This window comes from Thermococcus kodakarensis KOD1, from assembly GCF_000009965.1.
Taxonomy (GTDB): domain Archaea; phylum Methanobacteriota_B; class Thermococci; order Thermococcales; family Thermococcaceae; genus Thermococcus; species Thermococcus kodakarensis.
Map to the genome: position 1 here is coordinate 551,741 of NC_006624.1, position 442,136 is coordinate 993,876.

481 protein-coding genes, 2 tRNA genes, 4 pseudogenes and 1 CRISPR repeat array (2 of these 488 running past the window's edge) are annotated in these 442,136 nt (G+C 52.2%); of the genes and pseudogenes, 262 read left to right on the forward strand and 225 right to left on the reverse strand.

The features are described from left to right. The 3 genes from TK_RS12195 to TK_RS03210 form a co-directional block, all read left to right on the forward strand. Positions 1 to 727: the 3' portion of a tetratricopeptide repeat protein gene (locus tag TK_RS12195; RefSeq protein ID WP_232500606.1), read on the forward strand. 467 nt of this gene lie to the left of the window's left edge; only the last 727 of its 1,194 coding nucleotides appear in the window; its start codon lies beyond the left edge, outside the window; the stop codon is at positions 725 to 727. After that, on the forward strand, positions 633 to 1,310 hold the full coding sequence (locus TK_RS03205) for a tRNA-binding protein (protein WP_232500607.1): 678 nt from the start codon (positions 633 to 635) through the stop codon (positions 1,308 to 1,310). Before TK_RS12195 ends, TK_RS03205 begins: the two co-directional genes overlap by 95 nt. 131 nt (positions 1,311 to 1,441) lie before the next feature. Then, a complete protein-coding gene (locus TK_RS03210; protein ID WP_011249601.1) occupies positions 1,442 to 1,966 on the forward strand; it encodes a ferritin family protein in 525 nt (174 codons plus the stop codon). Between the two features lie 45 nt (positions 1,967 to 2,011). Here TK_RS03210 and TK_RS03215 read toward each other — a convergent pair whose 3' ends face one another. Beyond that, the gene (locus TK_RS03215) at positions 2,012 to 3,001 is read right to left on the reverse strand and encodes a Gfo/Idh/MocA family protein (RefSeq protein WP_011249602.1); all 990 of its coding nucleotides are present in this window, start codon (positions 2,999 to 3,001) and stop codon (positions 2,012 to 2,014) included. A gap of 132 nt (positions 3,002 to 3,133) precedes the next feature. Here TK_RS03215 and TK_RS03220 point away from each other — a divergent pair, with 132 nt between their 5' ends. Next, positions 3,134 to 3,943 carry a ZIP family metal transporter gene (locus TK_RS03220; protein ID WP_011249603.1) on the forward strand — a complete coding sequence of 270 codons (810 nt, stop codon included), beginning with the start codon at positions 3,134 to 3,136 and terminating at the stop codon, positions 3,941 to 3,943. 106 nt (positions 3,944 to 4,049) lie between these two features. On the opposite strand, the gene ftsY is transcribed toward TK_RS03220, so the two are convergent. The 4 genes from ftsY to TK_RS03240 all read right to left on the reverse strand — a co-directional run bounded on the left by ftsY (position 4,050) and on the right by TK_RS03240 (position 7,589). Continuing rightward, complete coding sequence (gene ftsY / locus TK_RS03225; protein WP_011249604.1) at positions 4,050 to 5,078, reverse strand: signal recognition particle-docking protein FtsY; 1,029 nt, start codon at positions 5,076 to 5,078, stop codon at positions 4,050 to 4,052. Positions 5,079 to 5,145: 67 nt separating this feature from the next. Beyond that, complete coding sequence (locus TK_RS03230; RefSeq protein WP_011249605.1) at positions 5,146 to 6,399, reverse strand: RNA-guided endonuclease InsQ/TnpB family protein; 1,254 nt, start codon at positions 6,397 to 6,399, stop codon at positions 5,146 to 5,148. Then, positions 6,392 to 7,021: an IS607-like element ISTko1 family transposase gene (locus TK_RS03235; protein WP_011249606.1), complete on the reverse strand. Its 630-nt coding sequence runs from the start codon at positions 7,019 to 7,021 to the stop codon at positions 6,392 to 6,394. The genes TK_RS03230 and TK_RS03235 overlap by 8 nt, the downstream gene beginning before the upstream one ends. A gap of 109 nt (positions 7,022 to 7,130) precedes the next feature. Further along, entirely contained in the window at positions 7,131 to 7,589 is a 459-nt protein-coding gene (locus TK_RS03240; RefSeq protein WP_011249607.1) for a hypothetical protein, read from the reverse strand. Positions 7,590 to 7,772: 183 nt separating this feature from the next. Here TK_RS03240 and TK_RS12340 point away from each other — a divergent pair, with 183 nt between their 5' ends. Genes TK_RS12340 through TK_RS03260 form a run of 4 tightly spaced genes read left to right on the forward strand, consistent with a single transcriptional unit; the run spans position 7,773 to position 12,570 of the window. Further along, positions 7,773 to 9,065 (forward strand): BMP family ABC transporter substrate-binding protein, encoded by a 1,293-nt coding sequence (locus TK_RS12340; protein WP_011249608.1) that lies wholly within the window; start codon positions 7,773 to 7,775, stop codon positions 9,063 to 9,065. Positions 9,066 to 9,104: 39 nt separating this feature from the next. Next, the gene (locus TK_RS03250) at positions 9,105 to 10,631 is read left to right on the forward strand and encodes an ABC transporter ATP-binding protein (RefSeq protein ID WP_011249609.1); all 1,527 of its coding nucleotides are present in this window, start codon (positions 9,105 to 9,107) and stop codon (positions 10,629 to 10,631) included. Then, the gene (locus TK_RS03255; RefSeq protein ID WP_011249610.1) at positions 10,628 to 11,662 is read left to right on the forward strand and encodes an ABC transporter permease; all 1,035 of its coding nucleotides are present in this window, start codon (positions 10,628 to 10,630) and stop codon (positions 11,660 to 11,662) included. The genes TK_RS03250 and TK_RS03255 overlap by 4 nt, the downstream gene beginning before the upstream one ends. Next, entirely contained in the window at positions 11,659 to 12,570 is a 912-nt protein-coding gene (locus tag TK_RS03260) for an ABC transporter permease (protein WP_011249611.1), read from the forward strand. The genes TK_RS03255 and TK_RS03260 overlap by 4 nt, the downstream gene beginning before the upstream one ends. Before the next feature lie 6 nt (positions 12,571 to 12,576). Here TK_RS03260 and TK_RS03265 read toward each other — a convergent pair whose 3' ends face one another. Then, complete coding sequence (locus TK_RS03265; RefSeq protein ID WP_011249612.1) at positions 12,577 to 13,578, reverse strand: metal ABC transporter solute-binding protein, Zn/Mn family; 1,002 nt, start codon at positions 13,576 to 13,578, stop codon at positions 12,577 to 12,579. 97 nt (positions 13,579 to 13,675) lie between these two features. On the opposite strand from TK_RS03265, the gene TK_RS03270 reads away from it, so the two are divergent. Further along, positions 13,676 to 15,808 carry a CGP-CTERM sorting domain-containing protein gene (locus TK_RS03270; protein WP_011249613.1) on the forward strand — a complete coding sequence of 711 codons (2,133 nt, stop codon included), beginning with the start codon at positions 13,676 to 13,678 and terminating at the stop codon, positions 15,806 to 15,808. 14 nt (positions 15,809 to 15,822) lie between these two features. Here the strand turns inward: TK_RS03270 and TK_RS03275 are convergent, their stop codons facing one another. Continuing rightward, the gene (locus TK_RS03275; protein ID WP_048053674.1) at positions 15,823 to 16,119 is read right to left on the reverse strand and encodes a hypothetical protein; all 297 of its coding nucleotides are present in this window, start codon (positions 16,117 to 16,119) and stop codon (positions 15,823 to 15,825) included. 12 nt (positions 16,120 to 16,131) lie between these two features. Continuing rightward, positions 16,132 to 16,779, reverse strand: a complete 648-nt coding sequence (locus TK_RS03280; RefSeq protein WP_011249615.1) for a phosphoribosyltransferase — start codon at positions 16,777 to 16,779, stop codon at positions 16,132 to 16,134. A gap of 219 nt (positions 16,780 to 16,998) precedes the next feature. On the opposite strand from TK_RS03280, the gene acs reads away from it, so the two are divergent. After that, the gene (acs, locus tag TK_RS03285; RefSeq protein WP_011249616.1) at positions 16,999 to 18,396 is read left to right on the forward strand and encodes an acetate--CoA ligase alpha subunit; all 1,398 of its coding nucleotides are present in this window, start codon (positions 16,999 to 17,001) and stop codon (positions 18,394 to 18,396) included. Between the two features lie 42 nt (positions 18,397 to 18,438). Here the strand turns inward: acs and TK_RS03290 are convergent, their stop codons facing one another. Next, a complete protein-coding gene (locus TK_RS03290; protein WP_232500608.1) occupies positions 18,439 to 18,996 on the reverse strand; it encodes a hypothetical protein in 558 nt (185 codons plus the stop codon). Between the two features lie 301 nt (positions 18,997 to 19,297). Here TK_RS03290 and TK_RS03295 point away from each other — a divergent pair, with 301 nt between their 5' ends. Then, on the forward strand, positions 19,298 to 20,005 hold the full coding sequence (locus TK_RS03295; protein ID WP_011249618.1) for a metallophosphoesterase family protein: 708 nt from the start codon (positions 19,298 to 19,300) through the stop codon (positions 20,003 to 20,005). On the opposite strand, the gene TK_RS03300 is transcribed toward TK_RS03295, so the two are convergent. From TK_RS03300 to TK_RS03320, 5 genes are all read right to left on the reverse strand, one after another. Then, on the reverse strand, positions 20,002 to 20,337 hold the full coding sequence (locus TK_RS03300) for a PRC-barrel domain-containing protein (RefSeq protein WP_011249619.1): 336 nt from the start codon (positions 20,335 to 20,337) through the stop codon (positions 20,002 to 20,004). The two genes, TK_RS03295 and TK_RS03300, sit on opposite strands and share 4 nt — an antisense overlap. Positions 20,338 to 20,415: 78 nt before the next feature. Next, the gene (locus tag TK_RS03305) at positions 20,416 to 22,923 is read right to left on the reverse strand and encodes a CDC48 family AAA ATPase (protein ID WP_011249620.1); all 2,508 of its coding nucleotides are present in this window, start codon (positions 22,921 to 22,923) and stop codon (positions 20,416 to 20,418) included. Continuing rightward, entirely contained in the window at positions 22,920 to 23,678 is a 759-nt protein-coding gene (locus tag TK_RS03310) for a hypothetical protein (protein ID WP_011249621.1), read from the reverse strand. The genes TK_RS03305 and TK_RS03310 overlap by 4 nt, the downstream gene beginning before the upstream one ends. 78 nt (positions 23,679 to 23,756) lie before the next feature. Next, on the reverse strand, positions 23,757 to 24,770 hold the full coding sequence (locus TK_RS03315; protein WP_011249622.1) for a deoxyhypusine synthase: 1,014 nt from the start codon (positions 24,768 to 24,770) through the stop codon (positions 23,757 to 23,759). 36 nt (positions 24,771 to 24,806) lie between these two features. Then, the gene (locus TK_RS03320) at positions 24,807 to 25,853 is read right to left on the reverse strand and encodes an FAD-dependent oxidoreductase (RefSeq protein ID WP_011249623.1); all 1,047 of its coding nucleotides are present in this window, start codon (positions 25,851 to 25,853) and stop codon (positions 24,807 to 24,809) included. A 199-nt stretch (positions 25,854 to 26,052) separates the two neighbouring features. On the opposite strand from TK_RS03320, the gene TK_RS03325 reads away from it, so the two are divergent. From TK_RS03325 to TK_RS11635, 4 genes are all read left to right on the forward strand, one after another. Then, positions 26,053 to 26,832, forward strand: a complete 780-nt coding sequence (locus TK_RS03325; protein WP_011249624.1) for an SDR family oxidoreductase — start codon at positions 26,053 to 26,055, stop codon at positions 26,830 to 26,832. A 55-nt stretch (positions 26,833 to 26,887) separates the two neighbouring features. Continuing rightward, the gene (locus TK_RS03330; protein WP_048053675.1) at positions 26,888 to 27,292 is read left to right on the forward strand and encodes a nucleotidyltransferase domain-containing protein; all 405 of its coding nucleotides are present in this window, start codon (positions 26,888 to 26,890) and stop codon (positions 27,290 to 27,292) included. Between the two features lie 499 nt (positions 27,293 to 27,791). Then, the gene (locus TK_RS11630) at positions 27,792 to 29,129 is read left to right on the forward strand and encodes a radical SAM protein (protein WP_011249626.1); all 1,338 of its coding nucleotides are present in this window, start codon (positions 27,792 to 27,794) and stop codon (positions 29,127 to 29,129) included. Continuing rightward, positions 29,122 to 30,786, forward strand: coding sequence for an ABC transporter ATP-binding protein (locus tag TK_RS11635; RefSeq protein ID WP_011249627.1), 1,665 nt, complete (start codon positions 29,122 to 29,124; stop codon positions 30,784 to 30,786). The genes TK_RS11630 and TK_RS11635 overlap by 8 nt, the downstream gene beginning before the upstream one ends. Positions 30,787 to 30,839: 53 nt before the next feature. Here TK_RS11635 and TK_RS03345 read toward each other — a convergent pair whose 3' ends face one another. Further along, the gene (locus tag TK_RS03345; RefSeq protein ID WP_011249628.1) at positions 30,840 to 31,712 is read right to left on the reverse strand and encodes a zinc metalloprotease HtpX; all 873 of its coding nucleotides are present in this window, start codon (positions 31,710 to 31,712) and stop codon (positions 30,840 to 30,842) included. A 136-nt stretch (positions 31,713 to 31,848) separates the two neighbouring features. Next, positions 31,849 to 33,495 (reverse strand): thermosome subunit beta, encoded by a 1,647-nt coding sequence (thsB, locus tag TK_RS03350; RefSeq protein WP_011249629.1) that lies wholly within the window; start codon positions 33,493 to 33,495, stop codon positions 31,849 to 31,851. 488 nt (positions 33,496 to 33,983) lie between these two features. Between thsB and TK_RS03355 the strand changes: the two genes are divergently transcribed. Then, the gene (locus TK_RS03355) at positions 33,984 to 34,649 is read left to right on the forward strand and encodes a Kae1-associated kinase Bud32 (RefSeq protein WP_011249630.1); all 666 of its coding nucleotides are present in this window, start codon (positions 33,984 to 33,986) and stop codon (positions 34,647 to 34,649) included. Here TK_RS03355 and TK_RS03360 read toward each other — a convergent pair. The 5 genes from TK_RS03360 to TK_RS03380 all read right to left on the reverse strand — a co-directional run bounded on the left by TK_RS03360 (position 34,642) and on the right by TK_RS03380 (position 40,535). Next, a complete protein-coding gene (locus TK_RS03360; RefSeq protein WP_011249631.1) occupies positions 34,642 to 35,475 on the reverse strand; it encodes a rhomboid family intramembrane serine protease in 834 nt (277 codons plus the stop codon). The two genes, TK_RS03355 and TK_RS03360, sit on opposite strands and share 8 nt — an antisense overlap. A gap of 174 nt (positions 35,476 to 35,649) precedes the next feature. Further along, entirely contained in the window at positions 35,650 to 36,279 is a 630-nt protein-coding gene (locus tag TK_RS11885; protein ID WP_143598668.1) for a hypothetical protein, read from the reverse strand. 207 nt (positions 36,280 to 36,486) lie between these two features. Further along, positions 36,487 to 38,217, reverse strand: a complete 1,731-nt coding sequence (locus TK_RS03370) for a MutS-related protein (protein WP_011249633.1) — start codon at positions 38,215 to 38,217, stop codon at positions 36,487 to 36,489. 78 nt (positions 38,218 to 38,295) lie between these two features. After that, a complete protein-coding gene (gene gyaR / locus TK_RS03375) occupies positions 38,296 to 39,297 on the reverse strand; it encodes a glyoxylate reductase (protein ID WP_011249634.1) in 1,002 nt (333 codons plus the stop codon). A gap of 47 nt (positions 39,298 to 39,344) precedes the next feature. Beyond that, positions 39,345 to 40,535 (reverse strand): aromatic amino acid transport family protein, encoded by a 1,191-nt coding sequence (locus TK_RS03380; protein ID WP_048053677.1) that lies wholly within the window; start codon positions 40,533 to 40,535, stop codon positions 39,345 to 39,347. 149 nt (positions 40,536 to 40,684) lie between these two features. Here TK_RS03380 and cobB point away from each other — a divergent pair, with 149 nt between their 5' ends. The 6 genes from cobB to TK_RS03410 all read left to right on the forward strand — a co-directional run bounded on the left by cobB (position 40,685) and on the right by TK_RS03410 (position 45,817). Further along, a complete protein-coding gene (gene cobB, locus TK_RS03385) occupies positions 40,685 to 41,458 on the forward strand; it encodes an NAD-dependent protein deacetylase (protein ID WP_011249636.1) in 774 nt (257 codons plus the stop codon). A gap of 37 nt (positions 41,459 to 41,495) precedes the next feature. After that, the gene (locus TK_RS03390) at positions 41,496 to 42,224 is read left to right on the forward strand and encodes a TIGR02253 family HAD-type hydrolase (RefSeq protein ID WP_011249637.1); all 729 of its coding nucleotides are present in this window, start codon (positions 41,496 to 41,498) and stop codon (positions 42,222 to 42,224) included. Then, a complete protein-coding gene (locus tag TK_RS03395) occupies positions 42,181 to 42,762 on the forward strand; it encodes an ASCH domain-containing protein (protein WP_011249638.1) in 582 nt (193 codons plus the stop codon). The genes TK_RS03390 and TK_RS03395 overlap by 44 nt, the downstream gene beginning before the upstream one ends. A gap of 175 nt (positions 42,763 to 42,937) precedes the next feature. Continuing rightward, a complete protein-coding gene (locus tag TK_RS03400; RefSeq protein ID WP_232500609.1) occupies positions 42,938 to 43,432 on the forward strand; it encodes a phosphatase PAP2 family protein in 495 nt (164 codons plus the stop codon). After that, the gene (locus TK_RS03405) at positions 43,416 to 43,877 is read left to right on the forward strand and encodes a COG2426 family protein (RefSeq protein ID WP_011249640.1); all 462 of its coding nucleotides are present in this window, start codon (positions 43,416 to 43,418) and stop codon (positions 43,875 to 43,877) included. Before TK_RS03400 ends, TK_RS03405 begins: the two co-directional genes overlap by 17 nt. After that, the gene (locus TK_RS03410) at positions 43,877 to 45,817 is read left to right on the forward strand and encodes a molybdopterin-dependent oxidoreductase (protein ID WP_011249641.1); all 1,941 of its coding nucleotides are present in this window, start codon (positions 43,877 to 43,879) and stop codon (positions 45,815 to 45,817) included. Before TK_RS03405 ends, TK_RS03410 begins: the two co-directional genes overlap by 1 nt. Here the strand turns inward: TK_RS03410 and TK_RS03415 are convergent. The 4 genes from TK_RS03415 to TK_RS03430 form a co-directional block, all read right to left on the reverse strand. Beyond that, positions 45,787 to 46,866: a DUF835 domain-containing protein gene (locus TK_RS03415; RefSeq protein ID WP_011249642.1), complete on the reverse strand. Its 1,080-nt coding sequence runs from the start codon at positions 46,864 to 46,866 to the stop codon at positions 45,787 to 45,789. The genes TK_RS03410 and TK_RS03415 overlap by 31 nt on opposite strands. A gap of 95 nt (positions 46,867 to 46,961) precedes the next feature. Beyond that, positions 46,962 to 47,666 (reverse strand): ABC transporter permease, encoded by a 705-nt coding sequence (locus TK_RS03420; RefSeq protein WP_011249643.1) that lies wholly within the window; start codon positions 47,664 to 47,666, stop codon positions 46,962 to 46,964. Continuing rightward, a complete protein-coding gene (locus TK_RS03425; RefSeq protein WP_011249644.1) occupies positions 47,663 to 48,364 on the reverse strand; it encodes an ABC transporter permease in 702 nt (233 codons plus the stop codon). The genes TK_RS03420 and TK_RS03425 overlap by 4 nt, the downstream gene beginning before the upstream one ends. Beyond that, positions 48,361 to 49,212, reverse strand: a complete 852-nt coding sequence (locus tag TK_RS03430; protein WP_011249645.1) for an ABC transporter ATP-binding protein — start codon at positions 49,210 to 49,212, stop codon at positions 48,361 to 48,363. Before TK_RS03430 ends, TK_RS03425 begins: the two co-directional genes overlap by 4 nt. Before the next feature lie 119 nt (positions 49,213 to 49,331). On the opposite strand from TK_RS03430, the gene TK_RS03435 reads away from it, so the two are divergent. After that, a complete protein-coding gene (locus tag TK_RS03435) occupies positions 49,332 to 49,658 on the forward strand; it encodes a ribbon-helix-helix domain-containing protein (protein WP_011249646.1) in 327 nt (108 codons plus the stop codon). After that, a complete protein-coding gene (locus TK_RS03440) occupies positions 49,655 to 50,095 on the forward strand; it encodes a putative toxin-antitoxin system toxin component, PIN family (RefSeq protein ID WP_011249647.1) in 441 nt (146 codons plus the stop codon). The genes TK_RS03435 and TK_RS03440 overlap by 4 nt, the downstream gene beginning before the upstream one ends. An 83-nt stretch (positions 50,096 to 50,178) precedes the next feature. Here the strand turns inward: TK_RS03440 and TK_RS03445 are convergent, their stop codons facing one another. From TK_RS03445 to TK_RS03455, 3 genes are all read right to left on the reverse strand, one after another. After that, positions 50,179 to 50,838, reverse strand: coding sequence for a helix-turn-helix domain-containing protein (locus TK_RS03445; RefSeq protein WP_011249648.1), 660 nt, complete (start codon positions 50,836 to 50,838; stop codon positions 50,179 to 50,181). A gap of 71 nt (positions 50,839 to 50,909) precedes the next feature. Further along, positions 50,910 to 52,232, reverse strand: a complete 1,323-nt coding sequence (locus TK_RS03450) for a TldD/PmbA family protein (RefSeq protein ID WP_011249649.1) — start codon at positions 52,230 to 52,232, stop codon at positions 50,910 to 50,912. A gap of 10 nt (positions 52,233 to 52,242) precedes the next feature. Next, entirely contained in the window at positions 52,243 to 53,664 is a 1,422-nt protein-coding gene (locus tag TK_RS03455) for a TldD/PmbA family protein (RefSeq protein WP_011249650.1), read from the reverse strand. A gap of 132 nt (positions 53,665 to 53,796) precedes the next feature. Here TK_RS03455 and TK_RS03460 point away from each other — a divergent pair, with 132 nt between their 5' ends. After that, complete coding sequence (locus tag TK_RS03460; protein WP_011249651.1) at positions 53,797 to 54,090, forward strand: MazG nucleotide pyrophosphohydrolase domain-containing protein; 294 nt, start codon at positions 53,797 to 53,799, stop codon at positions 54,088 to 54,090. A 32-nt stretch (positions 54,091 to 54,122) separates the two neighbouring features. Here the strand turns inward: TK_RS03460 and TK_RS03465 are convergent, their stop codons facing one another. Genes TK_RS03465 through TK_RS03475 form a run of 3 tightly spaced genes read right to left on the reverse strand, consistent with a single transcriptional unit; the run spans position 54,123 to position 56,892 of the window. Beyond that, positions 54,123 to 55,013 (reverse strand): P-loop NTPase, encoded by an 891-nt coding sequence (locus TK_RS03465; RefSeq protein ID WP_011249652.1) that lies wholly within the window; start codon positions 55,011 to 55,013, stop codon positions 54,123 to 54,125. Further along, positions 55,013 to 55,885 (reverse strand): P-loop NTPase, encoded by an 873-nt coding sequence (locus TK_RS03470; RefSeq protein WP_048053679.1) that lies wholly within the window; start codon positions 55,883 to 55,885, stop codon positions 55,013 to 55,015. The genes TK_RS03465 and TK_RS03470 overlap by 1 nt, the downstream gene beginning before the upstream one ends. Positions 55,886 to 55,944: 59 nt before the next feature. After that, positions 55,945 to 56,892: a radical SAM protein gene (locus TK_RS03475; protein WP_011249654.1), complete on the reverse strand. Its 948-nt coding sequence runs from the start codon at positions 56,890 to 56,892 to the stop codon at positions 55,945 to 55,947. A 94-nt stretch (positions 56,893 to 56,986) separates the two neighbouring features. Between TK_RS03475 and TK_RS03480 the strand changes: the two genes are divergently transcribed. The 7 genes from TK_RS03480 (at position 56,987) to TK_RS03510 (ending at position 64,383) form a co-directional block, all read left to right on the forward strand. After that, the gene (locus TK_RS03480) at positions 56,987 to 57,616 is read left to right on the forward strand and encodes a class I SAM-dependent methyltransferase (RefSeq protein WP_011249655.1); all 630 of its coding nucleotides are present in this window, start codon (positions 56,987 to 56,989) and stop codon (positions 57,614 to 57,616) included. Positions 57,617 to 57,943: 327 nt separating this feature from the next. Next, positions 57,944 to 59,467, forward strand: coding sequence for an NADP-dependent glyceraldehyde-3-phosphate dehydrogenase (gapN, locus tag TK_RS03485; RefSeq protein ID WP_011249656.1), 1,524 nt, complete (start codon positions 57,944 to 57,946; stop codon positions 59,465 to 59,467). Between the two features lie 89 nt (positions 59,468 to 59,556). Continuing rightward, positions 59,557 to 61,191 (forward strand): ABC transporter substrate-binding protein, encoded by a 1,635-nt coding sequence (locus tag TK_RS03490; RefSeq protein WP_011249657.1) that lies wholly within the window; start codon positions 59,557 to 59,559, stop codon positions 61,189 to 61,191. Further along, on the forward strand, positions 61,188 to 62,135 hold the full coding sequence (locus TK_RS03495) for a FecCD family ABC transporter permease (RefSeq protein ID WP_011249658.1): 948 nt from the start codon (positions 61,188 to 61,190) through the stop codon (positions 62,133 to 62,135). The genes TK_RS03490 and TK_RS03495 overlap by 4 nt, the downstream gene beginning before the upstream one ends. Further along, positions 62,122 to 62,883 carry an ABC transporter ATP-binding protein gene (locus TK_RS03500; protein WP_011249659.1) on the forward strand — a complete coding sequence of 254 codons (762 nt, stop codon included), beginning with the start codon at positions 62,122 to 62,124 and terminating at the stop codon, positions 62,881 to 62,883. The genes TK_RS03495 and TK_RS03500 overlap by 14 nt, the downstream gene beginning before the upstream one ends. Then, positions 62,880 to 63,641 (forward strand): hypothetical protein, encoded by a 762-nt coding sequence (locus TK_RS03505; RefSeq protein ID WP_011249660.1) that lies wholly within the window; start codon positions 62,880 to 62,882, stop codon positions 63,639 to 63,641. Before TK_RS03500 ends, TK_RS03505 begins: the two co-directional genes overlap by 4 nt. Before the next feature lie 4 nt (positions 63,642 to 63,645). Continuing rightward, positions 63,646 to 64,383: a Rossmann-like domain-containing protein gene (locus TK_RS03510; RefSeq protein ID WP_011249661.1), complete on the forward strand. Its 738-nt coding sequence runs from the start codon at positions 63,646 to 63,648 to the stop codon at positions 64,381 to 64,383. Here TK_RS03510 and tsaA read toward each other — a convergent pair whose 3' ends face one another. Beyond that, positions 64,384 to 64,893 (reverse strand): tRNA (N6-threonylcarbamoyladenosine(37)-N6)-methyltransferase TrmO, encoded by a 510-nt coding sequence (gene tsaA, locus TK_RS03515; RefSeq protein WP_011249662.1) that lies wholly within the window; start codon positions 64,891 to 64,893, stop codon positions 64,384 to 64,386. It abuts the gene before it with no gap. Positions 64,894 to 64,979: 86 nt separating this feature from the next. Here tsaA and TK_RS03520 point away from each other — a divergent pair, with 86 nt between their 5' ends. Beyond that, the gene (locus TK_RS03520) at positions 64,980 to 65,642 is read left to right on the forward strand and encodes an MBL fold metallo-hydrolase (RefSeq protein WP_011249663.1); all 663 of its coding nucleotides are present in this window, start codon (positions 64,980 to 64,982) and stop codon (positions 65,640 to 65,642) included. A 54-nt stretch (positions 65,643 to 65,696) separates the two neighbouring features. Here the strand turns inward: TK_RS03520 and TK_RS03525 are convergent, their stop codons facing one another. Genes TK_RS03525 through TK_RS03540 form a run of 4 tightly spaced genes read right to left on the reverse strand, consistent with a single transcriptional unit; the run spans position 65,697 to position 68,595 of the window. Then, a complete protein-coding gene (locus tag TK_RS03525; protein ID WP_011249664.1) occupies positions 65,697 to 66,143 on the reverse strand; it encodes a hypothetical protein in 447 nt (148 codons plus the stop codon). Further along, positions 66,140 to 68,158, reverse strand: a complete 2,019-nt coding sequence (gene feoB, locus TK_RS03530; RefSeq protein ID WP_011249665.1) for a ferrous iron transport protein B — start codon at positions 68,156 to 68,158, stop codon at positions 66,140 to 66,142. The genes TK_RS03525 and feoB (TK_RS03530) overlap by 4 nt, the downstream gene beginning before the upstream one ends. After that, positions 68,155 to 68,382 (reverse strand): FeoA family protein, encoded by a 228-nt coding sequence (locus tag TK_RS03535; RefSeq protein WP_011249666.1) that lies wholly within the window; start codon positions 68,380 to 68,382, stop codon positions 68,155 to 68,157. The genes feoB (TK_RS03530) and TK_RS03535 overlap by 4 nt, the downstream gene beginning before the upstream one ends. After that, complete coding sequence (locus TK_RS03540; protein WP_048053680.1) at positions 68,383 to 68,595, reverse strand: FeoA family protein; 213 nt, start codon at positions 68,593 to 68,595, stop codon at positions 68,383 to 68,385. A gap of 434 nt (positions 68,596 to 69,029) precedes the next feature. On the opposite strand from TK_RS03540, the gene modA reads away from it, so the two are divergent. From modA to TK_RS03560, 4 genes are all read left to right on the forward strand, one after another. Next, positions 69,030 to 69,848, forward strand: coding sequence for a molybdate ABC transporter substrate-binding protein (modA, locus tag TK_RS03545; RefSeq protein WP_011249668.1), 819 nt, complete (start codon positions 69,030 to 69,032; stop codon positions 69,846 to 69,848). Beyond that, entirely contained in the window at positions 69,836 to 70,633 is a 798-nt protein-coding gene (locus tag TK_RS03550; RefSeq protein WP_011249669.1) for an ABC transporter permease, read from the forward strand. The genes modA and TK_RS03550 overlap by 13 nt, the downstream gene beginning before the upstream one ends. Next, complete coding sequence (locus TK_RS03555) at positions 70,608 to 71,669, forward strand: ATP-binding cassette domain-containing protein (protein WP_232500610.1); 1,062 nt, start codon at positions 70,608 to 70,610, stop codon at positions 71,667 to 71,669. Before TK_RS03550 ends, TK_RS03555 begins: the two co-directional genes overlap by 26 nt. A gap of 91 nt (positions 71,670 to 71,760) precedes the next feature. Then, entirely contained in the window at positions 71,761 to 72,162 is a 402-nt protein-coding gene (locus TK_RS03560; protein WP_011249671.1) for a hypothetical protein, read from the forward strand. Here TK_RS03560 and TK_RS03565 read toward each other — a convergent pair. The 3 genes from TK_RS03565 to TK_RS03575 are packed head-to-tail and all read right to left on the reverse strand — an operon-like array spanning position 72,081 to position 73,421. Continuing rightward, positions 72,081 to 72,620, reverse strand: coding sequence for a DUF2250 domain-containing protein (locus TK_RS03565; RefSeq protein WP_011249672.1), 540 nt, complete (start codon positions 72,618 to 72,620; stop codon positions 72,081 to 72,083). The genes TK_RS03560 and TK_RS03565 overlap by 82 nt on opposite strands. After that, the gene (locus TK_RS03570) at positions 72,568 to 72,999 is read right to left on the reverse strand and encodes a methyltransferase family protein (RefSeq protein WP_011249673.1); all 432 of its coding nucleotides are present in this window, start codon (positions 72,997 to 72,999) and stop codon (positions 72,568 to 72,570) included. The genes TK_RS03565 and TK_RS03570 overlap by 53 nt, the downstream gene beginning before the upstream one ends. Before the next feature lie 2 nt (positions 73,000 to 73,001). After that, the gene (locus TK_RS03575; RefSeq protein WP_011249674.1) at positions 73,002 to 73,421 is read right to left on the reverse strand and encodes a NifB/NifX family molybdenum-iron cluster-binding protein; all 420 of its coding nucleotides are present in this window, start codon (positions 73,419 to 73,421) and stop codon (positions 73,002 to 73,004) included. 113 nt (positions 73,422 to 73,534) lie between these two features. On the opposite strand from TK_RS03575, the gene TK_RS03580 reads away from it, so the two are divergent. Both TK_RS03580 and TK_RS03585 read left to right on the forward strand, forming a co-directional pair. After that, positions 73,535 to 74,158, forward strand: coding sequence for a NifB/NifX family molybdenum-iron cluster-binding protein (locus TK_RS03580; RefSeq protein ID WP_011249675.1), 624 nt, complete (start codon positions 73,535 to 73,537; stop codon positions 74,156 to 74,158). A gap of 33 nt (positions 74,159 to 74,191) precedes the next feature. Continuing rightward, positions 74,192 to 74,437 (forward strand): hypothetical protein, encoded by a 246-nt coding sequence (locus tag TK_RS03585; RefSeq protein ID WP_011249676.1) that lies wholly within the window; start codon positions 74,192 to 74,194, stop codon positions 74,435 to 74,437. Between the two features lie 31 nt (positions 74,438 to 74,468). Here TK_RS03585 and TK_RS03590 read toward each other — a convergent pair whose 3' ends face one another. The 6 genes from TK_RS03590 to sufC all read right to left on the reverse strand — a co-directional run bounded on the left by TK_RS03590 (position 74,469) and on the right by sufC (position 80,028). Beyond that, on the reverse strand, positions 74,469 to 75,188 hold the full coding sequence (locus TK_RS03590; RefSeq protein WP_011249677.1) for an ABC transporter permease: 720 nt from the start codon (positions 75,186 to 75,188) through the stop codon (positions 74,469 to 74,471). Further along, positions 75,176 to 76,120, reverse strand: coding sequence for an ABC transporter ATP-binding protein (locus TK_RS03595; RefSeq protein ID WP_011249678.1), 945 nt, complete (start codon positions 76,118 to 76,120; stop codon positions 75,176 to 75,178). Before TK_RS03595 ends, TK_RS03590 begins: the two co-directional genes overlap by 13 nt. Beyond that, a complete protein-coding gene (locus TK_RS03600; protein WP_011249679.1) occupies positions 76,099 to 77,256 on the reverse strand; it encodes a WD40 repeat domain-containing protein in 1,158 nt (385 codons plus the stop codon). Before TK_RS03600 ends, TK_RS03595 begins: the two co-directional genes overlap by 22 nt. A gap of 71 nt (positions 77,257 to 77,327) precedes the next feature. Then, on the reverse strand, positions 77,328 to 77,930 hold the full coding sequence (locus TK_RS03605) for a class I SAM-dependent methyltransferase (protein WP_011249680.1): 603 nt from the start codon (positions 77,928 to 77,930) through the stop codon (positions 77,328 to 77,330). Between the two features lie 20 nt (positions 77,931 to 77,950). Next, the gene (locus TK_RS03610; protein WP_011249681.1) at positions 77,951 to 79,291 is read right to left on the reverse strand and encodes a SufB/SufD family protein; all 1,341 of its coding nucleotides are present in this window, start codon (positions 79,289 to 79,291) and stop codon (positions 77,951 to 77,953) included. Beyond that, positions 79,288 to 80,028 (reverse strand): Fe-S cluster assembly ATPase SufC, encoded by a 741-nt coding sequence (sufC, locus tag TK_RS03615; protein WP_011249682.1) that lies wholly within the window; start codon positions 80,026 to 80,028, stop codon positions 79,288 to 79,290. The genes TK_RS03610 and sufC overlap by 4 nt, the downstream gene beginning before the upstream one ends. A 124-nt stretch (positions 80,029 to 80,152) precedes the next feature. Between sufC and TK_RS03620 the strand changes: the two genes are divergently transcribed. The 5 genes from TK_RS03620 (at position 80,153) to TK_RS03640 (ending at position 83,031) form a co-directional block, all read left to right on the forward strand. Beyond that, positions 80,153 to 80,617 carry a NifB/NifX family molybdenum-iron cluster-binding protein gene (locus tag TK_RS03620; RefSeq protein ID WP_011249683.1) on the forward strand — a complete coding sequence of 155 codons (465 nt, stop codon included), beginning with the start codon at positions 80,153 to 80,155 and terminating at the stop codon, positions 80,615 to 80,617. A gap of 82 nt (positions 80,618 to 80,699) precedes the next feature. Continuing rightward, positions 80,700 to 80,897, forward strand: a complete 198-nt coding sequence (locus tag TK_RS03625; RefSeq protein ID WP_048053681.1) for an antitoxin family protein — start codon at positions 80,700 to 80,702, stop codon at positions 80,895 to 80,897. Then, complete coding sequence (locus tag TK_RS03630) at positions 80,884 to 81,366, forward strand: type II toxin-antitoxin system VapC family toxin (protein ID WP_011249685.1); 483 nt, start codon at positions 80,884 to 80,886, stop codon at positions 81,364 to 81,366. Before TK_RS03625 ends, TK_RS03630 begins: the two co-directional genes overlap by 14 nt. Before the next feature lie 21 nt (positions 81,367 to 81,387). Continuing rightward, positions 81,388 to 82,200: an MBL fold metallo-hydrolase gene (locus tag TK_RS03635; protein ID WP_011249686.1), complete on the forward strand. Its 813-nt coding sequence runs from the start codon at positions 81,388 to 81,390 to the stop codon at positions 82,198 to 82,200. A gap of 39 nt (positions 82,201 to 82,239) precedes the next feature. Continuing rightward, positions 82,240 to 83,031: an SDR family oxidoreductase gene (locus tag TK_RS03640; RefSeq protein WP_011249687.1), complete on the forward strand. Its 792-nt coding sequence runs from the start codon at positions 82,240 to 82,242 to the stop codon at positions 83,029 to 83,031. A 50-nt stretch (positions 83,032 to 83,081) separates the two neighbouring features. On the opposite strand, the gene TK_RS03645 is transcribed toward TK_RS03640, so the two are convergent. From TK_RS03645 to TK_RS11805, 3 genes are all read right to left on the reverse strand, one after another. Then, positions 83,082 to 83,597 carry a DUF835 domain-containing protein gene (locus tag TK_RS03645; RefSeq protein ID WP_011249688.1) on the reverse strand — a complete coding sequence of 172 codons (516 nt, stop codon included), beginning with the start codon at positions 83,595 to 83,597 and terminating at the stop codon, positions 83,082 to 83,084. A 31-nt stretch (positions 83,598 to 83,628) separates the two neighbouring features. Then, the gene (locus TK_RS11890; protein ID WP_011249689.1) at positions 83,629 to 84,114 is read right to left on the reverse strand and encodes a hypothetical protein; all 486 of its coding nucleotides are present in this window, start codon (positions 84,112 to 84,114) and stop codon (positions 83,629 to 83,631) included. Positions 84,115 to 84,200: 86 nt separating this feature from the next. Continuing rightward, positions 84,201 to 84,431 carry a 4Fe-4S dicluster domain-containing protein gene (locus TK_RS11805; protein WP_232500637.1) on the reverse strand — a complete coding sequence of 77 codons (231 nt, stop codon included), beginning with the start codon at positions 84,429 to 84,431 and terminating at the stop codon, positions 84,201 to 84,203. Between TK_RS11805 and TK_RS03655 the strand changes: the two genes are divergently transcribed. The 3 genes from TK_RS03655 to TK_RS03665 are packed head-to-tail and all read left to right on the forward strand — an operon-like array spanning position 84,333 to position 86,329. Further along, positions 84,333 to 85,361 carry a hypothetical protein gene (locus TK_RS03655; RefSeq protein ID WP_232500611.1) on the forward strand — a complete coding sequence of 343 codons (1,029 nt, stop codon included), beginning with the start codon at positions 84,333 to 84,335 and terminating at the stop codon, positions 85,359 to 85,361. The two genes, TK_RS11805 and TK_RS03655, sit on opposite strands and share 99 nt — an antisense overlap. Before the next feature lie 48 nt (positions 85,362 to 85,409). Then, positions 85,410 to 85,718: an antibiotic biosynthesis monooxygenase gene (locus TK_RS03660; protein ID WP_011249692.1), complete on the forward strand. Its 309-nt coding sequence runs from the start codon at positions 85,410 to 85,412 to the stop codon at positions 85,716 to 85,718. A gap of 38 nt (positions 85,719 to 85,756) precedes the next feature. Continuing rightward, positions 85,757 to 86,329, forward strand: a complete 573-nt coding sequence (locus TK_RS03665) for a DUF998 domain-containing protein (protein ID WP_332370040.1) — start codon at positions 85,757 to 85,759, stop codon at positions 86,327 to 86,329. A 71-nt stretch (positions 86,330 to 86,400) separates the two neighbouring features. On the opposite strand, the gene TK_RS03670 is transcribed toward TK_RS03665, so the two are convergent. Then, positions 86,401 to 87,195, reverse strand: a complete 795-nt coding sequence (locus TK_RS03670) for a DUF63 family protein (protein ID WP_011249694.1) — start codon at positions 87,193 to 87,195, stop codon at positions 86,401 to 86,403. Between the two features lie 84 nt (positions 87,196 to 87,279). On the opposite strand from TK_RS03670, the gene TK_RS03675 reads away from it, so the two are divergent. Further along, positions 87,280 to 87,918, forward strand: coding sequence for a hypothetical protein (locus TK_RS03675; RefSeq protein ID WP_011249695.1), 639 nt, complete (start codon positions 87,280 to 87,282; stop codon positions 87,916 to 87,918). On the opposite strand, the gene TK_RS03680 is transcribed toward TK_RS03675, so the two are convergent. The 3 genes from TK_RS03680 to TK_RS03690 are packed head-to-tail and all read right to left on the reverse strand — an operon-like array spanning position 87,893 to position 90,190. Continuing rightward, entirely contained in the window at positions 87,893 to 88,663 is a 771-nt protein-coding gene (locus TK_RS03680; protein ID WP_011249696.1) for an energy-coupling factor transporter transmembrane component T family protein, read from the reverse strand. The genes TK_RS03675 and TK_RS03680 overlap by 26 nt on opposite strands. Further along, positions 88,660 to 89,448: an energy-coupling factor ABC transporter ATP-binding protein gene (locus tag TK_RS03685; RefSeq protein WP_011249697.1), complete on the reverse strand. Its 789-nt coding sequence runs from the start codon at positions 89,446 to 89,448 to the stop codon at positions 88,660 to 88,662. The genes TK_RS03680 and TK_RS03685 overlap by 4 nt, the downstream gene beginning before the upstream one ends. A 22-nt stretch (positions 89,449 to 89,470) precedes the next feature. After that, complete coding sequence (locus TK_RS03690) at positions 89,471 to 90,190, reverse strand: biotin--[acetyl-CoA-carboxylase] ligase (RefSeq protein ID WP_011249698.1); 720 nt, start codon at positions 90,188 to 90,190, stop codon at positions 89,471 to 89,473. Positions 90,191 to 90,247: 57 nt separating this feature from the next. Here TK_RS03690 and TK_RS03695 point away from each other — a divergent pair, with 57 nt between their 5' ends. Further along, on the forward strand, positions 90,248 to 90,757 hold the full coding sequence (locus tag TK_RS03695; protein ID WP_011249699.1) for a biotin transporter BioY: 510 nt from the start codon (positions 90,248 to 90,250) through the stop codon (positions 90,755 to 90,757). A 20-nt stretch (positions 90,758 to 90,777) separates the two neighbouring features. Here TK_RS03695 and TK_RS03700 read toward each other — a convergent pair whose 3' ends face one another. Then, the gene (locus TK_RS03700) at positions 90,778 to 91,365 is read right to left on the reverse strand and encodes a molybdenum cofactor guanylyltransferase (RefSeq protein WP_011249700.1); all 588 of its coding nucleotides are present in this window, start codon (positions 91,363 to 91,365) and stop codon (positions 90,778 to 90,780) included. 110 nt (positions 91,366 to 91,475) lie between these two features. Here TK_RS03700 and TK_RS03705 point away from each other — a divergent pair, with 110 nt between their 5' ends. Further along, positions 91,476 to 91,937, forward strand: a complete 462-nt coding sequence (locus tag TK_RS03705; protein WP_011249701.1) for a DUF1931 family protein — start codon at positions 91,476 to 91,478, stop codon at positions 91,935 to 91,937. A gap of 154 nt (positions 91,938 to 92,091) precedes the next feature. Continuing rightward, on the forward strand, positions 92,092 to 92,745 hold the full coding sequence (locus TK_RS03710; RefSeq protein ID WP_011249702.1) for a CGP-CTERM sorting domain-containing protein: 654 nt from the start codon (positions 92,092 to 92,094) through the stop codon (positions 92,743 to 92,745). A 119-nt stretch (positions 92,746 to 92,864) separates the two neighbouring features. On the opposite strand, the gene TK_RS03715 is transcribed toward TK_RS03710, so the two are convergent. Beyond that, entirely contained in the window at positions 92,865 to 94,763 is a 1,899-nt protein-coding gene (locus tag TK_RS03715; protein ID WP_011249703.1) for a S9 family peptidase, read from the reverse strand. Positions 94,764 to 94,918: 155 nt separating this feature from the next. Here TK_RS03715 and TK_RS03720 point away from each other — a divergent pair, with 155 nt between their 5' ends. From TK_RS03720 to TK_RS03740, 5 genes are all read left to right on the forward strand, one after another. Beyond that, the gene (locus TK_RS03720; protein WP_143598670.1) at positions 94,919 to 95,800 is read left to right on the forward strand and encodes a hypothetical protein; all 882 of its coding nucleotides are present in this window, start codon (positions 94,919 to 94,921) and stop codon (positions 95,798 to 95,800) included. A 48-nt stretch (positions 95,801 to 95,848) separates the two neighbouring features. Beyond that, positions 95,849 to 98,284: a tRNA(Met) cytidine acetyltransferase TmcA gene (locus TK_RS03725; RefSeq protein ID WP_011249705.1), complete on the forward strand. Its 2,436-nt coding sequence runs from the start codon at positions 95,849 to 95,851 to the stop codon at positions 98,282 to 98,284. A gap of 69 nt (positions 98,285 to 98,353) precedes the next feature. Next, positions 98,354 to 98,851: a TIGR00288 family NYN domain-containing protein gene (locus TK_RS03730; protein ID WP_011249706.1), complete on the forward strand. Its 498-nt coding sequence runs from the start codon at positions 98,354 to 98,356 to the stop codon at positions 98,849 to 98,851. Between the two features lie 2 nt (positions 98,852 to 98,853). Next, entirely contained in the window at positions 98,854 to 99,354 is a 501-nt protein-coding gene (locus tag TK_RS03735) for a TIGR00288 family NYN domain-containing protein (protein ID WP_011249707.1), read from the forward strand. 110 nt (positions 99,355 to 99,464) lie between these two features. Further along, the gene (locus TK_RS03740; RefSeq protein WP_011249708.1) at positions 99,465 to 100,607 is read left to right on the forward strand and encodes a thiamine ABC transporter substrate-binding protein; all 1,143 of its coding nucleotides are present in this window, start codon (positions 99,465 to 99,467) and stop codon (positions 100,605 to 100,607) included. A gap of 2 nt (positions 100,608 to 100,609) precedes the next feature. Here the strand turns inward: TK_RS03740 and TK_RS03745 are convergent, their stop codons facing one another. Continuing rightward, a complete protein-coding gene (locus TK_RS03745; protein WP_011249709.1) occupies positions 100,610 to 101,815 on the reverse strand; it encodes an amidohydrolase family protein in 1,206 nt (401 codons plus the stop codon). A gap of 235 nt (positions 101,816 to 102,050) precedes the next feature. On the opposite strand from TK_RS03745, the gene asnS reads away from it, so the two are divergent. Then, positions 102,051 to 103,346 (forward strand): asparagine--tRNA ligase, encoded by a 1,296-nt coding sequence (asnS, locus tag TK_RS03750; RefSeq protein WP_011249710.1) that lies wholly within the window; start codon positions 102,051 to 102,053, stop codon positions 103,344 to 103,346. A 742-nt stretch (positions 103,347 to 104,088) separates the two neighbouring features. On the opposite strand, the gene TK_RS03755 is transcribed toward asnS, so the two are convergent. From TK_RS03755 to TK_RS03775, 5 genes are all read right to left on the reverse strand, one after another. Then, positions 104,089 to 104,165: transfer RNA gene (locus tag TK_RS03755), tRNA-Val, on the reverse strand. Positions 104,166 to 104,203: 38 nt separating this feature from the next. Then, complete coding sequence (gene tgtA, locus TK_RS03760; protein WP_011249711.1) at positions 104,204 to 105,946, reverse strand: tRNA guanosine(15) transglycosylase TgtA; 1,743 nt, start codon at positions 105,944 to 105,946, stop codon at positions 104,204 to 104,206. Positions 105,947 to 105,988: 42 nt separating this feature from the next. After that, positions 105,989 to 106,909, reverse strand: a complete 921-nt coding sequence (locus TK_RS03765) for an inorganic phosphate transporter (RefSeq protein ID WP_011249712.1) — start codon at positions 106,907 to 106,909, stop codon at positions 105,989 to 105,991. 130 nt (positions 106,910 to 107,039) lie between these two features. Next, entirely contained in the window at positions 107,040 to 108,092 is a 1,053-nt protein-coding gene (locus TK_RS03770) for a glycosyltransferase (protein ID WP_011249713.1), read from the reverse strand. Between the two features lie 24 nt (positions 108,093 to 108,116). After that, a complete protein-coding gene (locus TK_RS03775; RefSeq protein WP_011249714.1) occupies positions 108,117 to 108,422 on the reverse strand; it encodes a hypothetical protein in 306 nt (101 codons plus the stop codon). Positions 108,423 to 108,512: 90 nt separating this feature from the next. Between TK_RS03775 and TK_RS03780 the strand changes: the two genes are divergently transcribed. The 4 genes from TK_RS03780 to TK_RS03795 all read left to right on the forward strand — a co-directional run bounded on the left by TK_RS03780 (position 108,513) and on the right by TK_RS03795 (position 114,602). Further along, positions 108,513 to 112,685, forward strand: coding sequence for a DEAD/DEAH box helicase (locus TK_RS03780; RefSeq protein WP_011249715.1), 4,173 nt, complete (start codon positions 108,513 to 108,515; stop codon positions 112,683 to 112,685). A 163-nt stretch (positions 112,686 to 112,848) separates the two neighbouring features. Continuing rightward, the gene (locus TK_RS03785; protein WP_011249716.1) at positions 112,849 to 113,853 is read left to right on the forward strand and encodes a phosphorylating glyceraldehyde-3-phosphate dehydrogenase; all 1,005 of its coding nucleotides are present in this window, start codon (positions 112,849 to 112,851) and stop codon (positions 113,851 to 113,853) included. 40 nt (positions 113,854 to 113,893) lie between these two features. Next, positions 113,894 to 114,262, forward strand: coding sequence for a hypothetical protein (locus TK_RS03790; protein WP_011249717.1), 369 nt, complete (start codon positions 113,894 to 113,896; stop codon positions 114,260 to 114,262). A gap of 103 nt (positions 114,263 to 114,365) precedes the next feature. After that, on the forward strand, positions 114,366 to 114,602 hold the full coding sequence (locus TK_RS03795) for a hypothetical protein (protein WP_011249718.1): 237 nt from the start codon (positions 114,366 to 114,368) through the stop codon (positions 114,600 to 114,602). Here TK_RS03795 and TK_RS03800 read toward each other — a convergent pair. The 3 genes from TK_RS03800 to TK_RS03810 form a co-directional block, all read right to left on the reverse strand. After that, complete coding sequence (locus TK_RS03800; RefSeq protein WP_011249719.1) at positions 114,599 to 114,883, reverse strand: DUF167 domain-containing protein; 285 nt, start codon at positions 114,881 to 114,883, stop codon at positions 114,599 to 114,601. The two genes, TK_RS03795 and TK_RS03800, sit on opposite strands and share 4 nt — an antisense overlap. A 1-nt stretch (position 114,884) precedes the next feature. Further along, positions 114,885 to 115,391, reverse strand: a complete 507-nt coding sequence (locus TK_RS03805) for a DUF402 domain-containing protein (RefSeq protein ID WP_011249720.1) — start codon at positions 115,389 to 115,391, stop codon at positions 114,885 to 114,887. A gap of 93 nt (positions 115,392 to 115,484) precedes the next feature. Next, on the reverse strand, positions 115,485 to 115,982 hold the full coding sequence (locus tag TK_RS03810; protein ID WP_011249721.1) for a PadR family transcriptional regulator: 498 nt from the start codon (positions 115,980 to 115,982) through the stop codon (positions 115,485 to 115,487). A 114-nt stretch (positions 115,983 to 116,096) separates the two neighbouring features. Here TK_RS03810 and TK_RS12210 point away from each other — a divergent pair, with 114 nt between their 5' ends. The 6 genes from TK_RS12210 to TK_RS03835 all read left to right on the forward strand — a co-directional run bounded on the left by TK_RS12210 (position 116,097) and on the right by TK_RS03835 (position 125,561). Further along, the gene (locus TK_RS12210) at positions 116,097 to 117,755 is read left to right on the forward strand and encodes a hypothetical protein (RefSeq protein ID WP_232500612.1); all 1,659 of its coding nucleotides are present in this window, start codon (positions 116,097 to 116,099) and stop codon (positions 117,753 to 117,755) included. Positions 117,756 to 118,001: 246 nt separating this feature from the next. Then, positions 118,002 to 120,185 carry an MMPL family transporter gene (locus tag TK_RS12215; protein WP_011249723.1) on the forward strand — a complete coding sequence of 728 codons (2,184 nt, stop codon included), beginning with the start codon at positions 118,002 to 118,004 and terminating at the stop codon, positions 120,183 to 120,185. A gap of 120 nt (positions 120,186 to 120,305) precedes the next feature. Continuing rightward, positions 120,306 to 122,252: an ATP-dependent nuclease gene (locus TK_RS03820; RefSeq protein ID WP_011249724.1), complete on the forward strand. Its 1,947-nt coding sequence runs from the start codon at positions 120,306 to 120,308 to the stop codon at positions 122,250 to 122,252. A gap of 47 nt (positions 122,253 to 122,299) precedes the next feature. Further along, a complete protein-coding gene (locus TK_RS03825; protein WP_011249725.1) occupies positions 122,300 to 123,178 on the forward strand; it encodes an AEC family transporter in 879 nt (292 codons plus the stop codon). 45 nt (positions 123,179 to 123,223) lie between these two features. Beyond that, a complete protein-coding gene (locus TK_RS03830) occupies positions 123,224 to 124,237 on the forward strand; it encodes a M42 family metallopeptidase (protein ID WP_011249726.1) in 1,014 nt (337 codons plus the stop codon). A 67-nt stretch (positions 124,238 to 124,304) separates the two neighbouring features. Beyond that, complete coding sequence (locus TK_RS03835; protein WP_011249727.1) at positions 124,305 to 125,561, forward strand: ATPase; 1,257 nt, start codon at positions 124,305 to 124,307, stop codon at positions 125,559 to 125,561. 7 nt (positions 125,562 to 125,568) lie between these two features. On the opposite strand, the gene xerA is transcribed toward TK_RS03835, so the two are convergent. The 3 genes from xerA to sfsA are packed head-to-tail and all read right to left on the reverse strand — an operon-like array spanning position 125,569 to position 128,080. After that, on the reverse strand, positions 125,569 to 126,417 hold the full coding sequence (gene xerA / locus TK_RS03840) for a site-specific tyrosine recombinase/integron integrase (protein WP_011249728.1): 849 nt from the start codon (positions 126,415 to 126,417) through the stop codon (positions 125,569 to 125,571). Then, positions 126,410 to 127,321: a toprim domain-containing protein gene (locus TK_RS03845; protein ID WP_011249729.1), complete on the reverse strand. Its 912-nt coding sequence runs from the start codon at positions 127,319 to 127,321 to the stop codon at positions 126,410 to 126,412. Before TK_RS03845 ends, xerA begins: the two co-directional genes overlap by 8 nt. 45 nt (positions 127,322 to 127,366) lie before the next feature. Then, positions 127,367 to 128,080, reverse strand: a complete 714-nt coding sequence (gene sfsA / locus TK_RS03850) for a DNA/RNA nuclease SfsA (RefSeq protein WP_011249730.1) — start codon at positions 128,078 to 128,080, stop codon at positions 127,367 to 127,369. Positions 128,081 to 128,230: 150 nt separating this feature from the next. On the opposite strand from sfsA, the gene TK_RS03855 reads away from it, so the two are divergent. The 3 genes from TK_RS03855 to TK_RS03865 all read left to right on the forward strand — a co-directional run bounded on the left by TK_RS03855 (position 128,231) and on the right by TK_RS03865 (position 130,473). Beyond that, complete coding sequence (locus TK_RS03855; protein ID WP_011249731.1) at positions 128,231 to 128,737, forward strand: hypothetical protein; 507 nt, start codon at positions 128,231 to 128,233, stop codon at positions 128,735 to 128,737. Between the two features lie 237 nt (positions 128,738 to 128,974). After that, the gene (locus TK_RS03860; RefSeq protein ID WP_011249732.1) at positions 128,975 to 130,021 is read left to right on the forward strand and encodes a M42 family metallopeptidase; all 1,047 of its coding nucleotides are present in this window, start codon (positions 128,975 to 128,977) and stop codon (positions 130,019 to 130,021) included. A gap of 56 nt (positions 130,022 to 130,077) precedes the next feature. Further along, the gene (locus tag TK_RS03865) at positions 130,078 to 130,473 is read left to right on the forward strand and encodes a hypothetical protein (protein ID WP_011249733.1); all 396 of its coding nucleotides are present in this window, start codon (positions 130,078 to 130,080) and stop codon (positions 130,471 to 130,473) included. A gap of 239 nt (positions 130,474 to 130,712) precedes the next feature. Here TK_RS03865 and TK_RS03870 read toward each other — a convergent pair whose 3' ends face one another. Next, a complete protein-coding gene (locus TK_RS03870) occupies positions 130,713 to 131,024 on the reverse strand; it encodes a hypothetical protein (protein WP_011249734.1) in 312 nt (103 codons plus the stop codon). A gap of 40 nt (positions 131,025 to 131,064) precedes the next feature. On the opposite strand from TK_RS03870, the gene TK_RS03875 reads away from it, so the two are divergent. After that, on the forward strand, positions 131,065 to 132,978 hold the full coding sequence (locus TK_RS03875; RefSeq protein WP_011249735.1) for a helicase C-terminal domain-containing protein: 1,914 nt from the start codon (positions 131,065 to 131,067) through the stop codon (positions 132,976 to 132,978). On the opposite strand, the gene TK_RS03880 is transcribed toward TK_RS03875, so the two are convergent. The 5 genes from TK_RS03880 to TK_RS03900 form a co-directional block, all read right to left on the reverse strand. After that, the gene (locus tag TK_RS03880; RefSeq protein WP_048053685.1) at positions 132,965 to 133,327 is read right to left on the reverse strand and encodes an immunoglobulin-like domain-containing protein; all 363 of its coding nucleotides are present in this window, start codon (positions 133,325 to 133,327) and stop codon (positions 132,965 to 132,967) included. The genes TK_RS03875 and TK_RS03880 overlap by 14 nt on opposite strands. Positions 133,328 to 134,356: 1,029 nt before the next feature. After that, positions 134,357 to 134,464: transfer RNA gene (locus TK_RS03885), tRNA-Met, on the reverse strand. A gap of 55 nt (positions 134,465 to 134,519) precedes the next feature. Next, entirely contained in the window at positions 134,520 to 135,140 is a 621-nt protein-coding gene (locus TK_RS03890) for a rhomboid family intramembrane serine protease (protein WP_011249737.1), read from the reverse strand. Next, complete coding sequence (locus tag TK_RS03895; protein ID WP_011249738.1) at positions 135,130 to 135,900, reverse strand: bifunctional fructose-bisphosphatase/inositol-phosphate phosphatase; 771 nt, start codon at positions 135,898 to 135,900, stop codon at positions 135,130 to 135,132. The genes TK_RS03890 and TK_RS03895 overlap by 11 nt, the downstream gene beginning before the upstream one ends. A gap of 4 nt (positions 135,901 to 135,904) precedes the next feature. Then, positions 135,905 to 136,714, reverse strand: coding sequence for a DUF63 family protein (locus TK_RS03900; protein ID WP_011249739.1), 810 nt, complete (start codon positions 136,712 to 136,714; stop codon positions 135,905 to 135,907). A gap of 68 nt (positions 136,715 to 136,782) precedes the next feature. Between TK_RS03900 and TK_RS03905 the strand changes: the two genes are divergently transcribed. Continuing rightward, positions 136,783 to 137,838, forward strand: coding sequence for an NAD(P)-dependent glycerol-1-phosphate dehydrogenase (locus TK_RS03905; protein ID WP_011249740.1), 1,056 nt, complete (start codon positions 136,783 to 136,785; stop codon positions 137,836 to 137,838). Then, complete coding sequence (locus TK_RS03910) at positions 137,835 to 138,296, forward strand: UPF0179 family protein (RefSeq protein ID WP_173254059.1); 462 nt, start codon at positions 137,835 to 137,837, stop codon at positions 138,294 to 138,296. The genes TK_RS03905 and TK_RS03910 overlap by 4 nt, the downstream gene beginning before the upstream one ends. Before the next feature lie 30 nt (positions 138,297 to 138,326). On the opposite strand, the gene TK_RS03915 is transcribed toward TK_RS03910, so the two are convergent. From TK_RS03915 to eif1A, 12 genes are read right to left on the reverse strand one after another with little or no spacing between them, the layout of a single operon-like run. Beyond that, positions 138,327 to 138,593: a type II toxin-antitoxin system RelE family toxin gene (locus TK_RS03915; protein WP_011249742.1), complete on the reverse strand. Its 267-nt coding sequence runs from the start codon at positions 138,591 to 138,593 to the stop codon at positions 138,327 to 138,329. Further along, on the reverse strand, positions 138,583 to 138,768 hold the full coding sequence (locus tag TK_RS03920) for a hypothetical protein (RefSeq protein WP_011249743.1): 186 nt from the start codon (positions 138,766 to 138,768) through the stop codon (positions 138,583 to 138,585). The genes TK_RS03915 and TK_RS03920 overlap by 11 nt, the downstream gene beginning before the upstream one ends. 48 nt (positions 138,769 to 138,816) lie before the next feature. Further along, complete coding sequence (locus TK_RS03925; RefSeq protein WP_011249744.1) at positions 138,817 to 139,620, reverse strand: GTP cyclohydrolase IV; 804 nt, start codon at positions 139,618 to 139,620, stop codon at positions 138,817 to 138,819. Between the two features lie 33 nt (positions 139,621 to 139,653). Beyond that, complete coding sequence (locus TK_RS03930; protein ID WP_052273622.1) at positions 139,654 to 141,087, reverse strand: McrC family protein; 1,434 nt, start codon at positions 141,085 to 141,087, stop codon at positions 139,654 to 139,656. Then, complete coding sequence (locus tag TK_RS03935) at positions 141,084 to 143,195, reverse strand: McrB family protein (protein ID WP_143598672.1); 2,112 nt, start codon at positions 143,193 to 143,195, stop codon at positions 141,084 to 141,086. The genes TK_RS03930 and TK_RS03935 overlap by 4 nt, the downstream gene beginning before the upstream one ends. 57 nt (positions 143,196 to 143,252) lie before the next feature. Beyond that, complete coding sequence (locus TK_RS03940) at positions 143,253 to 143,672, reverse strand: DUF1699 family protein (RefSeq protein ID WP_011249747.1); 420 nt, start codon at positions 143,670 to 143,672, stop codon at positions 143,253 to 143,255. 4 nt (positions 143,673 to 143,676) lie between these two features. Beyond that, positions 143,677 to 144,921 carry a DUF530 family protein gene (locus TK_RS03945; protein ID WP_011249748.1) on the reverse strand — a complete coding sequence of 415 codons (1,245 nt, stop codon included), beginning with the start codon at positions 144,919 to 144,921 and terminating at the stop codon, positions 143,677 to 143,679. After that, complete coding sequence (locus TK_RS03950) at positions 144,918 to 146,075, reverse strand: DNA topoisomerase IV subunit A (protein ID WP_011249749.1); 1,158 nt, start codon at positions 146,073 to 146,075, stop codon at positions 144,918 to 144,920. Before TK_RS03950 ends, TK_RS03945 begins: the two co-directional genes overlap by 4 nt. Then, complete coding sequence (gene top6B / locus TK_RS03955) at positions 146,068 to 147,771, reverse strand: DNA topoisomerase VI subunit B (RefSeq protein WP_011249750.1); 1,704 nt, start codon at positions 147,769 to 147,771, stop codon at positions 146,068 to 146,070. Before top6B ends, TK_RS03950 begins: the two co-directional genes overlap by 8 nt. A gap of 2 nt (positions 147,772 to 147,773) precedes the next feature. Continuing rightward, positions 147,774 to 148,490 carry a KH domain-containing protein gene (locus TK_RS03960; protein ID WP_011249751.1) on the reverse strand — a complete coding sequence of 239 codons (717 nt, stop codon included), beginning with the start codon at positions 148,488 to 148,490 and terminating at the stop codon, positions 147,774 to 147,776. Positions 148,491 to 148,494: 4 nt separating this feature from the next. After that, positions 148,495 to 149,271: a serine protein kinase RIO gene (locus tag TK_RS03965; RefSeq protein WP_011249752.1), complete on the reverse strand. Its 777-nt coding sequence runs from the start codon at positions 149,269 to 149,271 to the stop codon at positions 148,495 to 148,497. Between the two features lie 32 nt (positions 149,272 to 149,303). Next, entirely contained in the window at positions 149,304 to 149,657 is a 354-nt protein-coding gene (gene eif1A / locus TK_RS03970; protein WP_011249753.1) for a translation initiation factor eIF-1A, read from the reverse strand. Between the two features lie 177 nt (positions 149,658 to 149,834). Here eif1A and TK_RS03975 point away from each other — a divergent pair, with 177 nt between their 5' ends. From TK_RS03975 to rnhB, 3 genes are read left to right on the forward strand one after another with little or no spacing between them, the layout of a single operon-like run. Next, positions 149,835 to 150,626: a metal ABC transporter ATP-binding protein gene (locus TK_RS03975; RefSeq protein ID WP_011249754.1), complete on the forward strand. Its 792-nt coding sequence runs from the start codon at positions 149,835 to 149,837 to the stop codon at positions 150,624 to 150,626. After that, entirely contained in the window at positions 150,623 to 151,444 is an 822-nt protein-coding gene (locus TK_RS03980) for a metal ABC transporter permease (RefSeq protein ID WP_011249755.1), read from the forward strand. Before TK_RS03975 ends, TK_RS03980 begins: the two co-directional genes overlap by 4 nt. Before the next feature lie 4 nt (positions 151,445 to 151,448). Further along, positions 151,449 to 152,135, forward strand: a complete 687-nt coding sequence (gene rnhB / locus TK_RS03985) for a ribonuclease HII (RefSeq protein ID WP_011249756.1) — start codon at positions 151,449 to 151,451, stop codon at positions 152,133 to 152,135. Here rnhB and TK_RS03990 read toward each other — a convergent pair. Further along, the gene (locus TK_RS03990) at positions 152,104 to 153,516 is read right to left on the reverse strand and encodes a dolichyl-phosphate-mannose--protein mannosyltransferase (protein ID WP_048053686.1); all 1,413 of its coding nucleotides are present in this window, start codon (positions 153,514 to 153,516) and stop codon (positions 152,104 to 152,106) included. The genes rnhB and TK_RS03990 overlap by 32 nt on opposite strands. Before the next feature lie 59 nt (positions 153,517 to 153,575). Between TK_RS03990 and TK_RS03995 the strand changes: the two genes are divergently transcribed. Beyond that, complete coding sequence (locus TK_RS03995) at positions 153,576 to 154,727, forward strand: methyltransferase domain-containing protein (protein ID WP_011249758.1); 1,152 nt, start codon at positions 153,576 to 153,578, stop codon at positions 154,725 to 154,727. Here the strand turns inward: TK_RS03995 and TK_RS04000 are convergent. Beyond that, positions 154,722 to 154,916 (reverse strand): PCNA-inhibitor, encoded by a 195-nt coding sequence (locus TK_RS04000; protein WP_011249759.1) that lies wholly within the window; start codon positions 154,914 to 154,916, stop codon positions 154,722 to 154,724. The two genes, TK_RS03995 and TK_RS04000, sit on opposite strands and share 6 nt — an antisense overlap. Positions 154,917 to 155,014: 98 nt before the next feature. Here TK_RS04000 and glmS point away from each other — a divergent pair, with 98 nt between their 5' ends. The 3 genes from glmS to TK_RS04015 all read left to right on the forward strand — a co-directional run bounded on the left by glmS (position 155,015) and on the right by TK_RS04015 (position 160,707). Continuing rightward, positions 155,015 to 156,823, forward strand: a complete 1,809-nt coding sequence (glmS, locus tag TK_RS04005; protein WP_011249760.1) for a glutamine--fructose-6-phosphate transaminase (isomerizing) — start codon at positions 155,015 to 155,017, stop codon at positions 156,821 to 156,823. 10 nt (positions 156,824 to 156,833) lie between these two features. Next, the gene (locus TK_RS04010) at positions 156,834 to 159,836 is read left to right on the forward strand and encodes an STT3 domain-containing protein (protein ID WP_011249761.1); all 3,003 of its coding nucleotides are present in this window, start codon (positions 156,834 to 156,836) and stop codon (positions 159,834 to 159,836) included. Positions 159,837 to 159,966: 130 nt separating this feature from the next. Continuing rightward, a complete protein-coding gene (locus TK_RS04015; protein ID WP_011249762.1) occupies positions 159,967 to 160,707 on the forward strand; it encodes a hypothetical protein in 741 nt (246 codons plus the stop codon). Between the two features lie 4 nt (positions 160,708 to 160,711). On the opposite strand, the gene TK_RS04020 is transcribed toward TK_RS04015, so the two are convergent. Then, positions 160,712 to 161,386 (reverse strand): adenylate kinase, encoded by a 675-nt coding sequence (locus TK_RS04020; protein ID WP_011249763.1) that lies wholly within the window; start codon positions 161,384 to 161,386, stop codon positions 160,712 to 160,714. A 58-nt stretch (positions 161,387 to 161,444) separates the two neighbouring features. Here TK_RS04020 and TK_RS04025 point away from each other — a divergent pair, with 58 nt between their 5' ends. After that, positions 161,445 to 161,900, forward strand: a complete 456-nt coding sequence (locus tag TK_RS04025) for a single- stranded DNA-binding family protein (RefSeq protein ID WP_011249764.1) — start codon at positions 161,445 to 161,447, stop codon at positions 161,898 to 161,900. A 59-nt stretch (positions 161,901 to 161,959) separates the two neighbouring features. On the opposite strand, the gene TK_RS04030 is transcribed toward TK_RS04025, so the two are convergent. The 4 genes from TK_RS04030 to TK_RS04045 all read right to left on the reverse strand — a co-directional run bounded on the left by TK_RS04030 (position 161,960) and on the right by TK_RS04045 (position 166,403). Beyond that, on the reverse strand, positions 161,960 to 163,189 hold the full coding sequence (locus TK_RS04030) for an FprA family A-type flavoprotein (RefSeq protein ID WP_011249765.1): 1,230 nt from the start codon (positions 163,187 to 163,189) through the stop codon (positions 161,960 to 161,962). A gap of 101 nt (positions 163,190 to 163,290) precedes the next feature. Beyond that, positions 163,291 to 163,737, reverse strand: a complete 447-nt coding sequence (locus TK_RS04035; RefSeq protein ID WP_011249766.1) for a peroxiredoxin — start codon at positions 163,735 to 163,737, stop codon at positions 163,291 to 163,293. A 72-nt stretch (positions 163,738 to 163,809) separates the two neighbouring features. Next, a complete protein-coding gene (locus TK_RS04040; RefSeq protein ID WP_011249767.1) occupies positions 163,810 to 164,694 on the reverse strand; it encodes a thiamine pyrophosphate-dependent enzyme in 885 nt (294 codons plus the stop codon). Continuing rightward, complete coding sequence (locus TK_RS04045) at positions 164,691 to 166,403, reverse strand: 2-oxoacid:acceptor oxidoreductase subunit alpha (RefSeq protein ID WP_011249768.1); 1,713 nt, start codon at positions 166,401 to 166,403, stop codon at positions 164,691 to 164,693. The genes TK_RS04040 and TK_RS04045 overlap by 4 nt, the downstream gene beginning before the upstream one ends. A gap of 186 nt (positions 166,404 to 166,589) precedes the next feature. On the opposite strand from TK_RS04045, the gene msrA reads away from it, so the two are divergent. Further along, positions 166,590 to 167,606 carry a peptide-methionine (S)-S-oxide reductase MsrA gene (gene msrA, locus TK_RS04050; RefSeq protein ID WP_011249770.1) on the forward strand — a complete coding sequence of 339 codons (1,017 nt, stop codon included), beginning with the start codon at positions 166,590 to 166,592 and terminating at the stop codon, positions 167,604 to 167,606. Between the two features lie 167 nt (positions 167,607 to 167,773). Beyond that, entirely contained in the window at positions 167,774 to 168,055 is a 282-nt protein-coding gene (locus tag TK_RS04055; protein WP_011249771.1) for a hypothetical protein, read from the forward strand. Position 168,056: 1 nt separating this feature from the next. Here TK_RS04055 and TK_RS04060 read toward each other — a convergent pair whose 3' ends face one another. The 3 genes from TK_RS04060 to TK_RS04070 form a co-directional block, all read right to left on the reverse strand. After that, entirely contained in the window at positions 168,057 to 168,848 is a 792-nt protein-coding gene (locus tag TK_RS04060; protein WP_011249772.1) for a LamG domain-containing protein, read from the reverse strand. Between the two features lie 107 nt (positions 168,849 to 168,955). After that, positions 168,956 to 169,678, reverse strand: coding sequence for a DUF835 domain-containing protein (locus TK_RS11640; protein WP_052273623.1), 723 nt, complete (start codon positions 169,676 to 169,678; stop codon positions 168,956 to 168,958). A 74-nt stretch (positions 169,679 to 169,752) separates the two neighbouring features. Then, positions 169,753 to 170,037, reverse strand: a complete 285-nt coding sequence (locus tag TK_RS04070) for a hypothetical protein (protein ID WP_011249774.1) — start codon at positions 170,035 to 170,037, stop codon at positions 169,753 to 169,755. A gap of 60 nt (positions 170,038 to 170,097) precedes the next feature. Here TK_RS04070 and TK_RS04075 point away from each other — a divergent pair, with 60 nt between their 5' ends. After that, positions 170,098 to 170,571, forward strand: coding sequence for a ferritin-like domain-containing protein (locus tag TK_RS04075; protein WP_143598673.1), 474 nt, complete (start codon positions 170,098 to 170,100; stop codon positions 170,569 to 170,571). A 39-nt stretch (positions 170,572 to 170,610) separates the two neighbouring features. On the opposite strand, the gene TK_RS04080 is transcribed toward TK_RS04075, so the two are convergent. After that, entirely contained in the window at positions 170,611 to 170,748 is a 138-nt protein-coding gene (locus TK_RS04080) for a MarR family transcriptional regulator (protein WP_011249776.1), read from the reverse strand. 110 nt (positions 170,749 to 170,858) lie between these two features. Between TK_RS04080 and TK_RS04085 the strand changes: the two genes are divergently transcribed. Then, a complete protein-coding gene (locus TK_RS04085) occupies positions 170,859 to 171,383 on the forward strand; it encodes a ferritin-like domain-containing protein (protein ID WP_011249777.1) in 525 nt (174 codons plus the stop codon). A gap of 25 nt (positions 171,384 to 171,408) precedes the next feature. On the opposite strand, the gene TK_RS04090 is transcribed toward TK_RS04085, so the two are convergent. Beyond that, on the reverse strand, positions 171,409 to 172,581 hold the full coding sequence (locus tag TK_RS04090) for an MFS transporter (protein WP_011249778.1): 1,173 nt from the start codon (positions 172,579 to 172,581) through the stop codon (positions 171,409 to 171,411). Positions 172,582 to 172,685: 104 nt separating this feature from the next. After that, on the reverse strand, positions 172,686 to 173,771 hold the full coding sequence (locus tag TK_RS04095; protein WP_011249779.1) for an NAD(P)/FAD-dependent oxidoreductase: 1,086 nt from the start codon (positions 173,769 to 173,771) through the stop codon (positions 172,686 to 172,688). 199 nt (positions 173,772 to 173,970) lie between these two features. On the opposite strand from TK_RS04095, the gene TK_RS04100 reads away from it, so the two are divergent. From TK_RS04100 to TK_RS04110, 4 genes are all read left to right on the forward strand, one after another. Further along, positions 173,971 to 174,516 carry a DUF998 domain-containing protein gene (locus tag TK_RS04100; RefSeq protein WP_011249780.1) on the forward strand — a complete coding sequence of 182 codons (546 nt, stop codon included), beginning with the start codon at positions 173,971 to 173,973 and terminating at the stop codon, positions 174,514 to 174,516. Positions 174,517 to 174,706: 190 nt separating this feature from the next. Beyond that, positions 174,707 to 174,910 (forward strand): ATPase domain-containing protein, encoded by a 204-nt coding sequence (locus TK_RS04105; RefSeq protein ID WP_011249781.1) that lies wholly within the window; start codon positions 174,707 to 174,709, stop codon positions 174,908 to 174,910. Beyond that, positions 174,892 to 175,050: an alkyl hydroperoxide reductase gene (locus tag TK_RS11810; RefSeq protein ID WP_011249782.1), complete on the forward strand. Its 159-nt coding sequence runs from the start codon at positions 174,892 to 174,894 to the stop codon at positions 175,048 to 175,050. Before TK_RS04105 ends, TK_RS11810 begins: the two co-directional genes overlap by 19 nt. Positions 175,051 to 175,143: 93 nt before the next feature. Then, the gene (locus tag TK_RS04110) at positions 175,144 to 176,058 is read left to right on the forward strand and encodes a hypothetical protein (protein ID WP_011249783.1); all 915 of its coding nucleotides are present in this window, start codon (positions 175,144 to 175,146) and stop codon (positions 176,056 to 176,058) included. A 94-nt stretch (positions 176,059 to 176,152) separates the two neighbouring features. Here the strand turns inward: TK_RS04110 and TK_RS04115 are convergent, their stop codons facing one another. After that, positions 176,153 to 177,418, reverse strand: a complete 1,266-nt coding sequence (locus TK_RS04115) for an MFS transporter (protein WP_232500613.1) — start codon at positions 177,416 to 177,418, stop codon at positions 176,153 to 176,155. Next, the gene (locus TK_RS04120; protein ID WP_011249785.1) at positions 177,349 to 177,927 is read right to left on the reverse strand and encodes a TRASH domain-containing protein; all 579 of its coding nucleotides are present in this window, start codon (positions 177,925 to 177,927) and stop codon (positions 177,349 to 177,351) included. Before TK_RS04120 ends, TK_RS04115 begins: the two co-directional genes overlap by 70 nt. Before the next feature lie 183 nt (positions 177,928 to 178,110). Between TK_RS04120 and TK_RS04125 the strand changes: the two genes are divergently transcribed. From TK_RS04125 to TK_RS04140, 4 genes are all read left to right on the forward strand, one after another. After that, positions 178,111 to 179,256, forward strand: coding sequence for a 5-(carboxyamino)imidazole ribonucleotide synthase (locus tag TK_RS04125; RefSeq protein ID WP_011249786.1), 1,146 nt, complete (start codon positions 178,111 to 178,113; stop codon positions 179,254 to 179,256). Next, positions 179,228 to 179,752 (forward strand): 5-(carboxyamino)imidazole ribonucleotide mutase, encoded by a 525-nt coding sequence (purE, locus tag TK_RS04130; RefSeq protein WP_011249787.1) that lies wholly within the window; start codon positions 179,228 to 179,230, stop codon positions 179,750 to 179,752. The genes TK_RS04125 and purE overlap by 29 nt, the downstream gene beginning before the upstream one ends. Positions 179,753 to 179,852: 100 nt before the next feature. Continuing rightward, a complete protein-coding gene (locus TK_RS04135; RefSeq protein ID WP_011249788.1) occupies positions 179,853 to 182,252 on the forward strand; it encodes a heavy metal translocating P-type ATPase in 2,400 nt (799 codons plus the stop codon). A 45-nt stretch (positions 182,253 to 182,297) separates the two neighbouring features. Further along, positions 182,298 to 182,603: a thioredoxin family protein gene (locus TK_RS04140; RefSeq protein ID WP_011249789.1), complete on the forward strand. Its 306-nt coding sequence runs from the start codon at positions 182,298 to 182,300 to the stop codon at positions 182,601 to 182,603. A 12-nt stretch (positions 182,604 to 182,615) separates the two neighbouring features. On the opposite strand, the gene TK_RS04145 is transcribed toward TK_RS04140, so the two are convergent. After that, positions 182,616 to 183,206: a SagB/ThcOx family dehydrogenase gene (locus TK_RS04145; RefSeq protein WP_011249790.1), complete on the reverse strand. Its 591-nt coding sequence runs from the start codon at positions 183,204 to 183,206 to the stop codon at positions 182,616 to 182,618. A gap of 125 nt (positions 183,207 to 183,331) precedes the next feature. Here TK_RS04145 and TK_RS04150 point away from each other — a divergent pair, with 125 nt between their 5' ends. Further along, positions 183,332 to 184,027 (forward strand): SagB/ThcOx family dehydrogenase, encoded by a 696-nt coding sequence (locus TK_RS04150; protein WP_011249791.1) that lies wholly within the window; start codon positions 183,332 to 183,334, stop codon positions 184,025 to 184,027. A gap of 1 nt (position 184,028) precedes the next feature. Then, positions 184,029 to 184,208: a membrane protein gene (locus TK_RS04155; RefSeq protein ID WP_011249792.1), complete on the forward strand. Its 180-nt coding sequence runs from the start codon at positions 184,029 to 184,031 to the stop codon at positions 184,206 to 184,208. 23 nt (positions 184,209 to 184,231) lie between these two features. On the opposite strand, the gene arsB is transcribed toward TK_RS04155, so the two are convergent. Next, positions 184,232 to 185,329, reverse strand: a complete 1,098-nt coding sequence (gene arsB, locus TK_RS04160) for an ACR3 family arsenite efflux transporter (protein WP_011249793.1) — start codon at positions 185,327 to 185,329, stop codon at positions 184,232 to 184,234. A 156-nt stretch (positions 185,330 to 185,485) separates the two neighbouring features. Here arsB and TK_RS04165 point away from each other — a divergent pair, with 156 nt between their 5' ends. Then, positions 185,486 to 185,950: an arsenate reductase ArsC gene (locus TK_RS04165; protein WP_011249794.1), complete on the forward strand. Its 465-nt coding sequence runs from the start codon at positions 185,486 to 185,488 to the stop codon at positions 185,948 to 185,950. Between the two features lie 138 nt (positions 185,951 to 186,088). Here TK_RS04165 and TK_RS04170 read toward each other — a convergent pair whose 3' ends face one another. Together TK_RS04170 and TK_RS04175 are read right to left on the reverse strand one after the other, a co-directional pair. After that, positions 186,089 to 187,954, reverse strand: a complete 1,866-nt coding sequence (locus tag TK_RS04170; RefSeq protein WP_011249795.1) for an aldehyde ferredoxin oxidoreductase family protein — start codon at positions 187,952 to 187,954, stop codon at positions 186,089 to 186,091. After that, the gene (locus TK_RS04175) at positions 187,954 to 188,790 is read right to left on the reverse strand and encodes an aldo/keto reductase (RefSeq protein WP_011249796.1); all 837 of its coding nucleotides are present in this window, start codon (positions 188,788 to 188,790) and stop codon (positions 187,954 to 187,956) included. The genes TK_RS04170 and TK_RS04175 overlap by 1 nt, the downstream gene beginning before the upstream one ends. Positions 188,791 to 188,976: 186 nt before the next feature. On the opposite strand from TK_RS04175, the gene TK_RS04180 reads away from it, so the two are divergent. The 6 genes from TK_RS04180 to TK_RS12070 all read left to right on the forward strand — a co-directional run bounded on the left by TK_RS04180 (position 188,977) and on the right by TK_RS12070 (position 191,876). Beyond that, positions 188,977 to 189,561 (forward strand): adenosylcobinamide amidohydrolase, encoded by a 585-nt coding sequence (locus TK_RS04180; protein ID WP_011249797.1) that lies wholly within the window; start codon positions 188,977 to 188,979, stop codon positions 189,559 to 189,561. A gap of 34 nt (positions 189,562 to 189,595) precedes the next feature. Beyond that, positions 189,596 to 189,808, forward strand: coding sequence for a hypothetical protein (locus TK_RS04185; RefSeq protein WP_011249798.1), 213 nt, complete (start codon positions 189,596 to 189,598; stop codon positions 189,806 to 189,808). After that, a complete protein-coding gene (locus tag TK_RS04190; protein WP_143598674.1) occupies positions 189,798 to 190,112 on the forward strand; it encodes a hypothetical protein in 315 nt (104 codons plus the stop codon). The genes TK_RS04185 and TK_RS04190 overlap by 11 nt, the downstream gene beginning before the upstream one ends. A 74-nt stretch (positions 190,113 to 190,186) precedes the next feature. Continuing rightward, positions 190,187 to 190,351, forward strand: coding sequence for a hypothetical protein (locus TK_RS12025; RefSeq protein ID WP_158298051.1), 165 nt, complete (start codon positions 190,187 to 190,189; stop codon positions 190,349 to 190,351). Further along, a complete protein-coding gene (locus TK_RS04195; RefSeq protein WP_011249801.1) occupies positions 190,348 to 191,643 on the forward strand; it encodes an RNA-guided endonuclease InsQ/TnpB family protein in 1,296 nt (431 codons plus the stop codon). Before TK_RS12025 ends, TK_RS04195 begins: the two co-directional genes overlap by 4 nt. A 56-nt stretch (positions 191,644 to 191,699) precedes the next feature. After that, positions 191,700 to 191,876 (forward strand): hypothetical protein, encoded by a 177-nt coding sequence (locus tag TK_RS12070; protein ID WP_011249802.1) that lies wholly within the window; start codon positions 191,700 to 191,702, stop codon positions 191,874 to 191,876. Here TK_RS12070 and cobT read toward each other — a convergent pair. Continuing rightward, positions 191,854 to 192,861, reverse strand: a complete 1,008-nt coding sequence (gene cobT / locus TK_RS04200) for a nicotinate mononucleotide-dependent phosphoribosyltransferase CobT (RefSeq protein WP_011249803.1) — start codon at positions 192,859 to 192,861, stop codon at positions 191,854 to 191,856. The genes TK_RS12070 and cobT overlap by 23 nt on opposite strands. A 55-nt stretch (positions 192,862 to 192,916) precedes the next feature. Here cobT and TK_RS04205 point away from each other — a divergent pair, with 55 nt between their 5' ends. Continuing rightward, entirely contained in the window at positions 192,917 to 193,639 is a 723-nt protein-coding gene (locus tag TK_RS04205) for a radical SAM protein (RefSeq protein WP_143598675.1), read from the forward strand. 2 nt (positions 193,640 to 193,641) lie between these two features. Then, positions 193,642 to 195,093 carry a cobyric acid synthase gene (locus tag TK_RS04210; protein WP_011249805.1) on the forward strand — a complete coding sequence of 484 codons (1,452 nt, stop codon included), beginning with the start codon at positions 193,642 to 193,644 and terminating at the stop codon, positions 195,091 to 195,093. Here the strand turns inward: TK_RS04210 and TK_RS04215 are convergent. The 8 genes and pseudogenes from TK_RS04215 to TK_RS04250 form a co-directional block, all read right to left on the reverse strand. Then, complete coding sequence (locus tag TK_RS04215; protein ID WP_011249806.1) at positions 195,090 to 196,028, reverse strand: DUF4268 domain-containing protein; 939 nt, start codon at positions 196,026 to 196,028, stop codon at positions 195,090 to 195,092. The two genes, TK_RS04210 and TK_RS04215, sit on opposite strands and share 4 nt — an antisense overlap. 4 nt (positions 196,029 to 196,032) lie before the next feature. Next, on the reverse strand, positions 196,033 to 196,608 hold the full coding sequence (locus tag TK_RS04220; RefSeq protein ID WP_011249807.1) for a GTP--adenosylcobinamide-phosphate guanylyltransferase: 576 nt from the start codon (positions 196,606 to 196,608) through the stop codon (positions 196,033 to 196,035). Continuing rightward, entirely contained in the window at positions 196,605 to 197,300 is a 696-nt protein-coding gene (cobS, locus tag TK_RS04225; RefSeq protein ID WP_011249808.1) for an adenosylcobinamide-GDP ribazoletransferase, read from the reverse strand. Before cobS ends, TK_RS04220 begins: the two co-directional genes overlap by 4 nt. Then, positions 197,297 to 197,710 (reverse strand): alpha-ribazole phosphatase CobZ, encoded by a 414-nt coding sequence (cobZ, locus tag TK_RS04230; RefSeq protein ID WP_011249809.1) that lies wholly within the window; start codon positions 197,708 to 197,710, stop codon positions 197,297 to 197,299. The genes cobS and cobZ overlap by 4 nt, the downstream gene beginning before the upstream one ends. Continuing rightward, the gene (locus tag TK_RS04235) at positions 197,707 to 198,144 is read right to left on the reverse strand and encodes a PIN domain-containing protein (protein WP_011249810.1); all 438 of its coding nucleotides are present in this window, start codon (positions 198,142 to 198,144) and stop codon (positions 197,707 to 197,709) included. The genes cobZ and TK_RS04235 overlap by 4 nt, the downstream gene beginning before the upstream one ends. Then, positions 198,145 to 198,378: a hypothetical protein gene (locus TK_RS04240; RefSeq protein WP_011249811.1), complete on the reverse strand. Its 234-nt coding sequence runs from the start codon at positions 198,376 to 198,378 to the stop codon at positions 198,145 to 198,147. A gap of 127 nt (positions 198,379 to 198,505) precedes the next feature. Next, positions 198,506 to 199,056 (reverse strand): annotated as a pseudogene (locus tag TK_RS04245) (ATP pyrophosphatase); the annotation flags it as partial. Further along, positions 199,053 to 199,301 (reverse strand): hypothetical protein, encoded by a 249-nt coding sequence (locus TK_RS04250; RefSeq protein WP_011249813.1) that lies wholly within the window; start codon positions 199,299 to 199,301, stop codon positions 199,053 to 199,055. The gene TK_RS04250 and the pseudogene TK_RS04245, both read right to left, overlap by 4 nt. Positions 199,302 to 199,396: 95 nt before the next feature. Between TK_RS04250 and cbiB the strand changes: the two genes are divergently transcribed. From cbiB to TK_RS04265, 3 genes are all read left to right on the forward strand, one after another. Further along, positions 199,397 to 200,281, forward strand: a complete 885-nt coding sequence (cbiB, locus tag TK_RS04255; RefSeq protein ID WP_011249814.1) for an adenosylcobinamide-phosphate synthase CbiB — start codon at positions 199,397 to 199,399, stop codon at positions 200,279 to 200,281. Continuing rightward, on the forward strand, positions 200,266 to 201,234 hold the full coding sequence (locus TK_RS04260) for an aminotransferase class I/II-fold pyridoxal phosphate-dependent enzyme (protein ID WP_011249815.1): 969 nt from the start codon (positions 200,266 to 200,268) through the stop codon (positions 201,232 to 201,234). Before cbiB ends, TK_RS04260 begins: the two co-directional genes overlap by 16 nt. A gap of 87 nt (positions 201,235 to 201,321) precedes the next feature. Further along, positions 201,322 to 202,377 carry an ABC transporter substrate-binding protein gene (locus TK_RS04265; RefSeq protein ID WP_011249816.1) on the forward strand — a complete coding sequence of 352 codons (1,056 nt, stop codon included), beginning with the start codon at positions 201,322 to 201,324 and terminating at the stop codon, positions 202,375 to 202,377. A 55-nt stretch (positions 202,378 to 202,432) separates the two neighbouring features. Here the strand turns inward: TK_RS04265 and TK_RS04270 are convergent, their stop codons facing one another. Then, on the reverse strand, positions 202,433 to 203,668 hold the full coding sequence (locus TK_RS04270) for a 2,3-bisphosphoglycerate-independent phosphoglycerate mutase (RefSeq protein ID WP_011249817.1): 1,236 nt from the start codon (positions 203,666 to 203,668) through the stop codon (positions 202,433 to 202,435). Positions 203,669 to 203,768: 100 nt separating this feature from the next. On the opposite strand from TK_RS04270, the gene TK_RS04275 reads away from it, so the two are divergent. Continuing rightward, positions 203,769 to 204,698, forward strand: a complete 930-nt coding sequence (locus TK_RS04275) for a calcium/sodium antiporter (protein ID WP_048053827.1) — start codon at positions 203,769 to 203,771, stop codon at positions 204,696 to 204,698. A gap of 45 nt (positions 204,699 to 204,743) precedes the next feature. Then, entirely contained in the window at positions 204,744 to 205,235 is a 492-nt protein-coding gene (locus TK_RS04280) for an HIT family protein (protein WP_011249819.1), read from the forward strand. Here TK_RS04280 and TK_RS04285 read toward each other — a convergent pair. After that, entirely contained in the window at positions 205,225 to 205,896 is a 672-nt protein-coding gene (locus tag TK_RS04285; protein ID WP_232500614.1) for a DUF3211 domain-containing protein, read from the reverse strand. The genes TK_RS04280 and TK_RS04285 overlap by 11 nt on opposite strands. An 82-nt stretch (positions 205,897 to 205,978) precedes the next feature. Further along, positions 205,979 to 206,716, reverse strand: coding sequence for an FAD-dependent thymidylate synthase (gene thyX, locus TK_RS04290; RefSeq protein ID WP_011249821.1), 738 nt, complete (start codon positions 206,714 to 206,716; stop codon positions 205,979 to 205,981). 248 nt (positions 206,717 to 206,964) lie between these two features. Here thyX and argF point away from each other — a divergent pair, with 248 nt between their 5' ends. Both argF and TK_RS04300 read left to right on the forward strand, forming a co-directional pair. Continuing rightward, the gene (argF, locus tag TK_RS04295; protein ID WP_011249822.1) at positions 206,965 to 207,912 is read left to right on the forward strand and encodes an ornithine carbamoyltransferase; all 948 of its coding nucleotides are present in this window, start codon (positions 206,965 to 206,967) and stop codon (positions 207,910 to 207,912) included. Between the two features lie 116 nt (positions 207,913 to 208,028). Next, on the forward strand, positions 208,029 to 208,958 hold the full coding sequence (locus tag TK_RS04300) for an NOL1/NOP2/sun family putative RNA methylase (protein ID WP_011249823.1): 930 nt from the start codon (positions 208,029 to 208,031) through the stop codon (positions 208,956 to 208,958). Here TK_RS04300 and TK_RS04305 read toward each other — a convergent pair. Together TK_RS04305 and TK_RS04310 are read right to left on the reverse strand one after the other, a co-directional pair. Continuing rightward, a complete protein-coding gene (locus tag TK_RS04305) occupies positions 208,955 to 209,938 on the reverse strand; it encodes a hypothetical protein (protein ID WP_011249824.1) in 984 nt (327 codons plus the stop codon). The two genes, TK_RS04300 and TK_RS04305, sit on opposite strands and share 4 nt — an antisense overlap. Beyond that, positions 209,938 to 210,513, reverse strand: coding sequence for a metallophosphoesterase (locus TK_RS04310; RefSeq protein ID WP_011249825.1), 576 nt, complete (start codon positions 210,511 to 210,513; stop codon positions 209,938 to 209,940). Before TK_RS04310 ends, TK_RS04305 begins: the two co-directional genes overlap by 1 nt. Before the next feature lie 80 nt (positions 210,514 to 210,593). On the opposite strand from TK_RS04310, the gene TK_RS04315 reads away from it, so the two are divergent. The 10 genes from TK_RS04315 (at position 210,594) to TK_RS04360 (ending at position 219,536) form a co-directional block, all read left to right on the forward strand. After that, positions 210,594 to 211,685, forward strand: a complete 1,092-nt coding sequence (locus tag TK_RS04315) for a saccharopine dehydrogenase family protein (protein WP_011249826.1) — start codon at positions 210,594 to 210,596, stop codon at positions 211,683 to 211,685. After that, positions 211,663 to 212,325, forward strand: a complete 663-nt coding sequence (locus TK_RS04320; RefSeq protein ID WP_011249827.1) for a 16S rRNA methyltransferase — start codon at positions 211,663 to 211,665, stop codon at positions 212,323 to 212,325. Before TK_RS04315 ends, TK_RS04320 begins: the two co-directional genes overlap by 23 nt. Positions 212,326 to 212,480: 155 nt before the next feature. Beyond that, positions 212,481 to 213,833 (forward strand): sodium-dependent transporter, encoded by a 1,353-nt coding sequence (locus tag TK_RS04325; RefSeq protein ID WP_158298052.1) that lies wholly within the window; start codon positions 212,481 to 212,483, stop codon positions 213,831 to 213,833. 70 nt (positions 213,834 to 213,903) lie between these two features. Then, on the forward strand, positions 213,904 to 214,314 hold the full coding sequence (locus TK_RS04330; protein WP_011249829.1) for a translation initiation factor IF-5A: 411 nt from the start codon (positions 213,904 to 213,906) through the stop codon (positions 214,312 to 214,314). A 90-nt stretch (positions 214,315 to 214,404) separates the two neighbouring features. After that, positions 214,405 to 214,950 carry a universal stress protein gene (locus TK_RS04335; protein WP_011249830.1) on the forward strand — a complete coding sequence of 182 codons (546 nt, stop codon included), beginning with the start codon at positions 214,405 to 214,407 and terminating at the stop codon, positions 214,948 to 214,950. Positions 214,951 to 214,960: 10 nt separating this feature from the next. Continuing rightward, positions 214,961 to 216,241 (forward strand): SLC13 family permease, encoded by a 1,281-nt coding sequence (locus TK_RS04340; protein ID WP_011249831.1) that lies wholly within the window; start codon positions 214,961 to 214,963, stop codon positions 216,239 to 216,241. A gap of 10 nt (positions 216,242 to 216,251) precedes the next feature. After that, positions 216,252 to 216,701, forward strand: a complete 450-nt coding sequence (locus TK_RS04345) for a universal stress protein (RefSeq protein WP_011249832.1) — start codon at positions 216,252 to 216,254, stop codon at positions 216,699 to 216,701. Between the two features lie 42 nt (positions 216,702 to 216,743). After that, entirely contained in the window at positions 216,744 to 217,610 is an 867-nt protein-coding gene (gene speB, locus TK_RS04350) for an agmatinase (RefSeq protein ID WP_011249833.1), read from the forward strand. 124 nt (positions 217,611 to 217,734) lie between these two features. Continuing rightward, on the forward strand, positions 217,735 to 218,229 hold the full coding sequence (locus tag TK_RS04355) for a CBS domain-containing protein (protein ID WP_011249834.1): 495 nt from the start codon (positions 217,735 to 217,737) through the stop codon (positions 218,227 to 218,229). After that, positions 218,217 to 219,536 carry a cation:proton antiporter gene (locus TK_RS04360; protein WP_011249835.1) on the forward strand — a complete coding sequence of 440 codons (1,320 nt, stop codon included), beginning with the start codon at positions 218,217 to 218,219 and terminating at the stop codon, positions 219,534 to 219,536. The genes TK_RS04355 and TK_RS04360 overlap by 13 nt, the downstream gene beginning before the upstream one ends. A 13-nt stretch (positions 219,537 to 219,549) precedes the next feature. Here TK_RS04360 and TK_RS04365 read toward each other — a convergent pair whose 3' ends face one another. Continuing rightward, on the reverse strand, positions 219,550 to 220,020 hold the full coding sequence (locus TK_RS04365) for a hypothetical protein (protein WP_011249836.1): 471 nt from the start codon (positions 220,018 to 220,020) through the stop codon (positions 219,550 to 219,552). A gap of 66 nt (positions 220,021 to 220,086) precedes the next feature. Here TK_RS04365 and TK_RS04370 point away from each other — a divergent pair, with 66 nt between their 5' ends. The 11 genes from TK_RS04370 to TK_RS04420 all read left to right on the forward strand — a co-directional run bounded on the left by TK_RS04370 (position 220,087) and on the right by TK_RS04420 (position 231,375). After that, a complete protein-coding gene (locus TK_RS04370) occupies positions 220,087 to 221,808 on the forward strand; it encodes a chloride channel protein (RefSeq protein ID WP_011249837.1) in 1,722 nt (573 codons plus the stop codon). 10 nt (positions 221,809 to 221,818) lie between these two features. Continuing rightward, positions 221,819 to 223,084, forward strand: coding sequence for a TIGR00375 family protein (locus TK_RS04375; RefSeq protein WP_011249838.1), 1,266 nt, complete (start codon positions 221,819 to 221,821; stop codon positions 223,082 to 223,084). A 29-nt stretch (positions 223,085 to 223,113) separates the two neighbouring features. Beyond that, complete coding sequence (locus TK_RS04380; protein WP_011249839.1) at positions 223,114 to 223,356, forward strand: AbrB/MazE/SpoVT family DNA-binding domain-containing protein; 243 nt, start codon at positions 223,114 to 223,116, stop codon at positions 223,354 to 223,356. Continuing rightward, positions 223,353 to 223,778 carry a putative toxin-antitoxin system toxin component, PIN family gene (locus TK_RS04385; protein ID WP_011249840.1) on the forward strand — a complete coding sequence of 142 codons (426 nt, stop codon included), beginning with the start codon at positions 223,353 to 223,355 and terminating at the stop codon, positions 223,776 to 223,778. The genes TK_RS04380 and TK_RS04385 overlap by 4 nt, the downstream gene beginning before the upstream one ends. Continuing rightward, positions 223,760 to 224,689, forward strand: a complete 930-nt coding sequence (locus tag TK_RS04390) for a thiamine-phosphate kinase (RefSeq protein ID WP_011249841.1) — start codon at positions 223,760 to 223,762, stop codon at positions 224,687 to 224,689. The genes TK_RS04385 and TK_RS04390 overlap by 19 nt, the downstream gene beginning before the upstream one ends. A 57-nt stretch (positions 224,690 to 224,746) precedes the next feature. Continuing rightward, complete coding sequence (locus TK_RS04395) at positions 224,747 to 225,910, forward strand: glycosyltransferase family 4 protein (protein WP_011249842.1); 1,164 nt, start codon at positions 224,747 to 224,749, stop codon at positions 225,908 to 225,910. Next, positions 225,885 to 226,613, forward strand: a complete 729-nt coding sequence (locus TK_RS04400; RefSeq protein WP_011249843.1) for a polysaccharide deacetylase family protein — start codon at positions 225,885 to 225,887, stop codon at positions 226,611 to 226,613. Before TK_RS04395 ends, TK_RS04400 begins: the two co-directional genes overlap by 26 nt. 15 nt (positions 226,614 to 226,628) lie before the next feature. Further along, the gene (gene amrS / locus TK_RS04405; protein ID WP_011249844.1) at positions 226,629 to 227,678 is read left to right on the forward strand and encodes an AmmeMemoRadiSam system radical SAM enzyme; all 1,050 of its coding nucleotides are present in this window, start codon (positions 226,629 to 226,631) and stop codon (positions 227,676 to 227,678) included. A 2-nt stretch (positions 227,679 to 227,680) separates the two neighbouring features. Further along, positions 227,681 to 228,514 (forward strand): hypothetical protein, encoded by an 834-nt coding sequence (locus TK_RS04410; RefSeq protein ID WP_011249845.1) that lies wholly within the window; start codon positions 227,681 to 227,683, stop codon positions 228,512 to 228,514. A 190-nt stretch (positions 228,515 to 228,704) separates the two neighbouring features. Further along, positions 228,705 to 230,543, forward strand: a complete 1,839-nt coding sequence (locus TK_RS04415; protein ID WP_011249846.1) for an S-layer protein — start codon at positions 228,705 to 228,707, stop codon at positions 230,541 to 230,543. Between the two features lie 52 nt (positions 230,544 to 230,595). Next, the gene (locus TK_RS04420; RefSeq protein ID WP_011249847.1) at positions 230,596 to 231,375 is read left to right on the forward strand and encodes a hypothetical protein; all 780 of its coding nucleotides are present in this window, start codon (positions 230,596 to 230,598) and stop codon (positions 231,373 to 231,375) included. Here TK_RS04420 and TK_RS04425 read toward each other — a convergent pair. Next, positions 231,365 to 233,110, reverse strand: coding sequence for a radical SAM protein (locus TK_RS04425; RefSeq protein WP_011249848.1), 1,746 nt, complete (start codon positions 233,108 to 233,110; stop codon positions 231,365 to 231,367). The genes TK_RS04420 and TK_RS04425 overlap by 11 nt on opposite strands. A gap of 60 nt (positions 233,111 to 233,170) precedes the next feature. Here TK_RS04425 and TK_RS04430 point away from each other — a divergent pair, with 60 nt between their 5' ends. Next, positions 233,171 to 233,677 (forward strand): hypothetical protein, encoded by a 507-nt coding sequence (locus TK_RS04430; protein ID WP_011249849.1) that lies wholly within the window; start codon positions 233,171 to 233,173, stop codon positions 233,675 to 233,677. Here the strand turns inward: TK_RS04430 and rsmA are convergent. The 5 genes and pseudogenes from rsmA to TK_RS04455 form a co-directional block, all read right to left on the reverse strand. Continuing rightward, on the reverse strand, positions 233,649 to 234,488 hold the full coding sequence (gene rsmA, locus TK_RS04435; RefSeq protein ID WP_011249850.1) for a 16S rRNA (adenine(1518)-N(6)/adenine(1519)-N(6))-dimethyltransferase RsmA: 840 nt from the start codon (positions 234,486 to 234,488) through the stop codon (positions 233,649 to 233,651). The genes TK_RS04430 and rsmA overlap by 29 nt on opposite strands. Then, the gene (locus tag TK_RS04440; RefSeq protein WP_011249851.1) at positions 234,485 to 235,105 is read right to left on the reverse strand and encodes a DUF655 domain-containing protein; all 621 of its coding nucleotides are present in this window, start codon (positions 235,103 to 235,105) and stop codon (positions 234,485 to 234,487) included. Before TK_RS04440 ends, rsmA begins: the two co-directional genes overlap by 4 nt. 66 nt (positions 235,106 to 235,171) lie before the next feature. Continuing rightward, positions 235,172 to 235,541: pseudogene (locus TK_RS04445) on the reverse strand (RNA polymerase Rpb4 family protein). A gap of 2 nt (positions 235,542 to 235,543) precedes the next feature. Further along, on the reverse strand, positions 235,544 to 235,840 hold the full coding sequence (locus TK_RS04450) for a 50S ribosomal protein L21e (protein WP_011249853.1): 297 nt from the start codon (positions 235,838 to 235,840) through the stop codon (positions 235,544 to 235,546). A gap of 169 nt (positions 235,841 to 236,009) precedes the next feature. Continuing rightward, the gene (locus TK_RS04455; RefSeq protein ID WP_011249854.1) at positions 236,010 to 237,191 is read right to left on the reverse strand and encodes a tRNA pseudouridine(54/55) synthase Pus10; all 1,182 of its coding nucleotides are present in this window, start codon (positions 237,189 to 237,191) and stop codon (positions 236,010 to 236,012) included. A 44-nt stretch (positions 237,192 to 237,235) separates the two neighbouring features. On the opposite strand from TK_RS04455, the gene TK_RS04460 reads away from it, so the two are divergent. Beyond that, complete coding sequence (locus TK_RS04460; protein WP_011249855.1) at positions 237,236 to 237,529, forward strand: transcriptional regulator; 294 nt, start codon at positions 237,236 to 237,238, stop codon at positions 237,527 to 237,529. Between the two features lie 48 nt (positions 237,530 to 237,577). On the opposite strand, the gene TK_RS04465 is transcribed toward TK_RS04460, so the two are convergent. From TK_RS04465 to TK_RS04475, 3 genes are read right to left on the reverse strand one after another with little or no spacing between them, the layout of a single operon-like run. Then, the gene (locus TK_RS04465; RefSeq protein ID WP_143598676.1) at positions 237,578 to 238,123 is read right to left on the reverse strand and encodes a hypothetical protein; all 546 of its coding nucleotides are present in this window, start codon (positions 238,121 to 238,123) and stop codon (positions 237,578 to 237,580) included. After that, on the reverse strand, positions 238,113 to 238,706 hold the full coding sequence (locus TK_RS04470; RefSeq protein WP_011249857.1) for an endonuclease V: 594 nt from the start codon (positions 238,704 to 238,706) through the stop codon (positions 238,113 to 238,115). Before TK_RS04470 ends, TK_RS04465 begins: the two co-directional genes overlap by 11 nt. Beyond that, positions 238,699 to 239,319 (reverse strand): haloacid dehalogenase, encoded by a 621-nt coding sequence (locus TK_RS04475; protein WP_011249858.1) that lies wholly within the window; start codon positions 239,317 to 239,319, stop codon positions 238,699 to 238,701. The genes TK_RS04470 and TK_RS04475 overlap by 8 nt, the downstream gene beginning before the upstream one ends. Positions 239,320 to 239,407: 88 nt before the next feature. Here TK_RS04475 and gatD point away from each other — a divergent pair, with 88 nt between their 5' ends. The 6 genes from gatD (at position 239,408) to TK_RS04505 (ending at position 244,486) form a co-directional block, all read left to right on the forward strand. Continuing rightward, positions 239,408 to 240,730: a Glu-tRNA(Gln) amidotransferase subunit GatD gene (gene gatD, locus TK_RS04480; protein WP_011249859.1), complete on the forward strand. Its 1,323-nt coding sequence runs from the start codon at positions 239,408 to 239,410 to the stop codon at positions 240,728 to 240,730. Continuing rightward, positions 240,730 to 240,936: an antitoxin family protein gene (locus TK_RS04485; protein ID WP_011249860.1), complete on the forward strand. Its 207-nt coding sequence runs from the start codon at positions 240,730 to 240,732 to the stop codon at positions 240,934 to 240,936. Before gatD ends, TK_RS04485 begins: the two co-directional genes overlap by 1 nt. Beyond that, positions 240,902 to 241,375: a type II toxin-antitoxin system VapC family toxin gene (locus TK_RS04490; RefSeq protein WP_048053691.1), complete on the forward strand. Its 474-nt coding sequence runs from the start codon at positions 240,902 to 240,904 to the stop codon at positions 241,373 to 241,375. The genes TK_RS04485 and TK_RS04490 overlap by 35 nt, the downstream gene beginning before the upstream one ends. Further along, positions 241,372 to 243,261, forward strand: coding sequence for a Glu-tRNA(Gln) amidotransferase subunit GatE (gatE, locus tag TK_RS04495; protein WP_011249862.1), 1,890 nt, complete (start codon positions 241,372 to 241,374; stop codon positions 243,259 to 243,261). The genes TK_RS04490 and gatE overlap by 4 nt, the downstream gene beginning before the upstream one ends. A gap of 43 nt (positions 243,262 to 243,304) precedes the next feature. After that, complete coding sequence (locus TK_RS04500; protein ID WP_011249863.1) at positions 243,305 to 243,805, forward strand: hypothetical protein; 501 nt, start codon at positions 243,305 to 243,307, stop codon at positions 243,803 to 243,805. 168 nt (positions 243,806 to 243,973) lie between these two features. After that, on the forward strand, positions 243,974 to 244,486 hold the full coding sequence (locus TK_RS04505) for a hypothetical protein (RefSeq protein WP_048053692.1): 513 nt from the start codon (positions 243,974 to 243,976) through the stop codon (positions 244,484 to 244,486). Positions 244,487 to 244,570: 84 nt separating this feature from the next. Here TK_RS04505 and hmgA read toward each other — a convergent pair whose 3' ends face one another. Together hmgA and TK_RS04515 are read right to left on the reverse strand one after the other, a co-directional pair. After that, positions 244,571 to 245,797 carry a hydroxymethylglutaryl-CoA reductase (NADPH) gene (gene hmgA, locus TK_RS04510; protein WP_011249865.1) on the reverse strand — a complete coding sequence of 409 codons (1,227 nt, stop codon included), beginning with the start codon at positions 245,795 to 245,797 and terminating at the stop codon, positions 244,571 to 244,573. Positions 245,798 to 245,812: 15 nt separating this feature from the next. Continuing rightward, entirely contained in the window at positions 245,813 to 246,559 is a 747-nt protein-coding gene (locus TK_RS04515; protein ID WP_011249866.1) for a MinD/ParA family ATP-binding protein, read from the reverse strand. A 183-nt stretch (positions 246,560 to 246,742) separates the two neighbouring features. Here TK_RS04515 and tdh point away from each other — a divergent pair, with 183 nt between their 5' ends. The 3 genes from tdh (at position 246,743) to TK_RS04530 (ending at position 248,588) form a co-directional block, all read left to right on the forward strand. Further along, entirely contained in the window at positions 246,743 to 247,795 is a 1,053-nt protein-coding gene (tdh, locus tag TK_RS04520) for an L-threonine 3-dehydrogenase (protein WP_011249867.1), read from the forward strand. A gap of 75 nt (positions 247,796 to 247,870) precedes the next feature. After that, complete coding sequence (locus TK_RS04525) at positions 247,871 to 248,119, forward strand: UPF0175 family protein (protein WP_011249868.1); 249 nt, start codon at positions 247,871 to 247,873, stop codon at positions 248,117 to 248,119. Next, positions 248,112 to 248,588 (forward strand): DUF3368 domain-containing protein, encoded by a 477-nt coding sequence (locus TK_RS04530; protein WP_232500616.1) that lies wholly within the window; start codon positions 248,112 to 248,114, stop codon positions 248,586 to 248,588. The genes TK_RS04525 and TK_RS04530 overlap by 8 nt, the downstream gene beginning before the upstream one ends. A gap of 187 nt (positions 248,589 to 248,775) precedes the next feature. Here the strand turns inward: TK_RS04530 and TK_RS04535 are convergent, their stop codons facing one another. Next, a complete protein-coding gene (locus TK_RS04535) occupies positions 248,776 to 248,982 on the reverse strand; it encodes a hypothetical protein (RefSeq protein ID WP_143598678.1) in 207 nt (68 codons plus the stop codon). Between the two features lie 197 nt (positions 248,983 to 249,179). Between TK_RS04535 and TK_RS04540 the strand changes: the two genes are divergently transcribed. The 6 genes from TK_RS04540 to truA all read left to right on the forward strand — a co-directional run bounded on the left by TK_RS04540 (position 249,180) and on the right by truA (position 254,329). Next, positions 249,180 to 250,685 (forward strand): phenylalanine--tRNA ligase subunit alpha, encoded by a 1,506-nt coding sequence (locus tag TK_RS04540; protein WP_011249872.1) that lies wholly within the window; start codon positions 249,180 to 249,182, stop codon positions 250,683 to 250,685. Between the two features lie 11 nt (positions 250,686 to 250,696). After that, entirely contained in the window at positions 250,697 to 250,933 is a 237-nt protein-coding gene (locus TK_RS04545; RefSeq protein ID WP_011249873.1) for a DUF2283 domain-containing protein, read from the forward strand. Then, a complete protein-coding gene (locus TK_RS04550) occupies positions 250,933 to 251,151 on the forward strand; it encodes a hypothetical protein (RefSeq protein WP_011249874.1) in 219 nt (72 codons plus the stop codon). Before TK_RS04545 ends, TK_RS04550 begins: the two co-directional genes overlap by 1 nt. After that, on the forward strand, positions 251,148 to 251,558 hold the full coding sequence (locus tag TK_RS04555) for a putative toxin-antitoxin system toxin component, PIN family (RefSeq protein WP_232500617.1): 411 nt from the start codon (positions 251,148 to 251,150) through the stop codon (positions 251,556 to 251,558). The genes TK_RS04550 and TK_RS04555 overlap by 4 nt, the downstream gene beginning before the upstream one ends. Before the next feature lie 5 nt (positions 251,559 to 251,563). Further along, positions 251,564 to 253,288 carry a phenylalanine--tRNA ligase subunit beta gene (pheT, locus tag TK_RS04560; protein WP_011249876.1) on the forward strand — a complete coding sequence of 575 codons (1,725 nt, stop codon included), beginning with the start codon at positions 251,564 to 251,566 and terminating at the stop codon, positions 253,286 to 253,288. A 237-nt stretch (positions 253,289 to 253,525) separates the two neighbouring features. Beyond that, positions 253,526 to 254,329 carry a tRNA pseudouridine(38-40) synthase TruA gene (gene truA / locus TK_RS04565; RefSeq protein ID WP_011249878.1) on the forward strand — a complete coding sequence of 268 codons (804 nt, stop codon included), beginning with the start codon at positions 253,526 to 253,528 and terminating at the stop codon, positions 254,327 to 254,329. Here truA and TK_RS04570 read toward each other — a convergent pair. Next, on the reverse strand, positions 254,285 to 255,670 hold the full coding sequence (locus tag TK_RS04570) for a DEAD/DEAH box helicase (protein ID WP_011249879.1): 1,386 nt from the start codon (positions 255,668 to 255,670) through the stop codon (positions 254,285 to 254,287). The genes truA and TK_RS04570 overlap by 45 nt on opposite strands. A gap of 70 nt (positions 255,671 to 255,740) precedes the next feature. Here TK_RS04570 and TK_RS04575 point away from each other — a divergent pair, with 70 nt between their 5' ends. After that, positions 255,741 to 257,006: a UbiD family decarboxylase gene (locus TK_RS04575; protein WP_011249880.1), complete on the forward strand. Its 1,266-nt coding sequence runs from the start codon at positions 255,741 to 255,743 to the stop codon at positions 257,004 to 257,006. On the opposite strand, the gene TK_RS04580 is transcribed toward TK_RS04575, so the two are convergent. From TK_RS04580 to tnpA, 3 genes are all read right to left on the reverse strand, one after another. Beyond that, the gene (locus TK_RS04580; protein ID WP_011249881.1) at positions 257,007 to 257,837 is read right to left on the reverse strand and encodes a hypothetical protein; all 831 of its coding nucleotides are present in this window, start codon (positions 257,835 to 257,837) and stop codon (positions 257,007 to 257,009) included. 95 nt (positions 257,838 to 257,932) lie between these two features. Then, positions 257,933 to 259,108, reverse strand: coding sequence for an RNA-guided endonuclease InsQ/TnpB family protein (locus tag TK_RS04585; RefSeq protein WP_011249882.1), 1,176 nt, complete (start codon positions 259,106 to 259,108; stop codon positions 257,933 to 257,935). Continuing rightward, on the reverse strand, positions 259,108 to 259,518 hold the full coding sequence (gene tnpA / locus TK_RS04590; protein ID WP_011249883.1) for an IS200/IS605 family transposase: 411 nt from the start codon (positions 259,516 to 259,518) through the stop codon (positions 259,108 to 259,110). Before tnpA ends, TK_RS04585 begins: the two co-directional genes overlap by 1 nt. A gap of 133 nt (positions 259,519 to 259,651) precedes the next feature. Here tnpA and TK_RS04595 point away from each other — a divergent pair, with 133 nt between their 5' ends. The 10 genes from TK_RS04595 to TK_RS04635 all read left to right on the forward strand — a co-directional run bounded on the left by TK_RS04595 (position 259,652) and on the right by TK_RS04635 (position 268,656). Beyond that, positions 259,652 to 259,867: an LSm family protein gene (locus TK_RS04595; RefSeq protein ID WP_011249884.1), complete on the forward strand. Its 216-nt coding sequence runs from the start codon at positions 259,652 to 259,654 to the stop codon at positions 259,865 to 259,867. A 10-nt stretch (positions 259,868 to 259,877) separates the two neighbouring features. After that, on the forward strand, positions 259,878 to 260,612 hold the full coding sequence (mobB, locus tag TK_RS04600) for a molybdopterin-guanine dinucleotide biosynthesis protein B (protein ID WP_011249885.1): 735 nt from the start codon (positions 259,878 to 259,880) through the stop codon (positions 260,610 to 260,612). Between the two features lie 304 nt (positions 260,613 to 260,916). Further along, the gene (locus tag TK_RS04605) at positions 260,917 to 261,909 is read left to right on the forward strand and encodes a TAXI family TRAP transporter solute-binding subunit (RefSeq protein ID WP_048053693.1); all 993 of its coding nucleotides are present in this window, start codon (positions 260,917 to 260,919) and stop codon (positions 261,907 to 261,909) included. An 87-nt stretch (positions 261,910 to 261,996) separates the two neighbouring features. Further along, a complete protein-coding gene (locus TK_RS04610) occupies positions 261,997 to 262,374 on the forward strand; it encodes a DUF1850 domain-containing protein (protein ID WP_232500618.1) in 378 nt (125 codons plus the stop codon). Between the two features lie 2 nt (positions 262,375 to 262,376). Beyond that, positions 262,377 to 264,680 carry a TRAP transporter permease gene (locus tag TK_RS04615; RefSeq protein ID WP_011249888.1) on the forward strand — a complete coding sequence of 768 codons (2,304 nt, stop codon included), beginning with the start codon at positions 262,377 to 262,379 and terminating at the stop codon, positions 264,678 to 264,680. Between the two features lie 81 nt (positions 264,681 to 264,761). Beyond that, positions 264,762 to 264,911: a hypothetical protein gene (locus TK_RS12110; RefSeq protein ID WP_011249889.1), complete on the forward strand. Its 150-nt coding sequence runs from the start codon at positions 264,762 to 264,764 to the stop codon at positions 264,909 to 264,911. Positions 264,912 to 265,014: 103 nt separating this feature from the next. After that, positions 265,015 to 265,989, forward strand: a complete 975-nt coding sequence (locus tag TK_RS04620) for a beta-ribofuranosylaminobenzene 5'-phosphate synthase family protein (protein WP_011249890.1) — start codon at positions 265,015 to 265,017, stop codon at positions 265,987 to 265,989. Continuing rightward, a complete protein-coding gene (locus TK_RS04625; RefSeq protein WP_011249891.1) occupies positions 265,989 to 266,780 on the forward strand; it encodes an N-glycosylase/DNA lyase in 792 nt (263 codons plus the stop codon). The genes TK_RS04620 and TK_RS04625 overlap by 1 nt, the downstream gene beginning before the upstream one ends. 103 nt (positions 266,781 to 266,883) lie before the next feature. Continuing rightward, positions 266,884 to 267,729: an ABC transporter permease subunit gene (locus TK_RS04630; protein ID WP_011249892.1), complete on the forward strand. Its 846-nt coding sequence runs from the start codon at positions 266,884 to 266,886 to the stop codon at positions 267,727 to 267,729. 6 nt (positions 267,730 to 267,735) lie between these two features. Continuing rightward, positions 267,736 to 268,656 (forward strand): ABC transporter ATP-binding protein, encoded by a 921-nt coding sequence (locus TK_RS04635; protein WP_011249893.1) that lies wholly within the window; start codon positions 267,736 to 267,738, stop codon positions 268,654 to 268,656. A 14-nt stretch (positions 268,657 to 268,670) separates the two neighbouring features. Here TK_RS04635 and TK_RS04640 read toward each other — a convergent pair whose 3' ends face one another. The 3 genes from TK_RS04640 to TK_RS04650 all read right to left on the reverse strand — a co-directional run bounded on the left by TK_RS04640 (position 268,671) and on the right by TK_RS04650 (position 271,775). Continuing rightward, the gene (locus TK_RS04640) at positions 268,671 to 269,402 is read right to left on the reverse strand and encodes an acetate--CoA ligase family protein (protein ID WP_011249894.1); all 732 of its coding nucleotides are present in this window, start codon (positions 269,400 to 269,402) and stop codon (positions 268,671 to 268,673) included. A gap of 4 nt (positions 269,403 to 269,406) precedes the next feature. Then, on the reverse strand, positions 269,407 to 270,831 hold the full coding sequence (locus tag TK_RS04645; protein WP_011249895.1) for an acetate--CoA ligase family protein: 1,425 nt from the start codon (positions 270,829 to 270,831) through the stop codon (positions 269,407 to 269,409). A 239-nt stretch (positions 270,832 to 271,070) separates the two neighbouring features. Beyond that, positions 271,071 to 271,775 carry a nucleotidyltransferase domain-containing protein gene (locus TK_RS04650; RefSeq protein WP_011249896.1) on the reverse strand — a complete coding sequence of 235 codons (705 nt, stop codon included), beginning with the start codon at positions 271,773 to 271,775 and terminating at the stop codon, positions 271,071 to 271,073. Between the two features lie 84 nt (positions 271,776 to 271,859). Between TK_RS04650 and TK_RS04655 the strand changes: the two genes are divergently transcribed. Continuing rightward, positions 271,860 to 272,282, forward strand: a complete 423-nt coding sequence (locus TK_RS04655) for a hypothetical protein (protein WP_011249897.1) — start codon at positions 271,860 to 271,862, stop codon at positions 272,280 to 272,282. Here the strand turns inward: TK_RS04655 and TK_RS04660 are convergent. The 6 genes from TK_RS04660 to minD all read right to left on the reverse strand — a co-directional run bounded on the left by TK_RS04660 (position 272,276) and on the right by minD (position 278,723). Next, a complete protein-coding gene (locus TK_RS04660) occupies positions 272,276 to 273,457 on the reverse strand; it encodes a hypothetical protein (protein WP_011249898.1) in 1,182 nt (393 codons plus the stop codon). The two genes, TK_RS04655 and TK_RS04660, sit on opposite strands and share 7 nt — an antisense overlap. A gap of 69 nt (positions 273,458 to 273,526) precedes the next feature. Further along, positions 273,527 to 274,546, reverse strand: a complete 1,020-nt coding sequence (locus tag TK_RS04665) for an L-threonylcarbamoyladenylate synthase (protein ID WP_011249899.1) — start codon at positions 274,544 to 274,546, stop codon at positions 273,527 to 273,529. A 93-nt stretch (positions 274,547 to 274,639) separates the two neighbouring features. Then, positions 274,640 to 275,674, reverse strand: a complete 1,035-nt coding sequence (locus TK_RS04670; RefSeq protein ID WP_011249900.1) for a glycosyltransferase family 4 protein — start codon at positions 275,672 to 275,674, stop codon at positions 274,640 to 274,642. 21 nt (positions 275,675 to 275,695) lie between these two features. Beyond that, positions 275,696 to 277,147 carry an asparagine synthase (glutamine-hydrolyzing) gene (asnB, locus tag TK_RS04675; RefSeq protein WP_011249901.1) on the reverse strand — a complete coding sequence of 484 codons (1,452 nt, stop codon included), beginning with the start codon at positions 277,145 to 277,147 and terminating at the stop codon, positions 275,696 to 275,698. A gap of 98 nt (positions 277,148 to 277,245) precedes the next feature. Beyond that, positions 277,246 to 277,989, reverse strand: coding sequence for an ATP/GTP-binding protein (locus tag TK_RS04680; RefSeq protein ID WP_011249902.1), 744 nt, complete (start codon positions 277,987 to 277,989; stop codon positions 277,246 to 277,248). After that, positions 277,986 to 278,723 (reverse strand): cell division ATPase MinD, encoded by a 738-nt coding sequence (minD, locus tag TK_RS04685; protein ID WP_011249903.1) that lies wholly within the window; start codon positions 278,721 to 278,723, stop codon positions 277,986 to 277,988. Before minD ends, TK_RS04680 begins: the two co-directional genes overlap by 4 nt. A 97-nt stretch (positions 278,724 to 278,820) precedes the next feature. On the opposite strand from minD, the gene TK_RS04690 reads away from it, so the two are divergent. Together TK_RS04690 and TK_RS04695 are read left to right on the forward strand one after the other, a co-directional pair. Beyond that, entirely contained in the window at positions 278,821 to 280,629 is a 1,809-nt protein-coding gene (locus tag TK_RS04690; RefSeq protein ID WP_011249904.1) for a PINc/VapC family ATPase, read from the forward strand. A gap of 100 nt (positions 280,630 to 280,729) precedes the next feature. Further along, the gene (locus tag TK_RS04695; RefSeq protein ID WP_011249905.1) at positions 280,730 to 281,296 is read left to right on the forward strand and encodes a Maf-like protein; all 567 of its coding nucleotides are present in this window, start codon (positions 280,730 to 280,732) and stop codon (positions 281,294 to 281,296) included. A gap of 458 nt (positions 281,297 to 281,754) precedes the next feature. Beyond that, a CRISPR array of direct repeats spans positions 281,755 to 284,244; the repeat unit is 30 nt; unit sequence GTTGCAATAAGACTCTAAGAGAATTGAAAG. A 26-nt stretch (positions 284,245 to 284,270) separates the two neighbouring features. Here TK_RS04695 and TK_RS04700 read toward each other — a convergent pair. The 4 genes from TK_RS04700 to TK_RS04715 all read right to left on the reverse strand — a co-directional run bounded on the left by TK_RS04700 (position 284,271) and on the right by TK_RS04715 (position 288,143). Continuing rightward, the gene (locus TK_RS04700; RefSeq protein WP_011249906.1) at positions 284,271 to 285,512 is read right to left on the reverse strand and encodes a sugar phosphate nucleotidyltransferase; all 1,242 of its coding nucleotides are present in this window, start codon (positions 285,510 to 285,512) and stop codon (positions 284,271 to 284,273) included. A gap of 83 nt (positions 285,513 to 285,595) precedes the next feature. Then, the gene (locus TK_RS04705) at positions 285,596 to 285,862 is read right to left on the reverse strand and encodes a winged helix-turn-helix transcriptional regulator (RefSeq protein WP_011249907.1); all 267 of its coding nucleotides are present in this window, start codon (positions 285,860 to 285,862) and stop codon (positions 285,596 to 285,598) included. A 45-nt stretch (positions 285,863 to 285,907) separates the two neighbouring features. After that, a complete protein-coding gene (gene feoB, locus TK_RS04710) occupies positions 285,908 to 287,890 on the reverse strand; it encodes a ferrous iron transport protein B (RefSeq protein WP_011249908.1) in 1,983 nt (660 codons plus the stop codon). A gap of 19 nt (positions 287,891 to 287,909) precedes the next feature. Further along, the gene (locus tag TK_RS04715) at positions 287,910 to 288,143 is read right to left on the reverse strand and encodes a FeoA family protein (RefSeq protein WP_011249909.1); all 234 of its coding nucleotides are present in this window, start codon (positions 288,141 to 288,143) and stop codon (positions 287,910 to 287,912) included. Between the two features lie 223 nt (positions 288,144 to 288,366). Between TK_RS04715 and TK_RS04720 the strand changes: the two genes are divergently transcribed. Genes TK_RS04720 through TK_RS04740 form a run of 5 tightly spaced genes read left to right on the forward strand, consistent with a single transcriptional unit; the run spans position 288,367 to position 291,260 of the window. Continuing rightward, the gene (locus tag TK_RS04720; protein ID WP_011249910.1) at positions 288,367 to 288,732 is read left to right on the forward strand and encodes a DUF4870 domain-containing protein; all 366 of its coding nucleotides are present in this window, start codon (positions 288,367 to 288,369) and stop codon (positions 288,730 to 288,732) included. Between the two features lie 31 nt (positions 288,733 to 288,763). Continuing rightward, positions 288,764 to 289,582, forward strand: coding sequence for a DUF7411 family protein (locus TK_RS04725; RefSeq protein WP_011249911.1), 819 nt, complete (start codon positions 288,764 to 288,766; stop codon positions 289,580 to 289,582). Then, on the forward strand, positions 289,554 to 290,549 hold the full coding sequence (locus TK_RS04730) for an AIR synthase family protein (RefSeq protein WP_011249912.1): 996 nt from the start codon (positions 289,554 to 289,556) through the stop codon (positions 290,547 to 290,549). Before TK_RS04725 ends, TK_RS04730 begins: the two co-directional genes overlap by 29 nt. A 25-nt stretch (positions 290,550 to 290,574) precedes the next feature. Beyond that, positions 290,575 to 290,889, forward strand: a complete 315-nt coding sequence (locus tag TK_RS04735) for a nucleotidyltransferase domain-containing protein (protein WP_011249913.1) — start codon at positions 290,575 to 290,577, stop codon at positions 290,887 to 290,889. After that, a complete protein-coding gene (locus tag TK_RS04740) occupies positions 290,886 to 291,260 on the forward strand; it encodes a HEPN domain-containing protein (protein ID WP_011249914.1) in 375 nt (124 codons plus the stop codon). The genes TK_RS04735 and TK_RS04740 overlap by 4 nt, the downstream gene beginning before the upstream one ends. On the opposite strand, the gene TK_RS04745 is transcribed toward TK_RS04740, so the two are convergent. From TK_RS04745 to pepQ, 4 genes are all read right to left on the reverse strand, one after another. After that, the gene (locus TK_RS04745; RefSeq protein ID WP_011249915.1) at positions 291,247 to 292,320 is read right to left on the reverse strand and encodes an mRNA surveillance protein pelota; all 1,074 of its coding nucleotides are present in this window, start codon (positions 292,318 to 292,320) and stop codon (positions 291,247 to 291,249) included. The genes TK_RS04740 and TK_RS04745 overlap by 14 nt on opposite strands. A gap of 11 nt (positions 292,321 to 292,331) precedes the next feature. Then, positions 292,332 to 292,592: a type II toxin-antitoxin system RelE family toxin gene (locus tag TK_RS04750; RefSeq protein WP_011249916.1), complete on the reverse strand. Its 261-nt coding sequence runs from the start codon at positions 292,590 to 292,592 to the stop codon at positions 292,332 to 292,334. After that, complete coding sequence (locus TK_RS04755; protein ID WP_011249917.1) at positions 292,582 to 292,779, reverse strand: hypothetical protein; 198 nt, start codon at positions 292,777 to 292,779, stop codon at positions 292,582 to 292,584. Before TK_RS04755 ends, TK_RS04750 begins: the two co-directional genes overlap by 11 nt. Positions 292,780 to 292,858: 79 nt before the next feature. Beyond that, the gene (pepQ, locus tag TK_RS04760) at positions 292,859 to 293,905 is read right to left on the reverse strand and encodes a Xaa-Pro dipeptidase PepQ (RefSeq protein WP_011249918.1); all 1,047 of its coding nucleotides are present in this window, start codon (positions 293,903 to 293,905) and stop codon (positions 292,859 to 292,861) included. A gap of 90 nt (positions 293,906 to 293,995) precedes the next feature. Here pepQ and TK_RS04765 point away from each other — a divergent pair, with 90 nt between their 5' ends. The 4 genes from TK_RS04765 to TK_RS04780 are packed head-to-tail and all read left to right on the forward strand — an operon-like array spanning position 293,996 to position 297,252. Then, the gene (locus tag TK_RS04765) at positions 293,996 to 294,649 is read left to right on the forward strand and encodes an HAD family hydrolase (protein ID WP_011249919.1); all 654 of its coding nucleotides are present in this window, start codon (positions 293,996 to 293,998) and stop codon (positions 294,647 to 294,649) included. Between the two features lie 34 nt (positions 294,650 to 294,683). After that, a complete protein-coding gene (locus tag TK_RS04770) occupies positions 294,684 to 294,989 on the forward strand; it encodes a 50S ribosomal protein L35ae (RefSeq protein WP_048053695.1) in 306 nt (101 codons plus the stop codon). Between the two features lie 45 nt (positions 294,990 to 295,034). Continuing rightward, positions 295,035 to 296,165 carry a tRNA (guanine(10)-N(2))-dimethyltransferase gene (locus tag TK_RS04775; protein WP_011249921.1) on the forward strand — a complete coding sequence of 377 codons (1,131 nt, stop codon included), beginning with the start codon at positions 295,035 to 295,037 and terminating at the stop codon, positions 296,163 to 296,165. Then, entirely contained in the window at positions 296,158 to 297,252 is a 1,095-nt protein-coding gene (locus tag TK_RS04780) for a VIT1/CCC1 transporter family protein (RefSeq protein WP_011249922.1), read from the forward strand. Before TK_RS04775 ends, TK_RS04780 begins: the two co-directional genes overlap by 8 nt. On the opposite strand, the gene TK_RS04785 is transcribed toward TK_RS04780, so the two are convergent. From TK_RS04785 to TK_RS04805, 5 genes are all read right to left on the reverse strand, one after another. Next, entirely contained in the window at positions 297,249 to 297,656 is a 408-nt protein-coding gene (locus TK_RS04785; RefSeq protein ID WP_173254061.1) for a type II toxin-antitoxin system VapC family toxin, read from the reverse strand. The genes TK_RS04780 and TK_RS04785 overlap by 4 nt on opposite strands. Next, complete coding sequence (locus tag TK_RS04790; RefSeq protein WP_011249924.1) at positions 297,637 to 297,858, reverse strand: type II toxin-antitoxin system VapB family antitoxin; 222 nt, start codon at positions 297,856 to 297,858, stop codon at positions 297,637 to 297,639. The genes TK_RS04785 and TK_RS04790 overlap by 20 nt, the downstream gene beginning before the upstream one ends. Before the next feature lie 72 nt (positions 297,859 to 297,930). Further along, complete coding sequence (locus TK_RS04795; RefSeq protein ID WP_011249925.1) at positions 297,931 to 299,298, reverse strand: MATE family efflux transporter; 1,368 nt, start codon at positions 299,296 to 299,298, stop codon at positions 297,931 to 297,933. Positions 299,299 to 299,395: 97 nt separating this feature from the next. Continuing rightward, positions 299,396 to 299,587 (reverse strand): 50S ribosomal protein L37e, encoded by a 192-nt coding sequence (locus TK_RS04800; RefSeq protein WP_011249926.1) that lies wholly within the window; start codon positions 299,585 to 299,587, stop codon positions 299,396 to 299,398. Between the two features lie 20 nt (positions 299,588 to 299,607). Then, positions 299,608 to 299,838, reverse strand: coding sequence for an LSm family protein (locus tag TK_RS04805; protein ID WP_011249927.1), 231 nt, complete (start codon positions 299,836 to 299,838; stop codon positions 299,608 to 299,610). Between the two features lie 161 nt (positions 299,839 to 299,999). On the opposite strand from TK_RS04805, the gene TK_RS04810 reads away from it, so the two are divergent. From TK_RS04810 to TK_RS04820, 3 genes are all read left to right on the forward strand, one after another. Continuing rightward, positions 300,000 to 302,297, forward strand: coding sequence for an alpha-amylase family glycosyl hydrolase (locus tag TK_RS04810; protein ID WP_011249928.1), 2,298 nt, complete (start codon positions 300,000 to 300,002; stop codon positions 302,295 to 302,297). Between the two features lie 93 nt (positions 302,298 to 302,390). After that, positions 302,391 to 304,103 carry a glycine--tRNA ligase gene (gene glyS, locus TK_RS04815; protein ID WP_011249929.1) on the forward strand — a complete coding sequence of 571 codons (1,713 nt, stop codon included), beginning with the start codon at positions 302,391 to 302,393 and terminating at the stop codon, positions 304,101 to 304,103. 46 nt (positions 304,104 to 304,149) lie between these two features. After that, positions 304,150 to 304,914 (forward strand): sulfite exporter TauE/SafE family protein, encoded by a 765-nt coding sequence (locus TK_RS04820; protein ID WP_011249930.1) that lies wholly within the window; start codon positions 304,150 to 304,152, stop codon positions 304,912 to 304,914. Here the strand turns inward: TK_RS04820 and TK_RS04825 are convergent. Next, a complete protein-coding gene (locus tag TK_RS04825) occupies positions 304,899 to 305,420 on the reverse strand; it encodes a hypothetical protein (RefSeq protein WP_143598680.1) in 522 nt (173 codons plus the stop codon). The genes TK_RS04820 and TK_RS04825 overlap by 16 nt on opposite strands. Positions 305,421 to 305,493: 73 nt before the next feature. On the opposite strand from TK_RS04825, the gene TK_RS04830 reads away from it, so the two are divergent. From TK_RS04830 to TK_RS04840, 3 genes are all read left to right on the forward strand, one after another. Continuing rightward, positions 305,494 to 306,489 (forward strand): TIGR01177 family methyltransferase, encoded by a 996-nt coding sequence (locus TK_RS04830; protein ID WP_011249932.1) that lies wholly within the window; start codon positions 305,494 to 305,496, stop codon positions 306,487 to 306,489. A gap of 416 nt (positions 306,490 to 306,905) precedes the next feature. Continuing rightward, the gene (locus tag TK_RS04835) at positions 306,906 to 307,196 is read left to right on the forward strand and encodes a hypothetical protein (protein WP_143598681.1); all 291 of its coding nucleotides are present in this window, start codon (positions 306,906 to 306,908) and stop codon (positions 307,194 to 307,196) included. 398 nt (positions 307,197 to 307,594) lie between these two features. Beyond that, the gene (locus TK_RS04840) at positions 307,595 to 308,602 is read left to right on the forward strand and encodes a hypothetical protein (RefSeq protein ID WP_048053697.1); all 1,008 of its coding nucleotides are present in this window, start codon (positions 307,595 to 307,597) and stop codon (positions 308,600 to 308,602) included. A gap of 63 nt (positions 308,603 to 308,665) precedes the next feature. Here the strand turns inward: TK_RS04840 and TK_RS04845 are convergent, their stop codons facing one another. The 4 genes from TK_RS04845 to TK_RS04860 all read right to left on the reverse strand — a co-directional run bounded on the left by TK_RS04845 (position 308,666) and on the right by TK_RS04860 (position 313,081). Continuing rightward, on the reverse strand, positions 308,666 to 309,313 hold the full coding sequence (locus tag TK_RS04845; protein ID WP_011249935.1) for an alanyl-tRNA editing protein: 648 nt from the start codon (positions 309,311 to 309,313) through the stop codon (positions 308,666 to 308,668). Between the two features lie 81 nt (positions 309,314 to 309,394). Next, positions 309,395 to 310,792, reverse strand: a complete 1,398-nt coding sequence (locus tag TK_RS12220; RefSeq protein ID WP_232500620.1) for a CGP-CTERM sorting domain-containing protein — start codon at positions 310,790 to 310,792, stop codon at positions 309,395 to 309,397. A gap of 198 nt (positions 310,793 to 310,990) precedes the next feature. Next, positions 310,991 to 312,283, reverse strand: a complete 1,293-nt coding sequence (locus TK_RS04855; RefSeq protein WP_011249937.1) for a dicarboxylate/amino acid:cation symporter — start codon at positions 312,281 to 312,283, stop codon at positions 310,991 to 310,993. A gap of 99 nt (positions 312,284 to 312,382) precedes the next feature. After that, positions 312,383 to 313,081 (reverse strand): biotin--[acetyl-CoA-carboxylase] ligase, encoded by a 699-nt coding sequence (locus TK_RS04860; RefSeq protein WP_011249938.1) that lies wholly within the window; start codon positions 313,079 to 313,081, stop codon positions 312,383 to 312,385. Positions 313,082 to 313,143: 62 nt separating this feature from the next. Here TK_RS04860 and TK_RS04865 point away from each other — a divergent pair, with 62 nt between their 5' ends. The 14 genes from TK_RS04865 (at position 313,144) to TK_RS04930 (ending at position 324,101) form a co-directional block, all read left to right on the forward strand. Beyond that, entirely contained in the window at positions 313,144 to 313,716 is a 573-nt protein-coding gene (locus tag TK_RS04865; RefSeq protein WP_143598682.1) for a hypothetical protein, read from the forward strand. Between the two features lie 34 nt (positions 313,717 to 313,750). Further along, positions 313,751 to 314,596, forward strand: coding sequence for a class I fructose-bisphosphate aldolase (gene fba / locus TK_RS04870; RefSeq protein ID WP_011249940.1), 846 nt, complete (start codon positions 313,751 to 313,753; stop codon positions 314,594 to 314,596). 190 nt (positions 314,597 to 314,786) lie between these two features. Then, positions 314,787 to 316,574: a sodium-extruding oxaloacetate decarboxylase subunit alpha gene (gene oadA, locus TK_RS04875; protein ID WP_011249941.1), complete on the forward strand. Its 1,788-nt coding sequence runs from the start codon at positions 314,787 to 314,789 to the stop codon at positions 316,572 to 316,574. A gap of 169 nt (positions 316,575 to 316,743) precedes the next feature. Beyond that, positions 316,744 to 318,483: a carbon starvation CstA family protein gene (locus tag TK_RS04880; protein WP_011249942.1), complete on the forward strand. Its 1,740-nt coding sequence runs from the start codon at positions 316,744 to 316,746 to the stop codon at positions 318,481 to 318,483. A gap of 40 nt (positions 318,484 to 318,523) precedes the next feature. Beyond that, entirely contained in the window at positions 318,524 to 318,808 is a 285-nt protein-coding gene (locus tag TK_RS04885; protein WP_011249943.1) for a hypothetical protein, read from the forward strand. An 11-nt stretch (positions 318,809 to 318,819) separates the two neighbouring features. Next, the gene (locus TK_RS04890) at positions 318,820 to 319,101 is read left to right on the forward strand and encodes a hypothetical protein (RefSeq protein WP_011249944.1); all 282 of its coding nucleotides are present in this window, start codon (positions 318,820 to 318,822) and stop codon (positions 319,099 to 319,101) included. 10 nt (positions 319,102 to 319,111) lie between these two features. Next, the gene (locus TK_RS04895; RefSeq protein ID WP_011249945.1) at positions 319,112 to 320,107 is read left to right on the forward strand and encodes an ArsA family ATPase; all 996 of its coding nucleotides are present in this window, start codon (positions 319,112 to 319,114) and stop codon (positions 320,105 to 320,107) included. Continuing rightward, complete coding sequence (locus TK_RS04900; protein WP_011249946.1) at positions 320,097 to 320,381, forward strand: iron-sulfur cluster assembly protein; 285 nt, start codon at positions 320,097 to 320,099, stop codon at positions 320,379 to 320,381. Before TK_RS04895 ends, TK_RS04900 begins: the two co-directional genes overlap by 11 nt. 1 nt (position 320,382) lies before the next feature. After that, a complete protein-coding gene (locus tag TK_RS04905) occupies positions 320,383 to 321,036 on the forward strand; it encodes a hypothetical protein (RefSeq protein WP_011249947.1) in 654 nt (217 codons plus the stop codon). A 66-nt stretch (positions 321,037 to 321,102) separates the two neighbouring features. Further along, positions 321,103 to 321,378, forward strand: coding sequence for an AbrB/MazE/SpoVT family DNA-binding domain-containing protein (locus TK_RS04910; RefSeq protein ID WP_011249948.1), 276 nt, complete (start codon positions 321,103 to 321,105; stop codon positions 321,376 to 321,378). Further along, entirely contained in the window at positions 321,375 to 321,782 is a 408-nt protein-coding gene (locus TK_RS04915) for a type II toxin-antitoxin system VapC family toxin (RefSeq protein ID WP_011249949.1), read from the forward strand. Before TK_RS04910 ends, TK_RS04915 begins: the two co-directional genes overlap by 4 nt. Before the next feature lie 2 nt (positions 321,783 to 321,784). Further along, positions 321,785 to 322,567, forward strand: coding sequence for an alpha/beta hydrolase (locus TK_RS04920; RefSeq protein WP_011249950.1), 783 nt, complete (start codon positions 321,785 to 321,787; stop codon positions 322,565 to 322,567). A gap of 400 nt (positions 322,568 to 322,967) precedes the next feature. Continuing rightward, the gene (locus TK_RS11815; protein WP_011249951.1) at positions 322,968 to 323,201 is read left to right on the forward strand and encodes a hypothetical protein; all 234 of its coding nucleotides are present in this window, start codon (positions 322,968 to 322,970) and stop codon (positions 323,199 to 323,201) included. A gap of 102 nt (positions 323,202 to 323,303) precedes the next feature. Further along, positions 323,304 to 324,101: a hypothetical protein gene (locus TK_RS04930; protein WP_048053699.1), complete on the forward strand. Its 798-nt coding sequence runs from the start codon at positions 323,304 to 323,306 to the stop codon at positions 324,099 to 324,101. Here the strand turns inward: TK_RS04930 and TK_RS04935 are convergent. Further along, positions 324,098 to 325,117 carry an adenylosuccinate synthetase gene (locus TK_RS04935; RefSeq protein WP_011249953.1) on the reverse strand — a complete coding sequence of 340 codons (1,020 nt, stop codon included), beginning with the start codon at positions 325,115 to 325,117 and terminating at the stop codon, positions 324,098 to 324,100. The two genes, TK_RS04930 and TK_RS04935, sit on opposite strands and share 4 nt — an antisense overlap. A 115-nt stretch (positions 325,118 to 325,232) precedes the next feature. On the opposite strand from TK_RS04935, the gene TK_RS04940 reads away from it, so the two are divergent. Together TK_RS04940 and TK_RS04945 are read left to right on the forward strand one after the other, a co-directional pair. After that, a complete protein-coding gene (locus TK_RS04940) occupies positions 325,233 to 325,496 on the forward strand; it encodes a hypothetical protein (RefSeq protein WP_143598683.1) in 264 nt (87 codons plus the stop codon). A 35-nt stretch (positions 325,497 to 325,531) separates the two neighbouring features. Beyond that, a complete protein-coding gene (locus TK_RS04945; protein WP_011249955.1) occupies positions 325,532 to 326,458 on the forward strand; it encodes an SDR family oxidoreductase in 927 nt (308 codons plus the stop codon). Between the two features lie 11 nt (positions 326,459 to 326,469). Here the strand turns inward: TK_RS04945 and pfdA (TK_RS04950) are convergent, their stop codons facing one another. Continuing rightward, the gene (pfdA, locus tag TK_RS04950; RefSeq protein ID WP_011249956.1) at positions 326,470 to 326,910 is read right to left on the reverse strand and encodes a prefoldin subunit alpha; all 441 of its coding nucleotides are present in this window, start codon (positions 326,908 to 326,910) and stop codon (positions 326,470 to 326,472) included. A gap of 317 nt (positions 326,911 to 327,227) precedes the next feature. Here pfdA (TK_RS04950) and TK_RS04955 point away from each other — a divergent pair, with 317 nt between their 5' ends. The 5 genes from TK_RS04955 to TK_RS04975 all read left to right on the forward strand — a co-directional run bounded on the left by TK_RS04955 (position 327,228) and on the right by TK_RS04975 (position 333,929). Next, on the forward strand, positions 327,228 to 327,443 hold the full coding sequence (locus TK_RS04955) for a hypothetical protein (protein ID WP_011249957.1): 216 nt from the start codon (positions 327,228 to 327,230) through the stop codon (positions 327,441 to 327,443). A gap of 28 nt (positions 327,444 to 327,471) precedes the next feature. Beyond that, positions 327,472 to 328,761: an MFS transporter gene (locus TK_RS04960; protein ID WP_011249958.1), complete on the forward strand. Its 1,290-nt coding sequence runs from the start codon at positions 327,472 to 327,474 to the stop codon at positions 328,759 to 328,761. Between the two features lie 14 nt (positions 328,762 to 328,775). Beyond that, the gene (locus TK_RS04965; RefSeq protein WP_011249959.1) at positions 328,776 to 329,912 is read left to right on the forward strand and encodes an iron-containing alcohol dehydrogenase; all 1,137 of its coding nucleotides are present in this window, start codon (positions 328,776 to 328,778) and stop codon (positions 329,910 to 329,912) included. 98 nt (positions 329,913 to 330,010) lie between these two features. Beyond that, positions 330,011 to 332,497, forward strand: a complete 2,487-nt coding sequence (locus TK_RS04970; RefSeq protein WP_011249960.1) for an McrB family protein — start codon at positions 330,011 to 330,013, stop codon at positions 332,495 to 332,497. A gap of 28 nt (positions 332,498 to 332,525) precedes the next feature. Then, positions 332,526 to 333,929, forward strand: a complete 1,404-nt coding sequence (locus tag TK_RS04975; protein WP_011249961.1) for an McrC family protein — start codon at positions 332,526 to 332,528, stop codon at positions 333,927 to 333,929. A 22-nt stretch (positions 333,930 to 333,951) separates the two neighbouring features. Here the strand turns inward: TK_RS04975 and TK_RS12345 are convergent. After that, positions 333,952 to 335,436 (reverse strand): annotated as a pseudogene (locus tag TK_RS12345) (MFS transporter). Between the two features lie 105 nt (positions 335,437 to 335,541). Here TK_RS12345 and TK_RS04985 point away from each other — a divergent pair. The 6 genes from TK_RS04985 to TK_RS05010 all read left to right on the forward strand — a co-directional run bounded on the left by TK_RS04985 (position 335,542) and on the right by TK_RS05010 (position 343,936). Next, the gene (locus TK_RS04985) at positions 335,542 to 335,745 is read left to right on the forward strand and encodes an antitoxin family protein (protein ID WP_011249964.1); all 204 of its coding nucleotides are present in this window, start codon (positions 335,542 to 335,544) and stop codon (positions 335,743 to 335,745) included. After that, positions 335,729 to 336,178 (forward strand): PIN domain-containing protein, encoded by a 450-nt coding sequence (locus tag TK_RS04990; RefSeq protein WP_011249965.1) that lies wholly within the window; start codon positions 335,729 to 335,731, stop codon positions 336,176 to 336,178. Before TK_RS04985 ends, TK_RS04990 begins: the two co-directional genes overlap by 17 nt. A 3-nt stretch (positions 336,179 to 336,181) precedes the next feature. Continuing rightward, the gene (locus TK_RS04995; RefSeq protein ID WP_011249966.1) at positions 336,182 to 338,959 is read left to right on the forward strand and encodes a DEAD/DEAH box helicase; all 2,778 of its coding nucleotides are present in this window, start codon (positions 336,182 to 336,184) and stop codon (positions 338,957 to 338,959) included. 271 nt (positions 338,960 to 339,230) lie between these two features. Further along, a complete protein-coding gene (locus tag TK_RS05000; RefSeq protein WP_011249967.1) occupies positions 339,231 to 339,656 on the forward strand; it encodes a DUF835 domain-containing protein in 426 nt (141 codons plus the stop codon). Between the two features lie 44 nt (positions 339,657 to 339,700). Then, positions 339,701 to 343,267, forward strand: coding sequence for a chromosome segregation protein SMC (gene smc / locus TK_RS05005; RefSeq protein WP_048053701.1), 3,567 nt, complete (start codon positions 339,701 to 339,703; stop codon positions 343,265 to 343,267). Between the two features lie 3 nt (positions 343,268 to 343,270). Beyond that, positions 343,271 to 343,936: a segregation and condensation protein A gene (locus tag TK_RS05010; protein WP_011249969.1), complete on the forward strand. Its 666-nt coding sequence runs from the start codon at positions 343,271 to 343,273 to the stop codon at positions 343,934 to 343,936. Here the strand turns inward: TK_RS05010 and TK_RS05015 are convergent. Then, a complete protein-coding gene (locus TK_RS05015) occupies positions 343,933 to 344,355 on the reverse strand; it encodes a hypothetical protein (RefSeq protein ID WP_011249970.1) in 423 nt (140 codons plus the stop codon). The genes TK_RS05010 and TK_RS05015 overlap by 4 nt on opposite strands. Before the next feature lie 127 nt (positions 344,356 to 344,482). Here TK_RS05015 and TK_RS05020 point away from each other — a divergent pair, with 127 nt between their 5' ends. Next, positions 344,483 to 344,881, forward strand: coding sequence for a DUF5658 family protein (locus TK_RS05020; protein WP_048053832.1), 399 nt, complete (start codon positions 344,483 to 344,485; stop codon positions 344,879 to 344,881). Between the two features lie 2 nt (positions 344,882 to 344,883). Then, positions 344,884 to 347,298 carry a DEAD/DEAH box helicase gene (locus TK_RS05025; protein WP_011249972.1) on the forward strand — a complete coding sequence of 805 codons (2,415 nt, stop codon included), beginning with the start codon at positions 344,884 to 344,886 and terminating at the stop codon, positions 347,296 to 347,298. 115 nt (positions 347,299 to 347,413) lie between these two features. On the opposite strand, the gene TK_RS05030 is transcribed toward TK_RS05025, so the two are convergent. Next, positions 347,414 to 348,253, reverse strand: coding sequence for a M55 family metallopeptidase (locus tag TK_RS05030; RefSeq protein ID WP_011249973.1), 840 nt, complete (start codon positions 348,251 to 348,253; stop codon positions 347,414 to 347,416). A 150-nt stretch (positions 348,254 to 348,403) separates the two neighbouring features. On the opposite strand from TK_RS05030, the gene TK_RS05035 reads away from it, so the two are divergent. Continuing rightward, positions 348,404 to 348,643, forward strand: coding sequence for a hypothetical protein (locus TK_RS05035; RefSeq protein ID WP_011249974.1), 240 nt, complete (start codon positions 348,404 to 348,406; stop codon positions 348,641 to 348,643). A 25-nt stretch (positions 348,644 to 348,668) separates the two neighbouring features. On the opposite strand, the gene TK_RS05040 is transcribed toward TK_RS05035, so the two are convergent. From TK_RS05040 to TK_RS05065, 6 genes are all read right to left on the reverse strand, one after another. Next, positions 348,669 to 349,961, reverse strand: a complete 1,293-nt coding sequence (locus tag TK_RS05040) for a hypothetical protein (RefSeq protein ID WP_011249975.1) — start codon at positions 349,959 to 349,961, stop codon at positions 348,669 to 348,671. Further along, positions 349,954 to 350,832 carry a DUF4855 domain-containing protein gene (locus tag TK_RS05045; RefSeq protein ID WP_011249976.1) on the reverse strand — a complete coding sequence of 293 codons (879 nt, stop codon included), beginning with the start codon at positions 350,830 to 350,832 and terminating at the stop codon, positions 349,954 to 349,956. Before TK_RS05045 ends, TK_RS05040 begins: the two co-directional genes overlap by 8 nt. 125 nt (positions 350,833 to 350,957) lie before the next feature. After that, positions 350,958 to 351,716 (reverse strand): geranylgeranylglyceryl/heptaprenylglyceryl phosphate synthase, encoded by a 759-nt coding sequence (locus TK_RS05050; RefSeq protein WP_011249977.1) that lies wholly within the window; start codon positions 351,714 to 351,716, stop codon positions 350,958 to 350,960. A 2-nt stretch (positions 351,717 to 351,718) separates the two neighbouring features. Then, positions 351,719 to 352,201 (reverse strand): type II toxin-antitoxin system VapC family toxin, encoded by a 483-nt coding sequence (locus TK_RS11650; protein ID WP_011249978.1) that lies wholly within the window; start codon positions 352,199 to 352,201, stop codon positions 351,719 to 351,721. Next, positions 352,170 to 352,373 carry an antitoxin family protein gene (locus TK_RS05060; protein WP_011249979.1) on the reverse strand — a complete coding sequence of 68 codons (204 nt, stop codon included), beginning with the start codon at positions 352,371 to 352,373 and terminating at the stop codon, positions 352,170 to 352,172. The genes TK_RS11650 and TK_RS05060 overlap by 32 nt, the downstream gene beginning before the upstream one ends. 11 nt (positions 352,374 to 352,384) lie before the next feature. Further along, the gene (locus TK_RS05065; protein WP_011249980.1) at positions 352,385 to 352,813 is read right to left on the reverse strand and encodes a GIY-YIG nuclease family protein; all 429 of its coding nucleotides are present in this window, start codon (positions 352,811 to 352,813) and stop codon (positions 352,385 to 352,387) included. 63 nt (positions 352,814 to 352,876) lie between these two features. Here TK_RS05065 and TK_RS05070 point away from each other — a divergent pair, with 63 nt between their 5' ends. The 3 genes from TK_RS05070 (at position 352,877) to TK_RS05080 (ending at position 356,232) form a co-directional block, all read left to right on the forward strand. Beyond that, positions 352,877 to 353,284, forward strand: coding sequence for a DUF2095 domain-containing protein (locus tag TK_RS05070; protein WP_011249981.1), 408 nt, complete (start codon positions 352,877 to 352,879; stop codon positions 353,282 to 353,284). 87 nt (positions 353,285 to 353,371) lie between these two features. Continuing rightward, positions 353,372 to 355,156, forward strand: coding sequence for a ribosome biogenesis/translation initiation ATPase RLI (locus tag TK_RS05075; RefSeq protein WP_011249982.1), 1,785 nt, complete (start codon positions 353,372 to 353,374; stop codon positions 355,154 to 355,156). 83 nt (positions 355,157 to 355,239) lie between these two features. Beyond that, positions 355,240 to 356,232, forward strand: coding sequence for an AIR synthase family protein (locus TK_RS05080; protein WP_011249983.1), 993 nt, complete (start codon positions 355,240 to 355,242; stop codon positions 356,230 to 356,232). On the opposite strand, the gene TK_RS05085 is transcribed toward TK_RS05080, so the two are convergent. Together TK_RS05085 and TK_RS05090 are read right to left on the reverse strand one after the other, a co-directional pair. Beyond that, positions 356,233 to 356,631 carry a M67 family metallopeptidase gene (locus tag TK_RS05085; protein WP_011249984.1) on the reverse strand — a complete coding sequence of 133 codons (399 nt, stop codon included), beginning with the start codon at positions 356,629 to 356,631 and terminating at the stop codon, positions 356,233 to 356,235. Next, the gene (locus tag TK_RS05090) at positions 356,628 to 357,497 is read right to left on the reverse strand and encodes a type I restriction endonuclease (protein ID WP_052273639.1); all 870 of its coding nucleotides are present in this window, start codon (positions 357,495 to 357,497) and stop codon (positions 356,628 to 356,630) included. Before TK_RS05090 ends, TK_RS05085 begins: the two co-directional genes overlap by 4 nt. 61 nt (positions 357,498 to 357,558) lie before the next feature. Here TK_RS05090 and TK_RS05095 point away from each other — a divergent pair, with 61 nt between their 5' ends. From TK_RS05095 to TK_RS05105, 3 genes are read left to right on the forward strand one after another with little or no spacing between them, the layout of a single operon-like run. Then, entirely contained in the window at positions 357,559 to 358,374 is an 816-nt protein-coding gene (locus tag TK_RS05095) for a class II glutamine amidotransferase (protein WP_232500622.1), read from the forward strand. After that, entirely contained in the window at positions 358,364 to 358,774 is a 411-nt protein-coding gene (locus TK_RS05100) for a CBS domain-containing protein (RefSeq protein WP_011249987.1), read from the forward strand. Before TK_RS05095 ends, TK_RS05100 begins: the two co-directional genes overlap by 11 nt. 5 nt (positions 358,775 to 358,779) lie before the next feature. Next, positions 358,780 to 360,282 (forward strand): metallophosphoesterase family protein, encoded by a 1,503-nt coding sequence (locus tag TK_RS05105; RefSeq protein WP_173254076.1) that lies wholly within the window; start codon positions 358,780 to 358,782, stop codon positions 360,280 to 360,282. Here the strand turns inward: TK_RS05105 and TK_RS05110 are convergent. Together TK_RS05110 and TK_RS05115 are read right to left on the reverse strand one after the other, a co-directional pair. Next, complete coding sequence (locus TK_RS05110; protein WP_011249989.1) at positions 360,279 to 361,151, reverse strand: 2-phosphoglycerate kinase; 873 nt, start codon at positions 361,149 to 361,151, stop codon at positions 360,279 to 360,281. The genes TK_RS05105 and TK_RS05110 overlap by 4 nt on opposite strands. After that, on the reverse strand, positions 361,148 to 362,446 hold the full coding sequence (locus TK_RS05115; protein ID WP_011249990.1) for a 2,3-phosphoglycerate synthetase: 1,299 nt from the start codon (positions 362,444 to 362,446) through the stop codon (positions 361,148 to 361,150). Before TK_RS05115 ends, TK_RS05110 begins: the two co-directional genes overlap by 4 nt. Positions 362,447 to 362,571: 125 nt before the next feature. Here TK_RS05115 and TK_RS05120 point away from each other — a divergent pair, with 125 nt between their 5' ends. From TK_RS05120 to TK_RS05140, 5 genes are all read left to right on the forward strand, one after another. Beyond that, the gene (locus TK_RS05120; protein ID WP_011249991.1) at positions 362,572 to 362,751 is read left to right on the forward strand and encodes a hypothetical protein; all 180 of its coding nucleotides are present in this window, start codon (positions 362,572 to 362,574) and stop codon (positions 362,749 to 362,751) included. Positions 362,752 to 362,968: 217 nt separating this feature from the next. Continuing rightward, positions 362,969 to 363,379 carry an ArsR/SmtB family transcription factor gene (locus TK_RS05125; RefSeq protein WP_011249992.1) on the forward strand — a complete coding sequence of 137 codons (411 nt, stop codon included), beginning with the start codon at positions 362,969 to 362,971 and terminating at the stop codon, positions 363,377 to 363,379. Beyond that, entirely contained in the window at positions 363,379 to 364,686 is a 1,308-nt protein-coding gene (locus tag TK_RS05130; protein ID WP_011249993.1) for a hypothetical protein, read from the forward strand. The genes TK_RS05125 and TK_RS05130 overlap by 1 nt, the downstream gene beginning before the upstream one ends. Before the next feature lie 169 nt (positions 364,687 to 364,855). Beyond that, on the forward strand, positions 364,856 to 365,515 hold the full coding sequence (locus TK_RS05135; protein WP_232500623.1) for a DUF4097 family beta strand repeat-containing protein: 660 nt from the start codon (positions 364,856 to 364,858) through the stop codon (positions 365,513 to 365,515). 90 nt (positions 365,516 to 365,605) lie between these two features. After that, complete coding sequence (locus tag TK_RS05140; protein ID WP_011249995.1) at positions 365,606 to 366,868, forward strand: MFS transporter; 1,263 nt, start codon at positions 365,606 to 365,608, stop codon at positions 366,866 to 366,868. Here TK_RS05140 and TK_RS05145 read toward each other — a convergent pair. Then, positions 366,861 to 367,376, reverse strand: coding sequence for a cob(I)yrinic acid a,c-diamide adenosyltransferase (locus TK_RS05145; RefSeq protein ID WP_011249996.1), 516 nt, complete (start codon positions 367,374 to 367,376; stop codon positions 366,861 to 366,863). The two genes, TK_RS05140 and TK_RS05145, sit on opposite strands and share 8 nt — an antisense overlap. A gap of 133 nt (positions 367,377 to 367,509) precedes the next feature. On the opposite strand from TK_RS05145, the gene TK_RS11655 reads away from it, so the two are divergent. Next, the gene (locus tag TK_RS11655) at positions 367,510 to 371,469 is read left to right on the forward strand and encodes a DUF4350 domain-containing protein (protein ID WP_011249997.1); all 3,960 of its coding nucleotides are present in this window, start codon (positions 367,510 to 367,512) and stop codon (positions 371,467 to 371,469) included. A 14-nt stretch (positions 371,470 to 371,483) separates the two neighbouring features. Here TK_RS11655 and TK_RS05155 read toward each other — a convergent pair whose 3' ends face one another. Both TK_RS05155 and TK_RS05160 read right to left on the reverse strand, forming a co-directional pair. Then, positions 371,484 to 372,311: a translation initiation factor IF-2 gene (locus tag TK_RS05155; RefSeq protein ID WP_011249998.1), complete on the reverse strand. Its 828-nt coding sequence runs from the start codon at positions 372,309 to 372,311 to the stop codon at positions 371,484 to 371,486. A 9-nt stretch (positions 372,312 to 372,320) separates the two neighbouring features. Further along, on the reverse strand, positions 372,321 to 373,019 hold the full coding sequence (locus tag TK_RS05160) for an RAD55 family ATPase (RefSeq protein ID WP_011249999.1): 699 nt from the start codon (positions 373,017 to 373,019) through the stop codon (positions 372,321 to 372,323). A 204-nt stretch (positions 373,020 to 373,223) separates the two neighbouring features. On the opposite strand from TK_RS05160, the gene metG reads away from it, so the two are divergent. Beyond that, complete coding sequence (gene metG / locus TK_RS05165) at positions 373,224 to 375,449, forward strand: methionine--tRNA ligase (protein ID WP_011250000.1); 2,226 nt, start codon at positions 373,224 to 373,226, stop codon at positions 375,447 to 375,449. 4 nt (positions 375,450 to 375,453) lie between these two features. Here metG and TK_RS05170 read toward each other — a convergent pair whose 3' ends face one another. The 5 genes from TK_RS05170 to TK_RS05190 form a co-directional block, all read right to left on the reverse strand. Further along, complete coding sequence (locus TK_RS05170) at positions 375,454 to 376,407, reverse strand: helix-turn-helix transcriptional regulator (RefSeq protein WP_048053703.1); 954 nt, start codon at positions 376,405 to 376,407, stop codon at positions 375,454 to 375,456. Positions 376,408 to 376,461: 54 nt separating this feature from the next. Further along, positions 376,462 to 377,514 (reverse strand): hypothetical protein, encoded by a 1,053-nt coding sequence (locus tag TK_RS05175; RefSeq protein WP_011250002.1) that lies wholly within the window; start codon positions 377,512 to 377,514, stop codon positions 376,462 to 376,464. A gap of 114 nt (positions 377,515 to 377,628) precedes the next feature. After that, the gene (locus TK_RS05180; RefSeq protein WP_011250003.1) at positions 377,629 to 377,910 is read right to left on the reverse strand and encodes a hypothetical protein; all 282 of its coding nucleotides are present in this window, start codon (positions 377,908 to 377,910) and stop codon (positions 377,629 to 377,631) included. A gap of 35 nt (positions 377,911 to 377,945) precedes the next feature. Continuing rightward, entirely contained in the window at positions 377,946 to 378,677 is a 732-nt protein-coding gene (locus TK_RS05185) for a sulfite exporter TauE/SafE family protein (RefSeq protein WP_011250004.1), read from the reverse strand. A 7-nt stretch (positions 378,678 to 378,684) separates the two neighbouring features. Further along, a complete protein-coding gene (locus tag TK_RS05190) occupies positions 378,685 to 379,218 on the reverse strand; it encodes a GNAT family N-acetyltransferase (protein WP_011250005.1) in 534 nt (177 codons plus the stop codon). Positions 379,219 to 379,316: 98 nt separating this feature from the next. Here TK_RS05190 and TK_RS05195 point away from each other — a divergent pair, with 98 nt between their 5' ends. Then, positions 379,317 to 379,781 carry a peroxiredoxin gene (locus TK_RS05195; RefSeq protein ID WP_011250006.1) on the forward strand — a complete coding sequence of 155 codons (465 nt, stop codon included), beginning with the start codon at positions 379,317 to 379,319 and terminating at the stop codon, positions 379,779 to 379,781. Between the two features lie 17 nt (positions 379,782 to 379,798). Then, positions 379,799 to 380,275 (forward strand): ferritin-like domain-containing protein, encoded by a 477-nt coding sequence (locus TK_RS05200; protein WP_011250007.1) that lies wholly within the window; start codon positions 379,799 to 379,801, stop codon positions 380,273 to 380,275. Position 380,276: 1 nt separating this feature from the next. On the opposite strand, the pseudogene TK_RS12235 reads toward TK_RS05200, so the two are convergent. After that, positions 380,277 to 380,656, reverse strand: a pseudogene (locus TK_RS12235) (transcriptional repressor). Positions 380,657 to 380,739: 83 nt separating this feature from the next. Here TK_RS12235 and dps point away from each other — a divergent pair. The 3 genes from dps to TK_RS05220 all read left to right on the forward strand — a co-directional run bounded on the left by dps (position 380,740) and on the right by TK_RS05220 (position 382,109). After that, positions 380,740 to 381,291 carry a DNA protection during starvation protein gene (dps, locus tag TK_RS05210; RefSeq protein WP_011250010.1) on the forward strand — a complete coding sequence of 184 codons (552 nt, stop codon included), beginning with the start codon at positions 380,740 to 380,742 and terminating at the stop codon, positions 381,289 to 381,291. A gap of 41 nt (positions 381,292 to 381,332) precedes the next feature. Then, a complete protein-coding gene (locus tag TK_RS05215) occupies positions 381,333 to 381,635 on the forward strand; it encodes a ferritin family protein (protein ID WP_011250011.1) in 303 nt (100 codons plus the stop codon). Positions 381,636 to 381,800: 165 nt separating this feature from the next. Further along, complete coding sequence (locus TK_RS05220; RefSeq protein WP_011250012.1) at positions 381,801 to 382,109, forward strand: hypothetical protein; 309 nt, start codon at positions 381,801 to 381,803, stop codon at positions 382,107 to 382,109. Between the two features lie 14 nt (positions 382,110 to 382,123). Here the strand turns inward: TK_RS05220 and TK_RS05225 are convergent, their stop codons facing one another. Further along, entirely contained in the window at positions 382,124 to 382,597 is a 474-nt protein-coding gene (locus TK_RS05225) for a ferritin family protein (protein ID WP_011250013.1), read from the reverse strand. A gap of 174 nt (positions 382,598 to 382,771) precedes the next feature. Here TK_RS05225 and TK_RS05230 point away from each other — a divergent pair, with 174 nt between their 5' ends. Further along, complete coding sequence (locus TK_RS05230; protein WP_011250014.1) at positions 382,772 to 383,584, forward strand: mechanosensitive ion channel family protein; 813 nt, start codon at positions 382,772 to 382,774, stop codon at positions 383,582 to 383,584. A 133-nt stretch (positions 383,585 to 383,717) separates the two neighbouring features. On the opposite strand, the gene TK_RS05235 is transcribed toward TK_RS05230, so the two are convergent. The 3 genes from TK_RS05235 to aor form a co-directional block, all read right to left on the reverse strand. Then, the gene (locus TK_RS05235; protein WP_083755814.1) at positions 383,718 to 384,788 is read right to left on the reverse strand and encodes a tungsten cofactor oxidoreductase radical SAM maturase; all 1,071 of its coding nucleotides are present in this window, start codon (positions 384,786 to 384,788) and stop codon (positions 383,718 to 383,720) included. An 82-nt stretch (positions 384,789 to 384,870) separates the two neighbouring features. Next, on the reverse strand, positions 384,871 to 385,119 hold the full coding sequence (locus TK_RS05240) for a MoaD/ThiS family protein (protein ID WP_011250016.1): 249 nt from the start codon (positions 385,117 to 385,119) through the stop codon (positions 384,871 to 384,873). Positions 385,120 to 385,191: 72 nt separating this feature from the next. Continuing rightward, positions 385,192 to 387,009 carry an aldehyde ferredoxin oxidoreductase gene (gene aor / locus TK_RS05245; protein ID WP_011250017.1) on the reverse strand — a complete coding sequence of 606 codons (1,818 nt, stop codon included), beginning with the start codon at positions 387,007 to 387,009 and terminating at the stop codon, positions 385,192 to 385,194. Positions 387,010 to 387,158: 149 nt separating this feature from the next. On the opposite strand from aor, the gene TK_RS05250 reads away from it, so the two are divergent. The 7 genes from TK_RS05250 to TK_RS05275 all read left to right on the forward strand — a co-directional run bounded on the left by TK_RS05250 (position 387,159) and on the right by TK_RS05275 (position 391,123). Next, on the forward strand, positions 387,159 to 388,397 hold the full coding sequence (locus TK_RS05250) for an Nre family DNA repair protein (protein ID WP_011250018.1): 1,239 nt from the start codon (positions 387,159 to 387,161) through the stop codon (positions 388,395 to 388,397). Between the two features lie 73 nt (positions 388,398 to 388,470). Then, positions 388,471 to 388,674, forward strand: coding sequence for a hypothetical protein (locus tag TK_RS05255; protein ID WP_011250019.1), 204 nt, complete (start codon positions 388,471 to 388,473; stop codon positions 388,672 to 388,674). Then, a complete protein-coding gene (locus TK_RS05260) occupies positions 388,671 to 389,015 on the forward strand; it encodes a type II toxin-antitoxin system PemK/MazF family toxin (RefSeq protein WP_011250020.1) in 345 nt (114 codons plus the stop codon). The genes TK_RS05255 and TK_RS05260 overlap by 4 nt, the downstream gene beginning before the upstream one ends. A gap of 1 nt (position 389,016) precedes the next feature. After that, entirely contained in the window at positions 389,017 to 389,142 is a 126-nt protein-coding gene (locus TK_RS12300) for a hypothetical protein (protein ID WP_269763430.1), read from the forward strand. Further along, on the forward strand, positions 389,139 to 390,260 hold the full coding sequence (locus tag TK_RS05265) for an alkaline phosphatase family protein (protein WP_011250022.1): 1,122 nt from the start codon (positions 389,139 to 389,141) through the stop codon (positions 390,258 to 390,260). Before TK_RS12300 ends, TK_RS05265 begins: the two co-directional genes overlap by 4 nt. 169 nt (positions 390,261 to 390,429) lie before the next feature. Continuing rightward, positions 390,430 to 390,843, forward strand: a complete 414-nt coding sequence (locus tag TK_RS05270; protein ID WP_011250023.1) for a HEPN domain-containing protein — start codon at positions 390,430 to 390,432, stop codon at positions 390,841 to 390,843. After that, the gene (locus TK_RS05275) at positions 390,818 to 391,123 is read left to right on the forward strand and encodes a nucleotidyltransferase domain-containing protein (protein WP_011250024.1); all 306 of its coding nucleotides are present in this window, start codon (positions 390,818 to 390,820) and stop codon (positions 391,121 to 391,123) included. The genes TK_RS05270 and TK_RS05275 overlap by 26 nt, the downstream gene beginning before the upstream one ends. Here the strand turns inward: TK_RS05275 and TK_RS05280 are convergent. The 12 genes from TK_RS05280 to TK_RS05330 all read right to left on the reverse strand — a co-directional run bounded on the left by TK_RS05280 (position 391,120) and on the right by TK_RS05330 (position 402,380). Further along, positions 391,120 to 391,512, reverse strand: a complete 393-nt coding sequence (locus tag TK_RS05280; protein ID WP_011250025.1) for a DUF3783 domain-containing protein — start codon at positions 391,510 to 391,512, stop codon at positions 391,120 to 391,122. The two genes, TK_RS05275 and TK_RS05280, sit on opposite strands and share 4 nt — an antisense overlap. 50 nt (positions 391,513 to 391,562) lie before the next feature. Continuing rightward, positions 391,563 to 391,751, reverse strand: a complete 189-nt coding sequence (locus TK_RS11905) for a hypothetical protein (RefSeq protein ID WP_011250026.1) — start codon at positions 391,749 to 391,751, stop codon at positions 391,563 to 391,565. Further along, positions 391,739 to 391,984, reverse strand: a complete 246-nt coding sequence (locus TK_RS05285; RefSeq protein ID WP_011250027.1) for an AbrB/MazE/SpoVT family DNA-binding domain-containing protein — start codon at positions 391,982 to 391,984, stop codon at positions 391,739 to 391,741. The genes TK_RS11905 and TK_RS05285 overlap by 13 nt, the downstream gene beginning before the upstream one ends. Before the next feature lie 110 nt (positions 391,985 to 392,094). Then, positions 392,095 to 392,742: a 30S ribosomal protein S7 gene (gene rpsG / locus TK_RS05290; RefSeq protein WP_011250028.1), complete on the reverse strand. Its 648-nt coding sequence runs from the start codon at positions 392,740 to 392,742 to the stop codon at positions 392,095 to 392,097. Positions 392,743 to 392,747: 5 nt separating this feature from the next. After that, positions 392,748 to 393,191: a 30S ribosomal protein S12 gene (locus TK_RS05295; RefSeq protein ID WP_011250029.1), complete on the reverse strand. Its 444-nt coding sequence runs from the start codon at positions 393,189 to 393,191 to the stop codon at positions 392,748 to 392,750. Positions 393,192 to 393,201: 10 nt separating this feature from the next. After that, complete coding sequence (locus tag TK_RS05300) at positions 393,202 to 393,639, reverse strand: NusA-like transcription termination signal-binding factor (RefSeq protein WP_011250030.1); 438 nt, start codon at positions 393,637 to 393,639, stop codon at positions 393,202 to 393,204. After that, a complete protein-coding gene (locus TK_RS05305) occupies positions 393,639 to 393,947 on the reverse strand; it encodes a 50S ribosomal protein L30e (RefSeq protein ID WP_011250031.1) in 309 nt (102 codons plus the stop codon). The genes TK_RS05300 and TK_RS05305 overlap by 1 nt, the downstream gene beginning before the upstream one ends. 13 nt (positions 393,948 to 393,960) lie before the next feature. Continuing rightward, positions 393,961 to 395,136, reverse strand: coding sequence for a DNA-directed RNA polymerase subunit A'' (rpoA2, locus tag TK_RS05310; RefSeq protein ID WP_011250032.1), 1,176 nt, complete (start codon positions 395,134 to 395,136; stop codon positions 393,961 to 393,963). A 1-nt stretch (position 395,137) separates the two neighbouring features. Continuing rightward, positions 395,138 to 397,858: a DNA-directed RNA polymerase subunit A' gene (locus tag TK_RS05315; RefSeq protein WP_011250033.1), complete on the reverse strand. Its 2,721-nt coding sequence runs from the start codon at positions 397,856 to 397,858 to the stop codon at positions 395,138 to 395,140. 5 nt (positions 397,859 to 397,863) lie between these two features. Then, the gene (locus tag TK_RS05320; protein ID WP_011250034.1) at positions 397,864 to 401,235 is read right to left on the reverse strand and encodes a DNA-directed RNA polymerase subunit B; all 3,372 of its coding nucleotides are present in this window, start codon (positions 401,233 to 401,235) and stop codon (positions 397,864 to 397,866) included. A gap of 17 nt (positions 401,236 to 401,252) precedes the next feature. Continuing rightward, positions 401,253 to 401,501 (reverse strand): DNA-directed RNA polymerase subunit H, encoded by a 249-nt coding sequence (locus tag TK_RS05325; protein WP_011250035.1) that lies wholly within the window; start codon positions 401,499 to 401,501, stop codon positions 401,253 to 401,255. Positions 401,502 to 401,699: 198 nt separating this feature from the next. After that, the gene (locus TK_RS05330) at positions 401,700 to 402,380 is read right to left on the reverse strand and encodes a protein disulfide oxidoreductase (protein ID WP_011250036.1); all 681 of its coding nucleotides are present in this window, start codon (positions 402,378 to 402,380) and stop codon (positions 401,700 to 401,702) included. Positions 402,381 to 402,514: 134 nt separating this feature from the next. Here TK_RS05330 and surR point away from each other — a divergent pair, with 134 nt between their 5' ends. From surR to TK_RS05345, 3 genes are read left to right on the forward strand one after another with little or no spacing between them, the layout of a single operon-like run. Next, a complete protein-coding gene (gene surR / locus TK_RS05335; protein WP_011250037.1) occupies positions 402,515 to 403,225 on the forward strand; it encodes a sulfur metabolism transcriptional regulator SurR in 711 nt (236 codons plus the stop codon). Continuing rightward, positions 403,209 to 403,412, forward strand: coding sequence for a DUF362 domain-containing protein (locus TK_RS05340; protein ID WP_011250038.1), 204 nt, complete (start codon positions 403,209 to 403,211; stop codon positions 403,410 to 403,412). The genes surR and TK_RS05340 overlap by 17 nt, the downstream gene beginning before the upstream one ends. Beyond that, positions 403,409 to 404,596, forward strand: a complete 1,188-nt coding sequence (locus TK_RS05345; protein ID WP_011250039.1) for a geranylgeranyl reductase family protein — start codon at positions 403,409 to 403,411, stop codon at positions 404,594 to 404,596. The genes TK_RS05340 and TK_RS05345 overlap by 4 nt, the downstream gene beginning before the upstream one ends. Here TK_RS05345 and TK_RS05350 read toward each other — a convergent pair. Next, positions 404,580 to 405,383 (reverse strand): hypothetical protein, encoded by an 804-nt coding sequence (locus tag TK_RS05350; RefSeq protein WP_011250040.1) that lies wholly within the window; start codon positions 405,381 to 405,383, stop codon positions 404,580 to 404,582. The genes TK_RS05345 and TK_RS05350 overlap by 17 nt on opposite strands. A 91-nt stretch (positions 405,384 to 405,474) precedes the next feature. On the opposite strand from TK_RS05350, the gene TK_RS05355 reads away from it, so the two are divergent. Next, positions 405,475 to 405,843, forward strand: coding sequence for a hypothetical protein (locus tag TK_RS05355; RefSeq protein WP_011250041.1), 369 nt, complete (start codon positions 405,475 to 405,477; stop codon positions 405,841 to 405,843). A 1-nt stretch (position 405,844) separates the two neighbouring features. Here TK_RS05355 and topA read toward each other — a convergent pair whose 3' ends face one another. Next, a complete protein-coding gene (topA, locus tag TK_RS05360; protein WP_011250042.1) occupies positions 405,845 to 409,534 on the reverse strand; it encodes a DNA topoisomerase I in 3,690 nt (1,229 codons plus the stop codon). Between the two features lie 83 nt (positions 409,535 to 409,617). Here topA and TK_RS05365 point away from each other — a divergent pair, with 83 nt between their 5' ends. Then, positions 409,618 to 410,529: a hypothetical protein gene (locus TK_RS05365; RefSeq protein ID WP_011250043.1), complete on the forward strand. Its 912-nt coding sequence runs from the start codon at positions 409,618 to 409,620 to the stop codon at positions 410,527 to 410,529. Between the two features lie 47 nt (positions 410,530 to 410,576). Next, positions 410,577 to 410,780: a MoaD/ThiS family protein gene (locus tag TK_RS05370; RefSeq protein ID WP_011250044.1), complete on the forward strand. Its 204-nt coding sequence runs from the start codon at positions 410,577 to 410,579 to the stop codon at positions 410,778 to 410,780. Between the two features lie 17 nt (positions 410,781 to 410,797). Here the strand turns inward: TK_RS05370 and TK_RS05375 are convergent, their stop codons facing one another. Beyond that, positions 410,798 to 411,997: a pyridoxal phosphate-dependent aminotransferase gene (locus tag TK_RS05375; RefSeq protein WP_011250045.1), complete on the reverse strand. Its 1,200-nt coding sequence runs from the start codon at positions 411,995 to 411,997 to the stop codon at positions 410,798 to 410,800. A gap of 217 nt (positions 411,998 to 412,214) precedes the next feature. Here TK_RS05375 and TK_RS05380 point away from each other — a divergent pair, with 217 nt between their 5' ends. Beyond that, positions 412,215 to 412,454, forward strand: a complete 240-nt coding sequence (locus TK_RS05380; protein ID WP_011250046.1) for a hypothetical protein — start codon at positions 412,215 to 412,217, stop codon at positions 412,452 to 412,454. Then, positions 412,451 to 413,032 (forward strand): lysine exporter LysO family protein, encoded by a 582-nt coding sequence (locus tag TK_RS05385; protein ID WP_011250047.1) that lies wholly within the window; start codon positions 412,451 to 412,453, stop codon positions 413,030 to 413,032. The genes TK_RS05380 and TK_RS05385 overlap by 4 nt, the downstream gene beginning before the upstream one ends. A gap of 3 nt (positions 413,033 to 413,035) precedes the next feature. Here TK_RS05385 and TK_RS05390 read toward each other — a convergent pair whose 3' ends face one another. After that, on the reverse strand, positions 413,036 to 413,635 hold the full coding sequence (locus TK_RS05390; protein ID WP_011250048.1) for a hypothetical protein: 600 nt from the start codon (positions 413,633 to 413,635) through the stop codon (positions 413,036 to 413,038). Between the two features lie 181 nt (positions 413,636 to 413,816). Between TK_RS05390 and TK_RS05395 the strand changes: the two genes are divergently transcribed. The 10 genes from TK_RS05395 (at position 413,817) to TK_RS05440 (ending at position 420,097) form a co-directional block, all read left to right on the forward strand. Further along, the gene (locus TK_RS05395) at positions 413,817 to 414,101 is read left to right on the forward strand and encodes a 50S ribosomal protein L44e (protein ID WP_011250049.1); all 285 of its coding nucleotides are present in this window, start codon (positions 413,817 to 413,819) and stop codon (positions 414,099 to 414,101) included. Positions 414,102 to 414,105: 4 nt separating this feature from the next. After that, complete coding sequence (locus tag TK_RS05400) at positions 414,106 to 414,303, forward strand: 30S ribosomal protein S27e (protein WP_011250050.1); 198 nt, start codon at positions 414,106 to 414,108, stop codon at positions 414,301 to 414,303. Between the two features lie 76 nt (positions 414,304 to 414,379). After that, complete coding sequence (locus tag TK_RS05405; RefSeq protein ID WP_011250051.1) at positions 414,380 to 415,207, forward strand: translation initiation factor IF-2 subunit alpha; 828 nt, start codon at positions 414,380 to 414,382, stop codon at positions 415,205 to 415,207. Then, complete coding sequence (locus TK_RS05410) at positions 415,207 to 415,386, forward strand: RNA-protein complex protein Nop10 (RefSeq protein WP_011250052.1); 180 nt, start codon at positions 415,207 to 415,209, stop codon at positions 415,384 to 415,386. The genes TK_RS05405 and TK_RS05410 overlap by 1 nt, the downstream gene beginning before the upstream one ends. A 2-nt stretch (positions 415,387 to 415,388) precedes the next feature. After that, positions 415,389 to 416,192: a proteasome assembly chaperone family protein gene (locus TK_RS05415; RefSeq protein ID WP_011250053.1), complete on the forward strand. Its 804-nt coding sequence runs from the start codon at positions 415,389 to 415,391 to the stop codon at positions 416,190 to 416,192. A 155-nt stretch (positions 416,193 to 416,347) separates the two neighbouring features. Then, the gene (locus tag TK_RS05420) at positions 416,348 to 416,962 is read left to right on the forward strand and encodes an energy-coupling factor ABC transporter permease (RefSeq protein ID WP_011250054.1); all 615 of its coding nucleotides are present in this window, start codon (positions 416,348 to 416,350) and stop codon (positions 416,960 to 416,962) included. Further along, the gene (locus TK_RS05425) at positions 416,959 to 417,207 is read left to right on the forward strand and encodes a PDGLE domain-containing protein (RefSeq protein WP_011250055.1); all 249 of its coding nucleotides are present in this window, start codon (positions 416,959 to 416,961) and stop codon (positions 417,205 to 417,207) included. Before TK_RS05420 ends, TK_RS05425 begins: the two co-directional genes overlap by 4 nt. A gap of 1 nt (position 417,208) precedes the next feature. Further along, positions 417,209 to 417,868, forward strand: coding sequence for an energy-coupling factor transporter transmembrane component T family protein (locus TK_RS05430; protein ID WP_011250056.1), 660 nt, complete (start codon positions 417,209 to 417,211; stop codon positions 417,866 to 417,868). Further along, positions 417,865 to 418,668: an energy-coupling factor ABC transporter ATP-binding protein gene (locus tag TK_RS05435; protein ID WP_011250057.1), complete on the forward strand. Its 804-nt coding sequence runs from the start codon at positions 417,865 to 417,867 to the stop codon at positions 418,666 to 418,668. The genes TK_RS05430 and TK_RS05435 overlap by 4 nt, the downstream gene beginning before the upstream one ends. 109 nt (positions 418,669 to 418,777) lie before the next feature. Then, on the forward strand, positions 418,778 to 420,097 hold the full coding sequence (locus TK_RS05440; RefSeq protein ID WP_232500624.1) for a hypothetical protein: 1,320 nt from the start codon (positions 418,778 to 418,780) through the stop codon (positions 420,095 to 420,097). Between the two features lie 59 nt (positions 420,098 to 420,156). On the opposite strand, the gene glmM is transcribed toward TK_RS05440, so the two are convergent. From glmM to TK_RS05475, 7 genes are all read right to left on the reverse strand, one after another. Next, the gene (gene glmM / locus TK_RS05445) at positions 420,157 to 421,527 is read right to left on the reverse strand and encodes a phosphoglucosamine mutase (RefSeq protein ID WP_011250059.1); all 1,371 of its coding nucleotides are present in this window, start codon (positions 421,525 to 421,527) and stop codon (positions 420,157 to 420,159) included. A gap of 43 nt (positions 421,528 to 421,570) precedes the next feature. After that, positions 421,571 to 422,968, reverse strand: coding sequence for a mannose-1-phosphate guanylyltransferase/mannose-6-phosphate isomerase (locus TK_RS05450; protein ID WP_011250060.1), 1,398 nt, complete (start codon positions 422,966 to 422,968; stop codon positions 421,571 to 421,573). A 59-nt stretch (positions 422,969 to 423,027) separates the two neighbouring features. Next, complete coding sequence (locus TK_RS05455) at positions 423,028 to 424,389, reverse strand: ADP-specific glucokinase (protein ID WP_011250061.1); 1,362 nt, start codon at positions 424,387 to 424,389, stop codon at positions 423,028 to 423,030. 49 nt (positions 424,390 to 424,438) lie between these two features. Then, a complete protein-coding gene (pgiA, locus tag TK_RS05460) occupies positions 424,439 to 425,008 on the reverse strand; it encodes a glucose-6-phosphate isomerase (RefSeq protein ID WP_011250062.1) in 570 nt (189 codons plus the stop codon). Between the two features lie 67 nt (positions 425,009 to 425,075). Next, a complete protein-coding gene (locus TK_RS05465; protein ID WP_011250063.1) occupies positions 425,076 to 425,258 on the reverse strand; it encodes a KH domain-containing protein in 183 nt (60 codons plus the stop codon). 28 nt (positions 425,259 to 425,286) lie between these two features. Continuing rightward, on the reverse strand, positions 425,287 to 425,970 hold the full coding sequence (locus TK_RS05470; protein ID WP_011250064.1) for a TraB domain-containing protein: 684 nt from the start codon (positions 425,968 to 425,970) through the stop codon (positions 425,287 to 425,289). Next, positions 425,967 to 426,911 (reverse strand): ribonuclease Z, encoded by a 945-nt coding sequence (locus TK_RS05475; protein ID WP_011250065.1) that lies wholly within the window; start codon positions 426,909 to 426,911, stop codon positions 425,967 to 425,969. Before TK_RS05475 ends, TK_RS05470 begins: the two co-directional genes overlap by 4 nt. An 81-nt stretch (positions 426,912 to 426,992) precedes the next feature. Between TK_RS05475 and TK_RS05480 the strand changes: the two genes are divergently transcribed. Continuing rightward, complete coding sequence (locus TK_RS05480; protein ID WP_048053704.1) at positions 426,993 to 427,952, forward strand: hypothetical protein; 960 nt, start codon at positions 426,993 to 426,995, stop codon at positions 427,950 to 427,952. Positions 427,953 to 428,039: 87 nt separating this feature from the next. Continuing rightward, a complete protein-coding gene (gene rlmD, locus TK_RS05485) occupies positions 428,040 to 429,305 on the forward strand; it encodes a 23S rRNA (uracil(1939)-C(5))-methyltransferase RlmD (protein ID WP_011250067.1) in 1,266 nt (421 codons plus the stop codon). Between the two features lie 58 nt (positions 429,306 to 429,363). Here rlmD and TK_RS05490 read toward each other — a convergent pair whose 3' ends face one another. Continuing rightward, positions 429,364 to 429,621: a hypothetical protein gene (locus tag TK_RS05490; protein WP_011250068.1), complete on the reverse strand. Its 258-nt coding sequence runs from the start codon at positions 429,619 to 429,621 to the stop codon at positions 429,364 to 429,366. An 89-nt stretch (positions 429,622 to 429,710) separates the two neighbouring features. Between TK_RS05490 and TK_RS11910 the strand changes: the two genes are divergently transcribed. Genes TK_RS11910 through TK_RS05505 form a run of 3 tightly spaced genes read left to right on the forward strand, consistent with a single transcriptional unit; the run spans position 429,711 to position 430,688 of the window. Next, entirely contained in the window at positions 429,711 to 429,896 is a 186-nt protein-coding gene (locus TK_RS11910; RefSeq protein ID WP_048053705.1) for a hypothetical protein, read from the forward strand. A 7-nt stretch (positions 429,897 to 429,903) separates the two neighbouring features. Beyond that, positions 429,904 to 430,344, forward strand: coding sequence for a type II toxin-antitoxin system VapC family toxin (locus tag TK_RS05500; RefSeq protein ID WP_232500625.1), 441 nt, complete (start codon positions 429,904 to 429,906; stop codon positions 430,342 to 430,344). Beyond that, positions 430,341 to 430,688 carry a 6-pyruvoyl trahydropterin synthase family protein gene (locus tag TK_RS05505; protein WP_011250070.1) on the forward strand — a complete coding sequence of 116 codons (348 nt, stop codon included), beginning with the start codon at positions 430,341 to 430,343 and terminating at the stop codon, positions 430,686 to 430,688. Before TK_RS05500 ends, TK_RS05505 begins: the two co-directional genes overlap by 4 nt. On the opposite strand, the gene TK_RS05510 is transcribed toward TK_RS05505, so the two are convergent. Further along, positions 430,685 to 431,158 carry a DUF192 domain-containing protein gene (locus tag TK_RS05510; protein WP_011250071.1) on the reverse strand — a complete coding sequence of 158 codons (474 nt, stop codon included), beginning with the start codon at positions 431,156 to 431,158 and terminating at the stop codon, positions 430,685 to 430,687. The two genes, TK_RS05505 and TK_RS05510, sit on opposite strands and share 4 nt — an antisense overlap. A gap of 71 nt (positions 431,159 to 431,229) precedes the next feature. Between TK_RS05510 and pfdA (TK_RS05515) the strand changes: the two genes are divergently transcribed. Together pfdA (TK_RS05515) and TK_RS05520 are read left to right on the forward strand one after the other, a co-directional pair. Continuing rightward, positions 431,230 to 431,691: a prefoldin subunit alpha gene (gene pfdA / locus TK_RS05515; protein WP_232500626.1), complete on the forward strand. Its 462-nt coding sequence runs from the start codon at positions 431,230 to 431,232 to the stop codon at positions 431,689 to 431,691. Between the two features lie 35 nt (positions 431,692 to 431,726). Continuing rightward, positions 431,727 to 432,026 (forward strand): prefoldin subunit, encoded by a 300-nt coding sequence (locus tag TK_RS05520; RefSeq protein ID WP_048053706.1) that lies wholly within the window; start codon positions 431,727 to 431,729, stop codon positions 432,024 to 432,026. Here the strand turns inward: TK_RS05520 and TK_RS05525 are convergent. The 9 genes from TK_RS05525 to TK_RS05565 are packed head-to-tail and all read right to left on the reverse strand — an operon-like array spanning position 432,007 to position 438,054. Continuing rightward, entirely contained in the window at positions 432,007 to 432,567 is a 561-nt protein-coding gene (locus tag TK_RS05525; RefSeq protein WP_011250074.1) for a 2-oxoacid:ferredoxin oxidoreductase subunit gamma, read from the reverse strand. The two genes, TK_RS05520 and TK_RS05525, sit on opposite strands and share 20 nt — an antisense overlap. Next, positions 432,564 to 433,409 carry a 2-oxoacid:ferredoxin oxidoreductase subunit beta gene (locus TK_RS05530; RefSeq protein ID WP_011250075.1) on the reverse strand — a complete coding sequence of 282 codons (846 nt, stop codon included), beginning with the start codon at positions 433,407 to 433,409 and terminating at the stop codon, positions 432,564 to 432,566. Before TK_RS05530 ends, TK_RS05525 begins: the two co-directional genes overlap by 4 nt. Next, complete coding sequence (locus TK_RS05535; RefSeq protein WP_011250076.1) at positions 433,409 to 434,557, reverse strand: 2-oxoacid:acceptor oxidoreductase subunit alpha; 1,149 nt, start codon at positions 434,555 to 434,557, stop codon at positions 433,409 to 433,411. Before TK_RS05535 ends, TK_RS05530 begins: the two co-directional genes overlap by 1 nt. Next, positions 434,554 to 435,066 carry a 2-oxoacid:ferredoxin oxidoreductase subunit gamma gene (locus tag TK_RS05540; protein WP_011250077.1) on the reverse strand — a complete coding sequence of 171 codons (513 nt, stop codon included), beginning with the start codon at positions 435,064 to 435,066 and terminating at the stop codon, positions 434,554 to 434,556. Before TK_RS05540 ends, TK_RS05535 begins: the two co-directional genes overlap by 4 nt. Next, positions 435,056 to 435,451 carry a HEPN domain-containing protein gene (locus TK_RS05545; RefSeq protein ID WP_011250078.1) on the reverse strand — a complete coding sequence of 132 codons (396 nt, stop codon included), beginning with the start codon at positions 435,449 to 435,451 and terminating at the stop codon, positions 435,056 to 435,058. The genes TK_RS05540 and TK_RS05545 overlap by 11 nt, the downstream gene beginning before the upstream one ends. After that, positions 435,448 to 435,732, reverse strand: coding sequence for a nucleotidyltransferase family protein (locus TK_RS05550; protein WP_011250079.1), 285 nt, complete (start codon positions 435,730 to 435,732; stop codon positions 435,448 to 435,450). Before TK_RS05550 ends, TK_RS05545 begins: the two co-directional genes overlap by 4 nt. Beyond that, entirely contained in the window at positions 435,722 to 436,588 is an 867-nt protein-coding gene (locus tag TK_RS05555; protein ID WP_011250080.1) for a 2-oxoacid:ferredoxin oxidoreductase subunit beta, read from the reverse strand. The genes TK_RS05550 and TK_RS05555 overlap by 11 nt, the downstream gene beginning before the upstream one ends. Beyond that, complete coding sequence (locus TK_RS05560) at positions 436,588 to 437,778, reverse strand: 2-oxoacid:acceptor oxidoreductase subunit alpha (RefSeq protein ID WP_011250081.1); 1,191 nt, start codon at positions 437,776 to 437,778, stop codon at positions 436,588 to 436,590. The genes TK_RS05555 and TK_RS05560 overlap by 1 nt, the downstream gene beginning before the upstream one ends. A gap of 3 nt (positions 437,779 to 437,781) precedes the next feature. After that, positions 437,782 to 438,054: a 2-oxoglutarate ferredoxin oxidoreductase subunit delta gene (locus TK_RS05565; protein WP_011250082.1), complete on the reverse strand. Its 273-nt coding sequence runs from the start codon at positions 438,052 to 438,054 to the stop codon at positions 437,782 to 437,784. Between the two features lie 363 nt (positions 438,055 to 438,417). Here TK_RS05565 and TK_RS05570 point away from each other — a divergent pair, with 363 nt between their 5' ends. From TK_RS05570 to TK_RS05580, 3 genes are all read left to right on the forward strand, one after another. Next, entirely contained in the window at positions 438,418 to 438,894 is a 477-nt protein-coding gene (locus TK_RS05570; protein ID WP_011250083.1) for a hypothetical protein, read from the forward strand. A 222-nt stretch (positions 438,895 to 439,116) separates the two neighbouring features. Beyond that, positions 439,117 to 439,716 carry a hypothetical protein gene (locus tag TK_RS05575; protein WP_143598684.1) on the forward strand — a complete coding sequence of 200 codons (600 nt, stop codon included), beginning with the start codon at positions 439,117 to 439,119 and terminating at the stop codon, positions 439,714 to 439,716. A 9-nt stretch (positions 439,717 to 439,725) separates the two neighbouring features. After that, on the forward strand, positions 439,726 to 440,196 hold the full coding sequence (locus tag TK_RS05580; protein ID WP_011250085.1) for a hypothetical protein: 471 nt from the start codon (positions 439,726 to 439,728) through the stop codon (positions 440,194 to 440,196). A gap of 44 nt (positions 440,197 to 440,240) precedes the next feature. On the opposite strand, the gene TK_RS05585 is transcribed toward TK_RS05580, so the two are convergent. Then, on the reverse strand, positions 440,241 to 441,215 hold the full coding sequence (locus TK_RS05585; RefSeq protein ID WP_011250086.1) for an archaeosine biosynthesis radical SAM protein RaSEA: 975 nt from the start codon (positions 441,213 to 441,215) through the stop codon (positions 440,241 to 440,243). 47 nt (positions 441,216 to 441,262) lie between these two features. Then, positions 441,263 to 442,136 carry the 3' portion of a hypothetical protein gene (locus TK_RS05590; RefSeq protein WP_232500627.1) on the reverse strand. The gene runs 212 nt beyond the window's last position, so only the last 874 of its 1,086 coding nucleotides appear in the window; its start codon lies off the right edge, out of view — the gene reads right to left on this strand; its stop codon occupies positions 441,263 to 441,265.

Here is a 442,136-nt window from a genome sequence, read left to right on the forward strand (position 1 = left end):
GATTGAAAAAACCGCCGATGAGATAAACGCCCCCATCGCCCTCGACTACTATCGCCTGGCAAAGGAAGTATATGAGTCCCTATTCTTCAACCTCCAGGCAAAAGAGCTTTCCGAGAAAATAGAGCTTATAGAAGAGGTTCTCCGCAGGGGAAAAACCGTTGTTGATTCCCTCGTGGAGAAGGGAGACGTTGAAAAGGCAGTAGACTTAATCCGATTCTTAGACCTCAGGGAGAGGGCCTCGGAAATGCTGAAGCTCAGCTACTGGCTCTTCCTCCACGAGAGGCCGGACCTCGGAAGGAGAGTCTTTGAAGACGCCATGAACCTCATACTCGTTGGAAAGTTCAGACCCTCCGACGAGGAGCTTTTCAAAATAGCAAAGAGAATGCTCCGCATCGGCCTCGTCGAAGAGCCGCTTGTCCTCGCGGGCATCATTGATGACTCCCACCTAGCCTCTGAGCTTTTAGGAGAAGTGGCCATCGCCTACAGGCGGATGGGAGAGCTCTCAAAGGCCCGCTCGATAGCGGAGGGAATTCCCGACGAAAGTGTTAAGAACCGCGTTTTAAAGGCACTGGAAGGTGGTGAAGATGTGGGACACGAGCAAGGATTACCGCTTACTGGTCGCGGAGAAGAGCGTGGAGCTGTTCCTGAAGACGATAGAGGGAGCGAAGTTCAAGGGGAAGTGGGACAAGAAGAGGACAATCCAGCTGGCGAAGGAGATGATTCCTGAGATACAGGCCATGCGCTACAGCTACATTGATCCAAAAGAGCTAGTCGATACACCTCAGATGAAGGCCCTGAAGGAAAAGGCCCTCGGGATAATCGAAGCTCTTGGCGGGGAGGACTGGCACCACAAGTTTCTCAGCTTAGCGGACAAGAGCGAGCGCGAGAAGGTAGAGGAAGCCGTTGCGAAAGTTCGCTTCTTCCTGAATACGATCCTTGGCCTTGACAGGAGACTGGCCTTAGGGAAGATAAACGACCCCGTCATAGCGGTGGACATCAAGGTCGGAGAAGTCATGAGCGTCGCAAAGCACCCGAACGCTGACCGCTTGCTGGTTACGAACGTCAACATCGGCGACAGGGCGATAACAGTCGTTACAAACGACCTCACCGTTAAGGAAGGCAACCGCGTTGCCGTTGCGCTGCTACCGCCAGCAAACTTCCGCGGAATAGTGAGCGAGGGCATGTTCCTCGGTGCAGGAGAGGGCGTTTTGAAGGACGTCAATGGTGAAATCGGCGGCCTTCCGAAGGGAATCCCGCTTGAAGCCCTCAACGAGACGAGGAACATCGTCGAGGCGTTTTTGAAGGGGTGAAACCTTTTCTTTCTTTTTATTAGGAGATTTAGTTTTGGTTGTTCTCAGATCACTCAAAAAGGAAGGGTTTAAGAGGGTTGAAGTCTATAATGAGATTGAACTACTGCTTGTTGATGGATGGGGTGATAAATATGGTTCCGCCTGAGCTGGAAGAGGGGCTTCCCCTCGAAAAGATGAAGGACTTCTCCCTTGAGGAGCTTCTTGGGATGGCCATCAAGGCCGAAATAGGCGCGAGGAAGTTCTACGAGAGCCTTGCCGAGAGGATTGACATCCAGGAGCTTAAGGAAAAGATAGAGTGGCTCGCCGGAGAGGAGAAGAAGCACGAGGAGCTTTTGAGAAAGATCTACGCCAATATGTTCCCTGGGAAGGAGGTTGTCTTTCCCAAGGAGCACATAGGACCGGAGCTCCAGCCCGTCGCGAGGAAGCTTAACGGCGTGCAGGACATCATAGATCTCATCCGCTGGGCCATGAAGGCCGAGGAGATAGCGGCGCAGTTCTATGCGAAGCTTGAGGAGATGGTTGACACCGAGGAGAAGAAGAGGCTCATGCGCTACCTCAGCGATATGGAGTGGGGCCACTACTACAACCTGAAGGCCGAGTACGAGCTCCTCCTTGACTGGGAGATGTACGGCCAGATGATGCACGTCGGGCCTTGAGCCATTTATATTTTAACTTTCCAGCGGGATATAAAGTCCCTCTACTCATCCAGACCAATCCAGCAGGGATTTAAGGTCTATCCTGTGCCCGTTGGATTTGACGGCCGCTTCTATGACGGCGAGATCCTTCAGAGCCTCAAGGGGACTTCCGAGGACGTTTTCCCTTTCTCCCATCACCACCCTGTAGAAGTCTTCAAACTCAAGCTTGTAGCTGTTCTCCGGGTTGACGCCAATTTCCTCCCCGTTGAGGAGTATTCTGTCCCACTCCACGAGCATCCTTCCATCGGTCCCCACTATCTCGAACCTGTCCTTACCTTTAATCGAGTACCCAGCTGTGTAGGTTCCAACAACTCCGCTCTCGAACTCGAGGAGAGACGACATGAAGTCGAGCCCCCCAAGGAGCGGGGAGAGGTCGCGCACGGCAGCGGAAATCCATGCGACATCACCGAAGATGAGCCTCATAGCGGCTACATGGTGCACCCCTCCGTCCGAGAGAAAGCCCCCAACATGCTTCGGACTCTTCCTCCACCCGGTGTGCACGTAGGGGTTGCCCTCGTCCATGCCGACCCACACGTGCCAGCTCGTGAAGACGGGCTCCCCTATTTTCCCCGCATCAATCAGCTCCTTTGCCTTCCAGAAAGCGGGAACGTGCCTGAAGTTCTCGGCGATGTAAACAACGACATCCGAGCCGTTGGCGATTTTTACTATCTCTTTTCCGGTCTTTACATCGGTCGAAATCGGTTTTTCGCATATAACGTGAACCCCGTTTTCGACTGCCTTCTTTATGAACGGAAGGTTCAGTTCAACGGGAAGCGCCAGGTCAACCGCGTCAACCTCTCCCGACCGGAGAAGCTCTTCATAGCTCTCAAAAACTTCCGCTCCGCCAACGAGCTCGGCGCACTCCACGGCGTGCTCCTTTGTCCTGCTCGTGACTGCAGCCACCTCAAAAATGTCGGAAAGCTCCTTTAAGGCCGGAATGTGGAGGGTCTTTGCTGCAATCCCGCAACCAACTATCCCCAGCCTGATTTTCCGCATGTTTTTGCCCCCCTTAAAGAGTCAATATCCAAAAATTCTCGGCGGCATTGAATATAACATTTTTCCGTGATAGCGCGACCGGCCCAAAAGCTTTTTAATTCCAAAGCCCAATGTTTTTAGGTGAGCCTAATAATGCTGGAAGGATTCATAGCGAACCTCTCATCGTGGCTGCTGAGCATCTCAGGCGGCAGCCTGATAATGGTGGCCTTCTACGCGGGCCTGTTCGTTGCCTTAATGACCACCCTCGGCGCCCTTCTTGCCATCTTCGCCAACAGAATGCCGGGCTGGGGCGTGGATGTGAGCCTCTCTTTCGCCGCTGGAGTCATGATAGTGGCAAGTTTTACAAGCCTGATACTCCCGGCCATAGAATCAACGGGTACTTTCACACCAGCGGGCGTTGGAATCCTGCTTGGGGTTATACTCATTTACCTTATAGACCGATTCATTCCCCACGAACACCTCGTCAAGGGCTACGAGGGGCCGAGAGAGTTCAAGGAGCGCCTCAGGGTTGTGTGGCTCATCGTTTTAGCCGTCATCATCCACAACCTCCCTGAGGGGATGGCAGTTGGGACTTCGCTTGTCTACGACCTCGAGAGGGGCCTCATAACGGCGATAGCCATTGGAATCCAGGATTTTCCGGAGGGAACCGTCGTTTCTCTCCCGCTGGCGACCCTCCAGAAAAAGCGCCTCATGCCCATAGTGATGGGTGCACTTAGCGGCGTGGCAGAGATGGTGATGGTCATCCTCGGTGCGTTCCTCTTCACTGTCTTCCACTCGCTATTGCCCTACGGACTTGGAATGGCCGGCGGGGCGATGCTCTACGTTACAGTGAAGGAAATGATACCCGAGATATACAAGAGGGAGGAGAACGAGACGCTGGTCACTCTCGGCTTCTTCCTGGGGTTCTACGTGATGCTGTTCCTCGACTCGATGCTCGGCTGAGTAAGTGCATTTGTTTTTTTCTCTTCTCCTGAGCCTTACAGCAAAATCTGAGAAGTTGGATGATAGAAAAGAGCGGAATAATTTTCAGGGGCTAAAAGACTAAAAATCAGTCCTCCCCGAAAATCCTCTCCACGAACCACTTCTCATCAAAGGGTCTGAGGTCTTCGTAGCCCTGTCCAACGCCGACGAAGAGTATGGGCGCGCCGATTGCATGGCTTATGCTCAAGGCTGCCCCTCCCCTCGCGTCTGCATCGAGCTTGGTGAGTATAACTCCGTCTATCCTCACGGCCTCGTTGAACTGCTTGGCCTGTTCGACAACGGCGTTGCCTCCGAGCGAGTCCCCAACGAATATCACCAGATCGGGCTTGGTGACCCTTGCTATCTTCTTCATCTCGTCCATGAGGTTCCTGTTCAGTTCGTTTCTTCCAGCCGTATCTATCAGGACGACATCAATTCCCCTCGCCTTTGCGTGCTGGATGGCGTCGTAGGCAACCGCGGCAGGGTCTGCGCCGTAGTCGTGCTTTATGACCTTGACGCCAACCCTCTTCGCGTGCTCTTCAAGCTGTTCTATAGCACCCGCCCTGAAGGTGTCGCTGGCAGCTATTACAACGCTGAACCCGTTCTTCTTGAGCCAGTGGGCGAGCTTCGCTATGGTGGTTGTTTTTCCAGAGCCGTTGAAGCCGACGAAGGCTATGACGAAGGGCTTATCCTCTTTCGATTTTATCATCTGGAGCAAGTCGATTTTCTTTTCGGGAGTCAAGATTTCGAGAATAGCCTCTTTCAGGGCTTCCTCTATAATCTTGCCCTTGTTGGTGCCTATCCTGACCTTTCTTCCAACGAGCTTTTCCTTTATCTTCTCGCGGAGGGCTTCGACGGTCTCAAGGGCAACATCGGCCTCAAGGAGTTCAATTTCAAGCTCGTCGAGGGCATCTTCGATGTCCTTCTCCTTTATCTCCACCTGGAGGAGTCTTCCAAGGAATCCGGGTTTTTCTCCCTCTGTCTCTGTGGACTCCTGAACAGCCTTCTGTATTTCTTCCCCAGCCATTGGAGCCTCAACGGCCTTTTCTTCCTCTTCTATTTTCTCCTCAACCTGCTTTGTGAACTTTTTGAGCTTCTCCCTTAGCTTTCCGAACATCTTCACCACCGGTTGGAAAGGGTGTATATCATTATATATGACTATCGGGGTCTGTCCGTCGTGAGTTTTAGGGAGGAACGTGAGTGAACCTCCCTCCATTTAAATCAACCCTCACGACGGACTTGGGCTTCATCACGTTCAGTTCCCCTCTGGGTTCATTGGGGAGCAAATCATCAAGCTCAGCCCCGCTCAGGGCGACCCCAAGTCCCCGCACGAAAACGTTGAACGAACCAACAAACTGCCTGTCAGCCTCAAAACCACAGTTATGACAAACCACCCGCCCGTTTCGGGACTCCAACCAACTCCCACACACCGGGCAGGTGGACGAAGTGTAAGCAGGATTAACAAACTCGACAGGAACACGATAGGAAAGCTTTCCAACGATTTTCTTCCAAGTAGCACGGGAGAGCTTCCTGTTGAACTTCCTCGAACCGTTCTGGAGCATTTTGAACTTGTTTAAATCCTCGAAGACAAAAACTGCATCAGGGAACTCTCTTGAAAGCTGGACTGCAAGCTTGTTCAAATAATCCTCAATCCTGTTCCTTCTCCTCGTCCAGTATTTTTTAAGGAGAACTCCAATCCTCTTTGGAGCTTTCCGCTGAACGCTCTTCAGCCCGTCAATAATCCTGTCATAAGTCTCGGCAATCCTGTGTAGCTCGCTCAAGTCCACTCTAATCCAGCCTTTTTCAGGGTGAAAAATATCGAGGCTCGTTAAGTTACTATCAATACCGATTTTGATTCTTCCAGAGAACTCGACTTCTTTTGAGAACGTTAGTAGAACGTCGTTCTCCCTGATTATTAGTTCACCGACCTTCCAGTCCTTAACCCTTTCATAGAACCACTCCTTTGAGAAGTCCAGCTCGAGGTATTCCTCACGAGGCTTAACTGTGATTCGTATCCTTGAGCCTTCAACCTTCATTAGAGTTGTTTTCACCCTCACGAACTTTCTCTTAACGACTGGCTTCGCTCTTTTTCTCTTCCCTTTGAGGTAGTTCCCTCTCCAGCTTTTGAGGATTGAATAAGCGGTCTTTATAGCAGAATCAATGTAGTGCTTGGCGAAAGGCCAGTCCTTGAGGAGTTTGTTCCTTAATTCTCGCTTAAACTCATTCGACTGTGGAAAATACGGGATTAGGCGGGTCGTCTCATAGTAGTGATAATTCCTGCTTCCAACGGAATACCTGTGCGTGACTTTCTTCTCTCTCCAAGTCGTGTTCTCCGATATTTCATCAATTGCCCTCTGGAGAAGTCTTTGGTATTCTTTTAGGAACGAATTAACGTTCCAGTTGTGCGACATTCTGTATGTGAGAACAAGTTTAGTCATTCTCGACCTCCTCGATTAGTTTTTTCATGCCCTTCTTGAGCTTTTTGTATTTGTGAGAACGCATTCCGTAGAGCTTTCCAGCGAAGTGCGAGATTATGGTTATCAAGTCTTCAATGAGTTCTTCTCGTGGGGGTTTTTCTTTCTCGTTGATTACGATTATCTCTGAACCGTTTTCCTTGAAGAAGAATTCGAGAGTTTTGAAGCCAAAGCGGGTGAGCCTATCTGGATGTGTGATGATGACTTTTGAGACTTCTCCTTTTGCGACGAGTTCGAGGAGCTTGCGATAATTTTTCCTCTTCTCGTTCAATCCTGAACCGATGTCTTTGAGTATTTGGACTTGCCAGCCTCGTTCTTTTGCGTATTGCTTGATAGCTTCAACCTGTCTTTCCAAGTCGTCTTTTTGTGTGTGGCTTGAGACTCTCGCATAGCCAATGATTAGGCCTTTTTCTTCGCTTATGCCGAGAAGTCTTTTTATTTCGCTTTCTGGTATTCTCCTTCGCCCGCCGGGTGTTCTAATGGTTTTGATTTTCCCTTCCTTATCCCATTTTTGGATTGTTTTTGGATGAACTCCGAGGATTTCGCTCGCCTGCTTAACCGTGTAAAGCTTCTCTTTCACTACCATATACTCACAATTAATCACAAAAACATTTAAAGTTTTTGGTTAAGAGAAACAGTTAAAGAAGGCCTCAGCGATAGCTGGTGTCCTCACCGCTCGGACCCGAAGCCACTCATCACGGGCCTCTTCTCCGGATGAACTCCCTGGACTCAACCACTCTGCCATTTTCAATGCGGTACAGCTTTATAACCTCTGCCCCAAGGGTCTCCCTGCGGTAGGCGAGGAGGTAGTCTATGAAGTTCCGTATCTGATAGCGGGTTATTGAGTCCCCGACGTATTTGGGCTCATAGAGAAGAATGAGCTTGTCCCGATTTTCTTCCAGCCAACCGTAAAGCTTTTTCCGTTCTTCTTTCGAGCGAGAGAGCGGGTTTAATATTAGATACGCATCAAAGCCTGGATTCTCAAGGGGGTCGCCGATGAAGACATCTCCATCAACAACGAACGGAAGTCCTTCCGCCAGAATTTTGTATCCCTCTCTAGCCCACTCATTGATGAATATCCTCGCTATTCTCCGAGGGCTTCCCGTCATCAGGATTCTCCCCGATTTAAGATAAACGAGATCACTCAGCTTCATTCCAATCGGGAGTTACTCCTTGAACATAGTTAAAAAGGTTTTCTAGCACATAAAATATATTCTAAAAACGCTTCAAGTTATTGGAAAATCGTCAAGAATCTTTCAGAATACCTTAACAGACCACAAACTATATATTTCCCCCTAGACCCACACCATAATGACAAACCTTTCAGGGGTGTTCCCATGAAGAAAGCTGTCTTTGCCCTGTTGTTGATAGGGCTTGTGGGATTCAGCGTAGTGGCCAGCGGCTGTATCGGCGGTGGCGGAGGCGGATCCGAGAAGATAAAGATTCTGTACACGTACACGGGGTCCTTTGGAGACGCGGCCAAGGGTAAGCAAGCGACTCAAGCACAGCTCCAGCAGGGGGCCTGGGTGATCTACCAGGTTGCTGGAGGAACGGGTCTGGGCGTTTTTGAAGCCATTAACGATTATCTCAAGGCTAACAACAAGAAGATGGGTCCCCCGTTCGCTATTGGTGTTGATTCAGCCCAGGATTGGATCAAACCCGGTGCAATAATAGCAAGCATGATGAAGCGCGTTGATGTCGGTGTTTACAACGCCGTCAAACAGGCAGAAGAAAACAAGTTCGAGGGTGGCGTCGTTGAGCTCGGTCTCAAGGAGGGTGGCGTTAAGCTCTCCACAATAGACGATGTAAAGGCCATGTTCAATGCCCTCCCCGAAGACACCAAGAAGAAGAAGCTCCAGGAACTTGGCTTCAACAGCGAAGATGAGCTCTTCCAGTTCCTTGAGGAGACGAGAAACCAAGTTCCCGACTGGATATGGCAGGCCGTTGATGAGCTTCAGAACAAGATAATAAACGGGGAGATAGTTGTCCCCAAGGCCACAAGTAAGGACCAGATAGAGCAGCTCAGGAACGCCGAGGACTGGGCGGCTATGGAGAACCTCGCCAAGGAATGGGCAAAGAACGAGCCCAAGGCACAGACCTACTTCAACGAGACCCTCAACCAGAGGGAGAACACCAAGAAGATAGCGATCGTTTATGATGTTGGTGGCAGGGGTGACCTGAGCTTTAACGACATGGCCTACCTGGGCGCCTCAAGGGCCGCAAAGGACTTCGGACTTCAGATTACTGAGCTCCAGAGCAACAGCGAGAACGACTACCTCCCCAACCTCAGGAGCCTTGCCAAGAGCGGTGAGTACGACATAATCATCGCAGTCGGCTTCATGATGACCAACGCCGTAAAGCAGGTCGCTCAGGAGTACCCGAACCAGAGGTTCGTCATTATAGACGGCTACGATCCAGAAATGCCACACAACGTCCAGATGGTTCTGTTTAAGGAGAACGAGGGATCTGCCCTTGCGGGGGCTCTGGCTTCGCTCATAGCCCTCAACGACGGCAAAGATACCATCGGAATAGTCCTCGGCATGGAGATTCCGGTCCTCTACAAGTTCGAGGGAGGCTACCGCTTCGGTGCTTACTGGGGACTTGACTACTACGAGAACCACAAGAAGTGAACCCTTTTCTTTTTCTCTTTCCTTGGTGGGGGTGATAGCATGGAAGAAAAAACGCCGATACTTGAGATGAGGGACATCGTCAAGGTTTATCCCGACGGCACTAAAGCCCTTCACGGGGTTACCGTTCAGGTTTATGAGGGCGAGATACTTGGTCTCCTCGGTGAGAACGGTGCTGGAAAAACGACTCTTATGAAGATCCTCTTTGGAATGCTCAAACCAACAAATGGTAAAATCTTTCTCAGGGGGAAAGAGGTTCGGTTTAAAAGCCCCGCCGACGCCATAGCGAACGGTATCGGCATGGTTCACCAGCATTTCACGCTCGTTGATGTTTTTACGGCCCTAGAGAACATTATCCTAGGTATGGAGGGTCACGGCTTATTCTCCAAGATAGACCTAGAAAAAGCGCGTGGAGAGATCAAGGCCCTCATGGACGAGCTGAACTTTCAGGTCCCCCTCGATGTCCCAGTGGAGAACCTCCCCGTCGGCGTTCAGCAGAGGGTCGAGATACTGAAGATGCTCTACCGAAACGTGGACATACTGATCCTCGACGAGCCCACGGCTGTTCTAACGCCAATAGAGGTCAAGGAGCTCTTCGCTGTTCTAAGGAAGCTAAAGGCCCAGGGCAAGACTATAATCTTCATCAGCCACAAGCTCAATGAGGTCATGGAGATAACGGACCGCGTCACAGTTATAAGAAAGGGCAAGGTGATCGGGACTGTTAAGACGAGCGAGGCAACTCCTCAGCTTCTAGCGAGAATGATGGTCGGCAGGGACGTAGTCCTTAGAATACAAAAGCCTCCAAAGGAGCCTGGAAACACGGTTCTTAAAGTTGAGAACCTGTGGGTCAAGGGCGATCGCGGAGAGGAAGCCGTAAGGGGAGTTTCCTTTGAGGTCAGAGCGGGGGAGATATTTGGAATAGCGGGTGTTGAAGGCAACGGTCAGAGCGAACTGATAGAGGCCATATCTGGCCTTAGGAGAGTCGAAAAGGGTAGGATATACCTCAATGGAGTCGACATAACCGGCAAAAGTCCCAGGGATCTCTACGACATGGGTTTTGCACACATACCGGAGGATAGAACCCACATGGGGCTCGTAATCGAGATGAGCGTAATGGAGAACTCGATTCTCGGAATGCACTGGAGAAAGGAGTTCTCACGTGGCTTTGGGCTTATAGACTGGGGCAGGGTCAAGAAACACGCTAGTGAGCTTATAGAGGAGTTTGAGATAAGTGCCCCTGGTGTGAATGCACCAGCGAAGAGCTTAAGCGGTGGAAACCAGCAGAAACTCATCGTTGCCAGAGAAGTCAGCAAAAAGCCAGAGTTTATAATCGCGGCACAGCCTACAAGAGGCGTTGATGTGGCTTCAACCGAGTACATCAGGAACTACCTCGTGAAGCTCAGAAACGAGAACAAGGCGGTTCTCCTCGTCTCGGCTGATCTCGACGAGGTTCTCCAGCTGAGCGACAGGATGGCAATCATGTACGAGGGGCAATTTATGGGGGTTGTTAAGCCCGAGGAAGTTACCGAGGAGCAGATCGGCCTTATGATGGGAGGTGTGAAAGCATGAACGTCAAAGGGTACTGGAAGCCCCTGGCAGAGAGTATCCTGGCAATCCTGATAGGGGCAGTGATAGGGGCCATAGTCCTCTGGCTAAGCGGATACAGCGCCAGTTCTGCGTACTACTGGCTTATAGTTGGCTCCCTCGGTTCTCTCGACGGCATAGCCGAAACCCTGGCAAAGTCCGCCCCGATAATGCTCACGGCCATAACGTTCGCGCTGGGCGCAAGAACGGGTCTTTTCAACATCGGTGCAGAGGGATCCGTTTACTTTGGGGCAATCGCTGCGATAATAACAACGCAGTACATTCCCAACCCACTCATTGGGCTCCTGGCGGGTCTGATAGTCGGCGCGCTCTGGCTCCTCCCTGCCGCGATCCTCAAGGTTTATCGGGGGGTCCACGAGGTCATATCGACAATAATGCTCAACTGGATAGCCCTCTATCTCGTCAGCTGGCTGGCTGTAAGCGTCTACTACAATCCGAGGGATCCGAACAGTACCCTCTCGATTCCCCCGAGCGCTAGGCTCCCGCTCTTAATGGAGGGCACGAGCCTTTCCCTCGCCTTCATAATAGCCGTATTCACCGCTATCATTGTGTATGTGATAATGTGGCACATGAAGCTGGGCTACGAACTCAGGGTAAGCGGACAGAACCCGAGGGCCGCCGAATACGGCGGAATCAGTCCAAAGAAGGCTACGATATGGTCTTTCCTGCTCGGGGGTATGACCGCGGGTCTGGCAGGGGCCGGGATTGTGATGGGAACACCTCCGAGCTACGCTATAACCCAGGGATTGGCCAACATCCAGAACTACGGCTTTGATGGAATAGGCGTGGCCCTCGTGGGCAGGAATCATCCACTTGGGATAATATTCTCTGGAATCCTCTTCGGTGCATTGAGCGCCGGAGCGACCGCAATGCAGCAGCATGCCCACGTTCCACTCGAGATGATCAAGGTCATTGAGGGAATAATCATCATTGCCGTGGCGGTTCCTGGTCTCTACGACCTGACAACCAGGTGGTTCCGGAGGGAGAGGGCATGAACGAGACGATGATAATAAGCCTCGTCCTTGGTTCCCTCTCAGCAATGGTTCCAATAGCACTGGTCAGCATAGGGGCGACGATAAGCGAGAGGGCTGGCGTGGTCAACATCGGATACGAGGGAATCCTGATGTTCTCGGCCTTCTTTGGAACGATGATAGCCGAGTGGGCCGGCAATGGATGGGTTGGACTCCTGGGAGGAGCGCTGGTTGGACTCCTCCTCGGTGCACTACATGGTTTCCTGACGGTCTACCTTAAGGGTGACCATGTCATTCCTGGAATCGGCCTGAACCTCTTAGGCTACGGTAGCGTGGCCTTCGGAATAATGGCCTATTGGGGAACGGCAGGACAGCATCAAGTTCCCGACACAGTCAAGGTCGAGCCGCTCTGGAGGGACGCATTCGGCAACTCACTGAGCCCAATGGTGGTGATAACCATAGCAATAGCCATCGTCTCCTGGTGGGTTCTGTTTAAGACCCCCTTTGGGTTGAGGATCCGCTCCGTTGGAGAGAATCCCGAAGCCGCCGACGCCCTGGGAATAAACGTTGAGCTGTACAGGTTCACAGCGGTTTTAATAGCCTCCGCCTTAGCGGGAGTGGGGGGAGCCTACCTCAGCGTGGACTGGCTCGGGACGGTTACCAAGAGCATAGCAGCCGGAAGGGGATTCATAGGACTGGCGAACATGGTGTTCAGCAACTGGAACCCGCTGGTAGCCCTTGGTGGGGCGTTCCTGTTCGGTTTCTTTGACAACCTGTCATTCTACATCCAGAACAATCCCTGGCTTGCTGGAACGATACCGTGGCAGTTCATAGCGACACTCCCCTACGTGGTTACTCTCCTGGTGGTCGCGGGAATAATAGGAAAGGCAAAACCGCCGAAGGCGGACGGAAAACCGTACAAGAGGGAGTGATGTCCTCTACTTTTTCATTATTACCCCAAGGGCAGTTCCGAGCACTATCCCCGTGAGCAGCGAAAGCAGGATGTACCGTTCGGTGTTTGTTCCCGTTTCTTTTCTGGTTTCCTGGGGTGTTTCTCTGAGGCTTTCACCTTTGAGTGCCTCTATGATGGCAGCTGTATTCTTCACCAGCCACTCCGTGTAGTTGCCCGAGCTCCAGAAGACCGTTATTCCTGCAAGCGGTTTCTCGCTCTTCTCGGCCAGCTCCATCATGGCCTTCTTCATTTGATCCGGACTGTCGAGGCCGTACACGAGAATGTCCGCTTCCTTGGCTTTCTCAACGAGCGTGTCAACGCCCTTGGCCGGGACTTCCTCCTCAGGCTTCAGGGCCTCAACAGCCTTAATTCCAAGCCACTCAAGGGCGTACTGGTCGGGCGGCATCTGAATGACTGCGGTGGCGTTTGAGTTGATGAGGGCCCTGTACGCCTCAACTATCCCCAGGACTCTTGCTTTAAACGCCTCAAACTGGAGCCTGTACTCGTTTTCCCTTGCAGGGTCGCTTTGAATCAGCGCTTCCTCTGTTGCCTCCGCTATCGCGATGGCGTTGTATGGGTCGAGCCAGACGCCGTGTGGGTTGTCCTTCTCGTTGTACCAGTGCTCCTTGAGGTATCTGAAGCCGTATTTTTTGTAGTCGTCCACGAGGAGTATCTTTCCGGCAATCTCGCCGTTCTCCTTGAGTTCCACCATCCGCTTCTCGACCGGAAGGTGGCCACCGGTGGTCACTATCACACTGGCCCTCTGGACGAGTTCAACCTGCTCCGCTGTCATCTGGTAGTCGTGGGGGTCGACGCCGGGGGGTATTAGGACCACTACGTCAACCCCAGGGAAGGCCTCCCTGACTATCGAGCCAAGCGGCCCTATCGTGGCCACTACCAGTGGCTTCTCTCCGCTGGCCGTTGCTGGGGGAAAGAAGAGCCCGCTTAGAGCGATTACAACGGCTACAATTAACAGTGCCCTGCGCATGTTAGATCACCCTAATCCACCATAGCGCCCCCCCCTTTAAAAGCCTTCCACAAAAAACATAAAAACTTCAGTTTTTCAATTTATACTCGGTGATAACATGAAGAAAGTATTTGCCGCAATAATAATTCTGGCAATACTGGGAATTAATGCAACCCTTGCCGCGCCCGTTGAGAACGGCACTGTGTACATAAGCGAGAACGTAAAGGTCCAGATACACCCGAACGAGGAACTTCTTGGAATAGTCTACTACCTGGCCTTCGGCAACGACACCTTTGTTATAGACAGGGGGGACTATATAGACGAAGTGGAAGCCCATTTCGGGAAATACAGGAACTCAACGGCTGTGATTCTCCTTAGGGACTACCTCTCACGTTCTAATAGATTTACATGGAAGGACACGTACTTAGCCCGAATTGAGATGCTGCTCGTACGCTGTTCAGAGCCCCCGGAGCTTAAGATACCCGAATATTTAGAAGAGTATTATTCTGAAGAGGGTGTACCAGAGTATTACCGCGAGTATTTCAACTGGTTTAAGAACGAATTCCTGCCGGCCCTGAGAGAGTTTGCCAACGAAACCGACTTCATGGAGTTTTACAGGACTCATCAGGATTACTACATGGAAGACCTAAGGCTCTACGGAGGAGCTCTTTCACTCATTCCGCCCGACGAGTTTATGGAGGAGCACGCCGGTGTCTCCAACGTCACGTACGTCTTCTTCCACCCGTATCTGGTTGCCATCCATGGCCACAGCCTGACAACCACGGAAAACAACAGGACGGCATGGGGGGCTGCGGGATTCCTTCCGCTCGTGAGGAGGGACCCTCAGAGGACGGTGTGGAGCTACAAAACCGCCCGCGACACCATGATGGGACTCCCCCTCAACAGGGACCTCATAAACAGCACCGGCCTCGACGAACTGCTCTATCTGAACTTCATCTACCACGAGCTGGGACACGACGTCACTATTCCTGTACTGAACACCCTGGACCTGTATACCTACTCTTACGTGATAGACGCCGCGAGGGACGATATGCCTTACCTCACCACCTACGACGGTCACTATGTCGGCCTTACTATGATCTACGAGGGCTTTGCGGATGCTTGGGCAGATTACGCCATAAGCCACGTCAACCACAACTACACCCTCCTTGCGATGCAGATGCAGAAGGCGTGGGGAGAGTTCTGGGTCGAATGGCTTTACAACGAGATTCAGAGCTGTGCTCTCGACGTTAAAAGCGGGGAGCTCAAAAACATCTCCCTCTGCGTTCCCCGCGCGCTGGAGTCCCTTGAGAAGTTCGCGTCCCCCGAAAACGTCACCAAGGTATACAACCTTGAGGTGCCGGTTACCCCCGTAAGGGCCCTCGATAAAGGATGGTTTGGTAACAGAGTCGTTGTAATCTATGGAACGGCCAACCTAAGCCCAACTGAAAGTAGAAACATCAAAAGCTTCGCCGATGAGGTTGCAGAAATCCTGAGGAAATTCTACAGAAGAAACGGCGGAATAGACGACGTTGTAGTCAAAGCCGACGTGAACGTTACCCCTTCGGATTTAAGTTCCCACCTTGTACTAATCGGAACCCCCTCGACCAACAGGATCGTTGACATCTTCGACGACTACTTCCCGATTCGGCTTGAGAGGGCCGGCGAGGGATGGAGAGTAATCCGCGAGAACAACGTCACCAGTTTCCTCCTCCTTGACGAGGAAAGCCCCCTCAGGGCAGTCTACGGCAATACCTCCGTCGCGGCTGGTGGGTTCCAGACGGTCGACAAAGCGGCCCTTTTGATGGCGTCCGTAAACCCATACAACACGTACTATTACGTGGTCTGGATCGCGGGAACGGACGAAAACATGACTAAGTTGTTCAAAAACCCCACCTACTACCTGAGCAGCTACGAGATATGGACGCCCGGGGCCATTGAGGTCGGGTTCTACAACAAACCCCTCGCGGAGAGGCTCAGCGAGTCGTTCAACGCAACCCTTCTATTAAGCCCGCAGACGACCACAACGACCACAACAACCGTCAGGACTGACACTACCACAGTGCCCGAAACAACCACTACGTCCGTCGATTCCTCAACCACAACAACTCCCACGACCTCGCCATCTAAAAGTCAAACAACGAGCCCGGTAGAGACTTCAAGAACTACCGCGACGGACAAAAACATGTGCGGACCAGCGGCTCTCGTTGGCCTAGCAATAATACCGCTTCTCATCAGAAGGAGAAGGTAAAGAAGTGGAAAAGTTCATTCCTTCTCTTTTTTTCCGTTTCCGTTGCTCTTGATGTGCGGCTTGCCGATGGCTATCGTGAATCCCTTGAAGCTGTCGTCCTTCCTGTGGAACTCTATCGCCAGGGGAAGGTCGTTGTCCTCGTTGAAGACTATCCTCACGATCCTAGCGCGGGAGTGGTCGTTGAGGTAGGTCTCCTTGAGCTCCTCGTAGTTCTCTATTACCTCGTCGATGCTCTCGCTGTGCATTTCGTATATCTCGCGGGAGTAGACGCTGTGGTTCTTGATCTCCTCAACCTTCTTCTCCCTGTCCAAGCTACCACTCCCTCAGGCTTTGAGCCACTTCCCTTCCCTGAACTTAAAAACCTTCCTCATTTCAGCCATCCTGAGGGCCTCTTCGAGCTTGCCCTTCGGGACTTCGAGACCGTGGAGCTCCTTGAAGAGCTCGATTATCTCGTCGGTGCTTACCGCTTCCTTTTCCTCAAGAATGTTGCTCACGAGGTTTATCATATCCTCGACGAAGTTCCACGGGAAGACTATCCAGGCCCAGTCTATCTCCTCTCCGTAGTACTCGGGCTTGAAGCGGGAGCCTCTGATCGTCAGGAGTGTTGCAGTCCTGACTTCCGCAGGGCTCTTGCTCTCGACGTAGTTTTTGGCCAGCGTCAGGCTCTCACCAGTATCGCTGATGTCGTCGACGATGAGAACCTTTTTCCCGCTGAGGTCGTAGTTCGTGCCGTACTTGAGCTTGGCCTTGCCGTCCGGAGTAGCGGTTACTCCCCAGTGCTCCACCTTGAGGCTTACAAGGTCTTTGATTCCCAGGTAGTCGCAGTAGAGTCTCGCCGCGACCCAGCCGCCCCTGGCGAGACCAACCACCACATCTGGCTTCCAGCCTTCTTCCAGAATCTTCCAGGCGCCTTCCTTCGCCCACCTTTCAATGTCTTCCCAAGAAGCGAGCCTTGCAGGAAACTTCTTCATTGGATTTCCCTTAACGGGGCGAGGTGAATGTTATATTTAAGGTTTTTGGATAACGTGAATTGCCATGGATGTGACTATTGTGTTCTGGGGCTCTAATGGAGGGTGTTGTTTGGCTGGGTTTTGAACAGTCGCCGATTTTCCTATCGTCAAAACGAGAAGAGAAACGTTTTAACTGCTTTTACAGACGTAAAACTGTGAATGTCATCAGAGGTGATAAAAATGGCTGACCCCAAGATAGAGGCACTGTTCAGGCCCAAGAGCGTAGCAGTTATAGGCGCTTCTGGAAAGCCTGGGAAGATAGGATACGCAATTATGAAGAACCTCGTCGATTACGGATACGAAGGAAAGATATACGCCGTCAACGTTAAGGGCGGCGAAATTGAGATCAGCGGAAGGAAGTTCCCGGTCTACAAGAGCATTCTCGATGTTCCCGACGAGGTTGATATGGCCGTCATCGTTGTCCCTGCCAAGTTCGTTCCGCAGGTCGTTGAGGAGTGCGGCCAGAAGGGCGTTAAAGTTCTCCCGATCATAAGTTCGGGCTTCGGTGAGCTCGGTGAGGAGGGCAAGAAGGTTGAGCAGCAGCTCGTCGAAACTGCCCACAAGTACGGCATGAGAATTCTCGGCCCGAACATCTTCGGTGTCGTTTACACCCCCGAGAAGCTCAACGCAACCTTCGGTCCGACCGACGTTCTCCCAGGCCCGCTTGCCCTCATCAGCCAGAGCGGTGCCCTTGGAATAGCCCTTATGGGCTGGACAATCCTTGAGAAAGTCGGTCTCTCCGCTGTAGTTAGCGTTGGAAACAAGAGCGACATCGACGACGCTGACCTCCTCGAGTACTTCAAGGAGGATGAGAACACAAGGGCAATCCTCATCTACATGGAGGGCGTTAAGGACGGAAGGCGCTTCATGGAAGTGGCCAAGGACGTCAGCATGGTCAAGCCAATAGTCGTCATCAAGGCAGGAAGGAGCGAGCGCGGTGCTAAAGCAGCCGCTTCCCACACTGGTTCACTCGCCGGTAGCGATAAGGTCTTTGACGCCGCCTTCAAGCAGAGCGGAGTCATAAGAGCCTACACCATCGGCGAGGCCTTCGACTACGCGAGAACCCTCAGCAACCTGCCCGAGCCCGAGGGAGAGAACCTCGTCATCCTCACCAACGGCGGTGGAATAGGCGTTATGGCTACCGACGCGGCAGAGGAAGCCGGTCTGCACCTCTACGACAACCTCGAGGACCTCAAGGTCTTCGCCAACCACATGCCGCCGTTCGGCTCCTACAAGAACCCGGTTGACCTCACAGGTATGGCCGGTGCCGAGAGCTACGAAGGTGCTATAAGGGACGCCCTCGCCAACCCGAACATGCACAGCATAGCGGTTCTCTACTGCCAGACCGCCGTCCTCGACCCGAGGGATCTGGCTGACATAGTCATCCGCGAGTACAACGAGAGCGGCAGGAAGAAGCCGCTCGTGGTTGCCATCGTCGGCGGTATAGAGGCCAAGGAAGCCATCGACAGGCTCAACGAGGAAGGAATACCGGCCTACCCAGAGCCGGAGAGGGCAATAAAGGCCCTCGCAGCGCTCTACCGCTGGAGCAGGTGGAAGAAGAAGCAGAAGAAGGAGTGATCTCCTTCCCATTCATTTTTTGGTCTTGAGACACCACACGTATCACTCGTAGACGAGTTTTAGATTTTTGGTTGTGTTCAGTAACTCATCAGCAAGTTCCTCCGGGATATCTCGCGGATCACCGTATTTCCCAATCTTTCTTGCTATGCGAGAAATCTCCCTAAAGGTTTCAATATTCGTCCGGATAGTCTCGGTCCTATTGACTCCCCTCTTGGAGCGTATGTCAATAAAGAATCTTTCAAGGTTCCCGAAGGCCCTTCCAATCTTGTAATACTTGAAATACCCCTCGTATAACTCATAGCTTAAGAAGATGAAAACCCTCTCAACATGCCTAGCCATAAGGTAATAAGCACCCGCGTATTCGACTATCTCATCTTCCGAAGCATTTTTCTCAAGGAGATCCTCAAAGGCTCTATCCATGTAACCAAACTCAAAGATATCCTCGGCTACTGTCAAGTACACCCTACCCCAGCTCTCCTCACGAACCGTTCTGGAGAGTTTCAGGTCTTCCTCAGCTTTGTGCCACGAGTACGTGGTGAAGAGGGCAACCAAAACCAACGCACCAATTGCCAGAGCACATAGTCTCTTCAATGAACTCACCTAATAACATATAGGCTCAAATGCTTATTAATGTTTCAGACATTGTGGTATGGTCATGTTCCCAGATCCCCAAAGATTTCAGAGGCTTCAAAATTCATACAACTATGGCTATACACGGAGGAAACGAAACCTATGAACCATACGGGAAACATTCGACGGGAAGAGCTTGTGTTCAGCATAATCCCGCTCTGGATGTTCGTTTACGGCCTCATCAATGCACCACTCTAGTTGTAATAGCTCCACTTCCATGGTCTCGAGATAACATATAAATTCCAATAGCATCACTTAAAACGGTGATACCATGCTCATCGCCCTAATCTCAGACATCCACTCCAACTGGGAGGCCCTTCAGGCGGTGTGGAAAGAGGTAAAGCACGCTGATACGATACTCTGTATGGGGGATCTCGTCGGCTATGGGGCGAGTCCAAACGAGGTCGTTGAGTTCGTCAGAAAGCAGATGGGGAAGAGGACTTTTCTCTGCGTCCGGGGCAACCACGACAACGCGGTGGCATTTGGGGCGGACTGGGGGTTCAATCCCTACGCGAGGGAAGCGGTTAGATGGCACCAGTGGGTTATGAAGAGCGAGAACATAGAGTTCCTCAGAAGACTTCCAGTGAGGCAGCTTTTTACCGACGATGCTGGCAGGACTTATCTACTCATTCACGGCTCCCCGAGGGCACCTCTGGATGAGTACCTCTTCCCATGGCTTCCAGAGAGCGAGTTCAGGGCTGTTCTTACCTACATCAGGCAGGACGACCTTCTGGTGGGTCACACTCACATTCCGATGCTCAAAGTCATAGAAGGACGAAGAATAATTAACCCAGGCTCCGTAGGCCAGCCGAGGGACGGGGACTGGCGGGCAAGCTACGCCATCATAGACACAAGCGAAGAACCCCCAGAGAACGTGGAGTTCCACAGGGTGGAATACGATGTGGAAGAAGCGGCAAGAAAAATAATCGAAGAGGGCCTTCCAAGGTTCCTGGCAAATAGGCTGTTTGAGGGCCTTTAACCCTTTCTTTGAAGGCCGCCGCCAAGCCTCTTCTCCCGTGCAGTTGCAGTCACGCTTGGAAGGTGCTTGAGCTTTGACTTAACGGCCAGTTTGCTGGAGTCTATTATTATGACTTCACCAATGCTCTTCACTGCACTGATTGGGATCAGAAGGAGTCCTTCCTGGTCCGTGACAAACTCGCTGACGTCGAGATCCTCGTCGGGCTCTGCAACGATGACGAGTATTTCCCCTGTCTCCTCATCGAAGCTCAGGTCGTAGACCCATCCAAGCCTTATTCCCGTGTCGGTTATCAGCTCAACGTCCCTAAGTTTTGATGCCATTATCTTTACCATTATCAGCCACCTCTGGAGTTGTTCCCACCGTTATTGGGCATCGGTGTATAAAACCTTTTCCAAAAATAAAGTGGGGTGTCAGAAGGTATAGTAGTCGGGGCCTCCTCTTTCCTTCCCTGCCTGCTTCTTTCTGTTCTCCTCAAAGCTCCTGTAGTACTCCATCATGTACGGCGTGACGCTCGGTTTGACCTTCTTCATGGCCATCTCGAAGTCCTTCTTCGACACCTTCAGCCTCTCAAGGAACTCCTCGGACTCGCTTTCAACTACCTCACGCGGGAGCTCTCTCATTATCCTGCGCATCGCTATTAGGGCCGCCTCCCTGACGAGCGCGGCTATGTCCGCACCCGTGTAGCCTTCGGTCTTCTTGGCGAGCTCCCTAAGGTCAACATCACCTGCAAGCGGTACTCTTCTGGTGTGGACTTTGAATATTTCGAGTCTGGCCTTCTCGTCTGGAGCTGGAACGAGTATCAGCCTGTCGAACCTTCCTGGCCTGAGGAGTGCTGGATCGATAATGTCCGGCCTGTTGGTGGCACCAATGACGACCACGCCGCTGTTCTCCTGAATACCGTCCATCTCGGTGAGCAGCTGGTTGATCAGCCTGTCAGTGACCCTGTCCCCCTCGGATCCCCTGGCCGGTGCTATTGCATCGATCTCGTCTATGAACACCACCGTCGGAGCAGCCTGGCGAGCCTTCCTGAAGATTTCCCTAATCCTCTTCTCGGTCTCACCGACCCACTTTGAGAGAACCTCTGGCCCCCTTATCGCTATGAAGTTGGCCTGGCTCTCGTTGGCTACTGCCTTGGCGAGGAGAGTCTTACCCGTTCCTGGCGGGCCGTAGAGGAGTATTCCCTTCGGCGGCTCAATGCCGAGCCTCTCAAAGGCCTTGGGGTACTTGAGCGGCCATTCTACTGCTTCTCTGAGCTCCTGCTTGACATCTTCAAGGCCCCCGATGTCCTCCCAGCGGACGTTCGGGACTTCGATGAGTACCTCCCTGAGGGCACTTGGCTCAACCATCTTGAGGGCCTCGTAAAAGTCGTCTCTTCTAACGCGGAGCTCCTGGAGAACCTCTGGTGGGATTCTCTCCTGTTCGGGGCTTATCTTGCCCTCTTTGATGAGCCTCCTGAGAACGACCATGGCCGCTTCTCTTGCAAGGGCAGCTAAATCAGCACCGACGAAGCCGTGCGTAACTTCAGCCAGCTCGTCGAGCATTTTGTCTATCAGCCTGTTCCTGACCTCGGAGTATATTTCGGCGTCCTTTTTGAGGGCCTCCTTGACTTCGCTCTCGTTCTTTGCGTTCTCAACTTCGGCAATGATTTTGTCTACTCTTTCAGCATCAAAGTTGCCCTTTTCCCTTATCTCGCGGAGCACCCTAAGGACGGCCTCTTTGTCGTAGTCCGGTTCGAGGGGCATTCCTCTGGTGTGGATCTGGAGTATCTCCTTCCTGCCCTGCTTGTCGGGAACGCCGACCTCAATCTCTCTGTCGAACCTTCCAGGCCTCCTCAGGGCCGGGTCGAGTGCATCAGGTCTGTTGGTAGCGGCAATGACTATGACCTTCCCACGGCTCTTGAGACCGTCCATCAGGGTAAGCAGCTGGCTGACAACCCTCTTCTCGACCTCCCCAACGACCTCTTCTCTCTTGGGGGCTATCGCGTCTATCTCATCAATGAAGATTATGCTCGGGGCGTTCTCCTCGGCTTCTTTGAATATCTCCCTCAGCCTCTCCTCGCTCTCGCCGTAGAACTTGCTCATTATCTCTGGGCCGTTGATGGCTATGAAGTGGGCGTTTGCCTCGTTGGCGACGGCCTTCGCCAGGAGAGTCTTACCCGTTCCTGGCGGCCCGTAGAGGAGAACTCCCTTCGGCGGTTCAATCCCAAGCCTCTCGAAGAGCTCCGGGTGCTTGAGCGGGAGCTCGACCATCTCACGGATTTTTTGAATGGCGTCGCTGAGGCCGCCTATGTCTTCGTAGGTGACCTCAGGGATGCTCTCCTCCTTGACTTCGACGGCCTGCGGGAGCACCTCGACCTCGGTGTTGTAGGTTATCTGGACGATGCCTTTTGGAACTGTGTTTACCACAACGAACTTCAGCTCACCGAAGCCGATCGGCATAGCCTCGAAGAACCCTCTGAGCAGCTCATCAAAGGGCGAGTAAACCGCCTCGTTCTGTCCACCGGCCACTACGAGGTCGCCCTTGACGACGGGCCTTCCGAGGAGGTTCTGCTTTACAATCTCCCCAGGAATCTGGATGAAGACTCCCTTCTGGGCAGGGGCCAGAACGACCTTCTTGGCCTCCTGGACTTCCGCCCTGGAGACCGTGACGTAGTCCCCTATGCTCACTCCCGCGTTTCTCCTGATGTAGCCGTCCATCCTGATTATGTCAAGTCCCCTGTCGTCTGGGTGGGCGTTTGCAACTATCGCCGCCGTAACCCTCTCTCCCTTGAGCGCAACTATGTCACCTGGCTCAACGCCGAGCTTTCTCTGGTACTTTCTGTCAAACCTGACTATTCCCCTTCCAACGTCCCTTTTCAGGGCCTCCGCGACGCGGAGCTTAATCTCGTCAACCTTTTCATCTTCTTTACCGAATATCATCTTGAACGCCCCCTCCTGTGAATTTCTATCGCCTCCTCAAGCGTGAGGTTCCCGAGCGCAACCTCCCTGGCCAGCCTGGAGGAAATCGTAATGTTTCCGCTCAGCTCGCGGCTCCTTCTTTTTATATGCTCTATCTCCTTTTTCGTGGGTTCTTTTACCTCCAGAACGTCGCCTATGGTGGTCTCCCTGCCTTCCCTGAGTCCGATGTTTATGGATGCAACGATATCAACCACTGAGGAGCTTTCAACCCCGCCGACCTTAGGCGTTGTTCTGGACTCGTTCACAATGATTATTGGGTAGTCATACCCGAGTACTTCCCCGAGGGCTTTCAGCATCATTGTCCTCTGCCTTTTGGCCCCATTGCCGACCTTCAGCTTGGCGGTCGGGTATTTCTCAAGCAGTCCCACTACGGGTTCGACGTCTTTGGGGCTTTTAAGCCTGTGGACCTCTATAACCCTTCCGTCGGCGACGACGCTCATTCCCGGCCTGTCCCCCGGGTCTATGGCTATGAAGACGTTCTGGAAGCGCTTTCTCCCCTCCAGCCTGGCGAGAAGGTCGTCTATGAAGTTTTCATCCCTCACGATAACCTTAACAGGGAACTCAACCTTATCTTTCTCACCCGTGAGCACGACCTCAACATCGTAGGGAATCTTCTCGCCAACCCTAAGGCTCAGAAAGGGTATCCCATACTCCTTTAACACCTTGGTGGCGAGGTAGTAGACCCTCACGTCGCCTGTCATGATCGCTACTCTCATGGTCGAAAGTTAGCAGGGACGTTAAAAAACCTTTTCTGAGCTGTGGTTGTTGGGCAGATGGTAAAGAAGAAGGAGTTCTCAGGGGGCTTTCATCACCTTCCACACCAGCAGGGGGAAGACTAGCGTTGCATCCGCCCATATCTCGACGTAATCAGCCTTTGCCCTTATCTTGCCCCAGCTGACCCCTTCACTCGGAGGCGCGCCGCTCAGCGAACCGTCCCAGGGGACGGCCGTTGTGATGTAGATCGCATAGTCAGTCCCTCCCCTGAAGAGGTTTGCGTTTATTATGGCGTGCTTTGGAAGTGAGCCGCCGAGGATTATCGAGGCGGTCTCCTTTGCTGTAACCGCCAGATTGTTGAGCTTCACGATGTCGTTGGCGATGTCTATGATGAGTTCTCTATCTCCTCGCTCCTCCTTGAAAAAGTAGAGCATATCCCCTATCGAGCCGTCTGTTATTGCCGGGCAGAAGATCGGCACGTTCCTCTTGTAGGCCCAGTAAATTACCGAGCGCTCCTTCTCTTTTCCAAGCTTTTCATCCATGTATCTTCCGAGCTCGTAGATGAACTCGCTGGCAGTCAGCGGCTTTCCGCGCTCCTTCTCTATCTCAAGAACGCGCTCGAAGAAGGGTATCATGTACTTCTCGAACTCGATGTAGCGGTCGTTGGGCACGAAGATGTTACCTATCCTGTTGATTCCCTTCTCACGCATCAGGGCGTCGTTCACGTGCCAGTCTCCGAGGATGAAGGGCTTCAGAGCCTTTATAAAGTCCTCTTCGATTCCCCCGGCGGTCGTTACAATGACGTCAATCTTACCCTCCTTCACGAGCCACGCGACCAGCTCGCGCAGGCCGGAAGAGATTATGTTTGAAGTGTAGCCGAGGAAAACCCTAACCTCTTTCCCTTCGGCGCGCCTCTTCTCTACCTTTTTCCAGATTTCGATGGCCTTTCCGAGGTGGGTCGCCTGGAAGCCTATCCGTTCATAGTAGTCGAGAACTTCCTCAAGGCTTGAAACGTCGTCCAGCCACGGCCCCTCTATTGGGATTCCCTCTACCTCTTCGCTCTCTTTGAGGACGATATCTTTCGGCTCGGTCATGGAATGGGGTTGGGGAGAGAGTGTTTAAAGCTTTCGTCAGCACTTCCCGTTCGCGACTTCGCTGATAAGCCTGGCAGCAACGGGGACTGGGAAGACCTTCTTGGGGGCTTTCTTTAGAAGCCACTCTTCAATCTCTTTTGCCCTCTCCTTTCCTTCCCTCATAGCTGTCCCAATGTTCCTCGGAGCCACAACATCGCCCGCGAAGAAGATGCCTGCTTCCTTTAGAATTTCCTCGTTGGCGCAGACCACCTCCCTTATCGGGCTGGTCGGTAGCTGGCCAATGGCGTAGGCAACGATGTCGGCATCGAGTATAAAGCGCTCGTCAGTGGTTATGACGCTTCCCTCTTCGATTCTAGTCTTTGCGAACTCGACTCCCTGAACCCTTTCGTCTCCGATTATCCTCACGGGAGTTGCGAACTCTATGAACTCAACGCCCTCTTCAATGAGTTTTCTGATCTCGGTCTTCGCGTAGCTGTGCTCCAGCCCCCTCCTGTAGACCATCGTTATCTTCTCCGCTCCGAGAAGCCTGCCCTCGATGGCAACGTCAACCGCCGTGTAGCCTGCTCCTATAACCACAATGTGCTTGCCCTTGAGGTCGGGTATCCCCTCCCAGGAGTAGTAGCCTATCCTCGCCATCTTTATGTGGTGGAGCAGGCTGAGGGCGTCGTAAACGCCGGGAAGGTCAGCACCTGGCACTTTCAATTTCCTCGGCCTCCAGGCACCGGTTGCTATCAGAATCGCGTCAAACTCCCCTAAAAGTCTCTCAAGCGAGACGAAGTGTTCCGCCCACTCGTCGCCCAGCTCCCTGGGAGAATCGTAGACCACCTTCGTCCTGAAGTGGAAGTTCACTCCAAGCCTCTCAAGATCTCTAACCCCTCCTCTAACCGTCCTTATTGGTATTCTGGTCTCTGGGATTCCAAAGGCCACCATTCCTCCTCCTTCGGGCATCTTCTCGTAAACGTGGACTTCGTAGCCTCTACAGGCCAGATAACCAGCCGCCGACAATCCCGCCGGTCCTGCGCCGATGATCGCTATCCTGAAAGGCTTTGGTTCTCCCTTTTCCCTGCAGATGTAGAACCTCACTCAATCACCCCCAATATTTTTTTAGAACCTTTGGTTTTTAACAAAAAGTTTTCAACTTTAAGGCATTTTTCATGAAAAGTTTGTACAAATGACGAAAACTTTCCAAATTCGGGAAACCTAATTCGTCGGATAGACGGACAAGGTTATTAACTACTTCCGCCAAGTGATTTCCATGAGCGTGGAGATAGACCTGAGGGGAATGCGGGTCATCGTCACTGCATCATCAAGGGGTATCGGCTTCAACGTCGCGCGCGAACTCCTGAAGAGAAACGCAAGGGTCGTCATCAGCTCCAGGAATTCCGAACATCTCAAGATGGCCGAAAAAGAGCTGGCGGAGTTCGGAGAAGTCCAAACTGTTAAGGCAAACCTATACGACCAGCGGGAGCTGGAGAACCTTGTAAAAACTTCCTGGGAACTTCTCGACGGAATTGATGCCCTAATCTGGAATGCCGGCAACGTGAGGTGCGAGCCCTGCTTCCTCCACGAGGCCACCTATATGGACTGGCTTGAGGCGGCCGCACTCCATTCCGTCGCGCCAGGCTACCTCACGACGCTCCTAGTCCAGACCTGGCTGGAAAAGAAGATGAAGGGAACGCTCGTTTATCTTAACTCGGTCTCGGTGAAGGAGCCAATGCCTCCGCTGGTTCTGGCGGACGTGACGAGAGCTGGACTAATCCAGCTGGCGAAGAGCGTTTCGAGAACCTACGGGAAGTACGGCATCAGGGCCTACTCGGTGCTTTTGGGAAGCTTCGACACCCCCGGTGCGAGGGAAAACCTGAGAAAACTGGCCGAGGAAAGGGGAGAACCCTTTGAGGAGACCTGGGAGAGGGAAGTCCTCTCGAGGACACCGCTCCACAGAACGGGCAGGTGGGAAGAGCTCGGCTCGCTGGTGGCCTTCCTGCTGAGCGAGGAAGCTGAGTACATGCTCGGCTCTACGGTCGTTATAGACGGGGCGATGACGAGGGCGGTGGACATTTGACGAAAGGCTTATTTTGATCAGTTCCAACTTTCAGAGGTGGGGGAAAGTGGTCAGTATGGAGGAGCTCCGCAGGGACTTCAGGGAGTTCAAAGACCTCTGCATGGGGATTCTTCTCTACGGCTCCCACGTCAAGGGAGAGGCAACCGGGCAGAGCGATGTTGATGTGTGCCTTGTGAAACCGAAGCCAGGGACGTACGAGAAGGTTCTGGAAAGGCTCGGCGGAAAGTACGACGTCAAGGTTTTCGAGGAGCTGCCCCTCTACATTCAGATCGATGTAATCAAGAACCACCGGGTAATCTATGGAGACGAGCTCGAGCTTTCAGAGTACTTTTACAGGTTCAGAAAGCTCTGGAATGACATGGAGCACCGAATACGGGAGAACAGGTTTGAAAGCGTGAGGGAAAAAGTCAGACTGAGGAGGCGAGCCCGTGAGAAGGCAAAGGTACTTGGAAAGGCTTGAGAAATTGTAGGTGCTCTAAAGAAATTTAAATTTGGTTTTCGTAGAGATGTAGAGAAACCTAAGACACCTTAAAGAGGTTTTAGAGTGAATTCTTCTTTATAATTTCTTTCTTAGGAGATTAAATGGAACATCTAAAGGGGAAACCTTAAGATCACTAATCACATCTTAGTTCAGATTTTGTTTTCTATCAGATAAAATGAATCATATTTTTAGGTTTAAAACCTGAGGTTAATAACATAAGGTTCTCAAAAATATTTTAATTTAAGATGGATAATTGTAATTGCTGAGGCATGGGCCTGTGAAGCATGATGAACCTGCAAGGTGGTGAACATGAAGAGTCTAGATTTGAAGGCAATAATTCCGCCTGTGGCTCCGAGTGCTGGGGGCTCGGGCAACTACTGCTGCTGTAACAAAGTCAACACAAACTGAAGCCTTAGAACTTTATTTTTATTTTTTAATTAATCAACACGGCGTACTCATCACACATGGAGGTGTTATAATGTCTATGAAAGTTCACATACTATCAAAACAGATTAACGAAAATGAATATGTTGCATTCGATCCAATGAGTAAAACTGTCCTAATACTAAATAGGCAAGAAAAAAATATAATAGAAAAGTTCCAAAGAAGTATTCCGCTGTCTATATCTGAAAAATACATCCTTAAAGACATACTTGATTTCCTAAATGAGAAACGTGAAAATGCCCCCAAACAGCAATTTCCATTAGATGGATCCCCCAATATGATGGTATTAATGGTATCTCAACTTTGCAATATGAAATGCAAATATTGCTATGCTCATTCCGGTACATATAACACTCCTGGAGTTATGAAAGAAAGCATAGGAAAACGGGCTCTTGATATTGCAAACGATTTAGGAGTAACAAATATACAATTCTACGGAGGAGAACCTCTAATCAATTTTGAATTAATATCCAAGCTTGTTAAGTATGCAGAGAAACAGGGGTATAACTTTAAATATGGAATAATCACGAATGGAACATTGATAGGTAAAGAGATAGGCTATTTTCTAAAACAACATGATTTTGAGGTCACAATAAGTATTGATGGACCAAGGGAGATAAATGACTTAAACAGAGTATACTCCACAGGTAAGGGAACACATGATGATATCATAAAAGCCGTGAACTTATTGAATGATCTAGAAGTTCCTTTAGCCTTAGAGATCACATACGCCCGTAATTATATCGGCAAATATACCATATCAGAGATTTTGGATTACCTTAGCAATTATTCGAAGACTTTCATAGTAGGATATGTTCTGCCCACAGTGGATGGACATCGACAAGTATACGAACCAACCGAACAAGAAGTTGAAAACATGATGACAGAACTTGTAAATTACCTCTTTACAAAATGGGAAAATGGAATTCAAATACGAGAAATGGGAATCTGCATGGTACTTCGTGAGCTTTTAGACCCAGTCTATCATGTTAAAAAATGCATATGCCCTGAATTCCCAACTAGAATCACTGTATTTCACGATGGTAGTGTATACCCCTGCCACCAAGTGTATCTAGACAAACGTTTCTATCTAGGACATATAATGGACAGGGAGTTTAAGGATACATTACAGAGACAATTCAAAAACGCAGTGGATAATTTTGCGATGTCTAATCTTCATACAAATAATAACGAACAATGGATATTTAGTGTCTGTAGCTTTTGTAAAGCCCATCTAATGGAAGTTAGTGGTACTTACTATTTAAGATATCCAAATGCTTATCAAAAAGTACTAGAACATATCATGTATAACATGGTCACTAGAAACATGAGATCAGTCATACATACACTAGGGGGCACTATAATTGAGTAAAGCACTCCGCAGAGTTCTCCAGATTGGACTGGCTCACAAGAAATACGTGTTCCTCCTCATAACTTTGGGGGCAGTATCAACTCTCCTATCTGCAGCCGTGCCTTTTTACATTCAAAGCCTCATTGAAAACCTCGGCAAGATGAATACCGATGACATCCTGAAGAATATTGGAATTATACTCCTCCTGTACACCGCATCAACGATCGTCTACTTATACTCGGGCTTTGTTAGCAACTTCGCAGAAACGAAAGCTGCCGCATGGCTTAAAAGAAAACTGTTCATCTCAACTCTGCTCTCAGAGAACATCAACCCGGGTGATGCCCTCTCCCGAATTCAATCGGACACGGAAATCGTCGGTAGAATGGGAATGTCTCTAATCCCTGCCATCATTATAGAGGCATTTTCTCTAATCATTGGAGTGACGGTTATCTTTAGACTAAACCCATATCTAGGTGCCGTTACCCTCCTAACACTTCCGGTCTACGGTCTCTCCCTCAGGGCGTTCATTCATGGACTTAAGCTGGCCTCTTCAGAAGAAAGAAAGAGATACTCAGAGAGCGTTACCGCATTTAAAGAGGGAATAGACGGTAGGCTTGATATAAAGACCCTTGATGCGTTCGACTATCTTATCAAAAGGGTCTCAGAAAGGCTTGACCGTTGGGTCAATGCATCAAAAAGAGTTGCTTTTTACAGCACAGCCAGCTATGGCCTTCAGTCATATCTATCAACGATCCTACCACTTCTTGTCCTCCTAAGTGGTATAGTTTTTGTTAAGAATGGAATGGCCACCCTTTCGTCGGTGATCGCCACGTTTACATACCTCGGCAGAGTCTATTACCCAGTTGAGCGATTTGCATTCTTCTGGAGCAGTTATCACAGAGCCGTTCCCATAATTGAAAGAATATGGGAGTTCATTGAAATCGAACCATTCCTTGAAAGATCAACGTGTACTCCAGAAGATTGGGATATTGAATTGCAGGGTGTATCCCTATCCCGCGAAGGAAGTCAGGTTCTAAAGGAAATCTCCGAGAGAATTGCCTTTGGCAAAAACCTCGGCATAGTGGGTCCTTCGGGAGTTGGAAAAACAACGCTAGCCTTGATAATCTCGGGAATAATTAGGCCCACCAAGGGCAAAGTTAAGATCGGAAAGTGTCCACCCGAGTCCCTTCTTGGCAGGGAACTTATCTATGTTCCGTCACAGCCGTATCTCTTTGAGGGAACGGTTAGGGAAAACATTGCCCTCGGAAAAAATCTCACAGACAGCGAAATTGTGGAGATTCTAAAAACCGTTGAACTTGAGGAACTAAATCCCGATTTACCTATTGAAGAGGGCGGTAAAAATCTATCGTTAGGCCAGAGACAGAGGATAGCCTTAGCGAGAGCTCTAGCTAGAAATCCCAGGATCATGATACTGGATGAAGCCACTTCGGGCATGGATTCTGAGAGGGAGGCAAGGATCCTCCAAAGATTGAGAAAAATGGAGATGACCCTTATCATCATATCACACCGGCTATCAACGGTCAGGGACATGGAAGAGATATGGGTTCTCGATGATGGTAGAATACTATGCAGAGGTAGACATGAAGAGCTGTTCAGGAGTTGCGAGAAGTATCGTGAGTTATTCAAAGAGCAGGAGAAAGGCAAAGATGGTCTTTAATCAATTTATGCCCTAACCGGTAGCAAGTAATTCGAAAGGGTAAAAGAACAAAATCAGAAGTAAATCCCCATCTCCTCCGCTATCTTCCTGAGCCTCTCTATTCTCGCCTCGGTCGGCGGGTGGGTTGAGAAGAGGTTCGCTATGCTCATGCCCCTGAACGGGTTCACGATGAACATGTGGGCCGTTGCTGGGTTGCCTTCCCTCATCGGGCGGTAGTTAACTGCCTGCTCTATCTTCATCAGCGCGCTGGCGAGGGCGTGCGGCTTGCCGCTTATCCTTGCTCCACCCTCATCCGCTAAGAACTCCCTTGACCTGCTTATCGCAGCCTGGATGAGCATTGCCGCTATTGGGGCCAGGATAGCCACGAGTATAGCCCCAATGATGTCTCCGCCATCGTCCCTGTCCCGGTTAAATCCTCCGAATATGGCTATCCACCTGGCCCAGTAGGCGAGCTGCATTATTGCACCTGCCATTGCGGCAGCGACCGTCCCTATTAGTATGTCCCTGTTCTTTATGTGGGTCAGCTCGTGCCCTATGACTCCCTCAAGCTCGTCCCTGTTGAGTATCCTGAGGAGTCCCTGGGTTACGGCCACTACGGCGTGCTTGGGATCCCTTCCAGTCGCGAAGGCGTTGGGAGTCTCGCTCGGGATTATCGCCACCCTGGGCGTTGGAAGGCCGGCCCTCTGGGCGAGATCCCTCACTATCGCGTACAGCTCTGGAGCTTCGTACTCATCAACTATCCTCGCGTTGTACCAGCTCAGCACTATCCTGTCGCTGTACCAGTATGTTATGAAGTTGAAGAACATTGAGAACAGGAACATTATGAACGCCACATTCGGCCCGCCGAAGAGGTAGCCTATCCCCATTAGCAGGCCAGTTAGGATCGCCATGAGCACTCCGGTTCTCAGCCACATCACGAGTCCCATGCTCTCTCACCCCCAGACTAAAATAACAATCGGGTATTAAAAGCTTTGGTCTGGTACCAATTGCCAGCCTCTATGCAGAAGTTCTTTCTTTGGGTTTATAATTCCTGCTGGAAGGAAAAGAGAAGTGAAAGGGGCATCACATGCCCATGTCCATTCCGCCCATTCCGCCGGGCATTCCGCCGCCCTGGCCGCCTTCGGGCTTGGTGGCCTTTGCAGCTATGACGTCGTCGATCCTGAGGATCATTATAGCTGCTTCGCTGGCGCTCTTGATGGCCTGCTTCTTGACGCGGAGCGGCTCGATGATGCCCTTCTCGAGCATGTCAGCCGGCTTGCCCTCGAATACGTCAATACCGATGCCAAGGCCCCTGTTCTTGTGCTCGCTGATGACTTTGACGAGCATCTCGACGGTGTCAAGGCCAGCGTTTTCAGCGAGGGTCTTCGGGATTATCTTGAGGGCATCGGCGAAGTTCTCTATGGCGAGAGCTTCCTTGCCGCCGACCTGCTTGGCGTACTCGTCGAGCCTGATGGCGAGCTCGATCTCAGGAGCACCGCCAGCTGGAAGAACGGCGCCGTCCTCCATGACGTCCTTGACTACCTTAACTGCATCCTCGAGGGCCCTCTCGACCTCGTCAATGACGTGCTCGGTTCCACCGCGGATGAGGATGGTGACGGCCTTCGGGTTCTTGCAGCCCTCAACGAAGATCATGTTCTCGCCCGCGAGCTTCCTCTCCTCAACGACCTCAGCGTAGCCAAGGTCTTCTGGGGTGAGATCCTTAACGTTGGTGACGATCTTGGCGCCGGTGGCCTTGGCGAGCTTCTCCATGTCGCTCTTCTTGACCCTTCTAACGGCCATTATGCCGTACTTGGCGAGGTAGTGCTGGGCGAGGTCGTCAATACCCTTCTGAACGAAGACGACGTTTGCACCGGTCTGGGCAATGTGGTCAACCATGTCCTTGAGCATCTTCTCCTCCTGCTCAAGGAAGCTCATGAGCTGGTCCGGGCTGGTTATGTTGATCTTCGCATCGGTCTCGGTCTTCTTGACCTCAAGGGCCTCATTGATGAGGGCAATCTTGGCGTTCTCGACCCTCTTGGGCATCCTCGGGTGGACAACTTCCTTGTCGATGACGACACCGCGGACGAGCTCGCTCTCCTCGACACCTTCACCGGCCTTCTTCTCGAACTTGATGTTGTCGAGGTCAACGACGTACTTTCCGTCCTTCTTCTCGGCGACCTGCTTGACGGCCTCAACGGCGAGCTTTGCGAGGAGCTCCTTGTGGCTCTCGGCGTTCTTTCCTGTGATTGAGGTGGCGGCTATCTTGAGAAGGGTCTCCTCGTCGTCCGGGTCAACCCTTATGGCTATCTCGTCAAGTATTTCTTGGGCCTTCTCGGCGGCGAGGGCGTAACCCTTGATGATTATGCTCGGGTGAATGTTCTGGTCGAGAAGCTCCTCAGCCTTCCTGAGGAGTTCTCCAGCGATGACGACGGCAGTGGTAGTACCATCACCGGCCTCCTTGTCCTGAGTCTTAGCAACCTCAACCATCATCTTAGCAGCCGGGTGCTGGAGGTCGATCTTGTCGAGTATCGTAGCGCCATCGTTCGTGACGACTATGTCGCCAAGGCTGTCTACGAGCATCTTGTCCATTCCCTTTGGACCAAGGGTGGTTCTAACAGTCTCGGCTATGATCCTGGCAGCGAGAATGTTGAGCCTCTGGGCGTCTCTTCCAACGTACCTCTGGGTTCCCTCAGGCAGAATAACAACCGGCTGTCCACTAAGCTGTGCCATTTAACATTCCTCCTATCGAATTGCTTTTTGCAGAAACGCTTCGTTAGTGCTCTATAAAAGCTTTTGGGTCAAAAAGTTCATAAAAATCGTCTAAAATTGAACAAATGACAAATAAATTCCAAAAAGCAGAGGAAAGAACTAAAACGTTGAAGGCCCATTAACAGTGGGTGAAAACCGTGAAGCCACGGGTCTATGAGCTCTCTCCTGAGGAAGTGAGGCAGGTTTTGGGAGTAATTGAAAGCTACGGCGTAAATGAGGTTGAGGTGGAGAATCTCGCCTCTTTTCTGGACGACATGATAGAGTCTCCCAAAGAACGGCTGGAGTACGCGCGCAGGCTTCTTAACGAGGGCAACGTTGATAAGGCCGTCCTTGTGGTTGGAGATGGAACTGGCACGCTCATCGTTAAAATTGAAAACGTTGCCGAGATAAGAGTTTTCGTCAGGGAATACGAGAAGTTGATGAGGGCATTGGGATTGCGGGGTGATAGGGTGAAGCTAATAGCCCAGGGGGCCGAGGCGAAGATATACGAGGCGGACTTTGAGGAGGTCTTTGGTGTTCCTCTGCTCAAAGAGAGGGTCATCGTAAAGCACAGGATTCCAAAGAGGTACAGGATCAAGGAGATAGACGTGAAGCTGAGGAAGGAGAGAACCGTAAGGGAAGCGAGAATTCTCCACAGGGCAAAGGAGTTCGGCGTCAACTGTCCCCACGTTTATGAGGTTGACCTGAGGGACATGAAGCTCGTGATGGAGTACATAGAGGGACAGAGGCTCAAGGAGCTCCTTGAGAGCGTCCCGATGGAAGAGAGGCTTGAGCTGTGCCGCGAGGTCGGGAGACAGATTGGAAAGCTACACAAGGCTGGGATAGTCCACGGGGATTTAACGACCTCGAACATGATATTCAGGGACGGCAAGGTCTACCTGATAGACTTTGGCTTGGCCGACTTCGACTCGACGCTTGAAGCAAGGGGCGTTGACCTGCACCTCCTCAGGAGGGCGATGGAGAGCACCCACTACACCTGGTTCGAGAGGGGCTTCGAGGCCGTCCTTGAAGGCTATGCTGAAGTTCTCGGCGAAGAAGCGAGGAAAGAAGTCGAGGAGAAGATGAGGGAGATAGAGAGCAGGGGCAGGTACAGGGAGAGGAGCTGGCTTAGTTAGTAGTTCTGCGTTTTCTCTTGTTTTTAAGAATCTCTTCCAATATTGGGAAGCCGTATAAAGTACTCGCAAGGCCTACATAATGGACAAAGATATTTACAAGCCCAGACCTCCAGACAATAACCGAAGGGAATAGTCCAATAATCCCCCCGACCATTATTATAATTATTGCCAAAACAAAGTTCCAGACAGCTTTTTTCTGATGGGGATCTTGGACATTTGAGTCCCTAAGAGCTTGGGAAATCAAATAAATGAGAAATAGTCCTCCTCCGATAATCAGGAGAACTGCTGGCCAAATGATGGAATATATAAGGGCTATCAGGCCACCTAAGAGCAATGTAAATGCATATGAGAACATTGTAGGGGAAACTTTGAGTCTAAACCTTTCTTGAAGCGCAAGGGAAGAAAAATACGGAAGTGCGCCAAGCAGAGCTGAGTCTATCCCAGAAAACCCCATACCGTATCTTAGGTTGTACCGCCTCATGACCAGTAGATCAAGAATACCAATTATCGGTGGGATAACAAGAAACAGGAAGACTGTGAAGCGTTTAAAAGCATCTGTACTCCTTCCAACTTCTGAGAGGAAGTACAAAATGGGGAATAGCAAGATAAACGTGAGCAGGTTGCCAGCTAGATGCCAAAACTCCATGTGGACAAAGTGGAGGGTATAAAGCCTGATCCAGTCGTGGGGATTTGAAAATGAGAATTCTTGATAGTTCATTACCAGTTGCTCCTTAATCGATGCAGGTGCAAGATAAAGTAGTAATAGTACGGAAGCTGTCCCTACACACACCGAGGCAAAGAGAACTCTTTCTTTTGTGGTGTTCATAATTTACATTTAGACTGCAAAAGGTTTTAAGAGTGTTTGTGGGTTTAATTGTTTGATTACTATGAGATGGGTTCAAGAAAGAATTAGACAGACAATAAATAGGTGGAAAAAAGAGCCTTCTAATGATATGGGTTTGTTGGTTACTCTTATAACTTCAATTATATTACTGTTCGTTCAAGTGATAATTGACGAAAATTTCCAAAAATCTTTATTTGTGTATAACCTCTTGTCAATGTATATGATCCTCACCATGATATTTCTGATTATTGCGTGGTTCTTGATCAGTGATTCTGCAATACTTGAGACTGCTAGGGATGTAAGTTTTGTGTTGATGATTCTCTTATTAACAATCACGTTGATCTCTGGAATAGTTATAATCCCCGATAATGAAAAAACCCCTGGATTTTCCCCAAATGAGCTCTCAACTAGTAGTTCTCTAGGCACAAATAATCTTAACATCAGGATATTGGTATTTTCTTTGATTGGGATTGAATTGGCAGTATTAACTATACTTTGGTATGCTTCCTTTGAGAGTCTCAGCAGACCTATCAAGCTTCCCAATCTTACACTCAAAACACAACGTATAGGGTTTGTATCGGGATTCTTTCTTAGTTTAGTGATATTTGGGTTTGGATTAGTAGACTCAGAATGGGGCAAAATTGTAAACCTTATTTTAACAGTGCTCTTAATGGTGTTTGTTCTTTTGGGATTAGTTTTTGTCTGGAAGCTCACTAAAATTAAATCCACTTTTTCTGAACTCCTTCTCATTGCTGTCTCTGGTGGAGTTGTTGGTATATTGAGCATATTGGTTGGCAAGGCTTTAAATAACCTTTATACAAATACAAGTTCAGAACAAAAACTGGCCCATGAATTTTTTGTATTTTCTCTGTTCTCTATTATATATCTTGCTTTTTTCCGCCATTACCTCTACCTAAACGCTCAAAAGCACAAACAGCAAAAACGTGAACAAAGACTAAAACGGGAGCTACTAAGACGCTATCACAATTAATCTCAGCTCTCCCTGAACTTCCTCAGAACCCTCTCGTATATCTCTTTTTCCGCCCCTCTGGCCTTTCTCGCGAGCCTCTCGACGATCAGCTCGGGCGTGCTCCTTCCGAGCCTTCCAAAGACAGGCTGTCTGTCCACTATGAGGTTCAGGTTTTCGTCAAGGCCCTTGGCCTCGATCCCGTCAACCCTCGCGAAGGGCAGTTCTTTCTTGAGGTCTTCGCCCAGGTGGGAGACTATAACCACGTGGAAGCCCTTCTCGTGGGCAACCTTCAACAGCTCGCCGATTATCTTGACAGCAGCTCCAGGCTCGGTGATTGCTTCAAACTCGTCTATGAGGATAAGTTTGTTTCCTTTCCCACGGAGAGACCTCACAAACGACCTGAGGGCAGTCTCGAAGGCACCGGCGCCGTAGACGCTCCTCTTCCGCCTGAAGAAGAACAGCTCGTCGAGGACTCCAACGCGGGCCCTCTCGGCAGGAACAGGAAAGCCCATGTGGGCGAGAATGGAAACCTGGGTTATCAGCTCGAGCAGGCTCGTCTTTCCACCGCTGTTGGCTCCTGTTAGGATAACGACGTTCTCTCCCCTCACGTTCTCCGCACCGGGGACGTCGAACCACTCTGGCTTTTCCCCGACGACGTAGCTAACCGGCTGCGGGTTCTCTATGAAGAGGTGCCGCCCGTTCAGGAAGGCTATCCCGCTTTCGGCTATCTCTGGAAAAGTGAAGCCCTCCGTGAATGCCTTCACCGCCTGAAGAAAGTCGAGCTCCCTGATTTTTGAAAGCTCCTCTCTGAGCTTTGGAAGGAGCGGTCTGACCTTCTCAGCTATCTCCCTCGCCTTCATGTAAACTTCAACCTTCAGCTCCCGCTCAAGCTCGGTTCTCAGGCCCTCAACGACCTCTGGCGGGATTCTCACTGGATAAAGCTCCTCGCGCGAGAAAAGCTCCACGTGAAGGCCCAGAACCTTTGAAAGCTCGCTCTCGGCCTCGTTTATCATGTCGAGGATTTCCCCTTCAATTTCACGGAAGTGGGAGAAAATGGCCTCGTAGTTGCCCTCCCTCAGCTCGTTCAGGAACTTCACGAGGTCTCTGCCGGTGAGAGTGAGGCTGAACTTCTCAAGCTTCTCCTCTATTCTCTCGTTCAGCTCCCTCTCCTTCTCGGCTATGAGCTCATCCAGAGACCCCAGAAGCTTTTCCTTCTCAACGACCTCCCCGAAGGGTGACAGGTGTTCGAGAATCTCGCCGGCAACGCTGCCCTCGCCGGTCAGCTTCCCTATCTCCTCAAGGGCTTTGAGCGTCTCCCTGTTCTCCCAGAGCGGGAGAACGTAGAGCTCTGGAGCGACCTGCGATGGCAGTAGCTCGACGTCGATGCCGTAGCCGATCGTACTCAGGACGAGCGGGTAGCCTTCAGCCTCTTCCGGGTTCGTCGTCACATCGCAGAGGCCGAGCTTTATGGCCGTTTCCACTTCGGATTCGTCAACGATGAGAACCCTGTCGTGCAGGTAGTCTCGGGTGAATCGTATGAACCTGACCCTCTTTATTAACTCCTTAAGCCCCGGTTTAACTCTCCTGAGGGCCTCTCTCAGGTATTCCTGCCTCTTCAATATCTCCCCGCGGTCGTTAGTTGGAGAAAAGTTCTCAAGGTAGTCGGAGCTCTCTTTGAGGACTAACCTGGACTTGATTTGAGAGGTTATATCCCTGTAAACTGCCCTGGCTTCCGGGTTGAGCTTCAGCGCCATACCGAAGAAGGTGAGCATCAGTCCTTATAAAACTGACCTGGCCGGTCGGATGGTCAATGTAAGAAAGGGGCAAAGGGTTCAGAAGCCGGGTTTTCTAACCTTCACGACTTCCTTATTCACGAGGGTCGGAGGTACTTCACCGTTCTTGAACGCTATGAGGTTCCTCGCGACCAGCTCTGCCATGCCCTCCCTCGCCCCGTAGGTCGCGCTCCCTATGTGCGGCGCTAGAACGACGTTCTTCAGGCTGAACAGCTCCTCGTTGTAGTACGGCTCTTCCTCGTAGACGTCGAGACCGGCCCCTGCAATCCAGCCCTCTTTCAGGGCCTTCATGAGGGCTTTTGTATCCACGACCTTGCCTCGTGCTATGTTCACCAGTATGGCAGTCTTCTTCATGAGCCTCAGCCTTTCCTCGTTTATCATGTACTGGGTTTCCTTAGTCAGCGGCACCGCCAGGACAACGAAGTCGCTCTCCCTCAACAGGTCCTCAAGCGACCTGAATTCAGCCCCAAGCTCCTTTTCAGCCTCTGGCTTCCTGCTCCTGGAGTAGTATAGGATTCTCATGCCAAACCCCCTTGCGCGCCTGGCAACTGCCTGTCCTATCCTTCCGAAGCCGACTATTCCGATCGTCTTCCCGTAAACGTCGTAGCCGAGGAACCAGCGCGGATGCCAGGCGATTCCTCTCCTCTTCCACTCTCCGGAGCGGGTGAAGTGGTCGGCCTCTATCAGCCTCCTGGCCGTTGCTAGAAGGAGCGTCCAGGCAAAGTCAGCAGTGGCGTCGGTCAGGACGTCGGGCGTGTTGGTGACGTAGATGCCCCTCCTCGTGGCCTCTTCGACGTCTATGTTGTCGTAGCCGACTGCGTAATTTGCCACTATCCTCAGCCTCGGAGCGGCGTCGAAGACCTCACTGTCAATCCTCTCGCTCAGCATTGTTACTAGAGCATCGACGTCCCTGACCTTCTTGAGTAGAACCTCCCTGGGTATCTCGCGCTCTTCGGGCCATACCTCAACCTCAAAGTGCTCCTTCAGCATCTCGATGCCGTTCTCGGGAATGGCACGGGTTATGAAAACCTTAGGCCTCATGTCCACCACCGTTTAACAGTTTGAAAAAGGGAATAAAAACGAAGCGCTCACTTTCTGTGTTTTATCCTGTATGCCAGCCACATGAGGATTGGGAGCACTATGAAGGCTATCATGTCACCCGTGTCCCCCGCGAGGGCAAGAACATCGGCGAAGTTCCTGACACCTGCGAAGTAGACGATGGCCGGGGGTATTACAGTCAGAGCCCACGCAACGGGTCTCTTGAGCTTAACAAACTCCTCGTTGTTGCTCTGCTGGGCCAGCGCGATGCCGATGTAGCTGGTCGTTATGGCAAGGAGCGGTATCAGGTTTCCAATGAGCCACCCCAGCTTTCCGTAGAGGAGTTCCAGCCCCTGGGTCGCCATCTGTGGTGTATCCCTTCCGAAGACGAGCAGGAAGGTTGCCATGAATATCGCGTAGATGACCGTCGGGATTATGAAGGCCCACACCACTACCTTTTTGGTCTCCTCGTAGCTTCCAAGTCCCTTGTAAACGTCGGGAATGACCGTGTGGCAGCCGAGGGCGAAGATTGCAACACCAGTAATGCTCCAAAGGCCCGAGAGGTCAACGTAGAGACCCTTCTCAAGCTCTGCATGGGGCAGTATCATTGCCGTGACCGCTATGAAGAGGAAGAGCATGACGAAGCTCATGGCCAGTTCGGTCTTTCCGCTCGCCTCAAGGCCTTTGTAGACGACTATTGAGGCCAGAACCCAGAATACCGCCGCTCCCACCGTATCGCTCACTCCAAACAGGCTCGAAATTACGTTCCCCATACCCACTATGTAGGCAAGCACCGCACCGAAGCTCATTAGGGATATGCTGAGGTACATGAGCCAGCCGCCGGCCCTTCCGAGGATCCTCTGGGCCGCTGTGCTCATCTGCGCCCCGCCCATCTCGGCGGAGAACCTCAGGACGATCATAGCCGTCCAGAGCATCAGGAACATGACTCCAATTAGGACTCCGAGGGCAGGTATGAGGCCGACCTTGCTGGCGGCGTAGGGCAGTCCTAGGACTCCAGCCCCTATCTGCGTTCCAACGAGTATTGCCAGCGCTTCTCCCTTCGTTATGTGGGCTTTCTCAACCCTTATCGGGCTCGTTCTAAGTCCGTGGGTTCCCTTTTTCCTTCTGAGGCCCTGAATGAGCATGACCTTCTTCCTGCGCTGTGCGGCTATCCTCATTGAATAATAGCGCCCGCTTGAAGTGGGAACCTTCTTTCTCTCAATACCGTCTGAAATCGGCAACCTCTCACCTCCAGGATGAACGGATGGATACATTATATAAAGCCACGCTCGGAATGGTGAAATCTCTTTCTAATATAATTCGACACGGCCATGAATACATCGGCTCCCTTGAGAGGAACTTTTTAAAAGGTCGAATCCAACACTCGACCATGCTGGGACACGCGGCCAAGCTCCTTGCAAGGGCGAGGTTTGCCATAGCATTTACGGGAGCTGGTATCAGCGCTGAAAGCGGCATTCCCACGTTCCGCGGCAGGAACGGCCTCTGGAAGACGTATCGGGCTGAAGAACTCGCCACACCTGAGGCTTTTAAGAGGGATCCGCACCTCGTCTGGGAGTTCTACAAATGGAGAATGAGAAAGATTCTGAAGGCGGAGCCAAACCCCGCCCATAAGGCCCTTGCAGAGCTTGAAAATATGGGCGTTCTCAAAGCGGTGATAACTCAGAACGTTGACGACCTACACAGGGAAGCCGGGAGCAGAAAGGTAGTCGAGCTACACGGCAACATCTTCCGCGTCAGGTGTGTTTCATGCTCCTATCGGGAGAACCTCAAAGAGAGCGGCAGGGTCTTCGAGTTCGTCCGCGAAAAAGAGCTGCCCAAATGTCCCAAGTGCGGCTCCCTCTTAAGGCCCGATGTCGTGTGGTTCGGCGAGCCTCTGCCGAGGGAAGCGCTTGAGGAGGCTTTCTCCCTGGCGGAGCGTGCCGACGTCGTTCTCGTGGTAGGGACGAGCGGCGTCGTTTATCCCGCGGCGTACGTTCCCTACATCGTGAAGGAGCGCGGTGGGAAGGTCATCGAGGTCAACGTTGAAAGGAGCGGGATAACCCCAATAGCGGATGTTTTCATCAGGGGAAAGGCCGGCGAGGTCATGCCCGAGCTCCTGAGGCGGGTCAAGGATATTATGGCAGAGAGGAATCACTACGGTTAAATACCCGTGTCCCGTAGAGAACGTGAGGGGAGCGGTTATGATCAAGGCTGTCCTCTTTGATCTTGACGATACCCTTGTGGATACAACAAAACTCGCCGAGCTCGCGAGAAGGAACGCCGTTGAGAACATGGTGAGGCACGGGCTTCCCGTTGATTTTGATACCGCTTACAACGAGCTCCTTGAGCTTATAAACGAGTACGGGAGCAACTTCGGCAGGCACTTTGACTACCTGCTTAGAAGGCTCGACCTTCCCCAGAACCCGAAGTGGATAGCTGCAGGCGTGATAGCCTATCACAACACTAAGTTTGCCTACCTAAGGAGCGTGAAGAACGCCAGGAGGGTTCTGCTCGAGCTTAAACGTGAGGGCTATAAGGTGGCGGTCGTGACCGATGGAGACCCGATAAAACAGTGGGAGAAGATACTCCGGCTTGAGCTGGATGAGTACTTCGACGATGTCTTCATCTCCGACTACCTCGGGGTTAAGAAACCCCACCCGAAGATATTCCTGAAGGCCCTCAGAAAGCTCGATGTAAAGCCTGAAGAAGCCGTTATGGTTGGAGACCGTCTCTACTCGGACATTTACGGTGCCAAAAACGTCGGGATGACGACTGTATGGTTCAGGTACGGTAAATACAGAGACAGGGAGATGGAGTACGTCGAGTACGCCGATTTCACAATCGAGAGGCTTGAAGATCTGCTCAAGATAATCAGGGGGTTAAACAATGAGGAGAAAGCCCGTTCAGATACGGAAGTTCATGCTGATTGACTCGGCCTATAAATCCCGCATACTGCGGGGCGATAAGGTCACCACGATCCGCTACGGCGACTACGAGGCGAAGCCGGGGAGCGAGGTCTACCTGGTCATAACGCCGAGCGACACCGCCGTTGCCAAGGTCAGGATAACCAAAGTGGAAAAGAAGAAAGTCAGGGAGCTCACGAACGAAGACGCCAAACTGGACGGTTTTTCGGACGTTAAAGAGCTCCTCCGTGAGCTTTCAAAAATATACGGAGAGCTTCACGGTGACGATGAAGTTACCATAATAGGCTTTGAGGTGGTTAAGCGCTTCGAGGACGGAATCCCGCTCAAGTGGCTTAAGGGGTTAAACTACCGCGAACCTGAGGAGATAGCGCGCCTCTACCTCGAAAACCAGGAAAAGCTGAACCTCAACAGGGAGACTGACTTCATACTGCGCAGGATTTACAACGAGGGGCTTGGAAGGGCTGTGAGGACTTTCGGACCGAAGAGGGTTCAGGGGGCGCTCCTGAAGGCCTATCACCAGCTCTACGCAGAGGGCTTGATTTAGGTTGGTGGCTGGTATGGAAAATAGAGAATTGCTATTCTACGTACTCAGCGGACTCCTCTTGATGATTTTCTTTCTACAGGTCGCGGGATACATGGATGAAATAAACACCCGCGTAGATTCTACTCTTCCACATACAAGCAGCTTTCCAATTGTTCTCCTAACGGAAACAGCGGGAATGGCGGCTTTCCTGATTGTAGTCCTGTTCTTTGCCGCGTTAGATGTTAGGAAAACCGGGCATTTAAGTTATCCTACGGTTAGGTTAGTTCTATCCGGCATCATTACCCTTGGTATAGTTGCCATTTTAAAGTCGACGTTTCAAACTCCGAGACCAAACGAGGCTGAGGTCTCGTTGCCTTTCCTCATGGCACTCAAAAACGTTGACTACTTCGCCTTCCCCTCTGGCCATACCGCGAGGGCCTCAGTTCTCGCTTCCTATCTTCAGGAACGCTCTCCGAGGTATGCCCCGCTCTGGTGGGCCTACGCCGTTGGAATCGCCCTTACGAGGCTTCTGCTCCACGTCCACTGGCTTGGGGATGTCCTGTTCAGCCTTCTGCTGGGTTCCTGGGCATATCTCCTCGTGGACTTAACCAGAGATTCATGGCTTCCAGTATATCAAAAAACCGTTAAACTGCTTGGACTGGAGGTGTTTGACGTTGAACTGGTTCGCTGAGGTCTTCCTGCTCTCGCTGATTCCGACTTTTGAGGGACGCTACGCCATAGTCTACGGCATTGGGAGGGGATACCCCCTATGGGGAACTCTCCTGGCGGCTGCCCTTGGAGTTCTGCTTCTCTCAATTCTCCTCCCTGCTGTCCTGCCCTTAATAGACAGGCTTATGCTCTGGCTTGAGAGAACTCCATTGAGGAAGCTTGCTCGCCTCTACATCTATTACGTCGAGCGGGTAAGGAAGAAGGCCCACCCCTACGTTGAGAAGTGGGGTTTCATAGGTCTCACTGTTTTCGTTGCAGTCCCCTTGCCTGGAACAGGTGTGTGGACAGGGGCCCTAGCGGCTTATCTGTTCGGCATCGAGAAAAAGCGAACAGTTCCGGCCCTTATACTGGGTGGCCTTCTGAGCATGGGGATAACGATTGGGCCTGCACTGGGGGTGTTTGGATAATGCCGTTCAGCGTCTGCATGAGAGACTGCTACGATACCTGCTCGATATTGAGCGAATTCAAGGATGGAAAACTGTCAGTGAGGGGAAACCCCGAGCACCTGATAACGGCCGGCTTCCTCTGTCCTAAGGGCGCTCTCCTGCCGAAGTGGTTCCACTCGCCCGACAGGCTGAAGGCTCCCCTGATACGCACAGGGGAGAGGGGGAGCGGGGAGTTCAGAGAAGCAAGCTGGGACGAGGCAATAAACTTCGTAGCTAACAAGCTCAAGGAAACGATAGAGGAGTATGGAAGCGAGAGCGTTCTCGTCTACCAGTACGCCGGCGACAGGGGCGTTGTAAACTACGCCTTTCCACTGAGACTCTTTCACTACCTCAACACTGCAATGCTCGACTACGGCATATGCGACCGGGCCGGGCAGGAAGCTTTGAAGGACGTTTACGGAACCGCGATAGGTCTTGACCCTGAAGAGCTGAAGAAGCAGAGGCTAATAGTTTACTGGGGCGTCAACCCATTCTGGACGAACCTCCACGGCTTCATGCTTGCAAAGCGCTACGGCCTTGAGACTTGGACGGTTGACGTGGTGAGAACCGAAACCGCCAAGCGCTCCCACAGGTTCTTCCAAATAAGGCCCGAAACCGATGTCCTCTTCGCTCTGGGCGTTGCGAAGCTGATAATCGAGAACGAACTCTATGACAGAGACTTTGTGAGGGAGAACGTCTACGGCTTTGAAGAATTCAAGAATTATGTAAAAACGTTATCGCTTGATTATGTAGTTAAAGAGACGGGGCTCTCACGTGAGGAGATTGAGGACTTTGCCTTCGGTTTCTCCGAGAAGAGGGGAGTAATCCACATGGGCTACGGCTTCCAGCGCTCCCTCTCGGGCGGTGAAGCTGTAAGGGCGATAGCCATCCTTCCCGCGCTCGTCGGCCACCCCTTTGGCTTCATCTACGACATGAAGACGATAGACAAGTCCTACGCTGAGGGTGCTTTCCTAAGGACTAAACCCGCCAAAAGGATTGCCCAGGTGAAGCTGGCTGAGTATATCGAGAAGGGCGAGATAAAGTTCCTCTACATCTACAACTCGAATCCCCTCGCGAGCCTGCCAAACCAGAGGAGGCTCAGGAAGGCCCTTAAGGAAAGCGACGTTTTTGTGGTTACCCACGACATCTTCCTCACGGACACAGCCCTATACTCCGATGTTGTTTTACCTGCCAACACGTTTTTCGAGCGGCTTGACATAGCCGACAGCTACTACCACCGCTACGTTGCCCTGAACGAGCCGGTTGCGAGGCTCTACGGAAAGTCCAACAGTGAGGTTACGAGGCTTCTCGCGAAGGCCCTCGGCATCCAAAACCCCCACCTACACGAGAGCGATGAGGAAGTGATAAGAAAAATCCTCGAACTAAACGGCCTGAGCTGGGGGGAGCTGAAGAGAAAGGGTTTCATTAGAGTTCCTGAAAAGCCGCGCAGATGGAAAACGCCGAGCGGAAAGATAGAGTTCTACTCCCAGCGAGCCGTCGAGCGCGGTCTCTCTCCGTTCCCCGAGTACAGAAAGCGGGAAGGCAAGTATCCGCTGAAGCTCCTAACGCCTACCTACCGCATGACGATAACGAGCCAGTACCACAACACCCACGGGATGATTGACCCCAATCTCTACATGAACCCGGCCGACGCGGAGAAGAGGGGAATAAAGGACGGCGATGATGTTGAGGTCTTCAACGACAGGGGGAGGATAAAGACCACCGTGAAGCTCACAGAGGATCTGCCGAGGGGTGTCGTCCTCCTCTACAAGGCCTTCTGGGTTAGGCTCCTCGGGTGGAATGCAAACTTCCTTACTACGGACGAGACGGCCGAGGAATACGGGAACGCTTCAGCATACCATTCGACGTGGGTGGAAGTGAGAAAAAGAGCTCAGAACTCGAACTCTTCAAACTCCCTCTGAATTATTTTCAGCTGCTTCTCCGAGAACGCCCGTGGTTCTAACAACAGCACGAGAGTTCCACCCTGGGATATAGCGAAGTCCTTAAGCGAGAGGAGGAACTTCAGGGTGCTCTCAAAGCCGTTCTCTAGGACGAGATACTCGAAGCCGTCGAGCACAACAAGCGAGTGGCCGCTATCTAAGTATTTCTTCACTATATCAACTAGGATTCCAATATCCGTTGGAGAAACGGCTATGATGTTATCGGACACCTGACCTTTGGCTGCCTTCGTGACCCAAAAGACCTGAAACAAAGGCCTGAGATCTTTTGGAGGGTCTCTGGTTATTAAAACACCGTTTCCTGTTTCCTGCATAGTTCTAATAAGGCGTTCTACGGTATCTTTGCTGGTCGTGTAAAAAGCTCCCCGCGGAATTTTGATTATCGGCATTTCTGGTGGATTTATCGTGAGGAAAGAGTACGTTGTTATTCCAACGAGCATCATAAACCTGGCAAGGGCACCGGCACCGTAGAGGTAGCCGGAAACCGTCTTGATTTCGTGTGTGACTGGAAAGGTTACGTTTATAACCCCCAATAAAATCGCCCCGGCAGGAAAGAGAACTGCAGTGCTCTCCTTCCAGATGCTCTCCTTGAAAAGTACATAGCCTAGGAATATGAGCGACACACCAAGAAGCACTAGGGGATAAGCCATTATGTAAAAATCCCCAAGTCCAGCGAGGGTAGCGAGCACGACGTAAGTTATGCCACTCGTGGAGACTAGAAGAAGAATGAGTTGTCCAAAAAATTTCCTCAGGACACCAAGAAACGACAGCGAAGCCAATAAGAAAAACATCCCCTCTACGACGGCCATGAGTGACATTACAACGGGCAGGGCTTCGATTTTGGGAACCCATCCAAGAGCCTCAAGAATGCGCTTCTGACTTATTGCCCCCAAGAAGTCGAACCACAGGGCTATGCTCAGGAACAGCATCTCGGATTTCTTGTTCCTGGCCCACTTATACGTGGCCAGTCCCCACGTTGCGAGCCGTGTAATTAAGTTTACAACCTCTATCACGAATGCTCACTCCGTATTTTATTATCTATTCTGAAAGAGATAAAAGTTTCGCAAGTTCATGCAGTCAGTTTGAAGTTCATGGGGAAATAATACCCTCAAAGCACCCTTCTCCTGAACAGCAACACCAGGGGTACCAGCCATGCCAGATGGACGGCGAGGGCTATTGGAAAGTCGCTGTAGTCGTTGGTAGGTATTCCCTCGAAGACTTTGTAGAGCCAGTAAGTTGGAAGGAACGCCGTGAACCTGCTCCAGTCCGTTGAGAGGTTCCGCCACACGACGACGAGCTTTATCACCGGCGGAAGCATTAGGAGCCAGCCGAGGACTTTGCTCACCGTCAAAGCCTGCATCCTCGATTCCGAGAACACCGTAATTAACAGCCCGTAAATCCAGACTTCGAGCAGGAAGAGTGCAATCAAAGCTAGAATACCTTTTTGAGGAATCTCAATGTCGAGGATGTATGGTGCAGCGGCAGTCAGGAGGGCAGTTACTATCGAGGCCCAGGTCAGCCTGTATGCCAGGAAGGCCTCGCTGGATATTGGAATCACCTTAAGTGCCTGTATCGTCTTGTCCTCCTTCTCGTCGGCCATCATAAAACCTGGCAACATGCCGAATATCATTGGTATGAATATCAGGCCCAGGAGGGCCAGGAGGGAATAATAGACCCCGATGCGGTCTTTGAAGTAGCGGACGATGAGGAGGAGGACGAGCGTCATGGCAACGCTGTACAGAAGCATCGGGTCCCTCCTCAGGAGCTTGAGGTCGGTTCTGTAAATTGTCCCAAACTTCCTCACAAAGCTCATCTCAACCCCTCCACGGCGTACTTGTAAAACTGGATTTTAGCCGCGTAATAGGCCACAGCCGACCAGAGAAGCAGAGCCACTCCCGAAAGCGCTAAGGTGTCACTTGAAACCTCCACGAACGGCGCCTTGAAGAAGTAGAGCGCCGGGTAGCTTGGTACAAGGTAGAGGACTTTCCAGAGCGGGTGCGTCAGGTAGCCGTGGTAGTGGGCGAAGGGCAGGAGCGAGACCACCAGAACTGCCATTATCGGGATGAAGTAGTCGTCCAGGTCGCGGTATTTTGCAGATATAGCTATCCCGAGAAGGGTGTAAACCGCGGAGCACAGGAAGACCCCCGCGATGACGTAGGGAAGCCCGTCGAGGGAGCGCGTTCCCACGGCCATTATGAGAATGGCACCAATCACCGAGAGAACGCTCATTATGATCGTTTTTGCCAGAATGTAGCTCCTCCACTCTATCGGCGTCACTGCCAGGGCGCTTATTGCCCCGTCTTTCTTCTCAGCGAATATCTCCGTTCCAACGAACATGAAGCCCACTAAGCCCGGCTCGAATAGTAAGAATATAGGCACCATCGTCGGGAGGTACTGCTCTGGAAACGCCAAGAGCATCAGGCCGTAGGCCAAACCTATCAGCATGTATATCGGGTAGACGAAGCTCCTGAACCCGACGATTACGCTTGTCTTCAGCAGGTTCTTCATCATACGAGCCGCCTCCCCGTCACCTTGAGGAATATCTCCTCCAAGGTCGGCTCCTCCGTGTTGATCCGCCTTATCTCGTGGTTCCTCAGGATATTCAGGAACTCCTCGTTCTGGCCGATGCCCTCAAGCGGGAACTCCGCGGTCTTAACGCTCCCGTTCTCAACGTACTCGACCTTCACGAGCCTCTTCCCCATCTTGACCTTGAGCTCGCCTGGGTTATCAACCAGCCTTACGGAGCCGTCGACGATGAAGGCAACCCTGTCGCAAAGCTCATCGGCCACGTACATGTTGTGGGTGGTGAGAAAAATCGTCTTCCCGCTTTCCCTCATCTCGAGGAATAGGTCTTTGAACTTTCTCGCACTCGCTGGGTCGAGGCCCTCAAGCGGCTCGTCGAGGAAGAGTATGTCGGGGTCGGGGAGAAGGGCCCTCGCGATGTCGAGTTTCTTCCTCATGCCCTTCGAGAAGCCAGCAACGAGCTGATCAGCCTCCTTGTCGAGCCCGACCATTTTGAGGACTTCCATCGGGTCGAGGTGCTTCTTGTAGAAGCTCGCGAAGAACTCGAGGTTTTCGAGGGCAGTCAAGCGGGAGTAAACCGCTGGAAACTCGAATGAGACACCGATTCTGTTGTAGTAGTCCTTGCCCCACTCGCGCAGGTCTTTTCCGAGAACTTTGGCCGTTCCTTCATAGTCCCTGATTATCTTGACGAGGATTTTGACGGTGGTCGTCTTTCCAGCCCCGTTCGGACCGAGAAAGCCGTAGATTTCGCCCTCCTCGACCTCGAAGCTTAAGTTTTCCACACCCCTAACATCGCCGTAGTACTTTCTAATATTCTTAACCTCAATTACAGGCATGCTTTCACCAATTCAAAATAGGGCTTTGAAGTAGTTATAGTTACCCCCGCACATGTGTGGGATGACCAAAAGGGCAATTTTTAAATACATTTGTATTCCATTTGTAGTTGGTGAAGAAAATGGGAGAGACTGGGACAGACCACCCAATCTCCGTGAGGCTTCCCGGATATGTTGTCGAAAAGATTGATGAGCTCGTGAGGGAGAAAGAGTTCAGAAGCCGCTCTGACTTCATAAAGTTCGCCGTCACGATGGCACTGGGACAGATAATGATGGAAAAAGCGCGGAAAAGGGCAAAGAAGCTCACTCTAGAAGATCTTAAAAGAGAAGCGGAAGAGGCATGGGAGAAGCTTAAACGTGGGGAGTTCGAGGAAGAGGGGTCCGAAGTCCTAAAGGCTCTCAGGGAGATAAATGAGGAGACCAAGAGGCTTACGGGTGCAGAGGGATGAAAGTCGTCCTCGACACGAACGTCGTGCTGGCGGCCCTGATAAAGCCCGAGGGTTTATCGGCACTTCTAATCAAGGCCCTGGATGGAGAGCGGCTCATCAACTTCACGAGTGAGGATGCTCTCGACGAGCTTACCCTAAAAATTGGACTTTTAGCCGAAAAAGGAAAGATTTCTCCAGGCTGGGAAGAGACTTTAGCCCACTTCTTGAGGGGCTCCGAAATTGTCTCTCCATCCACTAGCTTTAACCTCTGCAGGGATCCGGACGACAATAAGTGGCTGGAGATATCTTATGAAGCGGGAGCAGGTTACATCCTTACCTGGGATGACGACCTCCTGAGCCTTCGAAATGAAGAAAAGGCTGTAAAACTCGGGAATCACGAGGTTAAAATCCTCAAACCCCTGGAATTCTATAGAGAGATTCTGAAATCAAAATGTTGACTAGACAGGCAAATTACAACCTGCCTAAACAATCTCCCTAACTCCAACTGCCCCCAGAATAAGCCCCTTTCATAGGCTCCCGCCTACTCAATAACCCCTTCCAGAACCTTCTTCAAACCCTTCCTAAGGTGCTCCTTCACGGTTGATGGACTTAGGCCGAGCATCTGGGAGAGGTCCCTAAGCGTCACGCGCTTAGGACTATCAAAGTAGCCGCTTTTGTATGCCACCAGAAGGGTCTTTAGTTGTTTTTCTGTGAGCTTTGAGAATATGCTCTCATTTGGCGTGTAATCTTCTATGCTAGCGACCTCCGCATTGTAGGTTCTCTTAATGGCCGATATAACTTCAGGGACCAGGTTCTCCTCACACACGACGTAGAGAAAGCTCTCCTCGCGAGTCATCGTGCCCTTCTCAAATATTAAAAAGCCTCTTTTCTGGAGGTCAAGTATGTCGAAGGCTTCTTCTGCGTTAGGGTGTCTTGGGAGCTTTGCACGTGTGTACAGGTAGTAATGGCCGTTTTTTAGGGGTATCAGCTTGACGTCCTCTACATAAGGAAGGTTCCTCATTCGATTTATGACATCTTGGGGGTTAACTTCTTCTTTGAACTTCAATTCCACGAGCTTTATGATTTCGTCACCGACCATGAAGTGCGTGTCCCCGTATGCCCACTCAATTGCCTCTATAAACCATTTAAAGTCCGAAAACACATCCGAAGAATTGAGAAACCTGAACTTTATCCGCTTCATGGGTCATCACTTGAGACACGCTGTTCTTGCGATTTTAAGTCTTACCGAAAAACAAAGAAAAATGAAAAGCCTCACTTCGTCGCCCTCGTTATGCCCACATCCTTGACGAGCACGTAGGGCGTCGATACTGGCGTGTTTACCTCCCACCAGTGGATGTGGTAGAGCTCTTTTCCGAGGGCTACGATGTTTTCGAGGATCCTCTGGAGGTTATCGCTTACGCGAATGTTCCTTATCGGCTTCAGCTCGCCGTTCTCAACGAGAAAGATGCCGTCTCTCGGGATCGTTGAGAAGTCGCCAGCAACGTAGTTCTGGAAGCGCGTGTACCAGACGTTGGTGATGTAGATGCCCTTCTTCACCTCGCTGAAGAGCTCCTCTTTTGAGTAGTCTCCAGGTTCGAGGACGATGTTCCAGGCGTGCGGCATCACCAGGCCGGCGTTGGCGGTTGTTTCAGTCCCGTACTTCCTGGCGAGGCTCGTGTTGAGGAGGAACGTCCTGAAGGTTCCGTTCTCGATTATGGTCGTTTCCCTCGTTGGAACACCCTCGTCGTCGAACTTCCTCGTGCCGTAGCCGTTGGGCAGGTTCCCGATGTCCTTGATGGTTACTCCGTCAGCGGCGACCTTCTGCCCGAGCTTGTTGACGAGGAAGGAAAAGCCAGCTTCGGCGGCATAGGCGGAGGTCATGAAGCTCATGTAGCTGAGCAGGTTGGCGAAGGCCAGCGGGTCGAATATGACGTCGAACTTCCCTTCCGGCCCCTGCTCCGGGTTTCTGGCCAACCTTGCTATCTCTCCCGCCTTCCTTCCGGCGCTCTCGGGGTCGAACTTCTTGAGCACCCTCACGGAGTTCGTCCCGTGGCCGCTCTCGAGGTCGCCTATGAAGGCCCTGACGCTTATTTCTATCCCCGTTCCCTCGTCGAAAGCTTCCACTCCGTTGCTCGTGGTCAGGTAGAGCTTGTTGTGGTCTGTGTAGAGGACTCCAGCAACTCTCTTCGCCCCTTCCTCAAGGGCCGCGTTTATTGCCCTCTCAACGTACTCGTTCGGTTCATCGAGCTCGACTATCGCCCTGTCAAAGGTCTCTGGAATATCCTTGTACTCGAAGGGCCCCTCGGCTATGCCGTAGTAGTCCTCCTTTGGAGACATGCCCCTTATGTTTGAAAGGAGCGTTTTCAGAATCCTCTCTATGTTCTCATTGCTCAGGTCGGTTATGGTAGTGCTCGCTACCCTCTTCTCCTTTTCGACGAAGAGCTCGATCTTCCTCTCGTGCCAGTTCTTCGCGACGGTTATCTCATTGTTGGCAAAGCGAACCTGTCTCCTGTTGGTCTCGTAGCTCAGGACAACGACGTCGCCGAAGCCGAGCTCCTTCGCCCTCTTAAGGATGAACTCGTTAACGTCGAACATCTTCACCACCTCACGGCCTCCTCAACGGAATATCCCGCAGTCTCGCGTGCGCTCCGCCCATCCAGACGGGAACTCCCTGTCCGGGCTCGCCCTTGCCGCAGGTTCCCGGGTAGAACTCAACTTCCTTTCCTACGGCGTCAACGCTGCTCCACAGTGCCCTCGTCGTTATCTCAAGGATGGGTCTCCTGACCGGGTGCTTTATCTCACCGTTCTCGATGAGGTAGGCCTCCCTTCCGATGTACCTCTGCTGGTAGCGCCTGTCGTCTATGTTCCACTCGTTGAAGCTCACCATGTAAACACCGAGCTTGATGTCTTCAATCAGCTCCTCGAAGGAGTGATCGCCCGGAGCCAGGTAGGTGTTCGCCATCCTAACTATCGGCTCGCGGTTGTAGTTGATCGCCCTGGCTGAGGCGTTTGAGCGCTGGCCGAGCTTGTAGGCGTACTCCCTGTTGGTGAGGAACTCGTTTATGATTCCGTTCCTTATGAGGTACCTCGGGCGGGCCTTAACGCCCTCGTCGTCGTAGAGGTAGAATCCCCAGCTGTTCGGGATAGTTGGGTCTTCTATGACTGTAACGACGTCGCTGCCGATTCTCTCCCCGAGCATGTCTGGTTTAACGAAGCTCTCCCCCGCCTGCGCCGCTTCCCTTCCGAAAATCCTATCTGCTTCGTAGGGATGTCCAACGCTCTCGTGGACTGCTATGCCAGCCACCTCGGGGCTTATCACGAGGTCAACCTTCCCCTCGGGCGGCTTCTGTCCCTCGTAAATGAGCCTCTTAAGGGCCATTACGTCCTTAACGGCCCACTTCCAGGGTTCGTCCTTCTCTAAGAGCTCAAGACCGCCGGAGAAAGCCCTCTGAACGAAGGGCGCCTGCTCCATCTGGCCGTTCTCAAAGACCACGAGGTTGTAGGTGAGAGACACTCTCGGGATGTAGCTCTCAACGAAACCACCGTCGCTGTGGGCTATTATCTTGTGCCACATCCAGTCGGAGTAGCGAAGGAAGCGCATCGGCACGTTCACACCCGTTCCCTTTACCTCCTCCTCGACCTTCTTGAGGAGTTCAAGCTTCTCCTCCGGCGGTATGTCCCGGAAGTCCTTCCTCATCTTGACTTCGTAATAGACCTCGTGGAAGTCCTCCTCGGAGAAGCGTATAGGTTCGTTCCTCACCTTCGAGGCGGCTTTTGCCAGCTTCACGGCCTTTTTCACGGCCTCTGCAACGCTCTCCTTCGTCAGGACGTTGGTTGATGCAAAGCCCATGCCGCCGTCAACGAGAACCCTTATCCCTATGCCCCTGTCCGCGAGAATCCCGAGGCCCTCCGCGTTACCGTTCTTCATTACTAGCTCAGTACCATTCTTTTCTTCAAAACGCGCTTCGGCGTAGTCCGCCCCCAGTTCGAGGGCCTTTTCAACGGCGAACTCTACAAGTTCATGCATGCACATCACCCCGGTTTACTGCATAGAATAGTGCCCTCCGAAGTATAAAAATCTTTCCGCTTCGATTTGTGTCGAAATGTTGCACCCGTTTGGTTTTTAAGGCCGCTGATGAGATGCCGCCAGGTGGTGAAGATGGAGATACGCGAGTTCCAGGGGATGATACGCGATATCTACTTTCACAAGGACTCGAAGAGAGGCATTGAGAGGACTTTCCTCTGGTTCGTTGAAGAAGTCGGTGAGCTGAGCGAGGCGATAAGGAAGAGAGACAAGGAAGCAATGGAAGAGGAGTTTGCAGACGTTCTCGCCTGGCTCGCCAGCCTCGCCAACCTGCTTGGGATAGATCTCGAAGAGGCCGCGAAGAAGAAATATCCTGGAGTCTGTCCATACTGCGGCAAGAACCCATGCGAATGCGAGGAGAAGTTCTGAACTACCGGGTAAAAAGAGGGAAGCGGAAGTATTCAGCCGAGGATTTCCCTCTTTATAACCTCGGCAATCTCAACTATGGCCTTTGAAGCCTTGGCCTCTGGGAAGGCCTCGACAACGGGCTTCAGCATGCTCATGCTCTCTGGAACGGCTCTGTCGTAGGGTATTCTTCCCAGTATCGGTATTCCTTCTTTCTCAGCCCACTCCTCAAGGCCAGTGAAGCCGGGGTTGATGTCGGCTTTGTTGATGATGAGGTAGGCCGGCTCCCTGAAGTGCTGGACGACCTTGTAGGCCCTCTGAACGTCGCTGAGCGAAGCCGGGGTAGGCTCTGCTATGAGTATGGCAACGTCTGCCCCACCGAGGCTCGCTATCACCTGACAGCCTATTCCAGCGGCCGAATCAACTATCATGTGCTCGAGGTTGAGCTCCTTCATCAGCTTCGCGGCCCACTCCTTCTCCTCCGTGACGAGCTTTCCGCTCTCGGGCCTTCCGACGTCGAGCTGGGCCGAGATGAGCGGGAAGCCGTACTTGGTTGTCGCCTTCCTGATTACCCCTGAGCGGACTTCCTCAAGGGTTATGGTTCCGGCCACCGGGCAGACCAGGCCACAGACGTTGCAGCCCTCGCAGGTGAGCTCGTTCACGACGTAGTTGCCTTCGTCATCGATGTAGATGCACCCGTAGGGACAGCGCTCGTAGCAGATTCCGCACCTTACGCAGCTCTCTGTGTTTATCCTGGCTATCTTGGCACCTATATGCTCCCTCTCCTCTTCCCACTCGGTCACGCCGAGGAGCAAACCAAGGTTCGGGGCCTCAGCGTCGGCGTCAACTGCCACAAACGAGTAATCGTCCTTCAGAAGGTAGAGGAGCGAGGCCGTTATCGTGCTCTTTCCAACGCCGCCCTTACCGCTCGCTATCGCCACCTGCATCACGCACCACCTCCAAGGAACTCGGCAACCCTTTCGGCGAGGCCTTTGAATATCTCTGCCTCGGGATAGTCCGTCAGGGCTATGGGTTTTCCCTCGACGTAACTTTTGACTATGTTCTCGCTGTAGGGGATCTCAGCCACGATTTCGGCGCCGTACTTCTCCGCCAGCTCCCTGACCTTACCAACGTCTCCGAGGTCAGACCTGTTCACCACAACCCAAGTCGGGATCTTCATCAGCTTCCCGAGCTGTAGGATAAGCTCCGTGTCGTGTATGCCGAGGGGAGTGGGTTCTGTTACCGCTATGAGGAGCTTTGAGCCTTCGACTGCTTTTGAGACCGTGTTTCCAGTTCCAGCGGCCGTGTCCACCATGAGGAGACCTTCCCTGACCTCTTCGGCCCTCTTCTTCGCCGCAACCACGAGCGGCATTGACCTCTCCTCTCCCTCCCTGAGCTTCCCCGTGACGAGCGTGAAGCCGTAGGGTGTTGGGGTAACGTACGTGTGGCCTATAACTCTGAAGGCCTCTTGAATGGCCCCTGGTACAGGACAGACTATCTCACAGGCCCTGCAGCCGGAACAGAGGGTCGGCATGAGAAAGGGCGTCCCGTCCTTCAGCGTCACTATCGCGTGCTCCTCACACACCTCGGCGCACTTCCTGCACTTGGTGCACTTCGAGTAGTCGAAGCGCGGCATGAACTGGTTCACGGGTTCTTCGTTGGCAAGCTCAACTCCCAGAAGTATGTGGTCGTTCGGTGCCTCGACGTCAAGATCCGCCAGAGTCAGCCTGACCCCAATCTTCCTGAGCGCCACCGCGAGGTTTGTCGCGACCGTTGATTTTCCGGTTCCGCCTTTTCCACCGCTCACCGCTATCTGCAAGCTCTCACCTCCGGAAATTAGGGTAGCCGAATTGGTTATAAGCTTTGTGCATACGCTCATTACTCCCTGCTCTTCAGCCTCCTCATGTAGAACCTCTTCCCGTTGTACTCAAGCTCTATCAACTTCCCCTCTTTCAGGAGCTTCTCAACAATGCTCCAGTCTGCGTTTGCCTTCTCCAGAAACTCCGCAACGGCGTCCTCGCGCATTGGATGGACTGAGGTTATGCTCAGCAGATCCTCCTCAACGTTACCCGTAAAGGCGAAGGCGTTCCCCTCGTAGCCGATCAGGTATTCCACGCGCTCGTCCCCAAGGATTTCGCTGAAGACCTGATATGCGTGGTTGATGACATCTTCCTTCGCAGGTTTCACCCACGGTTCCGCCGGCGGTCTCGTTGGAACGGCTATGTAGGCTTTATCCGGTTTCAGCTCCCTCAGAAATTCCGCTATCTTCTCGAACTCGTTGCCATAGTCTATCCCGTCTATCAGCATCGTCTCGGTGACTATCTTTCCCTTGAACTCCTTCCTGAACTCCAGCATGCCCTCAAGGATCTTCTCAAGGCTCAGGCTCTTGTGGGGCCTGTCAATTCTCCTCCAGAGCGGCTCACTGACAGCATCAACTTTCAGCGAGACGAAGTCAAACTTCAGAAGGTCTTCCCTGACATCTTCTCTCCAGATGAGCGAGGAGTTAGTGAGGATAGCCGGGGGGATTTCAAGGGATTTCAAAAGCTCCGCCTCCTTCCCGAGGTTTATGTCGAGCGTGGGCTCTCCATCTGGAACGAAGGTGATGTAGTCTATCCTCTCGCTCCTCGCGAGTGCCTCCTCGACTTTCTCCTTGACTTCTCTGAAGATCAGTTCGGGCTCGTAGAAGGGCCTCCTCTTGATTTCCATTCTGAGAGTTTTCCCTATCTGACAGTAAACGCAGGCGTAGGTGCATACCTTGTCGGGGATGTTGTTCACGCCGAGGCTCCTGCCGAGCCTCCTCGAGGGGACAGGTCCAAAGGCTATCATACCACCACCGGAGTTAGGTTAGCCTAAAGGCGTATAAATCTTGTGAAGAACAAAAGCAATAAACGGGAAGCACGAACAAAGGGCGGGATGGTCTATGCCAAAGATAGAGCCCTTTGAGAAACACCGCGACAGGTACGAGAACTGGTTCGAGAGAAACCGCTACGCTTACCTTTCGGAGCTTGAGGCCGTTAAGAAACTTCTACCCAAGAAAGGAAAGGGAGCTGAGATAGGCGTCGGAACCGGAAGGTTCGCGGCTCCTCTCGGCATAAAGCTCGGCGTCGAACCTTCAAAAGCGATGGCCGAGATAGCAAGGACGAGAGGAATTGAGGTCATCGAGGGAACGGCTGAAAATCTTCCCTTCGAGGAGGACAGCATGGACTACCTTCTGATGGTCACGACTATCTGCTTCGTCGACGACCCTGAGAAAGCTTTGAAGGAAGCCTACCGCGTCCTGAAGCCGGGTGGGGCATTGATAATCGGCTTCGTTGATAGAAACAGCCCGATAGGGAGGTTCTACGAGGAGCACAAGAACGAAAGCGTCTTTTACAAGGAGGCGAGGTTCTTCTCGACTGAGGAACTGTTGGAACTCCTCAAAAAGGTCGGCTTCAGGGAGTTCGAGATAGTGCAGACCCTCTTCCACAGGCTCAATGAGATTAAGTCCGTCGAGCCGGTAAAGCCGGGCTATGGTGAGGGTAGCTTCGTCGTGATAAAGGCGGTGAAGTGAGGGAAAGAGAATATTTGCGTAGGAACGGATTCAATTTTTATATTACTCGATTTACTTCGATTTACTCAATACAACAGCCCTATCCGGCGCACAGACCAAGAGTGCCGATTGGGTGATACCGCGGTGCCTTCTCCACAATGCTAACGTGACCACCCGCTCAGAAAAGGACGTCGTAAGGACAAGTACACCGTTATTCTCTACCAGGCAACCGTACGAACTATTCAAAGTTCACCCTTTGAAGAAAGGCAAACATTTTTGTTTAACAAAAACACTTTTGTTAGCGCAAACTATTTAAACAACCGTTGTATATCACAGATGGTGATATATATGGTTGAGCCCTTCGTCCCCGAGGGGGAAATATTCGAAGGAATCTTCCGGCAGAACGAGGGTATACCCGAATTCGCAACGTACGTAAACGGGGAGTGGGTGTTTACCGGGAAGACAGCGGAGGTAAGAAGCCCGATAGACGGCTCGCTGATAGCTAGGGTAAGCCTGAGCGATATGGCCCTTTCGAACCGGGCGGTGGCGGCGGCATATTCCGCTGGGAGGCATGAGATAAGGGACACGCCGGGTGAAAAGAGGTTGGAGGCTTTTTTAAAGGTGGCGGAGCTTATTAGGGACTCATTCGACGATTTCGTCACCGCCCTGGTGCTCGACGCCGGCAAGCCGCTTTCAAACGCCCGCGGTGAGGTTACCGCCACAATCGAGAGACTTGAGAAGACGACGATGGAGTTCGGCAGGTTGATAGGGGACTACATTCCCGGCGACTGGAGCGCAGAAAGCCTTGGAAGCGAGGGGATAGTCAAGAGGGAGCCCTACGGGGTTGTGCTCGCAATAAGTCCCTACAACTACCCGCTGTTTATCTCCACCGCCAAGATCGTTCCGGCCCTACTTGCCGGAAACGCCGTGCTTCTGAAGCCATCTTCCCAGGATCCCCTCGCTCCCCTACTCCTGTCAAGGGTTCTTCAGCTTGCGGGAATTCCTGAAAGCGCCTATCACCTTCTAACTGTCCCAGGAGCGCTGATGGACTCCATACTGGCCGACAGAAGAATAAGGGCGGTCACGTTTACGGGCAGCACCGAGGTCGGCGAGCACATCCTATCCATGGGAGGTATAAAGTTCTACCACATGGAACTCGGTGGTAAGGACCCAGCGGTGGTTCTGGACGACGCTCCGCTCGAAGAAACCGTGGAAAAGCTTGTCAAAGGTATGGTGAGCTACTCCGGCCAGAGGTGCGATGCGATAAGGCTAATCATCGCCGAGGAGGGGATATACGAGCAGCTTAAGAGAGAACTCGTGGCTGCCCTCTCAAAAATAGAGCCCGAGAACCCGCTTGAAGACGAGGACGCCATTATGGGGCCACTGATAAACGAGCGGAGCGCTGAAAAAATAGAAGAGGTTTACAGGGATGCCCTGGAGAAGGGAGCGGTGCCCCTAACGGGGTTCAAGAGGAAAGGAGCGTACGTATGGCCTGTTCTCCTGGAGGCCAGCAGGGAAGTTCTGCCTGGACTCAGGGCGTTCCAGGAGGATGTTTTCGGTCCGCTCACAATCCTGGTTAAGGTTTCGAACGAGGACGAGGCCGTTGAGCTTGCCAACTCATCGAGGTTTGGCCTGGACGCCGCAGTTTTCAGTGGGGACGATTCCAGGGCGAGGAAAGTCGCGAGGAGGCTTGAAGTCGGGGCCGTCTTCATAAACGAGTTTCCACGGCACGGGATCGGTTATTACCCCTTCGGGGGCATGAAAGACAGCGGCATCGGAAGGGAGGGCATAGGCTATTCCATCGAGACCCTCACTACGACTAAGACGATCGTCAGGAACTATCGGGGAAGGGGTGTCTGGGACTACATCTGATTTGTTTTAAATGTTTTTATTTAACAAAAACACTTTTGTTTACTCAAAATATTTAAAAAATAGGTTCCCATCTTTGTCCGGTGGCTGTAATGAAGAGGGCAGTTTCAGTTCTCATCCTCAGCCTTCTCCTTTTCGGGGTGATGGCCAGCGGGTGCATAGGGACGAAAACAACATCGAACACCTCAACAACCTCAAGCGGAGCAACAGCCACTTCTCCGACAGCCTCAAGCCAGTTATCCACCTCTACTGCATCCTCCAACGTTGTCCCGCTTACCCTCGTTGGGCCCGATGGCTCTGTTAAAACGCTAACCCTTTCAGACCTCAAGAGCCTCCCGCAGACGGTTGGAAAGGGCGGCCTGAAAACAAAGAAGGGGAGCATCAAGAGGATTGGAACTTACAAGGGCGTTTCTTTGAAGGATTTGCTCTCAAAGTTCGGCTGGTTATCAAAGAACTACCGTTACGTAATAACTGCCGCCGATGGGTATTCAATAACCGCTGACTACGGCTTCATATTTGGAAAGGGATTGGACACCTACGACGAAAAGGGGAACCCGATCAACGGCTCCGTGATTCCCATCCTCGCCTACGAGTACAACGGGGAACCGATAGAATTCACCTTGGACGGTAAGGTGTATCCCCTCAAGCTCGTCCTCGTCGGGGACGAGACGATAGTAACCCCTGGGAACCGCTGGGTCAAGGCCGTTGTGAAAATAGAGGTTGTGAAGGCCGAAACACCGGGAGAAAGCGAGAACACTGGCTATGGGGAAGTGAAAGATTTTGCCAACAGAACCGTTAAGGTGAAGAGCCCGCCGGCGAGGATAGTCTCACTCTACGGACTGGTCACGCAAATGATATACTTTCTCGGAGTTGAGGACGGCAAGAAAGTCGTGGGAAGCACTCCGCTGGCAATAAACGACGCTTTTATCGGGCTTCTGGATCCTGGCGTTAAGAACAGGATGGTCTTCGTCGGAAACCCGAGGAATGCGAACGTTGAAACCGTCAAGTCCCTGAACCCGGACGTCGTTTTCACTGCCTACTGGGGGAGCGAAAAGATAAACGAGGAAATAGAGAGCCTTGGCATTCCAGTTATAGCCCTGAACCTTGAGACGGTCGATGGATACCTCAAGGGGCTCCTGACAGTGGGCAAAGTTCTTGGAAAGGAGGAAAAAGCAGAGAAGGCAATTTCGTATTATCGCTCCGCTGTTGACTTCGTCACAAACAGGACATCAAAGCTTAAAGAGAGGCCCAGGGTTCTTCTCGTTCAGTACAGCATGAAGGATAAGGCGTTCAAAGCTCCAGGCAAGGAGTACTTCCAGAACAGATTAATAGAGATGGCAGGTGGGGAAAGCGTTTCCTCGAACCTTCCAGGTGGCTGGAACGTAGTGAACGTCGAGCAGGTCGCGAAGTGGAACCCAGATGTGATAATCGTCGTCAGCTACTCCCCCAAGAAACCATCGGCTAAGGTTAAGGAAGAAATACTAAACGACCCCGCGTGGAAGGGCATAAAGGCCGTTAAGGAGGGCAGGGTCTACGCGATGCCGAACGATGGCGAAAGCTGGGATTACCCCGCTCCAAAGTGGGTTCTCGGCCTCTACTGGCTCGCCAAGGTTCTCCACCCGGAGCTCTTCGGCGACCTCGATGTCAGAGCCAAAGCCGACGACTTCTATCAGAAGTGGTACGGGATAGACCCAAATAAGGTGGAGATAACCGGTGATATGCCGTGAGGGGGCTTAAAGGCATCTTTCTTTTTTTCATGGTTATCATTCTGATATCGCCCTTCGTGGGTAGAATGCTCTTCAATCCGCTCTCGATGAGCGATCTCGATAAAACCATCCTCCTCCAGGTCAGACTCCCGAGGGTGGTTACTTCCCTCCTTGTCGGGGCTTCCCTTTCGCTTGCAGGTTTAACCTTCCAGAACGTCTTCAGGAACCCCCTGGCCGGGCCGAACCTCCTTGGGGTCACGAGCGGCTCGGCCTTCGGGGCGGTTCTGGCGATACTCCTCTCTGCGGATCCTTACGTCATACAGATATCGGCCTTCCTCCTCGGCCTGCTTGCCGTTGGGGTGGTGTGGCGGCTTTCCCGCCTCGTTGGGAACGGAATCCTCGGCTTAATTCTGGCCGGAATAGCGGTCTCGGCTTTCTTCTCCGCCCTCGTGGGAATGGCGAAGTATCTGGCCGATCCGTACGACAAACTGCCCGCGATAGTTTTCTGGCTCCTGGGAAGCTTCGCAGGCTTGCGGTGGGATGACGTGAGGATTATGCTGGTGCCACTCGTTGTGAGCATAGTTGGGATAACGCTCCTCCGCTGGCCCCTGAACGTCATCAGCCTTAGTGAAGAGGAGGCTAGGGGGCTCGGAGTGAACGTGAGGCTCTACAGGGGGATTTTCATAGCCCTCGCCGCCCTCGGTGTTTCGGCATCGACGGCGATGGCTGGGATGATAAGCTGGGTTGGACTCGTGAGCCCCCACGTAGCCCGGCTGAGTGTTGGACACGACACGAGAACGCTCGTCCCGGCAAGCGCCCTCGTTGGGGCGTCTCTTCTCCTAGTTTGTGACGACGTTGCGAGGAGCGTAACTACCTTTGAGGTTCCCCTGGGAGTCGTTACTGCCCTGATAGGCGCCCCGACCCTCATAATAATCCTGCGGAGGGGGATCTATGCTAAGGGTTGAGGGGCTGGGCTTTTCATACGGCAGTAGGGAAGTCCTCAGGAACGTTACCTTTGAGCTTAAAAAGGGCGTTGGCTGTCTCCTTGGGCCAAACGGCGCCGGAAAAAGCACCCTCCTTAAGTGCATAGCCGGAATCCTCAATGGGAACGGTAGGATAACGCTCAACGGTACTGAGCTTTCCAGGTTGAGATTGAGGGAGCGTACGAGGCTCGTAAGCTACTCCCCCCAGGAATTCTCGCTGACGTTTCCGTACACGGTCTTTCAAACCGTGCTGATGGGCAGGAACCCCCACATCGACCCCCTGAGCGGGCCGGGAAAGGTGGACGAAGAGATGGCGATGAAGGCCCTCCGCACCCTCGGACTTGAGAACCTCGCGGAGAGACCCTTCGGCGAGCTCAGTGGAGGCCAGAAAAGGCTCGTAATGATAGCCAGAACGCTCGCGCAGGGTGGAGAGCTTTTCCTCTTTGACGAGCCCACTTCGTTCCTCGACTTCAGGAACCAGCACCTCGTTCTCAGCGTTATCAGGAAGCTCTCAAAGGAGAGAACAGTGCTGGTCTCACTCCACGATCCCAACCAGGCCCTGACCTTCTGCGATACGGTTTTCCTCCTGAAAGACGGGGGGATAATAGCGAGCGGAGAACCGGCTGAAGTTCTCAACGAGGAGAATCTGATGGAGTTATACAGGATGAAAGTGAAGCGGTTTAAGGCCGACGGCGGCTTTTTCATATACCCCCTGGAGGTGGTTGGATGAAAAAAGTCCTCTCCCTTCTGCTCGTCCTCATGGCATGCGGGTGCATCGGGGCTTCCGAAAAACAGACGCCCAGCAATGTTTCAACACCAAGTTATTCAAAAATTTCAACCTATCCCTTGGGAAATCCTCCAAACTGGTCAAACTGGACACTAGCTGTTCTGAATGACAACAGAACCTACACGTGGGAAGAACTCTCAAAACTATCGAACGACACGATGAGAATACCGGATTTGAACCTCGGAAGAACCGTCGAGTGGAGGGGAGTTAGACCTCAGAGACTTGGAAGGGGAGACTTCGTTACGGTAATAAATGAAAACGGGGAAGTGGTGAGCATACCCTATAACGTCTCAATGCTTCTGGCCATCTACATGGACGGGAAGCCGATGTCAACCCCGATAAGGCTCGTGGCGAGTCTCTCCTACGGCTGCCGGTGCAACTGGCTTCCTGGAATAAGGTTAGTGGACTTCGTGAACCGCTCCAAGGCCTTGGGGGTCTACGGCGAGGTGAACAACGAACTCTGGCTGTCCCCAAGGAGCTTTGCCGCCCTTGGAAACGGCTCGGTGCACCTGAACGAACTGCTCGATAAAGCTGACGTTAGGCCAATCGCCAGGAGGGTGATCTTCATTACACCCAACGGGGAGCTTCCATACAGCCTCGCCAAGATAAAGAAGCTGAACCCGTTGGTTGTTTTTGAGGGGAAGTTTAAAGTGCCCTCACTGGGTATAGAAGACCTAAGAGGAATAAGGCTTGAGGGGTGATTGAATGCTGCTTTCGGAGATCAAGAAAAAGGCTTTGAATCTTGCAAACGGGCTTGAGCTTTTAGATTTCGGCTTTGCCCTGCCCTACACGTGGGTCTTAATTGAAGGTCCTGAAGGAAAATCCCTAGGCGTTGCAATGACCCTCCCGGAGGAGGTTCAGAGGTACACCAACTCCATAAGTGAGCCTTCCATCGAGGCCTTCATTGAAAGGATCGACAGCCTGAACGTCATCGAGAGAACCCTCGGGATAGCGGCGGTAAACGCGGTCTCCCAGTACCACCTCGACGTCTCAGACCTTCCAGATGTTGACGTGGTTGAGCTTGTTGAAGGCTTCAGTGAGGTAGCAGTGATAGGCAACATGCCACCCGTTGTCAGGGCACTCCGCGAGAAAGGAGTTAAGACCCTCGTTTTCGAGCGGAATCCAAAGCTCTGGGACAGGGAGACGCTCAGCGACGCTCTGGAATACATTCTCCTCCCCGAGGTTGAAGCGGTCATTGTCAGCGGCTCAGCACTGGTTAACGGAACGCTTGAGATGATCCTCGACCGGGCGAAAAAGGCGGAACTGGTAATCCTGACCGGCCCAACTGCCCAGATACACCAGGAGCTCGTTAAAGGAACTGGGATTACTCACCTCGCGGCGATGAAAGTGATAGACCTTGAAAGGGCGCTCCTCGGCCTCAAGCTCGGCTCCTTCAGGGGCTTTGAGAAGGGGAACAGGAAGTACGTGGTGGAGGTTCCGTAGTTATTTTGCGAACCTCCCATCATCTTTTGCCTCTGGGAGCTTGTGAACGTTTTCTTCAAGCCAGCCTGTTCTCACTCCCTCTCTGTAGTCAAATTCTGGCACGTAGGGCTTTATATCCAGGAGGGGAGTTCCATCTAGGACATCAACATCCTCAACTATCAGGACGTTTCCGCGCCTTTCAACGAGTCTCACTATCGAGATGCCGATGGGATTCGGGCGCGCGGGTGCCCTCGTGGCGAACACGCCATGGTAGTTCTCGTCCATGTATGGCCTTACTAGGAGACTCTTGAACCTCGCCCTGTGGAAGTGGTAGATCAAAATTACGTGGGAGAATCCCTCAATGTCCTTCAGTCCTTCCTCAAACTCGGGAAACACATCAACGGTTCCTCTGATTCCCCTCGCCGCAGAGGCCTGTATGGGGACGTCTTTTGGCTCCTTGAAGGGGCTGTGAATAACTCCAATCGGGCGATAGCATATTTCTTCCAAAGGATAGCTTTTGGCCTTGCTCATTTTATCCCCCCATCAAAACCTGGGACGAAGGCTTTAAGTCTAACCCACAGCAAAAAAGATTTAGAAGCTATTTTGAACTCCCAACCATGAGGCTGATAATCTTAAACGACAACGTTCCAGCTGAGGGTTTGCTAAACGACTGGGGATGGAGCGTCCTCGTTGAGGGTAGAAACCGCTTTATCTTCGACGCAGACACGAACCCTCTCGTCCTAGCCCACAACTCAAAGGCTCTTGGTGTTTCCCTCAACGACCTTGACTTTGCTTTCCTGAGCCACTGGCACTACGACCACTACGGTGGCCTTCCTTACGTGGGGGAGCTGAACCCTGGGCTTAGGCTCTACGCTCCACCTGGGAACAGGGCGATGGCCCTTAGATGGGGCTTCGATGTGATGGAGGTCTTCACTGCTGGAGAAATCGCCAAGGGCATCTGGACTTCGGGGCCTCTGGATGACTTCGAGCAGGCCCTTGGGGTGGAGACATCATCGGGCCTCGTCGTCATCGTCGGCTGTTCCCATCCGGGCGTTGATAGGCTCACGAAGGCCCTCCTGGATGTTTCAGGCTATGAGAAGGCTCACCTAGTCATCGGGGGTTACCACGGGCCGTCTAGGAGAACACTTGACAGATTAGCAGAGATGGCAGAGTTCATAGCGCCTGCCCACTGCTCCGGAGATTTCGCAAAAGCCTACGTGAGGAAAACCTATCCCGAGAAGTACGTGGGAGTGATGACGGGGAGTATCATCGAGGTCTGAGAACGTTCTTAAAAAGAAGAAAAAGAAAGCGGTGATGCCCCATGGCGTGGAAGGCTATGCTCTCACCTTAATCGGATTCTTTGAAACATCCTTAACAGGCAGGTAGGCTATTACTGAAAGCACCCCAAGGACGAGGTAAGTGGTCACGTCATCAAGTGGGCTCCAGCCAGCGAAGTCTTCGTTGTGAAGCAGGTACGCCTCTATTGCATCTGACCCCATGACGAGCACCGCAATGAGTGCAAGGCCAATGCTCAGCAGTGCACCCACGTAGAGGTAGGAGACGCTCCTAAGGTCGCCCTCAACGGCCCTCTTGAGACCTGTTAGATAGACCGCGCTTATCGTGAAGAGGGCGAAGGCAGCGAAGAGGTCTCCAGTTGGAACTCCAATGACCTTGATCTCCTTTCCGAAGTAGGCGAGCACCTCGATTATCCCACCGATGAGGTAGAGGAGGCCGAAGATCCCAGTCAGCCATTTCACCTGTCCAAGGTTTATTCTGCTCATAGGAACACACCCCCCACCGCGACTATGAGCAGGGCCACTATGTACGCCAAGATCAGCTCGTAGGCCACCGCAAAGAGTGCCCACTTCCAGCCAGCTTCCTGCTTTATGACGGCTATAGTGGCAAGACACGGCACGTATATCAGCGAGAATGCCATGAACGCGTAGGCTGTTGCAGGGTTAAACGCTCCGCTCGCCGCCATTGCCTGTGAGATCGCCTGTTCATTATCCCCAACGCCGTAGAGTACTCCAAGTGTCCCGACCACGATCTCCTTGGCTATGAAGCCGAAGAACAGCGCCACCGCGGCCTTCCAGTCCCAGCCCATCGGCGCGAAGAGCGGCTGTAGGGCGTGCCCAAGCGAAGCCACCCAGGACTTTGCGAGCAGTTCTCCGTTCTCAAGGGCCTCTGAGCCGAGGTATCCACTGGGTCCAGTCACTGAGAGCAGCCAGACCACGATGACGCCTGCGAAGATAACGGTTCCAGCCTTCCTGAGGAACTTCTCCGTCCTCGTCCAGGCAGTGCCAAAGATGGTTCCCCAGTTGGGCCTGTTGTATGGTGGGAGCTCCATCACGAAGTAGGAGGGCTCGCCCTTGAATATGAGCTTCCTGAAGAGCCAGGCTATGATGAGGGCGAACGCTATGCCGAGGAGGTACATGCTGGTGATTACCGTTCCTTCCCTCCCGGCGAAGAACGCTCCGGCGAAGACGGCGTATATCGGCAGCCTCGCTGGACAAGACATCAGCGGGTTCACGAGTATCGTTAGAATTCTGTCCTTCTCGTCTTCAAGGGTTCTCGTTGCCATTATTGCCGGGACGTTGCATCCAAAGCCCATTATCATCGGGATCACGGACTTTCCATGGAGGCCGAAGTGGTGCATTACCCTGTCCATGACAAAGGCGGCCCTCGCCATGTACCCGCTGTCCTCCAGCCACGAGAACGCTAAGAACAGGAACGCTATCGGCGGCAGGAACACCAGGACGCTCCCGAGGCCGCCTATGATGCCGTCCCTGAGGAGAGAGGCTAGAGCGTCGTTCGCAACGTGTGCCCCGACTTCATCCCCGAGCCAGCTGAAGAACCAGTCTATAATATCGCTGAAGGGCGCCGAAACGTCGAAGGTGAACTTGAAGACGGCCCACATAAGGCTGATGAAGATTGGGACTCCGAGGTATTTGTGGGTGAGAACCTCGTCCAGCATGTCGCTGAAGGTTATCCTATCCTCTTTCTTCACGATGGCCCGCTTGGCTATCTCCTCTATCAGGCCGTAGCGCTCATCCGCCAGTGCGAGCTCAACGTCCCCGTATTTCTTGTGGAGCTCTCCCGAGACGTTTATAAGCTCCCTCAGGATATCGTCCCTTAATCTGCTTTTCTCGACTATCCCCCTGGCCTCGTCATCGCCTTCGAGGAGTTTTATGGCGAGCCACCTCGGGTTATAATTCCTTACCAGCTCGTCGTCCCGTTCGATGACCCTCATGATGCGCTCGATATAGGCTTCAAAGTTCGGGTACTCGATGGGGCGCGGCTTTCCCTTGATGGCTTCGACTATTTTTGCCTTGAGCTCCTCGATTCCCTTTCCTTCAGAGGCGACCATCGGAACTACTGGAACCCCAAGGGCCTCCTCCAGCTTCTTCGGGTCTATTTTGTAGCCCTTCTCTTCCGCGAGGTCCATCTTGTTCAGGGCCACCACGACGTTGGCTCCAATCTCGAGGAGCTGGAGCGTGAGGTAGAGGTTGCGCTCAAGGTTGGATGCATCGACGATGTCAACGACCACTCTGGGCTTCTCCTTCACTATGAAGTCCCTCGCTATCTTCTCATCAATGGAATAGGCGGTTAGGCCGTATACACCCGGAAGATCAACGACCCTGAACTTCATCTCCTTGTATTCAAACTCTCCCTCCTTCTTCTCGACGGTAACGCCCGGCCAGTTGCCCACGTGCTGTCTAAGGCCGGTTAATGCGTTGAAGAGGGTAGTTTTACCCGCGTTTGGGTTTCCTATCAGGGCGATCACGACTTCACTCATCCTATCACCTCCACCTGAATCTTCATCGCCAGCCCCCTTCCGAGGGCGAGCTGTGTTCCCCTAACGGTTACCATCATCGGACCGGCCATTTGGTTCCTGACCACGACTACCTCAGTGCCGGGCGACAGTCCGAGCTCCGCCAGCCTGTGGATTACTCCCCTTCCCCCGGCGATTCCCCTTATGACAGCCCTTCTGCCCTCTTCCACGAATGCCAGGGGCATCATTCACTCCACCTCTACGTAGTCCGCCTCTTCCTTCCGAAGTGAGAGCTTGTAGCCGCGAACCTCGACCTCTATCGGGTCGCCGAGCGGTGCCCTCTTCACGACCTTTACTACAGCTCCTGGAGTCACGCCCATAGTCAGAAGACGGGCCTTTGGGCCGCCCCTAATGCCCACGACCCTTACGGTTCTTCCGGGTTCAACTTCGCTGAGCCTCATTCTACCACCCCCATGCACAATTGCGTATATCGTGCTTAGGTATCCCTAACAACTTCAGAGTAGGCTAACCTAACATTCCCTTAAATAACTTTCTGTTTGTAAAGAAATACTTGGATGTTTGAAAACCCAAGAATTAGGTTAGCCTAATCTAACTAAAATGCTCCAAAATAGGTAGCATAGGTCAGTTGAAACCAAAAATGGATGGGTTTGAAAAAGAACTAAAAGAGTTTGAAATCACGAACAAGGCCACAGATTTGTTCCTTTTTTCGATTTCCGTGCATATGCACGAATTAGGGCTTAAAAGCTTTTTCTTGTATCTTCTCTATTTTCAACTCCAAAACTCTGAGGCCTTGGTAAACACTTCCACTTACTATAAACATTTTTGTTTATCCAAAATGTTTAAATTCCAAATCCAAAACTTCTTCGGTGGTTCGATGAGAGGCGTTAAAATCCTACTACTCGTCGGGGTTTTGGCTGGTATCCTCCTCGTTGCAGGATGCATCGGTTCTGAAAACGCCCCCGGGAGTTCGGAGAAAAAGCCCTTTGCGGGCCAAACGGTCGTCGTCTGCTCCGGGGCCGGCCTCATGAAGCCAATGGAGGAGCTGATAGGGATGTTCGAGAACGAGACCGGCGCCAAGGTTGAGGTCCACTACGGCGGGAGCAGCGAGATCTTCGGAATTCTTCAAACGACCTGCGGCTGCGACGTCTTCGTTCCAGGGGCGTGGTACTACACCCAGCAGGCGGCCGAGAGGGGCTACATCCTCAACGGCACCGTGAAGAACGTCACCTACCACATCCCTGTCATAGCGGTTCCAAAGGGCAACCCGAAGGGCATTCACTCCCTCGAAGACCTCGCGAAGCCAGGAGTCAGGGTTGTCCTCGGCGACCCGAAGGCGGCCGCCATAGGGAAGGTGTCCCGGAAAGTCCTCGAAAAGAATGGCCTGTGGGAGGAAGTGAAGCCGAACGTCGTGACTTTCACGCCGACGGTGAACCAGCTGCTCATCTACATAGCGACTGGTCAGGCGGATGCGGCAATAATCTGGGAGGACATGACGACCTGGGCGCAGTCAAAGGGCAAGATCGAGGTCGTTGAGATACCTTCGGAGCAGAACATCATCAAGACTATTCCCACGGCGGTAACGGTCTGCGCGGAGAAGGACGGCCACCTTGAGGTTGCTAAAGCCTTCAACGGGTTCATAGCAAACCACACCGAGATCTGGGAGAAGTGGGGGTTCAGGCCATGGCGGGGCTGAACTTCAGGAGCTTGACGATTTCGGTGGCCTTCATCTTCACGTTCCTCCTTTTCGCGGCGATAGCGACACTCTTCCTCCTGCCGAAGCCCAGCGATGTGCTTGAGGCCCTGAAATCGGAGGAGATGCTCTACTCGCTCAAACTGTCCCTGATCACGGCCTCGCTCTCGACCGTTCTCGTAATCCTCATGGGGGTACCGATAGGATACGCACTCTCACGCTTCAACTTCCCTGGAAAGAGCGCCGTCAAATCCATCTTAGACCTCCCGATGGCCTTCCCGGAGCTCGTCCTCGGTTTAGCTTTGCTCCTCCTCTTCGGCAGAACTCCTGTTGGTGAGGCCCTGAGCGACCTCGGGGTGAGGGTCGTCTTCACCAAGCTCGGCATAGTGGTCGCCCAGTTCTTCACGGCCCTGCCCTACGCCGTCAGGGTCATCTACACGACGTTTGAGGGGATAAGCCCGCGCTACGAGCTCGTCGCGAGGAGCCTCGGCTACTCCGAGTTCGAGACCTTCAGAAAGGTAACGCTCCCGATGGCGAAGAACGGACTCCTCGCCTCGACAGTCATCTCCTTCGCGCGTTCCATGGGTGCCTTCGGCGCGGTGCTGATCCTCGCGGGCGGGAGCTACATGAACACTGAGATACTGCCAGTTACGCTCTACCTGAATATCTCCTACGGCAACATCGGAATGGCAATAACGAGCGGAATCGTCCTCGTCGTCGTGTCGTTCATCGCGATACTCCTCACTGAGAGGCTGGAGGGTGGTGGAAGTGCCTCTGTTAGAGGTTGAGAACCTCAGTATTGACCTTGGGGACTTCCATCTCAGGGACGTTTCGCTCTCCGTTGAAGAGAACGACTATCTGACTATAATAGGGCCAACGGGGGCTGGAAAGTCCGTCCTTCTTGAGGCCATAGCGGGCTTTTATCCGCTTCTAAAGGGAAGGGTCATACTTGAGGGCAAGGATATAACGAGGGAGCCGCCTGAGAGGAGAGGAATGAGCATCGTCTATCAGGACTACGTTCTCTTCCCACACATGACGGTTTTCGAGAACATAGCCTTCGGCCTCAGGAAGAAGGGCCTCGTAAGGGCTGAGATCGAGAGGGAAGTAAGGCACATAGCGGAGGAGCTCCACATAGACCACCTGCTCCACAGGAAGCCGGGGACGCTTAGCGGCGGGGAGCAACAGAGGACGGCCCTCGCGAGGGCGCTCGTCGTCAGACCAAGAGTTCTCCTCATGGACGAACCTTTTTCTGCCCTCGACTCCAAAACGCGCGAAAAGCTCCGCTCCCTCGTTAGGAATGTGATAGACGAGTACGGAACGACGGTCCTCCACGTCACCCACGACTTCGAGGACGTCTTTGCCCTGGCCAAGCACGTGGCTGTCATGAGGGACGGAAGGATAGTTCAGTTCGGCACTCCCGAGGAAGTCTTCTCAAGGCCCGCAGACGAGTTCATCGCTGACTTCGTGAGAACCAACCTGCTCCGCGGGGAGGTCGTTGGGAAGGAGGGAGAACTCACCGCCGTCAGGGTTGGAAACGTCATTCTTTATACCGCCGACGATGCCGAAGGAAAAGTGACTCTCTCCATTAGGCCAGAGGATATAATACTAGCGAGGGAACCAGGGGAATGCTCCGCCCAGAACGTCGTGCCAGTCCTCATCGAGTCACTGGAGAAGCGCGGCCACCTCGTCTGGCTTAGCCTATCCTCAGAGGGAGTTCCCCTCAGTGCCGTTGTAACGCCGAACGCCGCAGAGCTGCTCGGCATAAAGCCCGGCGAGAAGTTCTACGCCATGTTCAAGGCAAGTGCCCTGAGGGTGATAAAATGAACCCGGGGAGACTGTTTGAAATCTACCTCGGGAGGACTGTCCATACTTCGACGAGACGAGCGAGTTCCTGAGAATCGAGGGAAAAGGCACAATGGAGATAGTCTCCAGGAAGGAGGGAATAGCAGCCTTCACGGAGGGGCTATCCTCCTTTCTCTTCTCCCTCAGCTTAAACGTTCGGTTTCTCCCAAGCGGGAGCGAATTTAAAGCGGGTTCAACGCTACTCCACGCGGAAGGTGATTTGGAAACACTCTTCAAGGTCTGGCGGGTTTCCCAGACCTTTCTCTCGATAACCTGCGCGATAGTCACCGAAACTAGAAGGCTCGTTGAAAGGGCCAGGAAAGCGAACCCGGACGTTGTCATAGCAACGACTCGGAAAGCCTACCCTGAGAAGTTCGTGGAAGTGAGGGAGTATCATCGAGCTCTGATTTCAAGGAACTCAACGAGGAGGTTAAAGAACCGCGTGGTTCTCCCCAAGGGAGTTATAAAGCGGTAGACCAGCAGTTCCTCCCGGATTTCTTCTCTCTGGAACTCCTTTGGTAGGCCATCAAACTTTCCGCTTCTTGAGAGCTCTTTTACAACCCTCCAGCCATCGGAAAAGAGCGCGTTGAAGTACTCCTTCAGCCACTTCTCGTCGATTCTCCTTACGAAGAGCTCCCCCTCCCTTGACAAGCGGTAGTAGGTGTGGTGCTTGTGGACTTCGAAGGCCTTCTTGAACCTCGCCTTACTTCTCTTTATCGCACTTCCAGAGTCTCGCTCCACCAGTCCAGCTTCCATCAGATCTCTTATTGCATCTTCGATGAGAGAAAGGGGTAGCTCGCTCATTTTCACCATCATCTTGGCGTAATCCACTCCGGCTTTCTTAAGGTGGGCCAGGACGTAGAGGTGAACCGGAAGGAGTTCAAGGCCTCGGTACGAACCTGGGCGTTCTTTCTGCGTATTCCCTCCATCCATCGCCGAACATCTCCTCGAGGGCTTTCTCCTCCTCGCCTATGAACCCGAGCACGCCCGCCCAGTAAACGAGAGGAAGTAAGAGCATGAAGCCACCGAAGAGGAGAGAGAATCCCGGAATCACGAGAAAGCCCCAGATGGAGTATATCGGATGCCTCACCCTTGAGTAGCAGCCCTCCGTGAGCAGTTTCCCCTTCGAGTAAGCCCTTGAGACCTGAAGGTAGCAGAGAAACCAGAGGGAGAGGCCGAGGAATACCATCAGGAACCCAAGGACTGGAAACGCGAGAAAGCTAACCCCAAGCCTCTCGTCTAGGTAAAACGCCAGAACCGCATAGATGGAAGAAAGGAGGGCAACCTTTGGAAAGATGCCCCAGAACTTCATGTTCACTCCTCTATCGGCGGTTTTTCGGTCTTCTTTTTCTGCACCTGCTCCCAGAGGTCGTCGAAGTTCTCCACGACCCGCTGGAGTGCAAGGTTTAGATCCCTCGTCCTCGTGAAGAATGCCACCTTGTTGGTCTTGTCCCGGATTCTCAGGAAGTTCGGGCCCATCCTGAAAGCTGCTAAAACGTCAACGTCGAGGAGCTGGCTGACGACTGCCTTGAACTTCCTCGGGTCGCCGTGCCCCTCGTCGTGTTCTTCCTCTATGTCTTTAGCCTTGTTGTGCCTCTTTTCGAGGAGTTTTATGCTTCCATCCTCGCAGATTTCGTAGATCGCGAAGAACTCTGAATCACCGTAGTGTGCATCTATGAGGTGTTCATCATCTTCCATTCCGAACGCGACTTTGAGGCATCTCTTCTCAGCCATGAGCATCACCTGAAATTCCTTCGGTAGGGGTTTTATAAGGATTAGGCTCACCGAAAACTTTAAATGCTGTGCATATGCACAAAATAATAGACGAAAGAATGGAGGTGGTTGGCATGAGGATCGCTGTCCCGACTAACGGTGGAGGTAGAGAAGACACGGTCGCCCCGGTCTTCGCGAGGGCACCGGCATTTTACATAGCGGACGTTGACGAGAACGGGAACATCGTCAGCGAGAAGGTCATTCAGAACAGCGCCGCAATGGCCGGCGGAGGGGCCGGACCAATGGCAGTCCAGACCCTCATCAACGAGGGCGTTGAGGCAATAATAGCTCCTCAGGTCGGCCCGAACGCACTCGGTGCCATACAGGCCGCTGGTATCAGGCTCTACCAGGTCGCTCCAGGGACACCAGTGGAGGAGGCCATAAAGAGCGTCGTGAGCGGTGAAGCGGCCCAGTTCACGGCACCCGCTCCGCAGGCTCCCGTCGCTCCAGCGGCCCCTGCAACTCCGGTAGCACCGGTGCCGCCAGCGTACGGCCCAGCCTACCCGGCTTATCCTGCCTACGGCTACGGTTTCGGCCCTGGTTGGGGCAGAGGCTGGGGCCGCGGATGGGGTAGAGGACGCGGCTTCGGCAGAGGTTGGGGCAGAGGAGGAAGAGGCTGGGGAGCGAGGCTCGGCTACTGCCCGTGGACAGGAATGCCCAGCAGGAGAACCCTCCGCCGGTATTACGGCTGGTGGTGAGGCCTTTCCCTTTAACTTTTTGAGGTGCCCAAAATGCCGCGCGGTTACGGAAGGGGTATGGGCAGGGGTGGAAGATTCGGCCCGTATCCACCCTATTATGGAGGCTTCTTCGGCCGTTTTGGACTCTACGGAATAATAGACCTAATCTTCCTGCTCCTGATCCTCTACCTGCTCTTCAAGCTCTTCCTAGTGGCTGCGACCTATGTTATAGCCCTCGTGGTGCTCTACATGCTCTGGGGCTTCATAAGTCCGAGGAGAGGCCGCTGGTTCTGGCCTTAGCTCTCTTTTCCATGCTTCTTTTTCAGGCCGTTCAGTACAGGTTTTTGAGCCGCTCTATCGAGAGGTATGTGAACAGCAGTGTTAGGAATATCAAGATCAGTGCGGAGTAAACGGGATGGACGACTTCTGTGTACTTCAACATCGAGAAGCGGAGCCCCTCCACGAGATAAGTCATCGGTGTCAGGTAGCCTGCTATCAAAAACCAGCGTGGAAAGAGGAGGAGGGAAGCTATGGCACCGCTCGTGAACATCATGGGGAGTCTAAGGAGGTTCAGCCAGGTCATGGCGCTTATCGGGTTCTCGACGACGAGCGATATGTAGAGGGCCAATCCAGAAAAGGCCAGCCCGCCGAGGAAGGCGTAGCCAACAACCATAGGCACGTTCCAGACTGGATAGACCATGAAGTGTGACACCAGAGCGAGGCTTACTAGAGCCACAAAGAGGCCGAAGAGGGAGCCGACTAAGAGCTTGGCAAGGATTATCTCGATGTAGCTCACAGGAGCAACGAGGAGGCGTTCAAACGTTCTGAGCCTCCTCTCGAAGATTATGGACGAGGCCACAAATGAAGTCGTACCGAAGACTATCGAGATCGAGACGAGACCCGGGGCGAGGTGGTCTATGTCGCCGAAGCGGACTATGAACGCTAACGTGAAGACGATCGGGAACACAACGCCCCAGCTTATTGAGCCCGGCTTGAGGACGTACTCCTTGAGTTCCTTCCTCGCTATCGTGAGAACCTTCAAAGAGGACACCCCCCGCAGCCGCACGCTCCGCCTTTTGGAACCTCTGTCGTCAGCTCTATGAAGACTTCCTCTATGCTCGGCGCCTCTGTCGAGACCTTCAGGACTTTAAAGCCGAGCTCTTCTCTGAGCTTGCACAGCTCTGCCATGAAGGCGTCGGCATCTGGAACCGTTATCACGATATCTCCCTCATCGAAGGTCGGGCCATAAGCTGAGAGGGCATCGAGGAGCTTGTTGGAGAGCGGCTCGACCTGAAGCCTGATCCTCGTCCCCTTCCCAATGAGCTTCGGAAGCTCCGTCCGCGTCCCCTCGGCGATTATCTTTCCTTTGTTCATTATAGCGACTCTCTGCGGTATCGTCTCAGCTTCAACCATATTGTGGGTTGTGAGGAAAATAGTCATGCCCCTCTTGTTCAGCTCCCTTATGAGCGCCCTCAGGGCCTTGGCGGAGTGGACGTCGAGGCCGTTTGTAGGCTCATCAAGAAAGAGTATCTCGGGTTCGTGAACCAGCGCTGCCGCTATCGTTACCCTCCTCTTGAAGCCCGAGCTGAGCTTTCCGAACTTCCTCTTTGCCGGGAGGTTGAACTCCTTAATGAGTCTGGCCACGTTCTCCTTTGGAGCGTCGTAGAGGTTTGCGGTGAACTTCAGGTTCTCCTCGACGGTAAGTTCCTCGTAAAGGTTGGATATGTCGGGGACAAGGCCTATCGAGCGCCTAACCATTAGGCCTTCCTTCTTCACGTCGTAGCCGTTCACGTAGGCCTCTCCAGAGGTTATCCTGGTGAGAGTCGTGAGCATTCTCACTGTCGTTGTCTTTCCGGCCCCGTTCGGGCCGAGAAGTGCAAAGGCCTCCCCGCGCTTAACCGTGAAGCTTATCCCCCTAACGGCCTCAAAGTCGCCGTATCTCTTCACGAGGTTTTTCGCTATTATTGCTTCCTCCGCAGCCATATCAGCACCCCGAGGAGGGCTATCCCGACCAGGATTCCACCAGCGATGAGGGGGCTGTAGCCGGGTTTTACTGAGCTTTTCTCTCCCGCGGTTTCCGACTGGCCCTGGGCGGTTGGAGCAACTGAGTAGGCCACTATGACGCTGTAGCAGTTGTCTATCTCGTGGGAGCCGTAGTCAACGACGAAGTAGCCCGTGGGAGAGAAGCCGACGTGGTAAACAGTCCCGTTGAAGCTCTCGAACCACTCGACCGTCCCGTTGGGGGCTATAAGCTCGACGTTCTTTCCGTAGGCCACCACAGTGTAGCCTTTAAACGTTGCAACGTCGTTGGCATAACTCAGGAGGGGCGTTGAATAGAGGAGCTTTCCGGCAGAGTCAAGGAGCGTCACGTTCCCCGTCATTCCTGCGGCCGCTATGTACTCCCCGTCGGTTGAAATCGAGCGGACGTAGCCGTTGAAGTGCCTTTTCCAGATGACTGAGCCGCTATCCGAGAGAAAAATCAACTCGCTCCAGCTCTCGTCCTGCGGAACTACAAGAACTGCTATGCCGTTTTTGAGAGGTACAATCTTCCTAACGGCTCCATTAAATGCTTTCTTCCACAGGAGTGTTCCATCGAGCTTGAATACATGTATTCCAGCATTGCTACCTGCGAGAACTCTTTCACCTGAAAGGACAACGCTCCAGACGTATTTCCCAATGTTCCTCTCCCACTTCAGCTCCCCGTCCTGGAAAAGGTAAACGTAGCCAGCGGCATCCCCCGCGACGGCGACTTTCCCATCGGCCGATATGGAGACGCTCACAACAGCTTCCCTTAGCTTCCTTTCCCAGAGCAGTTTTTTGGGCTCCGAAAACGCCTGAACCCAGCTTCCTTCCGTCCCTATCAGGAGGACGTTGTTGTCAGAAAGGGCCGAAGAATATGCGATGCCCCTTGTTGGAGCTTTGAGGAGGAGCTTTCCCTCGGGAGAGAGCAGCTCAGCGTCATAGCCAAAGGCTAGCCCAACGTAGCCTTTCGAGTTGAAAGAGACCGAAAACGCCGCGCACTGATCGGTGTATCTCCACATTTGAACCGGCTCGGCGAGAGCCAGCGGGAGGGTGAGCGTTAGGATCAGCATAAAGGCCGCTGGAAGTCCCAACTCCATCTCTCACACCATCTTTGATTTCAAAACCCCAAAAATAAACCTTCCGCATGGGATCCGAACTCCGCTCGGGCTTAGTCCTTATCGTTCTTTGCCACTATGAGCCTGACCACGCCGCTGTAGTAGGCTTCCTCTTTCTCCACTTTGAAGTGCTTCCTCACGAGCTTGTGGGTGTCCCTCAGCGGGTCGTCGTCGAGGAGAGGCTTGAGAATGAGCTTCATCGGCAGGAGGAAGAGGTAATTCACCAGCTCGCTCTCACTCTTGGTGTGTTCAAGGAAAATCGCCATTCCATCGGGCTTGAGGACTCGTTTTATTTCTTCTATGGCCCTTTCCGGCTCTGGAACGGTGCAGAAGACGAAGGAAGAGACAACGGTGTCGAAGAAGTCATCAGGAAAGGGAAGGCTCTCTGCCTCGGCAACCTTGAACTTTACATCCATTCCAAGTTCTTTCGCCCTTTTCTTGGCCATCTCGAGCATTTTCTCTGAGCCGTCAATGGCGTAGAGCTCCACGTCCTGGGGGTAGTACCTGAGGGTCTTCCCAGTTCCAACGCCTATTTCGAGCGTTTTGCCTTCCGCGAGAGAAACCGCACTCTCCCTGAGTGGATTGAAGAACCTATCAAGCGGCCTTTCAAGTAGCTCGTAAAAGCCCGCTATCCTGTCGTACTTCTCGCGGTACATAAAAGACACCGAAAGGGGGCTCACATGCCCCCGCTTACAGCAAGCTCGATTATCTTCCTTATCTCAACGAGGAACTCCATCGGGATGTCCTTGAGCATCGGATCGAGGAAGCCTTTGACTATGAGCTGGGTTGCCTTCTCCTCGTCCAGTCCGCGGCTCATAAGGTAGAAGAGCTCCTCTTCCCTTATCTTGCCTATCGCCGCCTCGTGGCTGAGTTCGGCATCGTCAACCCTGCTTATAAGCCCCGGATAGGTCTCCATAACCGCCTTGTCGCTCATGAGGAGTGCGTCACAGCTTATGTGTCCCTTCGTCTTCGGAGCGTCCGCCTCGATGATTCCCCTCGTCACGACGGTGCTCTCGTCCATTATGACTGCCTTGCTAGCGTTGATTCCGCTCGCTCCCGGCCCCTGGAGGAACATCCTGCCGCCGAGGTCAACGTAAAAGTCCTTCTGGCCGAGGATTATGCCGTTCAGCTCGACGTGGCCGCCCTCCTCGACCCAGTAGTGTGGATCTCCTATGTTGCTCTTTCCAGAGCCGAGGGTTACCGTCGTGTTGATGAAGCGCGCGCCCCTCCCTACCTTTGCTCTCGTCATGGGCCTCGTGTGGACGTACTCCGGCCAGTTCTGGAGGACTGTGAGCTGGGCCTTCGCCCCCTCGTGGAAGTAGGCCTCAGTCATGTCGAGATGTAGGGAGTGCTTGAGGAGTATCGGAGCGGTACAGCCCTCGATGAGGTGGAACTCGGTGTTCCTCTCGGCTATGATGATTATGTGTGGCGCCTGGGCCAGCGCACTCTCCTGGATGAGGAAGAACAGGTGCAGCGGGAAGGGAACCTTCAAGCCTTCCTTCACGTAGAGGAATATTCCGCCGTTCCATACTGCCGTATGATAGGCAGTAAGCTTGCTCTCGTCTGCGCGGAAGAGCTTGAGGAAGTGCTGCTTGACTATGTCGGGGTATTTTCTAACGGCCTCCTCCGTCGGGAGGACTATGAGGCCCTTCTTGGCCCAGTCCTGCAGGAACTGGTTGTATATGACGCCCGTGTCCGTCTGAACCGCAAGCCCGGCTATGTACTTCTGCTCCACCTCGCTTATGCCCAGCCTGTCGAGGAGGGCCTTCATCTCTGGCGGGAGGTCGTCGAGGCTCTCTATATGGTCGGGAAGGCCTTTTACCTCTGGTTTGGCTATGAAGTGAAGGAGCTGCTCCTCGCTTATGACAGGGTCTTTGTGAGGTGCCCTCTCAAAGGCTTCCAGCGCCTTGTACCTTATCTTTGTCATCCACTCCGGCTCTTTGTTCCTCCTTGCGAGCTCTTCAATCTGGTTCTCGATGATGGCCTTTGCATCGGCCATTGTTATAGTTTCAGTCATGCTCCCACCTCCTCGAATATCCTGGCAAACCCTTCGCGGTCTATCTGGTCAACGAGCTCGCCGGAGCCGGTCTTGACGATCCTGCCGTCCTTCATGACGTGAACCGTGAGCTTCTCCCTGTCGAGGTGGCCGAGGATTCTGCCGTAGTGTGTGATGAGGAGTATCGCCGTCCCGCGCTGGTGGAGCTCCTCTATCTTCCTGCTGATTATGCTGAGGGAATCCACATCAACGCCACTGTCCGGCTCATCCAAAATGAGAAGCTTCGGCTCGATGAGAAGTGCCTGAAGTAGCTCAAGCCTCTTCCTCTCACCACCGGAGAAGCCAACGTTCACGTAGCGGTGAAGGTCTTCCTCCTTGAACCAGAGCTCCTTGGCCTTTTCAACTACGAGATCGTAGGCCTCAGCGGGGTCCATTCCCTTCAGCTCCACGAGCACCTGCTGGAGGAACTCTATGACCTTAACTCCTTCGACCTCGGGTGGAACCTGAAACGCGAGCAGAATCCCCCTCTTCGCCCTCTCGTCGGGACCGAGTTCGGTGATGTCTTCCCCCTCGAAGAGGATTTTTCCATCGGTAACTCTGTACTTGGGATGACCCGCTATCGTCAGGGCCAGCGTTGACTTTCCTGAGCCGTTCGGCCCCATGATTACATGAAACTCACCCGGGTTAACTTCAAGATCTACGCCCCTTAGAATCTCCTTGTCCTCAACTGAGACGTGAAGGTTCTCAACTTTGAGCATTCGCTCACCTCCGTGGGTAACGTTGATGGGACGTTTTTTAAGCATTTTGGAACAGACTTGTGTAATGAGCATATGCACAAGGCTTTTAACTTAGGCTTTCCTAACTCCGATGGAGGTGAAGGACATGAGGATAATCGTATCAACCGTTACCGGAGGGCTCGACGACAGGGTGAACCCGGCCTTTGGAAGAACGCCGACGTTCACGATCGTGGACGTTGAGAACGGAGAGATAGTGAACGTTCAGGTGGTACCGAACCCCGGCTACTCACAGCCGAGGGGAGCGGGGGTTACGGCGGCGCAGTTCGTCATAGACCAGGGCGCCGACGTTGTCATTGCTGGCCAGTTCGGCCCCAACTCCTCGGGAGTTCTCCAGGCCGCGGGCATAAAGATGGTCTCGGCCCCGGCCACCATGACCGTCAGGGAGGCCGTTGAGGCATTCCTCAGGGGAGAGCTGACCACTGCGGTCTTCGGTCCCGAGGGCGGAATGGGACCAGGCATGGGACGCGGTATGGGCGGCATGGGTAGAGGAATGGGCCGTGGTAGAGGCGGTGGAATGGGAGGCGGCAGAGGAGGCGGATGGGGCTGGTGAGGCCCTTCACTAACTACTTCTACTTTTCTTTCTGACAAAACTTTAAATCTCTTCACGACCAAAAAAACAACGGTGAACAATGATGGAGATTATTGAGGCCGTTTACGAGAACGGCGTCCTGATACCCCTGAAAAAACCCAAACTTAAGGAGCACTCAAAAGTCATTATCAAGATAATAGATGAGGAAGAACTTGATAAGCTTCTAGACTCACTCATCATTGAGAAGGTTGAGAACATAGACTACAAAAGGCTTAAGGAGGCCTATTATGAGTCGCTCTGAGGTCTTCGTGGACTCTTCTGTCCTCGTTGGGCTGAATCTAGGAGACGAAAAAGCGAAGAAGCTCGTGAAGTCCCTCATCGAGGAGGGCCATGCCCTTGTTATAAACCCAATAGTATTTTCCGAAACAGCTTACAAGGTTATGTTCACTCTCGCTATCAGAGATGGGCTGAAAGGTGTCTACGACCTCAAGAAACACTTGGATGAGTACACGTGGGTTTATGAAAAGGTCAGGGACTCAATTGAGAAGCTCGTGAAGAGCGGATTTTTGAGGGTTCTTGAAATTGATTGGCAAATCTCAAGGCTCTCTGCCGAGCTCGGGGAGAAATATGGTTTGCTGACCAACGATGCCATGATAGTAGCCACCTGCAAGTCCTATGGAATAGAGAAGATAGCAACTTTTGACAGCGACTTTGAGAAGGTTGATTTCCTGGAAGTTATCTCTCCTTTAATCTCAGAACAAGATGGATAACGAAACTGTTTGGTGAGCAGTATGAAGGTCACAATCCTATTTGAAAACCACGCCGGCTGGAGGAAGGGCCTGATCGGCTACCACGGCTTTTCTGCCCTCGTTGAGCACAACGGCCACAGGGTTCTCGTGGATACTGGCACGGACGGTAGGGTGCTCCTCAACAACATACGGGAACTTGGGGTTGAGCTGGACTCGATAGATGCCCTCTTCATAACCCACGGCCACTACGACCATACAGGCGGAATAGCCGAGCTGCTCAAAGCTCGGAGCGAACCGCTCGACGTTTACGCCCACCCAGGGATCTTCGCCAGAAGGATAGCCCTAAAGCCGAGGCGGAGGGAGATAGGGATCCCCTTCACGAGGAAGGAGCTTGAGAGCCTTGGGGCAGTCTTCCACCTGAGCGAGAAGCCCTTCGAGTTCCTTCCGGGCTTCATCTCCTCCGGAAAGATTGAGAGAAAAACATGGGACAGGGCCGTTGGCTACCTTGTTGAAGACGGAAAAGAAGTCAAAGACCCTGTTAAAGATGACATCGCACTCATACTTGATCTTGGAGACAGCGTGGCCGTTATAACGGGCTGCGGGCACAGCGGAATCCTCAACATTGCTCGGCATGCGATAGACCTGACTAGAAAACCGATAAAGGCCCTGATCGGCGGTTTTCACCTGAGGGGAGCACCTGAGCATCTCTTGGACGATGCCGTTGAAGGGCTCAGGGAGCTCGGCGTGGGAACTCTCTACGCTGGCCACTGCACAGGAATAGATGAGTACGCCTATCTCAAGGAGCACTTTGGGCTTGCGGAGCCTCTATTCGTTGGGAAGGAGATTAGGGTATAGTTTTTTACCTTTGGAATCAAACCATTCTTGGTGATGTGGATGCTTGGTATAGACCTCTCTGGGAAGCTGGCCTTCACGACAGCCTCAAGCAAGGGCATAGGCTTCGGCGTTGCGAGGGTTCTGGCAAAGGCTGGAGCGGACGTAGTACTCCTATCCAGAAGCGAGGAGAACCTGAAGAGGGCAAAGGAGAAGATCAGGGCCGCGAGCGATGTTGAGGTGAGCTACATCGTTGCAGACCTCACCAGGAGGGAAGACCTTGAGAGAACGGTGAAGGAACTTAAAGATATCGGCGAACCCGACATATTCTTCTTCTCCACAGGCGGGCCCAAGCCTGGCTACTTCATGGAGATGGACATGGAGGACTGGGAAGGGGCAGTTAAGCTTCTCCTCTATCCTGCGGTCTATCTCACGAGGGCACTCGTTCCGGCTATGGAGCGGAAGGGCTTCGGAAGGATAGTCTACTCCACAAGCGTCGCCATAAAGGAGCCGATACCCAACATAGCGCTGAGCAATGTCGTGAGGATTTCGATGGCTGGCCTCGTGAGAACGCTCGCGAAAGAGCTCGGGCCGAAGGGGATAACCGTCAACGGCATAATGCCCGGCATCATAAAGACAGACAGGATGATACGGCTGGCCAAGGACAGGGCCCAGAGGGAAGGCAAGACCGTTGAGGAGGCGCTCCAGGAGTACGCGAAGCCAATACCTCTCGGAAGGCTGGGAGAACCAGAGGAGATAGGCTACCTCGTGGCCTTCTTGGCCAGCGACCTCGGGGGTTACATAAACGGCTCCATGATTCCGGTTGATGGTGGAAGGCTCAACTCGGTATTCTGAGCTCGCTTTCTTCGCATCCATCTCTATTTTTGGAGATTTCGAGCTAAGACTCATTCCAGAATTCTCCTCAACAACATATACTCCCTCTCATCCAGGGCGTTTTTGTCAATAACAACTATGAGCGCCCCTTTGTTGGAGATAATATAATCTCTTACCGTGCTCATCATCTTTGCTATCGACGGGAATTCGTTGTGTATTCTAAGGTATTCCAACCCCTCCACAAGCACAATGCCCTTGACACCGCTTCTTTCTGCCTCCAGGAGATATCTGTGGACTGTCTCGACCATTTTATAAAGGTCGGTCGGCCGGATTGTGTTTGGAATCTCCATATTGTTCGCTGTGGTGAAGAAAAAGGGTTTCCAGCTCTCTGGGGGCTTTAAAGTTCTCAGAAACGCAAGAACGGGGACGTTTTCCAGCTGGGCTTTGATATTTTTGAAGTCCTCTGGCGAAATTATTTGGACCCCTTCAAACTCCGGTATCTCGATGTTCTTCACATCGTAGTCCCTTAGGAAGCGCGGGCTGAAGATTACCCGGTAGTAGAAGTAAAGCGAGCCTATTCCAAGCACTACCGCGACTATCTGAACCGAAGGCAGCAGCTTATGTGCCGTGAGGCCGTACTGGTATGGTAGGGGGTAGATTATGGAAAGCAGGCCCGAGAGCGAGACAAAAGTTCCTGGAGAGCACGTCCATCCCGAGTATTCCAAGCATCATTATCAAAAATCCGCCGAGGAAGTATATATCCCAGGGGAGGTCTTTTTCGAGTATGCTATCGGCCACACCGAGGATGAGTAGAAGGATGAAAGCGGCCCTGTAGAGTCCTTTCATAAAAGGACGCGATGAGTCTTCCCATATCAGATAAAAGAGACCCGCAGAAGCCAGGGCAAAGGCAAGCGCGATGAAGAAGTTCTCAACGCTCATGCCAGCAAGGTCAAAGACCACCTCGAAGATTCCCGCGACATGGGTGAGCGCGAGAAAGAGGGCGAATTTCCTCCTACTCATGTGATAGGCGTACAGAAACATGGAAGCACCGAACGTTCTCACCGCTATCAGCGAGACGGCACCTATCACCGAGGAATTCACCATACTCCCTTCCCCTCAGATATGACGCTATGTTATGCAGTTATATAAACCTTTGCGGAATGGGGAAGAGGGCTATGCAACTTTTTTCCCTATCTCCCGGCAACCTTCTCGTAGGCCCGCTTTATCCTCTCGTAGCTCCCCTTTGTGAACGTGCACTCCTTCACGCAGACCGAACAGCCGAGGGTTCTTGAGAAGACGACGGCGCACTTCGTGTAATCTATGTGCACCTCCCGGCTGTTCTCCCTCTTCGGCGTGATGTATATCGCCTGGGCCGGGCAGGCTCTAACGCAAGCGTTGCAGCGGTCGCAGAAGTCTGGAATCCACTCGTATTCCCGAACGCGCTCTTCGGTGAGGTGGCCATAGGAGCTACTCTCTATCCGTTCTTCTCCCCCTGGGGGATCCTCGTTATCCTTCCCCTATACGGCCTCCACGCGCTCGTTCTTGCTTCCATAGTCTACCGCTTCGGCAGGCCACGCTTCGAGACCCTATATTTGGCGGGCGTCATCTTCGGCCTCTACGAGGCGTACATCACCAAGATAATCTGGAACCCGGACTGGGAGTCCCCGATTCAGGTGGGCGGAATCAGCATCCTTGAGCTTCTCGTTGTTGTGTTCTTCTGGCATCCATTCATGTCCTTCATGATGGCCGTTGGGACTGCCGAACTGCTGACTTCAAGGAGAAAGCTACTTCCAGAATTCGTCTTAAAACGGCCCCTTCTCTTTGCCATGGTTCTTGGGGCCCTGGAGAGCTCAAACTCTCCCTCGCCAGTTCATTCATTTCTATCCCTGGCCTCAACGCTGGCGGTGATTCTCCTCCTCGTGCGGTGGTGGAGAAACCGCTATGAAGGAGAAAACCTGGACGACCTCCTTCCCACGCTGGGGGAACTAAAGTTTCTCGTCCCCATCCTTTTGGCGTATTACATTGCTCTGGGCCTGGGAATAAAAAGGGAAGCAATACCCGGGCTTGGAGCTCAGGCCTTTGTCTGGTTCCTCTACGCCCTCACGTTCTATCTCCTTTACAGGGCGCTCAAGAAGTCGAGGGGACTGGATGTTGAGCAGACTGCCGCCCCATCGTTGAGAAAGCTGGTCGTGCTCTCGGCTGTTTGGATTATCTCTGGAGTTGCATTCTCCACCCTGGAGCTTTTCATCCCCGAGTTAAAGTTCGTGATAATCGCCCTTCTCTGGCTCTTTGGGGCCGTAGTAGGCCTTGTAAGCTTCTTCAGGAGTGCACAGTGGGCACTGGCGGAGTGAGACACCTTTTTATACGGCAGCGTGCTAGATAACAGGAGGTGTTAAGGAATGGCTATTATGAGGCTGTGGCACGGGCGCGTGCCGAGGGAGAAGAGAGACGCCTACGAGCGCTTTTTGATAGAGAGGGCGGTTCCGGACTACAGCTCCGTCGAAGGGCTTTTGAAGCTCTACTTCACGAGGCGGGACGAGGAGAAAGAAACCCACTTCCTGCTCGTGACGATATGGGATTCATGGGAGTCCATCAAGAAGTTCGCGGGAGAAAATCCAGAGCTGGCCAAGTACTACCCGGAGGACGACGAGTTCCTGCTTGAGAAGGAGAAGTACGTCCAGCACTACGAGATATTCTATGAGAAGTGAGCAAGCTTTTAATTTTTGGACCCCAATAATTTTTGGTGATGGGGATGAAGAGGTCGCAGTTGTGGGCCGGGCTGATAGCCCCGCTCGTTGCTTATTCTGGAATTCTCACGGCTATCTATGTGAACCGCTCGTGGTGGAGGTTAACCGACAACGCGATAAGCGACCTCGGGAAGCTCGGCCTCCCCCACAACTGGCTCCTCAACGTGCCGCTCGTTATAACGGCGGTGCTGGCAATTTACTACGCCCTCGGCGTCCTCGACATGGCTAGAAACAGCGTAGAGAAGGCTGGGATCTGGGTGCTCATAGCGGGCTTTGTCTTCTTAGCTCTGATAGGCATCTTCCCAGAGGGAACCTCGCCCCACTACTACGTCAGCTGGGGCTTCTTCCTGACGGCGGGCTTTGGGCTCTTGATAGCCGGCATCGGCATGGGACTCTCAGGGGACAGAAAGATGCTGTACTTCACGGTAGTTCTATTCGTTCTGGCGTGGATTCTCGCCATCTGGGCCATGAGAACTTTCAAGGGTGTTGCGATACCAGAGTTCATCGGAGCACTGGCGGTTACGATCTGGCACTACGCAGTCCTTTCAAAGATCTGGGGCAAAACCCGTTGAGTTCTCTCTTTTTCTTTTTCCTGCTAACTGGAACTAGAGAAGGGAGAGAAAAGAGAAAGAACGTCACCAGCTCAGAGCTGGAGGATCATCTGGGCGGGATCCCTTATTGCTGGCCCAAGACCGAGGATGTAGATGGCCAGATACCAGAAGCGCCTTTCTTCTTCATCCGTAACGAGCTCCTTCAGGGCGTAATAGACCACAACGAGGATCAGGGTTATCCACGGATAGTAGATGTAGGCCCCGAACCAGTTGACGAGGTGGTTTTCAATCCAGTGGACTTCACGGTAGCCGTAGAAGTGTATCGCAACAACGGTTGAGGCCACGTCAAAGTAGTGGGCGAGAACAGGGTAGAGGTAGAGCCTGTCGAAGGGCCTCCACCTGTAGAATATAAACACTGCGGCAAAGCTAACGGCGGTGTGGATAAGGGTAAGTTCGTAGGGCTCCCAGTTTTTGGCGTGGGTCACGAGGAGGTAGTTTGCCCAGAGCGCCAGTATCGTTCCCCATGCAACAGTTATCTTGGGATACATCCCAAGCTTTGAATCGGCGTAGATTGCAGGCAGTATCAGAAAGAACGCCGTGAAGAAGATTCCGGGAGTGAGGATGAGCGGATGCTGGGGCAGGACTCCGCCGTCCACAAGCGCCCTCACAGTTGCGCCGAAGACGACCATCGGTGTAACGGCCCAGAAGAGCCTCTCGTCCACGGGTATCTTCAGCGGTTTGATTATCCATTTGTATGTGTAAATAACGCCCAGACCGAAGAGGAGCGCATATACAAAGGTGTTAACCGCGTTGTAGCCGCTCCTCGTGAACATCGGTTCCCAGAAATACCTATAAAAGAAGTCAATTACAGCCCCTTCAACGCTCATTCTAACCACCGGACTTTGTTGAACTGGTGCTTTAAAGGACTTTTGGGCGCAACCTATAAATAGAACTTCCACCCAGTTTGATTGATGCCGGGCTTTTTCCAGCCAGCGATTGAAACCAGCGGGGTAAAACCCTTCGAGGACTTCCCGATTGAGTTCTCCGAGGGGACCCTATCGGGGGTCATTTCCACAGATGAGCTAGCCTCGGTTCTATTCGTCCACTACCTTGCCGCTGGCTGTCCCGACGATAAAAAGGCCTACGTCGTTGCCCCTGGCAGGTTGGTTTCTCCAAAGACTCTCTCACTGCTCGGAGCCGACCCGTCGAAGCTCCTCATAGGCAGCGTTTACTCCCCCGATGAACTCATCTCGGCGCTGGAACTCGTTGAGGAAGGCTCTCTTCTCATCATCGGGAACTTCCCCGCACTAAACCCATTTTCCGAGACCGTCCTTGGGATAAGGAAGGTTGTGGACGATAAGGGTCTGATAGCTGTTCTCCACCACTCTCCCGTGGCCTTCAACGAGCTTGACCATCCCGGTGAGTTCACGCGCCTGTTCAAACTCCCCGAAGTCCTTGATGCGCTCTTAATCCTGAGAACGAACTCGTACCGCGGCCACTACCGGCTCAACATGACCCTCTCAAAAGCTCCCCCCGAGTGGGTGGGCTCCCTCGGCGACCACTCCATACCAATTGACGGCCTCGTCAGGCCCCTCCTTGGTAAAGGTTGACGTGCCCGAAGCCGAGGACGTAGCGGGCGTAGAGGGCCAGGGAAAACCCCACCAGAAGGAGCGCGAGAACCGCGTAGTCCCTGGGCTTCATTTCAAGGTCCCTCAGAAAAGTCCTCTTCTTGCTCGCTCCAAAGGCCCTGCTCTCAAGGGCAATGCTCAGCTCGTGGGCGGTCTTAAGCGACGCGACGATAAGCGGGATGAGGACTGAGGTCATCTTCCGCATCCTGGTTAAGAGGTTTCCCTTGTCAAGTTCCAGTCCCCTGCTCCTCTGGGCGTCCATTATGGTTCTGGCCAGCCAGTACAGGGTCGGGATGTAGCGGAGGGCTATGGTCAGGGTCAGGCCAAGCTCGTAGGGAAGACCGAGCCTGACGAAGCCCAGGACGAGCTCTTTCTGCGTGGTCGTCATGAGGAGGAGGAACGTAACGAGCGCGAAGCCGAGAAGTCTCGCCGAATATGCGATTCCGATGAAGAACCCCTCAAGGCGCGGTTTGTAAATCACCGGCCAGAGGGCGAGGGTTATCAGGACTATCGGGAAGAGAGGCTTCAGAAGCCTGAACTGGTAGGAAAAGTCCGCACCTGCAAGCACTTTTCCGATGATGAGCAGGCCGATAAACAGAGCGAGAAGGAGGAGGGGCTGGTTGAAGAGCATGAGTGTGATTATCCCGAGGAGCATCCCGATTATCTTGACCCTCGGGTCGAGGGAGTGCATGAAGCTGTCTTTCCTGATGTAGAACTGCCCGATCACACTTCTCCCCCCAGTTTCGCAAGGATTTCCTCAATGCTCCTCACAAAACCAACCCCAAGCCTCTCTCCCAGCTCGACTACCTCGGGTCTCTCAAGGCCGTACTTCTCAACGTCAAAGGCCGTGAAAAACTCCTCGACCGGGCCGTCGAAGAGCTTCCGCCCCCCGTGGAGAAGGACTACCCTCTCGGCCAGCCTCACGACGAGGTCCATGTCGTGGGTTATCAGTAGTATCCCATGGCCACTCTCGTGGAGGGAGCGTATCACCTCAACAACCTCCTCCTCTGCCCTCGCGTCAAGGCCAGTTGTTGGCTCGTCGAGAATTAGGTATTTTGGCTTCATCGCAAGGACGCAGGCTATAGCCAATCTCTGCTTTTCGCCGCCGCTGAGAGAGTAGGGCGTCCTGTCCTCAAAACCCTCAAGCCCCACTGACTTCAGCGCCCACTTCACCCTCTCCTCAACCTCTTCCTCGCTCAGACCGAGATTCCTTGGACCGAAGGCGACCTCGTTGAAAACCGTCTCCTCGAAGAACATGTGCTCCGGGTTCTGGAAGACGTAGCCAACGAGCCTGCTGAGCTCGGCGACGGTGTGCTCCCTTGTGTCGAGGCCGTCCACGAGAACTCTTCCCTTGGAAGGCTTGAGAAGGCCGTTGAAGTGCTTTGCGAGTGTTGTCTTTCCACTTCCGTTTGGTCCAACGAGTGCCACTATCTCCTGCCCCATCTCGAAGTCTATGCCCCTTAGGACTTCCTTCCCGTTGTAGGCGAAGTGAACGTTTTCTGCTTCGATCATCGGAATGGAATTGAGGGGAGCGTTAAAAAGCTTTCAGGTTGTCCAGAAGCTTCGGCAAAAGCTCCCTGGCTGTGCCCAGGAGACTGACGTCGCCGAGTTCGAGCGCCATTGATGTAGCTCCTTCTGGAACCGGGTTCTTCACGTTGATGCCGACGCCAACAACGGCGAAGCGGATTGCGTCTAGCTCCCCTGCAACCTCCACCAGAACTCCAGCTATCTTCTTGCCGTGAACGAAAACGCCGTTTTCAGAAACCTCCGCAGGAATTCCTTTCCCCTGCAAATACTCGGCTATTACTTCCCTAGCCGCCTTGGACATCTTCCCAGCCTCGGAAAGGCTCAGTTCTGGACTGGCCACAAGGCTGAACCAAAGTCCACCCGGGGGTGAAAGCCACCTGCTCCCCTTCCTCCCCCTGCCCGACTTCTGAGAGCCCGCGATTACGAAAAAGTCTCTCCCCCTTTCAGCCAGCTTCCAGGCGACGTCCATCGTTGAGCTCGTTTCCTCTAGGTAGTACGCCTTAACTGGCAGTTCCCAGGGGTACGGCACGTCGGGCCGTTCCCTCAGGAAGTATCCAGCGTGAGAGGCCTCTATTTTGTAACCGAGCCTCTTAAGCTCTCTTATGTGCTTCCAGACTGCAACCCTGGAGATCCCTAGTCCTTCCGCGAGCTTCTCGCCTGAAACTGGCCCATCCTCGATTGCCGCGAGTATTCTTCTCTTCACTGCACTATCTCTCATAAGCCGCATGGTTTTCGTTAACCTAAATCTTTTAAAAGATTAACCAAGTTCCCATCGGTGGCTAAAATGAACGCACGAGAAGTTGCTTACGCTGGGATATTCATTGCCCTCATAGCTGTGAGCGCCCAGATAAGCGTGAACATAGGCCCGGTTCCGCTGACCTTTCAGGTCTTTGCCGTCCTCCTGACGGGCCTCCTTCTCGGCCCCAGGCTCGGCTTCCTGAGCGTCCTCTCCTACGACATAGCCGGAGCAATTGGCCTTCCTGTCTTCGCTGGCTTTACTGGAGGTATAGCGCACCTCTACGGCCCGACGGGAGGATACCTCCTTGCCTTCCCGATAGCAGCATTTATGGCAGGGCTTTCAAAGGGAAAGGGCGGAAAGGCAAAGCTCGTCGCTTCCCTGGTTGCCATAGCTTTGATCTACGTCCTCGGCTGGCTCCGCCTGGGCCTCTACTTTGGGGGCAACTTTGGAAAGGCGTTTGAGCTCGGCGTTGCCCCCTTCGTGATTCCAGACCTCATTAAGGCCCTTATAGCGGTGGAGATTTCGGAGGTCGTGGAGAGAAGGCTTGAGCTCTAAACAGCCAGTTTCCCTTTATCTTACCTCTCTCCAAGGTTCTCCTCGGCGAAAGCCTTATCGAGCGAGCTTTTCACCCTGAAAAAGCTGAGAGAAACCTTCGGGTTCTTCTTTATCAGCTCTTCAACTGACACCGGCTCGAAATCAAGGAACTCGGTGATGGAACTAAGCGTTTTGTGCCCCTCGCTGAGCGCGGCCTCTATGGCCGCGCTAAGTGCATCCGGCTCATAGACGGCATGTGTGACTTCTGCGGTTCCGTCCTTCCATACGGGTATGACCGCCTCGGGCTCGTCTTCAAGGTAGATGCCGACGAGGTAGTTCACGAGGAATGGCTGTATGAGCGGCATGTTGCCCTCGGCGAGGAAGAAAGGTTCGTCGGGCATGGCCTTGAGGAGGGCTTCCATTTTATTCCTTGCAATGACCGGCACAGGGTTAGAGACATGGAGAGAGTAAATCCTGAGCTTGTCCTTTCGGACTATGGTCAGAACCTCGTCAATCCGCTTGCTCATTCTAAACCTCATCTCGGTGAGCTTTACAACTGGCTCGTCCTTTATGGGAATCGTGTAGTTTTCCCACGGCTTTTCCGGGAAAGCCAGGATTACTGCTTTCATGACTCTCCCTTTGAGGGGGTTCTTTAAAAGTCAATCGCTGCCCTCTGCGAAAGCTTTATATACTCAAGGTTACTAAAACTGGATTGGAGAAAACAGACGGAGGTGGGAAAATGGCGGAGATGATAATACCCTACCCGCAGCTCCAGAAAATCCTCGAGAGGACCTGCGAGCTCGCGGTTATCAAGCCCCGCGCTGAGGAGATGATGGACATCGTCGAGAAGAAGCTCGCAGACCTATTCGAGGTCGCCTACGAGAACGCGAAGGCCGAAAACGCTGACACGATAAAGATGCGCCACATCCCAATAACCAAGGGCTTCAGGAACAGCATGAACCTCTTCAGGGCAGTCATTGAAGACGAGGGCGTTGAAATAGAGCCGATAAGGAAGTACGTCCTCAAGAAGATACCCGGCGACAGGCCGCTTGAGGAGGACGTCGTGAACGAGCTTCCGATCATAGCCGGAACTCTCTTCGTGCTCATCGGAAGGGTTATCAAGGCCCTCCACCCGGAGATAAAGAACGTCTACCCGGAGCACATCGAAGAGGCCAAGAAGGTGCTGGATTACACGCTGTGAAGAAAGATATTGAACTTTTGACTTTTCCTATTTCTTGATCTTACTCTTGGTGACTATTGTTACAATTCTTCTGCATCTGAATTTTTGTTTTGATTTATGCTCAACTTGGAGAAAAATTAAAAAAGAAGATACGATATTTATCGTGGTGATCTAAATGACACACCTCAAAAAACTTGTTCTAGCACTACTTTTGATAGGAGTAGTCACAATAAGTGGATGCGTTAGCATTGAAGAACATGTGAAGGTCTCTTCGGATGGTACTATAGAGTCTATGACTCTGGTACTGGAAATGCCACGGACGGTGTACTCTCTCATGGTTCAAAACACAACAACAGGAACATTTTGTGGAGACATTCGAGCAAATATAACGTCTGATCTTAAAGATAAAGTCACCTGTGAAGAGTCCTTTACAGGAGACAATGTTACAATAACAATACATGCAGAGCACGTAAAGCCCAAAGATAACGCCGACTTTGCTAAGGGTATTGAAATCTATAAGGAGAATGGATATCTAATCTTCAAGGACAACACTTGGCATGAAGAATCTGCAAAGGATCAGGAGGATATCAAAGAGTATGGAAGCTTAGTTACAATAGATTACTATCTCGAGATGCCAGGAAAAATCATAGATTCTAATGCTCACAAAGTTGATGGGAACAAAGCTGAGTGGCATTTAGATATGTATACTGCCAGTAAGACCCCAATCTATGCAAAGTCAGAGATACCAAACTCCAGTATTTGTGGTCCAGGGATTATAATGGCACTTGCAGTGATTCCTCTCTTGATGATGAGGAGAAAAAGGGCATAGCTTCCTCTCTGTCTTATTGTCCCTCTTAAATCTACTCTCTTATCACCCTTTTATCTATGAGTACGTGAGTTATTAAAACGTTTTAGCGTTTTATAGGAGAAAATGGAAAAATGCATGCATCATTTATTAAGCCACCTCTCCATCCACCCAGCTATCAGCTCAAGTCTCCTAACCCTGTGCTTTGGCTTTCCGCTCCTGCTGAGGTCGTGGTTCTCGCCCGGGAAGAGGGCAAGCTCGACGGTTTTACCGAGGTACTTCAGAGCCGTGAAGAACTGCAATGCCTCCGGAAGCCAGCAGCGGTAGTCCTCCATGCTGTGGATTATGAGGAGTGGAGTCTCAACGTTGGGTGCGTACTTTAGCGGGCTCTTCTCCCAGTAGCCTTCGGTGTTGCTCCACGGGTCGCCGCCTATCTGGTCGGGCGCGAAGAAGTATCCGATGTCGGTGGTGCCGAAAAAGCTCGTCCAGTTTGAGATGGAGCGCTGGGTCACAGCGGCCTTGAAGCGGTTTGTGTGCCCGACTATCCAGTTCGTCATGAAGCCGCCGTAGGAGCCGCCGGTAACCCCTATCCTCTCAGGGTCGATGAAGTCAAACCTCTTTACTGCCTCATCAACGACTTCCATTATGTCCTGGTAATCGCGCTCGCCGTAGTGTCCCCTTATGTCGGCGAACTCCTCGCCGTAGCCGTCGCTCCCTCTCGGGTTGGAGAATATCACCGCGAAGCCTTTAGCGGTCAAAACGTGGAACTCGTGCATGAAGGCGTAGCCGTAGGCCGTCTTCGGCCCGCCGTGTATCTCCAAAACGGCCGGATACTTCTTGCCCGGCTCAAAGTTAACCGGCTTCATAATCCACGCGTCAATCTCAACGCCGTCGCTGGCTTTGACCTTGAAGTGCTCCGGCTTCGAGAGGCTGTACTCCTTTATCCAGCCGTTGAAGTCGGTTACTTTCTTCTCCTTTCCGTCGCGGAGGACGTAGAGCTCAAGCGGCGTAACCGCGTCCTGGGCTGTGAAGGCTATGTAATCCCCTATAGCAAAGCTCTCGACGCTCCTGTCTCCACCGATGACGCGCTCGATCTTGCCGTCGAGGTTGACCCTGAATAGGTTCGCCCTCGGACCGTCGGTAGCTATGTAGTAGACCCAGCCGTCCCTAAAGACAAGCTCGGCCCTCTGGGCACCCCTAACGTCGCTGTTGAGGGAGTTATAAGCTGCCCTGTCGAGGTCTTTCGTCAGCTTTCTCATTTCTCCTGTCTCCGGGTTGTAGTGGTAGATGTGGGTGTTCGTCGGAATCCCGCGCTCGCGCGTGTTGGCCTTGAGGATGAAGGTTCCGTCGTCTAGCGGGATGAAGTCGGAGATGCTCCACTTGCCCGGCGTTAGCCTCTTTGCTTTCCTGCCCTCAAGGACGTAGAGGTCGCTAACCATCGGCTTCCTCTCGCGGTCTTCCTGGGCGGTGAAGTAGAGCTTGCCATTGTGGAAGCGGATCTGGCCGACATCGAGGTTCTTCGGGGTGAGACGCTTCTTCTTCCCGCTCTCGACGTCAACGAGGTAAACCACGCTCCTCTTCCCATAGATCCAGCCGACACCGTTGAACCAGAAGGGAAGCTCCTTGATGATGTGGACGTCGTCCTTGGGCTTCTTCTCGACGTCTATAGGAGTAACGACAGCTATGCCCTTTCCGTCCTCTGTGAAGCGGAGGTTTTTAATTCCGTACTTGAACTTCGCTAAAAGCCTCGCCTCGCCGCCGTCGGTGGGGATGACGTAGAGCTCGGCTTCCTTGCTCTCCTTATCGCGCTTCGATGTGAAGGCAACGAGCTTGCCATCCGGCGAGAAGCGTGGGTTGGCGTCCTTCTTCCCAGAGGTGAAGGGCTCGACCCTTCTGCCGTCGTAGAGGTAGAGCCTTGAGAAGTAGTCGTCTTTCTCGACGCTTATCTCCGTCACCTGAAAAACGAGCTTTCTCCCCAAGGCGTCTATGTTTCCCACGAGCTTGAACTTTCCGAGGTCCTTCTCGGTCAGACCTTTCACCATTTAGAATCACCGAATAAAGTCGGGCTTTTTCGTATAAAAGCTTAGCGTTTCGATGTTTGTTTTAATTAGGGACAATGCGAAAGAGTAATAAAGATAATTTTCAAGTTCCGTCCATGCGTCTTATACTAAAAGTTGTCTCGGTTTTGGTTGCGGTGTTGCTCATAATCTCCACGGTACAGTGGATAGCGTTCCATCGGGCTGAGGAGAGAGTGGAATCCTTGCCCTGCGACACCAGGCTTGCTCCTTACAGGGTTGAAGTCGAGTCGATGTTGCCTCCCTCTAAACTTCTAAAAAACGCAACAGGATACCGCCTAGATGATGGAAAAGTGGAGGCTATAGTTCCCGGAAGGCTTGGCTCACACAGTCCGGATTATGAGATTATTCTTTCAAGGGCTGAGAGTGACCTAAACTTTAGTGTTGCCTCCTTGAGAGATGTCTTGAAGGCAGGGAACGAAGAAATTATAGACGAAGCGTTCTATTCTCTGAAGATAGACTACTTCAAACTGAAATTCGTGAAGGAATACAGGCAAACCAACATCACGGAGGTCAGTTTTAAGCCATCACCTCCCCTAAAATGGGTACTTCGGGCGAGAAACGTTTTTATGGCATTTTTACAAAGCTCTTACGTCCGCGCCGCAATTGCTGCGCTTCTAATAAGCACCGCGTTCTTTGGGGCGATGCTTCTTGGGATGTTTCTTATCGCAAAGCTTCCCGAAATGAACGGCACTCTAAAGTCCGCCCTTGCTCTCGCAGTCTTGGTTATCGTTTTTGTGGCAGTTTTTGGAGGGTTAATTGTCGTTTTCAAACATTTTGGTCCAGCTGATAATGATGCTATCCCAGAGATACCAAAAAATCCTTGTGAGAAGTCCTACAACCTCTATCCGAACTTAGAGGACTTCCACAGAACTGCTCTAAACCATATCTGGGAAAGCGAGAGGAATACTACCTCATGCGAAGTGCTCCAATATCTCCACACGGCTTTGAGTGAGGAAGAACTAGACACCCTCCAGAAAACCCTCAACGTTTCCTGCCCTTAGCTACCTTTTTAAATCCCCCTCATCCTTTTCTTTCGGGAGGTGGCGGCCGTGACCGTCAAGGTCCGCTTTGATAAGGAAGTGAGGGAGTACGCTAAAGGCGAGAAGGTTAAGGATTCGGTTCTCAAGATCACCGAGACTGCTTTAGCCCAGGCCCTTGAGAAGTTCCACAGGAGAATGATAGTCATAGAGGGAGACACGCTGAAGAAGGCCGAGCTGGCCGGTATCCTGGCTGGTGCTTCAGCGAGGGTTCTCTCCGATATAGTTGGCGAGCTCATCGAAAAGCGCCTTAGAGATGAGAGCGAGGATAAAATCGAGGTTCTCTACGCCACGGATGCCCTCGGCGAGGAGACCTTCGGAAGGAAGCGCTACGAGGCCTTCAGGAAGCACTTCGATGTTCTGGCCGGTTCCGAGGTGAACGTTACGGCTGTTACTTTCAAGCACACGAGGGAGATACTCGGAAGAACCTACGATCTCCTTATCTTGGACATGAGCTACGACTACTCGCCCAACGACCTCGGGAGGATCATCGAGACCGTCCGCGGCGGCGGGCTGATATTCATCCTCGCCCACCCGTTCGAGAAGTGGAAGGACATGTGGACGGGCTTCCACAAGAGCCTCGTCACGCCGCCGTACACTATAGAGGACGTCAAGAAGCGCTTCAACAGGAGGCTCATAAGGAAGTTCACCCAGCACGACGGGATATACATCATCACCGAGAGCGGAAAGGCGAAGAAGAAGCCCAAGAAGAGCAAGAGTCAGGCGAAAATAAGAGCCAGAAAAGGGGTTGAAATTCCAGAGGAGACTCTCTTCCCAAAGGAACTGTACGAGATGGCTCTCACGAGAGGACAGGTGGAGGTTCTCAAGGCCTTCGAGGAGCTTGTCGATAAGGAGGGAATGCTCGTCCTCACGGCAGATAGGGGTAGGGGTAAGAGCGTCTCTGTGGGAATAGCAGCGATAGGTCTCGCCGTTGCCCTGAAGAAGAGGACGAGGATAGTTGTTACCGCGCCCGAGCTTGAGAACGTCCAGTCCCTCTTCAGGTTCGCCAAGAGGGCTCTGGAAAAGCTCGGCTTCAAGCCCTACGTCGTCGAAGAGAAGGGCCTCATAAAGGAACTCTACGCGAGGAAGATTGGCCTGCGCTATTACCCTCCAGCGGAGGGCTACAAGAAGAACGCTGACCTCTACATCCTCGACGAAGCAGCGGGAATCCACGTGCCCATACTTCACAAGTACCTCAACAAGCCGCGCGTTGTCTATTCCTCAACGATCCACGGCTACGAGGGCGCTGGAAGGGGCTTCTCAGTCAAGTTCCTGAAGAAAGCCAGGGAGAAGCGCTCTTTCAAGGAGCTCCACATGGAGGAACCGATAAGGTACGCCTACGGCGATCCAATAGAGAAGTGGCTCTTCGACGTTCTCCTGCTCGATGCAGAGCCCGTCGAGCTGACTGAGGAGGACTACGAGCTGATAAAGCGGAAGGAGGTCTATCTGGAGGAGCCGGACCTCGACGACTGGTTCGAAAACGACAGGGAAGACCTCAGGCACTTCGTTGGCATCTACATTTTGGCTCACTACCGCAACAGACCGAGCGACGTGGCCCTATTAGCTGATGCCCCTCACCACGAGGCGAGGGTTCTCCGCCTGAAGAACGGCAAGATAGTCACGGCCGTCCAGATAGCAAAGGAAGGTGGAATCCCGAAGAACGTGATAGACAAGATGGCCAAGGGCTACAAGCCGCGCGGGAACATCATCCCGGACATGATGGTCAAGCACCACTACCTCAAAGAGTTCGCCAGGCTGAAGGGTTACAGGATAGTCAGGATAGCAACTCACCCGGATGCAATGGACATGGGGCTGGGAAGCAAGGCCCTCGAACTCCTCGAGAAGGAGGCAAGGGAAAAGGGCCTCGACTGGATAGGCTCGGGGTTTGGAGCCAGCGAAGAGCTCGTCCGCTTCTGGGTCAGGAACGGCTTCGCGGTTGTGCACCTCAGCCCGGCCAGAAACCCTGTCAGCGGTGAGTTTACTGCCATAGTCCTCAAGCCGATAAGCAAGAAGGCGAAGGAGCTCATCAAGAAGGCCAACGACGAGTTCAGAATCAGGTTTACCGAGTGGCTTGGCGACACCCACAGGGAGCTTGAGCCCGAGATAGCGCGCTGGCTCTTCGAAACGCCCTTCGGCGAGGCGGTGGACTACCCGATTCACCTGACTGAGATACAGAAGAAGCGCCTCGATGCCTTCACAGGGAAGGTTCTCACCTATGACACTGTGGTGGACGCCGTAAAGCCGATAGTGAAGCTCTACTTCCTCGACGGCTGGATGAAGCCCTACCTCGACGAGAGACAGATAAAGCTCCTCATATACCGCGTCCTCCAGGCCCACAGCTGGGAGGAAACGGCAAAGCTCATCGACAGGACAGAGATGTTCACGATGATCGAGGTCAGGGACATCATCAGGGGCCTCTGGTACTACTACAAGAGGCTTCTCACCTGAGGGTTTTAGCAATTTTTTTAACCTCTTTTAACTACTCCCGTTGGTTTGAAAATTACGGCGGTGTCAGCGATGCCCAGTGGATGGGAGAAGATAGTTTCGATGACGAAGAGCGGAATGAGGATCATCGGCCAGATGAAGCGGAAGGTCTCGAGGGGAAAGAGGATAGCGCTTCTCATAGACGGGCCGAACATCCTCAGGAAGGAGCTCGGGGTAAAGCTCGAGGACATTGCCGAGGCGCTCAGCGAAATCGGAGATATAAGGGTTGCCAAGGTTATTCTCAACCAGTACGCGCCCCAGGGGCTTATCGAGGCAGTCTCAAATCAGGGCTTCGAGCCGATCATAGTCTCCGGCGAGACAGGTGTAAAACTCGCCGTCGAGGCCATGAAGGAGATATACAACCCCCACATAGATGTCATAGCCCTCGCCACGAGAAACGCGGAGTTTTTGCCCGTCATCCTGAAGGCGAAGGAGAAAGGAAAAGAGACCGTTGTTATCGGCGTTGAACCGGGCTTTTCAGTGGCTCTTAAGCACGCCGCTGACTACACGATCATTCTCGGCGGTGAGTAGGAATGAAGGAGCGGTTTTTCAAGATTCTAAAGAGGGAGAGCGAGAAAAAAGAGGAAGAGACTCCAAAGAAGACGATAGGGCTTATCATAGACGGGCCGAACATCCTCAGGAAGGAGTTTGGGATAAAGCTTGAGGACATCCTTGAGGCCCTCAAGAGGATAGGAAACGTGAGGGTCGCAAAGGTGATCCTGAACCAGTACGCCCCACAGGGACTTATTGAGGCCGTCGTAAACCAGGGCCTTGAACCTGTCATCGTTGCTGGAGACACCGACGTCCGCGTTGCCATAGAGGCGATGGAGCTGATCTACAACTCCGACGTTGACGTCATAGCCCTCGCATCAAGGGACGCTGACTTTCTCCCGATAATTATTGAGGCAAAGAGGCGCGGCAAGGAGACCGTTGTTATCGGCGTTGATCCGGGCTTTTCTGTGGCCCTTCAGAACGCGGCGGACTACGTCATCAAGATGGAAGGGAGAAAGACCCCTGAAAACAAAGAAGGGTAGGTTAATGGTCTTTTTGCCGCAAGTTCCCAAATCTGCCCACAAACTTTTTTAAACGCTTCTATTATCGAGTTATTGAAGATAACAACTTGTTAATCCCTGGGGGTGAGAAAGTGGGGAAGATGGGTGAGTTGTTCGTGCTCGGGGTGATCCTGGCGTCCCTCTTCGCGTCTTCCTCGCCGGTTTCAGCCGAGGAGACGCTGACTGTCTACTCCTACGACAGCATCGAGCCGTGGATGAAGGAGATAATCCCCATCTTTGAGCAGAAGTATAACGTCAAAGTCCGCCTCGTGCTCTTTGGAGACGCTGGCGAAGTCCTCAGCAGGCTGATAATGGAGAAGGACAACCCGCAGGCTGACGTCGTCATCGGCATAGACAACAGCTACCTTCAGAAGGCCATAAAAGAGGGGATTCTCATCCCGTACAAGCCGGAAAACGCCAAATACATCCCCGACTGGATAATTAAGAACTTTGACCCGGAGTTCCACCTGACGCCCTACGACTACGGGGCGATAGCGATTGTGTACAAGAAGAACGAAGTCCCAAACCCGCCCAAGACTTTCGAGGAGCTCACAAAGCCCGAGTGGAAGGGCAAGCTCATAGTTGAGAACCCGCTGACGAGCTCCACGGGAATGGCATTCCTTCTCTGGACAATTGCGGTCTACGGCGACAAGTGGCCCTACTACTGGGAAGCCCTGAGAGAAAACGACGTCATCGTTGTCAAGGGCTGGTCTGCAGGCTGGGAGATGTGGGACAAGGGGCAGGCTCCTCTCTTCGTCAGCTACGCCACCGATCCGGCATACAGCGCGTGCAACTACAACGACACCAGCATTGGAGCTGTGTTCCTCAGCAACACTGCCTACGTGCAGATAGAGGGCGCTGGGATAGTAAATGGAACAAAGCACCTTGAACTTGCCAAGGCCTTCGTCAACTTCCTGATAAGCAAGGAGGCCCAGGAGAAGCTCCCGCTCAACCAGTGGATGTACCCAGTGAACAGCGAGGTCGAGCTTCCAGAGTGCTTCAGCTACGCCCTCGACGTGGGCAAGGCTAAGGTCGTTTCAATCCCCGCTGATGAGCTTGCTAAGAACACCGACAAGTGGCTCAAGGAGTGGAGGGCGATAATGGTCGAGGGCAAGAGCGCCTCAGAGATTTCGCCGACGAGCACCGCATCAGCCGAGAAGTCCGGCGGCATCTGCGGGCCTGCTCTACTCGTCGGTCTCGCCATCCTTCCACTCGCGCTGAGGAGGAGAGGGTGAGCCTACTTTCCTCCCTTTTTCCAGACTATTTTTCCGTTTACCATTGTCAGTGCAACGTCGCTTCCCCTGGTCGAGTACACGAGCAGAGAGTAAGGGCTCTCCATCGGCTTGAACCACGGCTTTCTGGCGTCTATCAGAAGGAGGTCCGCGAGGTAGCCTTCCCTGATGAGACCGGCTTTAATCCCCAGCGCCCGCGCGCCCCCGATGGTTGCGATCTCGAAGATTTTTCTTGCTGGGATGGAATGGGCTTTTCTTTCGAGGAGGTTTGCGGAGAGACCCGAAGTCCTCATCTCGAGGAACATATCCATAATGCCGACGGGATTTGGAGAGTCGTTGCCTATGGCCACGTTCACCCCAGCGCGAAGAACTTCTGGGAGGTTTATCGTCGTCCCTTCAAGCTTCACGTTGCTCGTTGGACAGTGGACGAGCGTTGAGCCCGCTGATGCGAGGGTTCTAATTTCTTCGTTGGTAAGATAGACGCCGTGGACTCCGATCAGACGGTCGCTTAACGCCCCAGCTTGCTTTAGATACTCCACCGGGTTTAGACTGTAGCGTTTTTTAACTTCCTTCACTTCGGTCCTGCTCTGGGCTAGGTGGACGTGAATTCTGGCGTTGGTTTCCTCCGACAGTTCGGCCATCTCCCTCATAAGCTCCAGACTGACTGTGTTGGTCGCGTGGGGAGCGAGGGTGGGCGTTACGAGTTCGCTCTTTTCCTGCCAGCGCCTGAAGAATTTGAAACCCTCCTCTGGATCGGCGTGTGGAAAATCTACCAGATCCATTACAGTCTGTCCGATAAAAGCCCTTACCCCCATCTTCTCGGCTTCCCGAGCTATTTCGTCGGCGAAGAAATAGTGGTCGTTTATCGTTGTAGAGCCGTTCATCAGGGCCTCCATGATACCAATCCTGGCCCATTCTCTGATTTCACCTGCCGTCCACTCAAGTTCCATAGGCCAGATTATCTTTTCCAGCCATTCCTCTGTTGGCATGTCCTCTCCAAGTCCTCTAAACTTCGCCATCGCCACGTGGGTGTGTGCGTTTATCAGGCCGGGGATCACGAAGAAGCCGTCCCCGCCGTAGACCTCATCGGGGCCGAATTCCCGGACTTTCTCGGCGGGGACTACGGCGCTGATAGTATTTCCCTCTACCAGAACAGCATGGTTTTGAAGAATTCTTTCGGCGTCAATGACGTCTCCGATGAGCGCGATCATTCTCCCACCGTTTGTATGTTTGACAGTCAAGTAATTAAGCCTTTTGCCGTTTTGACATCCAAATTTCCAAAGGATTTAAATTTGGGAGAGAAAAGCTATCCCCATGCCGCATTTGATAGAGATAAAGTCCCGGCCCGTGGCACTCTCGCTCTGGTTCAATTGACGCTATTCTTGGTAACATAGATATTAGTTAGTGTTATAAACCCGCTTTCAAAGCCTCTGGAGGTGGTTAAAGGTGATCGATAAGGTTTACTGTGCCGATGTCACGCCCGAAATGGAAGGGAAGAAGGTTAAGCTCGCTGGATGGGTCTACAGAAAGAGGGAAGTCGGAAAGAAAGTCTTTATAGTCCTCCGCGACTCAAGCGGAATTGTCCAGGTCGTCTTTTCAAAGGATCTGAACGAGGAAGCTTATAGAGAGGCCAAGAAAGTCGGAATTGAATCGAGCGTTATCATCGAGGGAACGGTTAAGGCCGATCCCCGCGCGCCGACCGGTGCCGAAGTTCAGGGAGAGAAGCTCCAGATAATCCAGAACGTTGACTTCTTCCCGATAACCAAGGATGCGAGCGACGAGTTCCTCCTCGACGTCAGGCACCTCCACCTGCGCTCTCCAAAGGTTGCCGCGATAATGAAGGTCAAGGGCACGCTCATGCAGGCGGCAAGAGAATGGCTCCTCCAGGACGGCTGGTACGAGGTCTTCCCGCCGATCCTCGTCACCGGAGCAGTTGAGGGCGGAGCGACGCTCTTCAAGCTCAAGTACTTCGACAGGTACGCCTACCTCAGCCAGTCGGCCCAGCTCTACCTTGAGGCGGCAATCTTCGGCCTTGAGAAGGTCTGGTCGCTTACACCGAGCTTCAGGGCCGAGAAGAGCAGGACGAGGAGACACCTCACCGAGTTCTGGCACCTCGAGCTTGAGGCTGCGTGGATGGACCTCTGGGACATCATGAAGGTCGAGGAAGAGCTTGTGAGCTACATGGTTCAGAGGACGCTTGAGCTGAGGAAGAAGGAGATCGAGCTCTACCGCAAGGACGATATCAAGACCCTCAAGAACGCGGTTCCACCCTTCCCGAGGATAAGCTACGACGAGGCCATAGACATTCTCCAGAGCAAGGGCGTGAACATCGAGTGGGGCGAGGACATGGGTGCCGACGAGGAGAGGGTATTAACTGAGGAGTTCGAGAGCCCGTTCTTCGTCTACGGCTATCCGAAGCACATCAAGGCCTTCTACATGAAGGAAGACCCAGAGGATCCGAGGAAGGTTCTTGCCGCTGATATGCTCGCCCCAGAGGGGTACGGCGAGATAATCGGCGGCTCCCAGCGTGAGGACGACTACGACAAGCTCGTGCAGAGAATCCTTGAAGAGGGCATGAAGCCTGAGGACTACGAGTGGTACCTCGACCTCAGGAAATATGGCAGCGTTCCGCACAGCGGCTTCGGCCTCGGCCTTGAGAGGCTCGTCGCATGGGTTCTCAAGCTCGACCACGTCCGCTGGGCAACGCTCTTCCCGAGGACGCCGAGCAGGCTTTATCCGTGACGCTTGTGCAAGGGATGAGTGGAATTCGCGGTGCTCTTCATAATTTTCATTTTAGTGCTTTGTTTTGAGATCAGCAAGGCTTTTTGAAAAAAAGCTTGACCAAAAGTTTGAATGTCTTCGAGTTCGAGATTGACCTAATAATGGGGAGTTCTCCGGTAAATTAGCGAAGAAATAGGGGTTTTGTTTTTAACGCCCTTGGACGTTATACCGTGAGCAAACCCTTTGAAAAATTGCAAATTAAGCCGAGAATCTAAAAATGAAGCGAGAATTGTGAAGACATTGGCTTTTTTCAAAGCGGACAAGACATACCAGTCGAAAACATTCTGCCAGCGCTTGTGGGAGGATGTTGGGGGGCGTTAGCCCCCCGGAGAACTAGGAAAGAAGGAAGGTGGGGAAACGTAGTTTCCCGGTTTTTGGAGAACGGAGGTTTGAGAGTACAGGAAACTTTGCAGGGTAAAGTTTCATCAAAGTTTGTGGTTCTTGTCTGTGAGCTATTGGAAAGGATTTTTCACTAGAAAATGGCTTATTGGTTGTGAATTCCGCTTTTATTGGCCTTATTTTTCGTGAGTTTTTCTTTTTAATCGACGCCACAAGGGCGTCAAGGTGAGAGAAACTCTTTCTTAGTAGGCCAAATTTTGGAATTCGTGCCTTTTTAGCCTGAGTATCACAAAATCATTGTAGAATAGCAATTTTAGAAGGAACCACGAACCTTGATCAAACTTCGCGCAGGCGAAGTTTGTACTGGTGGGCCCGCGGGGATTCGAACCCCGGACCTCCACCTTGTAAGGGTGGCGTCATAACCATCTAGACCACGGGCCCGCCCGGAATAGGAAAAAGGAGAGGGTTTATAATTTTTTCTACTTCTCGACTCCCCTCCTAACTTTCACGGCCAGTCCCTGCTGGAATATCTTCAGCTCCTCGCCGTTGAGGAGGGTCTGCCCAGTCGCGAGGAGCTCATCGTTCCTGTTAACAACAAGAACCTCGTCGTAGGGCCTTATGTTCAGGTCTGCATCAACCACGAACTTCGCGAAGACGTTCTTCCCCCTCCTTGCGAACGGTTCTGCATCCTCGTCAACTACAACACGCATCCTCGGGAACGGCAGGACTTCGTGGAGTCTCTTCGCCCCTTCAATTCCAAGTGTCAGCAGGCCGTCCTCGGCTCTGAAGGTAGCGAGGTGCTTGCCCTTGGCCTTTATCTGCCTCGGCATCCCGGTCTTCCTTGAGAGCTCGACAAAGGCGTCCTTGAAAGCCTCGCCGGCTCCCTCGCCGAACTGGTACTCTGCAACCGCCATAACGTACTTCCTGGCTTCTCCCTTCTCGGGCTTCTCAACTGTGAAGTCTTCTTCTCCTTCACTCTGGGCGAACGGATAGCTGAGTGAGAGGTACTTAGGTATCTCACCGAAGATCGGGTGGCTGATGGTTTCAGGAAACTTTGATCTAACGCGCTCCGCCCTCTCCCTGGCGCGCTCAACGATTGGCCACCTTAGAGCCTCCTCGCTCACTTTGAAGAAGGCGCTCGCCTTTGTTACCGGCTCGTTCTTCTCAAGGTATTCTCTGTACTCGAGAAGTCTCTTGTAAGCCGCGTAGAGCTTGGGATGGGAGCGGGCCCTCTCATCCACGAGGCGCCACAGCTCGCCCTCTTTTATAGCTTGCTTAACCCTGTTGAGTTCCTCCCTTATGACCCAGAGGTTGTGAATAGCCAGAAGCCTCGTCCTCTCCTCTTTCGGCATCTCGCGGAGCTCCTGCGGCGTATAGCGGGAGCACACGGGACAGGAGCACGGGAAGTACTCAAGCTCTTCAAGCCTCTTTGTTCCCTCGGGTGTCATGTAGCGGTCGTCCTTGGCGTAGAGGGCATAGCTGGCCGAATCAAAGAGGTCTATACCCATGGCAACCGCCAGCGCGAAAATCATAGGATGCCCTGCGCCGAAGAGATGAACCGGCCTGTCTGGTCTGAGGCCCACCTTCGAAGCTATAACGACATCCACCAGATCCCTGTAGCGGTAGCTCTCCATCAGCGGAACAACCGCGCCAATCGGGTGTATCTCAAAGTTCATCCTGCTGAGCTCTCTCGCGGCGTATGTCCTGAGATCAGGGTACGTTGAGCCCTGCACGGCGGCGTTCATCGCTATCTCCTTGATTTCCTCGGCTTCTTTCGCCCTCTCCAGCGTTATCCTCAGGTCTTCCTCGGCTTTCTCCCTCGGCGCGTCCGGTGGCGTCGGAATGTCAAGGAAAGTCCCTATGTCAACGCCTATTTCATGCTGAAACTCGACGATCTCCCTGTTGGTTACCTCGACGCCGCCGTAGCGCATGAGCTGGAATGAGCCCGAGTCAACCTCGATTATCCCGTCGTAGTCGAGAAGTTTGTGAATCCCCACTTCAAGCGCCTTCTCCCTAAGCTCTGGAGTCTTGTATATTATATAGGAGTTCGTGATTATCATCCCAAAGCCCATCTCCTTGAGCTCCTTCGGCGTTACGATAAGCTGTTTTGGATTGATGACGGGCATTATTGCGGGGGTTTCTACGGTTTTCCCGTTGACTGTGAGCTTTCCGATCCTGCCGGAAGCGTCGCGCGCCTTGACCTCAAACCTGAAATCGACCATTTTTCTCACCTACCTTGAATTGGAAGGGGCCTTTAAAAAGGTTCAAATGGAGGAGAACATGCTAACGAGGATAAAAGCGAGAACACCGGAAGCCGTTGGAGCAGTGACCCAGCCGCGCAGAATGCCTTTCAGGGCCTTTTTGTTGGGCCTCTCGCCCTTATACAGGCTCACGCCCGATATTGCACCGACGATGGCCTGACCTGAGCTGACCGGGATTCCGAAAAGGTTGGCCAGGGTAACGGCCAGGGCCGCGCCCATCTGGGCCGAAAACCCGGAAGTCGGGCCGAGAGGGGCCAGGTCCCTTCCCACCGTCATCATGACCTCGTAGCTGAACGTCAGCGCTCCAACTCCGAGGGCAACTGCGAGGAGGCCCTTAACCCCAGCTCCTCCATCTGCCAGTCCTATCACGTTGGCTAGCTCGTTTGCTCCTAGGTTGAAGGAGGCGTAGGCCGAGGCGGTGAAGGCGAGCCACTTCTGCGTCAGCTCAAGGATTTTAATGTGCTTTATCCTGTTGAGGAGGTGCTTGTACGGGATGTACGTCCCCACGGCCAGAACTCCAGCCAGGGCAGGAGACACAACCCAGGTGAGAACGATCTTTCCGATAACTGGCCAGTTCACGGGAAGGCCCTCCGCGAGGGAAGCCCCAATGAGGGCACCTATTATAGCCTGTGTGGTGGATATTGGGTTTCCCCAGAGGCTGGCCAATGTTACAGTGATAGCGGAGCTGAAGAGGACTAGTCCAATGGTTACTGGTTCCATGCCCCTGGCTAGCCCGCTCACCGTGTTGGATACACCCGAACCGCCGAGAAAAGCCCCTAGAAACACGAAGACTCCAATGAGGAGTACGGCCCTCTTAAAGCCGAGTATTCCAGAGCCCACGGCGGTTCCAACGGCCTTTGCACTGTCGTTCGCTCCTATTGCCCACGCCATGAAGACCGCTGTCGCTATCAGCATCATAGGCATCCCTATAGTCTATTGTGTCTATATAGTTTATGTAGCACAGAGGAGTGCATTGTATTTAAAAATCTTTCTGATAAGCTCTGAAAATCAGCATTCTGCAGTGTGTCTTCAGGTTAATTACCGGTAGCTTGGGCTACAGCTTTCCAAGCACCCATTTGGAGTATCCGTAGAGGTGCAATATCAGGTAGAAAACCGCCCAGAACCAGAGAACGGCGGGGAATATTAATGAGGTTGTAATACCCCCACCCTCGACGAGAACGGGTATGAGCATTGTAAGTGTCTCAAAGGCCCACCAGAGCCCAAAAGCCCACCAGTAACCAAAAACCAACAGGAGAACAGGAACTACAATATCGAGGATTGCTATAAAGTCACCCAGCAGCAGGAACCCCCATTCTTTCGTGAGGCCACCCCCAAGGTTCCTGAGGTCACCAAGGAACCACCTCTTCCTCTGGCGCCAGAGTGTTCTGATGTCCTTGGGCATCTCCGTCCACACCCGAGCTTTTGGCGCGTAGACGACCCTTCCGAGTTTCTTTATGGCCTTTGTCGTCGCGTAGTCTTCAACCGGGTCTTCCACGAAGCCGCCGATCCTCTCAAGAGCCCCCTTTCTGAACGCCGATATCGGTCCAGGAGCGACGCTCAGGTCTTCAAGCTCCTTTGCCCTCCTGAAGGTCGCTATCCTCAGGTGCTCAACGTCCTGCGCTCTCTCAAGAAACGAGTTCCCGAGAACCCTCACCTGGCCACCAACTCCAAGAACGTCTTCCGAGTAAAACCTCCTGACAAGCTCTTTGACGGCGCTTTTCTCAAGCGCGCTGTCCGCGTCGGTGGTGACTATTATTTCTCCCCTCGCTTTGGACAGTCCAAAGTTCAGGGCCTTTGACTTCCCGCCGTGGGCAATCCTGAAAACTTTAAGTCTGGGGTCTCTGATTGATGAAGCCACATCGTACGTGTTATCTTCGCTCCCGTCGTCCACGAATATGACCTCGAAATCTGGATAGTCCTGTGCGAGAGCGGCCTCTATTGCCCTTCTACACCGTTCCCCTTCGTTGTAGGCGGGAATTATTATGGAGACCCTAGGAGTCCGGTCTGTAGTTACATAATTCCTGAAAAGGCTAATTATGTAATTAATGAAGAAGTAGCCGTCCCAGAGGAAAACGATGACCAGCGCCGTTAGGAGGAGGGTGTGCATGTATGAGAGTTAAAATAAGGTCTTTTAATCGTTACTTAAGCTAAGCACCGGCTTTCTTCCCAGCTTGTATTTCACGACGTAGCGGCCGTGTTCAAAGTCATCTTCTACTGCCCCAAGAACCTCAACCGGTTCAAGCTCAAGGCCGAACTCCATGGCTTCCCATTTTATGTCGTCAAAATAGTCGTAAAGCCCACAGGTGGCGCAGAAGGAGCCCTCGAACTCTATTATCACTTCGTCTCCTTCAATCGAGAGAATCCTCGCGTTTGCCTCGCTCCCGTGAAGCCTGTTGAACTCGGCGAGGACTTTCTCTATCTTCTCCCTCACGTCCATCTTCTCACCATGTCTGGTTTTGATTCATCACTTAAAAAGTTTGTTAGACTAACCGAATAGTTTAAAAATCTAAGTCCGAGATGGAGAACGATGAGCGGGATAAGGTGGGCCGAGAGGGAGTACACGGACGAGGAGATTTATTCCATCCTTAGCGAGCCGGTTAGGGAGTGGTTTAAGCGGAAGTTTGGAACATTCACCCCGCCCCAGCGCTACGCCGTCCTTGAAATCCATAAAGGTGAGAACGTTCTCATTTCATCCCCAACGGGTTCTGGAAAGACTCTCTCGGCATTTCTCTCCGCAATAAACGAGCTGATTCTCCTTGGAAAGGAAAGCAAGCTTGAGGATAAGATCTACGTCCTCTACGTCTCACCCCTCCGCGCCCTGAACAATGATATCAAGAGGAACCTGGAGGGTCCGCTGGCGGAGATAAAGGAAGTGGCCAAAGAGCTCGGCTATGAACTGCCTGAGATAAGGGTAGGGATAAGGACGAGCGACACATCGAGCTATGAGAAGAGCAAGATGGTAAAAAAGCCACCTCACATTCTAATAACAACCCCAGAAAGTCTCGCCATTGCCTTAAACGCTCCCAAATTCAGCGAGAGGCTGAAGACGGTTAAGTACGTCATCATTGACGAGGTTCACGCGCTGGCCGAGAACAAGAGGGGTTCTCACCTCGCGCTGAGCATTGAAAGGCTCCAGGAGATGGCCGAGAACGAGTTTGTGAGAATCGGCTTGAGCGCAACTATTCACCCGCTTGAGGAAGTCGCCAAGTTCGTTTTCGGCTTCAACGACGATGGAACTCCAAGGCCGGGCCTCATAGTGGATGTATCCTTCGCCAAGCAGACTGAGATAAAAGTTGAAAGTGTTGTGGAAGACCTCATTTACACCGATGCCGGAACGCTCAGCGACGCCCTCTACAACCGCTTGGCGGAACTCATAAGGGAGCACAGGACGACGCTCATCTTCACCAACACGAGGAGCGGCGCCGAGAGGGTGGCCTTCAACCTTAAGAAGCGCTTTCCCGAGTTTGAGGGTCTGATAGAGGCCCATCACTCTTCCCTGTCGAGAGAGGTTCGCCTGGATGTTGAGGAGAAGCTGAAGAGGGGAGAGCTGAAGGCTGTTGTATGCGTCTCCGGGGATTCAAAAATCCTGACTGGGAAGGGGCCCGTCGAAATAGGGCGTTTGAACTCAAACATGATTGCAGGTATTTGGAGATTCCAAACTGAGCTTGTCAGGTTCGAAGAGCCCCACAGGGTAGAATACAGGAGAGAGGGAGTCAAGATAAGAACGCGGTTGGGATTCGAGATAAAGGCGACAAAGGAGCACAAGTTCCTAACCGTTGATGAAAATGGAGAGCTGAGATGGGTTGAGGCTTGGAAACTCAAGGAAGGGAACTGGGTTGGGGTCGTGAGGAGACTACCGAGTCCGAACGTAAAGGTCTCGATCTTGGACTTACTGCCCCCGAACGCATACCTTAAGCTCAAGGGGGAATTTTTGAGGGAGTTAAAGCTTTCAATACAGGCAAAATTCGGCTCAATACGGACCTATGCTAAGAAAAAGAGGTGGAGCGAATCTTACTTAGTAAAACAGCTTAACGGTGTCTATCCATTCCGGTGGGAGCGGCTGAGTGCCGTTTTAAAAGACCTTGACCTTAGAATGACAGAAAACGATGTTGAGAGGATAACTTCAGATAAAGGAAAATACTCGCTTCCCATTGAGTTCACACCAAGTATGGCAAGACTACTTGGCTTCTGGATGGCAGACGGCTCGTGGAAGGGGGGCACGCTAACTCTATTCTCGTCTGACAGGAAAATGCTTGAGAAGTACAAAGAACTGTGCAAAGAAGAATTTGGAGTGGTTGGAAGAATAAGGATGCTGAACGAGAGTACTTACTCCCTGGAAATTTCTTTCAACCTTCTTCCAGCCATCTTTAAGAATCTAACAGGAAACACTGAACGGAAGTCAAAGCTTGGAACTTTTCCCAGTATTATCTATTCGCTACCTGAAGAGCATAAGAGGGAGTTCCTGGCCGGCTACTTTGATGGGGACGGCTTTCTTGAGGTGAAGGGTGGAAGGGTTTATTCCGCTGGATTTTCGACGTTCAATAAGAGATTCGCCGAGGGCATACGGGACATCCTGCTTCAGTTGGGAATAGTCTCCTCAATAAGGGCCAGAGAATACGACGAAGTTCAAAAGTTTAAGGGAAGGGTAATCCCCAAGAAAGGGGCCTCTTACACAGTCTCCGTTCTAGGTGGAGAATACCTGAAGAGGTTCTTCGATGCTGTTCGCCCGTGGAGGTCAGATTATGAAGGATGGGAAGGTATGTACAATGAGGGGTACTCGAACTCCGATGTCGTACCCAACCTTGGAAAGCGCTTGAGGAGCATACGTGAGAGGCTTGGAATAAGTGCATACCGTATGAGCAAAATGGGCTTCTACAACCCCGTAAGGGTTGAACTGGGGGAGAGGGAGATAAGCAGGAGAAACTTGAGGCTCCTTGTAGAATTCTACGAAAGAGTGGCGAAAGAGAAGAGAGTTGAAGATGTTCTTGAGGAGCTATCTTATTTGAGGGAACTGGCCGAAGGGGATGTGTTCTTTGACAGGATAACCTCGGTTGAGCCCGCCTACATTGATGTTGCCTACGGCATCATAAACTCTGAAACTGAAAACTACATTGTTGAAGGATTTATCTCGAAAAACAGCTCGACAAGCTTGGAGTTAGGTATTGACATCGGTACAATTGATCTCGTCGTTCTCATCGGCTCACCAAAGAGCGTTAACAGGGCCCTGCAGAGAATCGGTAGGGCCGGCCACAGGCTCCACGATGTGAGCAAGGGCGTTATCCTTGCCCTCGACAGGGACGACCTCGTTGAGGTTACTGTTTTAGCTCACAACGCGAGGAATAGAAGATTAGACAGGGTCAGAATCCCGAAAAACCCGCTCGACGTTCTCGTCCAGCACATAGTCGGTATGGCCCTCTACAAGGTCTGGGAGGTCGAAGAGGCCTACCGCCTGGTTAGAAGGGCCTATCCCTTCCACGAGCTTCCCTTTGAGGACTTCATGAGCGTCCTGAAGTACCTTTCAGGTGGCTATGAGGGACTTGAAGACAGAAAGGTCTACGCCAAGATATGGCTCGAGGACGGGAAGTTCGGAAGGCGCGGCAAGATGACGAGGGCTATCTACTACATGAACGTTGGCACTATTCCAGACGAGGCAAAGATAAGGGTTTACACGATGGACAAGCAGATGATTGGAACCGTTGAGGAGGAGTTCGCCGAGAGGCTGATGCCAGGGGACATCTTTGTCTTGGCTGGAAGAACCTACGAGTTCATCAAGAGCAGGGGAAACAAGATATACGTCGTCCCGCGCGAGGGGGCGAAGCCCACCATCCCAGCCTGGTTCTCCGAGATGCTCCCGCTGAGCTTTGATTTAGCCCTCGACGTTCAGCGCTTCAGGAGGGAAGTGAAGGAGCTGTTGAACAAAAAACGGGCCAAGTCCCTTCTCATGAGGAAGTACGGAATAGACGAGAGGGCAGCCAAGGCCATAATAGCCTACTTCCGCGAGCAGGAGAGGTATTCAACAGTCCCCGACGACGAGACGGTTCTCGTTGAGGAGGTCGAGAAGGAGAACACTTACGAGTACTTCTTCCACACGCTGATAGGAAGACGGGCCAACGACGCCCTCAGCAGGGCCTTCGCCTACGCCGTCGGAAGGCGGAAGGGGGTAAACGTCGGCATAGCCCTCAACGACAACGGCTTCCTCCTTAGAGTTCCGAAAGAAGCCAGGCTGAGCGAGGCTGAAATCAGGGAACTCTTCCAGCTGGAAGACCTGAGGGAGATTCTCAAGAGGGCTCTCGACAACACGGAGCTTTTGAAGAGGCGCTTCAGGCACGTGGCGAACAGGGGCTTCCTGATCTTGAGGAGGTATGTGGGGGGGAGCAAGCGCCTCGGCAGACAGCAGGTCATAGCGGTTTCGCTCCTCAAAGTCCTCAAGGAGCACTACCCTGACTTCCCGCTCCTGAAGGAGGTTTACAGGGAGATCATGGAGGACAAGATGGACGTTGAGAACGCCGAACTGTTCCTGAGCTGGGTGCGGGAGGGGAAGATCAAGGTCGTCTTCGAGAGGAACGAGCTTCCGAGTCCGTTCGCCTTCAACCTCGAGGCGATAGGTTCGAGCGATGTCGTTCTGATGGAGGACAGGAGGGAGATGATAAAGGCCCTCTACCGGAAGATAATGGCCCTAATAGGGGAGAACGCCACCTGATTTGGCTTTTTTTAGCCTTTCAAAACGCTTAAGACGGTCCAATGATTTTTCTGACTTTATTTGCTTTGCCGGTGTAAAAATGTGTTCCTGGTTACACCACTTTTCACCGCCGGTGAAAACAAGCCTTAAGTATTTTACAGTCATAAAATTGTCGGGTGGTAGCATGAAGGTGAAAGTCGGGATAAACGGTTACGGGACAATCGGGAAGAGGGTTGCTTACGCCGTTTCCAAGCAGGACGACATGGAGCTCATCGGCGTAACCAAGACGAAGCCCGACTTCGAGGCCTATCTAGCAAGGGAAAGGGGCATTCCTGTCTATGCCGCGAGCGAGGAGTTCCTCCCGCGCTTTGAGAAGGCCGGTTTTGAGGTTGCAGGAACGCTCAGCGACCTTCTGGAGAATGTTGACGTAATCGTTGATGCCACACCGGGTGGAATGGGTGCAAAGAACAAGGCCCTCTACGAGAAGGCAGGCGTTAAGGCGATCTTCCAGGGCGGTGAGAAGGCAGAGGTTGCTCAGGTATCATTCGTGGCCCAAGCCAACTACGAGAAGGCCCTCGGAAAGGACTACGTCAGGGTCGTCTCCTGCAACACGACTGGATTGACGAGGACGCTCTCAGCCCTTCAGGAGTACATCGACTACGTCTACGCCGTCATGATACGCCGCGCAGCTGACCCAAACGACTCGAAAAGAGGCCCAGTCAACGCAATAACTCCGAGTGTAACCGTCCCATCTCACCACGGGCCTGACGTCCAGACGGTTATTCCGATAAACATCGAGACGATGGCCTTCGTCGTGCCCACTACCCTCATGCACGTCCACAGCGTCATGATTGAACTCAAGAAGCCGATAACGAGGGAAGATGTGATAGATATCTTTGAGAACACCACCAGAGTTCTCCTCTTTGAGAAGGAGAGGGGCTTTGAGAGCACGGCCCAGCTCATAGAGTTCGCAAGGGATCTCCACCGCGAGTGGAACAACCTCTACGAGATAGCAGTCTGGAAGGAGAGCATAAGCGTGAAGGGCAACAGGCTCTTCTACATCCAGGCCGTTCACCAGGAGAGCGACGTCGTGCCAGAGAACGTGGATGCCATAAGGGCCATGTTCGAGATGGCGGACAAGTGGGAGAGCATAAGGAAGACGAACAAGAGCCTTGGAATTCTGAAGTGATTTCAGAAACGTCTTTAAACCTGCCCCCAATTTATTTTTGATGGAAATGGAAGCCGAAGAGTACCTTCTCCTGCTCGGGCTGGCACTGGCAGTTCTTGCCCTTATTTATCCCGGGCAGACGTTAAGCGGGGAATTCTGCGAGGGATCTCACGAAAAGCTTGGGGACTACTACGTCAGCGTCTCGGGCGGTTTCCTGCGGGTATCGGCCGTGAGCGGGGATGTATTCATCGCCCACGGCCAGAACGTTATTCTGAGGAGGGCACCGATTGAGTACTCGTATCTACCGGACAGCAGGTGCTACACAGTCAAAATCAGGTACAAGGGAGGGACTTCCCTCTACGCTTTCGCCGGCGGGATTGCCCTTGCTGGCGGGGCCTTCTTTTACATGGCCTTTCTGAAGTACCGCTGAGTCTATCTTTCTTTAAAAAAGGTCTTCATATCAACAAAACTACCCAGCAAAAGAAATAAGAAATGGATAAATACCACCGAGGCCAACATGAGATGGTGGTGACATGTCAGTATCAAATACGCCAGAAGAATGGGCGTCAGCATTCCCTTCAAGGCGTGATCTAAAAGAGAGGCTCGAGTTCATCCGCCTCTATGTCTTCAGGCTCAAGCAGAACCCGGACGAGGTTTTCAGAGAGCAGGTTAAGCTCATCAACTCCCTCCTCAAGTCGTCGAAGAGCTTTCCGCTATCAAGAGAGAAGTACCTCCGCCTTAAGGGGGAGCTGAGGGTCAAGAAAGGCTAAACCCCCAGCTTCTTCCTAACTTCCTCAACGCTCAACCCCTTAACCAGCAAATCCTTCTCCCTGCTCGTCTCTCCCCTGACTATGTTGACTTCCGCTCCGAGGAGTTTCGAGAAGAACTTCACGACTTCCTTGTTGGCCTTGCCCTCAACTGGCGGAGCCGCTATCCTGACCTTCAGCCTTCCGCGCCACCCGTCTACCCCTTCAATCGCGTTCTTCTTTGCCTTTGGCTGGACGTAAATCATTATCAGGACTCCCTCTTTAGTCTCCTTGATGAACTTCATATCAATCCCTCCACTCGTACTTCCAGACTATTTCCTGCGGGAATTCACCCCGCTTAAGCTTTTCGAGTATCTCATTTGCCACCGAATATGCAAAATCGAAAGTTTTCTTGTCTATCAGCCTGTAGTTCAGCGCCATCTCAAGCTCATCCTCGTCGAGGAGAAAAGCTTCCCCGCTCGGGAAGACGAAGATATCTAAGAACAGGTCGAGCATCTCTATCGTGTCTCCATAACGCTTTGTATAAGCCAGAACATCAACGTAAAGCCCCTTGAAGTATCCTTTCTCATCGTAAACTTTGAGGATGTCGTAGTTTCTCCCGATGAATGCAAAGTACACCATCTTATAGCCGTTGTCTACGACCTTAACGCCGTTTACGAAGAGGGGCGCCAGCATGCCTGAGAACTCCGATTTTGCAACGACTACGTCCCCAATGTCAGCGAGAACTTCGTCTTCTCTCTCAAGCACTCTGTTTGGAATGCGTTTGTAGATGAGGTGGATTTTTGAACTCATGTTTAAAGGAGGATTCAAAATAATTAAAACGATTTTTGTTCCCATGCAATAAATTTTGACTTGTCCCTCCAGAGGTACCCCCTCAAAAAAGGGCTATGGGGAAGTCCCCTCAAGTTCCCTTTCTATCGTTGATATTTCCTCATCGAGGACGTCTCTGATCCTCTTCAGGAGCTCTAAGTACTCCATGATCGTTTCCCTGCGCATCTGCCTAGTCTTTCCAATCTCTTCAAGCTTTTTCTTCAGGGCTTCATGGTACTCAACGGCCGTGTAGAGTATCCTGAGGGTGAGGTTGTTGGAGGTCTTGAGGTACTCCCATCCTTTATCGGTGAGCCTGTACTTAACGCGCCTCACCCTACCCCTGTACTCCTCCCTCGGTTCTAGAAGGCCTTCCTCAACCATCTTGTTCAGGATCGTGTAGAGGTTGCTGTGGCTGGGCTTCCAGAGGCCTATTGCGAGCTTTTCGAGCTCCTTTAGGATTTCATAGCCGTGGGCTTCTCCCTTAAGGCCGACGATGACCAAGATGATGTCCTTCAGCGGCACCGTGAATAGACTCTTTATTATCCTCCTCTCAACGTCGGTCTTTCTCTCCATTGGTATCACCGTTGCCCAAATATTTGACCAAAACCCTTATAAATGCTTCTCCTGACGACATGTCGAAATTTAACATGTTTGAAAACTTCATGTTGATAAGCGTCATGGATGGTGGTGGAAATGGCCTGGAACGACTGGATTGTGAAGCACGCGAAGGCGCTCGTTGTGCTCTGGATCCTGGTGGTGATCCTCACGGCACCATTTGCAGCAAAGCTGAGCGACCTCACAAACTACAGCACCGACCAGTTCCTGCCGAAGGACGTTGAGTCGGTCAAGACCATGGACACACTGGAGAAGGAGTTCCCGAGCTTCACCACGAGTGAGAACCAGACTTACATGATCATACACGGAATCGACGTTAACGACCCAAAAACGAGGGATGCCTACGAGAGGTTTAAGGTTGAGGCCAAGCCCTACGGCGACAACTTCACCTCGTACTACGATGCGCTCGATATTCTCCAGAATGAATCTTACAATATAACTCTGAACATAACAAAGACAGCCGCTAACTTGAGCGGAATACTCTACGATTCTGCCGTAAACGGGAGCGACACATACAGGATGCTCCTCCTCGGTATTGAAAACTTGACAAACCAAGTGAGGCTCCTTAACGAGACCCTCCCAGAGCTGGCCGATGCCTATCTCAAGCTTGAGACCAACCTGACTATCCTGTACAACCAAACTCTCGAGCTCAAGGGAGCGCTCAATGAAACTGATATGGCTTACGTTCAGCTCCACCAGAATTTGACCAAAGCCAGCACACAGCTGAAGGAGCTGAACTCAACCATAGCCATGCTGAACATTAAGCTTTACAACCTCAGCGAGTCTTATGCTAAGGCCTACCTTGGGGCCATGGGAGTTTATGAAGCCCTGTCAGCCAAGACGAACGCATATCAGACCTGCAACCTCGACCCACAGACGGCTCAGGCCGTTGCCGCTCAGCTCGGCGTTCCCGTTGAGTTCGTCTATGCGGTCTTCAACGCGACGTATTCCGCTTATCACACCTACGGACCGAGCGCAATAACGGATGAACTCCTAGCCAACGTTACAGGCGGGATAATTTCAAATACCCTCACCTATTCGCTTGAGAAGAGCCTCGTTAAGGCGTACTCCTACGCCTTCTATTCCGGAGTCATTGCCTTTGACAGGACACACGGAAGCAACTACACTCTATTGGAAAGTGGTGAGAACGCTGAAGCTGCAGTCATTGAGATAGCTGAAAACGCCCTTCAGGGCACTCCAGAGGTCGTTGCAAGGGCCGGCGGAACCTACGCCGTCCCTGGATTCGGAGAGGTTTCCGCAAAGGTGCTGGCAAAGGTTCTTAACGTTGCAGTAGGACTGGGAAGAAACCCGACAGCGGGGGCCGTTGAAGATGCCACAGTTGAGGTTGCTAAGGCCATCCTGGATGGAAGTCCTCTGCTATCGCTCCCTAACGCCGACTACGTCCTAAAAACCCTCCTCGTGAGTGGCCCGACGAAGGAACTTGAGGAGAGCATCCTCGCCAATGCGCTGGCCGAAAAGCTCTCTGAAGACCAGAGGAAGATGGCCGAGCCGGTAGCTAAAACAGTCACAACCTTCGACCCAATGGCTGAGGGAGTACTCTCCCAGAACTCCAGCGCCCTGAAAGAGGCAACCGTTTCCCTCCTAAGCGAGATATTGAGGGAGAAGGGTGTTGAACTTCCGAATGACGTTCTGGCAAAGGTCTACGACTCAAACGGCAACGTCGGGCCTATAGCCAAAGAGATACTCGTCAAAGAGACCGCAAGGCAGTGAAGGACGAACGAAGAGCCAGAGACAATAGTCAGCGTTGCTATCCAGCATGCCGATGAGCTTGCAAAGGGTGAGAACGTTAAGGAAGCCGTTAAAGAGGTCATCATAAAGCTCGCTGGCAATCTGCCGATTGACGTTGAGAGGGTTGTCGATGAGATATACTCAGGCAAGAGTGCCAGTGAGATAGCGCTGGAGCTTTACAGGGAAGGAGTTGACGAGAAGCTCGACGATGTAGACGCCCCAAAAGAGGTGAAAGACGCCCTCAGAGAGGTTCTCCTGGCGGTCGCCGAGAACTATCCAATGAGCGAAACCGAAATTGAAGAGCTGACGAAGGAGAAAGTGGCTGAGCTCGTTGAAGAATTCATGAAAGACACCGAAAGCAAACTCGGAATGAGGATTGACCCGGCTAAACTCGCAGAGATAGCGTTCAAATTCAAAGACAACCCAGAAGGGATGGACAGGGAAGACGTTGCACCCGTCGAGAAGGACGTCTACACAGCCCTCTACAACAAGGCCAAACTCTACATCAACATGCTCAAGAGCGACGACAACAGGACTATGCTGGTTATCTTCGTACCCAAGGCTCTCAAAGGGGTTAACGACCTCGAAAAGCAGAGCAAGTTCCAGTACGAGAACTCGATAAAGGCCAAGGAGGTCGCCCTGAAGGAGTTCGGAAAGCTCTCGCCTTCTGTTGAGGTATATGTAACGGGAACTCCGATCCAGACCTACGAGGCAATCAAGTACGGAAAGGAGGACAACGACAAGACCACCAAGTTCAGCATCGCAGGAGCGTTCATAGTCCTCCTCATTCTTATGGGAGTGGCCTTTCTGGCGACTCTACTCCCTTTCACTGGCGTCGCAACGGCCACACTCACGGCCCTTGGAATCCTCTACCTCCTGGCAAAGGGTGACATACTGGATGTCGGCAGCTGGGCGCAGATGCTCACCGTAACGACCGCTCTCGGCCTTGGAATTGACTACTCGACCTACTACCTCCACAGGTTTAGGGAATACCTCGCTGAGGGCTACGACCACAACAAGGCCGCGAGCGAGGCCCTCAAGAGGGCAAAGGACGCCGTTCTGGCGAGCGCTTCAACCGACATCATAGCCTTCGCCAGCTTCGTCCTTGCCTACGAGTTCCCGATATTCAAGACAATGGGTATCATAGCCCCTCTCGCGGTGATAGTCGTCCTCCTGGCGAGCTTAACCTTCATCCCGTCAATAACCGTTCTCATCGGTGACAAGCCGATCTTCTGGTGGCCAAGACACATCGAGCACCACCTTGAGAACATCGACCTCCACGAGAGAAGCAGGATAGCGGAGTGGGCCGTGAAGCACGCCAAAGTCGTAACAATTATAGCCCTCCTCATAGCGGTTCCCGCTGCTTACAACTTCGTAAACTTCAATGGAACCCATGACATCAAGCTATTCATCCCGAAGGACAGCGAGACCTATCACTTCCTCCAGCTCAGCGAGGACACCGTTGGAGCGGGAGTTACCTCCCCGACCTATGTCGTCATCGACCTTGGGCATAAGGTAAGCGACTCTGATCTGGCGAGGATAAACGAGCTGGTTGACAGGATATCAAAGGTCAGCGGCGTCAGGTACGTCTACACCATCACCCAGCCGTTCGGAGAGAGAATTGACAACGCGACCCTGGATGAGCTCACGAAGTTCGAGGGAGACCGCTACATCTCAAAGGACAGGCACAAGGTCCTCATTCAGGTGACGGGTGAGTACGGAGCAACCGACGACCGCTCGAAGGACATGGTTAGGGAGATTAGGAGCATCGTTGAGGACGAGAAGGACTCGAGAAAAATAGCTGACGGAATGGTCGGAGGAAACACCGCCTTGGCCCTTGACCTCAGCAACCTCATCAACGACGTCTTCTGGCACAGGATATTCCCTGTGGCGCTGCTCCTGATGTTCCTGTCGCTAATCCCGACGCTCAAGGGACTTCCAGCGGTCATAACGACCATGGGTACAATAGCGGCAGGCGTGCTCCTCAGCATCGGTGTCTCCAGCTGGCTCTTCGAGAAGGTCTTTGGACAGCAGGTCATGTGGTTCCTGCCCATGCTGGTCTTCATAGTGCTCATGGGAGTCGGCATTGACTACAACAGCTTCTATCTAGTTAAGGCCAGGGACGAGTTCGAGCGCAGGAAGCCCGAGGAGGCCCTGATAGTCGCCGCTGGAACCATGGATACCCTCGTCGTTGGCCTTGCGGCAGTGCTCGCGGCCACCTACGGCTCCCTGATGACAGGGGCGACGTGGGGCATAAGGGAGATAGGCTTTGCCCTCGCCCTCGGAGTGCTCCTTACGGCGACGGCAGTGGTCTACTTCATCGGGCCAGCAACCATGGCCCTCTTCGGAGAGAAGGCCTGGTGGCCGCTGTTCAATAACAGGGAAAAAGTGTCTCCGAGGAGAAGAAAGTAATTTGATCGTTATGATTTTTATTTATCTTTTTGGTTCTTTATAAAATACTCTTCTCGTAACTATATATCAAAAGTAAAATTTTTAAATAGAGACCCATGGATATACCTACTGGTGAAGTTTATGAGATTATTAAAGTTAATCGGATTAAAAATTAGGAACTATAGGTCCATTAAAGAGCTTCCTTTAAACGATGAATACTTAATGGTTGAAAATTTTGTCACGATAATCGGAAAAAATGATGCTGGGAAATCAAATATTTTGAACGCAATTAGGATAGTTCTAGAAGAGGATAAAGTAACCAAAGATGATTTTCATAAGGGTACCAATGAAAACATTGAAATTTCATTGATATTTGATGCCACAGAAAATACGGAGATTATGCATATCATAAACCATGATTCTAATGAAACTGCAAAGGGACTGGGGGCATTTTTCAGTAGATATAACAACAAGAGTTCTACAAATACTAAAATAAAAATAAAAAAGATTTTTGAAAAAGATAAACTTAATTCACGAAATTATAAAGGAGATACTATTGTAGAATATTTTGATGAGGATAAGAACAAATGGGTTAAAATTAAAGATAAAAAACTCATTAATACCATATTAAATGATCTTCCAGAGGTCATTTACATTCCGGCTATTAGAGATGCAATTGCAGAAACAACTCAAAAATCTGGTTTTTTAATGTCAAAGCTTCTTTTGCCACTTTTAGAAAAACAAAATAAAAGCAATTCTAATGAAGAAAATGGAAAAGAAAAGCAGAGAAGTATAACAGAGCTAAAGAAAGAATTGCAAAATCTGATTAGCAGAGAGTCTAAGAAGCTCACTAAAAAAATTTTGAAGGAATTAACTGTATTCAATAGTTCAATTGAAGAGATAAAAATTGAGCCTAATAAAGTTCAAATTAACTTTAGTCCTAAAATACAAATCAAAGATAAATACTTGCCAGATAGTGTTCCTCTCGAGCAAAGGGGAGCTGGATTGAGAAGTGAATTTCTCTTGGCAATGTTCAGAATATGGGCAGAAGTCGGTGCAGGAAAAGGTTATATACTTCTATTTGAAGAGCCAGAGCTATATTTACATCCCGAAGCTCAGAAAAAAATGTTCTCTGCATTAAAACGCATAAGCAATGAGGCTCAAGTTTTGATAACAACCCATTCAACAATATTTGTGGACAGAAGTGATTTAAAGTCAATATGGCTTATACGAAGAGAGAATGGGGAGACAAAGATTACAACATTCGAAAAGCCTAAGGTATTATCTGAGATCCTTGAAGAAATTGGGGCAACTCCCAGTGATCTGTTTTTATCCAATGGGGTCATATACGTCGAAGGAAAAACAGAGATTAAGGTATTTAGTAAAATTGCAAAGGCTATATGCCCCAAGTGGGAAGAGTACAATATTTCAATTGTTAGTTTAGGAGGAGGCAACATCCGAGATTTATCCGAAACGCTGTTATTCAATGGTCTTGCTTCACTAAATCCGAATGGAGTTGTTGTAATTGATTCAGATGGAGAGCAAGAAGATAAGAAGAGTGGAGGTTGTAAACCAAAACCTGAAAAGCTTAAGATAAAAGAAAACTTCGAGCAATATGGGCTCACGGTTCATATCCTTCAAAGAAGAGAGATTGAAAACTACATTCCTCTTAATATTCTTGAAAAGTATTTCATAGAGGGATACATTAAATCGAAATATATAACCAAAATTGGGGATCAGCAGCTTAAAGTCAACAAAATTAAGAGTAAAGAGTATTTCAAAAAACAATATCTCAAATATTTCAAAAGAATGGAGTCTAATTTGAGAGAGATAGAGAGAAAACAAAACATGATTAGGGCAATAAATAGAGTATCACCCTGTGAGGACATCCTTAAGAAGATTGACGAGCTCTTATATACTAAAAAACATAAAAAATGGGATCGCAAAAAAGCCGAAATAACTCCCAAATTATTTGAAATGATGATCAAAGAGAAAAAAGCTCCACTTGAGTTTAAAGAGATACTAGAAGAGGCAATAAGAAAATGCGGATTTGAGCCAGAATTTAGCGACGAATTTGAGTACATTTAATGTTTTTAGTTCAATATCCTTTTAAACGCTGAATTTTAGCTTTTAACATGAACATCTACGAGATGCTCGCGCTCATAGCATTCGGATACGTTCTCAAGCGTCTGTTTAAGTCTGAGAAGCCCTTTGACTACATCCGAATCCTCACAAACGACATTCTTCTGGCCTTCTTCGTCTTCGGCAACGTCGCGAGCAAGGATTTGGGATACTTACTCAGCATAAAGACGGTTTTCATCTACGTCTTTCTCGTAATAGGCATAAGTCTTGGCTCCTCTTACCTCTACGGCAGGTTCGTTCTCAAAAACGACCCCTGGGCTGGTGCACTCATGGTTCTCTCGGTTTACCCGAACACCGCGGCCCTAGGCTTCCCGATAGCGAGCCTCTTCTTGGACGACATAACCCCCGCAATTCTCTACTCAACAACCAACAGCCTCATCGTAATCCCGATAGTGACGTTCATAGCGGCCCACTACTCCAGCGGCGGTGCTTCACTAAGGAGGAGCATCGAAAAGGCCCTGAAGTTCCCGCCGACAGTCGCCAACCTGCTTGCCCTCGCCCTTGTGATAGCTGGAATCCGCCTTCCGGGCTGGATCATCGAGCCCATTAAGACGATCGGCTGGTGGAGCATCCCGCTCCTGATAATCTACTTCGGCTCGCGGATAACCCTCAGCAGGTTCGAGCTCAGGAAGTTCCTCGAAGTGGGGGCCTTTAGGATAGCGATTCCATTCATCTTCGTCTTCCTCACCCTCAGGAACGCCAGCCCAGAGGTTTTCTACTCGGTTCTGGTCGAGGCCAGCATGCCGCCGGCGATAGCCGCCAATGCGATTCTTGCACAGTACCAGCTGAAGGCTGAGGAGGCAATAAGCGTTACCTTTGTCCTTACTCTCATCGTTATCGGCCTCTTCATGGCCTTAAAGGCTCTTCTCTGACCGATGCCTTTTTAGTCCTTCGATGGATTTTTGAACGGTGATAACATGGAGCGCGTCGTTGAGATTCTGAAGGAGATACTTGAGATACCGTCCCCAACAGGCTACACAAGGGAAGTTATGGAGCACATTGAGAAAAAGCTTACCGAGGCAGGGATTAAGACCTACTACACCAACAAGGGCGCCCTGATAGCGGGCAACCACCCCGAGCCTGAACTCGTGATTGCGGCACACGTTGACACTCTAGGTGCGATGGTAAAGGGCATCCTCCCCGACGGACATCTGAGCTTCACGAGAATAGGCGGCCTTCTCCTTCCTGCCTTCGAGGGGGAGTACTGCACGATAATCACCCGCTCAGGAAAGCGCTACCGCGGGACGCTCCTCCTCAAGAACCCGAGCGTTCACGTGAACAAAGAGGCAGGAAAGAAGGAGAGAACAGAGGAGAACATGTACATCCGCCTCGATGCAGAGGTGGAGAAGAAAGAAGACACTGAAAAGCTCGGCATAAGGCCCGGCGACTTCATTGCCTTCGACCCGAAGTTCGAGTACGTGAACGGCTTCGTCAAGGCCCACTTCTTGGACGACAAGGCGAGCGTGGCAGTGCTAATTGACCTCATGCTCGACCTTAGTCAGACCCTTGAAAAGCTCCCGGTTGCGTTCTTCTTCTCGCCGTACGAGGAGGTCGGCCACGGCGGTTCGGCAGGCTATCCCAAGAGCACGAAGGAACTCCTAGTCGTTGATATGGGAGTAGTTGGCGAAGGCGTGGCTGGAAAGGAGACGGCCGTCTCAATAGCGGCCAAAGATTCGAGCGGCCCCTACGACTACGAGATGACGACCAAACTAATCGAACTTGCCGAGAAGAGGGGAATCCCTTACACCGTGGACGTCTTCCCATACTACGGCTCGGACGGGAGCGCGGCCTTGAGGGCTGGCTGGGACTTCAGGGTTGCCCTCATCGGCCAGGGAGTCCACGCCAGCCACGGCATGGAGAGAACACACGTTAAGGGAATGCTCGCCACGAAGGAGCTGATAAGGGCATACATCGAGGAGAAGTTCCTCTGATTGGTCTTTCCAAATTTTTATCACATTTGCCGAAAAGCTTAAATTGATTCTCAACAGAATCATTCTCATGAGAATTATTCCCAGAAGAATTGAAATGAAAACCCTAAGATATCCAGGCTGGAAGATGCTCTACGGCCGCAGAAAAACAGGGAAGAGCTTTATAGCAAGCAGGTTCTTAGATCACGACCTCTATTACTTTGTACAGCGAGATGGAGCCATCCTTGAGAGGAGGAGTGGTGCAAGGTTATCATATCAGGAACTGCTGAAAGAGCTATCCAAGAACCTTGGGGAGAAAACAATCGTTATTGATGAGTTCCATAGACTCCCTGAGGACTTCCTCGATTTCCTGCACGCAAACGCTGGGAGAAGTGAAAAGGATCTGGTTCTCCTCACGTCAACGCTCTGGCTCTCACTGCGGCTTCTCTCCAAAAAGGAAAGTCCCTTACTTGGGGTAGTGCTGCCGATAAAAATCGGACTTATTGACGAGAGAGAAGTTATCATCGAGCTTTCAAAGGAAGTGAGTGGAAAAGAGCTTGTGGAAGCTTCCACGTATCTTAGAGAACCTATGCTTGTTCCCCTTTACAAGCCACCACTGAGGGAGTTCATGGCTCAATACCTGTACTCATCAGGGCCGGTCGTTGAAGATTTAATCGGCGAGGCTTTCACTGAAGAAGAAATCCTGTTTTCTGAGGTTTATCGAGCGATTCTCCACGCAGTAGCGGATGGAAAGTCCAAGAGCGGCGAGATAGCGAGCTACCTGGTGTCCCAGGGACTTCTTGACTCGCCCTCAAGCATCCAGAAGTACCTCAAAGTTCTCTCCACAATGGACATCATACGGAAAGTTCCCATCTTCCGAAAACGCAGGAGGTTCAGTTACTCCATAGCATCCCCCCTGCTGGATTTGCACTTCTACCTCAGCTCCAAGTACGCGTACACCGAGCTGGAAACCCCACTTGAGTTCATAAGGAGTGCCGTTAATGAGAAAGTCCCGAGACACGTTGAAAAATACATCGAGAGCCTGCTGGGAAAGGTATACGGGCTCAGACCAGTTAGAATCGAAGAACCTGACCTTGAAGTGGACATAGCCCTTCAGGGCTTCAAGCGTCTTGAGCTAGTGGGGGAAGTGAAATGGAAGAGCAGGGTAAAGAGAGAGGAAGTTTGGAAAATCGAGGAAAAGCTTTCAAGGTTCAACTGTAGAAAAGTGCTCGTCGTTCCCGATGAAAGCGTCCTTGAGTCAGAGCCAAAAACCGTTGAAGTGCTCACCCCAGAGGATCTCTTGACTCTCGCCCAGAAAAGCCTGAGAAAGGAGCTCGGGGAAGAATGAAGCTTTCTCACTCCCCCATCAGCTTCTCTATCAGCTTTGCCTTCTCCTGGGCCTTGCGGAGATGTTCCACTGTTACCTTGGTGTATATCTGGGTAGTTGAGAGGTTCGAGTGGCCGAGAAGCTCCTGTATGGCCCTTATATCCACCCCTTCCTCAAGTAGGTGAGTCGCGAAGCTGTGGCGGAGCTTGTGTGGCGTTACCTCAACCCCAGCTTTCTGGCCGTAGCGCTTGAGGAGGTACCACACGTTCCTTGTTGAGAGCTTATCCTTCCTCCTTCTTCTGTCCTCGACGAGGAGGTATTCGCTCTCATCGGAGCGGCTCTCGAGGTAGGCCCTTATCTCGTCGGCGAGGTACTTCGGGATTGGCACGACCCTGTCCTTCGCTCCCTTTCCGCCCCTTACCACTATTAGCCCTCTGTCGAGGTCAACGTCGTCCTTTTTGAGGTTGCACAGCTCGCTAACGCGCAATCCAGCGCCGTAGAGGAGAAGAACAATGAGCCTGTCTCTCTTCCTTGTTGGCGGTATAACAGAGAGAAGCCGCTTAACCTCCTCCCTAGTGAGTGCTTTCGGCAGGCTCCTCGGGACTTTGGGAGGCTTCAGCCTCTCGGCTTCATCGTCAAGGCCCTCAAACCGAAAGTAGGCCCTCAACGCCTGGACGACGAGGTTGAGGCTCCTGTTAGAGTAGCCGTTTTTCCTCAGATGGGCAAGAAATCGGAGGGCGGAGTGGGCGTTCAGATCGCCGCCCCACTCAAGGTATCGCCTAACGTAGTAAGTGTACATCCTGATGGTATGGGGGCTTTTACCCTCAAGGTCCAGATAGGTCTCGAACTCCTCAATGACCTCGTTCGGCTCACTCATTGTCCATACCCTTCAGGAGCCTCTCCAGCTCTTCTGGCTTCACCTCGGGGTTCTCAACTATGTTCTCGGTTTCCGGCTCCACGGGTTTTGGCTCTGCAGGATAAACCCTTGGCTCCGCTTTGGGCTTTTCGCTTTCAAGCTCATCCTTGACCGCGAGGCTGAGGTAAACAGTCTTGAGGAGCTCTTCTATCAGGGCATCCTCCTCGGCAAAGATGTAGCCTTGGCCGACTATTATCTTTCCGTTAAGGCCGAGCTTCTCGACTGCCAGTGCGAGAATCTTTTCGTCGGGTACGGGCTCTGCCGGGAAGAGGTTCTTCCAGGCGTCCTCTATCTTCACTGGCCTGGCCCTCTTTTCGAGGAGCTCTTTAAGGCCCTCGTTCTCGCTGGCCAGCCTCTTATACTCCGAGTAGAGTTCATCGTACTTCTTCTGAAGCTCTTCGTGCTCCTTGTAGAGGGCCTCGTACTCGTTGGCAAGCTCGTCGTACTTGCCTTTGATGTCGAGGAGCTGCTTCCTGAGCTCCATGTACTCAGGAAGAACCTGGAGACTCTTGAGACCCGCCCTTACCAGGGTGTTTTTGAGTTCCTTCCTGACTAGCTCAACATCAACGTGCTCAAGGTCGTGGCCGAGCGGGAGCTTCATTCTCTCAATGTGGCCGACCATCTCACCGAGCTCGTTGAAGAGCCTCTCGGCAAGCTCTCTTCCTACCCTGTCCGCGTCGGTCGCTATGATAAGCAGGTCCGCGCCGGCCGCAGCGCTCTTCGCTATCTCAACGTTGGTAGTCGGGATTATCGCTGATATAGTGATGTTGTACTCGCTTCCAAGGGCGAGCCCCTGGAGGGCCTTGCTTACGACCTCTACGTCGCTTGCACCCTCTACCAGAATCCTTACGTCAACTATTGCCATCTTTACCACCTAAACTCATCTTGGACATCGGGTTTAAAACCGTTCTCATACTTCAACCTCAAGCTCGGGCCTTTCGAGGACGATTTTTCCATCGGGCAGGAGTGAGATGCTGAGGGCGTGGATTTCAACGCCCGCTTTTCTGGCCCCTTTGAGGAGCCTCGCTATCTCGGGGTCGCCTTTCTCGTAAGGCCTGAACTTTTCAACACCTGGCATTGCGCCGATGAAGAATATCATGGCCCTCTTTCCAGCTTTCGACAGCTCGATGAGCTCCCTTATGTGTCTCTGCCCCCTCGTTGATGGACAGTCAGGGTACATTGCATATTCCCCTTTCTCACCGCCCCTTAGGACGGCACTCTTCATCTCGGCGTAGACATCACCGCCGGGACATTCAAAGAGGTAGTCGAGGCGGGAGCTTCCGACTTTGATCTCCTTCTTCTTTATGGAACAGTCCCTGAGCCAGGGGACGAGACCTAGCTCAAGGGCCCTCTCAAAGGCTCTTGCCTGCGTTCTGGTGTCGATCACTGCTCCTTTGCCCTCTTCATCTTCGAATGCGACTAAAACAAAGTCAGTCTTCCCCCCTTCCTTCGGAACGCAGAAGGCTTTTCTGCCAGGGATCATGAACTCTTCTAATCTTCCAGTGTTCGTTACCAATGCTTTCCTGGTCTCACCGTTTACCTCGACTAGAGCAACGAAGCGGTTGAGACGCTTAAGGAACGTGCATGGAACGACGTTTAGGGTGAGCAGTACGGGCTTCGCCATGAGTAAACCTACACCGAAAGACGTTTTTAAACCTTGGTGGCAAAAAGGAACGGTGGTTCAATGATACCCGAGGAGTTCATCAAATACGCCTTCGAGGAGAGGGTTGCTTGAATAAGAAAGCTCGCAGAGGGGAAGTTCGACCCCTCGGTTTTGCTCGGCTTCACGCGGCACAACCCGGCAATAATAACCTGCGGCAAAGCAGGGCCGAACGGGTCAATCAAGGGTATTGGCTTCATTCACAAGGAGGAATATTTAGAAGAGACCCTCCAGAAGCTCCGTGAGGAGCTGAAAAAGCCCTACAACCCCAGAGATGCTCTCAACTTTCTCCTCAACGAGATATATGTGAGGGAGAAAATAGACTTCACCAAGCTGGTATCCCTTGAGCTGGCTAAAAAGCACACGTGGACAAACATCACGGGAGGAAGCAGCGAGGCAACGGTGCTCTTCTTCACGCCCCCGAGCACCTCCTATGAGGTTCGGTGCGAGGTCGAGGTGCACGAGGACGACGAGGTGTGGGAGTACACAAACGCCGTCCACGACGTCTTTCACAGGCCAAAGAAACCGAGGGACTGGAGCAAGACGCCCGCTTATCTTTTCAAAATCAAGGAGATTTACGACAATGGGGAGAAGGCGATGGGTGTGAGGATCTACCCATAATTGTTAGGGTAGGGGAAGGGTAATAACCTCAAACTTTTATCCGGTCACTGGATAATCCAGCAGGTGGATAATATTTGAAGCCTCATAACTAGGACACGACGCGTCTGTCCTCGTGGCAAGGGACTTCAGGAGAAAGTGCGACGACTGCCTAACCATCGAGGAACTGCTCTCCCACCTAAACCCTTAAATATCCCGGGCGTTACTTTTAGATGGAAATCTAAACGGAAGGTGATGGGAATGGTCGACTACGAACTGCTCAAGAAGATAGTTGAGGCCCCTGGTGTTTCGGGTTTTGAGTTTCTCGGCGTCAGGGACGTCGTTATAGAGGCCTTCAAGCCCTACGTGGACGAGATAAAGGTTGACAAGCTCGGCAACGTCATAGCCCACAAGAAGGGCAACGGCCCAAAGGTTATGCTCGCGGCACACATGGATCAGATCGGCCTCATGGTGAACCACATCGAGAAGAACGGCTTCCTCCGCGTCGTCCCGGTCGGCGGCGTTGACCCGAGGACTCTCATAGCCCAGCGCTTCAAGGTCTGGATTGACAAGGATAAGTTCATCTACGGTGTCGGCGGAAGCGTTCCTCCGCACATCCAGAAGCCCGAGGAGAGGAGCAAGGCTCCCACCTGGGACCAGGTCTTCATTGACATCGGCGCCGAGAGCAAGGAAGAGGCCGAGGAGATGGGTGTCAGAGTGGGAACCATAATCACCTGGGACGGCAGACTTGAGAGGCTCGGAAAGCACAGGCTCGTCAGCATAGCCTTCGACGACAGGATAGCTGTTTATACTCTCGTTAAAGCCGCCCAGGAGCTTGGCGAGACCGATGCGGACATCTACTTCGTCGCCACCGTCCAGGAAGAGGTCGGACTCAGGGGTGCGAGGGTCTCGGCCTTCGGCATCGACCCGGACTACGGCTTCGCCATTGACGTTACCATAGCGGCCGACGTCCCTGGAACGCCGGAGCACAAGCAGGTCACCCAGCTCGGAAAGGGTACCGCAATCAAGATAATGGACCGCTCGGTCATCTGCCATCCAACGATCGTCCGCTGGATGGAGGAGCTCGCCAAGAAGTACGAGATACCCTACCAGTGGGACATTCTCCTCGGCGGCGGAACTGACGCAGGGGCCATTCACCTCAACAAATCCGGTGTTCCGACCGGAGCCATCAGCGTTCCGGCGCGCTACATCCACTCCAACGCAGAGGTCGTTGATGAGCGCGATGTTGACGCTGGAGTCAAGCTGATGGTCAAGGTTCTGGAGCACATCGGAGAGCTTGAGCTTTGATTCCTTACGTTCTTCCCAAATTTTTATAAGCAATCTCTTTGAGTCTTGATTTTGATATGGAATCAGGAATATTCAAAGTCCCGGCCAGATTTTCATGGGAGGCCCTGAAGAGGATAACATCAAGGCCAGACGTCCTTATAGCTTCCCTGCCGTTTCCCGGGTCGCTTGATGGAAAAACTGTCTCAATACGCCTCCCTGGGAAGGTGTTCGGTTTCGCATTCTCAGGAAGCTTTGAGATGACGTACGCCGATAACACTACAACTTACATAATGAAGTCCCCTCTGGGGCTTCTAATAGTCACCATCCAGCTTGATGGGGGTTTTCTGGTTTCTAGGGCTTCGGCCGATCTAGATGAGAGGTTTCTAAAGAAAAGCTCCTCAAAATTGCGGAGGGCTTTGGGAGGACTGCCCTGGCGTTTTCTGAGAGCTACGAGAGAGTTATACCAAAAATAAGGCAGGAACACGGCAAGATCGTAGTATCTGACCTGAAACCTGGAGATCTGATTCATCTGGCCAGATACGTCCGTTTCTTTGGAGGAAAAGACACTTTTGAGATCGTTGGAACAGGGAAGGGGGAAATCAAGATTAAAGTGAAAGGCGGAAATCTCGAAGGGATCGAGTTCAGAGAAGATGGGAGTCTGGCAATAGTGGAAATCAAAAAACCCCTTCTCGGCGTTTCGGAGGATGAACTTTCAGACCTCGGCATCGGAGGAAGATACATCTTCAAAGTTCTCTGGGACTGAGTTTTCGGGATGAACCTCGGCGATCCCCTGACTTCTTCCATCAAAGAGCACATTCCTGTTCCTCCACAGCTCGAAGGCCAGAAACGTGGCCCCCATGAGGACACCGAGGATTATGTAGGGCGTTTTACTCGGAAGTGGCAGACCGCGGTGCCAGTTGTGGAGCAGGTAGTTCTGGTAGAGGAACAAATAGCCGAGCCACGCTATTAGCACTGCCTCCACGATGTACTCTGCTATTTTTCCCCACCGCTCTTCCATGCCCATCACGGCAAAGGTTAAAACGGGCCGGTTAAAACCCTTTCCCATGAGTGAGTACTTTCCCTACGAGAACCTCAGACCTAACCAGAGGGAGTTCATAGAACTCATCGGCGAGGCCGTCAAGAACGGCGAGAACGCGATAGTCGAAGCTCCAACGGGCTTTGGAAAGACGATCAGCGTTCTTGCTGGAGTTCTCCCCTTCGCCAAGGAGTACGGCTACAAGGTTCTCTATCTTGCCAGAACCCACAGGCAGATGGACAGGGTTATTGAAGAGCTGAAAGCCATCCATCGAAAAAAGCCCGTTTCTGGCGTCGAGCTTAGGAGCAGGAAGGAGCTGTGCCTTCACACCTACCTCAAACAGTTCACCACCGATGCATACAACGCCATGGTCGTCTGTAAAAACCTGAAGAAGCTCGGGAAGTGCCCCTTCTATGAGAACGAGAAGAAGAAAAAGGCCGAGTTTGAGGAAGTCATACGGTTTTTCCTGACCGAACCGAGCCATCCGGCTGAGATCCTCAACTACGCCGAGACGCTTGAGCTGTGTCCCTACGACCTCACCAAGAGAATAGCGGAGAAAGCCGACGTAATAGTGGCCAGCTACCTCTACGCCCTAAGTCCAAGCATAAGGGAGAGCCTGATAAGCTCCCTCGGCGTTGATTACTCCGACCTTATTGTCATCTTTGACGAGGCTCACAACCTCCCAGACCAGGCAATCTCGGCATTGAGCGACAGGTTGAGCATACACACGATAAACAGGGCAATAAAGGAGGCCGACGAGTACAGGGAGCACGAGATAGCTAACTTCCTGAGCATTCTCGGGAAGGGGCTTGAGAAGCTGTACTCGGAAAAGCTGGCCGAGAGAGACGTCGAAGAAGCCCCTGTACAGCCCGAGCTGGTCTTTACCCATGTTATTGAAATTCTGGGGATAAACGAACGCTGGCTCGTTAAGACGCTCAACGAGATGGTTTCGGTTGGGGATGCCATAAGGGAGGACCGCATAGAGAAAGGTAAACCCCCGAGGAGCTACGTTGGTAGGGTCGGAGAGTTCCTCCTGCTGTGGCTCTCCCTCATCGGTAGAGACGACTACCTCTTCCTGATGACGCGGGAGAAGGGTATGAGCCTTGAGCTCGTTGCCCTCGACCCGTCACGGGCGCTGTCCTTCATAAAAGACGTTCAGAGCGCGATATTTATGTCCGGAACTCTCACGCCGCTTGAGGCCTTCAGGGACGTTATGGGCATTGAAAACGCCAGGATGAAGAAGTTCCCGAGGATGGTGAAGAGGGAGAACGCTCAGGTGCTGGTTGCCAAGGACGTCTCGACGAGGGGAGACGAGCGCTCCCTCCAGGCTTACAGGAAAATGGTCGACTACATAGTTGAAGCGGTAAAGCTCATTCCCAAGAACGTCGGCGTCTTTACGGCCTCCTACGAGGTTCTCCAGGGCCTTCTCTCGGCAAATCTCGACGTAAAGCTCGAGGAAACTGGGAGGGCAGTTTTCATAGAACAGCAGGGTGTCTCTTCGAGGGAAAACGACCTCATGATAGCCCAGTTCAAGGCCCACGCGAAGGGAAACGGCGCCGTTCTGCTCGGCGTGATGGGGGGAAGAAACAGCGAGGGACAGGATTATTCTGGCGACGAGATGAACGGCGTTGTCCTCGTCGGAATCCCCTATGCGAGGCCGACGCCGAGGGTTCAGGCCCAGATAAGGTACTTCGAGAAGAAGTTCCCTGGAAAGGGTCGCTACTATGGCTATTACCTTCCAGCTCACAGAAAGCTCGTCCAGGCAGCTGGGAGGGTTCACCGCTCCGCTGAAGAGAAGGGGAGCATCGTAATCCTCGACTACCGCGTACTCTGGAGGAGCATAAGGAAGGATCTGCCCGACTGGATGAAGGAAACTATGAAGCCAGTAACTCTCCCGACGATGAGACTCTACCTCAAAAGGTTCTGGTCTAACGGACGGTGAACTCCTTCTCCACCCTGACCCTCGCCCCGTTCACGTAGGCGTGCTTGACTACCATGTACCTGCCCGGTGGAAGCTCAAGGGGGAGCTTCTGCTCGATCGTCTCACCTGGTATGAGTACAATCATCTTCCTCAGGAATACGATCCCTGGGTCAAGCTTCTGCCAGTAGCCTATGAACTCGTAAAGCTCAACCTCGTTGTCGATCTCGACCTTCGTGGTGTTTGGGTTTGTTATCCAGAGGACAAGCTCGCCTTTTCGCTGCTTGACTTGTATCTCAAGCTCGACCTCTGGAGGAGAACCGTAGGGTATAATCCCAATGCTGTCGTTGGAGGGGACTTTAATTATCTTCATCGGGATAAGAATACACGCTTTTCCAGAAAAGGTTTTCGCAAGAAACAGTTGGGGTACTCGGGCAAGCTTCGGAAGGAAAAAGTAATCAGTGCATTTGCTCTGGTATCCTAACATTCAGTCTAGAGACTGAGTACTAGTTAGGGGCTTTAGAAAAAGCTCCACCAAAAGCTTGAATGTCTTCGAGAATTGGCTTAATGCAGTTAGATTCTCTTGATTGATGGACAGAGAAGTGGGGGTTTTCTTCCTTTTTAACGCCCTTCGGGTGATATGCTGTGAGTAACCCTCTTAAAATTGCTTATTAAGCGAGAATCTATCAAAAGGGAGCGAGGATGCAAGACATTAACTTTTCAAACAGGTGAGTTAGAAGAGTCATGAACATTTCGTCATCCGTTTAGGACGCTTGAACATTAGTGAAAGCGGCGCTGAAACTTTGCTTTGCAAAGTTTCATCAAAGTTCGTGGTTCTTGATTAGAAGGTGGTTCTAGGGAGATTTTCATTCACAGGAACTCACTGCATGAGTGTGAATTCAATTTTAGTAAGGGTTCTCGATGTGAGTTTGCTTTTTAATCGACGCCCGTAGGGCGTCAAGGGGAGAAAACTCCCTTTAGAAGGCCAAAATTGGGAAATTCATTAATGTTTAGCTTGAGTATTTTGAAAATCCTTGTGGTGGAGCAATTCTAAGAAGAACCACGAGCCTTGATCAAACTCAATGGAACTACCGTTCCGTGCGTTGAAGCGGAGCTTCAACGTCGCGCAGGAAACTTTTGGAAAAAGCTTCACCAAAAGTGCTCCCTTTCTTTTGACTTTCCTGTCAAAGAGTGTATTCTCTACCAGAAAGCAACTTCACGCGGGTTTACTCTCAACATCTCTTGTTAATTGTGATTTTGACTTTCTTTTTAGTGCCCTTTGGGCACTATATTGTGAGAAAATCCTGCTAAATCAGCAGATTGGTGCGTAAACCCACTCAAAAGCCAGCTCGCTAAAAACGCATACTACTCTTCCGCCAGCGCTTGCGAAGCAAGGGCTGAATGGTGCCGGGGCGGGGCTTTGAACCCCGGACCTCTCGGTTTCTCAGGCTCCCCCGAAGGGGAGCGGCCCTATGAGCCGAGCGCTCTGACCAGGCTAAGCTACCCCGGCACTTCCCGAGCGCTCGTCCTATACCTCAAGGAGGGCATTTTTAAATCTTTCGGCGTCACCAGTAGTCGCCGTACGCGTACTGCCACGTGAGCCTTCTCCTGATGACCTTTCCGTAGTAGTAGCCTATCGCGATGCCCGCCAGCAGGCCTCCAAGGTGGGCGTATGCATTGACCCCAGGAAGGACGCTGTTTATCAGGAACAGGAAAAAGGCGTTCATCATGGCTGCCTGCATATTTCCACCGACGACACCGCTTATCGTTATCAACGCTCCGACTATTCCGAAGAGAGCACCGCTGGCTCCCGCACTGACGGTCATTGGGGGCTTGAGGAAGAGCGTCAGAACGTTTCCAACAAGCCCAGAGACGATGTAAGTCATCACAACCCTCCTCGGGCCGAGAACCCTTTCAAGCTGTCTCCCCATCGTCAGGAGAAAGTACATATTGAAGAATATGTGGATTATGTTGACGTGCACGAACATCGCCGTGAAGAGCTGCCACCAGTAGCCGTAGTTGAGAACCGCGTAGTTCCACTGACCGAGGAGTGCCAGGACGCTGCCCCTTATGCTCAGGAAGTTCCCGCCGCTCAAAACTGCCTCGACAACGTAAACGGCGACGTTGATTAGAAATAGCGTGAAGGTTGCCCGCCCGTAGCGGTGGAAGTAGTGCTCAAGGCTCATCCTTCATCGCCTCCAGGATGGTGTTCAGGAGCCTCTCGTTTGCGACGGCTATTATGTTGGTCTTCTCCGTTGCGCTGAGCTTGACTTCGAACTCCCTTCCCCTTTCGTCCGTTACTATTCCGCCCGCTTCCCTCACAAGGAGGACTCCAGCTGCAACGTCCGTCGGCCTAACGTAGTTCCTTATGTCAAAGACCCCATCTAAGGAGCCCCTCGCAACGTAGGCAAGCTCCACCGCTATCGCCCCGAGCACGCGGACTCGCTTCACCTTCTTCACGAGACCGAGGCATCTTCCCCGGGTATAGAAGCTCAGGGCTTCCTTCCCCGGTTCGGGTTCGTTCACCCTTATCCTCTCTCCGTTGAGGTACGCACCTTTCCCTGGCTTTGCTTCATAGAAGTTCTCAGGCAGGAACTCATAGATTGCCCCGTAGACAGGCTTCTTCCCCTTGAAGATCCCCAGGCTGAAGGCGAAGATTGGTATCCCGGCCGAGAAGTTGTAGGAACCGTCCAGAGGGTCGACGACAACGGTGTAGTCACTCCCGCTGTCAACCGTCCCGACCTCTTCGCTGACGACGTTTACTCCGAGAGGGACGAGCCTCTTGAGTATTATGTCCTCGGCGACCTTGTCCACGTACTTTGTTACGTCTCCGCTCACGTTAGTCCCAACGTTCTCGCCGGCTTTTTTTGTCCCAAAGAGTGGCATTATTTTCTCTTCAAGCTCCTTGGCGGTATTTAGCGCTATCTCACTCCAGTTAAACTCCATAATATCACCCCAGCAAGGCTATAAGCAGGTTTCTCGTCCCGGGGCCGAAGCCGAGGACGAATATTGCCAGTTTGACGAAATTTATCAGCTCGGGGTCTTCATCTTCCATCATCCTGTCGAGTATGTAAACGACTGGAATCAAAACCAGCAATTTTTCCAGATACATTACTGCAGGTGTGCCCGTTAGGTCTATGAGCGTCCTTGCGAGGACGTGCTGCTCCCAGAAGCCGAAGAACTGTATCCCGACAAAGGTCGTGGTCGCGTCGTAAAAGTGGGTGTAGAACAGCACTTTGTTGTCGACTATCAGTTTGAACTTCTTTGCTAGAGCCCAGATAAAGGCCTCGGAGACAGCAAGGCTCGGGATGAAGTACTTGAAGTACTCCCATCTGACAGAAAGCTTCCCCCAGTTGATTATGATTATGAAAACCAGCCCTCCCACGAGCACCCAGCCGAAGTCGCGGTATATCGGGTAGAGCCTCTCATCCGGGCCCAGATGTCTCCACACCGCAAAGAGGGAAGCTATCGCAAAGGCCGCTATGACGAAGTAGCCGCCGGGGCTAACTGTAAGGTAAGTCCTCGGAAGCAGGCCCTCATCTGTTATGGCCCTCATCAGCGGGCCGAGGACTATGTAGGGCATCAGGGAGAGGAAAAAGCGGTCGTCTATCCTTATTCCCATCCTCTTAAGTATTCGGTAGAGGAGGAGAACCATTATTCCAAGGATTACCGCGTAGACAAGCGTGTTAACAGGGTTGTAGCCCTGGTTGTATTTTATCGGCTCAACGAAATACCTGTAAAAAAACTCCCCAACTCCCATTCGACCACCGTAGGGAGTCTTCCGATAGCCTTAAAGCTTTTCCCACCAATAGTTTTTCGGCGATAAAAATGGAGAGAAGGATTCATCTCATGCAGCTCCCAAGGGAGGTACTGCTGGGCGAGAACCTCACGGGAGAAGTTGTTAGCGTTGCCAAGAGGATAGGCCTTACTGGAAAGGCACTCGTTATCTACGGCCCAAAAACGAAGGAAATAGCTGGTAGAGATGTGGAAGATGCGATAAAATCTGCGTACGAGGTGAGCTCCCTCACCATCAGAAAAGGCGCAACGATGGAGGAAGTCGAGAGAACGATTGAAAAGATCAAGGACGAAGGCATCGGCTGGGTGATAGCAGTTGGCGGCGGGAGCATAATAGACGTCGCCAAGCTCTCTTCATTCAAAACGGGCGTTCCCTTCATAAGCTTTCCAACAACCGCTTCCCACGACGGCATAGCGAGTGCGAACGCTTCAATAAAGGACCTCGGCTCAAAAACGTCCGTGAAGGCCGTTCCACCAGTTGCAGTCATTGCCGACGTCAAGGTCATCAAAACGGCACCCTACCGCTACTTAGCGGCCGGTGTTGGCGACACTATAAGCAACTTAACGGCTGTGAGGGACTGGCAGCTTGCCCATAGAATCAAAGGTGAATACTACAGCGAGTACGCCGCATCACTCTCACTCATGAGTGCCAAGATGGTAATGCGGAACGCCGATATAATCCGCCTCGGAAACGAGGAGTCCGTCAGGAAGGTCATCAAGGCGCTCATCTCCACAGGTGTGGCCATGAGTATAGCCGGGTCTTCAAGACCAGCAAGCGGCGCTGAGCACCTCTTCAGCCACGCCCTAGACATGCTCCTCGATAAGCCCGCCCTTCACGGCGAGCAGACGGGCCTCGGGACGATAATCATGGCCTACCTGCACGGTATGAAGTGGGAGCGCGTTAGGGAAACCTTAAAGAGGGTCGGCGCACCTACAAACGCATACGAACTTGGGATCGACCCCGAGGTTATAATCGAGGCGCTCACCATAGCCCACACCATAAGGCCCGAGCGCTACACCATCCTCGGAAAGGACGGTTTAACTCGGGAGGCCGCTGAAAAGGCCGCTAAAATCACAGGAGTGATATGATCATCCATCAGGAGGTGTTGAAAGTGGCCATAATCACGTTAGTTGGGGAAAAGCTCGCAAAACCGGGGGTTGAGTTCATATTCTACGGTCCGGCCGAGCCCTGCAAGACCTGCAAGCTCGCGGGCGTTTGTGTCGGCAACCTTGAGCCTGGAAGGCGCTACAAGATTCTCAGGGTAAGGAGCATGCCTTCCCACTCCTGCCCGCTGCACGAGGGAAAGGTCAGGGTAGTGGAGGTGGTCGAGCCGAGCATAGAGGTGGCAATAGAGCCGAGGCTTGCAGTGGTGGGCTCGGTGATAACGCTGAAGCTCGAGGACTGCCCCGACCTGGACAAAAGGGATCTTTTCAAGCCGGAGGGGCTCTTTGACGGGGACAGCGTGAAGATAATCGAAATAACTGGGGAAGTCGAGTGCAACGGCAAGACATACAAGATAGCCAAGGTCATGAGGAAGAAGGAGTGAGTCTTATTTTCCATTTTCTCTGAGAATTCTTTAGGAATAAACGTTCCCCCTTTTTCCTACCTTCAGGATCATCACAATTCGCTCTTCTTTGTTATACTCAAATATTACCCGATACTCTCCAACCCGGAGTCTGTAGACATTGTCGTATCCTTTCAGTTTTTGGACGTCAAGCTTTACGAGCGGAAAGAAAGCGAGTTTGGAGATTCTGTCTTTTATAATGTCCCTCTGACTTTCGGGGACATTCTTGAGTTCCTTGAGGGCTCTTTTGCTTATGAGAATTCTGTTCTCAAAGCTCATCCTTGACCACGTCCCATTCCATAAACTCGTCCTTTCTGCGCTTTTGAATTTCCTTAATCTCCCATTCCTCTGGCTCGGACTCTTCAATGAGCTGAAGGTTTACTTCTATGAGCTCTTTGAGGAACTTCTCTATCTCGTCTATCTTCCTCTGTATCTCAACCAGAGTAACGCTCACAGTTCTCACCACAAAAAGATTTGTAAAAGGACAAATTAAATTTTCCCTTCAGCTCCACGTCTCCGCTATGACGTCGTGCTTGTGGATGCTCTCGTTGCTGATGACCCTCACGTGGATTCTGCCCCTGAAGCGCTCCTTGGCCTTTGCGAATATCTCCCTGGCCACGTCCTCGACGAACTTCGGGTTGGCGAACATTCCCTGGACGACGGCGTTCTCGTCCACAGTCTTTAGGAGCGTATAGGTCGGGTGGCTGAAGGAGCTTTCGACGACGTCTATCATCTCCTCAAGTGGAATCTCTTCCTCAAAGGGTGCCCTTATCTCCAGCTCGCCGATGGCCCTCTGGATGTGGGTCTTGCCGTTGTTGTTCGCCATGGCGTGCGGACAGGCCGTGTTTCCTATCACCCTCACCCTGAGAACCTTCTCGAAGGAGCCGTCCTCATTCTTTATGACGCCGACCTCGACGTCGTAGGGTTCGTAGCTGGTCTTTTTACTGGCCGGAGTGGTTCTCGGAATTATCAGGTGCGTCTTGATCCAGACCTCAGCTCTCTTATGCGGGTGTTTTCCTTCGAGCCTCTCTATGACGGACTTTCCAAGCTCCTCTAGGGAGCTGTGGACTTTTGCCACTTCCTCCTCGACAGCTTCGCTCATGGCTTCTGTTATGCTCTCCACGAGCCTGCTCATGTGGATGCCCTTCTTCTCGGCCGGCACGTCTATGGTTACCTCTATGAGCGGAAGGAATGTGTACTCCCTTCCCTTCCAGTTTATCTTGGCGACCGTCCTTAGGTTCGTTATGCCGACCCTTCTTAGAGGCTCTCTGATTTCGGGAACTTCTTCCTGTGTCTCGACGAACATTCTCTCACCCGACTGGAGTAGGCCTGCGGGTTTTTAAACCTCTCCCGAAGAGCAGAGGCCGAGGATGAAAGACTTCAGGTTTTCGGCGGTGTCCTCATCGATAACTACCGAGTTCTTCCTCAGCAGGATTTCGTCCCCTATCATCGAAAGCTCGTACCCGAAGACCCCCACCCTCGTCCCGTCGAAGAACTCAAAGGTATCCTCCGGGCGCGCGCTAAAGAGGTTTGGAATCCAGTGGTTGTAAATTCCCTCGAGCCGCGGGTAGACTAGGAGAACTGGAACTCTTTTTGCCCCCAAATACTCGCTGACAAGGCGGGAGTACGTGTAGGCCTGATAAAGCTCGTCGCTCTTCCTAACGAGTTTTCTATGGGCCCTATTCTCTCCTCTGTGATACACGTAGAGGTTTCTGTATTTTACCTCAACGACGCAGGTTCCTTCGTCGGTGCTGACCACTATGTCTGGAAGGGGGTTGCCCATCATGAAGAGTGCGCCAAATCTAGCCTCGATTTCGCCCGCGTTTTTTATGACGTGGGGCAGCTGAACCTGGAATCTCACCTCTGCTTCGTTGTCGAGGACGGTCTTCAGCGTCCTGTAAACGAGCGTCTCAAAAAGCTCATCCATCCTGATGAACACTCCTGGAAGGAACTTCCTCGAACCTCCCGCGGCCAGCCCGAAGTACATCACCCGTGCCAGCCTGAAGACCGTTCTGAACCTCTCGTTGAGGTGGTTGAAGGAAACTTTCCCGAAGTCGCCGGGTTTTGGGTCACCCACGTCCCTGAAGAGGTCGAGAAGTATTCCTCCGACTTTCCTCGTCTCACTCAGGCGGGCAGACTTTACGGCGACTTCCAGGGCACCCTTTAGAACCCTGTTGAGGGGATTGTCCTCAAGAAGGAGTGAGTACCTGACGGGCAGGTCGGCCTTCCATGCTGGCCTCCGGGCGAGTTCATTTACAAGGATTCTGCCGCGGACGGTCTGGGAGCTTTCCTCAATCTCCCCGTATTCGTAGTAGAGTCCTCTGGACAGCGCTCTGGAGAGCATGAGGACGTAGAGATACTTGAAAATTTCGTCCAGCGCCTTCTGCCTGCCGTATTCAAACACCAAGGCCCTAATTTCGCCCGGCTCAAGACCCATCTGGTAGTACATATTGAAGAGCTGAAGGAAGAACAGCAGAGAGCGGCCGTCCTCCCTGTCGTACCTGAAGGGCTTTGGCAGTACCTGCACAAGCACAATCCCGTCATCGCCCAGGTAGTACGCAAACCCCACACTCCCATGGGTCTTCAGGTGGTATTCATCCCTTCTCGGATCGTAGGTGACTGTAAAGACCGGACTGTCGCCGCCGTAGAGAGAATTCACAGCCTCGGCGAACTTCATTAGTTCTCTTTCCCCTGTCTGAAGCCCGAGTTTCTTCAGTTCTGAGAGTGGCCTGTTCTCAAACTCGTAGAGGGTTACGACTCTGAAGTCCATCATTTCTCTGTCACCAGCTTGCGGAGGGCTTCAATGAACTCGTCGTCGTCCATCTCGATTATACGCCCTTTCTCGTCTATGAACCCGAACCCCGGCAGGGAGCGCCTTATTGCCTCCCAGTTGCCGTAGAAGTATTCCTGGAGAAGAGGGAGTATCTTGTAGTAGAAGACGTCCTTGAGTGCCTTTGCCCTCTCCTCCGGCTTAGCCTTTATGACCTCCCTGAAGTAGCCGTGGCCTATCGTGTAGTCCTTCCCGCGCTCTTCCTCGATAACCCTGTTGAGCGTCGAGAGGAGGTGCTGAAGGTTTACACCGCCGACTTCGATATCCCCGAGCTCCTCAGGGCGGGGCAGTATCTCAAGGAACGCAAAGCGCCTCCTGAGGGCCATGTCAAGGAAAGCTATGCTCCTGTCCGTGGAGTTCATTGTCCCGATTATGTAGAGGTTGGGGGGAAGGGCGAAGGGCTCTCTGGAATACGGCAGGGTTATTTTTGTCTCGTACTCCATTCCGAGCCTTTTATCGGGATCGAGTAGGGTTATGACCTCACCGAGGATCCTTGAGATGTTTCCTCTGTTTATCTCATCTATTATTAGGTAGAACTTCCCGCGGGGTTTGAACTCGCCTTTTCCTGTTTGAAGGTATTCAAGGACGGCTTCCTTTTTCTTCTTGTAATCGGCCTCTCCCTCGTCCGGGTGGAGGCCGCGGAAAATCGCCTCGACTGCAAGCCTCTTTAAAATGCCGTCCTCAACGACATAGAGCAGTTTGCCCTCCTTTTCAACGGGCCTAAAACCTTCAACGAAGTCCTCATAGCTGTACGACTGGTGGAACGTAACGACCTCAACCTTATCGGCATCTCTTGAGAGATCCAGGGCAAGCTTCGTTTTTCCGGTTCCAGGGGGTCCGTAGAGGATTACGCCGCCGAACCTTCTGAGAACCTCTTCGAGCTGGGTGAACTGGTCGTAAGTAATGTCCCCCTCCCCAGGGGCGGCCTGCGTGGAGACGTAAGAGTATAGATAGTTCGAATCCGGGCGAACGTAATAGTAGAACCTGCCGCTGGCGCTTACTTTTCCAGAGGATTTGCCCAGAACGAGAACGTCTCCGCTCCTAGATATTCCCGAGAACTTTGGGTCAAAGGCTTCTGGGTTGTACCTGCCGAAGACTGTTCTGTCCACAATGTCATCCAGTTTTAGAGAGCCCTTTTGAAGGAGGTCTTCGTACGTGACAAAGCCCCCGTACAGATAGCCCCTGAACTGGCCTATAAGCAGGAAAAGGCCCTTTTCGGTGAACTTCGTGAACACGAGCTCTCCCGGCAGGGGAATTATCCGCGCTTTCTTGGATGTGAGGATGTAGAGCTCCTTCCCGAGCTTCGTCCCGAGGACCGCTATTGGCTCGTTGTCCCTCAGTACGATGTCCCCTATTGCGCCTTTTGTCGGGGGCGCTGGGGAATGGGCCGAAATCGTCTCTACTCCGTCCCAGAATTCAATCGGCGAATAATATGGGTGAGGCGGATAGTTTATCCTCCCTATCCTGAGGGTGGGGTTTTTCATCCCGGGCTCTTTGAAGGTGTGGAGTATGTAGATTTCATCGTCGGTGTCATGGATGGCATGGAAAAAGGCGTAGCCTCCCTGAAGGCGAGGTATGAAGACTGTCTCAAGGTCGGCGGGGGCACTGAAGTCGAGTCTCATGTCGCCAAAAATAACCACCCTCTCCATGTTGGTCAGGCTCACGTAGATGGGAAGCCTTGAGAAAGTTACCCTTAGGGCGTGCTCTTTTGGGTTTTCATCCTGAAACGGATAGAGTGCTATTTCCCCAGTACCGCACTTCATAAATACAGCCACGTTTTCAACGCCCGGAAAAACGACAACGTCCTCCTGGCAGGGAATCCCAACCCCACTCTTCCACCCCAGAAGCGGGTTCCCCTTCGTATCAAAGATGTGGAGAAACCTGGAGTCGTAGTCGTCCCTTATGAGTACCGAGAGGTATTCCCCGTTCTCTGAAATTCTCATGTCCTCTATAACGTAATCAACGTTGCTGCCCTCGTATTCTTCCCTGAGGCTTTCAGCTATTTTTTCCAGAGCGTTTTCGGAAATCTCAAATCTGCCCACGTGAACCACCGAGGTAATGTGGGGCAACTCCTATATAACCATAACTGCCCTCAGTGGTTTGGAAAATCACTCCCCTCGAAAAGAAGAGTAAGAAGTGGTGTACAAATTTGCCAGGTAGTAGACAGTCCTCAGAGGTATTCCGAGCTTTCTGCTGATCTCTTTCATAGGCACGCCCTTCCGGGCCAATTCAACGACCTGTTTTATCGTTTTCTCATCGTACTTCTTTGGCCTGCCCCTCGGATAGCTCTCTGGCAAAAGCTCCACCCCAAGCTGATTCAGGGCCATGATGACTTTTTGAGACACCTTAGGGTAAAGGCTTGGCGGACACGTGATTTTCCTGACGTTCGGCGAGCGCTCTAGGATTTTGACGACTACCTCCTTTGTTGGTCGGAGGTTCACATAGACCTCACTCACATCCTCGTTCAGAACCTCGTCCAGCTTCCTGATGAGTTCCGAATATGTCTTCGCCTTTACCCTGACCTTCATTCAATCACCCCTGGAGCAGGGCGAGGAACTGCTTGGCTTTGTCGCTCTTCGGCATGAACTTGTCAAACTTCTTCGCCTCTTCCTTGGTGAACAGGACGTTTGCAAGGCCCGATATCACGAACTTCTTCATGGCCTCGGTAAGCTCGTCCTCGGGAATTCCCAGTATTTCGGCAACCTTCTTCTCGTCGTAGTTGCTTATGCCGTAGAGTAGAACTCCTCCGAGGAGGTAGTTAGGAACCCCGCTGAGGTCCTTCTTCCTTCCAACGAGCTGTTCCTCCATCTCGCACTTTCTTATGATGTAGAGGCTTCCCTGGCCTGTTTTGAAGTTTGGATCCCACCTAAAGGGCAGGTCGAGGATTGAGTAGTGGCAGTCGAGACAGCTCTTTATCCCCGGGAAAACTCCGAGGGTTTCCCTGTCCGCTGGCGACGTGAGGAAGTAGTAGCGGAATATGTCGAGTCCCAGCAGTTCGGCGCCCTTTTCGGGATTAAATGAGGCATAGGCCAGTGCCAGGTTGTCCACCGTGTAGTGGTTGTTTATGAGGACGCCCCTTGTCTTCACGAGGCTGAGAACCCTCCAGCGGAAGCGCCTTCCGAACTGCTTCCTCAGCTCGGCCTCGATGTCTGCATCGGCGGGAAGGCTGACGTGGGCCTTTTTCAGGCGGTTGTTCTCAAAGTACTCCACCTCAAGCCTTATGCTCCTGGTTTTAACCATTCCCTGTTCCCTGAGCCTGCCCTTGATCTCCTTGAAGGCGTCCCTCACGGAGAGGCTCTCCCTGGCGAGGAGCTTGAGGACGTCTCCCGAGTACGCCAGGTAAGGCAGTATCTCCACTCTCCCGATGCTGTAGGGCTTTCTGGTGGCCTTCACCTTCTCGTCCTTTATCTCGGTCGCCTTTATCTCACTGCTCCCCCTCTTGAAGGTGTAGTTGGCGTCGAGAATAGCTAACGCGATTTTGTGGGCCGTTATCGCCGAGCGGAGCCTCTCCAGGGCGAGCGTCCTGTAGTGCCTCTTTCTGTAGAGCCACTGGAGGTGTGGATCGCGGTTTTTCCTGTCTCCCATCGGTACGGAGGGGCCTCCCTCACCAACTCTGCGCTCAAGCTCCTCCTCAAGCTCCTCAAGGAGGGAAAGGTTGCGGTTTAGAGTCAGGGCTAACCTGACGGGGTCAAAGTCCTGGAAGAGCTCGCCCAGGTCTATGCCTATATCGTCCAGTATCTTGTTGACCTGGGCGACGAGTTCTTCCGTCGTCGTCATGGCAGGAGATCACCGTTGTTTATCTTTTCTGGGAGATACTCCTTCGCGACGAACTCGAGGGACTTGTTGGCTAAAGCCTGCTGTTCAATCCTCACTCCCCACTTGAGGGCGAGCTGGAGCTGTCTCTGCCACTCCTTGTTCTGGAACCAGGGGTAGTTCATCTCCTCGAGGATTCTCTTGTAGTCTCCCGTTGGGCCGCCCTTCTTGTTCGGTGGAATGCCCTTGAGCTTCTCGGTGACGTTCTCAAGGCCGTACTTCTTGATGTCGTCCATGGTCATGCCCACGAACTTCGATTCAGGAGTTGCCAGCTTGTCGCTGAGGTAGGCGAGGTTGATCGAACCCTGCTTTATGGTCGAGTATATGTACCAACCGTAGGGGTCGCCATCGGTGAAGACAATGATGGGCAACCCTTCCTCGTAGTGGAGCCTGTGGATCAAACGCCTAACCCCACGCGAGGCCTGTCCCTGGGTGGCTATGATGAGGGCGTTCTCCCTCTTCGGGAACTTTTCCTCGATGAGACGGTCGGCCATAGCCGCTGTCTCGACGACTAAGGCGTAGTCAACGTTTATCTCCGGGAACTGGATGTGCTCCACCGTTCCTGGAACGGCCCATCCACCGCTTCCGAGCCTGCTCGCGTTGAACTCGTCTTCCCCATCGCGGATGACGATGTCGCCGTAGATGTAACCGCGCCTATCGGCGGTTATGTGCATCTCCTCTCTCAAAACGCCGAACATTCTCTCAAGGTCTTCGATGATCGGGTCGCTCTCGCTCTGGTCTTCGAAGGTGTTCTCCCTCGTTCCCGGAATGGTGTGCTTGTTGGCGTAGTAGGCTTCACGAAGGCTCGCGTGCTTGCCCTCGCTCACGAGCCTCTTCACGTAGGCCATTATGAGGAGCGTCTGCATGAACTTTCTCGCATGGGCAACGTTGAGGAAGTAGCGCCTCGAGAGCTTGTCGCCCATCTTGATGAGCCTCGACTTTTCATCAAAGTATACGTTGCTCAGCCCGCGCATCGGGATGTCGAAGTGGGGGTTTTTGCCGGCTTTGATGTCCTCAAGGATCCTCCTTGCGTGCTCGTCGAGCATCTTCAGGACTTTCCTGGGGTCGTAGGAGAACTTCTCCTTGGGCCTCTCCCTCTGGATTTTGCGCTTAGGCATTCTCGGCCACCTCCTCGGCTGCTACCTCTTCAACCTCCGCGCTTGCAAACTTGCTCTCGATAAACCTGATGAAGTACTCCCTAATCTTCTCCTCGGGTTCTCCCGTCAGTATGCTTAAGGCCCTCGCTATCTCAGGGACGTACTTCTCGAAGGTCTTCCTTCTCTTTACCTGGGCCAGCTTCCTGTGCTTGCCGCTCAGGTAGGTCTGGAGCCTCCTCGCGGCGTCCATTATTGCTAAACGTATCTCGTTGTAAATCTCGTCAACGCTCGCTATGCTCTGCTTTCCTGTTCCAGTGTAAGGAACGTGGACCGAAACGACGTTTATCATGAGGACGAGCGGTGCCCTGTCAAGGTCGTCTATTTTATAGCGCTTCCAGTCTATAGAGCGGGCCGCCTGGGTTGTCACACACGAACCTGCATCGAATAGGAGCGGCACCCTGTTGGCGTAGCGGTAGAGGTCGAAGCCAGCCGGAATCTCGCCGCCGTACGCTATTCCAACCTCGACCTGGAACGGGATACCACCTGAGTAGACTTTTGGCGGTCTGGTAACGGCAGTCACGAACTCTGGTTTGAGTATTCCCTTAAGGCCCTTCTCGATGTTCTCCTCCCCGATGGGCCTTAGGCCATGAGTTGGGGGCGCCAAGAACTTCATGTACTTGAAGGCCTCGACTATCTCCTCAGCCTCGTGCCAGGTGAGCTTCTCGGGCGGCTTCTCCATCATTTTGGCGACCTGTTTGACCACCTTGGTGTAGCCCTTGAATGCCCTGAGAACAGCCTTGACGTGTCCCTCCATAAGCTTCTGGTAGTACTGCTCCTGGAGCTTCTTGTCCTCCACGGTCTTTATCAGCCTGAGGGCAGCGATGTACTCGATGAGTTCATCAACCTTCTTGTCGCTTATCCTCGAGAACTCGCCGATGAGGAACCTCCTGACGGTGTTCCTCCTCGTCTTCTTGGCCAATCTGTAAACGTCATCGGTGAGGACTCCCTTCGGGTGAGGCTTCATCTCGACCGGCGGTTCCGGGATGTAGTCGCTCGACCTCGGAAAGACTATGAGTTTTCCGTCCGGTTCAATAAGCTCGATGTGTGCGTGGGGGTTGGCTATAGCCGTTAGCTTGAGGTACCAGAAGACACCCTGCTTGGAGCGCATGTACTTGACGTTCTTAACTTCGAGCTCTATCCTCGTCCCGCGCCAGCCCTTCGGGTTTGGATGCTTCTCCTTCTTGACGATTTTACCCTCGTTCTTGTCAACGTCTATCTTAACCCATGCCTCGATTATCTCGTCGTTTCCGGTTGAAGTGATGACACGTGTGGCCTTTCCACTCGTTATCTGGGCGAACATGACGGCACCGCTTATACCGATACCCTGCTGACCGCGGCTCTGTATGTTCCTGTGGGCTTTAGTTCCAGCGAGCATCTTTCCGAAGACGTGGGTTATGTACTTCTCCGGTATTCCAGGCCCGTTGTCTTCAACTACAACCTTGTAGTGCTCGTTCCCGAGCTCCTCTATTTCAACCCTGACGTAGGGCGGGATTCCTGCTTCCTCACAGGCGTCGAGGGAGTTGGTTACCGCCTCGTGGACAAGGGTCGTCAGCGAGCGGACCTTGCCCGTGTAGCCGAGCATTGCGGCGTTTCTCCTGAAGAACTCGCTGACGCTCTGAATCTTAAACTCCTTGAAGAGCTGGTTAGCCTCGGCCATAATCACTCCTCCTCTTCCTCAAATTCATCAAGGTCTTCGGGCAGTTTGCCCTCGAGGGCCTCATAGTAAGTTGTGGCCTCAAGCTCGAGGTCTTTCTTCCTCCGCTCAAGGTAGCGGTAAACAACACCGTGCGGGGAACCCCTTGCGAGCTTCTCAACGGCGGTTTTGGCAACTTCAACCTGTATCGGGTTCCCGATTATCGCGACAGTCTTTCCATAGACGCTAATGTCAGCACCGCTCATCTCCTCAATGATTTCCCTCGTCCTTCCCTTTCTTCCGATGATCCTGCCCCTGACCCTCGGCAGGGCGTTCTTCTCATTGCCGACAACGATGTCGGTGAGGTTCACCACCTCAAGGGTCTCCCCCTCGTTGAAGAGCCTGAAGGCCCTCTCGGGAGAGAAGCCCCTTCCGATGGCCATAACCACATCTCTCGCCTTCCACACCGCCAGCGGGTCGTCGGTTTCTTCCGTCGCTGTTATGAAGACCTCACCCGTCTCACTGTCCACCTCTATCTTCGTCTTGGTTTTTCTCTCGATTTCCTTCTTCGTCTGCCCTTTCTTCCCGATGAGTACCGCTATCCTCTCCTTCGGGATTTTAACGAACTCCTCCTGCTCACCAAGAGCGGTGAAAGTGATCTCTTCTTCATCCTCTTCTCTCTCAAACCTGCCGTCCTTATCAACGCGCTCATACTTCTTAAGGAGCCTCTCAAACTCGTCCATGATCTCACCCCTCAACGAGCTCGCGGAACTTCCCCTCTGGATCCTCAACATCAACGCCCTTCTTCCTGAAGTAGTTGGAGACGTTGGTTATGTCCCTCCTCAGGAGTTCAAGGCTCATTCTGTTTCTCCTCACAGTCGCCTGCGACCAGTCTATCACGACCGGCCCGTCGTGGAGGAGTATGTTGTACTCGCTCAAGTCGCCGTGAACCATGTCACCGCGCTTCCAGAGGCGCTCTATAACCCCCATCGTGAAGTCGTAAAGCCCCTCGAAGTCCTCCTTACTCAACTCTTTCTCAACGTCCTTGAGGCGTGGAGCTGGGGTTTCATCGCCGACGAACTCCATGACGAGGACGTTGTTTCTAAAGATTACTGGCTCTGGAACCCTGACGGCATATTTTATCGCCCTCTGGAGGTTCTTGAACTCCCTCCTCGTCCACACGAAGACGAGCTTCCTCATGTCCTTAGGAAGGTATCCGATCCTTGGATCAGCTGCCAAGTACTCCCATATCCGCCTGAACTCGGTGGTGTAAGTCCTGTATATCTTGACCGCTATCCTTTTGCCCTCGCTATCAATTCCCGCGAAGACGTTGGCCTCTTTCCCCGTGCTGATGACACCGTAGAGGGTCTCTATCTTCCCCCTCCTGTGGAGATAGGCAAGCGTTTCCTTCGTCGTTCTGTCGAAGACCTCGTTGGCTATCTTGTAGAGCTCGCTGTCCTTCTCTCTTCTCTCCCTGAGGCCGAGCATCTCCTCGATTTCCCTGTCAAGGAACTCTTCCCTCATTGTCCATCCCTGCTAATTGATGGAAAAGCGGCTCAGAAGAGGAGCTCGCCGCCGCTGAGGAAGTCCTGGGTTATCTTACCCTTCCTCAGGAGCCAGTCAACCTGGGTTCTCGTGTAGCGATAGACGATGTCCCCGCGCTCGTCGCTCTGGACCGGCCAGGGCTGGACGATAACCACATCACCAACGCGCATCCACATTCTCCTCTTGAGCTTGCCAGGGATCCTGCATCTCCTTACCTTACCGTCCTCACAGCGGACGTCCATCCATCCTGCTCCGAGGGCCTGCTCGATCACTCCGAAGAGCTGTCCCTTGCTCCTGTCTGGAAGGGGAACGCGAATTACCTCATCACCTTCAACATGCCTGTCGTTCTTCTTTTTACCAGCCATGAGCATCACCTCCCGTGAGTCGTGATTAGGGCTTATAAGCTTAGCCCTGCAAAAATTCTCCAAAGACCCTACGGATAGAACTTTAAAAAATTTTTGCAAAGAGAGTTCACAATCCTGTCCACTTAGTACACATCAAAGTTTAAAAGAGAACCGGACATTGTGAGTACGGGAGGAAAAATGAAAGCGGTTGAAGCCGAGAATTTAACGATCTTATACAGCGGGCAGCCAGCCCTGAGCGATGTAACGTTCACCCTGGAGGAAGGAAAAACACTGCTCCTCCTCGGGCCAAACGGTGCGGGGAAGACGACCCTACTGAAGACTATAGCATGCTTTCACAGAGAGTACACTGGGGAGCTCAGAGTATTTGAGAGACCACCCTGCGAGGCGAGAGAGCTTATAGGCTATGTTCCCCAAAGCCAGAGTCTAAACGAGAGAGTTCCCCTAACGGCGCTTGAAGTCGTTGCCATGGGCGGTGTTTACAGGAAGGGCTTCGTCCACTTCAGGATACCCGGAGAGGTAATAGAAAAAGCCGAAAAAGTCCTGGAGTTCGTCGGTCTCGGGGGAATTGGGGACAGGCTCTTCCGCGAGCTCTCCGGCGGGCAGAAGCAGAGGGTTCTCCTCGCGAGAGCACTGATGAGCGATCCAAGGCTGCTCCTACTTGACGAGCCGCTTTCGGCACTCGACCCAAGCGCGAGGGCAGAGGTTGCCAACGTTCTGGATAAGATAAAGCGGGAAAAGGGAGTGACGATGATAATCACGACACACGACATCAACCCGCTCCTCGAGATAGGGGATCTCGTGATGCTCATAAACAGGAGGCTGATAGCCTTCGGCAGGCCTGAGGAAGTGCTCACTGACGAAGTTATAAAGTCTGTCTACGGCCCGATGGCAAAGGTGATCCCGGTCGGCGGAAAAGTCTACTGCATAACCGGGGACTTCCACATCCACCGCGGGGGTGAGAAAATATGATTCCAGAGTTTCTAATCAGGGCTCTCCTCGCGAGCATAATGGTCAGCGTCCTTCTCGGACTTCTAAGCCCGATAATCAACACGAAGGGGCTTGCTTTCCTTACCCACGCCCTCTTCCACGCTCTCCTGTTCGGTGCAGTCCTGGGAATGATACTGGCACTTCTTCTTAATAACTACGGCCTCGTCATTCTCACGGCCTTAGTAGTGACAACGCTCCTGGTCATCCTCATAGCCCAGCTGGAGAAGATAGGGTTCACTTCTGACTCCGCTGTCGGTATAGTTTCCAGCTTCGTCGCTGGGCTCACCGTTCTCGGCTTCGGTGTCCTCTACAAGGTCATGGCTACGAGACCCTACTTCCCGCTGACCCAGAACATAGTCTCGTATCTAACCGGCGATATATTCCTCGTCACACTGGACGACCTGACGGTTCTTATCGTCGGTGGGGCGGTTGTGTTCTTCGTTCTGCTGCTCCTCTACCGCGACTTCCTGTACATCAGCTTTGATATGGAAGGCGTTGAGAGCTACGGAGGCAACGCGAGGGCGTATCTCACGATCCTTTACGTGCTCGTTGGAGTAATCGGTGCTCTTATAGTCCAGACCGTCGGTCTGATAACTCTCCAAGTAGTTGCGATCCTTCCTGGTGCGATAGCGCTGATGGTAAGTTCTGACTTCAGGAAGGTTCTCGGAATAAGTCTACTCCTAACTCTGACCGTCCAGCTTACCTCAGTGGTTCTTGCCTACTTCACCGCCATACCCCCAAGTGGTATAGCCACGATAATGCTGGGCATTGTCTATGGTGCACTCTTATTTAGGAGGTGAACCAATGAAGATAGCGGGCATTGACGAGGCCGGGAGGGGGCCAGTTATCGGACCAATGGTGATAGCGGCGGTTGTGGTGGATGAGAATAGCCTCCCAAAGCTCGAAGAACTGAAGGTCAGGGACTCTAAAAAACTGACACCAAAGAGACGGGAGAAGCTTTTCAATGAAATACTCGGAGTTTTAGATGATTATGTAATTCTTGAATTGCCTCCCGATGTCATTGGTTCCAGGGAGGGCACGCTCAACGAGTTCGAGGTTGAGAACTTCGCGAAGGCCCTGAACTCGCTCAAGGTAAAGCCCGATGTAATCTACGCTGACGCGGCTGACGTTGACGAGGAACGCTTTGCGAGAGAGCTTGGGGAGAGGCTGAACTTCGAGGCTGAAGTCGTTGCGAAGCACAAGGCCGACGACATCTTTCCCGTCGTCTCAGCTGCTTCAATCCTCGCCAAGGTTACAAGGGACAGGGCGGTTGAAAAGCTCAAAGAAGAGTACGGGGAGATAGGCTCTGGCTACCCAAGCGACCCAAGAACGAGGGCTTTTCTTGAGAACTATTATCGGGAGCACGGTGAGTTTCCGCCGATAGTTAGGAAGGGCTGGAAGACGCTGAAGAAGATAGCAGAAAAAGTTGAGAGCGAGAAAAAGGCCGAAGAAAGGCAGGCTACTCTTGACCGCTACTTTCGGAAGGTCTGAGCTTTTTCCATGCAAAACTGGCAGCCGCGAGGACTTTTATCTTGTAGAGTGCTAGGGACTCCCTGAAGGCCTCCCATCTTATTACCTCATTCAGGAAGACTCCCATTGAGACAGCCGCCGGGGGAACGAGTACCGTGGCGTAGAAGCTGAACTGAGTTTTTCCCCCGAGAAAGTATTGGAGGGCGAAGAGTCCAACCGTGCTCCAGAAAATAAAGAAGGGCTCGCTAACTCCTGGCTTTTTCCTGTAGACCCACGGCAGGGCCAGTATCATAACGACCATTCCCATAAGGAGCACGGGGTCAGTTGACGCGAAGACGTTTGGGTTAAAGTGGAACGGGAACGGACGGTAGTTTATGAACCACTCCCAGAAGGGAGATGTGTTTGGGTTCGCACCTTTGTAGCTGAGGTGCCACTTAAAGCTCCCAAGGAACTCGTTGAGCCACCTCTCGAACCCCATCGCCTTTATTGCAGGAAGTTCGGGTACTAAAAACGCAATTCCCGGGATTACAACAACCGCTGAAAAGAACCTGACAAAGGAGTTCTCGCTCTTAAGAGACTTCCACAAAAGTACCGGCCATCCAAAGGCTCCGCTGAGCTTTGTAGCTCCAGCTAGACCCAGCAACACCGCGGAGGAGAGTTTCCTTTCATAAACGATGGCAAGGACGAAGAGGGCAACGAAGAACGCCACGTGGATGTCGAGCATCGCAGTTACAGCCGTTGCCTGGAGCGTTGGATCCGCCGCGACGAAGAGAAGTGCTATAAGGGACGCAAGATAGCTTTTGCTTATTCTGTACGTTGCAAGAACAACGGCCAGCTCAATGAGGGCAAACGCTATTATTCCCGGGATTCTCCAGGCAATTGGTCTGTCCCCGAGGAGAAGCATGGAGAGCATTATGATGTCCTTCCCCATGAACGGGTGCTCCGTGTTGAGGTAGTTCTGTATGTTCTCCTTGTCAGGATACCTGAACCCGGGGATTACATCGTAGCTTCCATCTGGCAGGTCTGATTTTAATCTCTGGAGAAAATCTTCGTAGTTCTCGGCAGGTATCTCATAATAGACTCCAGGAAACTCCCTGTACTCCATCCTGTATCTGGCATCGTTGATCCCTGCAACCCAATCCGTCATGGCGAGATTTTTTATCTTTGCACTCGTGTTTGAAAATACAACGTTCACGCCATACGAGCCGTTGTGGATGTAGAAGACGTCAACGCCGAGCCTGTGGAGGATGTTTCTGCTCGCTGGAACGTACCAGACCTCGTCTCCTATGTAATCGTTCAGGTCCGGACGCGATGCAAAACTGTACGAATACCAGATTGTTCCGATCATGGTAAGGGCAACAACCGCAACAAACACCGCCCTGATTATTTTTTCCCGCTCCATTCTAACCCCCAATGGTCATGGCGGGCAACGTTTTTAAGCCTCTCTCTTAACCTCCCAATATGCTCGAGGGAATCACAGAGGAGAAGATCAGAGAGGCAGAAGAGCTTATAAAGAGGGGCTATAGCGAGAAAAAGCTCCGCGCCAGGCTTGGTAAGGACTGGGAGCTGATAGCGGAGATAGCCAGGGCCAGAATCAGGGCTAAGGACAAGTTCTCAAGGAGCGACCTCTGGATGGACATGGAAGGACTGCGCTACGCCACCCACGAGGTCGTCGCCAAATACCGCGCCGAGAGGCTGAAGGAATTTGGTGTGGAGAGCATAGCCGACGTTTCTTGTGGTATTGGAATCCAGCTCATCTTCTACGCCATGAAAGTTGAGAGGGCCTATGGAATAGACATTGACCCTCTTAAGATAGAGTTCGCCAGAAGGAACGCCGAGAAGTACGGTGTCTCGAACATCGAGTTCATAAACGCCGATTCTCTCTCACCAGAAACCGTTGAGAGAGTGGATGCGGAGGTAGTATTCTCCGATCCTGCTAGACCTCCTGAGGCCCCCGAGAGAGACCTTGAGGGACTTCTCCCAAGCCCCCTAAAGATCTACGAGGCCTACAAAAAGAAGACCCGGGCATTTATCTTCGACCTTCCGCCGCAGATGAAGCGGGAGAAAGTCCCATGGAAGGGAGAGTTTGAATACATAGACCTCTTTGGGGCGCTGAACAGGTTGACCTTTTACACGGAACCCCTCGCGAGGGCTGAGAGGAGCGCGGTCATTCTTCCAGCGGGGGCACGTCTTGAAAGCGACCCTTCCCTTGAAGACATCGTTGAGTGGGCGGATAGGCCGGGCGATTACCTCTACGAGATACCACAGAGCATCGATTATGCGGATTTAATAAACGAGCTCTTCCACAGGCTTCCAGTCGAGGCCAGAATGCTGCTCAGGGAAAAGAGGAGAGTCCTAGCTACCGGAGACGAGCCGATTAAAAGCCCATACCTCAAGAGGACTTACAGCGTCGTTGGGGTTCTCCCATTCCATCCAGTTAGGATAAACGACTTCCTCAGAAAGGAGGGCTTTGGAAGGGCAACGCTGAGGATAAGCGTCCCCGAAAGCGAGTACTGGAGGATCAGGAAGAAAATCGAGGAGAACCTAAGGGGTGAGAGAAGGGCCTTCGTCTTCAAGGTGGGAGAAAAGGCGGTAATAGCTGAAGAACTATAACTCCTCGATTTTCGCGTTCCTTATCTTCTTTGAGCCTATTCTGAGGTCTCTGAAGTAGTTTATGTGTTCCTCGGGCAGAAACGAGTCGAGGCTGGTCGGTTTAAGCCGCTTCTTCCTCCGAACTGGCTTTTCTTTGGAAACCTTTTTCGGAGTTGCATCGCCGATGAACTCGTCGAGCTTCCTGTCCATAGGCATCCTGTAATGAATTGACTTTGGGTATAAATGCTTTTTTCCAGAAAGCTTTTAACTCTCCTCTCTTATCGGCTTGAGAAGTAAAGGTGGTTGCCATGTGCGGCATCATTGGTTACATAGGCGACAGAAAGGCCTGCGAAGTCATTGTGAAGGGCCTCAAACGGCTCGAGTACCGGGGTTATGATTCTGCAGGGGTCGTGACAGGAAACGGCGAAACCCTCGACGTTAGGAAGGGGGCTGGGAGGATAGACAAACTCACGGAGAAGCTCGGCTTCCTTGAGATGGAGGGCAACAGGGGCATCGGTCACACCCGCTGGGCCACCCACGGTGTCCCGAACGACATCAACGCCCACCCCCAGAAGGACTGTACTGGAAAAATCGTTCTCGTTCACAACGGTATAATTGAGAATTTTGCTGAACTGAAGGAGGAGCTCCTCAAGAAGGGACACGTGTTCAGGAGCGATACAGATACCGAAGTTATCGCCCATCTTATTGAAGAGGAGCTGAAAGGCTCTGAAAACTTTGAGGAGGCCCTTAGAAAGGCACTAAATAAGCTTAGAGGTTCTTTTGCACTTGCCATAGTTTATGCGGATGAGCCCGATAAGCTTTATGTCGTCAGGAATGAGAGCCCGCTCGTTCTAGGTATCGGGGAGGGTGAGATGTTCGCGGCGAGCGATGTGCCCGCTTTCCTTGAATACACAAATAAGGTCATCTTTCTGGATGACGGGGAGTACGCAATCCTGACAAAGGACTCCTACGTCGTCAAGAGAATCGACACAGGGGAAGTCGTCGAAAAACCCGTCCACGAGATAAGCTGGACGCTGGAGATGGCCGAGAAAGCTGGCTATCCCCACTTCATGCTGAAGGAGATATACGAGCAGCCGAGGGCCATCAAAGACGCCATTCACGGCAACAGGGAGATCATCAGGAGCGTCGCCGAGGAGATAGCGAACTACGATAAAATAATCTTCGTGGCCATGGGCACTTCCTATCACGCCGCCCTCGTTGGGAAGTCTCTCTTCCAGAGGCTCGCCAAGAAAGTTCCGATCGTCGAAGAGGCGAGCGAGTTCAGGTATGAATTCGAGGATCTGATAGACGATAAGACCCTCGTCATAGCGATAACCCAGAGCGGTGAGACGGCAGACACCCTAGCGGCAATGAAGCTTGCGAAGAAGAATGGCGCAAAGGTTCTCGCAGTGGTCAACGTTGTGGGCAGTATGGCAACGAGGATAGCCGATTTAACTCTCTACACGCACGCCGGGCCGGAAATCGGGGTCGCGGCCACAAAGACCTACACGACCCAGCTCACGGTCCTCACAATGCTCGCAATAGAGCTCGCGAAGGTTCTCGGCACTGCGAGCGAAGACTACCTTGAGAAGCTTGAGGATGAGCTTATGAAAGTTCCGGAACTCGTTGAACTCGCCCTAAAACACGACGAGGCTCTTAGGGAGCTCGCCGAAACGCTCAAGGACAAGAGGGACTTCTTCTACATCGGCAGGGGGATAAGCGTCCCAACGGCCCTCGAAGGAGCACTCAAGCTCAAGGAGATAAGCTACATCCACGCCGAGGGGCTGAGCGCGGGCGAGCTGAAGCACGGGCCGCTCGCACTGCTTGAAGACGGTGTCCCTGTGGTTGCAATAAACCCGAGCGGAAAGGTCTTCGACAAAATGGTGAGCAACATTGAGGAGGCAAAGGCCAGGGGGGCTATGATAATCTCCCTCTCCGATAGGGAAGAGCTAAGCAGGGTCTCGGACGTTCTGGTGAAGATGCCTGAAGTTGATGAGCTGTTGAGTCCGATCGTCTACGTTGTTCCGCTCCAGCTCCTTGCCTATCACCTGGCCGTTTTGAGGGGCAACGACCCCGACAAGCCGAGAAACCTTGCAAAATCAGTTACTGTGGAGTGAGGTGGTCAATATGAAAACCGAAGCCAAAGAAAAATTGAAAAAATCCGAACCTGGGGAGGGACAGGCCTTCCCCAAGGCCTACCTTTATTTCAAAGAGTACGGGTTGCCCGTCCTCGTCCTGCTGTTGGCCTACATTGGGTACAGGATCAGGGCAGTGACTTCCGGTTTCAAGCTGTTCCTCGATCCAGATACGTTCTATCACTTCGAAATGTACAAGCTGGCAATCCAGGATTGGATTCCCAAGTATTATGCCTATGCGGAACCTCCGATGGGCATAAAGCCCTCAGGGTACCTCGGTCTCTACACGGTTCAGGCTATGTTCTATAAGTTCGCACATGCCTTGTTCGGCATGAACGAGTTTGAGGCCTTTAAGGTCTGGCCACCCTTCGTTGGGGCAATGATGGTCATAGGCACGTATCTGGTAGTCAGAAAGCTCCACTCAAGCTGGGCGGGCTTCTGGGGAGCGGCCCTGATGATGGGCTTCTGGGGGGCTATAGAAAAGACGTACTCGGGCAACAACCGTGGAGAGGGCCCCTTCGTGATGTTCTTCCTGTTTACAGTCTATTTCCTGCTCCTCTATCTCGACGAAGAGCGCTGGAACTGGAAGAAAGTCCTTGGGCTGGTCTTTTTCCTTGTCCTCAGTCCACTGTACATGGGAGTTTGGACGGGGAGCTCGCTGGGTGTAATGATTCTGCTCGCAACTGGCGTGGTAGTGCCGGTGATATTCTTCACGGTAGGGGACACTGAACACCTCAGGCGCTTTGTCACTGAGTACTATCCTGCCTTTGGACTTTCCATTATAGCTGGAATTTTCCTCGCCCAGAGTGGCTTCGTTGGCATTAGAAACTTCCTTGTGTTCTCCTTTGAGGTTCTCATAGCGGGTACGGTGCTCGTCCTGATAATGCTTTACGGTGAGAGGTTTCTGAACTTTTCAGACTGGATGCACAGGCTTGGAACCGTAGTTGGTATTGGAATTGCCGGCTTCCTGGCCTTTTACGCCTACTTCGGAAAGGCCCTCTTCAACTTCCTCAGAGCGGCCACTCAGTCAACTCCCCTTTACCAGACCGTCGCCGAGCTCCAGACCCCAAGCTGGAGATACATAATAGCAACGTTCAGCCTCAAACCCAAAGGCTCACAGGGGGACAGCATAATTTTCATATTCTCCCTCTTGGGCCTTTTTGTTCTCGGCTGGAAGTTCTATAGGGGGGTAAAGGAGAAGCGCTACGAAACCTACAAGCACTTCATACCTCTGTTCCACTACCTCGGCACAATATACCTCTTCAAGCAGGCAGTTCGCTTCTCCTTCCAGGCTTCAGTAGCCGCGATAATCCTGGCGGCTATTGCAATGGGAGAGGCCTTCCTCTACGTTGAGAGGATGAGGGACACGGTTACTGTGAAGGCACTATATACGGCCTTCCTGATTCTAATGCTAGTTCCAATGCCCTATGTGTCCGCTAGCTACTCCTATGATGCTATGAAGAGCGAGAGTCTCAAAATTAGATTAACTAACTCCAAAATGCCTGGAAGCGTTCCAGAGGCCTGGACCGACGCCCTTCTGTGGATTAAAAACAACAGCGACCCCTACGCAACAGTTCTAAGCTGGTGGGACTACGGCTACTGGGAGGAGTCGAGCCTGCTGAGCCACCGCAGAGCGGTAAGCGATGGTGGTCACGGCTACGACAGGAGATACATCATAGCCAAGTTCTTCTCCCACAGCGGGAACGCAGGAGAGGTTGACCTGGAAGCCTGGGGAGACGACTACGTTATAACGTTCCTCGATCCCTTCGATGGATCGAGCGACTTCGGCAAGTTCAACGCCATAGCCTACCTCGGCGGTGCGATAGCCTATGGAGAGAGATATCCAATGTTCAGCTATGTCTATTACAACGACATCGTGGTCACCAACGATACCATAGCAGTCAAAGCTGGAAACGGGTACGTGGTACCTGATATTGTAGTGGATCTAATCAGAGGCCAGGTATTCAAGAACAAGGAACCGACCCACCCGTTTGTCCTCTACATATATCCTTACATGACTTCCAGCAACCAAATATACCCCATTGGGATTCTAGCCTACGAAAAGATAGCACTCAGCAACTACCTCCAGCTTGGATTGGGGGTTCCGATTTCGCTCAACGGAGAGGAGAGTGAGAAGCTCTTTGCAAACTTCAAGCTCGAATACACCGGTTACAATGGCTACACGAAAAAGCAGGGGGTCTATGTCCCAAGCGTTAGGGTCTATAAGTTCACCCCGTTTGCAATACACCGCATCGAGGCCATGATGAACGGAAACTGGACTAGAGTTTATGATTCGATCAACGGCGGCGGACTAGAGGTTAAGAGCGGCAACACTACTCTGCCCTTAACTGGCGAACAGAAGCTCAGGCTCTACATTTCGGCGTTTGGAAGAGACGTAAAGAACGGAACGCTGATATTTGAAGCCTACAACGGTACAGAGCTGGTTGACAGGCAGGTTCTTGTGAAGAACCTCAATATTGACCACCTCAACGAAACTCCCGTTGAGGTCACCGTGAAGATTCCGCAAGCAGAGAAGTACCGCTTCATCCTGCTCCAGGAGGGTCCCGTTGGTGTCACAAACGGCCCTGTTTACGTCAATGGAAAGCTCGCAAATCCAAGCATGCCGCTGAAACCTGGGGAAAGTGGCAATATCGAGCTTACGGAGGCGTTTGAGAAGGACTACACGAACGTCAAGTTCACTCTGAGGGGCGTTGTTTACTACTACGTGGCACCCAACGGCAACGACATAAACAGGCCCGAGTTCTACCTTGAGCCTCACATGGACATAATCGGCTACATCCCTGTTGCAGAACTGGATAAAGTCCAGGAGGGGGACAACTTAATCAGAGGTCAGGCCAGCGTCCCGAAGGACTTCTTCGATTCATATATCCAAGAACTGAAGCAGAAGTACGGGGACAAAGTCGTGGTGGTTGGCAAGCGCCTTGAGCCGATATTCCTCACCCAGAAGGAGTACGTGCTGTGGGAAGGCCATTAGAAATTTTCCAATATTTGGCCCCCTAATTTTAGATTTTTTCCAACATTTTGTCGATTCATCTTGTATTTTATACAAAGAGAACAGAAAACTTTAAATTCTGAACGGCACAAAATAGCATCGGGCGAGGAAGGTGTTTGAAGTTATACCAGAGAAGTACAGACCCCTGATGCAGAGGCTTTTCATATCCAAGATATCAGACGCCTTAGACTCCCTTGGGATGAGGTTAGTGAGCAGTTCGATTTACGTTAATCCTGTCGGAAAAGAGGTATTCCTCAGGTTTCATCTTAGGGTGATTCAGACGAGTTTGGCAGGTTCTATTGATGTTGAGCCGACCGTTAAAGGACTTATTGAAAAACTTGTAATGGAAGCCAACGAGTCGCTTGGGAGGGTTTATGGTGTAACTTTCATAATTGAGGACGTTAGTATTGAGCAGGAACTCCCAAAAGACCACGAAAGTCTCCAAGATCAACCCAAGTTGGTACTTGACGTCCCCCTCGAGCTGGAGGGACCTTTCAGACGGATTGGGAAGGGGCTTGTGATTTCCTTACGGGAATGGGGAATAGCCGCGGCATCAATCGTTTTGGGAGTTGACCCCTCAGGTTTAAATCGCGTTAGTCTGGTCGTAAAGCTGAGAGAACCGATGGGAAGGGAAGAAAAGGCTTCCCTCGTTAAAGCTCTCAGGGAAAAGCTTGCGGGGTACATAAAACTCTTGATAAAGAAGCCGATGCAGACTTCTGTTAAGATCATTGATCCCAGCGATAAAGTCGTTGCCAAGGTAATGAAGAAAACAAAGCTCATGGAGAAAGAAGTGGAGAACATCATCGGCAACGAAGACGTTAGGGCTATCATGAAGGCCCTTGGAAAGCTCTGAACCTTTACTCATGTTCCTTCCTCTTCTCCTCGCGTGAGTGAATGTAATCCAGTAAAGGCTGTATCCTCTTCCATACTTCACTTATCGGCCCGTCGCCGTCAACCCTAACGTATATCCCCTTGGCACGGTAGAACTTGATTATCGGCTCCATGTTCTTTGAGTATATCCTGTACCTCTTCCTGACGACCTCTTCCCTGTCGTCTGCCCTCTGGATGAGCTCGGAGCCGCAGACATCACAGATTCCTGGCACCTTGGGTGGATTGTACTTTACGTGATAGACTGCTCCGCAGTTGGGGCATATCCTTCTCCCGGAAATCCTCTCAACGCTCGTGTCCTCATCGATGAAGATTTCTAGGGCCAAGTCTAGCTTAATACCATGGTCAAAGAGGTAGTTCTCAAGGGATATGACCTGTTCTGGCGTCCTTGGGTAGCCGTCAAGGATAAAGTTCTCCCTCTGGCGGCGGAGCTTTGAGATTATCAGGGTGTTAACGATGGTATCTGGAATGAGGTCTCCCCTGCTAAGGTAGGCCTCCATCTCCCTGCCGAGAGAAGACTTCCTTTCGATTTCTCTCCTGATGAGGTCTCCCGACGAAATATAGACGAGGCCGTACTTTTCCATTATTGTTCTTGAGTGCGTACTCTTCCCGCTTCCAGGCGGGCCGAAGATAAGTATGTTCACGGACGACCACCAATAAATATTTATGCACCCGAAGTTGAATAAACTTTTGGTGGTGCCGATGAAGTTAAACACCGGCTACGTCCGCGCCAGTGGTTACGCTCACAAAGTAAGGAGGGTGCTCTTTGCATTAGTTAAGGGAAAAGTTGATCCCAAGGAGGTCGTCAGGGCCGCTGGAGAGCTTAACTCAAAGATATTTGAAGAGTTCCAGAAGTTAGGTGTTGAGAAGGAAGACGTTGTCAGGATAAGCGTTGAGTTCTCCATCAAGGATGGTTCAATAGTGTGGGACTACGACACCCTGTCTATCGAAGTCTACAAGAAGAGCGAGGAGGAAAGGCTCGCAAAGGCCATGGAGGAGGTTGAAGCAAGGGAACGCGAGTTAGACCAGAAGATAAGAGAGGTCGAAGAGCTGGCGCTGAAGCTGAGGAGTGTTGCCGAAGAACTCGTGGAAAAGATAGAGGAGCTGAAGCAGGAGCATACATCCCTCAAGCTGAAGGCTGAGATGGAAGAGAGCTGAACTTTTTTCTAAGATTTTTCAGAAATGAAAGGTATAAAAGGACAAAAAAGTTGCTAGGACTACAAAGTCCACTGAACGAGCTTCCTGACGGCTTCCCTCAGCTTCTCCTCGTCCTCTGGCGTTGGGTAGCCTTTGCTCTCAACTGTCGCAACGTGGTCGAACTTGCTTCTGGTGATCATCGTTTCGATTTTCCTACCAGCAACGCCGCCCCAGCCGAAGGCCCCGACAATGAGAACGGGCTTTTCGTAGTTGGCCTTGTCAACGATCTCGTAGAGGGCGTAGCGTATTCTCGGGTGTATCTCGGCCTCGTAGGTTGATGCGCCAATTATCAGGGCTTCAGCGCTCGGAACCTCGCCGAGTATGTCGCTGACCGCTGGAGCTTCCTTGTCCGTGAAGCGGTAAACTACAGGTTTCTTTCCGTGCTTCCTTAGTTCATCAAGAACGATCTCCATTCTCCTTTCAACGAAACCGTACATGGAGTCGTAGATGACGAGAACCTTGTCCTTTTCGGAAACCCCTGCACCAACGCGCTCGTAGTGTTCGAATATCCTGAGCGGGTCCCTCTTCCACACCAAGCCGTGGCCGGGGAGTATCATCCTAGCGCTCTCAACTATTCCAAGACTCTTCAGCTTCTTGATGTTCTGGACGATGTACTTGTGGTAGTGGCCGATAACGGTGACGATGTACTTGGTCACGTGCGGGAGGTACTTCTCCACGAACTCCTCATCGCTGTCGTCGATGGTTTCGGGAATTGAGTACCCGCCGCCTGCGTCGCAGGAGAAGATTATCCTGTCCTCAACGACGTAGGTTATCATCGTGTCGGGCCAGTGAAGCCATGGAACTGCTATGAATCGGAAGGTCTTTCCGCCGATCTGCATCTCCTCGCCGTCCTTGACGACCTTGAAGTTCTCGACAACTTTGTCTCCATAGAACCCCTGAAGGAGGTTCCTCGCGAACTGGGTTCCTATCACCTGGGCCCTGTAGCCGTTCTCCTCAAGGACTTTGGGCAGGGCACCGCTGTGATCTGGCTCTGTGTGGTGGACGATTATGTGGGTTATCTCCTTTGGATCAACGAGCTTCCTAAGTGCGTCCATAAAAAGGTCGGTGTACTCCTTCTTTGTTGTATCAAAGAGGACAACTGCACCGTCGAGCTTCATCAGGTAGGCGTTGTAAGTTATCCCCTCGGGAATGTCCCATGTGGCCTCGAAGTACCTTATTTGGTCATCATCAACCCTTATGATGTAGAGCTCCGGATCAGTACAGAGCTTTTCAACCCACAGCCTCGGCATTTCCATCACCGAACCCCTTTGGTGCGGAAACATAAAAAAGCTTTCCCCAAACCATATGTTTTGGACAGAATTGTTGCCCTAAAGAGGCTAAAAATAAGAGATCAGTGGAGCACTTCAAAAATCTCCTCCAGATCTGGAAGCTCGCTTATCGGGTAGACTTTGAAAAAGACTACCCTTCCTTCCTCATCAACCAGCACGTTCGCCCTCTCTGAGAAGCCACCGTCTTCTCTAAATATGCCGTAGAGCTTTGAAACAGCCCCGTGCGGCCAGAAGTCGCTCAGAATCCTCAGCCTCTTCAGCCCCATATGTTCTGCCCACGCCTTCTTGCTCGGCACGGGGTCAACGCTAATCCCAACGGGAACGACGTTCAGCTCCTCAAAGCGCTCGTAGTTCTCTTCCAAAGCTTTCATCTGCTTCTCGCATATCCCAGTCCACGCAAGCGGGTGGAATGAGAGGAGGACTCTCTTGCCCCTGAAGTCGCTGAGTCTGAATTCTTTTCCGTCTTGATCTTTTAGGACAAAATCCAGAGCCGTTTCACCAACTTTCACACTATCACACCCCAATTAGTTTTGATCGCAGGAATAAAGCAAGAAAAAGAAAAAAAAATCATTCTGGGCCTTTCAGAGCTTCTTCCCCTCAAAGAACTTCTTCACCAGCTCGGGCTTCGGCTCGCGCTTCCAGAGCGGTGTCTTGTCCTTCTTATAAGCTGGAACCTGCTCCTCAAAGGTGGGCTTCTCGTGGATGTAGAATATTCCGAGCGGGAGCGGGTCGCTCTCCAAAGCCCTTCTGAAGGCAGCCTCCCTGTCGTAGGGGTCGTGGTCGTCCATCCAGTATGTGTGCTCCCTGTACCAGGCGTAGGTGTTCACCTTGTTGAAGCTCACACACGGGTGGAGGATGTCCACTATGGTCAGGCCTTTGTGCTGGATGGCCTTCTTGATGATCTCGACACTCTCCTTGAAGTATCCCATAAAGGTTCTCGCGACGAAGGAAGCATCCAAGGCTATCGCTAGGGCGAGCGGGTTGAAGGGCTCCTCAAACACTCCCCACGGCTGGGTGGGGGTCTTCATGCCCTTCATGGTAGTTGGAGATGCCTGTCCTTTAGTCAGTCCGTAAACCTGGTTGTCGTGGATGAGGACTGTTATGTCAGGATTCCTCCTTATGGCGTGGAGCAAGTGATTTCCGCCCTCGGCGTACATATCACCGTCTCCACCCTCGGCTATGACCGTAAGCTCGGGGTTGGATGCCTTCACACCAGTGGCTATCGGAATAGCCCTCCCGTGGAGTGTGTGGTAGCCGTTGACGTTGATGTAGTGCGGCATTTTTGCCGCCTGTCCAATACCGCTGATGATGGCAACCTGGTTGGGCTTTAGCCCGAGTTCGGCCAGTGCTGAGATGAGAATGTTCCTTATGCCGAAGTTGCCACATCCAGGGCACCATGCTATATCTTGGCTTCCGGGTCTCTTCGGCTCGAAGAGCTCCCTCCCAGTGGGAAGCTGGACGTTCATTCTATCACCCCCTTGAGGCCCTCAAGAACCTCTTCAACCGAGAACGGCCTCCCGTCGTACTTCAGGATTTTATGGTGCACCTCTATGCCAAGCTCCTTCCTGAGAAGCTCTGCGAACTGGCCGGTGATGTTGTTCTCCACATCGATGAGAACCTTACCTTCGAAGAACTCCCTTACCTTCGGTTTGAGTGGATAGACCCAGCTGAAGTGGAGCAGAGCAACGTCGTCCCTTCCGAGCTTCTCAAGGGCCTCTTCAACCACGTGGAGCGTCGAACCCCATGCTATCACTAAGTATTTGGCATTCTCGCTCCCTATAAGCTTCGGAAGCGGCGCGTTCTTTTTTATGGTCTCAAGCTTCTTGATGGCCCTCTTCTCCTGCATCTTTATCGTGAGCTCGGCGTCTTCAGTTATGTCGCCCCACTCGTCGTGCTCGTTTCCGTTGGCAATCACGACCTCTTCTCCGTAGCCTGGAACCGCCCTCGGCGAGATCCCGTCCTCTGTAAGCTCGTACCGCCTATAACCTGGCTTCGCCTCGACGATGTAGCGCTCGAACTTGACTTTCTCCATATCCGGAGCAGGGAGGTTGTAGTAGGTGTCAACGAAGTACTGATCGGTGAGAATTATCACGGGAACCTGGTACTTGTCCGCTAAATTGAACGCCTCCGCCGTAAGGTAGAACGCCTCCTCAAGGCTTCCTGGGGCTAGGATTATCCTCGGGAAGTCGCCGTGGCCGGAGTAGAGGACGAGGTTCAAATCGCCCTGCATCGTCCTCGTTGGGAGACCTGTAGCAGGCCCTGGCCTTTGGGCAAGGTGCACCACCACAGGGTTCTCCGCCATTCCGGCTAAGCTTATCGCCTCGCTCATCAACGCGAAGCCGCCGCCAGAAGTGCTCACCATCGCCCTCGCTCCAGCGTACCACGCTCCAAGCGCCATGTTTATGGCCGAAATCTCGTCCTCGACCTGCTCGACGATTATCCCAAACTCCTCCGCGTGCTGGGCCGCGAAGGTTGAAACTCCCGTTGATGGGCTCATGGGATAGAAGCTCAGGAAGTCCATACCCCCAGCGAAGGCGCCTATTCCGACCGCTTCCGTGCCGGTCAGGAGGACTTCATCCTTAACTTTCTCATCTCTCTCAACCTCGATCTTGATAGTCCCTTCCTCGCAGAGCTTCACCCCCAGCTCGTAGCCCTTTCTTGCCGCTTCGATGTTCTTCTGGACAACGTTCTCGCCCTTGCTTCCGAAGCGCTTCCTTATGTATTCCTCAACAGCCCCAAAGTCTCCGTGGAAGAAGCCGACTATCAGGCCGGCCGCTGTAGTGTTGAGGTAGAGCTGGCTTCCGACTTCCATGACCATCTTCGTGAGCGGGACTTCGACGAGGTTGACCTTGTCCAAAAACTCCTCCTCAACGTTTTCTTTCTCCCCTAAGACGACGGTGTTTTCTCCGAGCCTGTCTCTAACCCAGCTCAGAACGCCCTGCTTGAAAGGCACGAGGATGTCTATCCTCTTCACGAAGGCCCTGACGCGCTTTGAAGAAACGCGTATCTCCGTGGTGTTTATTCCGCCCCTGACTCGGGACATGTACTCCTTGTTTGCATAGACGTGGTAGCCGGACTTCTTGAGGGCGTGGGTGAGGATTTCCTCAACCGTCTGGATGCCCTGTCCGGCCGCTCCGCCGAGAACTATGGAGACGTCTTCCTTAAACTCACTCATGCTTCCTCACCACCAGGGCCGCCCTGGGTCTGCCCTTTGGGAGGGCCCTTCCCTTGGGTATCATCCTAAAACTAAAAACGGAGAGAATGCGCCTTAGAGCACTTCTGTTCATTTTTAACCACCAACAGGTAATAGTATGCAAAACTATATAAAGATTTCCGACATCATTCGGTTGGAGATGTGATAATGGGTGGTATCAAAATTGAACCTAAGACGGCAATATTCGCCGGTGGCTGCTTCTGGTGCATGGAGGAGGCCTTTGAGAGACTTCCCGGAGTGATTGAGGCAATCTCTGGCTACACCGGCGGCTGGGTGGAAAATCCAACCTATGAGCTCGTCTCAACAGGTGAAACCGGCCACAGGGAAGCGGTAAAGGTGATTTACGATCCATCAAAAATTTCCTACGAGAGACTTTTGGATGTTTTCTGGCGGAACATAGACCCCACGGATCCAGGCGGCCAGTTCGCCGATAGGGGCGAGCAGTACAAGACCGCTATATTTTACCTCGACGAGGAACAGAGGGAACTCGCGGAAGAATCGAAGAGAAGGCTTGAGCTTTCGGGAATATTCGACGAGCCGATAGCTACCGAGATTCTGCCAGCGAAGGAGTTTTATCCGGCTGAAGACTACCACCAGGGCTACTACTTCCGCTTTGAGGCGAACTACAAAGGCTACAAGCTCTACTCTGGAAGACTGGGCTTCATAAAGTCCGTTTGGGAGAAAAACCGGCACTTCAGGCTCTTCCCTGAGAGAGAGGGCTACTGGCTCGGCTATGTTAAGCCCAGCGACGCAGAGCTTAAACGTCAGCTAACTCCCCTCCAGTATAGGGTTACACAGCTCGGAGATACGGAAGAGCCTTTCCACAACGAGTACTGGAACAATCACGAGGAAGGAATATACGTTGATGTGGTCTCCGGAGAGCCCCTGTTCAGCTTGCTCGACAAGTATGACTCCGGAACCGGATGGCCGAGCTTTACAAAGCCCCTGGAAGAGTGGGCAGTCGTTGAGGCTGGAGAGTGCGAGGGCTTCCTCTGCGGGCGGGAAGTCCGGAGCCGCTTTGCAGGTTCCCACCTCGGACACGTCTTCGACGAGCCCACACCAACGGGAAAGCGCTACTGCATAAACTCCGCGGCACTTCGCTTTATTCCAAGGGATGAGCTTAGAAGATACGGCTACACCGCTTACGAGGGGATTTTTAAGTAGTCATCCTAAAAATTAGGTGAGGGTTCATGGGAGTGGTAATACGGGGGAGAGATCAGGAGTTTCCTGTCAGGAGGGATTCCTGGTACTTAGTCGTCTATTTTAACGAAAGCCTCTAGTATCTCTCTATTCCATCTTCCAGCGAGAAAGATCTTGAAAGGCTCGCTCTCGTGAGATTCCTCTTTGAACTGTCTGATGTTCCACACATAGTTTTTGGCATGGCCAGGGAGGGCGTTTATGAACTCGGTGAGAAGTTTTTCGAGCGGCTCAAAGAGGAACACGGCATAGACTCGCGCTCCAGTACTGAGAAAGACGCCCTGACTCTCCTTAATGAACTTGAAAAGATGGAGGCGTTCTACACAGGGCTTGGCTTCCTTGAAGACCTTGAAGAAGTGATGGACATAAGAAAAGCCGCGATGGAACTCCTTGAAAAACTGAAAAATGGAAAGTGAACTAATTTCTGCTCCTTATTTCTTCCAAAAGGCTGCTGACTTCTTCCGCGCTGAGCGGCCAGGGGTAGATTCTAAGGTCGGCGATGTCCCCGTGGAAGTAGAGGAACTCTGGCGTTACAGAGTCCGCCGTCTTTCCGTAGCCGAGGGTGAAGAGCTCCTTCCCCGGGATGTCGACACAGAAGAGCCTCATGCTCTCGTTCCCGAAGTTGTAGTGCCTCCAGGTCATCTCCCTTCCGTTCAGGTAGGCGGTGTTTCCATCCTCGCTCACGACCACGACGAGGTGATACCACCTTCCGGGCTTGAGGTTGAAGCCGCTGTCGAAGCAGAGGGCAGGCTTATCTCCCTCCGGAATCCAGGTGACGTAGAGCCTCCTGTTGTTCTCACCGTTGTGCCCTATCTCAATTATGAAGAGGCTCTTTCCTTCCCTGTCGCCAAAGTAGAGGATTGGGAGGACATTCTGGTCGGTTTCCTCGTAGCGGAAGACGAGTGAAATAGCTCCAACCTTCATGTCCGATATTTCTCCGATGGCATTGCTGAGGTCAACGTAGCCGTTCCCATCAAAATGGAGCACTCTTCCATATGCAGTGACGTTGCCGATTAAGGTTCCATTGATGCTCTTGATGGGCCCAGTTGGAGTGGTGTAGAGTTTGAGCACCCCTTCTATGGGAGTCCCATCAATTGAGACTTCCTCCGATGTCTTCTTTGAGTTCTCTTGATAGATGGCACTTGCAACGACTCCAATCGCTATGAGGTCTATAACTATGGCAATGAGGAGTATCCTCGCCCTGTCCATGCCACCACCCATTAGGACTAGAGAGGATGTCGATATTAGGGACTCGGTGAAACCTGCCTGGTTCGATATGTTCTACATGTTCCAAATCGTTTCTTTAGCAAGAATAGTCACTTTGATACTGTGGGCTTCAATTTTTTGGGAGCAGAAACGCCAATTCCGAGAACGGAGCGAAGCAGTTCTAATTCCCTCCTGTCCCAAGCATCTTCCTCGAGGAGAATTATGAGCGCACCGTTTTCGACCACGAGGATATCGTGTATTGTTGCCAGGGCCTTGAGGAGAGCCTTAAAATCGTTGTACATCGCGAGTAATTCAAGGCCCTCTACAAGAACCACCGGGGTTACACCCTTGTTCTTTGCCTCTGCAACGTATCTTGCCACCATGTCCACGATTTTATGGAGCTCGGTCGGGTATATGCTCGTCTCGTCCCTTCCAGCAGCTGTTATCCAGTAGGTTTTCCATCCTGGAACGGAGATGCGCTTTCTCATGAAGGCCAGCACGGGATAGCCCTTCAGACTTCTCTCCTCTATCTTCCGTGCTATGGTGACTCCAGACTTTATATTGATCTCTTCTGGAGTCTCCTCGATCATCCCTCCATGTAGAACAAGAAGGGAATACGTTAACGTCACTATAATGGGAGCTGTTAAAACTACCCAATCGTTTGGATTGACAATTGGAACGCCCCGATTTCCAATCATAACAGCGGTACTGGTTGCTCCAACCCCGAGGAGAACTATGCTGGCCCCAAAGAGGTAGGCCCTCCAGCCGTACCGCTTTCCGAGGAACTCGATTATTAGAAAGCCCGCTAGGGCAAGGGTTATACCCGTGATCACATAAGGATAGCTCACGGCCCCAGTTGGGCGCCCAACTCCCAGTTCAAGAACAAGTGCTCCGAGAACCGAAGAGCCTATGGGAAGGAGGTAGAGGCCGTTTTCATTGTGAGTGGCATCATAGTGTCTATGTTCTCCTCATCGAGGAGAAGATTAAGGGCCGTGATTATAGTCGTACCCACAACACCGACTATAAGGCCAAAAAGAGTAGGATCACCAATATAGGCAGCGTAATCTACAGCACCACTCAATAAAAGCGCGATTCCAAGGAATAGGGCCGATTTTCTCTTTGTTCGAAGATGGATGTAAGCGAAAACGAGGAGAAGGACTGTCCTTAGTGATGTACCCAAAAGTATGTTCATAAGCTTCCCTCTTTGGGGGTGGGGAAAGTGCTTTATAACGCTTTTGCCAAATTCTTGGGGGTGAGCGCATTGGCTAGTGATGAAAAGAAGAGGATAGGGATAAATGAAGTTAGAGCCATGGCAATACGCTCCGAAATAGGCGCCGCCAGAGTGTATGAAGCACTTGCGGAACTTACCGAAAATGAAGAGATGAAGAAACTCTTCCTTACTCTGGCGAGGGAGGAGTGGGGCCACAAGGAGGTTGTGGAGAGGCTGATAAACGAGAAAACCCTTAGTCCTGTGGTAGAACTGCCAGAGGAGATAGTAACGGAGTTCGCCGTTCTCTATGAGAACGCTGAGAGGCTGCTCTCCCCTGAGACAACTGCTAAGGACGTTGTAGATGTGGCCCTTCGGGCAGAGCTGGCGAGCGAGAAGTTCTACGCGCACCTAATAGATTACGCAAAAGATGAGAAGGCAAGAAGCGCCCTCCAGATGTTGGCAAACATGGAAAGAGATCACTACTCAAGGCTGATGACGTGGAGGCTCCTGCTCTGAATCACTCGGCCTGGGCGTAGTAGCACCTCTTCGGCGAGACTATCTTCCCTTCTTCTTGAGCTTCTTTATCGCCCTGCCAACCTCCTTCTTATCGAGACCAGCTAACTCGGCTATTTCAGCAGACTTGAGCGGTCTGCCAGCTTCTTTGAGAACCTTGAACACCAGCTCGACACTCATCTTCTTCCCCTCCTAGGTTCGCATTTTGAAGTTTCGAGGTTCGAACTTACGGGTTTAACGGCCGAAAGGGTTAATAGGGACGGTGTTCAATATGGTATTGGTGATTCTGCATGGAAGTTACTGAGAAGGAAATCTTTGAGATTGCCGTAAACTCCGAGATCAGAGCCAAGGAGGCCTACGAAAAGCTCGCTTCTATGACCAAGAGCGACATTATAAGAGATGAGCTTCTCTTCTTGGCCAAGGAAGAGGACAAGCACAGGGAGATAATAGAGAAGATGGCCGAGCGCTTTGCGGCCGAAGGTGGCGAGTCGAAGAAGATAGAGATGGAGGTCATGGGAGAGTTCAAGGTCATAGCCGAGAAGATGGCCGAGGCCATCAAGAAGCCTGATATCAACCTCGACGAGATATACGAGATAGCGATGCAGGCAGAGCTGGTGAGCGAGAAGCTCTACAAGGAGCTCGCCAAGTACGCGAGCAACGAGAAGACCAAGCTCCTCCTTGAGATGCTCGCGGACATGGAGAGGAACCACTACAACATCCTCAAGAAGCAGTACGACTACATAATGCGCTATCCAGAGCTCTACAAGGAAGAGCTCTACGACCAGCTCATGAAGGACATAAACTTCAACTTCTGAGGCCTTTTGCCTTTCCTATTCTCTTTCAGGCCCTGTTGTACCTCGCAAAGAAGCCGTAGAATATCAGCGTTGCCACCACGTACAGCGTGGCAGTCGCGTAGAACGGGTAGCTGAGCGAGATTGAGAAGAGCACTCCGCCGATGTAGTTCCCAGCGCCGCGCATGAATGTCGAGAAGGCCCTCCTTATCCCGGCGGCGGTGGCTTTCTCCTCTGTCGTGAAGAAGCCCATCATGAAGGAGTCGTTTATCGGCCAGACGATGTTCATGAGAATGGAACGAACGATGTAGAGGAAGGCCGCCAGAAGGAAGACGTCAATTAGCGGGAAGGTAGCGAAGAGCAGGGCCGCGACGAGCTGGAAGGACGTTATGACGTTCACGGGCCCTATCTTCTCCACCAGCTTTGGAAGGCCGAAGGAGCCGAGACCCATGACAAGCTGCTGGAAGAAGAAGACACCGCTTATTGCCGCCAAAGTCTGGCCAAAGCGGATGTTGAAGTATAGGCTCATGTAGGGAATCGTTATACCAGCCCCAAGCCCGATGAGGGCGCTTGGCAGGGAGAACTTAAGGATTTTGATTACCAGCTCCCGGTTCCAGTTTATCCTCGGGTTCTTCACGGGGACATCGTGGATAACAAGCAGTGCTGGAATCACCAGGGCGAACTGGAGAAGCGCGAGCGAGATGACCAGACGGTAGGCTATTTCGGGGATAAGCCCGAAGGTCTCGGTCAGAAAATCTGGAGCAAAGCCCGCTATGAGGACTCCGATTGCGTTGAATATCGTCCCGAGGCCGAAGCTGATCGAGAAGGCGTGGTGTCTGAGCTTTTCTCCAACCTCTTCGCTTAACAGTGCAGAGAAATTGGGCTGTCTGATGCCCATATTAACACCAACGAGGAAAAATCCGAGGAGTAGGAAGTACTTGTTTAGCGCCAGAACCTGGAAAAGCCTCCCCAAAAGGCCTAAGACTGCTCCCATGAGAAGGGTCTTCCTATAGCCAAGCCTGAGGGAAATCTGGCCAGCTATGAGGAAGAACAGCCCGCCGATGAAGGTCTGGACGGAGAAGAAGAGCCCCATTGAATCCATGCCGTAGCCGAGGGCGCGGAGATAGAATGGCATTATGAATATCGAGAACTGGAGGAACAGTTGACCCACTGCATTGGCCGCTATGAGTATCTTCGCGTCCCTTCCGTAACCGCTGAGCATGGTTGAAGTTCCTGTTGGTGCGTTTATAAGGTTATCGAAACGCTTCTCCCAAGCTGTTGCTGAATGGAGTGCTGAATCTTAGAAGGGGCAAAAAGTTGGAATCCTCAAGCCCCGTAAAGCTCTTTTTTCAGCTCTTTCTCTATGGAAAATGCCTTTCTAATGTCTCCAATAACCACAGCTCCGACCAGTTTTCCGTCCTGGAAGAATGCCTTGGTGTGCTCGTCGAGCCACTCGCCCTCTCCCCTCGTCTTTCCAATGATGGCTATCGGCAGGTCGCCGAACTTGAAGACTGAGGAGCGGAGTTCGAAGGGATAGCGGTCTTCTTTTCCCCTCAAGAGGTTTGCCAGAACCTTCGCGTGGCCGGCGGCGGCCTTTGCAGTGCCGCAGATGATCCCGCTGTACTCTGCGCAGTCTCCGATGGCATAGACATCCTTAGCGGATGTCCTGAAGTGGTCGTCTATCAGAATCCCTCTTCCTGTGTGTATGCCGCTCCTCCTCGCTATCTCGACGTTTGGAGTGATTCCTATAGCGCAGATTTTTACTTTCCCTTCAATGTAGCCCCTTGTTGTTAGAAGGCCGTTCTCATCGGCCTTCAGGAGTTCCGCGCCGAGATGGAACTCAACTCCTGATTCCTCCAGCTTTTCCCTTATCAGGCTACTGAGTTCTTCATCGAGGCCGAGAAAAGTATCCCTCCGGTGGATCAGCTTGACGCCGTAGCCGGCCTTTGCGAGGTTCCCGGCCAGTTCGAGGCCGATGAAACCTCCGCCGATTATCACAGCCTCCCCGTGCTCCTCAAGCAGGGCCTTTATCCCCTCCGCGTCCTCAATGCTTCTGAGTGTGAGGAGGTGCTCCTTGCCATCGACGGTAGGCTCCCTCGCTCTCGCTCCAGTGGCTATAACGAGGATATCATAAGGGTATTCGCCTTTATCCGTGACGAGAACCTTCCTCACCCTGTCTATCAGTTTAGCCTCTTCGCCAAGCTTCAGGTTTATTCCTTTCCTCTCGTACCAATCAAGGGGGTATATGAAGAGCTTTTCCTTCTCAATCAGACCCGCTATGTAGTGGCTCAGCATGGGCTTTGAGTAGAATGGGACTTCTTCTCTCTCAAAGATGAGTACTTCGTGCTCTCCGGACAGTTCTTTGGCAAGCTCAACGCCGCCGGGGCCGTTTCCAATGATAACGATTTCCATAATCTTTGCACCGACAGAATTTCTCCGCGGTGTATTTAAGGAGTTCGAGAACTCTAGGTTTACAACCACAAGAGACAACAATGTCTCAATCCCCTCACGCAAAAATATACCTCCATTGCTCAATTATAATCCTGTGAACTGTACTCTCGGCACTGGTAATCCTTATCTGGTGAATACCCTGCTATCATAGGGGATCTGCATGGATGTGCTCAAAGTCCTTAAATGGTCCGGCTTAACGGGCGGCATCGTCTACTGGCTCTTCGTCGCGTGGAGCATAAGTAGAAATGGGTGGTTCTCCTTCTTCCACAACGCCCTCAGCGACCTCGGCGACCCGTCAAAGGCGTCATCGCCGTGGATATACAACTACGGTCTGATAGCGACGAGCATCTTCGTCCTCGCCTTTGCCATCTACCTCATTCTGAGTGCCAAAAACAAGCTTCAAACGGTTGGAGGGGCTTACATCAGTATCTCGGCGATATTTCTGGCTCTCATAGGGATCTTCCACGGCGGAACGAGGCCCCACGTCTTTGTCTCGACGTACTTCTTCGTTCAGTTCTTCCTCGGAGCGCTGGTTTACGGTGCTGGGAGCGAGAAGAGGGAGGTCAAGTACGGCTCCATCCTGATCTTCCTGCTTGCTCTCTTCGGGACTTTCGTCCACTGGCCTTCCTTGGCGCTCGAGGAGACATACGAGATAGCGCTGGTGATGGCTTTCACGCTCCTAGTGGCGCTGAAAAGTGGAAGTTAAAACACTCGATCTTTACAATTTGATACTTTTGATTAATGAGCATCCTCTTCGTTAACTTCCTCCAGGGGTATCCAACTCGATATACTGAGGTTACGAGAACGAAGTTTGAACTTTCTATTCGTTTTATCTTAGGATAATAAGAATTCTTACGCCCTCATAGAAAGCCTTATATCCAAGTTCGAACCTATGTATGAAGTGGAGGGATAATATGGCCGTGAAAATGGGCATCAAGTTCTTTGACGAGAACATTCTGAAAGACGGGTTCCCGGAGGGCTTCACTGTCCTCGTGGCGGGAGAACCCGGTGCTGGAAAGACCATCCTCGGCTCCACGTTCCTATACAACGGCATGGAGCAGTTCGGGGAGAATGAGTCCAGATGCACGACCTCAGCATAGGAAGGAGCGCCAAGGAAATCCTGAGAAGGCTCAAGGCTTCCAAGTACGTCCGCGAGCATCCTGGTAAGGTCTGCCCCGCGAGCTGGGAGCCAGGGAAGGAAGCCCTGGATGTCAGTCTTGAGCTGGTGGGGAAGCTTTGAGTTATTCTCTTTTTACCTCTCAACCGCCTTATCGCACACCACCCTTTTTGTGCCTTCAAAAAAAGTTTTATTCCCTGAGTCCGAGCTCCCGCCATGAACGCGATAAAGAGACTCCTCGCGGCCCTCTCGCTCGGCTACGTCCTCTACTTCTACTCCGAGCTCGCCTTCTGGGGCAGGTGGAAGGCTGACGATACCATCATCGGGGCCATTATGACGTGGCTAATCTACTCAGTTTTGGCGTTCTTCGTCCTCCTGATGGCGGAGCGCCTCAAGGCTGATTCCCCCTACTCCGTCTTTCTGGTGGGAGCGGTCTTCGGCTGGCTCGTTGAGGGTGTTATCGTCCAAGAAGCATACAAGGCCTTTCCCTTCCAGCTTGTATGGACGCCTTTAGCTTGGCACGCCCTGATTTCCATGCTCCTGGGGGCTTATCTCGCGAGAAGGGCCATTGGTGAGTGGAGCCTCCCTCGAGCGGCGGTCCTTTTTGCCGGCCTCGGCGTTTTCTTCGGCCTCTGGGCGACCTACTGGAAGCTTGAGGACGGCTACGCGGTGAGCGTTGGACACTTCGCGGCCTACACGTTAATTTCGACGGTCTTTCTCGTGGTCGCGTACTTTACCTTCGACTTGACCGTTCCCGAGGAGTTTATCCCGACCAGGTGGGAGATTGGGGCGTTCGGCACGGTGGTGGCGTTCTTCGCCCTCTTCACGTTTATAGCGGTGCCCTTTTCACCCCTTGTGCTTCTCCCTCTGCTTGCCCTGACGCTGTACGCACTCAAAGGGCTGAAGGGTGAGAAGAACTTCCTCAGGGGTTCGAGGGCTCCCGCCTACAGGTACCTACCTCCCCTCATTATTCCCCTCTTCGCCGTGCCCACATATGCCGCACTGAAGGATGTCCGGTTTGAGGTGAACGTCCCGGTGGCACTCGTAACGTCGGGAGTGGGGCTGTTCCTATACGTTAAAGGCATCTACCGCGGGCTGAAGGCCCGGCGTTCTGGAAAAATTTGGGATTAATGATCGTTGGTTAGGGATATGCGTGTGTAGATAATATCCCGCTACTAACTGGCCCATATTAAAGCAGGTATTCAACGGCCACAACCGAAAAAGCCTAAGTTTTGGACACTTTTCTCCCAAAGCTCAACTGGAGAGCGTAGCCTAATACCAGCATAAAGAGCGAAGTGGTTATAAGCCCCATCATTATTCCAACGCAGTTGAAGAGAAGCCCAAGAAGAACGTTCAGAACTCCACTTGTTATTGCTGCCGTGAGGGAGTAAAGAGAGCCCAACGTTGCCCTTTTCTCGTCTGGAATAGCAGCTTGGAACCGTCCCTGCCACTCCTTAAAGCTCTGGGTAAAAACGAATGTGCCAAGAATCATCGTAAGAAAGCCAAACCACTCATTGAGACCTGCAAAAAACAGAAGGATGGGTAAAATAGCGCCAGCTTTATCGTAGATCCATTTCCTATATTTCCCGGTGTCTATGTACCATGAAGCACTGTTAATTACGGCTTGAAGGGCCATGACCATAGAGACTCCAAGGACAGAGGAGAGGACATCGTAAAAGTAGAGCTGCATAAAGGAGGTAAAAGCGGCGAAGGAAAGCCCGATGAAGTTCGCATATACGATGAGCCACGCCACAACGGAAGAGCTTCGAACGAAATCTATGCTCTCAAAAATGTGGGACATGTAAGATGTCCTGCTTTTTACCGTGTCCGCAGGAATTGTTGCCGTGAGCACCAGCGACAGCAGGAAGAACGGTGCGCTCATTAGGACGGCGAACCTCATTCCAAAAGTCTCCGCCAGCATGCCACCAGTGATCATCCCCACGAGCCCACCAGCCAGTTCAAAAGCCCTTAGCCTGCCGTATACCCTGGGATAGTCGTTAGCCCTGCCGTCCCTGCTGAGCAGTTCGTAAACCCAGGCGGTTTCTGCACCAGTTCTAAATGCCGTGGCCAGCGCGGCAATTATCATGGAAGCGAGAACCATGGGAAAAGAGCTTGCCAGATATAGAACTGTCACGTAGAGGACGGAGAGGCCCTCAGAGAGAAGGACGCTCAGCTTCTTTGAGACTCTGTCGGCAACCACGCCCGTTGGCACCTCAAGGAGGGCGACTAAAATTAAAGAGAGACCCATCAGGAAGCCGATCTGGGCCTTTGAAAGCCCAATCTCCTGGAGGTAAACCAGAAAGAAACCAGAGTAAAAGGCTATCCTGAGGAATCCAGATAGGTAAAAGCGGGTTGTGTAGTCCAAGTCTAACCCCCCATATCGAGGGACTAATCCTACATCACCTATGCTCGTGAGATTCTCTATTCTTTCTCTTCTCCTGCCATGGCTTTCTCTAAGTTCTCCCTCGTCTTCTTGAACTCCCTCAAACACGTCGGACAGCAAAAGAAGTAGACCTTGTTTCTGTACTTGTAGACTATCGGCTCGCCAACTATCTCCTTCCCGCAGTAGTCGCACTTGTAAGAGACTTTTATTTTTGGTCTGGGTGGTTTCTCTTTGCTCTCAAGGATCGGCATTATCTCAATGACTTCAACGCCGGTGCCCTCGATTACCCGCTTGAGGTCTTCCATGTTCTCAACTGCCACCTTTATGAGGTACTTCGTGCTCGTGAAGCGGTTTACCTCGATTATCTCCTCGAACCCGTCCATCTTCTCCGGGTTCTCCGTTTTGACAACAAGAGCGACAACGTTGTGAGCCCTCTGGAGCTCCGGGTTGAGCTTTATCGTGTAGCCCTGGATTACCCCCTCTTTTTCGAGCTTCTCCAGCCTCGCTCTCACCGTCGGCCTGCTGACGCCGAGCCTCTCAGCGAGTTCAGAAATGCTCAGCCTCGCATCGTCCATTAACAGATATATGAGCTTCAGATCAAGGTCGTCTATTTTCATAAAACCACCGATGGGTGTTCTCGCACACTCATAAAAATACTTTCCCTTCACTCTTTCCACTGTGGTCAAAAACTGGCGCTCAAATTTTATGCTGTGCAAACTTACGCCGCGACACTTTTTTAGCATAAAAATGCTAATTTTTTCCAAAAAAATTTATAAACTTAGCATTTTTTAGTTAAAAACATGAGGGACGGCTTTAGAATTGGAATCCTCGGCGGCGGACAGCTGGCCAAGATGAGCGCGCAGGAAGCGAGAAGGATGGGGTTTGATGTCTTAGTTCTGGATCCAACCCCGGGATGTCCCGCCAGTATGGTGGCTGAGCAAATAGTTGGGAGCTTCCAGGACGGGGAGATGGTAATCGAGCTCGCCGAAAGGGCTGACGTCGTAACTTACGACATAGAGAGCGTCAACGTTGAGGCGCTCAAAAAGGTGGCGAAGGAGAAGCCGGTCATTCCAGAGCCGCACGTCTTGGAGGTAATCCGCGACAAGTACGTCCAGAAGAAGGTGTTGAGGAGGGCAGGAGTCCCAGTTCCGTGGTTTCGGGAGCTGAAGAGTTTAGATGAGCTTGAAAACCTGATCCCCGTTGTCCAGAAAGCCCGGAGCGGTGGCTACGATGGGAGGGGTGTTGTGGTCATTAGAGACGAAAAAGACCTTCAAAAGGCTCTGAACGTTCCCTCGTACGTTGAGGAGCTCGTGCCGATCGAAAAGGAGCTTTCCGTCATAGTGGTTCGCAACGATGACGAGACGCTGGCTTATCCAACCACCGAGATGGTCTTCAACAATGAGGGGAACATTCTGGACTTCCTCGTGGCCCCCGGGCGGGTCGAAAAGGACGTCGAGAAGGAGGCAGAGGAGATAGCCATTAGAGCCGTTGAAGCCCTCGATGGGCGCGGGGTTTTTGGGGTCGAGATGTTCCTTGCCAGGGACGGGAGGGTGCTCGTGAACGAGATCGCCCCGAGGCCCCACAACTCAGGGCACTGGACGATAGAAGCGGCCGTATCGAGCCAGTTCGAGCAGCACGTTAGGGTAGTGGCCGACCTGCCCCTCGGGAGCACCGAGGTAGTTTTAAACGCCGCCATGGTGAACCTTCTAGGAGAAAAAGGCTATTACGGAAAGCCCGTCTATGATGGGGTTAGTGAAGCGCTCAGGATTCCTGGGGTTTTCGTCCACGTATACGGGAAGAGGGAGGTGTTCCCCTTCAGGAAGATGGGGCACGTTACCGCAGTTGATAGAACCCTCCCAGGCGCCATCGAGAAGGCCCTGAGGGCGAAGGCACTGATAAGGGTAAGGGGTGAGGTGAATGCCCAAAGTGGGAATAATAATGGGTAGCGACTCCGACCTCCCGGTCATGAAGGCCGCGGCCGAGGTGCTCGAGGAGTTCGGTGTTGACTACGAGATAACCATAGTTTCAGCCCACAGAACCCCCGAGAGGATGTTCGAGTACGCCAAAACGGCAGAAGAAAGGGGGATAGAGGTAATAATAGCCGGAGCTGGAGGTGCCGCCCACCTTCCGGGCATGACGGCATCCATAACCACGCTCCCTGTGATAGGAGTCCCCGTAAAGACATCCACGCTGAACGGGCTTGACTCGCTCCTCTCCATAGTCCAGATGCCGAGGGGAGTGCCCGTTGCAACCGTCGCCATAAACAACGCCAAGAACGCGGCCCTGCTGGCCCTCTCAATCCTCGGGGTGAAGTACCCGGAGATAAGGGAGAAGCTCAAGGAGTACAGGAGGAGGATGAGGGAAGAAGTGGAGGAGAAGGCGGAGAGGCTTGAGGAGATGGGCTACGAGGAGTACCTCCAAGTGACAGGGCAAGGAAAGTGATGCAGACTTCCCAATATGGAAAAATTTTCCGGCTCTTCTTTCCAATTTGTCACGAATAAGCCCCATAAGCCCTTCTAATAAACTTCATTCAGGTGAGAGCATGAAGACCACTCTGAAAGTCAACGGCATGACGTGTGCCATGTGCGTTAAAACCATAGAGATGGCCCTAGCTGGGCTGGAGGGGGTTAAAGCTGCAAAGGCCAACCTGAACAGCGAGACGGTCTTCGTGGACTTTGACGAATCAAAGGTGAGCATAAACCAAATCATCAGGGCGATAGAGGATGTTGGCTACGAGGTTATCAGGGAGCGCAGGGACGCCGTGATAAAGATAGGCGGTATGACGTGCGCGATGTGCGTTAAGACCGTTGAAAACGCAATAAGAGAGCTCCCAGGAGTTCTCGACGTGAGCGTGAACCTCGCGACCGAGAGCGCGAGGGTCTCCTACAATCCGGCTCTTGTAACTATTGAGGACATCAAAGGGGCCGTTGAGGGCGTCGGCTACGAGTTTTTGGGCGTGGAGGGGGAGGAAAGCCACGACATAGAGAAAGAGGTCAGAGAGAGGCACATAAAGGAAATGAAGAGAAGCCTCCTGGTGGCATGGGGTATCGGGATACCGCTCTTCCTCTCAATGCAGTTGAAGAGGTTAGGGATAGAGGTTGAAAACCTAATTTACGTCCAGTTCCTCCTCGCGACGGTAGCCATAGCTTACGCCGGCAGAGGGATCTTCAAGAAGGCCTACTCGTCGCTCAGGCACATGACGCTCAACATGGAGGTCATGTACGCTATGGGCATAGGCTCCGCCTATCTGACGAGCGTCCTCGCTACGTTGGGCGTAATTCCGAGGGAGTTCAACTTTTATGAAGCAAGCGTTCTTCTTATGGCATTTCTTCTTTTAGGTCGTTACCTTGAAGCCAGGGCCAAGGGAAGAACGAGCGAGGCGATAAAGAAGCTCATGGGCCTTCAGGCAAAGAAAGCCACCGTTGTTAGGGATGGGAAGGAGATCGAGGTTCCGATTAGCGAGGTTAAGGTTGGCGATATAGTTGTAGTCAGGCCCGGAGAGAGGATTCCAGTGGATGGTACTGTTATCGAGGGTGAGAGCTACGTTGACGAGTCCATGATCACGGGCGAGCCTATTCCGGTCCTCAAAAAGAGCGGGGAGAAGGTAATAGGTGGGACGATAAACAGGAACTCCGTCCTCAAGGTGCGAGCTGAGAAGGTCGGAAGGGACACGCTCCTTGCCCAGATAATAAAACTTGTCGAAGAAGCCCAGAACACCAAACCACCTGTGCAGAGGCTTGCTGACACGGTCGTGACGTACTTCATCCCGGCCGTTCTCACGATAGCCCTCCTCTCCTTCACCTACTGGTACTTCATAGCGGGCAAACCTCTGGTCTTTGCCTTTACCGCCTTCCTTAGCGTTCTGGTCATAGCGTGCCCCTGTGCCTTCGGCTTGGCAACTCCAACGGCTTTAACTGTGGGAGTAGGTAAGGGGGCCGAGCTCGGGATACTCATCAAGAACGGTGAGGCCCTTGAGATAGCGAGGAAGGCAACGGTAGTGCTCTTCGACAAGACAGGGACGCTGACAAAGGGGAAGCCCGAGGTTACCGATGTTATAACCTTCGATGTGGACGAGGGAGAGTTTTTGGAACTTGTCGCTTCAGCCGAAAAGCGCTCCGAGCATCCCTTGGGTGAAGCAATCGTGAGAAAGGCGGAAGAGCTTGGAATCGAAGTGGAAGAGCCCGAGGAATTCGAGGCGGTAACAGGCAAGGGCGTTAGAGCCAAAGTCCGCGGGAAGGAAGTCCTTGCTGGAAACAGGAGGCTCATGGTCGAGAACGGTATAGACCTTGAGAGCGTTGAGGAGACCCTCCAGAGGCTTGAGAGCGAGGGGAAGACGGCCATAGTGGTGGCGATGGACGGGAAGATCGTGGGAATCATTGCCATAGCGGACACGATAAAGAAAGGGGCCAGAGAGGCCATCGAGGATCTCCACAGGATGGGCAAGAAAGTGGGCATGATAACGGGTGACAACAGAAGGACGGCTGAGGCGATAGGGAAGGCCCTCGGAGTGGACTACATCTTAGCCGAGGTGCTTCCGGGGGATAAGGCAAACGAGGTAAAGAAGCTCCAAGAAAAGGGGAAGGTGGTGGTCTTCGTTGGCGATGGAATTAACGACGCCCCGGCCATGGCCCAGGCTGATGTTGGAATAGCGGTTGGGAACGCCACGGACATAGTGATGGAGAGCGGTGAGGTAGTGCTGGTCAGAAACGACCCGAGGGATGTTGTGAGGGCCATAAAGCTCAGCCAGAAGACGATATCAAAGATAAAGCAGAACATCTTCTGGGCGATGTTCTACAACACCATACTGATTCCCTTCGCGGCGGGGCTCGCGTACGTGCTCTTCGGGGTTACGTTCAGGCCCGAGTGGGCCGCTGGAGCGATGAGCCTCAGCAGCGTTAGTGTCGTCACGAACTCCCTCATGCTCAAGCGCGTTAGGGTTTGACAACCCTTTTATCTTTTGAAAACAAAAATAATGGCTGGTGTCGGTATGATAGTGGAGTACGATGAGAATGTTGACTTTACCAAGGGGAAGGCCGTGCTTTGGTTTTCAATTCCTGGCTGTCCCCCGTGCAGGCTCGTGGAGGCCTTTATGAAGGAGCTGAGCGAAGAATTTGGGGAAATAGCCATTGTCCACGTAAATGCTGAGAAGTGGAGCGGGCTGGTTGAGGGGTTCAGAATTTTAAACGTCCCAACGCTCGTCTACCTCAAAGATGGGAAAGAGGTCGCGCGGCAGAACCTCATAAGGGGAAAGGGTGAGGTTCTCATCAAGTTCGAAGAGCCCCGGGAACTTTAGCGCCTCCCAGGTTCACACCTGCGGGACTCCGACCGGGAAGATGTAGAGCGGCTCTCCGGGAACGCCCATTAATTTTTTGACTTCCTCATCAATGAATGCTCCAACGGCAACGGTTCCAAGCCCTAAAGCGGTCGCCTGAAGGTAGATGTTCTGACCCATGTGGCCAGCATCTATGTGCACGTACCTGTAACCCCTCTCACCATACCTCCTCGTCGTCCTCTCGTAGTGGGCGACTATGATGATGTTTATCGGCGCGGTCTCCACATGCCTCTGACCCAAACAGGCCTTCGCAAGGGGTTTGTTTATGTCGCCTTCTCTCACGAGCTCAAGGGCGTGTGCTTCCCCGTCGTAGTGGTAGAGGCCTGGATTTAGGCCTTTCACCTTCGAAACCGCCACGTAGACCTCGAAGGGGTAGCAGGCACCCGCACTTGGAGAAGTCCTCTTGCCCCAGGCGTTCATCCCGTAGGCCGCCCAGAGGAGCTGGGAGACCTGCTCAAGTGTCAGCGGCGCATCTTTGTACTTCCTCACACTCCTTCTCAGGTTTATCGCTTCCTCGACGCTCATTTCTCCCTTAAGCCTTGGGGCGGGGAGTTCAATCCGCATGGTACATCCCGAATTAATGAAGGTATTTTCATTGATTAGGGTTTTGGCCTCGAACAGCCTTGGGGTGTATCTTTCGAGTGGTCTCGTTCAAAACTCTAAAATATCATGACGACGTAACGGCAAACATGGACTATCGGAGAGCGGCCGTACTCGTTGTAGTCTTCGTGATGGTGTCATCTCTCGCGTTATTCCTGAAGCCATACATTCCCGGGGAAAGCAGGACTCAGTACTCTGGGGAGAAAATTCTCCTGCCCCCACCAAGGTTGGAAGGCAGCATGAGCGTTGAAGAAGCCATCGCAAAGCGGAGAAGCATCAGGGAGTATAAAGACGAACCCCTAAGCCGGGAGGAGCTTGGCCAGCTCCTGTGGGCCTGCCAGGGAATAACCCACGAGGAGATGAGGGCAGCCCCAAGCGCAGGAGCCACGTATCCCTTCGAAATCTTTGTTGTCGTGGGCAGAGTTGATGGATTAAAGCCCGGAATCTACCACTACGACCCCTTTGAGCACAGTCTGACTTTGGTTAAGGAAGGTGACTTCAGGAGGGAGCTCCAGGAGGCGGCGCTGAACCAGGAGTGGGTTGGGAAGGCTGCAATGGACATCGTGCTCGTGGCCTTTTATGAGAGGACTACCAAGTACTACGGGGAGAGAGGCATCAGGTACGTCCATATGGAGGCAGGCCACATCGGACAGAATATATATCTCCAGGCCACGGCTTTGGGACTTGGAACTGTAGCTGTGGGAGCGTTTGATGATGAGCGAGTTGCCGAGATACTGGGCACGAAGGGGGCTCCGCTCTATATATTCCCCGTTGGGAGGGCCTAACATGGTGGTTTTAGACCACGGGACTCTCGGATACATAACCTTCGGCCTTATGAGCTTCTCAATGCTCAGCGGCGCCTTCATATTCCTCTCCAAAAAGAGGCAGTTCTGGATAAAGGTGCACCTGCTGGTGAGCATTCTGGCCTATATCTTCATGGTCTGGACGATATGGGTCGTGGGGTGAAGGGGAGAAAAAAAGTAAAACCTTCACTCCTCTGCAAGCGTTGGAACCGCGTTTCCTGCCTCGAACTTGGCAGTGAAGAGTCCCCTTGTCTTGTTGGCTATCCAAACGAGGCTCAGCATTATCGGGACTTCCTCAAGGACGCCAACCACAGTTGCCAGAGCGGCACCGCTCTCCAGTCCGAATAGGGCTATGGCAACAGCCACAGCCAGCTCAAAGAAGTTGCTCGCGCCTATGAAAGAGGCTGGAGCGGCAACCTTGTGCGGGAGCTTCCAGAGCCACGCCCACCCGTAGGCAATCGCGAAGATAAAGTACGTCTGTATCGTCAGCGGGATCGCAATGAGGGCAATGTGCAGCGGGTTTTCGAGGATTATCTTCCCCTGGAAGGAGAATAGGAGTATCAGCGTGAGGAGGAGGCCAGCTATTGAAACGGTGCTCAGCTTCGGAAGGAACTGGCGCTCGAACCACACCGGCCCCTTGGTCTTCAGGATGTGTCTCCTTGAGATGTAGCCGGCAGTAAGCGGGATGACGACGAAGAGGACAACCGAAAGTAGGAGCGTGTCGTATGGGACGGGTACCTCGTTGAGGCCCATGAGGAAGCCGACTATCGGGGCGAAGGCGAAGAGAATTATGAGGTCGTTGGTGGCCACCTGGACGAGCGTGTAAAGCGGGTCGCCATCGGCCAAATAGCTCCACACGAAGACCATGGCAGTACAGGGTGCAGCCCCGAGGAGTATTGCCCCCGCTATGTACTCCTTGGCAAGTGAGGGCTCGATGATGCCGAGCTTGATGGAAAATAGCGTCCCTATGAAGAAGGAGCTTATGAGGAACATGCTGAAGGGCTTTATGAGCCAGTTGGTTACCCAAGTGACGGTTAACCCCTTAAGCATCTGGCCCTTGTGCACTCTCTTTATCGCCGAAAAGTCCACCTTGACCATCATGGGGTATATCATCGCCCATATCAAGACCGCTATCGGCATGTTGACGTTCTCTATCGTGAGCTTTGAGAGCGCCTCGGGCACCGACGGTATGAGCTTTCCGAGCGCTATGCCCGCTATTATACAGAGGGCTACCCACACCGAGAGGTACTTTTCGAAGAAGCTTAACCCCTTTTTCTCGCCCATTTCCACACCCGTTGGATTGAATGAGGCTTCAAATAAAAGGGTTTTTAAAACCAAAGGTGGAAATGTTGATGAAATGCTCTTCATCTATATGGCACTCTATAGACTACTGCGGCAACGCCTTTAAACCTCTTCTCCGAGCTCTTCCTGGTGGAAAAAATGGAGGAAAAGCTCATCCTCTTCGTCTGCGTCAAGAACTCCGCAAGGAGCCAGATGGCGGAAGCGTTCTTCAACCATTTTAACGATGATCCAAGGTTCAGGGCCATGAGCGCCGGGACGGAGCCTGCCGAAGAGATAGATCCGCTCGCGAGAAAGGCCATGGAGGAAATTGGAATTTCCCTTGAGGGCCAGTATCCGAAGCTTTACACCGAGGAGATGGCCGATAAAGCGTACATCGTCATCACGATGGGCTGTCTCGACAAGTGCCCCTACGCTCCGCCTGAAAAAACGTGGGACTGGGGGCTCGATGACCCCTACGGCCAGCCAATAGAGAAGTACCGCGAAGTAAGGGACGAGATAAAGCGCCGCGTTTTGAAGCTAATCGATGACTTAAAGGCTGGAAAGAGCAGGGAAGAGATAATCGGGAAGAAATCGGCGTTTTCAATTTCAATTAGTGCTAAATGAGGGTATTGGTTAGGTTCTGCTGTTTCGTTTCAAATATTTTGCCGCTAGTTCTTTCTTTTTCAAAAGACGAAGGGGAGAAAATAAGCACCTTGCAACAATGAAGAAAAGAGAAAAATTTGGGATTTGGGTATCATGGGCTCACTGTCCGCTAAACTCCATCCTCTTCTTTACTACATCAATCGCCCTCGCTGCGTCCTCCTTGAACTCCGGAAGGCCGAGCTTCTCCATCGTCTCCGGCAGTGGGACGCCGAGCTCCTCGTGCCAGCCCCTCAGCCTGTAGAACTCCCTTCTCGCTTCGAGGAAGTCGTTGTAGTCTATGAAGGCCGCGTTGCCCTTCGCCGGTCCGTCCGGCTCGGGCTCCCACCAGCGAGGAGGAATGGTGTCGTCGAGCGGCGGTGTTACCCAGTCGAGGGCGTCGTGTATTCTCGCTATGCTTTCAACTCCCCATGCCCTCTTTCTGAGTTCTTCTACTGTCCACTCTTCCCCGGTAGCTACAGAGTAGAGCTTGGCCAGGTCTTCCATCTTGTAGGGCACAAACTTGCACGTTCCGAGCATGTCCGTGATGTAACTCTCGTCTCTACCCTCGATGAGAGAAGGTACAAGCTCCTTCGCCGGCCCCTGATTGGGGAGCTGGTGAGGCCTCGGCCAGCCGCGGAGGTGTGAAGCGCCAACGTCAGCGGTGGCGTAGCTAAGTCCGTATGTCCTCCTGCCGCGCGGGTCCCAGGCCGGGCTTTCCATGCCCTTGACGTGAACGGCGAACTCGCAGCCCCTTCCAAGCCTCTCGCAGGCTCTCTTGACTCCATCGGCGAGGATTGCTCCGATGCCCTTCCTCTCGGCCATCAGCTTTATGAGCCTCTCCTCAGCTTCAGCATCGCCGAAGCCCTTCACGGGAAAACCTATCTCGTCCTCGCTAATCAGTCCCCTCTCAACCATCTCGAAGAGCCAGCCGATTGTCGCTCCTGTCGCTATGCTGTCCATTCCGTAGTCGTTGACGAGGTGTATGAAATATGCCACGGCAGGGAAGTCAAAAACGCCAGTAGCTGCTCCGAGCATGGCTATGCTCTCATATTCAGGCTTGACGCGGATCTTCTTGCCCTTGTACTCGACCTCAACGTAGCGGGCGCACTTTATCGGGCAGCTCTTTCCATGGACGAACCACTCCGGCTCGACCTCGTACTTCTTGACCTCATCTCCACCGAGTTTGGAAGCAAGCTCGTCCGGGATGTAGGGCCTTGAGAAGTTGTAGGCCGGGCTCATTCCGAGTGAAGCGGCGCTCCTTAGGGCGTCGGTCGTTCCGTAGGTTCTCGTGTGCTCGTACTTGGGGTTTGTGGCGAACTCGTTGTAGTATTCCTGCCAGAGCCTCTGGAACTCCTCTGGCTCCGCGACCTTAGGTTTCTCGCCGGGCTCGACGACCACGGCCTTTACCCTCTTGCTTCCAAGGACTGCACCAAGACCACCCCTTCCGCTGGCCCTCTCGGTGTCGTAAATTATGTCCGCTATCCTGCTGAGCCTTTCACCAGCCGGGCCGACCATTGCCATGCTCGCCGTCGGATACTCCTTCCAGAGCTCCTTGGCAACCTCGTAGTTGCCCTTGCCCCAGAGGTGGCTCGCGTCCTTAATCTCGACCTTTCCGTCGTGGATGTAGAGGTAAACGGGCTCCTCGCTCTTCCCTTCGATTATCAGTGCGTCGAAGTGTCCCCTGAGCTTCGGGCCAAAAGCGTCGCCACCGCTCGAATCGCTGATGAGCCTCGTTTCGGGGCTCTTGCTGATGGCGATTACCTTGCTCGAACCCGGAACGAGGCCAGTCAATCCACCAGCCGCGAAGACGAACTTGTTCGCTGGGCTGAGCGGGTCGGTTCCAGGCGGGACTTCCCTGTAGATGATGTAGTAGCCGAGCCCCTTTCCACCGATGAACTTCCTTATCACCTCATCAGGAAGCTCTTCGTAGGTTACCTTTCCAGTTGTCAGGTTTACACGGGCTATCTTGTTCTGGTAGCCATACATCAGACACACCCCCTTGCGTTCTCTCTATCCTCCTTTGAGAGTCTCCATCCCATAGCACCGAAGTTCTCCTCTAGGTGAGCCTTGTTTCCAGCCTTTGGGATGGCTATGACGTTCTCCTCCCAGATGAGGTAGTTGAGCGCAACCTGAGCGGCTGTCTTACCGTATTTCTTCCCGATCTCGGCCAAACATTCGTTTCTCGCGAGGGTTCCCTTTTCAAGCGGCGTGTAGGCTATCAGCGCAATCCCCTCACGCTTCATGTAGTCGAGCAGACCTGTAGTTTCTGGCCAGCGGTCTTTGAGGGAGTACTTGACCTCGTTGGCGACTATCTCGTACTTCTTCATCGCCTCCTGGCTTCTCTTGAGAAGCTCGAGGTCGAAGTTGCTGACGCCGATGTACCTGATCAGCCCCTCGTCGACGAGCTCCTCTAGCGCGTGGAGCGTCTCCTTGATCTTCTCCCAACTGTCGCCAGGCCAGTGGAGGAGATAAAGGTCAATATAAGTGCCTAGTCTCTTTGCGCTCGCTCTTGCGGCCCTCTTTGCTTCCTCGTAGCCGAAGTGTGTCGGCCACACTTTGCTGATGATGAAAATATCATCGCGCTCGAACTCCTTTATGGCCTCTCCTACGAGCTCCTCCGAGTGTCCTGCCCCGTAGAACTCAGCGGTGTCTATGAGGTTTATTCCGAGCTCGAGGCCATGCCTTAGAACCTCAACGCTCTCATTATCCTTTGAATAGTCTGGACTCTCGTAGCCGCCTATTCCCCACGTGCCCATGCCTATGGCCGTAACTTTGTCGTCACCTATCCACTTAAGGTCGTTAAAAATCCTAACCTTCTTCATCTTTCACACCAAAACGATTTGGAACTCGACCTTAATTAAGGTTTCTCTCTGAACGATAAAATGGAAGAAGAAATGATGGGTCGTGGCCAACTCTGGAAACTGAGTTTTGGCCAAAACGGTTGGGGACATTCTGAGAGCGCTACCATGAACGGCAGTTTTATTAACAACGATAGATTCACGCCCAATATGAGACACTTTATTCGACCCTTTAATGAACCAATGTTCTCACTCAGCAACGCACCTCACAACGGGGGCCTCTTTAAGGCAAACGGCTTCTTCTTCATGATGGTTCACAAGAACTATTCTGGCGACTATAAGGCCGATTGTCTGAAGTTCGAACAGGAAAACGGCCTAAATAACTTCGTCGGCTTCATGACGGCGGCTAACATTGAGAAAGTCCTGGCCGTCTCAAGGAGCGGAAGCGTTACAGCCTACATAACTGCAGGGGTAACCAACCCCGCGATAGCCGGAGAAGTCCCACCGCCTTGGAAGCCCGGGACGATAAATATGGCGCTCGTTATTGAAGACGGCCTGACGGTCGGGGCAATGGCCAACGCAATAATGACGGCTACCGAGGCGAAGACATACACCCTGCTGAGACTTGGCTACAACGCGACGGGAACGACGAGCGATGGGATAGGAGTTTTCGCCTTCGAGGGAGAAAAAGAATGGGCCGGGACGGCGACGGAGCTCGGAATAAACATAGGCCGAGCCGTTAGGAAGGCGCTGGAGGAGAGTTTGGGGAAGTGGAAATCATCGAGAAAGGGTTAAATACACGTTCGTCAAAATTCACCTCGGTGAGAGAATGGAAGATATGGAGAGCCAGGTTGAGAGACTTTTCCTGTACGCCCAGAACCTCCTCTTGAAGCTTCGGCTGAAGGAACTTCAAAAGGATCACGTTACACTTGAAGACATTGAGAGAATTGTTCAGGAGGAGTTAACTGTTGACGAGGATGTTGAAGACATAACAGAGATAATTCGTCAGATGAGGGAGAGAGATTATGAGTTTGAGTACTGACGTGGTACTGGATACCAGCGTTCTCGTTAAGGGTATTTTGCCCCCTCTGCGTAGGAAACGTGATGATGTTTATTATAGACAGCTCTCCCTTCATTTGAAGGCCAAGGAACTTTTGAATAACGTTCAGGACGGAATATTCTCGCTTCACGAACCCGTTGTAGCCCTTATTGAAACTTCAACCGTGCTGTGGAGACTTTCGAAAAGTGAACGAATAGTCAATGTTGGGATAGAGTTTTTGGAGGCACATTCCCTCTTTTACTTTTTTCTTCTGAAAGCCTCGCCCTTTAGGGCGGGGATGCAGTAATCAAAAGACCAGCCTGAAAGCGAGAAAGCACTTCACCAAAATACTTAAATACTAAACCATACTACTAAATACTGGTGAGTGGAGTGGGAGTAATCACAATCTCCGTTGATGATGAAGTCGAAAAGAAATTCAGAGAACTCGTGGAGAAAAAATACGGGAAAATCAGAGGGGCTTTAGGTGTTGCGGTAACCGAAGCAATTAAACTCTGGATTAAAAAAGTCGAAAGCGAGGAAAAATGAAGCGAACAGTAACAGTAAAACTACAACCCTCAAAAGCCCAAGAGAAAGCTCTTTCCGAGTTAGCTCTTATTAGCTCCAAAGTTTGGAACAAGGTGAACTACCTAAGAAGAAAAGAATTCTTCGAGGGCAAACCAATAGACTTTAACAAAACCGAGAAAATAGTCTATGAAGAGTTTAAATCCGAGATAGGCTCGGCAACAGTCCAGCAAATAGCGAGAAAGAACGCCGAAAGCTGGAGAAGTTTCTTCTCACTCCTTCGGAACAAGCGGAACGGAGAACTACCAAAATGGTTCAAGCCAAAACCCCCGAACTACATCAAGGAAGGAGGCTTAATAATCCTCAGAAACGACCAATACAAAATTGAGGGAAACAAGCTAATCCTCAAAGGCCTCGGAAAATTCAGAAGACTGGAAGTCCAGTTCAAAGGGAGAATCCACCTTAAAGGCAAGCAAGGTCGCTTAGAGATAACTTTCGACCCTGTAAAGCGAAAATGGTATGCTCATATTTCATACACGGTGGAGGAGAAACTAATTAACGGTAAGTGGGTTAAGCTTCCAAGAGAACCCTTAGGCAACCTTTCAGCAGGCATAGACTTGGGAGTGAACAACCTAATGGCCGTTTACGTTGAGAATGGAGAGAGTTTCTTGGTGAACGGTAGGCCATTAAAAAGTATTGATTTTTACTGGCAGAAGAGGATTGCAGAGTATCAGTCCAAACTTAACAAAAGCGGAGCTAAAAAGAGTAAGAAACTCTCCAGAATGCACCAGAAGGCCAAGCTTCAGGCGAAACACTACATTAACACGATGGTGAGACAAACCGTTGAGAAGCTTTATCATCTCGGAGTTTCGAGAATAATAGTCGGTTATCCGAAGGGGATAGCAAGAAACTCCGACAGAGGTAGGAAGCAGAATTATCTCCTCTCCCACGTCTGGCGGTTTAACACGGTGATAAAACGGCTCAAGGAAGTCGCCGAAGAGTATGGTATTCAGGTTTTGGTTGTGAATGAGGCTTTCACTTCAAAAACGTGCCCCGTCTGCGGGAAGCCCCACGATGGGGCGAGATTTGTTCGGGGTTTGTTTAAGTGTCCCGCAACGGGGCTTATCTTCAATGCAGACCTCGTTGGAGCGTTTAACATTTTGAGAAAGGCTGTAAAAACGATAACCCCGAGCCTCTCTGCTTTGTCAGGAGGTAGGGGTAATTGGCCGGAGACCCGGCCAGAGGGGTCGAAGACCCGCTTTAAATTGGGTCTGAATGAGACTCCTCAAACCTCTCCGCCAATGGTGAGGGGTTAATTCGTTGGAACCCTCGCCCTTTAGGGCGGGGAGGAGGTCAGTCGGATGTGTACCTAATGGATGAGGCTATGAAACTAGGTAAGAAAACTGGGGCCAGCGGCTTTGATGTTCTTTTCCTGGCCTGTGCAAAGGTCTGTGGAGCAGTCCTCATCACAGATGATCTAAAGATGTATGAAAAGGCGAGAGAAATAGGAATAATGAGCCAGCTTCTCAGGGAGATTTCATCCCCATGAGCCTCCTGTAAAGCTCCTCAACCTTCGCTGAGACCTCCTCGGGTGAAAAGCCTGCCTTGATGGCAAGCCAGGTTGCTCCTCCCGCTCCCACGCCCTCCTTGACGTAGCCGTTCTCGTAGTCCCTCAATCCTTTGAACTCACTCTTCGAGAAGTCGAGGTCGGCCGCATAGGTGATTATTCCTATCTCCTTCGCCGTCTCTATGAAGGTTGCGCTCTTATCGCGGACTACCCACTTTGTCGTAGCTATCATGAACCTGCTCATGTCCTCTTCGAGGGCCTTCAGGAGGGCAGATACTGCCAGCATCTGCGTTCCTCCTGCTAAAACTACATTTTTCCTGAAACCGAGCGCCAGACCCACGACGGTTGCCATCATAGGGTCACCAAACTGCCTGAGCGCTTCGAGCGGATTGTCTTTCAGCTGGCCCCTCTCGATCCCCGCTCTCTGGAATCCCTCAGCAATAACTTGCTCCTTGAGGCTCTGGGGGTTCTCAGGTGAAGCTGAGCTCGTCCTCGCATCGTAGCCCATAGCCCAGAGAACGGCCTGGGCAGTGGTAGTTCCGCCGGGGGTTGACTCGCCGATAACCAGCTCTTCTATCTCCGTCCTATTGAGCTCCTCGCCGAGGAGCTTTGCCATCCTGACAATCTCGCCGAATTCGGGGAGTGCTGGCTCTCTCCTGAAGTCCCTCCCAACGGCTGAGCTTATGTGAACGTGGGGTACGAGGGGGGCGAGGTATGTTCCGCCCCTGACCACGAGTATCGGAAAGTTCGCAAGTTCCCTAGCGGCCTTGGTGATTATAGCCGGTGTCGGGTGTCCTTCGGGGGTTACGGGGATAGCGTCTATTATCCTCGGCTTTTCATAGAAGAGGTATTCGGCGTCGGCGGGCGGAGTCAGCTTTGTCAATTCGGGAGTCGCTCCAGCAACGCTTATCCCTGGTATCAGGCTGACCTCAGTGTTTCCCAGAACCAGAATGAAGATGCTCTTCACTTCAACCACCGTGGACTTTTTATCCAGAGCCAATTTAAACTTGTTGGGTGTGGGAATGACGAGGATTTACCACGCGGTCAGGTTCAAGGGCGGAACCGCCTACGTGTTATTCGACGGCTGTAACTGGAACTGCTCTTTCTGCGTATGGAGGAAGGTAACGCGATGGAGCCTCTGCTTGCCGTTGGAAACGCGCAGAAAGCTCGACTACATGTGGAGGACGGGTAGAGTTAGGTACCTCTCCGTTAATGAAGTCGTGGACCTCCTGAAAAAAGCAAGGGTAACAACGGCCTTCCTCGGCGGAGGAGAACCAACCTTGGACCCCGAGCTCAAGGCTCTAATGCGGGCCCTTAGACGCGAGGGGATAAAACCCTGGCTCGTCACCAACGGCGAGAACCTCGACGACGAGATGGTGGAGCTCGCCGAGGGGGCGACCTTCAGCATAAAGGCCCTCGACGATGAACTCCACCGCAGAATAACGGGAGCCCCAAACGGAAAGGCTATTAAGAACTTCAGGCGCTACGCGGGAACAGGAAAGCTTGTCGCGGAGACGGTCTTTGTGCCCGGCCTCGTGGAGTGCGGGGAAATAGAGAGAATAGCACGCTTCATAGCGTCCATCAGCCCAGAAATGAGGCTCAGAATAGACCCACTCGTCCAGGGGGTCGACATTGAGAAGGTGGACGAATGCATAGAGCGCGTGAGGGAAATTCTGCCGAAAGCGGATAGGATACGCGTTAAGGGAAGCGTTGAGCCCCCCGAAGTCCTCTACCCGGAGGTGTGAAGATGGGAAAGGCGCTGATGGTTCAGGGAACTATGTCTGGGGCCGGAAAGTCCCTCCTCGTTGCTGCCCTCTGCAGGATATTCACGAACCTCGGCTACGATGTGGTTCCCTTCAAGAGCCAGAACATGAGTCTCAACTCGGCTCCAAGCATCGAGGGGGGAGAGATAAGCCGCGCCCAGTACCTCCAGGCGCTCGCGTGCAGAAAAAAGCCGAGCGTGAAGTTCAATCCCATCCTCCTCAAGCCCGAGGGCAACATGAGAAGCCAGGTCGTCTTCATGGGCAGGCCGATTGGGAGCGTCTCGGCAAGGGACTACATGCTCTCAAAGAAGGCTGAGCTTTTTGAAAAGGCCATCGAGGTTTTGAAGGAGCTAATGAGAGAGCACGACCTCGTTATAATCGAGGGCGCTGGCTCTCCCGTTGAGATAAACCTGAAGGACTACGACATAGCCAACATGCGCGTGGCAAAAGCCGTTAATGCCCCCGTCATCTTGGTGGCCGACATAGACAGGGGCGGGAGCTTCGCCCAGATAGTCGGGACTATGGAGCTTTTAAGTGAGGAAGAGCGGGAGCTCGTTATGGGCTTCATATTCAACAAGTTCCGGGGCGACGCTTCCCTCCTGAAGCCCGGCTTCGAGTTCCTCGAAAAGCGCTGCGGAAAGCCCGTTCTCGGTGTTGTTCCGTACATCGAGCATCGCCTGCCCGAGGAGGACTCGCTCGCCGAGTTCCCGAAGGTTAGGGGCGACCTCCACATTCAGATAATCAAGCTCCCCCACATAAGCAACTTCACTGACTTTGAACCCCTCCACTGGGCTAACGGCGTGGACTACGTAACGAGGGCCGAGGAAATAAAGGGCGACCTCATAATAGTCCCCGGGAGCAAGAACACGGTAGAGGATCTGCTCTGGATGAGGGAGAACGGAATCGAGGACGCGATAATCGAGGCTCACCGCGAAGGTTCCTTCGTCGTTGGCATATGCGGCGGCTTCCAAATGCTTGGAAAGGAGATAATCGATGAGGTCGAGTCGAAGAGGGGAAGAGTAGAAGGCATCGGCCTTCTGCCAGCCAAAACTGTCTTTACAGGGGAGAAGAGAACCAACCATCTAAAGGCTGAAGTGCTTTGGGAACCCGCAAGGGGTATGTGGGTTGAGGGCTACGAGATAAGAATGGGGCGCTCAACTTCTGAAAAGCCTTTCTCGGTAATAACCTCAATAAACGGGGCCAGAGCCTTCGAGCCTGAGGGAGCGATAGGCAAGAGGGCCTTCGGCACATACCTCCACGGAATCTTCCACAACTTCGCCTTCACGGAGAGATTTCTCAACATGCTGAGAGCCGAGAAGGGCCTTGAGCCTGTTAAGGTCGAGGAGTGGAGCATCGAAGAGGAGATAGAGAAGTTTACCCGGGTTGTGAGGGAGAGCGTTGATGTCGAGTACATAATCCAGAGACTTGGGCTTTAGCGACACCGATGGAGAATTTTCTTCGTAGCTTTTTCCAGTTTTTTCATCTCAGATGCCATTCTTTCTGCTAGGGCTTCCCTTTCTTTTTCGCTCATCTCGAATAGGGACTTCGTGAGGGGGTAGTAGATGCACAACCTCTTTGATCCTCTAGTAGTTCCGTATGGTTCCTCCCACTTGATCTCTTCGATTGGTACATTCATTGCCCTTGCTATTTCGTCAATACGTTCCTGAAGACATTCCTGTATCCGTTCGTTCTCCTCGGGAGAGGGCTTTCCTATATAGACTCCAATTGAAAATTTGTATTCCCATATACGCCACTCGTAGGGAACATCAGAGACGCCACTACCAAACACGAATCTGTATCTTGGCCGTGGCCTAAGGTTTTTGCCGTATCTCTCCAGGACTCTTCTCCAGATATCTAGATAAGTCTCTTCCCTGGGTCCCAATCGTTCAATGGCACTCTTACTGATTTTCCTCCACTGATTGGGCATTACGACGATATCGAAGTCAACCGCATAGGGGGAGTCTCCGATTTTCACAGCCTTCACTTCAATTCCAAAGAATCCGATATCCTGGCCAGTGTTCTCGTTAAGCCAGTTTAGTGCCTGTTTATGCTCTTCTGAAAACTTCTCGGCTATCCACACTATGATTTTTGCATCTAATCCCGATGCATAAGTGAGTATTTTTCCGAGGTGATCATGATTGGTTTTTTCGAACTGATTCTCTATGATTACCATTCCCTCGCTATTGGCATCCCTCGCAACTATATCCGCAAAATAGCTTCCAATCTGGTATTCCCTCTCAATGTCTTCGAGTTCTACTCCTATTTTTTCTTCGAGAATTTTAATGTTCTCAACAAGCCAGTTACTGAACTCCTCTTCCCTGGAAAACACTTTCCGAATAGGGAAGACACCTAAACGGGCAATCTCTACCATACCATCACCGTCCCGTTGTTAGGTCTTCCCACCCAAATATAACTTTTCTCACAAGCCTCGCTATCCTCTCCGCGAGCTTTAAATCCTCCGGCGTGTTGACGTTCAGGGCCAAAAGCGGGTTCTCAAGCTCAAAGAATCCCTCCCCCTCGAAGCCAACCGCGTTGAGGCCCACTATTGCGTAGCCCCGATAAACGAGTGGCTTAAGGTCTTTTGGGACTTTCTGTATAGGCAAAACTCCGGTCAGGCTCGTTTTCCCGTTGAAGGCCTTTTTAACGGCATAGAAATCGCTCGGCTTTACGAAGGGAATATCCGATGAGGAGCTTATAAACGGTCCGAACTCATTTAAAAGCCACTGAACGTCCTCGACATAGCCTTTCCCAGGGGTCTCCATGAAGGGGATCCCCTCGCGAAGGCACAGCTCCCTTGTCTTCGGCGTGTTTTTTGAGAGGGCCACAATGGTCTCATCAACCCGGGAAGCGGAAGCGTAAACCCAGAGGAGCATCTCTTTGCCGGCTATTTTCAGAACGGGCTTTTCCTTGCCCATGCGTGTGGACTTGCCTCCCGCGAGGATGATTATCACAGATACCACCACACCAGCGCCATAACCACGAGTGTTCCAGCGCGCGTTATCTCCGCAGTAGCCCCGAGGCAGTCCCCGTTCAAACCGTCGAAGTTCTTCAGAGAGATCCTAATGATATGGACTCCAAAGAGGAGCCCGAGGATTCCGGCTAGGGCTCTCGGCTCAAACAGGACAACTGAAAGGCCCAACAAAACATAGAGGAGCGTCCCGAGTGCCAGCTGTCTTCCGTTCATCCCCTCCATGAAGTACGCACCCAATCCTTTTCCAAGGGGCCGTTTAGTTGCTAGAGCCAACAACATTGCGTATTTGGAATTCAGCTCCGCCAGAAAGAGCGCGTAGAACGGGAGAAGCTGGAGGGAATAAACTTGAAGGAGGAGGACTATCACGACCGCAAAAAGCCCCGCTATACCCGTGTTCACGTCCTTCATAACCTCAATTTTCCTCTCCCTGTCGCCTTTGGCCATTATTCCGTCGGCCCAGTCTGCCAAACCATCAAGGTGGAGGAGACCGATCGTCCAGTAGAGGGCGAGAACCGCAAGCAAATTAGAGAGAGGAAGTCCGAGATACAGGATAAGGGTTGGAAGGGCCGAGCTAACCAGTGCCACGAGTGGGAAGGCCCAAAGCTCGTTTCGGGCCTTTTCAAAATCTCCTTTGACAGGGATTCTCGTGAGAAAGGGCAGGATGTTCCTCATAATTCTCCCTCGAACAGCTTTGTCATGCAGCCAGCTATAAACCCGCCGATGGCATCATCGAGGAACGGTGGAAGTTCAGCCAGAATTCCGGGCTTCCTCGTGTCGTAGTAGAAGAAGTTGAAGAGCGCCATCTTTCCGCCGATGTACTCCGCTAGGTTTATCCCGATGAGTTCATCAGCCACGAGGTTCACGGGGTCGCCCTCAACTTTGAAACCTTCTTCGAGAAGCAGGGCGGCCATCAAAAGGGCCTGGACGTTGATATCGTTTAAGTAACGGAGCATCAAACCTCTGAGCTTTTCTCTGGCGGCTTCTTTTTCCTCTCCGATGTAGAGCTCCATGGCCGTGTCGAGCATCGCCTCCAGGGTTACTCCTTTGGATTCGAGCTTTTGGAGGAGTTCTTGAGCGTTCATAGCTCAGACCTGCCTTCGAGGAAGTTCAAAACTTCTCTGGGAGTGTAAACCTTGATATATCCGCCAACAGATTTCGCAAGCTTCTTGTCTCCCGTGAGAAGCGGGACGTTGAGTGCCAGAGCGAGGGCTACATATGGGATGTCTTTTGGATCAGGACAAATTTCCCTGGCCTTTTCCATCCCTTGAAGGACTATGTTTTCGGGAATTACGACAGTCTGTCTCCGTATAATCGAAAGCACGTAGGCAACTTCGTCTTCACTCAAATGCGTGAGCCTCGATATTCTTTCGCGCTTGGAGTCAAGCTCTTCCCATAAATAGGCTGGAATCAAGAATCGGAACCTCTCAAGGACGTGGTTCTCCATAAAAATCCTGTAGGCAACGCCTCTTCCGTGGAGTGCCGAGAAGATGACGTTGAAATCGAGCACAAGCTCCATTCATACCGCCCCGTATCTCCGGGCTATTGACTCTTTTATCTCCTCTTCGAGCTTTTTGAGTCCTTCTTCATCTGGTTGAGCTTTTTTCAGGATCTCCTCAAACTTTCTTGCCTCCTCAATCCTCCGCTGTATCTCCTGGGAGACCTCAAGGATCACCTTTTCCCTAATGGCCTCGGACATCCCCTCCCACTCGGGAGGTACCTTGATCCGTATGACGATCTCGGACGCCCCCATAATCCTCACCTCAATACGCCTAACACCTATAACGTTATTATGTCTTTCTCAACCCAAACCTCGCCCACAGGTACCGCTCGCTCTCTTCAACGAACTTCACTTCGATGCCGAACCTTTCTTCAAAGAGGGGAGCTTCCAAAACGACCGTGTGAAACTCCCCTGCTTCCCCGACGGGGTCACACTGGGGTTCGCTTCCAGGAACTTCTCCAAATCCTCAACCGAGCGGAAGATGTAGCCTAACCACTCCCTCCCGAGCTTTTCTTTGTTCACGGCTATTATAGCCCACTTAAAGCCCGCTTCCAGCATCTCCTCAGCGAGTTCTCTAGTGTTCCTCCCCCAGAGGGGTTCGAGCGGTTTTATGCCCGCTTTCTCGGCAAGAAGCTTTACCCACCTCAGGTGGTCTTCGAGGTAAACGTCTCCAGCTATGAGGTAGTCAACTCCAATGGAGCCTATGAACTCTGCCAGGGCATCGCTCCCCTCTTTCATGTCAAAAGTGAGCATCTCCTTTCCCATGGCAGTTGCCAGCGTCTTTAGCGCCTCTAGATTTTCCCAGTGAGGGGAGAGGCCTATCGTGGTTTTGAGCGTGAGGAGGTAGGGCACCACTATTCCTTTTTTCTCAGCTAAGTGGAGGGCATAAAGCCCGTCCTTGCCACCCGAGAAGAACGCGACTCCCCTCAAAGCCTCCCCTCCAGTTTAACCCTCTCATATTCCTCTCGTATTTTCTGGAGCTCCTTTTCATCTACGTAGGGAATCACGGCCCCACAATCAAGGCAGAGCCAAGGATATGCGTGAGTAGGGCCTTTTATGGCATCTCTAAGGCCGTGCTTCCAGGGCGCCTCCCAGAAGTATCGAGCGTATCCGGCTTGGTAGTTTTTGCCCTTTACCATCGTTCCACCGCACATGGGACACCTTTTGGTTTCCATGGTCACCACCAAAGCTATAAACCCCATGGAGTTTTTATCCATTGCGCCCATGAGCAAAAACTGTGTAGCAGTAACCAACGGGAGGAGTCCTCAGGATGCACGCTTTAGTTCCCTTTCTCCTGGCACTCGCGTGGGACTTAACCCTTGGTGAACCTCCTGCAAAGCTCCATCCCGTAGTCTGGTTCGGGAGGATAGCTGGCTTTATCGACTCCCGCTACAAAAGGCGCTCTCCAGTCCTTGATTTCACTGCCGGCCTTCTCACTGCACTGGTTGTAATCACCTTCGCGTTTCTGCTCTCGATCGTGCCGTTTTACGCGCCCTTTCCCTTAAACTATTTCCTAGCGGCGTATCTCCTCAAGAGTTCCTTTGCCATAAAAAGCCTCCACGAGCACGTTTCGAGGACGATAACGGATGATATCGAGGAAAAGAGAAGGGCAGTCTCAATGATAGTGAGCAGGAACACAAAAGTCCTCGACGAGGCCCATCTAAACTCCGCCGCCATAGAGAGCCTCGCGGAGAATCTGAACGACTCCGTTGTGGCTCCTCTCTTCTACTTCCTCCTTTTTGGACTTCAGGGAGCGGTGATTTACCGAGCCGTAAACACTCTCGACGCTATGCTCGGCTACCGGAACGAGCGCTACGAGTTTTTCGGCAAGTTCTCAGCGAGGCTCGACGATGCTTTGAACTTCATTCCTGCCCGGCTGACCGTTCTTCTCTACCTTCCCCTCGGCGGGAGGAAAGTTCCTGAGTACTACAGGCTGGCAAGGTTCAAGATAAACTCCGACAAGCCAATGGCGGCGATGAGCGCGGTCCTTGGCGTTTGGCTCGAAAAGCCCGGAGTTTACCGCTTTCCAGGGAAAGAGCCGAAAAACGAGGACATAAAACGAGCTTTGAGAATTTACTGGCTGGTTGTAACTGGGTGGGTTATAGTTGTGGTATTACTGCTCGCAACGGGGGTATGTCCATGCTTAAGCCTGTAGAGTTCTCCGCATACCATGGCGGGGCAAGGAGAAAAGAGGAAGGTTTGATAGACTTCTCGGCTTCCCTGAATCCCTATCCGCCCGAGTGGCTGGATGAGATGTTCGAAAGGGCCAGAGAGATAAGCGGCCACTATCCCTACTATGAAGAGCTTGAGGAGGGTCTCGCTGAGCTTGTGGGCGAACCGATCACCGTAACTGCAGGAATAACCGAGGCCCTCTACCTCCTTGGAATCCTCGCGCTGAGGGGCAGGAGGGTGATAGTGCCAGCCCACACCTACGGCGAGTACGAGAGAGTTGCGAGAATTTTTGGAGCGAGGGTCGTCAAAGGTCCGAACGACCCCGAAGAGCTTTCCCAGCTTGTTGAGAGAGATTCAGTTGTCTTCTTCTGTAATCCAAACAACCCGGACGGGAGGTTCTACGGGAAAAAGGAGTTGGGACCCCTCTTGGATGCCGTTGAGGACAGAAACGCTTTACTCGTCCTCGACGAGGCCTTCATCGACTTCGTTGAAAGTCCCGAAAGCCCCAGTGGGGAGAACATCGTAAAGCTGAGGACGTTCACGAAGAGCTACGGCCTGCCGGGGATAAGGGTCGGCTACGTGGCGGGTTTTCCAGAAGCTTTCAGGAGCGTCAGAATGCCGTGGGCGATAGGATCGGTTGGTGTTGCCTTCCTTGAGTTCCTGCTGGAGGACAGGTTCCAGCACTTAAAGGGGACGATGCCCTTAATCTGGCGGGAGAAGAGGCGGATTGAGAAAGCCCTTGGAGTCAAGAGCGATGCGAACTTCTTCATAAAGTACGTTAGAGATGCCAAAAAGACAGTTGAGGAGCTGAAGAGAAAGGGGATGCTCGTGAGAGACTGCACGAGCTTTGGCCTTCCGCAATATGTCCGATTTTCGGTCAGGAAGCCTGAGGAAAACGATGCCTTAGTTCGGGCGTTGTTGGAAATTTCCCCCTAGAGCCATCCCAATCTTTGGCCGTTTTATCCAATAACTTTTTAAGCCTCAAGTCTACCCACAGCCGGACAAATAATCCAGGTGATAAAAATGAAGAAGACCAAGCTCTTTGGAGCGCTTCTTTTAGTGGCCATCGTCTTCGTGAGCGGGTGCATAGGAGGCTCGGGAAGCTCAACGACCCCGAGCCAGACCCAGAGCACTTCCACACCGAGTGCGACCCTTAGCACCACCCCCAGTTCGACCCAGACGCCGACTGAAACTGCCACAAAATCCTGCGAGTGCCCGAAGGCCAAGCCCTACTATCCTCTAACCATCACTGACTTCGCGGGCAGAAACGTAACCATCGAGAAGGAGCCGAAGAGGATAGTTTCACTCGCCCCGAGCATCACCGAGACCCTCTACTTCCTCGGAGCCCTCGACAGGGTCATAGGAGTTACCAAGTTTGACGACTATCCCCCTGGAGTTCAGGAGGGCAGGAAAATAATAGGGGGCTTCAGCGACCCGAACATCGAGGTGATAGCTTCTCTCGAACCTGACTTGATAATAGGCACTTCGATGCACCTACAGTACCTCGACCAGCTTGAGAAGATAGCGCCGGTCATAATACTCGACCCTAAGAACATGGATGAAGTTTACGAAGCCGTTGAACTCCTTGGGAAGGTTCTTAACCAGAGCGAAAGGGCCGAAGGAGTGGTCGAGTTCATGAAGGCCGAGGTTGCCGACGTTCAGTTCCGCGTTTCAAATAAGACGAGGCCGAAGGTTCTCTTCATAAGCTGGTGGAATCCGCTTTACGTCCCGGGCAACGGCACCTTCCAGGACTCACTCATCGAACTCGCCGGCGGTGAGAACGTCTTCCACGACGCTACTAGCTGGGCCCAGGTCAGCCTTGAAGAGGCCGTCGCCAGAAACCCGGAGATAATAATCCTATCGGCCCACGCGGGAGCCACCATTGACGACATCTGCAACAGCCCGCTCGCGGACACAGATGCCGTAAAGAACGGCAGGATATACTTTGTCAGCGACGACAACGCCATATCAAGGCCGGGGCCGAGGCTCGTCGAGGCCCTTGAGGAGCTCTCCTACTTCATCCATCCAGAGGCCTACGGCTACAACTTCCAGCCCGTCACCTGCCCCGTTGAGGGCTGAATTCTTTCTTCTTTTTATTCCGGCAAAAGAAGTTTTAAGAACAGAAAAAAGGAAATCACGCACCGAACTTCTCGCTTCTGTTCATAAGATCCATCATTATGGGCACTATGTCGTGGCCCTTTATCCTGCCGATTCCGCCGCGCATGCACTCCCTCTCGCCGAAGCTCTCGGTGTGGTCTGGTCTGACTCCGCCGCCAGCGATGAGGAGCGGAACCGGGTCGCCGCTGTGGTTCATAACCTCGCACGGTGTCGAGTGGTCGCCGGTTATCGCTATGACCACATCCTCAAGGTCGATGTGCTCAAGGATGTAGCCTATCATTCTGTCGGCCTTCTCTATCATCTCGGCCTTGAGCTTCGGGTTGTTGTCGTGGCCAGCAGCGTCGGTCGGCTTGAAGTGGAGGAACACGAAGTCGTAGTCCTTGAGCAGCTCAACGGTCTTCTTGGCTTTGGCCATCACATCGGTGTTGTACTCGCCAGTTGCTCCCTCCGGAGTGTAGACGTCGAAGCCTATCGCCCTGGCAACGCCCTTGACGAGCGAGACGGCTATAACGGCCCCGGCCTTGACCTTCCACTGCTCGGTGAACTTCATCGGTATGTCCGGGTAAGTTCCAGCACCGCGGATGAGGAGGTAGTTTGCTGGCGGCTTGCCCTCCTTCCTGCGCTTCTCGTTGATCGGATGCTTGTCGAGAACCTCGTGGGCCTTCTGGACAAACTCCTCGAGGATTTCGGCGACCTTCTTGCTCTCCTCGTCCTCCCAGGTGAACTCCTGCGGCGGCTTTCCGGCCTCGTGCGGGTCGTTTTCCCCTACGCGGTAGCCCTTCGCCATGCCCCTGAGGACGAGGACGGCCCTGTGGCCGGTCGCGCCGACGAATATGAAGTCAACCGGGAGCTTGACGTTCTCCTGAACGGCCTTAGCAAGCTCGTGGGCCTCCTCAGTGCTTATCCTTCCAGCGCGCCTGTCGGTTATGATTCCGTTCTCGATGGTGGCGAAGTTAACGCGGAAGGCCAGATCGTCCTCGTTGAGGTCGAGTCCAACGCCAAGGGCCTCGAGGAATCCCCTTCCGCGGTAGACCTTGTAGGGGTCGTAGCCGAATATTGAGAGGTGAGCGGTATCGCTTCCGGCCGGCTGGCCGGGTTTTATCGGATCCTGCTGACCGAGTATTCCCATCTTGGCGAGTCTGTCCATGTTGGGGGTGTTAGCGTACTCAAGCGGCGTTTTTCCGCCGAACTCTTTTATCGGCCTGTCCCCTAGACCGTCCAGGATTATGAGAAGTCCCTTTCTCTTCTTCATATCTATCACCTTTGGTGATTAAGGCATGGGGTTTAAAGGTTTGTTGGATAAAACTTTATGAACACCCTTTCAAATCTCCCGCCGGTGAGAGAAAGTGGAAATGCTGGTGTGGGCAGGTTCAATAGTTATCGGAATAATACTCCTCGTTGTCTTTGGAGACAGGCTCTCGGATAAAATCGTAGAGGTCGCCGAAAAGGCGGGGGTTTCCCCCCTAATTATAAGCCTTGTAGTCATAAGCCTCGCAACGACGCTGCCGGAGATAACAACCAGTGCGATGGCAAGCATCACTAAGGCCGAGGGTATAGCCCTCGGCAACGCCCTCGGAAGCATCTTCGCCAACATAGCACTCATTCTCGGCCTTGCGTCAGTGATAAGACCTCTAAAAGCTGGTAGCGGAGCTTATGAGAATTCCCTCGTCATGCTTGCTTCTCTCGGGTTCCTCATGTTGCTCTCCGTTGATGGCACCCTTTCAAGGCTTGACGGTGCCCTCCTTCTCGTAGCTTACGCCCTGTACCTGCGGTGGCTCTACAAGAAGCACTTCAGAAAGGGACGCGAAAGTGGAGCTGAACGTCACACAAAGGCAACGGCCCTCGACTACGTCTTACTCCTCATATATGGTGGCTTAATGGTTATTGGGGCGAGGCTCGTCGTTTACGGCGGCAGAAACATCGCCGAGGCCCTTGGGGTGGCGGAGTACGTCATAGGTGCCACCATTGTTGCCATCGGCACCTCCCTGCCCGAGATGACGAACGCCCTTTACGGGGCAATAAGGGAGCGCGGAAGCATAAGCGTCGGCAACATAATTGGGGCGAACATAATGAACGCCCTCGTAGTTCTTGGGCTGGCCTCACTGATAAGGCCAATCCCGACCGGTGCATCGACCCTAACCATCGTGCTCGTCCTCATGGCCATGCTCCCAATGATAGCTGAACTGAAGCGCTCTGGCGGCCTCGACAGAAGGATAGGGTTTTACTTCCTGATCCTCTATGCGGCCTATCTCGTTCTGCTGTTTTCGGGGGCGAAGCTCTAGTTAAGCTTTTAAGTTCCCCCTCTTTCTCCCGCTGGAGGTGAGAAAATGAAAGTCCTGTGGGCACCTTGGAGAATCGAGTACATACGCTCACCCAAGCATGAGGGCTGTATATTCTGCGACTTCCCGAAGGAGAACCGGGATAAAGAAAGGCTCATCCTCTACCGCGGGAAGCATGCTTTCGTGATAATGAACAACTATCCCTACAACCCCGGCCACGTCATGGTGGCTCCATACAGGCACGTCGGGAGATGGGAAGACCTGACAGATGAAGAGCTTTTGGAAATAATGAAGCTCTCCCAGCTCATGATAAAGGCAATAAAGAAGGCCATGAACCCTGATGGCTTCAACCTCGGCGTGAACCTTGGAAGAGTGGCCGGAGCGGGGATAGACGACCACGTCCACCTTCACATCGTCCCGCGCTGGAACGGGGACACCAACTTCATGCCGGTCATAGCGGACACGAAGGTCATCCCAGAGTCCCTGCAGGAAGCCTACGAGGAGCTGAAAAAGGCGATAGACGAAGTTCTCAAGGAGTGAGCTCTCTCACTTTTATTTTGAAGCTTCTGTCCAAGGGTAAGTCTTCAAACAGACCCTCATCCAGTTCAACCACGCTGACATCGGTGCTTATCACGGATTCCCTTGTTCCCTGTTTTAGACGAAGTTCAACCAGCTTTCCGTTAACTACCTTTGCTGCCAGGTAAGTCCCGTCATCCGCGGTTCCTTCTACCATGAAGCTGGTACCGAACTCAAGCGCAAGTCTCTTTAAGAGAGCAGGTGCACTATCAGGGGTTATCCTGGTAACTTCTCCCCCTTCCTCGGACACCTTAACCACGGGACATTTAAGGGAGGTGCAGAACTCTTGAACTGCCTCCGCTATCCCGCTGGCAAAAATCTCCAAGGGCTTGCCCATCAGGGCCTCTCCAAAACCCGCCCAATCTGCGGTTACCTTGAGACGGCCGTTCTGGACTTTAAAGGTCACTGTGAGTATTCCCCGCTCCCCTCTGAAGGTATATATCGCCTCGCTGTTCCCAAACCCAACGTCTAACTCAAACTCATAGCCAAAATTGAATATGAACCTAGGCACTTCAAATCTGACTTTTTGTCCGTCGAATTCCTTAAAGTACGGGAAGAACAGCAGTGTCTTTTTCGGCTCGCTCAGGATAGTTTTAAGGACGTCCCAATCGACGTTAACTTCCACTTCCCATCTCCGTGATTTCAACGGCCATCACCGGAGGGGCATTAGAGAAGAGAAATAAAACCGTTTCTAAAACCAAAGGTTTCTAACCCTCAAAAAGCGTTTTCCACTTTTCCCCTGTCCTCTTCCAGCATCCCGGGGGCATCAGTTCTCCCTCAGGGCAGTAGCCGAGCTGGACACACCTTGGCCCGAGCTTCGCCCACTTTATTATCGGTCTGAGCTCGTCGTTCTTTGCAATCTCCTCGAGCATTTTCCAGGCCACTTCCCTTATCTCCCACTGCGCCCTCTCGCAGGCCCTGAGTCCCAGAAAGTGCTTCAGCTCCCGGAGGTTCATCGTGACGACTATCTTCGTCCTGACAGCTTGGGGAAGGATAAAACGCGCGTCTTCCTGATGCTGACCGCGCTCAACACTCTTTTTATAGAGCTCGATGGATTTTTTCATGAGTTCCTTCCACTCAGCAAGAAGCTCCGGGTCTTCTTTTATCCCACTTGGAATGACAAAGGTCTCCTCAACGTCTTCAGGGTTCAACACGATATAACGCTGTGACTGCTGGGTATAAGAAGCAAGCCTATGACGAACAAGTTGGTGCGAACAAACACGGGAACATCCCTCTATGGCGAAGGTCAGCGTCGCGTGCTCGAGGATACTCTCGTGCCCATAACCTAGAACCCTCGGAAGGTGCATCTCAACGTCCTTGTCGCTCATTCTCCCGAAGGTCTCAGTTTCCCATTCATCCCAGTAGCTTATGAGAGCCGCCCATGTGACAGTTTCAAGAGGTTTTTTTGTATAATTGACAAGCTTTACCCTTATTCCATTGTCCATCCTGCCCACCTGCAGTGAGATGTAGTACTTCTTTATATCTTCTACCCCGTTCTAGTTGGGACAATCTCCGAGGAGAGTGTAGTTCAGTGAGCATAAGCCCCAAGATTGAGCCAGCATTCTGCCATACTGATAAAACTTTGCGTTTGTAAAGTTGTCTTTCTTCTCCCCCAACTCCCTTTCGCTCCCCGAGCCCCTTTTCCGACGAAAGGGTTATTAAACTCGCTCCACAGTTCTATACGGTGATGCACATGGTGGTTAGCCTTGCAGGAAGAGATGTTCTCTGCCTCCAGGACTTCACGAGGGAGGAGCTTGAGACTATTCTCAAGACTGCCGAGATGATGAAGATCTGGAACAAGATTGGAAAGCCGCACCGCGTTCTTGAGGGCAAGACCCTCGCCATGATATTCCAGAAGCCCTCGACGAGGACGAGGATTTCCTTTGAGGTCGGAATCTACCAGCTCGGCGGCTACGGCCTCTACCTCAACGCCCAGGACCTCCAGCTCAGGAGGGGTGAGACCATAGCCGACACGGCAAGGGTTCTCAGCAGGTACGTCGATGGAATAATGGCTAGGGTTTTCGACCACAAGGACGTTGAGGACCTCGCCAAGTACGCGAGCGTCCCTGTCATAAACGGCCTCTCGGACTTCTCACACCCGTGCCAGGCCCTAGCTGACTACCAGACCATCCTCGAGAAGAAGGGCAGGATTCAGGGACTTAAGATTGTCTACGTCGGTGACGGAAACAACGTCGCCCACTCCCTCATGATAGCCGGAACCAAGCTCGGTGCCAACGTTGTCGTTGCCACCCCAGAGGGATACGAGCCAGACCCGAAGGTAATCAAGTGGGCCGAGCAGAACGCGGCCGAAAGCGGCGGAAGCTTCGAGCTCCTCCACGACCCTGTTCAGGCTGTCAAGGATGCGGACGTCATCTACACCGACGTCTGGGCTAGCATGGGACAGGAGGCCGAGGCCGAGGAGAGGAGAAAGATATTCATGCCCTTCCAGGTCAACAAGGAGCTTGTAAAGCACGCCAAGCCCGACTACATCTTCATGCACTGCCTCCCGGCCCACAGGGGAGAAGAAGTCACCGATGATGTCATAGACAGCCCGAACAGCGTCGTCTTCGACCAGGCCGAGAACAGGCTCCACGCCCAGAAGGCAGTTATGGCCCTCGTCATGGGCGGGATTAAGGTGTGATTTTGGACTCTTTTCTCCATTTGTCTTTGCACTTGTTACCATGCAGAGGAAGGTCTCTTCGAGTTGTAGGCATTGCAAACGGCGAACCTTTTAAATCAATTCCCTAACTCCCAAACATGCTCGAACGTCTCTTCAGCCTCGGCTACTCAAAGACCTTCGCGGAGCGCTATTACCAGCTCTGGGGTGAGAGGGCTTTAGCGATAGCCGAGGCGATGGAAAGGCCTCTTCCGAGGTGCTTCCGCGTTAACACGCTCCGCATCGAGGTTCACAAACTAACTAAGCTCCTCAACAAGAAGGGCTTTCAGTTTAAGAGAGTTCCCTGGGCGAGGGAGGGCTTCTGCCTCACGAGGGAACCCTTCTCGATAACCTCAACTCCCGAATATCTAAGCGGCTTACTCTACATCCAGGAAGCGAGCTCGATGTATCCTCCCGTTGCCCTCGGGCCCAAACCAGGTGAAGTCGTCGCCGACATGGCCGCCGCCCCCGGCGGGAAGACCTCTTACATGGCCCAGCTGATGGAGAACGGGGGGATAATCTACGCCTTCGATGTCGGCGAGGACAGGCTGAGGGAGACGAGGCTCAATCTGTCGAGGCTGGGCGTTACTAACACCATACTCTTCCACAGCTCGTCGCTCCACATAGACGAGCTCGGCGTCGAGTTCGACAAAATCCTCCTCGATGCGCCCTGCACAGGTTCCGGAACTATCCACAAGAACCCCGAGAGAAAAGCCAACAGGACAATGGAAGACGTGAAGTTCTGCCAGGGGCTCCAGATGAAGCTCCTTGAGAAGGGCCTGAGCGTTCTGAAGAAGGGTGGCGTTCTGGTTTACTCCACCTGCTCCCTTGAACCAGAGGAGAACGAGTTCGTAATCCAATGGGTTCTGGACAACTTTGAGGTTGAACTCCTTCCGCTTAGATACGGTGAGCCGGCTTTGACGAAGCCATTCGGCATCGAGCTGAGCGAGGAAATAAAGAAGGCGAGGCGCTTCTACCCGGACAGGCACGGGACGAGCGGCTTCTTCGTTGCGAAGATTAAGAAGCTCTAACCCTTTTCATTCTCGGCTTCCTTCAGAAGCTTTTCCTCGATCTCGTGCAGCCTTTTCTTCACGTCCTCGCTCAGGTGTTTCTCCAGCTCTTCCCTAGCTGCCTTCGCCAGCTCGAACTTCGAGTCGAACTTTCCGAGCTTTATCCAGTCTATTTTCTTCCCTTCCACGAAGACGTCTATGTCGCAGAACCTCTTGTAGTCCCTGTATTCGAGGCCCTTCAGGAAGAACTTCACCTTTACAGGGTCTTCCCAGGTCAGGAGCTTGAGCTTGTAAACCGGAACGCGCATGAACGGCCTCGGATAGTCCCAGTCCCAGCCCTCGCCAACGACGAAGCCTAGGTCAAGGTCTTCGAGAACCATCATGAGCCTTGCGATGTTCTCTTCGTACCTCTTCTCCGTGTCGTAAATTTTTATCGTGATTTCGTTCCACTCCGGCATCAGCTTGAGGAGGAGCATCGGGGCCTCTATGCTCAAGCGGCGGTAGACCTTCAGGAAGTGCTCCCTGACGAGGACTGCACCCTCAACTTCCTCAGGCCCGAGAGGACAGGAGAGCCTTTTTCTTGTCACAGCTATAACGGTGTCCCTCGCCTCGCCTTCGTCCAGGGCATCCCTAAGGGACATTACCTCGCCGTTGAGCTCTTCAGACAGGAACTTTAGGGCTTCTTCTACTTTTTCAGGGACTCTAAGGAATATTATCGTACTCTCCACGTGGACTTTCTCTATTGGAAGGCCGTTGTTTATGATGGCCGCCAAAACAGAGCGGGCTGAGTCCCTGATTAAAAACCCCAACTCGGGTGGTATCGTCTCCTTCTGCCATTCGAAGGTGACGAAGAGCAAAGTTTCAAACTCACTGCTCTCCTTTATCGCCCGATCAGTTGGAATTGGCTTAGCCCCGAATATCTTCGTGATGTCCTCGCTGACCGCCTCAGAGTGAGGAGTCCTCAAAAACAGGATTGAAGGGCCAAACCGCATAAACCTCATCACAATCCCCTCCAGAGCTTGTAACCCCGGTGAGTATCGGTGCCCGGGGGATAGCCTATCTTTACAACCCGCCTTGAGGGAAGAAAGACGATGTTGATACTTCTGAGGCCGTTTAGCCCTCCTGGTATCACTTCGAAGTTGTGCCCGTAGAGTCTGAAATCTGCATCCAATCTCGCAACTTCTTCCGGTTTATGGCCAAGTGCAAACTTTACCCCCTCTATCTCAACGACCGTGCCAGGTTCCACCACTGAACCCTCGAAGTACTCTTTCAGAATTTCCAGATCGTCCTCGTTGCCGGGGACAACGTAAAGCTCAGCCCCTGAGCCTTTCAAAATTCTCGCAAGCTTTCTGACTCCGCCCACGTAGAGAGGTTTCAGGTCAGGTCTTCTCTCAAGCTTTATGTTGTCAACGAGGTCTCCAGTGTGGACTATGTACTCAGGATGAAGCTCATCTATAAGCTGCGCTATCCTGGGGTAAGCCCTCTCAGGTGTGTCGCTTATGTGGAGTAGGGCCTTTTCATCTTCGTTCTCTCTTCGAAGGCGCTTTCTCCGAAGGAACTCAAGCATAGCGGGCACGGCACCTTTTTACTGCTTCTCTTCAATATACGTCGGGAGACCTTATAAGGCATGCTTCCATAAGTCAGGATGGTGATAGGATGAAGGTTCTAGTTCTGGGTGCGGGCAACGTTGGAAGGGCCGTTGCTTGGGATTTGAGAGATGAGTTCGAGGTTTACGTCGGAGATATAGACGGCGAGAAGCTGAAGGCAGTTGGGGAGTTCGCCACTCCCCTGAAGGTTAACGCGGCCAACTTCGAAGAACTAGTCGAGGTCATGAAGAGCTTTGACCTCGTTGTTGGCACCCTGCCCGGGAGGTTTGGCTACGGGTCAATCAAAGCGGCCATCAAGGCAGGCGTTGATATGGTTGACGTTTCCTTCATGCCCGAAAACCCGCTTGAGTTGAAAGAGGGAGCCGAAAAGGCGAACGTGACTGTTATCTTTGACGCTGGCTTTGCACCGGGGTTAAGTCACATTCTAATGGGCAGAATCTGGAATCAGCTTGATACTCTTGAGGAAGGAAGGATATGGGTGGGAGGCCTGCCCAAGGATCCAAAGCCACCACTTTATTACAGAATTACATGGTCACCTAAAGATTTAATTGAAGAATACACTAGGCCGGCGAGGGTTATCAGGAACGGTGCCGTTACTACAGTGGACCCACTGGGTGAAATCAGGGAAGTCAACATAAACGGCATGGAGTTCGAGGCCTTCGTAAGCGACGGTCTGAGAAGCCTGCTGGAAAGTGTAAGGGCCGAAACCCTTGAGGAGTGGACTCTCCGCTGGCCGGGTCACCTTGAAAAGATGAGGGTTCTCCGCGAGCTGGGATTCTTCAGGGAAGAGAACCTTGACTTCACACTGAAGGTCATATCTCCCCTCATGAGCTTTGAAAGTCCGGACTTCTCGATAATGCTGGTTGAGGGAGAAGGCGTTGAGAATGGAGAGAGAAAGAGAATGTCCTACCTTCTGTACGATGAGGAAAAAGATGGTTTCACCTCAATGAGCAGGGTCACGGGCTTCACAGCCGCGATAATAGCCAGGATAGTGGCAGAGGGAAGCTGCATTTACGGTGTAATACCACCTGAGATACTGGGAATGCGGATAGACACATTCTCCAGAATAGTTGGTGAGATCCGTGAGAGGGGAATAACGTTAGAGGAGGTGGAGGGAAATGCTTCACCTGATAATAGCTGAGGCGGAGCTTGAGCTGGTTCCGGAGAGCATTAGAGACCATCCGGCAGTCGTGAACTACGCAAGAAGACGGAAGAAGAGGCCAGAAGAGGCGATACTGGACAGCACCTACCACCACGCGGCACTGAAGAAGCTCCCGGACGGCGACAGGCGCGGAAGGCCAGATATAGTCCACATCTGCCTCCTCAACGCCCTCGAAAGTATAGCGAACAAAGAGGGCTTCCTGCGGGTCTATGTCCACACGAGAAACGATGAAGTGATACACATAAAGCCCGAAACACGGCTTCCAAGGAACTACAACAGATTCCTGGGTCTCATGGAGAGCCTCTTTAAGAAGGGTGCCGTTCCGGAAGGGCTAGAGCTTTTGAGGATAGAAAAGAAACCGCTTGAATCTTTGATTGAAGATATAAACCCTGATACGGTCTTCATAATGCACGAGGAAGGGGAGCTAATAAGGCCCAGGTCGTTCGGAGAGATCTTGGCTTCCCACCAGAACCCCGTCGTTGTAGTCGGAGGTTTTCCCCACGGCGACTTCATGAGGCCTATTGAGGGGACGAAAGTCAGCCTGTATCGTGAGCCTCTAATGGCATGGACGGTAGTAAGCGAAGTCATCGTAAACTTTGAGGCTGCCCTGGGACTTTGAACGTGGAATTGAGTATCCACAAGTTTTAAGCTCCCCAATTTTCAGTTCCAAAAAGCTTTTATCTTTTAATTCAATCGATACATGTATTGTCAATTCAAATCGCTCTACCGTAGAGGTGATGAAAAATGAAGAGGATTAACACTCTGATGGCGCTGTTGATAACAGGTTATATTATAGGAGTACTGAACTACGTCCTTCTTCCCAAGTACAACATAATCTTCGGTCTCAAAGGAATACTGATAGGGGCATTAGTCTCCCTTGCAGTCCTCGTATTAATCCGCTCTGAGACTGAAAGTACCAAAAGGACAAGGTATTTACCTTATGAGTTTATGTTCAAGGTCTCGCGTACTCCAGGCCTGATGATAACGTTCGTTCTGTTCCTTGTCATAGTTGCTGGAATCACGGCGTATCTCTCTGGATGGGCAATGATATTCCTTCTCGGGCAGGATAGCAGCTTCATAGTCCCCCTGGCGATCCTGACAATCCTAATAGCCGCACTCCTCCTGCTTCTCGCAAAGGGCAGAACTGTCGAACTCTTAGCGGTTCTCTCAGTCTTGGTTATAGTCCTAACACTTGTCTCTGTCTTTCTAATACGCAACGAGGCCTCATCGGTGATAGTCTCAAAGCAGGCAAAGCTATACATGGATCATGTGCTCTCGAGTATGTGGTCGTTTGATTCGCCCCTAAACATACAGGGGTTGGCTACATTCTTCTCTGGGATCCTGCTGGCGTTTGGTTTGGGAGCCGGCGTCTATTACGTCATAGGAAGCTTTTCTCCAGAAGAACTGAACGTGGAGAGAGTCCTGTTGGGAGTCTTTGTCCTTCAGCTGATCTTGGGCATTGCAGCCTCGTACACTGTAGCTTACTCCCTTGGGGCCTCCTTCCAGGCCTTTGAAGACGCCGTTCGCAATCCCAACGCATCCCCAGAAGAGGTATTCAGGCTCTATCGGGAATTCCAGACATTGAAATCATACACTGGGAATCCATCAGTCTCCGTTCACGAGTCAATCCAGGCATTCTACTTAATACCCTCCATTCTCCTTGACGTCCTCCCAAAAGCCAAACTAATGGTATACTCCCTCCTGATATCTCTATACATGGCAGGCTTCACAACGGTAATAGTCCTTATAGAGATGGGTGCTCAGATGACGGCAGAAGTCGTCCAGACAAACAGAAGAAACGCCCTAGCAACGGTCTCAGTCCTGAGCCTGGCGATTTCCCTTGCCATGTGGAACGAGGCATTATTTAAGGTATTCATCTTCCTCCCGTTCAGTATCGTGGGAATCTTGGCTGCTATCGAGGCATATCCCTCCCTCAAGAGCCTCCAATCCCATGAAAAGCTCCTGACTGCCCTCGGAGCCGCAGTAATGCTCGTGATAGGGCTTGGCTCCCTTTACTATTCCCTTACCGGGATCTTTGCCATGAAACTCGCGGCCATTACCGGCCTGATACTGCTAGTGCCCGTGGCATTTAATAGTATGCTTCTCAGAAGCGGAAGACAAAGGTAGCTCCCCTTTTCAAAAATTTTTTAAATGCCCCTTCCTATGCAAACCAGAACGCTTATGGGAGGTATGTGAGATGGGAGACAAGACTAAGGTTCAGGTCAGCAAGCTCAAGCCGGGCAGGTACATAATTATAGACGGTGAGCCGTGCAGGATCGTCAACGTTACGGTCTCCTCACCGGGCAAGCACGGTTCCGCCAAGGCCAGGATCGAGGCCGTCGGCATCTTCGACGGCAAGGTCAGGAGCATCGTCAAGCCGACCAGCGCCGAAGTTGACGTCCCGATCATCGACAAGCGCGTCGGTCAGATCATTGCCATAACCCCCGATACCGTCCAGCTCATGGACATGGAGACCTACGAGACCTTCGACGTCCCGATCGAGGGCGGCGTCGACGACGAGGTCAAGGGCCAGCTCACCGAGGGAATAACCGTCGAGTACTGGGAGACCCTCGGTAGAATTCAGATAAAGAAGATCAGGGGCGAGTGATCCTTTCTGTTTTTCTTTCACACCCCTTGGGTTTTAACTTGAAACGAAACTCATTTAAGAGGGCCTTTTCTCCCCCAGCTGGGGGTAGTTATGGGCTGGCTTCACGATGTAATACTCAGAAAGTTTAACAACATAGCCGGCACAAGGTATGAGGAAATACTCAAGGCCTACGAGAACTTCTTTTTAACCGAGGAGGAGCTAGTGATTCCAGAAATAAACTCCATACTGCTCGTTTTTGACAGGTTCTCTGAAAAAGTTCCAGAGGAAGTCCACGAGACACTCTCAGCGTTCGAAGAAGCGGCTGTCCGGATAGTTTACGTAATCGACGAGGGCGTTCTCAAAATGATACGTGAAACACTCGGAGAAGAAGCTGCCGAGGAATTCAGAAAAAAGGAGATGGCATTTGCCGAGACTTTCCTCAAAGAGGTTGAAGAAAAGCTGGGCGATCTGAACATCAAGTTTAGCAGGAAAATAGCCTTCGGGGACAAGGCTGAGTACGTTGAGGGTATTGCCAAGAAATACGACTTACTCGTAATCTCCCGTCACTACGGCTCCGAGACGACGAGAACACACCGCGTAAGTCCCGTTGTCTTTAGGATAGTCCAGCACGTTGAAAAGCCCGTTGTTCTCTACTGAGGTGATGAAAATGGAGCCAATGGAGCTGATAGCACTTGCGATATTCATAGGCGTCTATGGGCTCATAATGAGCGAGAGAATTCACCGCACGGTAGCGGCAATGGTCGGGGCATCGCTGGTGCTCCTGATTAAGATAGTTCCGTGGGAGAAAGTGCCGGAGTATCTTGACCTCGACACGATACTCCTCCTTGCGGGAATGATGGTCGTCGTGAACGTAGCCAGGGAGAGCGGACTGTTTGAGTACATAGCCATAAAAACCGCCAAACTCTCAAAGGGAAGCCCGATGAAAGTCCTCCTTCTGTTCTCGGTGGTGACGGCCGTCGTCAGCGCGTTTCTCGACAACGTTACGACGGTTCTCCTCCTGACGCCAATGCTCCTGTATATAACCAAGAAAATGGGTGTGAACCCAATACCGTTTCTGCTCTCGGAGGTGTTTGCCTCGAACATCGGCGGAACCGCGACGCTCATCGGTGACCCGCCCAACATTATGATAGGCTCCGCAGCTAACCTCAGCTTCAACGAGTTCATCCTCAACATGGGACCCATAGCTCTCGTTGACCTCTTTGCGACCATTGGAATTATCTACCTCGCTTACCGCGCCGAGATGAACTCTCACAAGGAAAACGAAGAAGCAATTAAGATGACTATAATGTCGCTGGACGAAAGGGATGCCATCAGGGATCCCTCACTTTTCAGAAAGTCCATAACAGTGCTCATTGGTGTCGTCATTGGATTCTTCTTCCACGACAAACTTGGTGTTGAGCCTGCTGTTATAGCCCTCACAGGAGCCTCAATACTGCTCCTCTGGAGCAGAGCGTCACCTGAACACGCACTTGAGAAAGTCGAGTGGGCGACGCTCTTCTTCTTCGGCGGCCTGTTCATAATCGTTGGCTCCCTAGTTGAGACGGGTCTGATCACCCAGGTCGCCAACTGGATGGTTAGTCACATCCACAGCGAGGGCGAGGCAGTCCTGATAATTTCGTGGTTCTCAGCGTTCTCAAGTGCAATAGTTGACAACATCCCATTCACAGCGACTATGATACCGCTGATAAAGGCAATGGGTAATCACATGAACCCCTACCCGCTCTGGTGGGCGCTCTCACTGGGAGCGTGCCTCGGAGGGAATGGTACTGCCATAGGTGCCAGCGCGAACGTCGTCGTCATAGGTATAGCCCACCGCGAGGGCGTGAGAATAACGTTCAACGACTTCCTGAAGGTTGGAATGACCATTATGGTAACGACCGTGGCCATAGGGACGGCTATAATCTGGTTGAGGTACGTTGGGTTGTGAGGTGGTGGATATGAGGATACTCGTGCTCGTGGATGGCTCAAAGTGGAGCCAAAAGGCAGCCCTTCATGCGTTTTCGGTGGCGAAGAAAAAGGGAGCTAAGGTGGTACTGTTCTCCGTCCTGGACAGGAAGGAGGCGCAGGCGATAGCGGTAAGCCTCGCAATGAGAAGCGGCGACGTTGAAAAGCTCAAGAAGTTCGAGGAAACTGCCTGGAAGGAGATGAAGAAGGGCATCCACGACGTTATCTCCGCCCTTCTGGAGCTCGGACAGAGGGAGGGTATCAACTGCTCCTTCAGGATTGTCGAAGGAAACGCCCGCGAGAAAGTCCTTGAGGAGGCAAACAGCGGGAAGTACTCCCTTGTCGTGATGGGTGCGTACGGAAAGAGCGGAAAGACGAGGATAGGCTCTCTCCTCGAGGACGTTGTGGGGGTGATAAAGCCTCCCGTGATGATAGTCAGGTGAAGGCTTTTAAGCCCTCTTCTATTTTTGCCTTTAGGTGAGAGAATGGAGTTCCTGTACACGTATGAGACTCTCAAGCTGGAGTTCCCGCTCGTAGAACCCGAGAAAGCCAGGTTCATCCTGCTGGGGGTTCCCTTCGACGGGACTACGAGCTACAAAGCTGGGGCACGCTTCGGGCCGACCCTAATAAGGCAGGCGACTCTGAACCTTGAGAGCTACATCCTAGACTACGACCTTGACATAGCGGAGCTCCCAATAGCCGACATCGGAGACATTGCCGTCGTCGCAGGAGACCCGAGGAAAACGGCAGACAGGGTAAGGGAAACCCTTGAAGAGCTCAAGAAGGCAAACCCAAAGGCTATTCCAATCCTCCTAGGCGGAGAACATTCCCAGACGCTTGGAGCAGTTGAAGCACTGAAGCCAGCAAGCTACGTCGTCTTCGACGCCCACCTCGACCTGCGCAACAGCTACGAAGACAACCCCTACAACCATGCCTGCGTCGCGAGGCGGATCAGCGAGCTAGGGGTAAAGGAAGCGATATTCGGAATCAGGAGTGGCACCAAAGAGGAAGTCGATTTTGCAAGGGAGAGGGATATCCCGTGGGTGCACGCGAGGGACTACAGCTTTGACGCCTTCGTTGACCTCGTAGAGGCCCTTCCCGAACCGGTTTACCTCTCAATCGACATCGACGTCTTTGACCTCTCTATGGTGCCCTCAACGGGCACTCCTGAGGCGGGAGGTTTAAGGTTCTGGGAGGTAGTGGAGGCAATAGAATGGCTGGTCGAGAAGAAGGAGATAGCGGGCTTTGACATAATGGAGGTTGCAGGTGAAAAGCTCGGCGATCCGACGGCATTGACGGCTGCAAAGCTCCTCTTCTACTCCATTGGTGCAATGGCAAAATTCGGGCGCTGAGCCTTCTGCGTTCTTTTTTCAGTATCCATCACCGTGAAAAAATGCATTTTTCTATGCTCTTCTGCTTTTCACCGTTCAGAAACCCTTAAGAGGACTTTTTCAAATCTTACGCCCGGTGAAGCATATGGATGTCGAAGCGGCCCTTGAAAAGTTTCACTCGCTCAAAGTCTCTGAGATAATGCCTAGGCTCGATACAATGCCCATCGTAACCGCTGATTCTGACCTCCTCAACGTCCTCAAGCTCCTTAGGACGAGGCACCACGTCTGGGTCGTGAAGGACAGGGAGAGTATGAAGCTCGTCGGAGTCATCCGCTACATGGACGTCATTGACATTCTTCTCCCACCAGAGTCTCACAGGTTCAAGCTCGGAATGACGAGCAGAAGCATGAGGTCCCTTCTCGGCGGTGCGACCAAGGCTGAGGACGTCGCAGACAGGCACCCTCTAACGATTGAGGAAGAGGCAACGGTTCTCGATGCACTCATCAAGATGAGGCGCTACAAGGCCCAAGTTCTGGCAGTGGTCGAAGGAGAGAGGCTGGTCGGCGAGATAAGCCTGAGAATTCTGATAGACGAGTTCCTCAGGCTGCTCAGGGTGGGTGGTGCCCAATGGAAGGGGTAGCGTGGCTTCTAGCAACTATAGGCATCGCCCTAATCCTGGCCAAAATCGGCGACAGCATAATAGAGCGCTTTGAGCTCCCCGGAGTCCTCGGCGAACTTATAATGGGTATGATCCTCGGCAACCTCGTTTACTTCGGTTACGTTGCTCCCGATTATCTGCCCATTGTCAGCGGAATGGGCTATGAGTCCGTCTTAAATCAGATCGCTGAGTTTCTGGCGAAGCTCGGCATAATCTTCCTGCTCTTCTTAGGCGCTCTTGACGCGGACATAGAACAGCTCAAGAAGACTGGCCTCACGGCGACGGTTTCCACCGTTCTCGGAGTCTTCGTTCCGCTCGTTCTTGGCTGGTGGGCGCTCATGGCAATGGGCTACCCGAGCAGGGAGGCCTTCGCCGGCGGCGTCCTTCTGACAGCCACGAGCATAGGACTGACAGTGAGGGTCATGATGGATCTCGGCGTTCTGAGGAGCGAGGTCGGGGCAGCTTCCCTCAGCGCGAGCGTCATGGACGACTTCCTGGGCATAGCACTCATTATCTTTGCAGTTGGTACTGGAAGTCTCTTCGAGCTGAGCATTAAGATAGTTGCCTTCTTCATCATAACGGGCGTTCTTGGATGGTACTTCATCGACCACTACATCAGGTTCGCGGAGAGGCTTCACGTGGAGAAGGGCATCCTGGGGATGGCCATCGGTATGATGTTCCTCTTCGCGGCTTTAGCCGAAGGGTGGTTTGCAGCGGCCATCGAAGGCGCCTTCATGATGGGCCTCATACTCTCGAAGCTCCCTGAAGGTAAGCGCATTATGGAAGATGTCCGTGCGATAGGCTACGGCCTCCTGATTCCGTTCTTCTTCGTCCACACTGGAGCTATGCTCAACCTTAAGGTCTTCGAGCACGGCGATGCAATAACCCTCGCGGCAGTTCTATCGGTCATAGCCATAGTCGGAAAGATCGTCGGCAGGGGCTTTGGAGCGTGGATAACGGCATGGGGCAGGGGAAGGGACTTCCTCTTCACGCGGGAGAACTTCTGGATGTCGCTCCAGATGGGCATAGGCTCCGTTCCAAGGACTGAAGTAGCGCTCGTTAACCTCATGGTGGCAATCCACGGCGGGGCAATACCCTCAACTGACGCTCCGAAGTTTATAGCGGCCACGCTGATATTCATCACGGTCTCAGTGCTGATAACGCCGCCGCTCCTCAAATGGGCTTTCAAGGCAGAGATAGAGAAGGCGAAGGCGGAGAAGGCCGCTCAGAAGGTCGGGAGAATACAGGAAACAAAGGAGAAGATAAAGGAGCTGAAAGGCTCTGAGTGAGCCTCTCCCTTTTTCATCCAAAGAAAGCACCCATCATGTCCATCTGTTCTTCGCTCATTCCCTTTACCTTGAACTCGGGCATCTCGGGAAGGAGCTTCTCGTATTCCTCCTTTGTTATCTCCCTAGCTTCGCCGTTCTCGACGAGATAGAAGATACCGTAGTCGGGGTCGCGGTAGGCAACCAGGAACTTCTCGACCTCTATGTCGTCGAAGTTCACGAATATGACGTTTCCACCGGTGTAGGGCTTCTTGCACTTGAATGGGAAGCTCGATGAGTTAAGCATGGCATCGCCGAGGGCCTGGTTGGCCTTCTCACCGTTTATCTCGGTCCAGAAGGGTCTGCCCTCGAAGTCCCCTTCCACCACGATGAGGAACTTTCCGCCGTCCAGTTCGAGAACAGGGGCGCCTTTCTCCTGGAGTATCTTAAAGAGCTCGCCTATCGTCTCGGCTTCTCTGAGTGCAGCTACAAATCCTTCAACTTTCACAGTCTTCACCAAAACCAGTTGGGGCGGTGGGTATAAAAGCTTAAGCCCCAACATCGGTAGGATACTATGGCAACCTCAAACGGTCGCTACATCAAGAAGTGGGCAACGGTGCTTGGGTTCTCGCTGATGGCGGGGGTAGTTGGGGGACTCGGTGCCGTCCTCTTCAGAGTTCTGATAGCCTGGACTCATGATTTCTTCTTCGGTAAGATTCTGCCCGTAGTCTCCTACCAGGTAGGCGAGCTAAACCTGGGCTATGCTCTTCTTCCAGCTTTGGGTGCGCTCATTGTTGCCTTCATCATTGTTGAATTTCCTGACATAAGGGGAAACGGAATACCGGAGGTCATCGAGGCGGTCATCTTCAAGGGAGGCAACATACCGGGCCGTTTCGCAGTAGCAAAAATAGTTGCCACAGCCATAACCATTGGTTCTGGAGGAAGTGTGGGCAGGGAAGGGCCGATAGGCTTCATAGGTGCGGCATTGACTTCGATCCTCGCGAGGTGGTTCAACCTTTCAAAGGAGATGAAGAAGCTCCTCGTAACCTGTGGATTGGCCGCTGGAATAGCGGGAACCTTCAACACCCCGCTCGCTGGAGCGATGTTCGCCCTTGAGGTTGTTTATATGGGGGCCTTCTCCGTTAACTTAGTCCCAATCTTCATCTCCTCTGTTACTGGAAACGCCATCACACTCGCCATACTCAAGAGGGCCTTTGAGGTCGAAATCCCCGGAAACCTCGGGCATACCCTCCTCGAGCTTCCCTTTTTCTTCCTGCTGGGTATAATCCTCGGAGTTCTCGCGGCTTTCTACGCCAGGTTCATCTACCGCGTCTTCAACGCCTTTGAGGACCTGAGGATCAACCCGCTTTTAAAGCCGGTAATCGGCGGCCTTGGAGTTGGTTTTCTCGGGATGTTCTTCCCAACGTATGGGATATTTGGAATAGGCTATGAGGGAATGGAGCTGGCCTTCTACGGAAAGCTCACCCTCGGGCTCCTGCTTACCCTTGGGGTGGTTAAGATGCTCGCAACGGCACTGACCGTTGGCTCTGGAAACAGCGGAGGCGTCTTCGCACCGAGCCTCTACATAGGGACGATGTTCGGGGTGGCCTTCGGGATTCTTGTGGGAATGGCTTTTCCCTCCCTTGCCCCAAACCTAACTGTTTATGCCCTCGCTGGAATGGCGGCCTTCTTCAGCGGGATGACGCAGGCCCCGATAACGCAGATACTCATGGTAACCGAACTGACGAGGAGCTATGCTGTTCTGCCGGCAGTTATGACATCAGCAACGATGGGCTTCCTGACGGCGAGGTTCTTCCTCAACGGCGAGTCCATATACACCCTCAAGCTCCTGAGAAAGGGCTACCGTGTCAGGACTGGAAGACCCGTGGTTCTTGAGACAATCTCAGTTGGGGAAATAATGAGCAGAGACCCCGTCTATGTAACAAAGGACATGACCCTCTTCGACGTTGAGCATCTAATTGGTGAAACCGCCCACGACTGCTTTCCTGTGGTTGATGAGAACCTCAACGTCGTAGGCATAATAGGTATCAAGGACATCCTGAAGAAGCCATCATCCGTGAAAAGGCTGAAGGTTGAGAGGTTCTTAAACAGAGCCTACGCCGTTACCTATCCAACCGAAACGGCCGAGGCGGCATTCGAAAAGCTGATGGCCTACGACCAGAACCTTCTCCCCGTTGTTGAGAGTCCTACCAACAGGAGACTCGTGGGGGTTGTTACCAAAAGGGACATATACCGCGCCTACTACCGCGGCCTTGAGGGGATGTACATAGACTGAGGTGATCTTTATGATAGTTGATGCCGACCTGCACATTCATTCGCGCTACTCAAAGGCTGTCTCCAAGGCAATGACTATTCCAAATCTGGCCGAAAACGCCCGCTTCAAGGGGCTTGAAATGGTTGGCACGGGAGACATCCTCAACCCAAACTGGGAGAAAGAGCTTCTCAAATACACAAAAAAGGTAGACGAGGGGACCTACGAGAGAAACGGCATCAGGTTCCTCCTCACGACCGAGGTTGAAGATACCCGAAGGGTTCACCACGTCCTTATTTTCCCGAACATCGAAACCGTCCGCGAGATGAGGGAGAGGCTTAAGCCTTATTCTTCCGACATCGAGAGCGAGGGAAGACCACATCTCACTCTTTCGGCTGCCGAAATAGCGGACATTGCCAACGAGCTCGACGTTCTCATAGGCCCAGCTCACGCATTTACACCTTGGACAAGCCTCTACAAGGAGTATGATTCACTTAAGGAAGCCTACAATGGAGCGAAAATTCACTTCCTCGAGCTTGGCCTCTCGGCTGACAGCGAGATGGCAGATATGATAAAGGCCCACCACAAACTTACATACCTCAGCAACAGCGACGCCCACTCACCGATGCCCCACCGGCTTGGAAGGGAGTTCAACCGCTTTGAGGTTAATGAAGCTACCTTCGAAGAAATCCGGAAGGCCATACTGAAGCGCGGGAGAAAGATCGTCCTCAACGCAGGTCTCGACCCGAGGCTCGGCAAGTACCACCTTACCGCATGCTCTCGCTGTTACACCAAGTACTCCCTCGAAGAGGCCAAAGCCTTCCGCTGGAAGTGCCCAAAGTGCGGCGGGAGAATAAAGAAGGGCGTGAGGGACAGAATCCTTGAGCTTGCAGACACTACCGAGAGGCCGAAGGACAGACCGCCCTACCTGCACCTCGCCCCCCTCGCCGAGATAATAGCGATGGTTCTCGGCAAAGGAGTCGAGACCAAAGCTGTAAGGCTTGTCTGGGAGAGATTTCTGCGGGAGTTCGGAAGCGAGATAAGGGTTCTTGTTGACGTTCCCGTCGAGGAGCTGGCAAAGGTTCACGAGGAGGTAGCCAAGGCAGTCTGGGCATACAGAAAGGGCAAGCTCATCGTTATCTCCGGCGGAGGGGGCAAGTACGGCGAGATCAAGTTGCCAGATGAGGTAAGGAATGCGAGAATTGAAGACCTAGAGACCATCGAGGTTGAAGTTCCCAACGTTGAGGAAAAGCCCAAGCAGAGGAGCATAACCGAATTCCTCCGAAAGTCAAATAAGTAAGAAAGTTGGAATTTCTTACGGTGATACTCATGGAGGTCGTGAAAGTCTCCTCGAAGGGTCAGATCGTGATACCGAAGAGCCTCAGAGAAAAGCTGGGTATAAAGGAGGGGGAGTATCTGCTAATCTTCTCCAGAGGGGACGTTATAGTGATGAAAAAACTTAATATCGACGTCGAGGAGATCCTCAAAGAAGGAGAAGAAGCGGCAAAATCCCTTGGAGTTTCAGAGGAGGACGTTGCCAAAGCAGTAAGGAAAGTGAGGTATGGGGAATGAGGGTTCTGCTCGACACAAATGTTCTCATTTCTGCCTACTTCTGGCACGGTAACGAACGGCGGCTCCTCTGGGAATGCCTTGTGGGACTCCACGAGAACGTCATCTCAGATTATATAGAGGATGAAATTAGAAGAGTCCTTACTGGAAAATTTGGGATTTCTCCTGATAAGGTCGACAGATACCTCTTGCTCTTGGAAGAGTTCTCGATCAAAGTGCAAACAGGAAAAATTCCGCCTATTTCGCGGGATCCAAAAGACAATCCAATAATCGCTGCAGCAGTTTCGGGAAAAGTTGAAGCACTGGTAACTGGAGATAAAGACCTCCTCAGCCTTCGAGACGGTGAAAAGCTTTTCTGCCACATGGGGTTCTGTTTTATGGTCTTAACACCCTCGGAGGCGATATCATGCGGGAGTCAGAAATAATCGAGCTCTTCCTCAAGCACCTGAAAAGGCATGGTGAGCTCCCCCTTGGAGACGATGCCGGCGCACTAAAGATAGGAGACGAGTGGCTCGTTGCCACGAACGACATGCTCGTCAGGAAAACAGATGTTCCAGACATAATGACTCCAGAGCAGGTTGGGTTCAAAGCCGTGACAATGAACGTGAGCGACGTTGCAGCTATGGGGGCGGAACCCATCGGTTTTCTATTTTCGCTTGGACTCCCGGAGGGGTTGGATGAGGACTACATTGAGGGAATTGCCCGGGGCATAGGAGAGGCCCTCGACTACTATAAAATCCCCGTTCTAAGTGCAGACACCAATGAGGCGGATGACCTGATAATAGACGGCATTGCCCTTGGAAAAACCAAAAGGCTGTTAACCAGGTCGGGTGCAAAGCCCGGTGACCTCGTTTGTGTGACGGGAGATATAGGGCGGGCGTTCGCTGGCTATCTTGTATGGAAGTACGGCCTCGAAGTGTCTGAGAGCACCAGAAAAGCCCTCTACGAAAAGTTCCTTGAACCCATTGCACGGGTTAAGGAGGGAATTATCCTCAGTAAATCTGCGAACTCGGCTATAGACATAAGCGACGGCCTATCTAAGGAGCTTCATTTGATCTCCAAAATGAGTGGTGTTGGGATTGAGATAAGCTCCGGGAAGCTTCCGATACGTGGGGAAGTGTATGAAGTGGCTGAGGTCATTGGTAAGAGTCCCGTTGAGTTAGCCCTCGCAAGCGGGGAGGAATTTGAGCTTCTCTTTACCGTGCCACCAGAAAAGATTTCAGAGCTTGAAGTTGATTTTACCGTTATCGGGCAGGTCAGAGAGGGAAACGGAGTTTATATGGGCAGAAAGCCGCTTTTCCCACTTGGTTGGGAGCATTTTTCGAGATTGGATTAAACTGAATTCCGCTAATGTTTTAAAAGGCTCACATTAGATACTGCAGGTCGAGGTAAAATGGAGACCCTCAAAATAGCGCTCGTCAGCGACTGGTACTATCCAAAACTCGGCGGGGTAGCCGTTCATATGCATGACCTCGCGTTGTACCTGCGGGAGAGAGGGCATGAAGTTGATATAATCACGAACAACAGAAAAACAGGAAAAGAGGACGAGCTAAGGGAACTCGGCATCGGGCTCGTCAAAGTTCCGGGCAAGATTTTTCCGAGCGCAAGCCTAAACGTCTCTGCCTTTGCGAAGGGCTACGGCCTGCTCGAGCCGTTAGTCAGGGGCTACGAGGTCGTTCACGGGCACCATGCGTTTACCCCCCTTTCCCTGAAGGCTGCAATGGCGGCGAGAAAACTCGGCAAGGGCAGTGTCGTGACGACACACAGCATAAACTACGAGAACTCCTTCACAATACGCACCATGTCACGGGCAAGCTATCCCTATTACCGCTATCACTTAACTTACCCCCACAGGATAATAGCAGTCAGCAAGGCCTCCAGAGAGTTCATAAAGAGGTTCACAAGAGTGCCAGTGAGGATAGTTCCCAACGGGATCAACATCGAAAGGTTTGATATTCCCGTGAGCAAAGAGGAGGCCAAAGAGCTCCTGAACCTTGATGGGAAAGTCGTCCTCTACGTCGGGCGTCTTGAGCCCAGAAAGGGAGTGGGGACTCTCATATCGGCCATGAAAGACGTAGATGGAACCCTTTTGGTTGCAGGTTCAGGGAGCATGCTGCCCGTTCTCCGCAACAAGGCAAAGCTCCTTGGAATCTCCAACAGGGTGAAGTTCCTCGGCACGGTCAGCTATTCGATACTCCCCCTATACTACCGCGCGAGTGATGTTTTTGTTCTCCCGAGCCTGAGCGAGGCCTTTGGAATAGTCCTTCTTGAGGCGATGGCAAGCGGGACGCCCGTAGTAGGAACAAAAGTAGGCGGTATCCCTGAGATTGTTGACGGCTGCGGTATGTTAGTCCCCCCTGGAAACGCCCGGGCGCTCAGCAGTGCCATCAACGAAATATTAAACAACCAGAACCTGGAGAGAAAACTCGGAAAACTCGGAAAGCGCAGGGTGGAAAGGGTTTACGACTGGAGCGTCGTTGTGAAGTCCGTTGAGAGGGTTTACCGGGAGTCCCTGGAGGAGGCGGAAAAGGATGGGTCAAGTTATCCTCACGTTTGATGTCGAGCAGGACTGTCCGCCGTTTGCTTCGTCCACCAGAGGGATGGAAGAAGGCCTGCCTCTGGTCATGGACCTCCTGGAGGACAGCGGAATCAAAGGGACGTTTCTATTTACTGGAAGAATGGCAGAAAAGTTCCCCGAACTCGCCAGAAGAGCAGCCAAAAAACATGAACTCGGGTGCCATGGACTTGAACATGAAAGGTTTGACAGACTCCCCGGGGAAGAGGTTAGACGCCGGCTTTCTGAAGCGAGAGAGATCCTCTCCCGGTTTGGAAAAGTCGTTTCCTTCAGAGCGCCCAACTTCCAGTTTCCAGATGACCACTATCCAATACTTAAAGAGCTCGGATTTTTAGTTGATTCAACGAAGGCAAAGCACAAGGGCTGGCGAAGAGGAGTCACAGAGATTTCGGGCCTGCTCGAAGTCCCAGCAACTACGACGTCCATAGTTACCCGCCTTCCGTGGACACTGCAAAAGCCCTTCCACAAACGCTTCGAAGACCCAATCGTTTACATATTCCATCCGTGGGAATTCGTGAGAATGAGCAAGAGGCTCAGGCCGGACTGCTGGTTTGGGACTGGCAAAAGTGCCCTTGAAAACCTCCGCAGGCTGATAGAATTCCACATTTCAAGGGACGCCGAGTTTCTTACCCTTAGGGAATTCTACCACGAATACCAAAAGCTTAAACGTGAAGGGGAACTATGATAACTGGGTGAGAACATGCGCGAGGCGATGTGGTGGGAGCCGCTCGAAAACAACCGCGTGAGGTGCAGGCTCTGTCCCCTCAACTGCATCATAGACGATGGTAAGCGGGGCTCCTGTAAGGTTAGGAAGAACATAGGCGGAAGGCTCTACACCCTCAACTATGGGAAGGTCTCTTCGATAGCGGCCGATCCAGTTGAGAAGAAGCCGCTCTTTCACTTCTGGCCGGGTTCATGTGCATTCTCAATAGCCACCGTTGGATGCAACATGCACTGCAAGCACTGCCAGAACTGGGAGATAAGCCAGGCTGATGAAAGTTTCCCATACCTCCACGATATGACGCCTGAGATGATAGTCACGATGGCGAAGAAGTACGGCTGTGAGAGCATAGCCTACACCTACAATGAGCCGACGATCTGGTACGAGTTCGTCCTGGACACGGCAAAGCTGGCCAAGAAGGAGGGCCTCTACAACCTCATGATAACCAACGGCTACATCAATGAGGAACCTTTCAGGGAGCTCGCCCCCTACATAGACGCAATGAACATCGACATCAAGGCCTTCAACGATGAGTTCTACATGAAGATAGCCAGTGTCCCGAGCGGGGAGCCGAGCAGGAGGACGGCTGTGATAGCGAAGAAGGAATTCGGGATCCACGTCGAGCTGACCTACCTCATAATTCCAACGCTGAACGACAAGGAAGAGGAGATAAGGGCCTTCGCCCGCTGGGTCGTTGAAGAGACGGGCGACGACACGCCAGTACACTTCTCCCGCTTCTTCCCGCACTACAAGCTCCTTCACCTTCCTCCGACGCCAGTTGAGACGATCGAGATGGCCTACCGCGTTGCCAAGGAAGAGGGTCTGAAGTTCGTTTACATCGGCAACGTGCCCGGCCACCCTGGTGAGCATACCTACTGTCCGAAGTGCGAAAAGCCTTTAATAGTCCGCTATGGGTTTGAGATCGTTGAGTACAACGTGACCGATGATGGAAGGTGCGGGTTCTGCGGAGAACCCATCCCAATCGTTGGCACATACACAAAAAAGAGATATCCTGGTATGTGGTGGTGAAAATGAGGCCGATTGAGGTTATCTTCTACATTGAGGGCCTATCCAACGACAAGAAAGCTTTAGAAAGCGCCATGGGCCAGACCGTTGAATCACTAAAGGCCGAAAAAGGTGTCGAGATTAAGGACATCTACGTCGATGAGATAGTTGAAGACCCTGATAACGATCTCCTGCCATACTCCGGGATGATAGAGGCCAGAATCAGGGGGCCTTTTGAAGTCCTTGTTGACCTGGCTATCCGCTACGCCCCAGCGGCCGTTGATCTCGTTTCAACAAATGGCATCGAGATTCCTGCGGAGCAACTGACGAAAATCCTTGGGGGCGTATCCTATCTAATGGGGCAACTAATGGAGAAGTTCGGGCCGCTGGCGGCGTATCCAAAACTCGATGAACTCCCAGAGCCAAAGGTGGGGTATTCCAGGGAAGAGATAGAGTCCATGATAATCGACGAAAGAATGCTCCTCTACAGGTTCGTTGTCGAAGTCTACGGAGAGGACGAGAAGAGGGTTGAGGCAGACATCAAGAAGGCCCTCATGTACGAAGGATGCAGAATAAACAAGTTTGCCATGCAGCAGCAGGGAGAGAACGAAAAGACCGGCAGAAAACGCTTCCTGGTTGCTACAGAACTCATCTCCGGGATCGAAACTGCCTTCCAGCTGACGGGGAAATATGCCCCGGTTGCCATATCAGTAGTGGAGCCAGAGATCGTTGATTTGAACCCATCGGAGATCCAGGGTGTTCTTTCCGACCTGGCAGGCTTCGCTCACGAGCTTGTCATAAGGCCGCTAAAGGCCATGGCCATTGAGAAGGCGAACACCTCATTCAAGCTGACTAGATAATATCGGCAAAAGGCGAATTATGTGTAGGCATTAGGTTAAGCCTTCTTTTCATTTTTACGGCAATCAGCGAGCTTTTTTTGGCCGCTGAAAGGGTCTGAAAGCGAAAAGTATTTAAACCCCAAGTGGCCAGATAGGTATGACAACACTTAGTAGGGGCTAAAGCCCCAACAACCCAAGGAGGTGTTGTGGAATGAAGGTGAAGAAGATCGCGGCACTCGCAGTCGGTGCCGCTATGGTTGGCGCAACCCTCGGCTTTGCCAGCGCTACCGAGGTCCCGAACATCCCGAAGGACTTCTTCGTTAAGAACGGAGAGCCCAACGTTAAAATCGTCATTGGAAGCCAGGCCGCTGCTCAGGATGTTGCTTCAGCCGCTGACATAGCCGTTGCCCTTGGTACCCTGCTCTACACCGAGGAGGATGTTAAGGTTAAGGACGCCAGCGTTGTTGTTAAGAAGGACGTCGCCTACGACCCGGCTGACATCCCGGTCTTTGACAACCTCTACAAGGGGAACTACAAGCTTAAGGAGGACCTTAAGGACGTTGAGGGCTGGTGGAATGGCGCCTTCGACAAGGATGACTATCCCGAGTTCACCGTTACTCTCAAGGACTCACCATGGGACGATGGTATCTTTAACAAGGACGACCCGGGATGGGAGGATGTCGGAAAAGTCACTGTATACAACGCCGTAGAGTGGAAGGACGGAAACGACAACAACTACTGGAAGGACCCGAAGGGCAACTGGCACGACGCTACCGACGTCAGCATCCACTACACCGTGGCCATAGGCAAGATCGAGCTTAAGGGCTTTGACGAGGTCGACACCACCGACATAGACGAGTTCAGCGACTTCACACTCATCGTTGACGACGTGGTCGCCAACGTGAGCTTCAGCCTGAACGCCTACGAGAAGACCCTCAAGGATAAAGTCCTCGGTGCCACTGAAGAGACCTACGCCGTCAGTGACGTTAAGCCGAGCAGCTCCTACAGCCTCTACCAGGCCGATGTCATTAAGGGCGTTGAGAAGGGAGACACCATCACCCTCTTCGGCAAGACCATCAAGGTCCTCGACATAGGCGATGACTACATCGAGTACGGTAACGACTGGGGAGAGAAGTACGTCAACAAGGACGAGGTAGCAACCTTCGGCGACTATACCATCAAGGTCATCGATATCGACGTCAACAAGGTCAAGGCCCTCTTCGAGGTCTCAGGCCCGGCCGGAAGCAAGATAGTAACCCTCGACACTGACGACAGAACCGACATAAAGGACTCCGAAACCCTCTTCAACGGAGGCATAAGGATAAAACTCCTCGACACCTTCATTGGTATTGGTGGAACCACCAGCGCCCTCATCGAGGTCCAGACCGACATCAGCTACATCGAGGACGGCAAGGAGTTCATGCCCGGCTGGATAGCCAAGCTCGGCATAAAGGACGGCAAGCTCGAGTGGTTCGCCCTCCAGAACAAGGAGGAGCTTGAGGGCAAGGAGGTCAAGCTCTTCGACACCTACAAGGTTGACTACGTCGCCGACATCATGAAGAAGAAGAACCCTAAAGACGACAAGACCTACGCCGCCATGAGTGCCTACGTTGTCATCGACCCGCTCAAGCCGGAGTACACCACCAAGGAGCTCGGCGTCGGCGACGAGCTTGAGGGCTGGACAATCGACGACATAAAGGCCACCGCCAGCCCGGCCAAGGCCGCCGTCGTCAGCAAGATAACCACCCCGATAACTGTCCTCGACGACGAGATCATCGAAGCCGGCCTCGACAGCGTTGACAGCAACCTCATCCTCGTCGGTGGTCCGGTTGTCAACAAGGTCACCGCCGCCCTTGCCGACAAGCTCGGCGTCCCGACCACCTACGAGGAGTGGGCTGCTGACGAGAACCTCAAGGCCGGTGTCGTCAAGTACATCGACAACTGCCCGACCATCGGCGGCCACGGCGTCGTCCTCGTCGCTGGTGCTGACAGGGACGGCACCAAGGCAGCCGCCGAGGCTCTTATGGAGTACCTCGCTGGCCTTCACTGAAGGCCTTTCTTCTTCTCTTTCCTTTAGTTAGAATTTCTAGGAGGTTGTTGATGTGTCCAGAAGACTCCTTGCTGCCCTAGTTCTTATAATCCTGATTGCTGCTCCTCTAGGTTATCTAGGATATGGATATTCAAATTATGAGAGTTCAATTCATCCGTCCAAGTCAGCACCTGCTAAAACATACCTGGTTTTCAAACTGCCCGATGGTCGTTATCTCTCCCTTACCCCCAAGGAGTACGTTAATCTGACACTCCAGGGTTTTAAGCTACCTGCGGGCGCTAAAGGCTACGCAGTAAATGTCACGGGATACGTGACTGGAATCCCCGAAGTGGACGTAAACGTAACACTAAGAGCACCTTACGAGAAGTTTACCATAATCATCGGCGACACAAACGTCAAGCTATGTTCATCGTCTCCTGAAGAATTCGTTGGCAGCTGTGTCGAGAGAACTGCCGCAGTATCCGAGATAAGCGCCCTGACTTCAACTCTGTTTAAGAGGTACTACTACTGGAAGGGCCTTCAGGAGGGCATGGACAACGCCAGTGCCAAGGCCTATGCATATGAAGAGACCCTGAAAAGGCATGACATTAGGTACCTGACGTTCTTCACCAAATCCCTCATTGGACTTGGGCGTATTGGAAACAGAAAACACCTGGCAGTTGTGTTACTGGGGCCCAACGAAGGAGCTACCACGAACAGAATTACAGTGCCGAGAGAAGGACTGATAGTACTTGAAGGAAAATCTGACAGTGCCCTCCGCGCTGAAGTAGCACTCATAGAACACATAATCGGATTCAAATGGCCGGAGGGCAACCAGACCTCTACAGGGTGATTAGGTCTTTTAGCACGTTCTTTTTATCCTCTCCAATAACTTCGAAGAACTCTTCTGGAGTCTTAAAGGGACGTTTTGCCAGTATTTTCACGGCAGTCTTCTTTCCTATGCCCGGTATGTACTCCAAGACCCTTGGGCTCTCTTCATTCACATTTATCGGCACAGGGATTCCAGTTATGCTCCTGAACCCGTGATCAACGATTAAAACGTCGTAGAATTTGTTGAGGGGAACCTGCTTGGGCATCCCGACTATGAGTGGGTAACTCCCAATCTGCCTCCCATAGGTTAAGCCGTTATCAAAGACTTCAGCGCGGACGTCCCTTAGAACAGTTCCCACTGGGACAACACGCCTGAGCATAGGTAGGTCTATCTCGTGCCTTATCTTGTAGCGGTAGTGCTGGATAAGCTTCTTGTGCTTCTCAACCTTCACTTTATCCCTCATGTGCCACAAAGGTGTTCCTGGAAAAACTACTACCTGGCGGATGTTTATGCGCCTGACCATCAGACCATCATCCAGGAGTCTTTTCAGGAACTGGAACGTGATTTCGTAGCTCTTTTTGGTCTCTCCTGGCAGACCAAAGATTATGTTTATGCCCGGAAGAAGCCATGGCATTCCGTTGTAGCCTCTTCTTCCCCCAATTTCGTTGAGAAGTTTGACCGCCTCGTAGGTCTCCTCAGCTGTGGCGTTAAGGTTGTTGAGCTTTGCAACCTTTGGGTCGGCGCTCTCCAGTCCGAAGGCGACTACATCCCCGGGAGTGCCGTACTCTATCAGGGCCTTCGCTATTCTCCTGCTCTCGTCAGGATAGTTTGCTATGACAGCAGGGTTGGCGTTGTCTACATGGAGCGTCTTAACATTCGGAGCGACCGAGCGAATTCCGCGGAAGAGCTTCTCAACTGCCTCGGGGTTTGGTATAGGGACCCTGCCATCTGGCTTTGCCATGTAGGAGAATATACAGCTCTGCCTGCCTACCCGGAAGTGTCTGACACCAAGGGTATAGAGGGCTTTAACCTCTGCAACGACGTCCTCAACCGACCTGTCTTCCACTCTGCGATACCTGACAGGCTCGGTACAGAAGGAACATCCCCCAATTCCCATGGCTTTGGGACAGCCGCGTTGGGTTTCAATTTCAACTATAACAAAGTCAGGATAATCGGGAAACTGCTTGACGACTTCTGCTCCGATAATTGCATAATCCCTTAATTCTGCATAAGTCCTGAAGCGAAGCGGGTCTGCATCTTTTGGATTGCTCAAGTAGTCAAAGAGAAATGCCTCAAGGTCGCCATAGACTACGTGGTCAAAAACCTGATGGGCGAGCTGCAGTTCTCTGCTGGTTATCTTAATGCCCCCCATGCTGGCGGAGCCCATGAAAGCAGGCCCGCCGAGGATTTTCTCTCCTTTGAACTGAGTGAGAAACCTTGCTACCTCCTCCACGCTCCCGGGGACTGCGGACAGGTACTTTCCAGGAGTGTGGAGACCGCCGATGTAAACTATGATGTCGGCTTTTTCTAAGATTCCTTTCGTCTTAGGAAAGTTCGGCGTCTTGTTTCGGGTCGCTATCCCCCCCTCACCCAAGAATGTGGCACGCAAGTCGTCTATTGTGAGGTAGAAAATCGACGCATCTTTCCTGGCCTTCTTTATTGCACCGTAGGCATACCTCGGGTATATACCGAGGTAAGGAGGAACTCCCAAGCCAGCTGGTTCGTCGGTGTAGCCGTCTATAATAGCGACTATCATGTACTCGGGTCGGAGAGAGGTTTTAAAAAAGCTTGGGTGTTGTAAAGAGTGTGAGGGGGTATGGGCGAGCGAACTTATGACCACTTGAAGAAAGCAATTGAAGACCTTCAGAGACTAAGCCCTCAAGAACTTCTGTCGTACTGGATACAGAATGAACTGAAACTGGCGGAGACCTGCAGGTCTCTCTCAAACTATGCGAAAGAAGTCAGATGGGGGAATGATGCTTCAAACCTCTGCGAGCGGCTCGCCGAGTTGAGCGTTGAGACGGCCGAGAAGCTGATGGCGGAATACCAGAAACGGTTTGGAACTTCTGAGCTTTCTCCCACCAATGTTGAGCCAATAGAACTCCTCTTATCCTTGAAAGATCTGAAGAGAACTCTGAAAACTGGCAGAATTGAGGACGTTATAAAAACGCTTCTTGAGACGCAAAGGGTGATGCGCGAGATTTATTCATCCCTGGCATCAAAAACTTCCGATGAGAGGCTCTCGGAGCTTTTCAGCGCCCTATCGGAGCTGTCCCGCAGGAGGTATTCAACGCTCAAGGAGATGCTGGATAGGACTCAATGACCCCTTCCTTCTTCAAAAACTCCTCTATCTCAAGGACGTCCTCGGGAGACAGCTGAAAGACTCTTCTCTCTGAATGGGGAACCCTTGAGAAAACCTGCCTCAGCTCCCTGGCTTTATCCTTCGAGAGTCCAAGCATATGGGCAGACTTTTTCAGGGCCGCGGAAACAGTACTTCTTCTGTGCTGGAAGAGAGCTTTCACGAGGTTTTCATTGAGGTCAATCCTCTCCTCTGGAGGCTTTGGCTCAAGCACAACGACAGCAGAATCAACCTTGGGTCTCGGCCAAAAGGCCCCTTTTCCAATACGCTCAACGAGTTCTGCCCTCGCCTTCGCCCTGACCATCAGGGAGAGGCGAGAATAGTTCTTATCCCCTGGCTTGGCGACCATTCTCTCGGCAAACTCAAGCTGGAATATCAACACCGCACGCTCAAACTCGCGGCTCAGAAGTTTAAACGTCACCGGGGAGGATATCTGGTACGGAAGGTTTGAGACCATCTTGTTGAACTCCGGCCACTCTACCTTGAGTGCGTCCCCCTCTATTATCTCAACGTTTGGCCAGTTGTATTCCCTTCTCAGTATCTCCACGATCCTGCAGTCTTTTTCAATCGCGTACACTTTCCCGGCCCTTTTACTGAGCGGGTCCGTGAGGACACCCAGGCCGGGTCCGATCTCCAGGACGGTGTCTTTCTCTCCCACTTCTGCCCGTTCGATGTTGCGCTCTATTATGTCGGGAACTATCAGAAAGTTCTGCCCAAGGTCTCGGTTTGGGTGGAGGTTGTACTTATAAATAATTGAGAAGAGGCGGTCTCTCATACGCGGAATAGCCTCCTGTGGCCGACAAACAGCTTGTACCTGTCCTTATCCTGGAGTTCATCAACGATCCTCTTTGCTATCATTTTCACGGGATCGGGAAGCCCCTTAACCCTCTGCTTCAGATCCTCAAAGCTTTTGAAGGGCTCTCTCTGCCTCTCCTCTATTATCTCCCACATGTGCTTTTTCCCGATTCCAGGCAGGAGTTCGAGGCTGTGGAGCCTGTTGGTTATCGGCGGTGCCATGTTGAAAAACTGGACAAACCTCTCTTCGTTGTTTTTCACGATTTCCTCAACAACGTACGGAAGCTCGGCCTTAGCAGTGTCGGTAAGCTCATCGTAGGAAATCCTCTTGTTTATAAGCAGGATTTTATCCCTGTTTCCCTTTCCAATAAAGACCCTCTCGTAGAGCATGAGGTCAGTCTTTGGAGTAACCTCAAGGAGCGTAAAGGCCTTCTCACCAATAACCTGGGCAACCGGCTTTCCGGTCCTTCTCCCGCTGGCAATGTCAATGTATCCATCTGGAAGGTAGTCTAACACATAGGCGTATTCCTCATACTCATTGTGGTGCCTCTTTTTACCCACACTCTCCCTATAGGAGTGTCTCCTGTACCTATCCATAGTCTCTCCCCCAGAAGTTATTCACCTACCAGTTTTTATACTTTCCTCAAGGGAAAAGAAAAGAAGTCACTCGAGGGGCCGGTATTCGTCAACTAACCTTGATAATCTCCTCGGCCTCCTCGGGAGTCGGCATGTACTCCTCCTTCGCGAAGATGACGCGGATGTCGAGGTAGTCCTCTGGTAGGATGTCAACGAGCTTTGCGGCTATTCTTTCGTTTATCCAGTCGAAGAGGCCCATAAGCTTCTCCTTAAGTTCCCTCGCCTGCTCGGGCTTCAGCTTTGCGAAGCGCTCGGCGTGCTCAAGGCTAACCCTGGCCTCGTAGAACATCGGCTCCTCAGGGTTTTCGGCAAGGCCTTCGGCATGCCTTCTCTCGAGGAGCTCCTTAGCCTCTGCTATGGTAATGTAGTGCTCCTCGAGCTTCTTCCTGCCTATCATAGTCATCCCTTCTGGGGCCTGAGATGGACGGGGTGTATGAAGAAGGTCTTGACCTTACCGCCGTCGGTTATCTGGACGATGTAGGCGTCTCCGCGCTTGCCGACGACAGTTCCCGTCCTTCCGTGGAACCTCGGGTCGGGCATGCCCTTGTGGTAGCTCGGCTCGATGACGATGTGAACCTTCTGCCCGACCTCGAACTCCTGGAGGAACCTGGTAAGCGGGGGAAGGCCCCTTCTCCTCGGGTGCTTGCTGAGCTTGCCCCTCGTCTTCCTCCTGAAGCTGTGCGCCTTCTTAACCATTTCAATCACCTCACAGGTGTCTTTAATCACTCAATCCAGCAACTCCCACAGGGAGAGTCCAGTCTTTTCACGAGTTTCCCGGGGTCGCTCTTTTCGCACCAGTTTACCAACTAACCCAACCCGGGAATCAGTATTGCCTCTGGTGAAGCGTTTATAAATTTTTCACCACTCAAGAAGAGTCCTCAGATCTCTCCTCATCAAGGACGTTTAGAACATCAAGCCGCTCACACCACGCCGGCTTGCCGAGAAGGTCGCTGACGCTCGGCTTCGTCCTTCCTTTGTCCCCGGAGATGAGCTCCTTGATGTAGAGGCCGCCGTCTGTAATGAGCCTCAGCTCGAAATGTTTATCATCGATCCATCTTGCTTCGGCGTAGTGGACTCTCCTCACCCTCACTTTGTCGGCCCTCGCCTTCCTGACTCTCCAGGGCGTTCTCTGGTGAATCTCAAGTCCAGTGAGCTTTTTGGCAACTTCCTCAGCTTCTTCGGGAGTAACACCTTCCTTCACAAGCACAAGGGCAAGGTACTCCTTCCTGTGCGGTGTCGAGAGGACTCTCTCAGCTTCGTCTGGGGTGGTGAACCTTAGGTTCAGCACTTCAACCTTTCCGCTTGCGTTGATCTCCCTCGCTATCTCTTCAAGGTTAATATTTCTCCTCTTCGGGCGCTTTATCTCCAGGATGAAGGGCCTTCCGTTGCCGAGCATCCTAACGTCAACGTCCTCTCTTCCGGCCCCTTTAAAGACGCACTTCCCTCCGGTTGCCCTTGAAAACGGGCGACAGATTATTGATGCGACGCTCTCTTCGAAGTCCGGGTGCGGTGTCTGGGGTATTCCACGAAGGAGCTTTCTATAACGACCGTATATGTAGAGGGGGTTTATCTGGAGCTCAATTTTGCCGGAGTAAGGCTCGACTATGAAGACAACGTCAGGACTTTTTGACGTGTCCTTTCCGGTTGCCCTCCCAAAGGCCTTTCCAAGCTCGCGGTTGAACTCGCGGTTTATCGGCTCGGCGGTTTCTATTCCGAACTCATCCCAGATCGCCTTCTCTTTCTCCTTGACCTCATCAGGAAACCTCGAGCCGACGAGAAAAGTCTCAAACTCAACATCTTTCGCTGCTTCCTTCATATTCTCGACAAGCTCAGGGATTCTATCAAAAACATTGTTGCACAGCTCACATTCCTTGGGCTCTTCCACCGGTGGGAGACCATCTTTAGCCCGCTCCATGTTGAGAACGAACCTTATCGCCTTTCCCCTCTCCTCGTTCGTGCCTTTTCCGAGCTTTGCGAAGAGCCTGCCGAGGCAGTGGTCGCAGAGCTGATACCTCTCAAGCACTTCACTGGCCTTCTCGACTATCATGCTCCCACCCTAAAGCTTTTTATTTCCAGCTTCAAACTACCCCCATGCCGACTCGGAGGGAGAGGATAATAAGCCTTTTGGAGGAGCGGGATTACTCCCCCAGCGAGCTGGCGAGAGCGCTTGATCTCCACGGGAAGGGATCAGTGAAGATAATCCTCGAAGACCTGAAGGCGATCCAGAAAATTCTCAAGAGAGATGGGAAAGTTCTTCTGATAAAGCCTGCAGAGTGCAGAAACTGCGGCTTCGTCTTCAAGCCCGAGATAAAAGTCCCCTCCAGGTGCCCACGCTGTAAGTCCGAGTGGATAGAAGAGCCGAGGTTTAAAATAGAGAGCAAGTAAGGCCTGTCTTCCAAGTTAGGCTTTTCTGTGGAATGCAGTCCACGATTATTACCGTATCTTTTCCTGCTTTTTCCTCCCAGTAAACTCGCGGGATATTATGGCGAGGAAAACTGAAATTCCTTCCACAACGAGCGCACCTGTTATTGCAACAAAAGTTATGCCAAATGCGTTCTCAGCTGTAATGAGACCCATTGCGCCAACAATGGCGAGTCCTGTTATTGCACCACCGAAGTACTCTGGACCCGAAATAAAAGCATCCAGAAGTGATAATGGTCGGAAAAAGTATGTCGGGAGTGATGAAACCGCCACAACCAGGAGAAGGGCGCTTCCGGGAATATCCTTATTCCAATAGCTCAAGGCCGCTACCAGAAACACCGCTCCAATGCCTGAGATGTAGGATATCGGAGCCGACAAGAAGTCCTTGGATACCTTAGTCTCAAAAAGAGTTCCAACGACGATCATCCCGATTAGTATGGTCGTAAGGGATATCCTGGGCGATACTGATTCTTGATACTGAGTGACAATGATAACGAACGAAACCAGAGTCCCCATTCCTGAGCCCGTTATGAACCTCTGAACCCTCTTAGTGTTCATCATTTACTCCCCCACTCCAGCTAGTATGGCCCCTTGAAAGCCTGTCCGCAATTCTCAGCGGTAGCGGATAGCCATTTTTGTTTAAAGTCTTAACTACTTCAACCGCCGAGGGCAGGTCAATGAGGTGTCCAACACTGACGTAGGCCTTACCCACCTTCACCCATGAACCCTCTGGAGTGCCCCTCAACAACCGCTTTGAAATTCCAATCGTCGGAATTCCCAGAACAAGGCCGATGTGCGAGGCCAACCCATATCCCCTTGGATGGGCCCTCCCGTGTCCTTCCACGAGGAGTACGTCTGGTCTCTCCTTCCCGAGGGCAATGAGAACCGGCCTTGTCTCCCGGAGGAAAAAGAAAGTTGGGATGTACGGAAAGCTCACATCAACTTCAACAACCCTTTGTTTCAGCAGTTCGCAGTCTGGAAAAGAGCAGAGGACGAAGGCAGCTCTTGCTCTTTCATCTCGATAAGAGACGTCAACTGCCCCTACGGTTTTAATCTTCGAGACTTCCAGCGGCCTTTCAACTATCCTTTCGGCCAACTTCCTCTGAACTTCCTCCAGCTTTTTGAAGAGTCCCTCACTCATCCCCAACCGCCGCTTTCAGCTTCTCTTCAAGCCTTTTGTTCAGCTTGGCCCTCGTGAGGTCCTCAAGGGTTCTCTCCAGAATGTGCCGCGCCTGATCCTGCTTCGTCCTGATGTTTACGAGGCCTTTGGGGTACTCAAGCGTCATAAGCTCGCCGTACAGCTCCTCCATGAAGCGGTAAACTTCTTCAGCTTCCTCAACCTTGCCATCGATGAGCAGGAGCAGGAAGTGCCTTCTCAGTTCGCCTACGAAATCTCCAAGGCCCAGGAGATAGTCAGCCTCTGGAACACCTAGATCCCAGGGGGATGGGAACTCCCTTCCTTCCCTGTAGGCCAGGAGAAGGGTCGCCTCGACGAATTCCTGGTGGGCGCTCTGGACGTAGCCGGAGTAGTACAGCATCGGGTAAGGCTTGAGACTCTCCCTGATCATCTCCACGAGCTGCTGGGCACTTTTGAGCCTCTGCCTTGCAGTCTCAAGGTCGTTTCTGTGGATGGCCTTCACGGCATCGCCGCTCAGCCTGACAACCTCTCGCGTTAGCCTTAGAGCCTCTTCCCTTGCGGAATCAGCCTCGTCTAAGGTTCTCCTTATGCCATCAATTATCTCTTTCAGCTCCATATGACCACCACTTTGTGTACGCGAAACTCCTTAAAAGTCCATTCACAAGCGTTTTATAGTGTTTGATAAACTTTGGCAGGGGATGGGAATGAAGAGAAAGGTCGATGAATTCATGGAAAGGCACGGCCTCGGTGTGGGGGACCTCGTCAGGGTCGTCAAGAGGGAAGGAGACGAGAGGATAACCTTCGAGGGCCTTGTTATGCCGCCCTACGAGCTTTCTCCAGGAGAGACACTCACAATTAAGCTCGACAACGGCTACAACATCGGCATCCTGATAGACGCGATAGAGGGCATCGAAATCCTTGAGAAGGCGAAGGAAGCCCCCAAGATGGAGTTCAGGGAAGTCCTGCCGAGGAAAGAGGGCCTCCCAAGCGTTACCATTTTAGGAACGGGTGGAACAATAGCAAGCAGGATAGACTACAAGACCGGCGCGGTTCACGCCGCCTTTACTGCCGAGGAGCTGGCGAAGGCAGTCCCGGAGATCTTCGATATAGCCAACATAACGCCAAAGCTCCTTTTCAATATAATGAGCGAGGACATGAAGCCCGAGTACTGGAAAAAGATCGCCCACGAGGCCGCGAAGGCTCTCAACTCCGATGAGGACGGAGTCGTCATTGCCCACGGAACGGACACTATGGGCTATACTGCAGCTGCACTCAGCTTCATGCTGAGGAACCTCACAAAGCCCGTAGTTCTCGTGGGCTCCCAGAGGAGTTCCGACAGGCCGAGCAGCGATGCGGCGATGAACCTCATCTGCGCCACGAGGATGGCAGTTAGTGACGCTGCTGAGGTTATGGTGGTCATGCATGGAGAGACCAGCGACACCTACTGCCTCGCCCACCGTGGAACCAAGGTCAGGAAGATGCACACGAGCAGGAGAGACACATTCAGGAGTATCAACGACGTTCCTATTGCCAAGGTCTGGCCAGACGGAAAGATCGAGTACCTAAGGGACGACTACAGGAAGAGGGGCGAGGGTGAGGTAGAGGTTGACGACAAATTCGAGGAGAAGGTCGCGATACTCAAGATCTATCCAGGTGTAACCAGCGAGCTCCTTGAGTTCCTTGTTGATAGGGGCTACAAGGGAATCGTCATCGAGGGAACGGGCCTCGGCCACACGCCAAACGACATGATACCCGCAATTGAGAGGGCCGTTGAGAACGGTGTGGCGGTATGCATGACGAGCCAGTGTCTCTACGGGAGGGTGAACCTCAACGTCTACTCAACTGGAAGGAGGCTCCTAAAGGCTGGCGTTATTCCATGTGAGGACATGCTCCCTGAGACGGCCTACGTCAAGCTTGGCTGGGTTCTCGGGCATACGGACGATCTCAAAGAAGTTAGGAGAATGATGCTGACCAACTACGCCGGCGAGATAACGCCCTACACGAGGTTTGACACATTCCTGAGGTGATGAGATTGGGTATTAAGGCCGTTTACCGGAACGGGGTGTTCAAGCCTCTTGAAAAGGTGGAACTACCTGAGGGCATCGAGGTAGAGGTAGTGATAAGAAAAGCCGGCCCGATTTTGAAGAAGTACTCAGGAGTCCTGAAGAAGAGCGAGTACGACTGGGAGGCAGAGTACTATGAGTACATCGAAGAGAGAGCGCGTGGTGATTGACAGCAATATCTGGGTGGAAGTCCTGAGCGGGAACAGCGACGTCATTGAACTTCTTGACAGAGTCAGCGAGGATTTCACCCTATGCATAACGCCAACCATCTATTCAGAGGTCTCTTTCGTGATACTCGGTCACTACTTTACATCAAAAACTGGGAAGAAAGGTGTCTACGCCCTGAAAAAAGAGCTGAAAAAGAACCCAGAACTTTATGAGATCGTCGAAAAATTTGATGAACTTCTCTATGAGCTTTCAGAAGCTGGCCTACTTGAATTCCTGGGGGAGAATGAAGAAGTCATCAGAAGGAGCAGAAAGCTCAGAAGGGAGTACAGGCTCCTACCTAACGATGCTATGATTCTTGCTGTCTGTGATGTTTATGGAATATCCAAAATTGTGACCCTTGATGATGACTTTTTGAGAACTCACCTGGAGGTGTTGAGATGACAGACAAGTTCAACTACGAGGAGCTCGGCCTCAAGGTCGGTCTTGAGATACACAGGCAGCTCGACACCAAGAAGTTATTCTCCCCTGTCCCGAGCGAGCTCAGCGACGAGGTTGACTTCACCTTTGAAAGAAGATTGAGGCCCACGATGAGCGAGCTGGGGGAGATTGACCCTGCTGCTCTGGAAGAGTTCAAGAAGGGCAGGAAGTACATCTACGAGGGCAACTACAGGCTTACCGACCTCGTTTACATGGACGAGGAGCCGCCGAGGGGGCCCGACAGGGAGGCCCTTGAGGTTGCACTCCAGATAGGCTACCTCCTCAACGCCAAGCCAGTTGATGAGGTTCACTTCATGAGGAAGATCGTCATAGACGGTTCCAACGTCTCCGGCTTCCAGAGGACGGCGATAGTTGCCGTGAACGGGAAGGTAGATACCCCCTGGGGGAGCGTTGGAATCCCAACAGTCTGCCTTGAGGAGGATGCCTGCCGTATCGTCGAGAGGAAGGAGAAGGAGGTAATCTACCGCATAGATCGCCTTGGAATCCCGCTGGTCGAGATAAGCACAACCCCGGACATACACCACCCTGAGCAGGCTAAGGTCGTAGCCAAGTATATAGGAGACGCCCTAAGGGCCACGAGAAAGGTCAAGCGCGGTCTCGGAACCATCAGGCAGGACCTCAACGTCTCGATCAGGGGCGGAGCGAGAGTCGAGATAAAGGGTGTCCAGGAGCTTGACATGATACCACTCATCATAGAGAGGGAAGTCGAGAGGCAGCTGAACCTGCTCAGGATAAGGGACGAGCTGAAGAGGAGGGGTGTTAAGCCTGAGGACATCAAGGAGGAGTTCTACGACGTGACGGAGATCTTCCAGAACACCGGCTCGAAGATAATCGCGAGGGCAATTAAGAGCGGCGGGAAAGTCTTAGCTGTAAAGCTCCCCAAGTTCCGCGGGTTAATCGGGAAAGAGATTCAGCCTGGAAGAAGGCTCGGAACGGAGATGGCCGACAGGGCCAAGAAGTACGTGAGGGGCATCTTCCACATCGATGAATTACCTAATTATGGAATTACAGAATTAGAGGTTAATGCGGTTATTGAAAAACTTGGTCTCGGAGAGGAGGACGCGTTCGTTCTCGTCGCGGCCGAGGAAGAGACAGCCAAGAACGCGCTCCGCGAAGTCATCAAGAGGGCGAGGGAAGCCATCGAAGGCGTTCCTGAGGAGACGAGAAGGGCCTTACCAGACGGCAATACACAATATATGCGCCCGCTTCCAGGAAAGGCCAGAATGTACCCAGAAACTGACATACCCTCTATATTCCTGCCGCCGGAGGAGAAAGAGAGAATAAGGGCCAACCTGCCCGAGCTCCCGCAGGAGAGGGTAGAGCGCTACGTCAAGGAGTACAAGATAGACAGGAGCTTAGCCGAGACCCTTGTAAACGACGAAAGGGATGAGCTCTTCGAGGAGCTGGTGGAGAAGGGAGTTAAACCCTCCCTGGCGGCTTCAATACTCGTCGTCGTCCTTAAGGGCCTCAAGAAGGAAGTCCCGGTCGAAAACATTACCGACGGGCACATCATGGAAGCCTTCCAGCTCTACCTCGAAGGGAAGATAGCGAAGGAGGCCTTTGAGGAGATATTCAAGGAGCTGGCACTCCACCCGGAGAAGACTGCAAAGCAGGTGGCTGAAGAGAAGGGACTGACGCTCCTCAGCGAGGAAGAGGTCGAGAAAATCATTGATGAGGTTATCCAGCAGAACATCGAGGTGATCAAGGCCAAGGGCATGGGGGCAATGGGCATGATAATGGGAAGGGCAATGGCGAAGCTCCGCGGAAGGGCCGATGGAAAGCTTGTCAGCTCCCTCGTCAGAAAGAAAATCCAGGAAATAGCGGGCTGAGGTTTTTAAGTCCTTTTTCTCCTATCCTCTTTTGTGAGTGAAAATGAAAGCCAGATTCATTGTCTTTTACTGCATAACGGACGACCAGCCACGAGGTCTCGACATAAAGGGCTACCTCAAACTTTTCGAGCCTGATACCCAGACCCTCACTGATGCTCTCCTTCAGGTCGCTCAGACTTCAGAGGTAATAACCGTTCTGAAGGCTAATTCAGGCGATTATTCAGTTGTTTACGTGGTTCCTGGTAAGACCGATGGACTCCCGTGCAGAGAAGCCTACGAGTTCCTGGTTCAGAGAGAGAAAGGTCTGGGAAAGGTCGCTGAAGATATAGTTGGCGGGGATTCAAGAAAATCTGTCCTGGGAGGTGCTTTGGTTCTGGTGGGAATAGCCGTTCTGTTCTACGTCGGCTACTACTATCACGCACTCTCCGAGATAAACAACCTGCTCCTCTTCATCGGCGTTTTCCTCAGCGTTTTTGGTGGTATCTTGAAGGGATACCAGAAGAAGAGGGTCAGAGCATCGGCTCCTCGTCACAGATCGGAGTGAGGGAAACTGCTCATCATCCCCGTTTAAGCCTCCACTGAGAAGTTTTTAGGTTTAGCTTTTTCATCTGGAACACAACGCTTTTAAAATCCAGAGTAGTATTCGACTTGATGGAGTCAGAGAAAAAAATCTCGTATAGGCCTTCCCCGGTGGAAGCCCAAAAAATACGTGATGTACGCGCAGATTAGGTGTAATGTTCTTTCAACCTGTGCCTCAGAGCTTGAGGCGATTTTCAAAACGGCTGGAGTTGAGTTCGTGGGGCTCCTTGAACCCGACCCCGAAACTCTCGCCTCCTATTCGGACAGGCTCTACTCGGGAAAAACAATTGAAATAATCGAACTAATCGATGGACTGAGCAGGATGTTTTACCTGGCCTCCCTCCAGACCCCGATTAAGCCCGGTGGGGAACTTGAACCTGAGTTTACCCTCTTCTTCAATGTGAATAGCAGGGAAGCCCTTCAAGTCCTTCTCAGGGTGATCGGGAAGAAGAGAATCCGCGGAAAGAGATACAGACATCGTTCTGGGATAAACTTCGCAATAAGCTTCCTGGGCAGTCTCCTTTTTTCATCCCTCCTTAACACTAAGAACTACTTTCTCCAGTCCATCCTCCTTCTTGCTCTCACTCTTCTGATATATCTTGCAATTGACTACCCCCTTCGCGCTCCTCTACTTCAGAGGCATTGAGGTACTCTCCCACGATCCCTTTGAAAAGAAGAGCGTTAAAATAGTTAAAATTGTGAGGGCAAAGACAAACCAAGAAGAGAAAACCTAACGTCCAAGCTCCTTATGGGCCTTTGCTAGGTGCTTCGCCGCTATCGCCGCCAGCAGGGAAAGCTCGCCAGCGAGAACTGCTCCAGCGACTATCTCCGCGAACTTCTTGGCGTTCGTTCCCGGTGGGTCTCCACCTCCGGCAACGCCCATAATCGAGAGAGCCTCCCTCTGCGTGGGGACTCTTGTACCTCCGCCAACTGTCCCAATCTCAAGGCTCGGCATGGTGATGCTGATGTAGAGGTCGCCCTCTGGCGTTACTTCGGCGAGAGTTATGCCGTGTGATCCTTCTGTTATCTGGGCCTCGTCCTGCCCGGTAGCAAGGAATATCGCGCCGACGATGTTTCCGAAGTGGGCGTTGAAACCGTACGAGCCGGCCTGCGCTGAACCAACGAGGTTCTTGCGGTAGTTCACCTCGGCTATGAGTTCAGGCGTTGTCTTCAGCTTCTCCTCGACGATCTTCCGAGGAATCACGGCCTCGGCAATGACGGTCTTGCCCCTCCCGTTGATGAAGTTCATCGCGTTGGGCTTCTTGTCAACGCAGAGGTTGCCGGAGAGTGCAAGATACTTCACGTCGGGGAATTCCTCCTCGATGACCTTCATTATCTCCTCGCTCGCTATCGTGACCATGTTCATTCCCATTGCATCGCCGGTCTCGAACTCAAAGCGTAAATAGAGGTTGTTGCCCACGATGAATGGCCTAACACCCCTCAGCTTCCCGTGCCTGGTGACCTTTGAGACCGCCTTCTCCTGGAGGTAGTCAAGGTTGTTCTTCACCCACTCAGCAACTTCTCTAGCCCTCCTCGCGTCGGGACACTTGAGGAGTGGCGCGCGCGTCATCTTGTCGTCTATTAGGGTTGTCTTAACGCCTCCCGCAGCGGTCAAGGCAGAACAGCCGCGGTTCACGCTCGCAACGAGTGCGCCCTCAGTTGTGGCGAGAGGAATGTAAAACTCTCCTTTCGCGTACTCGCCGTTGATTTTAAGCGGCCCAGCAACGCCCATGGGTATCTGGACGACGCCGATCATGTTCTCAATGTTCTTTCCTATGACCTGGTTGGGATCTATTGAGTAGTGCCCGATGTTCTCAAGCTTTATTCCGAGCTTTTTCTCAAGGGCTTTTCTTCTTATTTCAGTCGCGAGCTTTTTATCGCCGTTCGTGTACTTCTCGACCTGGTGGAGCTTAATTTCACCGCTTGCTACCTTCTCAACAAGCTCTTCAAAGTTCATTTCAACACCCCCAAGTTATTCGCCAAAAATCCATTCCTCAAGAACATCACCAATCTCCCTAAAGGCTATTGCCGCATCACTGTTTGGCATGTATTTAACTATCGGAATACCAGCGTTTACAGATGCGGGAACATTGGGATCAAAAGGTACCCACCCCAACACGGGAACATCGAGGTCAGTTTCAATGGCGTTTATAATCTCATCGACCACATCCTCACTTTCACGGACTTTGTTGAGAACTACCCCAATGTTGAGGTTGTACCTCTCTCCCAACGCCTTGAGCTTTTCAATCTCATTTTTGACCATGACTTCGAAGGAGTATATCGGAGAACGCTCTATTTCCACCACTATGATCTGGTAATTGGCCAGCTGAAAAGTCGGGAGCGTATCAAAGGGCACCCCCGTTGGGGAGTCCACGAAGACCACTCCAAACTTGTAACGGACTTTGTCTATAACATCCACGAGCTTCCTTGGAGATATTCCCAAAACATCCTGAAGCTGGGTGCTTCCGGGCATTACATATACGCCGGTCTCTCTGTGCTTGTATATTGCCCATTCCGGGTCTATATCAGGATTCTTCATAAGGGTGTGCACGGAGTACTTCACAGCATCCAGGCCAAAATGGAAACCCAAGTTTGGTAAATAAAGGTCTCCGTCAATCGCCAGAACACGGTACTCTTTCATGGCGAGGTGTGAACTTAGGTTTGCCGTTGTCGTTGTTTTTCCAGCCCCACCTCGTCCTGTCACGACGATCACTGCCATCTCTATCCCTCTAGCCATTAGTGTGCAGTTTGGGGGATATAAGGTTTCCGATTTTCTCTCTGGATAATCCTCGGAATTTTACACACATATGTCCCCTGAAGAATAACCTTGAACGCATGAACACAAAAGGTTTATATCCCAAGCTGTTTAGACTGTGATTGTAAGGTTAAGGAGATGATCACTATGGCCGAGAAAATGCAGGCTATTATGAAGACTAAGCCGGCGTACGGCGCCGAACTTGTAGAAGTTGACGTTCCAAAGCCTGGGCCAGGAGAAGTCCTCATTAAGGTTCTCGCAACGAGCATCTGCGGTACAGACCTCCATATCTACGAGTGGAACGAATGGGCGCAGAGCAGGATAAAGCCGCCCCAGATAATGGGCCACGAAGTGGCTGGAGAGGTCGTCGAGGTCGGTCCCGGCGTTGAGGATCTCCAGGTTGGAGATTACATCAGCGTTGAAACTCATATCGTCTGTGGCAAGTGCTACGCGTGCAAGCACAACCGCTATCACGTCTGCCAGAACACCAAGATATTCGGAGTTGATATGGACGGTGTCTTCGCCCACTACGCGATAGTTCCGGCCAAGAACGCCTGGAAGAACCCGAAGGACATGCCGCCAGAGTACGCAGCCCTTCAGGAGCCGCTCGGAAACGCCGTCGATACCGTTCTTGCAGGCCCGATTGCTGGGAGGAGCACCCTCATAACCGGTGCTGGACCGCTCGGTCTTCTCGGCATAGCAGTTGCCAAGGCAAGCGGGGCTTATCCAGTCATCGTTAGCGAGCCGAGTGAGTTCAGAAGGAAGCTCGCCAAGAAGGTCGGTGCTGACTACGTCGTTAACCCCTTCGAGGAAGACCCAGTCAAGTTCGTTATGGACATAACCGACGGAGCGGGCGTTGAAGTTTTCCTTGAGTTCAGTGGTGCACCTAAAGCCCTTGAGCAGGGCCTCAAGGCAGTAACACCCGGAGGACGCGTCTCACTTCTCGGCCTCTTCCCGAGAGAGGTCACGATAGACTTCAACAACCTCATAATCTTCAAGGCCCTTGAAGTCCACGGCATAACCGGAAGGCACCTCTGGGAAACCTGGTACACCGTCTCAAGCCTCATCCAGAGCGGCAAGCTGAACCTCGATCCGATAATCACCCACAAGTACAAGGGCTTCGACAAGTTCGAGGAAGCCTTTGAGCTTATGCGCGCTGGAAAGACCGGAAAGGTCGTCTTCTTCCCTCACAAGGGATGAGTGGCTTGATATTCTTCTTTCCAATTTTTCAGAAAGGGTTTAAATACTGAGATACCAACTTCCCACGGTGAGAGTATGGAGATAGTAATCCCTGACGACATAATCACTGCCATGAAGCTCCCGCGTGGAGAAGTTGAGAGGGAACTGAGAGTTGACCTTGCTGTTATTCTCTACCAAAGGGGCATTCTCCCGCTTGGAAAAGCCGCCAAGCTCGCTGGAATGACAAAGAGGGAGTTCCTTGAGGAACTGGCCAAGAGAAAGGTTCCAAGGCACTACACTGAGAAGGAGCTTGAGGAGGATCTGGCCTTTGCCCGTGGTGAGTGACTCAACGCCCTTAATCCACCTAGCAAAGATAGACAGGCTCGAACTTCTTCGGGAGTTCTTTGGAGAGATAATTATTCCTGAGGCCGTTTATAGAGAGTGCGTCCTTGAAGGAGGGAACTCAGAAGACGCCTTAGCTATTAAAAACGCCAAGTGGATCAAAGTCGAGAAGATATCGGACGAGAAGCTGAAGCGCGCCTTAATGCTTGAACTGGATGAGGGGGAGAGCGAGGCGATAGTTCTTGCCATCGAAAGGAACGCTGAGCTGATTCTGATCGACGACTACGATGGACGGGAAGTTGCGAGGGCCTTAGGGCTTAAGGTTGTTGGAACCATAGGTATTCTTCTCAAGGCGAAACTCCTTGGAAAGATAAAGAGCCTGAGGGAAGAACTCGAAAGGCTGAAAGCCACCGGATTCTGGTTAAGTGAGGAGTTTTATGAAAGAATTTTGAAAGAGACGGGAGAGCTTTAGAGTTTAACGGCTATCTCGGCGTTTCCCTCCTCTGTAACTTTGAGAAGGAGAAGAGCCTTCCTCGGCTCCTTGTAGCGGCTGTGGGCGATGAATATCATTATGAAGTTGGCGAGGTTGCCGAGTCAGGCCAAGATAGTTGATATCGGTCCGATCATCCATGTAATAATGAACGCTATCCCACCAAGTATCATGACTTTATCGAGTAATTGCGGGCGTCCTTTGCCATTTCCATTGCATTCTTGATAGCACCCTCTCCCTTGTAGTGTGTTACTAGGTATTCGGCTTCTTCTAACTCTTGATAGCTCTTTATGGCTCCCGAGATTAAAGGTCCTCCGAAAAGCAATCCGACTCCAGTGTCAGATAATATCCAGAGAAGCATAAATCCAAGTATCAACGAACATAAGGTTAGGTAATACTAAGTCTTACCATTCTGTTGAGGATAGTCATAGATACCAACGGCCATTTCCCTCACTACCGGGGGTATAATCCTGAAGAGCAGAAGAAGAGGGACCAACTTGGCGGGTTTTCCGACACTTCTTCAACCGCAATTCTCTTAAGTTCTCCCTCTCACTCACACGGGGAGGTGGCAGTATGGAGTTAAGCTACCCGGAAAAGCTCACACTCATTAAGCTCGCGGAGCTCAAGAGGGCGAAGGTTGAAGAGCTCGTTAAAGAGAGCGGTCTCGAACAGGTCGCAGTGATGCGCGCCCTTCTCGGCCTTCAGGCAAAGGGACTTGCGAAGCTCCACGAGAGGAGCGAAAGGGTTGTCAAACTCACCGAGACCGGAATGAAGTACGCTCAAATCGGCCTTCCGGAGTGGAGGGCTTTGAAGGTTCTCCGCGAGAAGGGAAAGGCAACACTTGACGACCTCAAAGACGTTCTCAGCGAGGACGAGCTGAAGCCCATCGTTGGCCTTCTCAGGAGGGAAGGCTGGGCAAACGTGAGGAAAGAAGATGGGAAGCTAGTCCTCGAGATAACCGAGAAGGGAAGAGAAGCTTCGGAGAGACCCATTGATAAAGCCTTAAAGCTCCTCGCCGAGAGGGGCGAAGTTCCGGTTAAGGAAATCGAAAAGCTCGTACCCGTTAACGAACTCAAGAGGAGGAAGATCGGCGAAGAAGACGTCATCACCGAGAGAGTAGCCGAGATAACCGAGAAGGGAGAGGAGCTCGTTAAGAAGGGGCTTGAGCTCAAGAAAGAGGTCTCAGTTCTCACACCTGAACTCATAAAGTCCGGCAAGTGGAGGGAAGTGGAGTTCAGGAAGTTCGACATAAAGGCTCCGGTGAGGAGAATTTACCCGGGCAAGAAGCAGCCCTACAGGGCCTTCCTCGACAAGATAAGGAGAAGGCTCATAGAGATGGGATTCATCGAGATGACCGTTGACAGCCTCATAGAGACCCAGTTCTGGAACTTCGACGCGCTCTTCCAGCCGCAGAACCACCCGGCGAGGGAGTGGACAGACACCTACCAGCTCAAGTACCCGAAGGTCGGCTCCCTGCCGGACGAGGAGCTTGTCGCAAGGGTTAAAGCCGCTCACGAGCACGGCGGCGATACTGGCTCAAGGGGGTGGGGCTACGTCTGGTCGCCGGAGAGGGCGATGCTCCTTATGCCTCGTGCCCATGGAACTGCACTCGACGCCAGACAGCTCGCGAAGGGCGTTGAGATACCGGGCAAGTACTTCACAATACAGCGCGTTTTCAGACCCGATGTCCTCGACAGAACTCACCTTATCGAGTTCAACCAGATAGACGGCTTCGTAGTTGGGGAAGACCTCAACTTCAGGCACCTGCTTGGAATACTCAAGCGCTTCGCCGTTGAAATAGCCGGGGCGAAGAAGGTCAAGTTTCTGCCGGACTATTATCCGTTCACCGAGCCGAGCGTCCAGATGAGCGCCTACCACCCTGAGCTCGGCTGGGTAGAGTTCGGAGGCGCTGGAATATTCAGGGAGGAGATGACGAAGGCCCTAGGCATAGACGTTCCAGTTATAGCATGGGGAATAGGTATCGACAGGTTAGCTATGTTCAAGCTCGGAATAGACGACATCCGTTACCTCTTCAGCTACGACCTGCGCTGGTTGAGGGAAGCGAGGCTGGTGTGGTGAGGGATTGAGTTATGAGTGAGGAGATAATTGTGAAGTACGACCCAAACGTTGACATCCTGTACATCCAGCTCTCACCAAAGAAGCCCGTGGACGCTGACATGAAAGGAGACGTTGTTATGGACCTCGACGAGAACGGTGAGGTCGTGGGTATAGAGATATGGCGCGCGAGAGAGCTCGTTCTCCCAGAGTTCCTCAAGTTCATTGAAAGGGTTAAAGAAGAAGGAAAGGCCGTTGAAAGCCAGGGGTGATGGCCGTGCCCAAAATCGTTGTTCAGATTCCGGAAGGTGTGAGAAAGGAATTTGTGGAGCTCCAAGTTAAGCGGGCGATTGAGGCCGAGAGGGCGAGGATAGAGTTCATCGAGGACATCGCGCGGAGGCTCGGGATAGACGAGAAGGACATTGAGGCAATAGAGAAAGCGAGGGATGAGGCTTGGCAGGAGTTCAAGAAAGAATTAGGGCTGGAGTGATCGTGGATACCAACGTCATAATCTCAGCCCTCATTCCCAAAAACTCGAAGCTGAGAGAGTTCCTACTTACGACCGAAATACCACTCCACGCCCCGGATTATATGCTAAGGGAGCTTAAAAGATACTGGACCATTATTGAGGAAAAAGCCAGAAAAAGAGGAATAACTGAGCCCGAGTTAGCCCACTTCAGGGAAGAGCTCCTGGGGAGGATTATCTCTCATCCGCTTTCCGAGTACCGCGGTTTTATAAATGAGGCCTACCGAATATGCAGGGAGTTTGACGAAAAGGATACTCCCTTCGTTGCACTCGCACTCTCGCTAAGGCTTCCGATAATAACCAACGATAAGGATTTGCTCGCCCACGCTGGCGAGTATGAGGCAATTCCCCTGAACGATGTGTTGAGGTGATGCTCATGCCGAAGTTCGACGTTTCAAAGCGCGACCTTGAGAGGCTCGTCGGGAAAACTTTCAGCGTCGAGGAGTGGGAAGACCTCTTCCTCTACGCCAAATGTGAGCTGGACGACGTCTGGGAGGAGAACGGTGAAATCTACTTCAAGGCCGACTCAAAGGACACCAACAGGCCCGACCTCTGGAGTGCCGAGGGTATAGCGAGGCAGATACGATTCGCCCTTGGCTTCCAGAAGGGTTTGCCGAAGTACGAGATCGAGAAGAGTGACGTTGTAGTTTACGTGGACGAGAAGCTGAAGGACATCAGGCCCTACGGTGTCTATGCAATCGTTGAGGGCCTGAACATCGATGAAGAGGCCCTGAGGCAGATGATCAACCTGCAGGAGAAGGTCGCGCTCACCTTCGGAAGGAGGAGAAGGGAGGTAGCGATAGGCATCTTCGACTTCGACAAGGTCAAGCCGCCGATATACTACCGCGCCGCTGAGAAGACCGAGAAGTTCGTTCCCCTCGGCTACGACGAGGAGATGACGCTTGAGGAAATCCTTGAGAAGCACGAGAAGGGAAGGGAATACGGACACCTGATAAAGGACAAGCCCTACTATCCTCTCCTCGTGGACAGTGAGGGCAAAGTCCTCTCGATGCCGCCGGTAATCAACTCCGAGACAACTGGAAGGGTGACAACCGAGACCAAAAACGTCTTCGTTGATATAACCGGCTGGGACTTGAATAAAGTCATGCTTGCCCTCAACGTCGTCGTCACAGCTCTCGCTGAGCGCGGCGGAAAGATAAAGAGCGTGAAAGTAGTTTATCCAGACTTCGAGATAGAGACTCCAGACCTAACGCCGAAGGAGTTCGAGGTCGAGCTCGACTACATCAGAAAATTAGCCGGCCTTGAGCTGAGCGACGGGGAAATCAAGGAGCTCCTTGAGAGAATGATGTACGAGGTCGAGCTTGAGAACAGAAGGGCAAAGCTCCGCTATCCGGCCTTCCGCGACGACATAATGCACGCGAGGGACGTTCTTGAGGACGTGCTCATTGCCTACGGATACAACGAGATCGAACCAGAGGAGCCGAAGCTGGCAGTCCAGGGAAGGGGCGACAAGTTCATCGAGTTCGAGGACGCCGTTAGGGAGCTCATGGTCGGCTTTGGCTTACAGGAGGTCATGACGTTCAACCTGACGAACAGGGAGGCCCAGTACGACAGGATGAATCTCCCCTGCGGGGAGCACCAGGAGGAGTGCCGGGACTACTTCAACCACCCGCCCGCTGAGCTCGTGGAAATAGAGAACCCGATAAGCCCGAAGTGGTCAGCTTTGAGGAACTGGCTCATTCCGAGTTTGCTCGACTTCCTGAGCCAGAACACCCACGAGGAGTATCCTCAAAAGTTGTTCGAGGTCGGAAAGGCTACGCTCATAGACGAGAGCAGGGAGACTAAGACGGTCAGCGAGAGCAAGCTGGCAGTGGCTTTAGCTCATCCGCGCGTGACCTTCACAGAGGCAAAAGAAATCCTCGAGGGCGTTATGCGTCACCTCGGCTTCGAGTACGAGCTTGAAGAGGCAGAACACCCGAGCTTCATTCCGGGCAGAGTTGGTAAGATCATTGTTAACGGGGAGACGATAGGAGTTATAGGGGAGATACACCCGGCCGTCTTAGAGAACTGGGGAATTGAGATGCCCGTTGCGGCCTTCGAGCTGTTCCTTGCTCCGCTCTACACGGAGCCCTATCTATGATTTCTCCCTTTCCAAACTTTTCTCGAAGATGGCCTTCATTATCTCAAAGTTCTCAAGGTTTGTAATTATCTCGATATCCCTCACCATTTTCATCGCCGGTTCTACCTGTATGGCAGTATTTATCAACTTTTTCCAGATGTTTCTGTCATTCATTCCAGATTGAAGTTTACAAATATCAAGTTCTCTGCCAGGGTGTCAAGGAAAACCATTTTATACCGTTCCCGAAAAGTGGATGCCATGAAGCTCGCACTGAGAGTTGCCTACGACGGGAGCGCCTTCTACGGCTTCCAGCGCCAGCCAGGCGTAAGAACCGTTGAGGGAGAGATAATAAAAGTCCTTCAGAAGCTTGGGATAATTGAGAGTCCTGAAAAAAACGACTTCAAGGGGGCTTCGAGAACCGACAGAGGGGTATCCGCGTTCTTCAATGTGGTCTCCTTCGTTCCATCGGAGAGGCCAGACCTCGCCCGCCCGGAAGTCCTCAACCACCATTTAAGCGACGTCTGGGTTCTCGGGATTGCCGAGGTTCCCGACGATTTTCACCCGCGCTTCTGGGCAAAGTTCAAGACATATCGCTACTACCTAGTGAACGAGGGCTTCGACCTCAGTGCCATGAGAGAGTGTGCGAGCCTTTTCGTTGGGAGGCACGACTTTTCGGCCTTTGCAAAGCTCGAACCAGGCAGAGACCCAATAAGAGAAGTCGAGAGAGTTGAGGTCATCGAGAGGCAGGGCTACCTTGTGATTGAAGTCCAGGGAAAAAGCTTCCTGTGGGAGATGGTGCGGAGAATTGTAAATGCCCTCCGCTTCTGCGGGCTAGGCCTTCTCGAAGCTGAGGAAGTTGAAAGGATGCTTTCCGGGGAGTACGGGAAGAAAATACCGCCGGCGCCGCCTGAGGGGCTGGTACTGTGGCACATAGAGTACCCGGGGATCGGGTTCGAAGGTGATGAAAAGGGCATCAAAAAGGCCAGGAGAGACATTTTTGAGCGCTATTCAAGAGCCTTAACTAGAGCGGCGCTTTTTGGGGACTTTCTCCTCGAATATTGACTCCATTCCCTTGTCGTAGTACTTCCCATAGTACTGCTTGAGGGCCTTTTGGCGCTCTATGAAGTGCGTGTAGAGGAGTGGGTCGTCGTCCTCGATGTCAACTATAAGGGCTTTCATTCCCTTCTTCGGCCTCAGTGCACGCCCTATCGTCTGAATCGTCATTATGTCGCTCTTTCCGCCGCCGGCGAGTATTATGGCAGAGATCTCCGGTATGTCAACGCCTTCCTTTAGGAGGGTCGAGATTAATACTGGAATTTCGCCGCTCTTGAACGCTTCCAGTATCTCCCAGCGGTTCGGGCTTTGCGAGCTGAGGAATTCGGCTTTAATACCTTCTTTCTCCAGCATCTCCTTCAGAATCTTTCCGTGCTCAATTCTCCTGACGTCTATGAGAACTCTGTGCCCCTTCCTGGCAAGCTCGATGGCCTTCTTCACTATCGCCCTGTTCCTCTCGTCGTTGTTCATTATCATGTCCTCGTAAAGCTCCTTGTAGCGTTCGCTGAAGGAGGGCATCTTTGATTCGTAGGTTATTATCTCGAACTTCGGCTTTGCCAAAAAGCCCTCCCTTATGAGGTCTTCAGCCCTGACCTCGTAGATTATCGGCCCAACTACCGCCTCAATCTTGATCTCCTCCCCCCTAACGCGCCTCCATGGAGTTGCCGAGAGACCGAAGCGGTAGACCTGGGGAAGGCTTATGCCGAGCTGGTAGAACTTTTCAGCTGCTGAAGTCCTGTGGCATTCATCGAAGAGGACTATCGCATAGTCTCTCTGGAGTTTATCAACTCCCCTCGAAAGGAGGGTCTGTATCATGGCAACTGTCACAGGCCCCTCTTCCCACTTGTTGTCCCCCACGATGCCAGCCTTTATTCCGAGGACTTCCTCAATCCTCTCAGCCCACTGGTAGAGGAGCTCCTTGGTGTGGACGACTATAAGAGCGGAGAGGTCAAGCTCATGGATTATCCTGAGGCCGACTATCGTCTTTCCACTCCCAACCGGGAGGGCGAGAACGCCCATTTTCTCCTTTAGTGCCTTCTTGACTGCCCTCCCCTGGTAGCGCCTCATCTGGAACTTCTCGTTCCAGGTGGAGTTGAGCTTTTCTCCGCGTATCTGCCTCTCGTCCTTTACCCTAACGCGGTAGCCCTTGCTGTTGAGGAATTTCTTCACCCGGGGCAGAAGCCCGACGGGAAACGTCTTCTCGTAGGGGTCGTAGAGGCTCTCGGGCTTCTCCCACTTCCCGTAGTCCTTCTTGTAGGTGAGCAGGTCGTAGATTTTGAAGTAGACGCTCGGGTCGGCTTTCTCTATGTACACCAGTGCTGAGCCATCTGGGATTCTCAGGACAACCATGGGCATGGCCAATCGCCGAAAGTTTAGAAAAAGGATTTATAGACCTTTTGGAAGTTGGTATGGTGATAGCATGCTGAGGGAGATACTCTCACGGTTTGAAGACCTAGTTGTCATTAAGGAACCCGTAAAGAAAGAGCTGGAGATAACCCGCTACCTCCTAAAATACCCTGACAGGCCGGTTCTGTTTGAAGACGTGGAAGGCTGGAAGGTCGCTGGAAACATCTGGAGCACCCGGAAGAGGATAGCCACTTACCTCAACACCACGAGGGAAGAGCTCATCCACCTGATAGCGGAGGCAATGGAAAACCCAAGGCAGTACAAAGAGGTTAAAGAGGCACCTTTTCTCAAGAACTCGACGAAGGACTTCTCCCTCAAGAAGCTCCCGATTCCAAAGTACTACCCAAGGGACGGCGGTCAGTACTTCACCTCGGCGATGGTCATAGCGAAGGATGACAACGGCTTTGTCAACGTGTCCTTCCACAGGATGATGGTGCGTGACGAGAAAACCGCCGCCATAAGGCTCGTTCCGAGGCACCTCTACGCGATGTGGAAGGAGAAGGCCGAGAACGGTGAAGACCTCGACGTTAGGATAGTGGTTGGCAACCCAGTACACCTTCTTCTGGCAGGGTCCGTGAGCACCGCCTATGGGGTTAGCGAGCTGGAGATAGCATCGGCCATGAGTGAGATTGCCTTTGGAAAGCCGCTCGAAGTCATAGAACTTGGCGGGATTCCAGTCCCGATCGAGAGCGAGTTCGTCTTTGAGGCCAGAATAACGCCAGAACTCGTCGATGAAGGGCCATTCGTTGATATAACAGGGACGTACGACATAGTCAGGAGGCAGCCGCTGGTAGTGTTTGAGAAGATGTACCACGTGGATGATCCCATCTTCCACGCCCTGCTCTCCGGCGGCTACGAACACTACATGCTGATGGGCCTTCCAAAAGAGCCGCAGATATACGCGAGTGTTAAGAGGGTCGTGCCGAAGGTTCACGGGGTCAGGCTGACCGAGGGCGGGGCAATGTGGCTCCACGCCGTCGTTTCGATAACCAAACAGCACGACGGTGACGGCAAGAACGCAATTTTAGCGGCCTTCGCCGGCCACCCGAGCCTGAAGAGGGTTATAGTGGTCGATGAAGACATAAACATCTACGACGACAGGGAAGTCGAGTGGGCGGTCGCTACCCGCTTCCAGCCGGACAGGGATCTGGTGATTGTCCCGAACGCGAGGGGAAGCTCACTCGACCCCTCAGCGGAGAAGGGACTTACGGCGAAGTGGGGAATTGACGCGACGAAGCCTCTGGGCAGAAAAGAAGAGTTTGAGAGGGCGAGGGTGTGATCACTCCCCCATTTCCCTAATCTTCCTGACTTTTCCACCCTTTATTTCGATGTAGCCGAGCTTCTTGAGGAGTTTCAGTGTCTCTTCTATGGCCTCCTTGGAGTAGTTTATCACAAGAGTCCCCTTGGGCGTTGGTATCGCCATTGGAGCGGCCCTCATGAAGCTCTTGATGAGCTCTTCCTCAGGGATCTTTCCGTCCTTTAGAACCCTCAGGATTTCTTCCGCGAGGATGCCCCTGCTTATGAGGGCAAAGTAAGCCTTAAGGAGAACATCCTCCGGGAAGTACCTGCCCGCTATCGAGCCGATTTTGTTGATCCTGGCTATGTCCAGCTCCAAGAACTCGAATTCATACTCGGGAAGGAGGTCTGTAAACACAAACTGCTTGGCTACCTTTTCAGCCTCTTCAGGATTGTGGACGATGTTGAAGGGGAACTTAAACTCGAATCTGATTGAGGATGGGTCAACACCTTCCCTGAGCTTAACGGTCTTTCCATCGTAATCAAGCACTCCAGCCCTGTGGAGCTGGTCGAGGATATCTCCTACCCATGCACCCTCCATTAGGAGCTTTTCGGCGTCTTCCCCAACTTTCAGGTGCTCAAGTATGTGGGTCACACTTTCTTTAAACGACATGAAGCCCTCTCTCAAAGCGTCTCTATCAACGCCCTCAATGCTTTCAACGGCTTTTTCAATCTCGTCAAGGGTGCCCGTGAGCATGTAGCCGATAAAACCGTCGTAGCCGAGCCGCTCCCTGACCTCAAACTTTATCCCTTCCTTCCGCAGTTCGGCGGCGAGGGAATCCCTGATGTGCTTACCTCTAACGATCAGCCTCATGATACCACCCCTCAGCCTGGGGAAGGGACACTTATAGGCTTTGTGGAGAACACGAAAGGTGAACTACCCCGTCCTTTCGGGCGGGGCTTCCTGCTTCATAAGGAAGACTTGCCCCGTGATGACGGCCTCATAAGGCACGACACGGGGTAGAGGTCTTCCCTCCACAGGCAATCCGGTCGTCCCAACCCTTCATCCAAACCCCTCTTCAATATGTTGAGGGAAGCGTTCAAGTCCCTATCCATCACCAGCCCACACTTCGAACAGCGAAAAACCCTCTCCAGGAGAGGCAATTCCTCCACAACGAATCCACAACGGGAGCAAGTCCTTGAAGTGTAGGCTGGCTCGACGAAAACAACTCTCCGACCAGCTCTCTCAGCCTTGTCGGAGAGTATCCTAATGAAAGCACCGAGAGAAGAATCGAGCAAACGACGGTTGAGACTTTTATTACCGTTCCCAACCATATTCTTTGGTTTTAGGTTTTCCACGACAATAATGTCGTAATTCCTAACGTAGTAAAGAGCGAGTTTATGGAGAAAATCATTTCGCTGGTTCGTTAGCTTCTCGTAAGCCTTAGCTAATTTTATTCTCTCCCTCTCCCAGTTCTTCGAACCTTTTTGCTTCCTTGAGAGTCTCCTCTGTATTTTCTTAATCCTTTCAAGGGATTTCTCAAGGAACAGCGGGTTCTCAAAAGCGTTGCCGTCGCTATCAACGACGAAATGAGCGACTCCCAAATCAATTCCAACTGCCCTACCCGTTCTGGGCAACGGTTCTGGTTCTTCCTCAGCCTGAAAAATAGCATACCACTTCCCAGTCTTCGTCCGTTTAATTATTACGCCCTTGATTTTACCTTTGATTCTCCTATGGAGCTTTATGGGGACTTCCCCAACCTTAGAGAGACGTAGTCTCTTCCTCTCCTCGTCAAGCTTGAAACCGCTTTGGTTGTAGTTCAGCGTCTTCCAGCTATTCGGTGAGGTCTTGTATCTAAGCCTCCCAACTTTATGTCCGTTCTTTTTTAGAGCCTTCAGGACGGTCAGGTTGTTCCAGAGCTGGTGGTTCACCATTTGGAGAACTTTGGAGTAAACCTCCTTGAGTTCTGGCTTTTCCTTCTTTAATTCAACGATTAGCCTTTGGGTGTCGATTCTCCCGAGCGAAGGGTTTTCCCGTATTGCCCTCAATAACTCGTTGTAGAGCCAGCGACAGAGTTCCATATGTTGGAGCATCCTTTCCTGTTGTGCTTTTGAGGGATAGATTCTGAAGCGGTAGGAACGCATCAACTCCCCTCACCTTGGCTCTCAACGTAGGCTTTGAGAACGTCGAGGGTCACCTGCCCAGAGGTTGCGAGGAAGTATGAGGGTGACCAAAAGGTGTTTCTCCAGAGTTTTTCCTTCACTTCTGGGAAGTTCCTGCGTATTTCCCGTGAGGTAATTGTCTTTAGGGCGTTGATGTATTTTGGTATGTTGAGGGTGGGTTTTGCCTTGAATAGGATGTGAACGTGGTCTTGGTCTGTCTCTATGGTGAGAACTTCTACCTCGTGGGTCTCTGATATTTCGTGGATTTTCTGTTTGAGGAAGTCTATTATCCTGTCGTTGGTGAAGACTTTTCTGCGGTGTTTTACGACTAAAATGAGGTGGTAATAGAGTGAATAGACTGAATGTGCTCCTTTATCGAGTTTGTATTTCATAGTTATCACAAATTTTGTGTAACTATGAGAGTATTTGAGGGTTTCGGGCTTTCATCCCCTCCCTCTCGGAAGGGGACTTCTCGCCCGAATATGTTAAAAAGCCCAAGTCATGTGCAGGATTGGGGGAGAAACCATGAGTGAGAAACAGTACTTGCTTGACAAAACACTCGAGCGCTGGAAGGGACAGAGGGTTGCTGTAGGGATTGGAAGCGAGATCAGTTTTTCGGGAATTCTTGAGGACTTCGACGAAGAGGTGATACTGCTCAAGAACGTCACTGACTACGCAGGCAATAAAGCGAGGGAGCTTATCGTGAAGATAGACGATATGAACTGGATAACGCTCCTGTGAGGTGCCTGCGATGAGAGCGGTGGCGTTCGTGGGCTACAAGAAGAGCGGGAAGACGACCACAGTAGAGGCCGTCGCCAGAGTCCTCAAAGAGAGAGGTTACAGAGTAGCGATAGCGAAGAGCATGCATGCGGAGTTCGATAGAGAGGGCACTGACACTTGGCGGTTTTCCCGAGTGGCCGACGCCGTTCTGGTGAGAGCGGAGGACACGGATGCCCTTCTCTTCAAAGCTAAGGACATAAACGCGCTCTTCTCAATGGTCAGCGCTGATTTTCTGCTCCTTGAGGGATTCAAGTCGGTGGAGCACGTTCCAAGGGTGGTTTGTGCAAGAACGCCGGAGGAAGTCGAAGAACTTGACGGGGGACTTGCCATAGCGGTTAGCGGAGTTGTTGCATCAAGGGGGATAACCGAAATCAACGGCCTCCCAGTTATCGATGCCACCAGAGAGCCAGAAAAACTCGCAGACCTAGTGGAAGAGAAGGCCTTCATACTCCCTAACATTGATTGCGGCCTCTGCGGCTTCCGCTGTGCTGAGATGGCGAGGATGATAGTGAAAGGCGAGAAGACCACAAAGGACTGCGTTGTTCTCAGCCAGAAGCCGAAAGTCGTCATTAAAATAGACGGGCAGGTTCTCCCCATGAAGGACTGGGTTCAGGAGCTCGTGGAGAAGACGATAAAGGGCATGCTCTCTGCGATGAAAGGGTACCGTGAAGGAAAGAAGATTGAAATAATAGTGCGGAGTGATTGATTGAGGGCCCTACCCTATTGTTAACACTTTTAATAGTTAGAGAAATGCATCCCCATGCACTCTTCTTTCCAAATGTAAAGATTACTCTCCTCTTTGATGCTTTTTTGTGTTCGTCTCTTGGCTAAATTAAACTATTTTTGGAAAAATTTTCAAGAAAAAACCGAAGAATCATGGAATTTTTGTGATTTACAGCCGCGTAAAAGTTTACAACCGTAAAGTATATAACCGTGCTCCAAGATAAAAATGTTCTGAGATGCACTTTAGCATATCTGGATGACCATAAATGGAGAATGAGGTGAAGAAAATGAAGATGAAAGCTCTCGGTCTCGTTGCCCTTTTGGTCTTTGCTCTTGTGGCCAGCGGTTGCATTGGTAGCGGTGGAAACGGAAGTAAGACTTCCGAGGAGATAACAATCTACACCGGAGGAACAAGCGGTGTCTACTTCCCGCTCGGCTCAAAGTACGCTGAAATACTCAACAAGAACGGCATAAAAGCCAAAGCAGTCACGAGCGGTGCCAGCGTTACCAACGCCAAGGCCATCGGCGAAGGGAAGGCCCAGGCCGCCATACTGCAGAACGATATAGCTTACTACGCCTACAACGGCCTCTACATGTTCGAGGGACAGCCCGTTAAGAACATACGCGGTGTCGCGGCCCTCTATCCTGAGACGGTTCAGTTCGTCGTCAGGGCCGACAGCGACATCAAGAGTCTCCAAGACCTCAAGGGCAAGAAGGTCGCCATAGGTGCTGCCGGAAGCGGCACTGCAGTTGCAGCCGAGCAGATACTCAAGGCCGCTGGCGTCTGGGACAGCATCCAGAAGGTCAACCAGAAGTTCAGCGAAGCCGCTCAGAGCCTTAAGGTCGGCCAGATCGATGCCGCTGTTATCGTTTCAGGTGCCCCAACCCCTGCCGTTAACCAGATAGCCGTCCAGACCCCAGTTAGAATCCTCCCGATTCCAGATGACATCCTCAACAAGCTCCACGACCAGGGATACATATTCTACGTCAGGCAGGTTCTCCCGAAGGATACCTACAACGGCATGACCGAGGACACTCCGACCGTTGCCGTTAAGGCTATCCTCGCGGTCAGTGCGGATCTGTCAGAGGACACTGTCTACCAAATGACCAAGATACTCTTCGACCCAGCCAACCTCGAGGAACTCCACAAGGTCCACGCCAAGACCAAGTACATAAGCCTTGACACTGCCCTTGACGGTATGAGCATCCCGCTCCACCCTGGAGCCATTAAGTTCTACGAGGAGAAGGGCATAACGGTCCCGGACAAGCTCAAGCCGTGATGGGTGAGGTATTTGAGGAAGTCCTTTCTTTTTCTGGCATTTTTCCTGATTTTACTGGTATCATCTGTTGCTGAAAGAGGTGTTCTCGTGATAACGGATGGGAAGGAGGAGATGGTGTATCCCCTCGGTGAACACGAAATAACGATTGAATACATCCACAGCGTGGAGCGGAGCGAGGTTGTGGAGACGCTGAAGGTAAACAGCAGCGGCATCTATGCAATAGGTATGAAGTGGAAGGACTTCGGTGCCGGCCTTCCAGAGGACTTCCAGGAGTGGAACGGAAGCTGGTACGAGAAGCGGATCAACATCTACCTCGGAAAGAGCCTTGACTACTGGTTCATCCCGCTCAACCGGGCAAACATAACGGTTGACGGTCTTCCGGCATTCGCTCCACGTTCCGATACACTGATTGAGTTTCGAGTCGAATCATGTCCCCTACTGCTGATCAAGATTGGGAGGTGCTGATAATGGGTGAAGAGCCACCACAGTTTGAGAAGGCCAAGGAGGTCGTTATTGAAAGGGTTAGAACCCTTCCCCCGATGCTTGATAACGTCGTTAAAGCGGCCGCAATCCTGATAGGTATCTACGAAATACTGTTCATCTTCAACTTCAACTACACTCTCTACGACATGTTCCAGAAGATGGGGATAAAGATCGGAATCCTGCAGGCGACATTCCAGACCAAGCAGGGCGAGGCCTTCGTCCTGGCCATGATACTGATAATCACCTATCTCCTCTATCCGATAAGACGGCAGGAAAAGTATCTTCAGAAAGTCCAGTGGTACGATTATATTTTGGCTATACTCGGGGCAATCTCCGCGTTGTATCTCTTTGCAGTCTATCAGAGGTACGCCGAGTTCGCCGAGGTCTACACCACCGACGTTATCTTTGGAATCCTCGCCATAATCCTCGTCCTTGAGGCAACGAGGAGGGTTCTTGGATGGGTTCTTCCCGCGGTCGTTGTCGTGTTCCTTATCTACGGCATCCAGAACATAGGCTTTGACTGGATACGCTTTACCCAGCAGCTCTACTTCGATGAGGGAATCTTCGGCATTCCATTCTTCGTCATGACGATATACGTCTTCGCCTTCGTCTTCTTCGGCGCGTTCCTGCTGAAGATCGGCATAAGCGACTACATAACGGAATTCATGATAACCCTCTTTGGTTCAAGACCTGGAGGACCGGCAAAGGCCGCCGTCATCTCCAGCGGCCTGATGGGAACAGTGAGCGGCTCAAGCGTCGCCAACGTCCTGACCACGGGAACCTTCACAATACCGCTGATGAAGAAGGCAGGCTATCCTCCGGAAATAGCCGGTGCCGTTGAGCCGGTAGCATCAACGGGCGGTCAGCTTATGCCGCCTATCATGGGTGCAGCAGCATTCATCATGGCGGAGTTCCTCGGCGTCCCCTACAACAAGCTCATCATAGCCGCAGTCATTCCAGCGCTCGTTTACTACGCGGGCGTTTACCTCTTCATTGACCTTGAGACAAAGAGGCTGGGCCTCAAGGGAATGCCGAGGGAAAGCTTCTCCGGCCTTGACTACTTCATAAGGAAGCTCTACATCCTCCTGCCAATAGTCGTCATCACCGTCGCCTTAGTCTGGGGTATTCCGCCGCACATCTCGGCAATTTCATCCCTCGGAGTAGCCATCTGGGTCGCGTGGATTTCCAAGGACAACATAAAGGGCCACGAGGGGCTCTACGTTGCTGTTGTCCTGCTTGCCACCGCTCTGATGTTCACAGGCAAGGCCATGGCCACTCCAGTCGCCGGAATCTCGCTCCTAATCCTCCTCGGACTTGCTGCAGTAGGCTTCATAAGCGACAAGGTCGAGTTCAACGAGAAGTTCTACATAACGGCCCTCTTCCTGCTCTTCATAGCCCTGACCAAGTACATCGGCATGACCAAGGAGCAGATACTCCTCCTCAGCGGTGTCTTTGGAATAATATTCTCCCTTATAATCGGCTGGTACTCGAAGAGCGAAGACGGAAGGGCCATGTACAGGGCAACCTACGAGTCCATGATAGACGCTGGAAAGACGAGCACGAGCGTCATGTTGGCGGCGGCGAGCGCAGGCCTTATACAGGGTGTCCTCACGATGACCGGCCTCGTCACGAGTCTCGGCTACCGTCTCGTTGACCTAACCGCTGGAAACCTCTGGCTCCTGCTGATGCTCACGATGGTCTTCAGCCTCATCCTCGGAATGGGCGTCCCGACGACGGCCAACTACATCATAACATCTTTAGTTGCGGCTCCTGCAATATTCAACGCCGTTCAGGGCCTCCACCCATATTCAGACCCGGTTCCGGGATTCGCAACCCCGATAGCCCTGCTGGCGGCACACTTCTTTGTCTTCTACTTTGGAATCCTCGCTGATGTTACGCCGCCGGTTGCCTTGGCAAGCTACGCCGGTTCGGCCTTAGCCGGCGGAGACTTCTGGAAGACGGCGATGAACGCGGTCAAGTACGCCCTCGCCGGATACATCGGGCCGTACATCTACTTCACGCACCCCGAGATGTTCATCATAACAGTCAAGCACTGGACCACGATGACCGCCCTTCAGGTGCTCTACGACCTCAGTGCAACGCTGCTCGTGATGTACCTGCTCGCAATAGCGCTGACCGGCTGGTTCGGAAAGCATCTGAGAAAAGAGATCAGGGGGCTTGCAGGGATACTCGGCATTATCTCGGCAACCCTCAACCCAGTGATAGTCGGGATTAGTTTTGTTTTCGTTATTGCCCTGAGACTGCTTGGAGAGAAATTGTCTTCTTGACCTTCTCTTTGTCTTTTCGACAGCTGTCGGTGGGTTAGATTTATAAACCTTTGACAGCCTGACAATAGATGCGGTGGTAGTATGAAGTGGGAGCTCACGCTCTACGGCGGGGAACATCACGGGAAAACCCTTGTCGTCGAGGCGGAAAATGTTGAGGAAGCCAGGAGGATCGCCCTCCAGGAAGCAAGGCGGAAGGAAGCACTCACCTACGAGCTTGCAAAGATTGAGTGACGTATTCTTGCGCTAACCTTCTCCCATTCTTATTCCCGTTATTTTCTCAAGCTTCACTAGGGTTAAAAGGGTATGTCTTCTTTGCTTCTATGGTGGTGAGAAAGTGATAGTGCGCACGCCTAGGAGGCTCCACCTCGGCCTCATAGACCCTACGGGCAGCCTCGGAAGACGGTTTGGGAGTATTGGGGTAGCAATCGATGGAGGCTACGAGGTAAGGGTTCTCCCCTCTGAAAAGATGGAAATCAAAGCTCAGGGAGAGGATATCGAGACGATCGAGAAAACTTTAGGGAGAATGAACGCCGCTTTTGGGACTGGGGTGAACTATCTCGTTGAAGTCAGGCGTGGAATTCCAAGGCACGTTGGTCTCGGTTCCACTACCCAGCTCAGCCTGGCCGTTGGAACTGCAGTGGCGAGGCTCAACGGAATTCATGTCTCGATAGGGGAACTTGCTAGAGCCCTTGGAAGGGGCAAGAACAGCGGCGCTGGAATATACACCTTCGCCTACGGCGGATTTGTGCTGGATGGCGGTGTCAGGAACTCCGTCCCGCCGCTGGTACTCCGCGAGGACTTTCCGGAAGAGTGGGCGTTTCTCCTGGTAATTCCGGAGCTTAAGCGCGGCCCAGACGAGGAGGAGGAAAAGCCCGCGATGGAGTCAAGCTTTGGCGACGTTGAAGCGGCCAGGGAGATAAGCCACAGGATTCTGCTCGGTCTTCTACCGACCCTCAAAGAGCGCAATATAAAGGCCTTTGGAGAGCATCTGAGTGCCATACAGAAGCTCGTGGGCAGGCACTTTGCAGGATTCCAGGGCGGAGAGTTCAGGGAGGACATCTCTCTGATAGTGAAGTTTCTCAACGAAAAGACGTATGGAGCGGGCCAGAGCAGCTGGGGACCTACTGTTTACGGCCTGATCCTGAAGTCGGAATTCCAGAGTGCCAGCAGCGAGGTTTTCGACTACCTGAAGGATCAGGGGATAAAGGCCAAGATTGAACTGGGAATTCCAAGGAACACTGGGGCAGAGATCGTTGAGGAGAACGCCTTCCTGATCAGGATTATAAAAAGCGTCGCCGGTGGTCAGTGATGAGCCTGGAGCGTTTTGTAAAAATAAAGTACCAGACGAACGAGGAAAAAGCCGACAAACTTGTAGAAGGTCTTAAAGAGCTGGGTATCGAGTGCGCGAGGATCATAGAGGAAAAGGTAGACCTCCAGTTCGACGCCCTCAGACACCTCCGCGAAAATCTGAACGACGATGAGACCTTCATCAAGCTGGTAATAGCCAACTCCATAGTCAGCTACCAGCTGAGCGGGAAGGGAGAGGACTGGTGGTGGGAGTTCTCAAAGTATTTCTCCCAAAATCCTCCAGAGAAGAGCATAGTTGAGGCATGCTCAAAGTTTCTACCCTCATCAAGAACCAACCGCCGGCTCGTCGCCGGAAAGATCAAGAGGTTGGAAAAGCTCGAGCCGTTTCTAAACTCGCTGACGCTCCAAGAACTTAGGAGGTACTACTTTGAGAATATGATGGGACTGCGGAACGACATTGCAGAAGCCCTGGGATCTCCAAAAACCGCAAAGACCGTGGTTTTCGCCGTCAAGATGTTTGGCTACGCGGGTAGAATAGCCTTCGGGGAGTTTGTCCCGTATCCAATGGAGATAGACATTCCCGAGGACGTCAGAATAAAAGCCTACACCGAAAGGATAACTAACGAGCCGCCGGTGAGCTTCTGGAGAAGGGTCGCCGAAGAAACGGGAATTCCACCGCTCCATATAGACTCAATCCTGTGGCCAGTGCTTGGGGGGAAGCGGGAAGTAATGGAACGGCTGAAGAAGGTCTGCGAGAAGTGGGAGTTAGTTCTTGAGCTCGGATCCCTCTGATTTTCCTTTTTAAACTGCCCTCTGTGGAATGTTGCGGAGACCGATAGTCTTTTATATTACTGCCTTTAGTTCTATTTGGTTAAAACTTCATGGGTGATAAGCGATGCACTGGGGGCTGAAGCTTGAATTTATCAAAAGCATGAGAACGAAGAAGGTCTGGGTTCTGCTCGGCATAATGATGCTTCTCTACGTGCCGGGGTTCTACCTAGAAAAAATGAACGGAAATACGCCTCAAACCGTTGGTGAGGCAGTAAACATGCTCGTCAGCAACATCGAGGATCTGGCAGGGTTCTTCCTTGGAATACTCGCGCTCCTCCTTGGTGCCACCGCAATAAACTCCGACCTTGAGAACGGGACGATAAGGGTAGCCCTCAGCAAACCAGTGAGGAGAATAGGCTACCTTGGGGGCAAGTTCCTAGCCCATGTTGTTGTGCTCCTCGCGGCGCTCCTCCTGATGACGGTGATAGGTATAATCGGCCTCGCCTGGATGGGGGCACCGTTCGGCCAAAAGCTCGTCACCGAGTCAATGCTCCTGAACTTTCTTCTTCTGCTCGCGATGATCCAGCTCGTTGCACTGGGCTACATCCTCTCCACGATGATAAAATCTTCAGGAACGGCCCTTGGAGCAGCTCTGGCGCTGTTCTTCATACTCTTCATGCTCATACCGAGCATCGTCTCGTTCATGGCAATCAAAGACTACGTCTTCGACGAGAACGTGAACTACGATGAGGTCGCGGAGAGGGTGGACGAGTACACTACAAAGTACCTGTTCTATTCACCGCTCTCCCAGATGGGGGTGATTCTCGGTGACGTGTACGAGGACGGCAATTACGTAGGCATTGCCCACGCCATAGGTAAGAACCCGGTAAACTTCGGTTTGATAGTCGGTATGACCATCGTGTACTTTGGAGGGGCCTTTCTGAGGTTTGCCAGGATGGATTTGAGGTGATGGTTTGTGATGAGGGTTGAGAATCTCGTCAAATTCTACAAGGACGTTAAGGCCCTCAACGGCCTCAACCTAGAAGTAAAACCAGGCCAAATCTACGGCTTCCTAGGCCCAAACGGAGCAGGAAAAAGCACGACAATCCTGAGCACCCTCGGCCTAATCTTCCCACAACAAGGCCGCATACAACTCTTCGACCTAGAAGTCTTCAGGGATGGAAAATTCGACGAGAACAAACTCGTCCAAGCAAAGAAGAGAATCGGCTACATGCCCGAACACGCAACCCTCTGGGACTTCCTCACACCAGTCCAAACCCTCGACATAATCGCGGATGCATTCAAAATACCAAAAACCGAGAAGGAGAAAAGAATCAAAGAACTCCTAGACTTAGTAGGCCTAAGCGAGGCTAAGAACAGGAAGGTGGGCAAATTCTCGAAGGGCATGAGACAGAGGCTCCTCCTAGCCCAGGCACTCATCAACGACCCAGACCTCTTAATCCTCGACGAGCCAATGAGCGGTCTAGATCCAAAGGGCATCGCCGAGTTCAAGGACATTATCAGGGAGCAGAGAAAAGCCGGAAAAACGGTCTTCTTCTCAAGCCACATCCTGGCCCACGTTGAGGAAATCTGCGATACCGTTGGAGTCATCGTGAAGGGAAAACTCATCAGGGAAGGAAGCTTGGAGGAGATTAAGCGCGAGTTCCTTGAGAAAGCGGGCTACACGATAATTCTGGAGACGAGCAAGCCCGTCGACTGGAGCAGTGCTCCCTGGCGCGCTTCACCCCTCGGCGAGAACAAGTACAGGATTGTGGCCGAGAGAGACATTAGAGAAGAACTCCACGACTACGTTGCAAAACAAGGAGCAAAAATACTCACCCTACAAATCAAAGAACCCACCCTCGAAGAAATATTCCTAAAAATGGTAAAAGAGTGAAGAGAGGATTCTCCTCACTCTTTCTTTTCTGGAGCTTTCGCTATTATCCTTGCGTCAACGACAACTGCTCCCTTGCCCTTCTCGTAGACGAAGACAGGGTTGAGGTCCATCTCCTTGATGTAGTCCCTGAGCTCATCAACGAGCTGAGACACTTTAAGGAGCATGTCCACGATGGCGTCTATGTCGGCTGGCTCTTCACCGCGCGCTCCGGCCAGAATCGGGTAGCCCTTGATCTCTGCTATCATCTTCCTTGCGTCCTTCTCGGTTATTGGGATTATCCTGAAGGTCACGTCCTTGAGTACCTCGACGAAGATGCCACCGAGGCCGAACATTATCGCGTGGCCGAACTGCGGGTCTTCTGTGACACCGATGATAATCTCCCTTCCTGGCCTGAGCATCGGCGCTATGAGGACACCGAGAATCTCGGCATCGGGGCGGTACTTCCTCGCGTTCTCGTGAATCTCCTCCCACTTCTGCTTCAGCTCTTCGGGAGACTTTATGTTGAGTATGACGACCTTGGCGTCGCTCTTGTGGAGTATCTGAGGCGACATGAGCTTCATGGCGACAGGATATCCAATCTCTTCGGCGTACTCCAGTGCTTCATCAAGGGTCTTGGCAAGCTTTTCGTTTGGGACGGGCAGACTATAGGCCTTTAAGACCTGCTTGGCCTCGTACTCAACGAGCGCAGTCCTTCCAGACTTCAAAACGCTCTCAATAACCTTAAGGGCCTCTTCTTTGGCGCTCATAACATCATTCCCCCTTAACCTTGCGGAGGTATTCAGCATACCTCACGAGACCTGCCATGGCACGGACTCCCCTCTCGGGGGTCGGGTAAACGGGGACGCCCTTCTCCTCAAGCATCCTTGCGTAGCGGTCGGTCTTCCTTCCGCCCATAGCAACTGCCACTATCGGCTTGTCCGTCTTCTTCTGGTAGTCAGCGAGTATCTCGATGATCTTCTCCTCCTCAAGGAGCGGCACCTGGAAGAGGACGATGATGACTATCGCATCGACGTTCGGATCCTTCGTGAAGGCTTCAATAGCTATTCTGTACCTCTCGGCATCGGTGTCGCCCACGACATCGGTCGGGTTGCCAGCTACCGCGTGCGGCGGGAAGTTCTCCTCGAGAAACTTTATCGTCTCCTCGCTCAGCTCCGCCATCTTGAGGCCGAACCTGGCAACTGCGTCGCTCGCCATAACTCCAGCTCCACCGCCGTCGGTGATTATGCCTATCCTGTCGCCCTTCGGGAGCTTGTGGAGTAGTGCGGCGAAGGCCTTAGCAAGGTCGAACATGTGTTCGAAGTCCTCGGCGCGGATTATTCCAGTCTGCTTGAAGACCGCGTCGTAGATGGTGTCGGCTCCAGCGAGCGAGCCTGTGTGAGAAGATGCAGCTTTAGCTCCGTACTCCGTTCTTCCGCTCTTCAAGGCGATTACGGGCTTAACCTTGGTGATCTTCTTTGCCGCCTCCATGAACTTCCTTCCGTCCTTGACGCCCTCGATGTAGAAGGTAACGACCTTTATCTCGTCGTCGTGGATGAAGTACTCCATGAGATCTGCATCGTCCACGTCGAGCTTGTTGCCGTAGCTGACCATCTTACCGATGCCTATGCCAGCCATAGCAGCCCAGTCGAGCATAGCAGCTGCGAATGCACCGCTCTGGCTAACGAAGGCTATTGGCCCGCTCTTCGGCCTGTCCATCTTCTCTTCCGGCAAGAAGACGGTATCAACGCCGGTATCTGGAACGTAAACGCCGACACAGTTGGGGCCGATGACCCTTATCCCGTTTGCCCTCGCTATCTCAAGTATCTCCTGCTCCATTCTCTTGCCTTCTTCTCCAAGCTCACCGAAGCCGCCGGTGATGATGACGACCGCCTTAATGCCCTTCTCAGCTACCTCCCTCATCGTTGCCGGCACGAACTTGGCCGGAATCGAGATAACGGCCAGATCAGTGTCATCGGGGAGCTCTTTAACGCTGTGGTAAACCTTGTAGCCCTCTATCTCGTCGAGCTTGGGGTTAACGGGGTAGATGTTGCCCTTGAAAATCCCGCGCTCCTTGTTCATTCTGAAGTTCTCAAAAATAACGTTTCCGACCTTTCCCTTCTTGTCGGTTGCACCGATGATTGCGACCGCCTTCGGGTCAAAGAAGGGCCTGAGTTCTTCGACGATTTTCTCTGACATGCCTATCCCTCCTGAGAAAGCAACTTTCGAGTAAAAATTCCACGAGAATGTATAAAAATGTTGCGCAGAGAAAAATTCGAGCGCTGATGGATTTAAAGGTTCACCAGTGGACCGATTTTATAAAATGGGGGCCGCTCTTTTTTCTTTTTAAGTAGGGGGTCTTTATGATTTAGCCACTCCAAGGTCCCAGGTGTGATCGGGGATACCCTAAGTCTAACATAAACAACGCGTACAACGACTTAGATATCCCCTCTTTCCCTCACCTTTCTCCTCACGTTGGGGTCGCGGTCGGCTATGATCTTCAGCGCCTCCTCGAAGCTCATCCAGTCGGGAACTTCTTCGTTGAGGTATATCCCGGTCCTACCAATGCTGTCCCTCCTCGTAAGGACGTGAACCCTCTCGGTAACGATATCCACGCTCACTCCAAGTATTTTGGCGACTTCTGGCTCTCTTCCCATGACTTCCCTCTCTATGTGTCCCTTCTCCGTTGGGAGTATTAGGATGAGCTTTTTGTTAACTCCTGGGACTCTCTCCTTCGTTTTGACACCCCAGATGTCGATTGCCCCGCCCCAGCGGTAGAACTCAAGCTCCCTGTCCGTTGGTTCAAGCAGAGGAAATGTAACGCTAGTCTCCTCATCTATCTCGATGACGCCCTTTATCAGGTGCCATGGTGTTGCCATAACGATTTTTCTCCTCCGTACAAGGCCTTCGAGGGCCAGCTCGATGAGGTAGCTCGGAACCCGAATTGGAATGAAGATGTCTATGTCGCTGTCCTTTCTGACGTCTCCCCTAGCGACGCTTCCATAGAGGACGGGATCAAAGTCCTTCAGCCTCTCCATAATCTTTAGGGCATTCTCACGCTTTTCCCACAGGTAGCGCCAGCGTTTTGGGGAGTACACAACTTCCCTCTCGTCCCAGATTTTCACAACCTTCTCCCTGGGCATCGATTCGTTCTCTGTCGTTTTCCTTTAATAAGATAACCGATACCGTTTTATAGTACAGAACTAAGCCCACCCTGGTGAACAAAGATGCCGGTGGTTGCACACAACCTCACGAAGGTTGAGGTAGAAAAACTCTCAGGAAGCATACCCACGGGTCAGATTCAGGTAAACTTGAGCCCAAAAATAGAAGATCTCAGGCTGGGAGAGGTAAGAACCCCAACTGGAAAGATAAACGGTGTTGAAGTGGTGTTCAGCTTTGAAGTGACTTATCAGCCCGAGATTGCGAGGGCTGTCATCAAGGGACTTCTGCTGTACCTTCCCCCGAAGAAGGAAATGATTGACGAAATCCTGAACCTCTGGGAAGAGGAGAAAAAGGTAAACTCAGTGCTCTTTGTGGAAGTTACCAACTTCCTTACCAGCGAACTTTCGCCGCTCCTGATGATCATCTCCAAGGAGATGAGACTCCCATACCACATTCCGCTTCCGAGGGCACAGCTGAGGACTCAGTAATAGCCCTCCGCCTCTAAAATCTTTTTGTTCACTTCCTCAAGCTGTGAGTTCTTTTCAAGGATCTTGACCAAGAGCTCATAAGCCTGGGCGGGCCTTTTCCTGGACACGTAGAACTCGGCAATCTCAACGATGTCGAGGAGGTCGTAGAGCCTCTGATTTGCGATGTAGGTCTTTAGCAGGGCCAGCCGTATCCTGATCTTCTGTTCAATGTTCGAGCTGATGTTGAGGGCCTCTTTATAGTGTTTAACTGCATCATCGAACTTGTTTATTCCGATTAATGCCTCGGCGAGCTCAATGAGCTTTTCCTGCGTCGCTTTATCGTCTCCTGCGGCGCGATAGGAACTCACTATTTGATAGAGCATCCTAACGGCGTTTATCCCAACGAGCTTTGCTCTGCCCGTGTTCTCACAGAGCATATATGCATACTGGGCCTTGACGAGGTTCGTTGCTGTCCCGTCAAGATCACCCTCGGAGTATGAAAGCTTGCTGGCCTTTTCATAGTTTTTAGCGGCCGTTTCCATAATCTCAAGGTAGTGAGAGTCGTGACCGAATATCGCCCTGACGTACTTAGCGAGCACGTAGAACGCGTCAGCGGCAGCCGAAAGGTTCTTACTTTCAACGAGATTCTCGGTGATTTCACCGTAGATATCGAGGAGTTTTCCAGCGATACGCTTTATGTCCGTCTCGCTACCCACTATCTTGTAGTAGTGAAACGCAGACTCGTAAACCCTGGCAGCAGTTTTGAGATCACCAGAGCTTTCAAAAGAATTCCCAAGCTCCTCGTAGATGTTCCCAAACCTAGTGCCGTACTTTGTCATGAACCTCGAGTCCCCCGTGACTGCAAAGACCTCAAGGACGTTCAGGGTGTATTGGTCAAGGGCATCCAGGTCAACATCGGGCTTTGATATCTCCTCCTCGACCAAGTTTATATAAAGTGACGCCGCTTTAAGAAGGTAAGGCCTGGCCTTCTCGGGGGAAGCCTTTCTAGTCAGATACCTCCCGATGTACCTGAACAGCCTCGCAGCATCCTCGTAGTTCTTTCTCTCTTCATACCTCTGGGCAGCTCTTAGTATTAACTTCAATCCCTCTTTAACCCTGCCGCTATCAACGTATTTAAACCCAATCTCCTCAATCTCCTCGGGGGATGTTGTTTCGGGCAAATCCAACTCTCTCACCCCATATCGTTACATTGGTGACCATACAGGTACTAAGGAAATGTTCACAGACCAATATTTAAGCGTTGCCTATGCTTTAACGATGTTATAGCCGGCCGCCTTCCTCAGGCGGTTCATTACTGCAAGCCCCACTCCTACCTCCTCAACCCCTTCGGCTATTATCACGTCCACGCCGCGCTTGTCAAGCTCTCTGAGGGCCTTGAAGAGATTTCTGGCGACTTCTTCTAAGGTTTTCCCGAGGAAGTAGAACTCGTCCGCCTCCACTTCAAAAGTCGCCATCACACCAACGCGGTGGCCCTTTTTCCTGTACTCATCCACCAGCTCCTGGATTTTTCTTCTCCTGTTCTCAGGAGTTCCCTCAACAACTATCACCATTGCGTTTGGGGCGTAGTGCTTGTACTTCATTCCGGGAGCCTTCGCGAGGTCTATCTTCTTTCCCTTGACCGCGGGGTGTATCCTGATGGGCCCGATAACTTTCTCCAGCTCCTCCAGCGGGATACCCCCTGGTCTCAGGAGAACTGGGGGCTCTTCGGTGAGGTCAACGACCGTTGATTCGACACCGACCCAAGTCTCGCCGCCGTCTATTATCCCCTCGATTTTTCCGTAGAAGTCGTCAATCACGTGCTCGGCCGAAGTCGGGCTGGGCTTCCCGCTTATGTTGGCCGAGGGAGCGGCCAGTGGGGTGCTCGCCCTTATGAGAGCGAGTGCTATTGGGTGGGCGGGCATCCTTACGGCGACGGTGTCGAGGCCGCCGGTCGTGACCAGCGGCACTTCCTCACGCTTTGGAAGAACGAGTGTGAGCGGTCCAGGCCAGAACCTCTCCGCGAGGAGCTTTGCCTTCTCGGGCACTTCTCTGGCAACTTTCTCAAGGTCATCGATGCTTGCTATGTGGATTATCAGAGGATTGTCCGCGGGTCTTCCTTTGGCCTCGAATATCCTCCTGACGGCCCCCTCGTTCAGGGCGTCGGCCCCAAGGCCGTAAACGGTCTCGGTCGGAAACGCCACGAGTTTCCCCTCAAGGATGAGCCTCGCGGCTACCTTTATCTTCTTCTCATCCAGGCCGTCTCGCATGTTGATAACTATCGTCACGTCCCTCACCCCATCGTATTTGAGAAAACCGAGAGTTCTGAGCGATAATCCTGAACGCCCTCTCGACTTCTGGTGAGAAAAGTGGTTAAAAAGCTATCCCACGAGGGACGAGTACACCCGTTCAACTTCCTCCGCAACTTTTTCCCAGGAGTACTTCTCGGCAACGCGTTTTCCCGTTGAACCCATTTTTCTGGCGGTCTTCGGACTTTCCAGGAGCGCTCTAACTTCGTCCACGAGGTCATCAAAGCTGGTGAACGTCAGGCCGTTCTTCCCCTCTCTGATAAGCTCTGGAATCGCGCTGACCCGCCTTCCAATCGCAGGAACGCCGAGGGAGTTGGCCTCAAGGATGACAAGACCGAATCCTTCCCTCTTGGAAGGGAGAACCAGCAGAATGCTCCTGCTTAAAATCTCCTCAACATCCGTGCGATAGCCGAGGAAATGGACGTTCGGCGGAGCTTTCGCCTCAAGCCTTTTCCTGAGGGGGCCGTCACCAACCACGAGGAACTCTGTGTTGGGAAAGAACTTAGCGAGCTCTACAAACGTTTCGGGGGATTTATAGTCCCGAAGGGCACCGATGAAGGTCACGTACTCCCTCTTTCCTCCCTCGGATCCTTCAAACTCGGGAAGTCCATTGGGTATGACCTTGACGTTTTCCGCGCCAAGGGTTTTAGCGAGTCTCGCCAGGTGGTGGCTGACCGCTATAACGACATCAGCTCTTTTCAGGCTTCTCGTAACGTAGAACCTGCCCAGGGGCGATTTGGGGGTGTTCTCCAGGTCGCTTCCGTGAGCTGTGACGACAAAGGGCAGGCCCGTCTTCTCCTTGGCCAGCGCGCCGGAGAAGGAGGTCGTTCCTGCGAAGTGGCAGTGGACAATGTCAAAACCGAACTCTCTGTGGAGTTGAGCTATCTTCCTAGCGCCCGCGAAGGCGAAGGTGCTTCCCCTCAGACCATAAAACGGCGGAACCCTGAGCTGATGGACAAACTCCCTCTCGAACTCCCTGACCTTGACGGGGCCGTATGTGAGCACATGGACTTCGTGGCGCTTTCTAAGTTCCCTTACGAGGTTGTCGAGATGCCTCGCAACACCGCCACCGTGGGGAGGGTAGTGTCCGACCATTAGGATTCTCATGGAGGAAAGTTAAAGGTGAAGTTAAAAAGCGTTTGGGAACGTCTCCCTGAAGAGTTTCTCCGCGAACTCTCTGAGCGTTAGGCCCTCTTCTCTGGCTATCTTCTCAAGGAGCTTCTGCGCCCTGCTGCCGTACTGCGCGGCCCTCTTCTCCCTCTCCGCTATCCACTCGGGGATTCCGAGACGCAGGGCGAGTTTCCTGAGGATGACTTTTCTGGTTCCATCCACTATCTTAGCTTCGAGCGGCAGTTTAAGGGCAAAGCTCACCACAGGAAGGGCGAGGAAGGGATATCTTCCTTCAACTCCGTTCAGCATTGTTATCTTGTCGTCCCTCGCGAGGTTCCTCTCGGAGATGAGGGCTATGTCCTCTTCCATAAGTTCGGGTCTCTCAAGGTACTTTGCGTAGCCTCCGAAGAGCTCGTCCGCCCCCTGCCCGCTGAGGAGGACGCGCGTACCGTCTGAAGAAGCTAGACCAGAGGCAAAGTAAAGCGGCAGTCCAATTGCGAGGTTCATCGGGTTGGGCTCTTCGATGGCGTACATTACTCTTTTCACGGCATCTCTGACATCCTCGACTTCAAAAGTTCTCTCCCTCAGCGCCCAGCCAAAGTGGTCGGCCACTTTCCTGGCCCACTCTATGTCGGGACTGTCCTCAGTTCCAGCCGTGTACAGTATCACGTCGGAGTACTGCGAAGCCAGGTAAGCGACCAGAGTGCTGTCCAAGCCGCCGGAAAACAGAACTCCCGTTTTTTTGCTGACCCTGTTCTTCACTGCATATCTAAGGAGTTTTCCAACGCCGCCAACCGGGTCTTTCCTTTCGCATTTTGCTTTGGATTTTAGGTTCTCAAGGGAGAACAGCCTGGCCCGCCTCACCCCGTTCTTTTCAAGAACGACGAGCTCCCCCGGCTGGACGGGTTCAACTTCCCTCTCGCCCACCGCCCAGAGGACTTTCTTCTCGCTTGCAAACAGGCCGTTACGTGAGAAGTAGAGCGGCCTGATCCCCAGAGGATCTCTAAACAGGTAGATGCGCTCTCCATCTGAGAAGGCAACGGCGTAGTCCCCCTCAAGCATCCAGAAGAGTTTTTTAACTATCTCGGGATAGCTCAGATGTTCTTCCCTCAAAAACTCGATAAGCCTAAGTACAACCTCGCTGTCAACGTCGCTCTCAAAAGAAACGCCTCTCCTCTCCAGGTATTCTCTCAGCGCCGCATGGTTGTATATCTCACCGTTGTGAACAAGGGCTAGATCGTTTATGAATGGTTGAGTAAAGCTCTTTGAACCAGTTATGGCCAGCCTGCACTGGAGGAGACCGATTCTCCCGTCTGGAATCTCGGTCAGCTTTGAAAAGTCATCAGATTTGAGGACTCCCCCATCGGTCCAGACCCCAAAACTTTCAGGGCCCCTGTGCTTTCCTGCTATCGCCATTTTGATGAGCTTTTCTCTGAGATTCCCCCCCATTCCGCCAGCGATGAGGCACATGAGCATCACCCAGGGCATTTAAAAACCAGAAGAGATAAGCCTTCCCATTTTCCACGTGAAAAAGTGTTCTGGCTGGTTTCTTCCCCTTGAACAACCGTTCAGGTCAGATCGCCGCAGGTGCAGTAGTGCTCATATGCCACGGTTTCGAGATCCTCGAATCCCTCACCGGTTTTTGCCGAGAGGTAGAGAACCCTCGTGGGAGGGGCAAGCTCCGGAAGAGAGGAGCACAGCTTGTAAGCCAGAAGCCCCTGGGTGGAGGGCTCAAGCTTCAGCCTCGCCGTGAGGTATTCTATGTCGTCGAGGTACTTCCGTATCCCTTCGATGTCTTCAACTGTATCCACCTTATTCAGGGCTGGCACCGTCGTTATCCCCAGCCTGAGGTCTATCATCAGGCCGAAGAACACCGCAAAGCAGAAGTCAGAGGGCTTCCTAAGCACTTCAGGTGAGAAAAGATAAACCCCTAGGGCATCTGGAAAGGCCTCCATAAGCTCAACCCCAAACTCGTGGAAGAGGAAAGTCTCCATCTGGCCCGGGGTGTCTATCAGAACGTAGTCGGACTCCTTGTCAAGTTCCCTGATCTTCTCGGCGTATTCCCCCGTGTATTCGGCAAGAATGTCGTAGCTCTTCACTATAGCCCCGTTCGGTCCGAGGCCTTCGTCCATAAGGCTCCACGCGGTTACCTTCTCTCTGACATCAAGATCGGGAGTGTATGGAAGTTTTCTAACCCCCGTGTCCAGATTAACATAGGCTACCCTATACCCGTTTTCGGAGAGGTATTTTCCAAACTCCCCCGTTAAGGTCGTCTTTCCGCTCCCGGCTGTGCCTATGAAAGCCAGTATCATCCCATCACCCTTGCCTTGAAGCCAGCTATCCTGCTTACCTCCTCCGCCAGTGCCATAAACGCCTTGGCACCCTCCGAGTCGGGAGCATACTCAACTACCGGAACTCCTTCCAGTGTGGCTTCCCTAACCTTCGGGTCTTCGGGGATAACCACAAGCAGGGGAACCTCCATAACTTCCTCGGCCGCGTCGGGCGGTATGTCGTTCTCGCTCCTTCCATAGCGGTTGAGGACAAAGCCGAGAACCGCCAGCCCTGCCTTTCTGAGAACTATGCCAACCTTCATCGTATCTGTTATACAGGATATCTCTGGGTTCGTAACAAGGATCACCTCTTCGCCGCTCATCATGGCGTTCATCGCGTCCATCTGAAGGCCCGCTGGACAGTCGATCAGCACGAAGTCATACTCCGATTTCAGCGGCTTTATCGTTGAGGGGAGCCTCCTCGGGTCTGCCTTAAGGACGTGCTCCCAGTCAACCGCCGCCGGAATCAGATCAACGTTCTCATAGCTCGTTGAGTAGATAGCGTCTTTGATGTCTGCTTCGCCTGCGAGAACGTCGTGTATCGTGGTTTCAGCGTCGTCTATCCCCATAACGAGGCTGAGGTTTGCCATTGTAAGGTCAGCATCAACGGCGAGGACTTTGTAGCCCATCTTTCCGAGGGCCACCGAAAGGTTGGAGGTGGTGGTTGTCTTGCCAGTCCCACCCTTACCGCTGGCTATCGAGATTAAATGACCCATGAGCGTCACCCCAATGTTTTTGTTTTTCTCCCCTTATGAACTTTAGGGCACGCTAACCTTTATGAAGGCTACGCTTCACTCTGGATAGGTGAGAAAAATGAGAGTGCTTGTTCCGGATACGAGCGTCATAGTTGACGGCAGGCTCACGCAGTTCCTGTCAACGCTGGGCGAGAAGGTCAAGGTCGTTGTTCCAGAGGCCGTCGTGGCTGAGATAGAGCACCAGGCCAACGAGGGAAAGGCGATAGGCCACGTTGGTCTGGAGGAACTGAAGAAGCTCCGCGAGATGGCTGATAGGGGCGAGATCCTCCTTGAGTTCTACGGCGAGAGGCCCGACCTCTGGCAGATAAGACGCGCCAAGGCGGGAGAGATAGACAACATGGTCCGGGAGGTAGCCCAGACTCTCAGCGCGACCCTCGTAACCGGCGACCAGGTTCAGAGGGACATAGCGATAGCCAAGGGCATAGACGTGATTTACCTTACCACCAAGAAGGAAGTCAGGCACCGCCTTGAGGACTTCTTTGATGACACAACCATGAGTGTCCACCTGAAGGCCGGGATAAGGCCGCTCGCGAAGAAGGGACGGCCCGGCGAATGGAGGCTCGTCCCGGTTAGAGACGAACCGCTCACCGATGTGGAGCTTGAGGAGATAGCTGATGACATCGTCGAGAGGGCAAAGCGCGACCCGGAGAGCTTCATCGAGCTCGACGAACCCGGAGCAACTGTGGTTCAGCTGAGGAACTACCGTATCGTCATAGCCAAACCGCCGTTCTCGGACAGGATAGAAATAACCGCGGTCAGACCGATAACCAAGCTCTCAATAGAGGACTACGAACTGAGCGAGAGGCTTTTGGAGAGGCTCAGGGACAAGGCCGCCGGAATACTCATAGCCGGTGCCCCCGGTGAGGGTAAGACGACCTTCGCCCAGGCCCTCGCAGAGTGGTACGCGAGCATGGGCAAGATCGTCAAGACCATGGAGAAGCCCAGAGATTTGCAGGTCAGCGAGGAGATAACTCAGTACACGGCACTAAAGGGGAGCATGGAGCTTACTGGAGACATCCTCCTTCTGGTAAGGCCGGACTACACGATATTCGACGAGATGAGGAAAACCAGCGACTTCAAGATATATTCCGACCTCAGACTCGCTGGAGTTGGAATGATAGGCGTTGTCCACGCCACGAAGCCGATAGACGCTATCCAGCGCTTCATCGGAAGGGTCGAGCTTGGAATGATACCGCAGATAGTGGATACGGTGATTTTCATCAAGGCCGGAAGGGTCGCCAAGGTTCTGACCCTCGAATACCTGGTCAAGGTGCCTAGCGGAATGAAGGAGGAGGACTTAGCCAGGCCAGTGATAGAGGTTCGCGACTTCGAGACTGGCGAGCTTGAGTACGAGATATACACCTACGGCGAGGAGGTAAGCGTCGTCCCCGTCAAGAAGGAGGAGAAAGCTCCTGCACTCAGACTCGCAGAGAAGAGGCTCAAGCAGGAGATAAAGAAGTTCCTGCCCGATGTCAACGCCGAGGTCGAGATAGTCAGCCCCCACAAGGCGGTGATCTACGCCGACGAGTTCGATATTCCAGCGATAATCGGCAAGAAGGGGAAGCGCATCACGGAGCTTGAGAAGAGGATAGGCATAAGCATAGACGTCAAGAGCTTTGCCGAGAGGGAAGAACTCAAGCCGAAGGAGAGGATTCCCGTCGAAGTCGAGGAGAAAAAGAAGACGATAGTCCTCAGAGTATCGCCGGAGTACGCCAAAAAGCCGCTCAAGTTCTACGGCGGCGAGCAGTACGTCTTCACGGCCACACCAAGCAGGAAGGGCCTCGTCAAGGTCAGCAAGAGCACGCCGATAGGAAAGGAGCTGAAGAGGCTCCTCGATGCGGGGATACCGATATGGGCATCCACTTAGGCTCGGTTGCGAGGGTAGTCATCACCGGTCAGCTAGCGAAATTGTCGTCATCGCCCTTCCAACTTTTTCTCTTCAGCTTAAAACGTTCCCGGTGGTGAAAATGCTAGTGCTTGCGTCGGCCTCACCGAGGAGGAGAGAGATACTTTCGAGGTTCATAAGGGAGTTCCAGATAATCCCAAGCAGTGCCAGCGAGGAGTGCTCAATAGCAGATCCGAGAGAGCACGCCCTTGAGCTTGCTCGTAGAAAGGCGAGGGAAGTTTACGAGAGGCTTGGCAAGAAGGCGACTGTGATAGGGGCCGATACCGTCGTCAGCATAGGCGGGAAAATACTCGGCAAACCAGGAAACGAGGAAGAGGCCTTCAGGATGCTCAAGACCCTGAGCGGGAGGATGCACCTGGTAACTACGGGCTACTGCATCATCCACCGCGGAGAGGAGCACTGCGGCGCGGTAGTTACGGAAGTGAAGTTCAGGGAGCTGGACGAGGACCTTATCTGGGCCTATATCAGGACGGGGGAGCCGATGGACAAGGCAGGGGCCTATGGAATTCAGGGAAAGGGCGGACTATTCGTGGAGTGGATACGGGGGGACTACTACAACGTCGTGGGCTTTCCCATCGAGATAATCTGGAAGCTCAAGGAGCTGGGTTTTGACGTTCTATCACGCTAAAAGGGCTTTGATTTTGTGGAGCTCCTTTTTTCTGATTTTGCTTTGGAATCAAACTCGCAATGAACCTTTTGAAGTCTTTAGTAACGTTCGGTTATTATCAAACAAAAGGTTACGTATTCTTCCAGTTTTTGCGACGAAATTTTTTCGGAATTCTGAATAAGGTCATTTTAGAGCTTTTTTCGTACTTCCTCCCAATGCAGATGCAATATTTTTGGCAAAAACTTCCTTAAAACTGGTCAATTTCTTCTTAAAGATCTAAAAATGCCCGGGAAGTTCTCTGAACATTGTTGTGCATGCTCTTAGCGGAAGAGTGAGAAGCCGTTTCTGGTTGAAAAATCCGCTCACAATCCGTGAATCAGAGGCGTTTAAGGGCTTTTTAGAGCACCCTTTGCGGAAAAGCTTATAAGATTCGAGGGTTCTTAGTAGTTTGTAAGGCAAAAGGAAGAAAAAACCGCCCTGTTGCAATAAGACTCTAAGAGAATTGAAAGTTTGCCACCCTGAATCACTCTTGCAACCGCTATTCTGAAGTTGCAATAAGACTCTAAGAGAATTGAAAGCGTCTTCCTCATCGTCGTAGAGCTTGACCCTCCACCCACCGGGTTGCAATAAGACTCTAAGAGAATTGAAAGTTTTTTAGGTGTAGTTTGGTGGTGTGGGCGAGGTTCAGTTGCAATAAGACTCTAAGAGAATTGAAAGGCGGAGAAGAAGCCACGGGCTACGCAATACTTGCCTACGTTGCAATAAGACTCTAAGAGAATTGAAAGAAGAGACGATCATGCTCTCACCCCCAGGAGTTGCTCGTGTTGCAATAAGACTCTAAGAGAATTGAAAGAACGATTTGTTCTCTGTGGACTTGGGTCTCATTGGGAGTTGCAATAAGACTCTAAGAGAATTGAAAGGGAACACATCGCCAGGAACCTCAAGCGACTTCGGGTGGTCGGGTTGCAATAAGACTCTAAGAGAATTGAAAGCCAAAATGAATAAAAGCCCCTATCCCTAATAAATGTAAGTTGCAATAAGACTCTAAGAGAATTGAAAGGCAGATGGTGAGATGGAGGTAACAATAGAATTTGTGGGTTGCAATAAGACTCTAAGAGAATTGAAAGGGTTAAACTCAGTCAGAGGGCCAGTGAGGTCCTGAGAGTTGCAATAAGACTCTAAGAGAATTGAAAGCCTGTGCAGCCTGGAGGTAGTAGTCACCGATCATTTCCTCGTTGCAATAAGACTCTAAGAGAATTGAAAGTCTTCAAGTGAAGCGAGGATTTCAGCGATCTCTCTCTGTTGCAATAAGACTCTAAGAGAATTGAAAGAACACTTGCGAACTTTCCCGGCCAGAACAAGGAAAGCGAGGTTGCAATAAGACTCTAAGAGAATTGAAAGCAAGTTTGAAGAATTAGTCAGTGAAAAAGGCAAACAGTGTTGCAATAAGACTCTAAGAGAATTGAAAGCAGACTTGCCGTTCACTGGGACAGGGATGCGGAAGCGGGTTGCAATAAGACTCTAAGAGAATTGAAAGATGGACTGAAAGACCCTCTTCAGTTCTTCCGCGTTTTTGTTGCAATAAGACTCTAAGAGAATTGAAAGAGTTCTAAGACTCTCCCCAAGAAAGGGCACTACGTCTGTTGCAATAAGACTCTAAGAGAATTGAAAGTAGGACATCACCTCACGGTGCTGGCGGGAGGGCCTTCACGGTTGCAATAAGACTCTAAGAGAATTGAAAGAGATAACGCTCGACGTGCCAGCAAACAAAGCCGAAGTTGCAATAAGACTCTAAGAGAATTGAAAGGAGTTCTAATGATTAGCTTAACAATATCCCCATCTGATGTTGCAATAAGACTCTAAGAGAATTGAAAGTCACTTCTCCTGAGAAACGAAAGGAGTCGAGAGTCTGTGTCGCAATAAGACTCTAAGAGAATTGAAAGTACTTCCGGCTAAGAACGAAAAGCCGCTCGACAAGCCGGTTGCAATAAGACTCTAAGAGAATTGAAAGACATAGCCCTCTCCCAGGCCGCACAGGTCTTCAGGTACAAGTTGCAATAAGACTCTAGGAGAATTGAAACGATTAAGGGTGGCGTCTGCGCTGGCGAACGGGCTTACGGTTGCAATAAGACTCTAGGAGAATTGAAACGTAGTACTTCTTAAGCATGCGTTCACGCCTTAGATAGGTTGCAATAAGACTCTAGGAGAATTGAAACCTGTGGTGGTCATGATAGTACGTGATAGCAGCACTAGCGTTGCAATAAGACTCTAGGAGAATTGAAACTCGCTATGACAATCTTTGCGTCCTCATCCATCAGAATGTTGCAATAAGACTCTAGGAGAATTGAAAGCTATCAGGCCCTCTGTCTGGCCAGTTAGGTCCTTCCACGTTGCAATAAGACTCTAGGAGAATTGAAAGGAAGATCGTGGCCAAGATACTCAACGAGATGTCGAAGGTTGCAATAAGACTCTAGGAGAATTGAAAGGTCTTCGCGAGGATCTCCCGTGAAGAAGACTGAGACCGGTTGCAATAAGACTCTAGGAGAATTGAAAGCAAGGACTACCTACAATTTCCCTACCACTATCGGCGCGTTGCAATAAGTTGCAATAAGACTCTAGGAGAATTGAAAGAGAATAACGCCGTCACCGGCCAGGCGGAGCGCTTTAGGTTGCAATAAGACTCTAAGAGAATTGAAAGCAACTCTCATACATCACACCCCCAGCTCATAGATTTTGTTGCAATAAGACTCTAAGAGAATTGAAAGAGGCTCGCCGCGCCGCCGAGGAGCATCAGCGCTGGCTCGTTGCAATAAGACTCTAAGAGAATTGAAAGAGCTTATACATCACGTAAACCGTGAACGCTGAACCGACCAGTTGCAATAAGACTCTAAGAGAATTGAAAGGTGTAGCAGTATGCCCAGAACCGTGCCCACTGCCAGGTTGCAATAAGACTCTAAGAGAATCAAAAATCCCAAAACAGAAGAAAAGGAAGGCATCAGAACAGCCACTGGTTCTCGATACACTCGTCGCACGGCGGCTTCTCGCCGGCGATGGCCTTGAACTTTTTGTAGATACACTCCGGCAGGCCGAGCGGGCAGTGGTCAGGATACTGACCCGGCCTGACCTTCGTCGGATCGAGCTTGACCTTTATGTAGGCCTCGTACTCCTCGACCTTCTTCCAGGGAAGTACCTTAGCGCCGTAGATTACGAGGTCGTCTGCTATCCTTGCGTAGTCGCCGACGACGGCGTTCTCTTTGATGATTACGTTCTTTCCTACGACAACACCCTCGCCGAGGATGGTGTCCTTCAGCTCGGCGCGCTCCTTGATGATGTCGCTGCCGATGAGTATCGAGCGCTTAAGGTATGCCTTGTCCTCCACGATTGTGTTCGGGCCGATGTAGGTGTAGGCCTTTATCTTGACGCCGTGGCCGATCTTCGCTCCCTCGTCGATGTAGACTGGTCCCTGAATCTCAACGTCGTCCGGAACTTCAGCGCCCTCCTTGATGGTAATGTAGCCGTTGTCCTTGGCTATCTCGTCCATGGCTATCTGGTGGGCGTAGAAGAGGTCGTCGGGTGTTCCGAGATCGACCCAGTAGGCATCTCTGGGCATCCTGTAGGCGTAAACTTCGCCCCTGGCCACGAACTTCGGCAGGACTTCCCTCTCGAAGTAGACCTCCTTGCCCTTCGGAATCTCCTCGAGGACTTTCTTGTTCACGACGTAGATTCCGGCATCCACGAGGTTCGTCTTCGGCCTGTGGGGCTTCTCCTCGAAGTGTGTGACCTTGCCGTTCTCGTCGGTTTCAACGACACCGAAGCGCTCCGGGTCGTAGACCTTGGTCACCGCGACCGTTATCAGCCCGTCGTTGTTCCTGTGGGCCTCTATCAGCTCCCTGAAGTTGAAGTTGGTGAACACGTCACCGTAGATGACCAGGAAGTCGTCGCTCACGTACTCTTCAACGTTCTTGAGCGCGCCACCGGTCTCAAGGGGCATCGGGTCGTTAACGAAGCGAATGTCCTTTGGATAGTCGGCCATCTTCTCGTCTATGAACTCCCTAATCTCGCCGCGCATGTAGTGGACTGAGAGGATGACCTCGTCGATCTCGGGTATCTTCTCAATGTTCTCGAGGAGGTACTGGAGGTTCGGCTTTCCAAGGACTGGAACCATCGGCTTCGGTCTCGTTGAGGAAATCGGCCTGAGGCGGGTTCCAAAACCACCCGCAAGAATAACCGCCTTCATGAGCATCACCAGTATAAACTTATGGAGGGAGCTTATATATTTTACGGCCGTAAAATATATCCCTCCCAGTGAACAATAGCCTCCTACCTCTCCAGAGAGAAGGCCTTCTCAGTCAGTTTGAACGCCTTTGCTCCAGTGGGTCTCAAACACGAACCGTAGCAGACCTTCTTCAAAGGACAGGTCTCGCAGGCCTTTGAACCGAACTCCACTTTTTCAACGTACCCGAGGCTTTCAAGAATTTTTATTATGTCCTCAACCTCTTTAGATGAGAGTCCAAGCCTTTCGGCGATTTCGCGCTCGTTGGTGACGCCAGCTTTTATCAGCTCCAGAACATCCTCAAGCTTTCCCATGTGATCACCTCACTAAACTACAACTCCAAAAACTGAAAATAAAGGTCAGGAGAGGCCCAGGGCAATGCCCACGTGCCATATCAGAATGCCCACGATGGAAGCAACCGCTATCATGTAGGCTGTTGTGAACAGCGCCCACTTCCAGTTGCTCTCGGCCCTTATGGCACCTATAGTGGCTATGCACGGTATATAGAGCGTCGTGACGACCGCAAGTACATAAGCCTGAAGCGGAGTCATGGCGTTCTTTATAGCCTCCGTAGTTCCATATATGACACCGTAGGTAGATATGACGTTTTCTTTGGCTATGATGCCGAAGATCAGGCTCACAGCTGCTTTCCAGTCAAGGCCCATCAGCATCATGTATGGCTCGAAGAGGTAGCCAAGCGTTTCAGCGTAGCTCTTTCCGCTTCCGAGCTCAACCGGGTAGTTGCTGAGGTACCAGATGAAGATCGAACCTAGGAGTATCACTGTTCCTGCTTTCTTCACGAACTCCTTGCTCCTCTCCCATGAGTGGAGTATCACGGTCTTCCAGCTTGGTATGAGGTATTCCGGGAGCTCGATGACAAAGGGGCTCTCCTCGCCCCTTACAACGAAGTGGCTGACGAACCACGCCGAGAGCAGGGCAACGAGTATAGCTATCAGATAGACGCTCAGGGCAACTAGGGCATGGTTGGAGCTAAAGAAAGTCCCGGCTAGGAAGCTTATGACGCTAAGACGGGCCGAACAAGGGATGAACGGGTTCACGAACATTGCAACCAGCCTGTCCCTTTCATCCTCAAGGGTTCTGGTCGCCATCACCGCAGGAACGTTGCAGCCGAGGCCGAGGATGAGAGGAATAACGGCCTTTCCAGGGAGGCCGAACTTCCTCATGATGCCCTCCATCAGAACCGCTACCCTGGCCATGTATCCAACGTCTTCCAGTACAGACAGGGCGAAGAACAGGAGAAAGACCAGCGGGAAGAAGCTGAGTACCGACCCAACGCCGCCGATTACGCCGTCAACTACCAGGCCCCTGAGGGTCTCGTTCGCGATGTGGGGTGCAAGCCACTCGCCAAACGAGGCAAAGAGGCCGTCAAGCCACTCCTGGAGGGGCAAACCAAGGGCAAAGACGAACTTAAAGACCCCGTAGAAAACTATGGCAAGTGCTATGAAGCCGTAAACTGGGTGTATCAAAATCCTGTCGAGCTGGTCCGTCAGGCTCTCTCCTTCCCTGCCCGCGTAGCTCATGAACTCGTGGGTGAGCCTGTCTATGAACTCGTACTTCTGGCTGGCTATTATGAGATCCATCGCCCTGCCGTAGCGCGCCTCTGCTTCACCTATGTGGGTCATTATCTCCTTCAGCTTCTCCTCGCCGATGTGCCTGAGGACGAGCTTCATAACTTCATCATCACGCTGGAGGAGCTTTATTGCCAGCCAGCGAAGAGGATAGCGCTTTTCAAGTTCCGTTCCCTTCAGACAACCGATTATGTGCTCTATCTCCCTCTCCACCTCTGGATCGTATCTTGGAACGACGGGGTTAGTTTTTACCATCCCGTTGGCCATCTCGTATATTTTCTCCTTCAGCTCCTCGACGCCTATGCCTTCCTTGGCACTCATCGCTACGACAGGAACTCCAAGAGCCTTTGACATCTTTATGGGGTCTATCCGTATCCCTTTTTTCTCCGCCAGGTCGATCTTGTTTAGCGCTATTACCACGTTCTTCAGGCCCATCTCAAAGATTTCCATGGTTAGAAGGAGATTCCTCAGGAGAGAGGTCGCATCAACAACGTTCACAACAACGTCGGGGTTTCCGTTGAGTAGAAAGTTCCTCGCAACCAGCTCGTCAATTGAATGTGCCGTTAGGGAATACGTACCCGGAAGATCCACCACGAGAAACTTCTCACCCTTGTACTCGAAAACGCCCTCCTTCTTCTCGACCGTAACGCCGGGCCAGTTGCCAACGTGCTGCCTCATCCCCGTTAGGCTGTTAAAAACCGTTGTTTTGCCAACGTTGGGGTTTCCGGCGAGAGCAACGACCTTCATTGCCATTTTAACCACCCGAAGGATTCTAAAGCTTCCTCACAATGATTCGTGAGGCCATTCCTCTCCCAATAGCAAATCGAGTGCCGCTAACGCTTATGATTAGCGGGCCAGGGTTGTAGACTTCGATGACCTGAACGACCGCACCGGGGGTTATCCCCATTCCTAGCAGTCTGTTTCTGAATCCTGGACCCCCCTGGAGGTTAACGACAATCCCCCTCTCCCCAGGCTTTAGAGAATTCAATGGAACGATCATGAGCATCACCGTTAGGTTTTCCTAATCCAACTTCAAGTCTCTCGATGTCCTTAAAAGCCTTTGGTGAGCCTAACAAAACTCAGCGGTTCGAAGAGAAGCGGAAGGGGGTTCAAAAAGTGCACTACCCCAGATAAGACTCATAAAAAATTATAAAATGCAAAGTTTTATGTAGTTTGAAGCCGTAGCTAATCCGTAATAATCCGCATAGGGCGGAAAGGAGGTGTTGGTTATGGAAGAAGCCCCAACTGGAGCACCGCAAAAGAGGACTTCCCTCGGCCTCGATGAGAACATCGAGGGACTGCTCGCATACCTGCTTGGTTTTGTTACGGGAATAATACTCCTGCTCCTTGAGAAGGAAAGCGATTTCGTCCGTTTCCACGCTATGCAGTCAACGATAATCTTTCTCCCGCTGTGGATTGCCATAAAGATCTTCTCGTACATACCTATCCTGGGCTGGATTATCGCAGATCTCCTAGGTTTAATAGGCCTTGTTGTTTGGATTGTTGGTATGGTCAAGGCCTACCAGGGAGAGCGCTACAAGTTCCCAATTGCGGGAGATCTGGCAGAACAGTGGCTCGGCAAGGTGAACGTCTGAAGGTTTTTAATGCCCTTTTCAAACTTTCTTTATGCTCGCGGAAGTCATCGAGGAAACAAGAAAGTTCGCCGAGAAAAAAGGCCTTTTCGAAAAACGGGTTCTTATGCTGTTCTCTGGGGGAAAGGACAGTTCTCTCGCTCTCTACATTCTAAAAGAAGCGGGCCTCGACGTCTCGGCCTTGACCTTCTTCCATCGCTGGAGCTGGAGGGAAACCCTCAACTGGGCGATGAGGTTCACCAAAAAGCTCAGCGTCGAGCACTATCTTGTGGACATAACAGAGGGACTTCTCCGCGAGGCCGTTGGCAGGAAAGGGCCAGTCTGCATCAACTGTAAGAAGGTGATGCTCTGGAACGCCAAGTGGTTCGCCCTCAACAGCGGCTTCGACGTTTTAGCCAAAGGGGACAACGCGAACGACAAGATAATCGGTGCGCTCCTCGACCAGTGCGAAGGGGACATACGGCTCTGCGAGATTCCGAGGATGGGTATCCCCTTCTTCCGCCCCCTGATAAAGTACCCTGCCGAGATCGTTGAAGAGCTCGCCGAAGAGGCAGGAATAAGACCCTACCGCATGTACGAGCACGCGAGGAGGAGGCAGTGGAGGGAGGGCTGCCCTCTCCAGTACATAGACAAGGAGGAAATAGTAACCCCCCAACTCATGGACTTGGCCTACAAGGTGAACTACGAGGTGAGCAAGGTAGCGAGGAGAAAGAGAGTAAGGGTTAGCGTCCGCGTCCCGAGCTTTGAGATAATGTGCTGGGACTGCGACGAGGAGACGCTGGAAGAGGTTAAGTCGATAATCAGACGCTTTGGAGGGAAAGCCAATGCTCCCGCCGGGAAAGCTGAGAAATGACATCCTTCGCGAGGTCGTCTTTCCCAACCTCGGAGTGGAGGATAGTAAGGTAGTCTACGGGCCTAGGGAGGGCTTTGACTCGGCTGTTCTTGAATACGACGATGAACACTACCTCGTGGTTGCTACAGATCCAACGCTCGGCGTTCCGGAGGAGACATTCGGCTTCTTTACCTACCACTTCGCCTCAAGTGACGTGGCGGTTTTCGGGGCGAGGCCGAGGTGGCTCGTCGTTGACCTCCTCTTCCCCGAAGGGACTTCGAGGGAATTCCTTGAGGCAACGATGAAAGACCTGAACGCCGAATGCCGCAAGTACGGGTCAGCAATAGTTGGTGGCCACACTGGTGTTTATCCGAGCATCTCAGAGCCAACCGCTACGACAACTGCCATGGGCATAGTCAGGAAAGGCGAGCTGAAGCTCCCCCTCGCCAAGCCAGGAGATAAAATAGTCGTGACGGCTAAGGTCGGCCTTGAGTTCGCTGTTTCAGCGGCCTACTTTAGGGCAGACGAGCTTTCAAAGGTTCTGACCAAAAAAGAGCTCATGAGGCTCAAGCGCTCTTTCTACTTTGAAACGGCTGTTCCCGACGCACTAGTGGCTAAACCCTTTGTGAGGGGCATGCACGATGCAACAGAGGGCGGTTTAACGGCCCTCCACGAGATAGCGGACAACTCTGGAGTTGGCTTCAGGGTTTACTCAGATAGACTCCACATTGACCCGCTCGTTAAGAAGGTGCTCGACTTCTACGACCTCAAACCGTGGAGCGTCTCCTCAACAGGGACACTGATAGCCATAACGCCCACCGAAAAAGTTAATTCCCTAATTACAGAATTACTTAAAAATGGAATTCTTGCATTCGAGCTGGGGGAGTTCACGGAGGAGAAGGACAGGGTTCTGGTTGAAGGGGAAGAGGAGAGACCCTTCCCGGAGTTCACAGAGGACCCGTATGTGAGGCTGTATGGAAAGGGCTAAAAATGATCGCATCAAAAGTTCCAATATGCGAGACATCATAAGGAAAGCCATCGTAGAAACTGCAGAGGAGCTTGGAGTCGAAGTCAAAGAAATAATCCTCTTCGGATCAAGGGCCAGAGGGGATTTCAGGAAAGACTCCGACTGGGATGTGCTGGTAGTAACTAAGGAAAGGATTCCAAGACACGTTGAACTTGAGCTGTATAAGTTGGTTCATAGGAAACTGCTGTTTAATGGCATAAAGGCTGACATTCTCATAATATCCAAGGATGAGCTTGAGAAAGTAAAGGATAATAAGGCTTACGTCTATTATTACGCCCTCAAGGAGGGAATCAAGGTTTGAGCTACAAGGAGTGGCTGAAGAAGGCTGAAAAGGATCTGATCCTCTCTCGCCTCAGCTTATCCGAAGGCATCTATGATTATGCCGCCTTCCACGCCCAACAATGTGCCGAAAAAGCGCTGAAAGCGTTTCTAGTGTGGAGTAGTAAGCCCATTAAGAAAACACATGACATTGGAGAGTTAATAATACTGTGTTCCCAAATTGACGGGGAGTTTATGGAACTATTCGAACTAGACGTTGATCTTTTAACAGCTTATGCGGTGGAAGCGAGGTATCCCACACTACACGAGCCAGATAGAGAAGAAGCCGAAAGGGCAATAGAACTAGCCGAGATTGCCCTCAGCTTCGTAAAATCAAAGATTACTTCACCCTGAACCTCAACAGTGCCGCAAGTCCGCCGAGGGCCTTCAGCTTCTCTCCACCTTCGTGCTCCGAGCTGACTACAACGACCTCTCCGCGGGAGTACCTCACCGCGTCCATCAGCTCCTCGACCTTCTCCCTGAGTTCACCCTTAAGGAGCTCGTCAAGGACCAAGAGCGTCTCAACCGCGCCGTAGTTCACAGCCTCCTCGACTTCCTTAAGGCCGTAGGCAACCAGCCCGTTGTTCCTGGCGATGTTTTCTAGGACTTTCTCAACCAGCTGGACTTCCTTCGCGACGCGGTTTTCCTGATAGACCCTGTCAACAACCCCGCGCTTTATGACCTCGTAGATGCCCGTCCTTCCAGTGACGCTGGTATCCTCGATTACAACTTTCTTGGCCAGCTCCGGATACTTCTCCTTCAGGAACTTGTAGAAGTCCTCCTTGACGAAGCCAGGGCCAGCAACTATTGCCTTCTCGACGTTCTCGCGCTTCATTACCTCTTCCATAGTCTTCGCAACGTCGTGGAAGAACTTCATCTCCTCGCTCTCCCTGTCCGTGTTGTATCTCTTCCCGCCGAGGTTGTGGCGTATGCTGTTTAGTATCTCAACCCCGTACTCCCTGACAAGGGCCATATCCGCCTCGCCATCGTCAATAACCACTATCATCACGCGGGCCCTCTTGGAAGCCGCAACAGCTTCCTTAAGCCTCTCAATGTGGTGCTCCTTCCACCGCGGCTTCTGGATGGTCACGACGGTTCCCTGCTCTATCGCTATCGTGTGGTACTTGCCGAGCGGGACGTCTTCCCTGCTGGCGTAGACTATTGGCCCGGTAACGCGCACCTGATTGGCAAACTTGTGGAAGTTTATCTTTTCCGCTTGGACTCCGAGGAAAACCGGTATGACCTCGACCTTCTCCGCCCTTAAGGAATCAGCTCTCTGGGCCTGCTTCCTGAGGGTTTTGGCGTAGACGATGTCCCCGGGGTCTATTATGTGGTAAAGGTGCCAGAGGTCGTCAAGGGTCTCCGCCTTCACTTTCACCTTGCCTTCCTTGGGCTTTTCTTCGAGTATCTGCATTTTATCACCCCTCAAAGGCTGTCGTAGACCCCTTCGCGCTTTCCTAAACGTACAACGTAAACGATCCTAGCCTCGTCATCCACGGTGTATATTATCCTCCAGTCTCCAACGCGAACACGATAGAAAGGATAGCCTCTAAGCTTCTTATATTGCATTGCCCAGGGATTCTCCTTCAGTTTAAAAAGAGCGCTAACAATTCGCTTTCTATCTTCAGGAGGAGCTTTTTTTAGTGCTTTTTCACTTTTCCCGCTCAGGATTAGTTCATAGCTCATTGAGGACGTCCTCCAGTCTCTTGCCGTGCTTCTTTGCGTCTTCGAGCTCTCTGTAAAGTTCCTCTATCTCCTCCTCATCAAGATCAAAGTAGCCTGTGAAGTTATCGATTTTTGAGTTCAGGATCTTTAGCTCCTCCTTTATCTCCCTCAGTTCGCGAAGGATGAGCTTTTCAACACCTGCCTCCATATGCTTTCCCCCTATTTATAAAGAGAAAACTCTGGTTAATAAACTTTCGTGAGGAGAAATGAGAGAATAGGTAGAATGCTCAAATAAGCTCCCTCTCCGTCTTCGTGAGCCTCTCGGCGCCGTTCTCCGTGATGACGATGGTGTCTTCTATCCTGACGCCGCCGAACTTCGGGAGGTAGATGCCGGGCTCGACTGTTATCACCATCCCCGGCTTGAGAACGGTCTCGTCATTCTGGTTTATCCCCGGCCACTCGTGAATCTCAAGGCCGACGCCGTGACCGGTCGAGTGGATGAAATAGTCCCCGTAGCCGTATTCAGCTATCACGTCCCTGACGATAGTGTCGAGCTCTTTAGCTGTTATCCCGGGCCTCGCCTCTTCGACGCCCTTCTTCTGTGCCTCGAGGACGATCTCATAGATTTCCCTCTGCTTCTCGTTCGGCGAGCCGACTACAACGGTTCTCGTCATGTCGGAATGGTAGTGGTTGAAGAGCGCTCCCTCGTCAATGACGACGAGCTCTCCCCTCTCAATCCTCTTGTCGCTCGCTACTCCGTGCGGAAGCGCCGAGCGCCACCCGCTTGCTATTATCGTGTCGAATGCTGTCTTTTCAGCCCCCTCCATCTTCATAACGTACTCCATCTTGGCCGCGACTTCCCTCTCTCTCACTCCCTCACGCACCTCTTCTATGGCGACGAGCATGGCCTTGTCCGCTATCTGACAGGCCCGCTTTATGACCTCAATCTCCTCTGGAGTCTTAACCATTCTGAGCTCCTTGATGACGTCGTCAACGACGGCAAACTCCTCAACGCCAGCCTTTTCCTTAAGGCTCTGGACACTGGAGTAGCTCGTCCTCCCCTCGATGCCCAGTTTCTTGAGGTTGAAGGCCTTCAGTCTCTCGTAAAGCTCCGCTCCCCTCTTGAAGTACTCAACCGGAACTCTTGAGCTCTCCCTGGCCTCTTCATACTCGAGCTGTGGAACGAGGAAGAGCTCTTCATCGGCGGTAACCACGAGGTAGCCGCCGAGAACCGGGGCGGAACCGGTGAAGTAGAACAGGTTTGGCTTGTGGGTTATCAGAACACCGTCCAGCTCCTTCTCCGCTATGAACTCCTTCAGCCTTTCGATCCTCATCTCAACCACCGGGGTTAGTCTTCATCGAAGGATAAAACGGTTTCGGAAGGGATATAAACTCCGGCGCTTATTACTGGTCAGGTGTCGGGAGTGACGGTTTACCTCTTTGACTTCGACGGAACCCTCGTGGACAGCACCGGTGCAGTCGAAAAGGCCCTTCGAATAGCCATTGAGAAGACGATACCAGCGGTCATAGAGAGCGACCTCTACGATGAGTACTACAAGGCCCTCTTCCTTTTCATAAAGGGCAAGCTGACATACCAGCACCTCGGCGTCATCCACGAGCTTGTAGCCCAGGGCACGATACACGAGTACTATCGTCAGATGCCCAAGTACATCAAGGATTTTCCCCACGCGAGGAGGGTCATCAGAACTCTAAGAAAGCGCGGGAGAACGGTTATCAGCTTCTCCGGCGAGCACACCTACCCAGGAGGTAAGGTGATATTCCTCAAGAGGACGAAGTGGTACGATGAGTTCGACGAGGTGATAACCTTCAAGAGCACGAAAGACATGCTGACGAAATTCGAGACTCTCAGAGAGCTCTATCCAGACGAGCCGTTTGTCTGGGTGGACGACAGCCCCAGCAGGTTTACGTACATCCTCGATGAAAACACCCTGTTAGTGCAGAAGGCCTCACCACACAAGAGCGACGTTGCCCTGCTCTTCGAGAGGCAGAACTTTCTGAAAATAAAGTCCCTCATCGAGGTCTTGGAGATAGACGATGGCCTCTCGGAGTTTCTGTGAGACTCGAAATTTTTAAAAACTGCCCGCTCAACCTATGAACGGCACCACACCCTGGCCAGAGGCTGAGGGGGTGGTGGTCGTGAGGAAGGCCGTTGTTCTGTCCTACGTCGGGTCCCACGAGCACAGGGATCCAAACAGGGTGATTCTCAAGCCGCTCGACGTCAACGACAGGGGTAGCGCGGCGAGGCTCATCGGCAGGAAGGTCGTCTGGAGAACTCCAACCGGAAGGAAGCTCGTCGGAAAGATAGTCCGGACTCACGGCACCCGCGGCGAGGTTAAGGCGGTCTTCAAGCCCGGCCTTCCAGGTCAGGCCCTCGGAGACTACGTTGAAATCCTCTGACGCAACCCCTTTAAGGCCTCTACCTTTTCTTTATCCGGTGAGAGAATGGAGCTTGTGGCGGTAAAGGAAGGTCTCGCGAGGATTCTCGTACCGAAGGCCGAGAGGATATACGATGCCCCCGTCTTCTACAATCCCGTAATGTCCCTGAACAGGGACATCAGCGTTCTCGCGGTTAAAGTTCTCGGGCCGAAGAGGGTTTTGGATGCACTCTCCGCAACGGGGATCAGGGGCATACGCTACGCCCTTGAAACTCCAGCGGAAGAGGTGTGGCTCAACGACATCAGCGAGGAAGCTTACGGGCTTATGAAGAAGAACGCGAGCCTCAACATCGATGGGGAGCTCTACGAAGAGGGCGACCGCTCGTATCTCTGGGGGGAAAAGCTCGTCGTTATAAACAAGGGCGACGCCAACAGGCTGATGGCCGAGAACTTCAGGTACTTCGACTTCCTCGACCTTGATCCCTTCGGCTCTCCGGTCGAGTTCCTTGACACCGCCCTCAGGAGCGTGAGGCGGAACGGCGTTCTGGCGGTAACTGCTACAGACACGGGAGTGCTCTGCGGTGCCTACAGGAACGCCTGCCTCAGGAAGTACCTTGCAGAACCTATCCGCGGCCCGCTCTGCCACGAGGCTGGGCTCAGAATACTCATCGGGACAGTGGTTAGGTATGCAGCCAAGTACGACTTGGGGGTCGAAGTCCTGTTAGCTTATCACCGCGACCACTACTTCAGGGCCTTCCTAAAACTTAAGAGCGGGGCGAAGAAAGCCGACAAAAGCCTCTCCCAGCTTGGCTTCCTTTGGGCCGACAAAAGTGGAAGGTTTGAGTACAGAAGGGGCTTTTTACCGGACAAACCCGGGGCGAGCGGTCCCCTCTGGCTCGGCCCGCTGAAGGACGAAAGTTTCGTCGAGGAGCTTCTTGAATCTGCCAGAGACCACCCGCTCGCCCACAAGAAGACGCTGTCATTCCTTCAGCTCATCTCGGAAGAGCTCGACGTTCCCTTCCACTACGACACGCACACCCTAGCTAGAGCCTGCTCCCTGACCCCACCGAAGCTTGATGTCATAATCCAGCGCCTTAGAGAACTTGGCCACAGCGCCACGAAGACCCACTTTTCCCCGACCTCTGTGAAAACGGACGCTCCTTTCGGAGTGGTTGCGGAGGTGATGAAGAATGTCTAGACTGATTGAGCTAGCTGAGAAGTTCTACAGGGACGAGTACACGGATTCAGTCCTCTACTCCAGGCTGGCCAAGGCCGAAAAGGACGAGAGGATCAAAGCGGAGTTCCAGAGGCTTGCCCAGATAGAGTCTGAGCATGCTAGTTTTTGGTACGAGTTCCTCAAGAGAAGGGGTGTAAAACCAGAAAAACCGAAGATAGGGCGCTTCCACTTCACATCGGTTTTCGTCCTCAGAAGAGTGCTCGGTGCTGGGGCTGTGACTTCTCTCCTTGAGATGGGAGAGAGGGACGCGGTAAAGAAGTACTACAGATTTCTAACAGAATACTCCTCAGAAATGAGCGAAGATGAAAGGGAGAGGCTCAAGAGTGTCATCCTGGACGAGCTTGAGCACGAGAAGTTCTTCAGGGAAGAAGAGAAGACCTTCCACACCGAGAACATCCGCGACCTGGTTTTGGGCATGAACGACGGCCTCGTTGAGATTCTGGGTGCTGTGACCGGCCTTTCGGCTGTCTACCCAAACAGGCCAGAACTCATCGGCATAAGCGGCCTAATCGTTGGGGTCGCTGGAGCGCTCTCGATGGGAATAGGTGCCTTCATCTCCGTCCGCTCCCAGAGACAGGTCAACGAGGCCCTCAGGGAGAAGATGGAAGTCCTATTCAGGGTCTCCCCAGAGAGGGCCAGGGAAGAGATAATGGAAAGGCTAATGGAAGGGGGCCTGCCGAAGGAAATCGCAGAAAAAACCGCCGAGGAACTTGCCCAGAAGGGGGATGCTGTGATAAGCCTTCTCCTCGGGGAGAGCGATGAGAACGAAGTCCGATCGGCCCTCTATACGGGTCTCTCTTATCTGCTCGGAGTGGCGTTTCCAGTAACGCCCTACTTCCTGGCGTCGAGCTCTTTAACGGCCCTTCCGTTCTCAATTCTGCTCGCAGGCAGCGTCCTCGGCGTCGTTGGTACGATGGTGGCCCTTCTCTCGGGAATATCCATCAGAAAGAAGGCCCTGGAGATGGTTTCAACCGGCCTCGGGGCGGCGTTCCTGAGCTACCTCTTCGGAAGGCTGATGGAGGCAGTCTTTCACGTCTCGGCCCTTTAGAGGTATGTAACCTCAACGCCGAGCTTTTCCGCCGTTTTTCCCTGTTTTTCATCGCTCGTGGCGAGCTTTCCGTATTTTAGGGCCTGGGCTATGTAGAGGGCGTCGTACACCGTTATTCTTCCCTCACACGCTATCTCCCGTGCTTGAGGCAGGTATTCGAGAGGGTTTTCAAGAAATAAAACGCTTCTCATAAGGTCTAAGGCCTGGCTCCTTCTTTCAAACTCTTCCCGATCTATGCGGGAGTACAACACGTGGTGCTTCCACAGGGCGTTTGACACTTCAATCAACGCGTATTCCAGGGATGTAAGGTCGTTTCCTCTTATGAACTCCTCGATTCTCTCCCATCCAGGTTCCAAAAGGATGTACCTGGCGAGAGACGATGCGTCAATTACTATCACGGTCATCCCTCACGTACTTTCTTGCAGTCCCTTCATCCGCAGGGGTTCCACCAGAAAGGAGCCTGTGAATCTCGTCAAGTTTTTTCTGTTTCTCTGCCCTAAGGACTCTCTCTTCTATGAACTTCCGTATTTCCTCGCTCCAGTTGATATCAAGCTCCTTCATCTTTGCCTTGAGCTCGTCGGGGATGCGTACGCTTATCACAGCCATACGACCACCGTTTACATTTTTGTAATACAGCAATATAAACATTTTGGGGGAAGAGCCAGAAAAGAAAACAGTTCAGACCTTAACGTACTTCCATCTGCCCTTCTTGAATATCCACCAGTACATGGCCGCGCTCGTGAACGTCTCGAGGGTCATCGCGAGCCAGGCCGCTATGACGCCCATTCCCTCTATCACGAAAGGTCCTACCGCAAGTCCAAATCCGAAGACGTAGGAAGGAACTATCCTGAACAGGAGCTTGCTGATTGCCGTGACGTACATCGGACTCTTCGTGTCGCCGGCTCCTCTTAGCGCTCCGCTGAGGACAAAGACCCATCCAAGGGGGACTTCGCTTATCCCGACGATGAGAAGGTAGATGCTTGCCAGGTGGAGCACCTCATGGTAGTGGGGGTCGCTTGAGGACAGGAAAGGCATGACGAGGTAGCGCGGGAACGCTATGAGGATAATCGCCATCACGCCCATGAAGACGCTAACCATCTTCAGGGCCTCGTAAACCGTCCTTTCGGCCTCTTCCGGCTTTCCAGCGCCGAGGTTCTGGCCGACGAGGGTTGAAGCCGCAACGTTGAAACCGAAAGCGGGCATGTAGGCGATGCTCTCGACCCTGAGGCCTATCTGGTGGGCAGCTAACGCCACATCCCCAAAGCGGGTGACTATGCTCATGTAGAGGAAGTTGTAGAAGCTGAAGAGGCCGCGCTCCACCAGGGTAGGAATGCCTATCCTTAGAATTCTGACGACCATCTCCGGGTGGAAGCTCCAGCTCGGCCTGAACTTGAGGACGAGCTTCCCACTCAGGAGAAGGTACAGGCCAATCAGAAATGAAGACGTGATTCCAATCCCCGAGGCCCAAGCAGCTCCCACGGCACCCATCCTTGGAAAGCCGAGCTTACCATAGATCAGAAGGTAGTCAAAAGTGGCATTGACGACGTTCATGAAGATACCGAGCTTCATGGGAGTCTTCGTATCCCCCGCTCCCCTTAGAGCCGAAAAGAGAGTAAAACCGACGAGCCTGATGGGATAGAACAAGAACACGACCTTAAGATAAGCGTAGGCCGTTCTGAGGAGTTCTCCCTTGGCGCCCATAACCCAGAGAACCTCGTCTCCGAAAAACCACCCGAAGAGCATAACGGGGATTCCGAGGAGGAAAGCAAGGTAGAGGCTCTGCTCCAGAACCAGCTCCGCTTGGGAATAGTCCTTAGCACCAACAAAGCGGGCTATCAAGGCAAGCGTTCCAACAGAAACTGCCATCATTATGGGGAACATGAACCAGCTTACCTGTCCGCCGAGGCCAACGGCCGCTATCGCCAGCGCGCTGACGTGGCCGACCATCAGAGTATCCACTAGGTTGAGGAGTGTCTGGGAGATGTTGCCCACTATAGCAGGCCACGCCAGTGCCCATATTTTTCGCTGGGTCTCGTTGCGGAACATTAAGACGCGCCTCTAAACGAACAGAGAAACGTTTAGTTAATAAGGGTTGCGGTAGTGTTGCAGAACTACGTAAGTAGGTCAGAGAAAAGAAAAAGGTTCAGTAAGAGAGGTTCCTCTTCTTCCTCCACTTGTGGGACCAGCTGTACTTCCTCATTCTCCTGCTCCTGCCGAATCCGCAGGCGGCACAGTAGCCCTTCTTGACGTTGAAGGCCCTCCTACCGCAGCGCCTGCACCTTATGTGGGTTGGAGTACGGTTCCTCTTGCCCTTCGGCGCGGTTCCAGCTCCCATGCTATCACCCCGCTAAGCTCTCACTCAAGCTCGACAGGGGAGAGGGCCAAGACGTTGTCTCCCCTTATGACGATTTTACCGTACTTCTTAACGACCTCGCCGTCCTGGATGAGCTCGGCATCGGCGAGGACAACGTTAAGGTGGATGTCGTAACCGATGAGCTTACCCCTGAACTCGTTCCCCCTCTTCAGGAGCACGAGGACGTCCTTGTCAAGGGACTTGTGGATAACATCGAGTGGTCTTTCCGCCATTTTCACGCACCTCCAAATAATCAAAGCTCATAGCCTTAACGAGGGAAACGGTTTATAACTCTTTCCGTTCTCCTGGCCCTTCTCAACATTGAACATGGAGTTTTTGTTTCCCGGGGAAAAGGGCTATAAATTGTATCACTCAAAGTGATTAAGGTGAAAGCATGAAAAAAGGTGGTCTGCTGCTCATTCTCCTGATTCTGGTCTCAATCGCCAGCGGATGTATCTCGGAGAGCAACGAAAATCAAACTGCAACGGCTTCGACCGTTCCACCGACTTCAGTGACACCCTCACAGTCTTCCACTCCCACAACCTCGACCTCGACGTACGGCCCTTCCGAAAGAACGGAGCTTAAACTTCCTTCGGTTAACTACACTCCCATCTACGTCGGCATAGAGAAAGGCTGTCCCTCCGGAAGAGTCCCGGTGAAGTTCACGTACAACCCCGGAAACAAGACCGTAAAGTCTGTCAGCCTCCGCGGGAGCTTCAACAACTGGGGAGAGTGGCCGATGGAGCTGAAGAACGGCACGTGGGAGACGACCGTCTGTCTCCGCCCTGGAAGGTATGAGTATAAGTACTTCATCAACGGCCAGTGGGTCAAGGACATGTCCGACGACGGGACGGGAAGGCCCTACGACCCCGATGCAGACGCCTATGCCCCCGATGGCTACGGGGGAAAGAACGCCGTGAGGGTAGTTGAGGGCCGCGAAGCGTTCTACGTGGAGTTCGATCCAAGAGACCCAGCCTACCTCAGCATCGCGGACAAAAGAACCGTGGTCAGGTTCGAGGCTAAGAGAGACACCGTCGAGTCTGCGGTTCTCGTTACGGATCACGGGAACTACACGATGAAGCTTCAGGTCTGGTGGGACTTCGGCGAAACCTGGCGCGCCGAGATGCCAGTTGAACCCGCTGATTATTACATTCTCGTAACCTCCTCCGACGGCGGGAAGTTTGCCGTCCTAAACACAAGCGAAAGCCCGTTCTTCCACTTTGATGGCGTTGAGGGGTTCCCCCAGCTGGAGTGGGTGAGCAACGGGATAACCTACCAGATATTCCCCGACAGGTTCAACAACGGCAATAAAAGCAACGATGCCCTAGCTTTGGATCACGACGAGCTAATTTTGAACCAGGTTAATCCAGGGCAGCCAATCCTCTCCAACTGGAGCGACCCGATAACGCCCCTCCACTGCTGCCACCAGTACTTCGGCGGCGACATAAAGGGAATAACGGAGAAGCTCGACTACCTTCAGAGCCTAGGTGTTACTATAATCTACATCAACCCGATTTTCCTCTCGGGAAGCGCCCACGGCTACGACACCTACGACTACTACCGGCTCGACCCCAAGTTCGGGACCGAGGATGAGCTGAGAGAGTTCCTCGATGAGGCCCACAGGAGGGGAATGAGGGTAATCTTCGATTTCGTGCCCAACCACTGCGGCATAGGGAATCCAGCCTTCCTCGACGTCTGGGAGAAGGGCAACGAAAGCCCATACTGGGACTGGTTCTTCGTCAAGAAGTGGCCCTTCAAGCTCGGCGATGGGAGCGCCTACGTCGGCTGGTGGGGCTTTGGGAGCCTTCCGAAGCTCAACACTGCCAACCAGGAGGTCAGGGAGTACCTGATAGGAGCGGCCCTCCACTGGATAGAGTTCGGCTTTGACGGCATTAGGGTGGATGTGCCGAACGAAGTCCTCGACCCGGGGACGTTCTTCCCGGAGCTGAGAAAGGCAGTTAAGGAGAAAAAGCCCGACGCGTACCTCGTCGGCGAGATATGGACGCTCTCCCCGGAGTGGGTGAAGGGAGACCGCTTCGACTCCCTCATGAACTACGCCCTCGGGAGGGACATCCTCCTGAACTACGCTAAGGGCCTGCTCAGCGGAGAAAGTGCAATGAAAATGATGGGACGTTACTACGCTTCCTACGGCGAGAACGTAGTTGCGATGGGCTTCAACCTCGTTGATTCGCACGACACTTCGAGGGTTCTCACTGACCTCGGTGGTGGCAAACTGGGAGACACACCGTCAAACGAGTCAATTCAGAGGCTCAAGCTCCTCTCAACGCTCCTCTATGCCCTGCCCGGAACTCCCGTCACCTTCCAGGGGGACGAGAGGGGACTGCTCGGAGACAAGGGACACTACGATGAGCAACGCTATCCGATACAGTGGGATACTGTGAACGAGGACGTCCTGAACCACTACAGGGCACTGGCGGAGCTCAGAAAAAGAGTTCCCGCATTGAGGAGCAGCGCAATGAGGTTCTACACTGCCAAAGGCGGCGTTATGGCCTTCTTCAGGGGACATCATGACGAGGTTCTCGTCGTTGCCAACAGCTGGAAGAAGCCAGCCCTACTGGAGCTTCCCGAGGGAGAGTGGAAAGTAATCTGGCCTGAGGATTTCAGCCCGGAACTGCTTCGCGGCACAGTTGAAGTGCCAGCCATAGGGATAATCATCCTTGAGCGGGGTTGACCCCCGCTTCCATTAATTTGTTTGGCACGCTGACAAAGAGCATCCCAAAAGCTTTTTATGAAATGTCCTTACTCCAGTTTCAGGTGGTGAGTGATGGGAGAGAAGCCCGACAAGTACGAGATTCTCCAGGATTTGATGAGGAGGAGAGGTTTCGCCTGGGGGAGCTTTGAAATCTACGGCGGCTCACGCGGATTCTACGACTACGGTCCGCTCGGCGCGACGATAAAGAGGAAGATAGAGAGGAAGATCAGAGAGGCCTTCCAGAGGGAAGGCTTTTTTGAGCTTGAAACGCCGGACATAACGCCAGAGAAAGTGTTCATAGCGAGCGGCCACGTCGAGAAGTTCGTTGACCCTCTGGTAGAGTGCAAGAAGTGCGGGGCAAGGTTCAGGGCAGACCACCTGGTCGAGGAAGCCCTTGGAATAGACACCGAGGGAATGAGCGCCGAGCACCTCACCCAGCTCATCCGTGAGCACGACATCCGCTGTCCTGAGTGCGGCGGCGAGCTTTCAGATGTGTGGTACTTCAACCTCATGTTCGAGACGAGAATAGGCCCCTACGGCGACCAGAAGGGCTACCTGAGACCCGAGACGGCACAGGGCATCTTCGTGAACTTCAGGAGACTGAACGCCTTCGCGAGGAACAAACTTCCCTTCGGAGTTTTCCAGATAGGCAAGGCCTACCGCAACGAGATTTCGCCGAGGCAAGGTATGTTAAGGCTCAGGGAGTTCACGCAGGCTGAAGCAGAGATATTCTTCAACCCCAACGAAACCGAGCATCCGCACTTCGACGAGGTTAAGGACGAAAAGCTGAGGCTCTATCCGATAGAGCACCAGCTCAAGAACCTCAGTATGATAGAGCTAACCGCGGAAGAGGCAGTAAAGAAGGGCTACATAATGAACACCTTCTTCGCCTACTACATGGTCATGGTCAAGAGGGTTCTCCTCGACATCGGCATCCCCGAGGATAAAATCCGCTTCAGGCAGCAGCTCCCCGAGGAGAGGGCGCACTATTCAAGGGACACCTGGGACGCTGAAATCCACAGCGAGCGCTTTGGCTGGGTCGAGTGCGTTGGAATAGCGAACAGGGGCGACTACGACCTGAGCAGGCACATGCGCGAGAGCGGCGCCGACTTAACTGTCCTTATCCACTACGACGAGCCGAAGATCGTGAAGAAGCTTGAGGTTAGCCTCAACATGAAGAGGGTCGGGCCGAAGCTGAAGAAGGACGCCAAGAGGATAAACGAGCTGATCAAGGGCTGGGGCGAGGAGAAGAAGCGCGAGCTGGTGGAGCTCCTCGAAAAAGAAGGGAAAGTCACGATCGAGGGCTACGAGCTTGAGAAGGACGACTTCATAATCAGGGAAGTCGAGGAGAAAATAACCGGCGAGAAGATCGTCCCGCACGTCCTCGAGCCAAGCTTTGGTATAGACAGGCCCTTCTACCTGCTCCTCGAGAACAGCCTCGTCATCGAGGAGGATAGAACCTACCTGAGGATCAAGAAGGACATGGCGCCGATCGAGGTGGCGGTTTTACCACTTGTTGCAAAAGAGCCGCTCAAGAGCATCGCCTACGATATCTTCAGAACGCTCCAGAAGGAGGGCTTCATAGCCGTCTACGACGAGAAGGACACCGTTGGGAGGAGGTACATGCGCTACGACGAGATTGGTACGCCTTACTGCGTGACCGTTGACAACCAGACGCCAGAGGACGGTACCGTGACGATCAGGGACCGCGACACGAGGGAGCAGATCAGGGTGAAGATCGAGGAGCTGCCAAAGAAGCTGAGGGAGTTAATCTTTGAAAGCTGAGCTTTTCCTTTGCTTATTTTACTATGAAGACACCTGTGGTGATTTTATGCTCAAGTACATTGGATATCTTGGAGTTGGCATAGTCATAGGCATCCTCGCGGCAATGTTCGGCCTCGGAGGGGGCTTCCTGATAGTTCCCACCCTCAACTTCCTCGGCGTTGAGATACACCACGCGGTGGGAACTTCCAGCGCTGCAGTCGTGTTTACTTCCCTGAGCTCTGCGATAGCCTACCACAGGCAGAGGAGGATACACTACAAGGCGGGCCTCCTGCTGGCTTCAACGGCTGTTATCGGCGCTTACATCGGAGCCTGGGCCACGAGCTACATAAGCGCCGCCCAGCTCAAGGTGATATTCGGCGTTGTCCTCTTCCTCGTGGCCATAAGGCTCTACCGCAAGAAGAGCAGAGAGCCACATGAGGTTGACCTTAAGGAAGTCAAGCTGAACTACAAGGTGGTTCCGATCGGCGGCTTTATAGCGGGAGTTGCGAGCGGCCTCCTTGGAATCGGCGGCGGGGCAATAAACGTGCCCTTCCTCACCTACATGGGACTTCCCATCCACTACGCGGTCGCGACTTCGAGCTTCGCCATAGTCTTCACGGCCACGTCTGGAGCGATAAAGCACTACACCCTGGGCAACGTGGAGGTCGAGTGGCTCGTTCTCCTCGTCCCGGGCCTGATAATCGGCGCCCAGCTCGGGGCGAAGATTGCCAAGAGGACTAAGGCATCCCAGCTTACGAAGGCATTTGCCGTTGTGATGGCCTTTCTGGCGATAAGGATGATCCTCAAGGGACTGGGCTATCCCGTTCCTTGAGCCTTTTCCCTTGTCTTCTGCTTATAGAGGGCAATTGACAGGAAAATCACCACAGTGAGGAGAATGCACCACACAACGATGAGGGGCCTGTCGTAGGGGTACGGTCCTCCCGCCAGGATTTCAGGGAGGGCCCTGGGGAAGAGCATCAGGCTGAGGAATAAACCGGGGAAGCCGGCTATTATGAAAGTTGAAAACCCGCATCGGTAGCCCATCTGGCCACAGATCCCACTCTGGGCGGTGAGGCCTACTAGAATTGTGATAATCCAGACGAAAACCAGTGAAACAAGGCTTTTCAGGGATATCGACCCCTTCCTCCATTCGTAAACCCCGTAGAGGATGACGAAGATCAGGGCAGAGCCCGCACAGCTCATCCAAGTGGCGAGGTCTTTGGAGAACCCATAGGGGGCATCCCAGTTGGCGAAGGCCACAGCTCCTGGCATCGTTAGGACAAAAGAGAACACTGCTATAAGCCAGAGCTTCAGAGTCTCACTCCTCATCATGCCCACTATCTATCCTTTGAGGGAAAGTATAAATCCTTTTCCAGCGGCAAACTTTAAAACTCCCCTCCGAACTACGACCATGCTCTACGTGGAGATACTCGGAAACCTGCCCGAAATGGCACGGGACGAAGTGAAAGCGATGCTCGAACTCGGCGGTGGGGAGATTATCGGTCAGGATTACCTCTTCCTCAAGGTCGATGCGGGTGAGAAAGCCTTCCCGTTTCTCGACAGGCTTGGATTAGCCCACGAGTACGGTCTTCTCCTCGTCGAGGCGGATTCCGTTGAAGAACTCCTCCAGAAGGCCGGAGAAGTGGAGTGGCCGATAAAGGGGGCTTTCAAAGTTGATACTGAGACCATGGCCAACTGCAGGCACGATGTTCTTGACCTTCCCAGAAAGCTGGGAGCTGTCATCCACGCCCAGGGCTTCCGCGTGAACCTCTCAAAGCCCGACACCGTTGTTAGGGTCTACTGCGGCGAGAGGCTCTACGCTGGAATAAGGCTGAGGTACTTCGACCCGAAGGACTTCGAAAAGAGAAAGGCCCACCACAGGCCCTTCTTCAGGCCGATATCGCTCCACCCAAGGGTCTCAAGGGCGCTCGTGAACCTGACGAAGGCGACGCGGGAAATTCTAGACCCATTCATGGGGGCCGGCGGAATACTTATCGAGGCCGGTCTGCTGGGCCTGAGAGTCTACGGCGTGGACATAAGGCCTGAGATGGTTGAAGGCGCTGAAACCAACCTCAAGCACTACGGGGTGAGGGACTACACGCTCAAGCTCGGCGACGCGACGAGGCTGGAGGATCTGTTCCCCGACAAGAAGTTCGAGGCGGTAGCGACCGACCCGCCCTACGGCACCGCCGCGACACTCGCCGGGAGAAAGAGGGACGAGCTTTACAGGAAAGCCCTGAGGAGCATCTACAACGTACTTGAGGACGGGGGAAGGCTGGCGATAGCTTTTCCGACTGACTTCAACGGGAAGGCGGAGGCCGAAGCGGTGGGGTTCAGAACCCTCGGAAGGTACTACCAGAGGGTTCACAAGAGCCTTGAGCGGTACTTCTATGTGTTTGAGAAATGAATCATCAACTATAACAGCATAAGCAGATGTCTAACTCTGGCTGGGGACTATGGTCAACTCACGCAGTATTGAAACTCGTTGAACGAAATGTATGGCATGAAGCGGTAGTGGGCTATCTTAAAACTCTTTTTAACCTCTGGAGTTTATGTTCAAAAATTTAATAATGCTCTCGATATTAAGAGTACCCCAAATCTTCAGATAATTGCGCTTGTGATAACACCCGCTAAAGATATGCTTTAACAAAGATTTATAGGTGAAGAAATATTTTAGAATCGTCAATTTTGGATAATACTTATAAAGGTTAACATACCTATTCCCTTGGGTGTCAATCGTTCCCCAAAGTAGTTGACACCCGGATGCGTCTTTAGACCACGGCGTATAGACTCTAGGGGGGATAACCAATGGGGTGTGGAATATTGAAGGTGACTAGAATACTGGTTTGGCTGGGGGTGCTATTAGGTATAGTGCCCATAACCCTCCTTCTTGGGGTTGGATCTCCAGTGGTGGGTCTTGGGCTCTTGGTGATAGTGGTGCTATTAACGTACTTCCTTATAACGCACCCCCTTGCAGAGGCAGAAAGACTGTTTGCAGAGGGTAAGAGCAAGGAAGCCAAGGGTAAGCTGACGATACCGCTTATTATCTCTTTTATAACCGGAAACATCCTCGGATTCATCTTGATCCTAGTGGGCCTTTTGACATGTGGATGACCAGTTTGTTTTCTTCTTTTTACAATCTCTTCCTTAAAAGGTCTTAAAAGGTGTGGATTCAGTAACGCCTAAAACGGCATGAGTGCTGAACGGGTGAAGTTCTTCAGTGAAGATTTATACGAGTGCTTAGGTTTCTTTGACATTGAGGTGTACTATAACGGAGAAATCTCGAAAAGTTTTTAATATCGATTTTTTATCAAACATCATGAGAGGATTAATACCACTCCTCTTTGGAATTTTGCTTGTTTCACCTATCGCCCTGGCCAGCAATGTTACGGTCTCATTTCATGCCCCCCAGGATACGTGCTCGACGACGCGACTGTTCATTACAACGCCTCCTGCACCGGTTGGGTGGTGGGAGTTTTCGACGACGGCATCTCACTTCAAAGCTTTGCCCTTTGTATCAACCGGAGTGGAGAATTCAGACTCTCCAGCTACGTATTCCCCCGCGAAAAGAACCCCAAGCCCTATCTAAACACAACCTGCCCAATCAACGTCTCCGTTACCCCTCAGTATCAGCCAGATATTTTTCCGATACGATTAGGGGAGAGTACCGTAGGTATCTGCTCACGAAGGTTTGGTTTAGAAACCTTGGAAGCGGCACCTTTAGAATAAACGTTCCCTGGGAACTCATAGCCATCTACCTTGAAAGCGATACTATATATGAAAACGGGACGTATGTCCCAAAACTCCCGCTGGATGTTGAGGTATCTTGGAAAGGTGAAGAAATCGACAGGACACCCGCTCTGGCAGAACCTCCCGCTTCTTACTGGATTGACATCAGCGAGGAGAAACCCTCTGGGGAAGTTTTCGTAAAAGTAAGTGGGGAGCGAGCTAAATTCATAACCAAGGTTTATGGATACGTTATCATTCCATACCAATCGTATTATCCAGCAATAGGTGGGTTTCCCTTTATATTTCCCCAGCACGATGGTTATCGCATTAGTATATACTCCTATTTTGGAAACGTCGAAGTTGAGGGGGAGTTTCTCTGGAATGGGAGCAATTTCACCCTTTTTAAGTTTACTACCTCAAAGGGCGAGACTAAGGAGCTTTACGTTAAAGATGGTCGTGTATGCTATGGAAAATGGACCAGGAGAGCGTGCGGTAGGTATTCACTACCAAGGGGAGCACTAAAACTGACTGTGGGCTTTAATAGAGGGTCTCTGTGGGTCTGGAACGATGGAACTGTGTATTTTAAAACAAAGCTTGACTCACTGGGCATAAAGTCTATGGAATTCCTCGGTGGAATTCCAAGTGAAGACATCTACGCGGTCAGCGTTTATGCCACGGACAGGGTTTACGAAGAGAAGGATAGTCCTTTGGGTAGGGTATCCTTAGCACTAAGCTTCATTGCGGTTGTACTCTCGCTGGCCGCACTCCTGAGGTCAAGAAAAAAAGGCTGAAAACGTAGGTACACGGCCAGTCGATTTGAGTGCGGGAAATCTAAAACTCAGAAAGCTCCAAACTCATTCCTCAAGCCAGATTTCGAGCCTCTGCTTGCCCCTTCCGAGGCTGGAGCGCTTGAGCTTCTTGAGGTGGCCTATCTCCTTTATGTCCCTCACGTGCGTCCCGCCGCAGGGGATGACTTCGAAGTCCCTTATCTGGGTCAGCCTGGTTTCTCCTTCCCACCATATCTTCATCTCGCCGCCTTCGTCAACGTAGCGGTTGAAGAGCTCGATTATCTTCTCCTTGTACTGGTTCACGTTCTCCGGGTACTCTATGTCGTAGCGGCCCTTCTCATAGCTCATCCCGCTCCCGTAAGGCTTCCACTTGCCCTTTCCAAGGACTTCGTTGAGCACGTGGTCGAGCAGGTGCATCGCGCTGTGTATCCTCATCAGCTTGTAGCGGTAGTCCCAGTCGATTTTGAGCTCGACCTCATCCCCAACCTTGAACATCTCTGGTTCAGCAACGACGTGCCAGACGTTGCCCTCCTCATCTTTGTAAACATCGAGAACCTCAACGCCGTTTATCGTGCCCCGGTCGTGGGGCTGACCGCCGCCGGTCGGGTAGAATATCGTCTGGTCGAGAAGGAGAGCGTTGTCCCTTACTTCCAGAACCTTTGCCTTGGCTTCCTTCAAGTAGGCGTCCTCGTAGTAGAGCTTCCTCGTGGCCATTCTCATCACCAGAGGAAAATAAGCTGTCGCCATTTAAATGGGTATCGAAATTGAAGAAAAGGAAAGCTAAAGGAAAAGCTTTTACTTCCTTCTCCTGAGGAGAAGAGGCACGACGGCAAGGCCTACGAGGAACGCCGGACCGCAGGTACTGCCCGTCTTTTCTTCTACGTTGTACTTGACTTCAACTCTCTCAGGGACTTTCTCCATCATGGCAAAGTAGTCCCTGGCCAGCATACCATACCTTACGTAAGCGCTGCTTTCAAGAACTACCTCTTTGTCGCTGACCTTTGTGACCTTCATAGTTATCTGGCTTCCGTTGGCCTCAACATGTATGTCATCCGGAATCTGTGTGAACTTCGAGCCTTCAGGCAGTATAATTCTGATCGTTGTAGTCTGGTTGATCCCATCCGTCAGCCTTCCTTTGACCGAGACATCGCGGAGCCCGAGGGAAGGGTCGTGGACGTAGGTGTTGTTGTTGGCCTTGGTGTAGTTAGCCAGTACCCAGTGGAAGCGCAGCCGTAGGGGTGCTGTGGAGTTTACGTTCTCGAATTTTATGCTCCAGTCTTTCACACTTATCCCCTGTTGCTGGAAGGCAAGGAGGTTGTTCTGGTAAATTGACTGTATGATTGCATCTTCTCCCTGGTACATAACCATGAGTTTGAGATAGTTCACGTAGTCTTCTGGGGCTATGTATTCCATCAGGGTATCGATCACTGTTTCTTCTTTGCCGATCGTAATATTGGTCTCAGTCTTTGAGCTCCATACTGAATAGTTCCCTTCCTGGCCAGGTCTTCCGCGATACTGGATGATAAACGGCTGAAAGTCGCTGTAAAGCTTCTGGAGGTCATCTTTTGTTATGTTCTCATCGAAGTGCATACGCGCGTCCACGATTATCTCGTTCCCGTGAACATCAACGTTTATCGACACGTAGCTCTTACCCGATTCCCTCGAATAGTCCGACGGAATGCTCACGATCTCGGCGTCCTCCGGGAGCACTATCGAGTAGTGGTCTTCAAAGTCGAACGTCCTGTTTAGAGATGTGAGGTCAACCTGTGAGATCTGGAGGGTACGAAGAACATCAAGCTCTATTTCCCAGATCCCATCGTAGGAGTAGTATTTTGCAAAGTCGAGTACCTTCCCCGTAATTTCTGTGATTAGAGGCCCATCAGAATCATACCCTTTAACGGTGCCCGAGGCGTTTGCCAGGTTCATTCCAAGCTGCGAGAAGAGCTGAACCCTCTGGTTAACAAGCATTTCAGTGGCGTTCTCCAGACCCACCTTTAAGATACCCTCTTTGGTACTGTTCAGCATGTCTGAGGGTCCATAGAGGGTCGTTATGAACTTTAAATCTGCTGAACCGTCCCAGTGGACAGTGTACTTCTGCTCAACCTTCTCGGAATACGCATCGGCGCCAAAGCTCGGCACGGCAATTGCTCCGAACGCCAAAACAATCAATAACAAAACACCAACTTTCTTCATTAGAATTTCCCCCATTAACTCACTCCTAGTAGGGACTCAGGGAGGTTTTTAACCTTTTTCATCGGTTGAAGCTCTGCCGATTACCAGCGTGAGATTAAGATTCTAACGTGTATTCACTTGATTTTAACCCACACAAATACAAGCGGTGAATGTCCAAGACATCAAAAGTAAGAATAGGGGTAATGAAAATAGGGGCCATCAAGAGATCCACTTGCTCTCGTCCAGCTCTTTCTCGGTTTTGGCAACGATAACAGTCCCAGCCAGGTCGCCGGTGACGTTGACCATCGTCCTCCCCATGTCGAGGATCGCGTCAATGCCGAGTATCATGGCGTAGGCAAGCGCCACCGGACTTCCGGGCGTAAGGTCGAGGCCGACGCTCTGGAGGACCATTGCGAGCATTATTGCACCAGCACCGGGAACACCGGCGGTTCCTATTGAGGCCAGAACTGCCGTTAGGACGACGACGAGCTGCTGACCGAGGGTGAGCGGATGGCCGATAGCGTTGGCGACAAAGAGAACCGTGACACCCTGGTAGAGGGCAGTACCGTCCATGTTTATCGTCGCACCGAGCGGCAGGGTGAATGAGAATATTCCCTTGTCAACGCCCATCTCTTCCTCGGCAACACGCATTGTAACAGGGAGGGTTCCGCTTGAGCTCCTGGTGACGAAGGCGGTGATCATAGCATCTTTCGCCTTCCTGATGAACTTGATCGGGTCAATGCCGAAGACCTTCAAGAGAATGAAGTAGGTGATGACTATCTGAAGGAAGAGGCCGGTATATACAGCTCCAACGACCTTCGCCAGCGGCCCGACGACCCTGACGCCCTGCTCGGCCATGACGTAGGCTATGAGGGCGAAGACACCTATCGGTGCGTACTGCATGACGCCGCCGACTATGAGGTACATAGCCTCGGCAAGGCCATCGAAGACCCTCAGGAGGGTCTCGGCCGACTTTCTGACCCTCTCCTCGTTCCTGTTCATGAGGTAGGTTATCGCTATTCCGAGGATTATCGCGAAGAATATCACTGGGAGCACTTCACCCTTGGCGAGCGAGGCAAACGGGTTCGTTGGAACTATGTTGAGTAGAGTCTGAACGAGGGAGGGAGGCTGAGCTTCTATGGCCTTCCCGGTACCGCTCCCGAGGTTGACGTTGGCACCGACGTTGAAGAGCCTGCCAACGATGAGACCGAAGAAAACTGCCATGGCGGAGGTAGCGAGGTAATAGACGACGATCTTGACGCCGACGCGGCCGAGACGAGCAGGGCTTATACTTGCCGCACCGACTACGAGCGACGCTAGAACTATCGGCATCACGAGCATCTTCAGCAATCTGACGAAGAGGTCACCGAAGGGCTTGATATAGGTCTTAACGGCCCCCGCATAGCCGAAATGTCCCGCTATCAGGCCGAAGACTGCACCGAGAACCAGACCCCAGAGAATTTTCCACAGAACGGGATAGTCGAGATACCGCCTCAGGAGGCTTTTTCCCATCTTTTCACCCCCTTATTGGCTGGCTTATTGCCAGCATAATCCAGTTAAAAAAGGAAGTTTATTAGGGTTGTCCCTGGAAAATTGTCAAAAAGTCAAAACTTATCGGTTAATTCTAACTGACACATCACCATACACTACTTTAACTGTCTGTCCATCAACGTCCAGAATAAGGGAGCCGTCATCTGATATGGTGATTACCCTGCCAACGAGGTCATTGCCATCGAGCAGGACTCTTACTTCCTTCCCGATTAGCATCGTTCTCCCGCGAACTTCTTCAACAACTAAAGGCGGGTTTTCAAGAAATGTCTTATACCAGCGGCCGAGATACTCAAGCAGCCTTTCCAAGACTTCCCCAATGTCAACGGGTTCCCCCAGGGCTTCCATCATGGAGGTTGCAGTCTCCTTTAGACCATCTGGGATTTCATTGTTCACATTGAGACCTACCCCCATGATCACGAAATCACCTTTCACTTCCGTTAGGACTCCAGAGATTTTCCTGTTTCCAACCCAGACGTCGTTGGGCCACTTTATCCATGCACCAATGCCGAAGTCCCTCAGTGTGTCCGATACTGCCAGTGCACCCACGAATACGAGCCTAGGGTCGATCATGGGAGGCTTCAGGATGACGCTCATCCACAGGCCGCCCTCGGGAGAAGCCCAGGCTCTACCCTTCCTTCCCCTCCCGGAGGTCTGCCTCTTTGCAACTACGACTGTTCCTTCAGAGACATCGGGAATGAGCTTCTTCGCGTACTCGTTGGTCGAGTCTACCTCATCAAGGCGAATGACGTTCCACTCCATAAGCCCTCCCGAGATTAAAACTCGGGAAGGAGTTTAAACTGTTTTGGAGAAACCTATGCGGGGTGTCTGAAATGGTGTTGCATGTCTCCCCAGATGGCTTCAGTTTTGATGACGACACAGGAAATCTCATTATAGTTGGCTCCAGAACTTCCAGGAAGAAGGCCGTCAGGTTTATTGCACTAGTGAAAACAAGACCTGTAAAGGATGTTCTCCCGGTGTACCTCAAGGCCATACTTGAAAAGTTCAGGGAAAGCCCCGCCGAATACTGGGACGAGGAAACTGCTCTCGATGTTTTGAAGTCAAGGGGGCTTAAAGTTCATTCCTTAGAGGTTGAGCGTGAGAGGCAGAGTGTGAGGGCAGAGTTTCAAGCAGAGGGACTCATCGAAAACAATCTTGGGGCAATATCTCCGGAGAAAGTTAAATACGTTGAAAAGCTAATGAGGGATTTCCTCTGGTCGATTATTGACGACCTGACTGCATCTGACCTGTGGGCACCCATAGCAATCAACGAAGACCTTGATGAGATTGGTGAGGGATTTTTAATGGGGCCCGAGGAAGAGGAGACGGATGAGCAGGTCTTTTCAAGTCTTGAGTTCTGGTGGGAAGAGTACTGGGGAGACAATGGAAAACCTTAAATCCTCCCTTTGTATATCACTCCTGGTGATTAGTATGGACGCATACCAGAGCGTTGGGATTAGGAGGAGGCTTAAGAGATTCTTCCGCAGGGACGGAAGGGCTCTAATATTCGCCATGGACCACGGCTTCGAACACGGGCCGACCGATTTTGAGCCCGTCTGGGAGCACGTTAACCCGAGGATCATCATTAGGAAGGTCGTCAGGGCTGGAGTTGACGGAGTCATGATGCTCCCCGGCATCGTCAGGATGGCCGGCGACGAGCTCAAGCCGGACACGGGGCTTATGATAAAGCTCACGAGCAAGACCGAGCTAAGGCCAAAGGAGGAGCAGCTCCTTCAGAGCCAGCTCGGTTACGTTGAAGACGCGATAAAGCTCGGCGCCGATGCGATAGCGGCAACCGTCTACTGGGGCTCACCACAGGAAGACGTTATGATGCGCCAGTTCGCGGAGATAGCGAGCTACGCCCATGACTTGGGCTTCCCTGTTGTCCAGTTTGCCTATCCGCGCGGGCCCTACATCAACGAGAAGTACGGCAAGAAGGAGGACTACCGCGTCGTTATGTACGGTGCAAGGGCCGCAGCCGAGACTGGCGCTGACATGATAAAGACCTACTGGACGGGATCAAAGGAGACCTTCGCCAAGGTCGTTGACGCCGCCGCTGGCGTCCCGGTTCTCCTCAGCGGTGGAGCAAAGACTGACAACCCCGTTGACTTCCTGAAGGTTGTCTGGGATGTCATCGAGGCTGGAGGGGCTGGAGCCGTCGTCGGAAGAAACATCTTCCAGCGCGAGAATCCAGAGCCGATGATAAAGGCCCTCATAAGGGTCATCCACAGAAACGAGGATCCTGAAGAGGCCGCTAAGGCCGAGGGGCTTATTTGACTCATTTCCACTTTTTCGTTTCGGATAGAGATGCTTTTCAATGAAACTGGAACTCTAGTGCTCGTTTATGTTCCCCAACTTTTAGAAACGGCATTGGGGTACTCTTCTGTTCGTTTAATGCCTAAAATTGTATCGTCAAAAGCCGATAACGTTAAAAACAGTGCTAAGAACATATAAACAGGTGAGGAGAATGGGAAGGGTCGAGATAATAGATACGACGTTTAGAGACGCTCATCAGTCACTAATAGCGACGCGCCTTCGAACAGAGGACATGCTCCCCATAGCTGAGAAGATGGACAGAATCGGCTTCTACTCCATGGAGGTCTGGGGAGGGGCAACCTTCGACGTGTGCATCCGCTACCTGAGAGAAGACCCCTGGGAGAGACTCCGCATTCTAAGGGAGTACCTAAAGAAGACGAAGCTACAGATGCTCCTCCGTGGCCAGAACCTCGTCGGCTACCGTCACTACCCGGATGATGTCGTCGAAAAGTTCGTCGAGCTCGCACATAAGAACGGAATAGATATCTTCCGCGTCTTCGATGCCCTCAACGATATCAGGAATATGGCGGTGGCGATAAAAAAGGCTAAAGAAGTCGGTGCTGAGGTTCAGGGGGCAATAGCCTACACAACGGGTAAAGTGTTCACACTCGAATACTACATGAAGAAGGTCGAGGAACTTTTAGCCCTTGACGTGGATGTAATAACGATCAAGGACATGGCAGGTCTGCTGACACCTTGGAAAGCCTACGAGCTCGTCAGCGAGATAAAGGAGACATACGGTGTTCCCGTCAATGTGCACACCCACTCCACTACGGGAATGGCCGTTGCCACCTATCTCAAGGCCGTGGAAGCGGGAGCTGACTTCATAGACACCGCCATAAGCCCATTAGCCTTCGGCACTGCACAGCCCGGGATTCAGACGATATGGCACGCCCTCCCCAAGGCAGTTGGTTCTCATCTTGACCGCGAGCTAATCCACGAGGTCTCGCGCTACCTCAAGAAGCTCCTGGAGGAGAAGTACTGGGGACTGCTCCACAAGGAGGCGTTGATGGTCAACCCCTACGTCCTCAAGTACCAGGTTCCGGGTGGAATGTTCTCTAACCTCCTAAGCCAGCTCAAGGAGATGAACGCCCTGGACAAGCTCGACGAAGTCCTTGAGGAGATACCGCGCGTTAGGGAAGACCTCGGCTGGCCGCCGCTCGTCACCCCCACCAGCCAGATAGTCGGCACTCAGGCCGTCTTGAACGTCCTCTTTGGAAGGTACGAAAGGGTAACCCAGCAGGTCAAGGACTACGTGAAGGGCCTCTACGGAAGGCCGCCAGCGGAGATAAACCCCGAAATCAAGAAGAAAATCCTGGGCGACGAAGAGCCCATAACGGTCAGGCCGGCTGACCTTCTTGAACCTATGCTTGAAAAGTGCAGGAAGGAGCTTGAAGAAAGGGGGTACAGCCCGACTGAGGAAGACCTTCTGACCTACTGCCTCTTTCCGCAGGTAGCGCTGGAGTTCTTCGAGGCGAGGAAAGAGGGAAGGAAGGCCCCAGAGGTGCCGCCTACCGCCCAGAAGTTCAAACTCTACGTGGACGGCGTTGAGTTCGAGGTGGGAATTGAAGGTGTTGATCTAAGCGCGCTCAGATACCTGCCCCAGATGGCAAGTGCGGGAGCAGCTATCTCTGCATCCCAAACGATTTCCACTCCAAGTGCTCCCTCTTCGATTCCAGCTCCCATCCCGGCTCCAGCGGCACCATCACCAGTCACCGTCGCTGGTGAGGGTGTCGTCACCGCCCCAATGCCGGGCAAAATCCTGAGAATCCTCGTGAAGGAGGGCGAGCAGGTTAAGACTGGACAGGGACTCCTCATTCTTGAGGCAATGAAGATGGAGAACGAGATTCCAGCGCCTAAGGACGGTGTCGTAAAGAAAATCCTAGTCAAAGAAGGCGACACCGTAAACACCGGCGACCCACTAATAGAAATAGGGTGACTTTCTGAGTGTCTTTTCAATTTTTGCCCTCAAAAAGGTTCTAACAAAGCACTGAAGGTCTTTCTTATGCCCCCAAGTTAAAAATCGAAATATTTTCAGCCCATTTCCGAAAGACATTTAAGTACGGAAAGTGTACATTGAAGTGCAAAACTTAAATGGAGGTGCAGGAATGAACTCTGCTGTAATTGTTCTGGTGGCCGCTGCAATATACGTGGCCATGTATTTCACCTACGGTAAGAGCCTTCAGAACAAGGTTGTTAAGGCCGACCCCAACAGACCAACGCCGGCCCACAAGCTATACGACGGCGTTGACTACGTCCCAGCACACCCGCTCGTCCTATATGGACACCACTTCGCTTCGATAGCAGGTGCGGGACCAATCGTCGGTCCTGCGGTGGCAATGGCCTGGGGTTGGCTGCCGGGACTGATCTGGGTCTGGTTTGGAAACGTCTTCATTGGTGCCGTCCATGACTACCTCGCACTGATGTCATCTGTCCGCTATGATGGTAAGTCCGTCCAGTGGATTGCAGGAAAGCTCATGAGCAAGAGGACTGGAGTGGCGTTCGAACTTTACATATGGTTTACCCTCCTGCTCGTTGTAGCTGCGTTCGTCGCGGTAACTGCCAAACTCCTGACAATAACCCCCGAGGCGGCAACTGCAACCCTGCTCTTCCTTCTGGTGGCAGTCATCCTCGGATGGTTGCTCTACAAGATGAAGATGAACTTCACAGTGGCAACGATAATAGGACTTGTGCTGCTGGCCATATCTGTCTGGATAGGCCTTAACCACCCGCTTGTCTTCGTTAACGGTCAGACCGACACAACCTCCGCCGCCTACACCACCGCATACCACTACTGGAACATAATCCTGCTGGTTTATATTATCGTAGCCGCTTCCCTCCCTGTGTGGATTCTCCTCCAGCCCAGAGACTACCTCAACGCATACATCCTTTGGTTCGGCCTGCTCTTCGGAGGCATAGCCTTTGTACTGCTCGCCAAGGACTTTACCGCACCCGCATACACATCTTGGAGCGCCTACGTAATCAAGGGTACTGAGGCAGTTCCCTCACCGTTCTGGCCAACGGTGCCGCTTGTAATAGCGTGTGGTGCACTCAGCGGCTTCCACTCCCTCGTCGGCTCCGGAACTTCAAGCAAGCAACTTGACAACGAGATTCACGGTCTCCTCGTTGGCTATGGTGGCATGTTTACAGAGGGCTTCCTCTCAACCATTGTCATAACGGCCATAGCGGTCTACGGCGTCCAGCTTACAGGTCTTGAACCTGCCAAGTGGGCAACGGAATACATTACCAAGGGCGGTCTTGGAACCTTCATCGGAGGCTACGCTAAGGGCGTCAGCGAGTTCTACGGCGTAAGCGAGACCTTTGGAAAGACCTTCGCTACCCTCTGGGTCTCGGCCTTCACACTGACTTCCCTCGACACCGCCACAAGACTTGGAAGGTTCGCCTGGCAAGAGCTCTTCGGAATGATCGCCGACACGAGCCAGGGTATATGGAAGACTATCACCAATAAGTGGGTTGCCTCAATAATCATAGCCGGTCTCGGCACCTGGCTTGCCTGGGGTGCAAGTTACAAGGTTCTCTGGCCGGCTTTCGCAGGAATGAACCAGCTCTTAGCAAGCATAGCAATGATGACTGCAGCCCTTTGGGCCGCCAAGGTCCAGAGGGCCGGAAAGTGGTCCTGGGCCGTCCTCCTGCCAGCACTGTTCCTCTGGATAACCGTGACTGCAGCACTGATATGGTACATAGCAGTAGTGCCGCTGAGCGGAAGCACCCTCATAGCAGTCAAGGGATCGCTCCTCATCGGCCTGCTCCTGAACTTCCTCCTGGCATGGGACTTCTACATTGCCTGGAAGAGGCCAGAAGAGGAGTACGCTGCAGCTGCGGCCTGAAGTTCTTTCATATTTTCAACCTTTTTTTGAGGGACAGGGGATGCGGAAAATCAGAGATATTGTTTCAAAGCTCACTCTCCCGCTTCGCTTCCTCTGGGAGTTTCACAGGGGGTTTGAACTATATTATATCCAGGGGATAAAATGGGAAGAGGAAGAGCTTGAAAACATATTCGCACTCATACTCTTTGGAGATTACGTAGGCCTGCCCCATCCTCCGACCGTGCTTACATACAGGCTCTTTCCATACGTCATTAGGGAGCTGTACGTGATGGAGCAGAAGAGCAAGAAAGAGGTTTCCATGAAAAGCGGATGGATAGGCGTTTGAGGGGGATAAAAATGCCTAAAAGAGCCCTTGAAGATATAAAGGCTTTCCTTAAAGGGTTTGCAGAGTCGTTTAAGCACAATTCAACCGAATACCTTGAGTTTGAGCTCAGGGAGCTTGAGAACGTCTTCGCTCTCACCCTCATGGGGGAATTCGTAGGAATACCGAGTCCGCCAACGACTCTGGTTATAAGGCTCCTCCCACACATGACTCGCGAGCTGTACGTGATGCAGAGAAGGGCCGTTGAAATGGACGACATTCTTGGCGAGCTAGCAGGGATGTTTGAAATCACATGAGGTGGTAGCCATGCGAGAATTCTTCCTGCCGAAGAAAGACTACCGTGTTGTTTTCTTCATAGGGAAAGGCGGAGTCGGCAAGACGACGAGCTCTGCGGCAGCTGCCGTTGCCCTCGCCGACAAGGGCTACAGAACCCTCATAGTCTCACTCGACCCGGCGCACAACCTCGGGGACGTTCTGATGGAGAAGCTCTCAGATAAGCCAAAAAAGATAGCGGAGAATCTCTACGCGAGCGAGCTGGACATGGAGAAGCTGATAAAGAGCTATCTAAAGCACCTAGAGGAGAACCTCAAGCACATGTACCGCTACCTGACTGTCATAAACCTCGAAAAGTACTTCGAGGTTCTCAGCTTTTCACCGGGGATAGAGGAGTACGCAACGCTGGAGGCTGTAAAGGAGATACTGATGAAAGGCGACGAATGGGACGTTATAGTGTTCGACACTCCCCCTACGGGACTGACCCTCAGGGTTCTCGCGCTCCCGAGGATATCACTCATCTGGACGGACAAGCTCATCGAGATACGGCGGGCAATTCTGGAGAGAAGGGCCGCGATAGCCAACATCCACGGCGAGCAGGAGTTCGTGGTAGAAGGAGAGCGGATAAAGCTCCCCACCAAGGAAGAGGAAGACCCCGTGATGAAGGAGCTGAAGGCCTACAGGAAAGAAGTAGCATTCGTTGAGAGTGTCCTCACTGACCCCGATAAGACGAGCGTTGTGGCCGTTATGAACCCTGAGATGCTCCCGTTGTATGAAACTGAGAGGGCCTACGAGAGCCTCAAAAAGTTCAGGATTCCGTTCAACATGATAGTAATGAACAAGGTCTTCGAGCTGAAGGGAGAAGTCCCGGAACTGAAAGCCAAACTGGAGGCACAGGAGAGAGTGCTAATGGAGGTCTCTGAAAAGTTCAAAGGGGTTGACATCGTGAAGATACCCATCTTTCCCGAAGAGCCCCGCGGCGTTGAGAGGCTCAGAGAACTTGGAGGGGCGATAATCGGTGAACGCTGAGGAAATATACGACAGACTCCGCAGGGTGAATGAGCCCATAACGGAGATGGACATAGTCAGCCTCGGCCTCGTTGAGAGGGTTACCGTTGACGAAGATGGTGTTAAAATTTACCTCAGGCTCGCCGAGGGAATACGGCACCCGTTCCAGAACGCCCTCAGCTGGCCGGTCAGATGGAGAATTGTTAGGGATGTGGTTAAGGCCCTTGATGATGTGCCAAAACTTGAAATACTCGAAGCCAGAAATCTTACGAGATACTATCCGGAGGAGGATTGAGATGGACAATCAGCTTCTGTTTACGATAATCTTTGTACTGGCTGGGATATCTGTGATCCAGTACTACCGCGGGAGGAAGATGAACCTGATCCTCATGGAGCACTACATAAGGATGATCAAGGACGTCGTGAAGCCAGAGGACGAAAACTACACGTGGCTCGGCGGTTACATTGGCTTCCGCGCGGAGTACAAGGTAAACCGCGACAACATAAGGGAGTTCGAGTACACTCTTACACTCCTTCCAAGGCACAGCATCCTTTACTTCCCGATTTCGCTGGTCACGAGCAGACACGACAAGCTCTTCATAGTCATCAAACCCTTTGCCCAGATCAAGCGCGAGGCTCACCTCATCCAGAAGGGCTACTACAGGCTCAGGCCCGACATCGAGAACGCTGAGCTACTGCAGAGGGAGGAAATCGAGATAGCGGGCAAGAAGTACGAAGCATTGTTTGAGAAGAAGCGCGACGTTGAGAAGCTTAAATCCCTCGTGGAAAGTCTCCCAAAGCCAGAGAACATCAAACACGTAGCACTTACACCGAAGACGAACGTCTTCTACGTCCAGATGAAGCCCGAGCCGGACACGATAAGGAAGGACGTTGAGAAAATAGTACGTTTTGTCAACGAGAAGCTCAAAGAAAGCCCGTTCTCCTCTTGACCTTTTCCCTTCTTCGCGGCGCAACCCTTTTATGAGTTAAACTTCAAGTTATACTTGGTGATACCGGTGGTTAGTATCCGCCTGAAAGTCGGCCCAAAGGGCCAGATAGTAATTCCCAAAGTCTTCAGGGAGGCCTACGGAATTAAGGAGGGCGGGGAGGTTATAGTGGAACCAAGGGAAGATGCACTCGTCATCAGGAGAGTGCCGGACACGGAAGAACTCCTTAAAAAGCTCAGGGAGTACCACAAAAAGAGGAAAGGCGCGAAACCAGCTAAACTTGGGGAACTCAAAGGAGTGAGCCTTGAAGACGAGTTCGACGAGGTCTGGGGGATTGAGGAATGAGGCTGCTCATTGACACCAACCTTTTTGTCTATTTAAACGCCAACATAGACGATGAACTCGCCGAGAGGCTCGATCGCTTCTATGCAGAGCTGGTTAGAGAGAATGAAGCTTACACGAACGTCCTTGTTTTGGACGAGCTCATTCACGTTTCTAAACGAAAATACGGGGTGAGCTATCCTGAGACGATATCGTTCATAGAAGACGTTGTACTGCCTGCCGTTAGGGTGCTTCCCATCACCTTTGAGGATTACCTCACGGCCAAAGAAATAATTCTCAAGTACCACCTTCGCCCTTCAGATGCCCTCCACGCCGCGACGATTCAGAACAACGGCCTTCAGGCTATTGTGAGTGAGGATGAGGATTTTGATAAACTTCCCATTAAGAGGCTCTGGCTGGAGGTGTAATCATGGAAATCTACAAAGCCAAGTTCGGAAATCCTGAGAGGGGTTGGGTAGTCTTGGTTCATGGCCTTGGAGAGCACAGCGGGAGGTACGGAAAGCTCATCTCGATGCTCAACGAGGCTGGCTTTGCCGTCTATACCTTTGACTGGCCAGGACACGGGAAGAGCCCTGGAAAGAGGGGGCACACCAGCGTCGAAGAGGCTATGGAAATAATTGATTCCATAATTAAAGAATTAGGTGAAAAGCCCTTCCTCTTCGGACACAGTCTCGGAGGTTTGACCGTCATCCGCTATGCCGAGACCAGGCCGGATAAGATACGCGGGGTCGTCGCGTCCTCCCCGGCCCTGGCCAAAAGCCCCAAAACACCGGGCTTTATGGTTGCCCTCGCCAAGGTTCTGGGAAGAATAGCCCCCGGTCTGACACTCTCCAACGGCATTGACCCAAACCTCCTTTCAAGGAATCCGGATGCGGTGAAGCGCTACATCGAAGACCCGTTAGTCCACGACAGAATCTCAACAAAGCTCGGAATGAGCATCTTCAAGAACATGGAGCTAGCTCACAGGGAAGCGGACAGAATTGAAGTACCCATTCTCCTGCTTGTGGGCACAGGTGACGTTATAACACCCCCCGAAGGCTCAAGGAAGCTCTTCGAGGAGCTCAAGGTGAAGGACAAGGAAATCAGGGAGTTCGAGGGTGCTTACCACGAGATATTTGAGGATCCCGAATGGGGCGAGGAGTTCCACAAGACGATCGTGGAGTGGCTTATAAAGCATTCAGAGAAGGCTTGAGAATGAAAGTCAATAGGGAACGCCTTTTCCATATTTCCATTTTGATTCCCCTCCTAACACTTCCCTGACTAGGCACCACCTGGCTAATTTTCACTGTTCTGGGGTTTGTTCACAAATTCAGAGAAAAAATCTGGGCCGCTTACGAACGCCATAGCGGAGATTTCGGCACATATCTGGTCGTTGGCATGGCTTCAGCCTATCTTGTTGAGGTTCTTGCCATAATTGACAACCTCAAACTTTCCCCTGAGGAAAAGATACTCCTCAACCCGGATCCACTGACAGACCTGTACCTCGCTTTCGCCTACTACTTCCCCTTCGTTCTCTATTGGGGACTGGCCATTCGAAGGTACGACTACAGCTGGAAAGATGTGTTCTGGATAGGGGCGCCACTGGTATACTTATGGAGCAGATGGGGGCGGTCTTTCTCTCTTTCAACCCGGTTGCATGGCTCTACGTTCTGCTGGTTTATGGTTCCTACAAGGCCATTCCAGTTCTCGTGACGGAGAAATGCTTGAGACAAAGGGAGAGAAAACACATCAAGACATGGAAAAAACTCGTTCTCGGTGCACTGATAGAGTTCCTGGCATTCGTCTCGGCAGGAGGGTTGCTGTGGATTTTTGAAATTGCTCTGTAGGGTAAAGTTAGCGTTTATCATAACCCTTTTATCGAGCAAGGTGGAAGAATCCTGTTGGGAGACTCGCTTTGAGGTTGATATATGCACTCTCGGGTGGCCTCTATGCTCGTCGATACTTTTCCCAGGTTCCTTAAGGAGTGGAACGGGACCGTAGACAGCTGGCTCCGGTATATTCGGGGATACCCTGAGCTATTTGGGAAGGTAAAGTGGGACTATGAGCGCTATGGAATGGACTGGAAGGGGTTTACGAAGTTACTTTTAAAACGAAACATGGAGGAGCTCATCCTTGCCCACGAAAAGCTGCTTGAAGTTCTCCCAAGGATGGAAACAAAGATTGAGGAGCTTTTTGGAATCAAACCGAAGGACTACAACGTGGTTCTCTACATAGGCATTGAAAACGGGGCCGGATGGGTGACCGAATTCCTTGGAAAACCCCCGATTCTCTTCGGTCTGGAGGCAATAGCCAAGCTTAAGTGGTACAGCAAACTTGAGGGATTAGTTGTCCACGAGTTTGGGCACCTGGTTCACTGGCTTTTAAGGGGAGAAAACATAGAGCGGCTTGAGGATGAGCAGATGTTCCTGCTGTATACAGAGGGGTTCGCCCAACGGATTGAGGACATAATCATCGGAAGGCCCTGGCACCTAGAGGAGGAGGGATGGTTCGAGTGGTGTGAAGAAAACGAGGGACTCCTGAAGGCCGAATTCTTGAGAAGGATACAGGAAAAAGAACCCCTGAACCCGTTTTTCGGCTCGTGGTATACCCTCTTTGGGAAGCGGTTCTTAGGCTACTACATTGGCTATAAGTTCATCTGCTGGCTTGAAAAGGACTATTCCCTTGAAGAAATTTCAAAGCTTAAAAGAGAAGAGATCAAAGGTAAGATCCTGAAGTTTCTCCCCTAAATGTTCTCCCTTCTGTCAATGACGTGCTCCAGCTCTGGCCCGGTCTTTATCAGTCCAACCGGAACGCCTACCCTTTCTTCGATTTCCTCAACGAACTCCTTTGCCCTCTTCGGAAGTTTATCGTAGTCAGTGACACCGAAGGCTTCCCCGTCGTACTTGTCGAGCATCGTGAGGGCAAGCATCGTCGCGCCGTTTATTCTCGCGGAGTAGCGGGCGAACTCGAAGTCAAACCAGCCCACTCTTCTCCTCCTGCCTGTGACAGTACCATATTCGACGAGCCCAAGCCTTTCAGCCTCTTCCTGAGGCATCTCAGTCGGAAACGGCCCTGCACCGACCCTCGTTGGGAAGCTCTTGAAGACGACGATGACATCGTCAACCCTCGTCGGGCCAATTCCAACGTCGCTCGCAATGGCAGATGCCGTCGTGTCTTTGGAAGTGACGTAGGGATAAGTGCCGTAGTAGAGGCTCAGTCCGAACCCTTGAGTGCCTTCAATTAGAACGAGCTTTCCATCGTCAAGGGCATCGTTCACTTCAGCAGCAACGTCCGTCAGGTAAGGCTCAAGCTCCTTAATGTCCTTTGCGAGCTTTGCCCTTCTCATAACTCTGTCGGCGTTTGCCGGCCCGCATCCGCTCCCGGTGGTTCCAATCTCCTCGTGCAGGTGGTGGTTGCTTCTATCCAGCTGTTTGTGCTTCTCCTCGATTATGGCACAGCGGTAATCTATCCCAACCCTCCCCCGAACGTTGAAGTCCTTCAGGTGTTCGAGCTCGTGGAAAAAGACTTCTGGATCAACGAGAACGCCAGCCCCGACGAGAAGTCTCGCCTTGGTCTGCATAAAGCCAGTTGGGAGCTGCCTCACCGCGTACTTCTTGCCGTTGATGAAAACGCTGTGGCCGGCATTAGTTCCAACGCCGCCGCGTGCTATGACTTCAGGCTCGTCTTTGAGGGCCAGATAGGCTATAACAGAGCCCTTGCCCTCATCTCCCCATTGACCTCCAACGACGATGTAGCTCGGCATGGCTCTTACCCATGTCTAAGTCAATAAGGGGTTTATAATGCTTTCCATGTTGACATCTATTCGTTAATAACGCCTCGAAAGTATTAAATCTCTTTACGCGGATTTTTATATGGTGATGCCTACGGCCTGCCTGGAGATAAACCCCGAGCGGAGGAGCGTTATCGTGAGAACAGAGGACGGTAAAAAGCTTGGAGAATTGGACCTCGATGATCTGGCTGAGATCGTGGAATTCCGATACGCTACCCCCTGGAACGTTACAAAGGACTCCCTTGAGAAGGTGGCGCTCGTTCTGGAAGACCTTGCGTATCTGGCGCGGAGCGGCAGAGAGCTCCCAGAAAAGGAAGTTCTCATCGACATGTTGAAGAAAAGAAAGTATTAAAAGGGCCAGCTGCCTTAAAGCTGAAGGGTCTCACCATGATCAAAAATAAGTTAGTTGTCGTCACTGGGGGAGCGGGCTTTATAGGCTCTCATATAGCCTGGGAGCTTATCAAGGACAACGATGTGGTAATCATCGACAATCTATACACTGGAAAAGAAGAAAACGTTCCACCAGGGGCGAAGCTCGTCAAAGCCGATATAAGAGACTACGAGGCAATAGCCGAGCTGATAAGCAACGCCGACTACGTTTTTCATGAGGCCGCCCAGGTGAGCGTCGTCGAGAGCATCAGGGATCCGGTTTTTACTGAGGAGGTCAACGTCCTCGGAACGCTCAACATTATTAAAGCACTTCTCGAAGGGCATGGGAAGTTGATCTTTGCCTCTTCCGCAGCTGTTTATGGAGACAACCCTAACCTCCCACTAAAGGAGACTGAGAGACCTAGACCACTCTCCCCCTACGGGGTGACCAAAGCAACCGCCGAGGAGTACCTCCGCGTCTTCCACGAGCTTTACGGCCTGCCAGTTGTTTCTCTCCGCTACTTCAACGTCTTTGGACCGAGGCAGAGCACCAACCAGTACGCGGGAGTGATAAGCATCTTCATCAACCGCGCGCTGAAGGGTGAACCCCTCGTTATCTTCGGCGACGGAAAGCAGACGAGGGACTTCATCTACGTCAAGGACGTGGTTAAGGCTAACCTTCTGGTAGCCGAGAGCAGAAAAGCTAACGGAAGGGTTTTCAACGTCGCGACAGGGAGAGAGACCACGATCCTTGAACTCGCTATGAAGATTATAGAAATCACCGGAACGACTAGCTCGGTAGTCTTTGATAAACCGAGGCCTGGTGACATAAGACACAGCAGGGCCGACATAAGCGAGATTAGAAAGCTGGGCTTTGAGCCAGAGTGGTCTCTTGAAGAAGGACTGAAAAAAACAGTAGAATGGTACGCCAAAAATAATCCTTAGGGGCAATTCCTTCACTTTTTAACGCTGAAGCCCATCGCCTGCTTCTGCTGGATTTCCTGAGCCTGCCTGGCCAGCTCTCCCAGCTGGGCTTCGAGCTTCTTAAGGGCCTCCTGTGTCTTTGCTATCGCCTCTTCGTACTCCTTTATGCGCTTTTCGAGGTACTCAATAGAGTCATCAAGGCTCTTCTGGACGGCATAGCCAGCACCTACGCTGACTATCGCGTTCTTGGCGTCAACGATCTTGCCCTTGAGGAACGATCCAGCCCCTATGGGAACAAGGATCTCGAACTCACCCTCCTCATTCTTAAGGCCTTCGAGGGTTTCCTTGACCGCCTGGAACTCGTTCCTCCCCAGAGTCAGGAGCTCAAGGTTCTGGGCGAGCAGTTGAGCCTGAGCCTGGAGGAGCTGGTACTGGTACGCGAGTTCCTCAAGCTTCTTGGTGTCTTCCGCCATTTCAACCACCGGAGTAAGTCCGGGGCGGTGCTTTTAAGATTTTAGCTTAAACTAGCAACTCAAATCGCATGACAGAGAGCAGTCTAAAATGGCTCCCGTCAACCATCTACTCATGACATTGTTTCCCATCTCATTATTACTGACTGATGTTGATAGGAATCATTCCTCTCGTTCAGAGACCATATTTTTGCCATAGCAAAGACAATCGAGCTTAAATCCTTCAGAAAGCAAAAGATATGCTGTTAATCAGCGCAGCAAAGTTTATAAACCCTTTAGCTCCACATCTGACGCCCCTCGTAGGAGGGGAGGTGGTCGGTATGTACTACCCACCCAGGAAGAAGGTCCAGCCCAAGAAGGTTGAGGAAGAAGAGGAAGAGGACTTCGAGCCCCTCGAAGCAGTCGAAGAAGCCTACGAGAACTGGGACGAAGAAGAGTTTGGCGAGGACTGGGAAGAAGAGGAAGAGTGGGACGAGGACTGGGAGGACGAAGAAGACTGGGATGAGGACTGGGAAGAAGACGAGGATGACTACTGAATTCTCCCTCCCTTTTTGAGGTGCTCCCATGAAGGGCCGGCCGGTAAAGAGACAGAAGACCACCCTCAAGACCCTCGAAAAGCGTCGCCAAATGCGGTACCGGCCGGACCCTGGCAGATGGTTCTATTCTTTTATCCCGTTTAAGGTCGCCACCGGTGGAGCTGCACCATTGATTCCGCTCCTCACAATGAACGTCGGCGGTGGGCCGGCGGATGTTGGAATAGTTAACGCGGTGGGCAGTACATTCTCAATGCTCGGCGGCCTTTTCTGGGGAAAGCTCAGCGACAGGCTCAACAGGAGAAAGGCATTCCTGCTTCTTGGATTTCTCGGGACTGCAATAATGACCATGAGCTTTGCCCTCGCCCGCACAGTCCACCAGGTTATTGCCATAAACGCGGCCTACACGTTCTTCATAGCCACTACCATACCCATTCCAATCCTCATAATAACAAAGGCTTTCCGCCTTGAGGACTGGGACTACGCGATAGGGAAGTTCAATGAGATCGGCGGCTGGGCCTGGGTTCTCGGTTTAATAGTAGGACTGCTCTTGACACCCCTGTTCGGGATTAGGGGAACTTTCATTGCCCTTGGAGTCATAGGGCTTCTCTCGTTTCCATGGGGCAAAAAGACAATACGGGAAGTCCCACTTCACATCGATAGAAAAATCCTTGGCGTTTACGCTGGCTACGTCGTTGAGAAGTTCAGGTACCTTCCGAACATGATAACTCACCTGCCAAGATTCTCGACGAAGGGGTTTGGGAGGCTCTACTTCTCCTCCTTCCTGTTCTGGGTAGGCGCAATGCTCTACTTCACCCAGTTCCCGGTTCTCCTTAAGTCGAGGGGCTTCGGTGCCACTCACCTCTACCTCATGAGCATAGGGAACTCCACCATATCGGCCTTCATGTACACGCGGGTCGGTCTGAAACTCAAAAAGAGCGGGGGCTACCTCGCTCTCATTCGTGGGCTTTCAGTTAGGGCATTTGCTTTCTCGCTCCTTGCGGTATCCACGCTAATTGAGGGCCAAGTTTTTGCGCTCCTTGCCTTCGTCTCGTATTTCCTGGCAGGCTACACCTGGGCATACATAGGAATCTCAACAACCTCGATAATCTCGCGCTTCGCTCCCCCCAAGAAGAGGGGCGCTCTGATAGGGACGTACAACATGATAAGCTCCCTGGGTGCAATAGCGGGGAACTTCCTCAGCGGTTTTCTGACGGAAGGGCTAGGTTTTACCGTGAACTTCACGGTTGCAACTGCCCTCCTCCTGGTTTCAATACTTCCGCTCCTCGGCGAGAACGTTAAAAGCAGAAAATCCAACTAACTCCGGTGATGACCGTGTTCTGGCTCAAGACGAGGATAAGTGAGGGGGAGGACTCACTAGAGAGCCTCAAGGACGAGGCCAAGGATCACGAACGGGTTCTCATACTGGCATCTGGTTCTATGAAGAGGCACGGCTTTCTAAGCGAGGCCGAGGACTACGTTAGGGAAGCCGGAGCAGAGGTTATGAGTATATCAGGACTTCCGGCGGAGCCGAGCGTTGAGGTCATTGAGGAGTTCCTGCCGAAGGTTAGGGAGTTTGGGCCCGATCTCCTCATAGCCATGGGCGGCGGCAGCGTTATCGACACGACCAAAGCCCTCAAGGTCTTCTACGATGCCCCCGAGCTCGTCTTTGAGGAGATAGCCTTCATCAACCGTTTCTCAAGGCCGAAGCCCGTTCCAAAACTAAAAACTCCCCTCATCGCGATTCCCTCAACGAGCGGAGCTGGAAGCGAGGTTTCCGCGGCCAGTGTCCTGAAGAAGAACGGGATAAAGTACAACATCGTAACGCCGGAGATAGCACCTGAGGTAGCTATTCTCGACCCGAGGCTCCCGAGGACTATGCCAAGGGAAGTTGCGAGGAATTCTGGCCTGGATGTCCTCGTCCACGGTATAGAGGCTTACACAACTAAGGTCGCTGGGCCCTTCAGCGATGCGATGGCGATAAGGGCGATAAAGACCGTCTTCGAGTGGCTTCCGAAGTCGGTTGAAGGTGACCCCGAGGCGAGGGCAAGAATGCACTACGCGGCAACGATGGCAGGGATAGCCTTTCTCAATGCCAGGCTTGGTTTGGCCCACGCGATGAGCCACAAGGCGGCATGGGTAGGTCCCCATGGCTTACTCAACGCGATATTCATACCCTACGTGATGGAGTTCAACGCCGAGAGGAGTGAGTATGCGAGGAAGCGCTATGCTGAGATAGCGCGCGAACTTGGGTTGAAGAGTGCTGAAGAGCTGATAAAAGCCGTCAGAGAGCTCAACGAGCGCCTTGGAGTTCCAAAGCTAAGCGAGCTTGTTGATGAAGAGACTTTTGTTGAAAGGGTTGAGGAGATGGCTGAAAAGGCCTACCGCGACGGGCTGATAGCGTTCAACCCCGTTGAACCAAAGCCAGAGGAGATAAGAGAGCTTTATCTGAAGGCTTTGAACGCGTTATAGATTCAGATTTAATTTTCTTCAGTTTCGATAACAGGGCAAATCAAGGATAAATTTTAAATTTTAAATCATATTGAACAGGAATTGGAGGTTGATAACAAATGAATCAATCAGTTATAATAGATGGAAAAAGATATGGCGTTGAAGGGCACATAAAAAATATTGTAATTTCACCAGATTCGCGATATTTATTAGTAGAGGAAGGAGAACATGAAACTTTTTCTAAGTTGCACTTATACGAGATACACGATAATGGGATTAAAAGAGTCTTTGACCCTATACTAAAAAACGAAAAGGGGGTATTTTATTCTTTTGTAGGGGGAGGTAAATTTATAGTCTCATATATTCCATCCAACAGATTTTTCATCTATGATTTCATTGACAAAGACTACAATGAGCTGTATTTTACCAATATGGGCAAAATATTCTTTAGGCCAACAGTCCCAGATCACAAAATTGTCGTCATATATGCCCCAAGTGGTGCATTATTCCCTCATAGAAATAGGAAATATGTGAATTTAATCCAAGAAATAAATTTCAATCAATATATCGGTGAGTACAAGTACTATTTGGAAAAAGTCCCAAATACCATTGTCTCACTACGAGATGGAAGCTTTTATCTACCTGTGATAGTAAAAACCCAAGATACTGGAAAAAAACAACTTATGATTCTAAGATCTACCCAAAATAAACAACAACCTCTTCGGATAATTGATATCAATGATCACGATATAGATTTCAAAGACTGGGACATTCAGTATTATCACGAGAATGACAACGAACTGATAATTGGAGCTGTTAATTTATCTTTTAAGAACACACTTCTTGTATATATTATCAATCTTGTTGGAGAACCTAAAGTATCATCTTTTGATATTGAGTATCAAGGGAAAATTAAGTATGTAAAAATGACAAATAAAAATCTGTATTTAGTCTATGTTGACTCCCAAGACGAAAAATATTTGCTACAAATTCCAAATAAGGAACTAGTAGATTATATTAGACATTCTAAAACATCAATTACATTAGATACGAGATTAGAAAAATACATAAAAGCGTCCTTAAAAGAATACAATATTACAATCCCTGATGATGAGAAACTTTCAATTTTATGGAGCTGGAATACGCCTAAAATAATAATCACTCCAATTTCTGAACTTTTAAGTGCTCCAGTAGATTATATAGAAAATTATCAAATAGTAGAGAACAGTGAATTCACAAACTATTCTAGCACCAATCAAACCAATCAAAACAGTAGTAGTTCTTATAAACATGACATAAGTAATAAAAATAGTAACGGTGGATATTGCAACGAGGATAAGATAAGCACTATCCAAGTTCTTTTAGATGAATACAAGCAAGTTATCTTATATGGACCACCAGGAACAGGAAAAACATTTATGGCCCGAATGTTTTTGAGATGTATTAATGTACCCAATACACACTACTCTTTTGTTACATTCCATAAGTCATATAGCTACGAGGATTTTGTCGAAGGGTATCGCCCACTCACTCGCGAAGGTAAAATAGAATATGCTGTAAAAGATGGCATATTCAAAAAACTCGCAATTAAAGCTATTTATGAACTCATGTCAGACACTATCAAAGAACAATTATTACCCAACTATGAAACACAAATAGAAAATCATGCTAAAAAGATTGCTTGGGAACGCCTAATTTCAGACTTGAAAGCTAATCGTATAATCCGGAATGATATTCGGGTTGACGACAAAGGAAGAATGTATGTTGCTGAATATACCATATATGATGGGGACGATCTAATAACAAAAGCAGAGAAGCTTAGAGAGCTTCTTGGTGATTTAGAATCAATTTTCATGACATATAAAGAAGAAGCTGAATATGAGGGCGTTAAGTTCCTCGTTCAGAGATTTCTTGGAATTCTAGATTCAAAAATTTCAAATGGTGCTCTTAGCACAGAGGACATCAATAACTTATTCACTAACAACCCCAAGAAATTTTATTTGGTTATAGACGAAATTAATAGAGCAGATGTTAGTCATGTTTTTGGTGAGTTGATAACTCTTCTTGAAAAAGATAAGAGAATTAGCGAGGACAACAAAAATCCCATAATAGTCCAACTGCCCTACTCCAGAGAGCTTTTTGCAGTACCCAGCAATCTCTACATAATCGGAACCATGAATTCCGCGGATAGGGGAATATCCCTATTAGATGTAGCACTAAGACGGAGATTTGCATTTTTGGAAGTACAACCAGACTATAATGTGCTGGAAGAATTAAATCTCTATGGGATAAGAATCGACAAGTTGCTCAAAGCAATAAATGACAGGATAATTCACTCAAAAGGCAGCAAAGACTATCAAATAGGGCACTCTTATTTCCTTGAACTTAAAGAAGCGTTATCAAATGGAAATGAGGATGATGCCCTGCAAAAACTCATACGTATATGGTATAACAGGATACTTCCATTACTTCAAGACTATTATTACTCAAGATGGGATGAACTAGATATGCCTGAATTTATAGATGGCACAGGGCAAATAAATTTCGAACTAATGAAATCTCCAGAGAGGTTCATTGAAGCTCTGAGAGGTATATTGGGAGAATAAATATTCATCAAATAATAGGTGGAAGAACATGGATCACATCTACATCTATGTGCCAGAGCATTCTATAGACAAGAGGCCATGGAATCTTCCTGAAATACCATCCGAGCTAGTTAATAGCAGAGAATTTCAAAAGTTTGTAGAGCAGATAAACAATTCATATTTCGATCCAGTATTAGTTATAAAGCACAACAGGCTCGCCGCAGGACCCTATGTTGGGTTCGTTTTATATAAAGACAAAACTTCTGGAAAGATACACCAAATCAACATTTATCCAAAAATCTTTCTGGGTGGGCTATCCTCAGAAGATAGCTGGAAAATAGTACTAAAAATCGCAGACTTATACTACAACTTAGGTTTAAGAGAGTATGATATAAAGACAGCTCTTGCAACTGAAGGGAATTCACCTTTCATTGATATTCTCTTGGATATCTTTTCAAATAGACTACTTAATGAGCTCCGATTTGGTATTTATGGAGAATTTGTATCTACTGAGGAAACTTCTTCGTCCTTGCGAGGCCAATTATTAGTAGAAAGAGAAATATTGAAATTGCCAACCCAGAAGCACAAATTTGATATTAGATATAAAAAATTTACCGTAGACAACTTTCTTAATAGGGTTTTTAAGTATACCTTATACTTAGGGCTACAACATACTAACAGAAGAGAAACAAAAAGAACATTATCAGAAGCATGGGATATGTTAAAAGAAGTATCCTTAACACCGATATCAGTTGATTCCATAGAAAAATTAACACTAAACTCCTTAAATCTTAGATTTGAACTTCCCTTGAAGTTAGCAAAAATAATAATATCAGGATTAGATTATCAGAAAGGCCTAATCTCCCCAGGATTTATTATACCTATGCCAGATGCCTTCGAGTTTTTTGTATATAAATTGCTCAGAGCCATTCTTGGGAAAGATTATAGAGTACGATATCATCCTCAGAATAGAGAATTCGTTCTGGAAACACCTAGAAAATTCATTGAGAACCCACCACAGCCAGACATTATTATAGAATCAAGCTCTGGACAGCCTTTAGTCGTGGTAGATGCAAAATACAAAACGCTATACTGTCCTAAATGTGGAGAAAAACAGAGATACGTCAAGAATTCCAGTGATTTATATCAAATATATTCTTACACTAAATTATATAATGCTCATGCAGGTGTTCTCGTATATCCCATGCTGAAAGATTATAGTCAGGGTTCAGGGTATAATCAATATAATCAATGGCTTTGTGATATATCCTCGATATCCACCTGTAAAAATTCGATATTTCATTTTTTCGATAAAACTAAGTTGGGGATTTTAGGAATAAATCTTGCACACCTTATTAGGGACTCAATAGAAGTCTCTAGTGGTAATATAACAAAAATTAACCCCAAAATAAAAGAACAGTTAATTTCTTATCTAAATTCGCTAATAAACTAGGCTCAGGAAATAAATAAAAACTTTAAGAGACCATAATTTCCTTTTCTCCCCCCTCCTCCACCTCGCGTATCTTTCCGCCCTTCATGACCTCAACGATGGCAAATGCCAGCAGGGCCAGGAGGAGATAGACCACCGACGCTCCCCCAAAGAGCACTTCGTAGGCCTTTTCCGTCGGAATCTTGATCTGAACGAAGGCCGGTGCTCCAGGCGGGTGGAAGAGGACGTAGTAGGTGCTCATTACCGTTCCAGCTATTGCCGGCCCCCAGGTCGAGCCGAAGTTCCTGAAGAGGCTGTTGGAGCCTGTGGCGACACCCATCATTCTCGGCGGCACTGAGAAGACCAGCACGTTGATGAGGGATATGTTCATGAGGTTTATGCCTATTCCAACGACGGTCATCATCGTCACGAACTGCCAGAGAGACATCTTCGTTGCGTAGAGGGACATTACCGCGAGGGCACCGCTTCCGATGAGGGCACCTGCTATCGCTATCGGCTTCGCCCCGATCTTCGGCATGAACTTTCCGGCGAGAGGGGCGACGATGAGCATAACGAGGGCCATTGGGGTCATGAGCAAGCCGCTCTGGAGTATCGTCTTTCCGAAGCCGTAGGGTTCCGGCATCTGGAGGAGGTAAGTGTTCGCCTGGCTCATCATTGAGAGGCCAAAAGCCGCTAACATTATGCCCAGATTGGCTATTGCGGGGTTCCTTGAGGAGATTATCTTAAGCGGCAGCAACGGGTTTTCCACTCTCCTCTCCCAGAGGACGAGGAGTACCGCGCCAATTACACCAACTCCAAAGAGGATTAAGGTTTCCTTCGCAGTCCAGCCGACGTTTGGTGCCCTTGTGACTGCCACGAGCATTGGCACCACGAAGAGAGTAAGGAGAACCGCTCCAACTCAGTCAACCTTTCCAGGATTTACATAGCGGCTCTCCCTGAGTATTTTCCAGGCGAGGAAGAACATCAGCACGGCGAAGGGAGCCGCCGAGTGGTACGTCCAGCGCCACCCGTAGTTCTCTGTGACCCATGCACCCAGGGGGAGTGCTATGACCATTCCAACCGCGAACATGGCGCTTATCATTCCCTGGACCTGCGGCACCATGCTCGGAGGGAACTCCTCACGGACGAGGGAGAACGCCAGCGGGAAGATCGCCATTCCAAAGCCCTGGATTGCTCTCGTAACGAGAAGCCTCTGGAAGCTTGGAGCAAAGCCGTTGAGAATGACGCCAAGAGTGTAAAAGCCGAGCGCTATGAGGAACATCTTCTTTTTCCCGTACATATCGCCGAGCTTTCCGAAGAGGGCAACGCTGACGGTTCCAACGAGGAGGTAAATGGTCAGAACCCAGCTGACGTCGTTGGGGTTTATCGCGAACTCCTTCTGGATCGTTGGCAGAGCTGGAGTCAGCATCGCCTCGGTGTACATGACGAGGAGCGGGAGAAGAACGACAACGAACATCGCCTTCTTTGCATAGGATAAGTCGTAGGTCTCACCCTTCTCGACTACCTGCATTTTTCACCACCGACCTATCGAACGATATATCACTTATAAAGCTAGCGGTGGTCTCCAGTAAGGGTTATAATAGGGAGAAGCAATGTTTTACTGAGGGTGTGGAGGATGGAGAAAATAGTCCGCGGCGTTTATCGCTCGGGTGAGATTATCTTACTTGACGAGACAGAGCTTCATGAGGGCGAGATTATTAAGGTAAAGCTTGTTGGGAGGAAAGAACTCGTGGATAAGCTTGCAGGCGTGCTAGGGAAGGGAAAGCCAGAGGACCTCGAAAGATACCTTGAGGAGATGTACTATGAGGGTTCTCCTTGACACGAACGTTCTCTACAACTTTCTCTTTGAGACGCCCCTCACGGAAAGCTCTAAAAGTCTTCTGTCTGAGCCTTACGAATTCTACGTTAGCACTCTGATTCTTAACGAGCTATCTTACTCAGTCATCCGGAGAAAGGCGGAAACAGCCTTTGAAATACATTCATACAGAAAACTCAAGGAGTTTCTCAACAAGAACGGTTACAAACCTTTTCAAAGAGAGTTACGGCTCATGGAATCTGCAATAGAAGGACTTGGGATAATCAAGGTTAATGATTCACAGAACTGGGAGCTTATACGAGAACTCATGTTTAGGTATTCTCTCCTTCCGAGTGACGCCACCATTTTGGCAACCGCCATCGAAAACGGGATTGAAGCCCTCGCCACTTTCGATAGGGACTACAGCAAAGTTCAAGAACTCAAAATCATTCCTTAAACCATGCACCCCCTCCTCAAGAAGGTCATCAAAGAACGCTTTGGGAAGCTCAACAGGCTTCAGCAGGACGCGTTTAGAGAGGTTAGTTCGGGGAAGAGCGTTCTGATCATAGCTCCCACAGGTTCCGGAAAGACCGAAGCCGCTGTTCTGCCCGTTTTCAACGAAATCCTCGAGGAGGGGTTGAAGCCGATTTCTGCACTCTACATAGCCCCGCTGAAGGCCCTCAACAGGGATCTCCTTGAGAGGCTTGAATGGTGGGGGAAGAAGCTCGGAATAACCGTTGAGGTGCGTCACGGGGACACCTCGGCTTATAGGAAGGCAAAACAGACGAAGAACCCTCCTCAGATGCTCATCATAACTCCAGAGACGCTCGGCGTGATTTTGACAGTTAAATCTCTCCGAAAGCACCTGGTGAATGTCAAGTTCGTCATCGTGGACGAGATTGCTGAGCTTGTAGATAACAAGCGTGGCGCCCAGCTCCTCCTCGGTCTTGAGAGGCTCGCTGAAATAGCAGATTTCAGAAGAATTGGGATGACGGCGACGGTGGGCAACGAGGACGAAGTAAGGGAGTGGCTAAAGGCTGATACCATAGTCAAGCCAAACTGGAAGAAGGCATACCGCTTTCACGTGCTCTATCCAAAGCCCGAAGAAAAAGATGAAGAGCTCGCCAGGGAACTCAGCGTTTCCCCCGACATCGCGGCGCGCCTCAGGGTTCTGTGGGAGATCGTCGAGAGGCACGGAAAGGCGCTGATATTCACCAACACTCGCCAGTTCGCTGAAATCCTCGCCCACAGGCTAAAGGTCTGGGGGAAACCCGTAGAAGTCCACCACGGTTCCCTTTCAAGAGAAGCAAGGATAAACGCCGAGAGAGCCTTGAAAGAGGGGAGAATAAAGGCACTTGTTTGCACGTCCTCGATGGAGCTTGGAATAGACATCGGTGACGTTGACGTCGTGATTCAATACATGAGCCCAAGGCAGGTGAACAGGCTCGTTCAGAGAGCCGGAAGGGCGAAGCACCGGATAGGAGAGGTCAGCGAAGCCTACATCATAACAACCAACGTTGAGGACTACATCCAGAGCCTCATAATAGCCAAACACGCCCTAGAAGGCCGCTTTGAACCTGTTGAGCCTATCGGCGGGCTGGACGTTCTGGCTCACTTCGTCGTCGGTCTGCTCGTGGAATACAAGCGACTTCCAAGAGAGAGACCCTACGAGATAGCGAGGAGGGCCTACGTTTACAGGGATTTGAGCTGGGAAGACTACTTGGACACTCTCAAGGTGCTCGAAGACGCCCGGATAATAGGCTACGACGAAGAGACCAACCAGCTCTACCTCAGGAGAGGGGCCTTCCAGTACTACTACGAGAACCTCTCAACGATACCGGACGAGGTCTCCTGGAGGGTCATAGATGCCAAAAGCGGACACATCGTCGGGAGACTCGACGAGAGCTTCGTGATGGACCTCGAAGAGGGTATGGAGTTTGTGATGGGTGGAAAGAGCTGGATAGTTCTCAAAATAGACGACGAGGCTAAAATCATCAAGGCGCGCGAGAGCCCGAGCATCGAGAGCGCAATACCGAGCTGGGAGGGTGAGATGATACCCGTTCCCTTCAGCGTTGCCTTCGCCGTCGGCAGGTTGAAGAGGGAGCTGGCCTTTGACTTCAGGAACGCGCTGTCCCTCATTGAGGGTGTTGAGTTCAGAGAAGAGGATCTGAAAAGGGCGTTTGAAGAGATAAGGGGCGAACCCTTCTCGACAGATAGAGACATCTTCGTGGAGAGCACGCCGAAAGCCCTAATCATCCACGCCGATTTTGGCAACAGGGCGAACGAGGCGATAGGCAGGATCGTTCACTCACTCTTAATCCTCCGCTACGGCAGGGTGTTCTCGGTAAGGGCGCAGGCCCACGCGGTAGTCTTCAAGACACCGTTCCAGCTGAACCCCGAGGAAGTTAAGCACTACCTCTACCAGGATCCAGAGAGCGTTGAGTTCATCGTGGCTAGGTCTCTGAGGGATTCCCACGCTTACCGCTGGAGAATGTTAAACGTCGCGAAGCGTTTCGGGGCACTGAGAAGGGACGCGAAGATAAGAAGGGTCGAGCGGCTCTTTGAGGGAACGGTCATAGAGAGGGAGACTTTGAACGAGCTCTACCACGACAAGGTTGACGTGAAGACGGCCGAGCTGGTCATGGAGATGCTTAAAGCCGGGAGCCTCAGGGTCAAAACCGCCCTCAGGAAAGAGCCCTCCACACTTGCCAGGCTGAACATGACCGTTGGCGGGGAGTTCCTTCTGAGCGGAATCCTTGAGAGGGACGAAGTCCTTGAGCTGTTTAAGAAGAGGCTCCTCGAGCACGAAGTAGTTTTAGTCTGCACCAACTGCGGCTGGCACTCGAAGACAAAGGTTGCTCGCCTGAGGAGTATCAAAGAGAGGGAATGCCCTCGCTGCGGCTCGAAGATGCTGGCCGTTGCTCACCCGATAGATGCGGAAGAATTCCTGCCGGTTCTCGACAAGGTCAGGCACGGAAGGCCGCTTGAGAAGAAGGAGGAACGGGTTTACAGGAAGCTGTTGAAGGCCGCTGACCTTGTTGATTCCTACGGCTTCGATGCCGTTCTGGCCCTTGCCAGCTACGGAACCGGGCCGGACACAGCCGCGAGGATTCTGAGCCAGTACAAAGGGGAGGCCCTGCTGGTTGCACTGATGGAGCGCGAGAGAGATTTCATCAGGACGAGGCGGTTCTGGGTCGATAAGAAGGATAACAGCAACGAGAATAAGGATAAGAGCTAAAAAGACTCTCTGACAATGTCACGATCCGTTATTAGTGAGCGTCATCATTTTCAGATTTAAAAGTTCGTCTTGTGATAATGCGGCCAATTGAGTACCGTTTTTACAACAGCCCCATAAGAGAATCAAATGTAAAACTAAGTTATACACAATGGCCAAAAATGTGGAATGATGTGTTCTATATTCAGATGTATACCTTTGGTTCGAAGTAAACTTTATAAATAATGAGGGAAACTCCCAATGTACTGAACACCGGGGAATGCCGGTGGTGAAAGTGGCATTAGTATTGAGAAGAAAAACATCTAATCAGGGCCCCGTTGTAGACTATCGGGAGCTCGACAGGTTGCTTGCTCAAGGGGGCTACAAAAAGCTCCTCATAACGAGGCAACCAATCATAAACAGTGCCCCCAGCGACGTGGTGCCGATCTGGGTAAGCAAAGCAGAGCACCCCAAGGCCGTGAAGCCTACCGACCTCCATATACTCGAGAGTATCATCTGGAGAGAACTCCAAAATGGCACCAAGTCAGTAATTCTGGACGCTCTTGAGTATCTCATGATCGAAAACGGTGTAGAAAGGGCGCTTAGATTCGTTGGAAAGCTGAGGGACATGGCAATCTTAACGGGGGCTACTTTCTACGTCACGGTCAGTGAGGGGATTGACGAAAAAACCCGAGCCATGCTCCGTAGAATAGTTGAGTGAAGTTTATATACCGTCGGCTCTTCTCCAAGATTTAGGTGTGGATGATGCCTTACATTGAGAAAATTGAAATGAAAGGTTTCAAATCTTATGGTAACAAAAAGGTTGTAGTGCCGCTTGCGAGGGGTTTTACAGCTATAGTAGGAGCAAACGGTTCTGGAAAGAGCAACATCGGAGATGCCGTTCTGTTTGTCCTCGGAGGACTTTCTGCGAAGGCCATGAGGGCCAGCAGGATAAGCGACCTCATTTTCGCGGGTTCGAAAGGAGAACCTCCAGCCAAATACGCCGAGGTTGCCATGTATTTTAACAACGAGGACAGGGGCTTTCCGATAGATGAAGACGAAGTCGTGATAAAAAGGCGCGTCTATCCCGACGGAAGGAGTACGTACTGGCTCAATGGGAAGAGAGCAACGAGGAGTGAAATAATAGACCTCCTCAGCGCTGCCATGATTTCTCCTGAGGGCTACAACCTCGTCCTTCAGGGTGACATAACGAAATTCATTAAAATGTCTCCAATCGAGAGAAGGCTCATCATAGACGAAATTTCTGGAATAGCTGAATACGATGCCAAAAAGGAGAAGGCCCTAAAGGAGCTGAAGCAGACGGAGGAAAACCTCGCGAGGGTTGACCTCCTGATAAGAGAGGTAAAGGCCCAGCTCGACAAGCTTGAAAAAGAGCGCAACGACGCCCTCCGCTACCTCGACCTTAAGGAGAAGCTGGAAAAAGCGAGGGTTACGCTCCTTCTGGCTGAGATAAAAAGGCTTGAAAAGTTCATTGAGGAAGGTGGATCGCGGGAGGAAGAGATTGAAGGGCAGATCAAGTCCCTTGAAGACAGGTTGAAGGAGATAGCAAAAGAAATAGTCGCGAAGGAGAAGGAACTCGCCGAAATAGAGCGCCAGCTTGAGGAGAAGAGCGGCGACGGCATTCTCGAGATAACCAGGAAGATAAGCGAGGTCAAGTCCAAGATAGAGGTCGCGAAGAGGAACATAGAGAACGCGCAGAAGGAAATAGAGGAGAGCCAGGCAAGGCTTAGAAAATCCAAAGAGGAGCTGAAGCACGTCTCTGAAGAGATTGAGAAGAGCAAGGGAGCGATAAAGCGCTGGGGGAAGAGAAGAGAACAGCTCCTCGTTCAGATAAAGGAGAGGGAAACCGTCAGAAACGAGCTTGTCATCAAGCTTGGAGAGATAGACAAGCGCTTCTCCGAGGCCAGGGAGGAGTTCGATAAGGTAGTCGCGGAGCTTGAAGAGGCCAAAAAGGCGCTCTACATGAAAGAGAGTGAAATATCCAAGTTTGAGGAAGAGATCAGCAGGGCCAAAGCCAGGATAACCCAGTTCAACGCTAGGAGGAACCTTCTGAAGGAAAAAATAGCGGAGGCAAAGGCTTCTCTCGAAGCCAAGAGGTCGGAGCTGTCCCAGGTAGAGGGTAAAATCTCCAAAGTGGAATCAAGGCACAGGAAAGCCGAGAAGGAGCTCGAAGAAAAAACAAGGGAGCTCCAGAAGGTGGAGAGTGAGCTGGCCAAAGCGAGAGAGGAACTGATCAAGGCAGAGGCCCAGAGAGAAGTCAGGGGCAACAGGGCCGTTGAGTTCCTGAAGTCCCAGAGGATAGAGGGCCTGTATGGCACTCTTGGAGAGCTGATAAGCGTTCCAAAGAGCGAGTATGCTTTAGCTGTTGAAGTCGCACTCGGCGGCAACTACGACAATGTTGTGGTAGAGGACGATAGGGTCGCCGAGAAGGCAATAAAGCTCCTCAAGGAGAAAAAGCTCGGAAGGCTGACGTTTTTGCCACTCAACAAGATAAAACCGCGCTCCATGAGGGAGAAGCCGAAGCTTGGCATTCCAGCTATGGACGTCGTCTCCTACGACCCGCGCTTCAGGAATGCAGTTGCCTACGCCCTCGGGGATACCCTCATCGTGAACGACATGGACGAGGCGAGGGAAGTAGGAATCGGGAAGGTCAGGATGGTCACACTCGGTGGGGAACTTCTCGAGCGGAGCGGAGCGATAACTGGAGGTCACTACAAGCCGAGGGGTAAGCTTGGGGTTAACGTTGACGAGATAAGGAAGAGGGTCGAGGCCCTTGAAGGAAGGAAAGAGGCGCTGGAAGCCCAGGTGAACGCCCTGAAGGTAGAGGTTAAGGGGCTTGAGAACGAGCTTTTCGAGCTCCGCATGAAGAAGAGCGAGCTTTCAAAGGACGTTCAGGTCATCCAGAAGGAGCTCGACTCCTATCTAGCCGAAGACCGCTCCCTCAAGGAAGAGATTGAAGAAAACGAGCGCCTCATCTCGGAGCTTGAGAAGAGGATAGAGGAATCGAAGGGCGAGATGGCAAAGCTCAGGGGAAGAATAGAGAGACTTGAGAAAAAGAGAGAGAAGATAAAGAAAGCCCTTGAGAACCCAGAAGCGAGGGAGCTGAACTCAAAGATCAGAGAAGTTGAAGCGGAGATATCCAAACTCAAGGAGGAGCTGAGCAGGGTTGAAAGCAAGCTCGAAAGCCTCGACTCGAGGATAAACGAAGAGCTCCTCCCGAGGAAGGCCGACCTCGAGGAGGAGATAGAGGGCCTCGTGAACAAGATAAACGCCCTGAACGCCTACATCGAAGAGAATAAAAACGCCATAACAGAGCTTGAGAAAGAGCTTGAAGAGCTGAAGACGGCCGAAGAGAACGTTAAGGACGAGCTCAAGGAGCTCCGCGAGGGGAGAGAGCAAATAAGGGTGGAGATAGCGGAGCTTAGAAAGGAGAAGGACGAGCTTACTTCAAAGCTCCAGGAGCTTAGGATAGAGGCTAATACGCTCAAAGTCAGGCTGGCCCAGGTCGAGACGACCCTTCAGGAGAAGAGGGCCGAGCTCAAGCACTTTGACCCGGCGCTCGTACGCTCGATAAAGGAAATCCCGCTTGAAGTTGAGAAGCTCAGGCAGGATATTGAGAAGATGGAGGAGGAGATACGCTCGCTTGAGCCGGTTAACATGAAGGCCATCGAGGACTTTGAAGTGGTTGAGCGCAGATATCTTGAGCTGAGCAGCAAGCGCGAGCAGGTTCTGGCCGAGAAGGAGAGCATAGAGGAGTTCATACAGGAAATCGAAGGGCAGAAGAGGCAGGTCTTCCTTCAGACCCTCAATGCAATAGCCAAGAACTTCTCGGAGCTCTTCGCCAAGCTCTCACCTGGAGGAGAAGCGAAGCTCATCCTCGAAAACCCCGAAGACCCGTTCTCAGGAGGACTTGAGATAGAGGCAAAGCCGGCAGGAAAAGACGTCAAGAGGATAGAGGCCATGAGCGGCGGTGAGAAGGCCATAATAGCGCTCGCCTTCGTCTTTGCCATCCAGCGCTACAAGCCGGCTCCCTTCTACCTGCTCGACGAGATTGATGCCCACCTTGACGATGCCAACGTCAAGCGCGTCGCCGATCTCATCAAGGAAGCTTCCCAGAACAGCCAGTTTATTGTCATAACCCACAGGGACGTCATGATGGCGCAGGCGGACAGGATAATAGGTGTCAGCATGAGGAACGGCGTCTCAAAGGTGGTCTCCCTCAGCCTCGAAAAGGCCAGAAAGATACTGGAGGAGATAAGGAAAAAGGACGAGGCCGAGCACAGAGAGATGTTCGGCCGGCTGGAGGCGTGATATATGGAATCCAGATTCGAGCCAGAGATAACGCCCGTTGATATCCTCCTCCAGCTCGTCCAGATGGGGAAGGTTGATCCCTGGAACATCGACATAGTTGACCTAACTGAAAAGTACATAGAGCGCCTTAGGGAGATGAAGGAGCTTGACCTGCGCATCTCAGCGAGGGCAATTCTAGCAGCTTCCATCCTCGTCAGGATGAAGAGCGAGGCCCTTCTGTACTCCGACGAAGAGCAGGATAAGGGGGATGAAGAAAAGGAGCGCATCCGCGTGGATGTTGAACCGCTGGCACCGCCCTTGAGAAGGGCAGAGCGCTACTACACCTTCGAAGACCTCATCGAGGCCCTCATGGACGCCCTTGAAGAAGCTGAGAGGAGGAAGCCGAGGAAGAGGAAGCGCGAGGAAGTCGAGGAGGAAATCTTTGTCGTTGATGACTTCCGCGTTGACATTGAGAAGCACGTGAACAGGCTGTACGAGATAGTCAGAAAACTCTACAGCGAGACCAGAGAGCCCATACGCTTCTGGGACCTCGTCTTTGATCCACAGCCGAAAATAATAGCCAGGACTTTCCTCTATCTGCTTTTCCTATCAAACATGGGGAAGGTAGACCTCCTCCAGGAGGAGCCCTTTGGAGAAATCCTGGTCGTCCCGCTGGAGGAAAACTCCTAACTCCTCTCCTCCCTTTTTGCTGGGCGGAGGGTAATAACCAGGAATGGAGGCTCGCTCCCAACGTAGAGGCTTTTCTTTTCCCCGTTCAGGTAGAAGCAGTATTCACCATCAGGGACTGTCTCAATGAACTTTTCGGGCCTGGTAACCTTTGCAACCCGCCCATCAAAATACACGCACTCGTAGGAGTCCATTATGCCCCTAACCCGCTCAAGAATCTCGCTCTTTTGAAGCCTCTCACAGTCTAAGCGAGTGCACACGAGTGCCTTCCTCCCATCTGTAAATATCGTGATTTTCTCATTAACATCGATCCGCTTGGAGCGATCCAGAAAAACCCACAGCTCGGAGTACATCCTTTCGAGCCTGCCTCTCTTCGCGAGCCTCTTCTTCAGCCTCTCCTTTGCGTGATAGGTGAGCAGCATGGCGGAATGTATCCTTAGCGAATTTAAAAGTTGTTTGTTATGTACCTACATGTGTAGATATCTATGTAGGTTGTGACTTCACAAAAAAGTATTTAAAAGATGGCACTTAGAGGAGCATGATGTGAAAATGAAGTGGAGAAGAGAAAAAGCCTATGGGGCAGCTTTTTTAGTGTTCTCACTCCTCGACGCGCTTACCACCTGGGTTGGAGTTCAAAGGGGCTTTTCCGAGGCAAATCCAATAGTTGCGAGCAGGCTTTCCGATCCAGCGCTGTTCTTCGGGAGCTTTGCGCTGTTCACAACTCTTGGACTTCTGGTGATATTCGCGTCAAGCTACATGAGCCGTTTTTCTAGAGCATTTGGATACTTCCCGCCACTGTTTATCCTGATGAGGGCACTGCCTGTCTTCAACAACGCATACCTTCTCGCAGGAAGGAACTCTGCGTTCCTATCGCTTCCAGCAGGCTTTCTAATCCTGCCGCTCGCCAAGAACTCAGGAAAGCTTTTATCCTCTCCCACTAAGAGTTGAGTATGCAGTACCTCAGACGAGACCTCATAGAGCCCCGCGTTTACCAGGAGGTCATTTACGCCAGGTGTAAAGAGGCCAACTGCCTCGTTGTCCTGCCTACTGGGTTAGGAAAGACCCTCATAGCCATGCTCATAGCAGACTACCGCCTCTCAAAGTACGGCGGAAAGGTTCTCATGCTCGCCCCTACGAAACCGCTCGCTGTCCAGCACGCCGAGAGCTTCAAAAAACTGTTCAACATCCCGCCCGAGAAGATAAACGTCCTGACTGGTGAGCTGTCCCCAAAGCAGAGGGCCGAAGTTTGGAAGAACAGCGTCGTAATAACCGCAACGCCCCAGACGGTCGAGAATGATATTTTAACTGGCAGAATATCTCTCGAAGATGTTGTTCTACTTGTCTTTGATGAGGCCCATCGAGCAGTCGGGAACTACTCCTACGTTTTCATAGCTAAGGAGTACCTGAAGACCGCAAAACACCCGCTCGTTCTGGGCCTTACTGCCTCTCCTGGAAGCGACGAGGAGAAAATAAGGGAAATAGTGAGAAATCTCGGGATAGAGAGGATAGAGATTCGGACCGAAAGCTCACCGGACGTTAAACCTTATGTCCAAAAAATAGCCTTCGAGTGGGTTAAGGTCGACCTGCCGGGCATCTACAAGGAAGTCCGTTCCATCCTCCGCGAGATGCTGAAGGAGAGCCTCAAGCCCCTCGCCCAGTTTAAGCTGGTCTCGACGTATTCCCCAGACATCTCAAAGAAGGAAGTCCTCCAGGCCGGCTCGAAGATCAACCAGGAAGTAGCGAGGGGGAACTACGAGCTCGGAAGGCTGAGGATGCACCAGGCGAAGGCGGTTAAGCTCCTGCACGCGCTTGAACTTCTTGAAACCCAGGGGCTAACTGCCCTAAGGGCCTACCTGAAAAAACTCAAAGAAGACAAGAGGACGAAGTCGAGCAAGGAGCTGATGGAAGACCCGCGCATGAGGAAAGTAATCTACCTACTCGTCCAGGCGAAGGAATCTGGGTTAGACCACCCCAAGATGGAGAAGCTGAAGGAGCTCGTTAAAGAGCAGCTCGGGAAAAAGCCGAGCTCCAAGATAATAGTCTTCACGAACTACCGCGACACCGGAAAGAAAATCGTTGAGGAACTGCGCTCTATGGGGATCACTGCTGAGAGGTTCATCGGGCAGGCGAGCAGGAAGGACGACAGGGGAATGAGCCAGAGGGAGCAGAAGGAAGTCCTCGACCGCTTCTCAAGGGGGGAGTTCAACGTCCTCGTGGCTACAAGCGTCGGGGAGGAGGGATTGGACGTTCCCGAAGTTGACCTAGTGGTGTTTTATGAGCCTGTTCCCTCAGCAATAAGGAGCATCCAGAGGCGCGGAAGAACCGGAAGACACAGGCCGGGAAGAGTTGTCATTCTCATGGCTAAGGGGACGAGGGATGAAGCCTACTACTGGGCTTCCCGAAGAAAGGAGAAGGGGATGTTCGATGCGATAAAGAAAATCGCGAGGGAGCTTGAGAAGTTGCAGAGGGCCAGGATAAAAGCCCAAGGGGAGGAAGGTAAAATACACGCGGGTGTTGAAAAGTCGAAGGGGAGTGTCGATGTGTCCAAGGGGAAGATTGCCCCGCTGGATGCTTTCCTGAAGCCTAAAAAGGTCGAAAATACCGAAATTAGAGAGAGCAAAGCGGTCGGGAAAGCCGCTCCCCAGGCATCGGAAGAAAAATCAGCCGAAAAGCCGAAAGAAACGACCGAAGAGCTTCCGATAAAGCCCATCTTTGTGAGAAAGCCGAAGGGCATAGTGGTCTACGTCGATTCCCGCGAGCTGAGGAGCGGTGTTCCGAAGCACCTCAGGGAGCTGGGCGCCGAGGTCGAGGTGAGAACCCTCGACGTTGCAGACTACGTTGTGAGCGAAGAGGTGGGCATAGAGCGGAAGAGCGCCAACGACTTCATCCAGTCGATAATTGACGGGAGGCTCTTTGACCAGGTTGAGAGGCTGAAGAGGGCCTACGAGAAGCCGGTAATCATCATTGAGGGGGAGCTGTACGGCATAAGGAACGTCCACCCCAACGCAATACGGGGAGCGATAGCGGCGGTGACCCTTGACTGGGGAGTTCCAATATTGTTCTCATCAGGGCCGGAAGAGACCGCCCAGTTTATCTACCTCATGGCAAAGCGCGAGCAGGAGGAGAGGAAGAAGGAAGTCCGGTTGAGGAGCGAGAAGAAGGCGCTGACTCTAGCGGAGAGGCAGAGGCTCATAGTCGAGGGCCTTCCAAACGTCTCGGCGACGCTGGCTAAGAGGCTTTTAAAGCACTTTGGAAACGTCGAGAGGGTCTTCACGGCAACGGAGGAGGAGCTGAAGGAAGTTGAGGGAATCGGACCAAAGAAGGCGAGGGAGATAAGGAGGGTCATCACAGGCACCCTACGTTGAGGAAGAGGATAAGGCTTAAGTTTTCAAAAATTGTAGTAGAGACCGCCCCCGGGAAACCGCGGGGGATGAGCGCCTCGGCGAGCCGTGATTCCCCTTCGCTCCCCGGGGGCACACTTCAGCCGAACACGGCCCTAACGCCAGTTGCGGCAAATATCAGGAGTTCTATCATCTTGTAGGCCTCTTCCACGCTGTTTGTCTCAAATTCGACAGTCTTGCCGTCTATTCTTCTGACCAAGGGGCAAAGCTCGGCTGCGTCGGCAAAGCCGCTGTTCAGGAAGCGCACCCCTACTTTAACGGGCTTTTCCACGCTCAGGGGCTTTATAGCTCCTTCTTTCCAGCGCTTTACAGCCTCTTTTGTGCCTTTTATGAGGAGCTTATTTATTGCTTCCATTGAGGGGCTGATCGCGGAGTACCTTGAGAAGCTCTCCTTGAGGGGAACACCAACGGTCTTCGGAAGTGCATCTCTCACGTCACTTTCAAGCAGTGCCCTATCACCAGCGACTAGAATGACGGGGACGCCCCATTCTCCGAGCAGGTAAGCGTTCAGAAGGGTCTCGCTGACGGGTCTCCCGTTCACGGTTATCCAGTCTATTGTGGAGCCACTGTAGGTGTGGTCAAAAGTCGCCCTCCCCACTCCACTCCTGGCATGGTAGCCCAAGAAGAGTGCAACGTCGCTCCCCTTACTCCCTGCCACCATGCTCATCGGCCTCGGGAAGCCTCTAACGAGCTTCACAAAGCCGGGCATCTCCTCGGGGATGATGTTCACCATGGGGCCGTGACTGTCGGCGACAACGACTTCCTCAAAGCCAAGCTCGTGGAGTGTCATTGCTGTGATCTTAACAACCTCTGTCGCTATTTTCCTAGCTTCGCCATAGAGCGCCTTCTTTACGCTCAGGTGTTCGGGACTGACGACGTGGGGCAGGCCCTCAAGGTCGAGGGATATGAAAGCTCTCATCGGTACCACCTTTTTTCTGCAAGGATCGGGACAATAAATCCCTTTTGATCGAGGGATAACTACCGGGAATATCCCGCGGGCAACCCAACAACTGCCGCTTATGAAAAAGGTTTTATATGCCTTCCTTCATAAAATAGAGTGGTGATACGTATGCAAATCGTCGAAATAGACATAAAGCTCCCCTACAAGGAGAGGGGGGTCATACTGTCGAAGATCGTTTCCAAGTTTGGTGGCAGGATAAAGGACATACACTTCCACCCGCCCGATCCAAAGGGCATCGGAGAAGTTAGAGTTGAGCTGGAAGTAGAAAACGGAAAGAGCATAATCTCAGAGCTTAAGAGGCTCCTGAAAGGTGGTAGATTCTCCTTCAGGATACTCAGCGAGGCTTGATTTCTGCCTTTCTTATCTCTCCGGTTCAAGTTTTCGAGTTCCGGATTTTTGCCACTAAGCTCAACGGCAGCAGTGACAGCAACGCCAGAACTCCAACTCCACATATACCCTCATTCTTGGACGTTGATGAACTACTGCTTTCAGTCTTCTTGGTCGTGGAGCTGGAGTAATCAGTGTAATTCGTCTCCCTGGGAGTGGAAGTTGTAGAAGATTCAGAAGATTCCACAGTCCAGTTCTCGTGAACCGCCGGACAGGAACAGCAGTGAACGTCCCGGTATTTGACGGGAGCAGGAATAACCGTTACCCCCTCCTCGGACACGTGAATCAGCGGGAGTTCTCTAAGGGTGTTGTTCTCGTAGAGGTATATTGAAACGTTCATCGGTCTCGGAGGGTATTTTTTAGTAAGGTACGGGGGGCTAAATATGAATCTATAATCTCCGCTGTGAAACGTGTAGTTATCCTCCACCCACATGCTCCCGTTGAAATAGGCTATCCCTCTCCCAGGAGGCACGATCAAAAGTCCATCTCCCATGGTTATCGCACAGGAGTCGTTGACCGGCTGAAGTCTTGACTTCAACTCTTCCTCCAAGGGGATTCTGTACTTTGACGAAACGACGATCCAGTCACCCTCAATTTTCAGGGGCAGACACTTCCGGTTCCTGAGAGTGAAGAAATCAAACGGTAGCAAGTTATGCAACCAGGCATCGTAAGGGCTGAACTTGTCCTCAAGGCTCAAGTTCTTCTCGTTCCCAACGGCCACCAACTTAATGGATTCATCCACCCTGTACAGGCTTCTGTTTCCTATGGGATACTCGTAAATCAGAACGTAAGGCATTGAAATGTTAAGATCCCCCTGCTGGGGCACTTCTCCAATCTTCTGGATTGCACCGTTGCAGTAGCGGATTACCGTTAAATGATCAGCGCAGGGAGGATGCTTCATTGGAAAACTCGTGTTGGTGGAGGCTGGAAGGAAAAGATACAGCCAGCCCTTATAAAAAGCCAGGGGTGGCAGCTCGAACCCCGAAAAAGCCATGTAATCAACGTAGTAGGCACCGCTCTCATTGACATAGAAGATGAAATAAGTCCAAAGGTCAATGGGCATGAGAGTTACGGGGTCGTACTCTGTAGTGAGACCGGCTTCTTCGTAATAATCGTATTCGACTCCCACAAGGGCTCCTTTGGAGTCAGCGTAGATCACGAAGGGCTGGAGCGAAATCCCCCAGGGATAGTTGGAGTACTCCTGGGCGGATACATTCTGGAGGGACAAGACAAGAAGAAGGAAAATGGAAAGCGCTCCAGCTGGCTTTAGCTTAGACATAATCGCACACCCCGTTCAGGTATTCCAGGGCTTCCACCCTTACATCATAATAATAGGCCCTTCTTGGAGGCTTTCCTAGAACCTGGACGTAGTCGCAGGCCCTCTGGCGGTACACAGGGTTGTTGAGGACTGCCCCATCGCATTCAAACTCGTAATAGATGTTGTCAACGCCTCTGTAATTGCGGAGGTTCTCTTTGGCATCGTCAACATACATCTTCCACTGTTTTAGTGTGTCACTGTTGGCTGGGAGAAGCTCTCCCTTGTAGTAATTGGGTTGTAGAAACACCCAATCGAAGTAGTATGCGGCGTGGTGGTTGTATGAATCTTTTTTAAATACCCTCTTCCCTTCTATTTCTGATTTAGTAGTATAATGCATGTAAGGTATCCATATGAACTCAAAGCCGGCTTCGTGTATCCTGTTGGCCAGTTCAGAGATCACGGTCTCCCAGGAAGCTCCCACTGCTTTGGCCTCGAACATCATTGGGCACTCGTAATTCCAGTAGAACCCTCTGAGGTTGTAGTCTGAGGAGATTACGAACACATCAATCCATCGCTTCCAGTAGTCCGGTCCCCTTGGAGTGTCCGATCTGTACTTGTAGTAGGGTATCTCAACGTAGTAAGGCATGGTCACGTTCTCGCTCAGAAATTCCGAGAGGGTGTATGCATCTTCTCCGGGGTCACCGGTGTAGATCATGGACTTACCCTCTATGCCCCAACCGGTATCGAGGATAACAAGGCTGTCAATCCCCACTTCCCTCAGCTTCTCCTGCACGGTGCTCATGGTGGTGTCTCCGTGATACTTCATGAGGCTCCTGAAGTCTCTTCCATCCCACTTAAGGTACCACAATCCAAACGTTCTCCCGTATCCCATTTTACAACCTCCAGATGGTCTTCAGAATTACATACACAAATTGAACTTATAACGTTTTCTATTCTGATTTTGCATACACTTCTAAATAGTAAGCAAAACTTGAAAATGCCAAGGGAAGAAAAGGGCTATCCCTTAACGCCCCTGTTCAGCTCTTCCAGCTTTTCTCTGGCTTTTTCAACGGAGCCTGCCTTCTCTATTGCGGTCCCCGTGACAATAATATCGGCTCCAGCCTTTACGGCAGCCCTCGCCTGCTCCTCCGTTCTGATACCGCCGCCCACTATCAGTGGAACATCAATAACGCGCTTCACAAGGCCTATCATCTCGGGCGGAACTGGCTGAGGTGCACCGCTTCCCGCTTCGAGGTAGACGAGTCTCATCCCGAGGTACTGGCCGGCTAAAGCGTAGGCTGCTGCTATTTTCGGCTTGTGCCTTGGGATGGGCTTTGCGTCCCCGACCCAGCCCACGGTTTCTCCCGGCTCAATGATCAGATAGGCCATCGGGATCGGCTCTATGCCGTATCGCTTGACCTGAAAAGCTCCCAGCGCCTGGGCTCCCGTTATGAAGAACGGGTTCCGCGAGTTGAGAAGGCTCATGAAGAAAATCGCATCGGCGTACTTACTTATCCCGCCGTGTGAACCCGGAAACAGAATTACGGGAAGGTTCGAGCTTTCCTTTATGGCCCTAACAACGCTGTCGAGGACTTCCCCCTCGGCCCCAGTTGAGCCGCCAACCATTATCGCATCAACGCCAACTTCTTCGCTCATACTCGCCAGCTCTCCTGCAAGTTCGGGGGAAACGTCGTCTGGATCGAGGAGAACGAAGTGGAGCTTTTCCCTTTCCAGCTTCTCGTGGATGTAGGTTTCGACTTTTCCAAGCTTGAGCATACTTACACCCCCATAAACTTTCTGATGTCATCTTCACCCGTGGATTCGTCAATTAAGAGACAGTGCACGCCAAGACTATCAGCATGGGCACACATAGGTTTATCACGGGTTATTAGAGAGTATCCCCTCTCAAGGGCAAGGGCCAGGAAATAAGTATCAAATCCAGAGGGAGCCTCGGCAGACGCTATGGTCTTAGCGGTGTCAGATAATTTCTCTTCACCAATAATCTCAAAGGAGTTCTCAACGGCATTCCCAAGTCTCATTGCGAATTTTTGGTCGCCGCTTAGTCTTTTGGCAACACTAATAACTTCCACAACAGCAACTCTGGGGACTGCGACTTTCTTGTCCTTAGAAAGGGCCAGCACAAGGCGGCACTTATCAAGAATTCCCCTTCTCTGCTTCAATTGAGGATGATTCGAATTGTAAAAAAAGGCTCCTATAATGACGTTTGTATCAATAACGAACCCTCTTTCTCCCTCTAACATCGTCCAGCACTTCCTCGATATCTGTGTTAACGGGAATTCCCTCAACACTCTCCATTAAGTCCCAAATTGTTTCTCCAACAATAACTTTAACCTTGGCTCCCTTGGGGAGATTAACTTTCTTGAGGGGCCTAAACTTCTCCCCATCATAGACGGCCTCGATAACTGTCCCCATAGGTTTCCACCTTATTCCAATATTTCCTCGGCACTTTTAACGGTTTTCCAGCTGAGGCCAAGTCTGGTAAGAACTCCGACTAGGATTTTGTCAGGCTCCTCTTCGAAGCGGTAGAGGTTTGTGCTAACTCTGACGTCTCCAGCTCCGAAGCCTTCCACCGGCTCTCCAAACTTCGAGACCTCCAGCGAAAGCCTCTCCTCAAGTCTTTCTTCGCTCGGAATTAGATAGGCTCTCAAAAGTTCCGCCTCTTTGAGGAGGTAGTCAATGTGCCAGTGGAGCTTCTTGTCCTCTCTGAAGTGCCTTTCCACCCTCTTTTCGAGCGAGTTCATAGCGGAGCCGACGTAGACGTAGTAGCCCGCCTTTAAGGGAAACTCCCTGGCTTTAGTGCGGATGACTTTGTCGTTCTCCAGGAGGATTACGAGAAAGTAGGAACCCTTCATAGGTGGCAGTTTGCTGCAGGGTTTATAAAGAGTTCCACCGAGTCCTAAACAAAGGTGTTGATCATGGTCGAAGACAAAAAAAGAGAGGTCAAAAAGCGCCCCGTTGATGAGTTCGCGTGGCAGGAATACGACCTTGAAGAATTTAAAAGAACTTTTCCAGCCCTTGCGAGAGAGCTTGAGGAGGAACCTGGCCTGAGCATAGACGCCTACAGGACTTCCGAGGAGGAAGCCCTCGAAGAGGAAGAGCTTGAACTCCAGGACTTCTCCGGCTACAACCCGACGATAATCGACTTCCTGAGGCGGTGCGAAACCGACGATGAGGCTCTGGAGATAATCAACTGGATGGAGGAAAGAGGCGAGATAACCCACGAGATGGCGAAGGAGCTTAGGATAGTCCTGGCCAAAAAGGGAGTAAGGGCCTTCGGGCCGAAAAAGGAGTGGGGCTGGTACGAGAGACACGGCAGGCATTGAGATATCTTGTTCTTCCTGTTTTCTATGGGATTGTCAGCGCCCGCAACCCTTTAAAAGGCATTTTCCCAGTCCTGCCCGGTGGTGAGAATGCCAAGGATAGCGGTCATCGATTACGACAAGTGCAATCCGGATAAGTGCGGTCACTTCCTCTGTGAGAGAGTCTGCCCCGTGAACAGGATGGGCGGAGAGGCTATCATAATAGACGAGGAGAACTACCGCCCGATAATTCAGGAGGCGAGCTGTACGGGCTGTGGAATCTGCGTTCACAAGTGCCCGTTCAACGCGATAACGATAGTGAACCTTCCGGAGGAGCTTGAGGAAGGCTGCGTCCACCGCTACGGAATAAACGCCTTCGTCCTCTACCGCTTACCGGTAGTCAAGGAGGGTATGGTCGTCGGTGTCCTCGGTCCAAACGGAACCGGTAAGACGACGGCCGTTAAAATACTCTCGGGCCAGCTCATTCCGAACCTCTGCGGAAACAACGATAACTGGGACAACGTCATAAAGGCATTCCGCGGCAACGAGCTCCAGAACTACTTTGAGAAGCTCAAGAAGGGCGAGATAAGACCTATAGTCAAGCCGCAGTACGTTGACCTCATCCCAAAGGCCGTGAAGGGCAAAGTTAGAGACCTGCTCAAGAAGGCTGACGAGACCGGAAAGTTCGACGAAGTCGTCAAGGAGCTTGAGCTTGAGAATATCTTGGATAGGGAAATCCAGCAGTTATCGGGTGGTGAACTGCAGAGGGTTGCGATAGCAGCGGCCCTTCTCAGGAATGCCCACTTCTACTTCTTCGATGAGCCCTCAAGCTACCTCGACATAAGGCAGAGGCTCAGGATAGCGAAGACTATCAGGAGGCTCGCCGAGAGTGGAAAGAACGTTCTCACAGTCGAGCACGATTTAGCCCTGCTCGACTACATGAGCGACATAATCCACGTCGTCTACGGTAAACCGGGAGCCTACGGTATCTTCTCCCAGCCCAAATCAACGAGAAACGGAATAAATGAGTTCCTTAGGGGCTACCTGAGGGACGAGAACGTCCGCTTCAGGCCCTTCGAGATAACTTTCACCAAGACGGGTGAGAGAAAGGCCCAGGAGGGCGAGATACTCGTCCAGTACCCGAGGCTCGTAAAGGAGTATGAAAACGGCTCCTTCAGGCTTGAGGTCGAGGGAGGAGAGCTCTACGTTGGAGAAGTTGTTGGTATCGTCGGGCCGAACGGTATCGGAAAGACGACCTTCGTGAAGATGCTCGCCGGAGTTGAGAAACCCACAGAGGGAGAAGTTGACTGGTCGCTCACCGTCAGCTACAAGCCCCAGTACATCAAGACGGACTACGAGGGAACTGTCTTCGACCTTCTGAGCAAGATAGACGCCTCGAAGCTCATGAGCAACTTCTACAAGACTGAACTGCTCAACCCGCTCGGTATTCCCGACCTCTACGACAGACAGGTCAACGAGCTCTCCGGTGGCGAGTTGCAGAGAGTAGCCATAACCGCCTGCCTGATCAGGGATGCCGACATTTACCTCATCGACGAGCCTTCAGCCCATCTCGACGTCGAGCAGAGGCTGGCAGTATCAAAGGCCATCCGCTCGCTCATGGCCAAGAACGAGAAGACAGCGCTGATAGTCGAGCACGACGTCATGATGGTGGACTACCTCAGCGACCGCCTCATAGTCTTCGAGGGCGAGCCAGGAAAGTACGGAAGAGCACTCCCGCCGATGGGCATGAGGGAGGGAATGAACCGCTTTTTAGCCAACATCGGGATAACCTTCAGGCGCGACCCCGACACAGGAAGGCCGAGGGCCAACAAAGAGGGCTCAGTTAAGGACAGGGAGCAGAAGGAGAGGGGTGAGTACTACTACCTCTCAGCCTGAATTCACTCTTTTTCTGCCTTTTATTATCTCCATCTTGCGAAACCTATAAATTCCCCCAGACATTCTCCAGAAGGGGATGAAAAATGCTTCCACCAGGAAAACTACCTCCCGAGGCCCTTGAGAGGCTTTTTACCAAACTTGGCGCGAGCGACCCCCGGGTTCTGCTCGGCCCGGGTAAAGGAATAGATTTTGGAGCCGTTGACTTCGGCGAGAAAGCCTTAGTTGCCTCAACCGATCCGATAACTGGGGCGGTCGAGGACATCGGCTTCTACGCGGTTCATGTCAACGCCAATGACGTCGCCGTTGCGGGAGCGAGGCCAAAGTGGTTTTTAATCACGATACTCCTGCCCGAAGGGTCTGACGAGAGACTCCCGGAGAGGATAATGGACGAGATTGACAGAGAGGCAAAGAAGCTCGGTGTAGCGATTATCGGGGGCCACACCGAAGTAACCCCTGGTCTGGATAGGCCAATAGTCATTGGAACAATGCTTGGTGAAGTTGAGAGGGAAAAGCTTGTCAGGCCCGATGGGGCAAAGCCCGGTGACGCGATAGTCATGACGAAGTGGGCCGGGCTGGAGGGGACTTCAATAATAGCCCGCGAGAAGAGGGAAGAGCTAATCGGGGTATTCGGGAAGGACCTAGTTGAGAGGGCAGCCTCGCTTATAGACTACATCAGCGTCGTTCCTGAGGCGATCCTGGCGGCGGACTTTGGTGTCAACGCCATGCACGACCCAACGGAGGGAGGAATAGCCAACGGCCTCTACGAGATGGCGGATTCAGCCGGTTTGGGCTTCAGAGTTTTTCCCGACAAAATTCCTATACGGGATGAGACGAAGGCTATCTGCAGGTACTACAGCCTGAACCCACTAGCTCTCGTCGGTTCTGGTTCCCTCCTTATAGCGGTGAGCAGGGACCGTGCAAAGGCCCTCGTTGAGATACTCCTTTCGAGGGGGATAAACGCGGCCATCATCGGTGAGTTCCTAGCGGAGGAGAAAAGGGTCGCAGTCGTAAACGGGGAAGAAAGGCCCTTCCAGAGGCCAGAAACAGACGAACTTTGGAGAATCTTTGATGAGTAGCTATCTTATCTCAACTTCAACCTCTTTTACTTCCCCGTTTTCAAGTGTCCAGGCACGAAACTCTCCTGAAGGAGTCACTATGAGCCAGACGTTTCGCCACAGGTTCATGCCCCTGAGGTCTTTTTCTGAAGGGATTGGCGGGCACTTAAGGTGGGAGTGAAATACTCCAACGATTTCAAGCCCCTTCTTTTCAGCCTCGTCCAGAACCTCTGCAATTTCAAGGGGATCTATCTCAAATTCCACCGGTGAGTTGAGCCTGTTTCGGGTCTTCCTAGCTTCTTCCACGATTAGGACATTCCCTGCTTTTCTGCCAAGGAGGAATCCGCAAACTTCTATGGGGCTTTTCTTGGCAAGTTCAATGATCCTCTGGACGTCCTTTCGAGTCATAAAGAGCTTCATAACTCCACCGCCAGCTTGAGGCCTTCGTCCTCTTCGATCCCCCTGAGAATTGTGAGTATCTTTTCTTCGGGAATCTCTGTACTGCTCAGGAACTTTTTCACCTTTTTGATTTCTTCGGCCTTTCTCCCCTCTGAGCGGGCCTCAAGGTAGTCTAAAACAGCCAGAAGGATGCCTTTAAGCGTTCTATCCCCAAGAGGGACGGGCTTCCATCCGTTTTCATAAATGTAAAGGGCCTTCACAACTTCCCCGCCGCTTAAGGCTGAAACAGGCAATAAAGCTGGCCCCCTCGCCTGCAGGTAGTGGAGGAGGGAATCTCCCGAAAAACCCTCGGAGACAAGCGTGCTGTACGCTGCTTCCAGGGCTTTCAAGAGGGTCGCCAGCTTCTCAACCTTTGGCAGATTCTCCTTTGAGAGCATGGAGAGCTTGAGAACGGCCCTCTCCAGGGGTTCCTCCTCAAGGTTCACGACGAAGAGAACCCTGTCTTTCAGCGAAGTCCCCTCGGCGAAGGCCTTCAGGGCTATCCAGACTGCTCCGTTGCTCAGTATTCCGTATTTAACGCCCCTGCTGAAGCAATACCTTGCAAGCTGTCTCAGTGGTTCGTCCCGCTTCAGAATGTTAACGCCGAGGTTTTTAGCCTCAAGGAACGCAACCGTCTCACCGTTCAGAAAGAGCGCATAATCCGCTCTCCCGTCCTCGGTTCTCTCTTCCGGTCGAACTTCCTCAGGGTTGTTCCACTCCCAGCCGAGGGCCGTCATTATCTCCCCGATGAGGTGCTGTTTGACGGCCTCCTCATTTTTCTCATAGAGGGAGCGGTGTTTGCCAATGCGGGACATTACAGTAAGCACTGCACTCTCAAGCCCTAGCATCATAGCCCAGGCTCGTTTCATGACCTAAAAGCTTTTGTGGTCTAATGCCGTAAAATATACGGTGAGTGAGAATATGTGCAGGATACTCTTTGCCCGCGGTATTGGACAGGAAGTTGCACCCCTTTTTGATGCCCTGATAAAATCCGCACAAAACGACCCGTACCGGGAGAAGAGGAACAAGAAGACCCAGCACCCCGACGGCTGGGGGTACGTCCTTCTGAGGGAAGAAAACGTTACCCACTACAGATCGGTTTTACCAATATTCAACGATCCCAATGCTGAGAACCTGCTTAATTCCCTCACGGAAGAGGATTCCCAAGTCGTGCTGATGGCACACGCCCGGGCCGCTTCGCAGGGTGGAAAGACCCTCTTCAACGTTCAGCCGTTCCAGTTCTCCACAAGACACGGTTTCTCCTTCTGGTTCATGCACAACGGCGATCTGGACAAAGAAGCGCTCATCTGGAAAGCGGGGTTTAAGGGAGAAGAGCTAGTCAATGCCTCTGACAGCTACGTATTCGCGGCGTATCTCTCCAAAACCATAGACAATATCACACCCGAAGAGATTTCCAGGAGGTTCGTGCTTGGGCTGGAAACTACCAGAACCACGCTGAACACGGGAACACTGTTTTTACTGCCCGATGGAAGCTGGAGCGCGTTTATAACTGCCTACATGGTGAACAAGTATACAAACAGCCTCGATGACTGGAACTATGCCAGGCTCATAGAGCTCAAAGCCAATGACCTGTACGCAGTGGCTTCGTCCACGCTGGAGCTGTACCACGAAGCCCGGTGGAGAACTCTCAACAACGGGACTGCGATTTCAATAAGCGGGGATAAAATCGAACGCTTCTCCCTGGGTGATGCCTGTGGACCTTAGGGCGCCCATACGGGTGTATATGACTAAAAAGCTGATTGGAGTGAAGCCCGACGACACGGTGAAGAGGGCAGGGGAGGTAATGGTCGAGTTCGACATAGGCTCCCTCGTGGTCGTTGATGAAAACGGCGACGTCGTGGGCTTCCTGACAAAGGGAGACATCATAAGGCGGATGGTCATTCCCGGCCTGCCAAACACCACTCCCGTGAAGGAGATAATGACGAAAGACCTCGTAACCGTGCCCTCAACGGCCCCGCTGGGGGAAGTCCTCGATCTGCTCTCAAAGAAGGGCATCAAGCACGTCCTCGTGGAGGAGGAAGGAAAAATAGTGGGCATATTCTCGATAAGCGACCTCCTTGAGGCGAGCAGGAGAAGGCTTGAAACGGCCATAGCCGCGGAGTGATGGGTATGATACGGATAGCCCACATAAGCGACACCCACATCACCAACGAGGGAGCATTCAAGGGCTACGCCTTCGATCTCATCGTCGAGGAGATAAACAGGGGCAACTTCGACTTCGTCATCCACACAGGGGACATCACCAACCAGGGCCTCCGCGAGGAGTACGAGCAGGCGGCTTATCAGCTCAAGAAAATCCAAAAGCCGCTCGTTGTTCTGCCGGGCAACCACGACGTTAGGAACGTCGGTTACAAGCTCTTTGAGGACTTCATAGGACCTCTCAACGGCGTCTATGAGTTCAGGGACGGCGTCGTTATCTGGGTGGACTCGACTATTCCAGATCTGAGCGATGGAAGGATAGGCGGCCACAAGTTCCGCTGGCTTAAGGAGAGACTTGAGGAGTATTCCGACAGGAGGTTCAAGATCGTCGCTGCCCACCACCACCTCGTCCCGCTTCCCGACACTGGAAGGGAGAGAAACGTCCTGTTCAACGCGGGAGATGTTTTAGACCTCCTCTTAAGGCACGGGGTTACACTATACACCTGCGGCCACAAGCACGTGCCAAACGTCTACCGCGTTGAAGACCTCATAATAGACAACGCGGGATGTACCTCATGCAAAAAGACCAGGAAGGGTGATGTAAACAGCTACAACATAATAGAGCTCTACGACGACGGCAGGGTCAGGGTGACCATAAGGCGCGTCACGGGGGATGAGATCACAAAGGAGCACAAGCCCGTGAAGCCCAAGATATTCGTGCCCTCGGGAAGGAGGCTCTTCAGGATAGTCCAGATGAGCGAGAGCAACGTCTCCGACAGGGTTTACTTCAGGAGAAAGACCCTTGAGAACGTCGTCAGGATGATCAACGAGAGGCTCAGGCCTGACCTGGTGGTGCACAACGGCGACATGGTGGATGCGGGGATTGAAAGGTACTATGAGAGGGCCTACGAGTACTACAAGCTCGTTAAGCCGCAGAAAATCCTCGTTCCAGGCCACAACGACATAACTTACCTAGGACACGAGCTCTTCCAGGAGTACTTTGGGGAGCCAGAAGTCCTTGAACTTGGGGACATCGTCATAATTCCCGTCCTCAGCGCGCAGTATGAGACACCGATAGGTGTCGTCGGAAGGATGGGCCAGAAGAAGCTCAGGAACACGCTCAGAGAATACGAAGGCAAGTTCAGAATAGTGGTCATGCACCACAATGTCATTCCAGTACCGAAGAGCAGGGAGATAGGCTTCCTGGAGGATGCTGGGGACGTTTTGAAGGTTCTGACCGATGAGGGAACGGAGCTGGTTCTTACGGGCCACGGCGGAAACGCCTTCGGGGTGAAGATAGAGAACACTCCAATAGTCAATGCCGGTTCAGTCAGCTGGGAGCTCCACAGGAACCCGTTTGGAAACAGCTTTAACCTCGTGGACATCTACACTGATATGGTGGTCGTCTGGGAGGTTCAGTCCACCTGGGGCAGCAGGAAGCTGCTTGGGATATGGAAGAGGAAGAAGCACTAAACTCCCATCTCTTCCAGCTTTTTCATCATGTCCGCAAGAATCGTGGAAACGGTGCTTTCCAGTTCCACGTTCTCAATAACAGGGATTCCATGTTCCCTTGCCCGCTCAACAAGGTAATCCTGGATGCGCATTATCCTGTCCACGTGTTTAACGTACTTCTCTGCATCCCTCTGGGAGTATCGGGCACGCTCGTAGAAGTGGGCTATGAGGTAGTCTTTCTTGGGCACCGCGATTACGTACATGAACTCGTCTTCTCTCGGCTCGACGAAACCTGGGACTACATGGATGCCCTCTATCAGGGTGTTTAAGCCCTCTCTTCTAGCCCTCTCAAGGACGGCCTTTATTCCAACTGAAACGTGCTTAACCTGGGTCTCAAAGCCATAGATGAGCGGGTCAGAGTTCTTGGGGGCTTTTACTACCCTCTCTGCAAGGAATGAAGAGACGTGGATGTCGGGGAGAAGTTCCTTGGCTATTATCTTTCTCATAACCTCTCTTATCGTATCGGTTCCGATTATGCTCCGTATTCCAAGCCTGAAGGCCAGCTCGGTCGCTATCGTGGACTTTCCAACTCCAGTCGCTCCGCCTAGGAGGACGGTTAGCCTGACCTTTCTCCTCCTCAGCTCGCGCCAGAATAGGTATCTCTTTGCTTCTTCCCTAAGTCCTTTTTCTAGGAGCTTCTGGTACGTTAGCTCCCTTATTTCCTCGGTTGTTACCGACTTCTTCCCCTTCCATTCGAGCTCTTTCTGGACTTCAGTCGCGATGGCGTAGGCTATGCCCACGTCTATCCCAGCGAGTGTTATGGAGCGGGTGAGTATTCCCCTTGAAAACGGGAGCCTTATCTTCCTCTCGCTGTCGGTCACTATGATCATGCTCTCCTCCCCAGAACTCTTTTTCCAAGCTCTAGAACTGATTTTCTCAGGTCTTTGCCGTCTATATTTACTGGTTCGTTGTCAAGATATATAACCTCGATGCCCCTCTCCAGCGCCCACTTTGTAACCACATCAACGGCCGCCGCCTTAAGCTCCACCGCCACGGCATCGATACCTCTAAACTTCTCCAGGTCTTCTCTCAGCTTCGGCCTGTTCGAAAGGTTCCCTGAAGTTGCAACGACCTCTGCTCCAAGCCCCTCAAGGTGCTCCTTGGCCTTGGGTAGAGCGCTCTGAGATGTCATTACGAGGCCGAGTTTTTTGCCTGAGATGTTGCCCAGGGGCCTCGGGCGGAACGCCGTGAAGTGAAGGTCGGCTTTCGGGTTTATTTCCTCCACGATTTTTCTGATTTCGGCTCTCTTCTCAGGGTTTATCTCGTCCGACATTGTGACGATTATCAGGTCTGCCAGGGCTATCCTGAAGGGGCCGAAGTAGCCCCGCAGGAAATCCGTTTTCTGCCTTCCGCCGATGATGAGGATGTATGCATCAGTTCTATAAGCTGGAAACGTTGCCCCGCTTCCCTCGAGGATTATTAGGTCATGGGGAAGGCTCTCAGCGAGCTCAACACCTTTGTCCACAACGTCAAAAAAGGGAAAGCCCGCCATTCCACCGCCACATCTTCGGCAACCGATGGTCGTCACCCTTGAAGTCAGGGCGTCCTCAAAGTGATCCGAGGCAGCGTGCTTACCCTCTTTGGCCACCTTGAGAAGGAACTGAGGTGTTAGCTCAATTTTCTCGCCCTCTATGAGTTCAGGCTCTTCAGGCCCACCTCTGCCCATTGTCACGACCACCGGGCGTGCAACCTCCTTAAGGGTTCTCGCCACAAAACCGCTGACTGCTGTTTTCCCAACCCTCTTTCCAGTACCGATGATTGATATGCTCGGCTTTTTGGTCTTCTTTAGCGGCTTTGGAGTGAACGTAAAATCGGCTCCCCTGTAGGTAACTCCCAGGAGCATGCAGAGGGAGGCTATCCTAAACCGGTCTTCGTACGTTAGGACGGGTTCGTCGCTTAAGTCAACGACCTCTTCGACGTCGTTTTCAAGGACTGCCCTCTTTAGCGCATCGAGATAGTTGGGGGAATGATAGAGGGGAACGCCAATCTTATCCTCAAGGGCCTTTAAACTCCCTATCTTCTCAGTTCCCCCTAAGAAAACCGCACAGCAGACATCCCCGAGCTTATGAATTGCCCATTTGGTAACATCCGGGTAGTGTTCGCCGTCTATGAGCACAACCCTCATCCGCTCACCGGGATAAGTACTCCCTAATCTGATTTAATCTTTTCTGGGGGCTCAGAAGAGGAAGAGTTATAAAGGTCAAAGGTGCACAGTTATCGGCCTCAAAGGCCAATAAGGAGGTGTTAGCCATGGCTGAGATGCTTGTTAAGTCCAAGGTCAAGGAGTTCGTTAAGAGCGTCGACCCCGAGATGAGGGTCAGCCCGGAGTTCTACGACGCCCTCGAGGCTGAGGTCAAGGCCCTCGTCGAGAAGGCCATCAAGAGGGCCCAGGCCGAGGGTAGGAAGACCCTCTACGCCAGGCACGTTTGAATTTTCTGCCATCTTTCAGTTTTTCCTTACCCGATTTTAGCTTTTGAAAGCCTTGAATGATTCTGTTGTCATCAGCTTGGATTTTGATAAGTGCCCGTGTGCATCTCACTATTTTCTCACGATAAAATCGCTGGCCTAAACCGATAAATTTTTATATACTCATCACACTAGTTGGGTACAGAAAATTGTACTACAAAACTCTGTACCCGGTGGTAGCATGGACGATTTGAGAACCCAGCTGGAAGAGCTGAAAAAAAGGCTGGAGGTGCTTGAGGAGAGCATTGATCCCGTTGACGAGCTAATGCTCTCTATAAAGGCTCGCCTCAAAAAACGACTTGAGGGAGGGGCCCTACCTGGGATAGACGAGGAAAAGGCCGCGAAAACCCTCAAGGCCCTCGCTAACCCCGACAGGATAAGGATACTAAAAATGCTGGCGGAGGGGCCAATGGGCTTCAAGGAGATCAAGGAGACCCTGGGAGTCGAGAGTCCAACCGTTTCTCACCACCTCAAGCTCCTCGTGAAGACTGGAATGGTGAAGAAGGGGGAGAAGTACGAGCTTTCGTCTAACGGGCGTTTGTTTTTGCGCCTGCTTGAGATCATCACGGTACTTGACGAGGTGGAGGAATGATGTACGGATTTGGCTTTGGTGAAGAGAGAAGCTTAAGGTTTAGGATCGCAGAATACATGAAGGCCCTCGCAGCGCTCCTGATAATCGTCTGGCTCTTCAAGGGGCCGCTGAAGCTTGAGGCCTACAACGACTACATGGTGTACGCGATAATCGCGCTCATCTTCGCCTTTGAGCTCCTGAGCGTCGGCAAGTGGTTCGGGGTAACGATAAGCGGAATTGTCTTTGCGCTGGCCAAGGGTGCTTTCTGGACGAGCGTCTTCCTGTTCTTCGGGAAGTGGCTCGGACTTTCGGAGACGTTTACTGGCGAGAACGCCACGATAACAGCGGGCACGATGTTTGCCTACGCGGTCGTTCTCACAATAGCGGGTCTCCTCTTATCCAAGTTCGACGAGAGAAGGATTGATTGGAAGGTTGAGAAGAAGGCCTACGAGTTCAACGGAGCTTCCTTCGGAGAGGTCAAGCTCAATGGAAGCGGCAAGGCCTATCCCGTGAAGTTCGGGAGAAAACTTGTGGGTTGGGTCATTGACGGAGACCTAACGGTGGAAGCGGAAACCCCAATAGGAAAGGTCACAAGAAAGCTCCTCTCTCCCGTTGCGGTATGGACTTCGGAAAAGATTGCCGTAAAGAAGACTTCCCCTGATCCTGGCTTCGTCAAGAGGGCGAACGAGCTCATCAACCCGGAGGGGCTCTACCGCGACAAGAACAAGGCGAGCGTCGTTGACCTCGGAGTGGTGAAGGTCTACGAGGGCAACGGCTTCGAGTACGTGAAGGTGCCCTTTGTGGAAGTCATCAGCACTCCAGCGGGGGAGGAAGTGAAAATAGGCCCCATGAGGTTGCGCGACGGCCGTGTTTGGAAGCCCAGGGGAGAGATGCTCACCATCAGGGAGCTCACCAACGGCTTCCAGCTCACCAGAGTTGGTGAAAGACTAACCATCCAGACTGAGGAGTACACGATAGAGGTTTCAGGTGACAGGGTGACCTACAGGAGCGGCGATGAAGTGCTGAGCCTCGGCGAGACCGTTTCCCTCCGCTCGGGCGATATCTCCGTAACGGTGGGAAGGGGAAGGGCCAAGCTGAGGATTGAGGACGTTGTAATCTCGGCCCGCGACGGGACGGTGAGAATCCGCGTTGGGGGCAAGACCCACACAATTGAGAGCAGAGAGGCCTGCAACCTCGTCCTGAGGAAGGCGAAGGAGATAGTGGAGGAGCAGGGCGTTGAGATGGTGGAGGGCCTCGGCATAGACAGGGCCAAACTCAACGCGCGCGTTAAGGAGCTCATAGACGAGCTCATGAGGTATCTGGGGTGATGGGCTTGGAACCTGGCCCGGAGAGAAGGGAAGAAGAATACACGGGGGGCGAGAGGCCCCTCTTTGACTTTGTTTCGGAGGGGTGGCTGTGAGTTCGAGGGCGGAAAGCACTCCTTAAGGCTTGTGGCCCAAAAGGGAGGAGTTGTTAGGATAAGAATGTGTGAAGGTGATGGCCATGATCTTTGAAAACGTGAAGATGGTTGAGATATCCGCCGTGAACGGAAAGGCGGAGATCGAGGGCTGGGAGAACGACCACGCAGAGGTAAGCTACACCCTACACGGCGAAGCCGAGGTGGAAGTCGAGCAGAGGGGAGAGAAGCTCATCATCAGGGAAGAGCCAAAGAAGAGGTTCTTCAACCTTCTCGGAAAGAGCGGCTGGGCCGAGATTACCGTAAAGGTGCCGAGGAAAGCCACCGTTAGGGCCTCCACCGTGAACGGCGAGATAATGGCAAGGAACGTCTCCTTCGAGAAGGTCTCCACGGTGAACGGCAGGATAGAGCTTGAAAACTGTGAGGCGGGGGAAATAAGCAACGTGAACGGGAGGGTGAGAGCCTACTTAGCGCTCGCAAAATCTCTGAAAGCGAGCAGCGTCAACGGCCCGATCGAGCTTGAGATAGAGGAACTTGAGGGAGACGCGAAAATAAGCAATGTAAACGGGAGCATTGCTCTTGCCCTCTCGGACTTCTGTGACGCGAGGGTAAAGGCGAGCCGCGTGAACGGAGCTATAACCTTCGAGGGAATTGACCCGGAGAACCCGGTCATCGGCACGGGCGAGTTCGAGGTGAAGGTCAGCACGGTAAACGGGAACATTGTTGTGAGGAGGATTTAGGTTTCTTTTTTGCTCACCTCTGCGCGGAAGGTAGAAGGGAAGTGAGCAGGCAAGAGATGCTGGATAAGTCGGAGAGAGGGAGGAGAGACCATGAGATTTAACAGGGACTTCTGGCTCTTCGCGGTGGGACGCTTTGTTTCCCAGCTCGGCTGGGCGGTGCAGGATGTAGCTTTGCCGCTCTACGTGCTAGACAAGACCCACAGCGGGAGCATGATGACGGCGTTCATCTTAGCTGAGATGATTCCCGCTCTGATAGTCATGCCCTTTGCGGGGGTTGTGGGCGACCGCTACAACCGAAAGAAGTTGATGGTCTGGTTCGATATCGCGAGGGGAATTCTCCTCTTCGGCGTTCTGGCATTCAACCTGCTGGAACTGCACCAGTTGATAGTCGTTCAGGTCATAATGGCCGTCATGGGCACGTTCTTTGGCTCGGCAACGAGTGCGATGTTTCCCGACTTGGTAGAGCCTGACGAGCTTGAGAGAGCAAACTCGATAACTGCATCGATGAACATTTTGGCAAGGCTAATTGGCCCCGCCCTCGGCGGCTTCATCTATGCAATAGGTGGAATTAGACTGGCCATTCTCATCAACGCGGTCAGCTTCTTCGGCTCGGGTCTGTTTGAAATCCTCATAAAGTACGAGTGGAAAACGAGGGAACTTGAGAGTTTCTCCCAGGTAGTTGAGGATCTGAAGGAGGGAATCTCCTACCTGCTCTCGAACAGGTATCTGAGAACTCTCATGTTCTTTGCCCTGTTCATGATAGCCTTTGGACAGCCCTTTGGGGCCGTTCTCATGCCCTACTCCTTCAGGGAGGTTCTGAAGTTCTCAAGCTACCAGTTTGGCCTCCTGGAAAGTGCTTTCATGCTCGGCGCCCTCGCCGGGAACATGCTGGTTGGTATAAAATTCGGCAGAAAAGCCGGGAGATACCTCTTCCACGCCCTCCTCCTGGATGGAGTCATGATACTCCTCTTCACGTGGGCAATAAGTCCGCTATCCTCCCTAAACAAGGCGGGGGCGTTTCTCTTCCTGGCAACGATAAACGTCCTCTGGGGGGCAATAGAGGCCTTTTTCAACGTCCCGCTAAACGCTAAGATACAGCGCGCCGTCCCGAGCGAGCTCAGGGGGAGGGTGTTCTCGGCCATGGCGGTTATGATGCACGCTTCCGGCCCCCTCGGCCTGATGGGAGTTGGGCCACTCCTCGACAGGTTTCCGGCCTGGAAAGTTGCCCTCGGCCTCTGGACCGGGATGGGGATTGTAGTTGCCTATTTCTGGGCGAGGCACAGGGACGTCTTGCTGGCCGACGTGGGAGCTGGAGACGGAAAGGAGACGAATAGAAGCCAAGGGATTACTTGACCTCTTTTAGTTTTCCTTCCCTTTTCTCTATGGCCCTAGCCATTATGAAGAGAAGGTCACTGAGCCTGTTGAGGTAGACGAGTGCGTTCTGGCCGAAGCCGTAGTCGAGAACAAGCTTCGCCACTCTTCTCTCGGCCCTCCTCGCTATCGCCCTGCAGACGTCGAGCTTGGCGCTGGCTATTGTAGAGCCAGGCAGGACGAAGGACTTGAGCTGGACTTCTTCCTCGTATTTATGGATGAACCCCTCGAGCCACTTAACATCTTCCTCGCTGACCTTCGAGTACTTGCCCTTGCTGGCGAGCTCAGCCATAAGGTCGTAGAGCTGAACCTGGATTCTTTCGAGGGTTTCTGCCATCTCTTCAGGGACGTAGTGCTTTGCTTCCCCGATAAAGCTGTCCAGCTCGTCTATCGTCCCGTTTGCTTCCATAATCGGCGAGAACTTTGCCACGCGGTCGCCGGTGAAGAGACCCGTCAAACCCTTATCTCCGGTTTTTGTTGTTATAGACATTTTTTCAACACCGCATCATCATACGTTGCCACGCCTTTTAGAATTTACCTGTCGAATTGTTCCAAAAATTGACTGGAAAGGTAGGAAAAACTTATTTATACACCCCTGCCGTTTTTAACTCGGTGATCCACCAATGAAACGGTCTGCGCTAGTGTTGATAGTGCTGTTGCTCTTGAGTATAATCCCAGCGTGGGCGATTAAACCAGTGACGGCGGTGCAGGAAACGACTAGTGCAGTTATCTCCGAGAAAATATATGCATCTGAGGACACTTGGATAGACGAAGATGGTTACGTTGATTCCAAAAACTATCGCCTACGAGTAGGTGTACACTACGGAAGCGAGGAGAGAGCATACCTAAAGTTTGATCTCTCGACATTGCCCGAAAACGCCATCATAGTGCGGGCAACTCTAACCCTTCACGCCTATTACCACTCTGGCTCTAGGTCCCATAACATCACTGTCTACGGAGTATTGGATGACTCATGGAGCGAGGACACATTAACCTGGAACAATCAACCCACAGATTATACAGGAGTTCTAAACTGGACTATTGTCGAGCTTCCAAATGGAAACGTTGATTCAAATGTATCTTGGGATGTCACTGACTTTGTCAAATCTCAGTTCGAAGAAGACAAAGTCGTTAGCTTTTATCTCCACTCAAATCTCAGCGACTTAAACGTGAATGATTACATATACTTCAACTCAAAAGAGAGTAGTCACGGAAATCATCCATGTCTCGAAATCGTCTATGAAGTTTCAGAGCCGCCTCAGATTCCCGTTGTCCCAATCCAAGAAATCCAGAGCAACACCACCGATGGAGACGCATCAGCCTACGTAGGTCAAACCGTCCAGACCGAGGGCGTTGTTACAACAGTCACCAGCAGAGGATTCTTCATACAGAACGGTACTGGCCCTTGGAGTGGGATCTACGTTTATACAGGATCTACCCCTGATGTTTCCATTGGCGACCTCGTTCAAGTTACAGGGAAAGTAAACGAGCACAAGACGAAGAATGATAATAAAGGTCTCACCGAGATTGACGTCAACAGTATGGAAGACATTGTCAAGCTCGGAACCGCGGAAGTTCCTGACCCTGTTCTCCTTCCAACGGGCAACGTTTCCCAGGAGCGGTGGGAGAGCGTCCTGGTGAGAGTGGAAAACGCCATCGTGACCAACACCAGTTTGGGATACGGAGAGTGGGAAGCGGACGACGGAAGCGGGCCCGTTAGAATAGACGACATGATATACAAGTACGACCTACCGAAGGTGGGGGACGTTTTCAGGTACATCGTAGGAGTTGTGTACTATTCATATGGCGACTTCAAGATAGAGCCGAGAGACGCGGATGACATGGCTCTCGCGGTTCCAGAGATACTGAATCTCAACGTGAACCCGAAGTACGTTGATGAGAGCATGATAAACGTAACCGTCAGGAACAACTACGACCACGACGTTTCTGTAACCCTCAACCTGACGATCTCCGACGGCACGGCCGTGAGCAGGCAACTGACCCTCGGCCCGCAGAACACCAGCACCGTGAGCTACGAGTGGAACCCAGCCAAGCCAGGGAAGTACACAATCGAGGTGAAGCTGTACGACGATTCAGGCAGGTTGCTCGACTCCAAGAACACGACCGTTGAAGTTTCCTTTGGTTTCGGCATAGCCTCGTACAGCGTTCCGGAAGTCGTCCTGGTGGAGGAGCCGCAGATCCTAAACTTCACGATAGCCAGCAACTACTCCACCGCCAAAAAGGCCGCCTTCACTGTAACCATGAACGGTACCGTCATCTACCAGAACGACAGCCTGGAGGTTCCCGCCGGTGGTGAGATTAAGGTCGCTATCCCGTGGAGCGCCCCGAGATACGGCACCTACGAGATGCACGCCGTACTGAAGATGACGAACAGCCTGGGAGAGAACGTGACAGTTAAAGAGCTCACAAAGACCATCTTCGCCCAGTACAATGTCACCCCCGTGGCTACGGAAGAGATCATCCCAACTGAGGACGCTTACAGCTACTACTACAACGGTACAGAGTTCAGCTGGAAAGATTACCACCCGTACAATGAGAAGAGAGAGCTCGCGATTGGAAACTCCTCTAAATACTCCAAACAGAGAGCGTACTTCAAGTTCGAGATCCCAGAGCTCTCAGGGGATACCGAGATAATCTCAGCAGAATTTGAAGTCTACGTGCCCTATATCGGGGACTTGGATGTACCCATGGACGTCGGCGTTTACAAAACAACCACGGATTGGAACGAGAGCAAAACGCCCTCCGAACCGCCCATTCCAGATACTCTCCTTGCCCATGGAGAACTCTCAAAGGGATGGGTTTCATGGAACATAACCGAGTTCGTCCGGAACAACACTGGAAAAACTGTTGCCCTACTCCTCAAACTGACGGACGAGAGCATAGACAACTACGCGTGGATTTACTCCAAGGAGAACCAAGACCTGAAGCCCCACCTCAAGATTACATACAGGATACCCCTGAATATCGAAGAAGTCGGAAACACGACGGTTGCGGTGGTAGGAAACGCTACCGTGGAGAAGAACGAGAGCTTCTTCGTCGTTGAGGTCGGCGGAAAGAACTACACCTTCAACGTCACCGCGGGGAACCTCATAGTTGACACCGAGAACATCAAACCAGACACCCCATCACTGGTGGCCTACTGGAAGGCCAAGATCTCTGGTGTTGAAACGAAAACGGGAGAATACCGCGTCAAGCAGAACCTCAAAGTCGAGAGACACGTCATCCAGACAAACGTAACAGTTCATCTGGCTATGGAAGACCCCTCCGTGGCCGTTCTCCTGGTACCCTGGATGGGTGACACCGTTAGGGATGTAGTCGTCACCAAGGGCAGCCAGAACATCACCCTCGAAGAAAACGACACAACCGACGAGCTCGGATACTACTACATCACCTCAGATGCAGTCGTTGTGGTTCTTAAGAAGGACCCAACCGACGTCACCGTCGTTTTCGAGAGCTCCAGCACAGTTACAAAGACTCTAGCATCGGAAGTCTTCTACAGAATGGCACTGTTCTACACCTACTACCTCAGAAACCACAACGAAGAGCTCGAAGATGCCTACGCCCAGTTCCAGAACCTCACCAGCGAGCTAGAGGCTAGGGGAGTTGACCTGAAGAACGTACCCGTGGATGAGATAAACAGCAGAATGCAGGGATACCGTGAGAGCTTTGCCCGGCTGCCGGAAATCACCGATATAGTCTCCAACCAGGGAGGACTCGGAATAATCACGGCGTTCAGGGTTTCGAGGCAGGCTTTTGTCCTGTACAAGAGCTTGATGGATGAGCTGGCCTACTGGAACAAAGTACTCTCAAACGCCCTCACTGCGGCTGAGAACAACCAGAGCGTTGTTATAATCCCAAGAAACGTCTCCGTACTGATAGACCTTTCCCACGACCAGTACTATGGCAGTAAGGTAGGGATAAACGGGCTGGTCAGCAGGATCACAAAGGAGTTCGGCTGGAACGTTGAGATGAACCACGAGCCAATCACGTACGACAAGCTGAAGAACTACAACGTTGTTATAATACTGAACCCAAAGATCGACTTATCCAGCGAGGAAATCGCCGCCCTTAGGAAGTACGTCGAAGAAGGTGGGGGGCTGATAATAGCGGGAGACTGGTACAAGTACGTGAACCCGAGCCTCAATGAGCTCCTGAGCGGCTACGGCATCACTCTCGAGAAGACTGAGCTCATGGACGACGACCACAACAGCGGAAAGCCATACTATCCGTACGTCGGAGCGTACAACAGGAACACTCCTATAACCAAGTTCATCCCAGATGGATGGATGACCTACTATCACGGCGACACTTTGACAGTAGAAGGAAACGCCGTATGGGTCATCAAGGCCTTTGAAACCTCCTACGCCGTTGACGCCGACGGAAACGTTGTAAACGAAAAGGGCAGCCAGCCCGTCGTCGCCGCGGCAGTCGAGGTCGGAAAGGGAAGGATCATCGTCTATGGCTCGAGCAGGGCCTTCAGTGACAGCTACTATGGCAAGTACATAGCCAGCAATTGGCCATTCATAAAGGGCGCTCTGCTCTGGCTCGTTGGAGAGATTTGAGGTTTTTCTTTTCCTTATATTTCTCTCGGAGGAACGAGAATTCCAAGTTCCGTTATTATCCCCCTCACGTACTTCCAGGGGGTAACGTCAAAGAGAACGTTTCTAACCCTGTGGCCGTTCCTTGCATAGGGCCGTTCTACCAATTCAACGTCCCCGCTATTCAGCTCAGGATGGAACTTGAAGCTCTCCGCGGCGGCATAGAAAGGAACACCGTTGTCATAGCAGGCCAGAGCCAGAGGGTAGGTACCAGCTTTGTTTACGACTGCACCGTCGCGCGTTACGTTGTCGGCACCAACCAGCGCCAGCGTTGCCTCCTTCGAAAACAACCCGACTTGAGCGTCGGTTATCACCTCATAGCTGATGCCAAGGGCTGAAAGCTCGTTCGCAAGTGCCAGACCCTCAAAATCTGGGGCACTTTCAGTGAGGATAACTTTGAACGAGCGCCCCTTCCTCTTCGCGGAGGTGAACACTTCGAGAACCGCGGAGGAAAAGGAGTGGGTTATCACGATGTCCCCATTGTCAATCAGCTCACTTCCAATGTTGCCAATCTCTTTTTTTGCCTCATTTATAAGCCTCAAAAACTCCTCAGCCCGGGATTTTAGAAGACCAGGGTCATCGGTTATTGGAATGAACATAACAAGATTGTAAAGGGATGCCATCGTTGGGTTAACCTTGGGAAGTTCTTCCCTCATTTCTTGAAGGGCGTTCTTCAGCTCGTTCCCTTCAAGCAGATCAGCCAGAAGAAGGTACGCTTCTGCCCCTTTCTGCGCCATCCAGCTGGCGCCCCGAATTCTCTCAACCCTCATGTCCTCAAGAAGAGACCTTATTTCAGGAGGGAGCATGTAAATCCCTCAGAGTGCCGATTTGTCGGGGTAAACGACCATTCCGTTTTCAGTTATCTCATATGGGCGTATAACGTTGTCAAAACCGCTTCCCCTGAACTTGGTTATTTTAAGCGCCCTTTCAAGCCGCCCTTCTTTCTGGAAGAGTTCAAGCTCTATTACTCCATTGACCAGGTACTCCTCGATGTCCGCTTGTTCCCCCTCTGCGGTAATTAGAACTGTTGTTCTAAGCCGCATCATGGTTTTGATAAATGAGAGAAACGCCTTCCTGTACTCGAGTTCATCCGAGGACGTGAACTTGAGCATGGTTATCGGATCCACAACAACCCTGGAATAGCGCTTTGTCTTAAACTGCTCTTTAATTGCATCGGTGAGCTTGTTGAGGTTCTTTGCAAATGACTCAAAAAAGTCCTCGACGAGGACGTAGTGCTCGGTGGTGGGAGTGGCATCTATCAGCGTGAAGTTCTCATTGTAAACGTCGAAGCCCATCCTGCTGAAATCCTGCTTTATGTTCTCCCCCGGCTCCTCAAGGGTAATGTAGAGAACGCTTTCTCCATTGGAAATCCCGGCCATGGCAAAATGCATCGCAAGGGTTGTCTTGCCAGTTCCAGGTGCCCCCTTTACCAAATACGTCCTGCCTGGAATCAATCCGCCATTGAGCATTATATCCAGCCCTGGTATCCCCGTGGATATCCTGGCAGTTATCATTGTATACTCCCACTGGAGTATTTAGTTAGTCAATTATAAGAACTTTTCGGAGTTACTCCAATTACACAAGTCTGCCCTCGAACCAGTGCTCACCGCAGGATATACATAAATATGCATGTTAATAGCCAGGATTAATAACCCACCGTAATTCTTTTAACGCGAAGTCCTTATAAGGTGAGGGATTAACCGCGAGAGGTGGTTAAAATGGTCAGGTACATGGTTACATCTGCGTTGCCTTACGCTAACGGGCCGATTCACGCTGGACATCTAGCTGGAGCGTACCTGCCGGCTGACATCTTCGTGCGCTATCTCCGCCTAAAGGGCGAGGAAGTTCTCTTCATCTGCGGAACGGACGAACACGGAACGCCGATAACATTCCGCGCGCTCAAGGAAGGGAGAAGCCCGAGGGAGATCGTCGACGAATTCCACGAGCACATAAAGACCACCTTCGAGAGGGCAAAGATAAGCTTCGACTTCTTCGGCAGAACGGAGCTTCCCGTCCACTACAGGCTGAGTCAGGAGTTCTTCCTCAAGGCCCTTGAGAACGGCCACCTTGTCAAAAAGGTCACCAAGCAGGCCTACTGCGAGCATGACAAGATGTTCCTCCCGGACAGGTACGTCATCGGCACCTGCCCCTACTGCGGCGCCGAAAACCAGAGGGGAGACCAGTGTGAGGTCTGCGGGCACCCGCTAACGCCCGAAATCCTCATCAACCCGCGCTGCAATATCTGTGGCAACCCAATAACCTTCAAGGATTCAGCGCACTACTACATCCGCATGCAGGACTTCGAGGAAAGGCTTAAGAAGTGGGTTGAAAGCCAGGAGCACTGGAAGCCCAATGTTAGAAACACCGTCCTCGGCTGGATAAACGAGGGGCTTGAGGAGAGAGCTATAACGCGCGACCTCGACTGGGGTATTCCCGTTCCTCTGGATGATGAGGACGTGAAGGGAAAGGTCCTCTACGTCTGGTTCGAGGCTCCGATAGGATACATCAGCATAACCATCGAGCACCTAAAGAGGGAAGGAAAGGAGAACGAGTGGAAGAAGTTCTGGCTCAACCTCGACGGCGAAACAAAGGTCATTCACTTCATCGGCAAGGACAACATCCCGTTCCACGCGATATTCTGGCCCGCCTTCCTAATGGCCTACGGCAAGTACAGAGATGAGGAAGTCGAGGCCGAGTGGAACCTGCCCTACGACATCCCCGCGAACGAGTACCTCAACCTTGAGGGCAAGAAGTTCTCAACGAGCAGGAACTGGGCGATATGGGTTCACGAGTTCCTCGACGTCTGGCCCGCTGACTACCTGAGGTACTACCTCACCGCCATAATGCCCGAGACGAGGGACAGCGACTTCTCCTTTGAGGACTTCAAGAAGAAGATCAACGAGGAGCTTGTGAACAACCTCGGTAACTTCGTTCACAGGGCCATGACCTTCGTTAACAGGTACTTTGACGGCGTCGTCCCGGAGAGAGGAGAGCTGAACGACCTCGACAGGCAAGCCCTCGAAGAGATAGAGAAAGCCTTCAAGGAGACTGGAGAGCTAATCTCCAACTACCGCTTCAAAGACGCTTTAAAGAGGGTCATGGAGCTGGCCATATTCGGAAACCGCTACTTCGACTACCAGAAGCCGTGGAAGACCGCTAAGGAGAACCGCGAGAGGACGGCAACGACCGTCAACGTCTCGCTCCAGATCGTCAAGGCCCTTGGAATACTCCTCGAGCCGTTCCTGCCAGATGCCAGCGAGAAGATATGGCACCTCCTAAACCTCGAGGAAGTCAAGAAGTGGAGCTTTGAAGAGCTCCCAGCCGGGCACAGGGTAAGGAAGGCCTTCCCGATGTTCAGGAAGGTAACTGACGGGGAGATAATATACTTCATAGTGAACTACATCGGCAGGGGCAACCCGGACAGCGCGAAGATTCTCCTAAACAAGTACTACAAGCAGGAAGACGTCGTTAAGGTCACCCTTGAGCGCTTCGGAGAGAAGAGGAAGGACGAAGCTCTAGCGCTCCTTAAGTCAATCTACGGTGATGAGTTCAAGGGCGAAAAGCCCGAAAAGGCCGGTAAGGCCGAGAAAAAGGAGAAGGTTAAGGAGGGTAAAAAGATGGAGTACGTGAGTTTTGACGAGTTCGCCAAGCTGGATTTGAGGGTTGGAAAGATAATAGAGGTCAATGACCACCCGAACGCGGACAGGCTCTACGTTGTCAAGGTTGACCTTGGGGACGAGGTCAGGCAGCTCGTAGCCGGGCTTAAGAAGTATTACAAGCCCGAAGAGCTTCTCGGCCACTACGTCGTCATCATAGCCAACCTCGAACCCAAGAAGCTCCGCGGCGTGGAGAGCCAGGGGATGCTGCTGGCAGCGGACGACGGCGAGCGCGTTGCCCTGCTCATGCCGGACAAAGAGGTAAAGCTCGGGGCAAGGATAAGGTAAAAAATCAGAGGGTCAGCTCGACCCAGTTTTCTCTTCCCTTTTTGTACACCCTTACGAGTCCCTGCTTCTCAAGCCGCTGGAACATCCTCCAGGCGGTTGTCTTTGGTATTCCAAGCTCGTTCCTGACGTCAGACTGTCTGGCCACGCCCCCGCGGTCGTAGATGTAGAGAAGGGCTTTCTTTTCTTCGTCGTTGAGGTTCATTGAGTCAAGCTTTTTCTCAAGCTCCTCTCTGTTTATTTTTTGTACTATGCTAGTGGTATCATCGCTGTTTTCATTGCCGCCTGTCTTGCCCTTGAAATACCACAGAGCCCCCACTACCACAGCTAACAGCACAACAAGGACACCTATCAATACTAGGCTCGAGCTACCACCTTTGCTGGAAGTTGTGGAGGATTCACTGACGCCTGCCGTAGTTGTGGAAGAAGTACTCGATTGACTTTGAGGCGTTGTCTGGGTGGATGTTGATGTTGACGTCTCTGTCTCGGTTGGAGGAGGTAAGATATAGGAGACGCTTATGTTTCCTGGGGGCATAACTAAATATTCGTCCGTTATTTCAACTGGGATCTCGCTCAGGTCAACTATAATCGCCCCCTCGGGGAGAACTATCTTAACCGGAACGTCCGAACTGAAAGCAACAGTCCAGACTTCCCCCGATTTCGAGGTAATGGACGCGGTATAGTAGGTTATGTTAGCAACTGTTGCACTGCCCATTATTTCAAGAGTGGATCCATTGACGTTGTAGAATAGGGGCTCACCGTTTTTGTCAAGAACCAGAAGGGCATCAACCTTATCGGAGAGGAGCGGGACAACGTTAACAACAGAATAGTTATCGAGGGCAACGAGTTCCTCGACCCTGACGTACCCGGTTGGGTCAACTGTTACTTCCAGCGAAACAACCTCCTGGGCCTTCACAAATGAGGAGATTAAAAATAGAAACACAAATAGGGCTACTGCCACTCTTTTCACCTTTTCATCCCTCCCGAAAAAGGTAGTAAAAAGGGATTATAGTCTTTACGGCCTTTCAGAGCTGTGGGCTTTGTCGTGTCCTCTGCCAGGGTTGGGGGTAATCGGTGGCTTCCACGGCAGGTTGCCCATTCTCATGTTCTTCATCAGTAGTATTCTAATTTCCATAAGTTTTCTGTTGATTTCGACGAGGAGCTCCTGGACTCTCTCACGATCGCCCCGTAGGGAGGCTTGTTCGAGTTCCCTTCTGAGTGCCTTTAGTTCCTGTATCTTTTCCGTCAAGTTTGCTATGACGTTCCTGTTCTCTCTTATCCTGGACATATTCTCGATAACAGCCTCGTTTATTCCCATCAGCTTAGGCATCAGCTCGTCGAGCGCTTTGAGCTGCCTGCCAACGGCCTTAACTGCCTGAACCTTGAAAGTCCGCGAAGTCACCAGGATTATCTGCCTGTGGAGTTCCGCTCTAGCCTGTACCAGTTCTGGAAAGTCCTCTTTTAGAAGGGTGAAGTTGCCACTCGTCAGGTCTTCTTCAACTTTCTCCACAAGGGTTTTAGTCAGGTTGTATGCCGAGACGAACTCGGGGGTAACGTTGGTGCGGTTCATTATCAGCTCGGCGTACTTAAGCTCCCTCACTGCCATCTCAAGCTGCACTCTCACGGCATTCTGGAGCTTCCACATCTCCATTCCAGGTGAAATCTCTTTTTCCTCTTCCCCGGCAGCCGCACCTTGCTTCAGCGTCATTATGACCTCTTTATAGAGGTGCATGGCCTCAATGGCGTACCTGACCGTTTCAGTGTGATTTCCTAACCTGTAAGCTTCCCAGGCCTTTTCCCTGAGCTCGTTTGCCCTGTTGTAAACCGAGAGTGTCTCATTGCTCACGTTGGATGTGCTGATCCGTTGCGCAGTGTAGTTGGCGAGCCTGTCCACGACCTTCAGCAGGCCGAGAGTTGAGTTTGCTGTACTGTTGGTCTCATTGTTAACATCATCTCTGAGAACTTCACTCTCACCGCTGCTGGATGTTACACTGTCCGCCAGTACCACGGCGCCCGTTGATGCCAGCATGATCATAACCATAAAGAGGGCAACTACTTTCTCCTTCATATCCCATCACCATATTCAAGTGTGCCCCATAAGGTTATTAGGAATTCGGGAGAAACGAGGTGTTTAAACGTTTCCAAATGTTCCAGCCAGCGAAAACAAAGATCACAATGCTCATCAGACTTTTCCATGCTTTTCTAGTTCCCTAACAAGCAAAGCGACGTTGCAGATGCCTTCTAGTATGCTTCCAAAACCGGGGTTCTCACCGAACTGGGCGAAGAGGCTTCCGAAATTGGGGTGCCAGGCATCAACCTGCTTTCTGCCCTTGGCCGTAATGATGTAGATTACCCAGCCTTTATCTTCTAGCATCTCCACCAGTTTCCAGGCATTGGTCATGTCTTTCTCGTCCTTTACCTCAATCCCAAATTCCTCGCGGACTTTTTCAAACAGCTCGTTCATTTTACATCACCCCGCCTCAAACCACCAGAGTTTGTCTAAAGGAGCATTCTAACCGCCACTATCGCAAGTAGCGCGGCAAATCCTGCTCTCAGTGACCTTGGGTTGACCCTTGAAACGGTCTTTGCGCCAAGTCTCGCCCCCATAATCAGTCCCGGGGCCAAAAAGAGAACGATGTTGGGCTGAACATGACCCAGGCGCCAGTGTTCGAAAGTTCCGGCCAGGGCAGTGAAGAGCAGTGCGAGACTCGACGTTCCAACCGCATATTTGATCGGAATCCCGACAAGGGTGTGGAAGAGCGGGACGTTCAAGATACCCCCACTGACACCCAACAGTCCCGAAACCAGTCCCGAAACCAGCCCGACCAGGGGGACGTTCCTGTACTCTATTTTGCCCTTCTCCATTTCACAGTCTCCTTTCTTTGAGCGGAGCATTGCGACTGCGAGATACAAGAGAAGCACTCCAAAAACAACCCTCAAAAGTCGTTCAGGGAGATGTGAAGAAAGATAAGCGCCTAGGATAGCGGAGGGGATGGAAAACATCTCCTTGAGGAGAACGACTCGGTAAAGAACCCTTCCACTCCTAAGGTGAGTGTAAGCCGAGGCCAGAGCACTTATGGAGATGCAGGCCAGGCTCGTACCTATTGCCTTGTGGATTGGAACGCCGAGGATTACCAGGGAGGGCACCAGGAGGAAGCCCCCACCAACACCGAAAAGTCCAGCGACAAAGCCTATCACAAGCCCCAGGATCAAATAAGTAATCAAACCCACTTTTCTGTTACCCCCCGCGATATTTTAGCACTACAAACCCCCTGTAATCCATGACCTTAACGAAGCCCCTCCTGAGGTAGTACTCGTAGGCCTCAAGGTTGGGGAACGTTATGATGTACGGATCCTTTCCGAGGTTTTTAAGTCTCTCTATTGCGAAGCCCAAAAGCTTTGAACCGTAGCCCTTTCCCTTGTAATCAGGGTGAACCATAAAGAACTCAATGAGGCCCGTCTTTTCGTCCTTTATCTCCTCAGGTACCCACCATACGTCTTTGCCTTCAAGGTTGTAAACGAGGGCAACGGTTCCCGCGATCTTTCCATCGTTATCCCTGAGAACGTAGAGCTCGTCGAATTCCTTTCCGAGCCTGAACTCAAGGAATGGTTCATAAACCTTCTTAAAGCCATCAAAATCGTCGGGAGAAGGCTTATTTTCCACCCATTCAAGGGCCGGATAGGCCCCATTTGTTGACTGGTAAACCCTGAAGACGAACTTCAGGAGCTCGTCCTTGAGGGAGAGCGGGTTTTTGACCCTTTCAATTCTCATGGTATCACCTCTGCCATTTTCGCACTACTTTAAAAGAGGCTTTTGGTTCGAAGGGAAAGCTTAAATATTAGGAAAACCTAACTAATCTGGTGATAACCATGAACTATCTGGAGATAAAAGTGCTCGATGAGAACGGTGAGGGGAAGCCCCTGAAGGACTTCGTCCTCGGAAGGTGGACGGTTCTCTACTTCTACCCAAAGGACAACACTCCCGGCTGCACCACAGAGGCAAAGGAGTTCAGCGAGCTCATTGAAGAGTTTGAAAAGCTCGGCGTCCAAGTCATCGGTGTCTCCCGTGATTCCCCCGGGAGCCACAGGAAGTTTAGGGAGAAGCATAACCTCAAGGTCAAGCTCCTGAGCGACCCGAACGCAGAGCTACATAAGGCACTCGGAGCTTGGGGCAAGAAGAAGAGGTATGGGAAGGAGTACGAGGGGGCGATAAGGAGCACATTCATTCTAAATCCAGAAGGAGAGATCGTCTGGAAGAAAATAAACGTGAGGGCAAAAGGACACGCGGCCAAGGTTCTCGAAGAAGTCAAAAAGCTAATAGGGAGTGAGGAGTAAAGTAAGGTGGTGATATCATGAACGAGCTTGAAGCCCTAGCCCTGGCCCTTGAGGTCGAGAAGAACGAGCTTAAGTTCTACCTGAAGCTCGCAAGAAAAACAACCGATGAGAGGGCCAGAAAGATGTTCCTCTTTCTGGCGAAGGAAGAGGCCGAGCACTGGGACCTCTTTGAGGAGAAGTTCGTTGAGAGGCTCATTGAGAAGTGCGAACTCCCTCCTGTGGACAAAGAGCTCGCCCAAAAGCTGATCGTCGAGGAGCCCGAGACCCTCAGCGAGGTCGAGGCAGTGAAGATCGGCATGGAACAGGAGAAGCTCACCTGGGAGTTCTACGAGAAGGCCGCGAAGGAGGCCGAACACGAGAGCGTCAGGAGACTCTTTGAAGAGCTGGCCAAGGTGGAGAAGGGCCACTACGAGCTTCTGAAGGCCCAGTACGACTCTGTCATGCAGACGGGCATATGGATGGACTACCAGGACTTCAGCCTTGAGGTGGACTGATCTATCTTTCAACGAGCACGTTAACGAGCTTTACTTCTTTTCCCAGCTTCCTTTTTAGTGCCTCAATGATCTCGGGGTCGTTAACGTCGATGACCCTTTCATCCTCGATGATGTTTATGTGGGGTTCCGTGTTGATTTCAACTCTCGTTTCTCCCCCAACGGAGAACAGCTCAACAAGACCGAGTTCTTTAAGGGTTAGGATATTGGAATAAAGCGTTGAGAAGCTAACGGTCGGAAAATCCTCTCTAATTCTCTCAAGAAGGTGTTAAGCGAGGGATGCTCGCTTCCAATCTCGTTTAAGACTTCAATCAGCTTCAACCTCTGGGGCGTCATCTTGTAGCCCTTCTTCCGAAGCATTTCAACGGCTTTTTCCTTCCACATGTTTGGGGGATATGCCCCTCCAGTTTATAAGCCTTCCTAATTAGAAATTATTTCTAAATAGAAAAGTTTATCTGGTGAAACCAATGTCAGAACACAACAGAAGGCTCGTCGAGAAGGCAGGCATAGATGTGGAGAAGCTTTTGGACATGCTTCTGAGGGCGGCCGCGGCGGAGTTTACAACATACTACTATTACACCGTCATGAGAAATCACGCGACCGGTCTTGAAGGAGAGACCATAAAGGAGATCGTTGAGGACGCTCGTCTTGAGGACAGAAACCACTTCGAGGCCCTCGTTCCAAGAATATACGAACTCGGCGGAGAACTTCCGAGAGACATCGTGAACTTCTCGAAGATGGCCTGGTGCTGCGATGCCTACCTTCCCGAGGAGCCGACGATTGAGAACGTCCTGAAGGTTCTTCTTGAGGCTGAGAGGTGCGCCGTTGGGGTTTATACAGAGATATGCAACTATACATTCGACAAAGACCCAAGAACCTACGACCTGGCTCTGGCGATCCTCCACGAGGAGATAGAGCACGAGGCATGGTTTGAGGAGCTTTTGACCGGGAAGCCGAGCGGCCACTTCAGGAGAAGCAAGCCCGGAGAAAGCCCCTACGTATCCAAGTTCTTGAGGTAAAGGGTTATTAAGTCTGAGCTCGATATTTGTGTGGTGGTACCATGCTCGCGAAATACCCATTTGAACTCCCGAAGGACAGGCCCCTTACAAAGAGGGAGATAGCCCAGGCCCTCCGCTGGGCAATCGAGGCCGAACTCGACGCCATAAACATCTACGAACAGCTTGCTGCTGGAATTGAGGACGAGAAAATAAAGCATATCTTCCTCGATGTGGCAAACGAGGAGAAAGAGCACTTTGGGGAGTTCCTCGCGGCTCTCTTCGAGGTTGACGAGGAGCTGGCCAAGTACATGAAAGAGGGCTTCAAGGAAGTTGAGGAGGAGACCGGGATAAAGGTCAAGCTCTGACCCTGCCGGTTTCTCAACGTTTTTTGTTTTGATTTCATATTCTTGTTAAACACGCCTATGAGACTGAAAAGAAGGCCCCCTCCAGCTACACAGACGGTCTTGCTAGGATACGGGGCCAAGGACTCCGGTACACCAAGGTCGAGGAGATAGTCGGCAGGATAGCAATTGACACCATCATCCACAAGCACCTCATGGAGGCCCATCCTCAACGCCCAGAAGGAGCTTGAGAAGCTTGCTGGTGAGGGTCCCATTGAGGAAGTTAAAGATGTTGAGCTTTCTCCGGAGCAGAAGGCCCTTGTGAAGCGCTTCGCCGAGATGCACCTTGAGATAGAGAAGGACATGATACAGACTTACCAGAAGATGGCCGTGAAGATGACCCACCCGCCCTTCAAGGGCCTGGCTGAGGCCATAGTGGAAAACGAGAGGGAGCACCATAGGCTCCTGGCGGAGCTGATAGCTAAGTACAAGGAGTGAATTTAGCAGGACATTTATTTTTCTTTCAGCTCTTTGAGTATTTCAAACTCGCCCTTTAACCGCTCGTAGTGAGAACCTTCCACGGCCGCGAGGCTCAGGTAGACTTTTTTGAGCTCTTCCCTTTTCTCTTCCTCTGCAAGGCGCTCGTATATCCTCTTCGCCAGCAGTTCACTCTCCATTGCAAGCTGGAGCACTTCAAAAACGTCTTCAGCTCTCTCAAATTTCTCCAGGAGCGGTGCGACCTCGATAGGTGGAATATCGGGTGGAGTGGGCTCTTCCCCGTAATTCCGGAGGAACATCTTTCTGAGCGTGTCTCCGTGCTCTTTAGACTCCTTTGAGAGGCAGATGAATGTCTCAATGAGGGATTCCGAAAGGCCGAGTTCTCTTGCCCTCCGGACCAGCTCTCTGTACATGTCGGCCTCATCGTACTCCCCCTTGATCCAGTAGGCCAGAAGTGACTTCTCGTCCAGCTTTTTAAGTTCGTGCATTATTGACTCAAGGTCGTTGGGGCTAAAGGCTCCACCCCCAATGCTACCACCTTTGGGAGTTTGTTTCTTCTGACTTTAACTTTTCCGTTTCCGTTCGAAGAACTGACTAACAATGATTTAAGTCATGAGCAAGCGTTAAATAACACAAACGCAAATTATTGGAGGTGATCAGTGATGTTTGACCTTGATAAGCCGCTCCCCTACGTGGGAGTGAAGCCGGTTCAGGTGATAACTGCGATAGCAGTACTGATAGTGGGCTACATCGTGGCAAAGATCGTCGTCAGCATGTTCAAGAAGGGCCTGAAGAAGACGAAGCTCCCTGCGCTCGTCGTGGAGTTCCTCGCGAGGTTCCTAAGTGCCCTCCTCTACGTGGCAGTGATACTGCTGGCCGTGAGGGCGCTGGGCATCGAAGTCGGTTCAGTGGTTATCGGCCTGTCGGCGGTCATAGGCCTGATCTTGGGCTTCGGTATGCAGGACACGCTAACAAACCTGGCAGCCGGGGTCTGGATTGCAGCCCTCAGACCGATTGACATGGGTGAGGTCGTTGAGGTAGCTGGAAAGGTAGGTAAGGTCAACGCCGTCGGCATAATGAGCACTGAACTCTTAACTCCCGACAACGTGCTCATAACGATCCCCAACAAGCTCGTCTGGGGCAACGTAATAACCAACTACACCAGGATGCCAACTAGAAGGGTTGACGTCAACGTCGGCGTCGCCTACGGAACGGACCTCGACAAGGCCATTAAGATCGCCATGGACCTCATGCAGAACCACCCGAAGGTTCTCAAAGACCCGGCTCCGACGGTGGTTATAACTGAGCTCGCAGACTCGTCAATAAACCTCCAGCTCAGGGCGTGGGCTAAGACCGAAGACTACTGGACGGTTAAAGGCGACCTCACCAAGGGCATCTACGAGGCCTACATGAAGGAGGGCATCGAGATACCGTTCCCGCAGATGGACGTCCACATCAAGGAGATGCCGAAGTAAAGCTTTAATTAGATTTTTCTCTTTTTGTTTATTCAAAACTTCAACCTTGTCGAAGTTTTTAAAAGGGACATTCGTTTAAGAGCCACGAAACACAAAGAGAGCACCTCCAAAGAGGAGAAGAACGAGAAACCTCTCAGAAGAACTTCCCGAACATGTACTGTGGAATCGGGCACTGGACTATCCTTCTCGACCAGAGGCAGTCGGCACAGCTCGGCTCGTTGCCCCAGCAGTCTATATCGGTCGTCTTGACGAAGTCGCAAGCTTCCCTTAGGTCACAGTCGGTGCAGGAGGGGTACATGTAGTTCTTCATCGTGAAGCGGAACCATGTGTACTTCTCGCTCGTCCAGATGTCGGCTAAACTCTGCTCCTTGACGTTGCCGAAGGAGTAGGCGTTGACCTTCTTCTCCCTGCCGAAGATGTACTCCTTATAGGTGTGGAGGAAGCGGTAGCAGGGAGCAACCTCACCGTCCCACCTGACAACTGCGACGTTGTTCTCGTCGAAGTCGCACTGTCTCTCCGTCCTGAGTTCGAACTTTGGTAGCTTTATGTAGAGACCGTTGTGGGCGATCTTGTACAGCTCGTCCAGTATGGGCGTCATATCAACGCTCCCATCATAGACTATGTCATCGACCTGTTCCGGGGTGAGCGGGAGCAGGTTCGAGACGAGCATGGCATCGACCTTCATATCGAGCAGAAACTTAGCCATCTCAGGAAGCTGTTGGTAGTTCTCCTTTGTAACCACGACCTCGACGCCTATGCTCGGCCTATGGGTTCCGTACTCCTCGCGGTACCTTACGAGCTTTCTTATTTTATCCGCTGTCACGGCGGACGTTATGTGACCGAGGGTTATGGCGTTCTGGGCAGTTGGAACCGTGTCCATGGAGAAGTAAATTAGGTCAACCCCAAGCTTCGCGAACTCCCTCATCATTTCATCGGTGAGAAGGGTCCCGTTGGTGCTTATCCCAAGGGCGAAGCCGCGCCTCTTGACTTCCCTGACCATGTCCATAAAGCGTGGATGAACCGTTGGCTCACCAATGCCGCCGAAGTAAATCATTCTAAGCTCGGGGAAAGCCTCAGCGTCGTCGAGTATCTTCAGGAAGAGATTCCAGTCCATATCTCCTTCAGTGTCCTCCCAGTACTGCTTGAAGCACATCTCACACTTCAGGTTGCAGCGGCTGGTGATCTCTACGTAGAGATACTTCATGTCGAGCTTCGGCTTAACTATGACCTTCCCGTCCCAGAGGGTAAAGGTGTACTCCTTGTTTGGAGCGAACTTTATTGCCACCTCAACCGCCTCCCGCCGGCGGGAATATGCTTACGGTGTCGTCTTCCTTCAAAGGAGTGTCGAGACCCTGAAGGTGCTCGATGTTCTTTCCGTTGACGAGGATTATGTAGCCTTGTTCAAGCTCTTTCTTGAACCCCGGGAACATTCTGTCAAGTTCATTGAGAAGCTCTCTCACCGTCTTCGGGCCGCTTATTTCAAGCTTTCTCTTTCCAGTGAACTCGATGAGGGTCGCGAACAGCTTAACCAGCACGTGAACCACCTTAAAGCGAGTTCTCAACATAGGGACATAAAAGAGTTATTGGACAAAAATGTGAAAATGAAATCAGAGGAACTCGGCGATGCCGAGCTCTTCCGCTTTCTCCCTTGGGATCCTTCCGTCCTCTGTCCAGCCGCGCAGCTTGTAGTAGCGCGGCAGCATCTCCTTAAGCCTGACGACGTGGCCCTTGTTCGGCCCTTCGGGCATCGGCTCCTCAAGGAACCTCTTAGGCAGGGTCTCGTCCTTAGCAGGGTCTAGGCCCGCCTTGAGGTTGAATAGCCTTTCAGCGTTCCATATTCTCTCTCCAATCTTGAGGTAATCCTCAGTGGAGAAGTCCCAGCCGAGAGCGGCATTGAGCATGTCGCGGTAGTCGTCCGCTCCAAGGCCGAAGGTCGTGAAGAGACAGAGACCGGCGGCGTCAATGAGCGCACTGAGATCCTGGAAGAGGATGAGCATTTTCACCTTCTCGTCGCTTATGTCGTGCGGGTCCATCTTGTATGGGTAGCCGAGGATCTCGGGGCTTATCATGTAGTTCTTGATGTGGCAGCCGCCGCGGTTGTTGGTGGCATAGCCGAGACCATGTCCTTCGGCTCCACGCGGGTCGTAGGCAGGAAGCTCAAGCTTCTTGACGCTCATTGAGAACTCCGGGTGGCCGTACATCTCAGCGAAGCGGTAGCTTCCCTCTGCCAGCTTGTCACCGAGATCCTTCCTGTAGGCTATCTTCTCTATGTAGTAGTGAAGAACCTCGGTGTTGCCCCACCTGAAGGGCGGAGCGTCCCCAAGCTCATCGTCCGTGAGGTAGCCCTTCTCGTAGAGCTCCATAGCCGCTGCAAGCGTTCCACCAGTCGAGATAGTGTCAAGACCGAACTCGTCGCACTGGTGGTTGGCCTCTATGATGCTCGCGAGGTCGTTTATGCCGAGGTTGGCACCGAGCGCCCAGATGCTCTCGTACTCTGGCCCTTCCGTCACGCCGAGGGTCGGGAGCTTGTTAACCCTGCCACAACCGATCGGACAGGCGTAGCACGGCTGGTTCCTTATGAGGTACTTGGCAGTCATCGCCTCACCGCTCTGCTCATAGGCGTGCTCAAAGACACCGGTCTGGAAGTTTCTAGTTGGATAGAGGCCGTTCTCGTTGATTATGTTGACCAGAACAGCCGTACCGTACTTCGGAAGTCCGCCTCCAGCAACGGGGTCATTCCTAAGCTTGTTGATTTTCTCCCTCACAACCAGCATGAACTTCTGCTTGTCCGCTATTGGAACGCGCTTGCTTCCCTCAACGGCAATGGCCTTGAGCTTCTTGCTTCCCATAACGGCTCCAACGCCAGCCCTACCAGCGGCGCGGTGGCCGTCGTTCATAATAGCTGCGAACTTAACGAGGTTCTCACCGGCCGGGCCGATACTCGCTATGTGGAGCTTGTTGCTTCCAATCTCCTTCTTTATCGCAGCCTCAGTCTCGCTCACCACCTTGCCCCAGAGGTGGGAGGCATCGCGTATCTCAACGTGGTCATCCTTGATGTAAATGTAAACGGGCTTCTCGGACTGGCCCTCAACGACGATAGCATCCCAGCCAGCGAACTTAAGCTCCGCACCGAAGTATCCGCCAGAGTTCGCCATGGTTATGAAGCCCGTCTGCGGGCTCTTCGTAACGACGTTGTATCTGCCCCCAGTGGGGGCGCTCGTACCAGTTAGCGGGCCAGGGGTTATAATCAGCTTGTTCTCTGGCCCAAGCGGGTCTGCCTTCGGGTCCATCTCCTTCAGGAGGAGGTAGATGGCCAGACCCCTGCTCCCGAGCCACTTCTTGGCAAGCTCTTCACCGTACTCCTCAACTTTGACCTCTCCTGTGGAGAGGTTCACGCGCAGAAATCTTCCCCAGTTGCCGTACATAAAAACACCTCGGAACATATAAGTACATCGAAGTATATAAGAGTTTAGGAAAACACAATTTGATACTTTCTTGGATGATGTAAAACGGATTAGTTATCCAAATTGCCAAGAGCAAAAATTTAAACGAGCCCCTGTGTAACAGAACCATAATGACAGAGCTCTTCAACTCAAAACTCTGCGCCATATGCAAGGGCAGGAAGCTCCTCTGCGGGAGACCGACATGTCCGATACTAGAGCGGTTCAGGGTAGCCCAAAGCGTGGAGAAAAAACTCAACAAAAGACATCTCTTCGGCTCTTCTCCGCCGAGCATTTTCGTTGGGGAACATGGCTACCCAAAGGTCAGGATAGGGCCGCTTGTGCCGCCGATCGAGGGCAACACGAGCCATCTGGACAGCCCGCTCAAGTGGGAAAACAAAACGATAAAGGACATCCTCTACTACCGCTCCCTTCTGGTGATGGGGGAAACGAGGGCAGACGTCAGCGTCAGAAAGAGCGGAAGAGTTTTAGGCGAGATTCAAGAGCTGGCGATGAGCATAAGGCCAGTGGACAGCGAAGTTATCCTGAAAAGGAAGCCCGTCGTCAAGGTCGTTCCGAGCGAGTTCGCTCCGCCGCTCGGGCCGAGGGCAGAGCTCCTTGATTTTGAGCTAACGGAGAACCCAAAGATACCGCGCAGAACTGACTACGTTGTGGGTGACGAGCTAAAGGCCGAACAGGCCATAATGAGGCTCTACAACTGGGGCTTTGACGAGTACTACATCATAAGGCTCCTCTCCGCTGGACTGCTTGGGATTGACAGAAAGCTGGTTCCAACGAGATGGAGCATCACAGCAGTTCAGGACACGATCGGGAAGAACCTGAGAAGGGAAATCCTGGGCTATCCAGAGATCAACTCCTACGAGGTGTACTTCCACGAGTTCCTCGGGAACCGCTATGCGGTCCTTTTGATGCCCCAAAGCTACGCCTTTGAGCTCCTTGAGGTCTGGCTGAAGGGCTCGCTCTTCGGGAGTGCCGAACCCCAAGTCATCCACGACTACGAGGACTTCAGGGGAATCAAAGGTTATGCCAAGGAGACGACTGGAGCATACTACGCGGCCAGGCTTAGCGTTCTTGAACACCTGAGGAAGAGAAGGAGGCAGGCGAGGATAATCGTCTTCCGCGAGGTAACGCCAGCATACTACGCACCCGTCGGGGTGTGGCAGATAAGGGTGGGTGTTAAAAAGGCCCTTGAGAACCCAGTTGGAAGGTTTGAGATACTCAACGAGGCCCTAGAGGCCGTGAGGAAGCTCCTCGAACACCCGCTTGAGAGGTACCTCCAAAGGAGCTACATCCTCGGCCACCTCGCGAAGCAGAAAACTTTAGACCAATGGCTGGGAAAGGTTTTAACGTGATCACCCAACCGGATGATGAGCCTTCCATCCCGCCGATCGATGAGGAGTGCACGTCAGTCTGACGGTGGTGGAAATGAGTGAAAGCCTCTCAAAGGTTATGGTGGAGATAATGAAGATCGAGAAGAAGCTGGAGGAAATAGAAAAGAAACTGGAAGAGCTAATCGAAGACAACGAGAGGTACGGCATCATGAAGCTTTCGGAGGAATCTCTGTGGGAGTTCCTTGAGTCTGAGCCAGATATTTACAGCGAGAACGACGTAAAGGTGAAGCTCAGATGAACTTAAAAGGCAAGTTTGTCCTTGTTCCATTTCCTTTTACTAACCTAAAGGCCACAAAACTTCGGCCAGCGTTGGTTCTTTATGAGGGCAAAGAAGATGTCGTCGTTGCCTTCGTTTCCTCTCGGATAGATACGTTTGATCCTGGCACCGATGTAAGGATAGAGACTTCCCACCCCCAATTTAGGGGTATCGGACTTAAAGTCCCTTCAATTATAAAGCTAACAAAGATCGCCACGCTTCACAAGGGTTTGTTAATTGGGGTTCTAGGTGAGTTGCCGGAGGATTTAGTTCAAGAAGTGAACTCAAAGCTGTGCTCCAATCTTAGGATAGGACGTGATTAAGATGGACGAGAACATTAAAGAGCTCAAAAGAATGGCCGAAGAAGTGAGAAAGCTGAGGGAAGAGCTTGAGAGACTCAGTAAGACCCTTGAAAAGATCGAGAAAGCACAGAAGGAGGAGGAAGAGTGAGGAAAAAGCTCACCCTCATAAGCCTCGACGGAAACGGAGTCTACAACCTCAAGCACATGCCCTTCCTAAGCGAGCTCGCCGAAAACGGGGAGTTTGCGGTCGTCGATTCAATATTCCCAACGCTGACAGATTTAGTCCACACGAGCGTCATGACCGGTGTATGGCCAAGGGATCACGGCGTCGTCGAGAACGGCTACTACGACAGGATAGCCGACAGGAAGGTGAACTTCTACGAATACGAGGTGGCTTTTAATCCCCATAAGGTCATCAAAGCCCCCACGATAGTTGACATCCTGAGGGGAAAAGGTGTTAGGACTGCGTCAGTTTCGGGCTACACGATGCCGCCCTTCAGTGGCACTGACGTTAGGATATTCCCGCCATTCTTCGCGAGCAACGAGATGTACAGGAAGCACGGGCGGGACTGGAGGAAGGACGTTTGGGTTCTCAACTCGGCGCTCTACCTCTACGAGGAGTGCAAACCGGACCTCCTGCTCGTTCACTTCGCCTCAATAGACGGAATGCAGCACGATCACGGGCCTCTAAGCGAGGGGGCGATGAAGGCCGTCGAGACGGTAGATACGGCCGTGAGAACCCTCTGGGAGAGGCTGAAAGATGAGTACGTCTTCATAATCTTCGCCGACCACGGGCAGGAAGAGGTGCACACGTGGGTGAACCTGAAGACATACCTTAAAGAGAGGGGGATTGACGTTCTGAGAGTCTCCTCTGGTGGAGGCGTCCACGTCTACCTCAAAGACCCCAATCAAAGCGAAGAAGCCTTCGAAGCCCTCAGACGGGCGCCTGGGGTCAAGGAAGTTTTCTTCAGGGAGGAGCTTCCGCACTTAGACAATCCAAACAGCGGCGAGCTCATAGTTTCGGCGAAGCCCGGCTACTGGTTTTGCTCTCACAGGATGTGCAGAGGGGTTAAAGGAGCGAGCCACTGGGTAAGAGGGATGCACGGCTCGATGAACGAGCCCGTGATGAAGGTTCCGCTCGTACTCTGGGGCTTTGAGAACGTTGAACTTGATGAACCGAGCCTTATGGACATTGCACCTACGGTTCTGAAGTTCTTTGGGATTGAGAAGCCGATGAATATGGTTGGGAAGAGTTTGATAAGATGAAATTAACCCAGTCTCGTACTTTTTGCTGTTAGACTTTTCGATCATTTTCCTGCTCAAAGCGTTAAGATGACGTAAGATGCCATAACAATTGCATTGTTGATGGTAAACTCCGACTAAGGGAGAAGGGTTATATATCGAGTGGGCCATAGGCTAAGTTGGAGGAAGCATTATGGACATTTCAGAAGAGATTGAGAAACATATCAAAATCGCAGAGGAAGAACTCTCCTCGGCATACCTCTTACTGGAAAACGGAAAGCTCAGAGATTCCATAAGCAGAGCATACTATTCAATGTTCCATGCTGCTAAAGCCCTACTTCTCCTGAAAGGAATTAACCCGCGGAAGCATTCTGGAGTTATCAGGATGTTTGGCCTTCACTTTGTTGATAGTGGTTTTATTGAAAGGCCTTATGCAAAATACCTTACCTACGCATTCTCGCTCAGATCAAAAGCTGACTACGATGTTTATTACGAACCAACTCACGAGGAAGCGGAAAACGTAGTTGAGACCGCCGAACGTTTCTTGGAGAGAATTAAAAGTGTTCTGGAGGAGATCAAAAATGGACAAGAAAGCCCAGGCCCTTAACGAGTTTTTAAGGCTTTTAAAGGAACGATTTGGAAGCTCAATAGAGGAGGTCTTTCTATTCGGTTCCTATGCCAGGGGAGATTACGATGAGGAGAGCGACATTGATGTCCTGATAGTCGGGGAAATTGATTTTGACGAGGTGATTGAGCTGGTAACGGATGTGCTCCTCAGATACGGAGAACTAATAAGCCCAGTACTCCTCAAGCCGGATGAATTCAAAAAGAGAAACGACAGCTTTATAAAAACGGTAAAAGCCGAAGGTATACCTCTTGAGATTTAACCAGTTCCCCCTCCAATATCCAAGTACGGCCCCCTCTTCATCCTCCTGAGCTGGCGGAAGTAGGCATCTTCCTCAAGCCACTCCTCTATCAGTTCATCGAGCTTCATCGTGAGAGATGTCGGCGTTGTCGTCGCGTAGATAACTCCCTTAAAGCCGAGGGACTTCATCTTTCCCAGCGCTTCCCTGACTTCATCGTTGCTTAAATCGTGCATGAGGAAGAACTTCCTCTCGTGCCAGTTCCCACTTCCTTTGAGCGAGTCCGCTTTCTCCACTATCTCCTTAAGAACCCAATCGCGGCAGTAGCTCGGTATCTCGTAGACGGGGACACCGTTAAAGGTCTCTCTGATTAGGTTTACCTCATCCTCAGAGAACCCTATCAGGAATATCATCTTACCACCAGTGGGACTCAGTTTTGAGACTTAAAAAGCGTTTGGAAATGCTAAAGCCACTCTATCCTCACCTTGTCCTCGACAGTCTTAAACTCCTCATCGCCCGTTACCAAAGTGGCGTTGTAGAGCTCCAGCTTACCGTTCTCAGCTTCTTTGAACATGTCCCTGATCTTCTCTGCACCCCTTTCGTGAAGAAGATAGGCAAGGACAGCGTAGCTGTCGAGCACTACTCTCCCCATTTTCTGGCCTCCAGTTCCCGTTCCTCCTCCCTCACTTCCCTCATGACATCCTTGAGGGGCTTGTCAAACTTTAGAATCCCCATAAGGTCAACGTTCTTTTTCACGGGCACTATAACAATCTCATCGCCAAAGTCTAGCACCTCAACCTCGTCTCCCGGGTTGATGCCCAGCTTCTCGCGGATGGATTTGGGTAAAACTATCTGCCCTTTTGAGGAAACTTTTACAGTAACCATCTTACTTTCACCAGAATAGTTTTACCTCTGGGCCATAAAAACATTTCCCAGAGCGATAGGCTAGATGTAGAAAAGGCACAAACAAGGGGAGAAGAGAAAGCCTCCAGCCCTCAGCGTGAGGACTGGGCGATCCTCTCGATCTCTTCCTTCTTGCTGTAGGCGAAGCTCTTCGGGTCCTTGTTGGCTGCAGCTATTATTTCCTCGGCGAGGGCCTGGGCGTAGGTGGTCTTGTTCCTGTAGCACTTTATGCTGGCGCCAAGGGCGATGTTCTTGAGGGCTATGTCGAGCCTCCTGAGCGGGGAGACGTCAACGGACATGTGGTAGCGGATTCCACCGAAGGCGATGGTTGTAGTGTCCTCCCTCGGGGCGGAGTTCTCGATGGCCTTGACGAGAACCTGGATCGGGTTCTGCTTGGTTCTCCTCTCGATGATCATGAAGGCCTCCTTGACGACCTCGTAGGCCTTCATCTTCTTGCTCATTATCGAGCGGTGCTCACGCCTCATGAAGTGACCGCCGGCCTTGTAGTGGCTGGCACCGCTCCTCATGACCTTGTTGATCAGGCGCTCAACGATGTGGACGTTGGCCTTTCCAAAGGGCTTCTTGGCGTACCTTCCGTGGCTGTGGGGGAGAATCCTGGCGTCAAGGTTGATGTAGGGCTTGAGTGATGGATCTTCGACGGTAACGTCCTCAACGCTCCACCTGCCCATGACCTTGACTTCCTTCGGGATGAAGAACCTCTCGGTAAGCGGCTTGGCCATTCACTTCACCTCCTCGGCTTCTCCTTCCTTCCCTTGACGAGCTCCTTGAGGGAGACCCTGTTGACCTTGACGACCTTGTACCTGATTCCCGGAATATCACCCATGGAACCACCCTTTGGACCACCGATGCCCTCTATGATGACCTCGTCGTGCTCATCGATGTGGTTGATAGCACCGTCACCGGGGGTGAAAGCTGTAACGACCTTACCGTTCTTAATGAGCTGAACCCTGACAGCCTTACGCATAGCCGAGTTGGGCTGCTTAGCCTCGACTGCTATCTTCTCAAGGACGATACCTCTGGCCTGCGGAGCACCTTCAAGCGGGTCGCTCTTCTCCTTAAGGCGGAGGACTCTCCTCTTGTAGCGGATGTCGCTCCAGCGGAACTTCTTTCTCTTAAGTTTGAGCTTCCTTCCAGCGAACTCTCCATACGGGGCCTTCTTACCAGCCATGATCATCACCTCAGATTATCACGACATCCTCAATGCCGTGGTGTCTCTCCATCAACTCCTTAACGAGGTTGATGTTCTGGCCGCCCCTTCCTATGGCCCTCGGCTTGTCGCGCGGGCCGACATCGAGGAGGGCGACCTTCTTACCATCCCTCTTTTCGGTGATGTGGACCTTTTTAACCTTAACTCCAAGGCTCTTATAAATGTTCCTCAGGAACTCTTCGGGGTTCTCGGAGTGCTCGATGAGCTCTATCTCCTTCCCGAGCATGCCCTGGACTCTCTTGACGTTGGCTCCCTTCTTCCCGAGGGCGAGGCCCATCTCACCCTTCTTGATGACGTATATGAGCCTGTTCCTGTTCGTGTCTATGAGGCAGTCGAGCACTGTGGCTCCCGTCATGCTCTCGAAGAGTGCTATGTACTTGATCTGATCAGTGTTGAGCTTGAGTGGCATCACTCCTTACCCCCAGCGAGGGCGAGTATCTTGCTCTCGCCCGGATCGATCACAGCGAGGGCCGAAACGGTGTGAGGCCTACCGAGGAGAGTTCCGAGCTCGACGCTCGTGCCCTCGAACTCGTAAACCGGAATTCCGCTGAGCTTGGCGTAGTAGTAGATGTCCTCCTTGATGTCCGGCCTGGCGTTTCTTGCCACTATTATCAGCTTGGCCCCACCGACCTTTGCCAAGTGGATGGACTTCTTGGCACCCATAACTATCTTCCCAGTGTCCTGGACTTTCCTCAGTTCGAAAGCGAAGTCAACCATTCACTACACCTCCCTACTCCCTTTTCGGTCTCAGGGGGAGACTCATGGCCAGCTTGACGATTCCCGTACCGACTGGCACGGGCTGGCCTATGAGGACGTTCTCAACCACACCGTTGAGAGGATCCACCTCTCCCCTCTCAGCCGCGGCAAACAGGTGCTGGGTGGTTATCTCGAAGGCGGCCCTAGCTAAGACGCTCGCCTTCTCACCAACTATACCGTGCCTACCGATTGGTCTTATGACGCCGTCGAGCGTCATCATATCGGCGACGAGCATGATGTGCCTGACATCAACCTCGAGACCCTGCTCGCGCATCGTGCTGACGATTTCGTCTATGATGGCGTTTCTGGCAGCCTCAATGCCGAGCACTTCTGCGATCTCCCAGATATTGTTGGTCCTCGTCCTCGTTGGGTCAACGCCTGGAACCTTGAGGACCTGCTTGAAGTTCGAGCCCTCGGTGTATATCACGTACTCGTCGCCTTCCTTCCTTATGATGGTCTTCCCAACGCCAGAGAGACCCTTAAGGCGGTGCTTTTTAACCTTTTCGGCAATCTTTCTCAGGTCGGAGAGCTTCGTTACCTTCTTGGGCCTCACGACGAGCGTGTACCCTTCAGCTTCGAACTCAGCGCTCTTGAATGAGCCAGTGAGCTTCCTTACAACCTTCTCCATGTCGAGGCCGGCCTTCTCCAGCCTCTCGGGGTCGATCTCGACCACGTACTCCATGTTGAGTATGTCTATCGTCTCCTCCCTGGCCAGGTTCTCAAGGGTCGTTCCCTCAATCCTCCTGGCGACCTCAAGGGCCTTGTCCCTGTCGTAGCGGTGCTCCTCGTCAAGGTAAACGGTCATGATCGGCGTTGAAGGGTTCTTTCTGGCATCAACAATCTCGATGATTCTCGGGAGACCGAGGGTAACGTTGATCTCAGCGACACCCGCGTAGTGGAAGGTGTTGAGGGTCATCTGGGTCGAAGGCTCACCTATGGACTGGGCCGCCACCGTTCCGACGGCCTCTCCTGGTTCTATGAGGGCTTTCTGGTATTCCCTGACTGTCTCGTCTATTATCGCCTGAATCTCGTCCTTCTTGAGCTTGTACTTCTCGTTATACTCGATAAGCTTAGCGTAGAGCTCTTCCTTGATGTTGTCCGGGAGCTCTGCCTTGCTGACCATGCTCTTGATGGTCTTCTCTGCGACCATTTCACTCACCTCCTCCCCTCATCTTAAGCAGGGTTCTCACGATGACCCTATCAACATCAACGGTCTTGCCCTGCCAGCTCTTCATCGGGTCAACGCCGTCCTCACCGTACTTAAACTGAACGATGATTCCCGTTGGGTCCCTCACCGTTCCGTCGTAGTCCACCTTGAGGTCCTGGAGGGCGTTTATGAGCCTCCTCTGCATGTAACCGCTCTGGGCAGTTCTAACTGCAGTATCAACGAGACCTTCCCTACCACCCATGGCGTGGAAGAAGTACTCCTGCGGTGTTAGACCGCTCTTATATGAGTTCGTGACGAATCCCCTTGCCCTAGCACCGAGGTCACCTGGCTTGAAGTGAGTGAGAACTCTTCCGCGGTAGCCGCGGTAGAGACGCTTTCCACGAATGGACTGCTGACCGAGCATTGCCGCCATCTGGGTAATGTTGAGTATCTTACCCCTAGCTCCGGTCTTGGCCATGATAACCGCGTGGTTATTCATACCGAGGTAGCGCTCGGCGACCTTACCGGCGTTGTCACGGGCCTCGGCGAGGACTGCCATAATCTTGCTCTCAAGGGTCTCCTCAAGGGTTTTACCTGGCAGAGGCTCAAGCTCTCCCCTCTTGTAGGCCTCTATGAGTCTCTGGACCTTCTCCTCCGCCTCGCGGATAATCTCGTGTATCCTGTCTATTGCTTCCTGCGGAAGGTCTTCGTCGTCAATTGCAGTGGTGAAGCCCTTGTGGGTTATTACCCAGATGGTCAGCTTGGTAACCTGGTCGAGGAACTGCCTGGCCCTCTCGACGCCGTACTCCCTGACTATGATGTCGAGGAGCTTTCCATCCTCCCTTCCGTAGGCCTTCTTGTCTACCGCTCCGCTCAGGAGCTTTCCGTTCTGAATGTAGACGAAACCGTCGTAGGCAAGCTTTCTCACTTCCTCCGGGTCGGGGATGAGCTTCTCCTCGATGAGCTTTTCAAGGGCCTCACACCTTTCAGGCTCGTCGCAGAGCTTGTTCCTGTACCAGATCGTCAGGTCGTCCGGAAGGAGGAGAGAGAATATCGTCTTTCCGCTCCAGAGCGGCTCACCGTTCTCGTACTTGTCAGGTTCGGGCAGTTCGTTAACGTCCATGCCTGCGAACATGAGCATCTGCTCGACCTCATAGCGGGTGAAGTAGGCGCCCTCCCTGGTGAGGAGGTAGCCTCCAGAGATGTGGTCCTGAATTCCCGCGATGAGCGGACCACCGTACCTCGGGGAAATGATGTGGTTCTGAACTTCCATGAGTATCTTGGCTTCTGCCTGCGCCTCCTCAGTCTGCGGGACGTGGAGGTTCATCTCGTCACCGTCGAAGTCAGCGTTGTACGGCGGACAGACTGGCAGGTTGAGGCGGAAGGTCCTGTATGGCATTACCCTGACGCGGTGGGCCATGATGGACATCCTGTGGAGCGATGGCTGACGGTTGAAGAGAACAACGTCACCGTCCTCAAGGTGTCTCTCAACGGTCCAACCGATGTCGAGCTTCTCCGCTATAAGCTCGCGGTTGCTCTCCATCAGGCGAATTCTCCTTCCCTCAGGATCAATAACGTAGTTGGCACCAGGATACTTCTCGGGCCCGTTGAGAACCCTCTGCTTGAGCTTCTCGTAGTTGAACTCGGTGACCTTCTCGGGGACGGTGAGCTCCATGGCGACCGCGAGAGGTACGCCGACCTCGTTGATGCTTATCATCGGGTCGGGACTGATGACTGTACGGGCGGAGAAGTTGACACGCTTACCGCTGAGGTTTCCACGGAAGCGACCCTCCTTACCCTTGAGACGCTGGGCGAGGGTCTTAAGCGGCCTTCCGCTCTTGTGCTTCGCAGGTGGAACGCCAGAGGTCTCGTTGTTGATGTAGGTAGTGACGTGGTACTGGAGGAGGTCCCAGAGGTCTTCGATAATCAGCTGCGGTGCTCCTGCCTCGATGTTGGACTTGAGGCGGTTGTTGATACGGATGATGTCGACGAGCTTGTGGGTGAGGTCGTCCTCGGCGCGGATGCCGCTTTCGAGCGTGATTGAGGGCCTCATAGTAACGGGCGGGACTGGAAGGACGGTGAGAACCATCCATTCGGGCCTGGACTTCTCGGGGTGGAGTCCGAGGAGAGGCAGGTCCTTGTCGGGTATCTTCTCGAGCCTATCGCGGACCTCACTCGGCATCATCCTGTGCTTGTACTCGTTGCCCTCCTCGTCCTTCCTGAGCTCCCAGTAGATAGTCGGCCTCTCGAACTTGATGGGGAACTGCGGTGCTCCACAGTGCGGGCAGACCATTCTCTCCTTGGCCTTCTTGTGAATCTCCTTAATGAGCTTGTCAACGGCCCCTTTCCTGTCGCCCATTACCTCGAACTTCTGCATGTACTCCTCTATCTCCTCGTCGGTGAGCTTTATCCTTCCGCACTCGCGGCACGTGCTCTCCAGGACGCGATGGATGGTCTTGGCAAAGCCGACGTGAATAACCGGTCTTGCGAGCTCAATGTGGCCGAAGTGACCCGGACACTCACCTGCCCTTGCTCCACATGTCTCACAGCGGAGACCTGGGTCGATGACGCCAAGGCGCTTGTCCATCAGTCCGCCTTCTATCGGGTAACCGTCATCGTCGTAGGTATCCGGAACGGTTATCTCGGCGGCACTCATCTTTCTGATTTCCTGAGGTGAGAGGATACCGAACTCAATACTCCCGATGACCTTTTTCATCGACTGCATGGCTCTCACACCCTATCCTTCAGCCTGAGAGACGGCCTAATAACCATCGCCTTCAGCTCATCCAGCAACAGTTTGAAGGCGTAGCTCATCTCGACCTTGCTTATCCTCTCGTCCTCACCACAGACAGGGCAGTAGACTTTTCCTCTGCGCTTGTCCTCTAGTGCGAGGTGTCCACAGCTCTCACAGACCCAGACCTCTGTCTTGTCGCTTTCCTCAAGGAGACGCTCGATGAGCAGCATGGCAGCGCCGTGGCCGATGAGGACGTCACGCTCCATCTCACCGAACCTGAGACCGCCTTCCCTGGCCCTTCCCTCGGTCGGCTGCTTGGTGAGAACCTGAACCGGACCCCTGCTTCTCGCGTGCATCTTGTCCGCTACCATGTGGTGGAGCCTCTGGTAGTAGATGACGCCGATGAAGATGTCCGCCTCAAGTCTTCTTCCGGTTATGCCGTCGTACATAATTTCTCTTCCGCTGTGCTTGAAGCCGAGCTCCTCAAGCTCCTTCCTGAGCTTCTCCTCAGGCTCTCCGATGAAGGCAGTACCGTCAACGCGCCTGCCCGTTAGTGAAGCTACCTTTCCACCTATGGCCTCAATCAGCTGTCCGACGGTCATACGGCTCGGGATACCGTGCGGGTTGACGATGAGGTCTGGAACGATTCCGCTCTCGGTCCAGGGCATATCCTCCTGCGGGACGATGAGACCTATGACACCCTTCTGACCGTGCCTTGATGCGAACTTGTCACCCAGCTCAGGTATGCGGAGGTCTCTCACGGTGACCTTGACCAGCTTCGTTCCGTCGCCGGTCTCGGTGACTATGACCTTGTCAACCACACCCTTCTCGCTCGGCCTGACGGTGACGCTCGTTTCCCTCCTTCCCTGGAGAACCATTGAGCCGAGGCTGCTCTGCTCCTCAATGAACCTCGGCGGGGAGGTCCTTCCAACGAGGACGTCCTTGCCCTCGACCTTTGACTCGGGGAAGATGAGACCGTCCTCGTCGAGGTGGCGGTAGTACTTCTCGCCGAGATATCCCTGGATGTTCGGTGACGGAACCTCGAAGTTGTCCTTCTGACCACCGAGGTAGCGCTTCTCCTCGGCCTCGTAGGTTCTGAAGAAGGTTGACCTCGCCAGTCCGCGCTCTATCGAGGCCTTGTTAATGATGACGGCATCCTCCATGTTGTATCCGTGGTAGCTGAGGACAGCCACCACGAAGTTCTGACCAGCGGGCCTGTCCTCGAATCCAACGGCCTTCATTATCCTCGAGTTGACGAGCGGAACCTGCGGGTAGTGCATGAGGTGACCGCGGGTGTCAACTCTGATCCTGAAGTTGGCCCAGCCGAGACCGAGGCTCTGCTTGGCCATACCCGCTCCGTAGGTGTTACGCGGGGCGGCGTTGTGCTCCGGATACGGGACGAGTGAAGCGGGGATACCGAGGATGGCAGCGGGCATGAGCTCGAGGTGAGTGTGCTCCTCGGTCACTTCCCAGGGCCAGGTTGCCACGTAGGCGTTCTCCTCTTCCTCAGCGTCGAGGTACTCGATGACGCCCATTCTGATGAGGTCGCTCCAGGTAAGGGTGCCGTTCTTTATGCCCTCAACGTGCTCCCTCGTGAGCTTTGGCTTTCCGTTCTCGACGACGATGAGGGGTCTTCTCACCCTACCGTCATCGCTGTTTATGTAGACTTCCTTGACTTCCTCGTCCTCGTAGAGGGCAACGTTGATGACGTCGCTTATCTTTCCAGCCCTTCTATCGGCCCTTATCCTCTCAACAAGCTTTCTGCCGTCTTCAACAGTTCCAATAAGGACACCGTTAAGGTAAACGCGATACAGGCCAGGCGCGGGCCTTCTCTCCTCTATGGGGACTACGCCCATCTTCATTAGGTATTCCCTAACTTCCCTCTCGGGAATTCCTGTGGTTATCTGGGACATGAGGGCAAGGTTCTTAACGAGACCACAGTTCGGACCTTCTGGAGTCTCTGTCGGACAGATTCTACCCCAGTGGGTTCCGTGAAGGTCACGGGCCTCGAAGTGCGGCTGATCCCTGCTGAGCGGGGAGGTAACGCGCCTGAGGTGTGAAAGGGTTGACATGTAGTTGGTCCTGTCGAGGAGCTGGCTGACACCCGTCCTTCCGCCCGGCCAGGAGCCGGTAGCCAATGCGTGTTCAATCCTCTCGCTCAGGACGTCGGGCCTTATGGAGTTCCTGACAAAGCGCTGGATGTTCTCAAAGGTGTACCTCTCGCCCTTCCTCTGGTAGGTCTTGGTCATCTGGTACTGCATGTCCTTGACGAGCTGACCAAAGGCGACGCGGAAGAGGTCTTTGAGGAGGTCTCCAGCGAGCTTGAGCCTCTTGTTGGCGTAGTGGTCCTTATCGTCTTCACCGCGGAGACCAAGTGAAAGTTCGAGAACCTTGAGGGCCATCATGCCGAGATAGTAGGCTTTGGCGCGCCTGTTTTCGGGATCAACACCCATATGGGGGAGAAGGTTGTTGTCTATGATGTGCTCGGCCCTCCTGAGCCTGTACTCCTTGGGTTGTCCTGGGAGGGCGAGCCTGCCGATGTAGTCAAGGGCCTCCTCCTGGGTGCTTATGTCGCTCGCGTCCTCGAGGTTGTCAAAGAGTACCTGCTGTATCCTCGGGTCGTCGCTGACTGCCTCGACTATCTCCTTATCTGTGAGGAGACCGAGGGCGCGCATCACATAGACGAACTTGACAGGCTTTGGAACGTTGGGTATCGTAACGTAGAGAATGCCGTCCTTCTTTCTTTCAACGGTAATGAGCGCTCTGTAACCGTGTCTGTACGAGAAGACCTTGGCAACAACCTTGTTCTGTCTCTCATCCCTCTCAACGAGGGTCTTGTTCGGGGCGAGGTCTTCGATAGAAACTATAACCCTCTCAGAACCGTTGATGATGAAGTATCCTCCAGGGTCCTTCGGGTCCTCGCCGAGCTTGATGAGTTCCTCGTCGCTCAAACCGTAGAGCCTGCAGGCCTTGGACTTGAGCATTATCGGGAGCTCTCCAATCCTGACCTCGACGGGCTCCTGCTCAATCCCGTTCACGACGGGTATCATCTCAAGGTAGAGCGGGGCGGAATATGTCAAGTTCCTTATCCTGGCGTCCATCGGGTAGAGGGGTCTCCTCTGGCCCTGGGCCTCCTGGAACTCGGGCTGTCCTATGCGGATCTTCCCGAACTTGACCTTGAAGTTCGGTATGTCTGGAACGACTTCCCCGAACTCGTTTACAACATCCTGAAGGCCGTGATCGATGAAAGCGTTGTACGAGTCAAGATGCTGCCTGACGAATCCCTTCTCCTTCCAGTAGGACTCCATAACAAGCCAGAGCTCATCAGGAGTTAGAGTGGGCTCGGTTACGGTAACTCCCCTGCTCATAACGTCTCACCCCAAAATCAGTCCTCCACAACAAGGCGGTAGTAGTAATAATAGCCCGCCGTGGGACTCTTTCTTTTGATCTCAATAACGTCGCCAGGCTTTGCGCCGAGAGCAACGACGGCAGGATCAGAGGCCTTTATCTGCGGGAGCTGGGATATCCTTATCCTGTACTTCTTGAGAAGCTCCTCTTTCTCCTCTTCGCTGAGGATTCTATGCTCGGGAACTAACACGTGATCGAATATGTTAAACTCTTTTTTCGCCGCCACCGAGAATTGCCCCCTTAACGTTTTTTACAGAACGATTCACTACCCCCCACCTGAGACTTCCTATATATAAGCTTTTCGAGTGGTATCTGGATGAAAGAGGTTTATATCGGTTGCGCAAAGTTTAAGAACCCTTGTGAGGCCGTTTTGAGTCCCATGATGGACTAAAGTGTACATAAGGGAAGATATAAAGGGAAGAAATCACTCGAGGGCAGCGAGGAGCTTCTCAAGGAACATCTTCTCGGGATAAGCTCCCTCAAACTGAACCTTGTCCTCGCCGTCCACCTGAATGACTATCTTCGGGACGGCCATGACGCTGTACTGGTCGGCCCACTCGGGGTACTCTATCGCCTCGACCATGTCGCCGAGTATCTTGCCCTTTCCGGCAAGGGTGTTCTCGATGGCGAACTTGTGGGCCATCCTGACCGCGAGCGGGCAGTACGGGCAGGTCGGAGTAACGAAGACGAGTATCCTGACGTCCTTATCAACACCGTGGATTGCCTCCTTGGTGTCCGGAGCGAGGTCGGTTGTGCCGTTGCTGACGTCAACGATGTCCTCAAGGAAGGCTCCGAACTCGTGGCCGGCTGGAAGGCCGAAGTACCTGACGCCCATGTCCTTGCCGTCCTGGGTTATGGTGGTGGCGGGAGCGCGGTCGATCCTGTACTGCTCGGCCAGCTTCTTGCCCTCCTCAGTGTCGAAGTCAACGACCTCGTAGCTCAGCTTGTCGGTGAGCTCGGAAAGCTCCTGGACGAGCTGCTTGAGCTGGTCGCAGTACTGGCAGTGCTCCTTCCCGACGAATACTATGAGCTTGACCGGGTTAGTCATCTTTGAGAAGAACTCCTCCTTAATTACCTTCTTGTCAGCATCGCTAATGAGTCCCATACCAAACACCTCCATCTAAAGGTTTATAACCAGCCGTGTGAAACCATCTTCAGCCTGGAATCCCCAGGTTTGCAACCTAAGGTTGAATGTTCACTATATAAACCTTACGTCACAGATTTGGGCAGGTGTTGGCCATGTCTGAACCAGACATCTTTTACATACTGGGGAACAAGGTGAGGAGAGATTTACTAAGCCACCTCACCTGTACTGAGTGCTACTTCAGCTTTCTCAGCAACAAGATGAGCGTTTCCTCGACGGCAGTCGCAAAGCACCTTAAAATCATGGAGCGCGAAGGGATTTTGAAGTCCTACGAAAAAGAAGGCCCGTTTCTCGGACCAGCGAGGAAGTACTATAACATCGATATAGCCAAAACTTACGTCGCCACAATAACACCAAACATCTTCTGGTACCGCGGCCTTGACCTCGGCGACGAGAGGAGTGGAGAAGTGGAAATAAACCTCGACCTTCTGAAGGAGAATCCCGAGAGCCTTCTTGAGATGGTAGAGCTGTTTATGAGGGTAACCAAAGAGCTTGAGAAAGTTCTTGAAGCCCTTAGGGCTATCGAAAGCAGAAGGGACGAACTCATGAAAACGATAAAGGACACTTACCTTAATGAGATCGGCGACATGACCCAGCTGGCGATCCTCCACTACGTTCTTCTGAATGGAAGGGCGACGGTAGATGAGCTCTCCGACAGGCTCAACCTGAAGGAGAGGGAAGTCCTGCAGAAGGCCGAAGAGCTGGACAGATTCGTACCGTTAAGAATAAAAGACGGCGTAATTGAGATTGATGAGGAAAGGCTGAAGGCGAAGCTGGGTGGTGAAACCGATGCCGGAGAAGATTAAAGTGGTCGTGAACGAAGATAGATGCTATCTCTGCGGCGGTTGTGCCGGTGTCTGCCCGACACTCGCGATAGAGGTGCACTCAACAGGCTGGGAGTTCCTTCAAGACAAGTGCATAAGCTGCAGGATATGCATCAACGCCTGCCCCGTTGGAGCCCTGAGCGCTAAACCCCTGGAGGTGAGCGAATGACCTGGAAGTACGACGTCGTTGTTGTCGGTTCTGGTATCGCTGGCCCCATAGTTGCCAGGAACGTCGCTAAAGCTGGTTTCTCCGTCCTTCTCATCGATAAGAAGTGGGCTATAGGTACTCCAAAGCAGTGCGCCGAGGCAATAAGCATTAAGGTCTTCGACAAGTACGACATCCCCTACGACAAGCGCTTCATCAACCGCGAGATTTACGGTGCTAAGCTCTACTCCCCGAGCGGCTACGAGCTCGAAATGCGCTACAAGGAAGTCAGCGGAGTGATCCTTGAGAGGAAGGTCTTCGACAAGATGCTAGCTTATTATGCAGCCAAAGCAGGCGCCGATGTTCTCGCGAGGACCGAGGCGCTCGATGTCATAAGAAAGGACGGCAAGATAGTTGGAATCAAAGCCAAGCATGAGGACGAGCCGGTCGAGATTTACGCCGATATCATAGTTGCGGCCGACGGCGTTGAGAGCACCATAGCGAGGAAAGCGGGCATAAACACCTACGCTCCGCCGCATGAGTTCGACTCAGGCTACGAGTACGAGATGCTCATAGAGGGCTTTGATCCAGACTTGATTCATCTCTGGTTCGGCAACGAGGTTGCTCCCAGGGGCTACGTCTGGGTCTTCCCGAAGGACGAAGACAGGGCCAACGTCGGCATTGGCATCAACTCGGACAATCCAAAGACAGCTAAATACTACCTCGACAAGTGGCTCGAGGAAAACAACATTCCAGCAAAGAAGCTCCTTGAAATAAATGTCGGACTCATACCCGTTGGAGGCTTTGTCAAAGAACTCGCTAAAGATAACGTGGTCGTTGTAGGGGATGCCGCTAGACAGGTAAACCCCATGCACGGCGGCGGAATGGCCGAGGCGATGGAGGCTGGGACGATAGCTAGCAAGTGGATTGTCAAGGCCCTCGAAGAGGAGAACCTCTCACTCCTCCAGAACTACACAAAGGAGTGGTGGGAGACCGACGGAAAGCGGCTCGAAAAGGTTCTCAAGGTCAGGCGCGTTACCGAGAAGCTCACGGATGAGGACCTCGACCTCTTCATACAGATCCTCAGCGGTGCAGATGCCGAGAAGATAGCCAGCGGAGATTACGCCGAGGTCATCAAGGCCCTATTGAAGCACCCGAAGGTTCTGATGAGCAAGAGGAGGCTCAGCCTCCTCAAGGAGCTTCTTTAACCAGTCTGAACCCCTTCTTCTTTTCCTTTGAGAACACTATTATTTCAACCGGCTCCCCCATCGTGAGCCTTCCCCAGGGAGCGTCCAGGTGTTTCTTGTTTTTGAAGCGATAGTAAAGCCCAACATCGCCCGAACTCACCACTTCGAAGTTCTCAACGTCCCCAATGGATGTAATCTCCTCACAGAGACCATCTTTACAGGACAGTTTAGAGGGTTCAAGCCCAAGCTCCATCTCAAGGTATAAAAGTCTAGATAGGGCCTCGATTGTCGGAGGATTCATCCCGTAGATCCGCCTAACGGCTTTCAAGAGGAGTGGAAACTTCCGGTCATCCTTTGACATTCCGTAGCCAAGCTCCCTAAGGGGATCGCGCGGAAAAACACCGTGAAGAGCATTACGCAGCTTGATTATCCTGTTCACCCACACCTGCATCTCCTTTGGGCTTCCGAGCATTGAAAGCCGTCTGTCGAGGGAAAAACCGCGCTCGACATCCAAATTTTTCAGAGTACCTAACTGAAGATCAAGATCAGGGTTGCTCACTAAGAGGCCGTTCTTCTTCAGCAGGGAATACCCTTCGCGAAAGATCTTGTAGGATTCCTCAACGACGTCGTCCATGTTTAATGCGAAAGCGTAGAGACTGGCATCTCCGAGTCCAAGGACGAAGAGTGACTGGATGTCCAGGAGGAAGGCTAGTGTAACGTTGTTCTCGGAAACCCGGGTTTTAAGTTCATTTAGAACACTCTTAGAGTTTTCCAGCAACGTTCTGGCAGTACGTTCCTCATCTAGCATGTTTGTAAGTAGCGCTTCTCCAGATAAACGTTTTCCCTTTGAGGCCACAAAGGTTTAATGTCCAAAATTCCAAAAGTAAAGAGGTGGTACCATGCACGGAGCACTCGGTCTTGGATTGCTGGCAATCGGGATAGCGGGTTTAATAGCCCTACTCATCGCACTGGTCATAGCGGGCTTCGTTCTGTACCTCGGTACAGAGCTAGCAGGGATCAAAAAAGCGAGCCTTGGGAAATCAATAGTGGCCGTCGTTGGCGGTGGAATCCTGGCAGGGATCCTGTTCATAATCCCAGTGCTCGGTTGGATACTTGGGATAGTAGCCTACATCTGGGTGATAAAGGTCGTGTTTGACACGGATTGGCTGAGGGCTACACTGGCTTTCTTAATGGCCATAATAATCGAAGTCATAGTGCTGTGGCTCTTCAAGCTCCTCCTCGGAATCTCCCTGCTGGCGGCGCTTTAATTCATTTCTTTTTCCAGTCCTTGCAGTTCATATCGAGGCATATCTCGTACTCCCTGCCCTTCTCACGTATCTTAACGACTGGTGCACCGTTGCAGCAGGTCTTTTCAGTGGGGATAACCTGACCGCGCTGGAGGATTGGGTAAGTGACATCGCACTTCGGCCAGTTGGAGCAGCCGACGAACCTCTTCCCAGTCTTTCTGTTGTAGCGGATGACCAGATCGCCGCCGCACTTTGGGCACTTGCCCACGACGAGGGGCTTCCTCTCGGCTTTTGGAGTAGTTCCCTCCCCAGCCTTGCCGTCAGATTTTTCTTCGTCGTTGGCATCTTTAACCGCCCCCGTTTTCTTTGCGGCCTCTTTGCTCGTAGTTACACCGGTTCCAGTGCTCTCGAGGAGCATTTTACCGATATCCAGCTCCTTTTCCTTGAAGACCTGGAGTATCTTTATCAGCTGCTCCTTGCTCTCCTCGATGACCTGGTCTTTGTCCGCTTTTCCTGCCATTATCTCCTCCATCTTCTCCTCAAAGGCACGGGTAAGCTCGACGCTGACTATATCCGGTACGTTCTTTTCGAGAGCCTCAACGACCCTCATGCCGAGCGGCGTCACCTTGATCTTCTTCTTGCCCTCGATGTAGCCCCTCTGGTAGAGAGTCTCGAGAATCTGGGCGCGAGTGGCTTTTGTTCCAATGCCGAGATCTTCCATCTTCTTTATGACCGCCGCTGGAGAATATCTTGCTGGAGGCTTCGTCTTCTTTTTCTCGCGCTTTATCTGGATGACCTTTACGGGTTCACCCTCCTTAAAGGCCGGGAGGATAACCTCGTCGAACTTGACGTACTTTCCATAGACCTTCAGCCAGCCCTCTTTGAGAGTCCTTGCACCGCTCAAGATGAAGCGGTGGTTGTTGGAGTTTATTACCACCTTCATGGTTTCCCTTACGGCTGGCTCCATGAAGAGCGCCAGGAAGCGCCTCACTATGAGGTCGTAGAGGTTCCCCTCGTCCTTGGTCAGCTCGCCGGGCTTCGGAAGCTCGCCCGTTGGATATATCGCCGGGTGGGCTGGGTCGTCCTTCTTGCCCTCAACCGGCTTGAGGCTTTCCTTACCCAAAAGCTCGTGGGCGAAGGGCTTGTACTCTGGTAGCTTGGCTAGATTCTGGATTATCGATCGGAAGTTCAGGTTCTTGGGGAGCTTTTGGGAGGAAGTTCTTGGATAAGAGCAGTTGTGAACCACAACGCCGTTGGCAATGAAGTTGTGATATTGATCAACTACGAGGTCGTACACCTTACCGCGGTAGTGGAATTTCTCAATGGATCTTATACCAAGAACGTACACATCGCCCATTGCTATTCTGCGCAGATCAGTGTCCGTGAGATAGTCCACTATCCGCTGGAGCTTGTCGAGGCTTATTCCTCTGCCGTGTGCGGTTTGGTTAGACATATCGAACTTTTTCCAAAGAACGTTGCTGGATTTTATCTTTCCTTCCCAGCTTTTGACGTTAAGAACGCTGTAGTGGTGCGAGTACGCTTTTCTTTTCCTAATGGCAACTTCCTTTACGTGTTCCAAATCCTTTCTTTTGATCCGGAGGTGATTTTTCATCACTTCATAGAACCTCCAAGCATCGCGGGAGTATACCTTAAGCTCGTAGGCCATGAAGTTCCCGTTTCTGTCTTTCTTTTCCCACAGATACGTTCCGACCCCAAGAAGCTGCCACATCTGTTTAACAGTATATATGGCCATGCGGTTTTTGGACGTGAGAACTATCTGCGGAGAATGAGATTTCTTCCCACCGGTTGGTTTCGTTCCTATGTGGCCGTCTGCATCGTAATAACCGGCCAGAAACGCCGCCATCCACTCTGGCTTAGCCATTATCTCTCCTGGGATCCTGAAGATTTCGGTCTTATTGCCATATGGACAACCGAGCAATTCGAAAAGCCTCGTTAGCGACTTGCTACGAAGGATTATCATCTTGTACTTTTCGTCAAAGGCAAAAGGAACTTGAAGAGAGTTCGCTATCTCTTTAACAGCCTTCACGGTGTCCTCAGTTCTGTCCTTTGCTGGTATCGTTATCGCTCCCTTCTTTGCGAGATGACCGTCTCCCGCCACGAGTCCAAAGAGGTACCAGAACTCCTCGCTGAATTCAAAGGAAATAGGGGTCAGTGATGTGCTGTAGGAGAATCCCCTAAATACTTCCCTCAGCTCTTCGATGGATACAACACCCTCCTCCAGCAGGAACCTAACTATCGGAACGGGCATCTTGCCCCTCAGGTATTTGTAATAGGTCGGCTCCCTAATCCTGAAGCGCCACAGAATCTCAGTTTTTAAACCGGCGTCTTTTATTCTGTTCCTCAGGACGCCGCCAAATTCTGGGTCATAGAGGATGTAATCCTTCATTGAAGTGGCATTTTCAAGAAGGAAGCCCAAGAGCGTCGGAGATTCGGTTCTTGGGGAGTACTCGCTTCTGTTTATAAAAAGAACGACCTGATCATTCTCTCTCAGTTCTTCTGCCGGGACAAAGATCAACTGGTCATCCCGGTATACCAGGACGGGATGATCCGCCGTGAGGTATAGCTCCGTCCTGTCACTTAAGGTAACCTTGTACATCGGCTCATCCGCATCCCTTTCAAGGAGTCTGTATCTGGCCCTTGAGAGTTTTAGGTCAAAGTCAAGCGCAAAGACCTCTCCTTTCTCTGGAAGCTCCTTTATTCTCTTAACCCCCTGGGGAGTTGGTATTAGTGAATCTGGATGCAGGCAATAACCCTTTTCGTACAGCTTCTGCGCGATGTCTAGAGTCTTCTTCGGGGAATAGCCGAACGCAGAGTAGGCCTCCCTCTGGAGGGTTCCGAGATCGAAGGGAACGGGCGGGTTCCTGTTCTGCTGTTTTACTTCAACTTTCTCGACGAAAGCTGGCCCCTTCTTGGCTTCTTCCACTATCTTCTTGGCCTCTTCCTCGTCCCACACCTTCTCCTTTTCATAGACCGCTGTATACTGTCCCCCGTTCTTTTCGAGGAGCATCTTGATGACCCAGTAGGGCTTCGGCTCAAAGTTCTGTATCTCCTTCTCCCTCTCGACGAGGAACTTTAAGGTCGGGCCCTGAACCCTTCCGGTCGAGAGAACCATCCACTTTCCGCTCGCGCGCTTTATGGCGGAAGTTAAAGCCCTCGAAAGGTTAACGCCCCAGTACCAGTCGAGGACGTGGCGGGCTATTCCAGCATCGGCCATCCCGAAGTTTATCGTCGGCTCCATGTTGTACCAGGCCTTGAGGAGGTCCTTTTTGGTTAGGGCAGAGAACTTCATGCGCTTCGCCTTTGATGGATCAACGCCGCAGGCGTACTTCAGGGCCGTGTAACCTATCACTTCACCCTCAGTATCATAATCACAGGCAACGACAAACTCATCTGCCTGCTTAGCGAGGGTCGCAAGGGCTTTGATGTAGTCCTTCGCGTAGCTCTTCCCCTTTTCAGCAACATAGACGGGGACCCATTCGATATCGAAAACCGGGTAGCCGTAGGTCTTGGTTTTTGGAGCAAGGGAGAAAAGGTGTCCCACGGCTGGGGCGACTATAACCTTCTTTCCGTCCCGCGTGAACTCGTAATAGCTAACCTTGCCGATTGTCTTCCTCACGGGCTTTCCTTCAGCTAAAGCATAGGCTATCTTCCTAGCGACGTTGGGCTTCTCGGCTATGATGAGCGTGACCATAGGCCTCTCAGGGAATTGGATGTGAGGTATAAAAATTCTCCGAATGATTTATAACCCTGCACCATAGATGATGAACGATGGCGATGATCAGCGTCGGGGGCGTTGGGGTACTCTTCGAAGGGGAGCTTGACGACGGTTTTGAGGACGGCTTTCGGACAACCTTTGCCAGGCGCTATCTTCCGGATGTTCTGCGTGGTGATGCACGCCCAAACGTAATCATCGAACGCTTCAAGGGCGAGAAGTTCAGGGTCTTCAGTTCTCTCTACGATGTCAATTCAAAGGACTACTACAAGCTCGAATCCGCCGTCCCGCAGGCGTACAAAAACGAGGCCCCCGTGTTCTTCCTCCTCCAGGCAACCGCGAGGGCCGGTGCAAGGAAAGGCAGGATTTTCATCACGGATTCTGTCAGTGTTATAAACGAAAACGGAAAAGCCGTTCTCTTTGTTGGGTATCCCCACACCGGAAAGAGCACGATTTCCGCCCTGGCCCTTTCTGAGGGTCTTCCCCTTCTGAGCACAGAAAACACCGTTGTGGACGTAAGGGACGGGAGGATTTTCGTCATAGGAGGCACCGACGTCCTAGTGTACGACCCGAAGATAGAGGAGATCTATGGGATAAAGGTGGAATACCAAGACACCACGAGGAGCGGATACAGGATCGTGGACATATCGAGCTCCGAGAGGAGGATTGCACTGAGAAGGGGCGTGGAAATCGAGAAGATAATCGTCCTTCACGCGGCTTTTGGCGGTGGAGACGCGAGCTTTTCTCCAGTGAGGGGCAGGAAGATCAAAAAGACCCTCTGGTACTTCTCAACTTCCCTCCTCAAGGGAATGGACTACTACGAGCCGGCTCCGCTCTACATGCCGATGAGCGACGAGATAAACTCGAACCTGAACAGGCTCCTCGACCTGGCCGTTGAAAGCTACTCGGGGGCGATGTTCGAGGCCTTTGGAAACCACAGGGACGTTTTCAGGAGGACACTCCTCTTCTATTAGAGAAACCCTTTTATTCACACGCTCAAAGCCAGAACAGGTGGTGAGGGATGATAAGGGTCAAAGTCCTCGGAAGGGGAATAGAAAAGGAGATAGAGTGGCAGAAGGGGGTTACTGTCGCTGACGTGCTCAGGGCTGTGGGCTTCAACACCGAGAGCGCCATAGCGAGGGTGAACGGAAGGGTTGCCCTGGAGGAAGAAAAGGTAGAGGACGGTGCTTACGTCGAGGTAATCCCCGTCGTCTCTGGCGGATGAAAAAGGGAAGGGAGAAATCACTCCGCCAGCCTCTTTCTCATGAACTCTTCGAACCTGTCCATTGCCTTCTCCAGTATCTCAACCGGCGGAAGGAAGACTATGCGGAAGTGCCAGTTTCCAGCCCTTCCGAAGCCCGAACCGTGGACGAAGAGGACGTGGGCCTCGTGGAGGACATCGAGGACGAACTCCTTGTCACTCTTCCACTTGGAGCGCTCGTCAATGCGTGGGAAGATATAGAACGCCCCCTGCGGTTTCTGGGTGCTAACTCCTGGTATCTCCGTCAGGCGCTTGTAGATGTAGTCCCTCCTCTCCTTGAGCTTTTTCATGTACTCTTCCAGGTAATCCATCGGGCCAGTTAGACCCGCTATGGCCGCGAACTGGGCCGGGGTACTCGGGCATATCCTTATGCGCATGAGCTTGTCAACGGCTTCCCTGACCTCGGCAAGCTTGTTTTCAGGATCAACGTAGTAGAAGTAGCCCAAGCGCCAGCCTGTGGCGAAGTAGACCTTGGAGAGGCCGTTCATGACTATAACGGGAACGTCCTTTGTGAGCGAGCCGGGTGAGACGTGCTCCCCCTCGTAGGTCATGAGGTCGTAAATCTCGTCGCTGATGACGGGTATGTCGTACTCGCCGGCCAGATCAAGGATTTCTTTCACGGTCTTCTTCTCGTATAGCGCTCCGGTGGGGTTGTTAGGGTTGATAACGGCTATCGCTTTAGTCCTCTCGTTTATGCGCTTCCTCATGTCGTCAATGTCCGGCTGCCAGCCGTTCTCCTCTATTGTATCGTACTCATTGGGTATTCCGCCGTAGAACTTGACGAGGCCGGTGTAAGGCGGATAGCTCGGACTTGGAACGAGGATGTTGTCTCCAGGGTCGAGGAGTGCACCAAAGAGGAGCTGAAGTGCCTCGGTGACGGCAGTTGTGACGCGGACGTCATCGGGGGTGATGTCCACGCCGTTCTTCCTCTTCTCACGCTGGACGACGGCCTCCCTCATCTCGGGGAGACCTTCACTCGGTCCGTAGTAGTTGTGGCCCTCTTTTATGGCCCTGCAGTATGCCTCCTTCATGTGTTCCGGCGGCTGGAAGTCGTACTTCCCGGGGTCGCCTATGTTGAGTCTGATTACCTCGATGCCCTTTTTCTCAAGCTCCCTCGCCGGGAGGACGACATCCCTTATGGCGTACTCAACGCCCATCGCCCTTTCGGAAGGTTTGATCATGTGAATCACCACCCACCATTAAGACGTCCATCATAAAAACCTTGGCACGATTTTGGGTACTCTGGAATCGAACGTTTTTCAGGAAGGGTTTTAAAGTGTGGGCTGGACTTTCCATGGGCAATGACGAGTAGCAAGCATTCTGAACCCGGAGATGATGACGTGAACACCCTCCGAGCCCTTCGATAATTTTATTAATGGCAGTCAGTTTTTCAAGACCATGAACATCTTCGTATTTCTGCTTGGAGGTCTGTTAATTGGCTACATCCTGAGGAGAACAGGAAAAAGGGTGAAAGTTGACACGGCCATAAGCGTTGCTCTCCTCCTGATGATATTTTTCCTGGGCGTAAAAACTGGAACCGTTAAAGTCAGCGCCCTGTGGCTCCTCGCTTCTTCCCTCGTATTCGCGGTTCTAACGATTCTCGGAAGTTTGGTGCTGGCTCTGGGGGTGAGAACTTGAGGTTTCTCTACCTTGTGCTCGGGTCTCTTGTCCTCGGGCTGCTCGTCGGGCATTTCTTCAGTCCGGATTTTGGAAACGCCTACGAGGTTATGCTCGATCTCCTTATACTCCTCATAGGAGTCGATCTGGGGATGAGCCTCAACGCAGAGGAGCTGAAAAAACTCGGAAAGAAGTCCCTCCTCCTGCCGACGGAGACACTCTTGGGGTCTCTTCTTGGTGGGGCTGTTGGAGCGTTGGTGCTTGGAATAGACCTGAAGTGGGGACTCGCAATAGGTGCAGGGTGCGGGTGGTACTCAATAACCGGCCCGCTGATAGCCCAGTACTCGGCAATCTACGGTGCTATCGGGTTTTTGGGCAACCTGTTGAGGGAAATCCTGACGATAATCCTGTACCCTGTTGTCATAAAGTGGGTATCTCCAGAGAAGGCCGTTGTCATGGGCGGGGCAACGACCATGGACACAACCCTGCCGATAATAACAAAATTCGGGGGAAGGGAAACAGCCTTAGTTGCCTTCGTCCACGGCTTCATCCTTACGGCGGTGGTTCCGTTCGTGGTGTCGTTTATCCTGAGCCTCTGAAGCTCATTTCTCCTCCGAATACCTCTTCAACAGCCCGTCAACAACAACTTTGTGCTGCTCCTCGTTCTTCCTCGCGCTCTCCGCAAAGGCCTGTACGACCGGGTGAACCGCGTTCTGCTCAAGGATTCTGTAGTTCTCACTCATTTTCTCGCAGAGGGCCCTGAGCTTTTCTAGCTTGTCCCTTATCTCCCTGAGCTTCTCGGGTGGAAGCGCCACGTTATCCGGAAGGTTCTTGAGCAGCTCTTCGAGGGCGTCCTCAGGCGGGATTCTGCTTCCAAGGAGCCCGTAGGGGGCGACCTGGACGGCCGGAATTCCCGGTATCAGGACGAGACCGCTGGACACCTGGTTCCCCGGGGCAGTTTCGGGCGTCTCGGGCACGTCAACGTACCCGAACTCTTCGATCAGCTCAATGGCCTCTTTGTAAGCCTTCTCAAGTGCCTCTGCAAGCCTCCTGTGGAGAATGGTGTCAACGGTCATCCTCAGAAGGAGGACTCTGAGATCAGAGTACTCCGGGCTCTTCAGGGTTTTGAGAAGGGCCTTGTATTCCTTTTCGGCCTTCTTTTCGACTTCCTTCACGTTTGTGACTGCCTCGGCGAGCTTCATGGTCTCACCTCCTTCGGCTCTCCAGAAGACTTTAATAACATTTTGTATTTAAACTTTTCCCCGCGGAAAAACTTTTTTAAAGCCTTTCCCATACCGATGCCTGCAGGCGATCATGCCTCATGGCTCGGGGGTATCCGAAGGCAAGTAGGAACCCACCGGGCCTCTCTCGGAGGTGAGAGGAATGAAGTACCCGAAGCAGATAAGGACGTACTGCCCGTTTTGTAAGAGACACACCATTCACAAGGTCGAGAAGGTCAAGAAGAGGCCGAGGAGCGAGCTGAGCGCGGGCCAGAGGAGGTTCAGGAGAAAGCTCAAGGGTTACACAGGTTTCCCGAGGCCGAACCCGGCTGGAAGGGAGAAGCCGGTCAAAAAGCTCGACCTCAGGTTCCGCTGCACCGTCTGCGGAAAGGCCCACACCAGGGGACAGGGCTTCCGTGTGAAGAAGTTCGAGCTGGTGGAGGTGTGATGCGATGGCCCTCCCGAAGAACCTCATTCCGATGCCGAGGAGCAGGTTCCTCCGCGTTAAGTGCATTGACTGCGGCAACGAGCAGATAGTCTTCAGCCACCCGGCCACTCCCGTCAGGTGCCTGGTCTGCGGTGCCACCCTCGTCGAGCCGACCGGCGGAAAGGGCATCATCAAGGCCAAGGTTCTCGAAGTTCTTGAGTGATTCCTTTCCTTTTCACCAAACTTTTAAAACCTCTTCTCGTTAATCTTCTCGGAGAGAAAACTTTGAGGTGATTGAGATGCCAAGGAAGGCTAAAGAGTACCCAGAGGAAGGAGAGTTTGTGGTTGCAACCGTTAAGAACATTCACCCTTACGGAGCCTTTCTCACGCTTGACGAGTACCCTGGAAAGGAGGGCTTCATGCACATAAGCGAGGTCGCTCCCACATGGGTCAAGAACATAAGGGACTACCTCAAAGAGGGACAGAAGATAGTCGCCAAGGTCATCCGCGTTGACCCCGAGAAAGGACACATCGACCTGAGCCTAAAGAGGGTTAACCAGCAGCAGAGGAAGGCGAAGCTTCAGGAGTACAAGAGGGCTCAGAAGGCAGAGAACCTGCTCAAAATGGCTGCCGAAAAGCTCGGAAAGGACTTTGAAACGGCCTGGAGAGAGGTCTGGGTCCCGCTTGAGGAAGAGTACGGCGAGGTTTATGCTGCCTTTGAGGACGCGGCCCAGAACGGTATGGACGTCCTCAAGGGACTCATCAGCGACGAGTGGATTGAGGCTCTAAAGCCGATAATCGAGGCCTACGTCGAGATTCCGACGGTCACGATAGATGCGGAGTTTGAGATAACCGTTCCGAAGCCCAACGGCATCGAGATAATCAAGGAGGCGCTCATAAAGGCCCGCGACAGGGCCAACCAGGAGAAGGACATCGAGGTCAAGTTCTCCTACCAGGGCGCTCCGAGGTACAGGATCGACATCACCGCTCCAGACTACTACAAGGCCGAGGAGGTTCTGGAAGACATAGCCGAGGAGATCCTCCGCGTCATCAAGGAAGCGGGCGGAGAGGCGACGCTGATAAGGAAGGAGAAGAGGATTAAGAAAGTTAAGAAGAGGGGTTCCTGATGCACTTCAGGATAAGGAAGTGTCCCAACTGCGGGAGGTACACGCTGAAGGAAGTCTGCCCGGTCTGTGGAAGCGAGACCAAGGTAGCTCATCCCCCACGCTTCTCGCCGGAAGACCCGTACGGCGAGTACAGGCGGAGGCTCAAGCGTGAACTCCTCGGTATTGGTAGGAGGTCTTGAAGATGAAGGAAACGATGATTTACCTGCTTGAGAGGCCCCAGCTTAGAGATCCAGTCTTCATAGAGGGCCTTCCCGGGATAGGCCTCGTTGGAAAGCTCGCGGCTGACCACCTCATCCAGGAGCTTGAAGCAGTCAAGTTCGCCGAGCTATACTCACCCCACTTCATGCACCAGGTTCTCATCAAGAAGGGCTCGATAGTCGAGCTGATGAAGAACGAGTTCTACTACTGGGTTAACCCCGACGAGGACGGCAGAGACCTCATCATAATAACCGGCGACCAGCAGGTTCCACCAACAGACAGCCCCGGGCACTATGAGGTCGTTGGAAAGATGCTCGACCTCGTTCAGGAGCTCGGCGTCAGGGAAATAATAACCATGGGCGGCTACCAGGTGCCTGAGCTCCAGGGCGAACCGAGGGTTCTGGCGGCGGTAACTCATGAAGAGCTCGTCGAGTACTACAAGAAGAAGCTTGAGGGCTGTTCGGTCGAGGTCATCTGGAGGGAGGACGAGGGTGGAGCGATCGTAGGAGCGGCGGGCCTTCTCCTCGGCATGGGCAAGCTTCGCTCAATGTACGGGGTAAGCCTCCTCGGTGAGAGCCTCGGCTACATAGTTGACCCCAAGGCCGCCAAGGCAGTCCTGAGCGCAGTAACCAAGATACTCGGCATCGAGGTTGACATGACCGCCCTCGAAGAGCGCGCCAAGGAGACGGAGGAGATACTCCAGAAAGTTCAGGAGATGCAGAGGGCGATGCTGGAGCAGGGAATGCCCCAGTCAACGCAGGAAGAGGAGGACAGGGGCTACCTCTGAACTCCGCCTCTTCTGTTTTCCCAAATTCTTGCTTTTTCCTTGGTGTTTACACCAGTTTCAAACCTTAGGTTGGTAATACGCGGTTTTAAAAACGCTTTTATTTGATGCTACTTTTTTTGATAATGATAGCACGATTAGAATAGGAGGTGTCCCAGTTGCACATTCCTGACGGACTGTTAAGCACGCCCGTGATAGTGGTGACGTACGCGATAACGATACTGGCTGTTGCGTACTCTTCCAGAAAGCTGAAGGAGGTTCCAGAAGAGAAAATCCCTCTCCTCGGGCTCTTCGCGGCCGGCATATTCGCGGCGCAGATGGTTAACTTCCCGATAATCGGCGGGGTCAGCGGACATCTGCTCGGTGCAACGCTGGTAGCGGTTCTCCTCGGCTCCTACGCGGCAGTGATTGTCATGACATCAGTCCTCCTCATCCAGACTCTCCTCTTCGGCGACGGCGGAATAACCGCGATAGGTGCCAACATCCTCAACATGGGACTCATCGGGGCCTTCATCGGCTACTGGGTTTACAGCAGGCTCAAGAGCATCCACGAGGGCTTTGCGATGGGACTCGCCGCCTGGCTCTCCGTTGTGCTCGGTGCGGCGCTGGCTTCAGTTGAGATAGGCCTCAGCCACAGCCTCCCCTTCACGAAGGTTCTTTCCTTGATGGTCGGCTACCACGCCCTCATCGGGATTGGTGAGGCCGTTCTAACGGTTCTGATAGTTTATTCAATCAAGGCGAGGCTTCCCGAGATAGAGGGGGTGCCTGCATGAAGGCCGTGATAAAGGGTCTAATGATAATAGCCGTTGTGCTGGCCATCGTCCTTCCCCTTGCATCGAGCAACCCTGACGGCCTTGAGGCAACGATGGAGAAGGTCGGACTCGAAGAGAAGCCCATCTATGAGGCACCGCTCGACTACGGCGAAACGTGGGGGCAGAGCTTCGCGATGGGACTCCTCGGAATAGCCCTAACCTTTGGAGTGGCCTACGCGCTGAGCAGAGCCCTGAAGGGTGTCTGAGGTGTACCTGCCCTTTATTTTTCTCTACGCTTTTGGGGTCGTAACGAGGAAGAGCCTGGGCGAGTTAGTCTACTTCTTCCTGCTTTTCGCGGCGGTCGTCGTAGCATTCCGCCCGGAGAAAAGCACTCTCAAAAAGCTCACTTTCCTCCTCGGCTTTGAGGGATTTCTTTTCCTTCTCGCGCTCTTCAACCCTGGAGAGACTATTTTGAGCACTCCATTTGGGGATGTGACGAGAGAAGGACTGAACTCGTTCTTCCTCCTTCTGGGGAAGGCCTTTCTCTCGGCTGGTACAGCTCTGATCGTCGTTGAATCGGTGGGTTTTACGAGGATTCTAGCCGAAATGGAGGCCCTGAGGGTCCCAAGGGTTCTCATCCTCACACTCGCCTTCACCTACCGCTACCTCGACCTCTTCGTTGAGGAAACTACCAGGATGAAGCGGGCCCTCGATTCCAGAGCCTTCGGTGTGGGAAGGGCCGAATACTACAGGAAGCTCGCTTCTCTCTTTGGAGAGGTCTTCGTGAGGGCCTACCTGAGGAGTGGAAGGGTTTACAGGGCCATGCTCGCGAGGGGCTTTGGAGAGTTTCCGGTTTTTGAGGAGCCGAGGCCAACACCCGGAACGGTCGTCCTGATGGCACTCGCCGCAGGGGGACTGATACTGTGATTGAGATCAAAGGCCTTCACTTCTCATACGGCGGGAGAGAAGTCCTGAGGGGCGTGAACCTGAGGATCAAGAAAGGCGAAGCCTTTGGCCTCCTTGGGCCGAACGGGGCAGGGAAGAGCACCCTCATCCTGCACCTCAACGGACTGCTAAAGCCGAAGAAGGGTGAAGTGATTATAAACGGGATCAACCCAGTTAAAAAGCCCGGGAAAGCAAGGAAGATTGTTGGGCTCGTCTTCCAAGATCCAAACGACCAGCTCTTCTCTCCAACGGTGTTCGAGGACGTTGCCTTCGGCCCATACAATCTCGGTCTGAGGGGTAAAGAGCTCAGAAAGCGTGTTGAAGAGGCTCTCGGGAGAGTTGGGATGCTCGACTACATCAACCGGGAGACGAAGGCGCTTAGCTTCGGCGAAAAGAAGAGGATAGCGATAGCAACTGTTTTGGCTATGGAACCTGAAGTAATCGTCTTTGACGAGCCCTTCGCGAACCTCGACTTTAAGGGCAAGAAGGCAGTCAGGGAGATTATACTCGGGCTGAAGCGGGAGGGGAAGACAGTCATCCTCGCAAGCCACGAGGCAGAATACCTCTTCCTCTGCGACAGGATAGCGCTGATGGACGGGGGTAAAATCGTGAAAGTTGGTTCTCCTGAAGAAGTGCTCGGAAACCCTGAACTTCTTAGGGGGCACAACCTCGACGTACCGCCGCTCGTGGAGCTTTTCCTGAGGCTCGGCCTGAAGGTTCCGCGGAGCGTGGAAGAAGGGGTTGAGCTGCTGAAAATGTGGAAGGTCTCCGACTTGGATTGACATTTTGCTGTGAACCAACTCCTTTCTTATCCTCATTAATAGCCAAAAACTTTAAAAATACTTTTGATCTTAATTATTTTAGTGACTCCTAATGAGAAGGATTTTAAAAATGCTCAGCATACTAATATTAACAGCACTCTTGATAGGAACAGGCGTATCGGCGGAATGGATGCCACCAGACGGAGGAATTAGAGTAGTATTGACTGACGAGAACGGAAAGATGCTGAGGGGCTTTTCAGGAGACTATGAAATCCAGGTTCAAATTGACGTTGCCACGCCCTCCGGCATTAAGACCCTCGGCCACTACCGGATCAAGCGCTCTGGGTTCTGGAAGTTCGACACGACGAGGAGTGTCTTGAAAGTTGAGGACATCCGGAAGTTCCTATCGAGCATAAGCGAGGAGAAGCGCTACGGAATCAGGGTCTCGGTATGGGTGATAGACAGAGAAAACGGCCAGCTCTACAGGGGGATCGGCTCGGACTTCCTCTCGGCGGAAGACCTGAGGGGAGCTACCAAGAGGGTATCGGTTGAGCTCCTCGAAAAAGAACCTCTCCCAAAACCTGCTCGCGAAAGGTGGTACTACTACGAGTGGAGGCCCGCAGATGACTCCTGGGAAGCAGAAGAATACGTAAAGGTTCCCATCCTCATCATTGACAACAGGAACGGAAAGGGGGAGCTCCAGGGGTCCGTGTCTCTGGAAGCATCGTACAAGACGGAGTTCTCAGCGACCATCGCCTACGGGATTGACCTTGAGAAAAAGTTCAGAAGTGGAGACCCAGTAAATGTGCTATCATCTTCAGTAGACATATACGGAAAGAGGTGGGTTCCTGTTGAGGGCAACTATTACTTTGGAGATATAGTAGACGTTCCCAAGGGAAGGATGGGTTATATCTACATCTGGGCCAAACCCTACTACAGACACGAAAAGGAGTACCTCTGCGAGGGAGCAAAATGCAGTGAAACCGGTAGGGAGAGGATAGACGTCGGTATCTACGATGTGAAAGCTAGTAAGGGAGTTCATGGATACATAATAGATGGCGGTGCATCTATTGGAAGTCCCGGTTTCGACTGGACATTCTTCAAATTTACCAAGGAGGGCATATTACATCCACTTGAGGAGAACAAAGGAATAACTCTGAAATACCTTTTGAAGGGCACCAGTGGGGACTGCGGCGTCAAATTTGGAATCGGAATCCCTGTGGGAGCCATTGCCGTTGCGTTCGGAGCACCAGCTCCCGTCGCGGGCCTCACAGCTTCACTCCAGTACGAGAATGCAGGAAGCATCTCCATAGATGGCACAATAAAAGAAAATGGGCCTACAATAACGATCAACGCCACAAAAAGCTCCCAGAAGTACAAGTTCAAGACGGGATGGTTCAGCTCATGCTCAGCGGAAATTCCGATGGGCTTCTACATAAAGAGCGGCTGAAAGCTTTTAATTTTCTTTTTTTTTTGCTGGCGGAAGGAAAAATATAGAGGATGGGAGCTTCAGCCCTTAAGCGCTTCTTCAAGCAACTTAATCCCAAGCTCAAGGTACTCCCTTGCCTTTTCCTCGCTCTTGGCCTCGCTGAAGATTCTGATTATCGGCTCGGTTCCGCTTGCCCTCACGAGAACCCAGCCGTCGTCGAAGATTATCTTAGTCCCGTCGGTGGTGTCTATCTTGTAGCCTTTCTTCTCTGCAAGCTCTGCCACTTTGGCAACTATAGCCTTCCTGTCACCCTCAACGTGCCTCTTCGTCTTGAACTGGTAGTACTTTGGCAGCTCGTCTATCAGCTCGCTGAACTTTTTCCCGCTCTTGGCAAAGATTTCAACTATCTTCGCCGTTGTCATCGCCCCGTCCCTGCCGAGCACGAAGTCCGGGAAGATAACGCCGCCGTTCTCCTCGCCGCCTATGGTGCCGTTGTTTTCGAGGAGAGCCCTGGCAACGATTAAATCACCCACCTTTGTTCTCATAACTTTGGCTCCGTTCCTCTTCGCTATGTCGTCGAGGAGGTTGGAAGTCGCTATGGTCGTAACTAAAAGCCCGCCGCCGTTTTCCCTGAGGACTGCGTCGGCTACCAGCGCGAACGTCTTATCGCCCTGGATGAAGCGGCCGTTCTCGTCGATGAAAACCGCCCTGTCAGCGTCTCCATCCTGAGCAACGCCGAAGTCAGCTCCAAGAGCTTTAACGATCTCCATGAAACCCTTGAGGTTCTCCTCGTTCGGTTCGGGATTCCTGGCAGGGAAGTGGCCGTCTGGATGAGCATTAACGGAAACAACCTTACAGCCGAGCTCTCTCAATAGATAGGGCAGGGTTAGACTGCCAGCGCCGTTGGAGGTGTCAACGACGACGAAGGGTCTCCTCTTCTTTATCGCCTCCACATCTACCCTGTTCTTTATCGCCTCGATGTAGGGCTTGATTATGTCCTCCTTCCTCAGCTCACCAATCTCGTTCCATTTAGCCCTGTGGAAGTCCTCACTGAAGAACAGCTCCTCAACGATGGCTTCCCTTTCCTTCTTCAACCCCATGCCGTTCGGTTCAAGGAGCTTTATGCCGTTGTACTCGGGCGGGTTGTGGGAGGCGGTTATGACCGCTCCACCGTCGGCATTGAAGTGATTGGTGGCCCACTGGATTGCAGGGGTTGGAGCTATCCCAACGTCTATGACGTCGCAACCGGTACTCAAAAGTCCGCTGATGAGGGCGTCCTTGAGCATTTCACCGCTCACCCTCGTATCCCTGCCGACAACGACGAGCGGCCTTTCTCTACCTTCCCTCTTGAGGAGTGTTCCAAAGGCCATGCCGATTTTAAGGGCGAACTCTGGGGTTATCTCCTCGTTCGCTATCCCCCTAACGCCAAACGTTCCAAAGAGCTTTCCCATTGCAACCACCCCTATCACTGAGAGTGATAAATAAATTAAAAGGTTAATCCCTTCCAAAGTCGTCGACGAAGCGGACTATGTCGTCCTCGCCAAGGTATTCCCCAATCTGAGTCTCTATAACCTCTAGAACGACCTTTCCAGGGTTTTCAAGGCGGTGTTTGACTCCAGCTGGGATAAAGGTGCTCTCGCCGGGGCGGAGGAGAAGCTCCCTATCACCGACGATTACTTTGGCAGTTCCCCTAACGACGACCCAGTGCTCGCTCCTGTGGTAGTGCATCTGAAGGGAAAGCTTCTTGCCCGGCAGGACCGTTAGGCGCTTTATCTTGTAGCGGTCGCCTTCCTCAAGGACTGTGTAGCTTCCCCAAGGCCTGTAGGCGGTTCTATGCACGATAGCCCTCTCGTCGTTCATCTCTCTGAGTGCCCTGTAGATCTCTTTGACCTTCTGCGTCTCCCCCCTGTGGGCAACGAGAAGGGCATCGCCGGTGTCTATAATAACAAGGTCGCTGACGCCGACCGTTGCGGTGAGCCTCTCAGTCATTATCAGATTGTTCTTCGAGTTCACGCCGATGTGGTAGCCCTTCTTACCACGAATTTGGACTGCGTTTCCAGCATCGTCCTTTTCAAGGACTTCGTAAATCGCGTCGAAGCTTCCAAGGTCGCTCCACTTAACGTTGAGCGGCACGACCGCTGCCTTCTCAGTCTTCTCCATTACACCGTAGTCTATGCTTATCTCTGGGGCTTTCTCGTAGGCCTCCTCAATGCTCGAGCTAGACTCAAAGGCCTCCAAGACTTCAGGCGCGTGCTTTTCAACTTCCTCAAGGAAGAGGGACGTCGAGAACGCGAACATGCCGCTGTTCCAGTAGTATCCACTTTCCACGTACCTTTTTGCAGTTTCGAGGTCGGGCTTCTCCTTGAACTCGTCAACCCTGTAGCCGAGGAGCCTTCCGCCTTCTTCGATTCTCTCACCGGGCTTTATGTAGCCGTAGCCCGTGTGGGGTCTGTTGGGCTTTATTCCAAACGTCACCAGGAACTTATCAGCAAGCCTCTCAGCGTTCTCGAAGGCTCTTTCGTAGGCTTCACCTGTCTCTATCAGGTGGTCGCTCGGAAGAACGGCAACCTTTGAAGGTCCAAACTTCTCCTCAATCTTAAGAACCGCCCAGACTATAGCGGGGAGGGTGTTTTTACCGACGGGTTCAAGCAGAATGTTGTCCGCGGGCAACTCTATCCTAATCTCCCTGAGGTCGTCCATAACCCTGAAGCGGTAGTCCTTGTTGGTCACAACGAATATCTCCGATGGCTTTGAGAAAAGCAGTGCCCTCTCAACTGTTTTTTGGAAGAGGCTCTCATCGTCGAGGAAGCGGACGAACTGCTTCGGCATCAGCTCCCTGCTGAGCGGCCAGAGCCTCGTCCCCTTCCCACCCGCGAGGAGTACAGTCTTCATGATTCCCACCGGAGCAAGTTGACAGCACTTCTTATAACTCTTAAGGATAAAGAAAGGGGTTAACGAAGAGCGAACTCGCCCACAAAGGCCGAGCTTGATATTGTGTCCCCAATTCCAACGGTGCTCTTCGGCTTGGCGACGATCTTCGTCGGAATGAATGCAAGCTGGTAGCCGTTAACCTCCGCAATACCGTTCTCCATGCCGTACTCTTTAGTGAGGGCCTCTTCAACGCCCTTTGCCTTCTCGTTCACAGGGACGTCCATCGCCTTCACGACGTCGTCTATGTTCCTGACGTCGCCCAGTTTGGCCTTCGCAGCCGCCGCTAAGGCCGCGAACAGGAGAGCGTCCCTCACGAACTCGCCGCGGTAGTCGGTTAAAGCCAGGTAGTATCCGTAGGTGTGGAAGTGTATTCTCCTTACTCCCGTCTTCTCGGCGAGCTTAAGCATGGCCTTCGTGACCACTATTGGGTCAACCGGGTCGTGGGCAAGGAGCTTTTCAGCGAGGGTCTTCTCACCCATCACGTCCATTATCGAGGCCAGCTCGACTTCGTTCAGGCCAACGCTCCAGAACTTGCCGAGAACTCCAAGGATTTCCTTTCTCACGGTCTCGTCGGGAGTGAAGGCGAACTCAAGGTGGGCGGGAATGCCCTTCCCCTCGAGGACGTCAAGGTGCTCCTTTATCGTCTCGAAGGGCTCGCGGTAGTTCCCTTCAGTTAGGGCCTGAAGTCCGCTTATTATCGCCAGCTCGGTCTTTTCAGCTATCTCCCCAAAATGCTCCTCAAACTCTGGCCTTATAACAACGTTGGTGTTGTAGTCGTCGGCAGAGCCTATGAATCTGTTCTCCCTCGGCGCCTCGAAGTCAAAAACTCTGAACCCGCGCGGGAACTCGTAGATGTAGTGGATGCAGTTCTCTTCGTCGGCCTTAAACTCCTTCGGGTGGACGAGTTTAAGCTTCCCACCCTCAACCTTCGGCACGTAAATCGGCCCATCCTTGAAGAGTTCTGCCTGAAGGCGTGAGAGCTGCGGAACGTGGGCTATGACAGGGACACCGTAAACACCGCCGAGGAGGTTCGCCATTATGCCCACCTGGCCGCCCATCCTCAGCTCGTCCCAGCCCCAGCGCCTCATGTAAAAGCGCGTTGAACAGCTCTCAACGAAGAGCTCAGCAGCTTTGCCCCTCCTGATGCTCCAGAGAATTGAGCCTAGAAGTTGAGGAACGCTCTCTATCCTCTTGGGGAGCTTCTCTGAATAAGGAAGGACTTCTTCTCTGCCAGCTGCTCCGATCCTCCTCTCAAGGTCTTCCCTCTCAAGGTACTTTATTGCGTCGATGTTGGTGTTGTATGCCAGAAGTACGTTTCCAACCTTGCCTATGTTGTCGCGAATCCTCTCAAATGCAGAAGCGTAAAGCCCATCCCAGTTCACATGTATCACCAAGAGTGAAAAAAGAGATAGGACTAATAAGGATTTCGGGCTACTCCTTCCAGCGCGGGTTGTCGACGACCTTGACTTCCCCATCTTCCTCAATGACTATCTTCGAGAAGCCCTTCTCTTTAATCGAGCCGTAGTCGTGGCCGGCGTCTGCTGGGTATATCGCAAGGAAGATGAAGGGCTCGTTTCCGGTGTTCACAGTCCTGTGCGCCCAGTAGGGCGGGACGTAGACCACGGTTCCGGGCCCCATCGGAATCCATTCCGCTTCGCCTTCAGGCGTCTGGAGGAGCATTCCCCCCTTCCCTTTGATGCCATAGTATATCTCGGCCCTGTCGGGCTTGGCGTGGAAGTGGCCCTTTGTGAAGAAGAACTCTTTACCGACCTTGCCTGGATAAAGAACCGTGGTGGCGAAGTTGAGGTCGCCCTCCTTCTCCTCCTGCTCGATTGCGTAGACCTCATAGACAACCGGGTCTTCCTTGAGGAGCTCGTTGTAGGCCTCTTCATCAAGGAAATAGCCCTTGAGGTCGCTGAGCCTCCTGACGAGCTTTTTAGCGCCGGGAATCACTCCGGTCTCAAGGTCAATATCAAGACCAATAGGGCGCTTGTACTCCATGGTATCACCGTTAAAAAAAGGGAGTGTGGGTATTTAACCTTTAGCCTCTTTATCACCCTGAGTGATATCACTCTGCAGGCCTGACCTCGATCTTCTTGCCGATGACGAGCTCGGCGGCCTTCACAGCGGCACCGCCGCTCCCGACGGCAATCCTGACTTTATCAGCGGGAACGTAGACAACTATCTTGTCGTCGGCCTCTTCGATCCTGATTATCTCCACGTTGAGCATCTTCTCAAGCCTCTCCTTCATGGCTGGCCCTCCAAAGGTTCTTGACGTTTCAGAATATAAAAGTAACGGGTTCAGTCTTTCCTCTGTTCAGAATGCGTTCTATCCCGGGCTTGTGTCCCAGACCCACCACCGCCACAACCTTCGGACGTTGTACTCCCCCAGCGAGCAGTGAATCGACTATCATCATAAGGTTTCTGGCCATTACCTCGTTCCTCTCCTCCACCAGGACGCGGTAAAGGTACGGATACCTCCTCCTGAACTCCAGCATCATCCAGCGGTATTCCTCAAAAGGGTCGCCGATGTCAACGGCCTTGATGGGAAGGAAGACCCCCAGGGATTCCAGCGCCATGAGGAGCTTTTCCCTCACTGGTGCGCGGGATATCTTGGCGAGAATAAGACCTATGTCCTCGTCTATGAGGTAGAGAGGTACTCCAATGGCGCGGGCGGCCTCTATCGCTGCCTTCATCTCCTCACCCGGAGCCATTCCGAACGTCTCACCGAGCTTCTCCTCGACCTTGGCGAGGACGTAGTTTATCACGCCCTTTCTTCCGAGCCTGAGGGAGTCAGAGAGGGTCATTTCTATTTTCTGCTGCATTCCGATAAATCGAGCCCTGTCAAGTTCAACGGCAACGGCGTGCGGTCTCTCCTTTAATATCGTCCTGAAGACCTCGTCCCTGCTCTTTGGCGAAACGTGCATCGTTCCTATTATTTTGACGTAACGTAGGTAGTTCATTCTCTCTCCTCCAGAAGGTTTCTAAGCTCCCACGTGCCCGATTTGAAAGTTATGACATCGAAGTCTCTCGGGACTACTGCCCTAACTCCAAGGCTTTCGCATATCTTGAGGGCTTCTTCAACGTAGTCTTCATAACTGTAGCGAAAGGCCCTGTGGAACAGTGCAAGTAGCTTCACCTTAGCCCTTCTTGCAGTGTCGCAGGCCTCTTCGACGGTTGAGTGGTAGCTGTCTCCCCTGTCTCCAGGGTTCAGGTAAGTCGCCTCATGGATGAGCAGGTCTGCTCTCTCGGAAAAGAGTTTCACTCTCTCACAGGGCTCCGTGTCGCCGGTGTAAACAATCTTTAAACCTTTCCTTCTTGGCCCTGTCACGTCTTCAAGCCGGATTATCCTGCCGTTCCACTCTATTTTGCCCTCCCTCTCAAGCTTTCCAAGTATCGGGCCCTCCTCAAGCCCGTACTCCCTCAGTTTCTCCTTCAGGAACTTCCCCCTTCTGTCCTTTTCCTTGAAGACGTAGCCGAGGGCAGGAATACCGTGCTCGACCTTGAAGCTCCATATCTCGTAGTCTCCAAACTTCAGCCTCGTCTCTCCAAGCTCGTGGACGTGGATATCAAAGCCCGGCCTGAAAAAGCCGCTGTTCAAAAGGTTCTGGACAAACTGGAAGGTGTACTTCGGCCCGTAGATGTGGAGGGGCTTCTGCCTGTCCCACAGGTTCATAGTCTGGATCAACGCGGGAATTCCTAGGTAGTGGTCGCCGTGGAAGTGGGTTATGAAGATTTTATCCACCTTCATCGGGCTGAGCTTTGCCGTGTTCATCTGTCTTATCGTACCTTCTCCGGCGTCGAAGAGGATTATCTCGCCCTTGTAGCGGAGAGCTATGGCTGGGACGTTTCTTTCGCGCGTCGGCATTATGCCGCCGGTACCGAGGAAGAAGACTTCAAGCATGGTCTATAGTTTCAGCCAGGGGTTAAAAACCTAAGCCAAAGCGTTAAATATTCTGAGGGCTAACCAGATATGGTGAAAAACATGGAAGAGCTGATGAAAGCCATCCAGGAGAAAAACTGTGGGGAACTCAAGAGGGTTCTCTACTACAGGGTGGACGACCTGAGCGATGAACAGCTCAAAGAAGTCCTTGAAAAGGCCGAGGAGATCGCCAAGGAGTGCAACGACTGGGAGCTATACAAGCTGGTGCTCTACTACTACCACGAGATACTGGGAATCGACAAGATAAGCGAGTTCGAGAAGCTCGCAAAGGAGAAGGATGAATTCGAGCTTAAATTCCACCTTGCCGACCTGTACTACCTCATAGGAGAGCTTGAAAAGAGCCTGGAGCTGTTCAGGGGGCTTCTTGAGGAAGAGGTTGCCAAGGGTAACGTTGAGCACGCTGCAAGGATATACTACAGCATGGCCATGATACACGAGGAGATTCAGGAGTACGAGAAGGCCCTGGAACTCATCGAGAAGGCAGAGGAACTGTACGAGAAGATGGGGGACGAAAGGGAGCTTCTCAGGCTCAGAATATACAAGGGCTACGTAACCTTCGAGGCAGGGGACACTTACAGGGGCAAAGCCATAATCGCAGGTGTCCTGCCGAAGATACTCGAAGACAGAGAGCTCCTCGTTGAGGCTCACCTGAGCTTTGAGGAAATCTTCGAGGAGTACGAAGATTATGAGGCGGCACTCCAGGAGTGCCTGTACGCCCTGGTCTATGGCAGGGGCACTGACTACGAAGACATAGCCTTCGGGGCGCTTATGGATGTCTTGTGGCAGCTCTTCCTCGACGACGACTTCGAGACGGTTTACCTGAACATAGACATGTTCATAAATGCGTTCCCGGAGTGGGCAGACTTTTTCGAGGCAGTCAAGGCCCTGGCGCTCTTCAAGGACGGCAAGATCGAAGATGAGGAAGTTAAGAAGGCCATCGAGAAAGTGAAAGACCCACGCCTCCTCGAGATGCTCGAACTGCTCGGGGAAGCCGAGCTCTGATGTTCCATTTTTGCCACTTAATTTTTATACTCAACTTCTTTTTGGTCCTGCGGGAAGCTCTTAAAAAACTACAGAGTAGTGAGGGGCATGAAGATTCAAGGAAAGATTTGGGACTTAAGCGAGGATGGGCTGGGCATACTGAGGCGGGAAGAGAAACCCCTCTACGTTCCATTTGCATATCCTTATGATTTTGTAAAGGCCAGAAGAGTAAAACGCCGCTTTGGAAGGAGAATTGTTACGGATTTTGAACTCCTCGATCCTTCCCCACTCCGCCAGCGCCCGAGGTGCAGACACTTCGGATTCTGCGGGGGATGCCTCTGGCAGGGGTTGAAGTACAAGGAGCAGTTGCGGCTCAAAGTCGAGCTTTTTGAAAAGATCACTGGGATAAGTGCCGATATAAAGGGCTCTCCAAAAGTTTGGGGCTTCAGAAACGTTAGCAACTTCATCGTTTCAACGACAGGCATTGGACTTAAAAAGTATGGAAATCCTTTCGACGTGGAAGATCTCTTTGAGTGTCCCGTTTTCTCAGAAAAAACGCTAGATTATCTACGTGCTCTGAGAAGCTTTCTCGCCGAGACTGGCTTGAAGCCCTGGGATTTGAAGAGAAAAACTGGAGACGTTCACTACCTCCAGGTGAGGGAGGGGAAGTTCACGAGAGAGATAATGGTAAACTTGATATCCCACTCCCCTCCTTCCCCCAACACGACGGAGGCGTTCTTAGGATACTTCTCATTCGCAGATTCTCTATACTGGAGCGTCAAGACCGATAAGAGAGACGACCCAAGGGGTGAGCCCCAACTAATCGGCGGATCGCCTTACATCCACGAGAGAATTGGGGAAGTCACGTACCTTATTCATCCCAACAGCTTCTTCCAGACCAACAGCTATGCCCTTCCGCTTCTCATTAAGGCCGTCGAGAATTTTGCCTCCGGGGAGATGATTTTAGACCTGTACGCTGGAGTTGGGACGTTTGGAGTGTGGCTGGCAAAGAGAAGATTCCAGGTTGAAGGCATTGAACTCAACCCGTTCGCCGTTGAGATAGCCAATAAGAACGCCGAGATTAACAATGTTGATGCAACCTTCAAAGTTGGGAGGGCGGAGGAGACCCCGATAGGGAAGTACGACACGGTGGTCGTTGATCCCCCGAGAAAGGGGCTAAAGGAGGTAGCGGAAACCCTCGCGAGAAGTGAGATAGGAAAAGTCGTCTACGTCTCCTGCAACCCGAAGGCCTTCAAGCTAGACTATGAGAACCACCTGAAGAAGGCATACACCATAGAGGATGCAGTATTAATAGATATGTTTCCCCACACGCCGCACGTTGAAGCCGTGATAAGCTTAAAAAGGAAGCATTAATGTTCCGCTCTAACTCGGCTTTTTCCTGATATCTTGTGCTCGTCGTTGCCCAATGGAGTCATTTCCCAAGGGAAAGCTCCCTAGCCTTTACGACTATTGCAGTCTCAGACAGCTCAACTTCGCCCCGGGTTATTATCAGCGCCCCATCGTAGGTCGTCATGGTAAGCTTGACCTTCTTGAATCCCCCCGTTTCACCGACTATGACAAGGGGCCTCTCCTTCAGCTCCAGAAACTTCTTGAATGTTTCAGGCTCGACGAAGACCAGGACGCCACCAGCTATAACGCGGTTTGCATCAACGGTCATCCCACGGCCCATAGGTCTCACCCAAACTGAATAGTATCCCTACCCACAGATTAGCCTTTCGGTAAGAAAGTTTTATTTACTTCGGTTCTAATTCACCACTGGTGGGGGAAGTGGAGAAAACTGGATATGTAGCCCTCAACCGAGAGTGGCGGGCTAAAATGGACGAGCTCAGAGCAAGAGCAAGAGCGAACCTTGATGACGTCCTCCAACGGGCTTTTGGCTCCATAAAGTCCGAGAAGTCCTGGCGCGAGCTGGAGGCTGAGCTCTATGAGGAGCTTTCTAGTTGATAGTAATGTGTTCATTGAAGCCCTTAAAGGCGATACTACCGCAGAAAACCTCCTCACGAAGCTGTTTCACTCAAACTGGCGGGTTTTCATAAACGACGTTGTTTTCAGCGAGGTTTTTTACCATTATCTCCGCATTAAGGTCGGCCCTTACTGGAAGGCCAAAAAGAAACCCGAACTCGTTAAATCTGCCGTGCAGGAGTTTGAGGAGGTTGTTCTACCTCTCCTTGCAATACCCGACTTTCTTGAGGTTAATTATGATGTAGCCACTATTGCCGTTAGGCTGTCTTCTGAGTACAGTCTGCTGCCTAACGATGCTCTTCTGCTTGCCACTGCAGAATACTACGGAATAGAGGCCTTAGTATCTCTTGATTCAGATTTCTCAGATGCTTGTAACAGAGAAGGCATATTACTAGTGTCATATCTAAATGAGCTGGAGGTGCAGCCATGAAATCCCGCGTCGTCGAGCGCTTCAAGTTTGAGGCAGCCCATGCGGTCATCATAGATGGTCAAGCAGAGGAGATACATGGTCATACCTTCCGGCTGGAGGTCGCCGTTGAAGGCCCGCTTAAGAACGGCTATGTAATGGACTTTCTGGAGCTTCGGAGAATTGTGGAGAACATAATAAAGGAACTCGACCACAAAAACCTCAACTCCCTCTTTAAGAACCCGACAACAGAGAACATCGCCCTCTGGATAGCAGAAGAGATTCAGGAGAAACTTCCTGGAGGAGTGCAGCTCAAGCGCATAGTCCTCTGGGAGGGCGACGAGAACGGAGTCGAGTTTGAGTTCTAAACCTCATTGGCTTTTACTTCTTTAACGCTTTCAACCATTGCAATACTGTTTTTGGAGCCGTTTAAGTTTATTTTTCCTGGAATTAGCGACTTGACTGGAACTGCCTTCTCCCTTTCTTCGGTAGGCGTCCAGCTTATTAAGTCCCCTTCCTCCACCTCAAGGGTTCTTATCAGCCCAACGGGGCCTTCGATTATGTACTGGGCGGCTTTCTTCGGAGTGTAGAGACGCCACTTCTTTGCAGTCTTAAAGTCCACTACTCTCCTGGAGGAGTCAAGCCAGATAACGTCGATGTCGCTCAGCATGAAAAACATGTGGATTGAAGCGTTTGCCCGCGTTTCAGCTGGGAGGACGAAAACCAGTGCATGGTTAACGTTTTTGACCAGCATAAGCCCCCTAAACCGTTTGAGGAAGGTATCCGCGAGCTTAACTTTTCCGTGCCATGCTTTCCCCTTAGTCTCGTTGATTATCATGATGATGCGTTCAAGACCATCTTTAATAAGCCTTACCAAAAAACTTTTAAATACCAAAAGTTATTTTAACAATGGGTAAGAAAAAGTTTGAGGGGGTGATGGGAATGGCCGAGGAGAAGAAGACCAGAACCCTTGAGCAGATTCAGGACGAGATTAGGAGCTACCTCGGTGAGATTGAGTACCTCAGGAGCCAGGTCGGCGTTATTGACGCTACCATAACTGACCTCAGGACGGTTGACGCGACCCTGGCCTACCTCAAGGAGAAGGGCAAGGGCAAAGAAATCTACATCCCGCTCGGAAGCGGTGTGGCAATCAGGGGTAAGATCGAGAATCCGGACGATGTCATCATGGACGTTGGAGCGGGAATACTCGTTGGGGCAACCGTTGACGAGGCCAGGGAAAACATCGAGAAGAGGATCAAGGCCCTCATGGACCTCCGCCTGGCCCTGCTGAGGAAGATTGAGGAGGACACCAGGAAGGTCAACGAGCTCCTCAAGGAGCTCCAGGAGATGCAGCCTGAGAAGAGAGAGTGACTCCCATCACCCCTTTTTATTTGGAGGTGGTTTCTATGGAGGCCGTTAGGGCCTACGAACTTCAGCTAGAGCTCCAGCAGATAAGAACCCTCAGGCAGAGCCTTGAGCTGAAAATGAAGGAGCTTGAATACGCCGAAGGGATAATAACTTCCCTGAAATCCGAGAGGAGAATCTACAGAGCCTTCAGCGATCTTCTGGTTGAGATAACCAGAGATGAAGCCATAGAGCACATCGAGAGGAGCAGGCTCGTCTACAAGAGAGAGATCGAGAAGCTCAAGAAAAGGGAGAAGGAAATAATGGAAGAGCTGTCAAAACTCAAAGCTCCCCTCTCTTAGCCTTCTCTCCGAGTTCAAACCCTTTGTGAAGGGCCCTCAGGTTGATCTGCTCCGTCCCCTTTGGAACGGCATCGAGGACGGCCTTTTCTATCGCTTCCCTGCTCACTATCTCAGTCCAGGCAGTCAGGACGCCAAGGGCGAGGATGTTCATCGTCAGGCTCAGGCCGGTGGTCTCCTCCGCTATCTCAGTGAGCGGGAGCGCCAAAACATCGAGATTCTTCTCGAACTCAAGGTCCCTGTGCGGGACGAGGTCTTTCTCTACGATGACCTTTGCACCCTCTTTGACGGTGTGGAGATACTTGGTGTAGGCCTCCTGGGAGAAGAAGACCGCGTAGTCGGGGCTGAGGGTCTTGGGGTAGTCTATCGGCTCGTCGCTGATGACAACCTCGGCCTTGCTAGCGCCACCCCTTGATTCTGGCCCATAGGCCTGGGTCTGGACAGCGTAGAGACCCTCATAAACAGCTGCTGCCCTTCCGAGGATGACGCTCGCGAGGATGACACCCTGACCTCCAAAGCCGCTGAAGAGGACTTCCTTCCTCATTCTTCCCACCCCATCATCTTCTTGGCCCTCTTTATGTACTCACGGTACTCCCTAACGAGCCCCGGCCTGTCCCTGTCGGCGAACTCGCCAATGACTATCTTGCCCTCAAGCTCCTCTGGGGACATTTTCTTGGCCTTTGCCAGCGGGACGGTTATCTTCTGGTACCAGCGGATGAGCTCCGGGGCGGTCTTCATCCTGTTCCTTCTTCCGAAGCTGATCGGACATGGCGAGAGGAACTCCACGAGCGTGAAGCCCTCCTTCTGGAGCGCCTTCTTTATGCTGTTTATGCCCTGGAGGTAGTTGAAGACCGTCCACCTGGCCACGTAGTTGGCCCCGGCAGAAACCGCGAGCTGGGCTATGTCAAACGGGTTCTCGAACTGGCCGTAGGGAGCTGTCGTCCCCTTGAGACCCTTGAGTGCCGTCGGGGCGACCTGGCCGCCGGTCATTCCGTAGGTGAAGTTGTTGATGAGGATAACGGTGACGTCGAGGTTCCTCCTTATGGCGTGGATGAGGTGGTTTCCGCCGATAGCTGCTGCGTCTCCGTCTCCCATGAAGGCTATTATCTTGAGGTCCGGGTTGGTCAGCTTTATTCCCGTTGCGAACGCTAAAGCCCTTCCGTGAGTCGTGTGAAGGCCGTCGAAGTTAACAAAACCTGGAACACGGGAGGAACAGCCGATACCGCTCACCCAGACTATCTCGTCCTGGTTCAGGCCGAGATCGTCTATTGCCCTGAGCGTGAACTGGAGGACTGAGCCTATACCACAGCCTGGACAGAATATCGTCGGGAGCATGTCCTTTCTGAGGTACTTCTCACGTATCTCGTAAGCGGACTTCAGGTACATCATCCCACCACCCTCTCGACTATCTCCATTGGAGTGTGAACCTCGCCGCCTATCTTGCTTATCAGTTCGACCTCGGCCTTCCCATTCGCTCCTTCCTTGACGAGGTGGTAGAGCTGTCCCATGTTCATCTCTGGAACGAAGATTTTCTTCACCTGCTCGGCCAGCTCCTCCATCATGTCGAAGTCGAAGGGCCATATCGTGTTGAGCTTGAGCAGTCCGGCCTTGATGCCCTTCTCGCGGAGGATTTTGACGGCCCTGATGGCGGATCGGGAGACGATACCTGTAGAGACTATCGCAACATCCGCATCGTCGAGCTCAAACTTTTCATAACTGATTATGTCGTGCTTGTTGTTCTCTATCTTGCCGATGATCCTCTTTATGAGCCTCTCGTGGACTTCCGCATCAACGGTCTTCGGCCTTCCGCGCTCGTCGTGGGTCAGTCCCGTGACGTACGTCCGGTAGCCCTTTCCGAAGATCGGCATCGGCGGAATTCCATCGCCGTGTGGATCGCCGAAGGGAAGCTTTGCTTCTTCCTCGTTCTGCGGGAGTTTGCGGTAAACGAGTTCGATATCGTCCGGGTTCGGGATGTAAACGCGCTCCCTCATGTGGGCCACTTCCGCGTCGGTGAGAAGAACAACCGGAGTCCTGTACTTCTCGGCTAGGTTGAATGCCCTTATCGTGAAGTCGAAGGCCTCCTGGACGGTAGATGGAGAAAGCACTATGAGGGTGTGGTCGCCGTGGGTGCCCCAGATCGACTGCATTATGTCGCCCTGGGCGGCAAGCGTTGGCTGACCCGTGCTCGGTCCACCCCTCTGGACGTCTACGACCACAATTGGAGTCTCGGTCATCACAGCGTAGCCAATGTTCTCCTGCATGAGTGAGAACCCCGGCCCGGAAGTAGCTGTCATCGCCTTCGCTCCGGCCCAGGAGGCTCCGATGATGGCCGCTATGCTCGCTATCTCGTCCTCCATCTGTATGCTCACGCCGTCAACGAGCGGCATGTAGAGGGCCATCGCCTCGAATATCTCGCTGGCGGGTGTTATCGGGTAGCCAGCGTAGAAGCGGCATCCGGCTAAGATGGCCGCCCTCGCTATGGCCTCATCGCCTTGGATAAAGTCAGCCTTTCCAACGGGAAACGGGTATCTCATTTCAATCCCTCCTCATAACCTGCCCTGAAGGCGCGGAGGTTTATCTCCTCGGTTCCCTTCGGGACGCGCCTCCTTATGGCCTCTTCAACGTTTTCCTTTTTCACAACGCCTGTCTTCGCAACAAGGTAACCTAAGGCCACCATGTTGACCGTCAGAGCAAGTCCCGTCGTTTCCTCCGCGAGCCTCGTGAAGGGAGCACCGATGTAGTCCCTATCGGGCTTAACGAGGTCGGTGTCGATAATGAGAAGGCCGTCCTCTTTGAGGGAGTCCTTAACGGTGTCGTAGCCGAGCTGGTGGAGGGCCACCAGAACGTCTGCCTCGGTGACCATCACGTCGTAGATGGGTTCTTTAGAGATTATCACGTCGGCTATCGAGTGGCCGCCCCTGCTGGCCGAGCTGTAGTCCTGCGTCTGAAGGACGTTGAGGCCCTCAATAGCTGCTGCTTCACCGAGGATGACACCGGCCAGGACGACGCCCTGGCCGCCTATACCAGCGAGTCTAATCTGCATCGTTCTTACCCTCCAGATAAGATTTTGTGAAAGCCAAAAACTCCTCAGCATACCTCAAAACTTCTCTCGCGTCCCTTTCAGTGTACTCGACGAAAGCATCGTAATCGGCAGTGTGGCGCATGTTGAGGGCTTTTGAGTAGCCCGTGTAAAGCCTCGCGGGCATTTCCCCGGTCTTCACGAACTCTTTTCCGAGCTGGGCATGAACTCCAGCGTGGCTCTTCGGCGTTATGCCCTTGGAGAGGAGAAGCGCTCTCGCGCAGTAGAACATAACGTAGTAGGCGCTTGAGATGGCGAAGGCGTAGTGGCCCCTCTCAAAAAGCTCCCTTGAAGCAGCGAGCCTCTCTTCGGCTTTTCTGAGAAGCGCCCTGATCTCATCCGCGTTCATACTGCGATTCCCTCCGTTTTTGCCGTGTTGTAGAGGCTGTCCTTCTTGGAAGTGTGGGGCATTATCATGACCGAGATCCCGAGCTCGAGGGTGAGCTCCGCACTCAGCTTTCCTATCTCGTCCCAGTCCTCAGCCTTTATCTCATCTTTGAGGACGAGAAGAACGTCGAGGTCGCTGTCTTCTCTGTGGTCCCCTCTAACCCTTGAACCGAAGATGATTACTTCCTCAACCCTGTCACCAAAGGCCTCCCTCAGCCTTCTGCCGATGGCCTCAAACTCCATCATCTTCACCCTTAAGCCCAAAGTGCTCTTGAACTTCATCTATCAGCTTGTTGAGCTCGCTAACGAACTCCGGCCTCTCCCTGTTCACGAACTCCCCGATGACGAACTTGTCCTCAAGTTCTTCTGGCGACATCTTCTTCGCCTTGCTTATGGGAACTGAATTCTTGAGGAACCAGCGGAGCATCTCGGCGGGTTCCTTCATCCTGTTCCTCCTTCCGAACTGGACGGGACACTGGGAGACAACTTCAACGAGCGAGAATCCCTTAACCTGAAGGGCCTTCTTTATGCTCTCAATGAGCTGGTAAACGTGGGCCGTTGTCCAGCGGGCGACGTAGGAGGCCCCAGCGGCGGCAACAGTTTCGCTTATCTGAAGCGGGTGTTCTATGTTGCGGTAGGGAGTTGTCGTAGTCTTTGCACCGAAGGGTGTCGTTGGGGCAACCTGGCCACCGGTCATTCCGTATATCATATTATTAACTAAGATGACCGTTATGTCGATGTTCCTCCTCGCGGCGTGGATGAGGTGGTTCCCGCCTATGCTGGCCAGATCACCGTCCCCACTTATTACGACGACCTTCTTGTCGGGAAGTCCGACCTTAACGCCGGTTGCAAAGGCTATGGCCCTTCCGTGAGTAGTGTGAAGAGTGTCGGCGAGGAAATACGGTGAGGCTATCCAGGCGGAACAGCCGATACCGCTGACAACAACGAGGTCTTTCGGGTCTATCCTGAGCTGGTCAACGGCGTTTGCGAAGGCATTGAGGACGGTTCCACCCCCACAGCCTGGGCAGAGGGCAGTGGGAAGTGCCTCCTTTCTCAAGTATTTGACCATAGGATAGCGTGAGTAGATTTCCTTTGCCATCAGGCAACACCCCTTATCTCGCGGAGAATCTCGTTAACCGTTAGAGGGACTCCGCCTATCTTGTTCACGCCCTTGAGGAGAACGTCGTCGTTGACATACCTCTGAACCTCCAGTATCATCTGGCCGAGGTTCATCTCCGGGACGAGTACGGCCCGGACTTTCTTTCCGAGCGCCCTCATCCGCTCCCCCGGGAACGGGTGGACGGTCTTGGGTACGAATAGCCCGGCTTTGATTCCCTCTTCCCTCGCCTTTAGAACTGCCCCGAGGGCCGGCCTTGCCGTTACACCCCAGCTGACGACGAGAATTTCCGCGTCGTCCGTGAAGTACTCCTCGTACTTTTCATAGACGTGCCTGTTCTGCTCGATCTTCCTGTGAAGTCTCCTCACGAGCCTGTCGTGGACTTCGGGGGTGTAGACATCACGAAGGCCATTCTCCTTGTGCGTTGAACCCGTGACGTGGGTGAAGTAGCCGTGGCCGAAGAGGGGCATCGGCGGAACACCGTCACCGTGCGGGTCTCCAAAGGGAAGCCTGGCCTCTTCTTCATTCTGCGGGAGCTTGCGGTAGGTAATTTCAACTTCTTCCACATCGGGTATCTTGACGAGCTCCCTCGTGTGGGCGAGAACGCCGTCGAAGAGCATGACAACTGGCGTCCTGAGCCTCTCGGCTATGTTGAACGCCCTGATTATCTCCCAGAAGGCATCCTGCCCGCTCGTCGGCGAGAGGGCTATTATCGGATGATCGCCGTGGGTTCCCCAGCGGGCCTGGAAGAAGTCCCCCTGCGCTCCCTTGGTCGCCTGACCGGTTGATGGGCCGCTCCTCTGGACATCAACGAGAACTAAAGGTGTTTCAGTCATGACCGCGTATCCAAGGTTCTCCTGCATGAGCGAGAAGCCCGGGCCTGCGGTTGCCGTCATGACCTTGAGGCCCGTCCAGGATGCGCCGACCATCGCCGCTATGCTCCCTATCTCATCCTCCATCTGGAGATAGTAGCCACCGAGCTTTGGAAGCTCTCTCGCCATCGTCTCGGCTATCTCGCTTGAGGGGGTTATAGGATAGCCTGCGTAGAAGCGGCAGCCGGCGAAGATAGCTCCATAGGCAACGGCCTCGTTGCCCTGCATGAAGTAGTTGCCAGGTTTGTAGAGCTTCTTGATGAGCCTGATCTGCTCAGGCTCGTCGCCGCGGATTATCATGCGTCACCACCTTACCGCTATGGCGAAGTCCGGGCAGAGCAGCTCACAGAGCTTGCACTTGACGCACTTTTCAGCGTTGACGGGAACAGGATAATGGACGCCCTTTTCGCTCAGCTCCTTGCTCCATTCGAAGACCTTTCTCGGGCACATCTCGACGCAGATTCCGCATCCCTTGCACAGAAAAGTATCGATGTCAATCTCAACTATTCCCTCGGCTTTGCCGATAACGAGGTATCCTTCCTTTTCAACGGTTGTCTTGGTTTCGACATCTGCCATAATCATCACCCGCGATTTGCTAACCCCGTTTACGTTTGTCAACATTTAAAGCTTTCGTGAGAGAACATTAATGTCCATAAAAGATGTACTGGTTGGGTTTATACACCCCAAGAAAAAGCAAGAGGACATGGAGCAGAAAAGAGAAGAAAATTCATCACGTCAATAACAATCGCAGGCACATAGGTTCAAAGTTCCTCATGGGCCCACGGTATTTTGAATCGATAAGAGTTGTAAATAATTACTAAATATCATAATCATGAAATGGAAAATCTTATATCTACTCACAACTTATTATATTACAGTAGTACATTGTGACCCAACTGAGTAAATCCACATGGTTAATTCCAAAGTGGAGGTGAGCAAATGAAGCCCCGCTCTCTCCTTTATCTCTTCCTCTTCCCCGCATGGGAGTTCCTACTCATGATTTTGCTCCCTTCAGAATACTACGTCGGAGCTTCTTGCCTCCAGATTCGTCCTCATCCGATCTGTGCCTTCCACTTTAGTCCATCAGCAACTTTCGTTCTCCTCGTAACGGCGCCGTTCCTAATCTCAATTATCCTTGGCCTCTGGAAGGAATGGGGTGAACTTGTAGCATTTGGAATCCCTTCGCTTGCCGTTGTACTGGTAACGCTCCTTCTCTTAGACCTCTTCGAAAAGTCATGGATTCCCCCGGCTGGGGCCGGAATAACCTCTGCGGTCTTGTATAGTGTTCCAGGCATGGGTATAAGACTGAATTACTCTACAAAAAGAGTGGAGAGACTGGTATGGGCAACCACATCATTCATAGTTTCGTTTATCATTTGTGTTATGGTATGGGGTGGAACATCTGTGGCGGTGTGAAGTAGGATACAGCACCAATATAAGTCCTAATACCGATGAAAAAGAGGGATCATTTTACGATAGACAACCATAATGTTTTTAAGAAAGATGCCGTACTCACAACATACGGAGGAGAGTTCAATGAGAGGACCCCATGTTGCCTTCATATTGCTGGTTGTTATATGGGCACTGATTGCTGTGGAAGTCTCCCAACCTTCTGAGAAAATCCATTGTTTCTCCAAGGTGCCGGTGAACGTGAGCGGCATCAAACCTCCTATTGTCAGCGGTCCGGGCTTCCCTCCAGAGGCAGGGTTTAAGGGAATAACCCTCGACGAGGTTGTAAATGGAAGTCCGAGGCACGTACTCGTCGGCTTCTTCAACTTCAAGCCCTTAAACTGGACCGAAAAAAAGCCGAAGTGCTACTTTAAGAGGCTGGAGGGCTTTTCAGAGAACTGGATCGGCTTTGTTCTGCCAGGAGCTTCCACAGAGAGCATCACACTCTCCAGTAAGGTTTATTTAGCCCTCTATGTATATCCCAAGGAGACCTCCGTCGTGATCTCGAAGATTGAGTATGCGGAGAATCCTGAGGATTCAAAAATAGTGGAAGCTTTTCGCCTCGAATACCCCAAGAACCCCGAGGAGTACGTTGCGGAGTACCTAGACTCTCTCGAAAAAGCCGGCTACACCAAAGTTAGAGAGCTCAAGAAGGGAGCGATCTTTGAGAGAGATGACGATACCCTGCTCGCTCTGGAAATTGAAGACGATGCTAACTTCTACTTAATACTAGTGAAGGGGAGTCATGAGGACGTTTTAAGAGTTGCGGAAATCCTGAGTGAGGGGTGATGGATTCCCATGAAGTTCCGAGATTTCCTCATACATCTTTCCATTCTCGGTTTGGCTACCGTTTGGGAGATTTTTCTTGCCTACCAGCGCTGGCTGGAGAAATACTACATCAGAGGCGAGAGTATTAAGCTCTGGGACAGGATCTTTACGTGCCATATATGGTACTCGCCAACTCCAATCTTCGTCATCCTCGTTCTCCTCCCGGCCATAGTCATCCTTGCATTGTATGTCTATCTTAGGAGCCCTATCCTCAAAAAATCTGGTTTGTCAATAGGAGCGCCAATACTCACAGTGGTGCTGATGCCCATTTTTTCTGATGAGACTACTAAATGGCTGTGGGGGATCCTCATCGTCTCCATCCTGAGCGGCATTGTTCTCGGAGAGGGAAAGCTGGAGAAAGTCCTATTGGCAGTCCAGGGCTTCTTCCCAGCGTTGATGGTTCTCATGATCATAAGCACAGGACTTCACGTCACGTGTTGAGTTTTGAAACAGAGAAAGAGAAGACCAAACATGTCCTGAGAGCTTCACCACGTAACCAGCTGCCAGTCGAGGAGGCCGTTCTCGACTATGTACTCCCATCTATCTCTGCATTCTGGCTTCAGGTTCTCTATATAGCTTAAGTCCTGCGTGGCTGAAAACTTCTTTATGGCCTTGCCGATGACTCTGTCGTAGTCGGTGAGGCAGTTGTGAGGTCCGCGCTTCGAGCCTGCACCAACGGGATCGCTCAGGATTCTCTTGTTGGGAAACTTCCTCTTCGCCCAGATGAGAACCTCCACCGCGCTCCAGAGCCAGGGCGGGCGGTATTCCTTCTTCTCCCAGAGCCTCTCGTAGAGCGTCCCCTTCTGGATGTCCGTTATGTTGATGGAGAAGGTGTCCGTGTAGGGTTCTGCCTTGATTATGCTCTCTTTAGCGTCCTCTACTCCATCGCGCTCGGAGAGGAATATCGGCTTGAGGAGAAGGTAAGTCTTGACCTTGGCGCCGGCCTTGTGTGTTATCTCAGCCGCCTTCACAAAGTCGGCAAAGGTGTTCCCCTTGTTTATGGAAACGTCAGCAACGTCGTCGTTGGCAGTCTCAAGACCGATGGCAACTTCAAAATGTTTATCCGGGACTATCTCGGCAAGCTCTTTAACGGCTTCATACCTAACAAGCTCGCTCCTGCTCTCGATGACGATCTCCTCGACGTTATCCATCTCCGCAAGGATTTCGAAGATTTTTCTCCTCGTTTCAGGCTTAAGCTCACCGTTGTCGAGGAATGAACCCGAGGTAAACATTCTAACCGCGAACGGCCCCTCCGTTCCCTCTATCTTCTCGAGGGCCTCCTTCACGTAGTTCACTATCGCTTCCTGAGTCCACTTTACCTTAGGCGCGGCAGTTGGATAGGAGCACATGTAGCACGCCTGACCTATACGGTAGCGGTAGCATCCTATCGTAGGCAGGATTATGAAGAGCGCCGTCCCCGGCTTTCCGGCCACGTTGTCCTCGCTCGTCCAGTAAGTCATTCTCTCACCTGAGGCGGGCTTGGAACCAGGGTTTTTAAATGTGAGGGCTAATAGATGTCCTTCTCAATGACAACGTACGCACTCACGAACCTTCCGGACACTCCTGCGGCATGGGCTTCCGACTCAGCGCCTTTTATGGCCTCCTTAACTGCTTCAACTATCTGAACGTCCGAGAGCGACTTCGACGTTCTGTTGATTCCCAACGCGAGGCTGTAGTTGCCACCACTGCCGGTTACCTTAACCCAGTTCAGAGTTATTCCCTTAATGCTGGAAAGCTTGGATACCAAGCTTCTTTCCAGGAGACCGGCTGATTCGCTCTTTTCTTCTTTCTTTGTCAGCTCCAAAAGCTCCTCTGAAAGCCCCGCCTCCTGAAGGATCTTCTCCACTTCCTTCTGCAGTTTATCCATGTCAACCTTTACTGAACCCTTGGTTGTGGAGAGCGGAACTTCCAAGACTCTTCCACCCCTGAAGTTCACTTTCCTGCGTTGGAACCTTACGAGCGGGAGCTTCTTTACTCTCTGAATACCCAGCTCGGATATTGAAACCGTAGTCCTGAATCCAAGTTCCCTCTCGATGTGCTCCTTGAGGGAGTCCGCAATGACTTCAGGCCCAACCTCACCAAGGGAGTACCCTTCAACGGCAACTCTAAGGACTAGCAGGTTCGTCCCAGTAAAGCCCTGTCTCACACGTCCCTTTCCATGAACCACACTTAAGGCCACGGATTTTTTCTGGAAGAGATGTTTAACTGCTTCTATTACACCATTCTCGATTGGAAGAGCAAACTCTGGGGGAACCTCAAGGTTGATATCCAGCTGAACTATCCTGGGGGCTTCGGAAAGAGTGTCCTGGGACTGGGTTTCACTCTGAGCATCGCCTGGCTGAGTATCGTTTGGAAGTTTCAGGTCTCCGTGTAGAAAGTCG

Excerpts from the sequence above, each read along its gene's own strand:
- TK_RS05390 (WP_011250048.1), bottom strand. The coding sequence starts at position 413,635 with ATGAAGCTCGCCGAGGCAGTCACAAACGTGAAGGAAGTCGAAAAGAAG.
- TK_RS04265 (WP_011249816.1), top strand. The coding sequence starts at position 201,322 with ATGAAGAAGACCAAGCTCTTTGGAGCGCTTCTTTTAGTGGCCATCGTC.
- TK_RS04430 (WP_011249849.1), top strand. The coding sequence starts at position 233,171 with ATGGGCGAGCGAACTTATGACCACTTGAAGAAAGCAATTGAAGACCTT.
- TK_RS05130 (WP_011249993.1), top strand. The coding sequence starts at position 363,379 with ATGTACGGATTTGGCTTTGGTGAAGAGAGAAGCTTAAGGTTTAGGATC.
- TK_RS05465 (WP_011250063.1), bottom strand. The coding sequence starts at position 425,258 with ATGAAGGAGAGGCTTGAGAAGATGCTCAACGTGGAGATAATCAGGATC.
- pfdA (WP_232500626.1), top strand. The coding sequence starts at position 431,230 with ATGGGTAAGAAAAAGTTTGAGGGGGTGATGGGAATGGCCGAGGAGAAG.
- TK_RS05260 (WP_011250020.1), top strand. The coding sequence starts at position 388,671 with ATGAACTTAAAAGGCAAGTTTGTCCTTGTTCCATTTCCTTTTACTAAC.
- TK_RS05340 (WP_011250038.1), top strand. The coding sequence starts at position 403,209 with ATGCCGGAGAAGATTAAAGTGGTCGTGAACGAAGATAGATGCTATCTC.
- TK_RS03580 (WP_011249675.1), top strand. The coding sequence starts at position 73,535 with ATGAGGATCGCTGTCCCGACTAACGGTGGAGGTAGAGAAGACACGGTC.
- TK_RS04985 (WP_011249964.1), top strand. The coding sequence starts at position 335,542 with ATGGAGAAAATAGTCCGCGGCGTTTATCGCTCGGGTGAGATTATCTTA.
- hmgA (WP_011249865.1), bottom strand. The coding sequence starts at position 245,797 with ATGAACTTTGAAGAGCTTGTTGAGAAGGTAGCAAGCGGTGAAATTAAG.
- TK_RS03640 (WP_011249687.1), top strand. The coding sequence starts at position 82,240 with ATGCTTGGTATAGACCTCTCTGGGAAGCTGGCCTTCACGACAGCCTCA.
- TK_RS03830 (WP_011249726.1), top strand. The coding sequence starts at position 123,224 with ATGGAGCGCGTCGTTGAGATTCTGAAGGAGATACTTGAGATACCGTCC.
- gatE (WP_011249862.1), top strand. The coding sequence starts at position 241,372 with ATGACAGACAAGTTCAACTACGAGGAGCTCGGCCTCAAGGTCGGTCTT.
- smc (WP_048053701.1), top strand. The coding sequence starts at position 339,701 with ATGCCTTACATTGAGAAAATTGAAATGAAAGGTTTCAAATCTTATGGT.
- TK_RS04025 (WP_011249764.1), top strand. The coding sequence starts at position 161,445 with ATGAAGTTAAACACCGGCTACGTCCGCGCCAGTGGTTACGCTCACAAA.
- TK_RS03795 (WP_011249718.1), top strand. The coding sequence starts at position 114,366 with ATGTCAGTATCAAATACGCCAGAAGAATGGGCGTCAGCATTCCCTTCA.
- cobS (WP_011249808.1), bottom strand. The coding sequence starts at position 197,300 with ATGAGGAACATCCTGCCCTTTCTCACGAGAATCCCTGTCAAAGGAGAT.
- TK_RS04670 (WP_011249900.1), bottom strand. The coding sequence starts at position 275,674 with ATGAGAATCCTAATGGTCGGACACTACCCTCCCCACGGTGGCGGTGTT.
- TK_RS05010 (WP_011249969.1), top strand. The coding sequence starts at position 343,271 with ATGGAATCCAGATTCGAGCCAGAGATAACGCCCGTTGATATCCTCCTC.
- TK_RS04720 (WP_011249910.1), top strand. The coding sequence starts at position 288,367 with ATGGAAGAAGCCCCAACTGGAGCACCGCAAAAGAGGACTTCCCTCGGC.
- TK_RS04780 (WP_011249922.1), top strand. The coding sequence starts at position 296,158 with ATGTCTAGACTGATTGAGCTAGCTGAGAAGTTCTACAGGGACGAGTAC.
- TK_RS03690 (WP_011249698.1), bottom strand. The coding sequence starts at position 90,190 with ATGCGGCTTATGAGAGATAGTGCAGTGAAGAGAAGAATACTCGCGGCA.
- TK_RS04215 (WP_011249806.1), bottom strand. The coding sequence starts at position 196,028 with ATGGTAGAGATTGCCCGTTTAGGTGTCTTCCCTATTCGGAAAGTGTTT.
- TK_RS03510 (WP_011249661.1), top strand. The coding sequence starts at position 63,646 with ATGCTGCTTTCGGAGATCAAGAAAAAGGCTTTGAATCTTGCAAACGGG.
- TK_RS03480 (WP_011249655.1), top strand. The coding sequence starts at position 56,987 with ATGCCAAAGATAGAGCCCTTTGAGAAACACCGCGACAGGTACGAGAAC.
- TK_RS03905 (WP_011249740.1), top strand. The coding sequence starts at position 136,783 with ATGGAGAGAAGGATTCATCTCATGCAGCTCCCAAGGGAGGTACTGCTG.
- TK_RS04335 (WP_011249830.1), top strand. The coding sequence starts at position 214,405 with ATGGGCTGGCTTCACGATGTAATACTCAGAAAGTTTAACAACATAGCC.
- TK_RS03500 (WP_011249659.1), top strand. The coding sequence starts at position 62,122 with ATGCTAAGGGTTGAGGGGCTGGGCTTTTCATACGGCAGTAGGGAAGTC.
- TK_RS03685 (WP_011249697.1), bottom strand. The coding sequence starts at position 89,448 with ATGATCGAAGCAGAAAACGTTCACTTCGCCTACAACGGGAAGGAAGTC.
- asnB (WP_011249901.1), bottom strand. The coding sequence starts at position 277,147 with ATGTGCCTCATCGCTGGCGGAATGGGGGGGAATCTCAGAGAAAAGCTC.
- rsmA (WP_011249850.1), bottom strand. The coding sequence starts at position 234,488 with ATGAGAGACCGCCTCTTCTCAATTATTTATAAGTACAACCTCCACCCA.
- TK_RS04915 (WP_011249949.1), top strand. The coding sequence starts at position 321,375 with ATGAGGCTGCTCATTGACACCAACCTTTTTGTCTATTTAAACGCCAAC.
- TK_RS04450 (WP_011249853.1), bottom strand. The coding sequence starts at position 235,840 with ATGGTTAAGAAGGCGCACAGCTTCAGGAGGAAGACGAGGGGCAAGCTC.
- TK_RS05155 (WP_011249998.1), bottom strand. The coding sequence starts at position 372,311 with ATGCTCCCTCCTGAAATAAGGTCTCTTCTTGAGGACATGAGGGTTGAG.
- TK_RS04345 (WP_011249832.1), top strand. The coding sequence starts at position 216,252 with ATGAGGATACTCGTGCTCGTGGATGGCTCAAAGTGGAGCCAAAAGGCA.
- TK_RS05530 (WP_011250075.1), bottom strand. The coding sequence starts at position 433,409 with ATGTACCTGAAGTCCGCTTACGAGATACGTGAGAAGTACCTCAGAAAG.
- TK_RS03890 (WP_011249737.1), bottom strand. The coding sequence starts at position 135,140 with ATGAGCCTTGAGCACTACTTCCACCGCTACGGGCGGGCAACCTTCACG.
- TK_RS03620 (WP_011249683.1), top strand. The coding sequence starts at position 80,153 with ATGAGGATAATCGTATCAACCGTTACCGGAGGGCTCGACGACAGGGTG.
- TK_RS04790 (WP_011249924.1), bottom strand. The coding sequence starts at position 297,858 with ATGGCTGTGATAAGCGTACGCATCCCCGACGAGCTCAAGGCAAAGATG.
- TK_RS05045 (WP_011249976.1), bottom strand. The coding sequence starts at position 350,832 with ATGGGATACGGGAGAACGTTTGGATTGTGGTACCTTAAGTGGGATGGA.
- pgiA (WP_011250062.1), bottom strand. The coding sequence starts at position 425,008 with ATGGAGTACAAGCGCCCTATTGGTCTTGATATTGACCTTGAGACCGGA.
- TK_RS03695 (WP_011249699.1), top strand. The coding sequence starts at position 90,248 with ATGAACGCACGAGAAGTTGCTTACGCTGGGATATTCATTGCCCTCATA.
- TK_RS03295 (WP_011249618.1), top strand. The coding sequence starts at position 19,298 with ATGCTCATCGCCCTAATCTCAGACATCCACTCCAACTGGGAGGCCCTT.
- oadA (WP_011249941.1), top strand. The coding sequence starts at position 314,787 with ATGGGAAGGGTCGAGATAATAGATACGACGTTTAGAGACGCTCATCAG.
- modA (WP_011249668.1), top strand. The coding sequence starts at position 69,030 with ATGAGAGGCGTTAAAATCCTACTACTCGTCGGGGTTTTGGCTGGTATC.
- TK_RS04300 (WP_011249823.1), top strand. The coding sequence starts at position 208,029 with ATGCTCGAACGTCTCTTCAGCCTCGGCTACTCAAAGACCTTCGCGGAG.
- TK_RS04410 (WP_011249845.1), top strand. The coding sequence starts at position 227,681 with ATGAGGCCGATTGAGGTTATCTTCTACATTGAGGGCCTATCCAACGAC.
- TK_RS05195 (WP_011250006.1), top strand. The coding sequence starts at position 379,317 with ATGAACTATCTGGAGATAAAAGTGCTCGATGAGAACGGTGAGGGGAAG.
- TK_RS03735 (WP_011249707.1), top strand. The coding sequence starts at position 98,854 with ATGAAGGAGCGGTTTTTCAAGATTCTAAAGAGGGAGAGCGAGAAAAAA.
- TK_RS04165 (WP_011249794.1), top strand. The coding sequence starts at position 185,486 with ATGGAGGAAAAGCTCATCCTCTTCGTCTGCGTCAAGAACTCCGCAAGG.
- TK_RS04625 (WP_011249891.1), top strand. The coding sequence starts at position 265,989 with ATGAGCCTGGAGCGTTTTGTAAAAATAAAGTACCAGACGAACGAGGAA.
- TK_RS04690 (WP_011249904.1), top strand. The coding sequence starts at position 278,821 with ATGAGAGTGCTTGTTCCGGATACGAGCGTCATAGTTGACGGCAGGCTC.
- amrS (WP_011249844.1), top strand. The coding sequence starts at position 226,629 with ATGCGCGAGGCGATGTGGTGGGAGCCGCTCGAAAACAACCGCGTGAGG.
- TK_RS03715 (WP_011249703.1), bottom strand. The coding sequence starts at position 94,763 with ATGGTGAAAGGTCTGACCGAGAAGGACCTCGGAAAGTTCAAGCTCGTG.
- TK_RS04385 (WP_011249840.1), top strand. The coding sequence starts at position 223,353 with ATGAGGGTTCTGCTCGACACAAATGTTCTCATTTCTGCCTACTTCTGG.
- TK_RS03770 (WP_011249713.1), bottom strand. The coding sequence starts at position 108,092 with ATGCACACCCTCCTCCTAACGGCGCTGGTCATCGTTTTCCTCTGGGAC.
- TK_RS03775 (WP_011249714.1), bottom strand. The coding sequence starts at position 108,422 with ATGGACGTGAGGGAGAAGATAGAGAAAGTCCTCGCCGAGTTCAACAGG.
- TK_RS11650 (WP_011249978.1), bottom strand. The coding sequence starts at position 352,201 with ATGTTAGAGGGAGAAAGAGGGTTCGTTATTGATACAAACGTCATTATA.
- TK_RS03565 (WP_011249672.1), bottom strand. The coding sequence starts at position 72,620 with ATGGATGGAGGGAATACGCAGAAAGAACGCCCAGGTTCGTACCGAGGC.
- TK_RS04340 (WP_011249831.1), top strand. The coding sequence starts at position 214,961 with ATGGAGCCAATGGAGCTGATAGCACTTGCGATATTCATAGGCGTCTAT.
- TK_RS05565 (WP_011250082.1), bottom strand. The coding sequence starts at position 438,054 with ATGGCAGATGTCGAAACCAAGACAACCGTTGAAAAGGAAGGATACCTC.
- feoB (WP_011249665.1), bottom strand. The coding sequence starts at position 68,158 with ATGAGTGAAGTCGTGATCGCCCTGATAGGAAACCCAAACGCGGGTAAA.
- TK_RS04945 (WP_011249955.1), top strand. The coding sequence starts at position 325,532 with ATGATCAAAAATAAGTTAGTTGTCGTCACTGGGGGAGCGGGCTTTATA.
- TK_RS05480 (WP_048053704.1), top strand. The coding sequence starts at position 426,993 with ATGGAAGAGCTGATGAAAGCCATCCAGGAGAAAAACTGTGGGGAACTC.
- TK_RS04830 (WP_011249932.1), top strand. The coding sequence starts at position 305,494 with ATGCTCTACGTGGAGATACTCGGAAACCTGCCCGAAATGGCACGGGAC.
- TK_RS03800 (WP_011249719.1), bottom strand. The coding sequence starts at position 114,883 with ATGAAGTTCATCAAGGAGACTAAAGAGGGAGTCCTGATAATGATTTAC.
- sfsA (WP_011249730.1), bottom strand. The coding sequence starts at position 128,080 with ATGGCGAAGCCCGTACTGCTCACCCTAAACGTCGTTCCATGCACGTTC.
- TK_RS05475 (WP_011250065.1), bottom strand. The coding sequence starts at position 426,911 with ATGCTTGAAGTCTTCTTCCTCGGTACCGGCGGCATAATGCCGACGCGC.
- TK_RS04680 (WP_011249902.1), bottom strand. The coding sequence starts at position 277,989 with ATGATACTGGCTTTCATAGGCACAGCCGGGAGCGGAAAGACGACCTTA.
- surR (WP_011250037.1), top strand. The coding sequence starts at position 402,515 with ATGTCTGAACCAGACATCTTTTACATACTGGGGAACAAGGTGAGGAGA.
- TK_RS04100 (WP_011249780.1), top strand. The coding sequence starts at position 173,971 with ATGGATGTGCTCAAAGTCCTTAAATGGTCCGGCTTAACGGGCGGCATC.
- TK_RS04155 (WP_011249792.1), top strand. The coding sequence starts at position 184,029 with ATGGTGGTTTTAGACCACGGGACTCTCGGATACATAACCTTCGGCCTT.
- TK_RS05350 (WP_011250040.1), bottom strand. The coding sequence starts at position 405,383 with ATGCTAGATGAGGAACGTACTGCCAGAACGTTGCTGGAAAACTCTAAG.
- TK_RS03305 (WP_011249620.1), bottom strand. The coding sequence starts at position 22,923 with ATGATATTCGGTAAAGAAGATGAAAAGGTTGACGAGATTAAGCTCCGC.
- TK_RS04470 (WP_011249857.1), bottom strand. The coding sequence starts at position 238,706 with ATGAGTGAGGGACTCTTCAAAAAGCTGGAGGAAGTTCAGAGGAAGTTG.
- TK_RS03215 (WP_011249602.1), bottom strand. The coding sequence starts at position 3,001 with ATGCGGAAAATCAGGCTGGGGATAGTTGGTTGCGGGATTGCAGCAAAG.
- TK_RS03220 (WP_011249603.1), top strand. The coding sequence starts at position 3,134 with ATGCTGGAAGGATTCATAGCGAACCTCTCATCGTGGCTGCTGAGCATC.
- TK_RS04795 (WP_011249925.1), bottom strand. The coding sequence starts at position 299,298 with ATGTTCCGCAACGAGACCCAGCGAAAAATATGGGCACTGGCGTGGCCT.
- cobZ (WP_011249809.1), bottom strand. The coding sequence starts at position 197,710 with ATGAACGCTCAAGAACTCCTCCAAAAGCTCGAATCCAAAGGAGTAACC.
- TK_RS03475 (WP_011249654.1), bottom strand. The coding sequence starts at position 56,892 with ATGATAGCCTTTGGACCTGTCCCCTCGAGGAGGCTCGGCAGGAGCCTC.
- purE (WP_011249787.1), top strand. The coding sequence starts at position 179,228 with ATGCCCAAAGTGGGAATAATAATGGGTAGCGACTCCGACCTCCCGGTC.
- TK_RS04515 (WP_011249866.1), bottom strand. The coding sequence starts at position 246,559 with ATGGCAGTGATCGTCGTGACAGGACGAGGTGGGGCTGGAAAAACAACG.
- TK_RS03390 (WP_011249637.1), top strand. The coding sequence starts at position 41,496 with ATGATCAAGGCTGTCCTCTTTGATCTTGACGATACCCTTGTGGATACA.
- TK_RS05020 (WP_048053832.1), top strand. The coding sequence starts at position 344,483 with ATGAAGTGGAGAAGAGAAAAAGCCTATGGGGCAGCTTTTTTAGTGTTC.
- TK_RS04845 (WP_011249935.1), bottom strand. The coding sequence starts at position 309,313 with ATGGCCACGAGGAAGCTCTACTACGAGGACGCCTACTTGAAGGAAGCC.
- TK_RS03575 (WP_011249674.1), bottom strand. The coding sequence starts at position 73,421 with ATGGCTGAGAAGAGATGCCTCAAAGTCGCGTTCGGAATGGAAGATGAT.
- argF (WP_011249822.1), top strand. The coding sequence starts at position 206,965 with ATGGTGGTTAGCCTTGCAGGAAGAGATGTTCTCTGCCTCCAGGACTTC.
- TK_RS05370 (WP_011250044.1), top strand. The coding sequence starts at position 410,577 with ATGATAAGGGTCAAAGTCCTCGGAAGGGGAATAGAAAAGGAGATAGAG.
- TK_RS05125 (WP_011249992.1), top strand. The coding sequence starts at position 362,969 with ATGGACGATTTGAGAACCCAGCTGGAAGAGCTGAAAAAAAGGCTGGAG.
- TK_RS03455 (WP_011249650.1), bottom strand. The coding sequence starts at position 53,664 with ATGCATGAACTTGTAGAGTTCGCCGTTGAAAAGGCCCTCGAACTGGGG.
- TK_RS04360 (WP_011249835.1), top strand. The coding sequence starts at position 218,217 with ATGGAAGGGGTAGCGTGGCTTCTAGCAACTATAGGCATCGCCCTAATC.
- TK_RS05320 (WP_011250034.1), bottom strand. The coding sequence starts at position 401,235 with ATGAGCAGGGGAGTTACCGTAACCGAGCCCACTCTAACTCCTGATGAG.
- TK_RS03525 (WP_011249664.1), bottom strand. The coding sequence starts at position 66,143 with ATGAGCAGAATAAACCTTGGACAGGTGAAATGGCTGACTGGGATCTTC.
- TK_RS03450 (WP_011249649.1), bottom strand. The coding sequence starts at position 52,232 with ATGTTCGACGTTAACGAGTTCATCCTTAAGAGGGCGAAGGAGCTCGGC.
- rnhB (WP_011249756.1), top strand. The coding sequence starts at position 151,449 with ATGAAGATAGCGGGCATTGACGAGGCCGGGAGGGGGCCAGTTATCGGA.
- TK_RS04275 (WP_048053827.1), top strand. The coding sequence starts at position 203,769 with ATGCTGGTGTGGGCAGGTTCAATAGTTATCGGAATAATACTCCTCGTT.
- TK_RS04500 (WP_011249863.1), top strand. The coding sequence starts at position 243,305 with ATGAAAGCCAGATTCATTGTCTTTTACTGCATAACGGACGACCAGCCA.
- TK_RS04735 (WP_011249913.1), top strand. The coding sequence starts at position 290,575 with ATGCGAGACATCATAAGGAAAGCCATCGTAGAAACTGCAGAGGAGCTT.
- TK_RS03930 (WP_052273622.1), bottom strand. The coding sequence starts at position 141,087 with ATGATGGACTTCAGAGTCGTAACCCTCTACGAGTTTGAGAACAGGCCA.
- TK_RS04045 (WP_011249768.1), bottom strand. The coding sequence starts at position 166,403 with ATGAGTGAGTTTAAGGAAGACGTCTCCATAGTTCTCGGCGGAGCGGCC.
- TK_RS04545 (WP_011249873.1), top strand. The coding sequence starts at position 250,697 with ATGAGTGAGGAGATAATTGTGAAGTACGACCCAAACGTTGACATCCTG.
- TK_RS04110 (WP_011249783.1), top strand. The coding sequence starts at position 175,144 with ATGAACGCGATAAAGAGACTCCTCGCGGCCCTCTCGCTCGGCTACGTC.
- TK_RS04920 (WP_011249950.1), top strand. The coding sequence starts at position 321,785 with ATGGAAATCTACAAAGCCAAGTTCGGAAATCCTGAGAGGGGTTGGGTA.
- TK_RS05580 (WP_011250085.1), top strand. The coding sequence starts at position 439,726 with ATGAAGTTCCGAGATTTCCTCATACATCTTTCCATTCTCGGTTTGGCT.
- TK_RS04695 (WP_011249905.1), top strand. The coding sequence starts at position 280,730 with ATGCTAGTGCTTGCGTCGGCCTCACCGAGGAGGAGAGAGATACTTTCG.
- TK_RS03700 (WP_011249700.1), bottom strand. The coding sequence starts at position 91,365 with ATGAAAGCAGTAATCCTGGCTTTCCCGGAAAAGCCGTGGGAAAACTAC.
- TK_RS05400 (WP_011250050.1), top strand. The coding sequence starts at position 414,106 with ATGGCCCTCCCGAAGAACCTCATTCCGATGCCGAGGAGCAGGTTCCTC.
- TK_RS04455 (WP_011249854.1), bottom strand. The coding sequence starts at position 237,191 with ATGATAGTCGAGAAGGCCAGTGAAGTGCTTGAGAGGTATCAGCTCTGC.
- TK_RS05060 (WP_011249979.1), bottom strand. The coding sequence starts at position 352,373 with ATGGGGACAGTTATCGAGGCCGTCTATGATGGGGAGAAGTTTAGGCCC.
- TK_RS03670 (WP_011249694.1), bottom strand. The coding sequence starts at position 87,195 with ATGAGCGTTGAAGGGGCTGTAATTGACTTCTTTTATAGGTATTTCTGG.
- TK_RS05075 (WP_011249982.1), top strand. The coding sequence starts at position 353,372 with ATGCCAAGGATAGCGGTCATCGATTACGACAAGTGCAATCCGGATAAG.
- truA (WP_011249878.1), top strand. The coding sequence starts at position 253,526 with ATGAAGCTCGCACTGAGAGTTGCCTACGACGGGAGCGCCTTCTACGGC.
- TK_RS03300 (WP_011249619.1), bottom strand. The coding sequence starts at position 20,337 with ATGGTAAAGATAATGGCATCAAAACTTAGGGACGTTGAGCTGATAACC.
- TK_RS04595 (WP_011249884.1), top strand. The coding sequence starts at position 259,652 with ATGAGTGAGAAACAGTACTTGCTTGACAAAACACTCGAGCGCTGGAAG.
- TK_RS03900 (WP_011249739.1), bottom strand. The coding sequence starts at position 136,714 with ATGGGAGTTGGGGAGTTTTTTTACAGGTATTTCGTTGAGCCGATAAAA.
- TK_RS05050 (WP_011249977.1), bottom strand. The coding sequence starts at position 351,716 with ATGCTCAAGCTTGGAAAAGTCGAAACCTACATCCACGAGAAGCTGGAA.
- TK_RS03705 (WP_011249701.1), top strand. The coding sequence starts at position 91,476 with ATGGCGGAGATGATAATACCCTACCCGCAGCTCCAGAAAATCCTCGAG.
- TK_RS03765 (WP_011249712.1), bottom strand. The coding sequence starts at position 106,909 with ATGCCTATGATGCTGATAGCGACAGCGGTCTTCATGGCGTGGGCAATA.
- TK_RS05280 (WP_011250025.1), bottom strand. The coding sequence starts at position 391,512 with ATGATATTCCTGATAGGGTTCTCTGAGGATGAGGTAAACCTAATCAGA.
- TK_RS03665 (WP_332370040.1), top strand. The coding sequence starts at position 85,757 with ATGGGGATGAAGAGGTCGCAGTTGTGGGCCGGGCTGATAGCCCCGCTC.
- TK_RS05255 (WP_011250019.1), top strand. The coding sequence starts at position 388,471 with ATGAGTGAAAGCCTCTCAAAGGTTATGGTGGAGATAATGAAGATCGAG.
- thyX (WP_011249821.1), bottom strand. The coding sequence starts at position 206,716 with ATGGACAATGGAATAAGGGTAAAGCTTGTCAATTATACAAAAAAACCT.
- TK_RS03965 (WP_011249752.1), bottom strand. The coding sequence starts at position 149,271 with ATGAGGGAAGAGTTCCTTGACAGGGAAATCGAGGAGATGCTCGGCCTC.
- TK_RS04580 (WP_011249881.1), bottom strand. The coding sequence starts at position 257,837 with ATGAGGCTGATCGTTAGAGGTAAGCACATCAGGGATTCCCTCGCCGCC.
- TK_RS03790 (WP_011249717.1), top strand. The coding sequence starts at position 113,894 with ATGGAAATGGAAGCCGAAGAGTACCTTCTCCTGCTCGGGCTGGCACTG.
- rpsG (WP_011250028.1), bottom strand. The coding sequence starts at position 392,742 with ATGGCCAAGCCGCTTACCGAGAGGTTCTTCATCCCGAAGGAAGTCAAG.
- TK_RS04805 (WP_011249927.1), bottom strand. The coding sequence starts at position 299,838 with ATGGCGGAAAGACCACTCGATGTTATCCACAAGTCCCTTGACAAGGAC.
- TK_RS03370 (WP_011249633.1), bottom strand. The coding sequence starts at position 38,217 with ATGGCGCTGAAGCTCAACCCGGAAGCCAGGGCAGTTTACAGGGATATA.
- TK_RS04880 (WP_011249942.1), top strand. The coding sequence starts at position 316,744 with ATGAACTCTGCTGTAATTGTTCTGGTGGCCGCTGCAATATACGTGGCC.
- TK_RS03430 (WP_011249645.1), bottom strand. The coding sequence starts at position 49,212 with ATGCCTGTAATTGAGGTTAAGAATATTAGAAAGTACTACGGCGATGTT.
- TK_RS04745 (WP_011249915.1), bottom strand. The coding sequence starts at position 292,320 with ATGCAGATACTCGAAGAAAAGCCCAAGGAAGGCAAGGTGAAAGTGAAG.
- TK_RS03210 (WP_011249601.1), top strand. The coding sequence starts at position 1,442 with ATGGTTCCGCCTGAGCTGGAAGAGGGGCTTCCCCTCGAAAAGATGAAG.
- TK_RS04630 (WP_011249892.1), top strand. The coding sequence starts at position 266,884 with ATGCACTGGGGGCTGAAGCTTGAATTTATCAAAAGCATGAGAACGAAG.
- TK_RS05365 (WP_011250043.1), top strand. The coding sequence starts at position 409,618 with ATGATCAGCGTCGGGGGCGTTGGGGTACTCTTCGAAGGGGAGCTTGAC.
- TK_RS03865 (WP_011249733.1), top strand. The coding sequence starts at position 130,078 with ATGGAATCAGGAATATTCAAAGTCCCGGCCAGATTTTCATGGGAGGCC.
- TK_RS05120 (WP_011249991.1), top strand. The coding sequence starts at position 362,572 with ATGGCTGAGATGCTTGTTAAGTCCAAGGTCAAGGAGTTCGTTAAGAGC.
- TK_RS03635 (WP_011249686.1), top strand. The coding sequence starts at position 81,388 with ATGAAGGTCACAATCCTATTTGAAAACCACGCCGGCTGGAGGAAGGGC.
- TK_RS04000 (WP_011249759.1), bottom strand. The coding sequence starts at position 154,916 with ATGGACAGGAAGCTCGACGAGTTCATCGGCGATGCAACTCCGAAAAAG.
- TK_RS04185 (WP_011249798.1), top strand. The coding sequence starts at position 189,596 with ATGGAAGATATGGAGAGCCAGGTTGAGAGACTTTTCCTGTACGCCCAG.
- TK_RS03675 (WP_011249695.1), top strand. The coding sequence starts at position 87,280 with ATGCCGGGCTTTTTCCAGCCAGCGATTGAAACCAGCGGGGTAAAACCC.
- TK_RS04905 (WP_011249947.1), top strand. The coding sequence starts at position 320,383 with ATGGACAATCAGCTTCTGTTTACGATAATCTTTGTACTGGCTGGGATA.
- gyaR (WP_011249634.1), bottom strand. The coding sequence starts at position 39,297 with ATGAGGCCTAAGGTTTTCATAACCCGTGCCATTCCCGAGAACGGCATC.
- gatD (WP_011249859.1), top strand. The coding sequence starts at position 239,408 with ATGAAGAGAAAGGTCGATGAATTCATGGAAAGGCACGGCCTCGGTGTG.
- TK_RS04935 (WP_011249953.1), bottom strand. The coding sequence starts at position 325,117 with ATGCCGAGCTACATCGTCGTTGGAGGTCAATGGGGAGATGAGGGCAAG.
- TK_RS04370 (WP_011249837.1), top strand. The coding sequence starts at position 220,087 with ATGGCAACCTCAAACGGTCGCTACATCAAGAAGTGGGCAACGGTGCTT.
- TK_RS03940 (WP_011249747.1), bottom strand. The coding sequence starts at position 143,672 with ATGAAGGTCAGGGTAAAGGCGAAGACATATTCGGAACTCATCAGGAAG.
- TK_RS12300 (WP_269763430.1), top strand. The coding sequence starts at position 389,017 with ATGGACGAGAACATTAAAGAGCTCAAAAGAATGGCCGAAGAAGTGAGA.
- TK_RS03400 (WP_232500609.1), top strand. The coding sequence starts at position 42,938 with ATGGCGGCTTTCCTGATTGTAGTCCTGTTCTTTGCCGCGTTAGATGTT.
- tnpA (WP_011249883.1), bottom strand. The coding sequence starts at position 259,518 with ATGAAATACAAACTCGATAAAGGAGCACATTCAGTCTATTCACTCTAT.
- TK_RS05330 (WP_011250036.1), bottom strand. The coding sequence starts at position 402,380 with ATGGGACTCATTAGCGATGCTGACAAGAAGGTAATTAAGGAGGAGTTC.
- TK_RS03520 (WP_011249663.1), top strand. The coding sequence starts at position 64,980 with ATGAGGCTGATAATCTTAAACGACAACGTTCCAGCTGAGGGTTTGCTA.
- TK_RS04540 (WP_011249872.1), top strand. The coding sequence starts at position 249,180 with ATGGAGTTAAGCTACCCGGAAAAGCTCACACTCATTAAGCTCGCGGAG.
- eif1A (WP_011249753.1), bottom strand. The coding sequence starts at position 149,657 with ATGGCTGGTAAAAAGAAGAACGACAGGCATGTTGAAGGTGATGAGGTA.
- TK_RS05230 (WP_011250014.1), top strand. The coding sequence starts at position 382,772 with ATGTTTGACCTTGATAAGCCGCTCCCCTACGTGGGAGTGAAGCCGGTT.
- TK_RS05285 (WP_011250027.1), bottom strand. The coding sequence starts at position 391,984 with ATGGTTACTGTAAAAGTTTCCTCAAAAGGGCAGATAGTTTTACCCAAA.
- TK_RS03845 (WP_011249729.1), bottom strand. The coding sequence starts at position 127,321 with ATGGCAATAGTTGACGTAAGGATTCTGGTAGAGGGTGCAAGCGACGTA.
- TK_RS05235 (WP_083755814.1), bottom strand. The coding sequence starts at position 384,788 with ATGAAGTATCTCTACGTAGAGATCACCAGCCGCTGCAACCTGAAGTGT.
- TK_RS05505 (WP_011250070.1), top strand. The coding sequence starts at position 430,341 with ATGAAATCCCGCGTCGTCGAGCGCTTCAAGTTTGAGGCAGCCCATGCG.
- TK_RS04990 (WP_011249965.1), top strand. The coding sequence starts at position 335,729 with ATGAGGGTTCTCCTTGACACGAACGTTCTCTACAACTTTCTCTTTGAG.
- TK_RS04380 (WP_011249839.1), top strand. The coding sequence starts at position 223,114 with ATGGAGGTCGTGAAAGTCTCCTCGAAGGGTCAGATCGTGATACCGAAG.
- tgtA (WP_011249711.1), bottom strand. The coding sequence starts at position 105,946 with ATGGTCGATTTCAGGTTTGAGGTCAAGGCGCGCGACGCTTCCGGCAGG.
- TK_RS04095 (WP_011249779.1), bottom strand. The coding sequence starts at position 173,771 with ATGGAAATCGTTATCATTGGAAACGGCCCCGGCGGCGTTGAGCTTGCC.
- TK_RS05080 (WP_011249983.1), top strand. The coding sequence starts at position 355,240 with ATGCTTCCACCAGGAAAACTACCTCCCGAGGCCCTTGAGAGGCTTTTT.
- TK_RS05085 (WP_011249984.1), bottom strand. The coding sequence starts at position 356,631 with ATGAAGCTCTTTATGACTCGAAAGGACGTCCAGAGGATCATTGAACTT.
- TK_RS03395 (WP_011249638.1), top strand. The coding sequence starts at position 42,181 with ATGAGGAGAAAGCCCGTTCAGATACGGAAGTTCATGCTGATTGACTCG.
- TK_RS05555 (WP_011250080.1), bottom strand. The coding sequence starts at position 436,588 with ATGGCAAAGGAAATCTACTCACGCTATCCTATGGTCAAATACTTGAGA.
- TK_RS04575 (WP_011249880.1), top strand. The coding sequence starts at position 255,741 with ATGCTGAGGGAGATACTCTCACGGTTTGAAGACCTAGTTGTCATTAAG.
- TK_RS03465 (WP_011249652.1), bottom strand. The coding sequence starts at position 55,013 with ATGCAGGTGGCGATAGCGAGCGGTAAGGGCGGCGTTGGAAAGAGCACG.
- TK_RS04085 (WP_011249777.1), top strand. The coding sequence starts at position 170,859 with ATGGAAGTTACTGAGAAGGAAATCTTTGAGATTGCCGTAAACTCCGAG.
- TK_RS04645 (WP_011249895.1), bottom strand. The coding sequence starts at position 270,831 with ATGTCAGAGAAAATCGTCGAAGAACTCAGGCCCTTCTTTGACCCGAAG.
- TK_RS03825 (WP_011249725.1), top strand. The coding sequence starts at position 122,300 with ATGAACATCTACGAGATGCTCGCGCTCATAGCATTCGGATACGTTCTC.
- TK_RS05525 (WP_011250074.1), bottom strand. The coding sequence starts at position 432,567 with ATGAGGAAGGAAGTCCTCTTCAGCGGCTTTGGAGGTCAGGGTGTCATC.
- TK_RS05275 (WP_011250024.1), top strand. The coding sequence starts at position 390,818 with ATGGACAAGAAAGCCCAGGCCCTTAACGAGTTTTTAAGGCTTTTAAAG.
- TK_RS03410 (WP_011249641.1), top strand. The coding sequence starts at position 43,877 with ATGCCGTTCAGCGTCTGCATGAGAGACTGCTACGATACCTGCTCGATA.
- TK_RS05140 (WP_011249995.1), top strand. The coding sequence starts at position 365,606 with ATGAGATTTAACAGGGACTTCTGGCTCTTCGCGGTGGGACGCTTTGTT.
- TK_RS03950 (WP_011249749.1), bottom strand. The coding sequence starts at position 146,075 with ATGCCTAAGCGCAAAATCCAGAGGGAGAGGCCCAAGGAGAAGTTCTCC.
- TK_RS05105 (WP_173254076.1), top strand. The coding sequence starts at position 358,780 with ATGATACGGATAGCCCACATAAGCGACACCCACATCACCAACGAGGGA.
- TK_RS03895 (WP_011249738.1), bottom strand. The coding sequence starts at position 135,900 with ATGGAGTTTAACTGGAGTGAGATAGCGCTAAATACCGCCAAGGAGCTT.
- TK_RS03835 (WP_011249727.1), top strand. The coding sequence starts at position 124,305 with ATGAGAATTATTCCCAGAAGAATTGAAATGAAAACCCTAAGATATCCA.
- TK_RS04205 (WP_143598675.1), top strand. The coding sequence starts at position 192,917 with ATGACGAGGATTTACCACGCGGTCAGGTTCAAGGGCGGAACCGCCTAC.
- TK_RS05345 (WP_011250039.1), top strand. The coding sequence starts at position 403,409 with ATGACCTGGAAGTACGACGTCGTTGTTGTCGGTTCTGGTATCGCTGGC.
- TK_RS04775 (WP_011249921.1), top strand. The coding sequence starts at position 295,035 with ATGGAGCTTGTGGCGGTAAAGGAAGGTCTCGCGAGGATTCTCGTACCG.
- pepQ (WP_011249918.1), bottom strand. The coding sequence starts at position 293,905 with ATGAGGATCGAAAGGCTGAAGGAGTTCATAGCGGAGAAGGAGCTGGAC.
- TK_RS04890 (WP_011249944.1), top strand. The coding sequence starts at position 318,820 with ATGCCTAAAAGAGCCCTTGAAGATATAAAGGCTTTCCTTAAAGGGTTT.
- TK_RS03240 (WP_011249607.1), bottom strand. The coding sequence starts at position 7,589 with ATGAAGCTGAGTGATCTCGTTTATCTTAAATCGGGGAGAATCCTGATG.
- TK_RS03310 (WP_011249621.1), bottom strand. The coding sequence starts at position 23,678 with ATGAGAGTAGCGATCATGACAGGCGACGTGAGGGTCTACTACCTCGCC.
- TK_RS05030 (WP_011249973.1), bottom strand. The coding sequence starts at position 348,253 with ATGAGAGCTTTCATATCCCTCGACCTTGAGGGCCTGCCCCACGTCGTC.
- TK_RS12070 (WP_011249802.1), top strand. The coding sequence starts at position 191,700 with ATGGATGAGGCTATGAAACTAGGTAAGAAAACTGGGGCCAGCGGCTTT.
- aor (WP_011250017.1), bottom strand. The coding sequence starts at position 387,009 with ATGTACGGCAACTGGGGAAGATTTCTGCGCGTGAACCTCTCCACAGGA.
- TK_RS04885 (WP_011249943.1), top strand. The coding sequence starts at position 318,524 with ATGCGGAAAATCAGAGATATTGTTTCAAAGCTCACTCTCCCGCTTCGC.
- metG (WP_011250000.1), top strand. The coding sequence starts at position 373,224 with ATGGTCAGGTACATGGTTACATCTGCGTTGCCTTACGCTAACGGGCCG.
- TK_RS04730 (WP_011249912.1), top strand. The coding sequence starts at position 289,554 with ATGCTCCCGCCGGGAAAGCTGAGAAATGACATCCTTCGCGAGGTCGTC.
- TK_RS04970 (WP_011249960.1), top strand. The coding sequence starts at position 330,011 with ATGAATCAATCAGTTATAATAGATGGAAAAAGATATGGCGTTGAAGGG.
- TK_RS03505 (WP_011249660.1), top strand. The coding sequence starts at position 62,880 with ATGAAAAAAGTCCTCTCCCTTCTGCTCGTCCTCATGGCATGCGGGTGC.
- TK_RS03540 (WP_048053680.1), bottom strand. The coding sequence starts at position 68,595 with ATGAGGCTCAGCGAAGTTGAACCCGGAAGAACCGTAAGGGTCGTGGGC.
- TK_RS05200 (WP_011250007.1), top strand. The coding sequence starts at position 379,799 with ATGAACGAGCTTGAAGCCCTAGCCCTGGCCCTTGAGGTCGAGAAGAAC.
- TK_RS04305 (WP_011249824.1), bottom strand. The coding sequence starts at position 209,938 with ATGAGGTTTATGCGGTTTGGCCCTTCAATCCTGTTTTTGAGGACTCCT.
- TK_RS04120 (WP_011249785.1), bottom strand. The coding sequence starts at position 177,927 with ATGAAAATAGACGACCTTGATCTGAAGCTCATATATCTGTTAATGGAC.
- TK_RS03255 (WP_011249610.1), top strand. The coding sequence starts at position 10,628 with ATGAACGTCAAAGGGTACTGGAAGCCCCTGGCAGAGAGTATCCTGGCA.
- topA (WP_011250042.1), bottom strand. The coding sequence starts at position 409,534 with ATGGTCACGCTCATCATAGCCGAGAAGCCCAACGTCGCTAGGAAGATA.
- TK_RS05295 (WP_011250029.1), bottom strand. The coding sequence starts at position 393,191 with ATGGCTGGTAAGAAGGCCCCGTATGGAGAGTTCGCTGGAAGGAAGCTC.
- TK_RS03330 (WP_048053675.1), top strand. The coding sequence starts at position 26,888 with ATGGAGGAGCTCCGCAGGGACTTCAGGGAGTTCAAAGACCTCTGCATG.
- TK_RS04240 (WP_011249811.1), bottom strand. The coding sequence starts at position 198,378 with ATGGGGGCGTCCGAGATCGTCATACGGATCAAGGTACCTCCCGAGTGG.
- TK_RS04640 (WP_011249894.1), bottom strand. The coding sequence starts at position 269,402 with ATGAGCGCCAAAGAAGAGGCCCTTAAGGTTATTGAGAGCGTTTTGAAG.
- cobB (WP_011249636.1), top strand. The coding sequence starts at position 40,685 with ATGCTGGGACACGCGGCCAAGCTCCTTGCAAGGGCGAGGTTTGCCATA.
- TK_RS04955 (WP_011249957.1), top strand. The coding sequence starts at position 327,228 with ATGTACTACCCACCCAGGAAGAAGGTCCAGCCCAAGAAGGTTGAGGAA.
- glmM (WP_011250059.1), bottom strand. The coding sequence starts at position 421,527 with ATGGGAAAGCTCTTTGGAACGTTTGGCGTTAGGGGGATAGCGAACGAG.
- TK_RS03925 (WP_011249744.1), bottom strand. The coding sequence starts at position 139,620 with ATGTTCGTCGAGACACAGGAAGAAGTTCCCGAAATCAGAGAGCCTCTA.
- TK_RS05585 (WP_011250086.1), bottom strand. The coding sequence starts at position 441,215 with ATGACTTACTGGACGAGCGAGGACAACGTGGCCGGAAAGCCGGGGACG.
- TK_RS04770 (WP_048053695.1), top strand. The coding sequence starts at position 294,684 with ATGAACGGCACCACACCCTGGCCAGAGGCTGAGGGGGTGGTGGTCGTG.
- TK_RS04040 (WP_011249767.1), bottom strand. The coding sequence starts at position 164,694 with ATGAACGTCCAGCTTCCCACTGGGAGGGAGCTCTTCGAGCCGAAGAGA.
- TK_RS04505 (WP_048053692.1), top strand. The coding sequence starts at position 243,974 with ATGTACGCGCAGATTAGGTGTAATGTTCTTTCAACCTGTGCCTCAGAG.
- TK_RS11905 (WP_011250026.1), bottom strand. The coding sequence starts at position 391,751 with ATGGGGAGAGTAGTGCTCGACAGCTACGCTGTCCTTGCCTATCTTCTT.
- TK_RS03745 (WP_011249709.1), bottom strand. The coding sequence starts at position 101,815 with ATGATCGCGCTCATCGGAGACGTCATTGACGCCGAAAGAATTCTTCAA.
- TK_RS03945 (WP_011249748.1), bottom strand. The coding sequence starts at position 144,921 with ATGACGACGACGGAAGAACTCGTCGCCCAGGTCAACAAGATACTGGAC.
- TK_RS05315 (WP_011250033.1), bottom strand. The coding sequence starts at position 397,858 with ATGCAGTCGATGAAAAAGGTCATCGGGAGTATTGAGTTCGGTATCCTC.
- TK_RS04460 (WP_011249855.1), top strand. The coding sequence starts at position 237,236 with ATGCCGACTCGGAGGGAGAGGATAATAAGCCTTTTGGAGGAGCGGGAT.
- TK_RS04585 (WP_011249882.1), bottom strand. The coding sequence starts at position 259,108 with ATGCGTTCCTACCGCTTCAGAATCTATCCCTCAAAAGCACAACAGGAA.
- TK_RS04010 (WP_011249761.1), top strand. The coding sequence starts at position 156,834 with ATGAAAACCGAAGCCAAAGAAAAATTGAAAAAATCCGAACCTGGGGAG.
- TK_RS04125 (WP_011249786.1), top strand. The coding sequence starts at position 178,111 with ATGAGGGACGGCTTTAGAATTGGAATCCTCGGCGGCGGACAGCTGGCC.
- xerA (WP_011249728.1), bottom strand. The coding sequence starts at position 126,417 with ATGAGTGAGCCGAACGAGGTCATTGAGGAGTTCGAGACCTATCTGGAC.
- TK_RS03910 (WP_173254059.1), top strand. The coding sequence starts at position 137,835 with ATGATCATCCATCAGGAGGTGTTGAAAGTGGCCATAATCACGTTAGTT.
- TK_RS03990 (WP_048053686.1), bottom strand. The coding sequence starts at position 153,516 with ATGGAGCGGGAAAAAATAATCAGGGCGGTGTTTGTTGCGGTTGTTGCC.
- TK_RS04800 (WP_011249926.1), bottom strand. The coding sequence starts at position 299,587 with ATGGGAGCTGGAACCGCGCCGAAGGGCAAGAGGAACCGTACTCCAACC.
- TK_RS04475 (WP_011249858.1), bottom strand. The coding sequence starts at position 239,319 with ATGGAGCTGAAAGAGATAATTGATGGCATAAGGAGAACCTTAGACGAG.
- TK_RS04235 (WP_011249810.1), bottom strand. The coding sequence starts at position 198,144 with ATGGAGCTTGTGCTCGATTTCAACGTCATCTTCTCGGCACTCCACGGA.
- TK_RS03250 (WP_011249609.1), top strand. The coding sequence starts at position 9,105 with ATGGAAGAAAAAACGCCGATACTTGAGATGAGGGACATCGTCAAGGTT.
- TK_RS05160 (WP_011249999.1), bottom strand. The coding sequence starts at position 373,019 with ATGATAACTGCCAGGATATCCACGGGGATACCAGGGCTGGATATAATG.
- TK_RS05520 (WP_048053706.1), top strand. The coding sequence starts at position 431,727 with ATGGAGGCCGTTAGGGCCTACGAACTTCAGCTAGAGCTCCAGCAGATA.
- TK_RS05305 (WP_011250031.1), bottom strand. The coding sequence starts at position 393,947 with ATGGTTGACTTCGCTTTCGAACTGAGGAAAGTCCAGGACACTGGGAAG.
- TK_RS04060 (WP_011249772.1), bottom strand. The coding sequence starts at position 168,848 with ATGGACAGGGCGAGGATACTCCTCATTGCCATAGTTATAGACCTCATA.
- TK_RS05425 (WP_011250055.1), top strand. The coding sequence starts at position 416,959 with ATGAAGGCCGTGATAAAGGGTCTAATGATAATAGCCGTTGTGCTGGCC.
- TK_RS03325 (WP_011249624.1), top strand. The coding sequence starts at position 26,053 with ATGCGGGTCATCGTCACTGCATCATCAAGGGGTATCGGCTTCAACGTC.
- TK_RS04175 (WP_011249796.1), bottom strand. The coding sequence starts at position 188,790 with ATGAAGAAGGTTAGGATTTTTAACGACCTTAAGTGGATAGGTGACGAC.
- TK_RS03995 (WP_011249758.1), top strand. The coding sequence starts at position 153,576 with ATGCTCGAGGGAATCACAGAGGAGAAGATCAGAGAGGCAGAAGAGCTT.
- TK_RS05410 (WP_011250052.1), top strand. The coding sequence starts at position 415,207 with ATGCACTTCAGGATAAGGAAGTGTCCCAACTGCGGGAGGTACACGCTG.
- TK_RS03880 (WP_048053685.1), bottom strand. The coding sequence starts at position 133,327 with ATGAAGATAATTAAAGTCCCCTCCAACGACAGCATTGGGATTATACCC.
- top6B (WP_011249750.1), bottom strand. The coding sequence starts at position 147,771 with ATGGCCGAGGCTAACCAGCTCTTCAAGGAGTTTAAGATTCAGAGCGTC.
- TK_RS03960 (WP_011249751.1), bottom strand. The coding sequence starts at position 148,490 with ATGGACGAGTTTGAGAGGCTCCTTAAGAAGTATGAGCGCGTTGATAAG.
- TK_RS04725 (WP_011249911.1), top strand. The coding sequence starts at position 288,764 with ATGCTCGCGGAAGTCATCGAGGAAACAAGAAAGTTCGCCGAGAAAAAA.
- pfdA (WP_011249956.1), bottom strand. The coding sequence starts at position 326,910 with ATGGCGGAAGACACCAAGAAGCTTGAGGAACTCGCGTACCAGTACCAG.
- TK_RS05270 (WP_011250023.1), top strand. The coding sequence starts at position 390,430 with ATGGACATTTCAGAAGAGATTGAGAAACATATCAAAATCGCAGAGGAA.
- TK_RS03345 (WP_011249628.1), bottom strand. The coding sequence starts at position 31,712 with ATGGGACTCGTGATGTGGCTGAGAACCGGAGTGCTCATGGCGATCCTA.
- TK_RS03535 (WP_011249666.1), bottom strand. The coding sequence starts at position 68,382 with ATGATGCCCCTGGCATTCGTGGAAGAGGGCAGAAGGGCTGTCATAAGG.
- TK_RS03235 (WP_011249606.1), bottom strand. The coding sequence starts at position 7,021 with ATGGTAGTGAAAGAGAAGCTTTACACGGTTAAGCAGGCGAGCGAAATC.
- TK_RS05250 (WP_011250018.1), top strand. The coding sequence starts at position 387,159 with ATGACAGAGCTCTTCAACTCAAAACTCTGCGCCATATGCAAGGGCAGG.
- TK_RS05560 (WP_011250081.1), bottom strand. The coding sequence starts at position 437,778 with ATGATAATCCGCGGCGACGAGCCTGAGCAGATCAGGCTCATCAAGAAG.
- fba (WP_011249940.1), top strand. The coding sequence starts at position 313,751 with ATGGACGCATACCAGAGCGTTGGGATTAGGAGGAGGCTTAAGAGATTC.
- TK_RS04270 (WP_011249817.1), bottom strand. The coding sequence starts at position 203,668 with ATGAAGAAGAGAAAGGGACTTCTCATAATCCTGGACGGTCTAGGGGAC.
- TK_RS04140 (WP_011249789.1), top strand. The coding sequence starts at position 182,298 with ATGATAGTGGAGTACGATGAGAATGTTGACTTTACCAAGGGGAAGGCC.
- acs (WP_011249616.1), top strand. The coding sequence starts at position 16,999 with ATGGCTGACCCCAAGATAGAGGCACTGTTCAGGCCCAAGAGCGTAGCA.
- TK_RS11885 (WP_143598668.1), bottom strand. The coding sequence starts at position 36,279 with ATGCTCAATATACCAACAACTCCACCAGAGACAGCAATGAGAAGGAGT.
- rpoA2 (WP_011250032.1), bottom strand. The coding sequence starts at position 395,136 with ATGGTCGCAGAGAAGACCATCAAGAGCATGGTCAGCAAGGCAGAGCTC.
- tsaA (WP_011249662.1), bottom strand. The coding sequence starts at position 64,893 with ATGAGCAAGGCCAAAAGCTATCCTTTGGAAGAAATATGCTATCGCCCG.
- TK_RS03820 (WP_011249724.1), top strand. The coding sequence starts at position 120,306 with ATGAGATTATTAAAGTTAATCGGATTAAAAATTAGGAACTATAGGTCC.
- TK_RS03490 (WP_011249657.1), top strand. The coding sequence starts at position 59,557 with ATGAAGAGGGCAGTTTCAGTTCTCATCCTCAGCCTTCTCCTTTTCGGG.
- TK_RS03610 (WP_011249681.1), bottom strand. The coding sequence starts at position 79,291 with ATGACTGAAACTATAACAATGGCCGATGCAAAGGCCATCATCGAGAAC.
- TK_RS04895 (WP_011249945.1), top strand. The coding sequence starts at position 319,112 with ATGCGAGAATTCTTCCTGCCGAAGAAAGACTACCGTGTTGTTTTCTTC.
- TK_RS04650 (WP_011249896.1), bottom strand. The coding sequence starts at position 271,775 with ATGCCCAGGGAGAAGGTTGTGAAAATCTGGGACGAGAGGGAAGTTGTG.
- TK_RS05550 (WP_011250079.1), bottom strand. The coding sequence starts at position 435,732 with ATGGAGTTTGAGGCCATCGGCAGAAGGCTGAGGGAGGCCTTTGGTGAC.
- TK_RS04195 (WP_011249801.1), top strand. The coding sequence starts at position 190,348 with ATGAAGCGAACAGTAACAGTAAAACTACAACCCTCAAAAGCCCAAGAG.
- TK_RS04395 (WP_011249842.1), top strand. The coding sequence starts at position 224,747 with ATGGAGACCCTCAAAATAGCGCTCGTCAGCGACTGGTACTATCCAAAA.
- TK_RS04180 (WP_011249797.1), top strand. The coding sequence starts at position 188,977 with ATGAGACACTTTATTCGACCCTTTAATGAACCAATGTTCTCACTCAGC.
- TK_RS05540 (WP_011250077.1), bottom strand. The coding sequence starts at position 435,066 with ATGCAGATTAGACTCGCTGGTATAGGCGGCCAGGGCGTCGTCCTGGCC.
- glmS (WP_011249760.1), top strand. The coding sequence starts at position 155,015 with ATGTGCGGCATCATTGGTTACATAGGCGACAGAAAGGCCTGCGAAGTC.
- TK_RS03265 (WP_011249612.1), bottom strand. The coding sequence starts at position 13,578 with ATGCGCAGGGCACTGTTAATTGTAGCCGTTGTAATCGCTCTAAGCGGG.
- TK_RS05145 (WP_011249996.1), bottom strand. The coding sequence starts at position 367,376 with ATGTCTATAACAACAAAAACCGGAGATAAGGGTTTGACGGGTCTCTTC.
- TK_RS04150 (WP_011249791.1), top strand. The coding sequence starts at position 183,332 with ATGGACTATCGGAGAGCGGCCGTACTCGTTGTAGTCTTCGTGATGGTG.
- TK_RS04135 (WP_011249788.1), top strand. The coding sequence starts at position 179,853 with ATGAAGACCACTCTGAAAGTCAACGGCATGACGTGTGCCATGTGCGTT.
- TK_RS04700 (WP_011249906.1), bottom strand. The coding sequence starts at position 285,512 with ATGAAGGCGGTTATTCTTGCGGGTGGTTTTGGAACCCGCCTCAGGCCG.
- TK_RS03270 (WP_011249613.1), top strand. The coding sequence starts at position 13,676 with ATGAAGAAAGTATTTGCCGCAATAATAATTCTGGCAATACTGGGAATT.
- mobB (WP_011249885.1), top strand. The coding sequence starts at position 259,878 with ATGAGAGCGGTGGCGTTCGTGGGCTACAAGAAGAGCGGGAAGACGACC.
- TK_RS05025 (WP_011249972.1), top strand. The coding sequence starts at position 344,884 with ATGCAGTACCTCAGACGAGACCTCATAGAGCCCCGCGTTTACCAGGAG.
- TK_RS04810 (WP_011249928.1), top strand. The coding sequence starts at position 300,000 with ATGAAAAAAGGTGGTCTGCTGCTCATTCTCCTGATTCTGGTCTCAATC.
- TK_RS05395 (WP_011250049.1), top strand. The coding sequence starts at position 413,817 with ATGAAGTACCCGAAGCAGATAAGGACGTACTGCCCGTTTTGTAAGAGA.
- feoB (WP_011249908.1), bottom strand. The coding sequence starts at position 287,890 with ATGGCAATGAAGGTCGTTGCTCTCGCCGGAAACCCCAACGTTGGCAAA.
- TK_RS03550 (WP_011249669.1), top strand. The coding sequence starts at position 69,836 with ATGGCGGGGCTGAACTTCAGGAGCTTGACGATTTCGGTGGCCTTCATC.
- TK_RS04550 (WP_011249874.1), top strand. The coding sequence starts at position 250,933 with ATGGCCGTGCCCAAAATCGTTGTTCAGATTCCGGAAGGTGTGAGAAAG.
- TK_RS04105 (WP_011249781.1), top strand. The coding sequence starts at position 174,707 with ATGAAGTGGAGGGATAATATGGCCGTGAAAATGGGCATCAAGTTCTTT.
- minD (WP_011249903.1), bottom strand. The coding sequence starts at position 278,723 with ATGGGTCATTTAATCTCGATAGCCAGCGGTAAGGGTGGGACTGGCAAG.
- TK_RS05090 (WP_052273639.1), bottom strand. The coding sequence starts at position 357,497 with ATGCTAGGGCTTGAGAGTGCAGTGCTTACTGTAATGTCCCGCATTGGC.
- TK_RS04170 (WP_011249795.1), bottom strand. The coding sequence starts at position 187,954 with ATGTATGGCTACCAGAACAAGATAGCCCGTGTAAACCTGACAACTGGA.
- TK_RS04960 (WP_011249958.1), top strand. The coding sequence starts at position 327,472 with ATGAAGGGCCGGCCGGTAAAGAGACAGAAGACCACCCTCAAGACCCTC.
- TK_RS04750 (WP_011249916.1), bottom strand. The coding sequence starts at position 292,592 with ATGAGCTATGAACTAATCCTGAGCGGGAAAAGTGAAAAAGCACTAAAA.
- TK_RS04355 (WP_011249834.1), top strand. The coding sequence starts at position 217,735 with ATGGATGTCGAAGCGGCCCTTGAAAAGTTTCACTCGCTCAAAGTCTCT.
- TK_RS04250 (WP_011249813.1), bottom strand. The coding sequence starts at position 199,301 with ATGGAAACCAAAAGGTGTCCCATGTGCGGTGGAACGATGGTAAAGGGC.
- TK_RS04490 (WP_048053691.1), top strand. The coding sequence starts at position 240,902 with ATGAGTACATCGAAGAGAGAGCGCGTGGTGATTGACAGCAATATCTGG.
- TK_RS03600 (WP_011249679.1), bottom strand. The coding sequence starts at position 77,256 with ATGGAGTTGGGACTTCCAGCGGCCTTTATGCTGATCCTAACGCTCACC.
- TK_RS04860 (WP_011249938.1), bottom strand. The coding sequence starts at position 313,081 with ATGGAGTGGAACGTCATTCGCCTTGATGAGGTAGACTCGACCAACGAG.
- TK_RS03660 (WP_011249692.1), top strand. The coding sequence starts at position 85,410 with ATGGCTATTATGAGGCTGTGGCACGGGCGCGTGCCGAGGGAGAAGAGA.
- TK_RS03785 (WP_011249716.1), top strand. The coding sequence starts at position 112,849 with ATGAAGGTGAAAGTCGGGATAAACGGTTACGGGACAATCGGGAAGAGG.
- TK_RS11655 (WP_011249997.1), top strand. The coding sequence starts at position 367,510 with ATGAAACGGTCTGCGCTAGTGTTGATAGTGCTGTTGCTCTTGAGTATA.
- TK_RS05415 (WP_011250053.1), top strand. The coding sequence starts at position 415,389 with ATGAAGGAAACGATGATTTACCTGCTTGAGAGGCCCCAGCTTAGAGAT.
- tdh (WP_011249867.1), top strand. The coding sequence starts at position 246,743 with ATGGCCGAGAAAATGCAGGCTATTATGAAGACTAAGCCGGCGTACGGC.
- TK_RS05225 (WP_011250013.1), bottom strand. The coding sequence starts at position 382,597 with ATGCACGAACTTAAAAAGCTGGACGAGAAGTCACTTCTGGCCTACTGG.
- gapN (WP_011249656.1), top strand. The coding sequence starts at position 57,944 with ATGGTTGAGCCCTTCGTCCCCGAGGGGGAAATATTCGAAGGAATCTTC.
- arsB (WP_011249793.1), bottom strand. The coding sequence starts at position 185,329 with ATGGGCGAGAAAAAGGGGTTAAGCTTCTTCGAAAAGTACCTCTCGGTG.
- TK_RS03630 (WP_011249685.1), top strand. The coding sequence starts at position 80,884 with ATGAGTCGCTCTGAGGTCTTCGTGGACTCTTCTGTCCTCGTTGGGCTG.
- TK_RS05570 (WP_011250083.1), top strand. The coding sequence starts at position 438,418 with ATGAAGCCCCGCTCTCTCCTTTATCTCTTCCTCTTCCCCGCATGGGAG.
- TK_RS04655 (WP_011249897.1), top strand. The coding sequence starts at position 271,860 with ATGCCGGTGGTTGCACACAACCTCACGAAGGTTGAGGTAGAAAAACTC.
- TK_RS05470 (WP_011250064.1), bottom strand. The coding sequence starts at position 425,970 with ATGAACTACCTACGTTACGTCAAAATAATAGGAACGATGCACGTTTCG.
- TK_RS05035 (WP_011249974.1), top strand. The coding sequence starts at position 348,404 with ATGCAAATCGTCGAAATAGACATAAAGCTCCCCTACAAGGAGAGGGGG.
- pheT (WP_011249876.1), top strand. The coding sequence starts at position 251,564 with ATGCCGAAGTTCGACGTTTCAAAGCGCGACCTTGAGAGGCTCGTCGGG.
- TK_RS11810 (WP_011249782.1), top strand. The coding sequence starts at position 174,892 with ATGCACGACCTCAGCATAGGAAGGAGCGCCAAGGAAATCCTGAGAAGG.
- TK_RS03445 (WP_011249648.1), bottom strand. The coding sequence starts at position 50,838 with ATGAAGCGGATAAAGTTCAGGTTTCTCAATTCTTCGGATGTGTTTTCG.
- TK_RS04440 (WP_011249851.1), bottom strand. The coding sequence starts at position 235,105 with ATGGATAGGTACAGGAGACACTCCTATAGGGAGAGTGTGGGTAAAAAG.
- TK_RS11815 (WP_011249951.1), top strand. The coding sequence starts at position 322,968 with ATGGAGCAGATGGGGGCGGTCTTTCTCTCTTTCAACCCGGTTGCATGG.
- TK_RS03280 (WP_011249615.1), bottom strand. The coding sequence starts at position 16,779 with ATGAAGAAGTTTCCTGCAAGGCTCGCTTCTTGGGAAGACATTGAAAGG.
- TK_RS03435 (WP_011249646.1), top strand. The coding sequence starts at position 49,332 with ATGGGAGAGACTGGGACAGACCACCCAATCTCCGTGAGGCTTCCCGGA.
- TK_RS05065 (WP_011249980.1), bottom strand. The coding sequence starts at position 352,813 with ATGAAGGGTTCCTACTTTCTCGTAATCCTCCTGGAGAACGACAAAGTC.
- TK_RS04940 (WP_143598683.1), top strand. The coding sequence starts at position 325,233 with ATGCCTACGGCCTGCCTGGAGATAAACCCCGAGCGGAGGAGCGTTATC.
- TK_RS05300 (WP_011250030.1), bottom strand. The coding sequence starts at position 393,639 with ATGCCACTCAAGCTCAACACTGATCAGATCAAGTACATAGCACTCTTC.
- TK_RS12340 (WP_011249608.1), top strand. The coding sequence starts at position 7,773 with ATGAAGAAAGCTGTCTTTGCCCTGTTGTTGATAGGGCTTGTGGGATTC.
- TK_RS04145 (WP_011249790.1), bottom strand. The coding sequence starts at position 183,206 with ATGCGGATTGAACTCCCCGCCCCAAGGCTTAAGGGAGAAATGAGCGTC.
- TK_RS05510 (WP_011250071.1), bottom strand. The coding sequence starts at position 431,158 with ATGATAATCAACGAGACTAAGGGGAAAGCATGGCACGGAAAAGTTAAG.
- TK_RS03710 (WP_011249702.1), top strand. The coding sequence starts at position 92,092 with ATGACACACCTCAAAAAACTTGTTCTAGCACTACTTTTGATAGGAGTA.
- TK_RS05375 (WP_011250045.1), bottom strand. The coding sequence starts at position 411,997 with ATGATCAAACCTTCCGAAAGGGCGATGGGCGTTGAGTACGCCATAAGG.
- TK_RS05440 (WP_232500624.1), top strand. The coding sequence starts at position 418,778 with ATGCTCAGCATACTAATATTAACAGCACTCTTGATAGGAACAGGCGTA.
- TK_RS03860 (WP_011249732.1), top strand. The coding sequence starts at position 128,975 with ATGGTCGACTACGAACTGCTCAAGAAGATAGTTGAGGCCCCTGGTGTT.
- TK_RS05110 (WP_011249989.1), bottom strand. The coding sequence starts at position 361,151 with ATGATCATAGTGACCGACAGCGAGAGGAAGATAAGGCTCCCGTTTTCA.
- TK_RS05175 (WP_011250002.1), bottom strand. The coding sequence starts at position 377,514 with ATGAAGGAGAAAGTAGTTGCCCTCTTTATGGTTATGATCATGCTGGCA.
- TK_RS05180 (WP_011250003.1), bottom strand. The coding sequence starts at position 377,910 with ATGAACGAGCTGTTTGAAAAAGTCCGCGAGGAATTTGGGATTGAGGTA.
- TK_RS05115 (WP_011249990.1), bottom strand. The coding sequence starts at position 362,446 with ATGAGGGTTGTGCTCATAGACGGCGAACACTACCCGGATGTTACCAAA.
- speB (WP_011249833.1), top strand. The coding sequence starts at position 216,744 with ATGGAGTTCCTGTACACGTATGAGACTCTCAAGCTGGAGTTCCCGCTC.
- TK_RS04820 (WP_011249930.1), top strand. The coding sequence starts at position 304,150 with ATGCTCAAGTACATTGGATATCTTGGAGTTGGCATAGTCATAGGCATC.
- TK_RS05380 (WP_011250046.1), top strand. The coding sequence starts at position 412,215 with ATGAACATCTTCGTATTTCTGCTTGGAGGTCTGTTAATTGGCTACATC.
- TK_RS05190 (WP_011250005.1), bottom strand. The coding sequence starts at position 379,218 with ATGAGAATTGAAAGGGTCAAAAACCCGCTCTCCCTCAAGGACGAGCTC.
- TK_RS04425 (WP_011249848.1), bottom strand. The coding sequence starts at position 233,110 with ATGATAGTCGCTATTATAGACGGCTACACCGACGAACCAGCTGGCTTG.
- TK_RS04705 (WP_011249907.1), bottom strand. The coding sequence starts at position 285,862 with ATGGGAAAGCTTGAGGATGTTCTGGAGCTGATAAAAGCTGGCGTCACC.
- TK_RS04090 (WP_011249778.1), bottom strand. The coding sequence starts at position 172,581 with ATGCTCAGCGGTTACGGAAGGGACGCGAAGATACTCATAGCGGCCAAT.
- TK_RS04375 (WP_011249838.1), top strand. The coding sequence starts at position 221,819 with ATGATAGTTGATGCCGACCTGCACATTCATTCGCGCTACTCAAAGGCT.
- TK_RS04260 (WP_011249815.1), top strand. The coding sequence starts at position 200,266 with ATGCTTAAGCCTGTAGAGTTCTCCGCATACCATGGCGGGGCAAGGAGA.
- TK_RS04485 (WP_011249860.1), top strand. The coding sequence starts at position 240,730 with ATGAGATTGGGTATTAAGGCCGTTTACCGGAACGGGGTGTTCAAGCCT.
- TK_RS03570 (WP_011249673.1), bottom strand. The coding sequence starts at position 72,999 with ATGAAGTTCTGGGGCATCTTTCCAAAGGTTGCCCTCCTTTCTTCCATC.
- TK_RS04525 (WP_011249868.1), top strand. The coding sequence starts at position 247,871 with ATGGAGATAGTAATCCCTGACGACATAATCACTGCCATGAAGCTCCCG.
- TK_RS05135 (WP_232500623.1), top strand. The coding sequence starts at position 364,856 with ATGGCCATGATCTTTGAAAACGTGAAGATGGTTGAGATATCCGCCGTG.
- TK_RS05070 (WP_011249981.1), top strand. The coding sequence starts at position 352,877 with ATGGTCGAAGACAAAAAAAGAGAGGTCAAAAAGCGCCCCGTTGATGAG.
- sufC (WP_011249682.1), bottom strand. The coding sequence starts at position 80,028 with ATGCTCAAAGTTGAGAACCTTCACGTCTCAGTTGAGGACAAGGAGATT.
- dps (WP_011250010.1), top strand. The coding sequence starts at position 380,740 with ATGTCAGAACACAACAGAAGGCTCGTCGAGAAGGCAGGCATAGATGTG.
- TK_RS03730 (WP_011249706.1), top strand. The coding sequence starts at position 98,354 with ATGCCCAGTGGATGGGAGAAGATAGTTTCGATGACGAAGAGCGGAATG.
- TK_RS03560 (WP_011249671.1), top strand. The coding sequence starts at position 71,761 with ATGGAGATAGTCTCCAGGAAGGAGGGAATAGCAGCCTTCACGGAGGGG.
- TK_RS04755 (WP_011249917.1), bottom strand. The coding sequence starts at position 292,779 with ATGGAGGCAGGTGTTGAAAAGCTCATCCTTCGCGAACTGAGGGAGATA.
- TK_RS04465 (WP_143598676.1), bottom strand. The coding sequence starts at position 238,123 with ATGAACACTAAGAGGGTTCAGAGGTTCATAACGGGCTCAGGAATGGGG.
- TK_RS04785 (WP_173254061.1), bottom strand. The coding sequence starts at position 297,656 with ATGACCGTGATAGTAATTGACGCATCGTCTCTCGCCAGGTACATCCTT.
- TK_RS03425 (WP_011249644.1), bottom strand. The coding sequence starts at position 48,364 with ATGATGAAGAACCTGCTGAAGACAAGCGTAATCGTCGGGTTCAGGAGC.
- TK_RS05405 (WP_011250051.1), top strand. The coding sequence starts at position 414,380 with ATGCCAAGGAAGGCTAAAGAGTACCCAGAGGAAGGAGAGTTTGTGGTT.
- TK_RS03605 (WP_011249680.1), bottom strand. The coding sequence starts at position 77,930 with ATGTACCGCGAGAAGTACGACAGGATAGCGGGCTTTTACGAGCTACTT.
- TK_RS04400 (WP_011249843.1), top strand. The coding sequence starts at position 225,885 with ATGGGTCAAGTTATCCTCACGTTTGATGTCGAGCAGGACTGTCCGCCG.
- TK_RS12110 (WP_011249889.1), top strand. The coding sequence starts at position 264,762 with ATGAAGTGGGAGCTCACGCTCTACGGCGGGGAACATCACGGGAAAACC.
- TK_RS05450 (WP_011250060.1), bottom strand. The coding sequence starts at position 422,968 with ATGAAGACTGTACTCCTCGCGGGTGGGAAGGGGACGAGGCTCTGGCCG.
- TK_RS05490 (WP_011250068.1), bottom strand. The coding sequence starts at position 429,621 with ATGGGCCGTGGGATGACCGTTGATGCAAACCGCGTTATAGCTGGTGGC.
- TK_RS05355 (WP_011250041.1), top strand. The coding sequence starts at position 405,475 with ATGCACGGAGCACTCGGTCTTGGATTGCTGGCAATCGGGATAGCGGGT.
- cbiB (WP_011249814.1), top strand. The coding sequence starts at position 199,397 with ATGCACGCTTTAGTTCCCTTTCTCCTGGCACTCGCGTGGGACTTAACC.
- TK_RS03980 (WP_011249755.1), top strand. The coding sequence starts at position 150,623 with ATGATTCCAGAGTTTCTAATCAGGGCTCTCCTCGCGAGCATAATGGTC.
- TK_RS03875 (WP_011249735.1), top strand. The coding sequence starts at position 131,065 with ATGAGTGAGTACTTTCCCTACGAGAACCTCAGACCTAACCAGAGGGAG.
- TK_RS04030 (WP_011249765.1), bottom strand. The coding sequence starts at position 163,189 with ATGCCGAGGCTGTGGGTTGAAAAGCTCTGTACTGATCCGGAGCTCTAC.
- TK_RS03870 (WP_011249734.1), bottom strand. The coding sequence starts at position 131,024 with ATGGGCATGGAAGAGCGGTGGGGAAAAATAGCAGAGTACATCGTGGAG.
- TK_RS05535 (WP_011250076.1), bottom strand. The coding sequence starts at position 434,557 with ATGAGATACCCGTTTCCCGTTGGAAAGGCTGACTTTATCCAAGGCGAT.
- TK_RS03420 (WP_011249643.1), bottom strand. The coding sequence starts at position 47,666 with ATGAGCTTTGTGAGGAAGTTTGGGACAATTTACAGAACCGACCTCAAG.
- TK_RS04330 (WP_011249829.1), top strand. The coding sequence starts at position 213,904 with ATGGGAGACAAGACTAAGGTTCAGGTCAGCAAGCTCAAGCCGGGCAGG.
- TK_RS04315 (WP_011249826.1), top strand. The coding sequence starts at position 210,594 with ATGAAGGTTCTAGTTCTGGGTGCGGGCAACGTTGGAAGGGCCGTTGCT.
- TK_RS04415 (WP_011249846.1), top strand. The coding sequence starts at position 228,705 with ATGAAGGTGAAGAAGATCGCGGCACTCGCAGTCGGTGCCGCTATGGTT.
- TK_RS04280 (WP_011249819.1), top strand. The coding sequence starts at position 204,744 with ATGAAAGTCCTGTGGGCACCTTGGAGAATCGAGTACATACGCTCACCC.
- TK_RS03460 (WP_011249651.1), top strand. The coding sequence starts at position 53,797 with ATGGAGATACGCGAGTTCCAGGGGATGATACGCGATATCTACTTTCAC.
- TK_RS04855 (WP_011249937.1), bottom strand. The coding sequence starts at position 312,283 with ATGGGAAAAAGCCTCCTGAGGCGGTATCTCGACTATCCCGTTCTGTGG.
- TK_RS05215 (WP_011250011.1), top strand. The coding sequence starts at position 381,333 with ATGCTCGCGAAATACCCATTTGAACTCCCGAAGGACAGGCCCCTTACA.
- TK_RS05015 (WP_011249970.1), bottom strand. The coding sequence starts at position 344,355 with ATGCTGCTCACCTATCACGCAAAGGAGAGGCTGAAGAAGAGGCTCGCG.
- TK_RS04210 (WP_011249805.1), top strand. The coding sequence starts at position 193,642 with ATGGGAAAGGCGCTGATGGTTCAGGGAACTATGTCTGGGGCCGGAAAG.
- TK_RS03780 (WP_011249715.1), top strand. The coding sequence starts at position 108,513 with ATGAGCGGGATAAGGTGGGCCGAGAGGGAGTACACGGACGAGGAGATT.
- TK_RS03315 (WP_011249622.1), bottom strand. The coding sequence starts at position 24,770 with ATGACCGAGCCGAAAGATATCGTCCTCAAAGAGAGCGAAGAGGTAGAG.
- TK_RS04080 (WP_011249776.1), bottom strand. The coding sequence starts at position 170,748 with ATGAGTGTCGAGCTGGTGTTCAAGGTTCTCAAAGAAGCTGGCAGACCG.
- TK_RS03440 (WP_011249647.1), top strand. The coding sequence starts at position 49,655 with ATGAAAGTCGTCCTCGACACGAACGTCGTGCTGGCGGCCCTGATAAAG.
- TK_RS04570 (WP_011249879.1), bottom strand. The coding sequence starts at position 255,670 with ATGGTTGTCCTGAGAATCCCAGATGGCTCAGCACTGGTGTACATAGAG.
- TK_RS11890 (WP_011249689.1), bottom strand. The coding sequence starts at position 84,114 with ATGGTGAATTCCTCGGTGATAGGTGCCGTCTCGCTGATAGCGGTGAGA.
- msrA (WP_011249770.1), top strand. The coding sequence starts at position 166,590 with ATGGGTGGTATCAAAATTGAACCTAAGACGGCAATATTCGCCGGTGGC.
- TK_RS03625 (WP_048053681.1), top strand. The coding sequence starts at position 80,700 with ATGGAGATTATTGAGGCCGTTTACGAGAACGGCGTCCTGATACCCCTG.
- TK_RS03975 (WP_011249754.1), top strand. The coding sequence starts at position 149,835 with ATGAAAGCGGTTGAAGCCGAGAATTTAACGATCTTATACAGCGGGCAG.
- TK_RS03260 (WP_011249611.1), top strand. The coding sequence starts at position 11,659 with ATGAACGAGACGATGATAATAAGCCTCGTCCTTGGTTCCCTCTCAGCA.
- TK_RS03810 (WP_011249721.1), bottom strand. The coding sequence starts at position 115,982 with ATGGAGAGAAAGACCGACGTTGAGAGGAGGATAATAAAGAGTCTATTC.
- TK_RS05545 (WP_011250078.1), bottom strand. The coding sequence starts at position 435,451 with ATGAACGCGGATGAGATCAGGGCGCTTCTCAGAAAAGCCGAAGAGAGG.
- TK_RS12220 (WP_232500620.1), bottom strand. The coding sequence starts at position 310,792 with ATGAAGAAAGTTGGTGTTTTGTTATTGATTGTTTTGGCGTTCGGAGCA.
- TK_RS04995 (WP_011249966.1), top strand. The coding sequence starts at position 336,182 with ATGCACCCCCTCCTCAAGAAGGTCATCAAAGAACGCTTTGGGAAGCTC.
- TK_RS04320 (WP_011249827.1), top strand. The coding sequence starts at position 211,663 with ATGCTTCACCTGATAATAGCTGAGGCGGAGCTTGAGCTGGTTCCGGAG.
- TK_RS04605 (WP_048053693.1), top strand. The coding sequence starts at position 260,917 with ATGAAGATGAAAGCTCTCGGTCTCGTTGCCCTTTTGGTCTTTGCTCTT.
- glyS (WP_011249929.1), top strand. The coding sequence starts at position 302,391 with ATGGGAGAGAAGCCCGACAAGTACGAGATTCTCCAGGATTTGATGAGG.
- TK_RS03595 (WP_011249678.1), bottom strand. The coding sequence starts at position 76,120 with ATGGCTGCGGAGGAAGCAATAATAGCGAAAAACCTCGTGAAGAGATAC.
- TK_RS05040 (WP_011249975.1), bottom strand. The coding sequence starts at position 349,961 with ATGTCTAAGCTAAAGCCAGCTGGAGCGCTTTCCATTTTCCTTCTTCTT.
- TK_RS04615 (WP_011249888.1), top strand. The coding sequence starts at position 262,377 with ATGGGTGAAGAGCCACCACAGTTTGAGAAGGCCAAGGAGGTCGTTATT.
- TK_RS03360 (WP_011249631.1), bottom strand. The coding sequence starts at position 35,475 with ATGAACACCACAAAAGAAAGAGTTCTCTTTGCCTCGGTGTGTGTAGGG.
- TK_RS04975 (WP_011249961.1), top strand. The coding sequence starts at position 332,526 with ATGGATCACATCTACATCTATGTGCCAGAGCATTCTATAGACAAGAGG.
- rlmD (WP_011250067.1), top strand. The coding sequence starts at position 428,040 with ATGAAGATTCAAGGAAAGATTTGGGACTTAAGCGAGGATGGGCTGGGC.
- TK_RS04070 (WP_011249774.1), bottom strand. The coding sequence starts at position 170,037 with ATGAACATACTTTTGGGTACATCACTAAGGACAGTCCTTCTCCTCGTT.
- TK_RS03805 (WP_011249720.1), bottom strand. The coding sequence starts at position 115,391 with ATGAGTTCAAAAATCCACCTCATCTACAAACGCATTCCAAACAGAGTG.
- TK_RS04930 (WP_048053699.1), top strand. The coding sequence starts at position 323,304 with ATGCTCGTCGATACTTTTCCCAGGTTCCTTAAGGAGTGGAACGGGACC.
- thsB (WP_011249629.1), bottom strand. The coding sequence starts at position 33,495 with ATGGCACAGCTTAGTGGACAGCCGGTTGTTATTCTGCCTGAGGGAACC.
- TK_RS03230 (WP_011249605.1), bottom strand. The coding sequence starts at position 6,399 with ATGACTAAACTTGTTCTCACATACAGAATGTCGCACAACTGGAACGTT.
- TK_RS03585 (WP_011249676.1), top strand. The coding sequence starts at position 74,192 with ATGCCGCGCGGTTACGGAAGGGGTATGGGCAGGGGTGGAAGATTCGGC.
- TK_RS03915 (WP_011249742.1), bottom strand. The coding sequence starts at position 138,593 with ATGAGCTTTGAGAACAGAATTCTCATAAGCAAAAGAGCCCTCAAGGAA.
- ftsY (WP_011249604.1), bottom strand. The coding sequence starts at position 5,078 with ATGTTCGGAAAGCTAAGGGAGAAGCTCAAAAAGTTCACAAAGCAGGTT.
- TK_RS04390 (WP_011249841.1), top strand. The coding sequence starts at position 223,760 with ATGCGGGAGTCAGAAATAATCGAGCTCTTCCTCAAGCACCTGAAAAGG.
- TK_RS04715 (WP_011249909.1), bottom strand. The coding sequence starts at position 288,143 with ATGCTCATGATCGTTCCATTGAATTCTCTAAAGCCTGGGGAGAGGGGG.
- TK_RS11630 (WP_011249626.1), top strand. The coding sequence starts at position 27,792 with ATGTCTATGAAAGTTCACATACTATCAAAACAGATTAACGAAAATGAA.